The 395332-nt window shown below is 65.1% G+C and carries 395 protein-coding genes, 1 other RNA gene and 2 riboswitches (1 of these 398 running past the window's edge); of the genes, 207 read left to right on the top strand and 189 right to left on the bottom strand.

Features of this window, described 5'->3' with window-relative positions; all coding sequences use genetic code 11:
- Nucleotides 1–390 precede the first annotated feature (390 nt).
- The 3 genes from GGR17_RS13780 (at nucleotide 391) to GGR17_RS13770 (ending at nucleotide 2046) form a co-directional block, all read left to right on the top strand.
- The gene (locus GGR17_RS13780) at nucleotides 391–1011 is read left to right on the top strand and encodes a hypothetical protein (RefSeq protein WP_054540080.1); all 621 of its coding nucleotides are present in this window, start codon (nucleotides 391–393) and stop codon (nucleotides 1009–1011) included.
- A 154-nt stretch (nucleotides 1012–1165) separates the two neighbouring features.
- Nucleotides 1166–1378, top strand: coding sequence for a hypothetical protein (locus GGR17_RS13775; protein ID WP_157445621.1), 213 nt, complete (start codon nucleotides 1166–1168; stop codon nucleotides 1376–1378).
- 2 nt (nucleotides 1379–1380) lie between these two features.
- On the top strand, nucleotides 1381–2046 hold the full coding sequence (locus GGR17_RS13770; RefSeq protein WP_054540078.1) for a transporter: 666 nt from the start codon (nucleotides 1381–1383) through the stop codon (nucleotides 2044–2046).
- A 498-nt stretch (nucleotides 2047–2544) separates the two neighbouring features.
- On the opposite strand, the gene GGR17_RS13765 is transcribed toward GGR17_RS13770, so the two are convergent.
- Nucleotides 2545–3459 (bottom strand): helix-turn-helix domain-containing protein, encoded by a 915-nt coding sequence (locus tag GGR17_RS13765; protein WP_054540077.1) that lies wholly within the window; start codon nucleotides 3457–3459, stop codon nucleotides 2545–2547.
- A gap of 82 nt (nucleotides 3460–3541) precedes the next feature.
- Here GGR17_RS13765 and pobA point away from each other — a divergent pair, with 82 nt between their 5' ends.
- From pobA to GGR17_RS13750, 3 genes are all read left to right on the top strand, one after another.
- Nucleotides 3542–4717, top strand: coding sequence for a 4-hydroxybenzoate 3-monooxygenase (pobA, locus tag GGR17_RS13760; RefSeq protein WP_054540076.1), 1176 nt, complete (start codon nucleotides 3542–3544; stop codon nucleotides 4715–4717).
- Between the two features lie 125 nt (nucleotides 4718–4842).
- Complete coding sequence (locus tag GGR17_RS13755) at nucleotides 4843–5445, top strand: TetR/AcrR family transcriptional regulator (protein WP_054540075.1); 603 nt, start codon at nucleotides 4843–4845, stop codon at nucleotides 5443–5445.
- A gap of 225 nt (nucleotides 5446–5670) precedes the next feature.
- On the top strand, nucleotides 5671–6744 hold the full coding sequence (locus GGR17_RS13750) for a hypothetical protein (RefSeq protein WP_054540074.1): 1074 nt from the start codon (nucleotides 5671–5673) through the stop codon (nucleotides 6742–6744).
- Nucleotides 6745–6874: 130 nt separating this feature from the next.
- On the opposite strand, the gene GGR17_RS13745 is transcribed toward GGR17_RS13750, so the two are convergent.
- Both GGR17_RS13745 and GGR17_RS13740 read right to left on the bottom strand, forming a co-directional pair.
- The gene (locus GGR17_RS13745; protein ID WP_054540073.1) at nucleotides 6875–7732 is read right to left on the bottom strand and encodes an alpha/beta fold hydrolase; all 858 of its coding nucleotides are present in this window, start codon (nucleotides 7730–7732) and stop codon (nucleotides 6875–6877) included.
- Nucleotides 7729–8133: a hypothetical protein gene (locus tag GGR17_RS13740; RefSeq protein WP_054540072.1), complete on the bottom strand. Its 405-nt coding sequence runs from the start codon at nucleotides 8131–8133 to the stop codon at nucleotides 7729–7731. The genes GGR17_RS13745 and GGR17_RS13740 overlap by 4 nt, the downstream gene beginning before the upstream one ends.
- 249 nt (nucleotides 8134–8382) lie before the next feature.
- On the opposite strand from GGR17_RS13740, the gene GGR17_RS13735 reads away from it, so the two are divergent.
- Both GGR17_RS13735 and GGR17_RS13730 read left to right on the top strand, forming a co-directional pair.
- Nucleotides 8383–9258, top strand: a complete 876-nt coding sequence (locus tag GGR17_RS13735) for a dioxygenase family protein (RefSeq protein ID WP_054540071.1) — start codon at nucleotides 8383–8385, stop codon at nucleotides 9256–9258.
- Between the two features lie 155 nt (nucleotides 9259–9413).
- Nucleotides 9414–10304, top strand: coding sequence for a LysR family transcriptional regulator (locus tag GGR17_RS13730; protein WP_054540070.1), 891 nt, complete (start codon nucleotides 9414–9416; stop codon nucleotides 10302–10304).
- A 9-nt stretch (nucleotides 10305–10313) separates the two neighbouring features.
- Here GGR17_RS13730 and GGR17_RS13725 read toward each other — a convergent pair whose 3' ends face one another.
- From GGR17_RS13725 to GGR17_RS13675, 11 genes are all read right to left on the bottom strand, one after another.
- On the bottom strand, nucleotides 10314–11024 hold the full coding sequence (locus tag GGR17_RS13725) for an ABC transporter ATP-binding protein (RefSeq protein WP_054540069.1): 711 nt from the start codon (nucleotides 11022–11024) through the stop codon (nucleotides 10314–10316).
- On the bottom strand, nucleotides 11017–11760 hold the full coding sequence (locus tag GGR17_RS13720; RefSeq protein WP_054540068.1) for an ABC transporter ATP-binding protein: 744 nt from the start codon (nucleotides 11758–11760) through the stop codon (nucleotides 11017–11019). Before GGR17_RS13720 ends, GGR17_RS13725 begins: the two co-directional genes overlap by 8 nt.
- Nucleotides 11753–12754 (bottom strand): branched-chain amino acid ABC transporter permease, encoded by a 1002-nt coding sequence (locus tag GGR17_RS13715; protein ID WP_054540067.1) that lies wholly within the window; start codon nucleotides 12752–12754, stop codon nucleotides 11753–11755. Before GGR17_RS13715 ends, GGR17_RS13720 begins: the two co-directional genes overlap by 8 nt.
- A gap of 3 nt (nucleotides 12755–12757) precedes the next feature.
- Nucleotides 12758–13627, bottom strand: coding sequence for a branched-chain amino acid ABC transporter permease (locus tag GGR17_RS13710; RefSeq protein ID WP_054540066.1), 870 nt, complete (start codon nucleotides 13625–13627; stop codon nucleotides 12758–12760).
- Nucleotides 13628–13682: 55 nt separating this feature from the next.
- Nucleotides 13683–14849, bottom strand: coding sequence for an ABC transporter substrate-binding protein (locus GGR17_RS13705; protein WP_054540065.1), 1167 nt, complete (start codon nucleotides 14847–14849; stop codon nucleotides 13683–13685).
- A 53-nt stretch (nucleotides 14850–14902) separates the two neighbouring features.
- Nucleotides 14903–15679: a benzoate diol dehydrogenase BenD gene (benD, locus tag GGR17_RS13700; RefSeq protein ID WP_054540064.1), complete on the bottom strand. Its 777-nt coding sequence runs from the start codon at nucleotides 15677–15679 to the stop codon at nucleotides 14903–14905.
- Nucleotides 15679–16698, bottom strand: coding sequence for a benzoate 1,2-dioxygenase electron transfer component BenC (gene benC, locus GGR17_RS13695; RefSeq protein ID WP_054540063.1), 1020 nt, complete (start codon nucleotides 16696–16698; stop codon nucleotides 15679–15681). The genes benD and benC overlap by 1 nt, the downstream gene beginning before the upstream one ends.
- 54 nt (nucleotides 16699–16752) lie before the next feature.
- The gene (gene benB / locus GGR17_RS13690; RefSeq protein ID WP_054540062.1) at nucleotides 16753–17271 is read right to left on the bottom strand and encodes a benzoate 1,2-dioxygenase small subunit; all 519 of its coding nucleotides are present in this window, start codon (nucleotides 17269–17271) and stop codon (nucleotides 16753–16755) included.
- An 11-nt stretch (nucleotides 17272–17282) separates the two neighbouring features.
- The gene (gene benA / locus GGR17_RS13685; protein ID WP_183314785.1) at nucleotides 17283–18665 is read right to left on the bottom strand and encodes a benzoate 1,2-dioxygenase large subunit; all 1383 of its coding nucleotides are present in this window, start codon (nucleotides 18663–18665) and stop codon (nucleotides 17283–17285) included.
- 79 nt (nucleotides 18666–18744) lie between these two features.
- Nucleotides 18745–19893: a muconate cycloisomerase family protein gene (locus tag GGR17_RS13680; protein WP_082386695.1), complete on the bottom strand. Its 1149-nt coding sequence runs from the start codon at nucleotides 19891–19893 to the stop codon at nucleotides 18745–18747.
- A gap of 225 nt (nucleotides 19894–20118) precedes the next feature.
- Nucleotides 20119–21006, bottom strand: a complete 888-nt coding sequence (locus GGR17_RS13675) for a helix-turn-helix domain-containing protein (protein WP_054540061.1) — start codon at nucleotides 21004–21006, stop codon at nucleotides 20119–20121.
- A gap of 309 nt (nucleotides 21007–21315) precedes the next feature.
- On the opposite strand from GGR17_RS13675, the gene GGR17_RS13670 reads away from it, so the two are divergent.
- Nucleotides 21316–22815 carry an aldehyde dehydrogenase family protein gene (locus GGR17_RS13670; protein ID WP_054540060.1) on the top strand — a complete coding sequence of 500 codons (1500 nt, stop codon included), beginning with the start codon at nucleotides 21316–21318 and terminating at the stop codon, nucleotides 22813–22815.
- Nucleotides 22816–22927: 112 nt separating this feature from the next.
- On the opposite strand, the gene GGR17_RS13665 is transcribed toward GGR17_RS13670, so the two are convergent.
- The 8 genes from GGR17_RS13665 to GGR17_RS13630 are packed head-to-tail and all read right to left on the bottom strand — an operon-like array spanning nucleotide 22928 to nucleotide 31137.
- Nucleotides 22928–23974, bottom strand: coding sequence for a cupin domain-containing protein (locus GGR17_RS13665; RefSeq protein ID WP_054540059.1), 1047 nt, complete (start codon nucleotides 23972–23974; stop codon nucleotides 22928–22930).
- 30 nt (nucleotides 23975–24004) lie between these two features.
- Complete coding sequence (locus tag GGR17_RS13660) at nucleotides 24005–24994, bottom strand: PDR/VanB family oxidoreductase (protein WP_054540058.1); 990 nt, start codon at nucleotides 24992–24994, stop codon at nucleotides 24005–24007.
- Between the two features lie 42 nt (nucleotides 24995–25036).
- Nucleotides 25037–26086 carry an aromatic ring-hydroxylating dioxygenase subunit alpha gene (locus tag GGR17_RS13655; RefSeq protein ID WP_054540057.1) on the bottom strand — a complete coding sequence of 350 codons (1050 nt, stop codon included), beginning with the start codon at nucleotides 26084–26086 and terminating at the stop codon, nucleotides 25037–25039.
- A 45-nt stretch (nucleotides 26087–26131) separates the two neighbouring features.
- Complete coding sequence (locus GGR17_RS13650; protein WP_054540056.1) at nucleotides 26132–27421, bottom strand: TRAP transporter large permease; 1290 nt, start codon at nucleotides 27419–27421, stop codon at nucleotides 26132–26134.
- Complete coding sequence (locus GGR17_RS13645) at nucleotides 27418–27933, bottom strand: TRAP transporter small permease (protein ID WP_082386694.1); 516 nt, start codon at nucleotides 27931–27933, stop codon at nucleotides 27418–27420. The genes GGR17_RS13650 and GGR17_RS13645 overlap by 4 nt, the downstream gene beginning before the upstream one ends.
- Entirely contained in the window at nucleotides 27930–28949 is a 1020-nt protein-coding gene (locus tag GGR17_RS13640; protein WP_054540054.1) for a TRAP transporter substrate-binding protein, read from the bottom strand. The genes GGR17_RS13645 and GGR17_RS13640 overlap by 4 nt, the downstream gene beginning before the upstream one ends.
- Nucleotides 28950–29000: 51 nt before the next feature.
- Entirely contained in the window at nucleotides 29001–30242 is a 1242-nt protein-coding gene (locus tag GGR17_RS13635; RefSeq protein WP_054540053.1) for a 3-hydroxybenzoate 6-monooxygenase, read from the bottom strand.
- Between the two features lie 28 nt (nucleotides 30243–30270).
- Entirely contained in the window at nucleotides 30271–31137 is an 867-nt protein-coding gene (locus tag GGR17_RS13630; protein ID WP_054540052.1) for a fumarylacetoacetate hydrolase family protein, read from the bottom strand.
- Nucleotides 31138–31301: 164 nt separating this feature from the next.
- Between GGR17_RS13630 and GGR17_RS13625 the strand changes: the two genes are divergently transcribed.
- From GGR17_RS13625 to GGR17_RS13610, 4 genes are all read left to right on the top strand, one after another.
- The gene (locus tag GGR17_RS13625) at nucleotides 31302–31808 is read left to right on the top strand and encodes a MarR family winged helix-turn-helix transcriptional regulator (protein WP_054540051.1); all 507 of its coding nucleotides are present in this window, start codon (nucleotides 31302–31304) and stop codon (nucleotides 31806–31808) included.
- A gap of 193 nt (nucleotides 31809–32001) precedes the next feature.
- Nucleotides 32002–32943 (top strand): oxygenase MpaB family protein, encoded by a 942-nt coding sequence (locus tag GGR17_RS13620; protein WP_054540050.1) that lies wholly within the window; start codon nucleotides 32002–32004, stop codon nucleotides 32941–32943.
- 227 nt (nucleotides 32944–33170) lie between these two features.
- Nucleotides 33171–34169, top strand: coding sequence for a SphA family protein (locus GGR17_RS13615; protein ID WP_054540049.1), 999 nt, complete (start codon nucleotides 33171–33173; stop codon nucleotides 34167–34169).
- A 316-nt stretch (nucleotides 34170–34485) separates the two neighbouring features.
- The gene (locus GGR17_RS13610) at nucleotides 34486–36099 is read left to right on the top strand and encodes an FUSC family protein (RefSeq protein ID WP_054540048.1); all 1614 of its coding nucleotides are present in this window, start codon (nucleotides 34486–34488) and stop codon (nucleotides 36097–36099) included.
- 137 nt (nucleotides 36100–36236) lie between these two features.
- Here the strand turns inward: GGR17_RS13610 and GGR17_RS13605 are convergent, their stop codons facing one another.
- The gene (locus tag GGR17_RS13605) at nucleotides 36237–36863 is read right to left on the bottom strand and encodes a pyridoxamine 5'-phosphate oxidase family protein (protein ID WP_054540047.1); all 627 of its coding nucleotides are present in this window, start codon (nucleotides 36861–36863) and stop codon (nucleotides 36237–36239) included.
- A 10-nt stretch (nucleotides 36864–36873) separates the two neighbouring features.
- The gene (locus tag GGR17_RS13600; RefSeq protein WP_054540046.1) at nucleotides 36874–37344 is read right to left on the bottom strand and encodes a nuclear transport factor 2 family protein; all 471 of its coding nucleotides are present in this window, start codon (nucleotides 37342–37344) and stop codon (nucleotides 36874–36876) included.
- 235 nt (nucleotides 37345–37579) lie between these two features.
- Between GGR17_RS13600 and GGR17_RS13595 the strand changes: the two genes are divergently transcribed.
- The gene (locus GGR17_RS13595) at nucleotides 37580–38131 is read left to right on the top strand and encodes a TetR/AcrR family transcriptional regulator (protein ID WP_054540045.1); all 552 of its coding nucleotides are present in this window, start codon (nucleotides 37580–37582) and stop codon (nucleotides 38129–38131) included.
- A gap of 105 nt (nucleotides 38132–38236) precedes the next feature.
- Here GGR17_RS13595 and cobF read toward each other — a convergent pair whose 3' ends face one another.
- The 7 genes from cobF to GGR17_RS13560 form a co-directional block, all read right to left on the bottom strand.
- Entirely contained in the window at nucleotides 38237–38989 is a 753-nt protein-coding gene (cobF, locus tag GGR17_RS13590) for a precorrin-6A synthase (deacetylating) (RefSeq protein WP_054540044.1), read from the bottom strand.
- A gap of 61 nt (nucleotides 38990–39050) precedes the next feature.
- Nucleotides 39051–39728 carry an energy-coupling factor ABC transporter permease gene (locus tag GGR17_RS13585; protein ID WP_054540043.1) on the bottom strand — a complete coding sequence of 226 codons (678 nt, stop codon included), beginning with the start codon at nucleotides 39726–39728 and terminating at the stop codon, nucleotides 39051–39053.
- A gap of 75 nt (nucleotides 39729–39803) precedes the next feature.
- Nucleotides 39804–40020, bottom strand: a riboswitch (cobalamin riboswitch).
- 16 nt (nucleotides 40021–40036) lie between these two features.
- Complete coding sequence (gene cobA, locus GGR17_RS13580) at nucleotides 40037–40759, bottom strand: uroporphyrinogen-III C-methyltransferase (protein WP_054540042.1); 723 nt, start codon at nucleotides 40757–40759, stop codon at nucleotides 40037–40039.
- Complete coding sequence (locus GGR17_RS13575; RefSeq protein ID WP_173585970.1) at nucleotides 40756–42069, bottom strand: cobyrinate a,c-diamide synthase; 1314 nt, start codon at nucleotides 42067–42069, stop codon at nucleotides 40756–40758. Before GGR17_RS13575 ends, cobA begins: the two co-directional genes overlap by 4 nt.
- Nucleotides 42066–42851, bottom strand: a complete 786-nt coding sequence (gene cobM, locus GGR17_RS13570; RefSeq protein ID WP_054540041.1) for a precorrin-4 C(11)-methyltransferase — start codon at nucleotides 42849–42851, stop codon at nucleotides 42066–42068. Before cobM ends, GGR17_RS13575 begins: the two co-directional genes overlap by 4 nt.
- Complete coding sequence (locus GGR17_RS13565; protein WP_054540040.1) at nucleotides 42848–43210, bottom strand: cobalamin biosynthesis protein; 363 nt, start codon at nucleotides 43208–43210, stop codon at nucleotides 42848–42850. Before GGR17_RS13565 ends, cobM begins: the two co-directional genes overlap by 4 nt.
- Nucleotides 43207–44394 carry a bifunctional cobalt-precorrin-7 (C(5))-methyltransferase/cobalt-precorrin-6B (C(15))-methyltransferase gene (locus tag GGR17_RS13560; RefSeq protein WP_054540039.1) on the bottom strand — a complete coding sequence of 396 codons (1188 nt, stop codon included), beginning with the start codon at nucleotides 44392–44394 and terminating at the stop codon, nucleotides 43207–43209. The genes GGR17_RS13565 and GGR17_RS13560 overlap by 4 nt, the downstream gene beginning before the upstream one ends.
- Between GGR17_RS13560 and GGR17_RS13555 the strand changes: the two genes are divergently transcribed.
- Entirely contained in the window at nucleotides 44393–45142 is a 750-nt protein-coding gene (locus GGR17_RS13555) for a cobalt-precorrin-6A reductase (RefSeq protein WP_054540038.1), read from the top strand. The genes GGR17_RS13560 and GGR17_RS13555 overlap by 2 nt on opposite strands.
- On the opposite strand, the gene cobJ is transcribed toward GGR17_RS13555, so the two are convergent.
- Genes cobJ through GGR17_RS13520 form a run of 7 tightly spaced genes read right to left on the bottom strand, consistent with a single transcriptional unit; the run spans nucleotide 45121 to nucleotide 53061 of the window.
- Nucleotides 45121–45855, bottom strand: coding sequence for a precorrin-3B C(17)-methyltransferase (gene cobJ, locus GGR17_RS13550; protein WP_054540037.1), 735 nt, complete (start codon nucleotides 45853–45855; stop codon nucleotides 45121–45123). The genes GGR17_RS13555 and cobJ overlap by 22 nt on opposite strands.
- Nucleotides 45852–46568 carry a precorrin-2 C(20)-methyltransferase gene (gene cobI / locus GGR17_RS13545; RefSeq protein WP_369817416.1) on the bottom strand — a complete coding sequence of 239 codons (717 nt, stop codon included), beginning with the start codon at nucleotides 46566–46568 and terminating at the stop codon, nucleotides 45852–45854. The genes cobJ and cobI overlap by 4 nt, the downstream gene beginning before the upstream one ends.
- Nucleotides 46569–46570: 2 nt before the next feature.
- Entirely contained in the window at nucleotides 46571–47200 is a 630-nt protein-coding gene (locus GGR17_RS13540; RefSeq protein ID WP_054540035.1) for a precorrin-8X methylmutase, read from the bottom strand.
- Entirely contained in the window at nucleotides 47201–48403 is a 1203-nt protein-coding gene (locus tag GGR17_RS13535) for a hypothetical protein (protein WP_054540034.1), read from the bottom strand.
- Nucleotides 48400–51645: a cobaltochelatase subunit CobN gene (cobN, locus tag GGR17_RS13530; RefSeq protein WP_054540033.1), complete on the bottom strand. Its 3246-nt coding sequence runs from the start codon at nucleotides 51643–51645 to the stop codon at nucleotides 48400–48402. The genes GGR17_RS13535 and cobN overlap by 4 nt, the downstream gene beginning before the upstream one ends.
- A 6-nt stretch (nucleotides 51646–51651) precedes the next feature.
- The gene (gene cobW, locus GGR17_RS13525; RefSeq protein WP_054540032.1) at nucleotides 51652–52686 is read right to left on the bottom strand and encodes a cobalamin biosynthesis protein CobW; all 1035 of its coding nucleotides are present in this window, start codon (nucleotides 52684–52686) and stop codon (nucleotides 51652–51654) included.
- 6 nt (nucleotides 52687–52692) lie between these two features.
- Complete coding sequence (locus GGR17_RS13520; protein WP_054540031.1) at nucleotides 52693–53061, bottom strand: DUF1636 family protein; 369 nt, start codon at nucleotides 53059–53061, stop codon at nucleotides 52693–52695.
- Nucleotides 53062–53165: 104 nt separating this feature from the next.
- Nucleotides 53166–53392: riboswitch (cobalamin riboswitch) on the bottom strand.
- Between the two features lie 37 nt (nucleotides 53393–53429).
- On the opposite strand from GGR17_RS13520, the gene cobO reads away from it, so the two are divergent.
- The gene (gene cobO, locus GGR17_RS13515; protein ID WP_054540030.1) at nucleotides 53430–54050 is read left to right on the top strand and encodes a cob(I)yrinic acid a,c-diamide adenosyltransferase; all 621 of its coding nucleotides are present in this window, start codon (nucleotides 53430–53432) and stop codon (nucleotides 54048–54050) included.
- A gap of 278 nt (nucleotides 54051–54328) precedes the next feature.
- Entirely contained in the window at nucleotides 54329–55774 is a 1446-nt protein-coding gene (locus tag GGR17_RS13510; RefSeq protein ID WP_054540029.1) for a cobyric acid synthase, read from the top strand.
- Here the strand turns inward: GGR17_RS13510 and cobD are convergent.
- The 4 genes from cobD to GGR17_RS13490 are packed head-to-tail and all read right to left on the bottom strand — an operon-like array spanning nucleotide 55771 to nucleotide 59077.
- Entirely contained in the window at nucleotides 55771–56736 is a 966-nt protein-coding gene (gene cobD / locus GGR17_RS13505; RefSeq protein WP_054540028.1) for a threonine-phosphate decarboxylase CobD, read from the bottom strand. The two genes, GGR17_RS13510 and cobD, sit on opposite strands and share 4 nt — an antisense overlap.
- A gap of 12 nt (nucleotides 56737–56748) precedes the next feature.
- Nucleotides 56749–57690: an adenosylcobinamide-phosphate synthase CbiB gene (gene cbiB, locus GGR17_RS13500; RefSeq protein WP_054540027.1), complete on the bottom strand. Its 942-nt coding sequence runs from the start codon at nucleotides 57688–57690 to the stop codon at nucleotides 56749–56751.
- Nucleotides 57687–58514: a hypothetical protein gene (locus GGR17_RS13495; RefSeq protein ID WP_054540026.1), complete on the bottom strand. Its 828-nt coding sequence runs from the start codon at nucleotides 58512–58514 to the stop codon at nucleotides 57687–57689. The genes cbiB and GGR17_RS13495 overlap by 4 nt, the downstream gene beginning before the upstream one ends.
- The gene (locus tag GGR17_RS13490) at nucleotides 58493–59077 is read right to left on the bottom strand and encodes a histidine phosphatase family protein (RefSeq protein WP_054540025.1); all 585 of its coding nucleotides are present in this window, start codon (nucleotides 59075–59077) and stop codon (nucleotides 58493–58495) included. The genes GGR17_RS13495 and GGR17_RS13490 overlap by 22 nt, the downstream gene beginning before the upstream one ends.
- A gap of 51 nt (nucleotides 59078–59128) precedes the next feature.
- On the opposite strand from GGR17_RS13490, the gene cobU reads away from it, so the two are divergent.
- Genes cobU through GGR17_RS13475 form a run of 3 tightly spaced genes read left to right on the top strand, consistent with a single transcriptional unit; the run spans nucleotide 59129 to nucleotide 61414 of the window.
- Nucleotides 59129–59656, top strand: a complete 528-nt coding sequence (gene cobU / locus GGR17_RS13485; RefSeq protein ID WP_054540024.1) for a bifunctional adenosylcobinamide kinase/adenosylcobinamide-phosphate guanylyltransferase — start codon at nucleotides 59129–59131, stop codon at nucleotides 59654–59656.
- Entirely contained in the window at nucleotides 59637–60662 is a 1026-nt protein-coding gene (cobT, locus tag GGR17_RS13480) for a nicotinate-nucleotide--dimethylbenzimidazole phosphoribosyltransferase (protein WP_054540023.1), read from the top strand. The genes cobU and cobT overlap by 20 nt, the downstream gene beginning before the upstream one ends.
- On the top strand, nucleotides 60659–61414 hold the full coding sequence (locus tag GGR17_RS13475; RefSeq protein ID WP_054540022.1) for an adenosylcobinamide-GDP ribazoletransferase: 756 nt from the start codon (nucleotides 60659–60661) through the stop codon (nucleotides 61412–61414). The genes cobT and GGR17_RS13475 overlap by 4 nt, the downstream gene beginning before the upstream one ends.
- Nucleotides 61415–61426: 12 nt before the next feature.
- On the opposite strand, the gene GGR17_RS13470 is transcribed toward GGR17_RS13475, so the two are convergent.
- Nucleotides 61427–61837: an EF-hand domain-containing protein gene (locus tag GGR17_RS13470; protein WP_054540021.1), complete on the bottom strand. Its 411-nt coding sequence runs from the start codon at nucleotides 61835–61837 to the stop codon at nucleotides 61427–61429.
- 60 nt (nucleotides 61838–61897) lie between these two features.
- The gene (locus GGR17_RS13465; protein WP_054540020.1) at nucleotides 61898–62413 is read right to left on the bottom strand and encodes a hypothetical protein; all 516 of its coding nucleotides are present in this window, start codon (nucleotides 62411–62413) and stop codon (nucleotides 61898–61900) included.
- Between the two features lie 177 nt (nucleotides 62414–62590).
- On the opposite strand from GGR17_RS13465, the gene GGR17_RS13460 reads away from it, so the two are divergent.
- The 17 genes from GGR17_RS13460 to dmpG (GGR17_RS13380) all read left to right on the top strand — a co-directional run bounded on the left by GGR17_RS13460 (nucleotide 62591) and on the right by dmpG (GGR17_RS13380) (nucleotide 78007).
- Nucleotides 62591–63310, top strand: a complete 720-nt coding sequence (locus GGR17_RS13460) for a response regulator (protein WP_054540019.1) — start codon at nucleotides 62591–62593, stop codon at nucleotides 63308–63310.
- Nucleotides 63300–64577, top strand: coding sequence for an ATP-binding protein (locus GGR17_RS13455; RefSeq protein ID WP_054540018.1), 1278 nt, complete (start codon nucleotides 63300–63302; stop codon nucleotides 64575–64577). Before GGR17_RS13460 ends, GGR17_RS13455 begins: the two co-directional genes overlap by 11 nt.
- 336 nt (nucleotides 64578–64913) lie before the next feature.
- Nucleotides 64914–66440: a class I adenylate-forming enzyme family protein gene (locus GGR17_RS13450; RefSeq protein WP_054540017.1), complete on the top strand. Its 1527-nt coding sequence runs from the start codon at nucleotides 64914–64916 to the stop codon at nucleotides 66438–66440.
- Nucleotides 66400–67512: a TRAP transporter substrate-binding protein gene (locus GGR17_RS13445; RefSeq protein WP_217621202.1), complete on the top strand. Its 1113-nt coding sequence runs from the start codon at nucleotides 66400–66402 to the stop codon at nucleotides 67510–67512. Before GGR17_RS13450 ends, GGR17_RS13445 begins: the two co-directional genes overlap by 41 nt.
- Nucleotides 67512–68009: a TRAP transporter small permease gene (locus GGR17_RS13440; protein WP_054540015.1), complete on the top strand. Its 498-nt coding sequence runs from the start codon at nucleotides 67512–67514 to the stop codon at nucleotides 68007–68009. Before GGR17_RS13445 ends, GGR17_RS13440 begins: the two co-directional genes overlap by 1 nt.
- Nucleotides 68006–69295 carry a TRAP transporter large permease gene (locus GGR17_RS13435; RefSeq protein ID WP_054540014.1) on the top strand — a complete coding sequence of 430 codons (1290 nt, stop codon included), beginning with the start codon at nucleotides 68006–68008 and terminating at the stop codon, nucleotides 69293–69295. Before GGR17_RS13440 ends, GGR17_RS13435 begins: the two co-directional genes overlap by 4 nt.
- A gap of 9 nt (nucleotides 69296–69304) precedes the next feature.
- Nucleotides 69305–70132: an alpha/beta fold hydrolase gene (locus tag GGR17_RS13430; RefSeq protein WP_054540013.1), complete on the top strand. Its 828-nt coding sequence runs from the start codon at nucleotides 69305–69307 to the stop codon at nucleotides 70130–70132.
- Nucleotides 70129–70386 (top strand): hypothetical protein, encoded by a 258-nt coding sequence (locus GGR17_RS13425; RefSeq protein WP_054540012.1) that lies wholly within the window; start codon nucleotides 70129–70131, stop codon nucleotides 70384–70386. The genes GGR17_RS13430 and GGR17_RS13425 overlap by 4 nt, the downstream gene beginning before the upstream one ends.
- A 1-nt stretch (nucleotide 70387) precedes the next feature.
- A complete protein-coding gene (locus GGR17_RS13420; RefSeq protein ID WP_054540011.1) occupies nucleotides 70388–71221 on the top strand; it encodes a DODA-type extradiol aromatic ring-opening family dioxygenase in 834 nt (277 codons plus the stop codon).
- Nucleotides 71218–71547: a Rieske (2Fe-2S) protein gene (locus GGR17_RS13415; protein ID WP_054540010.1), complete on the top strand. Its 330-nt coding sequence runs from the start codon at nucleotides 71218–71220 to the stop codon at nucleotides 71545–71547. The genes GGR17_RS13420 and GGR17_RS13415 overlap by 4 nt, the downstream gene beginning before the upstream one ends.
- Nucleotides 71540–72943, top strand: coding sequence for an aromatic ring-hydroxylating oxygenase subunit alpha (locus GGR17_RS13410; RefSeq protein WP_037209038.1), 1404 nt, complete (start codon nucleotides 71540–71542; stop codon nucleotides 72941–72943). Before GGR17_RS13415 ends, GGR17_RS13410 begins: the two co-directional genes overlap by 8 nt.
- 5 nt (nucleotides 72944–72948) lie before the next feature.
- Nucleotides 72949–73506 (top strand): 3-phenylpropionate/cinnamic acid dioxygenase subunit beta, encoded by a 558-nt coding sequence (locus GGR17_RS13405; RefSeq protein ID WP_054540009.1) that lies wholly within the window; start codon nucleotides 72949–72951, stop codon nucleotides 73504–73506.
- Nucleotides 73506–74306, top strand: coding sequence for a 3-(cis-5,6-dihydroxycyclohexa-1,3-dien-1-yl)propanoate dehydrogenase (gene hcaB / locus GGR17_RS13400; protein ID WP_054540008.1), 801 nt, complete (start codon nucleotides 73506–73508; stop codon nucleotides 74304–74306). The genes GGR17_RS13405 and hcaB overlap by 1 nt, the downstream gene beginning before the upstream one ends.
- Nucleotides 74303–75271 carry an NAD(P)H-dependent flavin oxidoreductase gene (locus tag GGR17_RS13395; RefSeq protein ID WP_054540007.1) on the top strand — a complete coding sequence of 323 codons (969 nt, stop codon included), beginning with the start codon at nucleotides 74303–74305 and terminating at the stop codon, nucleotides 75269–75271. The genes hcaB and GGR17_RS13395 overlap by 4 nt, the downstream gene beginning before the upstream one ends.
- Nucleotides 75268–76038, top strand: coding sequence for a 2-keto-4-pentenoate hydratase (locus GGR17_RS13390; protein ID WP_054540006.1), 771 nt, complete (start codon nucleotides 75268–75270; stop codon nucleotides 76036–76038). The genes GGR17_RS13395 and GGR17_RS13390 overlap by 4 nt, the downstream gene beginning before the upstream one ends.
- A 3-nt stretch (nucleotides 76039–76041) precedes the next feature.
- Nucleotides 76042–76986 carry an acetaldehyde dehydrogenase (acetylating) gene (locus GGR17_RS13385; protein ID WP_054540005.1) on the top strand — a complete coding sequence of 315 codons (945 nt, stop codon included), beginning with the start codon at nucleotides 76042–76044 and terminating at the stop codon, nucleotides 76984–76986.
- A 1-nt stretch (nucleotide 76987) separates the two neighbouring features.
- Nucleotides 76988–78007, top strand: a complete 1020-nt coding sequence (gene dmpG / locus GGR17_RS13380) for a 4-hydroxy-2-oxovalerate aldolase (RefSeq protein WP_054540004.1) — start codon at nucleotides 76988–76990, stop codon at nucleotides 78005–78007.
- An 11-nt stretch (nucleotides 78008–78018) separates the two neighbouring features.
- On the opposite strand, the gene GGR17_RS13375 is transcribed toward dmpG (GGR17_RS13380), so the two are convergent.
- A complete protein-coding gene (locus GGR17_RS13375) occupies nucleotides 78019–78633 on the bottom strand; it encodes a TetR/AcrR family transcriptional regulator (RefSeq protein ID WP_217621201.1) in 615 nt (204 codons plus the stop codon).
- A gap of 66 nt (nucleotides 78634–78699) precedes the next feature.
- Between GGR17_RS13375 and GGR17_RS13370 the strand changes: the two genes are divergently transcribed.
- Nucleotides 78700–79905: an NAD(P)/FAD-dependent oxidoreductase gene (locus GGR17_RS13370; RefSeq protein WP_054540003.1), complete on the top strand. Its 1206-nt coding sequence runs from the start codon at nucleotides 78700–78702 to the stop codon at nucleotides 79903–79905.
- A 131-nt stretch (nucleotides 79906–80036) separates the two neighbouring features.
- On the opposite strand, the gene GGR17_RS13365 is transcribed toward GGR17_RS13370, so the two are convergent.
- The gene (locus tag GGR17_RS13365) at nucleotides 80037–81011 is read right to left on the bottom strand and encodes a helix-turn-helix domain-containing protein (RefSeq protein WP_082386690.1); all 975 of its coding nucleotides are present in this window, start codon (nucleotides 81009–81011) and stop codon (nucleotides 80037–80039) included.
- 322 nt (nucleotides 81012–81333) lie between these two features.
- On the opposite strand from GGR17_RS13365, the gene GGR17_RS13360 reads away from it, so the two are divergent.
- The 7 genes from GGR17_RS13360 to GGR17_RS13330 all read left to right on the top strand — a co-directional run bounded on the left by GGR17_RS13360 (nucleotide 81334) and on the right by GGR17_RS13330 (nucleotide 89088).
- Nucleotides 81334–82158 (top strand): alpha/beta fold hydrolase, encoded by an 825-nt coding sequence (locus tag GGR17_RS13360; protein ID WP_054540001.1) that lies wholly within the window; start codon nucleotides 81334–81336, stop codon nucleotides 82156–82158.
- A complete protein-coding gene (locus GGR17_RS13355; RefSeq protein ID WP_054540000.1) occupies nucleotides 82155–83687 on the top strand; it encodes a bifunctional 3-(3-hydroxy-phenyl)propionate/3-hydroxycinnamic acid hydroxylase in 1533 nt (510 codons plus the stop codon). The genes GGR17_RS13360 and GGR17_RS13355 overlap by 4 nt, the downstream gene beginning before the upstream one ends.
- A gap of 131 nt (nucleotides 83688–83818) precedes the next feature.
- On the top strand, nucleotides 83819–84826 hold the full coding sequence (locus GGR17_RS13350) for a VOC family protein (protein WP_054539999.1): 1008 nt from the start codon (nucleotides 83819–83821) through the stop codon (nucleotides 84824–84826).
- Nucleotides 84827–84897: 71 nt separating this feature from the next.
- Nucleotides 84898–85692: a 2-keto-4-pentenoate hydratase gene (mhpD, locus tag GGR17_RS13345; RefSeq protein ID WP_054539998.1), complete on the top strand. Its 795-nt coding sequence runs from the start codon at nucleotides 84898–84900 to the stop codon at nucleotides 85690–85692.
- 68 nt (nucleotides 85693–85760) lie between these two features.
- Entirely contained in the window at nucleotides 85761–86705 is a 945-nt protein-coding gene (locus tag GGR17_RS13340) for an acetaldehyde dehydrogenase (acetylating) (protein WP_054539997.1), read from the top strand.
- Nucleotides 86702–87745 (top strand): 4-hydroxy-2-oxovalerate aldolase, encoded by a 1044-nt coding sequence (gene dmpG / locus GGR17_RS13335; protein ID WP_054539996.1) that lies wholly within the window; start codon nucleotides 86702–86704, stop codon nucleotides 87743–87745. The genes GGR17_RS13340 and dmpG (GGR17_RS13335) overlap by 4 nt, the downstream gene beginning before the upstream one ends.
- A gap of 416 nt (nucleotides 87746–88161) precedes the next feature.
- Entirely contained in the window at nucleotides 88162–89088 is a 927-nt protein-coding gene (locus tag GGR17_RS13330) for a SphA family protein (protein WP_054539995.1), read from the top strand.
- A 96-nt stretch (nucleotides 89089–89184) separates the two neighbouring features.
- Here GGR17_RS13330 and GGR17_RS13325 read toward each other — a convergent pair whose 3' ends face one another.
- The 8 genes from GGR17_RS13325 to GGR17_RS13290 all read right to left on the bottom strand — a co-directional run bounded on the left by GGR17_RS13325 (nucleotide 89185) and on the right by GGR17_RS13290 (nucleotide 96375).
- A complete protein-coding gene (locus GGR17_RS13325) occupies nucleotides 89185–89658 on the bottom strand; it encodes an Lrp/AsnC family transcriptional regulator (RefSeq protein ID WP_054539994.1) in 474 nt (157 codons plus the stop codon).
- Nucleotides 89659–89684: 26 nt separating this feature from the next.
- Nucleotides 89685–90404, bottom strand: a complete 720-nt coding sequence (locus tag GGR17_RS13320; protein ID WP_052071449.1) for a sulfate/molybdate ABC transporter ATP-binding protein — start codon at nucleotides 90402–90404, stop codon at nucleotides 89685–89687.
- Between the two features lie 11 nt (nucleotides 90405–90415).
- Complete coding sequence (gene cysW / locus GGR17_RS13315) at nucleotides 90416–91279, bottom strand: sulfate ABC transporter permease subunit CysW (protein WP_054539993.1); 864 nt, start codon at nucleotides 91277–91279, stop codon at nucleotides 90416–90418.
- 10 nt (nucleotides 91280–91289) lie between these two features.
- Nucleotides 91290–92132 (bottom strand): sulfate ABC transporter permease subunit CysT, encoded by an 843-nt coding sequence (gene cysT, locus GGR17_RS13310; RefSeq protein ID WP_054539992.1) that lies wholly within the window; start codon nucleotides 92130–92132, stop codon nucleotides 91290–91292.
- Nucleotides 92132–93088: a sulfate ABC transporter substrate-binding protein gene (locus GGR17_RS13305; protein WP_054540490.1), complete on the bottom strand. Its 957-nt coding sequence runs from the start codon at nucleotides 93086–93088 to the stop codon at nucleotides 92132–92134. Before GGR17_RS13305 ends, cysT begins: the two co-directional genes overlap by 1 nt.
- 402 nt (nucleotides 93089–93490) lie before the next feature.
- The gene (locus GGR17_RS13300; RefSeq protein WP_054539991.1) at nucleotides 93491–93955 is read right to left on the bottom strand and encodes an RrF2 family transcriptional regulator; all 465 of its coding nucleotides are present in this window, start codon (nucleotides 93953–93955) and stop codon (nucleotides 93491–93493) included.
- A 157-nt stretch (nucleotides 93956–94112) separates the two neighbouring features.
- On the bottom strand, nucleotides 94113–95693 hold the full coding sequence (locus GGR17_RS13295; protein WP_207642719.1) for a GMC family oxidoreductase: 1581 nt from the start codon (nucleotides 95691–95693) through the stop codon (nucleotides 94113–94115).
- The gene (locus tag GGR17_RS13290) at nucleotides 95665–96375 is read right to left on the bottom strand and encodes a FadR/GntR family transcriptional regulator (RefSeq protein WP_054539989.1); all 711 of its coding nucleotides are present in this window, start codon (nucleotides 96373–96375) and stop codon (nucleotides 95665–95667) included. The genes GGR17_RS13295 and GGR17_RS13290 overlap by 29 nt, the downstream gene beginning before the upstream one ends.
- Nucleotides 96376–96631: 256 nt before the next feature.
- Here GGR17_RS13290 and ppaT point away from each other — a divergent pair, with 256 nt between their 5' ends.
- Nucleotides 96632–97816 carry a pyridoxamine--pyruvate transaminase gene (ppaT, locus tag GGR17_RS13285; protein WP_054539988.1) on the top strand — a complete coding sequence of 395 codons (1185 nt, stop codon included), beginning with the start codon at nucleotides 96632–96634 and terminating at the stop codon, nucleotides 97814–97816.
- Nucleotides 97817–97880: 64 nt separating this feature from the next.
- Here ppaT and GGR17_RS13280 read toward each other — a convergent pair whose 3' ends face one another.
- The 8 genes from GGR17_RS13280 to GGR17_RS13245 form a co-directional block, all read right to left on the bottom strand.
- The gene (locus tag GGR17_RS13280; RefSeq protein ID WP_054539987.1) at nucleotides 97881–98915 is read right to left on the bottom strand and encodes a M29 family metallopeptidase; all 1035 of its coding nucleotides are present in this window, start codon (nucleotides 98913–98915) and stop codon (nucleotides 97881–97883) included.
- Between the two features lie 24 nt (nucleotides 98916–98939).
- On the bottom strand, nucleotides 98940–99458 hold the full coding sequence (locus tag GGR17_RS13275; protein WP_207642718.1) for a flavin reductase family protein: 519 nt from the start codon (nucleotides 99456–99458) through the stop codon (nucleotides 98940–98942).
- Entirely contained in the window at nucleotides 99455–100561 is a 1107-nt protein-coding gene (locus tag GGR17_RS13270) for an AbrB family transcriptional regulator (RefSeq protein ID WP_054539986.1), read from the bottom strand. Before GGR17_RS13270 ends, GGR17_RS13275 begins: the two co-directional genes overlap by 4 nt.
- Complete coding sequence (locus tag GGR17_RS13265) at nucleotides 100558–101853, bottom strand: amidase (RefSeq protein ID WP_054539985.1); 1296 nt, start codon at nucleotides 101851–101853, stop codon at nucleotides 100558–100560. Before GGR17_RS13265 ends, GGR17_RS13270 begins: the two co-directional genes overlap by 4 nt.
- Nucleotides 101850–103310: an amidase gene (locus GGR17_RS13260; protein WP_207642717.1), complete on the bottom strand. Its 1461-nt coding sequence runs from the start codon at nucleotides 103308–103310 to the stop codon at nucleotides 101850–101852. Before GGR17_RS13260 ends, GGR17_RS13265 begins: the two co-directional genes overlap by 4 nt.
- Entirely contained in the window at nucleotides 103294–103695 is a 402-nt protein-coding gene (locus GGR17_RS13255) for a nuclear transport factor 2 family protein (RefSeq protein ID WP_054539984.1), read from the bottom strand. Before GGR17_RS13255 ends, GGR17_RS13260 begins: the two co-directional genes overlap by 17 nt.
- A gap of 65 nt (nucleotides 103696–103760) precedes the next feature.
- The gene (locus tag GGR17_RS13250) at nucleotides 103761–105254 is read right to left on the bottom strand and encodes a 4-hydroxyphenylacetate 3-hydroxylase N-terminal domain-containing protein (protein WP_207642716.1); all 1494 of its coding nucleotides are present in this window, start codon (nucleotides 105252–105254) and stop codon (nucleotides 103761–103763) included.
- A 525-nt stretch (nucleotides 105255–105779) separates the two neighbouring features.
- Nucleotides 105780–106247, bottom strand: a complete 468-nt coding sequence (locus GGR17_RS13245; RefSeq protein WP_054539983.1) for a hypothetical protein — start codon at nucleotides 106245–106247, stop codon at nucleotides 105780–105782.
- Nucleotides 106248–106349: 102 nt separating this feature from the next.
- Between GGR17_RS13245 and GGR17_RS13240 the strand changes: the two genes are divergently transcribed.
- The 5 genes from GGR17_RS13240 (at nucleotide 106350) to GGR17_RS13220 (ending at nucleotide 111873) form a co-directional block, all read left to right on the top strand.
- Entirely contained in the window at nucleotides 106350–107384 is a 1035-nt protein-coding gene (locus GGR17_RS13240; RefSeq protein WP_082386687.1) for a putative B6 ABC transporter substrate-binding protein, read from the top strand.
- A 58-nt stretch (nucleotides 107385–107442) separates the two neighbouring features.
- On the top strand, nucleotides 107443–109026 hold the full coding sequence (locus GGR17_RS13235; RefSeq protein ID WP_054539982.1) for a putative B6 ABC transporter ATP-binding protein: 1584 nt from the start codon (nucleotides 107443–107445) through the stop codon (nucleotides 109024–109026).
- Entirely contained in the window at nucleotides 109023–110108 is a 1086-nt protein-coding gene (locus GGR17_RS13230) for a putative B6 ABC transporter permease subunit 2 (RefSeq protein ID WP_054539981.1), read from the top strand. The genes GGR17_RS13235 and GGR17_RS13230 overlap by 4 nt, the downstream gene beginning before the upstream one ends.
- Nucleotide 110109: 1 nt before the next feature.
- Nucleotides 110110–111042 (top strand): putative B6 ABC transporter permease subunit 1, encoded by a 933-nt coding sequence (locus GGR17_RS13225; RefSeq protein WP_037206260.1) that lies wholly within the window; start codon nucleotides 110110–110112, stop codon nucleotides 111040–111042.
- A gap of 162 nt (nucleotides 111043–111204) precedes the next feature.
- Nucleotides 111205–111873, top strand: coding sequence for a GntR family transcriptional regulator (locus GGR17_RS13220; protein WP_054539980.1), 669 nt, complete (start codon nucleotides 111205–111207; stop codon nucleotides 111871–111873).
- On the opposite strand, the gene GGR17_RS13215 is transcribed toward GGR17_RS13220, so the two are convergent.
- The 5 genes from GGR17_RS13215 to GGR17_RS13195 are packed head-to-tail and all read right to left on the bottom strand — an operon-like array spanning nucleotide 111870 to nucleotide 117242.
- Entirely contained in the window at nucleotides 111870–112697 is an 828-nt protein-coding gene (locus GGR17_RS13215) for a sulfite exporter TauE/SafE family protein (RefSeq protein ID WP_054539979.1), read from the bottom strand. The genes GGR17_RS13220 and GGR17_RS13215 overlap by 4 nt on opposite strands.
- 4 nt (nucleotides 112698–112701) lie before the next feature.
- Nucleotides 112702–114288, bottom strand: a complete 1587-nt coding sequence (locus GGR17_RS13210; RefSeq protein ID WP_054539978.1) for a gamma-glutamyltransferase family protein — start codon at nucleotides 114286–114288, stop codon at nucleotides 112702–112704.
- A 3-nt stretch (nucleotides 114289–114291) separates the two neighbouring features.
- On the bottom strand, nucleotides 114292–115617 hold the full coding sequence (locus tag GGR17_RS13205; RefSeq protein ID WP_054539977.1) for a TRAP transporter large permease: 1326 nt from the start codon (nucleotides 115615–115617) through the stop codon (nucleotides 114292–114294).
- A 12-nt stretch (nucleotides 115618–115629) separates the two neighbouring features.
- On the bottom strand, nucleotides 115630–116157 hold the full coding sequence (locus GGR17_RS13200) for a TRAP transporter small permease subunit (protein WP_054539976.1): 528 nt from the start codon (nucleotides 116155–116157) through the stop codon (nucleotides 115630–115632).
- A 5-nt stretch (nucleotides 116158–116162) separates the two neighbouring features.
- On the bottom strand, nucleotides 116163–117242 hold the full coding sequence (locus GGR17_RS13195) for a TRAP transporter substrate-binding protein (RefSeq protein WP_054539975.1): 1080 nt from the start codon (nucleotides 117240–117242) through the stop codon (nucleotides 116163–116165).
- Between the two features lie 568 nt (nucleotides 117243–117810).
- Between GGR17_RS13195 and GGR17_RS13190 the strand changes: the two genes are divergently transcribed.
- The 12 genes from GGR17_RS13190 (at nucleotide 117811) to GGR17_RS13135 (ending at nucleotide 132407) form a co-directional block, all read left to right on the top strand.
- Nucleotides 117811–118704, top strand: a complete 894-nt coding sequence (locus tag GGR17_RS13190) for an ABC transporter permease (RefSeq protein ID WP_328705649.1) — start codon at nucleotides 117811–117813, stop codon at nucleotides 118702–118704.
- Nucleotides 118704–119624: an ABC transporter permease gene (locus GGR17_RS13185; protein WP_054539974.1), complete on the top strand. Its 921-nt coding sequence runs from the start codon at nucleotides 118704–118706 to the stop codon at nucleotides 119622–119624. The genes GGR17_RS13190 and GGR17_RS13185 overlap by 1 nt, the downstream gene beginning before the upstream one ends.
- Before the next feature lie 22 nt (nucleotides 119625–119646).
- Complete coding sequence (locus GGR17_RS13180; protein ID WP_054539973.1) at nucleotides 119647–121275, top strand: ABC transporter substrate-binding protein; 1629 nt, start codon at nucleotides 119647–119649, stop codon at nucleotides 121273–121275.
- Nucleotides 121265–122209 carry an acetamidase/formamidase family protein gene (locus GGR17_RS13175; protein WP_054539972.1) on the top strand — a complete coding sequence of 315 codons (945 nt, stop codon included), beginning with the start codon at nucleotides 121265–121267 and terminating at the stop codon, nucleotides 122207–122209. Before GGR17_RS13180 ends, GGR17_RS13175 begins: the two co-directional genes overlap by 11 nt.
- Nucleotides 122206–124020 (top strand): ABC transporter ATP-binding protein, encoded by a 1815-nt coding sequence (locus GGR17_RS13170; protein WP_054539971.1) that lies wholly within the window; start codon nucleotides 122206–122208, stop codon nucleotides 124018–124020. Before GGR17_RS13175 ends, GGR17_RS13170 begins: the two co-directional genes overlap by 4 nt.
- 246 nt (nucleotides 124021–124266) lie before the next feature.
- The gene (locus GGR17_RS13165; RefSeq protein WP_054539970.1) at nucleotides 124267–124980 is read left to right on the top strand and encodes a FadR/GntR family transcriptional regulator; all 714 of its coding nucleotides are present in this window, start codon (nucleotides 124267–124269) and stop codon (nucleotides 124978–124980) included.
- Entirely contained in the window at nucleotides 124973–125986 is a 1014-nt protein-coding gene (locus tag GGR17_RS13160; protein ID WP_054539969.1) for an ABC transporter ATP-binding protein, read from the top strand. Before GGR17_RS13165 ends, GGR17_RS13160 begins: the two co-directional genes overlap by 8 nt.
- On the top strand, nucleotides 125986–127107 hold the full coding sequence (locus tag GGR17_RS13155) for an ABC transporter ATP-binding protein (RefSeq protein ID WP_054539968.1): 1122 nt from the start codon (nucleotides 125986–125988) through the stop codon (nucleotides 127105–127107). The genes GGR17_RS13160 and GGR17_RS13155 overlap by 1 nt, the downstream gene beginning before the upstream one ends.
- 5 nt (nucleotides 127108–127112) lie before the next feature.
- Nucleotides 127113–128624: an ABC transporter substrate-binding protein gene (locus tag GGR17_RS13150; RefSeq protein ID WP_054539967.1), complete on the top strand. Its 1512-nt coding sequence runs from the start codon at nucleotides 127113–127115 to the stop codon at nucleotides 128622–128624.
- Nucleotides 128625–128693: 69 nt separating this feature from the next.
- Complete coding sequence (locus tag GGR17_RS13145) at nucleotides 128694–129638, top strand: ABC transporter permease (protein WP_054539966.1); 945 nt, start codon at nucleotides 128694–128696, stop codon at nucleotides 129636–129638.
- Nucleotides 129635–130516, top strand: coding sequence for an ABC transporter permease (locus tag GGR17_RS13140; protein ID WP_054539965.1), 882 nt, complete (start codon nucleotides 129635–129637; stop codon nucleotides 130514–130516). The genes GGR17_RS13145 and GGR17_RS13140 overlap by 4 nt, the downstream gene beginning before the upstream one ends.
- Before the next feature lie 100 nt (nucleotides 130517–130616).
- Nucleotides 130617–132407: a gamma-glutamyltransferase family protein gene (locus tag GGR17_RS13135; RefSeq protein WP_054539964.1), complete on the top strand. Its 1791-nt coding sequence runs from the start codon at nucleotides 130617–130619 to the stop codon at nucleotides 132405–132407.
- Nucleotides 132408–132461: 54 nt separating this feature from the next.
- Here the strand turns inward: GGR17_RS13135 and GGR17_RS13130 are convergent, their stop codons facing one another.
- The 5 genes from GGR17_RS13130 to GGR17_RS13110 form a co-directional block, all read right to left on the bottom strand.
- Nucleotides 132462–133499: a zinc-dependent alcohol dehydrogenase family protein gene (locus GGR17_RS13130; RefSeq protein WP_054539963.1), complete on the bottom strand. Its 1038-nt coding sequence runs from the start codon at nucleotides 133497–133499 to the stop codon at nucleotides 132462–132464.
- A gap of 182 nt (nucleotides 133500–133681) precedes the next feature.
- The gene (locus tag GGR17_RS13125) at nucleotides 133682–134182 is read right to left on the bottom strand and encodes an acetone carboxylase subunit gamma (RefSeq protein WP_054539962.1); all 501 of its coding nucleotides are present in this window, start codon (nucleotides 134180–134182) and stop codon (nucleotides 133682–133684) included.
- Nucleotides 134183–134259: 77 nt separating this feature from the next.
- A complete protein-coding gene (locus GGR17_RS13120; protein ID WP_054539961.1) occupies nucleotides 134260–136575 on the bottom strand; it encodes a hydantoinase B/oxoprolinase family protein in 2316 nt (771 codons plus the stop codon).
- A 22-nt stretch (nucleotides 136576–136597) separates the two neighbouring features.
- Nucleotides 136598–138751, bottom strand: coding sequence for a hydantoinase/oxoprolinase family protein (locus tag GGR17_RS13115; RefSeq protein ID WP_054539960.1), 2154 nt, complete (start codon nucleotides 138749–138751; stop codon nucleotides 136598–136600).
- Nucleotides 138752–138928: 177 nt separating this feature from the next.
- A complete protein-coding gene (locus tag GGR17_RS13110) occupies nucleotides 138929–140758 on the bottom strand; it encodes a sigma-54-dependent Fis family transcriptional regulator (RefSeq protein WP_082386686.1) in 1830 nt (609 codons plus the stop codon).
- 309 nt (nucleotides 140759–141067) lie between these two features.
- Here GGR17_RS13110 and GGR17_RS13105 point away from each other — a divergent pair, with 309 nt between their 5' ends.
- From GGR17_RS13105 to GGR17_RS13095, 3 genes are all read left to right on the top strand, one after another.
- On the top strand, nucleotides 141068–142426 hold the full coding sequence (locus GGR17_RS13105; RefSeq protein ID WP_054539959.1) for an LLM class flavin-dependent oxidoreductase: 1359 nt from the start codon (nucleotides 141068–141070) through the stop codon (nucleotides 142424–142426).
- A 26-nt stretch (nucleotides 142427–142452) separates the two neighbouring features.
- Nucleotides 142453–143823 carry an FAD-binding oxidoreductase gene (locus GGR17_RS13100; RefSeq protein WP_054539958.1) on the top strand — a complete coding sequence of 457 codons (1371 nt, stop codon included), beginning with the start codon at nucleotides 142453–142455 and terminating at the stop codon, nucleotides 143821–143823.
- A 118-nt stretch (nucleotides 143824–143941) separates the two neighbouring features.
- On the top strand, nucleotides 143942–144706 hold the full coding sequence (locus GGR17_RS13095; RefSeq protein ID WP_082386685.1) for a UTRA domain-containing protein: 765 nt from the start codon (nucleotides 143942–143944) through the stop codon (nucleotides 144704–144706).
- Here the strand turns inward: GGR17_RS13095 and GGR17_RS13090 are convergent.
- The 5 genes from GGR17_RS13090 to hutI are packed head-to-tail and all read right to left on the bottom strand — an operon-like array spanning nucleotide 144684 to nucleotide 150454.
- Nucleotides 144684–145241: a HutD/Ves family protein gene (locus tag GGR17_RS13090; protein WP_054539956.1), complete on the bottom strand. Its 558-nt coding sequence runs from the start codon at nucleotides 145239–145241 to the stop codon at nucleotides 144684–144686. The two genes, GGR17_RS13095 and GGR17_RS13090, sit on opposite strands and share 23 nt — an antisense overlap.
- Nucleotides 145238–146935, bottom strand: a complete 1698-nt coding sequence (gene hutU / locus GGR17_RS13085; RefSeq protein ID WP_054539955.1) for a urocanate hydratase — start codon at nucleotides 146933–146935, stop codon at nucleotides 145238–145240. The genes GGR17_RS13090 and hutU overlap by 4 nt, the downstream gene beginning before the upstream one ends.
- A 12-nt stretch (nucleotides 146936–146947) precedes the next feature.
- Nucleotides 146948–147739, bottom strand: coding sequence for an N-formylglutamate deformylase (gene hutG / locus GGR17_RS13080; protein WP_054539954.1), 792 nt, complete (start codon nucleotides 147737–147739; stop codon nucleotides 146948–146950).
- The gene (gene hutH, locus GGR17_RS13075; RefSeq protein ID WP_054539953.1) at nucleotides 147739–149268 is read right to left on the bottom strand and encodes a histidine ammonia-lyase; all 1530 of its coding nucleotides are present in this window, start codon (nucleotides 149266–149268) and stop codon (nucleotides 147739–147741) included. Before hutH ends, hutG begins: the two co-directional genes overlap by 1 nt.
- On the bottom strand, nucleotides 149261–150454 hold the full coding sequence (hutI, locus tag GGR17_RS13070; protein WP_235974489.1) for an imidazolonepropionase: 1194 nt from the start codon (nucleotides 150452–150454) through the stop codon (nucleotides 149261–149263). The genes hutH and hutI overlap by 8 nt, the downstream gene beginning before the upstream one ends.
- 130 nt (nucleotides 150455–150584) lie before the next feature.
- Between hutI and GGR17_RS13065 the strand changes: the two genes are divergently transcribed.
- On the top strand, nucleotides 150585–151922 hold the full coding sequence (locus GGR17_RS13065; RefSeq protein WP_328705648.1) for a formimidoylglutamate deiminase: 1338 nt from the start codon (nucleotides 150585–150587) through the stop codon (nucleotides 151920–151922).
- Between the two features lie 2 nt (nucleotides 151923–151924).
- Here the strand turns inward: GGR17_RS13065 and hisC are convergent, their stop codons facing one another.
- The 20 genes from hisC to GGR17_RS12965 form a co-directional block, all read right to left on the bottom strand.
- Nucleotides 151925–153028 carry a histidinol-phosphate transaminase gene (hisC, locus tag GGR17_RS13060; RefSeq protein WP_054539951.1) on the bottom strand — a complete coding sequence of 368 codons (1104 nt, stop codon included), beginning with the start codon at nucleotides 153026–153028 and terminating at the stop codon, nucleotides 151925–151927.
- 92 nt (nucleotides 153029–153120) lie between these two features.
- On the bottom strand, nucleotides 153121–154080 hold the full coding sequence (gene speB, locus GGR17_RS13055; RefSeq protein WP_054539950.1) for an agmatinase: 960 nt from the start codon (nucleotides 154078–154080) through the stop codon (nucleotides 153121–153123).
- Between the two features lie 97 nt (nucleotides 154081–154177).
- Nucleotides 154178–155110, bottom strand: coding sequence for a LysR family transcriptional regulator (locus GGR17_RS13050; protein WP_054539949.1), 933 nt, complete (start codon nucleotides 155108–155110; stop codon nucleotides 154178–154180).
- A 6-nt stretch (nucleotides 155111–155116) separates the two neighbouring features.
- Nucleotides 155117–155848: a UTRA domain-containing protein gene (locus GGR17_RS13045; RefSeq protein WP_054539948.1), complete on the bottom strand. Its 732-nt coding sequence runs from the start codon at nucleotides 155846–155848 to the stop codon at nucleotides 155117–155119.
- 3 nt (nucleotides 155849–155851) lie between these two features.
- The gene (locus GGR17_RS13040; RefSeq protein WP_037206338.1) at nucleotides 155852–156640 is read right to left on the bottom strand and encodes an amino acid ABC transporter ATP-binding protein; all 789 of its coding nucleotides are present in this window, start codon (nucleotides 156638–156640) and stop codon (nucleotides 155852–155854) included.
- A gap of 1 nt (nucleotide 156641) precedes the next feature.
- Nucleotides 156642–157301, bottom strand: coding sequence for an amino acid ABC transporter permease (locus GGR17_RS13035; protein ID WP_054539947.1), 660 nt, complete (start codon nucleotides 157299–157301; stop codon nucleotides 156642–156644).
- 34 nt (nucleotides 157302–157335) lie between these two features.
- Entirely contained in the window at nucleotides 157336–157980 is a 645-nt protein-coding gene (locus GGR17_RS13030) for an amino acid ABC transporter permease (RefSeq protein WP_054539946.1), read from the bottom strand.
- 101 nt (nucleotides 157981–158081) lie between these two features.
- Nucleotides 158082–158906 (bottom strand): transporter substrate-binding domain-containing protein, encoded by an 825-nt coding sequence (locus tag GGR17_RS13025; protein ID WP_054539945.1) that lies wholly within the window; start codon nucleotides 158904–158906, stop codon nucleotides 158082–158084.
- 420 nt (nucleotides 158907–159326) lie between these two features.
- Nucleotides 159327–160973, bottom strand: coding sequence for an FAD-dependent monooxygenase (locus GGR17_RS13020; protein ID WP_054539944.1), 1647 nt, complete (start codon nucleotides 160971–160973; stop codon nucleotides 159327–159329).
- A gap of 111 nt (nucleotides 160974–161084) precedes the next feature.
- Nucleotides 161085–161780 carry a GntR family transcriptional regulator gene (locus tag GGR17_RS13015; RefSeq protein WP_054539943.1) on the bottom strand — a complete coding sequence of 232 codons (696 nt, stop codon included), beginning with the start codon at nucleotides 161778–161780 and terminating at the stop codon, nucleotides 161085–161087.
- Between the two features lie 74 nt (nucleotides 161781–161854).
- Entirely contained in the window at nucleotides 161855–162697 is an 843-nt protein-coding gene (locus GGR17_RS13010) for a fumarylacetoacetate hydrolase family protein (RefSeq protein WP_054539942.1), read from the bottom strand.
- Nucleotides 162698–162739: 42 nt separating this feature from the next.
- The gene (locus tag GGR17_RS13005; RefSeq protein WP_054539941.1) at nucleotides 162740–163468 is read right to left on the bottom strand and encodes an SDR family NAD(P)-dependent oxidoreductase; all 729 of its coding nucleotides are present in this window, start codon (nucleotides 163466–163468) and stop codon (nucleotides 162740–162742) included.
- Complete coding sequence (locus GGR17_RS13000; protein WP_054539940.1) at nucleotides 163465–164451, bottom strand: VOC family protein; 987 nt, start codon at nucleotides 164449–164451, stop codon at nucleotides 163465–163467. The genes GGR17_RS13005 and GGR17_RS13000 overlap by 4 nt, the downstream gene beginning before the upstream one ends.
- A 1-nt stretch (nucleotide 164452) precedes the next feature.
- A complete protein-coding gene (locus GGR17_RS12995) occupies nucleotides 164453–165145 on the bottom strand; it encodes an NIPSNAP family protein (RefSeq protein WP_054539939.1) in 693 nt (230 codons plus the stop codon).
- Nucleotides 165146–165211: 66 nt separating this feature from the next.
- Nucleotides 165212–166354, bottom strand: a complete 1143-nt coding sequence (locus GGR17_RS12990) for an ABC transporter substrate-binding protein (RefSeq protein WP_162231835.1) — start codon at nucleotides 166352–166354, stop codon at nucleotides 165212–165214.
- Between the two features lie 110 nt (nucleotides 166355–166464).
- Nucleotides 166465–167199 (bottom strand): ABC transporter ATP-binding protein, encoded by a 735-nt coding sequence (locus tag GGR17_RS12985; RefSeq protein ID WP_157445618.1) that lies wholly within the window; start codon nucleotides 167197–167199, stop codon nucleotides 166465–166467.
- The gene (locus tag GGR17_RS12980; RefSeq protein ID WP_054539936.1) at nucleotides 167199–169016 is read right to left on the bottom strand and encodes a branched-chain amino acid ABC transporter ATP-binding protein/permease; all 1818 of its coding nucleotides are present in this window, start codon (nucleotides 169014–169016) and stop codon (nucleotides 167199–167201) included. The genes GGR17_RS12985 and GGR17_RS12980 overlap by 1 nt, the downstream gene beginning before the upstream one ends.
- Nucleotides 169013–170065 carry a branched-chain amino acid ABC transporter permease gene (locus tag GGR17_RS12975; protein WP_054539935.1) on the bottom strand — a complete coding sequence of 351 codons (1053 nt, stop codon included), beginning with the start codon at nucleotides 170063–170065 and terminating at the stop codon, nucleotides 169013–169015. Before GGR17_RS12975 ends, GGR17_RS12980 begins: the two co-directional genes overlap by 4 nt.
- 105 nt (nucleotides 170066–170170) lie before the next feature.
- Nucleotides 170171–170461 (bottom strand): YciI family protein, encoded by a 291-nt coding sequence (locus tag GGR17_RS12970; protein WP_054539934.1) that lies wholly within the window; start codon nucleotides 170459–170461, stop codon nucleotides 170171–170173.
- Between the two features lie 13 nt (nucleotides 170462–170474).
- The gene (locus GGR17_RS12965; protein WP_162231834.1) at nucleotides 170475–172172 is read right to left on the bottom strand and encodes an FAD-dependent oxidoreductase; all 1698 of its coding nucleotides are present in this window, start codon (nucleotides 172170–172172) and stop codon (nucleotides 170475–170477) included.
- Nucleotides 172173–172277: 105 nt separating this feature from the next.
- Between GGR17_RS12965 and GGR17_RS12960 the strand changes: the two genes are divergently transcribed.
- The 15 genes from GGR17_RS12960 (at nucleotide 172278) to GGR17_RS12890 (ending at nucleotide 185165) form a co-directional block, all read left to right on the top strand.
- The gene (locus GGR17_RS12960; protein WP_162231833.1) at nucleotides 172278–173045 is read left to right on the top strand and encodes an SDR family NAD(P)-dependent oxidoreductase; all 768 of its coding nucleotides are present in this window, start codon (nucleotides 172278–172280) and stop codon (nucleotides 173043–173045) included.
- Entirely contained in the window at nucleotides 173035–173772 is a 738-nt protein-coding gene (locus GGR17_RS12955) for an SDR family NAD(P)-dependent oxidoreductase (protein WP_054539931.1), read from the top strand. Before GGR17_RS12960 ends, GGR17_RS12955 begins: the two co-directional genes overlap by 11 nt.
- Before the next feature lie 23 nt (nucleotides 173773–173795).
- Nucleotides 173796–174425 (top strand): EthD domain-containing protein, encoded by a 630-nt coding sequence (locus GGR17_RS12950; RefSeq protein ID WP_054539930.1) that lies wholly within the window; start codon nucleotides 173796–173798, stop codon nucleotides 174423–174425.
- 190 nt (nucleotides 174426–174615) lie between these two features.
- Nucleotides 174616–175041, top strand: a complete 426-nt coding sequence (locus tag GGR17_RS12945; RefSeq protein WP_054539929.1) for a CBS domain-containing protein — start codon at nucleotides 174616–174618, stop codon at nucleotides 175039–175041.
- A gap of 107 nt (nucleotides 175042–175148) precedes the next feature.
- Nucleotides 175149–175931, top strand: coding sequence for a trehalose-phosphatase (otsB, locus tag GGR17_RS12940; protein WP_054539928.1), 783 nt, complete (start codon nucleotides 175149–175151; stop codon nucleotides 175929–175931).
- Nucleotides 175932–176051: 120 nt separating this feature from the next.
- The gene (locus tag GGR17_RS12935) at nucleotides 176052–177497 is read left to right on the top strand and encodes an alpha,alpha-trehalose-phosphate synthase (UDP-forming) (protein WP_082386681.1); all 1446 of its coding nucleotides are present in this window, start codon (nucleotides 176052–176054) and stop codon (nucleotides 177495–177497) included.
- A 107-nt stretch (nucleotides 177498–177604) separates the two neighbouring features.
- The gene (locus tag GGR17_RS12930) at nucleotides 177605–177952 is read left to right on the top strand and encodes a hypothetical protein (protein ID WP_157445616.1); all 348 of its coding nucleotides are present in this window, start codon (nucleotides 177605–177607) and stop codon (nucleotides 177950–177952) included.
- Nucleotides 177939–178202, top strand: coding sequence for a hypothetical protein (locus GGR17_RS12925; RefSeq protein WP_054539926.1), 264 nt, complete (start codon nucleotides 177939–177941; stop codon nucleotides 178200–178202). Before GGR17_RS12930 ends, GGR17_RS12925 begins: the two co-directional genes overlap by 14 nt.
- 38 nt (nucleotides 178203–178240) lie before the next feature.
- Nucleotides 178241–178810: a hypothetical protein gene (locus GGR17_RS12920; RefSeq protein WP_157445615.1), complete on the top strand. Its 570-nt coding sequence runs from the start codon at nucleotides 178241–178243 to the stop codon at nucleotides 178808–178810.
- Nucleotides 178811–178927: 117 nt separating this feature from the next.
- On the top strand, nucleotides 178928–179995 hold the full coding sequence (locus tag GGR17_RS12915) for a cytochrome c oxidase subunit II (RefSeq protein ID WP_082386680.1): 1068 nt from the start codon (nucleotides 178928–178930) through the stop codon (nucleotides 179993–179995).
- Entirely contained in the window at nucleotides 179992–182565 is a 2574-nt protein-coding gene (gene ctaD / locus GGR17_RS12910) for a cytochrome c oxidase subunit I (RefSeq protein ID WP_054539923.1), read from the top strand. The genes GGR17_RS12915 and ctaD overlap by 4 nt, the downstream gene beginning before the upstream one ends.
- Nucleotides 182562–182972: a hypothetical protein gene (locus GGR17_RS12905; protein WP_054539922.1), complete on the top strand. Its 411-nt coding sequence runs from the start codon at nucleotides 182562–182564 to the stop codon at nucleotides 182970–182972. The genes ctaD and GGR17_RS12905 overlap by 4 nt, the downstream gene beginning before the upstream one ends.
- Nucleotides 182969–183538, top strand: a complete 570-nt coding sequence (locus GGR17_RS12900) for a cytochrome c oxidase assembly protein (RefSeq protein ID WP_054539921.1) — start codon at nucleotides 182969–182971, stop codon at nucleotides 183536–183538. Before GGR17_RS12905 ends, GGR17_RS12900 begins: the two co-directional genes overlap by 4 nt.
- Nucleotides 183535–184563, top strand: coding sequence for a c-type cytochrome (locus GGR17_RS12895; RefSeq protein ID WP_054539920.1), 1029 nt, complete (start codon nucleotides 183535–183537; stop codon nucleotides 184561–184563). Before GGR17_RS12900 ends, GGR17_RS12895 begins: the two co-directional genes overlap by 4 nt.
- Nucleotides 184560–185165 carry an exopolysaccharide biosynthesis protein gene (locus GGR17_RS12890; RefSeq protein WP_054539919.1) on the top strand — a complete coding sequence of 202 codons (606 nt, stop codon included), beginning with the start codon at nucleotides 184560–184562 and terminating at the stop codon, nucleotides 185163–185165. Before GGR17_RS12895 ends, GGR17_RS12890 begins: the two co-directional genes overlap by 4 nt.
- 29 nt (nucleotides 185166–185194) lie before the next feature.
- On the opposite strand, the gene GGR17_RS12885 is transcribed toward GGR17_RS12890, so the two are convergent.
- The 4 genes from GGR17_RS12885 to GGR17_RS12870 all read right to left on the bottom strand — a co-directional run bounded on the left by GGR17_RS12885 (nucleotide 185195) and on the right by GGR17_RS12870 (nucleotide 188726).
- Nucleotides 185195–185995, bottom strand: a complete 801-nt coding sequence (locus GGR17_RS12885) for an aldo/keto reductase (RefSeq protein ID WP_054539918.1) — start codon at nucleotides 185993–185995, stop codon at nucleotides 185195–185197.
- A gap of 116 nt (nucleotides 185996–186111) precedes the next feature.
- Nucleotides 186112–186303, bottom strand: a complete 192-nt coding sequence (locus GGR17_RS12880) for a hypothetical protein (RefSeq protein ID WP_054539917.1) — start codon at nucleotides 186301–186303, stop codon at nucleotides 186112–186114.
- A 573-nt stretch (nucleotides 186304–186876) separates the two neighbouring features.
- Nucleotides 186877–188145, bottom strand: coding sequence for a cytochrome P450 (locus GGR17_RS12875; protein WP_054539915.1), 1269 nt, complete (start codon nucleotides 188143–188145; stop codon nucleotides 186877–186879).
- Nucleotides 188146–188225: 80 nt separating this feature from the next.
- Entirely contained in the window at nucleotides 188226–188726 is a 501-nt protein-coding gene (locus GGR17_RS12870; RefSeq protein WP_054539914.1) for a YciE/YciF ferroxidase family protein, read from the bottom strand.
- Nucleotides 188727–188896: 170 nt separating this feature from the next.
- Here GGR17_RS12870 and GGR17_RS12865 point away from each other — a divergent pair, with 170 nt between their 5' ends.
- The 3 genes from GGR17_RS12865 (at nucleotide 188897) to GGR17_RS12855 (ending at nucleotide 190027) form a co-directional block, all read left to right on the top strand.
- Nucleotides 188897–189058 (top strand): hypothetical protein, encoded by a 162-nt coding sequence (locus GGR17_RS12865; RefSeq protein ID WP_157445614.1) that lies wholly within the window; start codon nucleotides 188897–188899, stop codon nucleotides 189056–189058.
- A gap of 61 nt (nucleotides 189059–189119) precedes the next feature.
- The gene (locus GGR17_RS12860; protein ID WP_157445613.1) at nucleotides 189120–189320 is read left to right on the top strand and encodes a hypothetical protein; all 201 of its coding nucleotides are present in this window, start codon (nucleotides 189120–189122) and stop codon (nucleotides 189318–189320) included.
- 134 nt (nucleotides 189321–189454) lie between these two features.
- Nucleotides 189455–190027: a response regulator gene (locus GGR17_RS12855; protein WP_054539913.1), complete on the top strand. Its 573-nt coding sequence runs from the start codon at nucleotides 189455–189457 to the stop codon at nucleotides 190025–190027.
- Nucleotides 190028–190089: 62 nt separating this feature from the next.
- Here the strand turns inward: GGR17_RS12855 and GGR17_RS12850 are convergent, their stop codons facing one another.
- Together GGR17_RS12850 and GGR17_RS12845 are read right to left on the bottom strand one after the other, a co-directional pair.
- Nucleotides 190090–190863 (bottom strand): SDR family NAD(P)-dependent oxidoreductase, encoded by a 774-nt coding sequence (locus tag GGR17_RS12850; RefSeq protein ID WP_054539912.1) that lies wholly within the window; start codon nucleotides 190861–190863, stop codon nucleotides 190090–190092.
- On the bottom strand, nucleotides 190860–191363 hold the full coding sequence (locus GGR17_RS12845; RefSeq protein WP_054540482.1) for a superoxide dismutase family protein: 504 nt from the start codon (nucleotides 191361–191363) through the stop codon (nucleotides 190860–190862). Before GGR17_RS12845 ends, GGR17_RS12850 begins: the two co-directional genes overlap by 4 nt.
- 197 nt (nucleotides 191364–191560) lie before the next feature.
- On the opposite strand from GGR17_RS12845, the gene GGR17_RS12840 reads away from it, so the two are divergent.
- The 8 genes from GGR17_RS12840 (at nucleotide 191561) to GGR17_RS12805 (ending at nucleotide 198578) form a co-directional block, all read left to right on the top strand.
- Nucleotides 191561–191905: a hypothetical protein gene (locus tag GGR17_RS12840; protein WP_054539911.1), complete on the top strand. Its 345-nt coding sequence runs from the start codon at nucleotides 191561–191563 to the stop codon at nucleotides 191903–191905.
- Nucleotides 191906–191933: 28 nt separating this feature from the next.
- Entirely contained in the window at nucleotides 191934–192782 is an 849-nt protein-coding gene (locus GGR17_RS12835; RefSeq protein WP_255353447.1) for an SDR family oxidoreductase, read from the top strand.
- 464 nt (nucleotides 192783–193246) lie between these two features.
- A complete protein-coding gene (locus GGR17_RS12830) occupies nucleotides 193247–193759 on the top strand; it encodes a sigma-70 family RNA polymerase sigma factor (protein WP_054539909.1) in 513 nt (170 codons plus the stop codon).
- Nucleotides 193760–193846: 87 nt separating this feature from the next.
- The gene (locus GGR17_RS12825; protein WP_054539908.1) at nucleotides 193847–194125 is read left to right on the top strand and encodes a bifunctional DNA primase/polymerase; all 279 of its coding nucleotides are present in this window, start codon (nucleotides 193847–193849) and stop codon (nucleotides 194123–194125) included.
- A 283-nt stretch (nucleotides 194126–194408) separates the two neighbouring features.
- On the top strand, nucleotides 194409–195101 hold the full coding sequence (locus GGR17_RS12820) for a gluconate 2-dehydrogenase subunit 3 family protein (protein ID WP_054539907.1): 693 nt from the start codon (nucleotides 194409–194411) through the stop codon (nucleotides 195099–195101).
- Between the two features lie 3 nt (nucleotides 195102–195104).
- A complete protein-coding gene (locus tag GGR17_RS12815) occupies nucleotides 195105–196874 on the top strand; it encodes a GMC family oxidoreductase (RefSeq protein ID WP_054539906.1) in 1770 nt (589 codons plus the stop codon).
- Nucleotides 196875–196883: 9 nt separating this feature from the next.
- The gene (locus GGR17_RS12810) at nucleotides 196884–198194 is read left to right on the top strand and encodes a cytochrome c (protein ID WP_054539905.1); all 1311 of its coding nucleotides are present in this window, start codon (nucleotides 196884–196886) and stop codon (nucleotides 198192–198194) included.
- Nucleotides 198195–198236: 42 nt separating this feature from the next.
- A complete protein-coding gene (locus GGR17_RS12805; protein ID WP_157445612.1) occupies nucleotides 198237–198578 on the top strand; it encodes a hypothetical protein in 342 nt (113 codons plus the stop codon).
- Here the strand turns inward: GGR17_RS12805 and GGR17_RS12800 are convergent.
- On the bottom strand, nucleotides 198533–199702 hold the full coding sequence (locus GGR17_RS12800) for a zinc-dependent alcohol dehydrogenase (RefSeq protein ID WP_054539904.1): 1170 nt from the start codon (nucleotides 199700–199702) through the stop codon (nucleotides 198533–198535). The two genes, GGR17_RS12805 and GGR17_RS12800, sit on opposite strands and share 46 nt — an antisense overlap.
- A 12-nt stretch (nucleotides 199703–199714) precedes the next feature.
- On the bottom strand, nucleotides 199715–200356 hold the full coding sequence (locus GGR17_RS12795) for an SRPBCC family protein (protein ID WP_054539903.1): 642 nt from the start codon (nucleotides 200354–200356) through the stop codon (nucleotides 199715–199717).
- A gap of 100 nt (nucleotides 200357–200456) precedes the next feature.
- Here GGR17_RS12795 and GGR17_RS12790 point away from each other — a divergent pair, with 100 nt between their 5' ends.
- Nucleotides 200457–200624, top strand: coding sequence for a hypothetical protein (locus GGR17_RS12790; RefSeq protein WP_157445611.1), 168 nt, complete (start codon nucleotides 200457–200459; stop codon nucleotides 200622–200624).
- A gap of 120 nt (nucleotides 200625–200744) precedes the next feature.
- Here GGR17_RS12790 and GGR17_RS12785 read toward each other — a convergent pair whose 3' ends face one another.
- Genes GGR17_RS12785 through GGR17_RS12765 form a run of 5 tightly spaced genes read right to left on the bottom strand, consistent with a single transcriptional unit; the run spans nucleotide 200745 to nucleotide 204239 of the window.
- Entirely contained in the window at nucleotides 200745–201506 is a 762-nt protein-coding gene (locus tag GGR17_RS12785) for a 2-oxo acid dehydrogenase subunit E2 (RefSeq protein ID WP_054539902.1), read from the bottom strand.
- A gap of 52 nt (nucleotides 201507–201558) precedes the next feature.
- Entirely contained in the window at nucleotides 201559–201864 is a 306-nt protein-coding gene (locus GGR17_RS12780) for a DUF6506 family protein (RefSeq protein WP_054539901.1), read from the bottom strand.
- 33 nt (nucleotides 201865–201897) lie between these two features.
- The gene (locus GGR17_RS12775; RefSeq protein WP_082386679.1) at nucleotides 201898–202209 is read right to left on the bottom strand and encodes a biotin/lipoyl-containing protein; all 312 of its coding nucleotides are present in this window, start codon (nucleotides 202207–202209) and stop codon (nucleotides 201898–201900) included.
- A complete protein-coding gene (locus GGR17_RS12770; RefSeq protein WP_054539899.1) occupies nucleotides 202209–203249 on the bottom strand; it encodes an alpha-ketoacid dehydrogenase subunit beta in 1041 nt (346 codons plus the stop codon). The genes GGR17_RS12775 and GGR17_RS12770 overlap by 1 nt, the downstream gene beginning before the upstream one ends.
- A 21-nt stretch (nucleotides 203250–203270) precedes the next feature.
- A complete protein-coding gene (locus GGR17_RS12765) occupies nucleotides 203271–204239 on the bottom strand; it encodes a thiamine pyrophosphate-dependent dehydrogenase E1 component subunit alpha (protein WP_037208893.1) in 969 nt (322 codons plus the stop codon).
- 240 nt (nucleotides 204240–204479) lie between these two features.
- Here GGR17_RS12765 and GGR17_RS12760 point away from each other — a divergent pair, with 240 nt between their 5' ends.
- A complete protein-coding gene (locus GGR17_RS12760) occupies nucleotides 204480–204911 on the top strand; it encodes a hypothetical protein (RefSeq protein WP_157445610.1) in 432 nt (143 codons plus the stop codon).
- On the opposite strand, the gene GGR17_RS12755 is transcribed toward GGR17_RS12760, so the two are convergent.
- Nucleotides 204875–207163, bottom strand: coding sequence for an FAD-dependent oxidoreductase (locus GGR17_RS12755; protein ID WP_054539897.1), 2289 nt, complete (start codon nucleotides 207161–207163; stop codon nucleotides 204875–204877). The genes GGR17_RS12760 and GGR17_RS12755 overlap by 37 nt on opposite strands.
- Before the next feature lie 259 nt (nucleotides 207164–207422).
- Between GGR17_RS12755 and lepA the strand changes: the two genes are divergently transcribed.
- Entirely contained in the window at nucleotides 207423–209222 is a 1800-nt protein-coding gene (gene lepA / locus GGR17_RS12750) for a translation elongation factor 4 (RefSeq protein WP_054539896.1), read from the top strand.
- Between the two features lie 77 nt (nucleotides 209223–209299).
- Here the strand turns inward: lepA and GGR17_RS12745 are convergent, their stop codons facing one another.
- Nucleotides 209300–209890 carry a carboxymuconolactone decarboxylase family protein gene (locus tag GGR17_RS12745; RefSeq protein ID WP_054539895.1) on the bottom strand — a complete coding sequence of 197 codons (591 nt, stop codon included), beginning with the start codon at nucleotides 209888–209890 and terminating at the stop codon, nucleotides 209300–209302.
- 63 nt (nucleotides 209891–209953) lie between these two features.
- Entirely contained in the window at nucleotides 209954–211273 is a 1320-nt protein-coding gene (locus GGR17_RS12740; protein ID WP_054539894.1) for an aspartate aminotransferase family protein, read from the bottom strand.
- Between the two features lie 129 nt (nucleotides 211274–211402).
- On the opposite strand from GGR17_RS12740, the gene GGR17_RS12735 reads away from it, so the two are divergent.
- The 4 genes from GGR17_RS12735 to GGR17_RS12720 all read left to right on the top strand — a co-directional run bounded on the left by GGR17_RS12735 (nucleotide 211403) and on the right by GGR17_RS12720 (nucleotide 216486).
- Nucleotides 211403–212272, top strand: coding sequence for a MurR/RpiR family transcriptional regulator (locus tag GGR17_RS12735; RefSeq protein ID WP_037208888.1), 870 nt, complete (start codon nucleotides 211403–211405; stop codon nucleotides 212270–212272).
- Nucleotides 212273–212315: 43 nt separating this feature from the next.
- A complete protein-coding gene (locus GGR17_RS12730) occupies nucleotides 212316–213284 on the top strand; it encodes a TAXI family TRAP transporter solute-binding subunit (protein WP_082386678.1) in 969 nt (322 codons plus the stop codon).
- Nucleotides 213285–213442: 158 nt separating this feature from the next.
- Entirely contained in the window at nucleotides 213443–216058 is a 2616-nt protein-coding gene (locus tag GGR17_RS12725; protein WP_054539893.1) for a TRAP transporter permease, read from the top strand.
- Nucleotides 216055–216486 (top strand): universal stress protein, encoded by a 432-nt coding sequence (locus tag GGR17_RS12720; protein WP_054539892.1) that lies wholly within the window; start codon nucleotides 216055–216057, stop codon nucleotides 216484–216486. Before GGR17_RS12725 ends, GGR17_RS12720 begins: the two co-directional genes overlap by 4 nt.
- Here GGR17_RS12720 and GGR17_RS12715 read toward each other — a convergent pair whose 3' ends face one another.
- From GGR17_RS12715 to GGR17_RS12695, 5 genes are read right to left on the bottom strand one after another with little or no spacing between them, the layout of a single operon-like run.
- A complete protein-coding gene (locus GGR17_RS12715; protein ID WP_054539891.1) occupies nucleotides 216487–217050 on the bottom strand; it encodes a PqiC family protein in 564 nt (187 codons plus the stop codon).
- Nucleotide 217051: 1 nt separating this feature from the next.
- The gene (locus tag GGR17_RS12710) at nucleotides 217052–219142 is read right to left on the bottom strand and encodes an MlaD family protein (protein WP_054539890.1); all 2091 of its coding nucleotides are present in this window, start codon (nucleotides 219140–219142) and stop codon (nucleotides 217052–217054) included.
- The gene (locus tag GGR17_RS12705) at nucleotides 219139–219768 is read right to left on the bottom strand and encodes a paraquat-inducible protein A (RefSeq protein WP_054539889.1); all 630 of its coding nucleotides are present in this window, start codon (nucleotides 219766–219768) and stop codon (nucleotides 219139–219141) included. The genes GGR17_RS12710 and GGR17_RS12705 overlap by 4 nt, the downstream gene beginning before the upstream one ends.
- Complete coding sequence (locus tag GGR17_RS12700) at nucleotides 219738–220370, bottom strand: paraquat-inducible protein A (RefSeq protein WP_054539888.1); 633 nt, start codon at nucleotides 220368–220370, stop codon at nucleotides 219738–219740. The genes GGR17_RS12705 and GGR17_RS12700 overlap by 31 nt, the downstream gene beginning before the upstream one ends.
- 57 nt (nucleotides 220371–220427) lie before the next feature.
- Entirely contained in the window at nucleotides 220428–221171 is a 744-nt protein-coding gene (locus tag GGR17_RS12695; protein ID WP_054539887.1) for a response regulator, read from the bottom strand.
- 84 nt (nucleotides 221172–221255) lie between these two features.
- Between GGR17_RS12695 and GGR17_RS12690 the strand changes: the two genes are divergently transcribed.
- From GGR17_RS12690 to GGR17_RS12600, 19 genes are all read left to right on the top strand, one after another.
- Complete coding sequence (locus GGR17_RS12690; RefSeq protein WP_183314783.1) at nucleotides 221256–223475, top strand: hybrid sensor histidine kinase/response regulator; 2220 nt, start codon at nucleotides 221256–221258, stop codon at nucleotides 223473–223475.
- Between the two features lie 185 nt (nucleotides 223476–223660).
- Nucleotides 223661–224086, top strand: coding sequence for a c-type cytochrome (locus GGR17_RS12685; protein ID WP_082386676.1), 426 nt, complete (start codon nucleotides 223661–223663; stop codon nucleotides 224084–224086).
- Between the two features lie 141 nt (nucleotides 224087–224227).
- On the top strand, nucleotides 224228–225301 hold the full coding sequence (locus GGR17_RS12680; RefSeq protein WP_054539885.1) for a cytochrome-c peroxidase: 1074 nt from the start codon (nucleotides 224228–224230) through the stop codon (nucleotides 225299–225301).
- Between the two features lie 13 nt (nucleotides 225302–225314).
- Nucleotides 225315–226439, top strand: coding sequence for a cytochrome-c peroxidase (locus GGR17_RS12675; RefSeq protein ID WP_037208872.1), 1125 nt, complete (start codon nucleotides 225315–225317; stop codon nucleotides 226437–226439).
- A gap of 14 nt (nucleotides 226440–226453) precedes the next feature.
- Nucleotides 226454–227041, top strand: coding sequence for an arsenate reductase (azurin) small subunit (locus GGR17_RS12670; RefSeq protein WP_054539884.1), 588 nt, complete (start codon nucleotides 226454–226456; stop codon nucleotides 227039–227041).
- Nucleotides 227042–227053: 12 nt separating this feature from the next.
- On the top strand, nucleotides 227054–229729 hold the full coding sequence (locus GGR17_RS12665; RefSeq protein WP_054539883.1) for an arsenate reductase (azurin) large subunit: 2676 nt from the start codon (nucleotides 227054–227056) through the stop codon (nucleotides 229727–229729).
- Nucleotides 229730–229798: 69 nt separating this feature from the next.
- On the top strand, nucleotides 229799–231955 hold the full coding sequence (locus tag GGR17_RS12660) for a HEAT repeat domain-containing protein (RefSeq protein ID WP_054539882.1): 2157 nt from the start codon (nucleotides 229799–229801) through the stop codon (nucleotides 231953–231955).
- A 50-nt stretch (nucleotides 231956–232005) separates the two neighbouring features.
- Entirely contained in the window at nucleotides 232006–232527 is a 522-nt protein-coding gene (locus tag GGR17_RS12655; protein ID WP_054539881.1) for a DUF2478 domain-containing protein, read from the top strand.
- Nucleotides 232528–232607: 80 nt separating this feature from the next.
- A complete protein-coding gene (locus tag GGR17_RS12650; RefSeq protein WP_054539880.1) occupies nucleotides 232608–233057 on the top strand; it encodes an acyloxyacyl hydrolase in 450 nt (149 codons plus the stop codon).
- A gap of 144 nt (nucleotides 233058–233201) precedes the next feature.
- Nucleotides 233202–234005 (top strand): S49 family peptidase, encoded by an 804-nt coding sequence (locus GGR17_RS12645; protein ID WP_054540479.1) that lies wholly within the window; start codon nucleotides 233202–233204, stop codon nucleotides 234003–234005.
- A 1-nt stretch (nucleotide 234006) separates the two neighbouring features.
- Nucleotides 234007–234183 carry a hypothetical protein gene (locus GGR17_RS12640; RefSeq protein WP_037210961.1) on the top strand — a complete coding sequence of 59 codons (177 nt, stop codon included), beginning with the start codon at nucleotides 234007–234009 and terminating at the stop codon, nucleotides 234181–234183.
- A gap of 9 nt (nucleotides 234184–234192) precedes the next feature.
- The gene (locus tag GGR17_RS12635) at nucleotides 234193–235191 is read left to right on the top strand and encodes a calcium/sodium antiporter (protein WP_054539879.1); all 999 of its coding nucleotides are present in this window, start codon (nucleotides 234193–234195) and stop codon (nucleotides 235189–235191) included.
- A gap of 10 nt (nucleotides 235192–235201) precedes the next feature.
- Complete coding sequence (locus GGR17_RS12630; RefSeq protein WP_054539878.1) at nucleotides 235202–235987, top strand: SDR family oxidoreductase; 786 nt, start codon at nucleotides 235202–235204, stop codon at nucleotides 235985–235987.
- Between the two features lie 306 nt (nucleotides 235988–236293).
- Nucleotides 236294–238183 (top strand): excinuclease ABC subunit UvrC, encoded by a 1890-nt coding sequence (uvrC, locus tag GGR17_RS12625; protein ID WP_054539877.1) that lies wholly within the window; start codon nucleotides 236294–236296, stop codon nucleotides 238181–238183.
- An 18-nt stretch (nucleotides 238184–238201) separates the two neighbouring features.
- Entirely contained in the window at nucleotides 238202–238876 is a 675-nt protein-coding gene (pgsA, locus tag GGR17_RS12620; RefSeq protein ID WP_054539876.1) for a CDP-diacylglycerol--glycerol-3-phosphate 3-phosphatidyltransferase, read from the top strand.
- The gene (gene moaD / locus GGR17_RS12615; protein WP_081940290.1) at nucleotides 238873–239121 is read left to right on the top strand and encodes a molybdopterin converting factor subunit 1; all 249 of its coding nucleotides are present in this window, start codon (nucleotides 238873–238875) and stop codon (nucleotides 239119–239121) included. The genes pgsA and moaD overlap by 4 nt, the downstream gene beginning before the upstream one ends.
- Nucleotide 239122: 1 nt before the next feature.
- The gene (locus GGR17_RS12610) at nucleotides 239123–239575 is read left to right on the top strand and encodes a molybdenum cofactor biosynthesis protein MoaE (RefSeq protein WP_037210950.1); all 453 of its coding nucleotides are present in this window, start codon (nucleotides 239123–239125) and stop codon (nucleotides 239573–239575) included.
- Between the two features lie 13 nt (nucleotides 239576–239588).
- Nucleotides 239589–240449, top strand: a complete 861-nt coding sequence (locus tag GGR17_RS12605; protein ID WP_054539875.1) for a phosphatase PAP2 family protein — start codon at nucleotides 239589–239591, stop codon at nucleotides 240447–240449.
- Entirely contained in the window at nucleotides 240446–240802 is a 357-nt protein-coding gene (locus GGR17_RS12600) for a diacylglycerol kinase (RefSeq protein WP_037210945.1), read from the top strand. The genes GGR17_RS12605 and GGR17_RS12600 overlap by 4 nt, the downstream gene beginning before the upstream one ends.
- A 12-nt stretch (nucleotides 240803–240814) precedes the next feature.
- Here the strand turns inward: GGR17_RS12600 and GGR17_RS12595 are convergent, their stop codons facing one another.
- The 3 genes from GGR17_RS12595 to ubiA form a co-directional block, all read right to left on the bottom strand.
- Nucleotides 240815–241141 (bottom strand): prefoldin domain-containing protein, encoded by a 327-nt coding sequence (locus GGR17_RS12595; RefSeq protein WP_037210943.1) that lies wholly within the window; start codon nucleotides 241139–241141, stop codon nucleotides 240815–240817.
- Complete coding sequence (locus GGR17_RS12590; protein ID WP_054539874.1) at nucleotides 241128–243089, bottom strand: OmpA family protein; 1962 nt, start codon at nucleotides 243087–243089, stop codon at nucleotides 241128–241130. Before GGR17_RS12590 ends, GGR17_RS12595 begins: the two co-directional genes overlap by 14 nt.
- A gap of 71 nt (nucleotides 243090–243160) precedes the next feature.
- On the bottom strand, nucleotides 243161–244123 hold the full coding sequence (gene ubiA / locus GGR17_RS12585) for a 4-hydroxybenzoate octaprenyltransferase (RefSeq protein ID WP_054540478.1): 963 nt from the start codon (nucleotides 244121–244123) through the stop codon (nucleotides 243161–243163).
- A 13-nt stretch (nucleotides 244124–244136) separates the two neighbouring features.
- Here ubiA and GGR17_RS12580 point away from each other — a divergent pair, with 13 nt between their 5' ends.
- The 4 genes from GGR17_RS12580 to GGR17_RS12565 are packed head-to-tail and all read left to right on the top strand — an operon-like array spanning nucleotide 244137 to nucleotide 247692.
- On the top strand, nucleotides 244137–244889 hold the full coding sequence (locus tag GGR17_RS12580) for a 16S rRNA (uracil(1498)-N(3))-methyltransferase (protein ID WP_054539873.1): 753 nt from the start codon (nucleotides 244137–244139) through the stop codon (nucleotides 244887–244889).
- Nucleotides 244886–245752 carry a GNAT family N-acetyltransferase gene (locus tag GGR17_RS12575; protein ID WP_054539872.1) on the top strand — a complete coding sequence of 289 codons (867 nt, stop codon included), beginning with the start codon at nucleotides 244886–244888 and terminating at the stop codon, nucleotides 245750–245752. The genes GGR17_RS12580 and GGR17_RS12575 overlap by 4 nt, the downstream gene beginning before the upstream one ends.
- Entirely contained in the window at nucleotides 245740–246264 is a 525-nt protein-coding gene (locus tag GGR17_RS12570) for a hypothetical protein (RefSeq protein ID WP_054539871.1), read from the top strand. Before GGR17_RS12575 ends, GGR17_RS12570 begins: the two co-directional genes overlap by 13 nt.
- 57 nt (nucleotides 246265–246321) lie before the next feature.
- Complete coding sequence (locus GGR17_RS12565; protein ID WP_054539870.1) at nucleotides 246322–247692, top strand: glutamate--cysteine ligase; 1371 nt, start codon at nucleotides 246322–246324, stop codon at nucleotides 247690–247692.
- A 141-nt stretch (nucleotides 247693–247833) separates the two neighbouring features.
- On the opposite strand, the gene plsY is transcribed toward GGR17_RS12565, so the two are convergent.
- Genes plsY through GGR17_RS12550 form a run of 3 tightly spaced genes read right to left on the bottom strand, consistent with a single transcriptional unit; the run spans nucleotide 247834 to nucleotide 250685 of the window.
- Nucleotides 247834–248439: a glycerol-3-phosphate 1-O-acyltransferase PlsY gene (gene plsY, locus GGR17_RS12560; RefSeq protein ID WP_054539869.1), complete on the bottom strand. Its 606-nt coding sequence runs from the start codon at nucleotides 248437–248439 to the stop codon at nucleotides 247834–247836.
- Between the two features lie 3 nt (nucleotides 248440–248442).
- Nucleotides 248443–249735 (bottom strand): dihydroorotase, encoded by a 1293-nt coding sequence (pyrC, locus tag GGR17_RS12555; protein ID WP_054539868.1) that lies wholly within the window; start codon nucleotides 249733–249735, stop codon nucleotides 248443–248445.
- Entirely contained in the window at nucleotides 249732–250685 is a 954-nt protein-coding gene (locus GGR17_RS12550; protein ID WP_054539867.1) for an aspartate carbamoyltransferase catalytic subunit, read from the bottom strand. Before GGR17_RS12550 ends, pyrC begins: the two co-directional genes overlap by 4 nt.
- Nucleotides 250686–250886: 201 nt before the next feature.
- On the opposite strand from GGR17_RS12550, the gene GGR17_RS12545 reads away from it, so the two are divergent.
- From GGR17_RS12545 to GGR17_RS12525, 5 genes are all read left to right on the top strand, one after another.
- The gene (locus tag GGR17_RS12545; protein ID WP_054539866.1) at nucleotides 250887–251660 is read left to right on the top strand and encodes a uracil-DNA glycosylase; all 774 of its coding nucleotides are present in this window, start codon (nucleotides 250887–250889) and stop codon (nucleotides 251658–251660) included.
- Nucleotides 251660–252202 (top strand): molybdenum cofactor biosynthesis protein B, encoded by a 543-nt coding sequence (gene moaB, locus GGR17_RS12540; RefSeq protein WP_037211221.1) that lies wholly within the window; start codon nucleotides 251660–251662, stop codon nucleotides 252200–252202. The genes GGR17_RS12545 and moaB overlap by 1 nt, the downstream gene beginning before the upstream one ends.
- Nucleotides 252199–252651, top strand: coding sequence for an NUDIX domain-containing protein (locus GGR17_RS12535; protein ID WP_054539865.1), 453 nt, complete (start codon nucleotides 252199–252201; stop codon nucleotides 252649–252651). The genes moaB and GGR17_RS12535 overlap by 4 nt, the downstream gene beginning before the upstream one ends.
- A gap of 166 nt (nucleotides 252652–252817) precedes the next feature.
- Nucleotides 252818–254281: an efflux RND transporter periplasmic adaptor subunit gene (locus tag GGR17_RS12530; RefSeq protein WP_054539864.1), complete on the top strand. Its 1464-nt coding sequence runs from the start codon at nucleotides 252818–252820 to the stop codon at nucleotides 254279–254281.
- Nucleotides 254282–254284: 3 nt separating this feature from the next.
- Nucleotides 254285–257686: an efflux RND transporter permease subunit gene (locus tag GGR17_RS12525; protein WP_054539863.1), complete on the top strand. Its 3402-nt coding sequence runs from the start codon at nucleotides 254285–254287 to the stop codon at nucleotides 257684–257686.
- Here GGR17_RS12525 and GGR17_RS12520 read toward each other — a convergent pair.
- On the bottom strand, nucleotides 257683–258498 hold the full coding sequence (locus GGR17_RS12520; RefSeq protein WP_157445609.1) for a protein-disulfide reductase DsbD domain-containing protein: 816 nt from the start codon (nucleotides 258496–258498) through the stop codon (nucleotides 257683–257685). The genes GGR17_RS12525 and GGR17_RS12520 overlap by 4 nt on opposite strands.
- A gap of 152 nt (nucleotides 258499–258650) precedes the next feature.
- Between GGR17_RS12520 and GGR17_RS12515 the strand changes: the two genes are divergently transcribed.
- Nucleotides 258651–259205 carry a YqgE/AlgH family protein gene (locus GGR17_RS12515; RefSeq protein WP_054540477.1) on the top strand — a complete coding sequence of 185 codons (555 nt, stop codon included), beginning with the start codon at nucleotides 258651–258653 and terminating at the stop codon, nucleotides 259203–259205.
- 12 nt (nucleotides 259206–259217) lie between these two features.
- Here the strand turns inward: GGR17_RS12515 and GGR17_RS12510 are convergent, their stop codons facing one another.
- On the bottom strand, nucleotides 259218–260189 hold the full coding sequence (locus GGR17_RS12510; RefSeq protein WP_054539861.1) for an L-threonylcarbamoyladenylate synthase: 972 nt from the start codon (nucleotides 260187–260189) through the stop codon (nucleotides 259218–259220).
- Nucleotides 260190–260303: 114 nt separating this feature from the next.
- On the opposite strand from GGR17_RS12510, the gene GGR17_RS12505 reads away from it, so the two are divergent.
- The 5 genes from GGR17_RS12505 to GGR17_RS12485 all read left to right on the top strand — a co-directional run bounded on the left by GGR17_RS12505 (nucleotide 260304) and on the right by GGR17_RS12485 (nucleotide 264388).
- On the top strand, nucleotides 260304–262019 hold the full coding sequence (locus GGR17_RS12505; protein ID WP_054539860.1) for an acyl-CoA dehydrogenase: 1716 nt from the start codon (nucleotides 260304–260306) through the stop codon (nucleotides 262017–262019).
- Nucleotides 262016–263062, top strand: a complete 1047-nt coding sequence (locus tag GGR17_RS12500) for an MBL fold metallo-hydrolase (RefSeq protein WP_054539859.1) — start codon at nucleotides 262016–262018, stop codon at nucleotides 263060–263062. Before GGR17_RS12505 ends, GGR17_RS12500 begins: the two co-directional genes overlap by 4 nt.
- Nucleotides 263055–263495: a DUF6173 family protein gene (locus GGR17_RS12495; protein ID WP_054539858.1), complete on the top strand. Its 441-nt coding sequence runs from the start codon at nucleotides 263055–263057 to the stop codon at nucleotides 263493–263495. The genes GGR17_RS12500 and GGR17_RS12495 overlap by 8 nt, the downstream gene beginning before the upstream one ends.
- Nucleotides 263496–263582: 87 nt before the next feature.
- A complete protein-coding gene (locus GGR17_RS12490; RefSeq protein ID WP_054539857.1) occupies nucleotides 263583–263717 on the top strand; it encodes an aa3-type cytochrome c oxidase subunit IV in 135 nt (44 codons plus the stop codon).
- Between the two features lie 50 nt (nucleotides 263718–263767).
- Nucleotides 263768–264388 carry a hypothetical protein gene (locus GGR17_RS12485; RefSeq protein ID WP_054539856.1) on the top strand — a complete coding sequence of 207 codons (621 nt, stop codon included), beginning with the start codon at nucleotides 263768–263770 and terminating at the stop codon, nucleotides 264386–264388.
- On the opposite strand, the gene GGR17_RS12480 is transcribed toward GGR17_RS12485, so the two are convergent.
- Both GGR17_RS12480 and GGR17_RS12475 read right to left on the bottom strand, forming a co-directional pair.
- Nucleotides 264373–264696: an AzlD domain-containing protein gene (locus tag GGR17_RS12480; RefSeq protein WP_369817415.1), complete on the bottom strand. Its 324-nt coding sequence runs from the start codon at nucleotides 264694–264696 to the stop codon at nucleotides 264373–264375. The genes GGR17_RS12485 and GGR17_RS12480 overlap by 16 nt on opposite strands.
- A 2-nt stretch (nucleotides 264697–264698) precedes the next feature.
- Complete coding sequence (locus tag GGR17_RS12475) at nucleotides 264699–265409, bottom strand: AzlC family ABC transporter permease (protein WP_054539854.1); 711 nt, start codon at nucleotides 265407–265409, stop codon at nucleotides 264699–264701.
- Nucleotides 265410–265501: 92 nt separating this feature from the next.
- Here GGR17_RS12475 and mobA point away from each other — a divergent pair, with 92 nt between their 5' ends.
- On the top strand, nucleotides 265502–266104 hold the full coding sequence (mobA, locus tag GGR17_RS12470; protein WP_054539853.1) for a molybdenum cofactor guanylyltransferase MobA: 603 nt from the start codon (nucleotides 265502–265504) through the stop codon (nucleotides 266102–266104).
- Here the strand turns inward: mobA and GGR17_RS12465 are convergent.
- Entirely contained in the window at nucleotides 266101–267117 is a 1017-nt protein-coding gene (locus GGR17_RS12465; RefSeq protein ID WP_173585969.1) for a hypothetical protein, read from the bottom strand. The two genes, mobA and GGR17_RS12465, sit on opposite strands and share 4 nt — an antisense overlap.
- 25 nt (nucleotides 267118–267142) lie before the next feature.
- Nucleotides 267143–267613, bottom strand: a complete 471-nt coding sequence (gene greA / locus GGR17_RS12460) for a transcription elongation factor GreA (protein ID WP_037207895.1) — start codon at nucleotides 267611–267613, stop codon at nucleotides 267143–267145.
- Nucleotides 267614–267853: 240 nt separating this feature from the next.
- On the opposite strand from greA, the gene GGR17_RS12455 reads away from it, so the two are divergent.
- The 3 genes from GGR17_RS12455 (at nucleotide 267854) to GGR17_RS12445 (ending at nucleotide 272128) form a co-directional block, all read left to right on the top strand.
- Nucleotides 267854–269506: an electron transfer flavoprotein-ubiquinone oxidoreductase gene (locus GGR17_RS12455; RefSeq protein ID WP_054539852.1), complete on the top strand. Its 1653-nt coding sequence runs from the start codon at nucleotides 267854–267856 to the stop codon at nucleotides 269504–269506.
- Between the two features lie 101 nt (nucleotides 269507–269607).
- Nucleotides 269608–271311, top strand: a complete 1704-nt coding sequence (locus tag GGR17_RS12450; protein ID WP_255353467.1) for a tetratricopeptide repeat protein — start codon at nucleotides 269608–269610, stop codon at nucleotides 271309–271311.
- Nucleotides 271301–272128 (top strand): 4-(cytidine 5'-diphospho)-2-C-methyl-D-erythritol kinase, encoded by an 828-nt coding sequence (locus tag GGR17_RS12445; protein ID WP_054539851.1) that lies wholly within the window; start codon nucleotides 271301–271303, stop codon nucleotides 272126–272128. Before GGR17_RS12450 ends, GGR17_RS12445 begins: the two co-directional genes overlap by 11 nt.
- On the opposite strand, the gene GGR17_RS12440 is transcribed toward GGR17_RS12445, so the two are convergent.
- Nucleotides 272121–273056 carry a polyprenyl synthetase family protein gene (locus tag GGR17_RS12440; protein ID WP_054540474.1) on the bottom strand — a complete coding sequence of 312 codons (936 nt, stop codon included), beginning with the start codon at nucleotides 273054–273056 and terminating at the stop codon, nucleotides 272121–272123. The two genes, GGR17_RS12445 and GGR17_RS12440, sit on opposite strands and share 8 nt — an antisense overlap.
- 113 nt (nucleotides 273057–273169) lie before the next feature.
- Between GGR17_RS12440 and GGR17_RS12435 the strand changes: the two genes are divergently transcribed.
- The 3 genes from GGR17_RS12435 to GGR17_RS12425 all read left to right on the top strand — a co-directional run bounded on the left by GGR17_RS12435 (nucleotide 273170) and on the right by GGR17_RS12425 (nucleotide 274461).
- On the top strand, nucleotides 273170–273397 hold the full coding sequence (locus GGR17_RS12435; RefSeq protein WP_369817414.1) for a putative signal transducing protein: 228 nt from the start codon (nucleotides 273170–273172) through the stop codon (nucleotides 273395–273397).
- Nucleotides 273398–274165 (top strand): tRNA1(Val) (adenine(37)-N6)-methyltransferase, encoded by a 768-nt coding sequence (locus GGR17_RS12430; protein WP_054539850.1) that lies wholly within the window; start codon nucleotides 273398–273400, stop codon nucleotides 274163–274165. It begins immediately after the preceding gene.
- A 128-nt stretch (nucleotides 274166–274293) separates the two neighbouring features.
- Nucleotides 274294–274461, top strand: a complete 168-nt coding sequence (locus GGR17_RS12425) for a YdcH family protein (RefSeq protein WP_081940162.1) — start codon at nucleotides 274294–274296, stop codon at nucleotides 274459–274461.
- Nucleotides 274462–274534: 73 nt separating this feature from the next.
- Here GGR17_RS12425 and phbB read toward each other — a convergent pair whose 3' ends face one another.
- The 3 genes from phbB to GGR17_RS12410 form a co-directional block, all read right to left on the bottom strand.
- Entirely contained in the window at nucleotides 274535–275257 is a 723-nt protein-coding gene (gene phbB / locus GGR17_RS12420) for an acetoacetyl-CoA reductase (protein ID WP_054539849.1), read from the bottom strand.
- Nucleotides 275258–275364: 107 nt separating this feature from the next.
- Nucleotides 275365–276540, bottom strand: a complete 1176-nt coding sequence (locus tag GGR17_RS12415) for an acetyl-CoA C-acetyltransferase (RefSeq protein ID WP_054539848.1) — start codon at nucleotides 276538–276540, stop codon at nucleotides 275365–275367.
- Between the two features lie 151 nt (nucleotides 276541–276691).
- The gene (locus tag GGR17_RS12410; RefSeq protein WP_054539847.1) at nucleotides 276692–277534 is read right to left on the bottom strand and encodes an EAL domain-containing protein; all 843 of its coding nucleotides are present in this window, start codon (nucleotides 277532–277534) and stop codon (nucleotides 276692–276694) included.
- A 130-nt stretch (nucleotides 277535–277664) separates the two neighbouring features.
- Here GGR17_RS12410 and GGR17_RS12405 point away from each other — a divergent pair, with 130 nt between their 5' ends.
- The gene (locus GGR17_RS12405) at nucleotides 277665–278246 is read left to right on the top strand and encodes a DNA-3-methyladenine glycosylase I (RefSeq protein WP_054539846.1); all 582 of its coding nucleotides are present in this window, start codon (nucleotides 277665–277667) and stop codon (nucleotides 278244–278246) included.
- On the opposite strand, the gene GGR17_RS12400 is transcribed toward GGR17_RS12405, so the two are convergent.
- The gene (locus GGR17_RS12400) at nucleotides 278243–278800 is read right to left on the bottom strand and encodes a TlpA disulfide reductase family protein (RefSeq protein ID WP_054539845.1); all 558 of its coding nucleotides are present in this window, start codon (nucleotides 278798–278800) and stop codon (nucleotides 278243–278245) included. The genes GGR17_RS12405 and GGR17_RS12400 overlap by 4 nt on opposite strands.
- 21 nt (nucleotides 278801–278821) lie before the next feature.
- On the opposite strand from GGR17_RS12400, the gene argH reads away from it, so the two are divergent.
- Genes argH through GGR17_RS12375 form a run of 5 tightly spaced genes read left to right on the top strand, consistent with a single transcriptional unit; the run spans nucleotide 278822 to nucleotide 284377 of the window.
- Nucleotides 278822–280213 (top strand): argininosuccinate lyase, encoded by a 1392-nt coding sequence (argH, locus tag GGR17_RS12395; protein WP_054539844.1) that lies wholly within the window; start codon nucleotides 278822–278824, stop codon nucleotides 280211–280213.
- Complete coding sequence (locus tag GGR17_RS12390) at nucleotides 280210–280380, top strand: hypothetical protein (RefSeq protein WP_173585968.1); 171 nt, start codon at nucleotides 280210–280212, stop codon at nucleotides 280378–280380. Before argH ends, GGR17_RS12390 begins: the two co-directional genes overlap by 4 nt.
- Before the next feature lie 8 nt (nucleotides 280381–280388).
- Nucleotides 280389–280562 carry an argininosuccinate lyase gene (locus GGR17_RS12385; RefSeq protein ID WP_157445607.1) on the top strand — a complete coding sequence of 58 codons (174 nt, stop codon included), beginning with the start codon at nucleotides 280389–280391 and terminating at the stop codon, nucleotides 280560–280562.
- A complete protein-coding gene (gene lysA, locus GGR17_RS12380; RefSeq protein ID WP_054539843.1) occupies nucleotides 280562–281827 on the top strand; it encodes a diaminopimelate decarboxylase in 1266 nt (421 codons plus the stop codon). Before GGR17_RS12385 ends, lysA begins: the two co-directional genes overlap by 1 nt.
- A gap of 36 nt (nucleotides 281828–281863) precedes the next feature.
- Nucleotides 281864–284377, top strand: coding sequence for a TIGR02302 family protein (locus GGR17_RS12375; protein ID WP_054539842.1), 2514 nt, complete (start codon nucleotides 281864–281866; stop codon nucleotides 284375–284377).
- Between the two features lie 15 nt (nucleotides 284378–284392).
- Here the strand turns inward: GGR17_RS12375 and GGR17_RS12370 are convergent, their stop codons facing one another.
- The gene (locus GGR17_RS12370; RefSeq protein WP_054539841.1) at nucleotides 284393–285310 is read right to left on the bottom strand and encodes a zinc-ribbon domain-containing protein; all 918 of its coding nucleotides are present in this window, start codon (nucleotides 285308–285310) and stop codon (nucleotides 284393–284395) included.
- A 158-nt stretch (nucleotides 285311–285468) separates the two neighbouring features.
- Between GGR17_RS12370 and GGR17_RS12365 the strand changes: the two genes are divergently transcribed.
- Genes GGR17_RS12365 through GGR17_RS12350 form a run of 4 tightly spaced genes read left to right on the top strand, consistent with a single transcriptional unit; the run spans nucleotide 285469 to nucleotide 288389 of the window.
- Nucleotides 285469–286146: a cell division ATP-binding protein FtsE gene (locus GGR17_RS12365; RefSeq protein WP_054539840.1), complete on the top strand. Its 678-nt coding sequence runs from the start codon at nucleotides 285469–285471 to the stop codon at nucleotides 286144–286146.
- Complete coding sequence (locus GGR17_RS12360) at nucleotides 286143–287048, top strand: cell division protein FtsX (protein WP_157445606.1); 906 nt, start codon at nucleotides 286143–286145, stop codon at nucleotides 287046–287048. Before GGR17_RS12365 ends, GGR17_RS12360 begins: the two co-directional genes overlap by 4 nt.
- The gene (locus tag GGR17_RS12355; RefSeq protein WP_054539839.1) at nucleotides 287048–287782 is read left to right on the top strand and encodes a lysophospholipid acyltransferase family protein; all 735 of its coding nucleotides are present in this window, start codon (nucleotides 287048–287050) and stop codon (nucleotides 287780–287782) included. Before GGR17_RS12360 ends, GGR17_RS12355 begins: the two co-directional genes overlap by 1 nt.
- 1 nt (nucleotide 287783) lies before the next feature.
- Nucleotides 287784–288389, top strand: coding sequence for a pyridoxamine 5'-phosphate oxidase family protein (locus GGR17_RS12350; RefSeq protein WP_054539838.1), 606 nt, complete (start codon nucleotides 287784–287786; stop codon nucleotides 288387–288389).
- Nucleotides 288390–288455: 66 nt separating this feature from the next.
- Here GGR17_RS12350 and GGR17_RS12345 read toward each other — a convergent pair whose 3' ends face one another.
- The 3 genes from GGR17_RS12345 to GGR17_RS12335 all read right to left on the bottom strand — a co-directional run bounded on the left by GGR17_RS12345 (nucleotide 288456) and on the right by GGR17_RS12335 (nucleotide 291289).
- Nucleotides 288456–289415 (bottom strand): acetyl-CoA carboxylase carboxyltransferase subunit alpha, encoded by a 960-nt coding sequence (locus GGR17_RS12345; protein WP_054539837.1) that lies wholly within the window; start codon nucleotides 289413–289415, stop codon nucleotides 288456–288458.
- A gap of 356 nt (nucleotides 289416–289771) precedes the next feature.
- Nucleotides 289772–290188, bottom strand: a complete 417-nt coding sequence (locus GGR17_RS12340) for a Spy/CpxP family protein refolding chaperone (RefSeq protein WP_054539836.1) — start codon at nucleotides 290186–290188, stop codon at nucleotides 289772–289774.
- A gap of 141 nt (nucleotides 290189–290329) precedes the next feature.
- Nucleotides 290330–291289, bottom strand: a complete 960-nt coding sequence (locus tag GGR17_RS12335) for an L-malyl-CoA/beta-methylmalyl-CoA lyase (protein ID WP_054539835.1) — start codon at nucleotides 291287–291289, stop codon at nucleotides 290330–290332.
- Nucleotides 291290–291549: 260 nt separating this feature from the next.
- On the opposite strand from GGR17_RS12335, the gene dgcN reads away from it, so the two are divergent.
- From dgcN to GGR17_RS12320, 3 genes are all read left to right on the top strand, one after another.
- Nucleotides 291550–292551 carry an N-acetyltransferase DgcN gene (gene dgcN / locus GGR17_RS12330; protein ID WP_054539834.1) on the top strand — a complete coding sequence of 334 codons (1002 nt, stop codon included), beginning with the start codon at nucleotides 291550–291552 and terminating at the stop codon, nucleotides 292549–292551.
- 81 nt (nucleotides 292552–292632) lie between these two features.
- Nucleotides 292633–293598 (top strand): N-acetyl-D-Glu racemase DgcA, encoded by a 966-nt coding sequence (gene dgcA / locus GGR17_RS12325; RefSeq protein ID WP_054540472.1) that lies wholly within the window; start codon nucleotides 292633–292635, stop codon nucleotides 293596–293598.
- Nucleotides 293599–293608: 10 nt separating this feature from the next.
- Nucleotides 293609–294469, top strand: coding sequence for a D-amino-acid transaminase (locus GGR17_RS12320; RefSeq protein ID WP_054539833.1), 861 nt, complete (start codon nucleotides 293609–293611; stop codon nucleotides 294467–294469).
- A gap of 20 nt (nucleotides 294470–294489) precedes the next feature.
- Here the strand turns inward: GGR17_RS12320 and GGR17_RS12315 are convergent, their stop codons facing one another.
- From GGR17_RS12315 to GGR17_RS12300, 4 genes are all read right to left on the bottom strand, one after another.
- A complete protein-coding gene (locus tag GGR17_RS12315) occupies nucleotides 294490–295341 on the bottom strand; it encodes a calcium-binding protein (RefSeq protein WP_054539832.1) in 852 nt (283 codons plus the stop codon).
- Nucleotides 295342–295481: 140 nt separating this feature from the next.
- Nucleotides 295482–295796 (bottom strand): DUF1244 domain-containing protein, encoded by a 315-nt coding sequence (locus GGR17_RS12310; RefSeq protein WP_054539831.1) that lies wholly within the window; start codon nucleotides 295794–295796, stop codon nucleotides 295482–295484.
- A gap of 16 nt (nucleotides 295797–295812) precedes the next feature.
- Complete coding sequence (locus tag GGR17_RS12305; protein WP_037207849.1) at nucleotides 295813–296157, bottom strand: 5-carboxymethyl-2-hydroxymuconate Delta-isomerase; 345 nt, start codon at nucleotides 296155–296157, stop codon at nucleotides 295813–295815.
- 9 nt (nucleotides 296158–296166) lie between these two features.
- Nucleotides 296167–296907: an N-formylglutamate amidohydrolase gene (locus GGR17_RS12300; RefSeq protein ID WP_054539830.1), complete on the bottom strand. Its 741-nt coding sequence runs from the start codon at nucleotides 296905–296907 to the stop codon at nucleotides 296167–296169.
- A gap of 144 nt (nucleotides 296908–297051) precedes the next feature.
- Here GGR17_RS12300 and pyk point away from each other — a divergent pair, with 144 nt between their 5' ends.
- The 6 genes from pyk to GGR17_RS12270 all read left to right on the top strand — a co-directional run bounded on the left by pyk (nucleotide 297052) and on the right by GGR17_RS12270 (nucleotide 303815).
- Nucleotides 297052–298497, top strand: coding sequence for a pyruvate kinase (pyk, locus tag GGR17_RS12295; protein WP_054539829.1), 1446 nt, complete (start codon nucleotides 297052–297054; stop codon nucleotides 298495–298497).
- A gap of 237 nt (nucleotides 298498–298734) precedes the next feature.
- Entirely contained in the window at nucleotides 298735–298935 is a 201-nt protein-coding gene (gene rpmI, locus GGR17_RS12290) for a 50S ribosomal protein L35 (RefSeq protein WP_037207844.1), read from the top strand.
- Between the two features lie 12 nt (nucleotides 298936–298947).
- Entirely contained in the window at nucleotides 298948–299310 is a 363-nt protein-coding gene (gene rplT / locus GGR17_RS12285) for a 50S ribosomal protein L20 (protein ID WP_037207842.1), read from the top strand.
- A gap of 176 nt (nucleotides 299311–299486) precedes the next feature.
- Complete coding sequence (gene pheS / locus GGR17_RS12280) at nucleotides 299487–300560, top strand: phenylalanine--tRNA ligase subunit alpha (RefSeq protein WP_054539828.1); 1074 nt, start codon at nucleotides 299487–299489, stop codon at nucleotides 300558–300560.
- A 114-nt stretch (nucleotides 300561–300674) separates the two neighbouring features.
- Nucleotides 300675–303074 (top strand): phenylalanine--tRNA ligase subunit beta, encoded by a 2400-nt coding sequence (gene pheT, locus GGR17_RS12275; RefSeq protein WP_054539827.1) that lies wholly within the window; start codon nucleotides 300675–300677, stop codon nucleotides 303072–303074.
- A gap of 78 nt (nucleotides 303075–303152) precedes the next feature.
- Complete coding sequence (locus tag GGR17_RS12270; RefSeq protein WP_054539826.1) at nucleotides 303153–303815, top strand: phosphoribosyltransferase; 663 nt, start codon at nucleotides 303153–303155, stop codon at nucleotides 303813–303815.
- 6 nt (nucleotides 303816–303821) lie between these two features.
- On the opposite strand, the gene GGR17_RS12265 is transcribed toward GGR17_RS12270, so the two are convergent.
- On the bottom strand, nucleotides 303822–304523 hold the full coding sequence (locus GGR17_RS12265) for a glutathione S-transferase family protein (RefSeq protein ID WP_054539825.1): 702 nt from the start codon (nucleotides 304521–304523) through the stop codon (nucleotides 303822–303824).
- Nucleotides 304524–304673: 150 nt separating this feature from the next.
- Here GGR17_RS12265 and mscL point away from each other — a divergent pair, with 150 nt between their 5' ends.
- Nucleotides 304674–305102: a large conductance mechanosensitive channel protein MscL gene (mscL, locus tag GGR17_RS12260; protein ID WP_054539824.1), complete on the top strand. Its 429-nt coding sequence runs from the start codon at nucleotides 304674–304676 to the stop codon at nucleotides 305100–305102.
- Nucleotides 305103–305157: 55 nt separating this feature from the next.
- Here the strand turns inward: mscL and ald are convergent, their stop codons facing one another.
- Nucleotides 305158–306276 carry an alanine dehydrogenase gene (ald, locus tag GGR17_RS12255; protein ID WP_054539823.1) on the bottom strand — a complete coding sequence of 373 codons (1119 nt, stop codon included), beginning with the start codon at nucleotides 306274–306276 and terminating at the stop codon, nucleotides 305158–305160.
- A gap of 135 nt (nucleotides 306277–306411) precedes the next feature.
- Here ald and GGR17_RS12250 point away from each other — a divergent pair, with 135 nt between their 5' ends.
- Nucleotides 306412–306870, top strand: coding sequence for an Lrp/AsnC family transcriptional regulator (locus GGR17_RS12250; RefSeq protein ID WP_037207824.1), 459 nt, complete (start codon nucleotides 306412–306414; stop codon nucleotides 306868–306870).
- A 4-nt stretch (nucleotides 306871–306874) separates the two neighbouring features.
- Here GGR17_RS12250 and GGR17_RS12245 read toward each other — a convergent pair whose 3' ends face one another.
- Nucleotides 306875–308323, bottom strand: a complete 1449-nt coding sequence (locus GGR17_RS12245; protein WP_054540471.1) for a TrkH family potassium uptake protein — start codon at nucleotides 308321–308323, stop codon at nucleotides 306875–306877.
- 184 nt (nucleotides 308324–308507) lie between these two features.
- On the opposite strand from GGR17_RS12245, the gene ppk2 reads away from it, so the two are divergent.
- Entirely contained in the window at nucleotides 308508–309425 is a 918-nt protein-coding gene (ppk2, locus tag GGR17_RS12240; protein WP_054539822.1) for a polyphosphate kinase 2, read from the top strand.
- Nucleotides 309426–309593: 168 nt separating this feature from the next.
- On the opposite strand, the gene rpsU is transcribed toward ppk2, so the two are convergent.
- Nucleotides 309594–309800, bottom strand: coding sequence for a 30S ribosomal protein S21 (gene rpsU / locus GGR17_RS12235; protein WP_037207819.1), 207 nt, complete (start codon nucleotides 309798–309800; stop codon nucleotides 309594–309596).
- 112 nt (nucleotides 309801–309912) lie between these two features.
- On the opposite strand from rpsU, the gene GGR17_RS12230 reads away from it, so the two are divergent.
- Nucleotides 309913–310623: a COQ9 family protein gene (locus tag GGR17_RS12230; RefSeq protein ID WP_054539820.1), complete on the top strand. Its 711-nt coding sequence runs from the start codon at nucleotides 309913–309915 to the stop codon at nucleotides 310621–310623.
- Between the two features lie 2 nt (nucleotides 310624–310625).
- Entirely contained in the window at nucleotides 310626–311615 is a 990-nt protein-coding gene (locus tag GGR17_RS12225) for an NAD(P)H-quinone oxidoreductase (protein WP_054539819.1), read from the top strand.
- 8 nt (nucleotides 311616–311623) lie between these two features.
- On the opposite strand, the gene GGR17_RS12220 is transcribed toward GGR17_RS12225, so the two are convergent.
- Nucleotides 311624–312202, bottom strand: a complete 579-nt coding sequence (locus tag GGR17_RS12220; protein WP_054539818.1) for a TetR/AcrR family transcriptional regulator — start codon at nucleotides 312200–312202, stop codon at nucleotides 311624–311626.
- Between the two features lie 186 nt (nucleotides 312203–312388).
- Here GGR17_RS12220 and GGR17_RS12215 point away from each other — a divergent pair, with 186 nt between their 5' ends.
- Entirely contained in the window at nucleotides 312389–313000 is a 612-nt protein-coding gene (locus GGR17_RS12215; RefSeq protein WP_054539817.1) for a cytochrome b, read from the top strand.
- Here the strand turns inward: GGR17_RS12215 and GGR17_RS12210 are convergent.
- On the bottom strand, nucleotides 312997–313626 hold the full coding sequence (locus GGR17_RS12210; protein ID WP_054539816.1) for a ribonuclease T2 family protein: 630 nt from the start codon (nucleotides 313624–313626) through the stop codon (nucleotides 312997–312999). The two genes, GGR17_RS12215 and GGR17_RS12210, sit on opposite strands and share 4 nt — an antisense overlap.
- A gap of 125 nt (nucleotides 313627–313751) precedes the next feature.
- Here GGR17_RS12210 and GGR17_RS12205 point away from each other — a divergent pair, with 125 nt between their 5' ends.
- Nucleotides 313752–314495, top strand: a complete 744-nt coding sequence (locus GGR17_RS12205; protein WP_054539815.1) for a DUF1013 domain-containing protein — start codon at nucleotides 313752–313754, stop codon at nucleotides 314493–314495.
- 72 nt (nucleotides 314496–314567) lie between these two features.
- On the opposite strand, the gene recR is transcribed toward GGR17_RS12205, so the two are convergent.
- The 5 genes from recR to GGR17_RS12180 form a co-directional block, all read right to left on the bottom strand.
- Entirely contained in the window at nucleotides 314568–315170 is a 603-nt protein-coding gene (gene recR / locus GGR17_RS12200) for a recombination mediator RecR (RefSeq protein WP_054539814.1), read from the bottom strand.
- Nucleotides 315171–315176: 6 nt separating this feature from the next.
- On the bottom strand, nucleotides 315177–315521 hold the full coding sequence (locus tag GGR17_RS12195) for a YbaB/EbfC family nucleoid-associated protein (protein WP_037207800.1): 345 nt from the start codon (nucleotides 315519–315521) through the stop codon (nucleotides 315177–315179).
- 10 nt (nucleotides 315522–315531) lie between these two features.
- Nucleotides 315532–317274, bottom strand: a complete 1743-nt coding sequence (locus GGR17_RS12190) for a DNA polymerase III subunit gamma/tau (RefSeq protein WP_054539813.1) — start codon at nucleotides 317272–317274, stop codon at nucleotides 315532–315534.
- A gap of 75 nt (nucleotides 317275–317349) precedes the next feature.
- Complete coding sequence (locus GGR17_RS12185; RefSeq protein ID WP_054539812.1) at nucleotides 317350–319386, bottom strand: DEAD/DEAH box helicase; 2037 nt, start codon at nucleotides 319384–319386, stop codon at nucleotides 317350–317352.
- A 174-nt stretch (nucleotides 319387–319560) separates the two neighbouring features.
- Nucleotides 319561–320475: an MBL fold metallo-hydrolase gene (locus tag GGR17_RS12180; protein ID WP_054539811.1), complete on the bottom strand. Its 915-nt coding sequence runs from the start codon at nucleotides 320473–320475 to the stop codon at nucleotides 319561–319563.
- Nucleotides 320476–320574: 99 nt separating this feature from the next.
- Here GGR17_RS12180 and GGR17_RS12175 point away from each other — a divergent pair, with 99 nt between their 5' ends.
- Nucleotides 320575–320904, top strand: coding sequence for a hypothetical protein (locus tag GGR17_RS12175; protein ID WP_054539810.1), 330 nt, complete (start codon nucleotides 320575–320577; stop codon nucleotides 320902–320904).
- Here GGR17_RS12175 and ffs read toward each other — a convergent pair.
- An RNA gene (ffs, locus tag GGR17_RS12170) (signal recognition particle sRNA small type) lies at nucleotides 320900–320996 on the bottom strand. The genes GGR17_RS12175 and ffs overlap by 5 nt on opposite strands.
- A gap of 114 nt (nucleotides 320997–321110) precedes the next feature.
- Here ffs and GGR17_RS12165 point away from each other — a divergent pair.
- Nucleotides 321111–322124 carry a hypothetical protein gene (locus GGR17_RS12165; RefSeq protein ID WP_054539809.1) on the top strand — a complete coding sequence of 338 codons (1014 nt, stop codon included), beginning with the start codon at nucleotides 321111–321113 and terminating at the stop codon, nucleotides 322122–322124.
- Here GGR17_RS12165 and GGR17_RS12160 read toward each other — a convergent pair.
- The 5 genes from GGR17_RS12160 to GGR17_RS12140 all read right to left on the bottom strand — a co-directional run bounded on the left by GGR17_RS12160 (nucleotide 322064) and on the right by GGR17_RS12140 (nucleotide 327540).
- Nucleotides 322064–322831 carry an ABC transporter permease gene (locus GGR17_RS12160; protein WP_037209753.1) on the bottom strand — a complete coding sequence of 256 codons (768 nt, stop codon included), beginning with the start codon at nucleotides 322829–322831 and terminating at the stop codon, nucleotides 322064–322066. The two genes, GGR17_RS12165 and GGR17_RS12160, sit on opposite strands and share 61 nt — an antisense overlap.
- Nucleotides 322831–323628 (bottom strand): ABC transporter ATP-binding protein, encoded by a 798-nt coding sequence (locus GGR17_RS12155; RefSeq protein ID WP_054539808.1) that lies wholly within the window; start codon nucleotides 323626–323628, stop codon nucleotides 322831–322833. The genes GGR17_RS12160 and GGR17_RS12155 overlap by 1 nt, the downstream gene beginning before the upstream one ends.
- A 56-nt stretch (nucleotides 323629–323684) precedes the next feature.
- Complete coding sequence (locus tag GGR17_RS12150; RefSeq protein WP_054539807.1) at nucleotides 323685–324689, bottom strand: ABC transporter substrate-binding protein; 1005 nt, start codon at nucleotides 324687–324689, stop codon at nucleotides 323685–323687.
- A 145-nt stretch (nucleotides 324690–324834) separates the two neighbouring features.
- Nucleotides 324835–325476 carry an HAD family hydrolase gene (locus GGR17_RS12145; protein WP_054539806.1) on the bottom strand — a complete coding sequence of 214 codons (642 nt, stop codon included), beginning with the start codon at nucleotides 325474–325476 and terminating at the stop codon, nucleotides 324835–324837.
- Between the two features lie 81 nt (nucleotides 325477–325557).
- On the bottom strand, nucleotides 325558–327540 hold the full coding sequence (locus tag GGR17_RS12140) for a bifunctional 2',3'-cyclic-nucleotide 2'-phosphodiesterase/3'-nucleotidase (RefSeq protein ID WP_054539805.1): 1983 nt from the start codon (nucleotides 327538–327540) through the stop codon (nucleotides 325558–325560).
- A gap of 173 nt (nucleotides 327541–327713) precedes the next feature.
- Between GGR17_RS12140 and nudC the strand changes: the two genes are divergently transcribed.
- Complete coding sequence (gene nudC / locus GGR17_RS12135; RefSeq protein ID WP_054539804.1) at nucleotides 327714–328670, top strand: NAD(+) diphosphatase; 957 nt, start codon at nucleotides 327714–327716, stop codon at nucleotides 328668–328670.
- 36 nt (nucleotides 328671–328706) lie between these two features.
- Entirely contained in the window at nucleotides 328707–329183 is a 477-nt protein-coding gene (locus tag GGR17_RS12130; RefSeq protein ID WP_054539803.1) for an SRPBCC family protein, read from the top strand.
- Nucleotides 329184–329189: 6 nt separating this feature from the next.
- On the opposite strand, the gene GGR17_RS12125 is transcribed toward GGR17_RS12130, so the two are convergent.
- Nucleotides 329190–330023: a prephenate dehydratase gene (locus tag GGR17_RS12125; RefSeq protein WP_054539802.1), complete on the bottom strand. Its 834-nt coding sequence runs from the start codon at nucleotides 330021–330023 to the stop codon at nucleotides 329190–329192.
- Nucleotides 330024–330139: 116 nt separating this feature from the next.
- On the opposite strand from GGR17_RS12125, the gene GGR17_RS12120 reads away from it, so the two are divergent.
- From GGR17_RS12120 to GGR17_RS12095, 6 genes are all read left to right on the top strand, one after another.
- Entirely contained in the window at nucleotides 330140–330652 is a 513-nt protein-coding gene (locus tag GGR17_RS12120; RefSeq protein WP_054539801.1) for a c-type cytochrome, read from the top strand.
- 103 nt (nucleotides 330653–330755) lie between these two features.
- On the top strand, nucleotides 330756–331286 hold the full coding sequence (locus GGR17_RS12115) for a flavin reductase family protein (RefSeq protein WP_054539800.1): 531 nt from the start codon (nucleotides 330756–330758) through the stop codon (nucleotides 331284–331286).
- 280 nt (nucleotides 331287–331566) lie between these two features.
- Nucleotides 331567–333381: an extracellular solute-binding protein gene (locus GGR17_RS12110; protein ID WP_235974493.1), complete on the top strand. Its 1815-nt coding sequence runs from the start codon at nucleotides 331567–331569 to the stop codon at nucleotides 333379–333381.
- Between the two features lie 21 nt (nucleotides 333382–333402).
- The gene (locus GGR17_RS12105; protein WP_054539798.1) at nucleotides 333403–334557 is read left to right on the top strand and encodes a microcin C ABC transporter permease YejB; all 1155 of its coding nucleotides are present in this window, start codon (nucleotides 333403–333405) and stop codon (nucleotides 334555–334557) included.
- Nucleotides 334554–335669, top strand: coding sequence for an ABC transporter permease (locus tag GGR17_RS12100; protein ID WP_173585967.1), 1116 nt, complete (start codon nucleotides 334554–334556; stop codon nucleotides 335667–335669). The genes GGR17_RS12105 and GGR17_RS12100 overlap by 4 nt, the downstream gene beginning before the upstream one ends.
- Complete coding sequence (locus GGR17_RS12095) at nucleotides 335666–337276, top strand: ABC transporter ATP-binding protein (RefSeq protein ID WP_054539796.1); 1611 nt, start codon at nucleotides 335666–335668, stop codon at nucleotides 337274–337276. Before GGR17_RS12100 ends, GGR17_RS12095 begins: the two co-directional genes overlap by 4 nt.
- 18 nt (nucleotides 337277–337294) lie before the next feature.
- On the opposite strand, the gene hemN is transcribed toward GGR17_RS12095, so the two are convergent.
- Nucleotides 337295–338650 (bottom strand): oxygen-independent coproporphyrinogen III oxidase, encoded by a 1356-nt coding sequence (gene hemN, locus GGR17_RS12090; protein ID WP_054539795.1) that lies wholly within the window; start codon nucleotides 338648–338650, stop codon nucleotides 337295–337297.
- A 62-nt stretch (nucleotides 338651–338712) separates the two neighbouring features.
- Here hemN and fnrL point away from each other — a divergent pair, with 62 nt between their 5' ends.
- Nucleotides 338713–339459, top strand: coding sequence for a transcriptional regulator FnrL (fnrL, locus tag GGR17_RS12085; RefSeq protein WP_037209727.1), 747 nt, complete (start codon nucleotides 338713–338715; stop codon nucleotides 339457–339459).
- A 31-nt stretch (nucleotides 339460–339490) separates the two neighbouring features.
- Here the strand turns inward: fnrL and GGR17_RS12080 are convergent, their stop codons facing one another.
- Nucleotides 339491–340330, bottom strand: coding sequence for a universal stress protein (locus GGR17_RS12080; RefSeq protein ID WP_037209726.1), 840 nt, complete (start codon nucleotides 340328–340330; stop codon nucleotides 339491–339493).
- Nucleotides 340331–340534: 204 nt separating this feature from the next.
- Between GGR17_RS12080 and ccoN the strand changes: the two genes are divergently transcribed.
- The 8 genes from ccoN (at nucleotide 340535) to ccoS (ending at nucleotide 348614) form a co-directional block, all read left to right on the top strand.
- Nucleotides 340535–342133, top strand: coding sequence for a cytochrome-c oxidase, cbb3-type subunit I (gene ccoN / locus GGR17_RS12075; protein ID WP_054539794.1), 1599 nt, complete (start codon nucleotides 340535–340537; stop codon nucleotides 342131–342133).
- 11 nt (nucleotides 342134–342144) lie between these two features.
- Complete coding sequence (gene ccoO / locus GGR17_RS12070) at nucleotides 342145–342870, top strand: cytochrome-c oxidase, cbb3-type subunit II (protein ID WP_054539793.1); 726 nt, start codon at nucleotides 342145–342147, stop codon at nucleotides 342868–342870.
- 9 nt (nucleotides 342871–342879) lie between these two features.
- On the top strand, nucleotides 342880–343089 hold the full coding sequence (locus tag GGR17_RS12065) for a CcoQ/FixQ family Cbb3-type cytochrome c oxidase assembly chaperone (RefSeq protein ID WP_037209723.1): 210 nt from the start codon (nucleotides 342880–342882) through the stop codon (nucleotides 343087–343089).
- Complete coding sequence (ccoP, locus tag GGR17_RS12060; RefSeq protein WP_054539792.1) at nucleotides 343086–343958, top strand: cytochrome-c oxidase, cbb3-type subunit III; 873 nt, start codon at nucleotides 343086–343088, stop codon at nucleotides 343956–343958. Before GGR17_RS12065 ends, ccoP begins: the two co-directional genes overlap by 4 nt.
- A 413-nt stretch (nucleotides 343959–344371) precedes the next feature.
- Complete coding sequence (gene ccoG, locus GGR17_RS12055; RefSeq protein WP_054539791.1) at nucleotides 344372–345802, top strand: cytochrome c oxidase accessory protein CcoG; 1431 nt, start codon at nucleotides 344372–344374, stop codon at nucleotides 345800–345802.
- Nucleotides 345799–346257: a FixH family protein gene (locus tag GGR17_RS12050; protein ID WP_054539790.1), complete on the top strand. Its 459-nt coding sequence runs from the start codon at nucleotides 345799–345801 to the stop codon at nucleotides 346255–346257. Before ccoG ends, GGR17_RS12050 begins: the two co-directional genes overlap by 4 nt.
- A 4-nt stretch (nucleotides 346258–346261) precedes the next feature.
- Nucleotides 346262–348454 carry a heavy metal translocating P-type ATPase gene (locus tag GGR17_RS12045; protein WP_054539789.1) on the top strand — a complete coding sequence of 731 codons (2193 nt, stop codon included), beginning with the start codon at nucleotides 346262–346264 and terminating at the stop codon, nucleotides 348452–348454.
- A 1-nt stretch (nucleotide 348455) separates the two neighbouring features.
- Nucleotides 348456–348614 carry a cbb3-type cytochrome oxidase assembly protein CcoS gene (gene ccoS, locus GGR17_RS12040; protein ID WP_037209769.1) on the top strand — a complete coding sequence of 53 codons (159 nt, stop codon included), beginning with the start codon at nucleotides 348456–348458 and terminating at the stop codon, nucleotides 348612–348614.
- Nucleotides 348615–348720: 106 nt separating this feature from the next.
- Here the strand turns inward: ccoS and GGR17_RS12035 are convergent, their stop codons facing one another.
- Together GGR17_RS12035 and GGR17_RS12030 are read right to left on the bottom strand one after the other, a co-directional pair.
- Nucleotides 348721–350082, bottom strand: coding sequence for a D-alanyl-D-alanine carboxypeptidase family protein (locus GGR17_RS12035; protein WP_082386761.1), 1362 nt, complete (start codon nucleotides 350080–350082; stop codon nucleotides 348721–348723).
- A 250-nt stretch (nucleotides 350083–350332) separates the two neighbouring features.
- Complete coding sequence (locus tag GGR17_RS12030; RefSeq protein ID WP_054539787.1) at nucleotides 350333–351034, bottom strand: HAD family hydrolase; 702 nt, start codon at nucleotides 351032–351034, stop codon at nucleotides 350333–350335.
- 154 nt (nucleotides 351035–351188) lie between these two features.
- Here GGR17_RS12030 and clpS point away from each other — a divergent pair, with 154 nt between their 5' ends.
- The 3 genes from clpS to GGR17_RS12015 are packed head-to-tail and all read left to right on the top strand — an operon-like array spanning nucleotide 351189 to nucleotide 353376.
- The gene (gene clpS, locus GGR17_RS12025) at nucleotides 351189–351509 is read left to right on the top strand and encodes an ATP-dependent Clp protease adapter ClpS (protein ID WP_052071493.1); all 321 of its coding nucleotides are present in this window, start codon (nucleotides 351189–351191) and stop codon (nucleotides 351507–351509) included.
- An 18-nt stretch (nucleotides 351510–351527) separates the two neighbouring features.
- Nucleotides 351528–352526 (top strand): class I SAM-dependent methyltransferase, encoded by a 999-nt coding sequence (locus tag GGR17_RS12020; protein WP_054539786.1) that lies wholly within the window; start codon nucleotides 351528–351530, stop codon nucleotides 352524–352526.
- 40 nt (nucleotides 352527–352566) lie between these two features.
- Nucleotides 352567–353376, top strand: coding sequence for an SDR family NAD(P)-dependent oxidoreductase (locus GGR17_RS12015; RefSeq protein ID WP_054539785.1), 810 nt, complete (start codon nucleotides 352567–352569; stop codon nucleotides 353374–353376).
- Here the strand turns inward: GGR17_RS12015 and GGR17_RS12010 are convergent.
- On the bottom strand, nucleotides 353373–353762 hold the full coding sequence (locus GGR17_RS12010; RefSeq protein ID WP_054539784.1) for a hypothetical protein: 390 nt from the start codon (nucleotides 353760–353762) through the stop codon (nucleotides 353373–353375). The genes GGR17_RS12015 and GGR17_RS12010 overlap by 4 nt on opposite strands.
- Before the next feature lie 142 nt (nucleotides 353763–353904).
- Here GGR17_RS12010 and hemF point away from each other — a divergent pair, with 142 nt between their 5' ends.
- From hemF to GGR17_RS11995, 3 genes are all read left to right on the top strand, one after another.
- Nucleotides 353905–354795, top strand: a complete 891-nt coding sequence (hemF, locus tag GGR17_RS12005; RefSeq protein WP_054539783.1) for an oxygen-dependent coproporphyrinogen oxidase — start codon at nucleotides 353905–353907, stop codon at nucleotides 354793–354795.
- Nucleotides 354796–354839: 44 nt separating this feature from the next.
- Nucleotides 354840–355397 (top strand): pseudouridine synthase, encoded by a 558-nt coding sequence (locus tag GGR17_RS12000; RefSeq protein WP_054539782.1) that lies wholly within the window; start codon nucleotides 354840–354842, stop codon nucleotides 355395–355397.
- 236 nt (nucleotides 355398–355633) lie between these two features.
- Nucleotides 355634–356662, top strand: coding sequence for a hypothetical protein (locus tag GGR17_RS11995; RefSeq protein WP_157445605.1), 1029 nt, complete (start codon nucleotides 355634–355636; stop codon nucleotides 356660–356662).
- Nucleotides 356663–356817: 155 nt separating this feature from the next.
- Here the strand turns inward: GGR17_RS11995 and GGR17_RS11990 are convergent, their stop codons facing one another.
- Together GGR17_RS11990 and hemE are read right to left on the bottom strand one after the other, a co-directional pair.
- On the bottom strand, nucleotides 356818–357066 hold the full coding sequence (locus tag GGR17_RS11990) for a type II toxin-antitoxin system Phd/YefM family antitoxin (protein ID WP_054539780.1): 249 nt from the start codon (nucleotides 357064–357066) through the stop codon (nucleotides 356818–356820).
- A 150-nt stretch (nucleotides 357067–357216) separates the two neighbouring features.
- Nucleotides 357217–358248: a uroporphyrinogen decarboxylase gene (hemE, locus tag GGR17_RS11985; protein ID WP_054539779.1), complete on the bottom strand. Its 1032-nt coding sequence runs from the start codon at nucleotides 358246–358248 to the stop codon at nucleotides 357217–357219.
- Nucleotides 358249–358350: 102 nt separating this feature from the next.
- Between hemE and hemC the strand changes: the two genes are divergently transcribed.
- Nucleotides 358351–359292: a hydroxymethylbilane synthase gene (gene hemC / locus GGR17_RS11980; RefSeq protein ID WP_054539778.1), complete on the top strand. Its 942-nt coding sequence runs from the start codon at nucleotides 358351–358353 to the stop codon at nucleotides 359290–359292.
- 4 nt (nucleotides 359293–359296) lie between these two features.
- Here the strand turns inward: hemC and GGR17_RS11975 are convergent, their stop codons facing one another.
- From GGR17_RS11975 to GGR17_RS11915, 13 genes are all read right to left on the bottom strand, one after another.
- Nucleotides 359297–360310 carry a YeiH family protein gene (locus GGR17_RS11975; protein ID WP_054539777.1) on the bottom strand — a complete coding sequence of 338 codons (1014 nt, stop codon included), beginning with the start codon at nucleotides 360308–360310 and terminating at the stop codon, nucleotides 359297–359299.
- Entirely contained in the window at nucleotides 360307–361023 is a 717-nt protein-coding gene (locus GGR17_RS11970; protein WP_054539776.1) for a Crp/Fnr family transcriptional regulator, read from the bottom strand. Before GGR17_RS11970 ends, GGR17_RS11975 begins: the two co-directional genes overlap by 4 nt.
- Nucleotides 361020–361610 (bottom strand): c-type cytochrome, encoded by a 591-nt coding sequence (locus tag GGR17_RS11965; protein ID WP_054539775.1) that lies wholly within the window; start codon nucleotides 361608–361610, stop codon nucleotides 361020–361022. Before GGR17_RS11965 ends, GGR17_RS11970 begins: the two co-directional genes overlap by 4 nt.
- Entirely contained in the window at nucleotides 361597–362019 is a 423-nt protein-coding gene (locus GGR17_RS11960; RefSeq protein WP_054539774.1) for a copper chaperone PCu(A)C, read from the bottom strand. The genes GGR17_RS11965 and GGR17_RS11960 overlap by 14 nt, the downstream gene beginning before the upstream one ends.
- On the bottom strand, nucleotides 362016–362609 hold the full coding sequence (locus tag GGR17_RS11955) for an SCO family protein (protein WP_054539773.1): 594 nt from the start codon (nucleotides 362607–362609) through the stop codon (nucleotides 362016–362018). Before GGR17_RS11955 ends, GGR17_RS11960 begins: the two co-directional genes overlap by 4 nt.
- The gene (locus GGR17_RS11950) at nucleotides 362606–363442 is read right to left on the bottom strand and encodes an ABC transporter ATP-binding protein (protein WP_054539772.1); all 837 of its coding nucleotides are present in this window, start codon (nucleotides 363440–363442) and stop codon (nucleotides 362606–362608) included. The genes GGR17_RS11955 and GGR17_RS11950 overlap by 4 nt, the downstream gene beginning before the upstream one ends.
- Nucleotides 363435–364100: a hypothetical protein gene (locus GGR17_RS11945; RefSeq protein WP_054539771.1), complete on the bottom strand. Its 666-nt coding sequence runs from the start codon at nucleotides 364098–364100 to the stop codon at nucleotides 363435–363437. The genes GGR17_RS11950 and GGR17_RS11945 overlap by 8 nt, the downstream gene beginning before the upstream one ends.
- Complete coding sequence (locus GGR17_RS11940) at nucleotides 364097–364993, bottom strand: ABC transporter permease (protein ID WP_054539770.1); 897 nt, start codon at nucleotides 364991–364993, stop codon at nucleotides 364097–364099. The genes GGR17_RS11945 and GGR17_RS11940 overlap by 4 nt, the downstream gene beginning before the upstream one ends.
- Nucleotides 364994–365065: 72 nt before the next feature.
- Nucleotides 365066–366442, bottom strand: coding sequence for an ABC transporter substrate-binding protein (locus GGR17_RS11935; protein WP_054539769.1), 1377 nt, complete (start codon nucleotides 366440–366442; stop codon nucleotides 365066–365068).
- Nucleotides 366443–366745: 303 nt separating this feature from the next.
- Nucleotides 366746–367708, bottom strand: coding sequence for a HEAT repeat domain-containing protein (locus GGR17_RS11930; RefSeq protein ID WP_054539768.1), 963 nt, complete (start codon nucleotides 367706–367708; stop codon nucleotides 366746–366748).
- Between the two features lie 8 nt (nucleotides 367709–367716).
- Nucleotides 367717–367956, bottom strand: coding sequence for a 4Fe-4S dicluster domain-containing protein (locus GGR17_RS11925; RefSeq protein ID WP_037209808.1), 240 nt, complete (start codon nucleotides 367954–367956; stop codon nucleotides 367717–367719).
- A gap of 12 nt (nucleotides 367957–367968) precedes the next feature.
- Complete coding sequence (locus GGR17_RS11920) at nucleotides 367969–369711, bottom strand: fumarate reductase/succinate dehydrogenase flavoprotein subunit (protein WP_037209810.1); 1743 nt, start codon at nucleotides 369709–369711, stop codon at nucleotides 367969–367971.
- Nucleotides 369712–369774: 63 nt separating this feature from the next.
- Nucleotides 369775–370065: a gamma-butyrobetaine hydroxylase-like domain-containing protein gene (locus GGR17_RS11915; RefSeq protein WP_082386670.1), complete on the bottom strand. Its 291-nt coding sequence runs from the start codon at nucleotides 370063–370065 to the stop codon at nucleotides 369775–369777.
- A 125-nt stretch (nucleotides 370066–370190) separates the two neighbouring features.
- Between GGR17_RS11915 and fdxA the strand changes: the two genes are divergently transcribed.
- Complete coding sequence (gene fdxA, locus GGR17_RS11910; RefSeq protein ID WP_054539767.1) at nucleotides 370191–370532, top strand: ferredoxin FdxA; 342 nt, start codon at nucleotides 370191–370193, stop codon at nucleotides 370530–370532.
- Nucleotides 370533–370545: 13 nt separating this feature from the next.
- The gene (locus GGR17_RS11905; RefSeq protein WP_054539766.1) at nucleotides 370546–371343 is read left to right on the top strand and encodes a ferredoxin--NADP reductase; all 798 of its coding nucleotides are present in this window, start codon (nucleotides 370546–370548) and stop codon (nucleotides 371341–371343) included.
- Between the two features lie 101 nt (nucleotides 371344–371444).
- Here GGR17_RS11905 and GGR17_RS11900 read toward each other — a convergent pair whose 3' ends face one another.
- Together GGR17_RS11900 and GGR17_RS11895 are read right to left on the bottom strand one after the other, a co-directional pair.
- Nucleotides 371445–372854: an FAD-binding oxidoreductase gene (locus tag GGR17_RS11900; protein ID WP_054539765.1), complete on the bottom strand. Its 1410-nt coding sequence runs from the start codon at nucleotides 372852–372854 to the stop codon at nucleotides 371445–371447.
- 64 nt (nucleotides 372855–372918) lie between these two features.
- Entirely contained in the window at nucleotides 372919–373611 is a 693-nt protein-coding gene (locus GGR17_RS11895; protein WP_082386669.1) for an arylesterase, read from the bottom strand.
- Between GGR17_RS11895 and GGR17_RS11890 the strand changes: the two genes are divergently transcribed.
- Both GGR17_RS11890 and GGR17_RS11885 read left to right on the top strand, forming a co-directional pair.
- Nucleotides 373610–374299 (top strand): ABC transporter ATP-binding protein, encoded by a 690-nt coding sequence (locus tag GGR17_RS11890; RefSeq protein ID WP_054539764.1) that lies wholly within the window; start codon nucleotides 373610–373612, stop codon nucleotides 374297–374299. The two genes, GGR17_RS11895 and GGR17_RS11890, sit on opposite strands and share 2 nt — an antisense overlap.
- Nucleotides 374296–376818, top strand: a complete 2523-nt coding sequence (locus tag GGR17_RS11885; protein ID WP_054539763.1) for an ABC transporter permease — start codon at nucleotides 374296–374298, stop codon at nucleotides 376816–376818. Before GGR17_RS11890 ends, GGR17_RS11885 begins: the two co-directional genes overlap by 4 nt.
- 20 nt (nucleotides 376819–376838) lie before the next feature.
- Here the strand turns inward: GGR17_RS11885 and GGR17_RS11880 are convergent, their stop codons facing one another.
- Nucleotides 376839–377858: an AbrB family transcriptional regulator gene (locus GGR17_RS11880; RefSeq protein WP_054539762.1), complete on the bottom strand. Its 1020-nt coding sequence runs from the start codon at nucleotides 377856–377858 to the stop codon at nucleotides 376839–376841.
- 199 nt (nucleotides 377859–378057) lie between these two features.
- Here GGR17_RS11880 and GGR17_RS11875 point away from each other — a divergent pair, with 199 nt between their 5' ends.
- The 3 genes from GGR17_RS11875 (at nucleotide 378058) to GGR17_RS11865 (ending at nucleotide 382218) form a co-directional block, all read left to right on the top strand.
- Nucleotides 378058–378240: a zinc-finger domain-containing protein gene (locus GGR17_RS11875; protein ID WP_037209363.1), complete on the top strand. Its 183-nt coding sequence runs from the start codon at nucleotides 378058–378060 to the stop codon at nucleotides 378238–378240.
- A 90-nt stretch (nucleotides 378241–378330) separates the two neighbouring features.
- Nucleotides 378331–381138 carry a DNA polymerase I gene (gene polA / locus GGR17_RS11870; RefSeq protein ID WP_054539761.1) on the top strand — a complete coding sequence of 936 codons (2808 nt, stop codon included), beginning with the start codon at nucleotides 378331–378333 and terminating at the stop codon, nucleotides 381136–381138.
- A 174-nt stretch (nucleotides 381139–381312) separates the two neighbouring features.
- Nucleotides 381313–382218 carry a cation diffusion facilitator family transporter gene (locus GGR17_RS11865; protein ID WP_054540468.1) on the top strand — a complete coding sequence of 302 codons (906 nt, stop codon included), beginning with the start codon at nucleotides 381313–381315 and terminating at the stop codon, nucleotides 382216–382218.
- A gap of 5 nt (nucleotides 382219–382223) precedes the next feature.
- On the opposite strand, the gene GGR17_RS11860 is transcribed toward GGR17_RS11865, so the two are convergent.
- Genes GGR17_RS11860 through GGR17_RS11850 form a run of 3 tightly spaced genes read right to left on the bottom strand, consistent with a single transcriptional unit; the run spans nucleotide 382224 to nucleotide 383851 of the window.
- The gene (locus GGR17_RS11860; RefSeq protein WP_037209367.1) at nucleotides 382224–382451 is read right to left on the bottom strand and encodes a DUF2798 domain-containing protein; all 228 of its coding nucleotides are present in this window, start codon (nucleotides 382449–382451) and stop codon (nucleotides 382224–382226) included.
- Between the two features lie 59 nt (nucleotides 382452–382510).
- Nucleotides 382511–383272, bottom strand: a complete 762-nt coding sequence (locus GGR17_RS11855) for a hydroxypyruvate isomerase family protein (RefSeq protein WP_054539760.1) — start codon at nucleotides 383270–383272, stop codon at nucleotides 382511–382513.
- A 3-nt stretch (nucleotides 383273–383275) separates the two neighbouring features.
- Complete coding sequence (locus GGR17_RS11850) at nucleotides 383276–383851, bottom strand: DUF1285 domain-containing protein (protein ID WP_369817412.1); 576 nt, start codon at nucleotides 383849–383851, stop codon at nucleotides 383276–383278.
- Nucleotides 383852–383935: 84 nt separating this feature from the next.
- Between GGR17_RS11850 and GGR17_RS11845 the strand changes: the two genes are divergently transcribed.
- The 4 genes from GGR17_RS11845 to GGR17_RS11830 are packed head-to-tail and all read left to right on the top strand — an operon-like array spanning nucleotide 383936 to nucleotide 390634.
- Nucleotides 383936–384943, top strand: a complete 1008-nt coding sequence (locus tag GGR17_RS11845; protein ID WP_037209371.1) for an AAA family ATPase — start codon at nucleotides 383936–383938, stop codon at nucleotides 384941–384943.
- Entirely contained in the window at nucleotides 384940–385815 is an 876-nt protein-coding gene (locus GGR17_RS11840) for a DUF58 domain-containing protein (protein ID WP_054539758.1), read from the top strand. Before GGR17_RS11845 ends, GGR17_RS11840 begins: the two co-directional genes overlap by 4 nt.
- Complete coding sequence (locus tag GGR17_RS11835) at nucleotides 385815–388577, top strand: DUF4159 domain-containing protein (RefSeq protein ID WP_054539757.1); 2763 nt, start codon at nucleotides 385815–385817, stop codon at nucleotides 388575–388577. The genes GGR17_RS11840 and GGR17_RS11835 overlap by 1 nt, the downstream gene beginning before the upstream one ends.
- The gene (locus tag GGR17_RS11830; protein ID WP_054539756.1) at nucleotides 388574–390634 is read left to right on the top strand and encodes a glutamine amidotransferase; all 2061 of its coding nucleotides are present in this window, start codon (nucleotides 388574–388576) and stop codon (nucleotides 390632–390634) included. Before GGR17_RS11835 ends, GGR17_RS11830 begins: the two co-directional genes overlap by 4 nt.
- Nucleotides 390635–390645: 11 nt before the next feature.
- Here GGR17_RS11830 and GGR17_RS11825 read toward each other — a convergent pair whose 3' ends face one another.
- Nucleotides 390646–390999 carry a hypothetical protein gene (locus GGR17_RS11825; RefSeq protein ID WP_054539755.1) on the bottom strand — a complete coding sequence of 118 codons (354 nt, stop codon included), beginning with the start codon at nucleotides 390997–390999 and terminating at the stop codon, nucleotides 390646–390648.
- A gap of 50 nt (nucleotides 391000–391049) precedes the next feature.
- The gene (locus GGR17_RS11820; protein WP_037209381.1) at nucleotides 391050–391751 is read right to left on the bottom strand and encodes a DUF599 domain-containing protein; all 702 of its coding nucleotides are present in this window, start codon (nucleotides 391749–391751) and stop codon (nucleotides 391050–391052) included.
- Between the two features lie 85 nt (nucleotides 391752–391836).
- Here GGR17_RS11820 and GGR17_RS11815 point away from each other — a divergent pair, with 85 nt between their 5' ends.
- The 3 genes from GGR17_RS11815 to glcF all read left to right on the top strand — a co-directional run.
- Nucleotides 391837–393270, top strand: coding sequence for an FAD-linked oxidase C-terminal domain-containing protein (locus GGR17_RS11815; protein ID WP_054539754.1), 1434 nt, complete (start codon nucleotides 391837–391839; stop codon nucleotides 393268–393270).
- 66 nt (nucleotides 393271–393336) lie between these two features.
- Nucleotides 393337–394452 (top strand): FAD-binding protein, encoded by a 1116-nt coding sequence (locus GGR17_RS11810; protein ID WP_054540467.1) that lies wholly within the window; start codon nucleotides 393337–393339, stop codon nucleotides 394450–394452.
- A 4-nt stretch (nucleotides 394453–394456) separates the two neighbouring features.
- On the top strand, nucleotides 394457–395332 hold the 5' portion of the coding sequence (gene glcF, locus GGR17_RS11805; RefSeq protein WP_054539753.1) for a glycolate oxidase subunit GlcF. Its footprint extends 420 nt past the window's final position; only the first 876 of its 1296 coding nucleotides appear in the window; its start codon is at nucleotides 394457–394459; its stop codon lies off the right edge, out of view.

The raw sequence follows: 395332 nt of genomic DNA, 5'->3' as shown, positions 1-395332 counted from the left end.
TAGATGTCGCCGCGCGAGCCGTATCGCCCGCCAGACGCTTCTTGCCGGCCTCGAGGAATTCCTTGGACCAGCTGTAATACAGGCTCTGGGCAATAGACCCGGTCCTGGAGGTTTGCTGCTGCTTGTTGCGGAACTCGAAGTGCAGCATCGGCGTCTTTCGCTTGTCCGTCGGCGGTCCGTATTTTCTGATCGATCTGCGTGATGGCGGCCGTTATGCGTTTTGCTTCGGTTTCGGCACCCTCTGCTTCTTGATCCAGATTTGCCGCCTTCCTCTGTTTCTCTGCGATCTCGGCCTTGATGGCGGCGACGTCGCATCGCTCCAGAGAAATCCCGCACCCCTGTGCCAGTACTTGATCTATTGGAATTCGGCAGATCGAGCATATCCGCAATGTGGTTGAAGAGGCCGACGACGCCCTGATCTGCACCAACAGTGCCGGTGACGTCGCGCGCTATCGCCCCGGCGGCGAGGCGGAAATGATCGCGACTGGCCTCGACACGCTCATGGGGCTTGTCACGGACTCCGATGGATCCTGGCTGGTTTGTGAAAGCGGCACGGGCCGCGTGCTGCGGATCGATGGCAAAGGCGAACTGGAGGTTGTGGCCGATGGTCTCGACAAGCCCGCCGGGATCACGATCGGTGCCGACGGAACTCTGTTCGTTTCCGAGATTGGCAGCGGGCGCCTTGTGGCGATTGTCGATGGTAAGCCGCAGGTGCTGCATACCGGCATGATCGAGCCCCATGGCGTTGCCGTGGTGGGAGATCCTGTCATGGTTCTTGACCGGACCGCCGGAAAGCTCATCGGCGTTACCGCAGGCACGGCGACGGTTCTGGCCTCTGGATTGCCAACCGGTGGCGGGGTGGGGCGCAGGATCAACACCCCTCCGGGGATCGCTGGATTGATGCCCGGCCCGCTGAGCGCGTTTGCCGATCTGGCCGTTCTGGCGGATGGTCGCCTCTGCATCGGGTGCGACGGAAACGGCAGCGTTCTGACCCTTTCCCAACATAGCTGACATCACTTCAGGCCGGGGTCCGGCCGCAGAAAGGCCGGATGAAGCCCCGCACGCCCTTGGGCGAAGGCAATCGGCATAACCACGCATTTCCGTCAGAGCGCCGCCATCAAGCGGCCTCCGTGACGCACATCAACCAGAAAGGTACGACACGATGATGATCAAGAAAATCTGTAAGGCCATTTTCGGCACCGTTACGGCGGCCCTCGCTCTTTCGCCGATGGCGGCATCTGCTGCGGATACGCAGCCCGGCGATTTCATCGCGGCCCCGCCGGGGACCAACGGCATTCTGCTCTACGGGATCTATGGGGACAACGACGGGGCGACCATCGGGGGGGCGATCTGCCTGCCAGTCTGGAAAGCTATGTGATCATGCCGCGCTATGTCTATTTCTTCGAGGTCGGCGGAATGACGGCGGATATCAACGTGCTTTTGCCGATGGGTAAGCTTAGCAACGGCAGCCTGGGCGGCGCCGATCTGGGAAGCGCTGACGGCTTCGGGGATCTGACCGTCGCGGCGACCTTGTGGCTTGTCAATGATCCGGCAAGCAATCGTTATATGGGGGTGGCGGGCTATCTGAACTTCCCGACCGGAAGCTATGATCCGGACGATGCGCTCAACCTCGGATCGAACCGGGTTTCGGGAACGCTTCAGCTTGGCGGCGTCTACGGATTGTCTGAAAAGTGGTATCTGGATCTCGTGGGCGACGTGACGCTTTATGGCGACAATCGCAATGCCAACGGTGCCGGGGGTATCCTGTCGCAGGACCCGACATATACCGTTCAGAGCTGGATAAACTATCAGTCCACCGACAAACTGCGCCTTTCGCTGGGATATGGCGGCTATTGGGGCGGCGATCAGTCCCTTGATGACGTTGCCAATGGTATCACGTCCGAGAAACAGCAAGTGCGCGCCGCCGCGACGATCTCCCTTACACCCACGCTTCAGCTGCTGGGGCAGATCAACCACGACTTTGATGTCAAGGGCGGGTTCAAGCAGGATGTATCGGCACTGTTTCGGATCATGAAGGTGTTTTGAGCGCGAATGGCTGAGTGCCAGCTCAGCCATGGGTGCCCCCGCGCTTCGGCTCCTGCGGAACCATTGTGGCGCGTGCGACGTACTGTGCGCCAACACTGGATCAGCGGAAGTTGGAATTTTCCGGCTCTGATCGCGATGACGGGCGGGTGGCACCATCGTGATGCGTGTCCGACCTCGTTATCGTGTCCGCGCCAATTCCCGAGCTTTCTGTTGAAGGCCTTGATAAAACCGTGCTCCGGCATGACGCGGACGAGGCCATGTTTCCTGGGTCGGCACAGGCTGCCATCTTGTGCTGATCCGGGCCACGGGGGCGCCGGGAACACGGATCCGGAAATGTCGTGCCGCTCGTTTGCGCCCTCTACCTTGACCGGGAGGGGGGAGAGCCTGAAATACATCCATGGCGTGGCGATAGCGGTCGTGGCGCCATAACGAGCGGCTGGGGGAAGCTTCGACCAGTTGCTGCGGCTGGCGGTAGTGTTTCGATCTGAGAACAAGACACTACCCGGAAATGTTGGCGCTTTCGGGGATCTCATCAACGGGGGGCTCGCCATCCAGTTTCCTGCGATACTGCGTGGGGGACAGTCCGATACGGCGCTGAAAGGCGCGGGAAAAATAGGCGGGGTCTTCGAACCCGAGCGCATAGCCGATCTCGGCCACGGTGATGCGGGTATAGGCCAGTTGACGGCAGGCATCCTGAAACAGGATCGTTTCCACGAATTTCGAGGCGGACAGTCCCGTCCCTTGCCGGCAGATCCGGTTCAGATGCGTCGGGGTCATCGACAGGGCCTGCGCATAGTCGGCCACCCGCCAGCGCTGGCGATAGTTCTGGCGGACAAGGGTCTCGAACGCCTTGACGCGCTGGTCCTGTCCCCGTGTGGGCACCTGTTGCCCTTCGGTCATCTCGCGGGCCATCTGACAGGCGATCAGCAGGGCCAGGGCCCGCAGAATTGGCGCGCGACCGGGCTGTGTCGCGCGGTGTTCTGTCTGGATCTGCGCGAAGGGCGCCGCGATCCGTTCGGTGGCCGGGCAATGCCCCCAGCTGTCCAGCGGGCTGGCAAAGGTGGCGTCGGCGGCAAGCGCGTCGGAGAGTTCAGCGACCGGGATTGTCAGCACATAGCCTTCCGTCCCCTTGGCAAAGCGAAACCCGTGCACGGTCAGGCGCGGGATGCTGATCATCACCGGCGGCGCCAGATCATAGGTCATGCCATCGACGGTGATCTGAACCGCGCCCTGCTGGATGAAGAAGAACTGATGCAGGTGCGGATGCCGGTGCGGTGCGATGTGCCAGTCGTGCAGAACCGCGCGGTCCGTGATGCGTTCGCAGTGCAGGATATCGGGAAAGGCGTGCCGTTCGCCATAAAGCGCATAGGCGGGAATGGTGCTGCGCGTGGTCGGGCCGGGATTGTCTGGCATGTTCCAAAAGTACCATAGTTTGATGCTTCGGTCCATTCAGTAAGCCCTGGCGTGTTCTATTAATACCGAAAAGGGGGGGGCTATGCGTACACAAGTTGCAATCATCGGCGGCGGGCCATCGGGGCTTTTGCTGTCCCAGCTGTTGAACAAGGCGGGGATCGGCACGGTTGTTCTGGAACGCCGCACGCGGGAATATGTGCTGTCGCGCATTCGCGCGGGCGTGCTGGAATGGGGCACGGTCGAACTGCTGCGCACGGCGGGCGCCGGCGACCGGATGGACCGCGAAGGGATCGTGCATGACGGCTGCTATCTGTCCACGGCCAAAGGCATGTTCCACGTGGATTTCAAAAAGCGCGTCGGGAAACAGGTGATGATCTATGGCCAGACCGAAGTCACCCGCGACCTGTATGATGCGCAAGAGGCCCTTGGCGCCACCGTTATTCACGAGGCCGAGGATGTCGCGCTGCACGATGTGGACGGCGATGCACCCTATGTGACCTATACCAGGGATGGGCAGGAGTACCGGATCGACTGCGACTATATCGCCGGGTGCGACGGGTTCCACGGGGTCAGCCGCCCGACCATCCCCGAAAGCATTCGCACGGAATACGAACGGGTCTATCCCTTCGGCTGGCTTGGTATTCTGGCCGAGACCCCGCCCTGCGCGGACGAGTTGATCTATGCCAACCATCCACGCGGGTTCGCGCTTGCCTCGATGCGGAACCCGAACCTGACGCGCTATTACATTCAGGTGCCGCTGACCGACAAGGTCGAGGACTGGTCCGACGATGCCTTCTGGGCCGAACTGAAAGCCCGCCTTCCCAAAGAGGTTGCCGAAGGCATGGTCACCGGCCCGTCGATCGAAAAATCCATCGCGCCGCTGCGCAGTTTCGTCAGCGAGCCGATGCGCTGGGGCCGGCTGTTCCTGTGCGGGGATTCGGCGCATATCGTACCGCCGACGGGCGCCAAGGGGCTGAACCTGGCCGCGTCCGACGTGCACTATCTGTTCGAGGGGCTCAAGGCATTCTACCAGGCGGGGGATGCGTCGGGGCTGGACCGCTATTCCGAAGTTGCTCTGGCGCGGGTCTGGAAGGCCACGCGGTTCAGCTGGTGGATGACGACGTCCATGCACCGCTTCCCCGATCAGTCCGAGTTTGATCAGCATATTCAGGAAAGCGAGCTTGAGTATCTGGCAGGCTCGGCCGTTGCACAGGCGGCCATGGCCGAAAACTATGTGGGCTTGCCGTTCGACGAGTGATGTTCGGTCCAGGGCGGGGCGGACAGGCGGCGCGGAAAGGCGCGGCAGATATGTTTACGGCTCTGATATCATCGCGTATGCAGTGGCCTTTGTACGCAAAGATGAACCTTCAGAGAGACTGTTGAATGAGGGTCCGGACGGAAGCCAAGAGACGATCCATCATTGAAACAGCGCGCCCGCTGTTTCTGGAAGGCGGCTATGCGGGCGTCACGATGGCCGCAGTGGCCAGCGCCCTGGGCGGATCAAAGGGCACGCTCTACGGGTATTTCCCAAGCAAGGAAGAGCTTTTCGGGGCCGTCGTGGCCGAGGCCAGCCCCGGTCTTTTCGCGTTGCTCGAAACGGTTGAAGCCGAGGCGGATGATCTGGTCTCGGGCCTGGAAGCGCTGGGCTGCGCCTATTTGCGGCTTGTCCTTTCGCAGCCGGTGATCGAAACCAGCCGGATGGTCGTGGCCGAGGTCGGGCGGCAACCGGAAATCGGCGAGATCTTCTTTTCGAACGGCCCGGCTCGCACCCTGCGTCGGGTGCAGGAAATTCTCTCGGACTTGGGGAAACGTCACGATCTTGTGGCGCTCAGTGACCCAGAGGCCGGCGCGCATTTCACCGGAATTTGCGATGGCGGGCTCTATAGTCGCATAATTTGGGGGGCCGAGCCTGTGCCCACGGATCAAGAGATTGCGCAGCGGGTACGCCGTGCTGTCCGCCGGTTTCTTGCGGGATACGCCCCTTAAACTTCCTTCCATTGGGACAATCTGATGGCCCTGTGGCGGGTGTCCGGCCGGACACCCGAAGCGATGTCGCGCGTTACGTTCGATCACGATTTCGGTACCGAGGTGTACGGAAATGTTGACATGAGTCTGGCCCTGGAATAACCGTACTACATGGTACGCTTAAGTGTCCTGGCGATAGGCATGACACATGCGCATCGACAAGGCGCAACGCCAGAGGAATCAAGCATGACTGCACCGAAGAAATGGATCAAACAGGAAATCGAGTCGCTGGACCCAGAGGTCGATTATGTGCGGATCTGGCAGTTGGCGAGCTGCTATGACTCGAGCGAGTTCATGTCGAACATGATGTATGCGCTGACCTTCCCCAACTTCGTTGTGACCGATTGGGGCTCGGCTGCGGTGTGGCGTGAAGACGGTGGCAAGGTTGTCGAACGCGCCACCTCTCGCGTGGAGCAAACACAAAGCACCAATGCGTTGTGGTGGTGGTATGGGCCGCATGACGAGCGCACCAAGAAATCGGTCGATGGGATCAACCGGCTGCACGCCCATTGGGCCAAGCAATATCCCGGAGCCTTCGCGTATAACGACGATTACATCTATGTCTGCGCCTTCTCGGCCGTGCTGATGCATCGGTTCCGTCTGCGTGTCGGTGCGCCCGGCGTTTCGGAGAATGAAAAGATCGGCTCCCACAAGTTCTGGGGTGAGATGTCCAAGCTGTTCGTGGCCGAGAACAATACGCCATTGCACGGATATCCCGAGGACTTCGAAGGGTGCCTTCGGTTCTGCGAAGAGTTCGAAGCGATGGAAAAACCAAAGCCAGAGCGGGGCAATCTGATCGCCTCGGCGATCTACGAACAGTTTGTGTTCCGGTACTTCCCCGAAGAATTGCACTGGCTCGGGCATCAACTCATCCGCAGCCTCGCGCTGCCGAGCACGTTGAAAACCATGCAGATCGACCCGCCACATCCGATGGCGCAGGAAATTCTGCCGAAGTTGATGGGCTACATTCTCTGGTACAAGGAAACCTACGAAGACGACCCGTCGCGGAGCTATATCGAGAACCGCGAAGCCATGAGCCAGGAAGAGCGCCGCGCCTTCATGGGGTCTATCCGCGAGCTCGACAAACAGTTCCCGTCGCATTTCGTCGCAAACTATAAAGACGATCCGAAGTTTGAAGGATGCCCGTTCCATGAGGCGCTTCCCCGTTATGAAGGGGAAAACGAATTCAAGGCATCGGAAACTGTGCAGGAGATTGAACGCGTCGTTTCTGGTGAGGTCGGTGTCGCCAAGGCGGACTGACCTTCTCTGCTGCTGATCTCATTTTCTGAAGGTGAGGTTGATCCGAGCAGGCAAAGAATAGGCCAACGGGCAGCGCACCTCCCTGCGCTGCCCAAGGTCTGCTTCGGGCGGGGGCCCACGCCCGGAGCCTTTATGACATCCCGCCGCGCGGCATCGCGTCCAGCGCGGCGGCAAAGAAGGGACGGAAGCCCTCGGGATGTTCGCTCATCGGGAAGTGACCCAACTCATCCATCACCGCGATCGTCGCGCCGGGGATGGCGTCGGCTGTGCGCTGCGCATCTTCGGGGGTGCAGGTCAGATCATAGGCCCCGACCAGAACATGCACCGGCGTCTGCGCCGTGTCGATCTGGCCCAGACGGGCGATCAGGCTGTCATCGCGGGTGTAAAAGCTCAGATCGCCCCGGAACACGCCGGGGCCCGATTGCATGAACATCCACAGGGTATTCCAACGCTCGGCCTCGGGGGCATGGGGCGAAATATTCGCCGACACCAGCGCCGCACCCATTTCGCCGCCATGAGCGTCGGGGCGGTGGAACCAGTCGATATCATACCATGCGGGTTGAAAATCCGAGGCCTCAATGGCGATGAAACCAGAGAACTTTTCGGGATGCAGGGCTGCGATTTGCAACGCAATGCGCCCGCCCATCGAACAGCCCGCCAGCACGGGTTTTTCAAGCCCGAGCGCGTCAACCATGGCCAGAACGGTTTCGATGTAAGCCTCGGTTGTCAGCAGGTATTCTTCGGTCTGAAACCCTTCGGGGGGCAGGGATTTCCCGTGCCAGGGCATGTCAAAGGCGATCATCCGATTGTTGGCGGTGATCCGGGCGTCATTCATCAGGTGGCGCCACTGACGGGTATCGGCCCCGGCGGTGTGCAGGCACAAAACCGGGCGGCCCTGTCCCGCCTCTTCGAAATAGATGCGGCGCGGGGCATCGGCGATCTGCACCGTCACATAGCGGCCGGTGATGGGTTCGATCAGCGTGCTCATGCTGATACTCCTTCGCGGGCCGGATCGGTGCGGGCCAGATCGGTGCGGGCAAGCGCCATGAATTCCTTGAAGAAACGCAGGTTCTTGACCAGGGACAGAATGTCACCGTCCACCCGGCCGCGGCCGATTTTCACAAAGCCGAAAATGTCATGAAAGCCGGGCTTGGGGATCGGTTTCCAGAACTCTTCCAGCGCGGCGCGGTCGGTGCGCAGGGCAAAGCGCCAGGGCGTCTTGCGGCTGGGACCCGGTTCGACCCGCTCCAGCCGACCCTTTTCGAAATGCAGATAAAATTCATCCCCATCGACCTCAAGCAGGACCGTTTCGGAAAAAAGTCGGCCCAAACGATTCAAATGTTCGGATCGGTTCAGTTGATCCTGCATCCGGTGCAGTGTCGTCAGCATAAGGTTCTCCCTCGTTTGTGGAGAAGAAATGAGACGCGCCAATGCGATATGCAATGATCCGAAGGGTATGCCCCAATACCCTGACCGCCCGCAGCGGACACACCTTTGGGTATGCTCTACAGGGTATTGCCCCATACCGCTGTGACCATTGGCTTGGAGCGGGGTTCGAACGCATAATCCATGCCAGACGCCTGATTTTGCGTGAATCAGGACGTGACCATAGCGTTTCATCTTAGAGGAGGAAGTCGAATGCGCAATGTGACCATCGACAATGTGTCAGACGTCGTTATCGCATCTTTGGGCCAGCATGGGGAAATCTCCGAGCGCCAGCGGGAGATCATGACCAGCCTGATCAAACATCTGCACGGGTTTTGCAAAGACGTGAAACTGCAGCACTCGGAATTTCTGCAGGCCTGTGATTACCTGACCCGCGCCGGTCAGATCACCGATGACAAGCGTCAGGAATTCATCCTGCTGGGTGACATTCTGGGGGTCGAGGTTCTGGTCGACATGCTGACCAACCCGGTCGATGCGGGCGAAAGCGAATCCACGGTGCTTGGCCCGTTCTATCGTGAAAACCCGCCCGTTCTGCCCAAGGGCGCCTCGACCGTGCAAAAGCACTTTGACGACGAAGAGACCGTGTATTTCGAAGGCACCGTGACCGACACCAATGGCAAGCCGCTGGCCGGCGTGATCATGGACGTCTGGGAAGATGCCCCCAACGGAATGTACGAGAACCACGATCCCGAGCAGCCCGATTACAACCTGCGCGGCCGTTTTGAGACGGATGAAAACGGGCACTATGCGTTCCGTGCCATCCGGCCCGTTCCCTATCCGATCCCGGATAATGAAACCGCGGGCGAACTGCTGCGCTATATGGGGCACCATCCGAACCGGCCCGGCCACATGCATTTCATTTTGTCGAAAGACGGGTTCGGAACGCTCGTGTCGCAAATCTACGACGCGGACAGTACCTATCTTGACGAGGATTCGGTTTTCGCCGTGAAAGAAAGCCTGGTTGGTCAGTTCAGGAAGGCAGGCGACAATCTGGACACCGATCTGCATGTGCAGTTCGACTTCGTCCTCAAGGAAGAGGCAGCCGCACAATCGGTTGCGGCCGAATAAGCCTTTCGAACATGCAGACAGAAGGGCGCGCAGGGTCTGTGCGTCCTTTTTCGTAAACCAAAGGGGAATGGAAGCCCCGGCGCGCCAAGGAAATGTTTGACTTCCGTGCCGTCGCAGGGGCTTGTTCCCTGCGTATCATCAGGGGCCCGCAGTCAATGAATATCAAACAGTTGGAGTATTTCATTGCGGTGGCCGAAGAGCTTCACTTTGGCCGTGCGGCGGAACGTCTGGGCATCGCGCAACCGCCGCTTAGCCGGCAGATCAAACAGACCGAGGACGAACTGGGCGCATTGTTGTTCGTGCGCGGGCGCAATGCGATCACCCTGACCCAGGCGGGCGAGCGGCTTTACGAACGCGGCCGGTTCATCCTGCGCGAATTGCAGGATGTGAAACGCGAAATCCGGCGCATCGGACAGGGGGCAGAGGGGCGTTTGCGCGTCGGATTTGTCGGCTCTTCGACCTTTGGCATTCTGCCCAATATTCTCAAATCCTTTCGCGCCAATTATCCCGATGTGTCGCTCAGCCTTCTGCCGATGAACAATGCGCAGTTGCAAAAGACCCTGATCCGCCGGGAAATCGACGTGGGTTTTGCCCGCCCCGCGCTGAAAGATCCCGAAATCCTGTCGAAAAAACTGGGCGAGGAAGACCTGATCCTTGCCGCGCCGGACACGTTGGAGGCATCCGGGAAATCCACCATTGATCTCAAGATGATCGCGGACCAGAATTTCATTCTGTATCCCGAATATCCCCGGCCCAGCTATGCCGATTTTGTGCTGGATCGCTGTAAGGAACAGGCACTGGAAATTCCAAAACGGGTTTTTACGATGGATCTGCAAACCGCGCTTAGCTTGGTCACGGTGGGTGAAGGCGTCTGTATCGTGCCCGCATCCGTCGGCAACGCAACACGCAACGGATTGCGCTATTTTGACATCAGCCCGCCTTTGGGGCGAACAGAAGTGTCTTTAAATTACCGCGTCGATGAACAGGGCATTCACGTCCACAATTTCGTGTCAATCGCGCAGCGGGTGGCCCGCCGCACGATCTGATGCACGGCCCTAGACCCCAAGCCAGCGGTGCTGGGCCTCTTCATCCGCCCGGATGCCCGCCGCGTCGCCCTGCCAGACCACGCGCCCCTTGCTGACCACGACCACGTCATCGGCAAGGCTGGTCGCGAAGCCGAAATTCTGTTCGACCAGAACCATCGACAGGCCCTCGGCTTTCAGCTCGGCCAGCTTGTCGTGGATCAACTTGACGATGATCGGCGCCAGACCTTCGGTGGGTTCGTCCAGGATCAGCAGACGCGGGTTCATCAGCAGCGCCCGCCCGATGGCCAGCATCTGTTGCTCGCCGCCCGAAAGCTGGGTGCCACCGTTCGACATGCGCTCGGCCAGACGGGGGAACAGATCGACCACCCGGTCAATCGTCCAGGCCGCGCCGCTGCCGTTCGCGTCGGCGAAGCGTTTGGAGGCCAGCTCGAGATTTTCGCGCACGCTGAGCGAGGGAAAGATATCGCGCGTTTCGGGCACATAGGCGATGCCCAGCTTGGCGATCTCATAGGGGGGCAGATCGTTCAGGGGCGTCCCGTCAAAGCTTACATCGCCCCCGTTCAACGGCAGCAGCCCCATGATGGTTTTCAGCGTGGTGCTTTTGCCCGCGCCATTGCGGCCCAGCACCGCCAGCACCCGCCCCGGTTCGGCCTGAAAGGACAGGCCATAAAGCACCTGCGTTTCGCCATAGCCGGAGTCAACAGATTGCACTTCAAGCATCTTCCCAGCTCCCCAGATAGATTTCCTTCAACATCGCACTGTTGCGCGCGGCTTCGGGAAGGCCGTCAAACACCACCTCGCCATAGTTCAGCACCGTGATCGTGTCGGCGACATCAAAGGCCAGATCCATGTCATGCTCGATGATCAGCAGCGTCAGATCGCGCGGCAGATCGTTGAGCATCTTGTGAAACCCATGCGCCATCTCGGGGCCGACCCCCGAGGTGGGTTCGTCCATCAGGATCACCTTGGGCCGGGTGGCCAATGCCACGCCCACCTCAAGCTGGCGGCGTATGCCGTAAGACACTTCGCTGACAAGCGCATCCAGAACCGGCGCAAGATCCACCTGCGCGGCCACCTCGGCCACGGTTTCGCGCACCTCGGACCGGGACAGGCTGTCGCGCAGCAAAGAGGTGGCGTGGCCCTGGGCCACCGATGCGGCCAGCCCCAGGTTTTCGGCAATCGTCAGCCCGTCGAACAGCGTGTTCTTCTGATAGCTGCGCGACAGCCCGCGCCGCGCCCGTTTGGCCACGCTGAGCCCGGTCACATCCTCGCCGTCCAGATGGATCGATCCGCTGTCCGAGCTCAGTTCACCGACAAGCTGGTTGAACAGCGTGGTCTTGCCCGCGCCGTTGGGGCCAAGGATCACTCGCCGTTCACCTTTTTCAAGCTTGAGCGACACATCGCGGGTCACATGGATGGCGCCAAAGCGTTTATCGAGGTTTCTGGTCTCAAGCATCGCTGTCGCCCTCCAGTGCCAGATTGCCGGTCTTTGCGGCATGGGTGCGGCCCTGCCAGCGGGCGACGCGGGCTTCGAGCCAGCCGAAGATCCCGTTGGCGCGGCTCATCACCACGGCGATCAGGATCACGCCGACGACCAGATGCCAGTGGGTGGTGTGGGCGCTAACCTCGTGCTTGAGCAGGACAAAGAACGCCGCGCCCACGACGGGGCCCACAAGGGTGCCCAGCCCACCAAGGATCACCACGACCAGCGCTTCGCCCGAGACGGTCCAGGCCAGAAGGCCGGGCGAGACATACATGATATGTTGTGCCGCCAGCGTCCCGGCCAGCCCCGCCAGCACGCCCGAAAGGCCAAAGATCGCCGCCTTGACACGCCAGACGTTCAGCCCCAGCGCGCGCATCCGCTGTTCGCTGTGCAGGATGCCGGTGACGCTGCGCCCCAGCCCCGAGCGCAGGATCGCCACCGCCGCCAGATAGGCCGCCAGCAGCAGCGCCAGCGCGAAGAACGCAAACCCGCGCGAGTCGTTCAGGTCGATGCCCAGCCCCGACAGGTCCAGCCGGGGCGCGCCCGACAGCCCGTCATCGCCGCCGAAAAACGACGATTCAAAGATATAGGAATAGGCCATCTGCCCAAAGGCCAGCGTCGCCATGATGAAATAGATGCCATGGGTCCGCGCGCAGATCGCGCCCACGATCCAGCCGACAACCCCGCCAAGCGCCATGGCCCCGATCATCGCGGGCAGGGGCGCAACCCCCGCCTTGGTTGCCAGAAGGGTAAAGCCATAGGCCCCGATCCCCATCAGCGCCCCGTGAAACAGCGAGACCATGCCGCCGAACCCGGCCACCATGTCCAGCGCGATCACCAGAATGGCAAGGATCGCAATCTCGGTCAGGATCTCAAGGCCGAAATATTCGGCGTTCAGGCCGTAAAGGATGGCCGCCGCGCCCAGCAGCACAAGCGTCGCGATCCGCAAAGGTGTGTGTCTGAACATTGCTTATCCTTTCGCCGGGAACAGCCCGGCCGGTTTGATCACCAGCACGGCGGCCAGCAGCGCGTAGATGAGAACCGAGGCCAGCTGTGGCGCGAGGACCGCGCCGAAGGTCTGCACGAACCCATAGATCAGCGACCCGGCGATGGCGCCCTGCAGGCTGCCCAGCCCGCCGATCACGATCACGATCAGGGTGGGGATCAGGATTTGCAGGCCCATATCCGGGGTCACCGACAAAAGCGGCGCGGCAATCGCCCCGGCCAGCCCCGCAAGCCCGCAGCCCACGCAAAAGACGATGAAGAACAGCTTTTCGACGTTGATCCCCAGACAGGCCGCCATTTCGTCATTGTCCACACCGGCGCGGATCATTGCCCCGATCTGGGTGCGCGACAGAACCAGTGTCAGCGCGACAAAGGCCAGCCCCCCAAGCGCGATGATGAACAGCCGGTAGATCGGGTATTCTATGCCCAGAAACGCGGCGCGCCCCGACAGGATCTGCGGCACGTCAATCCCAAGGGCGAAATCGCCCCAGATGATCCGCGTCAGATCGAGCATGGCAAAGATCAGCCCGAAGGTCACCAGAACCTGCGACATCGGGCCCGCCTTGCGCATCCGCTTGATCAGGCCGCCATACAGCACGACCCCGACCAGAGCGACCGCCAGCGGCGCCGCGATCAGGGCCGGCCAGTAGCCGACCGCCGCCGCAACGCTTGCCGCCACATAGGCCCCGAGTGCATAGAGCGCGCCATGGGCGAGGTTGACGAAATGCATCAGGCCGAAAATCACGGTCAGCCCCACCGACAACAGAAACAACAGCATGGAAAGCTGCAGGGCATTGAGCCCCTGCAAAATCCAAAACCCCGGATCGCTGGTCATTTTCTCATTCCCCCCAAAAGCCCGGCTGCCCAGGGTCGGGCAGCCGGATGTGTCCCTACTTCAGCACGCAGCCGTTGACCGGGTCCTGCTGCGCGGGAAGCGTTGCCAGAACCTTCTGGGTCAGCCCGGTTTCGCCGGCCACGGTCTCGTAGACATAGATCAGCTGGATCAGGTTGTTGGTCGCGGGGTCGATGCTGAGCGGACCACGCGGGCCGGTAAAGCTGACCTTGCCGAGGGCGGCGGCGATCGTCTCGCGGTCGGATGCGCCGGTTTTGGTGGCCTCGATCAGCGCGCGCGCGGAATCATAGCCGTGAACCGCGTATTCCGACGGGATGCGCCCGGTCTTTTCGGTGAAGGCGGCCACGAAATCCTTGTTCTCCACCGAGTCAATGGTGGGCACATAGTGCAGCGCCGTAATCACGCCTTCGGCCGCCGGACCCTGGGCATTCACATAAAGCGACGAGGTCAGGAACCCGGACCCGTAAAGCGGCAGATCGGTTTTCAGCCCAAAGCTGTCATACTGTTTGACGAAGGAAATCGCTTCGCCGCCCGCATAGAACACAAAGACGGCCTCGGCGCCGCTGGCCTGTGCCTTGGTCAGGTAGGGGCCGAAATCCTGTGTCTTGCGGAAGGGTGTGTATTCCTGTCCGACGATCTCGCCGCCCGCGGCGGTAAAGGCCTCTGCGAACGCGTCGATCATCTGGTGGCCTGCGGCATAGTCGGGGGCCAGCGTATAGACCTTGGTGATGCCCTGATCGAACATCCACTGGCCCATGGGGCGGTTCACCTGACCATTCGAAAAGGACAGGCGCACGACATAGGGGCTACAGCTTTCGCCGGTGGCCTCGTCATTGCCCGCATTGGCCACGATCAGCGGCACCTTCGAGCCGTGCACCATGTCGCGCACCGCGCCCAGAACGCCCGAAGACACGATGCCCGCCATGACATCGACCTTGTCCTGCAGCACCAGCTTGCGGGTCTTGGCAAGGCCCACCGGCGGGCTGACCTCGGTGTCCTCGCGGATCAGGTCAAAGGTTGCGCCGGTCTCGGCGCCATAGGTTTCAAGCGCGAGCGCAAACCCGTCGTCGATGTCCTGGCCAAGGCTGGCATAGACGCCCGAATAGGGCAGCAAAAGCCCGACCTTGATGTCTTCGGCCAGTGCGGGCGTGAACGCCAGACAGGTGGCAAGCCCGGCCAGGGCCGTCTTGAGTGTCGTTTTCATGTTGATTTCTCCTCCCTGTGAATTGCCCGGGCCTCTCCCTGGCCCGGTTGTCGTTATCCCAGATCGCCTCCTCCGACCGGCAGTGTCAGGCCGGTGATGTAGGAGGCGTCGTCGGATGCCAGAAACAGGATCGCGCCTGCCTGCTCATCCAGTGTGCCGTAGCGTTTCATCAGGCTGGACTGGACCGTCTGGTCGATGATCTGCTGATACCAAGCCTGTTCCTGCGCATCCTGTTCGCCCGGATGGCGCGGGATCGCCCGCGCGGGGGCTTCGGTCCCGCCCGGTGCGCTGGCCACGACGCGCACGCCGCGCTCGGCCACTTCCCACGCAAGCGAGGCGGTGATCGCGTTTACCCCGCCCTTGGCCGCGGCATAGGGCACACGGTTCAGGCTGCGGGTGGCGATCGAGGACACGTTGACGATCACGCCGCTTTCGCGTTCCAGCATCGTCGGCAGGGCCGCACGGCAGCACCAGAGCGTCGGAAACAGCGAGCGCTGGACCTCGGCCTGAATTTCCTCGGGCGCGTAATGTTCAAAGGGTTTGGTCCAGATCGTGCCGCCCACGTTGTTGATCAGGATGTCGATCCGGCCATAGGCCTCGACCGCTTCGGTCATTGCCTTTTGCGCGCCGTCCCATTGTTCCAGATCGGCGGCGATAAAGATCGCTTCGCCCCCTTTGGCGCGGATCCCGGCGGCGACCTCATCGGCCAAATCCGAACGGTCGATCAGCGCCAGCTTGCCGCCTTCGTCCGCGACGCGTTCGGCCACGCGGCGGCCGATGCCCTGGGCCGCGCCGGTGACGACGACGATCTTGTCGGTGAACCGGGCCATCAGGCGGCGTCCGCTTCGGCTTCGGAGGGGTTGAACTTTTCGAAATGGAAATGCGCCGGGGTCACGCCCAGATCGGCCATATGGCCGCGCACCGCATCCACCATCGGGGGCGGGCCGCACAGGTACACATCGACATCGCCGCCGTTGAAATCCTCCGCCGTCAGGTGATCGGTGACAAAGCCCTTCTTGGCGTGGTCGCTGTCGGCATCCGCCACAACGGTTTCCACGGTCAGGTTCGGCATTTTTGCCGCCAGCGCGGTGATCCGGTCCAGTTCGACCAGATCGGCGTCGCGTGTCACCGCATAGAACAGTCGGATCGGGTGTTCGGTCGGCTTGTCGGCCAGAAGTTCCAGCATCGACAGGAACGGCGCAAGCCCGGTGCCGCCCGCAAGAAACAGCAGGGGGCGTTCGGCGGGGCGCAGATAGAAGGTGCCCATCGGCCCGGTCAGCTCCAGCGTGTCACCGGCTTTGGCGCGCTCGGCCAGATAGGTGCTCATCATCCCGCCCGGCAGGTTGCGGATCAGAAAGCTGCCCGTGGCGGCATCGGGATGCGAGGAAAATGAATAGGAGCGATGCTGGCCGGTGCCCGGAACCTCGATGTTCACATATTGCCCCGGCAGGAACGCAACCTGTTTGGCGGGGGTGACCTCAAGCCGGAAAGACGTGTCCGACAGGGTTTCGACCGCCGTGACCGTGGCCGGCACTTTTTCCGCGCCGGTCTTGCAGGCCAGCGACGAGGCCGGCACCCGGATCACGCAATCGGATTCCGGGGTCATCTGGCAGGTCAGAACATAGCCTTCTGCTTCTTCTTCCTCGGTCATCGCGTCTTCGTGGTAGAATTCCAGCTCGTAGGAACCTTCCTCGCAGAAGCATTTGCAGGTGCCGCAGACCCCGTCGCGGCAATCCATCGGCACGTTGATCCGCTGACGAAAGGCGGCGTCCGTGACCAGTTCGTCTTCGTCGCAATCGATGATGCGGGTGACCCCGTCTTCGAAGTTCAGTGCAATTTTATAGCTCATATCTCTTCCCTCGGCGCGCCAGTCGGATGGCGCGCCGTCCCCGTAGATTTTGGATCAGATGTGGTAGACGTCGATCACGTGGTGGATCAGGTCGTTTTTCAACAAGACCTTTTTATCCATGATCAGCGGCTGTCCCGATGCGGTATCGATCGTGTAGAACGAGGTGCCGAAATACGTATCGGTGGTGTTGTAGCGATAGTTCAGCGTGAACCAGTTGAAGCGGATCTTCACTTCGGTCCCGTCGCGCGACACCACTTCGACATTGCTGATGTTGTGCGATGTGCGCGGCTCGGGCAGGCTGGTCGCCGAGGAGCGGTCCGTCTTGATGCGGAACACCCGGTCCTCGATCCCCGATTTGTCCTGATAATAGATCAGCGACATTTCGTTGGCCGGGTCTTCGGTCGGCGTGTCGAAATCATCCCAGGCGGGCATCCAGAACGGCGCGTCTTCGTGATAGAAGGCCAGCCATGTATCCCAGTCGCGATCGTCAAGCGCGCGCGCCTCGGCATAAAGAAAGGCGCGGATCTCGTCGATATCCAAAGCGGCGGCGGCCGAAACGGCAGTGTTTGTCATCGGCATCTGTCTTACTCCCCCGCCAGGCGCATCGGCGCCACGTTTTCACGCTCTTCCGCGATCGCGTCGTTCATGCGTTCGACCCAGTGATTGTGCTGAATGACGAACAGGCCCTCATCTTCGGTGCGCGCGCCCGAGGAAACCGGCGCGAGCCCGATGGATTTGGCCTCTTCGTCCGGCCCGTCGATCCATTGGGTCGCCCCGCGGCTCAGGTCGTTCCATTCGGCGGCGCGACCTTCATAGCCCAGTTGGCAGGCGCGGAATTCTTCCAGATCGTCCGGCGTGGCCATGCCCGAGGCGTTGAAGAAATCCTCGTATTGGCGAATGCGCTTGGTGCGCGCGTCCTGGTCTTCGCCTTTGGGTGCGATGCAATAGATCGTCACTTCGGTCTTGTCGACCGAGATCGGGCGGAACACGCGCAGCTGCGAGCTGAACTGATCCATCAGGAACAGGTTCGGGTACAGACACAGGTTGCGCAGATAGCCGATCATCCAATCCGCCTTGGCCTCGCCAAACCGTTCGACCAATTCGTCGCGGCGCGGGTAAAGCGGGCGGTTGGTCGGGTCGGCCCAGGTCGTCCACAGCATGATATGGCCGTTTTCAAAGGCGTAATACCCGCCCTTCTGCTTGGCCCATTTCGAGGCATCCACCGCCTTGATGTTGTCTTCTTTTTCCTCGCCGCGACGCGATGTGGTGGCCACATAGTTCCAGTGCACCGCCGACACGTGATAGCCATCGGCGCCGTTTTCGGCCTGAAGCTTCCAGTTGCCATTATAGGTATAGCTGGACGAGCCGCGCAGAACCTCAAGCCCGTCGTCGGACTGGTCGCAGACCATGTCGATCATCTTCGTGGCTTCGCCCAGATAATCGGTAAGGCTTTGCACATCCTCGCTGAGGCTGCCGAAAAGGAAGCCGCGATAGCTTTCGAACCGCGCCACACGTTTCAGATCGTGGCTGCCGTCCTTGTTGAACTGCTCGGGATAGCCCGCGCCCTTGGGGTCCTTGACCTTCAAAAGCTTGCCGGTGTTGCCAAAGGTCCAGCCGTGGAACGGGCAGGTGAAGGTGGATTTGTTCTGTCGCTTGAACCGGCAGAGCATCGCGCCCCGGTGGCTACAGGCGTTGATGAACGCGTGCAGTTCGCCGGTCTTGTCGCGGGTGATCACGATCGGCTGACGGCCCATATAGGTGGTGAAGTAATCGTTCGGGTTGGGGATCTGGCTTTCATGCGCCAGATAGATCCAGTTCCCTTCGAAAATATGCTTCATCTCAAGCTCGAACAGCTCTTCATCGCTGAACATGTCGCGCTTGGCACGGAACACGCCGTTTTCCGGGTCTTTTTCGACCATACCGTCCAGACGACGGCTCAGTTCATCAAGTCCTGGCTGGGTAAACATGGTTTTCCTCCTCGCAAGCCATAAGCCATAGTGTGCCGCAGGGCGGCGCTGTTTTCCTCAAAACATCGGTGTTTTGTTCTTAGCTCCCCGCGGCCAGGGCCACCGATCGTGCCCGATCCCGGCTGTAAAAAGCGACCTTGTCCTCATCAAGATCGACTCCGAGTCCGGGTCCGGCGGGCACTGTGACCGAGAAGTCCCCGTATTGAAGCGGCTCGGCCAGAATTTCGTCGCGCAGCAACAGCGGACCGAAAAGTTCGGTGCCCCAACGCATCTTCGGGATCGTCGAAAAAAGCTGAAGCGCCGCGGCCGTCCCGACGCCGGCCTCAAGCATGGTGCCGCCATAGGTGTCGATGCCTGCCGTATGGGCGATGGTGATCACGTCGCGCGCCGGCGCAAGCCCGCCGGATTGTGCGATCTTGATGGCAAAGACATCCGCCGAACGCTGCGCCGCGACCTGGGCCGCATCCTCGGGGCCCTGAAGCGATTCATCGGCCATCACCGCAATCTCGTAGGAAGAGGTCAGCTCTTTGAGCGCGGCGGTATACCCGCGCGGGATCGGCTGTTCGACCAGATCGACGCCGATCTCCTGAAGCCCGGCAAGACCCCAGCGCGCGTCGGTGATGCCCCAGGCCTGATTGACATCCACCCGGATGCTGGCCCTGTCACCCACCGCCTTCTTGATGCCCGCCACATGGGCCACATCGTCACGCACCGCGCGCTTGCCGATCTTCAGCTTGAAGACATTGTGCCGCCGGATTTCCAGCATCTCCAACGCTTCCTCGGCGTCGGTCTGCGAATTGCCGCTGGCAAGGGTCCAGGCGACGGGCAGGCTGCTGTGCACCGCGCCGCCGAACAGCTGCGCCACGGACACGTTCAGGCGCCTTGCCAGGCCATCCCAAAGCGCGGTTTCAATGGCGCAGCGCGCGATTGTGTTGCCCTGCACCGTCTTCGCCATCAGCAACGAGGCCGCCGCGATCCTGTCCGCATCCTGCCCCACAAGGGCGGGGGCCAGATAGGCGTCGATGGCCAGCTTGATGCTTTCGGGGCTTTCCGGGCAATAGGTCATGCCGCCGATGGTCGTGCCTTCGCCCAGCCCAACGGAGCCGTCCGAAAAGAATACCTTCACCAGAACGATGGACTGGCACATCATTGTCGTCATCGAAAGAACATGCCCGCGGATGGTGGGAATGTCGGCGATCGTTGCTTGAATGCGGTCGATGGTAGTCAAGGCGCCGGTCCAATTCTGAGGTCTATCACACAGCGAAAGTGTCAAAGAGCCCAGGTTTAGTCCAATACCGGATGGGTCTCAGGCAATACCTTCAGGCCGGGGGCCATCTGCACCTTCAGGCCGGGGGCCATCTGTCCGGTCTCGCATGAAAGCCCGATCACGAGGCCCGCAAGAGGACGCTTTTCGCCGGGGGGGCGCGGGGCGGCCGATTGCCGGCAGACGGGATCAATGAAGCTTGCGACCGCTTCGGTTGCGGCGCTGCACCACGCTTGGGGTTTCGCCGATGGTCTCGTGGAAGACGCGGGAAAAATGGCCGACATCGGTAAATCCCAGCGCATGCGCCACATCCTTGATCGACCGGTCCGCCAGCAGTTCGCGCGCGCGTGACATGCGGTGCGCGGTGGCGAATTTGGCCGGGGTCTTGCCGTAGCGGGCCTTGAAGTGCCGGAACAGGCTGGCCTCGCTCATGCGGGCAACGCGGGCCAGTTCTTCGGATGTAAAGCGTGCCTCGGGGTGTTGCACGATGGCCTCGACCACGGCATTCAGGCCGGTGTCGGCCATGTTTCTGCGACGCTTTTTCAGAAGATCCGCTTCTTGGGCCTGCAACAGACGCAACACCAGTTCGCAATGCGCGGATTCAATCAGAACCTCGCGCAGCGCCCCGGTTTCGGTTTCATAAAGGTGCATTATGCGGTCCATTTGCGCCTGAACTTCCCTGGCCTGGCGCAGATGCGCGAAATTCGACCAGTCAAGTTCCATCCGCTCTTCATGACCCTTGGCGCGAAGCGAGGCGTTGATCCGCGTGACGATCCGGTCAAGCTCGACCCTGTCAAACTCGATGACCATGCATTCCGCAGGCCGGTCCGGCGCCGCCTCCGGAAAGACGATGCTCATCGCCATCGAGGCGTTGACGAACAGCGTCTCGCCCGGCAGAAAATCGAACGGCTCGGACTCGTTGACGCGCATGATCTTGCGTCCTGCCCGCATGCAACAGATCAGGGGATTGTCGAATCGAAGGTCCACATGCGCGGTGTCCGTGGTCAGATAGACAGAGGCTTCGCTCTGGGCTGAATGCTGTACACTTCGGTATTCAACAAGCTTTTCTGCGGCCATGACGGCGCTCCTTGGCGGTCCGGGGTGATGCGCAACCTCAACCAGGACAGGGGGTATGAGGCGGTGCATCAACCGCCAACAATATAACGCGCGTACGCGAAAAACAAAGGGCGGCGCCCCGGGGCCTGGCAGTAACCCCCCGTCACGAACCACTGGAAGCAGCCCCGACGATACGGCTACAAACCACCCGAGCGCGACCTGCCCGCGATGGAATTTGAAAATATCATACAAGAAATTGAGAGTCTTGTGACTACCCTCTTCCCTGCGGGATACTTATTCTCTCTTGATGCTAAAAATGGGGGGAACTTTATGTTTGATTGGCTAGAAACCAGCAAAGACAACGCTGCACCCAGCGAGGCGCGCAAGCTGTTCATCAATGGCGAATGGACGCCTGCGGCCGGCGATACCACCTTTGACGATCACAACCCGACCACCGGGGATCTGTTCGCGCAATGCGCGGATGCGTCCCAGGCTGATGTCGACGCAGCGATTGCGGCCGCGAAAGCCGCCCAGCCCGCATGGGCGGCCCTGCCGCCCGCGGCGCGCGCCTCGTTCTTTTACAAGGCCGCCGAATTGTTCACTGAGCGTCAGGAACAGTTCGTACAGGTCCTGATCGCCGAGACCGGCTCCGGCTTTGGCAAGGCCATGTTCGAATGTTCGCTGGTGCCGCTGGCCCTGCGCGAAGCGGCAGGTCTGACCACGCGTGAAATCGGGGAAATCCTGCCGTCGCAAGTGCCCGGCAAGGTCAACCGCGCCGTGCGCGCGCCTGCGGGCGTTGTGGGCGTGATCTCGCCCTGGAACTTCCCGCTGTACCTGTCGCTGCGCGGGTTCGTCTATGCCCTGGCATTGGGCAATACGGCGATCCTGAAACCCTCCGAGGATTCGCCGGTCTCCGGCGGTCTGATGATGGCCGAGCTGTTCGCGGACGCGGGCTTCCCGGCGGGGGTTTTCAACGTCGTGACCACCGGGCGCGACGGCGCGGCCATGGTCGGCGACAGCTTTGTCAATGACAAGCGCGTCAATGTGCTGAGCTTTACCGGCTCGACCCACGTGGGCAAGATCCTCAACACCGCCTGTGCGCAGGCGTTCAAACCGATCATGCTGGAACTGGGTGGCAAGAACCCGATCCTCGTGCTGGAAGACGCGGATCTCGACCGGGCTGTGGATCTCGCGTTTTTCGGCGCCTTCATGCACCAGGGTCAGATCTGCATGTCCGCCGACAAGATCATCGTCGCGGACAAGATCTATGACGCCTTCCTTGAGAAGTTCGTCGCCAAGACTAAAAACTTCGTGCCGACCAATCCGCAGGAACAAACCTGCGTCATCGGTCCGATCATCAACGACCGCCAGTTGCAGCGCATCACGGCCCTGATCGCCGAAGCCCAGGAACAAGGCGCCAAGGTGCAAAGCGGCGGCGCGGCTCAGGCCCCGTTCTTCGAGGCGACGATCCTGACGGATGTCACCCCCGAAATGCGCGTCTGGAACGAGGAAATCTTTGGCCCGGCCACCATCGTGGTGCGTGCGGAATCGGTGCAGGACGCCATCGACATGGCCAATGACACGCCTTACGGGCTGTCGGCCTCGGTCGTGACCTCTGACATCGCCATGGGCGAAATGATCGCGGAACGGATCAACGCGGGCATGGTGCATGTGAACGATTCCACCGTGCATGACGAACCCCACTGCCCGTTCAGCGGGTTCGGCGCGTCGGGTGGCGGCGGCAAATGGGGGCCGAAAGGCGCCATTCAGGCCTTCACCAAGCAGCGCTGGATCTCGACCCAGCGCGTACCGCATCAATTGCCGTTCTAAAGCCACCGCTCCACGGCATGAAAAGACCCGGACGATCACTGGATCGTCCGGGTCTTTTTGTTTCAGGCCGGGCGTGAAAGGGCGGCCAGAACCGCCCCCTTGCCCGATCGGATCAGCCCGCGTTGCCGCGCTCTTCCTTCCACAGGCCCAGCTTTTCCTGCGCGCTGCGATCGGAGAAGAAGAACATGACCGCATCGTCGCTGGCACGCATCGTGCGCCAGGTCCAGCCCGGCAGCGCGATCACGTCATTCGGCCCGAGATCGAAGGTCTCGCCATTGATCTCGATGCTGACATGCCCTTCGGACACCACCATCGCCTGATTGTCGGTGGCTCGGTAGGGCGCGGTCGAGAAGCCTTCGGGAAGGTAGGCCAGCCAGGCCGCGATCATCGGCATCACCCAACCGCCGTCCAGCGGGTTGGCATAGCGCAGCGCATAGCCGAAATAAGGGTCGGGACGCACCGACTCCTTGAGCGCGAACAGCGCATTGCGCGCGCGATCATAGGGGTAGGCAAACACCGGCGAGTTGGCGCCGAACGGTGAAATCGGGTCCATCGGCAACATGCCCGAACCGAATTCCGCCGTCGAATGGCCATTCTTCTTGGTGATTTCCTGCTGCGCGTCGGGCAGTTCTTCGGAGAACCCGCACTCAAAGAAGTTCACCAGCGGCACGTCCAGCGCATCGACCCAGATGACGGGGCCTTCGCCGTCATGGCCGTGGTCGTGGAAGGTGCCGCCCGGCGTGATCACCACGTCACCACGATGCATTTCGCTGCGCTCGCCATCCACGGTGGTATAGCCGCCGTTGCTTTCCAGCACGAAACGCAACGCACCGGCGGCGTGTTTATGCGCCGGGGCGGTTTCGCCGGGCAGGATCAGCTGCATCCCCGCATAAAGCGTCGAGTTGATCCGGGATGTGCCCTCGAAGGCGGGGTTTTCGAACACCAACACGCGGCGCTCGGCTTCTTCGGCGGTCAGAAGATCGCCCGCCTCCAGCAACAGAGGCCGCACCTCGGTGTAGGGCCAGACATAGGGCCGAGTCTTGTTGCGCGGCTCTGGCGGCACCAGCCCTTTCAGGCGCTCCCACAAAGGGGCCAGCGAACCGGGGGTCAGCTTGTCATAAAACGCCTGACGGTCTTTTGGAAATTCTGCCGTTGTCATTGGTTTGCTCCTTTTTTGTGTCTTGTGATGTTAATCGGATCGGCCATGGGGAATACCGTCGATCCGGATGGACATGTGCCCGCCGGGAAGCCGCGACACGCAGCTGCAAAGACAGTCGGCCGCCGCGCGTTCCCGGTCGCTGAGAAACACATCGCGGTGGTCGATCTCGGCATCCGCCGCGTGCACCACGACCTTGCACAGCCCGCATTCGCCTTTGCGGCAATCGCTGAGCACTTGGTGTCCGCTCTCCAGCAGCGCATCGAGCAGGGTCTGACCCTCCCCCACTTCGACGGTGCGGTCGCTTTCCTCGACATGCACGGTGAACGGCCGCGTGGGCCGGGTGCCCGAGTTGCCAAAGGTCTCATAGCGCAGGTTCTGCGGCGGCAACCCGTGTTCGGCCCAGGCGGATTTGATCGCCTCGGTCAGGCCCATCGGGCCACACATGTAGAGGATGGTCGCCCTGTCCAAAGCCGCGACCAGTGCCTTGGTATCGAGCGTCGCCCCCGCGCTGGCGTAATGCAGTGTCAGGTCATCGCCCAACAGGTCCTGCATCAGATCGACAAAGGCGGCCTCCTCCGGCGCGCGGGCACAATAGTGCATCGTGACCGACTTGCCGGTTTTGCGCAGTGTTCGGGCCACCCCGGTCATCGGCGTGATGCCGATCCCGCCCGCCACCACGACATATGTCTGTGCGCCGTAGCTCACGGGCATGGAGTTGTCGTTGCCCGTAAGCTGGATTTGATCCCCCACCGAAAGGCGCCACATGGCGGCGGAACCACCCTTGCTGGCGGGTTCCAGTTTCACCGCGACCGTCAACATGTCAGGCCCCTGCCCGTCATCGACCACGGAATAGGACCGGTGGATCAACTGCCCGTCATGGGGCAGGGCAAAGGTCACATGCGCGCCCGCCTCGACCGAAATCGGGTCTCCGGCGATCGCAAAGCGCAGCAAGCGGATGCCCTTTGCGATCTCACGCGTTTCGACCACGGTGGCGGTGGTGTTCAGCTGTGTCGCTTGCATGTTTCACTCCTTTCCGCGCTTGGGGCCCTTCCCCCTATGGGCTTAGCCGACACGGCGCAGACCCGCCGTTTCCGCGTCGATCATCTCGCTCACCTTGCGCCGCGCCCACATGCCGCCCGCATCGATGTTGAGGTCATAGAACTCCTTGTCGGGATTGCGGGCGATGGCCTCCTGTTGCAGTTCGAGAATGTCTTCGTCCTGTTTGAAAATCCCGGCCACGGCATTGCGCCACGCCGTGGTCAGGCTCATATCGCCCAGCTTGAAATTGCGGTTGGCGGACCAGAAGTAATGCGACGTGGTCTCCGTCGCGGGGGTGATTGAGTTGACGATATAGCCATTCACCCCCTGCGACCGATTGCCTCCGGGCGCACCGGTGCCGGCCACGGCCACCCCGACATCCAGCGCCACACTGCTGGGCGCCAGAAAATTGATGATCTGCCAGCGGTCCACCGGCCCCGGCACCCCAAGCTGCGCGCCCCAGAAAGGCGGCGGGTCCTGGTTCAGGATCCAGCGCGTCACCCGGGCCGACCGTTCACCATGGGTCACGCTGAACGGCGCCTCGGCCACCGCATCATTGCCGATGGAACCGTCATGCACGAAGGTCTCGTGCGTCAGGTCCATCAGGTTGTCGATGCCCAGCAGGTAATTCGCCTTCAGCTCGATCAAAGTGCCGTCGCCGGTCCACTCCGGATCGTCGTTCCAGTGCAGATCGGGCACCAGATCCACATCGGCCAGCGCCGGATCGCCCATCCAGATCCAAAGATAGCGGTGGCGCTCGACCAGCGGGTATGTCCGCACCGCCGCAGACGGGTTGATGGTCTCCTGCGAGGGCATATGCACACAGCGCCCGCCGGGTTCATAGACCAACCCGTGATAGGGGCACACCACGTTATCGCCCGCAAGCCGCCCTTTGGACAGGGGGGCAAGCCGGTGCCAGCAGGCATCATCCATCACCACGGCGGTGCCATCGGCCTTGCGATAGAACACCAATGGTTTTTCACAGATCGTACGCGCGAGCATTGCGCCCTTTTTCACCTCATAGTTCCATGCCGCGACATACCAGGCGTTCAGCGGAAAACTTCTTTGGGTCATTTTCTCTCCTCCCTAGGGTTGGGCGCCCGCTCTCCTCTTCGGGCGCTAGTGCATCAGATTTGGCAGCCATAGTGCGATGATCGGAAAGGCGATCAAAAGCGCGGCGCGGATCACATCCGCCGCGATAAACGGCAAGACGCCGCGAAAGATCGTCGCGGTGGGAATGTCCGGCAACACGCTGCGCAGAACAAAGATGTTCATGCCCACCGGCGGCGTGATCATCGAGATTTCGATCACGACGATGACCACGATCCCGAACCACACCAGATCGAAGCCAAGCGAGGCGACGATCGGGTAAAAGATCGGCACGGTCAGAAGCATCATCGAGATCGATTCAAGGAAACATCCCAGAACCACGTAGATCAGAACGATCATGCTGATCACCATCATCGGCGACAGGTTCATATCCATCACCCAGGCGCCCAGATCCTGTGGCAGGCGCGCCACGTTCATGAAGTTGGCAAACAGGATCGCGCCGATCAGAATGGTCAGAAGTGCGACCGAGGTGCGTGCGGAATCGTAGAGCGTATCCAGCAGCTTACGGACATTCATCCGCCCACGGGCGAGGGCGATCACCAGGGCTCCGGCAGAGCCGATCCCTGCGGCTTCTGTCGGGGTGAACAGCCCAAGATACAGCCCGCCCATCACCAGGGTGAACAGCAACAGGATACCGATGATGCCCTGAAGCGAGGCCAGTTTGTCCGCAAAGCTGGCACGTTGTGCCGCCGGGCCGATGGAGGGGTTAAAACGTACCCAGACCGAGATCGCCGCCATGTAGAGCACGATTCCCAACAGGCCGGGCAACACCCCGGCGGCAAACAACGCGCCGATGTCGCTTTCGGTCATGATCCCGTAGAGCACGAGCGCGATGCTGGGTGGAATGAGGATGCCAAGTGTGCCCCCTGCCGCCACCGATCCCGCCGCCACGGCATCGGAATACTGGTAGGATCGCATCGGCGGCACGGCGACACGCGCCATGGTGGCCGCCGTTGCAAGGCTTGACCCACAGACCGCGCTGAACCCGCCGCAGGAGGCAATCGTGGCGATGGCAAGCCCGCGGCGCATCCCGCCGAACCAAGTCTGCGAGGCGGCGTAGAGATCATCGGAGATGCCGGAGCGCGCAATGAGATTGCCCATCAGGATGAACATCGGGATGACGGCGAAATCATAGCTCATCACCGTGTCTGAGGCGACGGTGCCGATGCTTTTCAACGCGGGTGAAAGGCCGACGATCCACCCGAACCCCGTCGCGCCGACAAGACCAAGCGCAAAGCCGATCGGCACCCGGATCAACAGCAGGGCAAAGAGACAGATAAACCCAATGAGAACGATCATGTGTTGCCCCCCGTTGAGCGGGGATGGCGCGTGGGAAAGACGCGCGAAAGCCCCTGAACCAGACAGATCATGGCCGTGAGTGCCGCCAAAACCGCCATGACGCGTACCATCGGCGCAATCGGCCAGCGGGTGAACATCATCACCGTGTTGAACATCTCCAGCGTCTGCGCCTGTGCCCAAAGCTGTTTGGCGACCAGGGCAATCAGCCCGGCCGAGAGCAGATCGACAGCCGCCGTGACACCGATCCCGAGTTTCGATCCCGGCGAGATTGGCACGAGATCCACGCAGATATGTTCGCGGCGCAACGTGACCAGTGGCAATCCGACGTAGAACATCGCGCCCACGCAGACCTTGGTGAATTCGAAGGCAAAGGCAATCGGGTGGCCGAACTGGAGTCCGACGACATCGACAAAGGTGATGACCACCAGCATGGCCATCAAAACACTTGCGGTGATGCGCCCGGCCCCTTCAAGGGACCGGACGGCTTTCGGAAAGATCTGTGTCATGGTCATGGCTTGTCCGACACCGATGCCGCGCGGTAGGCTTCCAGGGCTTGGGCCCCGTCAATTCCGGCGGCCTTGGCTTTGGCCAGCCAGGCGTCCTCAAACGGATCAAGCGCGCCATGGATAAAGTCGAGCAAGGCCCCGTCCGGCACGGAGATGGCAATCCCGTCGGCGATGGATTTGGGGACCGAGGCATCGTGTTCGGCTTGCCAGACCTCGCCCATCTTGCGCGCCAATGCTTCGCCTGAGATGGCCGAGATGGCGGCCTGATCTTCGGGCGAAATCTTGTTCCAGGTCGCCAGGTTCATCACCAGGAACATGCTGGCGTTATAAAGCCCCCCGGGAATGGCCATTTCGTATTTCACGAATTCTGACACCCGAAAATTGTAAATCGCATCGTTGGACAGCGAGACCCCGTCCACGATGCCCTTTTCAAGAGCTTCGCGCATTTCGGTCACTGGAATGCCGATCGGAGTGGCCCCGAGATTTTCCAAGGCGCTCGCCACGGAGCTATTGGTCGATCTGATTTTCAAGCCGACAAAATCTTTGGGGTCTTTGATGGGCCGGACACTGTTGAACATCTGGCCCGGCGGCTGGGTGTGCACCGCCAGGGTATGAACGCCGGGGTGCATATTGGCGGGTTCAAGAATGTCTTTGAAAACCCGCCAATAGGCGACCGAATTGCTGGCGGCATCGGTGGAATGAAACGGCAGTTCGACCATTTCGCTCAGCGGGAAGGTCCCGGGGGTGAACCCATGCACCCCCCAGGTCATATCCGCGATTCCATCCATTGCCATCTGATAGTTGCGTGGGGGCGGTCCAAGCGGACCAGCAGAAACCTCGACCACCACGCGGCCTTCGGTCACTTTTTCGATCTCCTCGAAATACGGGTACAGCACCCGTTCGTTGATGAAATAGGTGGGCGGCAACCACTCGCTGTAGCGAATGGTCACCTCCTGGGCAAAGCTGGCCCCTGCGCTCATGGCAGCCAGCGCGAAACCAAGCAAAAATCCGCGTCGTTTCATTGCCGTTCTCCTCCCTGATAGCGACGTTATGATATGTGCCTATGCGTCGTTTTATTGCGCGGCGGTCGCGATATTCTCCCCTATCGCTTCCACCGACCCGTCATCACGCCACGTAGGCGAGATGTCATAGATCCAGCTCATTCCCAGATAGTGTTTTTCAATCGGCCAAGAGCTGATTTCAGCGTTGCGCATGTCGCGCGTTGCGCCACTGGCGTGATAGACCTCGCCATAGAGGCGCGCGGTCATCTGAACCCGTGTCGTGCGCAGATAGCGCGCGTCGCGATACCGCAGGAAAGCGGCTTCGTAATTGCCATTCTCATTGACCAGCATGTCGGCCAGACAGACGGCGTCCTCAATGGCCATATTGGCCCCCTGCGCCAGGTATTGCAGCATCGGATGCGCCGCATCGCCCAGAAGCGCCATCGGTCCCTTGACCCACTCGCGGATCGGATCGCGGTCGTTGAGCACCCACATGCGCCAGTTTTCGATCTTGTCCAGCAGGGTGCGCACTTCGGGGCATTTGTCGGCAAAGCGCAGTTTCAGCTCTTCGGGATCGCCGAAATCGTTCCAGCCTTCGGAAAAACGGTCCGAATGGAACACCGCGACAAGGTTATACAATTCCCCGCCGCGCAGCGGATATTGCACCAGGTGCGCCTTTTCCCCGGCCCATAGGCACATGGAATTGGTGCGCAGCTCTTCGGGCACGTCCTCGGTCGGCAGAACCGCGCGATAGGCGATATGGCCCGACACGCGCGGCGGCCCGTCGTTGGCGATCAACTCGCGGGTTTTCGACCAGATGCCATCGGCCCCGATCAGCGCGTCGGCGTCGATCACCAGCCCGGCTTCGGTCGTGACACGCACGCCGGTTTCGGTTTCCGTGATCCCGGTCATTTTCGAATTGACCCGAAGATCGACATTCGCCGATGCGAGGCATTTGTTCAGAAAGGTCTTGTGCAGATCGGCACGGTGGATCACCGCATAAGGGAAGCCGAACCGTTTGCGAAAATCCTCTGCGGCCGGGATCTGGGCGATGAATTCGCCGGTGATGCTGTCGCGCATCCGCAGATCGTCGGGAAAGGCCGAGATGGCGTTGACGTCATCGACAATCCCCAGTCGCTGAAACATTTTATAGCTGTTCGGCCCAAGCTGGATGCCCGCTCCGATTTCGGCAAATTCCGGCGCCTGTTCCAGCACACAGACCGATTTGCCGATCTGCGCCAGGGCATAGGCCGCCGCAAGACCGCCGATCCCCCCGCCAATAATGACAATTTCTGTTGAAATCTGTTCACTCATTTTCTTGCTCCTCCGGGCCGGCTCTCGCTTAGGCGACCCCTGTCACTTCGACGGTCAATTCGCCAATTTGATCGATTTGCGCGTGCATGGTGTCGCCCGCGTGCACCTGGCCCACGCCTTCGGGTGTGCCGGTGAAAATCACATCGCCCGGGTGCAGCGTGTAAAAGCTCGAGGCGTATTCGATCAGCTCGGGTACGCTGAGCACCAGATCGCTGGTGTGGGCTTTCTGCCGGGTCTCGCCGTTGACCGTCAGTTCAAAGCCAAGCGTCGCGGGATCGGGGATCTCGTCGGCCGTGACCAGCCAGGGGCCGAGCACCGAATAGGTATCCAGCGATTTGCGAAAGCTGCGATCCTCGGGGCCGCGCACGGTCATGTCCAGACCGATCGTATAGGCCGCGACATAGTCCAGCGCGTCGGCGGCACTGATGTTCTTGCCGGTCTTGCCGATCACCACGGCCAGCTCGATCTCGTGATCGTTGCGGCGATCCGGGCGGGAAATCTCAACCGCCTTGCCGGGCCCGATCAGCGAGCTGTTGGCCTTGAGGAACAGACCGATATCTTTGATCTGGCGCATATGCGCCTCGTTCGCATGGTTCAGCTCGGCCTGATCGCGCACCTCTTGCAGATGCTTGGCATAGTTCACCGGGGCGGCCACAAGCTTGCCGGGGTTGGCAACTGGCAAGTCCAGCTTGATCTGATCCAGCGGGATCACATCAGCGCCCTCGACGAACTTTGCCAGCTTGGGCAACAGGTCGGGCAGCGCGGCGATCATCACATCGTGACGCGGAAAGGGGTATCCCGATGCAGGCAGCGCTGCGAACACCTCGGTTACATCCACGACGCCATCAGCCGTGACCACGCCAAAACGGTTTTCGCCAAAACGGCAAATCTTCATAGTTTCCTCCCGGAGAGTTTCTTGCTGCGCGTATTCGACAGCATACTGTCAATTCGACGCTTGTAAAGCGACAGAATGCTGTCGGTCTGATGTTTCAATGCGCTGTTTCTTGGCAAAGGGGCGCGCGCTGGTGTAGACAATTGCGAAAATCAGATAGGGCCAAGATGGAATTCTGGGACGACGCAGTGGTTAAGAACACCCCGCCGACAATCGAGGACATTTACCGGTCCCCGGGACACTTGATTCGCCGCTGTCAGCAGATTTCCGCATCGGTTTTCGCTGACGAGCTCGGTGAATTCGGCCTGACACCAGTTCAATATGCCTCGCTTCTGGCAATTCGGGACCGGCCGGATATCGACCAGCGGAGTCTCGGCCGGATGATCGCGATCGACCGCTCGACGATCGGGACGGTGATGAAGGGGCTGGAAGATCGGGAACTGATCACCCGGACAACCCCGCCCAATAACCTGCGCATCAAGGTCATGCGGGTGACCGAGCGCGGAGAAACGTTGTTGATCAAGTCGGTTAACGCGATTGCGAATGTCCAGAAACGCCTGCTTGCCCCGCTGTGCCCCGAGGATCAGAAGACGCTTCTCAGGCTGCTCTCGCAGGTTGTCGATGTGAACAATTCCCAAAGCCGCGCGCCGCTAGAAATCAAGAAAGAGCCATAGGAACAAGCGGCTTCGGCGTCGCACCCTTCCGATCCAGGTCACTAAAAAATATTGACAGCACTCTGACGTTAGCGGTAGTGCAAGTGACAGTATGCTGTCGTTTCCCGGCCTCTCAAGTGCCGAACCCAAAGCGCATTGCGTCGCGCCGAGGGTGCAAGAGAAAGGAGCGCAGCTGTCTAAGGGAGGACGACCAATGGCCAGAACCAAACCACGCAAGTGGATTGCCAAAGAAATTGCCGCGCTTGATCCGGCCAAGGATTATGCCGAAATCTGGAAGCTTGCGGTGATCTACCGGTCCAATGACACGTTCATGGATCTGATGTATTCGATCACCTTCCCCAACTTCGTCGTGCCCAACCACGGCGCGATCGCCGTGCTGCGCGATGGCAAGGGCAAGGTGTTCAAAAGCGCCGAGCGCAGGATGGACGACACCGGGCGTCACATCCTGATCTGGTCGGAATATGGCCCCGATCACCCCTACACCAGGAAATCCGTCGATGCGCTGAACAAGCTGCATACGTTCTATTCGAAAAAATACCCTGGCTCGTTCCGGCACAACCAGGATTACCTTTACACGATGTGCTACGAGGCCACCCTGTTCCATCGTCTGATGCAGCGCGTCGGCCTGAAAGGCATGACCGAGAAAGAACAGATCGCGGCGTGGGAATTCTGGCGGCGCATGGCGACGCTGTTCATCAACGCCGAGACCGGCGGCCCGATCACCGGCTTTCCCGACAGCTTTGACGGGTGCATGGACTTTGTGGAGTCCTATGAGGCCGAGCGTCGTCCGCCAAACAAATATGCCGATCAGATCGACGAAACGATGATCCAGGCATTCGGCAAGCGCTATTTCCCCAAGCCGCTGCAACCTGCCGCGCGGACCCTGGTGATGTCGCTGCTGCCCGAAGGCACCGTTCGGGGGCTGGGGCTGAAACCCGCATCGCCGGTGGCAAAAGCGATCTGCCGGTTCGGCTTCCGCTGTTTCCTGTGGGTCGGCGACAAGATTATTCCCGACCCCGATGTTTCGCATCCCGAACTGATGCGCAAACGGCTGCGCCTGCCCGAAGAAGCCTATACCGACGAGGTTTCCGACGGTGTGCCCTATGCCCACGCGCCCGGCGAAGCCACGGCCTAGAGCACAAGGGTCTGCCGGGGAGGGGCAGAGCCTGACACCCGCGCCTTGACAGCGAAGCGTCTTCAGAACCGCCGCCACGGGACATCCAATCCCGGTGCCCTGCGGGCGCATTGCGCTCTCATGTCAGCGTAACCACGGCACGTTTTCCCATCTGTGGGGAACGTCTTCAGACCACCATGAATACGACAAAAAGGCGCCCGTGACACGGCGCGCCATAGGGAGGGACCATGACCAATATCTATAGGAACATCGCACTTTCGGTGCTTGCTGCGTCGGCGGGCTGTGCGCTTGCTGGATCGGCGCAGGCCGCCGAAGTCTTTCAGCCGACCACTCCGGGCGGAAACCACGATATCCGTGCCGCCGAATTGCCCCCCGAGCCGGGCCTGTACTTTCTGGGCGCCTTTGCGCGCACCAGTAACGACAAGATTACAGATGACAGGGGCAATGCCATTTTCCCTGACACGGATCAGACCGTATCGGTCGGCGGTCTTGGCGCGCTTTATGTGTTCCCCGACGAAATCGCGGGCGGGCGGCTGGGTGCGAGCCTCGTCTTCGGCTATGGCACGAACGATCTGGTGGTGACCAATCTTCCGGTGGGGCCAGGCGGTACGCCGATCAGGGGCGACAACACCGGGCTCTTCGATCTGACGGGCGAACTGGTCTGGTCCAAAGCCCATTACAACCCCCCAAACCCGGAGGCCGGCCCGGTTCCGATCCCGTCGGGGTTCGCCTATAGTTTCGGCCTTGGGTTCACCGCCCCGATCGGCGCTTTCGACGGCGACAAGACCGGCAACCCCGGTTTCAACAACTGGGTTCTGTCGCCTAGCATCGCTGCGACCTGGCGCTCCGATCCGATCTGGCTCCATGGCACCGAACTTTCGGTGCGTGCCTCGTATAATCACAATTTCAAGCGGGAGGATTCGACTGGCGGCTTCGAGTACAGCGACGGCGACTATGTAATTGCCGATGTCGCGCTGACCGAGCGCTACAACATGTTCCAGTTCGGCGTGGCCGGCACCATGATCAAACAGATCGAGGACGACGAAGGTTCGCTGGCGGTCCCCGATGGGACGCGTGGACGCGTCAGTTCGCTGAAGGCGGGGCCGATCGTCGCCATTTATCTGCCCGACACCTCGATCGTGAAAATGAAGTATCTCGTGGATATCGACACCGAAAACACCTTTGAGGGTAATCGTTTTCAGGTGGCCTATATCAAAAAGTTCTAAAGGGCCGGTCCGGTCCTGAAAGCACAGTTGAGGTGGCCTTTGGGCCTGCCCCAACCCAGCGCGCGGCGGTCAGTGATCGCGGCGCGCATTTTTTGGCGCAGGCGCCGCCTCCGACGGGCTATCACGCTGGTCAAGAAGTAAAATTGTGGTGTAGTTGTTGCCCGGCGGACGACCGAACGCGCCGTGACGAACGCATGCCCTTGTTGTGGGGCTTGGGCCCTTTACAAGGCAATCCGCCGCCCGCGGCGACATCGGCAGCGGGCCTTGCCCGACGGATCTGGTTGCCGGGCAAACTGGAACTATTCTGAGGTCTTCGGTGAAGCAGTTTCAACTTCCTTTTGCAGCGCATACCACGATCGCCGCGCTGCTTGCCCTGACCCTTTCCGCCCTGCTTGGGCTTGCGCATCCGTTCTGGGCCGCGATGACCGTCTGGCTGGTGGCACAGGCCAATCGCGGCTTGCTGTTCGAACGCGCGGTAGCCCGGTTGCTGGGAACCTTCACCGGTGCCTGTGCGGCTTATGTGATCTTTACCAGTACCAATGGATCGCTTGTGCTGATGCTTGCGGCGCTGTCGTTCTGGGTGGCCACCTGTTCCGGCGTGGCCAGCCTGTTTCGCCATTTTCTGTCCTATGGCATCCTTCTGGTGGGCTATACGACGGCGATCCTTGTGCTGCTTGGCGTCACGGATCCGGCTTTGCAAAACGATCTGGCGGCAAGCCGCATTGCCTGTACGGTGATTGGCATCCTGTGTTCGGCGCTGGTGTCGGGGCTGTTCACCGCCAATGCCAACCCGGGGTCTGTCCGCGACCACCAGGACGATATCACGCAGCAGGTGCTGCGCGCCGCTGCCGCGCCAGCGCTGGCAGCCGACTGGCCGCTGGGTCTGCTGCGCCAGATCGGCGCGATCGAAGCCGAAAGCGATGCTCTGGCGGCGGGGTCTCTCAAAGGGCACAAGCAGGCGCGGCTTGGGCGCACGCTGCTGGCGGCGCTGACCAATTTCATGGCCGATATCAGCCAGAACGATGCCGCGCGCCCCGGTCCCGAGCTCCTGACCGCATTTGCGGACGCGATCGAAGGCGGCGCCGGCGCGCAAGAGGCCGCGCGCCTGCGCAGGCTCGATCTTCCCGCCTCGTTTCGGGCCGTCCTCGCGGCCTATGCCGCCGTGACGGATAGCGAGGCGGACGGCGCATCGTCCCATGGCGCCTATAACGACCAGACGCTGCCCGACTGGCAGGCGTTTCACCAGAACGCGACCCGAACGGGATGCGCCCTGACCCTCGCCAGCGCGGTCTGGCTGATCAGCGGCTGGTCGCAAGGCCCCTATATGGTGATGACCGCGGCCATCTTCACCACGCTGTTTTCCAACTTTCCGAACCCGCAGCTTGCCGTGCGCGATACCATGCGCGGCTCGATCGCGGGTGCCGGGGCGGGGCTGTTGTACAGTGGCGCCGTGATGCCCCATATCGACGGGCTGGCGATGACCATTCTGGCGATTGCCCCGTTGCTGCTTCTGGGCGCCTGGGCCATGAGCCGCCCCGGCACGGCGAAAGCGGCGATTGATCTGAACATGACCTTCCTGCTGACCGTGCAGCCGGGCGATGCGATGGCCACGTCCGGCTGGCTGCATGCGCTGAACCAGTCGGCGGCGATCCTTCTGGGCGTGACGGTGGCCACGTTTGCGTTCCATTTCCTGTGGCCGCGCAATCCGGCCCGCAACGCCCAACGGCTGAAAGAGGTCATTCGCCGCGATCTGGATGTCATGACGACCGAGACCACGGCAAACACCGCGCTGCGGCGCCGCGGCCGCATCACCCTGTCGCTGCTGCGGCTCGCAGCCATCCCCGATGTCGACCAACGGGATGTGAAAGAGGGATTTGCCATGCTGGTCCGCGCCTATGCCTACGCCTCGAGCAAACTGAGCGCGCGCTAGACTTGCCGTTGAACGCCTACATCGAGGCCTTCGACGGCAAGTACCCTCCTGCATGCCTGAACGCCCCTTGGTTCGTGCACCTTGAAGATACGGCCGAAAAGCTGGGGGCCTGAACTACCAGCTTTTCGCGCCGAGGGTCAGGGCCGGGGGGTGCCGGCGGTTCGGGCCTGCATCGCCGAAAGCTCGGCGCGATATTGCGCGTTCTGGTGTTCGAGCTGCTCGATCCTCCGGATCGCGTCGCCGGCTGTGAAGCGGCGGGGGATGTGCCGGGGGCAGTTCCAGTCGAATGCCTCGACGCGAATGACGATCAGCCGTTCCGCCTTGGCCGGAAACAGATCGGGCGGCATGGCCCGGCCCGCCAGCGTATCCCTTTCAATCACGTGCACATGCCCCCAGATCTTGAGCCGCCGCGCATGGGCGTAATCCATCAGGAACAGCGATATCCGGTTGTTGGCAGCCAGATTTCCGAGGCTGATATACTGGCGGTTTCCACGCAGGTCGGCATAGGCGATCGTCCGGTCGTTCAGCACCCTGAGAAAGCCGGCGGGGCCGCCGCGAAACTGGACATAGGGCCAGCCGGTTTCAGATGCCGTCGCCTGGTAGAACCCGTCGCGTTCTTCGATGAATGCGCTTTCGGCAGGGCCGAGCGTATCGCCGCCGGTTCGCTCCGGCGACAGGAGGTTGGCATAGTTTCCGGACCCCAGGCGCTGCTGCTGGTCACGGACGGACGGGGTAAAAGCGATCTGGGCAAATGCGAGGGCCATCTGAGGTCTCCTACAGGTTGAAATGGTCAAGGCCGGGATGATCGGCGGGGCGGGTGCCGAGCGGCCAGAGGAACAGGCGCTGCTCGGGGCGGATCGGCACGTCGTTGATCGAGGCGATGCGGCAGCACATCCGGCCGTTTACCGCAAATTGCCAGTTCTCATTCCCGAGCGAGCGAAACCATTGGCCGCTGTCGTCACGCCATTCATAGGCAAAGCGCACGGCGATGCGGTTTTCGGCGAAGGTCCAAAGATCCTTGATCAGGCGGTAATCCAGCTCGCGTGCCCATTTGCGGGTCAGGAAAGCATGGATCTGGTCATGGCCGCGGATGAATTCCGCCCGATTGCGCCAGCGGCTGTCATCGGAATAGGCCGGGGTCACGATATCGGGGTCGCGGCTGTTCCAGGCATCTTCGGCGGCGCGGACCTTGCGCAGCGCGCTATCATGCGAAAAGGGCGGAAGCGGGGCGCGGCGGTCAGTCATCGGTTTTCCTTCGGGCGGGTCCCGGTTGACGGGCAGGTTATGGTGTACAGGTCGGTAAATGTTCTGTCGCAAAGGTGTACAGATCGGTAAGTCATATCAAGGGAAAATTTGCCTTCTCACTAGTCTCGATCTTTCCGAGGGCAAAAACAGTATGGAAAAACAATCTTAATCAGTGGGTTGCTTGCCCCTCGCGGTGCCGATAAATATGTACCGATCAGTTAATGAGGGATGCGAGATGAGCCAGAGCAAGCGTGCGGAACTGATTCGAAAGGCGCTGATGCTGTTTTATCGAAACGGCTTCCACGCGACGGGGATGGACCTTGTCGCGAGGGAAACGGGTGTTTCGAAAACCTCGATCTACAAGCACTTTCGCACCAAGGAAGAGCTTATCCTCGCGGTGCTGCGCCTGCGGGACGAGAACTTCCGCAACTGGCTCTACAGACGGATGGAAGAACTGGCGGATACGCCCAAAGGCCAGCTTCTGGCCATGTTCGATGCGTTGGGCGAATGGTTCCGCGAAGATAATTTCAAAGGCTGCATGTTCATCAAGGCGAGCGCGGAATTCCAGGAACATGACCATGCGATCAATGCGCAGGCATATGCGCACAAACAACTGCTTGTCGATCATTTCGAAGCGCTGGCACGGCAGGCGGGGCTGTCCGACCCGCATGTTTCGGCGCGTCAGTTGCTGATCCTGAAAGAGGGCGCAATCGTGATTGCCGCAATGTCTCACACGGACACCAGCGCGAAAGAGGCCAAGCGCATCGCGGAGGATCTGCTTGCCTGATCACGATGGCGGCGGCTCATCTTTCGTGGGAGTCGCGGCGATGTCTGGCGAGGGCTGTGAGCGGCCCGGTCTGATCCGGTGTTAGCGCCCGGCCGGCCGTGCGGTTCAGCGCTTGCGCATCAGGTAGATATCCATGATCCAGCCGTGGCTGGCGCGGGCTTCGGCGCGGCGGGCGAGGATGGTATCGCGGACGTCGGCCAAAGGGCCGGAAATGCGGATTTCGGTTTCCATTCCGGCATAGGCCGACCACCAAATGTCGATGCCGTGGGGAAGGAGGGCTTCGAACGCCCCGCCGCTGTCGAGCATCACGATGATGGTGTCGGCCCCTTCGGGCCAGCCGCTCTCACGCAGTTTTCGCCCTGTGGTGACGATGAATGGCGCGCCGACCGTGTTGAGCGGAATGGCGTGGCCGGCGGTGAGGGCCTGCATCGCGGTGATGCCGGGGATCACGCGGACCTCCATCGGCATCCGGCCCTTCAGGCGTTCGGCGATCCTCAGCGTGCTGTCATAGAGCGAAGGATCACCCCAGACCAGAAATGCCACCGTGCCGCCGCCGGGCAGCGCGGCGGTGATTTCTCTGAGCCAGACGTCGGCGATGGTATCATGCCAGTCTTCGACCCGCCGACGATAATCCGGTGTCGCCGGATCACGCACGGGCAGATCGAACTCGCGCAGCTCCGACCCCGGCGTTTGCAGCACTTGCGCACAGATCTTGCGGCGCAGGCTGGCAAGGTCGTCTTTGCCCGGCCCTTTGCGCGGGATCAGGATGACATCGGCGGCGTTCAGCGCCTTGATGGCCTGCAGGGTCAGGTGCTGCGGATTGCCGGCACCGATGCCGACGAGGGTGAGCGTGATCATGTGGGCTCCGGCAAGGTGTGCGGCCCCGTTGCCGGGACCGCGCACGTTGGTTCGGGCGGTTTCAGCCCGCGTTGTAGACGCGCGAACTCAGAAGCGGGGTATTCGACAGGCCGCGCAGCGCCTTGGCCCCCGCCAGTACCGCCAGATCCGCCAGCGGTTCGATGATCACGACCAGCATGTATGCGCCACCGAACGTCAGGACCGAGGCGATGTTTTCGGCGCCGAAGCCCTGGCCGTAAAGTGCCCAGAAGGCCACCCAGGCCACCACGCCGCCCTGATAGGCCGTCGAAAGTGCCAGCGCCTGGCCGTATTTCAGGTCAACATAGGCGGTGCCGGGCGCGATGATCCGCTTGGCCAATGCGCTGACCGCATAAAGCGGCACCAGCAGGGTGGTCACGTTGATGAAATACTGCGGCAGATCGAACGGGGCAAAGAACACGCCCTGCGCCAGCAGGCCAAGGGCCAGCCCGATCGCGGCCGGGCCCGCGCCGAACAGCAGGAACAGGGTGGAGCCAAGGATAAAGTGCACCTCGGACACGCCCACCGGGTAATGCGGCATCAGTTCAAAGAAGGTGAAGACCAGCAGCGTGCTGATCGCGCCGCGCAGCATCAGCGCGGGCACGCCCGACTGACGAATGGTGTCGATGGACAGTTTCAGGCCATAGGCGGCCGCACCGGCGGCAGTGGCATAGCTCAGCGCCATTTTGGCGCCGGCGACGAGTCCGGGTTCGATATGCATCGGTTTTTCTCCCTGCCGTCTCACCCGACGGCGTTGCAAAGGGGTTGGTCCGGCAAAAGCCGGGTCAGGGTTTCGGGGCGCATGCCCCTGACGGCAGGTCTCCTGACTTGCGGGTCCGTGCCGTTCCGGGCCTTCCCAACCCTTGCGGGGTCAGTGGCATTGTCCGGGCGGGCTCGCCGCTTACAGTTGCGGGGGCAGTCACGGGTTTGGCGCCTGATGGCTACACCGCACCGTGTTCCCTTTTCATCCCGGGCGCTTTGCGCCTTTGGGAACCGTCATGTAAATCTTGTCGGTTTGTCCGGCTGTGGTCAATCCTCCTCGGTCAAGGGGCCATAGAGAATAAGGGCAGGGGCGTCCGTGCACCTGTCGGGCAACAGCGCCGCAAGCTCCGCCACCGTGTGGCGGCCGAGCGCCTGCTGCGGTGTCGAGACGCCTTCGGCCAGCAAGGCGGGGGTGTCGGGCGGCAGCCCCCCGGCGATCAGCCGCCCGGCCAGTTCGGCAAAGGTGCGCCGCCCCATATAGACGGCGGTGGTGGCGGTGGCGTCGGCCAGCGCCGCGATGTTGATCTCGCCGGGCAGGGCGCCGGTCACGTCATGGCCGGTGATGAACTGAAGCCGCCGCGCTGTCAGGCGCCGGGTCAGGGGGATGCCCGTGGCGGCGGCGGCCGCGCTGGCGGCGGTAACGCCGGGGATGATCTCATACGCGATCCCGGCGGCGCGCAGGGCGCAGATCTCTTCCTCAAGCCGGCCAAAGATGGCCGCGTCGCCGGATTTCAGCCGCACCACCTGCGCGCCGGTGGCGGCATACTCGACCATCAGGCGGCTGACGTGGTCCTGTTTTGGCGAGGGTCGGCCCGCGCGCTTGCCGACACCCACCAGATCGGCATCCGCGCGGGCGTGATCCAGGATCGGCCCCGACGACAGATCATCGTAAAGCACCGCATCGGCGGCCTTCAAGCGCGCGACCGCTTTGAGCGTCAGAAGCTCCGGGTCGCCCGGACCGGAGGATACGAAGCTGACGAACCCGCTCATGTTGCCTCCGCGATCATGTGAAAGAAAGTGCCGGTGGCCTGGCCTCTGCGGGAACCGGTCTCCGCCACCTCAGCCCCGTTGGCGTCGAACACCTTGGCCAGCGGTGCATCGGGTTGGTCGACGATGGTGGAATAATGAAACTCGTGCCCGCGCAGCCGGGCGCCGGTGGCGTGGCCGGAGACGGGCGCGAGAAGCTCGGCAAGCCGGTAACCCAGGTGCATCTTGCGTTTCTGGTACGAGGTCACCAGCCCCAGCAGCCCGGCCATTGCATGGCGCTGTCCATCCTTGTCAGTCAGGCCGGCGCCCATCGCCATGTAGCCCCCGCATTCGCCATGCACGGGCCGGGTTTCGGCAAAGGCACGCAGCCCCGCGCGGAACCTTCGGGCGGCGGCAAGGGTGCCGGCGTGCAATTCGGGATAGCCGCCGGGAAGCCAGCAGATATCGGCCTGCGGGTCCGGCGCCTGATCGGCCAAGGGCGAGAAGGGCAGGATCTCGGCCCCCGCAGTGCGCCAGCTGTCCAGGACATGCGGATAGACGAAGGAAAAGGCGGCGTCGCGTGCCAGCGCGATCCGCTGCCCCGGCGGGCGGGTGCGCCGGGGCGATGCTATCATGGGCCGGGTCACGCGGGCGGCGGCGCGCAGGCGCGGCAGGTCGATATGATCGGCGACAAACCGGGCGGCCTCGGACAGGATATGATCAAGCGCGTGATGCTCCTGGGCCTGCACGAGCCCGAGATGGCGTTCGGGCATCTCGATGCTGGCCCGGCGTGGCAGGGCACCAAGCACCACGATCCCCGCGTCGCGCATCCCGGCGCGCACCAGCGCCTCGTGCCTCGGGCTGGCCACCCGGTTCAGCACCACGCCCGCCAGCGGCACATCGGCGCGCAGATCGGCAAAGCCGCGCGCCACGGCCGCCGCCGATTGCGCCTGGCCCGAAACGTCGAGCACGAGCACCACAGGCCAGCCGGTCAGCGCGGCGATGTCGGCGCTGGCGCCGCTGCCGCTTTCGCCCGGGCAGGCGACCCCGTCGAACAGGCCCATGGAGCCTTCGGCCAGAACCAGTTCGGCGCCCTCGGCCGCCTGCAGCAGATGCGCCAGCAGCGCCTCGCCCATCGCCCAGCTGTCGAGGTTGACAGAGGCCCGCCCGGCAGCCGCCCGGTGAAAGCCCGGGTCGATATAATCGGGGCCGCTCTTGAAAGGCTGCACCGCCACGCCCTGATCGGCAAAGGCGCGCAGCAGGCCCAGCATCAGCGTCGTCTTGCCCGTGCCCGAGGCGGGGGCCGAAATCAGCAGGCCGGGGGGCAGGCTCATTCGCGGCCCTCCGGGAATCTGGGGCTGGTGCCCACGGGGCGGAACCGGCGGTCGTAATCACCCGCGTAAAGACAGCTTTCGCTGAACTCCCGCGAGTCCAGCGCCGGGCCGACAAGGATCAGCGCGGTGCGCCCGCGTTCGCCCCCCGTGGCCGCCTCGACCGTGCCAAGCGTGGCGCGCACGATCCGCTGGTCGGGCCATGTGGCGCGCCAGACCACCGCCACCGGGCAGTCGGCGCCATAGGCCGGGGTCAGGCGCGCCACGACATCCTCCAGCACATGCACCGACAGGTGAATGGCCAGCGTCGCGCCGGTGGCGGCGAAATTTTCCAGCGCCTCCCCCGCTGGCATGGCGCTGGCGCGGCCCGAGGTCCGGGTCAGCACCAGAGATTGCGCCACGCCGGGCAGGGTCAGCTCGGATTCCAGCGCGGCGGCGGCGGCAGCGAAGGCGGGCACGCCGGGGGTGATGTCAAAGGGGATGCCTTCGGCGCGCAACCGGCGCAACTGTTCGCCCATGGCGGACCAGACCGACAGATCGCCCGAGTGCAGCCGCGCCACATCCCGCCCGGCGGCATGTGCGGATTTGATCTCGGCGATGATCTCGTCGAGTGACAGCGGCGCGGTGTTCACGATCCGCGCGCCGGGCGGGCAATGCGCAAGCAGTGCCTCGGGCACCAGCGAACCGGCGTAGAGACAGATCGGGCAGGCGGCAATCAGGTCGCGCCCGCGCAGGGTGATCAGGTCTGCGGCACCGGGGCCGGCGCCGATGAAATGCACGGTCATCTGTCTGTTCCTTCTGCGATTGCGGCGGTGGCCGTGCCGTCCGCGGAATGCACACGCGGGCCGATCAGGCGCGCCCCCGGTCCGGCGGCAGCCAGCGCGGCCGCCTCGGCCAGGCTGCCGGTGCCCCAAAGAGCCTCGACGCGCGGCGATCGGCTGAGCGTTGTCTGGCGGGCGAGTTGAGCGGGGAGTACCGACAGAACGGGCAGGCAAAGAGCCTCGGCCAGGGCCATCAGGGCGGGGGCGGTTGCCTTGTCGGCGGCGGTGGCCAGCGCATCGGCCCGCCCGCCCGCGCGTTCCACGGCCTCGCGCAACGCGGCCACCGGGGCACCTGCCCGAAATCCGATACCGGCCACTCTCATCTGACCACGCTCCACTGAACGATCGGGCGCGCGCGGTCCCAGCCGCGCATCCGGCCAAGCGGTGCCGCCTCGGCCAGATCAAAGCGCAGCAACTGGCCGCCCTTGTCCGCGTGCCATCCGGCCAGAAGAGCCTCGGTTTCCAGTGTCACGGAATTGGCGACGATCCGGGTTCCGGCGCGGAGATCGGCCCAAAGCCTGTCGAAAAGGGCGCCATCAGCGCCGCCGCCGATGAACACCGCATCGGGCGCGGGCAGTTCGGCCAGCGCATCGGGCGCGCGGCCTTCCACCACCTCGATCCGATGCGCCACCCCAAAACACTCGGCATTGGCGCGGATGTTGGCGCATCGCCCGGCGCGCGGCTCAAGCGCGATGGCGCGCGCACGCGGCGCGGCCAGCGCCCATTCCACAGCGATGGAGCCCGAGCCGCTGCCGATATCCCACAGCAGCTCGCCGGGGCGCGGTGCCAGGGCCGACAGGGTCAGCGCGCGCACCGGGCGTTTGGTGATCTGCCCGTCCGAGGCGAACAGCGCATCCGGCAATCCGCTGGCCCGGGACAGGCCGGACCCGCCGGCACAAGAGATGGCGACCGCCACCGGGGCCACGACCCCGACCAGATCAAAGCCATCCGCCTGCACCCTGCGGATCCGTTCGCGACCCCCGCCGAGGGCCTCCAGGACATGCAATTCCGAGGCGCCAAAGCCTTTGTCCGTCAACCATGCTGCCAGCGCCCCCGCCGCAGTGCCGCCCCGCAGCAGGCAGATCGCCTGTACGCCGGGGGCCAGCACCGGCACCAGCCGTTCGAACGGCGCGGCATGAAGGCCGAGGCACACGACCTCTTCCAGCCGCCAGCCCAACCGGGCAGCGGCCAGCGAGAAGGCCGAAGGCGCAGCAAAGCACTGCCATTCCCCGGGCGCCAGATGCGCCGCCAGTGATCCGCCCGCGCCGTGCCAGAACGGATCGCCCGAAGCCAGCACCGCCACCTTCCGCCCGCGACACGCCAGCACCGGTTCCACGCAAAAAGGCGATGGCCAGGGGCGGCCCGCCTTTCGCACCTGCGCCAGTTCCAGATGCCGCGACCCGCCAAAGACGATTTCCGACGCCTGCAGCGCGGCGCGGCTTGCGGCGGGCAGGCCGTTCAGGCCATCTTCGCCGATACCGATGATGCTTAACCAGGGGTCAGACATGCCGCGCATCCTTGTTCTCGGGGGCACTACCGAAGCCAGCGCGCTGGCCCGCGCGCTGGCCAAGGCCGGTGCGGACGCGGTGTTTTCCTATGCCGGCCGTACCTCCGCGCCGGTTGCCCAGCCTCTGCCCACGCGCGTGGGCGGGTTTGGCGGGATCGGGGGGCTGGTGGAATTTCTGCGCGAACAGGGGATCACCCGCGTCGTCGATGCCACCCACCCCTTCGCCGCGCAGATGAGCACCCATGCGGTGGTGGCCTGCGGGCAGGCCGGCGTGCCGCTCTGCGCGCTGGAGCGGGCGCCCTGGAAGGCAGGGCCGGGCGACCGCTGGACGCATGTGCCGGATTTCATCGCTGCGGCGCAGGCATTGCCGGCCAGCCCCGGGCGTATCTTTCTGGCGATCGGGCGGCAGCATCTGCAGGCATTCGCGGCACGCCCCGAGCATCTCTACCTGCTGCGGCTGGTCGATCCTCCGGAGGGGCTGTTGCCGCTGCCCCGCGCCGAGGTGGCGGTTTCGCGCGGCCCATTCACACTCGACGGGGACCGGGCCCTGATGGTGCGCCACGGCATAGATCTGGTCGTGGCCAAGAATGCGGGCGGCAGTGGCGCGCGCGCCAAGCTGGACGCCGCGCGCATGCTCGGCCTGCCGGTGCTGCTGATCGACCGCCCCGCCGTGCCGGACCGGCCCGTCGCCCACGAGGTGGCGGGCGTTCTGCGCTGGCTCGGTCATCACGCCGACCTCGGGGTATAGATAAAACGGCCCAGCCGCCGGGTTTGCGCGTTGCCGACGATCACCACGGTGCGCATGTCGGCCATCTCTGCTGTGGCCTCGGCCAGCGTGGTGGTCAGCAGCCGCTCGTCGGGTTTGCAAACGTCGCGGGCAAAGGCAATCAGGCGCGCACCGCCGCATTCCGCGCGCAGGATATCCAGCGCCTGGCCGAACTGTTGCGGGCGTGACCTTGAGCGCGGATTGTAGAACGCCATCGCGAAATCGCCCCGCGCGGCCATGCGCAGGCGATGCTCGATCACCGACCAGGGCTTGAGATTGTCGCTGAGGTTGATGGCGCAGAAATCATGGCCCAGCGGCGCGCCAAGCCGGGCGGCGGCGGCCAGCATGGCGGTGATGCCGGGCAGGACGCGGATATCCAGATCAAGCCACGCGGGCGGCCCGTTTTCGACAGCCTCGAACAGCGCCGAGGCCATGGCGAAGACCCCGGGATCACCCGACGAGACGATCACCACCCGGCGGCCGCCGGCGGCCATCCGCAGGGCATGGGCGGCGCGATCCAGCTCGGCCCGGTTGTCCGATCCGTGCAGGATCAGCCCGTCACGCGGGGGGATGCGGGCGACATAGGGGAAATAGCCCACGATATCGGTGGCACGTTCCAGCGCGGCCTGCACCTGCGGCGTGATCAGCGCATCGTCGCCCGGCCCCAGCCCGGCCACCGTGATCCAGCCGCTCATGGCCGCCTCCCGTTGCCATGGACCACGGCGATGGTGAAATAGGGAACCGGGGCCTCGACCCCGCAAAGCGGCTGCACCTTCTGTCCGGGCATGGTGCCACGCTCCACCAGCCAGGCGTCTTGCAGCCGCCCGGCACGCGCGAGCGCGCGTTTCAGTTTGGGCAGGTTGCGGCCGATCTTCATCACCACCAGCGCGTCGGTGTCTGCTGCGCGGCGGGCCAGATCGTCTTCGGGCAGTGTGGCCATCAGCACGGTCAGCACGTCGTCGCCCCAGGTGATCGGCTGCCCGGTGGCCGTCCAGCAGCCCGACATGCCGGTGATGGCGGGAACGATCTCGATCCGGGTGCGGCCCTGCAGGCGGCTGTGCAGATGCATGAAGGAGCCGTAGAAGAACGGATCCCCCTCGCACAGAACCACCACGTCGCGGTCGCTGGCCATGGTGGCCAGCCGTGTGGCCCAGTCGTCATAAAAGCCGGCCAGCAGACGGTTGTATTCGGGATCGGCGACCGGGATCTCGGTCGTCACCGGATATTCCATGGAATGCTCGACGGCGCTGGCGTCGAGCATCCCCTCGACAATCTGACGGGCCTGACCGGGGCGGCCGGCTTTCCGAAAATAAGCCACGTCGCGCGCCGTGCGGATCAGCCGGTCGGCGCGGACGCTCATCAACTCGGGATCGCCGGGGCCAAGCCCGACGCAGATCACCTTGCCCATGGTCATTCCTTTCGACTGGCCAAAGCGTTGACGGCGGCCACGGTGATGCCCGAGCCGCCCAGCCGGCCCCTGACGATCAGCGCGGGCAGAGGCGGGGCCAGCATCAGCGCATCCTTGGATTCCGCCGCGCCGACGAAACCCACCGGGCAGCCGATGATCGCCGCGGGGCGCGGGCAGGCGGGATTCTCCAGCATGTTCAGCAGGTGAAACAGCGCGGTGGGCGCGTTGCCGATGGCCACCAGCGCGCCGTCCAGATGCGGGCGCCACAGTTCCAGCGCGGCGGCCGAGCGGGTGTTGCCCATCTCGCGCGCCATTTCGGGAACGCGCGCGTCTTGCAGGGTGCAGATCACCTCGTTGCGGGCGGGCAGGCGCGCGCGGGTGATCCCTTCGGAGACCATCCGCGCATCACACAGGATCGGGGCGCCCTCGGCCAGTGCCTCGCGGGCTGTCCGGGCCATGCCGGGCGAAAACCGCACGTCGCGCTCCAGCCCCACCAGTCCGGCGGCATGGATCATGCGCACCACCACCGGTTCTTCATCGGTATCGAATCGCGCCAGATCGGCCTCGGCCCGGATGGTGGCAAAGCTCTGCGCGTAGATCCTGGCGCCGTCGGTTTCATAGCTGTGGGGCATTCAGGTGCTTTCGGTCATGAGGTCAGGAGACATGAACAGCTGCGCGGTCGTCACTCCGTGCCGGGCGGGGGCATCGCCGGCACGGCCATGGCGGATCAGGCTGAAGCGGTACGGCGCGGTGGCGGTCAGGGTGATGTCGGCGGGGCCGGGATGGGCACAGCCCTTCGCACAGCCCGAGACATGCAGCACCTTGCCCGCCGGCAAAGTCCTGGCCAGGGCGGTGGCCACGTTGCGGGTGGCAGACAAAGCCTGCGGGCAGCCGGGCGCGCCGGTGCAGGCAAAGACTCGCCTCATCGGATCTTGGCTGGCGGTGATCAGATCCCCGGCGGCCCTGATCTCGGCCGCACCGACGGGCAGGCACAGGTGAACCATGCGAAAGGGCGTGACGAACAGTCCCCTTTGCGCCCGGTCCACCAGCCAGCCCAGCCGGTGGGCGGGCAACTGGCCAAAGGCCGCCCCCACGCACAGGCCGCCGCCATAATAGCCCGGATGCACCGGCTGCGCCGGCGGGTTGGGCGCGGTGTCGCCGGCCAGCCCGTCCGGCAGCCGCGCGCCGCCGGCCAGGTGGCGGTGCATTCGCCCGCGCCCGTCGGCACCGATCCCGCCCGAGGCGGCGAACCAGCGGGCGATGTCCAGCGCGAGCGCGACGGCCGCGCCCTCATCCGCGACCCTGCGGCCCAGCTCGGCCCCGTCTGCGCGCACGATCAGATCGTCCCAGGCGGATTCGATGCGAATGTCGCCGCTGACGCCGGCGAGGTAGCGGATACGCACATCCGCATCCACGACGAAACCGAACTTGCCGGGCAGGCGGGGCATTCCGGCGGTGGCCAGCCCGCGCGCCAGCCCCTGTGCCATCGCTTCGTGATCGCGGAACCACGCGTCACGGGTGACGTTGCGGAAGGGGTTCAGCACGATGTTGCGCCGGGCCTCGGCCTCGGGGGTGTCATCCAGCAGGTCCACTGCGCGCAAGTCGGCCTGCAGGGCAGGCAGGGCGGCCTCGCTCACACCCCGGATCTGCAGGTTGGCGCGGCTTGTCATCTCGATCACGCCGTTGCCGTGGGCCAGCGCGGCATCCCCAAGGCCATGCGCCTGCGCGCGGCTCAGCCGGCCCATCCGGGGGCGCACCCGCACCACCAGCCCATCGCCCGCGGCCATCGGGCGCAGCGCGCCGGGGCACCATCCGCGGATCAGGGGATCGCTCATCCCCGGCCCTCCATCGTGGCGCTGATCGAGTTGCGCGTGGTTTGCCAAAGGCCCGCCGCGCGCAGGGCCGCGAAACGGTCGCGCAGGGCCCGCAGCGCCTCGGGGTTGGCCTTGTCCATAAAGGCGACCAGATCGTCGCGGCCCAATGTGGCCTCGAAATAGAGATCGAACAGATGCGGGCCCACGACGCCCGCCAGATGCGCGAAGCTGGCCATGTGATCCAGCGTTGCCGCGATCTCGGCCGCGCCGCGAAAGCCATGCGCGATCATGGCGGTGGCCCAGTCCGGGTTTGCGGCGCGGGCGCGCACGGTGCGGGCGATCTCTTCGGCCAGGCTGCGGGCGCGCGGAGCGTCGGGGCGCGTGGCGTCGAGATGATAGAGCGCAGGGGGCCGGGCACCCAGCCGTGCCATCGCGGCGGCGAACCCGGCTTCATGCGCGGCGTAGTCGGAGGCCATCAGCAGATCGGTTTCCGGCAGATCCTGCAGATGCACGAAGCTGTCTGCGGCCTGCAGCCGGCTTTCCAGCGCGTCGCGGGCAAGCGTGATCCGGCCCTGCGCGTCGATCGCGTGAGACGAGGCCGCCAGCCAGGCCTCGCCGGCCAGCTGCCGGGCCGCTTCGGTGCCATCGCCGAGATGGGTATCCATGTTCAGCCCGTACTGGCCCGGCCTTGGGCCGAAAACCCGCGCCGTCTGGTGGAGGTAGGGATTGTCAGAGTCGGCCTCGTCGCGCCGGGACAGCGCCGCCGATGCGGCCTCGAACATCTGGGCAAGGCCCGGAAAGACATCGCGGAACAGGCCCGAGACCCGCAATGTCACATCAATGCGGGGCCGGTTCAGCAGCGCCAGCGGCACCACCTCGAACCCCGAAACCCGGGCCGAGCCTTCGTCCCACGTCGGGGCCAGCCCGGCCAGATGCAGGGCCATGGCGAACTCTTCGCCCGCCGTGCGCATGGTTGCCGATCCCCACAGGTCGATCACCAGCCCGCGCGGCCAGTCGCCATGATCCTGCAGATGCCGGCGCAGCAGTTCCTCGGCCAGCTTCACGCCCTGGGCATGGGCGGCGCGCGAGGGCACGGCGCGCGGATCGGTGGTATAAAGGTTGCGGCCCGTGGGCAGAACATCCGCCCGGCCCCTGAAGGGCGAGCCGGAGGGGCCCGGGGGTACGAACCGCCCCGCCAGAGCGCTCAGTAGCCCGGCCCGTTCCGCGGCACCGCAATCGCCCGTGCCGAATATGTGCAGCCCCTCCGAAAACTGGCTTTCCTTGATGTCGCAGACGAAGCGGTCGATCCGGGCAATCGCCTCGGCCGCCGACGCGCCGGCGGGCAGGCCCAGATCGGACTCGACGCCGCGCCCCCGCGCCTCGGCGCGAATATCGGCGATCAGCCGGTCGCGGCGCGCGGGATCAAGGCCATCAGCGGCGGAATATTCATCCAGCAGATGCTCCAGCCGGCCAAGCCCTTCGGGCAGCACGGTCTGCGCCAGGGGCGGCGGCAGGTGGCCCAGCGTCACCGCGCCAATCCGGCGCTTGGCCTGAGCGGCCTCGCCCGGATCGTTGACGATGAAGGGGTAGATCACCGGCAGGGCCCCGGTCAGCGCCTCGGGCCAGCAATCGTCTGCCAGGGCCACCGCCTTGCCTGGCAGCCATTCCAGTGTGCCATGGGCGCCGATATGTACCAACGCGTCGACCTGCCCGCGCAGCCACAGGTAAAAGGCGACGTAGCCATGGCGCGGGGTGCGGCTGAGATCGTGGTAGTCGCCGTCACGGGCCGTGACCTCGCCGCGCTCGGGCTGCAGCGCGACAAGCACCTTGCCGGCGCGCAGGGCGGAAAATTGAAACGCGCCGTCGCGGGCAATCGGGTCGTCTTCGGGGGTGCCCCAGGCGCGCTGCAGATCATCGCGCAAGGCGGCGGGCAGGGCGGCCAGCGCGGCGTGGTAATCTTCCAGCGGCCAGCTCAGGGTTTCGCCTGTCAGCCGTGTGCCCGGATCATGGATGGGGGCGGCGGCGTATCCTTCATCCTTCAGCGCGCCCAGGATCGCCTCGCAGGAGGCGAGCGCGTCCAGCCCCACCGCGTGGGCCATCTGATATCGCTTGCCCGGATAGGTCGACAGGATCAGCGCCAGCCGTTTGTCGCCGGGCGCAAGCGCCGACAGCCTGTGCCAGCCCGCGACCCTGTCGGCGATGGCATTCACGCGCGCGGGATCGGCGCAATGGGCGAAGCGGGAATATTGCAGGTCCGGGTCACGGGGCGAGGGTGACTTGAAACTGGTGACACCTGCGAAAATGCGCCCGTCCACCTCTGGCAGCACCACGTGCATGGCCAGATCGGCGGGCGAGAGGCCGCGCTCCGTCTTGGCCCAGTCCTCGCGCCGGGCGGTCGAGAGCGCGACCTGAAACACCGGACAGCCTGCCGCCTCGAGCGGCGAGGGCGCGCCGTCGGCGCCCTGCGCGGAAAAGGCCGTGGCGTTGATGAGGGCGGCAGGTGCCAACCGGGTGATCTGCGCGCGCAGCCAGCCGACCACGGCGGGCGCCTTCAGGCTGGGGGCGAAAACACCAACGGCATCAAAGCCGCGCGCCTCGACTGCCGTGATCAGCGCATCCACCGGGCCGGTGTCGGCCGAAGTCAGGTAAGAGCGGTAGAAGGTGATCAGCGCCAGCGGTTTGTCACCCGGCGCGGGCGCCGGGATCACCCCCGCGCCGGGGCGATAGAAGCCCGCGTCGGGCACCGTCTTGGCCCCCGCGACCGGCCCGGCATACAGCCCGGCCGCCAGCGCCAACTGCGCCAGCGCCGCCTGCGCGGCGACCGCGCCGCCTTCATCGCACAGCAACTGCAGCCGCCGCAGGGTGCTTGCCGGCAGGGTCGACAGCGTATCCAGCCGCGCGTCGGGCCGACCGTCGCCGGGCAGCACGGCCAGCGCGATGCCCTGCCGCCGGGCCAGATCCTGCACCGCCGCCAACCCATAGGGCCAATAGCTCTCGCCACCGATCAGGCGCAGCAGAATCCCCTTGGCCCCCTTCAGCGTCTGCCCGGCATAGACATCCACCGACAAGGGATGTTTCAGCGCCGCCAGATTGGCCAGACGTAGCGTCGGCAGCGTGCCGCCCGCCCGATGCCAGCCTGCCGCGAAAGCCCCCAGATCGCTGTCGGAAAACGACAGCACCACCAGTTCCGCAGGCGTCTGCCCCAGATCCTGGGGGGTGTCGGCCGCGTCCAACCCGTGGCTTTCGCGAAAGATGACATGCATCTTGCGTTACACCCCAAGGGCCGTGCGGATCGCGGCGGCGTCGATGTGATCATGTTCGGCGATCACCACCAGTTGCGAGCGGCGCTCCGCCGTGCCCCACGGCCGGTCGTATTGCGCGCGCACCCGCTCGCCCACCGCCTGCACCAGCAGGCGCATCGGCTTGCCCGCCACAGCGACATAGCCCTTCACCCGCAGGATATGCTGCGTGCGCGCCATGCTGGCGATGGCCTGTTGCAACGCCTGTGCATCGGCGACCTCGCCCAGTTCGATCACCAGGCTATCGAAATCATCATGCTCGTGATCGCCGTGATCATCGTGATGGCTGGGCCGGGCGGCCAGATCGTTCTCGGCACCGGCGTTGAGCCCCAGCAGCACGCGCGGGTCGATCACGCCGTCGGTGACGGGCAGAACCGGCAGGGCCCTCGGCGCCTCGGCCTCGATCGCCGCGCGGGCCTTGGCCAGGCCCTCGGCCCCGGCCAGATCGGCCTTGGTCAGCAGCACGATATCGGCGCAGGCAAGCTGATCCTCGAACACCTCGGACAGGGGCGTTTCATGATCAAGGCTTTCGTCCGCCGCGCGCTGAGCCTGCACGGCATCCAGGTCGGCGGCGAACTGACCCTTGGCGACGGCCTCGGCATCGGCCAGGGCGATCACCCCGTCCACGGTGATGCGTGAGCGGATCGCGGGCCAGTCGAAGGCCTTGAGCAACGGCTTGGGCAGCGCCAGCCCGGATGTTTCGATCAGGATGTGATCGGGCGCCGCGGGCAGCGCCATCAACGCCTCGATCGTCGGGATGAAATCATCGGCCACGGTACAGCAGATGCAGCCATTGGCCAGTTCGACGATATTTTCGGCCGGGCAGTTCTCGTCCGAGCAGGATTTCAGGATATCGCCATCCACCCCGGCGGTGCCGAACTCGTTGACCAGAACCGCCAGCCGTTTGCCCTGCGAATTGGCCATCAGGTGGCGGATCAGCGTGGTTTTTCCGGACCCCAGAAAGCCGGTGATGACGGTGACGGGGATTTTCGAAAGATCGGGCACGGGGGCTTACTCCTGCGGGGGGATGCGGGCGACGGATTGCTTTCGAAACACCTCGGGGCGCGCGCGCCAGGGCACGAGGCCGTCACTGGTGGCGGCATAGGCGGTGACGCCGGTCAGGATTGCATCGACATGCGCGTCGGGGTCGAGATCGCCGTAGACATAGCTCCAGCGCCGCGCCCCGCCGCTGAGCGCGATCGAACAGCCCCGCGAACAGGCCGACAGGCATTCGACCGGGCGCAACGTCACCCCCTCGGGCAGCGCGTGGGCCTCTAGCGCCGCGAGCATCCGGGCGCCGGGGCGCGGCTCTTCCTCGCAGGGGGCGCCGCCGGCGGTGCGGCGGCAGGTGGTGCAGACGGAAAGTGTCACGTTGGCCATGCAGCCTGTCCTCGTGGTTCGGCTGCAGGGGGGGAGATGGGGCAACAGAAACGCCGAACGGCAGGCGTCTTCCGAAGCCGGCCGCGACACACCCCGTTCGCCCGTTGCATTACGTCGTGTTGGCAGGTCTCCCGGCTTGCGGATGTCGGGGCCTGAGGCCCCGGCGGTCTGCCCACCTTCCCGGCCCATGCAGGGCCAGTGGTCGGGCGACCTCTCCGGTCACGGTCGCGGGGGCGGCTGCGCTTCGGCTCTTGACCGGGGATGGTCCCGGCGCCTATCGCATTCCCTCTTCGCCTGTCCTGAGACAGGAACCAACGAAGACTCCTCTGCGGCAAAACCACTTGCCTTGTCAACGAAGGAAACGCGCCATGACTGATACCCCGCTCAGCGACGAAGCCCGCCATGCGGTTAAAATGGCTAAGAAAAAAGCCGCCCGCGACCGAATGATGGAAAAGAAGGAAGGCGAAAAGGGGCTGATCATCGTCCACACCGGAGCCGGCAAGGGAAAGTCCTCCTCCGGCTTCGGGATGATTCTGCGCTGCATCGCGCATGAGATGCCCTGCGCCGTTGTGCAATTCATCAAAGGCGCATGGGATACCGGTGAGCGGCGGTTGATCGAAGGCCGGTTTTCCGGTCTGTGCCAGTTCCACGCCATGGGCGAGGGGTTCACCTGGGAAACCCAGGACAAGGCGCGTGACATTGCGATGGCGCGCAAAGGCTGGGAAAAGGCCATGGATCTGATCCGCGACCCCGAGATCAGGATGGTTCTGCTGGACGAGATCAACATCGCCCTGCGCTACGACTATCTGGACATCGCCGAGGTCGTAGCGTTTCTGGAAACCGAAAAACCGCCGATGACTCACGTGGTTCTGACCGGGCGCAACGCCAGGGAAGAGCTGATCGGGATCGCCGATCTGGTGACTGAGATGACTATGGTCAAACACCCGTTCCGATCCGGCATCAAGGGGCAGCCGGGCGTCGAATTCTGATCGGGGCGGGGGCTCTGCCCCCTCGCGGCCGCTGGCCGCTCTCCCCCGAGGTGGTTGGACCAAGATGAGGGAAAGAGTTTGTTAAGGATGCGCATGCATGCTGGACATGCGGTACAGGGAGAGGTCCCGATGACCGCCCAAGGTGAAGGAAGCACCGCGTCTCGCCTGCTCAGGCGGCTCGGGACGCGGTGCGGCACGCTTGCCCATTTCATCTTGGCGCAAAATACCTCCGCCGGAGGCTCCTGCGGGTTGCGTCCGGAACAAGGCGGGGGGGCGGAATGACCGCGTTGATGATCCAGGGAGCAGGGTCGAACGTCGGCAAATCCTTGCTGGTGGCCGGGTTGTGCCGGGCGGCGCGGCGGCGCGGGCTGCGGGTGGCGCCGTTCAAGCCGCAGAACATGTCGAACAATGCCGCCGTGACCGTCGATGGCGGTGAGATCGGGCGGGCGCAGGCCTTGCAGGCGCTGGCGTGCGGGCTGGAGCCGGTGAGCGACATGAACCCGGTTCTGCTGAAGCCTGAAACCGATGTGGGGGCGCAGGTGGTCGTGCAGGGAAAACGCCTGACCACGACGCAGGCGCGTGAGTACCGGACATTGAAGCCGCAGCTGCTGGCGCGGGTGCTGGAGAGCTTTCACCGGTTGCGCGCGTCGCATGATCTGGTGATCGTCGAAGGCGCGGGCAGTCCGGCCGAGGTCAACCTGCGGGCCGGTGACATCGCCAACATGGGGTTTGCCTGTGCGGCGCATGTGCCCGTGGTTCTGGTGGGCGACATTGATCGCGGCGGGGTGATCGCGCAGATCGTCGGCACCCGGGCGGTGCTGCCGCCGGGCGACAACGCGATGATCGCGGGGTTTCTGATCAACAAGTTCCGCGGTGACGTGTCGCTGTTCGACGATGGCTATACGCTGATCGCCGACCGCACCGGCTGGCCCGGTTTCGGGGTGCTGCCGTATTTCCCTGACGCGGTCAGGCTGCCCGCCGAAGACGCGCTGGACCTGCCGCGCCGGGCGCGCGGGCAGGGGGTGCGGGTCGTCTGTCTGGCGCTGTCGCGCATTGCCAATTTCGACGACCTCGATCCGCTGGGGCAGGAGCCGGGCGTCGACCTGACGTTGCTTGGCCCTGGCGAGGTGATCCCGGGCGATGCCGATCTGGTGATCCTGCCCGGCACCAAATCCACGCGCGGCGATCTGGCCTTCCTGCGGGCGCAGGGCTGGGACGTGGATCTTGCCGCCCATGTGCGCCGCGGCGGCCATGTGCTGGGCATCTGCGGCGGCTATCAGATGCTGGGGCGGGTGATCCGTGATCCGCTGGGGATCGAGGGCGCGCCGGGCGAGACGCCCGGGCTGGCGCTGCTGGATGTGGCCACCGAAATGACTGCGGACAAGCGCCTGACCCGGGTGGCCGCCACATGCGCCGCCACCGGTGCCGACATGCAGGGCTATGAGATCCATATCGGCCGCACCGAGGGGGCGGACCGGGCGCGTCCCTTCGCCCATGTCGATGGCGCGCCGGAGGGCGCGGTTTCGGCCGACGGGCGAATTATGGGCAGCTACCTGCACGGCATCTTCGCCGGTGACGGTTTTCGCCGGGCCTTCCTGCAGGGGTTCGGTGTTGCAGGCGGTGGCCTGTCCTATGGCGCGGTGGTCGAGCAGACGCTGGACGCGCTGGCCGACCACATGGAAACCCATCTCGATGTGCCCGGCCTTCTGGCGTTGGCGCGCTAGGTGAGCGCAGTTTCCAGCCGCGCCCATTCGGCGGCGTTGCCCGGAAGGCCAAGGCGGATCAGCTCTGGCGACCACGGGAAAATCCGGCTCCAGATGCGGGCGCGGGCGAGGCGTGCCTGCGCGGCCTGCGCGTCGGGTGTGGCATAGAGGCGGAACAGTTCGGTGCCACCGACATTGCGCCACCCCGCGCGCAACGTGAGGGCGTCGATCCGCGGCAGCTCTGCCCGGAGCCGCGCGGCGGTGGCGCGGGCCCAATCGCGATCCGCCAGGGCGGCCTGCCCGATCTCGATCGCCGCGCCCGAAACAGGCCAGGGCCCGGCCATGGCGGAAAGGGCCGCGATGTCATCCGCGTGGCCGAGCGCGAAGCCCAGCCGCACCCCTGCCAGCCCGTAGAACTTGCCGAAAGAGCGCAGCACCAGCAGACCCTGTTCACGCCCCGCCGACGGGGCCAGCGACAGAGCGGGGCGGGGGTCGGCGAAGCTTTCATCGACCACCAGAAGGCCGACCTGCCGGGCCAGCCGCAGAAGCCGCGCGGGCGCGGTTTCCCGCCCGTCGGGGTTGTTGGGGTTGACCACCACCGCCAGTTCGGCCCCGGCAAGGGCTTGGGGGTCGCCGACCTCGTCGACCGTCCATCCCGCCGCGCGCAGGCTGGCGGCGTGCTCGTTATAGGTGGGGCCCAGCACCCGGGCGTGGCCGGGCGGGCGCAGGCGCGGGACCATCTGGATGGCGGCCTGCGCGCCGGCGAGCGGCAGGATCGCGGCTGCTGTGCCATAGGCTTGTGCCGCCGCCCGGATCAGCGCCTCCTGCGCGGCGCGGGTGGGCAGGCTGCGCCATGCGGCGGCGCTGATTTCGGGCAGCGGATAGGGCGCGCGATTGATCCCGGTGGACAGATCGATCCACTCTTCGGGCTTTCCGCCGAAGCGGGCAATCGCCCCGTCGATGTTGCCGCCATGGTCACGCATGCGCCGCCCCCTTCAGAGAAGCGCCAATAGCCCGAGGCAGCAAGCCAGTGCAACCATCGTCCGAAGATAAAGGCCGAGCCCGCGGCCCAGGTCATCCGGGCGGGGATCGGGCGCCGCGCCGTTGATCCAGGGCTCTTGCGAGATCCGGTCGCCATAGGCGCGTGGGCCCGACAGGCGCAGTTGCAGGGCACCGGCCAGCGCCGCCTCGGGCCAGCCGGCATTGGGCGAGCGGTGGTGGCCTGCGTCGCGCGCCATGCAGTGCAGCGCGGCCAGCGGCTGGGCGCAGAGCAGCGCGAACATCAGCCCGGTCAGCCGCGCCGGGATCAGGTTGGCGATGTCGTCGATCCGCGCGGCGGCCTTGCCAAACTGCTCATGGTGGGTCGTGCGGTGGCCGATCATCGAGTCGAGCGTGTTGATCGCCTTGTAGGCGGCGATCCCAGGCAACCCCAGAAAGGCACCCCAGAAGAGCGGCGCCACGATGCCATCGCTGGTGTTCTCGGCCAGGCTTTCCAGCGCGGCGCGGGCGACGCCGGCCGCGTCCAGGCACTGCGGGTCGCGGCCCACGATCATGGAGACGGCGCGGCGCGCGCCGGACAGATCCCCGACCCGCAAGGGGCGCGACACCGCCGAGACATGGGCATACATCGAACGTGCCGCCACCAGGGGCCAGGCCAGCACGCCGGCCAGGACGGTTCCCGCCCATCCCCCGGGCAGCACCCGGCACAGCGCCAGCGCCGCGCCCGTGGCGAGCGCGATGACGATCAGCGTCGTGGCGAGGCCAGCGCGGAACCGGGCCGGGCCCGTCGCCGTTTCGCGGTTCAGCCGTCGATCCAACGCGGCAATGAGGTGGCCCAGCCATGTGACCGGGTGACCGATGCGCCGGTACAGCCCGTCTGGCCAGCCGATCGCCGCGTCCAGCCCCAGCGCGATCAGCATCGACAGCGCGCCGCTCATGCCGGGCCTCCGGCCGTGAAGCGCACGATCTGCCGTAGCCCCGCCGCGCGCAGCTGTGCCGCGCCTGTGGCGGGAACGCTTCCCGGTGCGAAGATCAGCCCCCGGGCCGAGCCGGTGTGCGCGATGACAATCCCCAGCGCGCCCAGATCGCGGGCCAAAGCCTCTGTCGGGTCATCCGCCGGACCGCGCCGTGCCAGTGTCCGCCGTGCCGCGCGGCTGGAAAGCCGGGCCAGAGCCGTCAGGTCGCCCGCTCCGGCGGCCGCCTGCCAGCGTGGCACCAGATCCGAGATATCGGCGAAGTTACTGTCGGCCGGCCATGTGCGCCGGGGCGGGCCGTGGAATCCGCCCAGCACCTCGCACCGAGGCAAGATGGGCATGTGGCCCGCGATCTCGGCCTCGCGCGACGCCCAGAGAATGCGCTCTGGCGCCGGGAACATCAGCGGGTCACTGGCGCCCTCGGCGGTGACGCAGGCGCGGGCGAGTTCAAGGGGCGGGCAATCCGGCGCGGCCAGCCGGGCCAACGCCACCAGCGCCGCGGTGGAGGCGCCCGCGCCCCCGCCCGCGGGCATCTCGGGCCGCAGGGCGAAACGGCCCCGAGGCCGGCCCCCGACGAGGGCCAGAAACCGCCGCGCCTGTGCGCGCCAAACCAGGCGCTCCGGGCTGTGAACCCTCAGGTCGCCGCCGGGGCTGTACCAGCCGCGCAGGCGCAGGGCCGGGCAGGGCAGCGTGATTACGACGACCGGCCCCGCCGGGCCGAGGCGGCCCTGCAGCAACTCGCCGAAATGCCCGCAAACGGCGGTTGTCAGCGCGCCGGTGCTGCGCATGCGTTGACCTCCCGGATGATGAAGTTGCCATCGGTCAGGCAGGCGATGCGGGTGACCGACAAGGGCGCAATCTCGAAGGCCAGGGCACCGGAAACCGCGCCGAGGGCCAGCGCCAGCGCCGCGCGAATCGTGCCGGCGTGGGCAACGACAGTGGCAGGGCCCGCCCGGGCCAGCTCCTCCAGGGCCGGAGCCGCCCGGGCGCACAGATCGGCAAAGCTTTCGCCGCCCGGCGGGCGATGGTCGCACAGCTCTTGCCGGGGCAGCGGGCCCAGATCGGGCAGATCGGAATAACAGAGCCCTTCCCATGCGCCGAAGTCCTGTTCGCGCAATGCGGGGCAGGGGGTTGCGGCGGCGCCTGGCCACAGGGCGAAGAGCGTCTGCACGCAGCGCAGCGCCGGGCTGTGGATCAGCCGCCCCGGCACGGGGATCTGCGCGCGGAGCGCGTCAAACATCGCCCAGTCGCTGCAATCGGCGGCCAGATCCCGGCGCCCGTAGACCCGGCCATCGGGCACCACCGGCGCGTGCCGGATCAACGTCAGTTCCGCCGCCCGCGTGGTCTGCATCGCCCGATTGCCCCTTCCGTCCGCTGCCCATATCTGCTTTTTCTGCGCCCCATGAGCAAGACGATACTGATCACCGGGGGCGCGCGTTCGGGCAAGAGCGCATTGGCCGAGCGCCATGCGCTGACGCTTGCTTCGCAGGCCGTCTACATCGCCACCGCCGAGGTGCGGGACGACGAAATGGCAGAGCGGGTGGCCCTGCATCAGGCCCGGCGCGGAGACGAGTGGCGCACCGTTCACGCCCCTCTCAACCTTCTGGAAACGCTTCGGAAAACGGATGGATGCGGGGTGCGGCTGGTGGATTGTCTGACGCTGTGGCTCAGCAATCTGATGCTGGGCGGGCACGACTGGCAGGATGCCGTACAGGCGCTGGCCGCAGCCCTGCCCGAACAGCGCGATCCGGTGGTGATCGTCACCAATGAGGTGGGGGCGGGGATCGTGCCCGAAAACGCCCTGGCGCGCGCGTATCGTGATGCCTCGGGGCTGATGAACCAGATCATCGCGGCCGCGGCCGACGAGGTCTATCTGGCCGTCTGCGGCCTTCCGCTGAAAGTGAAACCGAATGAGCAACATGCCTTTTGAGCTGTCGGCGCTGGCCGATCTGATTTCCCTTCCCGCCCGTCTGCCACAGGGCGATCCGCAGGCCGCCGAAGCCGCGCGCGCGCGCCAGAATGCGTTGACGAAACCGCCCGGCTCGCTGGGCCGGCTCGAGGCGCTGGCCACCTTCATGGCCGCCTGGCACGGCACCGACCGGCCTGTGATCAACAAGGCGCAGGCCCTGGTCTTTGCCGGCAACCACGGCATCTGTGCGCAGGGCGTAAACCCTTATCCGCAAGATGTCACCGCCCAGATGGTGGCCAATTTCGAGGCCGGAGGTGCCGCGATAAACCAGCTGTGCCGCGCGAACGGGGCCGATCTTTCTGTGGTGGCGCTCGACCTCGACCGGCCGACCGGCGATTTCACCGAAGGCCCGGCGATGTCCGAGGCCGAGACGCTGGCGGCGATGAACCGGGGCGCCGCGGCGGTTGACCCCGGGGCCGATGTGCTGATCCTGGGCGAAATGGGGATCGGCAACTCGACGATCGCGGCGGCGCTGGCGGCGGCGATCTTCGGGGGCGACGTCGCGCGCTGGGTCGGGCCCGGCACCGGCGCGGATGCCGAAGGGCTCAAGCGCAAGGTCGACGTGATCGAACGCGGGCTGGCCCGGCACGACGGGCTGAAAGGCAACGCACCGGCGCTGTTGGCCGCACTTGGCGGGCGCGAGCAGGCCGCGATCTGCGGCGCGGTTCTCGCGGCCCGCGCGGCTTGCATCCCGGTGATCCTTGACGGTTTCATCTGCACCGCCGCAGTTGCGCCGCTGCATGGCGCCAGCCCGGCGCTGCTCGACCATTGCCTGGCTGGCCATGTCAGTGCCGAACCGGGCCATCGCCTGCTGCTCGAGGCAATGGGAAAGGAGCCTGTTTTGTCGTTCGACATGCGGCTTGGCGAGGGATCGGGCGCCGCGCTGGCGCTTGGCATCCTGCGCGCGGCGCTGGAGTGCCACAACGGAATGGCGACCTTCGGCGAGGCCGGGGTGTCCGAGGCATGAGCCTGCGCCCGCGCCTTGCCGAGTTTCAGGTCGCGGTGATGTTGCTGACGCGGTTGCCGGCGGGCCGGATCAGTGGCGCCGCGCCCGGCATGGCCGCCTCAAGCTGGGCCTGGCCGCTGGCGGGGGCGCTGGTTGGCGGCATCGCGGCGATGATCTTCGCGGGCGCCAGCGCGCTGGGCCTGCCGGCGCAGGTCTCGGCGCTGCTGGCGCTGACGGCGGGGATTCTGGCCACAGGCGGGATGCATGAGGACGGGCTTGCCGATATGGCCGATGGTTGTGGCGGCGGCCGTGACCGGGCGCAGAAGCTGGAGATCATGCGCGACAGCCGGATCGGCAGCTATGGCGTGCTGGCCCTGCTGGTCAGCGTCGGGCTGCGTGCCGCTGCCATGGCTGCGCTGGGCGCGCCCGCCGTTGTGGTGCCGGCGCTGATCGCGCTGGCGATGGCCAGCCGTGCGGCGCTGCCGCTGTGGCTGGCGCTGTTGCCGCCGGCGCGCGCCGACGGGCTGGGCCATGGCGCGGCCCGTCCGAAGGCGGGGACCGTTGCCCTGGCCCTGATCCTGGGGCAGGCCGGCTGGCTGCTGTCGCCCGCCGGCTGCTGGCTTCCTGTGGCTGTGGCCGTCGTTTTCGGCGGCGCGATCGCGTCCCTCATCGCTTTGCGCCAACTGGGGGGGCAGACCGGCGATGCACTGGGTGCCGCCCAGCAAGGCGCCGAGATTTTCGGCTGGCTGACCCTGACCATCCTGGCGCGCTGAACGGCGCCGCCGCTATCCGCGCGCGTTGCGGGCGGCCGCTTCAACCTCGTTGCGGGTGAGCACGCCGTTCCCGTCGGTATCGGCCTGATCGAAAGCCGGCGTGGGCCCGTTGACGAACTCGGCCTCGGAGACGACGCCATCTGCGTTGGTGTCAAAGACAGCGACCCCGGCGAAGCGGCCGTTGGCGCGGGCCGTGCCGAAACGGGGGAAATCTTTCTGCGACAGGACACCGTCGCCGTTACGGTCCAGCCGGGACCATTGCGCGGCGCGGAATGACAGGAATTCCGCATGTGAGATGGCGTTGTTGCCATCGGCATCGACTTCATCAAACACGGTGGCGAGGCGGGTCATTGCCCGGTCCTGTGCCAGCGCGGTGCCGGCGGTCAGGCAAAGCAGGGCGGCTGCGATCGGGAGGTATTTCATTGAGAGCATCCTTCATGTTGAAACCGGCACGGCCGGTTCGGGCCGTGCCAGGGGGGCGCGCTATTTGGCGCAGGCAACCGCCTCGCCCGAATCCGTATAGCAGGTGCCGGTATGCGTAACCGTGCCCGTCACGGGATCGACCGTGGTCGAGCCCTGATAGCTGGTCCCGGTGGTGGCGCTGGTGGCCGTGGTCGAGCGGGCGCCGCTGGCGGTGCCATCTGCGTCGACGGCAAGCGAACCGCTGCTCTGGACATTGCCCTTCTGTCCGCTGGCGGCGAAACCACCACTATGGGTCAGCGATCCGTCCGCGCCGCGCGTGGTGGTCGAGGCGCGCCCGGCAACGCTGCCCTGCGGCGTGCGCAGGACGGTGCCGCTGGCGCCGGTGACGGAGCCGTCGGAATTCTGCTGAACGCCACGGCCGCTTACGATGGCGCCGCCGTTCGGCCCCCTCGCGGCGACGGCGCCGCCATTCGCGCCACGTGTGCGCAGCACGCCCTGCTCGGCCAGAGCGGCGTCGGCGGCGAGCGCACAGATGCCAAGCGCCAGCAGCCCCGGAATTAACTGTTTGCGTTTCATGACTGTCTTTCCTTTCCTCTGGGGCACAGCCCCGGTTGAGACAGGTCGATGATGCCGGGCGCATGTTGCAGGCCGATGTCGCAAAACCGCGAAGGTGCTACAAAGGATTGCAACCCGTCCGGGCTGTCACGGTTTGTCACATATTTCCCGCTGACTTGCCCGGGGTGGAGTGCCAACATGCCTTCCATGGACCCCAAACCCGCCCGCATCATCGTGGTTGACGACGACCTTGAACTTCGCGCGCTCCTGCAGCGGTTTCTGGGCGAACACGGTTTTGGCGTGCGCGCCGTCGATGGCGGGCGGGCGCTGGACATTGCCCTGATGCGCGAACCTGCCGATGTGATCGTGCTGGACCTGATGATGCCGGGCGAGGATGGCCTGACCATCTGCCGCCGCCTGCGCGCGGCGGGGGACACGACGCCGATCATCATCCTGACGGCCAGGGGCGATCCGGTGGATCGCATCCTGGGGCTGGAAATGGGGGCCGACGATTATCTGGGCAAGCCTTTTACCCCGCGCGAACTGGTCGCCCGGATCGCGGCCGTGCTGCGGCGGGTCGCGCCAGAGCGGGCCGGCCAACGCGACGAAACGGCGAACATCGGCCCTTTCGAGATCAACTTCTCCGCCATGACCATCCGGCGGGGCGGCGAGCCGATCGGCCTGTCTTCCCGTGAGTTCGCACTCTTCGCCGCGCTTGCCCGCAGCGCCGGGCGCCCGCTGAGCCGCGCGCAGCTGATCGAACGCGCAATTGGGCGCGATGCCGAGGTCACGGACCGGGCGATCGACGTGCAGATTGCCCGCCTGCGCCACGCGCTTGGCGAGGATACATCCGCCCCCCGCCACATAAAGACGATCTGGGGCATCGGATACGCATTGGTCGCGGGCGATGCTGAATAGCCTGTTTCGCCAGAACATCGCCCTTCTGATCGGTGTCGTACTGGTTGGCCAGGTGCTGACCACGGTCCTGATCGCCTCGGTGATCGTCAGGCCGCAGACGGTTCGTCTGGCGCATGCGGCGGCACAGGTCATCGACGCCTTCGCGGTGGCCGCTGACGGAATGACACCGCAGAGCCGCGATGCCTTCCTTCAGGTTCTGAACAGGGAAGGCGGGGCGCAGATCATCGCCGCCACGACACCGCCCGAAGATGGCCTGCGCTCGCCGAAGTTTCTCGAACGGCGCTTCATGCGGGCCCTGGCCGACGAGCTGGCGTCGCAATCCGAACTTCAATGGCAGACCGACAATAACGGCCATTTGTGGATCAGGGTCGTGACCGGCGGCACGCCGCTGTGGCTGACCATAACCACGCCCGAGCGCGTCGGGCCGCTTCACGCGCTTCTGCTCGCCGTGGCGGTGGCCTGTGCCGTCGCGCTGATGGGCGGGGTGGTGATCCAGCGCAGGCTGGCGCGCCCTTTGCAGGAACTGGCGGCGCGGGTCAGGGATTTCGACCCCGCATCGGAACCTGCCCGGCTCAGCGAAACCGGCCCCGATGAGATCAGGGCCGTTGCCCGCGCGTTCAACGACATGGCCGCGCGGCTTTCGGCGATAGAAACCGACCGTGCAATGATGCTGGCCGGGGTCAGCCATGATCTGCGGACGCCGCTCGCCCGACTGAGACTGGCGCTGGAGATGATCGCCACCAGGGATCGGGATCTGATCGAAAGCGCCGATCGGCAGGCGGTGCAGATCGACACGATGCTCACCCAGTTCGCCGATTTCGCGCGCGGGTTCGAATCCGAGGAACGGTCTTTGGTGCCGGTTTCCGGCCTGCTCGCCGAGGCGGTCGAACTGGCTGGACTGGGGGGGGATATCTTCGTCACGTGCCAGCCCGATCTCGTGTTTCACCTGCGCAAGGGGGCGGTTGTGCGTGCCCTTGCCAACCTGCTGACAAACGCCGCCCGGCACGGCCGCCCGCCGATTGCATTGAACGCGGAGGTAACGGGCGAAGTGCTGCACCTGACCGTGACCGACGCCGGCGACGGCATTCCGGCGGCGACGGCGCAACGGATGCTGATCCCCTTCGTGCGGGGCGATCACGCGCGTGGCGGCGGCGGAACGGGGCTTGGCTTGTCCATCGCCGAGCGGGTGGCGCGCGCGCATGGCGGGATGGTGGCGTTCACATCCGGGGGGAAAGGTTTTTCCGTCACGCTGAACCTGCCGGGATAGGGCTTGGAGTGTCCCCCGGGTTGGGGTGCTCGCAACGTCTAGCCGCGATATGGCCGCTCAAACCTGCCATTTACAGCCCATCCACCGACTCAAGCTCCCGCGATGGCAGTTATTTTCAGAGCCTCGGCGAGAAACGGCAACCGGTCCTGCCCAATTCAACCGCCACGTCGGTTTGCGCCACTGCCTATGCCACCACCGCCGGCTCTGCGGCAGCGACCAAGACGCGATCAGCCTCCAGATCATCCAGCGCCAATCTTTGCCTCCGCACAATACTTAAAAGTATTGACTGGAGAAATGGATTGTGTCTTTTTGGGTTTGCGAACGGGAGGAGCACAAATGAAATCGTTGGACTGTCTCGACTGGCGCGGGACCGAGCCCGCGGGCAGCCTTATCGAAATCTTTGAGAATCGTGTTAATCAGCACCCGAATCGGCTGTTCATTGCGGATATGAGTATTCGTTTGACATGGGGTGAGGTCGCGCAGGCGCTGCGGGGGTTTGCTTCCACATACGGCGAACAGCTACGCGACAAAGATGTGGCCATGTTCATGGGTAACGGTGCGCCTTTCTTTATAACATACCTTTCAGTATTGTTTTGCGGTGGCCGAGTGGCTCTGCTCAATGCTGCGATGCCGCGCAAGTCCGGCGCATTGCTCATGGAAAGCCTCACGCCTGAAATGGTCTTTGCGGACCATCCTCTTGAGTTCAAGCCCGACGCGATCGTGGTCGATAACGCGATGATTGCTGGCTGGGTCGCCTCCGACGCTGAGGCGCAAAGCGCCTGTGGCACAGGGCATACCCCTGCCACCTATCTTTTCTCTGGCGGCACCACCGGCATACCAAAACGAATCCTTTACTCTCACCGCAAGCTTGTCTCAGCCGGTGCACGGATGCAGTGGGGCTGGCCGACACGCGAGGCTGACGTGTTCCTACCCATCGCGCCCTACAGCCATATCTACGGATTTCTCGCGGGGATCTGCCTTCCGCTGCAATCGGGTGGCAGTTCGATCGTGCCAGAGCGGTTCCACCCGGCCGGCGTGCTCGACCTGATCGAGCGCGAAAGGGTTTCCGTGCTCGGCGGCGGCCCTCCTGCCGTCTATCAGGCGCTGATGTCCGATCCCGATCTTGACCAGCGCGATCTCAGCTCGCTGCGGGTGTGTCCCGGCGGCGGCGCGGCGTTCCCGGTCGAAGTGCACCGTCGCTGGGAGAAGCTGACAGGCCTGACCATCTACGAAGGCTACGGCATGACCGAAGTCGCCCCGATCACGGCAAACACGGACTCGCGCGGAAGCCGCCTGGGTGCGGCAGGCAAGCCGGTGCCAGATACCGAGGTCGATATCGTGGATCTGCAAACCGGGAGCCGTTCTCTGCCGCGCGGCGAGGCCGGCGAGATCCGTGTGCGTGGCCCGCATGTCATGCCGGGGTATTGCGACAACCCCGAAGAGACTGCGCTCGTGTTGCGCGACGGGTGGGTCCATACCGGCGACATCGGCGTGATTGACGAGGAAGGCTTCCTGACGATTACGGACCGAAAGAAAGACGTGATCATTCACAAGGGTTTCAACGTGTTCCCCCGCGAAGTGGAGGAAGCGGTGATGTCGCACCCCGACGTGGCCGGCGTTTGTGTTGTCGGCGTGCCAGACGCGCGCTCGGGCGAGGTTGTGGTTGCCTATGTGGTGTTGCGCGCGGGCGCTCAGGTTGACGCCGAGATGCTGTGCGAAAGCTGCAGGCAATTCCTCGTCCCCTACAAACTGCCAGGCCGGATCGAATTTCTCGGGGCGTTGCCGCTGACGCCCGCGGGCAAGGTTGACCGGATGGCGCTTCGTGCGCGGGCGCGCGGGGCGCGGGAATCCGAAAACGCTTAACTGTGTAGGGGAGGAGACACAGATGACCCAGGGAAATTTCGCGCGGCGTTCGGCGCTTAAAGGCGCGCTGTTTGCGGCCGCGGTGGCGATGAACAGTTTGCCCGCGCGGGCCGCTGACACGCTCGTCCTGAACTATAACCAGTGGTTTCCGAGCGGGCACTGGAGCCAGGCGGACGGACTGTACAAGTGGTTCGACCAGATCGAGGAGGTGACGGAGGGCCGCGTGAAGGTGCAGGCCTCTGCCAAGCCGCTCGCCCCGCCGAACCGCAACTATCAGGCCGTGGTCGATGGCGTCGCGGATATCGCCTGGGGTCCGCATGGCTACACCCCGGGCGTATTCCCGCTGACCGAGATGGTCGAACTGCCGTTCATCACCAAGGACGCCGGCGCATCGTCGAAAGCCTATTGGCAGCTCTGGAAAGAGTATTTCGAGCCGACCGGGATGCAGTCCGATGTCGTGACGCTCGCCATGCATGTGACGGCCGGCGGCAATATCTCGATGCGCAAGGAGCCGGTCACCTCTATGGCCGGTCTAAAGGGCAAGAAGATGCGCGTGCCGACCCCGGTAGTGGGCCGCGTGCTTCAGCAGCAAGGCGTGGTGCCGGTATCTGGCTCGCTCACCGAACTGCGCGAAATGCTGTCGCGCGGTATCATAGACGGGACGGTGATCTCCGACGAACTGGTGACCGGTTTCAAGGTGGATGAGGATATCCACGCGGTGACCCAGGTTCCCGGCGGCATTTTCTCGAACTCTGCCTTCATTATCATGAACAAGGCCAAGTGGGAGAAGATCAGCGCCGAAGATCAAGCCGCGATCATGGGCATCTCGGGCGAGGTTCTCAGCGAGAAGATGGGTGCGCTCTGGCATCAGAACGACATTGCCGCGCGCGAAATTTTCAAACAACGCCTTGGTGAAAACTACCTTGTCGCCGATGTCTCTTTCATGGCCGAGATCGACGCCGCCTTTGCCGGTGAACTTGGCAAGTGGAAAGAAATGGCAGCCGAGATGGGTATCGATGCCGATGCCGCCCTGGCTTTTTACAACGGCGAGATCGAAAGGCCGAGCAACTGATGCGCTCGCGGTCTTATATCGCATCCATTCAGCGCCGTTTCCGCCTTTTGGCGGAAACGGCGCTGGTCGGCCTCGTGGTTGTCACTGCGGTCGATGTGATCGGCCGGGTGGTGTTCAGCAGCCCGCTCGGCTTTGCCTATGAACTGGTCGGGCTGCTTCTTGGTGTCTCCGTCTATGCCGGCCTGATCGGTATGAACTGGACGCGCGATCATATCCGCATCGACCTGATCGAGCCGCAACTGAGCCGCATGCCGCGCTTTGACCGCATTCGCGCGGGCGTGGTCTGGCTGCTCGAGGTGGTGTTTTTCACCATCCTCGCGATCTTTCTGGCCCGACAGTCAATGATCATGCAGCGCTGGCACGAAACCTTTCTGTTTCTGCCGCTCGAAAAATGGGTGCCGTTGTCGATCTATGCGGTGTTCGCCGGATTGGCCGCAGTGAGCACGGTTCTGGCTGTCGTCCCCACCCTCAAAGCCAGCAAAGGGGATCTGAAATGATCGCCATACTGGCCTTTCTCGCGCTCATGGTGCTGCTGTTTCTGCGCACCCCGATCGCGGTGGCCACGGGGCTTGTGGGCCTCGTGGGGCTTGCCGCCTTTCAGGGCTGGACGGCCGCTTTTTCGCAGGTGGGTATCATCGCTTCGGAAACGGTGCTGACATATGAGTTCGCGGTGATTCCGCTTTTCATCGTGATGGGCGCTTTCATTGCCCATTCCGGCATCGCCGATGAGCTGTTCCGCGCTTGCTATGCTGTCGTCGGCCATTTGCGCGGGGGGCTGGCGCTCTCGACCATCGTTGCCTGCGGCGGCTTTGGTGCCGTATCGGGCTCATCGCTTGCCACTGCGGCCACCATGTCGCGCATCGCCTATCCGCAGATGAAGGGCTACGGCTACAATACCTCCCTTGCCACGGGGGCGATTGCGGCGGGGGGCACACTTGGCATCCTGATCCCGCCCTCAATCGCACTCGTGTTCTACGGCATCATGACAGAGACGGATATCAGCGCGCTTTTCATGGCGGGGATCGTACCGGGCGTTCTCGGGATCGTCCTTTACGCAGCGGCGGTGTTCTGGACAGTGCTGCGCGATCCCGAGGCTGGCCCTGCCGGTGACAAACCCACGTCGAAGGAACGCCTGCAGGCGCTGGTCGGGGCGTGGCCCGTAGTGTTGCTGTTCGGCGTGGTGATGGGCGGCATCTATGGCGGGTTCTTTTCGCCAACCGAAAGCGCAGGCATTGGCGCTTTTGGCGCGTTGGCCCTTGCCGCGCTGCGTGGCCGGATCAGCGTGCAGATGCTCAAGAGCTCGCTCGCCGATGGTATCTCCACCACCGTTTCGCTGATGATGATCCTGATCGGCAGCTTCTTGTTCGCCAATCTTGTGAACGTCGCAAGGGTGCCGCAGGCACTTGTCGCGATGATCGAGACACTGGCCGTGCCGCCGCTTCTGGTGATCTTTCTGATCATCGCGATCTACGTGGTGCTTGGCTGTGTACTCGAAAGCATCTCGATGATGCTGCTCACCGTGCCGGTGTTCTATCCGCTGATCATCTCGTTGGGCTTCGACCCGATCTGGTTCGGCATCCTTGTCGTGGTTGTCGTGGAGATCAGCCTCATCACCCCGCCCATCGGGCTCAATGTCTTCATTCTCAATGCGGTGTTGCGCGACGTTCAACTGACGGAAATTTTCCGCGGTGTGGTGCCCTTCATCGTCGCGGATGTGGCGCGGGTTCTGCTTGTTGTCTTCATTCCCGCTCTCTCGCTCACATTGCCCTATCTGCTGAAATAGGAGGTACTCATGCTGGACACGGACGTCCAAACTCTCACAATCACCGCGGCCGACCACCGTACCAACCTGCATCGCGCGGGAGAGGGCAAGCCTGTCGCGCTGCTCCATGGCTCCGGGGCGGGCGTGTCTGCCTGGGCCAACTGGCGCAAGGTGATCGGGCCACTGTCGGAGAGCTTCAGCATCGTCGCTCCCGATATCGCGGGCTTTGGCGCGACCGAACTGAAGCCCGACACGAAATACAACATCATGCTCTGGGTCGAGCATTTCGTGGCTATCCTTGACGAACTGGGCATCGAAAAGGTCTCGGTGGTGGGCAATTCCTTCGGCGGTGCCCTGGGGCTGATGACCGCGATCAACCATCCCGACCGGATCGACCGGCTGGTGCTTCTGGGCACGCCTTGCGGACATTTCCCGATCACCGACGGGTTGCGGGCGCAAGGTGAGTTTGACGGCACGATGCCATCCATGCGCCGCGCGATCAGCTATTTCCCCCATGACGAGAGCATCATCACCGAAGAGCTCATCGCCGCACGGTTCAACGCGGCCACGCGCGACGGCGCGCTTGAGGCCTTCCGCAAACTGATGCCCCCCCCCGAGGGAGAAAATCCGATCGTGCGCGGCATTCCGGAAAAGCTTCTGCGCAAGGTCGGGCACAGGACCCTGATCCTGCACGGCCGCGAGGATCGCGTTGTGCCCTACGCCCGCGCGCTCGACATGCACCAATGGGTCGAAAACTCCGATCTGCATTCCTTCGGCAAGTGCGGCCATTGGGTGCAGATCGAACGCGAGGCCGAGTTTCTGAAACTTGTCAAAGACTTTCTGGGAGGTGACGCATGAGCCGGAACACGCTCGAAAAAGTGCTTTACGACCTGTCCACCTCGGGGACGCACAAGAAGAAGTTCTCCGAAGATCCGAACAAGTTCCTGTCGCGCTATCAGCTCGATGACAAGGAGCGCGCGCTCATCCGCGAATACAAGGTCCGCGAACTGGCGGATCTGGGGGTGAATACAATGCTGACTTGGGGCTTCTGGCTTCAGGCCGGGAAATCGAACCGCGATTATCTGAAGATCATGAAACGCGAGGAGGCGTAAAATGGCACGAATCGTCGGGGGCTTTGTCGCCCCGCACAACCCGGTCATGTATTTCAACCCCGAGGGCGCGAGCAAGCAGCAGTCCGATGCCTGCTATGCCGCCTACGGAATAATGGCCGATCGCATCAAGGAGCTTGAGGTTGACGCAGCCATCGTGATTGGCTGTGACCACTACATACTCTTTGGTACTGAATGCCTGCCGCCCTATGTGATCTCCACCGGCGAAATCGAAGGGCCGGTCGATCAGTTGCCGGGGCTCAAGCGCAAGCCGCTGGCTTCGCATGGCGCGCTTGGAGAGCATATCGCCAAAGTGGGCCGGGAGACCGGCTTCGACTGGACCGTGGGCCGCGCCCTCAACGTCGATCATTCCGTCGCCGTACCGCATCACTTGATGCTGGAGCCGACGGGCAAAGATATCCCGATCGTCGCGGTGATGCTGGCGTGCGGTGTGGATCCCTATCTGCCGATGAAGCGCGCGTGGGATCTGGGCGAGCATATCGCCGAGGCCGTGGCAAGCTTCCCGGGCGACGAGCGCGTCGTGGTGATCGGCTCGGGCGGGATCTCGCACCATGTCGGCGACGAGCGCATGGGCGAGGTGAACCCCGCGTTCGACCGCAAGGTGCTTGATATCGTTGCCCGTGGCGACAAGGCGGCGATGCTTGCGCTGACGGACGAGGAAATCCTGCGCGACGGCGGCAACGGCGCGATGGAAATCCGCACCTATGCCTGCGCCATGGCCGCAACCCGCGCCGCAGGCGGCCGGGTGATCGGCTACGAGCCTGTCGCGGGCTGGGTCACAGGCATGGGCTTTGCGGAGCTGGAGGTGGCCGCATGATGATCGAGCTTTGCGACAGCGCGGATATCGGTGAGGGCGAGATCATCCGTGTGGATGTGCCGGGTTGTCCGGCCATCGCCATCGCGCGTCACGAAGGCGCGCTCTACGTCTTCCCCGACCGCTGCCCTCATGCGGATGAAAGCCTCTCCGAAGGCTGGCTGGAGGATGGCCGCGTGGTTTGCGGCGTGCATTTCGCCGAATTCGAACTGGGCTCTGGCGCGGTGCACAACCCGCCCGTCGGTTGCCCCAATCTTTCTTTCTTCAAATGCGAAGACCGCGACGGAAAGGTTTTCGCCACCCTCACAGGAGGACCCGAACATGTGTGATGGAGGATGCAAGGGCGGGGCCCGCGGCCGCCCGAACATGGCGCCGGTCTATCCCAAGGCCGCAAGCTATCCCGAATACGCCCAGCTCGTGAACCGCGAGAACGCGCAGGTGGATCGCCGCCTCTTCGTGGACGAGGCGATCTATCAGGCCGAGCTGCAGCAGATCTTTGCCCGTTCCTGGCTGTTTCTGGCCCATGAAAGCCAGATCCCAAGTCCCGGCGATTTCATCCGCACCTCGATGGGCGAAGATGACGTGATCGTCGTGCGCCAGCGCGACGGTTCGGTAAAGGCGTTCCTGAATTCCTGCCCGCATCGCGGCAACCGTGTCTGCATGGTGGATGCCGGCACGAAGGCGCGCGGTTTTATCTGCAATTACCATGGCTGGTCCTTCGGGATCGATGGTGGGCTGCGCGGAACCGATGGCAAGGTCTACGAAAAGGACCAGGCGTTCGAGAAAGCCCAGATCGGCCTTACCCCGGTGGCGCAGATCGACAGCTACAAGGGCCTGATCTTCGGCACGTTCGATCCCGCCGCGCCGTCGCTTCTCGATTTTTTCGGCCCCTTTACCTTCTACCTCGACATCATGCTCGACAATGACGAGGGCGGAACCGAGTTTATCGGCGGCGCGATCAAGTCCGAGATCGACTGCAACTGGAAATTCCCGGCAGAGAATTTCGTGGGCGATATCCTGCACGCCTTCTGGACGCATCAATCCGGCGCGCAGGCGATCCTTGGTGCTGGCGTCGATCTTGGCAAGCGGTACGATGAGCTGGCGTTCCAGGCCTCCGTTTACGGGCACGGAATAGAGACCAATCTCGACAAGGTCGGCAACACCCGCACCTTGGGTTATCCGGAACTGGTCGACTATGTGTATGACCTTTCGGAAAAGGCCAGCGCCCGTCTGGGCGATCTGCGCGCCCGCGCGATCGGGGCGATTTCCTCATGCACGGTATTTCCGAACTTCTCCTTCCTGCCGGGCCAGAACACCTTCCGCGTTTGGCATCCGCGCGGTCCCGGCAAGATCGAGCTGGTCGTCTGGACGCTGGTGAACAAGAACGCGCCCGAGCACATCAAGGAAGCTTACCGCAAGGGCGTGATGATGACCTTTTCGCCGGGCGGCGTCTTCGAGATGGATGACGGCGAGAACTGGGAATATTCGACCCGCGTCAACCAGGGTTTCGTGACCCGCCAGCAGCCTTTGCACTATGCGCTGGGCCTGGAAAGTACCGATCTGGAACGCGAATTGCCCGGCCATATTCACAAGGGGTCGATGAACGATGCCAACCAGCGTTTGTTCTATACCCGTTGGGCGGAATTCATGGAACATGACAACTGGACCGATCTGCAGAACGGCGACACCGCGCCGCCGCAGAAGTCCGTGAAAGCGGCGGAGTAACCCCTATGCTCGACTTTCTCGATATCTCCAAACCTTTCGACCGTCTCGACAATCCGGTGACCCTCGAAATCGAGCGCGCGATCATCCGCTGGGTCCACGCCGAGGCGCGCCTTCTCGATGCCGAGCGGTATCAGGAATGGCTCGATGGGTTCATCGACCCCGAGATCCATTACTGGATGCCGGATATGGAAACCCGCCGCCGCGACGATCCGCGCGGCACGTTCAAATACGGCGAGTCGGCCTATTTCGACGACAACTGGAGAGAGTTGGAAATCCGGGTAAAACGCTACAACGAGCCCTCGGCCTGGGCCGACAATCCGGCGACCCGGCACGTGCATCTCATCTCGAACATCGAGGTGAACGCGACCGACGACCCCGCGCTTTTCGCGGTGTGTTCGGCTTTCACCAATGTGCGCAACCGCAACGAGGCCGATCAGGACATCATCCATGGCCGCCGTGAAGACGTTCTGCGCGCTGTGGATGGTGGATACCGGCTGCTGCGACGGCGCGTTCTCATCGTGCAGAACGTGCTTCTGTCGAAAAACCTCAACACGTTCTTCTGATGGGGCGGCTTGAGGGATATGCCGCGCTGGTCACCGGTGGCGGCAAGGGCATCGGGCGCGCGGTCGTGGACCGTTTCGTCGCCGAGGGCGCGCGGGTTGGTGTGCTGGTGCGTTCGGCGGCGGATATGGATGATCTCAGCGCCGCGCATGGCGACAAGGTCGCGCCCGTTCAGGGCGATGTGCGGTCCTGGCAGGACAATGTACACACGGTCGAGACGGTCGTGGCGCGTTTCGGAAAGCTCGACGTGCTGGTGCCAAACGCCGGCGTCTACGATTTTTCGGACCCGTTCGAGAGCATCGAGGGCGCCGACCTGGAGGCCCGCTATCGCGAGCTCTTCGACGTCAACGTTCTGGGCTATCTGCAGGCGGCGCGTGCCGGGCTCGTTCCGCTGCGCGAAAGCCGCGGGTCCATCATCTTCACACTGTCCTCGTCATCATTCTTTTCGGGCGGTGGTGGTACATTATACGTCAGCTCAAAACACGCGCTCACGGGCACCCTCAAACAGCTCGCCTATGAGCTGGCGCCGGACATTCGCGTTAATGCGGTCGCGCCCGGAGGTACACGTACGGGGCTGGGCGGCCTGCCGAGCGATGCCAGGGAGCTCAATGCCATCGACGGATTTGAGGAGATGGTGGCGCGGACCACGCCGCTTGGGTTCCTTTCGGAACCCGAAGATCATGCTGGCCTCTACGTCACCCTCGCCTCGCGCGAAGAGAGCCGTTTTGTGACCGCCGAGATCATCCGCTCGGATGGCGGGCTCGAGGTGCGGGGTCGCAGGCGCAGGAAGGAAGCTGAATGACTGCCAAAGAGAAAATCGCCGCTTTGAAGGCGCGCCTGCGCCTGCCTGTTGTGGCGGCGCCCATGTTTCTGGTTTCGGGGCCGGAGATGGTCATTGGCGCGGCCAAGGCTGGAGTGATGGGCGCGTTTCCCGGGCCCAACGGGCGCACGATCGACGATTTGCGGCAATGGTTCGGGGCGATTCACGCCGAACTCGGACCGAAGAACCTGCCTTTCGCGTTCAACATGATCACCCATTCGAGCTATGGCCGGTTCGATCAAGAACTGGCGCTGGTTGCCGAGTTCCGACCCGAGATCGTCATCACCGCTCTGGGTGGGCCACATCGCATCACGCAGGTGGTACACGGCTATGGGGGGCTGGTCTTTGCCGATGTCAACAGCCCGACCTATGCGAGAAAAGCTATCGACAAGGGGGCAGACGGGCTGGTGCTGGTCTGCTCCGGCGCGGGCGGGCACACCGGGCAATACGCGCTCGCGCCTTTCCTCGATGAGGTACGGCAGTTCTTCGACGGCCCCATCGCGGTGGGCGGCGGCATCTCCACCGGCGCGGGTGTGCTGGCGGTTGAAACGCTGAGCGCCGATCTGGCCTATGTCGGCACACGGTTTCTTGGTGCGCGCGAAAGCCTCATCTCCGAAGGCTATCGCCAGATGATCATCGACAGCGGGATCGAGGATCTGATCGCCTCCAAGGCTATCACCGGCGCTCTGGGCAACTGGATGCGTGCATCGGTGAAGGCTGCCGGGCTCGACCTTGATGATATGAAGGCGGAGGCCAAGATCGACTTTTCCGGCGACATGCATTCGGGCGCCAAGGCGTGGAAAACCGTCTGGAGCGCCGGGCAAGGTGTCGGGCAGATCCACGGGATCGAACCGATCGCCGAAATAGTCGCTCGAATGGCGGCGCAGTATGACGCCGCCGGCGCAGGCATGGCCGCGCGCTTTGCCAGGAAAGGGGAGCCCGCATGACGCTGGACGAAATCGCATCGGCCCTGCGCGACGCCGAAAAAACCGGGGTTCCGATTGCCCCGGTCCGCGCGCATCTCGCGGGGGCCGAAGAGGCATATGCGGTGCAGGAGATCAACACCGTGGCAAGGCTTGGCGCGGGCGGGCGTCTCGTGGGCCGCAAGATCGGCCTGACAAACCCGGCGGTGCAAGCGCAGCTCGGTGTGGATCAGCCCGACTACGGCATGCTCTTTGCCGACATGGATCTTCCCCATGGCGCGGAGTTGCCCTGGTGTGAAGGTGCGCAATGGAAAGCGGAGGCCGAGTTGGCCTTTGTCATGGGCCGCGATCTCTCAGAACCCGATTGCACCACGGCCGAGGCGATGTGCGCCGTCGAATATGTCGTTCCCGCGCTTGAGATCGTCGGCAGCCGGATTGCCGACTGGGACATCCGTTTCGTGGACACTGTTGCGGACAATGCCTCGTCCGCCTTCTTCACCCTCGGCCCTTCGGCCCGGCGTCTCACCGAGATCGACCTGCTCGATTGCCGGATGGAGATCCGCGCCGGCGACGAGGTGGTTTCCCGGGGCTCGGGCCGCGCCTGCCTTGGCTCCCCGCTCAACGCGCTTGTTTGGCTGGCGCGTGTGATGGCCAGGGCCGGGCGCCCGCTTGGCGAAGGCGATGTTGTGCTCTCGGGCGCGCTCGGCCCGATGGTCGCCGCCGCGCCGGGGGCCGTGTTTACCGCATCAACCGAAGGGTTCGGCGAAACCGCCATCCGTTTTGGAGACTGAACTATGAACAAAATCAAATGTGCGATCATCGGGTCGGGGAATATCGGCACTGATCTGATGATCAAGATCATGCGCACCTCGGATGTGCTGGAAATGGGCGCCATGGTCGGGATCGATCCAGAGTCCGACGGTTTGGCCCGCGCCGGGCGTCGGGGCGTTGCGACCACCCATGAGGGGCTCGACGGGCTGCGTGCGCTGCCCGGATATGCCGACATCCGCATCGTGTTTGACGCCACTTCCGCAGGCGCGCACAAGCGCCATTCCGAGGTGTTGCTTGCCGACGGCAAGCAGGTAATCGATCTCACGCCCGCGGCCATCGGCCCCTTCACCGTTCCATCGGTCAACATAGACGCGCATCTGGAAGAGATGAACGTCAACATGGTGACTTGCGGCGGGCAGGCGACGATTCCGATGGTGGCTGCCGTCAACCGCGTGGCAAAGGTGCATTACGGAGAGATCGTCGCCTCCATCGCCTCGAAATCCGCGGGCCCCGGCACACGGGCCAACATCGACGAGTTTACCGAGACCACGGCCCATGCGATCGAAAAGGTCGGCGGAGCCAGCTGCGGCAAGGCTATCATCATCCTCAACCCGGCAGAGCCGCCGCTCATCATGCGCGACACGGTCTATTGCCTTTGCGACAGGGCGGATGAAGACGCGATCCGCGCCTCGATTCTCGAGATGGAGAAAGAGGTGCAGAGCTACGTGCCGGGCTATCGCCTCAAGCAGGAGGTGCAGATCGAGCATGTGGGCAACAATGCGCCGCTGCACATCCCGGAAATGGGCGGCAGTTTCACCGGTCTGAAGGTCACGGTCTTGCTCGAGGTCGAAGGCGCGGCTCATTATCTGCCGGCCTATGCGGGCAATCTCGATATCATGACGAGCGCGGCTCTTCGAACCGCCGAACGGCTCGCGATCAAACGCAACTGGGTCGGGGAGGCCGCTTGAAATGGCAAAGGTATACATTCAGGACGTGACGCTGCGCGACGGGATGCACGCCGTTCGTCATCAGTATGATCTGGGCCATGTACGGGCCGTCGCGCAGGCGCTGGATGAGGCCGGTGTCGATGCGATCGAAGTGGCCCATGGCGACGGGATCGCCGGCTCCACTTTCAACTACGGTTTCGGAAAATGCACCGACGAGGCGTGGATTTCGGAGGCGGCGAAAGTTGTGAAGAACGCGAAGCTGACCACCCTTCTGCTTCCCGGCATTGGCACCATCGAGAACCTCAGGCGGGTGCGCGATCTGGGGGTCGTTTCGGTGCGCGTGGCCACCCATTGCACCGAGGCCGACGTTGCCGCGCAGCATATCGCGGCGGCCAAGGAGATGGGCCTGGATGTTTCGGGCTTTCTGATGATGTCGCACATGAGCACGCCTCAACATCTGGCGCAGCAAGCCAAGCTCATGGAAAGCTACGGCGCCGATTGCGTCTATTGCACCGACAGTGGCGGGCGTCTGACGATGAAAGAGGTGGCCGCCCGCATCGACGCCTACAAAACCGTGCTTTCCCCGGAAACGCAGATCGGCGCACATATGCACGAGAACCTGTCGCTGTCGGTTGCCAATTCCGTGGTTGCGGTCGAACATGGCGCCTACCGCGTGGATGCCTCACTCGCCGGGATGGGCGCCGGCGCCGGCAATACGCCGATCGAGGCATTCGTGACGGTGGCGGATCTTTACGGCTGGGATCATGGCTGCGATCTGTTCAAGCTGCAGGATGCCGCCGAAGAGCTCGTGCGCCCGCTTCAGGATCGCCCCGTGCGCGTGGACCGTGAAACCATCACGCTGGGCTATGCCGGGGTCTATTCCTCTTTCCTGCGTCACGCCGAACGCGCGGCAGAAACCTATGGGCTCGACACGCGCGAAATTCTTGTCGAGTTGGGCAGGCGCGGTATGGTCGGCGGTCAGGAAGACATGATCGTCGATGTCGCCCTTGATCTGGTGCAACTCAAGAAGAGCGCCGCCTGATGGAAGCTATCTTAGCCCTGCGCAACGCCTGTGGTCATCGCGAGTGCCTTTTCAAGGAATTCCTCCTGCGACATCGGATCAATCGAGCTGTGCAGGATCGAATCCCCCATGATCAGGCAATAGGCCAGATACGCGCGTTTGCGCGCTTCCTCAGGGGGGTGGCCCATATCGCGAAACAGCTTGGTGATGTAGTCAAAGCGGATTTCGTCAACCTCCGCCACCGCCTTGCGCGGCATCTCCACACGCCGCGCCCAATCTCTGATCGAGGTCTCGATCTGGGCAAAGCCGGGCGAATTCTTGCGCCGGGGCAGCGAAAACAGGCTGCGCAGCCGGGCGCGCGGATTGTCGCCGGAAATCGAGATCGAGCGGATCACATTCAGCGTCATCTTCTTGCGCCAATGGCTGAGCATCGCGCCGAGCAGGTCGCTGCGGGTTTTGAAATGCCAGTAGAAGCTCCCCTTGGTCACGCCGAGCTTGGCGCAGAGCGTATCGATCTTGATACCCCGCACGTTCTCGTTAATCAGAATCTGGAGTGCGGCCTGCACCCAATCCTGTTCGTTCAGAGGGCTTTCCTTGTGCCGGCTCGTCGGGCGGCGCTTGGTTTTGGCTTTCGTGGTTTCCGCCACTGAGATCTCCCTGCTACATCACAATACCTTACGGCACTGGCCTATCGATATGAAGAGGGCTCGGACATGAAAAAAATAGCGATTATCGGCGCGGGCCAGGCAGGCGCGGGCGCCGCGCTCAAGCTGAGAGAGCTGGGGTTTGAGGGCGAAATCACCTTGCTTGGCGATGAGGCATATCCGCCTTACGAGCGGCCGGAACTATCCAAGGGATATGCGCTTGGAAGGGTGGCTTTCGACAACCTGGTCGTGCTCACTCCCGCAGCCGCTGAAGAAAAAGCGATCGACCTGCGACTGGACTGTCGCGTGCGCAGGATCGACCGTGCCGCGCGGGTGATCGAAACCGATGCCGGCGATCTGAGCTATGACATGCTGATCCTCGCGACCGGCGGCGCGGCCAAACGTCTGCCCCTGCCGGAGCCGCTGCGCCGCAAAACCCATTCGATCCGCACACGCGACGATGTGGACGCGTTGCGCAATGCGCTGCCGGAGGCGCGTTCGGTCGTGGTGATCGGCGGCGGCTGGCTTGGCACCGAGGCGGCCATCAGCGCACGCGCGCTTTGCCCGCAGGTCGATCTGATCGAGGTCGCACCGCGCCTTTGTGCCCGCGTTGCGCCAAGCTGGCTGTCGGACCGTCTCTCGGAAACGCAGATGCGCGCGGGCGTCACGCTGCATCTTGGTACGGTGCCTGTGTTCGCCGAGGACGGCACGATCTCGGTCGGCGGCGCGCGGCTGGCTCCGGATCTGATGATCGAGGCGATCGGGATGCGTGCCATGGACGAGCTTGCGGTGTCGGCGGGGCTTGCCTGCGACGACGGTGTCCTGGTCAGCCCGCAAGGGCAGACAGAGGATCCGGCGGTGTTTGCCATCGGTGACTGCGCGCGCCTGGCAAATGGCGAACAGGCCCGGCGCGAGAGCTGGCAGTATGCCAATCAATCGGCCGAAGACGTCGCGCGGCTTTTGACCGGACAGATCGCGCGAATGCAGGAGCCCGACTGGTTCTGGAGCACACAGGCCGATTTCAAGGTGCAGATGCTGGGGAGTTGTCCGGACGAAGCTGTTCAATTGGAACGTGTCGGGCCGCGCGGAGGCGTGAGCCGCCTGTTTCTAAAAGGCGCTCGGTTGGTTGGCTGCGTGGCAATAAACAATCCTCGCGAGATCGCCGAAGCACGGCGGGTGATTGCTTCGCGCCAGGCAATAGATTCCGAACGCGCCCGTGACGGGATGGTGCCATTGTCCCGCTGTATTGTTGATGCTCGCGAGGCTGTGCGTTAACGGAAAAAGGACGCGGGCGTACTTGGGGGCGGTCGACGGGAGCGGCCTGTGGCGTGGCCATAACGCCCTCAGGATCTACCAATGACCATCAAGGGAGTGAGCCGAAGCGAGCGTTGTATGTCACGTGGCGGTCACAGCCCAAGTTCGGAGAACAACGTTTCCCTTTTAAAGGCATCGAGGCCGCGCCACGCATTCGGGGTTTGGTGGAACTGCTTTTTGAACGCTCGGACAAATGCTGCTGACGACCCGAAGCCGATCGCTTCCGCGATCTCTCCAAGCGGTGCGCGGGAACTCAACAGCATCTCGGCGGCAAGCCCCAAACGTATCCGATTGATCATTCGCAGCGGGGGCTCGTTAAACGCTTTGCGAAACCGATCCACGAAGGCTGTGCGGCTGATGCCTGCCACCTCGGCGAGCGCGAGCACCGTCCAGTTTGCGCTTGGCGTCGCAAAGAAAGCGCTGAGCGCCCGCAGCAGATACTCGTCGTGAAGGGCTGCGCCGGCGATCGAGCGAAGCGGGATCGTTTGCGAACGGGCAAATGCGACAAGTTCGAGCATTATAACCTCTGCCAAACGCCGCGTGATCCCGAGGTCCGGGTTTTTCTTTCTTTGGTTCCGATCAACCAAATCAACACAGCTACGGATCATATCAGCGTGCGGCTTCGCCGTGGGAGGGATAATGATCGCCCCATGCTTCAGGCGCTGAAGGACCGCAGTGCGCCGGTCGACGCTGCTCAGCACGATTTCCACCGGAGATTCACTGCCTGTCGCAACGCCTGACTCGGGGCGAAACATGACATCCTGCGTGGCGTGGCTTCGATCCATCAACTGATGCGCTCTCCCTTCGACCGCGACGGCCGTTCCCGCAGACACGTATTGCAGATCGTCTTTCTCCGGGCCGGTACGGATGAATGCGGCGCCGCGCTTGACGTAATAGAAATAGGCGCGTCCCGTATCCGTGAAATTCAACAGGAACGGGCCTTCCCCCTTCCAGCTCTCCCAATTCAGGTTCGCAAATCTCACGTCGGGGCTACGCAGAAATCTTGCATAATCCCCGACCTCGGGATCACTTTTGCCGGCGTTTGGATCAATGACAGGTTGTTCCATACGCCGTATTTTAACAACTGGGAGTGCGGCGGACAAGCCGTAGGAGAGCTTAGGGAGGAAGTGATGACTGCTTTGTCATCTGGCTGCGCCGCGTCTGCGGGCAGGACAATTTTCATATCGACCATGCCGCCTGAAAGGCGTTCGTTGCCAGCCGATGGCTGAGCGCGTCTAGAGCCGAGCAATCTTGGCGCTGCGCTGTAGATTCAGCGGGGCGCCGGATTTTCAGAACAGTCAAGCCGACCCCGGTCTTGCCGGGGTTGAAGGTGTGCTTTTGTCCCGCAGTCCGGGCAGTGCAACCATTTTCACGTAAGGGAGAGAGACCATGCAAGAAGGTCAGTACGCCGATATCGGCGGCGTCAAACTGCATTACCATGATGTCGGCGAAGGGCCGGCGCTCGTGTTGCTTCATGGCTCCGGGCCGGGCGCGTCCGGATGGTCGAATTTCAATCGCAATATCGAAACGCTTTCGGGGAAATTCCGGGTGATCTGCCCCGACCTTCCAGGCTTTGGCGGATCCGATATGAAGCCGGTCGATGCTCCCATCCCGGGGTGGTGGGCCGATGTGATGTTGGGGCTGCTCGATCATCTGGGGATCGCGAAGGCGCATTTCCTTGGCAATTCGATGGGCGGGATGATCACGCTCAAGATCGCGCTCGAACACCCGGAGCGGATCGACCGAATGGTGCTGATGGCACCGGGTGGCGGCACGGCGGTGACCAGCATCTTCCCTTCCGAGGGCATCAAGACGCTCATAGGCTTCTACGATGGGCCGGGCCCTTCGATTGAACGGCTGCGCGGTTTCATTGACCAGTTCGTCTATGACCCTTCGGCGATCACCGAAGAACTGGTGCAGGAGCGGTTCGAGGCCGCGATGAACCCCAGGATCGTGGCTCAGCCGCCCATGCGCCCGGGCCCGGCAGGGATGCCCGAAGAGTTGTGGCGCGACGCGCGCCTCACCCGGCTGCCGCATGAGGCCCTCATCCTGTGGGGGCGCGAAGACAGGGTTCTTCCCGTCGATACCGGCTTCACCCTGATGAAGCAGATTCCAAATGCGCGTTTCCTTGTCATGCCGCGGTGCGGCCACTGGATCCAGTGGGAGAAAGCCGACGAGTTCAATGCCATCGTTTCGGAGTTTTTGAGCGAATGAACAAGAAAGAAAAGTTCGACGCTGACGTCGGCATCGTCGGCTACGGGCCCAGCGGCGTATCTGCCGCGAATTTCCTCGGAGCCTTGGGCGTCAGCACGCTCGCCATCGAACGATATGAGGACATCTATTCTCGCGCCCGCGCAATCACCGTCAACGATTGGACCATGCGCATCTTTCAGTCGGTCGGGCTCGACGAGGCGCTCGAGAAAGGGATGGATATCACCCACTCCCTGCGCTGGATCGATTACGACGGCAACGAACTGATGCGCATGGGGTTTCCGCCCTCGGACATGGGCCATGCAAGCGCATATTCAATCTACCAGCCCGAAATGGAGAAAACCCTGCGAGAGGGCGCAGAGCGCTTCGCCGATCACGTCTCCGTACAATTCGGGCAGGAGGTCACGGGCATAACCCAGGACGCCGAGGGGGTGACGCTGGAGCTCACCGATTGCAAGACCGGCGCCCGGGAAACCAAGCGGGTGCGCTATGTGCTGGCTTGCGATGGCGGGTCGAGCACCATGCGCGAACAGCTTGGCATCCAGTTGGTCGGGGATACGCTGCAAACGCGCTGGATCGTCATCGACGCGCAGGTCAAGCGCTGGTGGCCGGATCGCCATGTGCTCACCTTCTGGTCGGACAAGAAGCGCCCGGTTGTGGATGTGGCGCTTTCGATGGGCAATCACCGCTGGGAAATTCCGCTTGGGCCGAATGACAAGGATTCGGATTTCGCGACCCATGATCAGATCTGGAGATTGCTCGAAACGCTGGGCGTGTCGAAAGACAACGTCGAGATACACCAGCATGCCTTCTACAACCACCACATCCGTCACGCCGAGCGCTGGCGCGATGGGCGTGTGTTCCTGCTGGGCGATGCCGCGCACATGATGCCGCCCTGGGCGGGTGCGGGGATGCAATCGGGCGTGCGCGATGCGCAGAATATCAGCTGGAAACTGGCCGGGGTGCTTGGCGGCACGTTGCCCGAGAGTGTTCTCGATACCTATGAGGCCGAACGGGCCCCCGATGTGGAACGCTACACTCAGATCGCAATTCAGCTTGGGCGCATCATCAAGCAGGAACTGACCGAGGAAGAGCTTGCGGCGATGCAACCGCCGCCCGATGCCGAACCCGAACTGCCGCCGCTTCTTCAGCCGCCTGCACTGGCCGGAGGCTGGTTGAGCACCGGGACAAATCCGGCGGTTGGCGCACTGCTTCCACAACCGCGCGCAGCGGGCAGCGATGGCAAGCTCGGGCTGCTCGATGACGTGTTGGGATCGGGCTTCCTGGTTCTAGGGACCGATCTGGATCCTGCCTCGGTGCTCTCGCCAGAGGAAAAGCGCGGCTGGGAGGCGCTGGGCGCACGGTTCATCGCGCTGCGTTCGGCCGATCAGCACAGCCAGAGCGAGACGGACGTGATCGATATCGACGGCACGCTGATCGCCTGGCTGCACGCGCGCGGGGCCGACGTGGTGGCGCTGCGGCCCGACCGTTTCATCGCGGCAGCGAGCGGGAACCTCGCCGTGCCGGGCTGAACCCGGCCGGCGCCGGACACGGCATCCCGTCGAAACCATCACCTGCCCCCGCAGGGGGCGGAAACAGGAAAGCTTTCCTGCGCCGCAATGCGCTTGGGAATCTGAACTTCACTTTCAGGAGGAAACACCAAATGTCCAAATTTTCCGACCGCTACGATCCCGGTCCGCAGATCGCGCAATGCGGGGCGATCAACCTCGGCACGACCGATCTTGAAAAGTCGCTGTTCTTCTTCCGCGATACGCTGGGCATGGAAGAGGTCGAGCGTCGCGGCAACGAGGTCTATCTGCGCTGCTATCAGGAACTCGGCCATCATTCGCTCGTGCTGACACAGCAGGACGAGGCGATGGTCAACTCCTACAGCTTCCGGGTGAAGCGCCCTCAGGATGTGGAGCTTTTCCATGAGGAGCTGAAACGGCAGGAGATCGAGGTGCTCGAGCTGGCCGCAGGCTCCGTTGCTGGCCGGGGCACGGCAATCCGCTTCCTTCTGCCGGGCGGCGATCACCCGTTCGAATTGTATCACGACATCGACAAACCGATGGCGCCCGAGGCGTTGCGCTCGCGCCTGCTTTCAAACAGTTCCAAACGCCGTGGTCTGGCCACGCGTCGGATCGATCACTTCAACATCCAGACCTCGCCCGAGACGATCAATCAGGCCGAGCAATGGGTGCGTGACACGCTGGGCTTCAAGCGCCGTGAATTCGCGCATATCCCCGAACATCCCGATACGATCCTGGCGTCCTGGATGTCGGTGACGCCGCAGGTCCACGACCTTGCCATTGTCGCGAACCCCGAAGGGAAGAAGGCGCAATGTCATCATGTCGCCTTCAACATGCAGGACTTCTCGGACGTGTTGAGCGCGGCCGACACGCTGAAAGATCTCGACGTGACCTTCGACGTGGGGCCGGGCAAGCACGGCATCGGTCAGGCGATGTATCTCTACGTGTTCGATCCGGGCTCGGGCCACCGCGTGGAGCTGTATGCCGGCGGCTATCTGATCTTCGACCCCGATTGGGAAGCGATCGAATGGAAGCGTGAAACCTTCCCCGACGGGCTGACCTATTACGGTGACACGATCGACCCGTTCCCGCCCAGCATCTCTGCGGTCACCACCAATTCGGCGGGCCTGATTCTCAAGTGAGCCGGAACGGCCGGGACGCCCCGGCCGTCCCCCTCTGCTCACCCGACAGGTTCTCATTGAAGGAAAACAGGATGTCATCCGAAGAGCTGATTGCCGCGCTCGCAGCCGAATTGAGACAAGCAGAAGAGACCCGCCGGCCGATCGCTCCGATCCGATCGCGCATGCCCGATGACGAGGGCGCAACCGCCTATGCCGTGCAGCGTGCGAATGTGGCGCATTGGCAGGCGCGGGGGCGCCGTGTTGTCGGTCGCAAGATCGGGCTGACAGCGAAGCCTGTGCAGGCGCAGCTTGGCGTCGATCAGCCGGACTTCGGCACGCTCTTCGCCGATATGATTTATGGCGATGACGAGGAGATCCCCGCCGGCCGTCTGCTGCAGCCCAAGGCCGAGGCTGAAGTGGCGCTGGTGCTCAAGCGCGATCTGCCCGCCGCGGATGTGACGTTGACCGAACTCATTCAGGCCGTCGATTTCGCGCTGCCAGCGATCGAGGTGGTGGGCTCGCGCATCGCCGGTTGGGACATCCGTTTCAACGACACGGTGGCTGACAACGCCTCTTCCGGCCTCGTCGTGCTCGGCGCTGTGCCGGTGCCCCTGGCCGGGCTCGACCTGAAGCTTCTGCCGATGGTCATGACGCGCGACGGCGCGATCGTCTCGACCGGATCGGGCGCGGCCTGTCTGGGCCATCCGCTCAATGCCGCGCTTTGGCTTGCACGCAAGATGGCGGGTTTCAAAACCCCGCTGAAGGCGGGGGATCTGATCCTGACGGGCGCGCTCGGGCCTATGGCGCCAGTGATGCCCGGCGCGCGGTTCGAAGCGAAAATCGAGGGGCTGGGCATCGTGCGCGCCACCTTCGGGCCCGAAGCCTAGGGCCGCAAAAAGGGAGTCCGGCGGCGCCACGCCGCCGACCCGGGAAACCAGCGAAAGGACCAAACAAGATGGAAAAGGTCAAATGCGCGATCATCGGTTCGGGCAATATCGGCTCGGACCTGATGATCAAGGTGATGCGCAACGCGAAGAACATCGAGATGGGTGCCATGGTCGGGATCGACCCCGCCTCGGACGGGCTGGCGCGGGCCAGGCGGATGGGTGTCGCCACCACCGCCGAAGGTATCGAAGGGCTCCTGAAACTGCCCGAGTACAATGATATCCAAGTGGTTTTCGACGCGACGTCGGCCAAGGCGCATCTGCATAACAACGAACTTCTGCAGCGCGACGGCAAGAAGGTGATTGACCTGACCCCCGCCGCCATCGGCCCGTTCACAATTCCCGCGATCAACGGGGATGCCAATATCGACGAGCCGAACGTGAACATGGTGACCTGCGGCGGGCAGGCGACGATTCCGATGGTCCATGCCGTCGCAAGGGTTTCGAAACGCACGATCTATGGCGAGATCGTAGCCTCGATCTCGTCGAAATCCGCCGGCCCCGGCACCCGTGCCAATATCGACGAATTCACCGAGACCACCTCCAGGGCGATCGAGCTTCTGGGCGGGGCCGAGCGCGGCAAGGCGATCATCATCCTCAACCCGGCCGAGCCGCCGCTGATCATGCGCGATACAGTGTTCGTGCTCTCGCAGGGAGGTGAACCCGCAGCTATCGAGCGCTCGATAGCCGAGATGGTGAAAACGGTGCAGGCCTATGTTCCGGGCTACCGGCTCAAGCAAAAGGTGCAGTTCGAGGTGATCGGCGACAATGCGCCGGTGCGCATTCCCGGCATCGGCCCGATGAGCGGGCTCAAGACAACGATCTTCCTCGAGGTCGAGGGCGCCGCACACTACCTGCCGGCCTATGCCGGCAATCTCGACATCATGACCTCCGCCGCGTTGGTCAGCGCCGATCACTGGGCGGCGAAACTTCTGGAAAAGGAGGCTACGCAATGACCCGCCCGAACCCCAACAAGCTTTATGTGCAGGATGTGACGCTGCGCGACGGCATGCACGCCGTGCGTCATCAATACAGCCTCGAGGATGTGCGCAGGATTGCCGCGGCGCTTGACGCCGCCAAGGTCGATGCCATCGAAATCACCCATGGCGACGGGCTCGCCGGATCGACGTTCAACTACGGTTTCGGCGCATGCGACGATGCCGAATGGATCGCGGCCGTGGCCGAGGTCTGCACTCAAGCGGTGGTCACCGTTCTGCTTCTGCCGGGTATCGGTACGTTGCATGAACTGAACGAGGCCCATCAGGCGGGCGCGCGGTCGGTACGCGTGGCCACCCACTGCACCGAGGCCGATGTCTCTCGCCAGCACATCGAGTCGGCGCGCGCCCTTGGCATGGATACCGTGGGGTTCCTGATGATGGCGCACATGGCCGATCCCGCGAAGCTTCTGGAACAGGCCAGGTTGATGGAGAGCTTCGGCGCCGAATGCGTCTATGTTACCGACTCGGCAGGTGCGCTGCTGCCCAGGCAATACGCCGAGCGGGTGAAGATACTCCGCGATGGGCTCAGGCCCGAGACCGAGATCGGCGTGCATACCCACCACAACCTTTCGCTCGGCGTTGCCAATGCGGTGGCGGGGATCGAGGAGGGTGCGGTGCGCGTCGACGCGTCGCTGACCGGGATGGGGGCGGGCGCAGGCAATGCGCCGCTTGAAGTGCTGATCGCCGTGCTTGACCGGATGGGGATTGAAACCGGCTGTGACCTCTATCGGCTGATGGATGCGGCCGATGACCTCGTGCGCCCTCTGCAAGACCGCCCCGTCCGTGTCGATCGCGAGAGCCTCTCGCTCGGATATGCAGGCGTCTATTCGAGCTTCCTGCGCCATGCCGAAAGCGCTTCGAAGCTTTACGGCGTGGACACCCGGGAAATCCTGATCGAGCTGGGCAAGCGGCGCATGATCGGCGGTCAGGAGGATATGATCGTCGATGTCGCGCTTGACCTGGTCGATACCAAGGCGCGCGAGAGTGCTGGCCACTAGGCACCCGCCCACGAAATCAGCGCCTTGTGGCAACCCTGCAGAGGAGATCCGCGCCGATGCACAATGACTGATCCCGGGCGAAAAAGACGGGCTGTTTTCTGGGGAGGAACAATGGCCAACCGCAATTGCAAGCGCGCCAGCCGGGCGCGCATCTCCGGCCCCCTGGTCGGTGTGCCCGGCAGGTCGGCCCTGGGCATCGGGTGGAAATCCCGCCCGGGGTTCAAGGGCGCGACTTGGGCAATTCGGGAAACTGATCGCCGGGTCAAACCTGGCGTCTGATGAATACGAACAAGGTGGCGCAAAGGTCACGGGCTGGCCCGCCGGAAACGGCGACACGACCGTGTTTCGACACGTTGGCCCAACCGCGAAGAATGACCGACCCGCCATCGAGATGTTTTACAGAGGAGGAGAAAACTATGAAATCAAATCAACGATGGTCTCTGCCTTTCGTCGTGGGCTTGTCGCTCGCGGTGCAAAGCGCTGACGCCCGCGAGCCAGGCGTTCCGACGTCGGTCCCGCCTGGCAACACGATAGGGGCTGCCGTCGGCGCAAGCTTCCCCCCGGGGTTTTATTTCAGCAGCCGCTCCGGCTATTGGGACGCGGAGCTGAAAGATGGCTCCGGAGACTTCGGCGGTCAGACCAACACATTGACGGATACCGCCGCGCAATTCCTGTGGGCGCCCGGCACGACCCTGTGGGGCGGTGACTATAAGGCGTTCGTGACGATCCCCCTGCTGAACAACGAACAGGATCGCACATCCCCCTTTCCTCCGCCCTTGCAGGGTTCGTCCAGCAAGCTTTCTCTGGGCAATATCGAAATCTCACCGGTCAGCCTTTCGTGGCAACTTGAACCGGGAGTCTTTGTCAGTGCGGGGATCAACGTGTATGCGCCGACAGGCGATTTTGATCCAAACGCTCCCATCAGCAGCGGTGGTGATTTTTGGGCGTTCGCGCCCTCGCTGGGCTTTAGCTATCTGCGAAACGGCTGGAATACATCCATCTTCACGAGCTACTTCACCAACACTGAAAGTAGCTCCACGGACTACAAGTCCGGCGATGAAGTCCTCGTGAATGTATCTGCGCTGAAGGATTTCGGAGGTTGGAGCTTGGGGCCCGTCGGCTACTATCGAAAACAGATCACGGATGATGAAAACAACGGATCCTACTACGGCGGAACGACCCTGGAAAAAGCAGAGCAGGCGGCCTTGGGCATCGGGTTCTCCACCCGCTTGAGCAAGGTTGAGACCAATATAAATCTGACACGTGATTTCCACGTCAGAAACACGGTTGGGGGGGCCAAGCTTTGGGTTAACTTTTCGATGCCGATTGGCGGAAAGCCGTAGCAAACAGGGCGGGCCGGCCACTTCCATCGCCGGCCCGCCAGAAGTCGGGACGAGGTTCATTCGCCAATAGCGGCGTTCATTGCGATCTTCACGTTCTCAAGGCAGGTCCGCCCTCTCTGCCGCGATCGGAAGCATCGCGGCCACATGCATCGTCTCCATGACGAACTTCGATACGATACTCTTGCATGGCAGGGTTTCGGACAGATCGCGATAGAGCCTGTTGAAACAGCCCATGTCGGGCGCGATGATCCGCAGAAGATAGTCGGTTTCGCCGGCCATTCTGAACACCTCCATGATCTCGGGCATCTTTTGAACCGTCGCCAGAAAGCGATCGCGCCAGTCGGCAGTGTGGTCGAGTGCGGTGATCTCGATGAACGCGCACAGGCTGAGGCCGACGCGCGCGGGATCGACGATCGCCGTTCGCCTGAGGATGACGCCCGCGTCTTCAAGTTTGCGGATGCGCTTCCAGCATGGGGTCGCCGACAACCCGACCCGGTGCGCCAGCTCTGCCACGGGCGTCGTTGCGTCGCGCTGCAGTTCTGCCAGTATTTTTCGGTCGATCCGGTCCATGGTGTTCCCTTACGCTCTGCGCCGGGTCAGACGCTGATGAACGCGCGCACGAAATCCGTTGCTGGCCTTGCACTGATGTCGGTCGGCTTGCCGATCTGCTCGATCCGGCCCATCGACATGACGACGACCAGATCGGCCAGTTCCATCGCCTCTTCCTGATCATGCGTCACGAAAACCGTGGTCAGGCCGGTCTGGTCGTGAATGTCGCGAAGCCCCTGACGCAGTTCCTTGCGCACCCGTGCATCCAGAGCGCCGAAGGGTTCGTCCAGCAGCAGCATCCGCGGTTCGATGGCGAGCGCGCGCGCCAGTGCCACACGCTGCCGCTGGCCGCCGGATAGCTGGGCGGGATAGCGTTTGGCGATGTCGGGCAACTGTATCAGTTCCAGCAGCTTGTGGACGCGGCGCTCGATCTCGGCATTCGTCGGGCGGGATTTGCGGGCGCGGGCGCGCAGGCCGTAGGCGATGTTCTCGAACACGGTCATATGCCGGAAAAGCGCGTAGTGCTGGAACACGAAACCGGCGCGCCGTTCCTGCACCGAAAGCCCCGTGGCATCAAAGCCATCGAATAGAACCCGGCCCGAGGTTGGAAACTCCAGGCCGCCGAGGATGCGCAGCAGCGTGGTCTTGCCAGACCCCGACGGGCCGAGAAGCGCAACCAGCGCGCCTGACGGGATCGTCAGGCTGACGGGGTGCAGGGCGGTCGTGGCGCCGAACGTCTTGGCGATATCGTCGATTTCAATATGCATCTCGGCCTCCTTCAATGGCGGGATGAGGCGGCGAGCTGGTCGGCGAAGCGCCATTCCAGTGCCGATTTCAGGGTGAGGGTGACAAGGGCAAGCAGAGCCAGCAGGGTGGCCATCGTGAAAGCCGCCACAGAAAGGTATTCGTTGTAGAGCATCTCGATCATCAGGGGCATCGTGCTGGTCTGCCCGCGGATCTTGCCGGACACGACGGCGACGGCGCCGAACTCTCCCATCGCGCGGGCATTGCACAGCAGTACGCCATACAAGAGCGCCCAGCGGATGTTCGGGACGGTCACGGTGAAAAAGATGCGCCAGCCCGAGGCGCCCAAGGTCAGGGCCGCTTCCTCCTCGGCGCGGCCCTGTTCCGTCATCACCGGGATCAGTTCGCGCGCCACGAACGGAAAGGTGATGAACATCGTGGCCACAACGACACCGGGCACGGCAAAGATCACCGGATGACCGGCGGCGACGAGCCAGCCCCCGATGGCCGAATTGGCGCCGAACAACAGCACGAAGCACAATCCCGCCACGACCGGCGAGACGGAAAACGGCAGGTCGATCAGCGTGATCATGAACGCCTTGCCGCGCCAGTCGAACTTGGTGATCGCCCATGCCGCCGCGATGCCGAACGCGGCATTGAGCGGCACGGATATGGCGGCGACGGTCAGGGTCAGCCTGATGGCCGATTGCGCGTCGGGGTCGGTCAGGCTTTGCAGCGCGAAGGCCAGCCCGCGTTTGCCTGCTTCGGCAAAGACCGCGATCAGGGGGGCGAACAGCAGCACCGTCAACAGGGCGATGACCAGCCCGATCAGGATGCGCCGCATCCAGTCGGGTTCGGTTGTCGCCGGGCGGAAGGTTGCAAGGGTGGGATGTGTCATCGGGTTTTCCTCATGCGGCACCCATGCGGCGGCGGCTCCAGACCTGTATGAGGTTGATCGCCAGCAGCATGAGAAATGAAATGGCCAGCATCGCCAATGCGATGGCGACAGCGCCGTTGTAGTCGAACTCTTCCAGCCGGATCACGATCAGCAGGGGCGCGATTTCCGTCTGCAGCGGCAGGTTGCCCGCGATGAAGATGACCGATCCGTATTCCCCGACCGACCGGGCCAGGGCGAGCGCGAGGCCGGTGAGCAGGGCGGGCGTCAGCATCGGCAGGATCACCTTGCGCAACGTGCGCATTCGGCTTGCCCCCAGCGTGGCCGAGGCTTCTTCGATCTCGCGGTCGATCTCCTCGATGACCGGCTGGACGGTGCGCACCACGAAAGGCAGGCCCACGAAGATCAGCGCGATCCAGATGCCAAGCTCGGTATAGGCGACGCGCAGCCCGAAGGTATTCATGAGGATTGCCCCGAAGGCGCCGTTGGGCGCGTAGATGGCCGTCAGTGCGATGCCTGCCACGGCCGTGGGCAGGGCAAAGGGCAGGTCGATGGCGGCGTCGATGATGCGCTTGCCCCAGAAGTGATAGCGCACCAGCACCCACGCCAGAATCAGACCAAACACGAGGTTGAACAGGGCCGCGATCAACGAGGCGCGAAACGATAGCGCGAGCGCGGCCCTAACCCGTTCGGTGTTGACGATATGCCAGATCTCTCCAAGCCCGATATGAGCCCCGCGCAGCAACAGCGTGCCGATGGGCATCAGCACGATCAGCGACAGCATGAGCACCATCACCCCGAACGACAGCCCCCACCCGGGCATGGGTGAGGGCGATCTGAATGCAAGCGCGCGCATCACTTCGCCCCGTAGATCTGGTCGAAGAAGCCGCCATCGCCGAAGTGTTCCGGCTGGACCTTGGCCCATCCCCCGAAATGGCCGATGTCGACCAGTTCAAGCTTGGGGAAGCGGGCCAGATCGTCAGGGTTGGCCGCCGAAGTGTCCCAGGCGCGATAGAAATTCTCGAACGCGATGGCCTGACCTTCGGGGCTGTAGAGATATTCCAGATAGGCGGTGGCCAGCGCGCGCTGTTCGTCGGTCCTGATGTTGCCCTCGACCAGTGCCACCGGCGGTTCGGCCCGCACCGAGATCGAAGGCACCACGATGTCGAACTGATCCTCGCCCCGTTCAGCAAGGGCCAGATAGGCTTCGTTTTCCCAGGCGAGCAGCACATCGCCGATGCCGCGCTGTGTGAATGTGGTGGTCGAACCGCGCGCCCCGCTGTCCAGCACCGGCACGTGTTCGTAAAGCGCCTTCACGAAGGCCTGCGGGTCCTGACCGCTCTGTTCAGCCCACGCCCAGGCGGCCAGATAGTTCCACCGCGCGCCGCCGGAGGTTTTGGGGTTTGGCGTGATGACCTCGATGTCATCAGCGATCAGGTCGCCCCAGTCCTTGATGCCCTTCGGGTTTCCCTCGCGCACCAGAAACACGATGGTGGAGGTGTAGGGCGATGAGTTGTGCGGCAGCATGGTCTGCCAGTTCTGCGGGATCTTGCCGCTGCGCTCGGCGATGGCGTTGATGTCAGAGGCCAGCGCCAGAGTGACGACCTGCGCGCCGAGCCCGTCGATCACCGCGCGTGCCTGGCTTCCCGAACCGCCGTGGCTGGTCTTGATCTCGGGCGCATCGTTCCCGAGCGCCACCCAATGTGCCGTGAAGGCCTCGTTGAATTCGCGGTAAAGTTCTCGGGTCGGATCGTAGCTGACATTGAGCAGTGTCTGCGCCTGCGCGTTCGTCGGCAGCCCGACGACCATCATCAGCAGCACGCCGGCCGCCCTGAGCCTGTTCCGCACTGGGCGTGCAGGCGGCGGGGCCAGCGTATTTCGCGTGGCGATGGGGGCACCCGCGATTTCGCGTCCGCCCGCCTCGATGACAATTTTTCCATCGCGCCGCGTCCGAAGGTATGGGCCCTGCGCCGTGACGGAGCCTGCAACCCGAACGGTCTGATATCTTTGCATGTGTCTCTCCTCGCACTGATCGCAGCAGGCGTGCCCTGCCGATACGATAATAACGACAGAGTTAATCGTGTTAATCAACGAAATAATCACGTTAAACTTTATCGTGTTTATAGATTATTATTCTCCGGGCATTCCGGACGGCATCAAGAGCCCGACGCCGGCGCCGTCAGATATGTTCGAAAATTTCAGATTTTTAGGGCGTCAGGGCGCGGAAGGTGCGGCAAGCAGCAACTCGTCGGCGACAGCGGGATTCCCGACCATATCTTCCAGAGTCAGCGATTCGATCAGCAGCAGGTACGACCAGAACACCTCGGCGAAAACCTTGCGGATGCGACAGGCCGCTTCGTCTGTGCAATCGTCGCATCGCTGATAGGCCCGCCGGGACAAACAGGGCAACGGCGCGATCGGGCCGTCGATCATCCGAAGCAAATCGCTGAGGGGGATTTCGCGCGGTTCCTTGATCAGGACGTAGCCACCGTTTCGCCCTCGTGTGCTGGCGATATACCCCGCATTGCGGATTTCCAGAAGGATATGTTCCAAAAAGCGTTTGGGCGCTCCTGAACGGCGGGCAATCTCCTCAATCCGCAATGGCGCCCCGTCGCCTGCCTTTTCATCGGCAAGAGCCATGAGTGCCTTGAGCGCATACTTCATCTTTTGCGTAATCATTGTCGAATTCTAGGCAGGGCGGGCGGCAAATTCAATAAATTACGACTGGTGTTGTCGTGTTTTATCCGTTGCGGCACGCGTGCGGCGGGGACCGGGTTCATTTGCGCCACGCAGCAACCGGGCCCGAAGTGCCACGGCAGTGCGCAACACCCGCTGGTCAACGCGCGGCGCGGGATGACCTGATGTAACGATCCGCGAATTTCTCCGCGATCGCCATGACCGCCGCGTGGATCGGCCCCGCCGTGATCGAGGGGATCACCGAAGCGTCAACGATCCACAGATTGTCGAGCCCCCGCATCGCCAGATCGGCATCCACCACCGCCGCGTCATCCTTGCCCATCCGGCAGGTCGCAACCGGGTGATGATGGGTGATCGCCGCGCGTGCGATGAACGCATCGAGCGCGGCGTCCTCCTGCACCTTGGGGCCGGGAAGCACTTCTGCGGCGATCCAGTCGGCCAGCGCCGGGCTGTGCCCGATCTCGCGCGCGCGCCGCAGCGCGACGCGGAACAGCCGCCGGTCATGTTCGGTTTGCAGATAAGCGGGATCGATCATCGGTGGGGCGCCGATTTCGGGTCCGGTGATGTGAAGCTGCCCGCGACTCGTCGGGTTGGTCACGCCGAACAGCAGCGTGAAGCCTTCGCCCGGCGGCGGCGCGGCGAACCCTTCGGCAGCGGTTGGCGCAACGACACAGCCGACCACGATCTCGGGCCTTCCGGTGATGCGCGCGGGGTCGGCCGCCTGATAGCTGAGCGATTCCGAGATCTGCAACCGGGAGGGGGCCACGGGTTTGCGGGCGCGATAGAGATTGCCCGCGCCCAGCAGGTGATCCTGCAGGTTGCGGCCGATTTCGGGGCGTTTAAACCGGCAGGGAACGCCCGCGGCGCGCAGCAGCTCCGGGTCGCCCAGGCCCGAGCGCATCAGCAAAAGCGGGCTGCCTATCGTGCCGAGCGACAGGATGACCCGCCCGGCCTCCAGCAACAGCGATGCGCCCGCGCGCGTGACTTCGGCGCCGGCAACGCGGCGGCCTTCGATACGCAGGCGGTGCACCTGCGCCCCGTCCAACACGGTCAGGTTCGGCCGGGCCAGCACCTCGGGGGTCAGCCATGCGTCGGCCACGCTCACCCGCTTGCCATCACGGATCATCAGCGCATTGGGCGCCGTGCCGATCAGCTCGCGCCCGCAATGGTCGCGCAAGCGCGGCATCCCAAGCGCGCCCCAGCCGCGCATGAAATCGCGCACCAGCGGATGGGTCTGCTCATCCGGCAGCAGGATCGGCATCGGCCCGCTGCCGCCATGCAGATCATCCGCGCCGCTCGACCAGGCCTCGGTCGCCCTGAAATGCGGTAACAGCGCGTCATAGCTCCAGCCGGCCGAGCCTGACGCGGCGACCCAGTCGTCGTAATCCGCCGGGTGGCCGCGAACGTGGAACATCGCGTGCAGGTTGCTCGATCCGCCAAGCGCCTTGCCCCGCGCCCAGTGATGGATGCGCCCCGCAGTGCCGGGCTGCGGCGTGGTGGTGAAATCCCAGTCATAGGCCCGGCCCTGAAGAAACGGCCACATCTCGGGGCGCGCGATATCGGGGTCTGTCGCTTTGGTGCCCGCCTCGACCAAGGTCACATGGCAGGCCGGATCGGCGCTGAGCCGCGCGGCCAGAATGCAGCCGGCGGAACCGGCGCCCAGAACGAGGATATCGGTCAGCCTGCCACCGTCACGCCGCATCGTTCGGGCGTTGGCCAAGCCTTCCGGTCAGCTTGCGCTGGGTGCGGTCAAGGTGGTCATACATGGCGGCTTCGGCGCGGTCGGGATCGCGCGCGGCAATCGCCTCGGCGATATTACGGTGCTCGGTGTCGCGGATCCGCACCCGCTCTTCGGTGGTGCGGCTGTCGGTATCGCTGTCGGTAAACCGCAGCCGCGCGTCGTTCTGCACCCGGTGCAACAGGATATGCAGCTCCGACGCGAGGCTGTTGCGCGAGCCGGCGGCGACGGCGCGGTGAAACTCCTGATCGGCCTGGCTCGGGCTTTGGCCCGCGGGGGATTGCGCTGTCTGCAGGATCCGCGCGATTTCGTCGGGAGAGGCCCGCAACGCGGCAAGGCGCGCCAGCGCGGGCTCGATCATCATCCGCATCTCCATCACCTCGATCGGGTTGGTGGACTGCACGAGACGGGCGCTGGAGCTCGCCTTTTCCGACGCTGCGCGCCGCCCGCTTTTCGCCGGATCCAGCTCGCCCGAGGCGCGCAAGACCTTCAGCGCCTTGCGCAGCGTATGACGCGAGACATCAAGCCGCTCGGACAGGGTGCGCTCGGGCGGCAGCTGGGCGTTTTGGGCCAACTGCTCGCGCAGATGCGCCAGCAAGCCGTCATGCATGTCATCCGGCCCACGATCCGCCCGGGGGCCGGAAGTCTCGTCTTCGTCGGTCATACGTCACTCGCCTCCTGCCGGGGTCTGGGCGAAAATTGCCCGACCCGGTCTCCTCCCGCGCCTGTACCTGAAGCCGCTGCACAACAGTCAGGGCGCGTTGCCTGTTGCCGATCCTGCGAGATACACAAGGCTGATGCAACCAAAAAATGGAAAATGGTAAGAGATTGGTTGCGGTTGCGGTTGGCCTATGGTTGACTTTGCCGAAACGCCGGCGGTGCGGTTGCGCCCGGTCATTCCCACGCACAGGACAGGGCAGATGAAAGACACTCGCGCAACCGCCGGCACCCCTACTCTTTTCACCCTGACGACCGGCCCGGTGAACTGCTACCCCGAGGTGCTCTCGGCGATCGGCCAGCCGGTGCTCTACGACTACGACCCGGCCTTCCTCGCGCAGTATGAAACGGTCGTTCTGAAGTTGCAAACGGCCCTGGGCGTCTCCACCATTCCCGTGATCTTGCAGGGCGAACCGGTGCTGGGGCTGGAGGCCGCCGCCCATTCGCTGATTGCCCCCGGCGACACGGTGCTGAACCTCGTCTCGGGGGTTTACGGAGCGGGATATGGTGAATGGCTGCGGCCGCGCGCGCAGGCCTTCCACGAAATCCGGGTGCCATACGACGATGTCATAGACCCGGCGGCCGTCGCGGCCTTTCTGGGCGCGCATCCGGAAACCGCCGTGGTTGCCGTTTGCCACCATGACACGCCGTCGGGCACGATCAACCCGATCGCGGAAATTGGTCGGGTGGTGCGTGATCACGGCGCGCTTTTCGTGGTCGACTCAGTGTCCGCGTGGGCGGGAATGGCGATCGACATCGAGGCGGCGGGTGCCGATCTGCTGGTGACGGGCCCGAACAAATGCCTTGGCTGCCCACCCGCGCTGTCGATACTGGCGGTGTCTGACAGGGCCTGGGCGAAGATGGAGGCCAACCTCGCCGTACCGCGCGGATCGATCCTGTCGATCCTTGACTGGAAAGAGGCCTGGCGGGCCGAGAACCCGTTTCCTTTCACACCTTCGGTGGCCGAGATCAACGCGCTGAATGCCGCGCTGGATCTGTATCTGGCAGAGGGCCCGGCGGCGGTTTGGGCGCGCCATGCACGCACAGCAGAGGCCACGCGCGCCGGGGTGAAGGCGATGGGCCTGGCGCTTTGGGCGGCGCGCGAAGAGATCGCATCGCCGACCTGCACGGCGGTGAAACTGCCCGAGGGCGTGGATGAGACCGCGCTGCGCGACCGGATGAAGCGTGATTACGGTGTGGTCATTTCCTCGGGCCGTGCCGAGACCTTCAATCGCCTGGTGCGCATCGGGCACATGGGGCCGACGGCGCATCCGATCTACGCGGTGATCGCGCTGACCGCGCTTGGCGGGGCGCTGGCGGGGCTGACAGGGCGAAACATCGACATCGGCGCGGGCATCGCGGCGGCCGAAGCGGTGATGCGGGGCTGAGGCCCCGGTATCCCAGAGCCGCATCGAGAAGGCGGCCTTTCGCCTGAACGGGCGGCAGCACGGATCAGGGCTGCACGATCTTGCCCTCTCTGGTCATCGCCACACCATCAAGCGAGAGCGAACAGCCCCGCAGCGGGATGTCGAGGTGGCAGGGCGTGTCGCGCGCGCCGCCGGCCTCGGTGTTGGGGCCGGTCGAAAACAGGAAATTTCCCTCAAAGCATCGGCTGTCCATGCTCAGCGCCGCTTCGCGGTCATACAGGCCCAGCGTTGTCCAGCTTGCGCGGTTTTCCAGGCCCCAGCCGACATGCGCCATGTAATAGGCGTCGGGGTCGTCGAAGGTTTCCATGAAGCTGCGGATATACTCGGCGCTGACCCCGCCCTCGATTTTCGTCACGATGCCCTTTTCGACGGTCAGAAACACCTTCTCGGTCGCGTAGCGTTTGAACGGCAACAGTATGTCGCCCTCATCGATCACGATCAGGCCTTCGGCGCTGCCCTCGTCGGGCCAGCGCGCGATCATGCAGCTTGGCCAATGGTCCCAGCGCCCCGGCACGTCGGCCAGCCCGTATTGCTGAAGCACCGGGTATTGGCCGAGCTTGCAGCGAAAATCCGTTCCGGCCCTCGAGGTCACGACCATCTCGCGCGCGGGCTCCATGAACCTGTTGGCGGCAATGACCTTGGCCTTCGCTTCGGGCGTCGGGATCATCCGCAGCATGGTTTCGGGCGGCTCGACCGCCAGCAGCATCCGTGTGCCGCCTTTCAGGATCTGCTCCTGCTCGGGCGAGAACAGCAACTGCATCGTGTCGATCACCAGATCGGCGGCCTTCAGCCCGGCCAGCGCCGCCGTGTTGAAGGCCAGTGGCGTTTTCCCGACATAGCCCGATTTGTCCCGGCTCAATGCCTTCTCGCCGTTGATCGCGGGCAAATTGATCATTGTCAGTATGCCGCCCAGAAGCGTGACCCCGATGCGCGCGCAGTTCACGATTTGCGGGTTGCTGTCGTCCGAGGTCAGGATCGCCACCTGTTCGCCAGGCCGCAGGTTGCATTGCTCAAGGACTTTCTTCCATGCGATGACGAGGTCGGCGTCGCTGATCGGCATTGGTTCGCTCCTGTCTGAGGTCGGTTACTGGCGGGCCCCAAGGTGATGAAAGCCGCGGTTGAAATGCAAAAGCGGCGCGCGGTCGGGATTGACCGAAATCTCTTCGACGCGCCCGATGAAGATACTGTGGCTGCCGATGCCGGTGGTCTGCACCAGGGTGCAGGCGATACTGGCCTGCGCATCCGCATAGGCCGGCGCGCCGGTGCGGGTTTCGATCCATTCGAACCCGTCAAACTGCGCCGCGCCGGCCTTGCCTGTCATCCCGGCGAAACTGGCCGCCAGATCGGTGGCCGCCTCGCACAGGATATTGACGCAGAAATGCCCGGCCTCTGCGATGGCCTCATGCGTCTGGCCATGGCGATTGATGCAGGCCAGCACAGTCGGCGGCTCCATCGTGACCGAGGTGAAGGCGGTGGCGGTAATGCCGCGCCGCGCCGTGCCCCGGCCGGCGGTGATCACGGTCACCCCCGAAGCATAGTGGCGCATCGCCGTCTTCAGGCCCTCGGCGGCGTCGGAGCGCGGAAAAAGCATCGGCATTGTCATGATCCGCTCCGGGTGTCGGCAGGCGCGGCCCGACGCCAGATGGGCAGGCGCAACAGGCGATCCACGATGAAAGGGCCGAACAGCACCACCGCGAACATCCGCACCGTCTGAAAGGCCAGCACGGCGGCAACATTCGCCTTGGTCGAAATGGCGACGAGGGCGACGGTTTCGATGCTTCCGGGCGCCGTGGCAAGGAAGGCCGTCTTCAGGTCAAGGCCCGAAACCGCCATCAGAAACAGGCCGAAGCAGCCGCTGACGCCGATCAGCACCGCAGTCGAAAGCAGCACCGCCGGGATCAGCCGCAGCACATGGCCCAGCACGCTGGGGGTGAACTTCAGCCCGACCTCGAGCCCGATCACCCCGAAGGTGATGATGATGATCGGTTGGGGCAGGGCCAGATGCATCCAGCCGCTGGCCTCGATCACCGCGCTCACGATCATCGGAACAAGCATCCCCGCCGCGGGCAGGGCCCGCAGCCGCGTGGCGAAAAGCGCGCTGGCGGCGATGGCGATGGCAATGGCGGCGGACAGGGGCGTGGCGGGGCGCGCCAGCGCGGCGGTATCGGCGGCGGTGGGCAGGAAGTTCGCCAGCACCGCAACCGAAACGATCACCGAGGCGAGGCGGACATATTGCATCAGCGCCACGATGCGGGCGTCCGCGCCGCGCTCTGTCGCGATGACGACCATCGCGCCGGACATGCCGGGCAGGCTGCCATAAACCGCGACATCCTCGGCGATGCCGGTCAGCCGGTTCATCGCCCAGCCGATCGCGAAGGCGGCGCAAAGGGTCAGTGCGGTCATCAACAGCAGCAGCGGCCAGTCCTGGATCAGATCGACAAGGATCGCGGGCGACATCGAAGAGGCGATGAACACCCCCGCCGCACCCTGCGCCAGCAGATACGCGGGGCGCGGCACCCGCAGCGGGCTGCCGCTGGCACCAAACACGATGCCTGCGGCCAGCGCCCCCAGCAAGGGCGCCGCCGGAAAGCGGATCAGGCCGAGAAGCGCCGCCAGCAACGCGGCACAGGCCAGAAGCACGGCCCATTGTCGCGCGCCGCGATAGCCATCCGTGCGCATAAGGTGCAAGCGGATCGGTGCGGTCACGGCGCGGCCCCCGGTGCATCCAGCCGCGCCTCGATCCAAGCGGCGGCGGCCAGCGTGCGGGCATCTTCGCCCACCCGCCCGATCACCTGCACCCCGACCGGCAAGCCGCCTGACAGGATCGCGGGCAGGCTCAGCGCGGGCATGTGCAAAACGGTCCAGGGCGTATTGAAAACCGGCGCGCCGGTCGCGCCCAGCCCCTCGGGCGCGGGGCCCGGCGCGGCGGGGGCAAGCAGCACATCGACATCGGCCATCGCATCGGCCAGCGCGGCCCGGATCCGGGGCAAAGCGGCGCGGGCGGCGTCATAGGCGGGGGCGTCGATCTGGGCCTTTTCGGCCAGAAACGCGCGCGTGACCGGGGTCAGCCGATCCCACAGAACCGTACGCTCGTGCGCCAGCGCCCGGGTAACCTCCCAGCCCATGATCGCGGCGTGAATATCATGCGTCGCGATGAAATCGGCGGGCGGGTCGATATCGACAACGCGGCCGCCCGCCGCCTTGATCCGCGCCACCGCATGCTCGAGCGCGGAGAGCGTGCCGGGCTCTGCGGCCTCGAACGGCGGCGTGCGGAACAGGCCGACTCGGGGGGGCGTGCCCGGCACCCCGTTCAACGCAAGCCCCGGCCGTCCGGCCAGAACCGACGCAATCAGCGCCGCGTCGCGCACCGAACGGGTGATGAGGCCCAGCGTATCCAGCGAATGCGCCAGCACCTTGATCTCAGCGGGCTCCAGCAGGCCGAAGCTCGGCTTGTACCCCACCACCCCGCAATAAGACGCCGGGCGGATGATCGAGCCTGCGGTCTGCGTGCCAAACCCCATCAGCGCCATGCCCGAAGCGACCGCCGCGCAAGACCCGCTGGAGGACCCGCCGGGGGTATGCGCGGTGTTCCAGGGGTTGCGCGTTTTGCCAGGGCTGGCCATGGCGAATTCGGTCGAGACGGTCTTGCCAAGGATCAGCGCACCCGCCTGTTTGCATTGCGTCACGCAGGGCGCGTCCCAGGCCGGGCGGGTGCCCGCATAGGCCGCCGTGCCATAGCCCGTGGGCATGTCGCAAGTGTCGATCACATCCTTCACCCCCACCGGCAACGCGGCCAGCGGCCCGGCGGCGCCGGCGGAATCCAGCGCGGCGGCGCGGCTCAGCACCAGCCCGGGGTCGAGGAATTCAAAGGCGCCGATCCCGGCCTCGCGCGCGGCGATGTGGTCAAGATAAGCCTCGGCCACCGCCCGGTGCGACAGGCGGGCGCCGCCAACCGCCGCGATCAGATCGGTCGCATCGAGGGCGAGAATATCGGTCATGCGCGATGCTCCGGAAGGGTGGGGCGCAGATGCGCCCAGGGGGCGGCGCGCTCGATCTGGCCGGCCAGCGCGAACAGCAGGTTGTCGCCGCCCAGAGCCGCGCCGAATTGTACGCCGACCGGCAAGCCTTGGGCGGACAGGCCGAAGGGCAGGCTCATCGCCGGAAAGCCCGAGGCGTTGAACGCGCAGGTGAAAGGGCTGTGCGCCCAGAACCGATCATAAAAGGCATTGAGACCCGGCGTGGTGCTGGCCATCTCGCCGATCTTCGGAGGCAGCTCGGCGCTGGCGGGCGACATCAAAATGTCGAACCGTGCGAAAAAGCGGCCGAGGTCGCGCGCGGTCTGGTGCAGGCGGTTGACGGCGGCAAGGTAGTCCATGCCGCTGAGCCCTATCCCCTCGCGTACCCATTCCTCGTTCACCGGCTCCAGCGCCGCCGCCGGATCGTCAAGCCCCAGCGCCCGGCCGCGCGCCAGTACCGCCGCGGCCACGTTCACGCCCGGAATCACGCGCCAGGCGGTTTTCAGCGCCTGCGCGTCATAGCCCGCATCGGCCACCTCTTCGACCTCATGGCCAAGGTTCTCCATCAGCCGTGCAGCCTCCAGGCACCGCGCGCGGACCTGCGGATCGACGGGCGTGCCAAGCGGAGAGTCCAGCGTAAGCCCGATGCGCAGCGAACCCGGATCGCGCGCGACCGAGGCAAGAAAGCTGCACTCTTGCTCCGGCTGGGCGTAGGGATCGCCTTGATCGGCCCCGGCGGTTGCATCCAGCAGCGCCGCACTGTCGCGCACCGAACGTGTCAGCGCGTGCGGGGTGGACATGCCCGCGATCGCTTCGACCGCGACAGGCCCGAGCGGGTTGCGCATGCGGCTGGGTTTGAAGCCGAACAGCCCGGTGTGCGCGGCGGGCAGGCGCGTTGATCCGGCGCCGTCAGAGCTGTTGGCGAAGGGCACCAGCCCCGCGGCCACCGCCGCCGCCGATCCGCCCGAAGACCCGCCCGGCCCGTGCTCGAGGCTCCATGGGTTGCGCGTGGCGCCGAATTCGCGCGGCTCGGTCGCGAAGCTGAGCGCGAATTCGGGCGTGTTCGATTTGCCCAGCAAGACAAGGCCCGCCCTGCGATAGCGCGCGGCAAGTGTGCCGTCGGCATGATCGACAACCCCGGCAAACAGGCGCGATCCCGTCGACAGTTCCATCCCCCGTACCGCAAACCCGGTGTTCTTGAGCAGGAAGGGCACACCGGTGAACGGCCCGTCGGGCAGACCGGCCTGCAGATCCGCCTCGGCGAGGTCGTAATGCGGATGCACGATGGCGTTCAGCATCGGCTCCAGCGCCGCGATCCGGGCGAGCGCGGTTTCGAAAACCTCGTGTGCGCTGACCTCGCCGGCGCGGATCAGCCCGGCGAGGGCGGTGGCATCCAATGTGTGATATTCGGCCAGCATCATCTCACCTGATCTGGGCAAGGAACGCGTCCTTGTCCCAATAATCGCGCGTGCATCCGATCGCACCATCACGCAGTTGCACGAGATGCAGCCCGTCCAGCGCCACCGCGCGCGGGGCGGGGGCGGGGTCTGCCTCGTTCGGGCGCGGGGTGAAGCTGCCTGTCATCCGGTAGCTGACCGCCAGCCAGTCGGCCGAACGGATCACCGCGCCGGGTTGCCAATGCACATCCGGCAGCATCCGGAAAAACCCCTCCAGCCCCTCGGCCAGCGCGGCATGGCCGGCGCGGGTCTTGGCCATGGCGATTTCCTCGTGGCGGCCGTCAGGAGTATAGAGCGCGGCGGCGGCCTGGGCATCATGCGCATTGTAAGCGGCATAGAACGCTGCCAGAACAGGCGTGTCGGGCATTGCGGGTATCGTCTCGCATCAAGGGGCGGGCGTACCGCTCGGGCGGCGCGCCCGGAGTGATCTGGCTACCAGTCCATTCCGGCGATGGTCTTCACCTGATCGACGAACGCTTCGCGGTTGACCTCTTCGAACAGGCGCGCCCGCAGGCGCGGCGCGGGCGAGGCGTTGACGTTCTCGAACAGTGCGACACGCCCGGCCAAGGCGCCCGAGGTCATATCCCATATGAAGTTCATCAGCAGTTCCTTCTGCATCGCCGTCACGCCGTGACCGGGCAGAAGTTCATTCAGGTAATGGCCGATTTCCGGGTTCTCGAAGGCGTCTTTGCCGAAACGCATCACCAGACCCTGACCGCAGATTTCCTGCAAGATATGGATGATACGCGGATAGTTCTCGATCGAATAGAGCCGCCCGGCCGTCAGCATCGAGACATCCGGCGTCATCACGCCCGAGGCCGTCATGCTGGCCTTGTGCTCGGCGGCATAGATGAAGGCGCGCAGCGTTTGCGCATATTCGATCAGCTCGCCCAGCATCAGTTGCACCGCCGGGATCTTGCCGGTGCCCAGCACGTCCAGCACCAGCTGCCCCGCGCCGACGAACAGTTCCGCCTTTACCGCAAGCCGGGTCAGTACGTGCCAATGCGCGAACACGCAGACCGGCCCGTACCACGACATCCCCGTCGGGTCTCCGAGGTTGAAGATCTTGTCCTTCGGCACGAAAACATCGTCAAAGACGATGAACTGGTCGGCCTCCTCGCCCAGCGACGAAACAGGATGATCGAACTTGCTCGCGCCGGGCTGAGAGACCATCTCGCGCGAGATCATCTTGATCCCGTCGGTATTGATCGGCACGGCCCCCCAGACGCAGGCCTCAGGTGGCGTGGTGGTCAGCCCGCCGAGGTTGGTGAAGAAGATGTCATTCGCCTGCGCGGCGATCGAGCCCACCGTCTTGGCGCCCGACACATAGACGCCGTCCTTGGTCGCCTTTTTCACCCGCAGAAAGGCCATTTCGGCGGCCTTGGGGTTGGAGCGGTCGGTCTGCGGCCCGGCAAGACTTTCCGAGGCGGTCAGGTTGTTGGCGCGGCCAAACGCCATATAGGCTTCGATATTCTCGCCGAAATCGGGGCTGCAGCCCTCGATCATGGATTTCTTTTCTTTGAAAACATCCACATGCGCCATCAGCCCCGCAACGATCGCGGGCGCCAGATCCGGCGGGCGTCCGAAGGTGCCTGCGGTTTTCAGGCTGGTGTATTCGATCATCTTGCGCCGGTCCGTCAACTCCTCGGATGAGCGGGGCACCTGCCAGGCGCGGCTCGCCAGTTCGCCGGTCGTGGGTTCGACATAGGTCGTGGCCTCGGCGAATTCGGGTTTGAACTGATCGTCGAACATCGAGGCGATCAACTCCACCCCCGCCGCCAGCGCGGGCTCGTCGGTGACCTTGTCAAGCTTCCGCCCGCCCAGCCAAAGCTGACGGCCATCATCAAGCGTTGCCTTGAATTCGGCGCCTGTCTTCAGCCGATGGGCCGGGTTCGGCGCATCCGTCGTCTTTTGCTGCATGGTCATGGCGTCATTTGAACCTTCCCTGTCGGTGGGCCGAGGCCCGCTCCGGAACTGCGCGGCGTGGTAAAGGCGGTCCGGTCATGTCATGAGAGCAAACTATGGCCGCCAACCAAATCTTTGCAACCAAAAATAATGGTTGCGTGTGGAAAAGCCATTTTGGCGGAGCGATTCACCGCCTGACGCCTTCGATTTTTGGCATAGAGATTCATATATCGCACTGAAAATAGCAGAATTTTAAAGAATTGGCGCGATATCAGCCCAAAATGAAGGCTTCTTTTGCTTTGCCGGGCTGCTTGATCAATCTCAACCATTAAATCGGTTGAGAGTTGTTGGCGGAAAGGTCGCGGCGGATATGGTCGAGATCAGGGTGGCTGGTTGCAAAGGGCCGACCCCGATTTCTCATGCAGCACCCGGACAGGGGATGCGGTCGCGCCGGCGCGCCGCATCCGCTCCGGGCATGACCGGAGCACAGGCGATGACAAAACCCCTTTCGGGGCATCACGGCAGGGCAGGCGGGCGGCAGGCCCTTCAGGGCGCGCTGCAGGTGATCGGGGCCGCGTCTTTGGCACCGCTGACGCAGGAAAAGCGCAGCGGCGCTTCGGCGGTTCCGGCGGCGCGCGCCAGCGGCATCTCGAAGCGGGTGTCCCAGCTCCGCCCCTCGACGCCGCACCAGATCCGCTCGACCGGCATCTGGTCGCCGATCCGGTTCAGCAAAACCACCGCGCCGCTGGACGGATCGGACCAGAGCGTGGCCGAAAGCGTCACGCCATATGCCGCCGTGCCAAGTGCGAAGGAATACCAGTGCGCAAGCTTCACCTCGCAGCTCAGGGTCAGGTCTCCGGCATTGGTGACCTCGAGGGGGACGGCCACAAGCCCCTCGGTGCCGCGCTTCGGTGATGGCGCGGTCGCCTCGGCATGTGCGGGGGGCAGCGCGGGCGCGCCCAGCAGCGCCAGCGCGGCGAGGGTCAGGACGAAACGTTGGGGAAGGTCGGTCACGGCAGCCTCATCGGAAAGAAGGGGGCCCGTCCGGATATGGGCGGGTCTGCAAGCCCGGTAACGGAAAACCAACCGGGCGGAATGTCAACACGGGAGCAAGACATGACGAAAACTGCAAACAAGCGACTTGCCCGGCTGATCTCCGTCGTGGCGATCTGTGCCGGGCTGGGATTGCCGGTTGCCGCCGAGGAGATCACCTCGATCGCGATCCTGACACCGGAGACCGGCACGGATTTCGGCTGGAACCAGCAGGGCATAGAAGGCGCGAAGGCCGCGGGCGAGGCCGAGGGGGTCGAAGTGATCGTCGCCGAAAACCTCGGCTACGGCGACGTGCGCCCGACGTTGCGCGAACTGGCCGAGGAAAAGCCCGGCCTGATCATCGCCCATGCCGGCGGCTACAACACCGCCGCGCCCGAGATCGGGACGGAAGCCGGTGTGAAAGTGGCCATTGTCGACAGCCCCGACGCGCTCAAGGCGGGCATGGTGGCCGACTACACCGCCTCGGGGCACGAAGGTGCCTATCTCGCGGGTGTGCTGGCGGCGAAGATGACGCGCTCGGGGACCGTGGGTATCGTCACATCGGGCGAGCCGCCGTCGTGGAACGCGCAATCGGCCGCCTTTGCCGAGGGTGTGAAAGCCACCAGGCCCGACGCCGTGATCCGCTACGCGGTGATCGGGCCGGCGGCTTATTCCGACGCGGCAGGCGGCAAGCGAGTGACGGAATCGCTGATCGCGGCAGGGGCCGACATCATCTTCGGTCAGGGCAACGGCTCGTCCTTCGGGATGTTGCAGGCGATCGAAACCACGCCCGCCGGTGATGGCGGCAAGGTGACATTCATCGACGTGATCGGTGACAAGACCCCGATCGACAAAGGCTATCTGCTCAGCTCGGTGCTGTGGAACCTGACCCCTGTCTATCAGGCGATGATCGAGGATATCAAAGCCGACGCCTACGGCAGCCGCAACTATGACATCAACCTCAAGGACGACTCGGTCGCGCTTCTGAAAACCGACCAGATCCCGGATGATATCTGGGATGAGGTGATGGCGGTGCGCGAGCAGATCGTGTCGGGGGAGGTGAAGGTCACTCCGAAATTCGATGCCGATTCCGTGCATGCGCTGGTCAGCGGAAACTGATCCTGACCCATCGGGCGGGTCCCCGCCTTCGGGCCCGCCCATCCTTTCGGAGAGAAACATGCCAGACGGACAAGCGATTCCTTCTGCCGCGCGGCCGATCTCGGGTGGCGCGCCCATCGTCAGGCTCGAAGGCGTGACCAAGCGCTATCCGGGCGTCATCGCGAACGACCGTATCGACATGGAGTTTCATGCCGGCGAGGTGCACGTTCTGCTGGGCGAGAATGGCGCCGGCAAATCGACGCTTGTGTCGATGCTGTCGGGGCTGCAGCAGCCCGACGAAGGGCGCATTCTGATCGACGGCGACGCACGGCCGATCGCGTCGCCCGCCGGGGCGCTGGACATCGGCATCAGCACGGTGTTCCAGCATTCGATGCTGGTGCCCAGCCTGACGCTGGTGGAAAACGCCGTGCTGGGCCGTGCCTGGTGGCGGCGGCCGGATCGCGAGGGCACCGCGGCCCGGATGGCGGCGATGGCGGCGCGGATCGGGGTGAGCCTTGATCCGATGGCGCTGACGGGCGATCTGTCGTTGGGCGAACGCCAGCAGGCAGAGATCGTGCGCGCGCTGATGCGCGGGGCGCGTTTTCTGATCCTCGACGAAGCAACCGCGATGCTGACGCCGCATGACGCGGCGCGGCTGGGCCAACTCATGCGCCGGCTGGCCTCCGAGGGCGTGGCGGTGGTCTTCATCACCCACAAGCTGAACGAAGCGGTCGAATATGGCGATCGTATCTCGGTGCTGCGGCTGGGCAGGAAAGTGGGCGGCATCGCCCCCGAAACGCTGCGGCAAATGGATCCGCAAGCCGCCACCGGCGAAGTGGTGCGACTGATGTTCGGCACCCATGACATGGCGTCTGGGGCGGCCGCGCGGGTCGATCCGGCCACGGTGGACCGCGCGGGCGACCCGGTGCTCGAGGTGCTCGCGCTCTATGCCGGGGCCGCGGCGGTGCCCCTGCACAACATCGAATTCAAGGTCTGGCCGGGCGAGGTTTTCGGCATCGCGGGCATCGATGGCAATGGCCAGAAACAACTGGCCGAGGCGTTGGCGGGCCAGGAGCCGATTTCCGACGGGCGGATCCGGCTGGATGGCGCCTTTGTCGATCGTCTCTCGATCGGCGCGCGCCGTGGCAAGGGGCTGCGCTATATTACCGACGACCGGCTGGGCGAGGGCACGGTGGGCAGCTTTTCGGTCGCCATCAACCTGCTGCTGAAAGAAATCGGCGCGGCGCCATATTGGGTTCAGGGCTTTGAAAAACCTGCGGAGATCACCGAGAATGCCCGCGAAAAGATCCGCGCGTTCGACATCCGCACGCCCTCTGCCGAAACGCCGGTGGGCAAGCTTTCGGGCGGCAATATCCAGAAAGTGCTGCTGGCGCGCGAACTGACCGGCACGGCGCGCGCGGTGATTTTCAACAAACCCACCTACGGGCTGGATCTGGCGAATATCGCCGCAACCCGGCAGCGTATTCGCGATACCGCCGAGGCCGGGGCCGCGGTGGTGCTGATCTCGACCGAGCTTGATGAGCTTCTCGACCTGAGCCACCGCATCGCGGTGATGGATCGGGGGCACCTGGCGGGGATCGTTGCAAATGATGACGCGGCACGCCGGAAAATCGGCGAGTTGATGAGCGGGGTCGGCGAATGAGCGTGGAGGCGATGGATGAAATCGAAAAGCCCCGCGCCCTTGCCGCGCGGCGGCGCGAAATTCTGGATCTGCTGGTGGCAAGCCTTGGCCCGGTGCTGGCGGCTTTCGTGATATCGGGGGTGATCCTGCTGCTGATGCAGGTGAACCCTGTCTCTTACTACGGCTATGTTTTCGGTCGCGGCTTGTTCTCGCCCACGGGCGTTCAGGCCACGCTCACGCGCATGGGGCCACTTCTGCTGATCGCGGCCAGCCTGATCGTCGCCTTCCGGGCCGGGATCTGGAATCTGGGCGGTGATGCGCAATTTCTGATCGGCGCGGTGTTCAGCGCCGCGGCGACGCCCCTGATGGCGCCGCATCTTCCCGCAGGGTTGGCGCTGGTCATCGGCATGGCTGTTTCCGCGGGTTTTGGCGCGATCTGGGGGCTGATCCCGGCGTTTCTGCGCGCCTATCAGGGGGTGAACGAGATCATCACCACGCTGATGATGAACTTCCTCGGCATCTCGCTGGCCAGCGTTCTGGTCAAGCTGCTGTTCCTTGATCCGGCCACCACCGTGCCGCAAACCCGCACTCTGCCGGTCGAGGATCGCCTGCCCAGCCTGTTCGGCACCACGATATCAAGCGGCGTGCTGATCGGCCTTGCCGCCGTCCTGCTGGTGCATTTCGTGATGACGCGCACCGCCTTCGGGCTGCGGCTGCGGGTGGTGGGGGCCAATCCGGGGGCCGCGATCCATGCCGGGCTGGCGGTGCCCGGGCTGACCATCGCCGTCTTCGCGATCTCGGCGGGCTTTGCGGGGCTGTCGGGCGGGGTCGCCATTCTGGGCCAATATGGCAACGTCCGGGCCGACTGGAACCCGGCCTATGCGATGTCGGTGGTGCCGCTGGTGTTTCTGGCGCGGTTCAACGGGTTTGCCTCGATCGGTTTCGTCGCGCTGTTCTCGATCCTGTCGATCGGGTCGGAAAGCGCGGCGCGGCGGATGGGTGTGCCGAACTACTTCACGCTCGTCACGGTGGCCATTCTGCTGATCCTGCTTGGGCTGAGCGAATACCGGGGCGCGCGGCGCCGCCAGAGGGCAGGAGCCTGAGATGACCCTTTTCACAGACACGTTCCTGATCGCGCTGCTCGCCGGCGTCGTGGCGGCGGGTGTGCCGTTGCTGCTGGCGGGGCTGGGCGAGCAGCTTTCGGAAAAGGCCGGTGTGCTGAACGTCGGCATCGAGGGGATGATGCTGGGCGGCGCCTATGCCGGCTTTCTGGTCGCCTGGGCGACCGAGAGCATTGGCCTCGGCTTTCTGGCCGGGGCTTTTGGCGGCCTGCTTGTGGCGGCGCTGATGGTGCTGTTTTGCGTGCGCCTCGGCCTCAATCAGGTTGTGATCGGCATCGCCCTGACGCTGGGGGCCGAAGGGACAACCGCGCTGTTGCATCATGTACAGTTCAGCCGCCTGTATCCGCGCCTGCCCGAGGTGCCGACATGGCGCATCCCCGGCCTTGCCGATATCCCGATCGTGGGCCCCGCGCTGTTCGACCGTGAGCCGGTGGTCTATTTGGCCCTGGCGTTGGTGCCGCTGTTCGCCTGGCTCTATCGGCGCACGCATCTGGGCCTTGCGATCCAGGCCGCTGGCGACAAGCCCGCCGCCCTTGATTCCGCGGGCGAGAACGTGCTGGCGATCCGCGCGCTGGCGGTGCTGGGCTGTGGCGCGCTGGTCGGGCTGGGCGGCGCCTTCATGTCGATCGCCGGGGCCGGGGTCTTTGTGCCGTTCATGACGCATGGCAACGGTTTCATCGGCATCGTTCTGGCGATGCTCGCGCGCGGCCGGCCGCTTTGGGTGCTGCTGGGGGCGGCGCTGTTCGGCGCCTGTCTTTCGGGCTCTACCGCGTTGCAGGTGGCGGGCGTGGATATACCGACCGACGTGGTGCAGATGCTGCCCTTCGCGGCGGTAATGCTGGTGCTGCTGATCGCGGGGCGCAATGCGAAACTGCCGAGCGCGCTTGGCGCGGCCTATGTACGTGGCGAGCGCTGAATCCCGGGTCGCAACGGCCAGAACCAGGCGCCGGGGCGGCTTGCTCCGCGCCAATTTCCGTCTGAACGCGGCGGCCTGGTGCCACCATCCCGTTTTGGCGTTTCAAACCGCCTCTTGCCGTTTTATGCTTCCCTTCGCAGGCACAACAAAGAATGAACGGGCATGGCCTCTTCCAGACCCAAGCCGAAACCGGCGCACCGCGAATTGCACAGCACGATGATTGCATCGCAGCTCGAGAACGAGATCGTTTCCGGGCGTCTGAAGGCGGGCTCCAAGCTTGACGAACAATCGCTGACGCAGCGTTTCGGCGTGTCGCGCACCCCGATCCGCGAGGCGCTGCATGTGCTGGTGGCGCGGTCTCTGGCCGAGCGGGTGCCCTATCGCGGGGTGCTGGTTGTCGACATCACTCGCGACCGGATCGAACAGATGTTCGAGGCGATGGGCGAGATCGAGGCGCTGTGCGGCCGGTTCGCCGCCGAGCGCATGACCATCGGCGAGCGGGGAGAGCTGGAAGAGCTGCACCGGCGCATGAACACGATGGCCGCCGATGGTGACAGCGAAGCCTACGAGGCGGCGAATACGGAATTTCACGGCCGGATTTTCGCCAGCACCCATAACGAGGATCTGATCGAGCTGGCCAATAACCTGCGTCTCAAGCTGGCGCCGTTCCGCCGGTCGCAATTGCGACAGGCAGAGCGCATGGCGCGCTCGTCGGAAGAGCACGAGGCGGTTGTGTCCGCCCTGCTGGACCGGGATCCCAAGCGCGCGGAAAAAGCCCTGCGGCGGCATCTGGTCAGCGCCGCGCGCGAGGTTCTGGCGCGGATGCCCTAGCCCAGCGAGGACATCAGCATGCGGATCGCGGTGATGCCCAGAAACACCGCGAACGCGCGTTTGATCCAGATTGTATCCACCCTGTGCGCCAGGGCGGCGCCGACGGGGGCGAAGCCCACAGTGAAGGGCAGGATGATGGCGGCGGCCAGCAGGTTGACATATCCCAGCGAAAACGGCGGCCGGCCCGGCACGCCCAGCCCCGAAATCACGAACCCGACGACCGCGGGCACCGCGATCATGAACCCAAATGCCGACGCCGTGCCGACCGCGCGGCGGATATCGACCGAGAACCCGGTCAGAAGCGGTACCGAAAGCGTTCCGCCGCCGATCCCCATCAGCGCCGAAATCAGCCCCGCGACATAGGAAATGGCGCCATTGATCAGCCGGCTTTCGGGCAGGGCCTTGCCGATCACCAGTGTTTTCGGCGTCGCCATGTTGATCGACACCAGCAGGGCGATGCCACCGAAGACCAGCTTCAGCCCGCCCGCCTCGATGTATTTCGCGGCCAGCCCGCCACTCAGCGCGCCCAGAATGATCCCCGGCGCCCAGAGTTTCAAAAGCGACACGTCGACCGCGCCGCGCCTGTGGTGCGCGCGCGCCGATGAGATCGAGGTGAAGATGATCGTGGCCAGCGATGTTGCCACCGCCATGTGCATCGCGATCTCAGGCGGGAAATCGGTAAGCGACAGCAGCCAGAACAGCACCGGCACCAGAACGATTCCGCCACCCACACCCAGCAGGCCGGCCATGATCCCCGCCAGAACGGAGGCGGCCATGAGCCCGGCGAGGATCAGGATGATTTGCATGGTCGGAAGGTCTGTCATGGGATCAGTAACTCACTGCGGCGCCATCGGCGCGGGGATCGGAGGCGGCCTCGATCAGGCCGTCGGGGTGATGCACGACCGCGCCGGCATGGCCGGCAAGATCGGAGAATTCGGGCAGCATTTCCACCTGATGCCCGGCGGCGCGCAGTTGCGCGACCAGCGCGGGCGCGAACCGGCTTTCCAGCTTCAGCGAGGTGGAGTCGTCGCCCCAGGTCTTGCCCAGCAGCCAGCGCGGCGCGGTCACGGCCTGTTGCAGGTCCATGCCGAACTGGGCGTAGCGGGTGAAGACGGCCGATTGCGTCTGCGGCTGGCCTTCGCCGCCCATCGTGCCATAGGCCATCACCCGCCCGTCGGGCAGCTGCGCCAGCGCCGGGTTCAGCGTGTGGAAAGGCCGTTTGCCGGGGGCAAGCTGGTTCGGCCCCGGCGCCAGCGAAAAACCCGCGCCGCGGTTCTGGAAGAACACGCCGGTGTCGGGGCAGGTCAGGCCGGACCCGAACTCCCAGAACACGCTCTGGATAAAGCTGACGACGGTGCCGTCACGGTCGGCGGCGCCCATCCAGATCGTGTCGCCAGCCTTGGGCTCGTGTGGCCAGGGCAGGGCGGCCCGAGGGTCGATCCGCGCGGCCATCTCGTCCAGCCGGCTGTCTTTCAACCAGGCGGTGGCGGGTTCTTCCATGCTCAGCGGATCGCCAAGCCCCGCGTTGCGCAGCATGAACGCCTGCTTGGTGGCCTCGACCAGCCCGTGGATATGGTCGAACCCTTCGCCATGCGCGACGCCCAGCCGGTCGAACAGCCCCAGGATCATCAGCGAGGCCACGCCCTGCGTCGGCGGGATCATGTTGAACAGCGTGCCCTGCGAGGTTTTCAGGTTCAGGGGGGTGACGATATCCGCGCCGTAGCGCGCGAAGTCACCGGCGCGAAGAGGGCTTCCATGCTCACACAGCCAGGCGTCATGAGTGGTGGCAATGTCGCCTGCATAGAAGCTCTGGAGACCCTCTTCGGCCAGCTGCCCCAGCGTCGCGGAAAGCCCCGGCTGACGCAGCCGGGCACCGGGGCGGGGGGGCTTGCCCCCCGGCAGGAATGTTTCGGCAAAGCCGGGCACATCCCGAAGCCCGTCCAGTTTGTCAGCGGTGCAGGTCGCCTGATTGCCGGTCACGGCGATGCCGTCGCCGGCATAGGCGATGGCCGCCGACAGCAGATCGCGCAGCGGAAGGCGGCGCTTTGTCGGCACGAGCGAAAGCGCGCGTTCCCAGCCGCCGATGGTGCCGGGCACGGTCAGCGCCGCCTGCCCGCCGCGTGTGGGGATGGCCTGTGTATGGCCGCGCTTGGCATACCACTGCGGTGTCGCCAGCGCGGCGGCCTGTCCGCAGGCAGAAATGCCGACGGGGGCCTGACCGGGGCGGTGGATGATCCAGAAGCCATCACCGCCGATCCCGTTCATATGCGGATAGGTCACCGCGATCGTGGCGGCGGCGGCGACCATCGCCTCGATCGCGCTGCCGCCGGCCTCCAGTATGTCGCGGCCCGCGAAGGCGGCGGCGCGGTGAGGGGCCGAGATGGCGCCGTTAAATCCAAGTGCGGAATGAAGCATGTGTCACCAGCCGATCGCGCCGGGCAGCCAGGTGGCCAGGCCGGGGAAGGAAAAGACCAGCGCCAACCCGACCAGTTGCAGCCCGATAAAGGGAATGACGCCGCGATAGATGTCGCCCGTCCTGACGCTGGGCGGCGCGACCCCCTTGAGGAAGAACAGCGCCCAGCCAAAGGGGGGCGTCAGGAACGATGTTTGCAGGTTCACCGCCACAAGGATCGCGATCCAGGCCATATCCACGCCCGATTGCATGAAGATCGGCAGGAACAGCGGCAGCGCGATATAGGAGATCTCGATCCACTCCAGGAAGAAGCCCAGTACGAACAGCAGCAGCATCAGAAAGAAGATCTGCCCGTTCAGCCCGCCGGGCACCACGGCAAAGGCATCCTGCACCAGACGCTCGCCGCCCAGGCCGCGGAAGGCCAGGCCGAAGGGCTGGGCGAAGATCAGGATCAGGAACACCATGGCGCTGGTGATAAACGCGCCCCGCACCGCGTCGCGCAGCACCGGATAGCTCAGCCGCCCCGCCAGCAGCGCCAGAACGATGCTGCCTAACGCACCCATCGAGGCGGCTTCGGTCGGGGCGGCGACGCCGCCGATGATCGAGCCGAGCACCAGCACGATCAGCGCGATCGGGGGCAGCACCACCTTGACCAGTTTCACCGCCAGATCGCGCCCGGTATAAAGCGCGCGTTCCTCGGCCGGGATGGCGGGCACGGCATCGGGGCGGATGACGCCCAGCAGCAGCACATAGGCCACGAACAGCCCCGCCAGCAGCAGGCCGGGAAACAGCGCCGCGGCAAACAGCGTGCCCACGGATTCGCCCATGATGTCGGCCAGCAGGATCAGCACCAGGCTGGGCGGGATGATCTGGCCCAGTGTGCCCGACGCGCAGATCACGCCGCAGGCCACGCCCGCGTCATAGCCACGGTTGATGATCGGCCCCAGCGCGATCAGCCCCACGGTGACCACCGTCGCCCCGACAACGCCCGAAGCCGCGCCCATCAGCACGCCCACAAGGATGATGGCCAGCGCCATGCCGCCCCGCAGGCCGCCCATGGCAAGGCCGATCACCTCCAGCAAATCTTCTGCGATCCTGGATTTTTCCAGCATGATGCCCATGAAGATGAACAGGGGCAGGGCGAGCAGCGTGTAATTCGTAATCACACCGAAGATGCGGGCGGGCAGCAGCGAGAACAGCATCGGCCCGAAGCCGACGTAGCCGAAGACAAGCCCCGTTACGCCCAGGCAGACGGCTACGGGGATGCCGGCAAGCAGAAAGATGAAGAAGGCCCCGATCATGCACAGGGCAAGGATTTCCGTGAAAGGCATCAAGTGTTCGCTTTAACTGGAGGACGTTCCGGGGCGGGGGCGGAGCAGCGCCAGAAGGCTTTCGCCCGTCATGGCCACGGCCTGAATGGCGAGCACGGCAAAGGCCACCGGCATCGCGGCCTTCAGCACATAGCGATGGCCCAGCCCGCCGGGATCGGGGGAGCCTTCGTTGATGGAATAGCTGCTTTGAACATAGGCGATGCAAAGCCAGGTGATGATCAGCGCCACGGCGCACATCAGCAGGGCGGAGATCAGGTTGATCAGCGCCTGCAACCGGGCGGGCATCCTGGCATAAAGGATATCAACCCGCACCTCGGCCCCCTGGTTCAGGCCGTAGGACATGCCGAACAGCGCGCCGACCGCCATCAGGTGCCATTCGGCTTCTTGCAGGGCGACGGTGCCGTATGAGAACAGATAGCGTGACAGCACGTTGAACGCGACCAGCAGCACAAGGGCCAGACCGCTCCACGCCGCGATCCGGCCGATGTGGCGAACGATGCCCGAGGCACCGTTCGCGATTTTTTCGATCACAGGGATCATTCGGATCAGCCCGGCAGGTTGTGATAGGGTTTTTCGGAAATCGCAGCCCAGCTTTGGTGCTCGGCCTTGAAGGCCATGAAGGCATCGTGAACCTTCTTGGTCGCGGGATCGGCGGCGGCGCCTTCGGCAAGCACCTTGTCGGTTACGGTTTTCAGCTCGGCCACAACCTCGTCGGGCAGGACATTGGCGATGACGCCGCTGTTTTCCACCAGATCCTTCAGCGCGGCGGCGTTGTTGGCCTCGCACCAGGTGTGGCTTTCAAGGTTGCACGCCATGGCGGCGGTCTGAACGATGGCCTGCAGATCGGCGGGCAGGCTGTCCCATTTGGCCTGGTTGATCAGCAGCTCGGTCACGTTCGAAGGCTCGTGCCAGCCGGTGGTGTAGTAGTATTTGGCGGCATTCTGCAGGCCCAGCCGGCGGTCCTGATAGGGGCCGACGAATTCCGCCGCGTCGATCACACCACGCTCCAGCGCGGGGAAGATCTCGCCGCCCGGCAGCAGTTTCACGTCGACGCCAAGCGCGGCGTAAACCTTGCCGGCCAGGCCGGGGATGCGCATCTTCAGGTCCTTGAAATCGGCCACGCTTTCGATCGGCTTGCGGAACCAGCCGGTCATCTGCACGCCGGTGTTGCCCATCGGCAGCGCCTTGAGGCCCAGCGGGGCATAAAGTTCGTCCCACAGCTCCATGCCGCCGGCGTGATAGAGCCACGCGTTCATGCCCTGAAAGTTCAGCCCGAAGGGCACGGTGGTGAAATACTGCGCAGCGGGCAGTTTGCCGGCCCAGAAATAGGCGTTGGCGGCGTTCATCTCGACCGCGCCCGAGCGCACGGCGTCAAAGCCCTCCAGCGCCGGGATCAGCTCGCCCGCGGCGAAATGCTGAATGTTGATGCGGCCGTCCGACATGGCGGTGACCTTCTTGCAGAAGTCGGTCGGGCTGCCCGGGCCTTCGACATAGAAGGGAGAGCCGGGGCCATAGGCGTTGGTCATCTTCCAGTTGAAGGTGGTTTGCGCCTTGGCGATCGACGGGGCGGCCAGCGGCGCCGCCGCTGCTGTTGCCCCCACGGCGAGAAATTTACGTCTGTCCATCGGTTTTCCTTTTCTGACGGTAAGAGTTCGACTTCTCTCACCGACGAACAGAAACAGCTCAAACAAGCCAATCCTTCATGGGATGTGGCAGGGCTTAGTAATCAAATTGTATACAAATAAGCAATAAGAAGATATAAAGAATACAAAATAGGCGAAATGAATGCGCATTTCTCCGCTATCAGCGGCGTAGCCAGCGGGAGATTCTGTGCGCGGGATCTGTGGGGCTGAACCTTTTTATCTTTCGTTCACTTCTGCTTGCCGAAGTGTTCGTAGAATTGTGCGTATTCGCCTGCAATTCATGACTATCGAGCGATCTGCGCAGTTTTCCCGGAAAATGAGAGAATCAGATGCACGACCCAATATCATTTTGGTTCGCCTTGTTTTTGATCGATGCCGGGGGAAATGCGCCAAATATGACGCCGCCGCAGGCTTGCCGGGGCTAGGCGTGACGGATCATCGGCAAAGGTCTTGACGCGGTTCGGCGGCAAACAGGAGGGTCTGGCGGTATTCACGGTCAAACCGGCCTGCGCTCCCGGCACATGTCGCCCCCGAAAGACGGAAAAACAGCGTGGTTTCGAAAGCAAGCAAAGCCAAAGCCCCGAACCCGCGCATCACGGCGGGGCTGAAGGATCTGTTCCGCCGCCCGCGTGCCCTGCTTGCCGCGGGCGTTCTTCTGATGATGGTTTTCGCAGCCGTCGCGGCGCCGCTTATCATGCCATATGATCCCAACGCGCAGATGTTCGAGGGGCTGAGCCTGGAGGGCGCGCCCCTGCCGCCCTCGGCGCAATTCTGGCTGGGCACCGACCTTCTGGGCCGCGATCTGTTTTCCCGCCTCGTTCTGGGCACCCGGACCTCGCTGATCATCGGCGTCGTTGCCAACGGAATCGCGGTTTTCGTGGGCGCCGCCGTCGGGATCACGGCGGGATATTTCGGCGGCTGGATCGGCGGTATCCTGATGCGCTTCACCGATCTGATGATGGCGTTTCCCGCATTGCTTCTGGCGATCGTGCTGGCCGCGATCTTCAAGCCTTCGCTGCTGATCGTGGCGCTGGTGATCGCGATGGTGAACTGGGTTCAGATGGCGCGGGTCATCTATACAGAAACCCGCGCGCTGGCGCAGCGCGAGTTCATAGAGGTGCAGCGCGCCATGGGGTCGGGCCCGCTGCGCATCATCGGGCGGCATATCCTGCCGCATCTGGTCTATTCCATCATCGTCTTCGGCACGCTGGGCATTTCCACGACCGTGCTGCTTGAGGCGACGCTCAGCTATCTGGGTGTCGGCGTTCAGCCCCCGACGCCGTCCTGGGGCAACATCATCTTCGAGAACCAGACCTATTTCGCCACGGCGCCGTGGCTGGTGTTCCTGCCGGGCCTGGCGATCCTGTTGCTGGCGCTGTCGTTCAACCTGCTGGGGGATGCGTTGCGCGACACGCTCGATCCCCGGCTGAAAGGGCGGCACTGATGTGGGGATACCTCTTTCGCCGGCTGATGCAGTCGCTGCTGATCCTGCTGGGGATCAGCCTCGTGACCTTCGTGCTGCTTTACCTCGTTCCGGCGGACCCCGCGCGCCAGATCGCGGGGCGCAGCGCCACCGCCGAAACGGTGGCCAATATCCGCGCGCAGCTTGGCCTCGATCAGCCGTTCTATGTGCAATACGGCCGCTATCTGGGCAACCTGCTGCAGGGCGACCTGGGGCGCTCCTACCTGCAGCGGACCGAGGTTTCGACCCTGATCTGGGCCCGGATGCCGGCGACGCTGCTGCTGATGCTGGGGGCCATCGTGGCCGAGCTGGTGATGGGGCTGACCATCGGCGCGGTCGCCGCGTTGAAGCGCAATACACCGATCGACCAGTCGCTGATGGTGTTTTCCTTCGTCACCATTTCGGCCCCGCAATTCGTGGTCGGCATCCTGCTGCTTTACGTGTTTGCGGTGCGGCTGGGCTGGTTTCCGATCGGCGGTTACGGCACCTTCGCGCATCTGGTTCTGCCGGCCCTGACCATCGGGTTGCTTGGCACGGGCTGGTACAGCCGCATGATGCGGTCGTCGATGATCGACGTGCTGGCGCATGATTACGTGCGCACCGCCCGCGCCAAGGGGCTGGGCAAGCTGCGCATCGTGACGCGGCATGTGGTTCCCAATGCCATTCTTCCCATCATAGCGATGATCGGTATCGACATCGGGATGTTCATGTCCGGCATTGTCGTCGTCGAAAGCGTGTTCGGCTGGCCGGGGATCGGCCAGCTGGCCTGGCAGGCGATTCAGCGCGTGGACATCCCGATCATCATGGGAGTGACGCTGATTTCGGCCTGCTTCATCGTACTCGGAAACCTGCTGGCGGATATTATCGCGCCGCTGGTCGATCCCCGGATCAAGCTCAAATAACCAACAACAGGAGAGAACGTTCATGAGATACAAGATGCTGACCAGCCTCGTTGCGCTGAGTACCGCGCTCGGGGCCGCCGCGCAGGCGCAGGATTTCATCGATGCCAAGCAGGGCGGGTCGATGATCGTCACCTACAAGGATGACGTCTCCACCCTCGACCCGGCGATCGGTTATGACTGGCAGAACTGGTCGATGATCAAAAGCCTGTTCGACGGGCTGATGGATTACGAGCCCGGCACCACCATCCTGAAAAAGGATCTGGCCGAGGACTACACGATCTCGGACGATGGCAAGACCTTCACCTTCACCCTGCGCCAGGGCGTCACCTTCCACAACGGGCGCGAGATGACGGCCGAGGACGTGAAATATTCGCTCGACCGCGTGACCAACCCCGCGACCCAGAGCCCCGGCGCCGGCTTTTTCGGATCGATCGAAGGCTATGACGACATGGCCTCCGGCGCGGCCGACAGCCTGTCGGGCGTTACCGTGATCGACCCCTACACGGTCGAGATCAAGCTTTCGCGCCCCGACGCCACCTTCCTGCATGTGATGGCGATCAACTTCTCTTCGATCGTGCCCAAGGAAGAGGCCGAGAAATACGGCCCCGATTTCGGCAAGAACCCGGTTGGCACCGGCGCCTTCAAGCTGGCCGAATGGACGCTGGGCCAAAAGCTCGTCTTCGCGCGGAACTCCGATTACTGGAATGCGGGCGTGCCGAAGCTGGACCAGATCACGTTCGAAGTGGGGCAAGAGCCTATCGTGGCACTCCTGCGGCTGCAGCAGGGCGAGGTCGATATCCCCGGCGATGGCATCCCGCCCGCGAAATTCCTCGAGGTGACGCAAGACCCGACATACAAGGATTTCGTGATCGAGGGGGGGCAACTTCACACCGGTTATATCACCATGAACGTCAAGATGCCGCCGTTTGATAACGTCAAGGTGCGGCAGGCCGTCAACATGGCGATCAACAAGGACCGTGCGGTGCGCATCATCAACGGGCGCGCCGTGCCCGCCAATCAGCCACTGCCGCCCTCGATGCCGGGCTATGCCGACGATTATGAAGGCTATGCCTTTGATCCCGAGGCCGCGAAGGCGCTGCTGGCCGAGGCGGGTTTCCCCGACGGGTTCGAGACCGAGCTGTTCGTCTACAACACCGATCCCAACCCGCGCATCGCGCAAAGCTTTCAGCAGGATCTGGCCGGCATCGGCATCAAGGCCGAAATCCGCAGCCTGGCCCAGGCCAACGTGATTGCCGCCGGCGGCGAGCCGGATCAGGCCCCGATGATCTGGTCGGGCGGCATGGCATGGATTGCCGACTTCCCCGATCCGTCCAACTTCTACGGCCCCATCCTGGGCTGTGACGGTGCGGTGCAGGGCGGCTGGAACTGGTCGTGGTACTGCAACCCCGATCTGGATGCCAAGGCTGTCGAGGCCGACGCGATGACCGACCCGGCCATGGCAACGGAGCGCGAGGCGAAGTGGCGCGAGATCTATCTGGCGATCATGGAAGATGCGCCCTGGGTGCCGGTGTTCAATGAACAGCGCTTCACCATGCGCTCGGCCAGGCTGGGCGGCCCGGACGAGATCTTCGTCGATCCGGTCCACGTTCCCGTCAACTACGACTATGTGTATTCGACCGATGTGCAATAACTGCGATTACACCATTCACGGTCGTCATCATCACTTCGGGTGGGATCGTTCGATCCCGCCCGTCGCGACCGTCGCCCCGGGATCGAACCTGCATTTCGAATGTCTGGACAGCTCGGGCGGGCAACTGACCAAGGACAGCACCGTGGCCGATATCGGCGCGCTGTCCTTTGACAAGATCAACCCGGTGACCGGCCCGATCCATGTGGACGGGGCAGAGCCGGGCGACATCCTGAAAGTGCAGATCGACGGGTTCGAACCGTCGGGCTTTGGCTGGACGGCGAACATCCCCGGCTTCGGCCTTCTGGCCGATCAGTTCGAAGACCCGGCGCTGAACATCTGGTCTTACGATGCGGATACGATGGCGCCGGCGCTCTACTGCGATATCGCGAAGGTGCCGCTGAAGCCCTTCGCGGGCACCATCGGGGTGGCACCGGCGGAACCCGGGCTGCATTCGGTCGTCCCGCCGCGCCGGGTGGGCGGCAATCTCGATATCCGCGATCTGGCCGCGGGCACCACGCTCTACCTGCCGGTCGAGGTGGCGGGGGCGTTGTTCTCCGTCGGCGACACCCACGCCGCGCAAGGCGACGGCGAGGTCTGTGGTACGGCGATTGAATCGCCGATGAACGTGACCCTCACGCTTGATCTGATCAAGCAGACGCCGCTGAAATTCCCGCGCTTCACCACGCCGGGGCCGGTGACGCGTCATCTGGATGCCAAGGGATACGAGGTGACGACGGGCATCGGAACCGACCTGATGACCGGCGCGCGCGACGCGCTGTCGGCCATGGTCGATCTGCTGTGCCGGGACTACGGGTTGAGCGCGGTCAACGCCTATATGCTGTGCTCGGTCTGTGGCGATCTGCGGATATCCGAGATCGTGGACATGCCCAACTGGGTCGTCTCGTTCTATCTGCCGCGTATCGTTTTCGAATGACGGGGCAGGGGGCCATCTCCGGGCGCGGCGCAGATCCGCGCCCGGTTCTCAGCGTTGCCGGGCTGACCATTCAGGTGGCCACGCCCACCGGCGCGCAAAGCGTGGTCGAGGATCTGAGCTTTGACCTGATGCGTGGCGAAACCCTGTGTCTGGCGGGCGAAAGCGGTTCGGGCAAGTCGATGACCGCGCTGGCGATCATGGGGCTGTTGCCGCAGCCGATGGCGCGGGTCGCGGGCGGCTCGATCCGGCTGGCGGATGGCACCGAACTCGCCGGCCTTTCCGAAGCCGCGTTCCGCAAGGTCCGCGCCAAACGGATTTCGATGATCTTTCAGGAGCCGATGACTTCGCTCAACCCGGTGATGACCATCGGGCGGCAACTGACCGAGGTGCTGCTGGAGCATGGCGAATGCACCGCGTCCGAGGCGCCGGGCCGCGCGCTGGCGCTGTTGCGCGATGTGCGCATCACCGATGCGGAGCGACGGCTGAAGCAGTATCCGCATGAGCTGTCGGGCGGGATGCGGCAGCGGGTGATGATCGCCATGGCGCTGGCCTGCAACCCAGAGATCCTCATCGCCGACGAGCCGACCACGGCGCTGGATGTGACCGTTCAGGCCGAGGTGCTGGATCTGATCCGCGCCTTGCAGCGCGAGCATGGCACAACCGTCCTGATGATCACCCATGACATGGGCGTTGTCGCGGAAATGGCGGACCGCGTCATCGTGATGCGTGACGGCCGGCAGGTGGAATCCGCCGAGGTCGGCCCGCTTTTCGCGGCGCCCGACACAGATTACGCGCGCCGTTTGCTGGCGGCTGTTCCGCGCCTTGGCCAGGCGCCGCCCCGCCCGGTGCCCGACCGGACGCAGGCGGTTGTCGTCGCCGACGATCTGTCGGTGCGCTTCGACCTGCGCGGCGGGATTGTGAACCGCGTTCAGGCGCGGGTGCATGCCGTCGAAGGTGTCAGCTTTCGGATCGCGCCGGGAGAGACCCTTGCACTGGTGGGGGAATCCGGCTGCGGCAAGTCCACGATCGGCAAGGCCCTGCTCGGGCTGGTAGACTGGACCGGCAGTATCCGTGTCGCGGGCCAGCAGATGCGGGGGCTGTCGCCCGCCGGACTCAAGCCCGTGCGCCGCAACATCCAGATGGTGTTCCAGGATCCCGGCGCCTCGCTCGATGCGCGGATGACAGTGGGGCAGCAGGTGGCAGAGCCGCTGGTGGTGCACGGTCTGGCGTCCGGCTCTGAACTGACCGACCGCGTGGCCGCGTTGTTCGGACGCGTCGGCCTGACGCCCGATCACATGGCCCGCTTCCCGCATGAATTCTCTGGCGGGCAGCGGCAGCGTATCTGCATCGCCCGCGCCCTGGCGCTGCGCCCGAAGGTAATCGTCGCCGACGAGGCCGTGTCGGCGCTGGATGTGTCGGTGCAGGCGCAGGTTCTGGATCTGATGCGCGAGCTGCAGCAGGACGAGGGGCTGGCCTATCTCTTCATCAGCCATGACATGGCGGTGGTCGAGCAGGTGGCCGACCGTGTGTCGGTGATGAACCTCGGCCAGATCATAGAGACCGGCAGCCGCGAACAGGTTCTGGGCAATCCGCAACACGCCTTCACCCGCCGCCTGCTGGCGGCTGTTCCGGTGCCGGATCCGACCTATCACCGCCCCCCGGTTCCGCCCCGCGGGGCTGCCCCGGTTTCGCCGGTGTGGCCGATCGGGCAGGAACCGCGGCGGGTTCATCTGGCCGATATCGGCGGCGGGCATCGGGTTGCCGAAGACGATCCGCAGCTTGAGCTGGCGCACCGGGGTTACGCAAGTTGATCTGTTGCCGCGGCGTGGGTTCAAATGAGAGTCGAACCATTGATGATATTGTTCAAATTCGCTCTGTTTGCATGCCGAAGGCGTGGTGTGCCGTCTATTGTGTCAGATCTCGGGTTACGCTTAAAAATTGCGCTTTGATAGGCTGATACCTTGGAGTTTGACGCGGTTGTTCTTGACTCCGCAGGAATGATAGCCGGACAGTTCGGATGAACCAATATATAATTGATACATCAAGGTGCGTGAGGCATGACGCCGAAAGACAAGGTAAACGACAACTCTTCTCTCGTTCTGCGCCGGCTTCGCCTGATGATTGCAGGCGGTGATGTCGGCCCCGGGGGGCGGCTTCCGACAGAGCGGGAGCTGTCCGAAAAGCTGGGCGTGGGCCGGCGCACGATACGGCGCGCGCTTGAGGTGCTGGAGGCCGAGGGCCTGTTGTGGCGCCGCCAGGGCAAGGGCACCTTCATCGGCCAGCCGCCCGATCCGACCGGCGTCCTCGCGGCCGAAATCGCCGGCGAGGCGCGCGTTTCCGAAGTGACGGAAGCCCGGCTTTACATCGAACCCGCGCTGGCCGGGCTCTGCGCGGCGCGGGCAAAGCCCGATGATGTTCGCCGGATGCGCCAACTGGCCAACCGGATCATCGAAACGACCGATCCCGACAGCGTCGAGCTGTGGGATGGCGCCCTGCACCGGCTGATCGCGCGCACCGCGGGCAACCGGGTTCTGTTGACCGCCTTTTCGCTGCTGGATGAAATCCGCGCGTCGGAGGCCTGGCGCACGCTGCGCGAACAGGCGCGCTCCGGCAATTCGGTGGATCTGTACCACAGCCAGCACATGCGGCTGATCGACCGTATCGAGGCCGGCGATGTCATTGGCGCGGAAGAGGAGATGCGCGCGCATCTCAACACCCTGTCCGACTGTATCGGCCGGGTGCTGGACCGGAAGGCGGCCGAAAATGCCTGAGGACGCCCCGCTCCTGCAGATCACCGATCTTTCGATCCGTTTCGGGGCGGCGGCGACCAATCTCGTGGATGGCGTGTCGCTGTCGCTCGACAGGGGTGAGACACTGTGCATCGTGGGCGAGTCGGGCTGCGGCAAGTCGCTGACGGCGTTGGCGCTGATGGGGCTGTTGCCGACCCCGCCGGCGCGGCTCATGTCCGGCACCGCGATGTTCGAGGGGCGCGATCTTCTGAGCCTGTCACTGCAGGAGCTGCAAAACGTTCGGGGCGACCGGATGGCGATGATCTTTCAGGAGCCGATGACCTCGCTCAATCCGGCGCTGAAAGTGGGCGAGCAGATCGCCGAAGCCGTGCGCCGCCACAAGGGCGTCAGCCGGGATGCCGCGCGGAACCGCGCGCTGGACATGCTGCAAAAGGTGCGGATCCCGGCGCCCGAAAAGCGGTTGGATGAGTACCCGCATCAGATGTCAGGCGGGATGCGGCAGCGCGCGATGATTGCCATGGCGATGGCGAACGACCCGGCGCTTCTGATTGCCGATGAGCCGACCACCGCGCTGGATGTCACCGTGCAGGCCCAGGTGCTGGATCTGATGCGCCAGTTGCAGGATGAAAGCGCCAGCGCGATGATCATGATCACCCACGATCTGGGCGTGGTGGCCGAAATGGCCGACAAGGTGGCGGTCATGTATGCCGGCCGCATTGTCGAGGCCGGCCCGGTCGCGGCAGTGTTCGAAAACCCGCAGCACCCCTATACGATCGGGTTGATGAGCTCGATGCCCTCGCTCGGCGACCGGTCGGGCAAGCTGGTGACGATCCCCGGCATCGTGCCGCCCGCCGATGCCATGCCCGAAGGCTGTCGTTTTGTCTCGCGCTGCCCGTTCGCGCAGCCGGGCTGCGCGCTTGCCCCGCCGATGCGGGAATTCGACCGGGGGCATGCCGTGGCCTGCTGGCGCGCGCCGCTTGAAACCGGCGTGGATGCGCCATCCCCCGAAATCGCGGGGGCCGCGTGATGGGAAAGCCGGACCTGATCATAGAGACCCGCGCGCTCAGGCGGCGTTTCGTGACTCACAAGCCGCTGGTCGGGGCGCAGACAGAGGTGCGCGCGGTCGACGGGATCGACCTGCGTATACGGCGCGGCGAAACCTTTGCGATCGTGGGCGAGTCCGGCTGCGGAAAATCCACGCTGGCGCGGCTTCTGGTGCGGCTGATCGACCCGAGCGAGGGATCGGTGATTTATGATGGCACCGACATTTCCAGGATCAGCGCGGACAAGATGCGCGGCCTGCGCCGGGATCTTCAGTTCATCTTTCAGGATCCGTTCTCGTCGCTCAATCCGCGCATGACGGTGGGGGCCCTCGTCGAAGAGCCGATGCGCGCGCACCGGATCGGCACCCGCCGGGAACGCCGCGCCAGGGTCGCCGCGCTGTTGGAACGGGTGGGGCTGATGCCCGAACACGCCAACCGCTATCCGCATGAATTTTCCGGCGGGCAGCGCCAGCGCATCGGCATCGCCCGCGCGCTGGCATCGGGGCCCAAGGTTCTGATCGGGGATGAGCCTGTGTCGGCGCTGGATGTGTCGATCCAGGCGCAGGTGGTCAACATCCTCGAGGATCTGAAACAGGAGTTCGGCCTGACGCTGATCGTTATCGCCCATGATCTGGCGGTGATCCGGCACATGGCCGATCGGGTGGCGGTCATGTATCTGGGCGAAATCGTCGAGGAAGCGCCGGTGGCAGAGCTGTTCACCGCCCCGCGGCATCCTTATACCGAGGCACTTATTTCGTCGATCCCGGTGCCGCGCGTCGGCGCGCGGGCCGGGGTGGCGACCATCGACGGGGAGCCGCCGAACCCGATCGCACCGCCGCCGGGATGCCGTTTCCATCCGCGCTGTCCCTATGCCCAGGCGGTCTGCCGCGCCGAGCGGCCGAAGCTGACGCGCGGGCCGGATGCGCGCAGCGTCGCCTGTCACAGGCACGCCGAACTTTCCCTGACCGGGCTGGCGCCCGACATCGCCGCCCGCTCGCCCGAAGCAGAGCAGCGCTTTTCCCTTTATCGTGCGGCGCGCGCAACCAGAGAGGGCGCCAAGCCTTCCGGATCTTTCCCCCAACCACTCACACCCGACAAGGAGTAAGCCCCATGGCACTGTCCAAGAAACTCGCTCTCGCCCTGGCCTTCGGGCTGGCGGCAGGCGGCGCATCCGCCGCCGACCTGCGCATCGGCCTTCAGGAAGACCCCGATATCCTCGACCCCGATCAATCGCGCACCTTCGTGGGCCGCATCGTCTATGCCTCGCTTTGCGACAAGCTGGTGGATATCACCCCCGGCCTTGAAATCGTGCCGCAGCTGGCCACCGGCTGGAGCTGGTCCGACGACGGTATGGCGCTGACCATGACCCTGCGTGACGGCGTGACCTTTCACGACGGAACGCCGTTCAACGCCGCCGCCGTGGCCGCCAATATCGAGCGCAGCCAGACCATGCCGGAAAGCCGCCGCAAGTCCGAGGTGAAATCCATCGCCTCGACAGAGGTGGTGGACGACTACACCATCAAGTTCAACCTGACCGCGCCCGATGCCACCCTGCTTGCGCAGTTCGCCGACCGCTCGGGCATGATGATGTCGCCGACGGCGGCGGCCGAGACGGGCGCGGATTTCGGCCTGACGCCGGTCTGCTCGGGCCCGTTTTCCTTCAAGGAGCGTATCCAGCAGGACCGGATCGTGCTGGAGAAATTCGCGGGTTACTGGAACGCCGACGAGATCAGCTTCGACAGCGTGACCTTCCTGCCGATCCCCGATACCACCGTGCGTCTGGCGAACCTGCGCTCGGGCGACCTGGATATGCTGGAGCGTCTGGCCGCGACCGATCTGGGCTCGGCCAAGGGCGACGACGGGCTGATCATCGAACAGGCGGTTTCGCTGGGCTATCAGGGTATCACCATGAACCTGGCCAATGGTGAGCGTGCCAAGAACCCGCTGGGCGAAGATGCCCGGGTTCGCAAGGCGCTGTCACTGTCCATCGACCGCAATGTGCTCAATCAGGTGGTGTTCGAAGGCGCCTTCGCGCCGGGAAATCAGCCCTTCCCGCCAACCTCGCCCTGGTATGACACCCGTTTTCCGGTGCCCGAACGCGATGTCGATGCGGCCAAGGCCCTGTTGGCCGAGGCCGGATACGAGAGCGGCCTCGAGATCGAGATTCAGGTGACCAACAACCCGGTTCAGATGCAGATGATGCAGGTCGTTCAGGCCATGGCCTCAGAGGCCGGCATCGACATAAAGCTGGTGGCCAAGGAATTCGCCACGCTGCTGAAGGATCAGTCCGCCGGCGATTTCACCGCCAGCCAGATCGGCTGGTCGGGCCGGGTCGATCCCGATGGCAACATCCATCAGTTCATGACCTGCAATGGTGGCATCAACGATTCCAAGGTCTGCATCCCCGAGGTCGACGCCCTGCTCGACAAGGCGCGCGTCTCGACGGATATGGCCGAGCGCAAGGCCTCCTACGATGCCGCGCGCGAGATCCTGATCGAAGAGCTGCCGATCCTTTATCTCTATCACGTCACGTGGATCTGGGCGCTGGACGACAAGATCGCGGGTTTCGTGCCCTATCCCGACGGCATGATCCGGCTTGAAGGCGTGTCCTTCACCGAATGATCCGACATCCGGCCCGGCGGCGCGCGTCGCCGGGCCGACCCCACCCATGCCCCCGATGGAGCCCCCGACATGCTCGGCTTTCTTGCGCGCAGAATTCTGATCGCCATTCCCACGGTGATCCTGATCTCGGTCTTCGTGTTCACGCTGCAAAAGCTCTTGCCGGGCGATCCGGTGCTGGCCATGGCGGGCGAAGAGCGCGATCCCGAGGTGCTGGCCTTCCTGCGCGAGAAATACCGCCTCAACGATCCGCTCTACATGCAGTATTTCCACTGGATCGGCGGCGTGCTGCAAGGTGATCTGGGCATTTCGCTGCGCACCCGGCAGCCGGTGCTGACGCTGATCGGCGAAAAGCTTCCGGTGACGATCCAGCTTGCGGTTATGGCGCTGATCATCGCGGTATTCATCGGGGTGCCCACCGGCATCCTCTCGGCCTATCGCAAGGGCACCTGGATTGACTGGCTTGCCAATATCGTTGCGCTGTCGGGGCTGTCGATCCCGAACTTCTGGCTCGGGATCATGCTGATCCTGCTGGTGTCGGTGAACCTTGGCTGGTTGCCGGCCTCCGGCTATGCGCCGCTGAGCGAAGATCCCCTGCGTTCGATCCAGACCATGATCATGCCGGCCTTCGTGCTGGGCACCGGGCTGGCTGCCACGCTGATGCGGCACACCCGTTCGGCCATGCTGGGGGTGCTGAAATCCGACTATGTGCGCACCGCCCGCGCCAAGGGGCTGAACGAGCGGGTGGTGATCCTGAAACACGCCCTGCGCAATGCACTGGTGCCGATCGTCACGGTGGCCACGCTGCTGTTTGGCGAGTTGCTGGCCGGCGCGGTCCTGACCGAGCAGATCTTCACCATTCCCGGTTTCGGCAAACTGGTGGTCGATGCTGTCTTCAACCGCGACTACGCCGTGGTGCAGGGCATCGTGCTGTGCACCGCCGTCGCCTTTATCGCCATGAACATTCTGGCCGATGCGGCCTACCGCATCCTCAACCCCCGCATGAGGGATACATGAGCGCGCTTTCCGATACCGCCGGCATCGCCCCGGGCCCGCAAAAACGGATGAAAAGCCGGGTCTGGGCCAAGTTCCGCCGCAACCCTTCGGCGCTGCTCGGGGCTGTGCTGGTCGCGTTTTTCGTCTGTGTCGCGCTTCTGGCGCCGGTGCTGCCGGTGCCCGGCCCGTTGGAAACCGACTGGCTGGCCGTGCGCAAACCGCCGTCGGCCGCGCATCCGTTCGGCACCGACGAGATCGGCCGCGATGTGCTGTCGCGCATGATCTGGGGCGCGCAGGCCTCGCTCATGGCGGGGGTGGTTTCGGTGTTCATCGCGCTCTTGCTGGGGATTCCGCTGGGCGTTGCCGCAGGCTATCGCCGGGGCTGGACAGACGCGGCCATCTCGCGCGTGACAGAGGCATTGCTGGCCGCGCCCTTCCTGATCCTCGCGATCGCGCTGGCGGCCTTTCTGGGCCCGTCGCTGACCAATGCGATGATCGCCATCGGCCTTTCGGCGATGCCCGCCTTCATCCGGCTGGCCCGTGGCCAGACCCTCAGCGTCATGACAGAGGATTATGTCGAAAGCGCCCGCGCCATCGGCCTGACCGATCTCGCGATCATCCGGCGCTATATCCTGCCCAACATCTTCCCGCCCCTGTTGGTGCAGGCCACCCTGACGGTCGCCACCGCGATCATCGCCGAGGCGTCGCTGTCGTTCCTCGGGCTGGGCCAGCAGCCGCCGGCGCCCTCTTGGGGGTCGATGCTGAACATCGCCAAGAATTTTCTGGAACAGGCGCCGTGGATGGCGATGTGGCCCGGCATCGCGATCTTTCTGGTGGTGCTGGGTTTCAACCTTCTCGGCGACGGGCTGCGCGATGCGCTGGACCCGCGGGAAACATGACACGCCGCGCTCGGGGGCCACGCGGGCCCCGAGCAGAGAATGAACAGCCGCGCGGAACGGCGCCGCCCGCAGGGATCGGGCAACAGTGGAAAGGTAACCCATGAACTTCACGACACGGCCCGAGATCGCCGGCACATTCGGTGTTGCCACCTCGACGCACTGGATTGCTTCGGCGGTGGGCATGGCCCTGCTTGAAAAGGGCGGCAACGCCTTCGACGCGGCGGTAGCCATGGGGTTGGTTCTGAATGTGGTTGAGCCGCATCTGAACGGGCCGCTGGGCGATCTGCCGCTGATCTTCTGCCCGGCGGGGGCTGATGCGCCCACCGTGATCTGCGCCCAGGGCGTGGCCCCCGCCGGCGCCACGATCGCGCATTACAAGGCGCAGGGGCTTGATCTGATTCCGGGTTCGGGGATGCTGGCCACGGTTGTGCCGGGCGCGTTCGATGGCTGGATGCTTTTGCTGCGCGATCACGGCTCGATGACGCTGCGCGAGGTGCTGGAACCCGCGATCCATTATGCCGAAGCCGGCCACCCGTTGCTGCCGCGTGTGGCGGCCACGATTGCCGGACTGGCCGATTTCTTCCGCGATGAATGGCCAACCTCTGCCGAGACCTGGCTGCCGGGCGGCAAGGTGCCCGAGGCGGGCCGCCTGTTCAAGAACCCCGATCTTGCCGCCACCTGGCGCCGCCTGCTGGACGAGGCCGAGGCCGCCGAGGGCCGCGAGGCGCAGATCGAGGCGGCGCGCGGTGCCTTCTACAAGGGCTTCGTGGCCGAGGCGATCGACGCATGGGTCAGACAGGCCGAGGTGATGGACGCCGCCGGGGGCCGCCGCAAGGGGGTGCTGACCGGCGACGACATGGCCAACTGGCAGGCCAGCTACGAGCCGCCGCTGTCGGTGGATTATGGCGACTGGACAGTGTTCAAGACCGGGCCGTGGGGGCAGGGGCCGACGTTGCTGCAATCGCTGCGCATCCTCGAGGGCAGCGGGATTGCGGACATGGACCCGGCCGGCCCCGATTTCGTACATCTGATCATCGAGACGATGAAACTGTCTTTCGCCGACCGCGAAGCCTATTACGGTGACCCGAATTTCAGCGACATCCCAATGGATACGTTGCTTTCGCGCGATTATGCCGCCACCCGCCGCGCCCAGATCGGGGCCACCGCCTCGCTGGAACAGCGCCCCGGCGTGATCGAAGGTTACGGCGCACAGGCCGCCGCCGCGATCCGGCGCGGCGCAATGACCCCCGAGGCGGGGCCGGGGGCCGGGGCGGGCGAACCGACCATGGCGCATCTGTCCGAAAAGCGCGGCGATACCGTGCATATCGACGTGATCGACCAATGGGGCAACATGGTTTCGGCCACGCCGTCGGGCGGATGGCTGCAATCCTCGCCCGTGGTGCCGGGGCTGGGGATGCCGCTCAACAGTCGCGCGCAAATGTTCTGGCTGGAAGAGGGGCTGGCGACCTCGCTGGCGCCGGGGCGGCGCCCGCGCACCACGCTTTCGCCGTCGATGGCCAATCTGCACGGCCGGCCGGCGCTGGCCTTCGGCACGCCGGGCGGCGATCAGCAGGACCAGTGGCAGTTGATCTTCTTCCTGCGGCTGGTGCACCAGACCCGCAACCTGCAAGAGGCCATCGACGCGCCGCTGTTTCACACCGCGCATTTTCAGGCCTCGTTCTACCCCCGCGCCACGCGCCCCGGCCATCTGATGATCGAGCCCGGTTTCGGCGCGGCCACGATCGAAGAGTTGCGCGCGCGCGGTCATGATGTGGAGGTTGCGGAGCCCTGGAGCGTCGGTCGTCTGACCGCGGCGCAACGCGATGCCAGCGGGTTGCTGCGCGCCGCCGCCACGCCGCGCCTGATGCAGGCCTACGCGGTTGGCCGGTAAAGCGGCCCTGCGGCAGGAACAGGTTCCTGCCGCAGGGCACGGGATTTGCAGCCGTCAGGCGTTGAGGATCACCTTCATCGCCTTCTCGCGCGCGGCATTGCCGAAAACCTCGTAGGCGTCGAGGATCTCTTCGAGCTTGAAGCGGTGGGTCACCAGCCTGCCCGGATTGACCTTGCCGGAATTCAGCGTCTTGAGCAGCATCGGCGTGGTATTGGTGTTCACCAGCCCCATCGAGATATTGATGTTCTTGATCCAAAGCTCCTCGATATGCAGCTCGACGGGTTTACCATGCACGCCGACATTGGCGATGGCGCCGCCGGCCGAAACGATCTTCTGGCAGATGTCGAAGGTCGCGGGCACGCCCACGGCCTCGATGGCCACATCGACGCCGAGATCATCGGTCATCTTCATGATCTCTTCGACCACATCGACCTCTCCGACCTGAAGCGTATCGGTGGCTCCGAATTGTTTCGCGAGTTCGAGCCGCGCCGGATCCATGTCGATCATCACGATCTTGCCCGGAGAGTAGAATTGCGCGGTCAAAAGCACGGACATGCCCACGGGCCCGGCGCCGATGATGGCGATGGTGTCGCCGGGTTTGACCTTGCCGTATTGCACCCCGATCTCCAGCCCGGTCGGCATGATGTCCGACAGCATCACCAGCGCCTCTTCATCCGCGCCGTCCGGGATCGGGTAGAGCGAATTGTCGCCATGCGGGATGCGCACATATTCGGCCTGCGTGCCGTCGATCAGGTGGCCCAGAATCCAGCCGCCGTCCGAGCAATGCGCATAGAGCTGGCGCTTGCAATTCGGACAGGCGCCACAGGAGGTCACGCAGGAGATCAGCACCGGATCGCCCGGTTTGAAATTGCGCACCGCGGGGCCGACCTCTTCGACCACGCCGACGCCTTCGTGGCCCAGCGTGCGGCCCGGGGTGACGGCGGGAACGTCGCCCTTCAGGATATGCAGATCGGTGCCGCAGATCGTCGTCTTGGTGATGCGCACGATCACATCGGTGGGCTTGTCAATTCCGGGTTTTTCTTTTTCGACCCAGTCTTTCTGACCCGGCCCGTTATACACGAGAGCTTTCATCACATGCCTCCTCTTTCAAAGTCTCGATCGCAACGTAGCATCCCGCCAAACTACGGAAAGGTTGCTCACGTGGTTGCAACTGTCCGATTTTCAGACAGTTTTCACCAGACAGCGCCCGAAAGCGGGGGCTGCCGCAGCGCCGCCCCCGCAAATCATTTTCGGAAACCGGAATCCGAAGGCGATCAGGCCCGTTCCGGCACCTTCATCCCCAGCCAGTCGCGGTAGAAGGTTTCGATATCCGGCTCGAAGTCATGGATCACCGGATACCAGGGCGTCGGCGCCTCGACATCCAGCAGATCGCCGGAGAGCGGGCAGAAATACTCGCGGATCACCTGCCAGTCGGTCGAGGGGGCCATCAGGCGGGGGTAAAGCTCTTCCATCTGTTCGGGCGTGTCGCGCACCCGCACCCGGGCATGCAGTTTCCAGTTCTGATCCCATTCGCAGAAATCGTGGCCGGCCTGCGAACGGATCATCCATTTCATGTCTGACTGGCGCTGCACGATATAGAGCTTGGGCCCCAGCGGCAGGATGATCGGATCGTCCCATTCCACCTGTTCCTGCAACACTTCGAGATAGATCTGGAACCGCTCCTGATCCTTCGGGGTCGAGAGCATGGTATGGAGCGTGTCGCGGTCGATCTTGCCGTCGACGAGGTCTTTGATCTTGGATCTGGTATAGGCCATGATGTCCTCCCTGTGGATTGACCTTGAAGATGAGAGGTCGCGCCCGGTGTCTTTTAAGGGCGCGGCCTGTGCTGGGCTTATTCCTCGACGAACTGGACGGTTTTCACGTCCGGGAGTTCGGAAATATCCATCGAGTATTCGCGCCCGTAGGATGGGATCGGCAGGTCGGCTTCCATCAGCTTCCAGTCGTCCGGCAGGGTCCAGAAGTCGCGGAACTCTTTCTCGAAACGGGGCCCGAGCTTGAAGGAGGCGGCGAACATCTGCTGCACATGGACACCGGCATCCTTGGCGAGGATCTTCTCGCGCTCTGCGGCCATCCACTCCTGCGTCGGCACCGATTGCGCCAGACGGTCCTTGCGGATCTCCGCGCGCCTGGCCCCGGTCGCGGCCATGTCCACGCCCTTCATGCCATCGCCCGCGTCCGACAGGACAACGCCGTAGACGCTCGCGGCGAAACGTTCGAGCAGATAGCCGCCGTTCACGTCATCGGCCACCGACTGCGGTTCGCGGTCCAGCGGATCGCCGAAGCCGGGACCGCCGCGCATGTAGTTCAGGTAGAGGTCGTAATCCTTGAACATCGCTTCGGTGGTGATCGCCTGCTTGTCGCGCTTGATCCGCGCCCCTTCGAGCATGCTTTCATAAACCGGATTTTCCGGGTCGGTATCACCGCCAAAGGGGATCGGGTCGCCATTGGCGATCTTTTCCTTCAGCCCGGTGTCATGGGCCTCGAAACGATAGCCCGAGGCCGCGGGATACCCACCCATCAGACCCCAGTCCGAGCTGATATGGCCGTTGCCCATGAAGAACATCGTCCAGTCCTTGGCGTTCCACACCATGCGCAGGCTTTCGAACCCGCAGCCGCCGCGATACTTGCCCGCGCCGCCCGAGCTGGCCTTGATCTGCCGGCCCAGATAGACCAGCGGCTCGGCCAGTTCCCAGATTTCCATGTCGCCCATGTCGCCCTCGGGGTTCCAGACCGCCGCCGCATGGCTGATCCCGTCGCTATGAGCGCTGGCGCCCACCCCGTTGGCCGCGCATTCGAACGAATTCACCGCATGGATTTCGTCATACTGGTTGAACCCGCCGCCCTGCAGCCAGTTCGAGGTGTTGGCATTGCCCGCGTTCACCTCTTCGAGGTAGCCGCGCCCGAAATAGCTGCGCGACAGCCCGCGCCAGAGCGCCGTCCACGAGGACACGAGGAAGTGCCAGGAATAGCTGAACGCCACCCGCCGGTCGTCTGGATTCATCCACGTTCCCTTGGGCAGGCGAAACTCTGTCCCGTAAGCCGCGCCATCGTTGATCATCTCTGTGGGAATGAGGCTTTGCGTCATCATCACCCAGATGCCGGAGGTAAAGCTTACCTGATGCGCGTTGTACGTGTGCCAGCCCCAGCGGGACGAGCCTTCGAAATCGAGCCGCCACGTGCCATCGCCCCGGATCGTGATTTCCGAGGGCGTGTGCATGATCGTGTCGAGCTTGGCGAAGTCAGAGGGCACGCGCACATCATCATGCGCATAGGGTACGTCGACAAATCCGACCTGGCGGTATTTGCCCGGAATGGTCATCGCCTTGATCCGGTTCTGCAGGCCGACCCGGCCGTGCTCCACCGCCTCGTAGGCGAATTTCCAATAGGCGTCGATGCCCTCGTCTGCGATCACCTCCTGCACCAGATCGCGGATCATGTGGCAGCCGGCGACGCGGGTACGCTCGTCCAGCATCCAGTAGCGGGTGGTGCGTACCATCCGCTGGCTCTCATGCAGCCAGTCACGGTTGAGTATGTCGTTTTCGCCGATCTTGCGGCAGGTGATCGAGTAACCGTCGCCAAAGCGCTGCACCTGCCCGGTGGACATGGACCCCGGCCCGACCGAGCCGGTATCGATCACGTGGGTGACCCCGCCGACCCACCCGATCAGCATGTCCTCGTGGAAGATCGGAACGATGGTGTGGATGTCGCAGGGGTGCACATTCCCGATCAGCGAGTCGTTGTTGCAGAAGATGTCCTTGTCGCGGATGCCGGGATTTTGCTCCCATCCGTTCTCGATCATGTATTTGATCGCCGCGCCCATGGTGCCCACGTGGATGATGATCCCCGTAGACGTCAGGATCGAGTCGCCGGCCGCGTTGTAGAGGGTGAAGCAAAGCTCGCCCTCCTGCTCGACGATGGGGGAGGCCGCGATTTTCTTTGCGGTCTCGCGGGCGTCCACCACACCCGCGCGCAGCCGTGAGAACAGCTTGTTGTACATGATGGGGTCGCTGTCGCGCAGCTCCATCTTCTTAAGCCCGGCGTAGTGGCCGGTGGCCTTGGTCGCCTCCATCAGCCGGTCGCGGTGTTGTTTCAGGGTCTCGCCTCCGCGGACGATGCCGCGGGTCTGGACTTCGGATTGAATGTTCATTGTGTTTCTCCTCCCTGAGAAATCAGACTTCCTTGAGATGGAACAGCCGGTGTTGGTCGAGCCAGGTCTCGAAGCCGCCGGGCACGACAAAGGTGGTGGCGTCGGATTCGATGATCGCGGGGCCGACAACGTGGTTGCCGGGCAACAGGCCCTCCATCTGGAAGATCTGCGCATCCACCCATTCGCGGTGGCGGTAGAACTTGCGCGTGCCCAGCCTGGCCGCGTCCGGGGGCGTTTCCGGGCCGAGCTCTTCCTTCGGAATCCTGGGTTTCTGGATCGGCACGGTGCCGCGCATGATCGCGCCGGTCACCGAATAGCCCAGCTCGGGCGACCGCGCCGAGGCGGAATAGACCCTGCCATAGGTGGCGTTGAACGCCTCGACCAGACTGTCCCAGTCGCCGGCGGTGTGGGCCTGCATGATCGGGCTTTCGATTTCCAGATCGTTGAGCTGGCCGCGGTACTGCATGCGAAAACCCGGCTGCAGTTCCACCTTGTCGGCGGAATAGCCGTTGATTTCGAACTCTTCCAGAACGCGCTCTTTCAGCTCCTGCCAGGCCGCCTGAAGCGTTTGTTCCTGGTTGGCCTTGAGATCGTCGCTCGCGTCCACCGAGATGTTGATGTCCAGTGACTTGTCGTAGCGGTATTCGAAATCCGCCGCAGCACAGCCGAAGGCAGAGAACCCCGCAGCCCATGCCGGTACGATGATGTCCTCGAAGCCAAGCCCCTCGGTGTAGCCGTAGGTGTGTACCGGCCCCGCCCCGCCGTAGGAGAAGCAGACGAAGTTGGCCGGGGTCGAGCCCTTGCCCGAGATCATCGAGCGCAGGTAGTCGCGCAGGTCGCTGTCGAGCAGCTCGATGACGCCGGCGGCGGCGTCTTCGACCGTAAGCCCGAGCGGATCGGCGATCTGTTCCTTCATCGCGTTCCAGGCGCGTTCGCGGTTCAGCTTGACCTGACCACCCAGGAAGTTGTCGGGGTTGAGATAGCCCAGGATCACGTGACAGTCGGAAATCGTGACGGTCTCGATGCCGCTTTCCTCCCAGCAGACCCCGACGCGATATCCCGCCGAATCCGGCCCCAGCTTGATCGCCTTGGTATAGGGATCGAGGCGGATGAAGCTGCCCGCGCCCGCGCCAACCGAATCCATCGCCACAAGCGGCAGGGACAGCACCAGGCGCGCCATATCCGGGTCATTGCGGATGGTAAGCTCATTCTCGGTGATCAGCGCCACGTCGAAGGACGTTCCGCCGATGTCGGAACAGGCGATGTTCTTGTACCCGAGCACCTCGCCCAGATACTTGGCCCCGATCACCCCACCGATCGGCCCCGACACGATGGTTCGGGCCAGTTCCTTGGCCTTCCACGAGATCGTGCCGCCATGGGTCGCCATCACCCGGAAATCGAATTTCGAGCCGTTTTCCTTGAAGGCGCTCGTGATCTGCTGAAGCGTCTGCCGCGAGGGTTCGGCGGCGAACGCCTCGAGGATGGTGGTATTGGTGCGGTGGCTTTCCTTGCGCACCGGGTAATAGTCGGTGGAGGCGAAGACAGGAATTTTCTTGCCCGATTTCTCGATCTCCTCCAGCACGATGTCGCGCACCCGGCGCTCGTGTTCGGGATTGCGATAGCTGTGCAGAAGCGAAATCACGATGCCCTCGACATCCTGCGCGATCAGCTCTTTCGCCGCCGTGTGCGCGGTCGTTTCGCGCAGCGGGATCACCACGTTTCCCGACATGTCGATGCGCTCCATCACGCCGCGCGTCAGCTGACGCGGCACCAGCGGATCGTCGTAATAGTGGGTGTTGAGGTGAATACGGTCCTCATAGGCAAAGCCCAGATAGGCCTGAATGGCGCGGCCCATGCGGTGGAAATCCTCCATCCCCGCATTGACGATCAGCCCGCAGCGCAGGCCCTTGCGCTGCACCACGCGGTTGAGCATGGCCGTGCCGGAATAAACGCCCGTCTGGATCCCCGAGAGCGCTTCCTCCAGCGTCAGCCCCCAGTGTTCCAGCCCCTCACGCGATGAGGCGATCAGCCCGAGCGCTTCGTTGTCCGGCGTGGATTGAGATTTGCCGACCACGAATTCGCCGTCGCTGTCGACAAAGAACGTGTCGGTCATCGTGCCGCCCGCGTCGATGCCAAGCACCTGCACGCTGCGTTTGTTGGATTTGTCCAATGGCATGGTTTTCCTCCCATTGCGCCACCTTTGCCGTGGCATGGGAAAAGCATGCCGCCGGATGCGGGAGTCGTGTTGTTCGAATATCGGACAATCTGTCGGACATGCTGCGGACGCTAAGCCGCAGACGCCGAGGGCCCCCCGGATCCGGCGGGAGCGGCGCGGCGCCCAGAGCGCCCGGCGTCAGTTCCGGCGGCCGCGTGGCAGGCCGTATTGATCGAGTTTGAGGTAGAGCGTGGAGCGCGAAATTCCCAGTTGCCGCGCGGCCTGGGTGATGTTGCCGCCCGCATCGGCGAGCGCATCCAGGATCGCCGACCGTTCGCGCTGGCGCAGCGTGTCGTCGCGTTTTTCGCCGGCTGGCGCGGTGATCTCGGGCGGCAGGTCCGGCACGTCGATCAGACGGTTCAGCGAAATCGCCGACAGCGTCTCCACAAGATTGCGCAGCTCGCGGATGTTGCCGGGCCATGGATGGGCCTGCAAGCGCATGATCGCCTTGGGGGTAAAACGCAGGGCCTTGTCCTGGCGTGCCCGCGCGCAGCTTTCCGAGAGCTGGCGCAAAAGCCCCGGAATGTCGGCGCGCCGCTCGCTCAGCGCGGGCAGGGCGAGCTTGGCCGCCGAAAGGCGAAAATGCAGATCGCCGCGCAGCTCGCCCGATCGCAGGCACTCTGACAGTGTCGCCGCGGACAGGGACATCACCTGCACCGCAGGCCGTTCGCGGGCCAGCGCGGCCAGAGCCTGTGCCAACAGCGCCTGCACCCCGGCGGGCGTTTGTCCCGGTTCATCGAGACAGAGTGTCCCCCCGGTTTCGGCGAGTTGCATGAAACCTGTGCCTGCGGCCTGATCGGCGCGCAGCATGTCCGGGTCGAGCAGGCTGCAATCGACGATCATGAACGGCCGCCCCGCCTGTGCCCCCGCCGCGTGCAGCGCCTGCGCCAGCGTTTCCTTGCCGGTGCCCGGCGCCCCCTCGATCAGCAAGGGCATTCCGCGTTCCACGAACCTGCCCGCCTTGTCGCAGATCTCGGCCATCTGGGGCCCGGTCGCGGCGATGTCGGACAGGGTGACGGCGCGGCCCGAAGACAGGGGCGTACCCCGCCGGTGTGTTGCACGTTTCAGCGTCACGACGACGCCCTGCGCCTCGCCCGGCGGGCCGACAATATCCACCCCCGCCTCGGGCAGGAGCACGCGCATCTGTTCGGCCATGGCGCGGGCGTCTCCCTCGCCGGGCGCGATCAGCCGGGTCACGTCGCCGACCCCGCCGGTCGCCTCCTCCGCTGCCCTGTCGAAGGCCGTGCTCGACCAGACCGGCTGGCCATGGCCATCAAGCAACAAGACTTCATCACCGCCCCAATGGCTGCGGCCAGACAGGAAGGACGCCATCAGACGCTGGTGTTCGCGCAGCCCGTTGCTGCGCATCACCTCTTCGATCTGAAGCGCGAGCGTCACCGAAAGTGCAGAGACCGGCCCCGACAGTTCGCCCGAGGCGCCGGAAATATCCACCGCCCCCAGCACCTCGCCGCTGGCCGGGCAACGCACGGGCGCGGCGGCGCAGGACCAGCGCTGGATCGCTTCGCAGAAATGCTCGACCCCGGAAATGGTGATGGGCTTGCCCATGTGCAGCGCCGTGCCGATGGCGTTGGTTCCGATCGCCCGCTCGTCCCAGCGCCCGCCGGGCTGCAGGTGATTTTCCTGTCCGCGCGCAAGCATGCGGGAATCCCCCGTCGCCTCCATCACGACGCCTCTGTCGTCGCACAAAAGCAGCATCGCGCCGGAGTCGCTGAGCATGTAGCCCGCCCGCTCCAGCACGGATTGCGCCGCCTGACGCAGCCGGGCGTTCCGCCGGCGGATGGTGCGCAATTCCTCCTGCGCCACGCTGGGCGCGAAATTGCGCGCGCCAAGCTGCTTGTCTTCCTGTGATCTGACCCAGGATCTGAGCACGACTTCACGGATGCTGGGGGGCACGCTCCCCAGCGCACGGAATCGCTCCCAGTCCTCCTTCTGGATGCTCTCCGGCATGTATAGCGCCTTGTATCGAGACCAGCGAATTGTAAGGTACCGGGTGCCCCTCATGTCAAGGGCAACTCCGAACACCCTTTGTGCTGCTGCTGGAGGGGGGCATCGGGATGCCCGTCTTCGACATGCGGAACTTTCGCAGCGACCTTCCGCGCTGCATTGCGGCCCGGGGGCGGCGCACGGCCCGTATCCGGGCGCGCTTGCGATCCGCTGTGGGATTAAGGTGAGCTAAACCAGAAGCCAGCTCAGCCCGGCTTGTGGTGACGATCCTGTTGCGCATACTGGCCGAAACGGCAGGATGGGAACGCGCAGATGGCCCGGACGGACAAACTCAAGCTCGGCACTTTCGTCTACACCTTCGGGTTCCACCCGGCGGCCTGGCTGCATCCGGGATCGGATGTGAACGGGGCCAATGATATTGCCCATCTGGCCAAGGTGGCCACGGTCTCGGAGGCGGCGAAGTTCGACTTCATGTTTTTCGCCGACAGCCCGGCGGCGGCCGTGGGCCACCCCGAGGCACTGGCCCGCCAGCCCACCAAGATGAACCGGTTCGAGCCGATCACCGCCATCACCGCGCTGAGCATGGTGACCGAAAACCTGGGCTTCGTCGCCACCGCCTCGACCAGCTACTACGAACCTTACAACATCGCCCGGCTCTATGCCTCCGCCGACCATATCTCGGGCGGGCGGATCTGCTGGAACGTGGTCACGTCGGACCATGACGAGACCGGCTATAACTACAACCGCCAAGGGCTCGATCCCCATGCCGACCGGTATGACCGGGGCGAGGAGTTTCTCGACGTGGTGTTCGGCCTGTGGGACAGCTTTGAAGATGACGCCCTGCTGCTGGACCGGGAAAACGGTCTCTATCATGATCACACCAAGCTGCATCAGCTTGATCACGCCGGCCCCCATTTTCAGGTGCGCGGGCCGCTGAACATCGCCCGTACCCCGCAGGGGCGCCCGGTAATCGCCCAGGCCGGCGGGTCGGAGCGGGGGCGCGAACTGGCGGCCCGGACGGCGGAGATTGTCTTTTCGCTGGCTTCGAACATCGACAAGAACAGGGCCTTCTACAAGGACGTCAAATCGCGCATGGCGAAATACGGGCGCGACCCCGGCGACCTGAAAATCATGCCGGGAATCGTGATCAACGTGGGCGAGACCCGCGCAGAGGGCGAGGCGCGGGCGCGCGAGATGGTCGACCTGATGCATCCCGAGGTGGGCCTGCTGATGCTGCAGGAATTCCTTGAAACCGATCTGCACGGCTCGGATCTGGACGCGCCGTTCCCGATGGAGCGGATGCCGGAAAAGGCCAAGGGTTCGGTCGCCATGTTCGAAGAGGTGAGGGAATTCGTCACCCAGGGCCACACGCTGCGCGAGCTGATCACCCATTACGCGCGGAAGCATACCGGCAACGGGCTGACCGGGTCTTGCATGGAGGTCGCGGATTTCATGCAGGAATGGTTCGAGGCCGAGGCCGCCGACGGCTTTATCCTGATGTGCCCGACGCTGCCTGCGAGCCTCGAGGATTTCACCCGGCTGGTGGTGCCCGAACTGCAGCGCCGGGGGCTGTTCCGCGAGGCGTATGAAGGCGCGACCCTGCGGGAAAACCTCGGGCTGAGCTGGCCGGAAAACCGCTATACGCTGGCGCGCGGGACCGCGGCGGGATAGGGCGCCATGCCCGCAAGCGTCTGGAGATGCCAATGACCCATCCCGCCCTGTCAGACCTTACCGCAAGATTCGGCGCGCGTATCGAGACCGGGCAGGCGATGCGCGACCAGCACGGCGCCGGGGATGGCTGGCACCCCGCCGCGCCGCCTGATGCGGTGCTGTTTGCCGAGACCACCGCGGATGTCTCGGCGGCGCTGGCGATCTGCAACGCGCACGGGTTTCCGGTGGTGGCCTTCGGCCACGGCTCGTCGATCGAGGGGCAGACACAGGCGGTGAAGGGCGGGCTGTGCATCGACCTGACCCGCCTGACCCGGATTCTGCGGGTCAGCGCTGCGGATATGGATGCGACCGTTGAGGCGGGGGTAACGCGCCAGGCCCTGAACGGGCATCTGCGCGACACGGGGCTGTTTCTGCCCATCGACGTGGGCGCGCACGCCACCATCGGCGGGCTGGCCTCGACCCGCGCCTCGGGCACCATGACGGTGCGCCACGGAACCATGCGCGACCGTGTGCTGGGTCTGACGGTGGTCCTGCCCGACGGTGAGGTGATCCAGACAGGGGGGCGGGCGCGCAAATCCGCCTCGGGCTATGATCTGACCGCGCTTTTTGTCGGGTCCGAAGGAACGCTGGGCATCATCACCGAGCTGACCTTGCGCCTGACCGGCATCCCCGAGGCCGTGCGGGCCGGGATGTACAGCTTCACCGATATCGCCGGGGCGACCGAAACCGTGCTCGAGGCGCTGCAAGGCGGGCTCTGCCTGAACCGGATCGAGCTGTTGGACGGGCTGCAGATGCGGGCAATCAACGCCTATAACGGCACCGAGCACCCCGAGACGGCGACCTTGATGATCGAAATGGCCGGGTCCGGGGCGCAGGTGGCCGCCGATCTGGAAATGTTCGGCGCGCTGGCCGCGGATCACGGCGCGGCGGCACGGCCCTGCCGGACGCCGGAGGAATACTCCGCGCTCTGGGCATTGCGGCATTCGGCGCTTTATGCGGCGCGGGCGCTGCGCCCGGGCTGCAAGAGCCTTTCCACGGATGTCTGCGTGCCTGTCTCGGAACTGCCGGGGATCATCGCCCGGATAGAGGCCGAGATCGCGGCGGCGGGTGTCGTCGCCCCGCTACACGGCCATGTGGGGGACGGGAATTTCCATCTGGTGATGCTGTTCAATCCGGAGAAACCGGACGAGCAGGAAGCGGTGCGCCGGCTGAACGCCCGGCTGGTGGAGATGGCGCTGGACCATGGCGGAACGGCGACGGGCGAGCATGGCGTCGGGCTGGGCAAGAAAGCCTTCATGGAGGCGGAGCATGGCGCCGCCCTCGGCCTGATGCGGCGGCTGAAACAGGCCGTCGACCCCAAGGGCATCCTGAACCCCGGCAAGATTTTCGATCTTTAGGGGGTGCCGCCCGCGCCGACATGTCTGTACATATTCGGATGGATGAGGGATCTTGCGGCCCATCACGCCCCGGATCGGCAGCCGCTCGTCCACTCAGACTTAAGGTATATGCGCCAGCATGGCTTCGACACGCTCGACAGAAACGCTCCACTCCAGAATTCTCGAGGATATCCGGAAAAAGATCGTCGATGGCGTGTGGCGACCCGGGCATCAGATGGCCAGAGAAACCGATCTGGCCGAAAGCTACGGCGTCTCGCGCATGACCATGAACAAGGTTCTGACGCAGCTTGCGGTGGAAGGGTACGTCATCCGCCGCAAGCGCAGCGGAACCTTCGTGGCACGGGCGCGGGCGCAATCGGCGGTGCTTGAGATCAACAATATCGGCGATGAGGTGGCAGCGCTCGGGCGCAGCTATCGCTGGGCGCTGGGGCGCTGTGAACGGCGCCATCTGGATCAGGCGGATTTGCGGCGGTTCGGCATCCGGCGGGAGGTGATCGAAGACGAGGTTCTGTATCTTCAGGGCGTCCATTTCGCCGATGATGCCCCCTTCTGCCTCGAGACCCGGGCCATCAACCTGAGCGTTGTGCCGCAGGCTTGCGATATCAATTTCGCCGCCGAGGTGCCGGGAAGCTGGCTTTTGAAAACCATGCCGTGGAGCACCGCGCGCCATCAGGTCCGGGCGATCAACGCCCAGGGCGAAGAGGCGAAATTGCTGGAACTGCCGGTCGGCGCGGCCTGTCTCGAAATCCTGCGGGAAACGAAGATCGACGCCGATTGGGTGACCTGTGCCCGGTTTCTCTATCCGGGCGAGGCGCATCAACTGGTCGCGGAGTTCGAAGCCCGGGCAGGGGGCGAGGGGCTCAACCCGCGCCCGGAGTCCTGAGGATATCGACGATCAGGCCATTGTCGCCGGTCACACCTTCCGGCACGTCCAGATCCGGCGCGAGCGTGGCCAGGTCGTGGCGCACCATGCCCAGGGGCGGGATATCCGCGCAGGCCAGAAGATAGCGCGCGACGGAGGCGTCTGGCTGACAAGGCGCGCCGGACGCCCGCCAGACAGCGCAGGCATGGGGCGCGCGGACCATGACGTTCAGTACAAGAAGGGCCCCGCCCGGCACGACCGCGTGGCAGGGCGCCGCGCCGGAAAAGACCGCCGGGCCGCTGCCCGCCCCGGTGGTGATCCGCGAGCCGTCGGCGAATTCGAGCGTCATCGGGCCACCTTCCAGCACTGTCAGCGATCGAGAGACGCCGGGAAAGGTCGAAAACGGCACTGATTGCGCGATCCTGGCGGTGCTGATCCGCCAGTGAAAATCCTCGAACCCGGCGCCGTGTGGCATGCTCAGGATTTCGGCGGTTTGCCCGCCGCCGTTTTTCCACGGGGCGAAGCGGCGCTCTGCCGTCCTGTGCAGGGGGATCATGTGCCCAGAATGCGGGGCAGTTTCAGCCCGTGTTCACGGGCGCAGGCGATCGCCTCGGGATAGCCCGCATCCGCGTGGCGCCAGACGCCCGAGGCCGGATCGTTCCACAGCACCCGCTCCAGCCGTTTCGCGGCCCCGCGCGTGCCGTCGGCGCAGATCACCACGCCCGCATGCTGGGAAAAGCCCATGCCGACGCCGCCGCCATGGTGCAGGCTGACCCAGGTCGCGCCGCTGGCCGTGTTGACCAGCGCGTTCAGAAGCGGCCAGTCCGACACCGCGTCGGAGCCATCGCGCATCGCCTCGGTTTCACGGTTGGGCGAGGCGACGGAGCCCGCGTCGAGGTGATCCCGCCCGATCACCACCGGGGCTTTCAGTTCGCCCGAGGCCACCATCTCGTTGAATTTCAGCCCCGCCCGGTGTCGGTCGCCAAGGCCGATCCAGCAGATCCGCGACGGCAGGCCCTGAAAGGCGATCCGTTCGCGCGCCATGTCGAGCCAGCGGTGCAGATGGGTGTTTTCGGGAAAGAGCTCTTTCATCGCCTGATCGGTCTTGTAGATGTCTTCCGGGTCGCCCGACAGCGCCGCCCAGCGGAACGGGCCGATGCCCTTGCAGAACAGCGGGCGGATATAGGCGGGCACGAAGCCGGGGAAGGCGAAGGCATCCTCCAGCCCCTCGTCCCTGGCGACTTGGCGGATATTGTTGCCGTAATCCAGCGTCGGCACGCCCGCCGACCAGAACCCGACCATGGCGGCCACGTGCTCTTTCATCGACGCGCGTGCCGCGGCCTCGACCTCCTTGGGCGCCGTTTCCTGCCGCGCGCGCCAGTCGGCGACGCTCCAGCCCCTGGGCAGATAGCCGTGCAGCGGGTCATGGGCCGATGTCTGGTCTGTCACGATGTCGGGGCGGCCATTGGGCAGGGGTTCGCCCGCCTGCATGCGGCGCAGGATCTCGGGGAAGATGTCGGCGGCATTGCCGATGAGCGCGACCGATTTCGCCTCGCCCGCCTCCGTCCAGCGGCCGATCATCGCCAGCGCCGCGTCCAGCGAATGGGCTTTCTCGTCGCAGTAACGGGTGCGGATGCGGAAATCGGCGCGGGTCTCGTCGCATTCGACCGTCAGACAGCAGGCCCCGGCCATCACCGCCGCCAGCGGCTGCGCCCCGCCCATGCCGCCCAGGCCGCCGGTGAGGATCCATTTGCCGGTCAGGTCGCCGCCATAGTGCTGACGCCCCGCCTCGGCGAAGGTCTCGTAGGTACCCTGCACGATGCCCTGGGTGCCGATGTAGATCCAGGACCCGGCGGTCATCTGGCCGTACATCATCAGGCCCTTCTTATCGAGTTCGTTGAAATGATCCCAGTTGGCCCAGTGGGGCACGAGGTTCGAATTGGCGATCAGCACCCGCGGTGCGTCCGCATGGGTGCGGATCACGGCGATTGGCTTGCCCGACTGGACGATCAGCGTTTCATCGGCTTCCAGCTCGCGCAGGGCGCCCACGATCGCGTCGAAATCCTCCCACGTGCGGGCGGCGCGCCCGATACCGCCGTAAACCACCAGCTCATGCGGGTTTTCGGCCACATCCGGGTGCAGGTTGTTCATCAGCATCCGCATCGGCGCCTCGGTCTGCCAGCTTTTGCAGGTCAGTTCGGTTCCGGTGGGGGGGAATACATCGCGGATATTATGGCGGGGGTCGGTCATGGCGGGGTCCTTCTAGCGCGGGATCTGTGGCGCAAGGTCGATCAGGTCTTGCAGGATGGGTTTGAGAGTGGCGCGCAACTGCTCTGCCTTGGCCGGGTCGAGCGCGAAATCCGGCTCTTCCAGCGCAAGATGGGTGGATTGGGCAAGCTCCATCTGGATCGCGTGAATGCCGGTTTCGGGCCGGCCGTAGTGGCGCGTCGTCCAGCCGCCCTTGAACCGGCCGTTGGTCACGGTCGTGCGGCCCGAGGCGTCGCAGTGGCGGCGCAGAGCGGCGGTGACAAGGGGATCGCAGGTGGCGCCGCCGTTGTCGCCGATATTGAAATCCGGCAGCGTACCCTCGAAAAGCCAGGGGATCACCGAGCGGATAGAGTGACAATCATACAGGATCGCCACGCCGTGAAGGGCACGCACGCGCGCCAGTTCTGCCTGCAGCGCGGCATGGTAGGGGGCGTGCCATCTGGCCAGCCGCGCGGCAATGGCGGCGGCGTCGGGCGGGCTGTTCCAGATGGGGGCGTTGTCGAAGGTGGTTATGGGCACCAGCCCGGTGGTGGTCTGGCCGGGATAGAGGCTGGCCCCGCCGGGATCGCGGTTGGCGTCGATCACATAGCGGTGGAAATTGGCCGCCACCGCCGTCACCCCGGGCACCAGATCGCGGTAGAGCGCATCCACATGCCAATCCGTGTCGCGCAGGGTCAGCCCTTCGGCGTTCATCTCGGCACGGATGGCGTCCGGCACCCAGGTTCCGGTGTGGGGGAAGCCCAGCACCAGGGGGCTGTCGCCGCGCGTTACGGTCACGGGATGCATCAGAAGACCCCCGGCAGGTCGAGGCCCGCGCTATCGGCCAGCGCGCCGCTTTGCACGAGTTGCGCGGCGGCTTCCAGATCCGGGGCCATGAAACGGTCATCGCCCAGTTCCGCGACCCCGCCCCGCAGCGTCGCGATGGCCGCGCTCAGCGCGGGCGAGGTGCTGAGAGGGCCGCGCAGCGCGATCCCCTGCGCGCCCGTGATCGCCTCGATGCCGATGATATGAAAAAGGTTTCCGGTCATCTGCAACAGCCGCCGCGCCCCGTGGCAGGCCATGGAAACGTGATCTTCCTGATTGGCCGAGGTCGGGGTGCTGTCGACGCTGGCGGGATGGGCGAGCTGTTTGTTCTCGCTCATGAGCGCGGCCGAAGTTACCTCGGCGATCATGAGCCCGGAATTCAGCCCCGGCTTGGGCGACAGGAAGCCGGGCAGGCCATAGCTCAGCGCCGGGTCCACCAGCATGGCGATCCGCCGCTGGGCGATGGCGCCGATCTCGGCCACGGCAAGCGCGATCTGGTCGGCGGCGAAGGCCACCGGTTCGGCATGGAAATTCCCGCCCGACACGACGGCGCCGTCGGACAGGACCAGCGGGTTGTCCGTGGCGGCATTGGCTTCGATTTGCAGGGTCCGGGCGCATTGCCTGAGCAGATCCAGGCAGGCGCCGGTCACCTGGGGGTGACAGCGCAGGCAGTAGGGATCCTGCACGCGTTCGTCATCGTCGCGGTGGGCTTCGCGGATGTCGGAGCCGTTCAGCAGCGCGCGCAGGGCCGCGGCCACCTCGATCTGGCCGGCATGGCCGCGCAGGCTATGTATTTCCGCACGGAAGGGCGCGGTCGATCCCATGGCCGCGTCGGTGGAAAGCGCCCCGGTCACGATGGCGGCCTGCACGGCGCGGGTGGCCCGGAAAAGCCCGGCCAGTGCCAGCGCGGTAGAGACCTGGGTGCCGTTGATCAGCGCCAGCCCCTCTTTCGCCGACAGCTCGATCGGGGCCAGCCCGGCACGGGCCAGCGCCTCGGCGCCCGGCAGACGATCACCGTTCAGCTGAGCCTCGCCGGCGCCGATCATCACCGCCGCCATATGCGCAAGAGGCGCCAGATCGCCCGAGGCCCCGACCGATCCCTTTTCGGGGATCACCGGCAGCACACCCCTGGCCAGCATTCCTTCCAGCAGGGCCACAAGCTCGGGCCGCACGCCCGATGCGCCCCGGCCCAGCGACATCAGCTTCAGCACCATGATCAGGCGCACGATCTCGGGGGGCAGCGGTTCGCCCACGCCGCAGCAATGGCTGAGGATCAGGTTCCGCTGCAGCGTGGCAACGTCTTTGGCGGCGATCCGGATCGAGGCGAGCTTGCCGAAGCCGGTATTCACGCCATAGACGGGTGCATCGCCGGCGGCCACTTCGGCGATACGGGCGGCGGCGCGTTCGATCCCAGGACGGGCATCCCCCGACAGGGTTACCTCGCATTGCTCCCAATAGATGCGGGCAAGGGTGTCGAGCGTCACCGTGCCGGGTGTGAGCGTTTCAGTCATGTGTGACGGTCCCTTGGAAAACACGCGAATGCATGGGGTTCAGCCCGAGCCGGCCCACCAGTTGCGCCGCCGTCTCGGCGTTCCAGACGGTGAAATCGGCGGACATGCCCGGCGCCATGCGCCCGGTTTCCCCGGCAAGGCCAAGCGCGCGGGCGGCGTGGCGCGTGACGCCGTCCAGACATTCGGCCACGGTCATGCCGAAAAGAACGGCCCCCATGTTCATCGTTAGAAGAAGCGAGCTGACGGGCGAGGTGCCGGGGTTGCAATCGGTGGCCAGCGCGATCGGCACACCGGCCTTTCGCAGCGCGTCCAGCGGCGGCTTGCGGGTTTCGCGCAGCATGTAGAACGCGCCGGGCAGAAGAACGGCGACAGTGCCGGAAGCGCGGATCGCCGCCACATCTTCGGCGGTGGCATATTCGAAATGTTCGACCGACAGTGCATTGAAGCGGGCCGCCAGCAGGGTTCCGCCAGAGCGGGTGAGCTGTTCGGTATGCAGCTTGACCGGCAGGCCCAGAGCGGCGGCACGGGCGAAGAGCGGCTCTATTTCGGCGGCGGAAAACGCGATGCCTTCGCAGAACGCATCGACCGCGTCCACCAGCCCCTCGGCATGGGCCCGCTCGAGCCCGGCGATGGCCACGTCCTGAATATATCCGGTTTTTCCGCCCGGATAATCTGGCGGCATCGCATGAGCGGCGAGCCAGGTCGTGCGGATCCGCACCGGGCGCAGTTCGGCGAGCTTTCTGGCGGCGCGGAGCATGTTCAGCTCGGTTTCGATTTCCAGCCCGTAGCCGGATTTGATCTCGACGGTGGACACGCCCTCGCCGAGAAGCGCGTCGAGCCGGGGCAGCGAGGCGGCGATCAGCCCGTCCACATCAAGCGCACGAGTCGCTCGCATGGAAGACACGATCCCGCCACCCGCGCGGGCGATGTCCTGATAGCTGGCACCTTCGAGCCGCATCTCGAATTCCTGCGTCCGGTCGCCGCCGTGCACCAGATGCGTGTGGCAATCTATGAACGCGGGGGTCACAAGCCGGCCTTCACAATCGATTGTCCCGGCGCCGTCCCGCGGCAGAGCCGGGGCGATGGCGGCGATGCGCCCGTCTTCGACAAGGATATCTTGCAGCGGCCCGGTGCTGCCGGCCGCCTCGCCCAGCCGGGCGTTGATCCAGAGCAGTTTCTGCGGCAACTCGCTCTCCCCATCCGTCTTGGATATTGCGTCTCCGACAAATAAGTATATACATAAAAACAGGCCCTTTGGAAGTGGAATTTTCACCCCGGCAAGGTCCACCATGTCGATGTGAGCGAAGGAGCGCATGATGATCTTTGCCAAGCAGGCCCTGCTGCCCGGCGGATGGCAGGCGAATATTCGCCTGACGTTGGACGGCGGGCATGTTCTGAGTGTTGAGACAGGCGCAGCGCCATTCCACGGCGATGTGACGGTCGATTGTCTTGTGCCGGGCATGCCCAATGCCCACAGCCACGCGTTCCAGCGCGGGTTTTCAGGTATGACAGAGCGGCGCGGCGCCGGGCGCGACAGTTTCTGGACCTGGCGCGAGATGATGTACCGCTTCGCCCTGTCGGTGCAGCCGGAGGATGTGCAGGCGTTGGCCGAGATGGCGTATGTGGAGATGCTGGAGGCGGGGTATACCCGGGTGGGCGAGTTTCACTATCTGCATCACGATACCGACGGTTCCTTCTATGACAATCCCGCGGAACTCTCGGCGCGCATCTTCGCGGCGGCCCATGAGACCGGGATCGCCCTGACCCATTTGCCGGTTTTCTACGCGCACGGCGGCTTCGGCCCGGTTCAGGCCGATGACGGCCAGCGGCGGTTTCTGCACGGGCTGGACACGTTCGGCGAACTGGTCGAGGCCTGTGACGCGATGGTGACCCGGCCGCAGGATCGCGTGGGCTATGCGCCGCATTCCCTGCGCGCGGCCAGCCAAGAAGAGTTGGCCCGCCTTGCGCAAGCGTTCCACGGGCGAAAGACCCATATCCATATCGCGGAGCAGATGAAGGAGGTCGAGGATTGCCTGGCCTTTCATGGTCAGCGCCCCGTGGCCTGGGCGATGGACAATCTGCCGGTGGATGCGAACTGGTGCCTGATCCACGCGACCCATCTGACTGATGAGGAAAGGCGCGCGATTGCGTCTTCCGGCGCGGTGGCAGGGCTGTGCCCGGTGACCGAGGCCAATCTCGGCGACGGGATGTTTCCCGCGATTTCATATCTGGCCGAGGGCGGCCGGATCGCGATCGGAACGGATTCAAATATCCGGATCGATGTGGCCGAAGAGTTGCGCACGCTCGAATACGGCCAGCGGCTTTTCCATCGCGCACGAAACATGCTGGCCGGAGAGGGCGGTTCCACCGGGCGGCGGTTGTTCGAGGCCAGCCTGACCGGGGGCGCGCAGGCCCTCGACGCGCCGCCGCCCGTGATCGCGCCCGGGATGCCTGCGGATCTCGTGGCGCTTTGCGATCCGCTGACGCTCGTCGCCGAAGGGGATCAGATGCTCGACCGCTGGATCTTTGGCCGGGACATGGCCGTTTCCGATGTCTGGGCGGGGGGGCGCCATGTGGTCACGGACGGGCGACATGTGTGCCGTGATCGCATTCAGATGCGCTTCGCCGAGGCGCTCGGGCGGGTTCTGGCCTGAACCTATAGGCTTTGGGCCAGCGCCTCCAGAAACTGATCGTTCTCGCGCGGCAACCCCACGGACACGCGAATGAAGGTCTCATAGCCGGCCTGTTTCCACGGTTTCACGATCACGCCATGGTCGATCAGCCGGTCGGCGACCTCGACCGAAGCCTTGCCAGTGTCGACAAACAGGAAATTGCCCTTCGATGGCAGAACCTCCAGCCCGCGCCCGATCAGCGCGCCGGTCATCCGGGCACGCTCTTCAAGGGTACGTACGACAGCGGCGCGCATGGCTTCGGGGTGGCGGATGACGGCAAGCGCTGCGGCCTGGGCAACGGCGTTGACGTTGAAAGGCGTGCGGACAAGGTTCATGCCCCGGATCAGATCGTCGCAATTCGACAGACCATAGCCGATCCGCAGCCCGGCAAGCCCCCAGGCCTTGGAGAAGGTCCGCAATATGAGCAGTGGCTTGTCATGATCCTTCAGCAATTCGGTTCCCGGCTGATAGTCAGCGCCCAGAGCGTATTCCACATAGGCTTCATCCAGGCACAGCACACTTTCAGGATGCTGTGCCCGGAGCAGCGCGGCAAGCTCATCGGGGTGCAGCCACAGGCCCGCAGGGTTCATCGGGTTGGCCAGAACTGTCAGGCGAACCGGGCGCGCCACGGCGGCAAGCAAGGCCGCGACGTCGATCTCGCGGCCCTCGGTCAGCCCGACCCGGACGACAGCGGCCCCCATCATCCGCGCGTAATCCTCGTGCAGCGGGAATGAGGGGTAGAGCGTCACGGCCTGATCCCCCGCGCGCAGGGTGGCCCGCGCCAGCACGTTCAGCAGATCCTCCGACCCGCCGCCGAAAATCACTCGCTCTGCTGGAATACCCGCCTGCCGCGCCAGCAGACCGGCCAGCGCGCGGGCCTCCGGGTCGGGATAGAGATGCGCGTTTCTGATTGCCGCGCCCATTGCCGCAAGAGCTTCTGCGGGCAAACCGAAAGGGTTCTCGTTCGAGGCCAGCTTCGCGATCGGCTGCCCGCCGCAGCGGCGCGCAACATCCTCCAGCGCCAGACCGGCATTATAGGGCCCGATACCCGCAAGCTCGGGGCGCAGCGCGAATTTCGGTGCGGGCATGGGGATCTCCGTTGGCTCGTTCTGGCGTCGAGGGCATCACTTATGTATAGACAAGTCAAGATCGAGGTGGGGGAGGCGTCGCCCGCCGGCACTCAGGCCCCGGATCTGACTGCCTCGGCCATCACGCACAGCAGCTCGAACATCACCGATACGCCCGCCAGCGCGGTCAGCCCGCCCAGATCGAAGGGGGGCGAAACCTCGACCATGTCGGCGCCGATGATGTTCACGCCCGAGAGCGCCCGGACCACTTCGAGGGCCTGACAGGTGTTCGGGCCGCCCACTTCGGGGGTGCCTGTCCCCGGCGCAAAGGCCGGATCGATGAAGTCGATGTCATAGCTCACATAGCTCGGGCCGGTGCCCAGAATCTCGCGCGCCTCGGCCATCACATCGGGCACGCCCCGCGCGAAGAATTCGCCGATCTCGATGATGCGGATGCCCACTGCCTTGGCGAAATCGCGGTCTTCGGTGTCGTACATGGTGCCGCGAATGCCGATCTGGACCATCTTCTTCGGGTCCAGAAGCTCCTCCTCCACCGCCCGGCGGAAAGGGGTGCCATGGGTATACCTCTGCCCGTCGAAATAGCTGTCGAACAGATCCGTATGGCTGTCGAACTGGATGAAGCCGAGCGGCTCTCCGGCCACGGCCCGCAGGATGGGCAAGGAGCTGAGGTGATCGCCCCCGGCGGTCAGGGGGCGGATCCCGGCCTTGACCACCTGCCCGTAGAATTCGGTGATCCTGGCCATGCTGTTTTCAAGGCTGGCCGGGTTGGGCGGCACGTCGCCCAGATCGGCGCAATTGACCATCTCGAAGGGCCGCAACCGCGTACTGCCGTTCTGCGCACGCATCATGGTGGAGGCGTCGCGCAGCGCTCTGGGCCCGTGGCGGGTGCCCGGGCGGTTGGTGGTGCCGCCATCCCACGGCACGCCGATCAGTCCGATCTGAACAGCGTTCAGGCGCGGATCGTCGAGCGGCACAAGGGGCAGGCGCATGAAGGTCGGAATTCCGGCATAGCGGGGCAGGTCGAAGCCGGAGACGGGCGTGAAATCGGACATTGGTGTGTTCCTTTTTTCGGAGTGTGCTCGGGGCTGCCGGGCAGCCGTTTGTGTTTCGTCATATTGGGCGTTCAGGCTGGGCTGTTGGCATCACGGTTCATCCCGGGCTTTTGCGCAAAGCCGCGGCCTGCTGACGGCCCCGCGCCAGGAGCCAGTCGCGAAGCGCCGCGCCGCCGGGCTTTTCCAACGCCGCGCGAGACCAGCAGAGGCTGTAGGGCACGCTCAGCGGCAGGCAACGCTCAAAGGGCACGACAAGCTGGCCGCTTTCCAGTTCGCGGGCCATCATGGCGACCTGGCCCAGCACCACCCCCTGACCGGCCACGGCGGCGTCGATGGCGGTGGCGGTCAGGGCAAAGCAGAGCACGGCGGGTGATGCCGGGGTGCCCCCCACGCCGTGGTGCGCCGCCCACCGCTCCCAGCTTGGCGGATCGAAGCGGTCATAGCGGGCGCTCCACCGAATCTGCAAGCGGGGCAGGCGCAGCAGATCTGAGGGGTCTTGCAACGGCATCCCCTGCACCAGATGCGGCGCACAGGCAGGCACCACCTGATCGGTGAAAAGCTCCGCGCCTGCGTGGCCGGCGGCAGGCGGCCCCAGGAGCATTGCAAAATCCACGCCGTCCCGGTCGAAATCCGGCGTGTCTTCGCTGCTGATCAGCCGAAGGGGCCAATCGGTATTTTCATCGCCCCAGGCATACAGGCTGCGGCCCAGCCATTTCGCGGTAAGGGTGGGCAACCCGCTGACGGTCAGCGTCTCGCTGTCCCGCGCCCGGGTCAAGGCATCATCGGCGCCGGAAAGCCGGGCGAAGCCCGCCGCCAGTTCGGTGTGATAGAGCCTGCCCCAGCGGGTCAGCACCAGCCCGCGCCCGCGCCGCTCCAGCAGGGTGACGCCCAGATGGGTTTCGAGCCGCCGCACCTGCTGGCTGACAGCACCGGGCGATACGCCCAGCTCTGCCGCCGCCGCCTGCATCGAGCCGCGCCGCCCGACCGCCTCGAAGCATTCCATCGCGCGCAGGTAAGCGGGCCCCGCCATCGCGCCCTAGCCGTGGGCCGGGGTGAACCGGGCCTGCATCTTGTGCTGCGCGCCGGGATAGGAAAAGCTTGCCATGGTCACCGCCTCGCCGTTCTTCCATGTCCGCCGTGTCATGGTCAGGCAGGCGGCGCCGGGGCTGATCTTCAGCAGATCCGCCAGGGCCGCATCGGCATTCACCGCAGCGATCTCGTTGACGGCCTCGCTCCACGGCACATGCTCCAGAAGCCAGACGCCGGGCGCGGTATCGGTAAAGGTCTCTGCTTTGGCCTCGGGCACCGCATCCAGAAATATCATCCGGGCTTCGAGGCAGAACGGCATGTTGTCACTGAAATGCAGGCAGGTGACATGCAGGGCCGGCGCTTCCTCCGAAAGCGCCTCTCCGGGCCAGATCCTGCCCGCGCTGCCGTATCGCCGGCTCAGGATCTGATGCCGGTACCAGCCGCCGCGCGACAGGACCTCTTCCTTCACGTCATGGATTTCCAGCACCGCATTGAGCGACTTTTGCGGCAGCACCACCGAGCCGACGCGCCGCCGCCTGAGGATCAGCCCCGCCGCGGCGAGCTGGGTCATGACCTTGTTCACCGTCATCCGGGAGCAGCCATAGATCTCGCTCAGATCCAGCTCCGACGGGATCTTGTAGCCGGGCGGCCAATCGCCGGAGAGGATTCGCCTTTCCAGATCATGCCGGATCGTCTCGTGCAGGGATTTGGGTGCGGATCTCGGGCCGTCGTCTTCCATGGGTTATTTCAGCATCGATGCGCCGCGGTCCAGGTAGGTATCCAGAAACTGTTCCAGCCGCGGATGCCGCGGGGCGGCAAACACCTTTTCAGGCGTATCATGGAACAGCAACTTGCCCTGATCGAGAAAGCAGACAGTGTTGCCCACAGACGCGGCAAAGCCGATCTCATGGGTCACAGCCACCATTGTCATGCCCTCATCGGCCAAGGCGCGCATCACGTTCAGCACCTCGCCGGTGAGTTCGGGATCCAGCGCCGAGGTCGGCTCGTCAAACAGCATGATCGTCGGGTCCAGGGCCAGCGCCCGCGCGATCGCCACCCGTTGTTGCTGACCACCCGAAAGCTGGGAAGGATAGTGCCCCGCGCGATCTTCCAGCCCGACCTTCGTGAGCTGGGCCATGGCGCGCTCTTCGGCCTCTTTCCGAGGCATCTTTCGCACCCGGCGCAAGGCGGCCGAGACATTGCCGAGGGCCGTCATATGCGGCCACAGGTTGAACTGCTGGAACACCATGCCGACCTTGGAGCGGGTGGCGCGCAGCTCGGACGGGCTTTGCGCGCGGCGTTTTCCGTCTTTTTCGATGAACCCCAGCGGCTCCCCTTCGATCAGGATGCTGCCGCTGGTGGTCTCTTCCAGAAAGGCCATGCAGCGCAGGAGCGTGGACTTGCCCGAACCGGACGGGCCGATCAGGCAGGTGACCTCTCCGCGCGGGATTTCCAGATTGATGTCCCGCAAGACCAGCGTCTCGCCATAGCGTTTGGAGACGTTCTGCACGGAAATGGCGGGTGTGGTCATATCAGCTACTCAGTTTGGACAGGCGGCGTTCGGCGATCCGGCCAAGGAAATTGGACAGCTCGACCAGCCCCCAATAGACAAGGGCCAGCACCACGATGGCTTCGACAAAGGCATATTGCTGAGAGCCGATCGCCTGCACCGTCATGGTCATTTCGGGAACGGTGATCAGCGATAGCAGCGCGGTTTCCTTCAACAGGATCACCGCCATGTTGTTGGCGGGCGGCAACACCAGAAGCGCCATTTCCGGCAATTGAACGTAAAGGATGGTCTGCAACCGGGTGAACCCCACGCAATCGGCGGCCTCGGCATGGCCGGTGGGCACGGAATTGTAGCCGGCGCGGAAGATCTCGGCGTAATAGGCTGCGCCGTAGATGCTGAGCCCCAACAGCCCGGCCGGTATCGGATCAAGCCGGATGCCGATGTAGGGCCCCCCGAAATAGAGCAGGAAGATCTGCACCAGAAACGGCGTGCCCCGCAGGATCTCGACCGGGACAGAAAGCAGCTTGTCCATCAGTCGCCCGCCATAGCGGCGCAGGGTGGCGACGAGAAACCCGATGGCGGCGGCCAGTATCGTGCCCACGATCCAGATCAGGATCGTGACGCCCAGCCCGGCGATGATTTGCGGGCCCTTGGCGAGAATGACGGCGAAATCGAAATTCATGGGCGGCCTCGAAACCGAAGGGGGGCGGGCCCGTTCATTTGGCGGGCAATCCCGGAAGCGCGACTTCGGCCCGGCGCCCGATCGCGGCGACCACGAGGTTGATCGCCAGATAGATCAGCCCGGCGGACGCAAAGATCGGCAGCGGCATATAGGTGGAGGCGGCAAGGTTCTGGGCCATCTTGGTCAGCTCGATCAGGCCGACCACCGAAACCAGCGACGAGGCCTTCAGGATCAGGATCGCCTCATTGACCAGCGCCGGAAAGGTCATGCGCAAGGCGATGGGCGTGCGGATATGAAGGAAGGTCTGGGTCGGGGAAAACCCCGCCATTTCGGCGCTTTCGATCAGGCCGGGGGGCACACCTTCGAAACCGCCGCGCAGGTTCTCCGCCTGATAGGCGGCGGTGCACAGTGACAGGCCGATCAGCGCCGTTGCCAGGCTTGACAGGCTCAGCCCCAGCGCGGGAAGCAGATTGAAGATCAGCAGAAGCTGCACCAGAAGCGGCACGCCGCGGAAGAACGAGATGAACACCCGCGCGAAGTTGATCAGCACCAGATTGCCCGACATCCGCATGGCCGACAGCAGGATGGCGAAACCCAGCCCCAAAAGGATCGAGATGCTGCTGACGAAGATCGTCATCACAGATGCCTTGAGAAGCAATTCAAAGAGTTGCCAGGTCATGGTCTCGTTTCGGCTGAAAGGGGGGGGCGGAAAGGGCGGCGCGACCGGGACAGGGAGGGGACACGCTCCCACCCCCGGCCGCACCTTATCTGAACGTCAGGTCAGATATTCGGCTCGGTCACGTAGTCGGGCATGTCGAAGACGGTGCCGAACCATTTTTCCTGCAATGTCCCCATGCGGCCGTCGGCCTTCATGGCCAGCAGGATTTCGTCGATCTTGTCCATCAGCGTGGCGTATTCCGGCTCGATCCGGCCGGGGTAGCCGAAATAGGTGGGCGTGCCGAATGCGGGCTTGACCACTTTGAAGACTTCCGGGCGCTGGCTGGCCACGAAGGCGATGTTGGGCAGGGAATTCGCAACGGCTTCGATCCGGCCGGCGGCAAGGTCCGCGTAGGATTCGTTGAAGGAGACGTATTCCTTGATGTCCGACGGAGGGGTCGGCAGGGTTTCGGCAAAGGCCTGAAGCTGGGCGAGCTGAGCGGTGCCGGTGCCCGACCCGACCGGCTTGCCGCCGATGTCCTCGGGCTTTTCGATCTCGCATTTGGCGCAGGCCAGAATGGCAACCGTGGCCTCGGCGATGGGCGAGGAGAAGCGATAGCGTTCCATCCGCGCCTGGGTGATGGTGGCGGGGCCGGCGACCACGTCAAAACGACCGGCCTCGAGACCGGGCAGCACGCCGGTCCAGTCCAGAGTGATCCATTCCAGTTCGACGCCCATATCCTTGGCGATCTCTTCGAAAACCTCGACGTTGAGGCCGGTATGGGTGCCTGCGTCAATGAAATCGAACGGGGCAAAGGCGGTCTCTGTGCCGACCTTCAGCACGCCGGCGGCCATGACCCGGTCCAGCGCGTCTTCGGCCTGGGCGATCATGGTGGAACCAAGGGTCAGAGCGGCACCGGCAAGGGCCGCAAGAAAGTGTTTGCGCATGAGCATGCTCCCTGTGCGCCCCGAGCGGGGCAAAAGCTGTTTGTGGTCTGTCATCGGGCCGCTCTTCGGCGGGCCTGGCTATATGTGTATACAAATGAGCCGAGTCTCAAAGCCCCGACGCTTGCGGGATGGGATTCGCGGGTGACTGATCGGAAGTTCACCATATTCCAGGGTGTATGCACAAAATTTACGTGATTTAGGGCTGGCGTGCGGATTTGGGAAAGCGGCGCTGCAGTGGTGGCGGCAATCATAGCACAGGCTGCGCGACTCACGCGGCGCCTTCACGAGCTTGGGACCAGGATCGGCGAGGAATGATAGAAACACCCTGAGCGTGATTGGCGACGTCAGACGGGCACGCCGCGCCGCCGTTGTCGTCACGTCGCCTTCAGATGTCCGGGGGTGCCCGCGAATTCGATCAGTTTAAGGCGAAGCTAGCCCCGGTCTGGCTGCCGTGGCCGGATTGCCGTGCCCCAACGCGCGCAGGAGCACTGCCTCCGGGGTGGCCGCTTCGCCCGTCGCGCGCCAGGCGACGTGCAGATCGGGCCGCACCAGAACCAACGGGCTTTCATAACACTCCGGAACATCGGCGCCGTCGGCGGTGACAATTTTCAACGGCACGCCGAGCCGTTTCGCGACGCTCGTAAAGTCTCCAGGATCGGCGCCCCCGAAAACCAGAAGCGTGAACCACGGTCCGAGCATATCGTAGATTGCCGTGCCATCAGGCAGAAAGAGGCTTGGCAGTCGCGCGCCCGGCCGCGTGGTAGGCACATAGCGCGCAGGGTCCCAGTCTGGGGCGGGGCTTTTCTCGGGCCAGATCGCGGGAGAACCAGCATAGGTAAAGCCATGCTCGATTCCCCAGGCCTCGTTTTCAAGATTTCCGATTTCGGCGATCCTGGCTGTAGCGCGGCTACGTTGGGCGGCTCCGGCCTCGGTGTCTTCGAAGATATCTGGCGTATAGAGCGCGGAAATATCCTGGCGCACTTGATTGTTCTGGCCCGCCGCGTCGCAATTGCGCAGCCCGACGGGCCGTCGCTCCAGGCTGTAGCTGTTCAGAAGGGCAGGGGATGCAATCCCGTCGATCACCGCGGCCAGTTTCCATCCCAGATTGGAAGCGTCGCCGATCCCGGTATTCATGCCGTATCCGCCCGTCGGAATGTACTGATGCGCCGCATCCCCGGCCAGGAAAACGCGACCACCGCCATAGCTGTCGGCCACCAGAAGATGCGGCGACCATTCGTTCGCCACGAGGATTTCGCAGTCGATGTCACGTCCGACGAATTTGCGGACAAGGGCCTTGGGATCGCTCTTTCCCGGTCCTTCCGCGCCGAAGCGGGAATGCAGTGTCCAGATGTCGCGGTCATTCTGCGCGATCAATGTTCCGTAGGGTGACTGATAGTGCCAAGCGATGCCCCAGCGCTGCAGCAGCTCACGTTCGGGCGAACGGAAATGTGTCATGAACCGCTCCATGATATTCGCCTGACCCTGCAAGCCGATACCAAGGTGGCGACGCACCCTGCTGCCGCCACCATCGCAGCCGACCAGATAGCGGCAGGTGTAGCGGTGCGCGTCGCCGGTCGTGGTATCGGCTACGGTTACTTCGACGTGATCTTCCCGTTCGGAAAAAGCTTCGTAGGCAGTGGAAAATCGCAGATCGACCAACGGCTCGCGTTCCAATGCCGTTCTCAAGACCGGTTCGATTTCTGTTTGAGACACGCGCATGGGCGGTTCGCGCATTTGGCTGCCGTTGTTGCATTCGCGGATACGCACCCGCATTTCTGCCGCGCTCGGATAGGCGAAACGGTAAAGTTCGTGCCCAGTGAACCCCGTGATCCACGAGACATCGAACGGATGCGATTCCGGGACGGCGACCGCGCGCAGCTCTTCCGCGATGCCGAGGTGGCGGAAAATCTCCATGCTGCGAGCATTGGTGATGTCCATCTTGGGGTGGCGGGTCGTTGTTTCGTTACGCTCGACGATCAGCGTACGAATGCCGCGCTTGCCCAGATCGAGGGCCAGGGTCATTCCAACAGGTCCTGCGCCCGAGATTACCACATCGAAATCAAACATCTTTCGAAACCCTCGATGACGTGAAGTAAAATAATACGCCCCAGTCGCATTCTAGAATGTCAGAAAAACGCCAAAAAAGTCCGAAGAGTGTTCTCATGTCACGGCTGCTCCTTAAGCTTTGATTTTGCCGGCCGCATCCGGTGCCCGTTCGGGGCCGTTGATGCGTTCTTCAATGTGCAGGATGTGCTGTTTCATCACCGCGCGCGCCTGATCGGGGTCGCCTTTGCGAATGGCGTCAAGAATTGCTTCGTGTTCCTCATGGGCCGACTCCAGCCTGTCCGAGAAAATCGGTCGCGCGGAAGCGGCGACAAAAAAATCGCTCCGGTCGCCGAGGTTTTCCACCACCTCCGCAATGGGCGCGGACCGCGCCGCCTGGCGCATTTCGAAATGCAGCTTCCGGTTCAGCACGCGGTAATTCTGATTGAGCTGAGTTACGGACAGATCGGCGCCGCGCAATTCTCCGATCTGAAAGGAAATCGCGCTGAGTTTGGCGATATCCGCCGCGTCGGAACGTTTTGCTGCAAGCTCTGCGATCAGCGCTTCGCCTTCGGCAAAAAGAAGAAAGAAATCGGTAATCTCGTTAGGCTCGTACTCGCGGATGCGGCAGCCGATTTGCGGCAGGATCACCAGGAACCCTTCGATGGACAAACGTTTCAAGGCATCCATGACGGGTTGACGGCTGACGGATAGCTCCTCGGTGATCCTCTCGACGGGAATGCTCTCGCCGTGATCGAATTTTCCATCAAGAAGCAGTTCCTTGATGTGGGAATACACATGCTCCGCCAGTCCGCCACGGCGGATTGCCATTTGTCGTGTCCGTGTATTCGATTGGTTTTTCATGTTCGAGTGCCGTGGTTCCGTCGGTAAAATCTGCTCCCTTGTTAAGACGCGGCGGAGCGGGTGTCATCATCCGCGATGAAGTTGACTAGGGTGCCGATCCCCGAAATTTCAACCTCAACCTGATCTCCCGGCGCCATCCAGACCTTCGGGTCTCGGAAGGCCCCGACGCCGCCGGTCGTCCCGGTAACGATCACGTCGCCGGGGGCCAATGGTGTGAACGTGGAGCAATAGGAGATCAGCTCGCGCACTCCGAACACCAGGTCGGAGATGGGCGCCTCTTGCATGACATCACCATTCAGCCGGGTCGTCAGGTGCAGCGTGGACGGGTCCGGCACCTCGTCGGCTGTGACCAGCCAGGGGCCGAACCCGCCGGTACGAAAGAAGTTCTTGCCGGGAGCGAACTGGCTGGAGTGGCGCTGCCAGTCACGGACGGATCCGTCATTGTAGCAGCTGTAGCCCGCCACTGCATCCAGCGCGTCTTCCGGTGTGACGCGGCGGATCGGCTTGCCGATGACGACGGCCAACTCTCCCTCGAAGTCGAATTGCTCGGATTCCTGCGGGCGGAGCAGCGGCTGCAGATGCCCCTGCTGGGATTCGGCGACGCGCATGAAGATCACCGGTTTCGTCGGAAAATCCCGCCCGGTTTCCGAGATATGGGTGGTGTAGTTGATGCCGATGCAGAAGATTTTTCCGGGATTGGGTATGACGGGCAGAAAGGTGAGGCTGTCGAGCGCATGGCGAGGCGCTTGCGCCAGGGCAGCGGAGATATCCATCGTCAGGCCCGATTTCAGATCCGGCGCGAGATGGCCAAGATCGGCCACCTTGTCGCCCTCGACGGCGCCCCAGCTGTCCTGCCCGTTCCGAGAGAATGAAATCAGTTTCATATATGGTTCCTTGTCATTTTCGTGTTTCCGGCCTTGTCTGCATCAGAACCCGTATGGTCCGCCCAAGGACCGCCCGCCATCTACAGCCAGCAATTGACCGGTGATGAAGCTGGCGCCCGGCGAGGCCAGGAAGACGATGGATGCGGCGATGTCTTCCGGCTCGCCCAACCGTCCAAGCGGTTGATGTTTCAACATTCCGGCAAAGTCCGTGTCCGGGCGCGAGGCCAGCATTTCGGTCTTGATCGCGCCGGGCGATACCGCGTTGACCCGGATCCGGCGGTCCGCCAGTTCCAGCGCCATCGCGCGGGTAAGTCCGACAATAGCGGATTTGGATGCAATGTAGTGGGCATAATTCATCGCACCTTGAATGGACCGCGACGAGATGTTCACGATGGCAGCCCCCTCTGGCATCTGCGGGGCAAGGCGGCGGGTCAGCTCGAACACCGACACGACATTGACCTCGTAGGTTCGGCGAAAATCATCGGCGACGATATCGAAAAACGGTTTAATCCCGAAGATCCCGGCATTGTTTACAAGAACATCCGCCCGCCCCGCCGTCTCGGCCAGCCGATCAAGATCCGCGGGTATGGTCACATCAACCCGGATGGCCGCCGCGCTGCCGCCGCTTGCCTTGATCTCTTTCGCGACGCTTTCACCGGCGGTCGCGTCACGCTCTGCAATGATGACGTGATCTCCCTGCGCCGCAAAGGCCAGCGCCGTCGCTCGCCCGATTCCCGCGCCGCCTCCGGTAATGATTACATTACGTGTCATTGTCCGCCCGCCCTGTCCAGGGTCTGCCACAGCCAAGGACAATCAATCATGGGCGGGGCCTGTTTGCCGTGCGCGGCCGCACTGAGCCGCATCTCCTCAAGCCGTTTGCGCTGCGGTTCCTCCATATAGGTGCGGTCGTGCCCCCAGAAGCTGGGGCCATCGAAGGTCTCATGCGGTTCCCATGTATTCGGATCGATCAGGCGCCCGCCCCATCCGTTCTCCACGAAAAAGCCGGACGGGGAGTGGGCGTAGAAGGAGGTCATGTAATCATTGGTGTGCCGCCCGAGCGTATAGGCGATGCGGCCCTCTTCCAGCAGGGCCAGGTCATATCCCTGCCCGACATCGTCCAGAGCGCCGAATTCCACCATGAAATGATGCAACCCCGAGGCCGCAGCGCCCACCATTGCAAAACTGTGATGCCGTTCATTCAGGTGGAAGAAATAAAGTGGATAGGGGGTGCGTCCGAAATCAGAGACCGCAAAGCCCAGCACGTCCCGGTAGAACGGCACCAGTAAATCGACCGAGGGCGATTTCAGCACCACATGCCCCATCCCCAGGGGGCCGGTCTTGAACCCGGAAATGGGCCGGCCCGGCACGAAAGGGTCGGACGTGGTTTCCGGCCCGAAGAACAGTTCCACATGGTTGCCAGCCGGATCGTCGAAGGCCAGCAGGTCGGTGACGAAACGGCGTGCGCACAGATCCCTGAACGCGCGTGCCACGCGGGTGCCGGCGTTCTCAAGCCGGGCGGCGATGCGATCCAGGGCCTCCGGCGAGGCGGCTTCGAACCCCAGAAAGGCGAGCGTGTCGCCCGGTTCGTCCAGCACAAGCAACCGCTGTTTCCGGTCATCCATGCGAAAGGACGCTTGGCCCGCGCCCCGGTCGACCGACTGCATTCCCAGCAAGCCGGAGGCAAATTGGCCCCAGTCTTCCAGCAGGCCCGACCGGACGCCTATATAGCCCAGTGCGATGATGTCCCCCCGCATGTCAGGCCCCTGTCCAGTCTATATCCAGCGGATGCATCAGGTATGTTTGGGACTGATCAAGGATCGGGCGCCCCAAGCTTCGGGTCTGGTCCTGCCGCCGCGCCGTCAACGCCGGATCGGCATCGACGCGTGACAGCGCCGCCGCATGAGTCTGTGCATCCGGCCAGTGCATCAGGGACACCATCAGCGGCAGGCGCGGCCCGGTCATGGCCAGAAAGACCGCGTTCAATGTGCCGCCGCATCGCGCACGCGCGGCGAGATCATGATGTATGAAATCTTCCTGCATATCGGCGGTGCGCCCGTTGGCGCTCGGCTGGAGGGTCAGTTCGTAGATCCCGCCCGCGCTCAGGTCCATCGGCGCCGCGATCTGCGGCTCGGTGAGGGCGCGCATGAAGCGGATATCGAAATGTTCGACAAGTTCCGAACCGGCATTCGTCCGGTCGCGGGCCTCCTGCCAATCCGGATCCTGCACGAACCCGGCAAAGGCCGCGTCCCGCTCCTCCAGCGACACCCAGCGCATCAGGTAGACGAACGTGGGGATCTGCGGGCCGGAAAACGCGGTCCAGCTGCCGACGATGCGGACGCCGTGCCGGGGAAACAGGACGGATAGATCATTGCGGAACCTGTCGGCCATGTCCTGCGTCCGGCCGACGGCGATCGTGTAAATGCGTAGCTCGTATATATCAGTGCTCATGTCTTGCCCGCCTCCCTTCGGTCGGTGAATGTCCGGGGGCCGTCACGGCCCCCGGCTCTTTCGGTCCTATTCGGAAAGAACCCATTTCCCGTCACGCACTTCCACGAGGAACGCAGCATCGTCGCCGACACCCCAGGGCCAGGACGGGTCCTTGAAGGTGTAGATCGAATGCGTTCCCGGAACACGATCCAGCGCACGCATGGATGTGACGATGGCCTCGCGGAACTCCTGCGTGCCCGGTTCAGCCTTCTGCAGCGCGAGTTTCAAGGCATCGGTCAGCAACAGGCCCGCGTCATACCCGAAGCCGGAAATCGCATCGGCAGAGTTTTCGCCATATTTGGCGTTGTAGGCCCGGATGAAATCCAGCGTAACAGACTTTCGCGGCTCGTCATCCGGAAGGCTTTCGGGAATGGCGATGGCGCCGATATTGCCGTGCAGGCCTTCCAGAGCATCCCCGCCCAGCGTCAGAAAGTCCGCGTTGAAGACACCGTTGGAGTTGTATATCGGGCCTTCGTAGCCGCGATCGACGATTGCCACATTGCCCAGCACACCCGCAGACCCCGAAACGCCCAGGAAAATGGCGTCCGGATTGGCGGAAATCAGGCGCAATACCTGCCCGGTCACCGAACTGTCGGCGCGCGCGTAACGCTCCTCGGCCACGACCTCATACCCGCCTTCGGCGGCGTGTTCTTTCAGCGCGGCCAGTGTCACATCGCCCCAGGCATCGGAAAAGCCCAGGAAGCCGACCGTCTTGACGCCGCGCTTCTTCATGTCGGTAACCGTCGGAATGATCCATTTCACCGGCGGGGGCGGGACGTTGAAAAGGTAATAATCGCGATCATCCCCCAAGCTGACCGGAGCACCTGGAAACAACGGCACTTTCTTTTCCGTCGCGACCTGTGCCATGGCGATCGCGCTTGGCGTCGCGGTCGGCCCGAGGATCACATCGACGTTCTCTCCATCGATCAGTTTTTGTGTGTTGCGCACGGCGACGGCCGGGTCGGTGGCGTCGTCCAGGACGATGACCGTGACCTTCTCGCCGTCGATCTCGTCCGGCAGCGCCAGTTCGATCGCATTGCGCTGTGGAATGCCCTGCGACGCCGCCGGGCCGGACAGCGAATGCACGACCCCGACCTTGATTTCCGCCAGCACCGGACCAGCCAGCATCACCGCGGCCAATGTGGCTGTAGCCAAAGTGAATTGTCTCACGTTTTTTCCTCCTCCCATAATCGGATTGCCAGAATCCCGACTCCGGCTCCGATTAGATATACTAACATTTTAGGCTCTGTAGATAAATGATTTTGTTTGATTTCCTTTCGTTAGGCTGTTGCTGATGTCGGTTTTTTACCGCCCAGATATGCGTTGATCAGCATCGGATCGGCCAATAGCTCTGCCGATGGCCCCGACCCTGCGATTTCGCCGGTTTCAAGTACGTAGCCATAGTCTGCCGTCTGAAGTGCTGCCCGGGCATTCTGTTCGACCAGCAGGACGCTGACGTCCAATTCACGCAGTCGCGCAATGATCCGGAAAATCTCGCGCACGACAATGGGTGCCAGGCCAAGGCTGGGTTCGTCCAGCATCAAAAGCCGCGGCGCGGACATCAGCGCACGGCCCAGAGCCAGCATCTGTCGTTCTCCGCCCGACAGCGTTCCGGCCGCCTGTCCCATCCGCTCGCGCAAGCGGGGAAACAGATCGTAGACCTGATCGAGGTCACGCCTGATATTCGCGGCGCCGTCACGGCGGGCATAGGCTCCGAGGTCGAGGTTGTCCTGCACACTCATCTGCGTGAACAATTCCCGGGACTCGGGCACCAGAACCATGCCGCTGCGCACACGCGCCTGCACGTCGAGTCGATCAACCGAACGTCCCTGAAACGCCACCGACCCGCTGTAGGGCAGGAGGGCGGCAATGGATTTCAGCAAGGTGGTTTTACCTGCGCCGTTCGGGCCGATGACCGTGATGATCCGGCCGGCCTCCATGGTGAAGCTGACGTTGCGGATCGCACTGATCGCGCCGTAGTTCACGCTGACGTCGTTGATTTCAAGCAATGACATCAGTCAAGTCCTCCGAGATAGGCTTCCTGAACCTTGCTGTTCTGCCGGATCTCGTCGGGCAGCCCCTCGGCCAGATGCTGCCCGAAGTCCAGCACCACGATCCGGTCAACAAGGCCCATGACAAAATCCATGTCGTGTTCCACCAGCAGGATCGTCATTCCCGCCTCGCGCAACCGAGACAGCAACGCCGCCAGTTCCGCCTTTTCACCCGTCCGCAGGCCTGCCGCCGGTTCGTCGAGAAGAAGGATCTCGGGGTCGGCGGCCAGGGCCCGGGCGATTTCAAGCTGGCGCTGCTGGCCCAGCGACAGCGTGCCCGCCTCGACCAGCGCCTGATCGGCAAGCCCGACCGCCTTGAGCGCCAGCAATGCGGTCTTGCGATAGGCCGCTTCCTCGGCACGGTCGAGGCGGAGGATGCCAGCCCAGAACCCGGACGTCAGGCGCCAGTGCGCACCTTGCATCACGTTGTCGAGCAAAGTCATTTGCGGCCGGATCCGGACATGTTGAAAGGTCCGCGCCATGCCCCTGGCGATCATGTTGCGCGCCGGCGTGTGTGTGACGACGGTGCCGTTGAATTGAACTGTTCCGCTGGTCGGCGATTGCAGGCCGCTGATCATGTCAAAGGTGGTGCTTTTGCCCGCCCCGTTCGGCCCGATCAGCGCATGAATGGTTCCGCGGTGTACGTCAAAGCTCAGATCCTTAACCGCCACCAGGCCGCCGAAGCGCTTTTCCAGACCATCAACAGACAGGATCACCGCGTCGTCATTGTGCTCTTTGGCCCGCCCGAAGCGGAGGACTTCGTCATGCTTTATATCGGGCAAAGCCGGAGCGGGGCGGGGTGGCAGCCAGCGCGACAGAAGCGGCGAGAGCCCTTTGGGAGAATATTGCACGAGGACGATGAAAATGGCCCCGAAGACCACGATCTCCAGAGACCCCGCGTCCAGCGCCAGCATCGGCAGCACATCCTGAATCAGATTTCGCCCCACCATGACGGCGCCGGCTCCCACCAGGGCGCCCAGTACGCTGCCGACCCCGCCGAGGACCGACATCAGCAAAATGTTCAATCCATTAGTGAGGTCAAAGGAAGACGGAGAGATAAAATTCTGCGTATGCGCGAAGAGCCAGCCCCCCACACAGGCCAGTTCCCCTGCCAGCACGAACAGCATCATCCGCGTGCGAAAGGCACTGATCCCCAGTGCTTCTGCCAGAAGAGAGCCGCCCCTTAGTGCGGCAATCGCCCGGCCCTGGCGAGAACGCAGCAGGTTGGACGCCGCGAAAAGAAACAGGATCAGAGTAACCCATATCATGTAGAACGCCCGTTCCGGCCGGTCCATCGCCACACCTGCTATGGAAATCGGAGGCAGGCCGCCAATGCCGCTGTGCGCGCCAAGCCCGTCCAGTGTCCCGAAGAGCATGTGGATGGCGACGGCCCACGCAAGCGTCGTGATCGGCAGGTAGTGGCCTCCGAGGTGTAGCGTTACATATCCGATCGCCATCGTTACAACGAACACAAGCGCAAGCGCTGCCGCCAGGCCCAGCCAGGGACTTAAGCCCAATCTGAGCGTCACATAGGCTGACGTATAGGCGCCGAGCCCCATGAAGGCGGCTTGTGCAAAGGAGGTGACGCCGCCGGAACCCGTCAGCAGAACCAGGCCCAGAGTCGCCATCGCGAATATTCCCACCATGTTCAGCAGCAGGATATTGAACGAAGTCAGAAAGAGCGGCAGGGCCAGCAAAACAGCGATGGCCACTCCGGTCACTGCCATATAGCTTGAGGCGCGTGCGTCCATTTTTATGGGCTCCTGATCGGCGATTGTCATGCGGTTTCCTCCTCTTCTTCTTCCGGCTCATGCCGTGCGCCGAGCCACCGAAACAGGACCACGGGGATGATCGACAAAAAGACGATGACTTCCTTGTATTCGCTGGAAAAGAACGAGGCGTAGGATTCAACGAGGCCCACAACAAGAGAGCCGACTGCTGCGACGGGGTAGCTGATGAAACCACCCACGACGGCCCCGACAAAGCCCTTGAGGCCGATCATCAGGCCGGAATCGTAGTAGACGGTAATGTTGCTACTGACCAGAATGCCAACGATGGCAGCGATGATCCCCGCAAGAGCAAAGGCAACACTGCCTGACGCACGCGTCGAAATCCCGACCAGCCGGGCTCCGTCCCGGTTATAGGCCGTCGCGCGCAGCGCCTTGCCTGTCATCGTCTTGCTGAAAAATACTGCCAACGCGGTCGCAAGAATGATCGCGGTGACAACCACCACCACGAGCTGCGCCTGCATCTGAAAGCCGAGCAGATCCCAGGTGCCGCGAAACAGCGGCGCTGTCCGAATGCCCTCGGGTCCGAAGAACAGCAGCGCCAGCCCGGCGATGGCATAGTGCAGCACCACCGCCACGATCAGCAGCGTCAGGGTTGATGCCGTTTCGATCGGCTGAAAGATGATGCGATAGAGCAGTGGCGCGATCGGCACCACAAGCGCAATTGTCAAAACAAGACTGATCCACGCTGGCAAGATCATCCCGCCAACCATCAAAGCCGCCGTGGCGGGCAGGATCGGTAATACCAGCCAGATGACCAATATGCCCGGAATCCGCCGCGCCGTGCCCTGTTTCAGCGCAGAAACCACTTCAAGCACAGTCGCAAGAACGGCCAGGACCATCAATAGATAGACCGTCCCCGGCAGCGCTCCTTTTTGCAGCGCGTGGAGTGTCAGGGCCGAAAAGGCGATCAGATCACCATAAGAGGCAAAAATAATGCGGGTTGTCGTGAACACGAGCACGAAACCGAGCGCCAGCATCGTGTAGACTGCGCCCGTCAAGACGCCATCCTGAAATAGAATGGCCGCAATCTGGAAATCCATAGATCCTCCCTGCGCGCACTCTGTGGCGCGCTTCCCTGATGGATAAGTTATACTAAAATTCTAGCATGTAAACACACAATTGGGCGCGGCAAGATTTGCCGTGCCTCAGCGTTCGGCGCGGTCCAGGAAGGCTTGCTTCCAACGGGAAATCGTAACGTCGCCAAACAATCCGGCGTCACTAAAAGGGTCAGCGCGCAGAAACTCCTCGGCCTCTTCGCGCGTGTCCACGTCTATGACAATCAGGCCGCCATTGAATTCCCCATTGTCGTCCTGCAAGCCGCCCGAAGCTATCAGGATATTTCGGTGCGAGCGCAGGAAGGCATAATGTGCAACCCTGTTCGCTGCGCGAATCTCCTCCGCTCCGGGTTTGTCCCGCGTCATGATCATGTAGGCCATTGGATGTTCTCCCTTATACTGCGGTCAGACGACCGGCCAGGTCCCGCCCGATGAGGTATCCGAAAGTCAACGCCGGGCCGAGCGTGATACCGGCAGCCGGATAGGTTCCGGCCATGACGGAATTCATGTCGTTGCCACAGGCATAAAGCCCCAGGATAACAGCTCCGTCCTGATCGAGTACATGTGCGGTGCCGTCAGTCACCAGTCCACGCGTCGGCCCAATATCACCGGGATGGACTGTGATGCTGAAGAACGGTGCTTTTGTGATCGGGCCGAGACACGGGTTCGGCCTGTGTCCGGCGTCCCCCTGGGCACGGTCATAGGCGTTGCTGCCCTTGCCGAAATCCGGGTCTTCGCCTGCTGCGGCAAATCGGTTATGTTTTTCGACCTCATCCACTAGCGCGGCGGGGGAAACCCCGATCTGGGCGGCAAGATCCGTGATAGTGTCAGCCTTTTTCAGATAGCCGGACGCGATATATTTTGCCCGGGCTTGCAGGCCCGGGCGGACCAGTCCCATTCCGTAGCGGCGCAGGAATGCGGCGTCGCACACAAGATGAGCGGGCAGCGCCACAGCATCTGGCGCGTTCAGCATGCCCTGCACGAACGCGTGATAGGATGAGGCCTCATTCGTGAATCGGCGCCCGTTCCGGCCCACGGCGATCAGGCCCGGTTTGGGGCGGTCCAGAAAAAGGTGGGGGAAGCGGATTTTCTGACCCTGGGGTGTTACATGTTGAGAGACCGGGGCGTAGTTCGCTCCGTCCTCGACATTATCGTCCAGCACCGCCCCCAGTTTGAGGGCCAGGCGGATCATCTCTCCCGTATTTTCCTTGGGGGCCATGGTAAGATGCATATCGGGCGTTTTCAGATCCGGCGCCATCATCTGCGCGTTGGCAGCCGCGCCGCCGGTTGCAAGAACAATGCCAGTTCTGGCGCGGACGGTTGCCTCCTGATGATTGCGGCGCACCTTCAAGGTATTGGCACGGCCATCGTGGCGCTGAATCTCTAGCGTCTCGGTCGCGTTCCAGAACTCGACCCCGGCATCCAGCGCTGACTTCATCAATTGCGCGACAAGCGCATTGCCCATCAACACGCGCGTCCCGCGCCCATAACGCAGCCTGTCCCGCAAGAAGCCGGCCATCAGCCCAACAGATTTGGCGAAATCCTGCGGTGTGCGGAACGTGCCAAGCAGGTGATCGATCTCGGCCCGGCCGACCATAAGCCCGTTGAACACCATGAATTCGCGCAGGGGGAAGCGCACTTTGCGGAACCATTTCCCAAGCCGTCTGCCGTCATAGACTTGTGGGTCCATCGCTCGCCCGCCCAGAACCGCGCCCTCCAGATCCGGGTAGTAGTCCGGCGCCAGGGCGCGCGGCACCAGGCGCAATTCGGAATGGCGGTGCATGAAGTTTACCATTTCCGGCCCATGTGCGAGGAAGCTGTCCACCAGATCTTCCCGGTACCGATTTCCGAGTACGTTGCGCAGATAGGCGCGTGCCGCATCCGGTGAATCGTCGATCCCGACATCCTTCATTCCGGCATTGCACGGAATCCAGACGACACCGCCCGAAATCGCCGTACTGCCGCCGAAGACCGGGGCCTTTTCGATCACCAACACCTTGCATCCGCCCTGGGCTGCGGAAAACGCTGCAGCCAGGCCGGCTGCTCCGGAGCCCAGCACACAGACGTCGAATTCATGTAGTTCCTGTCTCAAGTCATTCCCCCCGCTCATCGGTGTGTACTGGCGCGTCCGATGAGAATTCGACTTAACAAGCGTAAAATTCTAGAATATGTCAAGTGGGGAGAGGGGGAAATCATCATGCGGACAACACTTGTAACTGGCGCAGCACGAGGGATCGGGCGTGCCATCGCCGAACGGCTCCTGGAGGATGGCCACAATATTCTGGCCAGCGATATGCTGTCGGACGCGCTCGACAGCCTGCGCGACACATATCCGGATCGGGTAGAGGTGATCCGTCAGGACATTACCGAAGCGGATGCTCCCGACGCTGCCGTGACACTTGCGATGGAAAGGTTCGGAAGGCTTGACGGGCTGGTGAACAACGCAGGAGTGGGGCATTCCAGGCCGGTTCACGAAGTCGATGACGAGATGCTTGACCGGTTCCTGGCGGTCAACGTACGCGCCCAATTCCGATTTGCCCGCAGCGCCCTGAATGCATTCGGCGCAGGCGGAAACATCATCAACATTGCATCCATCTTCGGTTTGCGCAGTAGCGTCGGCTCCGGGCCCTATGCCATGTCAAAAGCCGCCATCGTGGGCCTGACGCGGCAACTGGCAACCGACTACGGGCCGCGAGGTATCCGCGCCAATGCCGTGGCGCCGGGCTTGATCGAGACGCCGATGACAGCCGATCGTATTCAGAATGACCGGGAGTTTCGGCGGATCATGGTCGATACGACCCCGTTCCCACGCGTGGGAACGCCAAACGACATCGCGAATGCGGTCGCCTTTCTCGCCTCTGATCAGGCCGCCTTTGTTTCGGGCCATGTGCTGGTCGTCGATGGCGGCTGGCTGGCCGGAAACAACCCACGGGACACTGGAGCGGAGAATATTCATGTCAGTTGAGCTTGATATGACAGGGCGCAAGGTCGTTGTCGCCGGAGGCGCCTCGGGGATCGGTCGCGCGACGGTGACATTGCTGCGGGCCGCCGGGGCACGCACCTGTATCCTGGACCTGGCGCCGGAAGACGCGGGCGGCGCACAGGACGAACGTATCGCGATGGATATCGCCGATGAATCTTCCGTCCAGTCGGCGCTGGGCCGCGCAGCGCAGGTGATGGGCGGGCTGGACGGTCTTGTGAATACGGCCGGTATATTTGATCCTTCAACCATTTCCGACACCGACCTTTCCTTGTGGAACCGGATGATCGCGGTGAACCTGACCGGGACCTATCTGCTGGCGCGGCACGCCATTCCGCTGCTCAGGAAACAGCAATCGGGCAGCATAGTCTTGCTGGCGTCGGGCGTTGCGCTTGTTCCGCCGGGACCGGGCTCCGCAGCCTACGTGGCGTCCAAGGGGGGTGTCCTTTCGCTCGGCCGAAGCCTCGCACGCGAGGCGGCACCGAAGATCCGCGTCAACTGCGTCTGCCCCGGCATGGTAGACACCCCGATGACCCGCACTGTCTTGCATGACAACAACAAGGTCCGGCCGGAGATCGTGGCGAACTACGCCCTGCAGCGCGCCGCAACGGCTGAAGAGATTGCGCAGGCGATCCTCTGGCTGACATCCTCTGCATCTTCCTACGTCACCGGCATCGCCATGCCGGTCGACGGAGGTCGGACCTTTCATTGACGACGGTTCAAAGGAAGCGCACCGTGCTGCTCAGGCAGCATCAGGCGATGGACAGGGCGGCGTTCAGCCATCATTGGCTGACCGTGCACGCCGCATTGGCCACGCGGCTGCCGGGTCTGGTGCGCTATGTGCAGAACCATGTGATCCGGGATGTATTTTGCCTGACCGGCAGGTGGTGCCGGCACGCCGGAATTGCCGAAATCACCTATGCCAACGATACCGCACTGGCGCTCGCGCAGTCCAGCCACCTCGGGGCTGTCCTTCTGCCCGCCGACGAACAGCGGTTTCTCTCGGAATGGACCGGCGCGATCACGACCCCGTCCGCGGCGCTGGACTCTGCGATGCCGGACAAGACCGTCCTCCTGCTCAGCGCTGGTAACGACCGACTGATCGACTCTTCCGGGGTGCGGAGTTTGCGCAGGTTTCTGCCGTCGGGCGCGAGGATCGAGATCGAGCCCGTCGAGGCTCACCTGACGCGCATGACGCTTCCGGCCGATCCGATCCGGCCTCGAATGATCGTCTATTTTCAGGGACTGGACCCGGACATCTGGCGGGACGGATCAGATCTTTCCGCTGCGGTCGCGCATCTGGTTGGTCCGCAAGGGGATGCAGTGGCCTATCTGGTTGACGAAAGGGTCCTGCTGGGCGGGTGAATGCGCCCCTGCGGACGGGTCAGGCGGAGCATTCTCACGGGGCGGGTGCGGCCTGCGGAGCAGACATGATCAGCTGTCGCGGTGATGTGCCGGGACCTCGGCCATACGCATGGGCGCGGGAACATCACCGCCACCGGCCTGTTTAAAGGCAACCGGGTCCAGAATGGTCCCGAACCGAGGAGGACGAACCATGAAAGTATCGGAAATCATGTCTCGGCACCCGATCACGGTCGCACCCGACCAGACGCTCGGCGAGGCTGCGGAACTCATGCAACGAATCGACGCCGGATTTCTGCCAGTGGGCCAGGACGACCGGCTTGTTGGAATGCTGACCGACCGGGACATCGCCATTCGCGGCATCGGCGCGGGCAAGGGCCCCGACGCCAGGGTCAGCGACGCGATGACCAAGGATGTTCGCTATTGCTTCGAGAATGACGAGATCGAGGCGGTGGCGCGGAACATGGGTGACCAGCAGGTGCGCCGCGTGCCAGTGGTCGACGAAGGCAAACGGCTCGTGGGCGTGCTCTCCGTCGGCGACATCGCGGTGCGCCGGGATGCCCTGACCGCAGGCACCACGCTTGAGGATATCGCCCAGCCGGCCGGTTCGCATGACTGATGGCGAGCCGGGAACGGGGCGCGGCTCGCTGCCGCGCCCCGCTCTGCCTGTCGGGAAGGCTTGCCTTGCCGTCCTGACACGGGGGCGAAACGCCCGAGGTTTCGATCATGTCCGACATCCCTGATCCCGCCGGCAACGTCGCTCGGCGCCTGCCGCCTTTTCCCGACTGGAAGGACCACGCGCTGTTTGTGGATTTCGACGGAACGCTGGTGCCCATCGTCGAGCGGCCGCAGGATGTGCGCCTTTCCGACTCGACGCGGCAGCTGCTCCTGCGTGTGATCCGCGCATCGGATGGTGCCGTCGCCGTGCTGTCGGGCCGCGCGCTCGAAAGCCTTGCGGGACATCTGCAAGGGCTTCCGCTGGCGCTGTCGGGGTCTCACGGTCTGGAACGTCTTCTGCCGGACGGTCGGTCGGTGATGGCGGAAGACGGCGCGCCCGCCGAAGCGCTGGAGAGGGCCTTCGCCGGGCTCAAGCCGTTCGCGCGGAGCGAGGGTCTGCTTCTGGAACACAAACCGGGCGCCGTGGCGCTGCATTACCGCAACAGGCCGGATCGCGCAGAGATCTGCCAGGCCGCCGTCGCCCGGGTGGCCGAGGCGCAAGAGCTGCGCGTCCTGCATGGCAACATGGTCAGCGAGGCGGCGCTCGCCGGTGTGGACAAGGGCCACGCGTTGCGCGGGTTCCTTGCCGAGGCGCCCTTTGCGAACCGCATCCCGATCATGGTCGGCGACGACACGACCGACGAGGACGGCTTTCGCGCGGCCCAGGAACTGGGCGGGTTCGGGGTGCGGATCGGGCAGGCCGGCACCGTGGCACGCTTCCAGGTGCCCCGGATGGAGGACGCGCTGTCCTGGCTTTCGGCAAGCCTGGAGGCAGAGCCTGAGCGGCGGTGACCGCCCAATCATTTCCCGGGCGCGACGACTGACTGTGCCGGCGCTGGAACATCTCGCCTCCGCGCCGGTTAGACAGTTCAGGGACCGTGGAACTCCATGGTCACTGCGAAAGGGGAGCAAATGCCGCCGAGACTCATCGCCGTTTCCAACCGGATTCCGACAGGGAGCCCTTCCTCCGGCGGGCTCGTCGTCGCGCTCCGCGATGCCCTTTCCGCATCGGGGGGGCTGTGGATCGGCGCCCATCCCGATCCGGGAACCGGATTGGAAGAGATGGAAGAGGTCTCCGGCGGGGGCTGCAGGTGCCTGGCCTTTCGCCTCAGTGAAGAAGAGATTTCGGATTATTACCTGGGCTACGCCAATTCGGTGCTCTGGCCGCTTTGTCATCGGCGGGTTGATCTGGTCGAGATGCCATCCACCTACGAGGAACGCTATCGCGCGGTAAACGCCCGGGTTGCGAAGTTGATCGCGCAGGTGGCGCGGCCCGACGATCTGATCTGGGTCCATGATTATCACTTTTTCCCGCTGGCCAGCGAATTGCGGGCGCTGGGTCTGGCCAACAGGATCGGGTTCTTTCTGCACATTCCCTTTCCATCGCTGGGCGATCTGTCCGTGCTGTCGCAGCCAGAGGATTTCGCCGACTGGCTGGCGGACTACAATCTGCTGGGCTTGCAGACGCGCGGCGATGTCGCGCGGTGCCTGGAAATGTACCGCGCCGATCCTCGTGCCGAATTCATGCCCGACGGCACGGTGAAGATGCAGGGTCGCATCACCTCGGTCCGGTCCTTCCCGATCGGCATCGACGTCGACCATTTTCGTGAACTGGCCGGGGTCGGGGGCCGCAACCCCTTTGGTCGCGAGGCCCCAGACGGCTTCGTCATCGGCGTTGACCGCCTCGACTATTCCAAGGGCATCCCCAACCGCTTCCGCGCCTTCGGCCGCTATCTCAAAACCCGGCCCGAGGGCACCCGACCTTGCCTGGTGCAGATCGCGCCGCCGACGCGGGAAAGAGTGCAGGCCTATCAGGACATCACCAGCGAACTGGAAGAGATCGCCGGGCGCCTAAACGGCGCATTCGCCGAGCTGGACTGGACCCCGATCCGCTATATTCACCGCAGCATCGACCGTTCCGTACTGGCGCGGCTGCACCGGATGGCGCGGGCCTGTGCGGTCACGTCACTGGCCGATGGCATGAACCTCGTGGCCAAGGAATTCGTCGCCGCCCAGGATCCGGAGGATCCGGGCGTGCTGATCCTTTCGCGTTTCGCCGGCGCGGCGGAAGACATGACCGAGGCGCTTCTGGTCAACCCCTACGACATAGAGGAGATGGCCGCGGCGATCCATCAGGCCCTCGAGATGCCGTTGGACGAGCGCCGGGCCCGCCACGCCGCCTGCATGGAGGTCGTAAGGCGCACCGACGCCACGCGCTGGGCCGCACAGTTCCTGGCTGCCCTGCGCACCTGTATGCCCACGCTGAGCCCGCAGGTCGCGCGCCTCTCGTCGTCGCATCGCCGCCATCGGGCGGTGCCGGACGAGAAGCCGGACAGGGTGGACGAGCCGTTGAAATGAGCTGCCCCGCCCGCCGGCCGGAAAGCGGGCTCCTCCGCCTGGAACACTTCCCGGCCTGGCGTGTTTGTAGGGCAGACAGACTCGGAGTTCGCATGACCTTTTCCCAGATGCCTCCAACAGCACTGCATCCGCCCCGGCTTTTCCGGCAGGCCGGGGCACCGCCCCAGCACCCGCCGGCCGGAATCCCGCCGGTCCCGGGGCCGGATATCATGCCGCCGCCCGAGGCGCCCGATCGGCCGGACCTGCCCGAGTACGAGCCGCCGGGGCCCGACGAACTGCCCGAGCAGGAGCCGGACCTGCCACCCGAACTGCCACCCGAGCAGGAGCCGGACCTCCCGCCGGACCCGCCGCCCGAGCAGGAGCCTGACATTCCGCCGGAATTGCCGCCCGAGCGGTTGCCATTCAGCAGCCGGCGGCTTTCGCCCGGCGGGGGAGAGACCCATGCGCGAGGCTGAGGACAGGCTGACTGAACTGGAAGGCCGGCTCATCTCGCATCGCCGCCTTTTGGCGCACCTGCTGACCGGCATGGATCCCGCCGTGCGGGCCGGTCATCTGCGCTGGATCTCCGAACGCGAGATCGTGCATGACGGGCAGGAAGATCCCGGCGCGGTGCCCACCGGTACCGAAGCGTTACCCCTGAGCATCGCCGATGAATTCCGGGAAATCGCCGCCCTCGTCCGCCTGCGGTCTTCTGACAACGGATGATGCTCGCGGCTGCCACCGATACTTCAGGGAGCATGATGATGGGCCGACTGGAATTTCGGGTGTTCGGCGACGATCTGGGCAATTCGCGCGCCACGCTGCGGCAGGGCTATCGCGTCCGGGGTCATGAGATGCGCGACGATCTTTACCTCCTGGGCGGCGACCCGGCTCTGGTCTTCAAGCTGCGCGGTGCGTCGGCGCTCGATCTGAAAAGACATGTGGCGCGGGACGCTGCGTTCGACAGGTGGGAAGCGGTCGGATGCGTCACTCTGCCCGCCACTGGCGCCGATCTCGCCGCCACCTTCACCGGCCTGCCGCCTTTCGATCCGGCGCGGGGTCATGACGCGGAGGCGGTCGTCGCGGCCTTCGTCCACGCGGGCCATCGCGCCATTCCGGTGCGAAAGGAACGGACGCAGTACGAGGCGGATGGCTGTCTTGCGGAAATCACCAGGGTGTCAGCCGGCCCTGGCGTGACCTCCTGGACAGTCGCCATCGAAGGCGAGGACAAGGCGGCGCTCGAGGATCTCAGGCAGCGCCTCGGCCTGACGGCATTTCAGAACGTCAGCTATCCGCAATGGCTCGGGGCATTGACGCAGCGCGAGCGTCACTGAGGCCTCGGGCGGCATATCCACATCACGGTCTCGCCGTTCCTGCACGGTCGCCGAAACCGCGGCGGATTTCAGCATCATCAACGGGAACACTTCGCCGTCTGGCGGGTTGAGAACCGCATGACCCGCACAAAGCCGCTCGGAACAATCGCGTCGGACGCCTCCGGCCCTGCACTGGCCGGACATCTCCTCGCTCCCGCCGCCGGGGCGAGGCGCCGTGGGTTTACCCTTGTGGCCGTGGCCCTGTTCACCGCAGGATGCGAAGGGCGTCAGTCCGCGCTGGCGCCGGCCGGCGCGGATGCAGAGGCGCTGCATCTTCTGTTTACCTCCATGCTGGCCGGAGCCGCTGTGCTGTGGCTCGGGATGAACGGTCTTTTCTACTGGTTCAGCCGGCGCAGCCCCGCCGCCTTTCCGGAACATCACGCGCGGCGTCTGATCCTGTTCGGCGGCGTCTTCGCGCCCACGCTGATCGTGGGCGGTGTGCTGGTCTGGGGTCTCTCGCTGCTGCCCGACCAGCGCGCGCCGGGAGAGGGGCTGCGCATCTCCGTCACCGGCGAACAATGGTGGTGGCGGGTTGAATACCTGCCCGAGGGGGACGCCGGGCCGGTGATTTCGGCCAATGAGATCCGGCTGCCCGCCGGAGAGCGGACCGAGTTCCTGCTGACCGCCGACCGCTTTATCCATTCCTTCTGGATTCCCGCGCTCGGCGGCAAGATGGACATGTTTCCCGGCCGCGAGACGCGGATGAGCCTCAAGCCCGAAACCCCCGGCACCTATCGCGGCCAATGCGCCGAGTTCTGCGGGGCGAGCCATGCCTGGATGGCCTTCGAGGCCGTGGTGATGCCGCCAGAGGATTTTGCCGCCTGGCTCGAGGCCGAGGCACAGGATGCCCGCGCGCCGCAAAGCGAGTCCGCACGCAGGGGCCTCGAGATTTTTCGCCGCGAGGGCTGCGGAGCGTGCCACAGCATCCGCGGCACCGAGGCCGTCGGCCAGGTGGGCCCGGACCTGACCCATGTCGGCGCGCGTCACTCCATCGGCGCGGGGCGGCTTGGTGCCTCGCTCGACGACATCGCGCTCTGGGTCGCCCATACCGGAGAGCTGAAGCCCGAGGTCCAGATGCCAGCCTTCCCGCATCTCGAACCCGCCGAGTTGCAGGACCTCGCCCGTTATCTGAAGGAGCTGGAATGATCCTCCGCCGCACGACCCCGCCCCGCCGTCCGGAGCCGCAAGGCACCTATCCGCCGACCGAGGCGATGCTGGACGAGCCGGTTCCCGAAGACCTGCGCAAGGCGCAGGCGGGGCGCCTGCGCGCGGCCTGGAAGGCGCCCGAGGGCTGGCGCTACTGGTCGGCGGTCAACAACACCGAGATCGGCAAGTGGTATTCGCTGACCGCGTTCTTTTTCATGCTTTGCGCCGGTGTGCTCGCGCTGATCATCCGCCTGCAACTGGCGGTGCCGGAAAGCGGCCTGGTTTCCTCGGACCGGTTCAGCCAGCTTTTCAGCATGCATGGCTCGGCCATGATGTTCCTCTTTGCCGTACCGATGTTCGAGGCGATCTCGATCCTGATGCTGCCGGGCTTCCTGGGCTCGCGCGACATGCCGTTTCCGCGCCTTTCCGCCTTCGGCTACTGGTGCTTCCTGATCGGAGGCGTCTTCGTGCTGGGCTCGGTCCTTTTCGACGCCGCCCCCCGCGCGGGCTGGTTCATGTATCCGCCGCTTGCCACCGAGGACGAAGGCCCGGGCAGCGACATCTGGCTTCTGGGTCTCAGCTTCATCGAGATCGCCTCGATCGCGGCGGCGGTGGAGCTGATCGTCGGGGTGCTGAAATGCCGCGCGCCGGGAATGCGGGTCAACCTCATGCCACTCTATGCCTGGTATGTGCTGGTGGTGGGCGGCATGATCCTCTTTGCCTTCCCGCCGCTCATCGCGGGTGACTTCCTGTTCGAGCTCGAGCGCAGCTTCGACTGGCCGTTCTTCGATCCCGAACGCGGCGGCGACCCGATGCTCTGGCAGCATCTGTTCTGGATCTTCGGCCACCCGGAGGTTTACATCATCTTCCTGCCCTCCATCGCCATCGCCGCGATGATCGTGCCGACCGTCGCGCAGCGGCCCATCGTCGGCTATTCCTGGATCGTGCTGTCGGCCGTCGGCACCGGCTTTCTCAGCTTCGGGCTATGGGTGCATCACATGTACACCACCGGTCTGCCCGGCCTTTCGCTGGGCTTCTTCTCGGCCGCCTCCGAGGCGGTGGTGATCCCCACCGGCGTCCAGCTCTTCGCCTTTCTGGCGACGCTCGTGGCCGGGCGCATCCGCATGATCCTGCCAATGCTCTGGATCGCGGGGGCGCTGGCGATCTTCACCATGGGCGGGCTGACGGGGATCATGCTCGCCCTCGCGCCTTTCGACTTTCAGGTCCACGACACGTATTTCGTTGTCGCCCATCTGCATTACACGCTTTTCGGCGGAATGGTCTTTCCGGTGATCGCGGGGGTCTATTACTTCTATCCGTTCATCGCCAAGAAGATGCTTTCCGAGCGATTGGGCCGCTGGGCCTTCTGGCTGATCTTCACGGGCTTCAACGTCACCTTCCTGCCGATGCATTACACCGGGCTTATCGGGATGCCGCGGCGGGTCTTCACCTACCGCGAGGGACTGGGGTGGGAGATCCCGAACCTGATCTCCTCGGTGGGGGCCTTCGTTATCGCCGCAGGTTTCGTGGTCTTCGTGTGGGATCTGATCCGCCCGAAGGGTGATCAGCCCCGGATCTCGCGCAACCCGTGGAAGGCCGGTACGCTGGAATGGGCGCATGACGTACCCGAGGAGTCCTGGGGCATCCGCTCCATCCCCCATGTAACGACCCGTTATCCGCTCTGGGATGACCCGAAACTGCTGGACCGCGTGGATGCGGGCCGCTTCTATCTGCCGGACGCGCAGGAGGGGCACCGCGAAACGCTGGTGACCTCGGTGATCGACGCCGAGCCGATCCTGATACAGCGGGTCAACACACCCACATGGATCACCCATCTCGCAGCGATCTTCACCGGCGGCGCCTTCATCTTTCCGACGTTCCATCTCTACACGCCCGGCATCGTCTCCGGCCTGCTCGCGGTCGCGTCGATCATCTGGTGGCTCTGGACATCGACCGCCCGGCCACCAGAGGCCGACAGCAAGGACGCGGGCCTTGGCCTGCGCCTGCCGACCTATGTATCGGGGCCGGATTCGACAGGCTGGTGGGCGGTCTGGATCACCATGCTGGGTGATGCGACGGCCTTTGCCTCGATCGTCTTCGGGTATTTCTTCTACTGGACGGCGCAACCCGATTTCCCGCCACCGGGCGCGCGTCACGCGGGGGCGGGCGCCGTCGCGCTGGCCTGTGCCGGGTTCGTCGCGGGCTGGGTGTTCACCGTCGCGGCGCGCCGGCTGAACCGCGCTGGCCGGATCGGCGCGGCGCGCGGGGCGCTGGCGCTCGCGCCGCTGTCCACGGCGGGCGGCATCGCGGCACTGATCGTCGCGGTTCTGCCGCTGGAACCCGCCACCCATGTCTATCCGGCACTGATCTGGGCGCTCGCGGTGTGGATCGCGGTCCATGCCGCTGTCGGGATCGTGATGCAGCTCTACTGTCTCGCGGGCAGTTTCCTGGGCAAGCTCACGCCCCGCTATGACGCCGATATCTGGAACGTGTCGCTATTCTGGCATTTCTTCGTGCTCTCCGCGCTTGTCGCCTGTGCGCTGGTGGGCCCGGTCGCGAGGCTGCTATGACGGAACAGGAATATCAGCCCCACGCCGAAGAGGAGCGCCGGGAGTTCGCCGCGGAATCCGAGAGCCTCTGGCGGCTCACCCTCGCGCCCGTGACCTGGGCGCTGCATCTGGTGCTGTGCTATGCCACGGTCTCGCTGGCCTGCGCCCGTCAGCTTTTCCCGGTCGATACCGCGCGGATCTGGCTGATCGGCGCCACGGTGCTGGCGCTCGCCCTGATCGGCTGGCAGGGCTGGCGGGCGCTGCAGCAATGGAACGTGCGCAATACTGGCGCGCTGTCGCATCCCGAAGGCAAGGCGGAAGACCGGCACCAGTTTCTCGGCCACGCAACCTTCCTTATCGCGCTGATCTCCGCCATCGGCACGGTCTTCACCTCGCTGCCGCTCCTGCTGCTGGAGGGTTGTCGATGAAGCCTGCGGCGCTTCTCTCCGGCCTCGGCCTGCTTGCGCTCCTTTGGGCGGCGCCGCTCGAAAGCTGGCTGCCCGCTTTCCCCGTGCACATGCTGCGGCACATGGGGCTGGTGGCGGTGGCGGCGCCGCTGCTGGTGCTGGGCCTGCCGGGGATCGCGCGGCATATCGCCCTTCAGCCGCTGCCCGCCGCGGCGCTGGAATTCGTCGTGGTCTGGGCCTGGCATCTGCCTGCCGCACACGGGCTGGGGCGCGCCGGCCCCACGGGTTTCGCTCTGGAACAGGCGAGCTTCCTTGCGGTCGGCGCGCTGGTCTGGGCCGGCTGCCTGCACGCGGGATCCGCGCTCGCGGGGGCGGGCGGGCTGCTTCTGACCTCGATGCATATGACGCTGCTTGGCGCGCTGCTTATCCTCGCCCCGCGCGATCTCTATGCCGGGATCTGCGGAACGGCGCCCGATCTGACGGGGCAGCAGGCAGGCGGCATGCTGATGCTCGCGATCGGCACACCCGTCTATCTGCTGGGCGGGCTCTTGCTGACCGGTCGGGCGCTGGCGGAGGAACCGGCATGAGACGCACCCTTTTCATCCTGGCGGCGCTGGCCGTGGCGGGCTTGGCTGCGGCGGGCTCGGTCGTGTCGCTCGGGCTCTACAATGTCTCCGCCCGCGCGGGGCATTTGCCGGGCGTGAGCTGGGTGCTGCACACCACCTTCCGCAACGCTGTCCGCTTGCGCGCCCCGGCAGAAGACGAGGTACCCGACCTGTCAGACCCGGCGCTGATTGCGCTGGGGGCAGGGCACTACGCCACCGCCTGCGCGCCCTGCCACGCGGGCCCCGATGGCAGCCGCACGGCGACCATGCGCGCCATGCTGCCTGTTCCGCCGCCGATCCGCGAGGCGGTGGCCGGCTGGCAGCCATCCCATCTGCACTGGATCGTCGAGAACGGCGTCAAGATGACCGGCATGCCCGGCTGGCCCGCAGGCGGCCGCGCGGATGAGGTCTGGGCGGTCGTCGCCTATCTGGACGCGGTGAAGCGGCAGGACGCCCCGCCGCTTCCGGAGGTGTCGGAGCAACAGCAGTCCGCACCGCCCGGCGCCGCCTATTGCGCAACCTGCCATGGCAGCATATCGGCCCACGTGCCACGGCTCGACATTCAGCAGCCGGGCTATCTGGCCGACACCTTGGATGACTACCTGACGGGTGCGCGCGCCAGTGGGATCATGCAGCAGGCCGTGAGCATGGTCCCGCCCGAGGCGCTTCCGGGTCTCGCCGCGCATTTCGCCGCCGGGCCAGCCGCCACCGCAGCCGCCGCAGTCGGCCCCACCGCCGGGGCGGCACTCGCCACCCGCGGTACGCGCGAGGTGCCCGCCTGCACCGCCTGCCACGGACCAGGCGCGCCCGTCGCGCAGCCGGAGGCCCCGGCGCTGGCCGGTCAGGATCGTGCCTTTCTGGCGGCCCAGCTGCGCCTCTGGCGCGACGGGGTGCGGCGCGGCTCTGACAAGATGAGCGCCGCCGCGCGGTCCCTTTCGGACGAAGAAATCGCGCTTCTGGCCGATTGGTACGCTGCGCTTCCACCTGATGGAGAGATAGAAGAATGACCCAAACGACCGGATCAGACGGTAACAAGGCGCCACCCGCCACCGTGCGGGAGGTGGTGGACCGTCTGCGCGACGCGGCGCAGGGCGACGAGACCTCTTTGGATGATGTGGTCAAAGGCCTTGGCCGGGCCTCCTTCGTTCCGGTTCTGATGGCGCCGGCCCTGGCGGTGGTCACCCCGCTTTCCGGCATTCCGCTGTTTTCGAGCATTTGCGGGATCATGATCATGCTGGTGGCCGGCCAGTTGCTGCTCGGGCGCAGCCACCTGTGGCTTCCGCGCTGGCTGACCCGACAGACAGTGCCGTCGGAGCGTCTGCGCGATGCGGCCGGGTGGTTGCGAGGCCCGGCCGACTGGATCGATCGGCACACCGGCAAGCGGCTGACGGCTCTGGTGTCGCCCCCGGCGCACCGGCTGATCTATCTGGCCTGCGCGCTTTGCGGCGCGGTCATGCCCCTGCTCGAGGTGGTGCCCTTTACCTCGTCTATCCTCGGGGTGGCGGTGACGCTGTTGTCGCTGACGCTTCTGGTGCGCGACGGCCTGCTCGCCGTGCTGGGCCTTGCTGTCATCGCGGGTGCCGTCGCGGTGGGCGTGACGATCGTGTGACGCAGCTTTCCGGGCCCCGTCGGCGGTGTTTACTGATAGGCCAGTGACCCCAGCGCCGACCACGCCTCGTTCATATCATCGAGGCGCCGCATCTCGTCCTCGGACAGCTCGAAATCGAAGACGGCGAAATTCTCTTGGATATGGCGCGCCGCGTTCGCCTTGGGCAACGGCACGGTTCCGCGCTGCAGGTTCCAGCGGATCATGACCTGCGCCGGGGTCCGGCCGTGGCGCCCGGCGATCTGCCCGAGTTGGGCGTCACCGAGCCGTTCGGCCCGGGTCAGCGGGCTGTAGGCCATGAGCACGATATCGCGGTCCTGATGATGCGCCTGCAGGTGATCGCTATGACCGAAGGGGCTCCATTCCACCTGGTTCACAACCGGCGCCTCGCCGAGCGCGACGGTCAGCTCGTCGACGAGGCCGGCAGTATAATTGCTCACGCCGATATCCCGCACAAGGCCGCTTTCCCGCGCAAGGATCAGCCCTTCCCACAATGCTTCGCCGGCCCCGCCCGGAGGCGGGCGGTGAATCAGCGTCAGATCCGCATGGTCGAGCCCGAGTTCGTCAAGATCCCGCCGCACCGCATCAAGAGGCACATCGTCCTCCTCGATCTTGGTGACGATGAAGATATCGTCGCGGGGCGCGCCGCTGCGCCGCAAACCTTCGCCAATGCCAGACTGGCTGCCATAATCGACAGCGGTGTCGATCATGCGGTAGCCGATCCGCAGCGCCTCTTCGACCGCACCTGCGGTGTCGTTCGTCAATTTCCAGGTTCCCAGGCCGAGGCACGGCAGCCGCCGGCCCGTCCTGAGCGCGATCGTGGAATGGGACATCGTGCTGTATCTCCTGATTGCGCGGCCGGCCTTGAGCGCCGGACCCCGCATTGCTGAACCGCCCAAAGCGCCCGGCGTTCCCGGTGCCCGGCGACGAAGGGCGCTTGTTCGCCGATCTATTTCGCGTCGGTCGGGTCCGGCGCCGGGCGCCGCAGGCCGGGCTGTTTCATCGACGACTTGCTGGGCGCGTTGACGTCGACCCGGTGATGACCGGCCGGGTCGATCTGCTGTTGCCGCTGATCAATGGTGCCGTCTTCGCGCTCCCGCTGCTCTCGGCTGTTCCGCGCTGTGGGCTCTTGCTCTGTCATGGCGTCCTCCTTTTCTTGGACTGAACGGCAAACAGCCTCTGCCCGAAAATGTTCCCGCCGGCAGGGCGCGGGAACATCGCACACGCCTTCCTGTTAAGAAGCCGAACGCGATTTGCGGCGCGGCTTCCGCACCGCCCTCCGGTAAAGGACCCAGCCATGATCCGAGACATCTGCCTTCAACTCGCCATTGGGATGCTGCTGGCCTCTGTGTTGTTGATCTTCGGTCTTTGCTACACGGGAGCCGGCGCGGGTGGCCTTTTGCGGGAAGCGCTGCGCCGGCCCGAGCAGATTCCGGCGATCTGGCTGGGCGCCGTCACGCCGTTCGCGATCGGCTTTCTGGCAACCGGGCTCTGTCTTTCGAACCGAGGCCCAAGCGGAGGTGCGCAGGCCGGGTGGCCTCGTCGAAGGCCGCGCCCCGGATCGCGAAAAGCGAGTTGCCGACGGGCAGAATGGCCCCGCGTTCCAATGAGCGAAAGAGGCACCAAGCGCGCGATTGCGGAACTCGGTCAGGGATAAATCAAATCGTCCCGCAATCGGGCCGGCGCATTCGCACCTGCTGCATCTCCGATGTTATCATTGATCAGCCGCGCGTCCGCGGGCAACGCTGATCTTCATGCCGTCCCGCGGCCATGTGGGAAAGTGATCCAGCGGGATGCGCAGATCCTGATCCGGCACGTCATAGGTCATCGCCGCCAAAAGCCCGATGGCCTCCGTCAGCAACGCGGTGCTCAGGTGTTCGCCGGGGCAACGGTGACCCGTTGCGAGGTCGCCGCCGCCCTGCGGCACCATCGCGTGATCCGGGCGGCCGGGGGCCAGATGCCTGGCGGGATCAAAGGTTTCCGGCTCTGCCCAGACAGCCCCGTCCCTGCAGGTGCCGTAGAGATCGAGGACAACCCAGTCGCCCGCGCGGAACGACCTTCCCCGCCAGTCGAAGGGCGCGCGCACCTTGCCTCCGATCACCGGGAAGAACGGGTAAAGGCGCCGGACCTCTTCTCCAACGGCGCGCGCGCCCTCTGCTTGGTTCGACGCCAGGAATGGCTTCACAGTCGCGGAGTGCACGTGCAGCGCGTGCGCGGCAAAGACGATATAGCGCCCGACGGCAACGATCGGACGCAGCAGGTTCAACAATTCCACCGCCGCGACCGCGTCGGAAAGATGCGAACCGTCGGCATCCTCGTGATGGGCCACCCGCCCGAGCGCCCCGTCACGGATAGGCCCGGTCCGGGCGTGCCGGATCTGCCGTCGCGCCCAGGTTTCCGAGCGATGGCGCAGGCGCAGCGCCCGCAGATAAGCCGGCCCGATGGAGCCGGCGGCCTCGATCATCGTCGAAAGCTCCTCGGCCCGCTCCGGAACGTCTTCTTGCTCCGGCGGAATGCCGCACCAGCGCAGGGCGGTGCGTGTCATGACCTCGGGCAGCGCATCGCGCAGGGCGATGGTGCGGCCTTGCCAATCGCGCATCGCCGCCGCCCACTCCTCGGCCAGAACCCAGCGCGCCAGATCCAGCCGCTCAGGCGTCATCAACTCCAGAAACATCGCCTTGCGGATGTGATGCGCCCTGCCGTCCAGCCCCTGTACGCTGCCACGATCCTGAAGCAGCGACACGACCGACCGGGGCATGGCGCCATTCCGGGTCATCCGACCGGGATGATAAAAGACATCGGCCGCTTCGGCGCCGCGCAGACATGTCACGGGGCGCAGCATCAGCCGCGTGGTGAATGTATCGCTGGCAAGCTGCGCACAGCGGTTTCCGATAAACGCATAGCCCTCGCGCAGAAAGCCCAGCGTGCTGTCGAACCCCGGCAAGGCCGGAATGCGCTGTTCATGGTGCATCGGGTCTTGCATTGTCTGTCTTCTCGCATGATGGGCAGGCGGGATGTGCCGCCTGCCCTGAAAGGTTACGCCGTGACAGTGGGACCGGCGGCTCAGGCCGCTTTGTTCAGCCGGCTTTCCGCGATTTGCGTCAGTTTGGAGTCGGCTGCCTTCTCCTCTTTCAGTGTCTGCGTCAGCAGGCTGACGCAGGAGTTCAGGTTCATCTCCTGCGACCAGGCGATAAGTGTGCCGTAGCGGGCAATCTCGTAGTGTTCGACGGCCTGCGCCGCCGCAGCGAGCGCCGCATCCAGCACGTCTTTGTCAGCGACATCTCCGGCCACTTCGTTGGCTTCCTTGATGATCCCGTCGATGGCGGGGCAGGTCTCGGTCTTCGGGTCTTTGCCCAGCTCGCCGAACACTTTTTCAAGCCGTTCAACATGGCCGCGGGTTTCTTCCAGGTGGTGTTCGAACCCCTCGCGCAGGCCCTGGTTGCTTGCCTTTTCGATCATCTTGGGCAGTGCCTTGAGGATCTGCTTTTCCGCATAGTAGATGTCCTGCAACGTGTGCAGATACAGATCTTCCAGTGTTTCGATATCCTTGGAGAACAGTGCCATGGTAATCGCTCCTTCCATTGGCGTTGGCTTTTATGGCACTGAAACAGAGCACATCGAACCTTGTTCCAGAGAAAGTTGCGACAGAAGAAGGAGTGTCATAAGGCAAGGCAAATCCACTCGCGGTTGTCGTCCGTATCGAAAGGGAAGACCGTCATGCGAAAGCGAAATCCATGATCGACAAGAACTGCCCGCAAGAGGCCGATGACAGGATCGAGCATGAGTTGCACCAACAGCTCAAGGCGATCCGCGACGAAACCGTACCGCAGCGCCTTCTCGAACTGGCGCTTGAGCTTCAGGCGAAGCTGAAGGACCGCGACGCCGGGGCCAAGTGACCCTGTCGCCGTCCAATGCCCCGCCGCTCGGAGGGGAATCTACCGCCGCGGGCCGTTCCGCGTGGTAGACCTCTGGCGTGCGATACGCGACGAGGCGGCTCTGAAGGGAGCAGACGACGAAGAACTTGGAAAAGCGCGTTGTCGGCACCAAAAGCTGGCCAGTCAACTGGAAGCGATCCGCCGGGAAGATACGCCCGACAAACCGCTTGCCCTCGCCCGCCATCTTCAGGAACGTTTGGCCTGCCAGTCGGAAAACAACTGACACGGCAGCGGTCAGCGGAGTTCTGCCACTTGCCGGGGGCGTCCGCCCGCAATCCTGTATCTTGCTTCGAAATTATCTTCTCAAGGGAGATAATCACTCTACCATCGCGAGAGAAACGATAGAAACGAGTGTTCATGATGGTGATGACACCATTGCACAACCGTCGCGTATTGATTGCTGAAGATGATTTCCATCTCGCCTGGGATCTTGCACGCTGCTTTGAGGAAGCGGGGGCGGAAATTCTCGGGCCCACGCCCACGCTCGGGCGCGCCGAACGCCTTGCGCCATTCGCGGAAGCTGCCGTGCTGGACATCAATCTGAGGGGCGAACTGGTGTTCCGGCTGGCAGACGGGCTGAAATGCCATGGCGTGCCCTTCGTCTTCTACTCGGCCAGTGACGAAATCGAATTGCCATTGCGCTTCAGGTCGGTCGACCGGCTGCACGAACCGAACGAGGCGGTCGCTATGGTCCAACAGCACCTTCTTGCGGCTACCGGCGACGATGTCGTTGATCTGCTGCCAAAGCTCCGGCTGATGGCGCGCTTGATATACAACGACGCGGATATCGCCGATCGCCTGGTCGAACGTTGCCTGCGACTCGCGATCACGCGCCAGTCCGAAAAAGTCCCCACGGAACCGACTGAGGACTGGCTCAGCGCCCTGTTGTTGGAGGTTGCCGGCACGTCAGGCCGGACCCTTTTGAACTGACACCCGGCGCTCGCAGGCTGGCGCGGCTGTATGGGCGCCGGGCGGGCGTTTCGAACCGAAGTTCAGACCAGCACGGGCTGTCCGTTTCCGGCGGTGATTCCACCATCCACCGGCAGGGCGACGCCGGTAATGAAGCTTGCCTCGTCGCTGGCGAGAAAGGCGATGGCGGCCGCCACCTCATCGGCGGCGCCGATGCGTCCCAGCGGGATGCTGGCGCGCAGCTTTTCCATCAGATCGCCGCGGCGCTCGACCTCGCGGCTCATCTCGGTATGGGTGATCGTCGGGCAGACGGCGTTCACACGCACACCGCGCCGACCGAAGTCGATGGCCTGCGCGTTCGTCAGCCGGACCGCGGCGCCCTTGGCGGCGTTGTAGGCCTGCATCGCACGGTCTCCGCCCAGCCCCGCCACCGAGGTGACGTTGACAACGGCACCGCCGTGTCGCTCCAGGTGCGGGCGCGCCGCGTCGGTGAGGAAGTGGATGCCATGCACATCCGCCTCGAAATGCGCGCGCCACACCGCTTCCGGCATCTCTTCGGACGCCTCGGTCACGGGGTAGCCGGCGCAATTGACCAGTACATCGAGCCGTTTCTGCCACCGAAGGGTTTGGTCGACGATTTCATCGGCGGATTCCGAACACGCGACGTCGCAGCGCAACTGCTTCATTTGCCGGGCGGGAAGATCGCGCAGGCTCGGCTGCGACGGCTCCTTGTCGACCAGCATGACATGCGCGCCTTCGCGTACCAGCCGCCGGGCCGTCGCGGCCCCTATCCCAGAGGCCGCGCCCGTCACGATGGCGGCGCGGCCCTTGAATCTTTCCGGCCAGACCTGTGTCATTCGCGGATCTCGAATTCACCGCAGGCGATCCGGCCGCCGGCGTCACCGGAGGGCTGGGATTCATAGTCGTCCACGCCCTCGTGAATTACGAATGCCGCGCCGTCGCTGTCCATCAGGTCGCGCTCCACCTCGAGGAATGGCAGAAATATCTCCTCTTCGCCGGTGCTGTCGCTGGTCACCGTCAGGTTCGGCATGTCACCCGGATGAGGGCCGCCATCAATCTCGACACCATGCGAGCGATCACCGGCGATATGCCCACCGGCGGATTCGAAACCTTCCTCCGAACAGTCGCCTGTCTCGTGCAGATGGATGGCGTGGATGCCTTGCGGCAGCCCCATGAGCGTGAGCGTCGCGACAGCCACGCCCGAGGAGGTGTCGCGAACATGCACGGCGCCCAGATCGTTGCCGTCACGGTCCCGGACTTGCGCGGTCACTTCGGCGGCACCGGCCGCCGTTGCAAGGAACCCGGAGGCGAGAACCGTAGTCAGAATGAATTTCATCACAATCTCCTTTTCGGCTGGCTCCCCGGCGGGCCGGACTTGGCCGCCGGGGTAGCACTGCACAAACAGCCGGTCCGCCTCGATGTTCCCGAAGCGGGGCCGATCCGGTTTCGCGCGCAAAAAAACGCGCAAAAGGGGCCATGCCCGGAACATTGCGGCCCCGGCCATGTTGACGGCCTGAAAGAAGGAGCCCCGACATGGCGGAACATGAAAAACGAAAGACCGACCGGCAAAGAGCGTCCGGAGCTGCTGCGGCGGATCGCCTGCGTGATCGCATCGACCGGGGCGGCACCGGCGACAAGGTTGCGTTCACCGACCCCGCCGCCGCGCCGCTGGGTACCGACGACGAAGCCGCCGGTACCGCGCCGACCATGGCGCAGGTGGACATGGCCGAAGCGCATGAAGCGTCGAGGGGGGCGCCACGCTCTGGAAAACCGACGATCCCCGAACGCCAGAACAGGGCATCCGGTCGCACAACCATCATCGCGATGGTTGTGGCCGTAGGCCTGGCCGGCGTCGCGCTGGCGCTCTGGTTCGGGTGACGCACCCCCTGCAAAGGAAGGAAAGAACGTGACACAATATTCGACTGACCGCGTACAGGATCAACAACCGGGCCTCGAGGCCGAAATGTCGCCCCGGCCCGAATACGCGCCGCGTTACCCCGGCTCCGGGCGTCTCGAGGGGAAGGTCGCGCTGATTACCGGCGGGGATTCCGGGATCGGCCGCGCCACGGCCGTTCTGTTTGCGCGCGAGGGCGCCAAGGTGGCCTTCGTCTTCAAGACGGAAGTCGCGGATGCCGCAGAAACGGTCGGAGCCATCTCGGAGGAGGGCGGCGGAGCGCTCTCGATCCAGGGGGATGTCGGCGACCGGTCTTTCTGCCATGACGCGGTGCGCCAGACGATCGACCGGTTCGGCAGGCTGGACATACTCGTCAACAACGCGGCGGAGCAGCATGCCCAGGAGGCCTTCGAAGATGTCTCCGAAACCCAGATCGAACAGACCTTCCGCACCAATATCTTCGGGCAGATGTTCATGGTGCAGGCCGCGCTGCCGCATTTGCCGCGAGGGGCCTGCATTATCGGCCTCACCTCGGTCACGGCATATCGGGGGCAGGATCTGCTGATCGACTATTCCGCGACCAAGGGCGCCATCCTGTCGTTCATCCGCGCGCTCGCCCACAAGCTGGCGGATCGGGGCATCCGGGTAAACGGTGTGGCGCCGGGCCCGATCTGGACCCCGCTGATCCCCGCGTCCTTCCCGCCCGAGAAGGTGGAAAGTTTCGGCAAGAACAGCACGCTCGGCCGGCCCGGGCAGCCCAACGAGGTTGCCCCGTCGCTGCTGTTCCTGGCTTGTGACGACAGTTCCTACATGACCGGGCATGTCCTGCACCCGGACGGGGGCGAGGCCGTGGCGGACTGAAACAGGGCCGGTGTATCGCTCTGGAAAATATCGAGGGCGGTCTTGTTCAGACCGTCCGCACCGAAAATGTGAAACAGGCCACCGTCGGCAGATGCCACGACCAGGACAGGGCGAACCGCCGCATCCATCCCGACCGCAGCCAAGGCGATGCCCCCCGCAACTGTCAGCGTTCTGGCGCGCGCCAAGCGCCCGACGATTGCGCGGTCAGCCTCCGCGTCCTGACCGTCTGTGTGACCCCGTCGCCGGCGCCCCGCGCCGGCGAGTGAGGCCCGGGGTGCTTGCCGGCATTCATTTCCGCGATCTCGATCTGCCGAAGAATAATGCCGGGGCGTAGCGCCTTCGCGGGCCTCTCCGCTCTGCCGTCCGCGGGTGTGCCCGGTCGGCGATGTGCCGCCCATGCCGAAAAGGAACGGAACCATCGGTGCGATGTCACGTTCCGGACTCGATAGGTAGGGAGATGGCCAATGTCTAGAATCACCAGTGAGGACACGGTTTCTGGCGCAGTCGTCGACTATATCCCCGCGCTTCGATCTTACGCATGGTCGCTGACCCGCCGCTGGGAAGACGTTGACGATCTGGTCCAGGACACATTGACCAAGGCAATCGCGAATACGCACCGCTTCCGCGAGGGCACCAACCTGCGCGCCTGGTTGATGACCATCATGCGCAATACTTTTCTGAATCAGATCGCGAAATCGTCTCGCGAAAGAACCGGCGCAGCGGAATGTGTGTCGAGCATACCCACGGTTCCGGGAACGCAGGAATGGTACATCCGCGGGAATGAGATGATGGCCGCCATAACGCTGCTGCCCGCGCACTACCGCGAAATGCTGATTCTGGTCGTGATGCTCGGCGAAAGCTATCAGTCCGCCGCCGAGATTTGCGGTGTCGCCGTGGGCACCGTCAAAAGCCGGGTCAACCGGGCACGCGCGCTGGTGCTGGAGCAAATGGGGGAAACCACGCTCGAAGACGGCTGAACCCTGTGATCGGGTCATCTTGGAACAATGCCGCGCGCTGCCGGTTCCGGGGATGACCGCCTTGGAAACCTGCACAAGGAGATTACGATGAGCGAAGCAACAGCCACCACCGATCATCAGGCGATCCGCGACTGGGCCGAAGCACGCGGCGGCCATCCGGCCCGCGTTCGCGGCACCGGCGGCAGCGGCGTGCTGCGCATCGATTTCGATCCGCCGGAAGACGACCTCGAAGCCATCCCGTGGGATGAGTTTTTCGAAGTCTTCGACGATCGCCGCCTTGCGTTCCTGCATCAGGACAAGACCGAAGATGGCGCCACCAGCCGGTTCAACAAACTCGTAAACCGGGACACGGCCGATACCGGCTAGGCGCTGCCGTGAAACGGCCCTTGCACGCGCCCGCGAAGGGCGCGCGTGAATTCAGAAAACAGATTGATCGGAAACATTCGCCCGACACGCTTGTTGTACCCGTACAAGCCCGAATTCCCGGGCTTCACATCCAACGGGAGATCTGCCCCATCCGACCCTGCGCGCGGCCATATGCCCAGCCCGATTTTCGCCCCGGCGAACGCGGCCCTCCGCCGAGAGCATCTTCCGACGGTGCGCCTGTCGCACCCACGTCCCAGGAAAATCTCAACAGGAGCGTTCCCCAATGACACCTAAATTCCTTCAATCATCCCGCCGCGGCTTTCTTGGCGGCACGGCCGCCGCTGCGGCATTGACGACGCTGGCTGTTCCGGCGCGCGCGCAGGTGGAGGTGGTTCCGCTCGACCGCTACCAGCCCGACTACCTGACCGCCGGCGAATGGGCCTTCGTCATGGCGGCCTGCGCCCGGATCATCCCGTCTGACGGCGACGGGCCCGGCGCGATCGAGGCGCGGGTGCCGGTGTTCATCGATCGCCAGTTGGCAGGCGATTTCGGCGCCGCCGCCGATCTCTATATGGAGGGGCCGTTCAACCCCGGCTCCGACGCCTATCTGGGCACCCAGACCCCCCTGACGCCGGCCCGGATCTACCGCGACGGTATCGCGGCGGTCGATCAATGGTGCACCGACAACCTTGGCAGCCCCCTCGCCGAGCTGGAGCCCGAGGATCAGGACACGGTCCTGCGCGCGCTTTCCTCGGGTGACCTGAACCTGGGCGACGAGCTGCGCGAATTCTGGGCGCTGCTGGTCCAGAACACCAAGGAAGGCTATTTCGCCGATCCCAGATATGGCGGCAACCACGGGATGCAGTCCTGGATCTATATCGGGTTTCCAGGGGCGCGGGCCAATTACCTGGAGTGGATCGGCCGGAACGAGGCCTATCCCCTCGGCCCCGTCGACATCGCCGGCGAGAGGGCCTGAGACATGGCACGCACAGATCCGAAAAGAGACGTCGTCATCGTGGGACTGGGCTGGACCGGGTCGATCCTCGGGATCGAACTGGCGCAGGAAGGGCTGGACATTCTTGCCCTGGAACGGGGGGAGGACCGCAGCACCGTCCCGGATTTCAGGTATCCGCAGGTGATCGACGAACTGAAATACGGCATCCGCTTCGGTTTCATGCAAAAGCCGCGCAACTCCACCATCACCCTGCGCCGGACGCTGGACGAAGAGGCGCAGCCGATGCGGCGTCTCGGATCGTTCCTGCCGGGTGACGGTGTCGGCGGCGCGGGGATCCACTGGAACGGCCAGACCTGGCGCCCGATGGAGAACGAATACCGGCTCCGGTCCTATGTCGAAGAGACCTTCGGCGCCGAGATCATCCCCGAGGACATGACCATCCAGGATTGGGGCGTCACCGCCGAAGAACTCGAACCCTTTTATGACCGCTTCGAATACATGGCCGGAATTTCCGGGCAGGCGGGCAATATCAAGGGAGAGATACTGGAAGGCGGCAACCCGTTCGAAGCGCCGCGCAGCCGGGATTACCCCCTGCCGCCGCTGCCCCAGACCACCGATGCGCTGATGTTCGAACAGGCCGCGAAGGCCATGGGCTATCACCCGTTTCCGCGCCCCGCCGCCAATGCCTCGGCCGCCTATACCAACGAATACGGGATGCAACTCGGACCCTGCAATTTCTGCGGTTTCTGCGAACGCTACGGCTGTATCAACTATTCCAAAGCCTCGCCCCAGACCTGCATTCTCGATGCTCTGAAACGCTACCCCAACTTCGCCTATCGGGTGAACTCCGAGGTGTTGCGCGTCGATCTGGCGAACGACAGGAAAACCGCCACCGGAGTCACCTATTGGGACGAGGAGGCGCAGGAGGAAGTGACCCAGCCCGCGGACCTGGTGATCCTCGCCGCCTATTCGCTGCACAACGTCCACCTGATGCTGCTGTCGGGGATCGGCGAACCCTACAATCCGCAGACCGGCGAAGGTGTGACGGGCAAGAACTATGCCTACCAGATGAATGGTGGCACGACGCTGTTCTTCAAGGATGTCGAATTCAACCCGTTTGCCGCCGCCGGATCGTCGGGCATCTCGATCGACGATTTCGCGATCAACCAGATCGACTTTGCGGCCGAAGGGTTCATCGGTGGCAGCTATATCACCGCCGGGCAGTCAAACGGCCAGCCGATCCGGGGCATCGCACTTCCGTCCGGGGTGCCGTCCTGGGGTGCGGAGTGGAAGAAGGGCATCGGCGACTGGTACGGGCATTCCATGTCCATCGGGTCGCACGGGTCGAACCTTGCCTATCGCGACTGCTTTCTGGATCTCGATCCCACCTACAAGGATCGGCACGGTCGCCCCTTGATGCGGATGACCTTCAACTGGAAACCGAACGACATCCGCATGACGCAGTTCATGCGCAGCAAGATCGAACCCATCGCGCAGTCGATGAACCCCGATAGCTGGAAATCGAGCTACAAGGGTGACGGCGCGCGTTACGATATCCGCCCCTATCAGACGACCCACAACGTCGGCGGGGCGATCATGGGAACCGATCCGAACGCATCGGCGCTCAACCGCTATCTGCAGGCGTGGGGGCAGCACAACGTCTTCGTCATGGGGGCGGGCGCCTTCCCCCAGAACATCCAGTACAACCCCACCGGCGCGGTCGGCGCACTGGCCTATTGGGCCGCAGAGGCGATCCGCAAGGATTACCTGCCGAACCCCAGGCCGCTGGTATGAGGTGACGACATGCGGAATTTCATACATATCCTGTTCGCCGCGCTGCTGATCACGGGCCTGGGCTTCCTGGCCTTCATCACCGTCCCGGTCCAGCGCACCGAACCGCAGACAGCCCTGGCCGACGACTGGCGGCCGGAGGAGGGGCAGGGCGAGTATGCCATGCGCCTCGCCGATTGCGCCGCCTGCCACACCGCCCCGGATGGAGAGCTGTTCGCCGGCAATCGCCCGATCGAAAGTCCCCTCGGGACCATCTATTCGTCCAACATCACACCGGACGAGGCCACCGGTATCGGCGGCTGGAGCCTCGATGATTTTCGCGCCGCGCTCTATGATGGGGTGCGGCCTGATGGCACCCATCTCTATCCCGCCATGCCCTATGAAAACTATCGCAAGCTGACCGAAGAGGACATACGCGCGCTTTATCACTACTTCATGGAAGAGCTGGAGCCGGTCGAGAACCGTACACTGCAGTCGGACCTGTCGTTCCCCTTTGATCAGAGGTGGGGCTTGCGGGCGTGGAAATGGGTGGCGCTGGGTGATCCCGGGTTCGTCGCCGACACCGATGATCCGGTCCTTGCGCGCGGCGAATACCTGGTCGAAGGGCCGGGCCATTGTGGCGCGTGTCATACGCCTCGCAATAACCTGATGGCCGAGGCTGCGCTGGAAACCCCTGACGAGGCGTTCCTGTCGGGCGGTGAAATCGACGGCTGGACAGCCCCGCCCCTGCGGGGGCCCGACAGTGCGATCCGCGGCTGGAGCGCGCAGGACATGGCGGCCATCCTCGCCACCGGCCGAAACGCGCATGCCGCGATCAATGGCGAAATGCAGCTCGTCGTGCGCGATTCCACCCAGTTCATGAACGATGAGGATCTGCAGGCGCTCGCCGCCTATCTCGTCAACCTGAACGATGGCAGCACAGCCCCCGACAGGGCCGAGGAGACGGAAACCGAAGCCCTGCTTGTTTCGGCAGATCCCGACATGCCGCTCGGGCCACGTCTCTACCTCGACAATTGCAACGCCTGCCATTTCGCCGACGGGCGCGGCGCGGACGAGGTGTTCCCCGAACTCGACGGCAGTTCGCTGGTCACGGCGCAAAGCCCGACCGGGCTGATATCGATGATCCTGACCGGCTCGGAATTGCCCTCGACGGCCGAACGGCCCTCTTCCCTGCGCATGCCGGGTTTCGGTGACCGGCTGTCGGACGAGGAGGTGGCCGAGCTGGCGAGTTTCGTCCGCAGCGCCTGGAACAATGGGGCGCAGCCGGTTACGCCTGCCCAGGTGGCCGAACTGCGAGGAGACGCGGAAGCAAAGCGGGACTGAGAATCCGCGCGGCCCGCGGGCCCCGCGCAATTGGGGTCCGCGGTGACCGCTCTGCCGGTGCAAAATGGTCAACAAAGGCAATGCGAACCGGCTGCCGCGCGAAAGGCCGGGCAATCGCAGGCTGATCGTGCGCTATCCGTTGTCCGGTTCGACCTGCCCGCCGTAACCCCGCAGGGAAACGGCGGTTTGCTCCAGTTCGGCCTCGTTTGCGCAAAGCACCACATCATGTCCGCCTTAAACGCAGATGCCGGCCAGTTCGTGGCCGGCACCGGTGGGCGCGCCCGTTATCACGGCAAGGCGTTTCGCCCAGTCATCTCATCTCTTCTGTTCGGGGATGGTCATGGCGTCATGACCACCTTGGTCCATTCGTTCTGGTTGCCGTGAAAGTTGCGATAGCCCTCCGGCGCCTCTTCCAGCGACAGGCGGTGCGAGATCAGGAACGTGGTATCAACCTCGCCTTCTCCGATCCGTCGCAGCAGATCTTTCGAATACTTCTGGACATGGGTCTGCCCGGTGCGCCACTGCAGCCCCTTCTCCATGAAGGCGCCAAGCGGAAACTTGTCGAGAAAGCCGCCGTAGACGCCGGGCATCGAAATGCGCCCGCCCTTTCGGCAGGCCAGGATCGCCTGGCGCAGGGCATGGCCACGGTCCGCGCCGATACCGACCGTCTGCTTCGCCCTGTCCAGCACGTTGTCGGGTGTGAGGCCATGGCTTTCCATACCCACGGCATCAATCACTGCATCGGGGCCAAATCCGCCCGTCATTTCCATCAACGCCTCCAGAACATGCGTCTGGCGGTAGTCGATCACCTTGGCGCCGAATTTTCGCGCCAGTTCCAGCCGATGCGGGTAATGGTCAATGGCGATGACCTGATGCGCGCCCATGATCAGCGCGCTCTGAACCGCGAAAAGGCCTACCGGACCGCAACCCCAGACGGCAACGGTGTCGCCCTCTTCGATGTCGCAATTCTCGGCCGCCATCCACCCGGTGGGCAGGATGTCGGACAGAAACAGAACCTGTTCGTCCTCCAGCCCGTCTGGGATGACGATCGGCCCCACGTCGGAATAGGGCACACGGACATACTGGGCCTGTCCGCCGGGATAGCCGCCGGTGAGATGAGAATACCCGAAAAGCCCCGAAAGCGCGTGGCCGTAGAGCGGCTCGGTCAGATCTTGCGTCTCCACCGGGTTGGAATTGTCGCAGGCCGAATATTGCTGCTTCATGCAGTGAAAGCACTTGCCGCAGGAAATGGTGAAAGGCACCACGACCCGCTGGCCCTTCTTCAGCGTACTGGCGGGCCCGGTCTCGACGACCCGGCCCATGAATTCATGGCCAAGGATGTCGCCGGGCATCATGCCGGGGATCACCCCGTCATAAAGATGCAGGTCCGATCCGCAGATCGCGGTGGCGGTCACTTCGATCACCGCGTCGCGGGGATTGATGATTTCGGGGTCGGGTACCGTCTCGACCCGGACGTCATGTGTTCCGTGATAAGTCAGTGCGCGCATTGTATCCTCCCTTCAGGCCAGCTTGCGGTTGTTGGCGGTCGCAACCTCGCCCGTTTCCATCAGCATCTTGAAACGTTTGAGTTCGTGGCGGCCCTGCACCGCAGGTTCGCGCCGGAACAGCCTGGCGATCGCCCGGCCCGCTGCGCCGCCGGGGGGAACATAGGCGATGATCGCCTCCACCTCCGTACCGCGCCCGCCCGGAGCGTCGCGGAACATCACCTTGCCCTCGGTATCGATGTCCGACCCATCGATCGAGCGCCAGGCGATCTGCTCGTTCTTGCGATCGCTGATGATCCGGGTGCGCAACGTGTAGCTGCTGCCGGCCGGCCCCCTTATGGTCCACACAAGCGTGTCGCCGCTGGCCTCGACCGCCTCCACGTTTTCCATGAACCGGGGCAGGTTCTTGAATTCGCGCCAGAACGCATAAAGTTCGTGGCGCGGGCTGTTTATGGTCACGGTCTTCCCCACCACGGCATAGTCGCCGTACCGGGGCAGGCGGCCGGTGCGGCCGGGGGCGTCATCCGCCCGGCGGTCTTGCCGGTTCCTGCCGGATGACAGCCAGAGCGAGGCGGCACCGGCGGCCAGCAAGCCGACGCAGACCGATACAGCGACGGCGCGAACGGCCGAGTGCGGAGGTGTGTTTTTTGGCGGCATCTGAAATCTCCTTTGCGGACTACGGGAACCGGCGCAGGGAGGGATTGTTCCCAGATTTTCACGCGTGCAGAGGCGGGTCGGAAGACGGGCAAACCGTTCCGTGAGCATCGTTTCCGAAGAGCGAGAAAGCTTGGCGGCGTCTCATACATGCGTCGGGCTGAACCCGATTTTCGGCCCGGCCGAAGAAAATCCCATGCGCCGGGAACTCATCGATGGGGTCGTTCAGGACCTTCTGACGCTGGTGCACTGGGGCTTCGGACCATCATGAACGGCTCGGCCCTCGGCCCAGACACTCACCTGTCTGGATTACAGTCTCGTGGGCGCGCCGACCCGATCTTGAGGGAATGCGATGGCGGGCGTCGGCGGCTGGCGCCGGGCCTTTGCCTGTTCAGCTCAAGGTCCACCCGCTGGCGTCGGCAAGACGGTCGCGGACAAAGCCAATGAACCGGGCGGCTTTGGCCCCGTCGATCACCCGGTGATCATAGGACAGCGACAGCGGCACCATTGTCCGCAGCGCGATCTCCCCTTCGTGTTCGACGGGTTTGCGCTGCGCCCGTGAGACGCCCATGATGGCAACCTCGGGGGCGTTGATGATCGGCGTGAACGCCGTTCCGCCGATCTTCCCCAGGCTGGTGACGGTGAAGGTTCCGCCCTCGGTATCGGCATACCCAAGCTTGCCGCTGCGCGCCTTTTCGGCCAGGGCAGCGACCGCCGCGGCCAATTCCGAAACGCTCAGGCTGTCGGCGTCTTTCAGCACCGGAACGATCAGCCCGGCGGGCGTGTCCACGGCGATGCCGATGTTGTAGTATTCCTTCAGGAATAGCGTCTTTCCCGTGTCGCCCAGCGACGCGTTGAAATCGGGAAATTCCTTCAGCCCCGCCAGACAGGCCATGACGATGAACGACAGCGCCGAAAGTTTCGGGCCGTCGGGGTTGGAGGCGTTAAAGTCATGCCGCGCCGCTTCCAGGGCGGTGATGTCGGCCTCATCGTGATGGGTGACATGGGGCACGTTCTGCCAACTCGCGGCCATCCGGCGGCCGACGATCTGCCGGATGTTGTCGAGCGGGCGCTCCTCGACCTTGCCGAACAGCGAATAGTCATAGGTCGGAACGGTCAGACGGGACGTCGAACCCTGATCGGATGAAGTCATTTTTCAGCTCGCTTTCTTTGCGCAAGGCGATTGGCAGAACGTTGTTTCCGGCCTACCCGAACAGGGTGTCGCCGCTCACGTTTCCGATGCCCGGGTGGATATCGAAGCGGACCACGCCGATGGCCGCCTTTCCGCCGACGGCCTGGCGGATCCTCTCGGTCCCCGAAATGCCGAAGCCGCCGCACAGTTCGATCGCGCCGATGCCATCGGCGACCAGTTCGGCGGCAACGGCCTCGGCCTGGGCGTAGTTCTCGACGCCGACAACCGTAAGATTGACGGTCGGGGTGGACACGACCTGCCGGTGGGTATCCGCATCGGCCCCGCCGGCAAGGAAGATGAATGCTGCTTTCAGGCTCATGATGTCACATAGAGGGTGGCCGCGTTCGGGCGGTCACGCCTCCTCCTCTGCTTTGAAATTTGCGACGAAGGCGTCGATATCGGCCTCGGGCGTTTCAGCCTGCGCGATCACGCCGATGAGCGCGCCAACCGCAAGCGTATCGCCATCATGGGCGACCCGCCGACGGAATACGCCGTCGGCCGGGGATTCGCAGATGTTGGTGATCTTTTCGGTTTCGATCCCGACAAGCTCATCGCCCTCCATCACCTCGTCTCCGGCCTCGACATGCCAGTCGACGACCTTGCCCTCGGTCATCGTCATGCCGAGTTTCGGCATGACGACAGCGGTTATCCTGGCCGGACTCATCAGTCGGCACCTTCAAGCACGCGCGCGCTTGCGCCAGAGCCCATCACCGAACGGACGCTTTCCTGAATGTCGGCGACACTCGGGACGTAAGCATCCTCAAGCACGGGCGAGAACGGCACCGGCGAATGCGGCGGCGTGACCCGCTTGATCGGCGCCTTCAGCGCGTCAAAGGCGTCCTCGGCGATGATGGCCGAGATGTCCGAAGCCAGGCCGCAGCGGGGCGAGGCTTCGTCGACCACGACCAGACGCCCGGTCTTGCGCACCGATGCGATGATCGTTTCGCTATCGAGCGGCGAGGTCGTCCGCGGGTCGATCACGGTGCATTCGATGCCTTCCTTGGCCAGCGCATCGGCCGCCTGATTGGCAAAACCGACCATCCGCCCGATCGCCACCACGGTGACATCCTTGCCCTCGCGTGTGAGGTTGGCCACCCCGAACGGGATCGTATAGGGCTCGTCCGGCACCTCACCGGTTTCGTCGAACATCGCCTTGTGTTCGAAAAAGATCACCGGATCGTCATCCCGGATCGCCTGGGTCATCAGGCCCTTTGCCTCATAGGCGGAAGAGGGGATCACGACCTTGAGCCCCGGGAAATGGGTGAAGACCGGATAGACGCACTGACTGTGCTGGCTGGCCGCGCGCGTGCCCGCCCCATAAAGGGTGCGGATGACGCAGGGCGTCTTGGCCTTGCCGCCGAACATATAGCGGAACTTGGCCAGCTGGTTGATGATCTGGTCGCCGCAGACGCCGAAGAAATCGACGAACATCAGCTGGGCGATCGGGCGCAGCCCGGTCATGGCGGCCCCGGCGGCGGCCCCGATAAAGGCGCTTTCGCTGATCGGGGTGTCAAGCACACGCTCGCGCCCGAATTCCGGCATCAGCCCCTTGGTCACGCCCATGACACCGCCCCAGGCATCCTGTTCGCCGCCGGCGCCCATGCCGCCCGCGACATCCTCGCCCATGATGATGACGGTCGGGTCACGGCGCATTTCGTCGCGCATGGCCTCGTTCAGGGCTTCACGAATTGATTTAACAGACATTTCGAGTCTCCTCTTCAGAGGTCAATAGGAAAGATAGACGTCGGTCGTGAGCGTCGACAGCGCCGGGGGCGGCGCCGCTTTCGCTTCGCGGACGGCTGCGTCGATCAGCGTATCGACCTCGGCGTCGATGGCATCCAGATCTTCGGCTTTCAGCATTCCACCGCCCGTGGTGCGGGCCCGGAAGAACTTGAGCGCATCAAGATAGCGCCGCTCGTCCTGCACCTCGCCCGGCTTCTTGTAGGTTGCCGCGTCGCCTTCGAAGTGGCCGTAATAGCGCGTGAACTCGATATGGATGAAGCGCGGGCCCTCGCCGTTGCGGATCGCGGCGACAGCCTCTTCGGCGGCGCGGTAGACGGCGAAGTAGTCATGCCCGTCAACCCGTGCGCCCTTGATGCCGAAGCCTTCGGCGCGGCGCACCGGATCATGGCCTCCGATCGACCACGAACTTGCCGTCGACTCGGCATAGCCGTTGTCTTCGAGCACGAACAGAACCGGCAGATCATAGACCCGCGCGAAGTTCATCGATTCCAGCGTGGTTCCCTGGTTGAACGCGCCATCCCCGAAAAACGCGACCGACAGGCCGCCGGTCTTCAGCGTCTTGGCCGTCAGCGCCGCACCACACACCAGCGGCGCACCGCCGCCCACGATACCGTTCGCGCCAAGCATCCCGACATCGAGATCGGCGATATGCATCGAGCCGCCCTTGCCACCGCAAAGCCCGCCCTCGCGGCCATAGATCTCTTTCATCATGCCCATCACGTCGCAGCCCTTGGCGATCGAATGGCCATGCCCGCGATGGGTGCTTGCAACAGTGTCATATTCGCCCAGCTGCTGGCACACGGCCGCCGCCGAGGCTTCTTCACCCGCGTAAAGATGGACGAAGCCCGGAATTTGCCCGGTCATGAACTCTTTGTGCACCCGCTCTTCGAACTCCCGGATAACGCGCATGGTGCGATATCCGTCGAGTAGCCGCTGTTTGTCGATCTTCATGGGAAATACCTCCTCGGTATCGGGGATGAACGTAGAACTGTCCCGCGTCTGACGTGCCTTGGCGGACGCGCGGAAAGCAGGTCATGAACCCGCCCTGCGCCGCGCCGGCATCTGGCGATTTGCTGGCAAACAAACCTGTCCCGGTGGGTCGTTTTTTGTACCGTCACCGAGAGGCTGTTCATGTGTTTGCTCCACCCTTCGCCTTGGAAGACAGGCTGTCACGGGATGCAGAGCCGGGCGTTGATCCAAATCAATCTTGGCGCGGGGGCCGGATCGGCGGCCGAAAACGGCCGCTCATGTTTCGCCCTGACGGATTTCGTGCGCGCGCTGACAGAGCCGCTTTTTCCTGTCGGCACGTGGCGCCGGGTAAAGAGGCGCAAATCGTGCCATCGGTCGTTCTCGTGCGGATTGAGCTTTAAGAACAATGCCATGGCTTGCCAGTGGCATCACGATCTCGTCCGGGCGATCTTCGGGCTGATCGCTGCGCTTGGCGGGCGGTTCTTCAGAAAGCCCAGGCAATTCCGGAACGGTGCGACACGATATGCGCAGGCGGCGCGACATTATCTCGCGGCCGCCCGCGTCGCCTCCTCAGCACTCTGGACGCGGTTTTGCGAGTCCGCGTGTTTGCCCCGCGCTCAGTTCTCCGTGAGCTCTTTGCTGGCGACCATGTAGCCCTCCTCCTGCTCGGCGCGGATCGCGATATCGGAGAAATCATAGTCGCGCGAAGGATGCTCGCCCGAGCGTGCCTCGCGCACGAAACGGGTGATGCTTGTCGGCGCGCCGCGCCCCATGAGCTGGATATAGGATGGCAGATGCCTGATCCGCGATGCTTCGGCCGGTTCGAGATGGGAAAGTACAAAATCGGTCAGCCGGCGATAGGCGGCAGAGGTCTCGCGGTGGCGCAGATCGCTCCGCACCCGTTCGGAATAGATGATCTCGTCGCGCCGGGCCATGACCTCCATTATGTTGGAGGGAAGCTCGCGCTCATTGGAAAAGAGATCGACGATGAACACGCGTTTGCCATCCGGCCCGCAGCGTTCGTTCACCAGATCAAGCGGCGAGTTGCTGATGATGCCGCCGTCCCAATAGGCCTTGCCGTCGATGACGGTCCAGGGAAACCCCGGCGGCAGGCTGCCGCTGGCCAGGATGTGATCGGGGGTCAGATCATCGACATAGCTGTCGAATATCTCCAGCTCTGCGGTTGCCACGTTGATCGCGCTGACCAGCAGCCGCACCGGGCTGGACTTGAGGCGCGGGAAATCGACATATTTCATCAGAAGGGCGCGCATCGGCGCCGTGTCGTAAAAGCTTTTCCAGTTCACCGGCAGGTCCAGCATGTTCTGGAACGAGGGCATCCAGCGCGGCCGGAAGAAATTCGGCACCCCGAGCGCGAGGATCCTCATCGCGACGGCGGTCTGGCTGGCCCAGGCGGCGGGCAACGGCGGCGCGGCGACGGCCAGTTCCTCCCAGAAGGCTTCCAGCGCTTCGGTGGCGCCATGCGGATGGCTGGCGATGATCGCGCCGTTGAACGCCCCGATCGAGACACCGGCGACGATGTCGGGAAAGATCTGCTGTTCCTCGAGCGCTTTCACCACGCCGCATTCGAATGCGCCGAGCGCGCCGCCGCCTTGCAGAATCAGCGCCGTCTGAAGCGGAAGGTGCTCCAGATCGAAATCGGAATCGGGCAACCTGTCCTTCACCCCCTGCAGGTTGATCCGGTAGCGGATCATATCCTCCGCGATTCGCGTCTCGTCTGCCGGGCGTCCGATCGAAAACAGCGCCCGCGGCACGTCATCCTTGAGGTAGAACAGCGCAAACGAGCGTTCTGCGGGATCGGGATCGCCCCGGCCGATCCATTCATCCGCCCCTTCGGTAACCCCGAGCACGTTGAACCCGACATCGCCGATCTCGCAGAAAAAATAGGAAACCTCGTCATAACGCAGGCGGCGCCCCATCATGTTGCGCGCCGCGAGCCGCCCCTGTTTGACGGCATTGTCCCAATGTTCGATGTGGCGGCGCTGGGCGAAGACGGGATCGTAGAACGCCGTGACATCGCCCGCGGCGAAGATATCCGGCACGTTGGTTCGGAGCTGATCGTCGGCGACGATATAGCCATTCTCGAGCGCGATCCCGCTTCCGGCCAGGAATTCGGTGGTCGGCGTCACGCCGATGCTGACCACCACCAACTCGCAGGGCATGCGTATTCCGGTCACGGTCTCCAGCTCGCGCACGGCATCCCTGCCATGCAGCGCGGCGGTGGTGGTGTCAAAGAGCAGCTTCAGGCCGCGGCTTTCCACATGCTGCTGAAATCGCTTTGAAAGGCCGGGCGCTTCGAGCCGGTACAGCAGCTCCGGGCCGCGCTCGATGATCGTGACCTCGAGGCCCAGTTCGCGCAGGGCCATCGCGATCTCCAGGCCCAGAAAGCTGCCGCCGAGCACGACGGCATGCTTCGCACCCGCCGCCGTCTGCCGGATCGCTTCGGCATCGGCGACCGTGCGCAAGGTATGCACCCCCCGCAGTTCCGCCCCGCGCGCCTTCAGCGGCCGCGGGGTGCTGCCCGTCGCGATCAGCAGCCGGCGATATCCGATCTCCTCGCCCGCTTTTGTCGTCACGATCCGCCTTTCGGGATCGACCGCGCGCACGGTCGTGCCAAGGCGCAGCTCGATCGCATGTTCGCGATAGAACTGTTCGGGGTGGACCAGGATCTGGGGCGCCACCGCTTCGCGCATCGTGGGCGCCTTGGACAGGGACGGGCGGTGGTAGGGTGGCAGGTTTTCGGCGCAAAGCATCATCACCGATCCGGTGGCGCCCTCGGCCCGCAGCGTTTCGGCGGCGGATGCCGCGGCCAGCCCGCCGCCAATGATGAGATACTCCGCCCGCAGCGGTTCGGTGCCCTCCGGCGCCGGGTTTTCAATGCCTGCCATGTGTGCTGATCCTTGCGCGGCTCATCAGTGCCAATTGTGTTCCGTTTCAATCGCGCCTGCTCCGATGACGCGCCCGAGGATGACGGCGGCCCGAGCCGCGACCGGGATTGCAGGCAAAGGCTACCGCGTCTTCGCGCCCAGGTAAAAGCAAATGATTGCCGCAGCGTGTCCGGTGTGGTTCAGCAATGCCCCCGGTACTTCTTGTGCTCAGGCCTCACCCCCGCTTGACCGCCTTCGAAATCCACATCATATCGGCGCAATGACCGACCTGAAAAACATCCGCAACTTTTCCATCGTGGCGCATATCGACCACGGTAAATCCACGCTGGCCGACCGGCTGATCCAGCTTACCGGCACCGTGGCCGCGCGGGACATGAAGGCGCAGCTTCTCGACAACATGGATATCGAGCGGGAACGCGGCATCACCATCAAGGCCAACACCGTGCGGATAGAATATCCCGCGAAGGACGGCCAGACCTATATCCTGAACCTGATCGATACGCCGGGCCATGTGGATTTCGCATATGAGGTCAGCCGTTCGATGCAGGCGGTCGAAGGTTCGTTGCTGGTGGTCGATGCCTCTCAGGGGGTCGAGGCGCAGACGCTGGCCAACGTCTATCAGGCGATCGACGCGGATCACGAAATCGTGCCCGTTCTCAACAAGGTCGATCTGCCCGCCGCCGATTGCGACCGCGTGGCCGAACAGATCGAGGATGTGATCGGCATCGACGCCTCTGATGCCGTGCGGATCAGCGCCAAGACGGGTCTCGGCATCCCCGAAGTGCTGGAGGCGATCGTGACCCGCCTGCCGGCCCCCAAGGGCGACCGTGACGCGCCGCTGAAGGCGATGCTGGTCGACAGCTATTACGACGCCTATCTGGGGGTGGTGGTGATCATCCGCGTGATCGACGGGGTGATCAGGAAGGGCGACAAGATCAAGATGATGCGCACGGGCGGCACCTATCCGGTGGATCGCCTCGGCGTGTTCCGGCCCAAGATGGAGAATATTCCCGAACTGGGCCCGGGCGAGATCGGCTTTCTGACCGCTTCGATCAAACAGGTGCGCGACACCCGCGTGGGCGATACCATCACGCATGAGAAAAAGCCCTGCGCCGCCGCTCTGCCGGGCTTTAAACCGGCGCAGCCGGTGGTGTTCTGCGGCCTGTTCCCGGTTGATGCCGCCGAGTTCGAAGATCTGCGCGATGCGATCGAGAAGCTGGCGCTGAACGATGCCTCCTTCAGCTACGAGATGGAAACCTCGGCCGCGCTCGGCTTTGGCTTTCGCTGCGGTTTCCTCGGCCTGCTGCATCTCGAGGTGATCCGCGACCGGCTGGAACGCGAATATGACATCGATCTGATCACCACGGCGCCCAGCGTGATCTATCACGTCTACCTGCGCGACGGCACGATGATCGAGCTGCACAACCCCGCCGACATGCCCGACATGACGCTGGTCGATCATATCGAGGAGCCGCGCATCAAGGCGACCATCCTGGTGCCCGACGAATACCTGGGCGATGTGCTGAAGCTGTGTCAGGATCGGCGCGGCATCCAGATGGATCTGACTTATGCCGGTACCCGTGCGATGGTTGTCTATGACCTGCCGCTCAACGAGGTGGTGTTCGATTTCTACGACCGGCTGAAATCGGTGACCAAGGGCTATGCCAGTTTCGACTATCAGATGATCGGCTACCGCGAGGATTTCCTCGTGAAGATGCAGGTTCTGGTGAATGACGAGCCTGTGGACGCGCTGTCGACCATGGTGCACCGCGACCGGGCAGAGCTGCGCGGCCGGGCCATGGTCGAGAAGCTGAAAGAGCTGATCCCGCGCCACATGTTCAAGATCCCGATCCAGGCGGCCATCGGCGGCCGGGTCATCGCGCGCGAAACCCTGTCGGCGATGCGCAAGGACGTGACCGCGAAATGCTATGGCGGCGATGCGACGCGGAAAAAGAAGCTGCTGGAAAAGCAGAAGGCGGGCAAGAAGAAGATGCGCCAGTTCGGCAAGGTGGAAATCCCGCAGCAGGCGTTCATCAACGCGCTGAAGATGGACGATTGAGCGCCTTTGCCCTCACAACACGCCACCTGCGCGATCCCGACCCCGCCCGCTTCGGGGCCCGCTGAACCGGAGTTGCGCTAGCTGCGCGCCCCCTTGCGATCGGCCGGGTCCGGCTCTCCGGCAAGGGGTCGCGCGTCGAGTTCGGCGGCGATATCCTCGTCAAGCGGGGTGTCGCAGCTGTTCAGGATGTACCCCAGGGTCGAATAGAACCCCACTGTCGCGATCACGTCGAACAGTCCCGCCGTGCCGACCATATCCACAAGCGCCGCCTGAATGGCCGGCGACAGGCGCTTTTGGTCGAACAGCTCGTCAACCGCGCGGGCGATCGTGGCATCCTGCGGCGCCATGCCCTCGGCCCGGCCGCGGATCGAGCCGATGCGCGCATCGTCCATCCCGCAGGCACGGGCGCGCACCACATGCTGCCCCCATTCGTAGGACGAGCCCAGCCGAACGCCCGTGCGCAGGATCGCGACCTCGCTGAGCTGCGCGCCAAGGGCGTTGTCCAGCACCACATGCTGGCGCAGCGGTGCCCATGCCTTCAGCAGGGCGGGGTTGTACGCCATGGTGCGATAGACATTCAGCCGCCCGGCAAAGCCATCCTGCATGCCATCGGCAAGGGCGGGCCAGTCGGCGTCGGACAGGGGCGGGAACACGGGCATGTCGGGCATGGTTTTATGTCGTTTCGCTTGGCATGGCGCCGGTGCCGAAACGCCCGGCGCCGGCGCGCTGTGTCACAGAACCTGGCGCATCGCCGTTTCCAGCTTGGTAACGATCTCTTCGACATGGCTGTCGTCCAGGATAAAGGGCGGCGCCAGCAATATGTGGTCGCCGTTTTTCCCGTCGATCGTGCCGCCCATCGGATAGCAGATCAGCCCTGCCTCGAAGGTCGCCTTCTTCAGCGCCTTGGCGATGCCGCGTTCCGGGGCGAAGGGGCGTTTGCTTTCCCGATCCTCGACCAGTTCGATGCCGCGAAACAGGCCGCGCCCCCGGATGTCGCCGACATGGGGGTGCTGGCCGAACGCATCGGCAAGCGCGGCCTGGAGCGTCTCGCCCATGGCCTGCGCGCGCCCGACCAGGCCGCCGCTGGTCAGCTTGGTTACCACGGCAAGGGCGGCGGCGGCGGCCACCGGATGGCCGATGTAGGTGTGGCCATGCTGAAAAAAGCCGGAGCCATCCTCGATCGCCTTGTAGATCGCGCCGCTGCACAGCATGGCGCCGATCGGCTGATACCCCGCGCCCAGCCCCTTGGCGATGGCGGTGATATCCGGCGCGATGCCGTCCTGCGCGCAGGCGAACAGCGTTCCGGTGCGGCCCATGCCGCACATCACCTCGTCGAGGATCAGCAGAACACCGTATTGGTCGCAGATCTCGCGGATACGTTTGAAATAGCCCGGCGCAGGGGGCACGGCGCCGGCGGTGGCGCCGACCACGGGCTCGGCGACAAAGGCCATGACCGTTTCCGGCCCGAGGCGCAGGATTTCGGCCTCCAGCTCATTCGCCGCGCGCAGGCCGTAGGCTTCGGCGCTTTCGCCGGCTTGCTGGTGGCGATAGGCATAGCAGGGGGCGATATGGCTGGTGTCGATCATCAGCGGCGCAAACGGCTCGCGGCGCCACATGTTGCCGCCGGTGGCCAGCGCGCCAAGCGTGTTGCCGTGATAGCTTTGCCGGCGGGCGATGATGCTGCGCCGCGCCGGCTGGCCGATTTCCAGATAATATTGCCGCGCCAGTTTCAGCGCCGCCTCCATCGCCTCCGATCCGCCCGACACCAGATAGACACGCTCCAGCCCCGCAGGCGCATGCTCGATCAGAAGATCGGCCAGCGCCTCGGCCGGTGCCGAGGTGAAAAAGCCGGTATGGGCAAAGGCCACCTGATCCAGCTGCGCCTTGATCGCGGCGGTCACATCGGCATCGCCATGGCCCAGGCAAGACACGGCCGCGCCGCCCGATCCGTCCAGATACTGCTTGCCCGTCTGGTCATACAGATACACGCCCTCACCGCGCGCCACCGTGGGCGGGGCCGATTTCGTGTGGCGGGGAAAGATATGTGACATGGGGGCTTCCTTTCGTGCGAATCCCCGGCGGCCATGCTGCCGTCCATCATTTTTGGAACATATGTTTCATTTATTGACAACAAATAAAACACGTGAAACGCTCCGTTTCATCGAATCCTTGGGGGGCTCATGCCCGACGCTGTGTCGATTGAGGAAAAGATCGCGGCCGAATATGGCGGCCTGAGCGCGAAGCTCAGGGTCGCGGCGGATTTCGTTGCCGCAAACCCGGTAGAGGTCGCCACCCGGTCGCTGCGCGCGATCTCGGCCAGTTCGGGGCTTGCGCCATCGACGTTTTCGCGGCTGTCGCGGGCGCTGGGATTCGACAGCTATGAAGACATGCGCGAGCTGTCGCGCAATGCCATCGGCCGCCAGGTCATCAGCTTTTCGGAAAAGGCCCGCCGGTTGCAGGCGGAAAAGGCCAATGGCGAGTCGGCCCCTTTCCTCGAGCGTCAGGGCGCGGCCTGCATCGCCAATATCGAAGCGGCGACCCGCCTGATCGAGCCTGCCCGGCTCGAGGCCGCGGTCGACCGGCTGCATGTGGCGCGCAACGTGGTTCTGTTCGGCGCGCTCGGGTCCACCGGGCTGGCGGAATACATGGCCTATATGGGCAATTACTTTGCGGCGAACTGGTCGATGGCGGGGCGCATGGGCGCGTCGCTGTCTTCGGCCATGGCCGATCTGGGGGAGCAGGACGCGCTGATCGTCGTCACCAAACCCCCGTTTGCCCGCCGCGCCATCCTTGCCGCGGAAATGGCATCGCAAAAGGGCGCCTATGTTCTGGTCATCACCGACACCCACACATGCCCCGCCCTGCAATATGCGTCGGCACAGTTCATCCTGCCGTCAGACAGCCCGCAGTTCTTTTCGTCCTATGCCGCGACGCTGGTGCTGATGGAAGCCATCATAGGCATGCTGGTGGCCCGCGCCGGGCCCGAGGCGAAGGCCAGGATCGAAGAGATCGAGGCCCGCAGCCACATGCTGGAAGAATTCTGGGCATAACCGCCCTGAGTATCAAACCCAAAACCAACCACGGGAGTTCACGATGTTTGCCAAACTGAAATTCACAGCCGCCGCCATGGCGGTGGGCCTGATGGCCGCGCCGGCGGCGCAGGCCGAAGAGTTCATCACCATCGGCACCGGCGGTGTGACCGGGGTGTACTACCCCACCGGCGGCGCGATCTGCCGTCTGGTCAACAAGGGCCGCAAAGAACATGGCATCCGCTGCTCGGTCGAATCCACCGGCGGCTCGGTCTATAACATCAACACCATTCGCGAGGGCGAGCTGGAATTCGGCGTGGCCCAGTCCGACTGGCAGTACCACGCCTATCACGGCACCTCGAAATTCGAAGAGGCCGGCCCGTTCGAAGGCCTGCGCGCCGTCTTCTCGGTGCACCCCGAGCCCTTCACCGTGGTGGCCCGCGCCGACAGCGGTATCAAGACCTTCGACGACCTGAAGGGCAAGCGGGTGAACCTGGGCAACCCCGGCTCGGGCGCGCGCGGCACTTTCGAGGTGGTGATGGCCGAAAAGGGCTGGACCACCGATGACTTCGCGCTGGCCGCCGAGCTCAAACCGGCAGAGCAGGCCGCGGCGCTGTGTGACAATCAGGTGGATGCGATCGTCTTCACCGTCGGCCATCCCTCGGGCACCATCCAGGAGGCGACCACCGCATGCGATTCCGTCATCGTGGCGGTCGAAGGCACCGAGATCGACAAGCTGATTTCCGAAAACGCGTTCTACCGTTCGGCCACCATCCCCGGCGGGATGTATCGCGGCTCGGATGAGGATGTGAAAACCTTCGGCGTGGGCGCCACTTTCGTGACCTCTGATGCGGTGTCGGAAGAGGCCGTGTACACGGTGGTGAAATCGGTGTTCGAAAACTTCGAGGATTTCAAGAAGCTGCACCCGGCCTTCGCCATTCTGAAGCCCGAGGAAATGGCCACGGCCGGCCTTTCCGCCCCGCTGCACCCCGGTGCCGCGAAATATTACAAAGAACAGGGCTGGATTGAATAACCAACTGTGACAGTATGACGACAGGGCCGGGGGCGCATGCCGCCCCCGGCCTCTCTGAACCGACGGGCGGATGAACCGCCCGCGCCCGGAGACAGGCCCGCAACAGGCCGGTGTGTAATGATTGCCGCAGAAACGCGGCCCAACGGGGAATCTGGGACATGACGGACAAGTCGCCGAGCAATGGCCGCGCACTTTCGGAAGAGGAACTTCAGGAGCTGGTCGCCGCCTCCGACTCCGGCGCGCGCAACCCGGCCGGGCCGGTCGGGATCTTCCTGGCGGTTGTCGCGGTTGTCTGGTCGCTGTTTCAGGTGCTGCTGGCCTCGCCGGTTTCGAATGTGATCCTGCCCGGCGACGTGATCAACAACTCGCGCCAGATCCATCTCGCCTTTGCCATCTTTCTGGCCTTCTGCGCCTATCCCGCCCTGCGCACCAGCCCGCGCAGCTATATCCCCGTTCAGGATTGGATCTTCGCCGTCACCGGCGCCTTCATCGCGCTTTACGGCTATTTCTTTTATCAGAAGGTCGTCAATTCCGGCGGGCTGGCCGACGATACCGACAAATGGGTGGCGCTGGTCGGGCTGATCCTGTTGTTCGAGGCCGCGCGCCGCGCGCTGGGTCCGGCCATGGCGATCATCGCCACGATCTTCCTGCTCTACGTGTTCTTCGGCTCGTCGGAGATCGTGCCGGAGGTGATCCGCTGGAAGGGCGCCTCGCTGAAAAAGGCGATGAGCCACATGTGGATCACGTCAGAGGGCGTTTTCGGCATCGCGCTGGGCGTCTCCACCAAATTCGTGTTCCTGTTCGTGCTGTTCGGCGCCCTGCTCGACAAGGCCGGGGCGGGCAACTACTTCATCAAGATGGCCTTCGGCGCGCTGGGCCACCTGCGCGGCGGCCCGGCCAAGGCGGCGGTTGTGGGCTCCGCCGCGACGGGCCTGATCTCGGGCTCGTCCATCGCCAATGTCGTCACCACCGGCACCTTCACCATTCCGCTGATGAAGCGGGTCGGGTTCAGCAGCGAACAGGCCGGCTCGGTCGAGGTGGCAAGCTCGGTCAACGGCCAGATCATGCCCCCCGTGATGGGCGCCGCGGCCTTCCTGATGGTGGAATATGTCGGTATTTCCTATGTCGAGGTCATCACCCACGCCTTTCTGCCCGCCGTGATTTCCTACATCGCGCTGGTCTATATCGTGCATCTGGAGGCGGTGAAGCGGAACATGCCCACGCTGGGCAACCGCACCACTTCGCTGGCCAGGACGATCGGCGGCATGTTCGTCTTCTTCGCCGGTTTCGCGGCGATGTGCTACGGCGTGCAATATCCGGTGCGCTGGGTTGCCTCGGTGGTGCCCGAGGGGGCGGGCTGGGTGCTGGCGGCGCTGGTCTTCGTGGCCTATGTGGCGCTGTTGTGGCTGGCCGCGCAGGTGCCCGATCTGGAACCCGACGACCCCAATGCCGAGCAGGTGGAACTGCCCGAGGTGGGCAAGATCTACAAGGCGGGGCTGTATTTCCTGCTGCCGATCGTGGTGCTGGTCTATTTCCTGATGATCGAACAGAAATCGCCGGGCCTGTCGGCCTTCTGGGCGACCGCGCTGTTGTTCGCGATCCTGCTGACCCAGCGCCCGATCAAGGCGATGTTTCGCGGGCAAAGCGAAACCGTCAACGCCTTTCGTGCCGGCGTGGGTGATCTGATCCAGGGGCTGATCGACGGCGCGCGCAACATGATCGGCATCGGCCTGGCCACCGCCACCGCAGGGGTGATCGTCGGCACCGTCACCCTGACAGGGGTGGGGCAGGTGATGGCCGATCTGGTAGAGTTCCTGTCGGGGGGCAATCTGATCCTGATGCTGGTGATGGTCGGGTTGCTGAGCCTCGTTCTGGGCATGGGGTTGCCGACCACGGCGAACTATATCGTGGTCAGCTCGCTGATGGCCGGGGTCGTGGTCGAGCTGGGCGCGCAATCGGGGCTGATCGTGCCGTTGATCGCGGTGCATCTGTTCGTGTTCTACTTTGGCATCATGGCGGATGTGACGCCGCCGGTGGGGCTGGCCAGTTTCGCCGCCGCCGCCGTTTCGGGCGGTGATGCGATCCGCACCGGCTTCATCGCCTTTTTCTACTCGCTGCGCACGGTGGCGCTGCCTTTCGTGTTCATCTTCAACACCGATCTTCTGCTGATCGACGTGGGCTGGGCACAGGGCATTCTGGTGTTGGTCACCGCGACGATCGCCATTCTGGTCTTCACCGCCGGAACGATGGGCTATTTCGTCACCAAAAGCCGCATCTATGAAAGCATCGCGCTGGTGCTGATCGCCTTTGCGCTGTTCCGGCCCGACTACGTGATGAACAAGTTTCAGCCCGCCTATGAAACGATCGCGCCCGCCGCGCTCGAACAGGCGATGGGCGCGGCGGATGAGGGGCAGGAGCTGCGCATCGTCGTGTCGGGCCCGGATTTCGATACGGGCGAGATCAAGGAAACCACCCTTGTGCTGCCCGCCGGCCCGGAGGAGGGCGGCGCGGCGCGCCTGCAGGCGCTGGGGCTGACCGCGATCCCCGAGGGCGACGGGATGCTGCTGGAAGAGCCGTTCCCCGGCACGCCCTTCTTTGAAACTCTTGGCTCGTTTGACTTTTACGGCGATACGCCGGTCAGCGTGGCCTCGGTTCAGGCGGCGGCGGATCAGGCGCCGAAAGAGCTGATCTTCATTCCGGTGCTGCTGTTGCTGGCGGGGCTGGCGTTCATTCAGCGGGCGCGGGCCCGCACTCAGCAAGGAGTTCCCGCATGAGCACCTCGATCCTTTGCGCAATCGACGTGAGCCAGCCCGAGGTTGACCGCAACGTGCTGCTGACCGCCGACAAGCTGGCCCGGCTGGATGACGCGCGGCTTGATGTCATCACCGTCGTTCCCGATTTCGGGATGAGCGTGGTGGGATCCTATTTCGACAACAGCTTTCATGACAAGGCGGTCGCCAAATCGCGGGAGATGCTGAACGATTTCGTGTCGTCCACGATCGGCGCCGAAGCCAACGCCAAGGTGCGCCACATCGTGGCGACCGGCAAGGCCTACGAGGAAATCCTGCATGCGGCGCGCGAGGCGGGGTCGGATCTGATCGTGATCGGCTCGCACAAGCCCGAGCTGCGCGATTACCTGCTCGGGCCCAACGCGGCGCGGGTGGTGCGCCACTCCAAATGCTCTGTCTATGTGGTGCGCTAGCTAGCGGGCCGCCAGCGCGCGAGCGATGGTTTCCGACAATTGCCGCAGCGCGTTCGCCTGTGCCGCGGCGATCGCGCCGGGGGTTGCGCCCTCCAGCGGCACCGGAATGTCGAACCGGCCGGCGGTGTTGTCAAACGGCCGCCCTTCGCCGCTGACGTAATACATCCCGCTCAGCCGCAACACACCGTCGGCCCCGGCCAGCAGCCGTTCGGCCCGGATATCGACGCTGACATCGGGCAATGCGTCAAGCGGCCAGGGTTCGGCGGCCACGGTGGCCGAGGTGATCTCGGCCAGGTGGCGGGCGATCACCAGCGTCGCCGCACGCTCGGGCGTGTCGGCCCAGAGCCCGCCGGGGGTTTCGATGGCGCCGGTGGCGCTCTGCAGCGCGATCTCGTCGGCCGCGGCATAGGCCGGCAGGGAAACGGTGCGCACCACCACGGAGCGGACCGCCGGCCTGACGCGCAGGTCCGAGGTGACCGGCTCCATCTGATAGCCCGGACCGGTCGCGGAACAGGCGGGAAGCAGCAGAACGAGGGCGACGGCCAGGGCGCGCAGTGGGCTCATGTCATTTTCCAAACAGGATCGAGTTGGGGTCACGCTCCAGCGTCCGGGCCAGCGTGCGTATGGCGTTGGCCGCGGATTGGATGTCGCGGAAGGTGGCAAGTGTTTCGGCGTTGAAACGGGATCGCTCGCCGTAGCTGCCAAGCAGGGCTTCGGCCTCGGCCACGACCCGGCTCAGACGTTCCGACAGGGCGGGCAGGCTGGCGGCGGCGTTTTCGACGGCATCCGCCGCCGCCTCGGCCGATGCCAGCGCGGAGTTGACGTTACCGATGGCGCCGCCTTCACGCAGTTCGGCCAGAAAGCCGCGCACCTGGTTCAGCGCGCCGGTCAGGGCCGGAGGAAGCTGCCGCGCATCCTCGGTGCCGATCAGCGCATCGATCGAGGCCAGCGCCCTGGTGGCGGCGTCGACCAGCTCTTCCACGGCCAGGCTGTTGGCCTTGTCGCCCAGCGCCTTGACCTGTTCGGTGATCTCCGGAAGGTCGGCCGCGGCCGTGTCGATATTGGCGGCAGCCGAGGCTGCGCTGTCGATCGCGTCGTTCAGCTTTGCCACCGTGCGGGCCTGTTCCAGCTCGTCGGTGATCTTGCGCAGATCGCCGATCGCGGCCCGCACCTCGCCCGGCACCGCCTGGGTGTCGGCCGATCCGATCAGCGCGCGCGCCTCGTCCAGAAGCGCGTTCATGGTGCGGGGCGTTTCCTGCAATGCCTGATCGTTGGCCAGCCGCTCCAGACTGTCCATCAGCGATATGGCCGAAGACAGAAGCTCTTCGACCGGAAGCGCGTTGATGCGTTCGAATACCCCCTCTGCCGTCGCGTCGAAATCCGAAAGCTCGGCTTCGGTGGCGGGCAGCACGGGATAGGGTTTCGCCTCCATGTCGATGGTGGCGGGGGTGTACTCGGTCAGCTCGACGAGTTCGACGATCAGCGCGCCGGTCAGGATGCTGCTGGTCGCGAGCCGGGCGCGCAGGCCGCGCGCAACGTAATCCTGCAACAGCGTCATCACGCCTTCGGCGCTCAGATCATCGCCAAAGCCCAGGCGGCTCGGCTTGATCGTGAGGTTGACCAGAAGCCGGATGCGGCGCCGCCCGTCAACCTCTTCCACCTGCGCGATCAGGTCTGACACCTCGCCGATCCGAACGCCCCGAAAGCGCACATCGGCGCCGGGGGTCAGCCCGCTGACCGACCCGTCGAACAGCACCGACAGGTGCAGATCGTCCGGCGCGGCGGTCGCGTCGTTGAACAGGCTTTCGCGGGCGGCAGCCTCGTCTTCATAGATGTCGAACACCTGCCCCTGGGTGATCGGATCGCCACCCGAGATCAGCGTGTCGAAGCTGACCCCGCCTTCCACCAGCGAGGCAAGGCTGCTCATGTTCAGCGTCACCCCCGCCGTCCCGAGCGAGACGGAAAATCCCGACGTGTCCCAGAACCGCGTGGCCGAGGTGATGCGCCGGTCATGCGGGCCTTCGATGAAGGCCTGAACCACCACCCCATCGCCCGACGGGCTCAGCCGCGGTTCCTCGATATAGCCCACCTTGACCCCCTTGTGCAGGATCGGCGCCCCGGCGGCCAGCTTGTTGCCGTCGCGGGCGTGCAGTTCGATCTGGGTGCCGGGCTGGCCCGGGCGCACCAGCGGCGGCTCGTCCTGCCCCGTAAAGCTGCGCCGCGCGGTACCTCTCTGTGAATTCCACGATCCTTCGATGAACACGCCCGACAGAACCGTATCGAGCCCCGAGATGCCGCGCACGGAAACCTGCGGGCGCACCACCCAGAACCGCGCGTCTTCGTCGAGAAACGGGATGACATCCCTGTCGATCCGGGCGGTGATGATGACGCGCGACAGGTCGCCGGAAAAGCCGACCTTCTCGACCGTGCCGACCGTCACGTCGCGAAACTTGATCGCGGTGCTGCCGGCCACCACGCCGGTGGCATTGGCGAAAGAGATTTCAACCAGCCGGCCGCGATGCGAATAGTTCTGCCAGGCCACGCCCAGCGAAATGGCCAGCGCCAGAACCGGCACCAGCCAGACCACCGACAGCCGCTGCCAGAATGCGGGCCGTGCCGGCCGGATCTCGGGTTCAGGGGGGGTAACGTCGTTCATTCCGCGGGTCTGTCACTGTCCCAGATTGTTCGTGAATCGAAACTTTGGGCCGAAAGCATCGTGAAGGCCACCGATAGTGCAAAGCTGACGGCGGCGATGCCGGGGTTGATCGTAGCCACCGTATCCAGTTGCACGAGCGATGACAGGATCGCAACCACAAACACGTCGATCATCGACCAGCGGCCGATGAAGTCTGTCACTTCGTACAGCCTGTGGCGCAAATGGCTGTGCTGGCGGATGGGCCACTGCACGCTGAGCGCCAGATAGCTGATGGCGATGAACTTGCCGATCGGGATCATCACGCTGGCCACGAACACGATCAGCGCAACCCCGTAAGACCCGTGATGCGCCAAGTCTATCACGCCGCCGATGATCGTGCTTTCGCGTTTGCTGACCAGGGTCGAGGTCAGCAGCATGGGATAGATATTGGCGGGAATGTAGAGGATCATGCCGGCAAACAGCCAGGCCCAGACCCGTTGCAGGCTTTTGATCTCGCGGCTGGAAATCGGCCCGCCGCAGCGCTGACAGATCTGCGCCCCGCCCGGATGGACGCGGCCGCAGCGGCGGCAGGCCACCAGCCCCGCCGCGCGGGCGGTCAGGGGGCCCGGTTTTCCAGCGATTTCCATATCGAATACCTGCACATGAAATTGTCCTGAAGTACTGTGACGAGAACGAGGCCGACAAACGCCCAGAACGCCGGCCCGAGCGAGACCGTGGCCAGCCCCGACACCTTGATCAGCGCGACCGCGACGCCGACGATGAAGACCTCGGCCATCGACCAGGGTTTCAGCGCCTCGGCCAGCCGGAACGCGGCGCGGGCATGGACAAGCGGCGCGCGCCCGAGCGCCATCGGCGCCAGCGTATAAAGGATCGCCGCCAGCCGGGCGAGCGGGATCAGCACGATCAGCCCCGCCACCGCCACCGACAGCGGCAGCATCAGCCCCGAGGAAAAGGCGCGCACCGCATCGAACACCGAGGCAAAGTTGTGCAGCCCGGCGGCATCGAGCGCGAGAAACGGGAAGAACACCGCCGCAACCATCAGGACGACGGCGGCAAGCGACAAGGCGGTGATCCGCGCGAAGGCCCCCGGCCGAGGGGTGATCAGAACCGCGCCGCAGCGATTGCAGCGGGCACGCGCATTGTCGGGCACATCGACAACCCGGTAGAGGGCGTCGCATCCCGGGCAGGCAATCAGCGGCGAAAGCGGGTCGGGATCATCGGGCTCCATTCTGTGCCTCCTTCTGTGGCCGGGGCAACGGGCCGCCGGGGCGGGCGCGGCGGCGGTTCACTGCGACGTGCCGTCGCCCTGCGCGGCCTCGACCTCGGCGGCAAGCAGGTACCCGCTGCCATGCACGGTCCGGATCATTGAATCCGCCGCATCGCCATTGTCAATCTTGCGCCGCAGCCGGACGATATGCGCGTCGATCGCCCGGTCGGTGATCGAGACCGCATTGCCATAGACGGTTTCGAGGATACGCTCGCGGGTCTGAACCTCTCCGGCGCCCTGGGCCAGCGCGCGCAGCAGCGCGAATTCCGTGCTTGTCAGATAGACATCTTCGGCCCCGCCGTCACGCGTCAGCCGGCGCTCGACCAGATCGAGCGTCAGATCGCCGAACCGAAGAAAGCGGACCGGCGGCAGGGCGCCGGCGAGTTCGGCATCGGCGGGCTTGCTGCGGCGCAGGACCGAACGGATGCGCGCCAGCAACTCGCGCGGCTCATAGGGTTTGGTGAGATAATCGTCGGCGCCCAGTTCCAGCCCGATGATCCGGTCATAAACCTCGTCGCGGGCGCTGAGCATGATCATCGGCACCCGGTTGTCGCGCCGCACCTCGCGGGCCATTTCGAACCCGTCCACATCCGGCAGGATCAGATCGAGGATGATCAGGCTGAACTCGTGCCGGGCCATCGCCATGCGCATCTGTTCACCGCTTCCGGCCGAGGTGGCGCGAAAACCCTGTTTCGCAAGGAAACGTTCCAGAAATGACGTCAGCTGCCGGTCGTCATCCACGATCAGGATATGATCCTGCATCGGTCTTTTTCCTTTTATTTACAGACTTTATCTTGCACAGTCAGGCTGCATTCGCAACAAAAGACCGCTGTCGGGAGCCATCTTGTGGACGGGTCGAACACCGGCAAATCCCTTGCACGATCCTACGCAATCGGTGTCGCCGCGCTTTTCCTGCTGCTCGTCACGGTGTCGCTGGGCCCCTATCTGGGCATCCAGACCCGCGCCCAGTTCCGCGAGATCGAGGCAAGCTGGCTGAACTATTCCGGCGATGCCGGGAAGAAGGGCGTCTGGATCAGCTCGATCCGCGGCTATCTGGGATACGGCGGCGTCATCCACGATTTCAAGAATTACATTCTGCGGCAGGACCCGTTCTGTCTGGATCAGACCAGGGTGCAGCTCGAGCAGTTCCAGGCGGTGATCGAGGATTACCTGGCCGCACCCATCGGCCCCGAGGAACGCGCCGCGCTGGAGGTGATCGGCGCCACGGTGCGCGAATACGAGGTCAAGCTGCCCATCGCCGTGCAGGCCGCGCAGGAAGGCTGGGACGTGGCGCGCACCGACCGGCTGGTGCGGGTCGATGATACCGCGGCGATAGAGGCACTGGGCCAGCTTGAACGCCTGTGGCAGGCCAACCGACAGAAAAGCACCGAGCGGATCATTCAGGCGGTCGGAGAAGGCGAGCGGCTGATCTGGGTCGGTTTCCTGTCGGTCGTCTCGCTGGTGGTGGCGGCGCTGACGCTGGGGGTGCTGTTCGCGGTGCTGTTGCTTGATATGCGCCGGGCGATGCACCGTCTGGCCGATGAACTGCGGGTGCGTCGCCGGCTGGAAACCTCCGAGGTGCGGCTGGCCACCGCTGTCGAGCAGAGCCCGGCGACGATCTTCATCACCGATATGGATGCAAGGATACTCTATGCCAATCGCCGTTTCGAGGATATCACCGGCTGGACGCGCGCCGAGGTCGAGGGCAAGACGCCGCGCTTTCTGCAATCGGGCGACACCCCGCCCGAGGTCTATCGCGAGATCCGGGAAAGCCTCGCGCGCGGGGAAACATGGCAGGGGGTGTTCCGCAACCGGCGCAAGGACAGTGGCAGCTACTGGGCGGAAACGACCATCCTGCCGCTGATCGGACCCGACGGAACGGTGCAGAACTTCATCGGCATTGCCGAGGATATCACCGAAAGGCGCCATGCGCGCGATCAGGTGGTGCGCGCGCAGAAGCTCGAGGCCGTGGGCCTTCTGGCGGGCGGCGTGGCGCATGATTTCAACAACATCCTGACCACCATCGTCGGTGCCGCGCATCTGGCCGCGCTGGACGCGCCCGCAGGCAGCGCGATCGCCGGCGAGATCGAGCAGATCGACATCGCCGCGCGGCGGGCGCAAAGCCTGGTGAAAGAGCTTCTGACCTTTGCCCGGCGTCAGCCCGGCCGGCCGCAGCCGACCAACCTGACCACGCTGATGCTCGAGGTCACGCGCCTGATGCGCGCCTCGATTCCGCCCACCATCGCGCTCGATTGCTGCGACGGCGTCGAGCCCTTCATCGTGATGGCCGACCCCACGCATCTGCACCAGATCCTGATGAACCTGTGCCGCAACGCGGCCGAGGCCATCGGCGGCGCAAGCGGAACGATCCGCGTGTCGGCCCATGCCGTTACCGAGGATCTGCCCGAGGGGCTCGCGCCACGGCCCGACGGCTGGGTCCGGCTGGAAGTGACAGACGATGGGCCCGGAATGTCCGCCGATACGCGGCGCCAGCTCTTTGATCCGTTTTTCACCACAAAGCCGCTGGGCAAGGGCTCCGGCCTTGGGCTGGCCGTGGTCTCGGCGCTGGTCGAGGAGATGGGGGGCGGGATCGCGCTTGACAGCGCGCTTGGCACCGGAACCACCTTCGCGATCTTCCTGCCCGGCGCGCGCGAGGCCGAACTGGAAAGCGAGGCCCCGCCCGACGAGATCCCGCGCGGCCGCGAACGGGTGATGCTGATCGACGATGAAAGCGAAGTCGCCGGAACCTTTCGCCGGATGCTGCTGCGGCTTGGCTATCAGGTCGAGGCGTTCACCTCTTCGGTGGTCGCGCTGGAGCGGTTCAGCCGCCGCCCCCGGCAATATGATCTGGTGATCACCGATGTCGTCATGCCCGGCCTGAGCGGCGAGGAACTGGCCGAAGCCATGCGCCGGCTGCGCCCCGATGTTCCGATCATCTTCTGCACCGGCTACGCGCCCTCGGGGATCACCCTGTCCGGTCCCGCGCCCGACGTTCTGGACAAGCCTGTCGATCCCGCGCTGCTGGCCCGGCGCGTGCGGGCAATGCTCGATACGCGTGGCGCATGACGGGGGCGTTTTCGGCGCCATCACATTTCGTCACAAAAAGTTCCAAACCGCCACGCCGCGCGCAACATCTGCAAATACCGAATCCGCTAGCCTGACCGCAGATCATCATGCGCGGCGGTCGTCCGGGTGAGCCCCGGCTGAAACCCCACCGCGCGCGGGCCTTTTAACGGGCGGAGGGGTGCGACATGCGCAAGACGAATTCAGGCAATCACACACGGAATCGGAGCGGGGCGATCGCGGCCCTGTGCGCCGGCATCGCGCTGGCGGCACCGGCACAGGCACGCGACGTGGCGGCGGGTGAGAAGATCTTCAAGAAATGCGCTGCCTGCCATCAGGTGGGCGAGGGCGCGAAATCCCGGGTCGGCCCGGCTTTGAACGGTGTCGTGGGCCGCGCGGCGGGAAGCTATGAGGGTTTCCGCTATTCCGACGCGATGAGCGGCAGCGGCCTGATCTGGACCGAAGAGGCGCTGGCGGACTATCTGGCCGCTCCGCGAAAATTCCTGCCGGGCAACAAGATGAGTTTCGCGGGGCTGCGCAAGCCCGAGGATGCGGCGAATGTGATCGCCTATCTCGCCTCCTTCCAGGCCGACGGAACCCGGATCAGCGAATGAACGCGCGCCGGCCCCGCGTTGTGGCCGGCCGCCGCGCCGAAAGGACGACACCATGACACAGGACAAGCCGCAAACAGACCGCGACGGGCGGATGTGGCACAGGCCGGTTGCCGGTTCGGGCAGCCGGAAAGGAGGCTGGCAATGATGCTGAGAACCGCTTTTATCTGCGTGCTGCTTTCGGGCACCGCCGCAATCGCCCAAGACAGCGCCCCCATCGCGCCGATGGATGTCAACGCGGCGCGAGCCGAGTTGGGCAAGCGTCTGTTCTATGATTACCGTCTGTCAGGCGACACCGCGCTTGCCTGCGCAAGCTGCCACCAGCCCGACAAGGCCTTTACCGATGGCCAGCCGCTGTCGGACGCCTATAGCGGCGCCGCGCATTTCCGGAACACGCCGACGCTGGCCAATGTGGGCTATCGCGACGCCTGGCTGCATGACGGGCGCCTTGGCACCAACCTCAACGACGTCGCGCGCGAGATGATCACAGAGACCTATCTGATGAACATGGACATGCGCATCATGCAGGAGCGGCTCAAGCAGGACCCGGTCTATGTCGAGATGTTCAGGGCCGCGGGCATGAGCGAGCCGTCGAACGGTGGCGCGCGCAACGCGCTGATGGATTTCATGAAAACCATCGTGTCGCGCGGGGCGCCTGTCGATACCGGTGCTCTTTCGGCCGCCGCGCAGCGCGGGCAGGGCATCTTCGAGGGCAAGGGGCAATGCGCAAGCTGCCATTCCGGCCTGCGCTTCACCGACGACCGGCCCCACAACACCGGCGTTGCCGACAACCCCGAAATCTGGGCCGACCCGGAACGGCATTCGGCCTTCGTGACCTATGCCAAGTTCATGGGCATCGAGAATTACATGAACCTGCGCGAGGATCCGGGCGCCTATATCCGCACCCACAACCCCGACAAGGCCCGCAGCTTTCTGACGCCGAGCCTGCGCGAACTGACCTGGACAGCGCCCTACATGCACAACGGCACGCTGGAGACGCTGGAAGAGGTGGTGGATTTCTACAACGCCGGCGGTGGCGACGACCCGCTGAAGGATCCGCGCCTGAAGCCGCTTGGCCTGGTGCCCAGCGAGAAGGCCGATCTGGTCGCCTATCTCGAAAGCCTTTCGGGCGAGAGCTTCGACACCGACGCCTATGTCTGGCGCGAGGACGATTACGATTACTCGCTGATCGAAGACTGGCGCAACGTGAACAACTGAGGAGGCCGGCACAATGACACGCAAATTCCTTTTGGCCCTGGGTCTGGCGGCTGTGGCCGCCGCGCCGGTGGCCGCGCAATCGGATCGCCCGGCCGCGCTGGCCCCGCTTGGCCCGCCGCCGATCCCCGCGGATAACCCGATGACGCCCGCGAAGATCGAACTGGGCAAGAAGCTCTATTTCGACCCGATCCTGTCGGGCAACTACGGCATGCCCTGTTCGTCCTGCCACCGCCCCGAGGCGGGCTGGGCCGTGCAATCGCCGATCAGCTTCGGCTATCCGGGCACGACCCACTGGCGCAACAGCCAGACGGTGATCAACTCTGCCTATTACGGCAAGACCTTCTGGGCCGGCGCCTCGGGCTCGCTCGAGCATCAGGCCCGTTCGGCCGCGCGCGGCGGGGTTGCCGGCAATGGCGAGGATGACATGATGGAGGCCCGGCTGGCCTTCGTGCCCGAATACCGCGCAGCCTTCCGCGAGGTGTTCGGCGACGACTGGCCCAGCATCCGCCACGCCTATATGGCCATCGCCGCCTATGAGCGGACGCTGGTGCAGACCGACACGCCGTTCGACAACTACATGCGCGGCGATGACGATGCGCTGACCGATCAGCAGAAGAACGGGCTGGAGCTGTTCACCGGCAAGGCGCAGTGCGTAAGCTGCCACAACGGGCCGCTGCTGTCGGACGAGAAATACTACAACACCGGCGTGCCGCCCTATGACGGTTGGGAAGACGACCCGATCGCCCAGATCACCTTCCGGTTCGAGCTTTACGGAAAAGGTTCGACCGAAGAGATGTATCGCCACACCAAGGACGACCCCGGCCTCTATTTCCGCACCAAGGAAAAATCCGACAAGGGCAAGTTCCGCACCCCCAGCCTGCGCTACACGCAATACACCTATCCCTACATGCACAACGGCATGCTCGAGACGCTGCGCGATGTGGTGGTGTTCTACAACGAAGGCGGCGGCGAGAATGAATTCGCCGCGAACAAGAGCCCGCTGATCCAGCCGCTCGGCCTGTCCGACGCCGAGATCGACGATCTTGTCGCCTTCCTCGAAAGCCTCAGCGGCGAAGAGATCCTGACCGACGATCCGGAGCTTCCCGAAATGGAACCGCTGCCCGTGGCGCAGAACTGAAAAGGAGACCGGAGATGACCAAAGTCGATCCGAATATCGCCGCCGCCATCAACGGCGCCCAGGGCGAGGCCGCGCAGGCCGGCACCCGCAAATGCCTGATGAACCGCCGCCAGTTCCTGCTGACCAGCGGCATCGCCACCACCGTGGTGATGGTGGGGGTGCCGGGCATGCCGCAGGCACAGACGCCCGCCGTGATATCCACCTACGAGCGCAAGTTCATCGCCAGACTGTCGGAACTTGCGCAGGATGAACCGTTCGATTTCACCTATCCCGACGAGGGGCTCTACGCGGAATCCATCCTCGTGAAACTGGGCAAGGCCGCCGGGGGTGGTATCGGCCCCGAAAAGGATGTGGTGGCCTTCAACTACACCTGCACCCATCAGGGCGGGCCGCTGCAGGGCACCTACCAGGCCGCCGACAAGGCGCTGGGCCCATGCCCGCTTCACCTGACGACGTTCGATCTGACCCGCCATGGCATCTTCATCTCCGGGCAGGCCTATCAGTCGCTGCCGCAGGTGCTGCTGGAGCTTGATGGCGACGATATCTACGCCGTCGGCATGTTCGGGCTGATCTACGGCCGTTTTGACAATCTGCAGGGCTGAGGAGGAACCGACATGTCCACACCGTATTACGTTCCGGAAGAAACCGTTCCGCTGCCGCCGCCCGACGCCGATGTGATCTCCACCGCCTGCGACTATTGCATCGTGGCCTGTGGCTACAAGGTTTACCGCTGGCCGGTGCGGGGCGGCCACCAGGGTGGCCCGCTGGCCGATCAGAACGCCTTTGGCGAGGATTTCCCGGTCAACCCGCTGGGCCCGTGGATCGCGCCGAACCAGCACAATATCGTGCTGCACAACGGCGAGCCGCACCATGTGGTGATCATCCCCGACAAGGATACCGAGTTCGTCAACTACACCGGTAACTCGTCGATCCGGGGCGGGGCCATCGCGCAGAAGGTCTATAACCCGCAGACGCCCACCCGCGACCGGCTGAAATCACCGATGGTGCGCATGTTCGGCGTGCTGATGCCTGTGACCTGGGATTTCGCGCTGGATATCGCGGCCGAGGTCGGCAACCACGTGCTCGAAAAGCACGGCACCAACGCCTATAACGTCAAGACATTCTCCTATGGCTACATGGAGAATACCTACGCCATCACGAAATACGCGCTGCGCCACGTGCGCACGGCGAATTTCACCTTCCACGACACCCCGTCAGACGTAACCTCGACCCCCGGCTTCCGCGATGCGGGTTTCGACAATTTCGGCCCTTCCTATGATGACTGGGCCGAGGCGGATACGCTGCTGATCTGCGGCACCGATCCCTACGAAACCAAGACGATCCTGTTCACCGATTTCATCATGCCCGCGATCCAGGGCGGGCAGAAGGCGATCTTCATGGTGCCGCGGCGCACCACGGGCGTGGCCTTTGCCGAGAAGAATGGCGGGCTGCTGCTCGACATTCAGCCGGGCACCGACCTGCCGGTGGTTCTGGCCATCGCGCGGGTGATCGTCGAAAACGGCTGGCAGGATGACGCGTGGATCAGGAACTGGGTCAACAGCAAGTGGGAGTCGTCTTCCGGCTTTGGCCAGGGCACCCGCAACACGCCGTGGCAGTGGCGCACGACCTGGGGCATGTTTCAGACAGACGGTTTCGAAGACTGGAAGGAATGGCTGCTGGCGCAGGATTACGCGGTGCCCGAAAAGGCCGCCGAGATCGCCCAGATCGACGTGCAGAAGATCTATACCGCCGCCGAGTGGATGGCCAAGCCCAAGGCCGACGGCACCCGGCCCAAGACCTCGGTCATGATCGAAAAGGGGTTCTACTGGTCCAACAACACCGGCAACACCAACGCGATTTCCGCGCTCGGCATCATCGTCGGTGCGGGCGGGCGGCCGGGCCAGGTGATCGGCCGTGCCGGTGGCCACCAGCGGGGGGGCCTGCGCGGTGGCGGCTATCCGCGCAACAAGTCGCCGGAAAAGCTGCCCGGCCGCCGGCGCCGCGCGATGGATACCGACCGCTATCTGATGGGGGGCCACACGCGGCTGGCGCATGTGATCGGCACCACATGGGTGCAGGCGATGTGCGGGTCGCAATCGCTTCAGGCCAAGTTCGACGAACTGACCACGCGCAACCCGCATCAGGTGATGAGCTTTGACAAGAAAGACATCATCGATACGCTGAAGCGGCGCGCCGACAGCGGCGGCATGGTGGTGTGGAACCAGGATATCTATCTGGTCGATCCGATCGGGGCGCGCTACGCCGATATCGTCTTTCCGGCCTCTGGCTGGGGCGAAGAGACCTTTACCCGCGCCAATGGCGAACGCCGGCTGCGGCTCTATCCCAAATTCTACGACGCGCCGGGCGAGGCGAAGCCGGATTGGTGGATCATCGCCCAGCTTGCGCGCAAGATGGGCTTCGAAGGCTTCGACTGGCAGACCTCCAACGACGTGCTGGAAGAGGGCGCGCGCCATTCGCGCGGCTCGCGCAAGGATTTCAACATGGTTCTGGTGGCCGCGCGACGCGAGGGCAAGACCCTGCATGAAAAGCTGGGCGAGTTCGGCACCAACGGCATTCAGGGCCCGGTTCTGATGCTGGAGGATGGCAGCCTGCAGGGCACCAAGCGCCTGCATGACACCACGCGCACGCTGCCCGAAACCGGGCCGAGCGGGGCGAATGTGTTCAACAAGAAGCTGACGCATTTCAATACCCAGACCGGCAAGTGCAACCTGCAGAAGGCGCCATGGGGGCTGTTTTCCAGCTACTGGGAATGGCTCAAGCCGCGCGAGGGTGAAATCTGGATCACCTCGGGCCGCATCAACGAGCGCTGGCAGTCGGGCTATGACGATCGCCGCCGTCCCTATATCGTGCAGCGCTGGCCCGAGAACTGGATCGAGCTGCACCCCGGCTTTGCCGAGGCCCACGGCATCGAAAGCGGTGACTATGTGCAGGTCTACTCCGACCGGATCCCGGTGCAGACCGATACGATCGTGGGTGTCGAGGGCGATGATTTCGATTTCGCCAAGCTGCTCAAGAACGGCCATATCGAACTGACCCGCGCCTCGATCACGGCGGTGGCCATCGTTACCCCGGCGGTGAAGGAGAACATGGGCTACATGGATTTCCTGCACACCGCGCAGCCGGCGAACGCGCTGTCGGGCCGGGTCGTCGACTGGATCAGCGGCAACTACAACTACAAGATGGGCGTGGGGCAGGTGCGGCGCATGGGCGAGAGCCCGTATAAAAAGCAGTTCCGCTCCATGTCTTTCGCCCGCCGCGATATCGCCTGAACGGCATGGCCCAACGGCCCCGGTGGTGCAATGCCGCCGGGGCTTCCTTCATCAGGAAAGGAACACTTCATGTTGCAACGCCTCACGCCCCGGCCCGCCGCGCCTGACCTGACGCCCGCGCTTTTGCATCATCTGGGCACCGGGAACGACGTGCTGCGCACCGCCGCGGTGCGGGCGCTGGCGGCGCAATCGTCCGGCGACGAACGCGCCCGTGCCGCGCTGCTGGATGCGCTGGTCGACGAAGACCCCGATGTGCGCTCCGACGCGATGGAGGCGCTGTTCCGTTTCGCCGCGCCCGAGGATGCGCCGGCGATCCGGCGCTCGCTCCAGGGCGATCCGGTGCGCGAGGTCAAGGTCGCCGCCGTGCACCTGCTGGCCGAGCTGGGGGATGGCGGCTCGGTCGATCTGCTGCGCGCGCTTGTGACCAGCCGCTGTGACGACCGTGTCGCGTGGGAAGATGAGGATGACGTCTGGGACGATTGGCTCGACGTGCAGATCGCCGCGATAGAGGCGCTGGCCCGGCTTGGCATCGCGGATGCGGTGCAAGACATGCTCGCCGCCCGCGATGACGAGTTCGGCCAGACCCTCGACGCCCCCGTTTTCGGCGCGCTGGCCCGGCTTGGCAGCGAAGGCGCCGCCTGGCTTCTGGCCGTGGCCCAGACGGAGGAGGGGCTGGGGCGCAAGCGGGCGCTTTCCGCGCTGGCCGCGACCGGCGCCGAGGCGCTGGCGCCGCATCTGGATCACATTCTGGGCGATGACATGGCCGCGCTGCGCGCGCTGGGGTTGCCCTTGCTGGATGCGGGCGATGACAGGGCGGCGGCCCTGGCGCTGAAAGATCCCGATGCCGGCCTGCGCCGCGCCGCCGTTCTGCGGTTCGCGGCCGGCCGGCCCGAACTGGCGATCGCGGCCTTGTCCGACGCTGACGAAAAGGTTCAGGCGGCCGCGCTGGACCGGCTGCAATTGCCGCTGGAGCATGAGCTTCACGCCGCGCTCGTGGACAACCTGCTGGCATGGCTGCGCAGCGCCGGCGCCACGCTGGCCGCGGCGGCGGCCCTGTCGGTTGCCCGGCTGGCGCCGAACCGGGCCGATCTGGCGCTGGTCGAACTGGCGGATGACGCCACCCGCCCGCTGGAGGCACGGATCGCGGCGGTAGAGGGGCTGGCGCGCCTGGAAGATCCGCATGCCACCGGACGGCTGATCGCGCTTCTGGCGAACCCGTCGCAGCAGATCCGCATGGTCGCACTGACCGCGCTTCGCAGCCGCGCGGGCCAAGGGGAGGTCGGCGCCGAAGCGGCGCTGGCCAAGGCGATGACCGGACGCTTGCTGCCCGCCACCGCCGCGACCGTTGCCCATGCGCCGGAACCGGCCACCGATCTGGGCGCCTCGCGGATGGATGAGGGCCCGGCGCCATCGGTCCGGATTTCGCCCGACGGCGACATCATCGAGGCCGGGGCGCAGGGCGCGGATGCGGCCATGGCCTCGACGCTGGCGGCGATCCAGTATCAGCCGGGCGCGCCCGAAGCCGCCGAGGAAACGCCGGAGGAAACCGCCCCCAAGCGCCGCAAGCGCCGTGCCGTCGAAGGCCCCGAGACAGTGGCGGATGATCTGGCGCGGCTCGCCATGGGGATCGCGGCGGACCTTCCGTCAGACCGGATCGGGGCGGCGCTGATGGTTCAGGCCACGGCCGAAGACGACATGCTGCGCGCTGCGGCGTGGGAGGCGATGCGCAAACGCTACACGGATGCCGTGCCTTGCGGTGACGTGGCCCTGGCGGCGCGCGTGGCCCTGCGCGATCCGCTGCCGGTGGTGCGGGCGGCGGCGGCGCAACTGGTGCTGTCGGATCCCGACCCGAAACCGGAGTTGCGCGCCCTGTGCCTGCGCGATGAGGATGCGCTTGTCCGCGCCATCGCCCTGCGTATCGATAGCGGCGAAGATGCGGATGCGTTGCTGCCCTTTCTCAACGATCCGGCCCGGATCGTGCGCGACGCGGCGCTTGACCGCCTGTCGCAGGGCGATGCCGGCGGCCGGGCGGAGACCATTGTCGATGCGCTGATGGCCTCGGATCATATCGACACGCTGGCCCGGGCCATCGGCCTGTCGGCCGATCTGCACGCCTGCGCGGCCGGGCGCCTGCTGGAGGGCGGGCTGGGCGGCAAGCAGGCTTTCGTGCTGCTCGAGGCCTTTGCCGCCGTCCGCGATCCCGCCGCATCACGCCCGGCGGGTTGAACTCCGGCCATTTTGCCATAACTGAGGCTCCAGACAGAAAGCCCGAGATCATGAACATAGCCTATATCACCTCCACCCAGAGAGGAGAGGCCGACCGTGCCCTGGCGCAGTTCGCCGCCCGGCTCGCCGCCCGTGGCACGCGGGTTGCGGGTGTGGTGCAGATCAACACCGAGAGGCAGGGCGACGGGCCCTGCGACATGGATGTCAGGGTGCTGCCGGACGGGCCGGTCATCCGCATTTCGCAATATCTCGGGCGTGGCGCGAAAGGCTGCCGGCTGAACGCTGCCGCGCTGGAACAGGCGGTCGCCGAGGTGGCCGCGGGTTTGAGCGACGAGACCGGCATCCTGATCCTGAACAAGTTCGGCAAGCATGAGGCAGAGGGCAGGGGGTTTCGCGAACTCATCGGCGAAGCCCTGATGCGCGACATCCCGGTGATCACCGGTGTCAACGCGCTGAACCTCGAGGCGTTTCTGGAGTTCACCGGCGGGCTGGCCGCGCCATTGCCGCTGTGCCAGGACGCGTTGACCGGCTGGTTCGATGCGCTGAGCCGGCCGGTGCGCCGGGTGGCCTGAACAGGCGGCCCAGGGCGCGGGCTTTTCGCGATTGCACGTTTGCCGGCATGGATACATCTTCGCCTTTCGCACCGAAACGCATGGAAGCCGAAACATGGCAGAGCGAGCTGATTTTCGGCCTCGCCCGAGAGGATTTCCAGAATCGGCGCGGATACCGTGCCCTGGCGCTTGACCTGGAACTGCACAGCGCGCCGCTCTGGCGGGTCGGCGGTTTCGACATCGCCCGCGCCGGCGCGATAACCGCCGATGACGAGGGCGATATCTGGACCGGTATCGGCCCTGCGGTGATCAGACGGTTTGCAAGCCGGTATTTCTTCGAGGCGAGCCTCGTGACCGGATATTACGACCAGTCGCCCGGAGGGATAGAACTGGGGCCCGGGCTGGAGTTCAGGACCCTCGGGGGGATCGGTATGCGCCTGCCGAACGGGGCGGACCTGTCGATCGCGACGGATCACAAGTCCAACCGCGACACCGGCAGTTTCAATCCCGGCGTCGAAAAGCTGAGCCTGCGTTACCGGTTCGGGTTTTGATCTTCGTCCTTGCCGCATCTGCCCGTTGTGCGGACGGCTTTCGCAGACACGCCGCATGAAATGGGCAGCGGCAGCGGCGCAACATTGCGGCGCGATTGGCGAAGCCGCCTTGTTCCCGCTGCGCGGGGCCTCTACATCCACCTTATGAAACGCTGGCTGCCCTTCGTGAAATCCGACCCCGTGGTCGCTGTCCTGCGTCTGGCCGGCCAGATCGCGGCGGGCGCGCGTGCCCCCGGCGGGCTGAACGATTTCGGCCTGGCGCCGATGGTCGAACGGGCCTTCCGGCGCGGCCGGCCCGACGCCGTGGCGCTGGTCATCAACTCCCCCGGCGGCTCGCCCGCGCAAAGCTCCCTGATCGCCGCGCGCCTGCGCCGACTGGCCGAAGAGAAAGAGCTGCCCGTCTATGCCTTCGTCGAAGATGTGGCGGCCTCTGGCGGCTATTACCTAGCGGCGGCGGCGGATGAGATCTGGGTGGACGAACATTCCATCGTCGGGTCGATCGGCGTGATTTCCTCGGGCTTCGGGTTTCATGATTTCATCGCCCGGCACGGGGTCGAACGGCGGGTCTATACCGCCGGACGGTCCAAGAGCATGCTGGACCCGTTCCAGCCCGAAAAGCCCGACGATATCGCGCGGCTGAAACAGCTTCAGCAGCAGATACACGACGGGTTCATCGCCCATGTGCAGGCACGGCGTGGGGTCCGGCTGGCCACCGGGACGGATCTGTTCAACGGCGACATCTGGGTGGGCCGCGGCGCGGTCGATCTGGGGCTGGCCGACGGGGTTGGCCATCTGGTGCCGAAGATGAAAGAGCTTTATGGCGAAAAGGTGCGGTTCCTGCCCTATGGCATGCGGCGGCCGCTTCTGCAGCGGCTCGGCGCGAAGATGCTGGGCGGACTGGCCGACGAGATAGAGGAACGCGCCCATTGGGCCCGGTTCGGTCTGTAACGTGATCATCAAGATTGTCAGCCTGTTTCTGATCGGGATGCTGGTGCTTGCCATGTTCGGGCGGCTGCGGATGCCGGGCGCCGGGGCGCGCGGGATGACAATGAAGAAACCGGCCAAGTGCCCCCGCTGCGGGCGCTACAGGCTTGGCAAGGGGCCGTGCCCCTGCAGCAAGGGGTAAACGCCTGGAATGACTGCCGATCTGCTTTATGCCGCCCTGGGGCTCGTGATCCTTCTGCTTGCCGGCGATTCCCTTGTGAAAGGGGCGGTGAACCTCAGCCTGCGCCTTGGCATTCCGGCGCTGATCGTCAGCCTGACCATTGTCGCCTTCGGCACCTCGGCGCCCGAGCTTCTGATCGCGGTCAAGGCCGTGCTGGACAATGCGCCGGGCATCGCCTTCGGCAATGTGGTGGGTTCCAACACGGCCAACGTGCTGCTGGTGCTGGGCGTGCCGGCGCTGATTTCCGGATTGAAGACCGATGAATGCGACACGCGGCGCAACTATGTGTTCATGCTGGCCGCGACGGCCCTGTTCATCGCGCTGTGCTTTGCCGGGCCGCTGACCTGGGTGCATGGCCTGATCCTGCTCGCGGGGCTTTCCTTCGTGCTCTACGACGCGTTCGTCAGCGCCCGGAGCCACCGGCGCGATGCGATCCGGGGCGCGGCAGACGCCGCGGCCGAGCAGGGTGAAGAAGACGAAGCCGAAGAGGAAGAGGAGGAGATCGAGGGCGCCGACCCCACGCTCGCGGGCTGGAAGATCGGCATGTTTCTGGTGCTTGGCCTGATCGGATTGCCGCTGGGCGCCGATCTTCTGGTCGACAGCGCGGTGAACATCGCCCGCGTGATCGGCGTCAGCGAGACAGTGATCGGCCTGACGCTCGTGGCTATCGGCACGTCGCTGCCGGAACTCGCGACAACCGTCATGGCCGCGCTGCGGCGTCAGGCGGATGTGGCGCTTGGCAATGTGATCGGGTCGAACGTGTTCAACCTTCTGGCCATCATCGGCATCGCCACCTTCGTGGGCGACATGCCTTTGCCGCCCGAAATGCTGCGCTTCGACATCTGGGTGATGCTGGCATCCTCGCTTCTGCTCATGCCCTTCGTGTTCCTGGGCTGGAACATGACCAGGATCTGGGGCGTGGTCTTGACCGGGCTCTATTTCGTCTATGTTCTGATCCTGCTGTTCTAGGGAGGCAATCATGAGCAAGGGGCGGGCGCTGGTCACGGGCGCGGCAAAACGGCTGGGCCGGGCGATGGCGCTGAGCCTGGCGCGCGGCGGTCATGACGTGGCGGTGCATTACGCGACCTCGCGGGACGATGCCGAAGATCTGGTGGCGCAGATCACCGCGATGGGGCGCCGGGCGGTCGCGCTTCAGGCCGATCTGCTGGAGGGCGCCGCCTGTGACGCGCTTGTCGGGCGCGCGGTGGCGGGGCTTGGCGGGCCGCTGACGGTGCTGGTGAACAACGCGTCGATCTTTGAATATGACAATATCGAAAGCGCGACCCGCGACAGCTGGGACAGGCATTTCGATTCAAACCTGCGCGCGCCTTTCGTGCTGACCCAGCATTTCGCCGCGCAGGTGCCCGCGCCCGACCACGATGACCGGGGCGAACCGGTGGCCAAGGGGCTGGTGGTGAACATGATCGATCAGCGGGTGCGAAAGCTGACGCCGGAGTTCATGACCTACACGCTGGCCAAGATGGGCCTCTGGGCCTTTACGCGGACGGCGGCGCAGGCGCTGGCCCCCGCGGTGCGGGTCAACGGCATCGGCCCGGGCCCCACGCTGCGCGGCGCGCGCCAGAGCGAGGCGCATTTCACGGCGCAGCGCCGGGCCACTGTCCTGTCGCGCGGCGCGGACGAAGCGGATGTGACGGGGGCGCTGGAGTATCTGCTGAAGGCCCGCTCTGTCACCGGGCAGCTGATATGCGTCGACGGGGGTCAGCACCTGGGCTGGCAGACGCCGGATGTGCTGGGAAAAGAGTGACCCGGGGGCAGGTAATTGCCCCCACGCCGCAAGTTTTCCACCCTTAACATTACCTTCACAAAATGTTTAAGAATTTTATAGTGTTTTCAATAATTTGGCACAGTTCAAAAATTTATTCCCGGAAAACAATGCCTTGCAATATCGCCCAAAAAGCGGGCAAACCGACGAAGTTACACGAAAACAAGGGAAAATCCGGCTGCTCGAATAGTTACCCGCAGAGTTATCCACAGAAGTCGTGGACAGGTTTTTTCTTGCCCCCGCCCGGGTAACATTGCAGCTACGCCATGGAATCACGATCTGAAGCCTATGCCGGAAGATAGCACGAACCGCACCGCCCACACAGCGCCCGACCGCCCGTCGGGCCATGCCTGTGTGCAATCCTATCTGCCCACGCTGGACAACTCGCCCGGCGTCTACCGGATGCTGGATGCACAGGGGCGGGTGCTGTACGTGGGCAAGGCGCGCAGCCTGAAAAAGCGCGTGTCCTCCTACGCCAAGCCCACCGGGCACACGCCGCGCATCGCCCGGATGATCCGCGAAACCGCGTCGATGATGTTCCTGACCACGCGCACGGAGACCGAGGCGCTGCTGCTGGAGCAGAACCTGATCAAGCAGCTCAAGCCGCGCTACAACGTGCTGCTGCGCGATGACAAAAGCTTTCCGAACATCCTCGTGGCCAAGAACCACGCCTTTCCCCAGATCAAGAAGCATCGCGGCGCCAAGACCGAAAAGGGCGGCTACTACGGCCCCTTCGCCAGCGCCGGCGCGGTGAACCGGACGCTGAATCAGTTGCAGAAGGTGTTTTTGCTGCGCAGTTGCACCGATGCCACCTTCGAAAGCCGCACCCGGCCCTGCCTTCTCTATCAGATCAGGCGTTGCAGCGCGCCCTGCGTCGGAAAGATCTCGCAGGCCGATTACCTTGCCACCGTCGCCGATGCCGAACGCTTTCTTCAGGGCAAGAGCACCGGCGTGCAGGAACAGCTTGCCCGGCAGATGGAAGAGGCGTCCGAGGCGCTGGAGTTCGAGCGCGCCGCCGCGCTGCGCGACCGTATCCGCGCGCTGACCCAGGTGCAGCAGGCCCAGGGCATCAACCCGCGCGGCGTGGCCGAGGCCGATGTCGTCGCCCTGCATATGGAGGGCGGGCAGGCATGTGTGCAGGTCTTTTTCATCCGCGCGCATCAGAACTGGGGCAACCGCGATTACTATCCGCGCACCGGCGCCGGCGCGGATGAGGCCGAGGTGCTGCAGGCCTTTCTGGGCCAGTTCTATGACAACAAGGAGCCGCCGCGCCTGATCCTGCTGTCGCACGGGATCGAGGATGAAGACCTGATGGCACAGGCGCTTTCGGAAAAGGCCGGGCGCAAGGTCGAGCTGTCGGTTCCGCTGCGCGGCGAAAAGGCCGAGCTGGTGGCGGGGGCCGCGCGCAACGCCCGTGAAAGCCTGGCCCGCCGGATGGCCGAAACCGCGACCCAGGCCAAGCTGCTGGCTGGCCTGGCCGAGGCCTTCGCGCTGGACGGCCCGCCGCAGCGGATCGAGGTCTATGACAACTCGCATATCCAGGGCACCAACGCCGTCGGCGCGATGATCGTGGCCGGGGCCGACGGTTTTCTGAAAAGCCAGTACCGTAAGTTCAACATCAAGGGCGAAGAGCTGACCCCGGGCGATGATTTCGGGATGATGAAAGAGGTGCTGACGCGCCGGTTCAAGCGCCTGCTCAAGGAAGACCCGGATCGCGAAAGCGGCGCCTGGCCCGACCTTTTGCTGATCGACGGCGGCGCCGGGCAGATCAGCGCGGTGGCCGGTATCATGGCTGAACTGGGGGTCGAGGATATTCCGGTGGTCGGCGTGGCCAAGGGCATCGACCGTGACGCCGGCAAGGAAGAGTTTCACCGCCCCGGCGCCCGCCCCTTCGCCCTGCGTCACAACGACCCGGTGCTGTATTTCATACAGCGCCTGCGGGACGAGGCGCACCGCTTTGCCATCGGCGCGCACCGCCAGAAACGCGCCAAGGCCATCGGCGCCACGCCGCTGGACGAGATTCCCGGCGTCGGCGCCACGCGCAAACGGGCGCTGCTGGCCCATTTCGGCTCGGCCAAGGCGGTCAGCCGCGCCGGGCTGGCCGATCTCAAGGCGGTGGAGGGGATTTCGGATGCGATGGCCGAAACCATCTATGGCTTCTTCCATGCGACGGGCTGAGCGGGTAAAGCTGGCCCCATGACCTGGAACATCCCCAATATCCTGACCGTGCTGCGCCTGCTGGCCGCGCCCTGCGTGGCCATCGTGTTTCTGCTGCTGCCGCGCCCGGTGGCCGACTGGGCCGCGCTGATCCTGTTCGTGGGGGCGGCGGTGACGGATTGGTTCGATGGCTATATCGCCCGCAAATGGAACCAGCAAAGCCGCTTTGGCGCGATGCTGGATCCGATCGCCGACAAGGCGATGGTGACCATCGCGCTGCTGACCGTCACCAGCCTGTTCGGGATGAGCTTTGCCATCATGCTTCCCGCCGCGCTGATCCTGTTCCGCGAGGTGTTCGTTTCGGGCCTGCGCGAATATCTGGGCCCCGCCGCCGGGTTGCTGCAGGTCACGAGGCTGGCCAAGTGGAAAACCACAGTTCAGATGGTGGCGATTGCGGTGCTGCTGGCGCAGGGGCTGTTCGAGCATTACTTCGGCATGGGCAGCTTCGGCATGGACGCGGCGACGGTGGCCGAGATTCTGGCCGGGCGCGTGGAAGACGTCGGCGGGCTGGTCTGGACATATCGCGGCGCGGTGGGCACGCTTTACCTGGGCGTCGCGCTGCTGTGGCTGGCCGCGATCCTGACGCTGACCACCGGCTGGGACTATTTCATAAAGGCGCTGCCCTATCTGCGCGACGACGAGGCACAGCCATGATCGAAATTCTGTATTTCGCCTGGGTGCGCGAACGCATCGGCCTGCCGAAAGAGCGGCTGGAGACCTCGGCCGCCACCGTGGCCGATCTGGTCGAGGAACTGAAGGCCCGCGAAGAGCGCTATGCCGCCGCCTTTGCCGATCTGACGGCGCTGCGCGTCGCCGTCGATCAGGAACTGACCGAATTCGACGCGCCGCTGGACGGGGTGCGCGAGGTTGCGTTCTTTCCGCCGATGACGGGCGGCTGACATGGCGGTGCGCGTTCAGCACGAGCCGTTCGATTTCGGCGCCGAGGCGAATGCCTTTGCCGCCGGGCGCAGCGATGCCGGCGCGGTTGTCACCTTCACCGGCATCGTGCGCGATCTGGCGCGCGGCGATCTGGACCGGATGGAGATCGAGCATTACCCCGGCATGACCGAACGCGCGCTGGGCGGGATCGAGGCCGAGGCCCGCGCCCGCTGGGATCTGCGCGATTGCCTGATCATCCACCGCTTCGGCACGATGGTGCCCGGCGACATGATCATGATGGTCGCCACCGCGTCGCCGCACCGCGCGGATGCGTTTCAGGCGGCGGAATTCCTGATGGATTACCTCAAATCCCGCGCGCCCTTCTGGAAGAAGGAATACACCCGCGACGGCGCTCTCTGGGTCGACAGCAAAGACGCCGACGAGGCCGCGCTGGGGCGCTGGGCAAAGGGGTGAGCGGGGGCAGGCGATGCTGCTGCTGAGCGTCGCCCTTGCGGCCGCGCTGATCGTGGCGCTTTTCGTGATCGGCCTGCGGCTCGTGCCCCGGTTTGTCGCCCGCGCCGGCCGGCTGTCGGCAAGGCTTGACGCCGCGCATGGGGCGGCGGGCACGGGCGCCCAGCCCGCGCTTTGCCGCCTTGTCCGGGCCCGTACCGCGCCGACGCGGTTCCGGGGCCTGCCGCTGACCTTGCTGACCGCCGCGGCGCTCTACCTCGCGGCGCTGATGCTCGGCCTGACCGAGGATGTGCTGGAGGCCGACAAGGTCGTGACCCTCGACCGGATCATCAGCGCGCTGTTCGATCCGTGGCGGGCCGCGCCGGTGATCACCGTGTTCCGCTGGATCACGGCGTTCGGGGCCAGCCCGGCGATCGTGGCCAGCATGATCATCGCCACCGGCTTCCTGTTCGCCGAAGGGCGTCGGGCGCCGATCCTGCCGCTGTGGATCACCCTGGCCGGTGCCGAGATCACCATGTCTCTGGGCAAGCTGATCGTGGCCCGCCCGCGCCCTGGCGCGATGCTGGACAGCGCCACGTTCTGGTCGTTTCCAAGCGGCCATGCCACGGTGGCGATGGCGGTTTACGGCTATCTGGCCTATGCGATCGCACGTGATCTGCCGAACCCGCACGCCCGCTTTGCGATTGCCTATTGCACCGCCGTGATGATCGGGCTGATCGGGCTGAGCCGGGTCATACTGAACGTACACTATGCCTCGGATATCGTCGGCGGGTTCCTTGTGGGGGGATTCTGGCTGCTGATCGGGGTGATCGCGGCAGAGTTGCTGCGCCCGCACAAGCGGCCGGGCCAAGCGGCAGAGGAGCGGGAGCGGAGATGAAGAACCAGTCTTTTCATTGCAGGGCCGGGTTCGCCCTGCTGGGCCTGCGCACCGCCTGGCGGCGCGAACGCAGCTTCCGCGCCCAGACCGTCTGCGCGGCGCTGGCCATCATCGCCCTGATCGTGACCGGGGCGCAGACGGTCTGGTGGGCGCTGTTTCTGGTGACCATCTCGGTGGTTCTTGCGCTGGAACTGGTGAATTCGGCGCTGGAGGCGCTGATCGATCACCTGCACCCCGATACCCACCCCGAAGTCGGCGTGGTCAAGGATATCGCGGCGGCCGCGGTTCTGGTTGCCAGTCTGGGTGCGCTGGCGGTCGGCGCGCTGTTCGTTTTCGCCCTGATCGCGGGCTGACGGCGCGGGGCCTCAGCCGGCGTTCTGGCGCTCCACCCAGGCGCGCAGCTCTTCTGCCTCGTGCCGGGCCTCGCGCAGCCCGTCCATCGCGGCGCGCAGCTCAGCCTCGGTCTGGCTGAGCTGGCTGGTCAGTTCCGCCTCGCGCTGCTGCAGATAGGCGATGGCCTGATCGCGGGTTTCCTCGGCCTCGTGCAGCTCATGCGCCATCTTGTCCAGCTCGCCCATCTCCGACTGGGTAACGCGGCTGACGCGGTGAACCAGCCATGCGGCGAACCAGCCCAGAAGGAAGGCCACGAACAGGATGACCGCCGTCACCAGTATGAATTCAGTCCTGTTCATCGGCAGTCTCCGTTTCTGGTGCACCCGCCTCTTCGGGCGTGTCCGCGTCCGTTTCCGGCGCTTGTGAACCATCCGGCGCCTCCGCGCCATCGGTTTGCGCGGCCTCTTCCGGTGCGGCGTCGGTTTTCGGCGTTATCAGCCTGAATTCGATCCGCCGGTTGGCCTCGCGCCCGTCTTCGGTGTCATTCTCGGCGATCGGCACGGATTCGCCATAGCCCCGGGCCGTCAGGTCCGTGGTCAGGATGCGCCGGGCGATCAGCGCGGTCAGCACCGCTTCGGCGCGCTGCTGGCTGAGCTGTTCGTTCATCACCTCGCGCCCCTGGCTGTCGGTGTGGCCGCCGATCTCCATCCTCACGCCGGGGCAGTCGCGCAGCGCCGAGGCGATGCGGTCCACCACCTTCAGCGCGTCGCCCTCCAGCGTGACCGATCCGGGCGCGAAGGTGATCTTCTGCTCGGCGAGGATGGCGTTGATGCCATCCACGCATTCCTGCGGCGTGGGCATCGAGGCGACCGGATCGAGCCGTTCCTCATACGCCACCTCGATGCTGAAATTCTGCGCCTCGCCCAGCTTCTCGCCGAACAGCCGGGCGATGCGCGCCCTGGCCTCGGGGTCGCCGGTGGCGCCGCGCAGGGCGACGAATTCGGGCTGCACGATCACCACCCCGTTGCTCAGCTCGGCCAACCCCTCCAGCCCGGTCAGAACCCGGCGCGGCCAGCCGTCGGGCAGCGTCTCGTCCAGGTTCATCGCGGAATAGACATTGCCCAGCCCGAAGCGTGACCGGGCATAGCTTTCGGCGGCGGTGCGCATCACCTCGTCGGTGACGCGGCCGCGCAGCTGGGTTTGCCCCTCCGGGCTGAGCGTGGCCACGAACTCCGGCGGCCCCTTGGGGTCGCCCGACCCGTCCAGCTTGACCGGCTCGGGCAGCACCGCGTGCAACGAGAAGACCTCGGGCAGGTCTGCCTCCAACTCTGCGGTTACCGTGTCGAACAGGCTGCGCGGGGCGTCGTCCAGCGCCACGAGGGTTACGTCGGCATCCGAAAAGGTCAGCGCGCCGCCGCCCAGACGCGCCAGCGCCGCGATGCCGGTTTCCACTGCCGCCGCCCAATTCGGCGACGGCACGCCCAGACCCAGGGTGCAGCCGCCGGCGTCGTCCGGCAGACCGGCGGCCCGGGCCGCGGCCAGAATGCGCTCGCGCCCCTCGGCCGTGTGGGCCGAGCAGGCGTCGAACCGCGCGCCATCGGGGCCGATCACGAAGCGCAGGGTGAAGGGGGCGATCACCGGGCGCGGCGACGAAATGTCAATGTGCGCGGCGATGCCGTCGGGGGCCTCGCGCGCCAGCGCCGCCTCCAGCTTGCGCTTCTGGGCGGGGCTGTCCGAGATGGCGGTGACGGCGACCTGATCCGCGGAAATCGAGATCTTGGAGCGGGGCAGCAGCCGCATCGCCTCCAGCCCGAACTCCAGCGCGGCATCCCAGCCTTCGGGCCGCTCAAACTCGGCCACGTCGAGCATATCGGTGATCCGGGCGCCGTCAGCGGCCTTCTTCACCGATTTGATGATCGTCTCGCGCTGATCGCCGCCGGGGATCAGCCCGATCATCGACAACCCGTCATTGTTGCGCAAAAGCTCCAGCGAAAAGCGCGGTGGCGCGACCGGGCTGGCGGGGGTGACATTCATCTGGTCTATCACCCGCGCGGCATCGACCACGGTACCGGTGATCGTGAGCGCGCGAAAGCGGATCGCCTCGGTCGGCGCGGTGCCGTAGAGCCGCACCTGAAGACCGTCAGTCTCGACCCCGGCCCATGTGATTCCCTCGGCGGCCAGCGCATGGCGGATCTCGGTGGCGGAGCGGCGTTCGATCAGGTTGGCGGCATAGACGGCGCTCAGCCCGGCCAGAAGGGCGGCAAGCAGAATCGCCGACAGGGCAATCATGTTGGAGGCTTTGCGCATGGATCCGTGGTTACTCCGCGTCTTGTTTTTCTTGTGGGACGTCTTCTAGTTGCCCGGGCGTCACTGTGCAATCACAGCACGATGGCGGCGGCAAGAAACAGCGCAGGGATCAGCCCCGTGTTGCGGTTGATACGGAACAGCATCAGGCAGGTGTCGCTGTCCTCGGTGTCCAGCACCGCCAGTTGCCAGGCCATGTGCCAGCCGAAGGCCGCCACCCCGGCAAGGCCCAGTACAAGGTTCAGCATCCCGGTGCCGATCAGCGCCATGACCACGGCCGCCGCCATCAGCATCACGCTGACCATCAGGAACAGCCGCAGCCAGCCATGGGTATCGTCGCCGAACAGGCGGGCGGTGGATTTCACGCCGATCATCGCGTCATCCTCCTTGTCCTGATGGGCATAGATCGTGTCGTAGAAGATCGTCCAGGCGATGCCGGACAGGTAGAGAAACACCGCCGGCAGGGCCAGCGCGCCGGTATGCGCCGTCCAGGCCAGCAGTGCGCCCCAGTTGAAGGCCAGCCCCAGAAACACCTGCGGCCACCATGTGAAACGCTTGGCGAAAGGGTAGATCGCGACCAGCACCAGCGACGCGACGCCAAGCGCGATGGCGGCCCGGTTGAACGTCAGCAGAATGGCGAAGGCCAACAGCGCCTGCGCGCCCATCCAGATCGCGGCCTGCCTTGCCGTCACCTGCCCCGACGGGATCGGGCGCGACCGGGTGCGCGCCACCTGCGCATCGAACTCGCGGTCGGTGATGTCGTTCCATGTGCAGCCCGCCCCGCGCATCAGCCAGGCGCCGAGCGCGCTGCCCGCGATGATCCACAGATCGAACCAGCGCCAGCCGGTGCTGGCCGCGGCCAGCAGCACGCCCCACCAGCAGGGCAGCAGCAACAGCCACGTGCCGATCGGCCGGTCGGCCCGAGACAGGCGCAGATAGGGGCGGGCCTTTTCGGGGGCCAGATGATCAACCCAGTTGCCCCGCACCGCATCCGCGACCTGGCCCGCGGCCTCTGGCATTTCCCTCGTTCCGGTCATATCGTCCGCCCCCATGAACACGCGCGCACCCGCCAAGATACGGCTGTATGTAGAGCACCCGCTCGGGGCGGGGCAATCCATTCCTCTGACCCGCGATCAGGCGCATTACCTTTTCGGCGTGATGCGGCTGGGCGAAGGCGCCGCTGTGCTGGTGTTCGACGGGCGCAACGGCGAATGGCTGGCCGAGGTCTCCGAGGCCGGCAAGCGCGGCGGAACGCTTGTGTGCCGCGAGCAGACGCGCCCGCAGCAAAACCCGCCCGACCTGTGGCTTTTGTTCGCGCCGATCAAGAAGGCGCGCACCGACTTCATCGTCGAAAAGGCCGCCGAGATGGGGGCGGCGCGGATCTGTCCGGTACAGACCGATTTCACCAATGCCGAACGTATCCGGCGCGACAGGCTCCAGGCCCATGCGGTGGAGGCGGCGGAACAATGCGGCGGCACCTTCGTCCCCGAGGTGGCCGAACTGGCGCGGCTGGACCGGGTGCTGGCCGACTGGCCCGCAGACCGCCGCCTGATGTTCTGCGACGAGGCGCTGTCGGGCCGCGCATCACGCCTCGGGGCATTCTTCGCCGACCAAGGCGCGCGGGCGGCCCCCTGGGCCATCCTGATCGGCCCCGAAGGCGGCTTTTCCGAAGCCGAGCGCGCCCGTCTGGCGGCAATGCCCCAGGCCGTCGCTGTCAGCCTGGGCCCCCGCATCCTGCGCGCCGATACGGCGGCGGTGGCGGCGCTGACCCTGTGGCAAAGCACCTTGGGGGATTGGGGATGACCCTGCGCCGGGCGACACCGGGCGATGCCGCCGCGATCGACCGGTTTCTGCTGGGCCGGGCCGAATCGTCGATGTTTCCGCTGACCAACCTGCGCGAACACGGGATCGACGGCCCCGCGCCCCGGTCGATGCGGTTCTGGCTGAACGAGGGGCCCGCCGGCCCGCGCCGGGTGCTCGGCCTGACGCGCGAAGGCATGGCGATGCCGCAGATGCCGGGCGCGGCGGTCGCCGATTGGCGGGCCGTCGCGGCGGCGCTGGCCGGGCGCCGTCTGATCGGTGTGCTGGGCGAGGCCGGGCAGGTACGCGCCTGCCTCGCCGCGACAGGGCTGACCGGGGCGCCCACACTTCTCGATCACGATGAGCCGGCCTTCACCCTCGATCTCGGCGATCTGCATATTCCCGCCCGCCCCGACGCGCGGCTCGATCCCGCGGGGCAGGCCGACCGGGCGCTGCTGGTCGGCTGGCGCCGTGCCTATCATACCGAGGTTCTGGGCACCCCCGCGGCAGACGCAGAGGCCCGCGCGGAGCAGGACATCGCCAGCTTTCTGGGGCGCGGCACGCACCGCATCCTGCGCATCGGCGCACAGCCCGTGGCAATGACTGGCTTCAACGCCACCCTGCCCGATACGGTGCAGATCGGCGCCGTCTTCACCCCGCCAGAGCTGCGCGGGCGCGGCTATGCGCGCCTGGCGGTGGCCTTGCATCTGCAGGAGGCGCGCCGCGCCGGTGTCACCCGCGCCGTGTTGTTCGCGGCCAGTGACGCGGCGGCCAAAGCCTATCGCGCCATCGGCTTCGCCCGCTGGGGCAGCTTCGCGCTCGTCCTGTTCGACGGCGCGCAGCAGGTGGCCCCGTGCCCGGCCTGATCCGCCCCGAACTGCGTGCCGCGCTGGCCCGCTGGCGCGAGGTGCTGATCGGGCTCGGGGTCGTGCTGGCGGGGCTCTGGCTCTTCGGCCTCGGCGGGCTGTTCTTTCAGGCCGCCGGGGCGCTTTCTTGCGCGCTGGGCCTGGCGCTCGGCCTTGTGGCGCTGCGGCGCCTGCGCTTTCGCCGCGACGGGTCTGCCCCCGGCGCTGTCGAGGTGACAGAGGGGCAGATCACCTATCTGGCGGCGCGGGGCGGCGGGTTTGCCGCGCGCAGCGAGATCACGGCGGTCGCGCTCGGCTTCGCGCCCGGTGGACAGGCACAGTGGCGGATCAGCCAGACCGGCGCGCCGCCGCTCGCCATCCCCGTGGCGGCGCTGGGGGCAGAGGCGCTGTTCGACGCGTTCGTTGCCCTGCCGGGGGCGCAGCCCTCGCGGTTTCTGGCCGCGCTGGACCGCAACCCGGCGGATGGTCCCGTGATTGTGTGGCAGCGGAACGCAGCCCCGGCCTTGACTTGACCGGCGCAACGCCGCACCTCTTGGCCCCACGCGGATGAACAGATCGGAGCGCCTTACATGTCAATTCCCCAGTCCGGCGGCGGACCGATCGAAAGCTTCGACCAGCTTGCCGAATACCTTGACGATGGCTGCAAGCCGAAGACGGATTGGCGCATCGGCACCGAGCATGAGAAGTTCGGATATTGCAAGGATACGCTGAACCCGATTCCCTATGCCGGGCCGCGATCGGTGCTGGCGGTGCTCGAGGGGCTGCGCGACCGGCACGGCTGGAAGCCGATCCACGAGGGCGACTATCTGATCGGGCTGGAAAAGGACGGCGCCAACGTCAGCCTCGAACCGGGCGGCCAGCTCGAACTGTCGGGCGCCCCGCTCGAGAGCATCCATGAAACCTGCGACGAGGTGAATACCCACCTGCGCGAGGTGAAGGGGATCGCCGACGAGGTCGGCGTGGGTTTCATCGGGCTGGGCGCGGCGCCGATCTGGACCCATGAGCAGATGCCGGTCATGCCCAAGGGCCGCTACAAGCTGATGACCGAATATATGGACAAGGTCGGGACCATGGGCAAAACCATGATGTACCGGACCTGCACGGTTCAGGTGAACCTGGATTTCGGGTCAGAGGCCGACATGGTGCAGAAGTTCCGCGTGGCGCTGGCGCTGCAGCCGGTGGCGACCGCGCTCTTCGCCAATTCGCCGTTCCTCGAGGGCAAGCCCAACGGCCACAAAAGCTGGCGCAGCCGGGTCTGGCGCGATCTGGACGCCGACCGCACCGGGATGCTGCCCTTCGTCTTCGAAGACGGGTTCGGGTTCGAGCGCTATGTGGACTACGCCCTGGATGTCCCGATGTATTTCGTCTATCGCGACGGCAAATACATCAACGCGCTGGGCCAGTCGTTCCGGGATTTCATGAAGGGCAGGCTGCCCGCGCTGCCGGGCGAAACGCCGACGCTTTCGGATTGGGCCGATCACCTGACCACGATCTTCCCCGAGGCGCGGATCAAGAAATTCATGGAAATGCGCGGTGCCGATGGCGGGCCCTGGCGGCGGCTCTGCGCGCTGCCCGCCTTCTGGGTCGGGCTGATGTACGATCAGGGCGCGCTGGATGCGGCCTGGGATCTGGTAAAGGGCTGGGACGCGGAAACGCGCGAGGCGCTGCGGGTCGCGGCGTCGAAGGATGCGCTGCAGGCGCAGGTGGGCGACATCAACATGCTCGAGCTGTCGCGCCAGGTTCTGGCAATTTCACGCGAAGGGCTGAAGGCGCGGGCCAGGCCCGGCGCCGGCGGCATGATCCCCGACGAGCGTCATTTCCTGCACGCGCTGGAGGACAGTGTGGAGGATGGCCGCGTACCCGCCGACGAGCTTCTGGAGCATTACCACGGCGACTGGGCCGGCGATCTGAGCCGGATCTACGCCGAATACAGCTACTGAGCGGCGCGCCTTCGGCGCAAGAGACATGCACTTCGTGCGATGCCTCCGGCGGGAGTATTTTTGCCAAGAAGAAAGCTCCGGCCTTCTTTTCCGCCGGAAATATCCCCGCCGGAGGCAGCGCGCCGCAGGCGCGAACCGGACTCAGCCCTTGCCGATCTTCGGTTCGGTGCCCGCCTTCAGGCGTTCGATATTCGGCCAGTGGCGGGCATAGATCAGTACGGTCAGCACGATGCCCAGCATCACCATCTGCCCGTGACCGAGGAAGATCATGTAAAGCGGTGACAGCGCGGCGGCCATCAGCGCCGAGAGCGAGGAATAGCGCGTTGCCAGCGCCACGATCAGCCAGGTGGCGCAGGCGGCCAGCCCGACGGGCCAGGCCAGCGCCAGCAGGGTGCCCAGAAACGTGGCCACGCCCTTGCCGCCCCGAAAGCCGAGGTAGACCGGGAAGATGTGGCCGGTGAAGGCGGCCAGCCCGGCGAGCTGTGCGGCATCCTCGCCCACCGCGGCGCGGGCGATCAGCACGGCAAAGGCGCCCTTGCCCGCGTCCAGCACCAGCGTCAGGAAGGCCGCCGGCTTGTTGCCGGTGCGCAGCACGTTGGTGGCGCCGATATTGCCCGAGCCGATCCGGCGCAGATCGCCCAGCCCGAAGATCCGGGCGATGACGATGCCGAAGGGCACCGCCCCGGCGAGATAGGCGAGCAGCGCCACGAGGGCCAGTATCGGGGGTGGGGTGACGAGATCGGGCATGGGTCAGAGCTCTCCGAAGACCTGAGTGCCGGCGACGAAGGTGGCCAGCACCCGGCCCTGCATCCGCGCGCCGTCAAACGGCGTGTTCTTGGATTTGGAGCGCAGTTTGAACCGGTCGAGCACGAAGGGTGCGTCGGGGTCGAACAGCACCAGGTCGGCGGGGGCGCCCACGGCCAGCCGCCCGGTGTCGAGCCCCAGCCGCCGGGCCGGGTTCAGCGACAGGGCGCGCCAGAGCGCGGGCAGGGCGATCGCGCCGGAATGGACGAGGCGCAGCGCGGCGGGCAGCAGGGTTTCCAGCGCCACGGCGCCCGACGCGGCCTCTTCATAGGGCAGGCGCTTGGATTCCTCGTCCTGCGGGGTGTGCATCGACGAGATCACGTCGATCAGGCCGCTGGCCACGGCCTGCACCATCGCCACCCGGTCGTCTTCGCTGCGCAGGGGGGGCTTGACCTTGAAGAAGGTGCGGTAGTCGCCCACGTCGAGCTCGTTCAGCGCCAGATGGTGGATCGAGACGCCGGCGGTGACGTTCAGCCCGTTTTTCTTGGCCCGTTCCAGCGCGGGCAGGGCGCGGGCGGTGCTGATCTGGTCGGCGTGGTATTTCACCCCGGTCATTTCGACCAGCGCCATGTCCCGGTCCAGTGCCATGCGTTCGGCCATGGGCGAAACGGCGGGCAGGCCGCGCAGCGAGGCGAATTTGCCCGAGGTGACGGCGGCGCCCTTCGACAGGCCGGGCTCTTGCGGGTGGGCGATGACCAGCGCGTCCAGCGATCGCGCGTAGGTCATGGCGCGGCTGAGCACCTTGGTGTTTTCGGTCACCCTGTCGCCATCGGTGAAGGCCACGGCGCCGGCATCGAGCAGGAAGCCGATCTCGACCATCTCGCGGCCTTCGCGGGCCTTGGTGAGGGTGGCCATGGGCTTGATGCGCACGGGGGAGGCTTCGCGGGCGCGGCGGGTGACGAACTCCAGCACTTCGGGCGTGTCGATGGCGGGCAGGGTGTCGGGGCGGGTGACCATGGTGGTGACGCCCCCGGCGGCGGCGGCCAGGCCGGCGGATTTGAACGATTCCTTGTGCCGCTCGCCGGGTTCGCAAACCTTGACGCCGATATCGACAATGCCGGGGGCAAGGCATTTGCCGCGGCAGTCGATCACGGTGGCGGAGGCCTTTTGTTTCGCGCCTTCCGGGGGGCCGGGGGATATTTCGGCAATCTTTCCGCCCGAGATCCGAACGGTGCCGGGCGTCTCGGTTCCGGCCTCGGGGTCGATCAGCCGGGCGTTGGTGAGCAGGATGTCGGTCATGCCCAGACCCCCTCGGCCTTTTGCGCCCGCAGGTTGCGGGCCAGCAGATCCATCGCGGCCATGCGCACCGCCACGCCCATTTCCACCTGTTCCTGAATCACCGAACGGTTGATGTCGTCGGCGATCTCTCCGTCGATCTCGACGCCGCGGTTCATCGGGCCGGGGTGCATGACGATGGCGTCTTCCTTGGCATAGGCGAGTTTTTCGGCGTCGAGCCCGAAACGGTGGTAATATTCGCGTTCCGAGGGGATGAAGCCGCCATCCATCCGCTCGCGCTGCAGCCGCAGCATCATGACCACGTCCACGTCCTGAAGCCCCTGTTTCATGTCGTCGTATACTTCGACCCCGAATTCGGCGATGCCGGCGGGCATCAGGGTGGGCGGGCCGATCAGCCGGATGCGGTTTTCAAGCTTGCCCAGCAGCAGGATGTTGCTGCGCGCCACGCGGGAATGGGCGATGTCGCCGCAGATGGCGATGTTGAGCCGGTGCAGCCGGCCCTTGGCGCGGCGGATGGTCAGCGCATCGAGCAGCGCCTGGGTGGGGTGTTCGTGCCGCCCGTCGCCGGCGTTCAGCACGGCGCAGTTGACCTTTTGCGCCAGCAGATCCACCGCGCCCGAATGCGGGTGGCGCACCACCAGAAGATCGGGGTGCATGGCGTTCAGCGTCAGCGCCGTGTCGATCAGGGTTTCGCCCTTCTTGATGCTGGAGGCCTGCATCGACATGTTCATCACATCCGCGCCCAGCCGTTTTCCGGCCAGTTCGAAGCTGGCCTGGGTGCGGGTGGAGTTTTCGAAGAACATGTTGATCTGGGTGAGGCCAGACAGCACATCGGAATGTTTCAGCGCGCCGCGGTTGAGATCGACATACTGTTCGGACAGGTCGAGGATGGTGCGAATCTCGTCCGGGGCGAGGGGTTCGATGCCCAGCAGGTGTTTCGCGCGGAATGTCATGGGGCCTCCGTCCTGATCGGTTTGCTTATAGGAAGCGGCGGGTGCGGCGGCAAGGGATTGCCGGTGCTCGGGCATGCGGCGCGTGCCGCGCCATTGCTTTGGGGCCGCCTGCGGCGGCCCGTCTGCCTCCGGCGGGGATATTTGGCCGAAGAAGAACGGGGTATTCTTTACCTTTGGCTGTGGCGGTCCTAGCGTGCGGCCATGGATTCTGCACTGGATTATCATACCGCGAAGGCGCTGCTGGCCTGGCAGGTCGAGCTTGGCGCGACCGAGGCGATCGGCGAGGTGGCGGTGAACCGCTACGAGGCGGCGGCGGAGCCGGTGCCCGCAGCGGTGCCGCCGGTGGTGGCGCCTGTGGCCGCGGCGGAGGTGGATCCGGTGGCGGTGGCGAAAGCGGCGGCGGCTGCGGCGGGCGATCTGGAGGGGTTGCGCGCGGCGCTGGAGGCGTTCGAGTTTTGCGAGTTGAAGAAGGGCGCGCGCAATCTGGTGTTTGCCGATGGCCGCCCCGGCGCGGGGGTGATGGTGATCGGCGAGGCGCCGGGGCGCGAGGAGGATCAGCAGGGCAGGCCCTTTGTCGGCCGGGCCGGGCAATTGCTGGACCGGATGTTCGCCGCGATCGGTATGGGGCGCGATGCGCCGGATCCGGGGGCGGCACTTTATATCACCAATATTCTGCCCTGGCGGCCGCCGCAGAACCGTGATCCGAAGCCCGAGGAGGTGGCGATGATGCTGCCTTTCGTCGAGCGGCATGTGGAACTGGCGGATCCCGATCTGCTGGTGCTGATGGGCAATCATTCCTGTCAGGCGCTATTGGGCCGCAAGGGGATCACCCGGTTGCGCGGCCACTGGATGCAGGCGCTGGGCCGCCCGGCCCTGCCGATGTTCCACCCGGCCTATCTGCTGCGCAACCCCCATGCCAAGCGTGAGGCCTGGCACGACCTGCTGATGCTGCAGGCGAAACTGAGAGGCGCGTGATGTCATCCATCGACGAGAACAAGGCGTTCGTGCCGGTCCGCATCGCGGTGCTGACCGTATCCGACAGCCGCAGCCTGGCGGAGGACCGGTCGGGCCAGGTGCTGGTGGAGCGGATCGAGGCGGCGGGGCATGTGGTGGCCGCGCGCACGATCCTGCGCGATGAGCGGGCGGAGATCGCGGCGCAGCTGCGCGATTGGTGCGCGGCGCCGGAGATCGATGTGGTGATTTCGACCGGCGGCACCGGGCTGACCGGGCGCGATGTGACGGTCGAGGCGCATCGGGATGTCTATGAGAAAGAGATCGATGCGTTCGGAACGGTGTTCACGATCGTGTCGATGCAGAAGATCGGCACCTCGGCGGTACAGTCGCGGGCCACGGGTGGGGTGGCGCAGGGCACCTATCTGTTCGCGCTGCCCGGCAGCCCCGGTGCCTGCAAGGATGCCTGGGATGAGATCCTTTCGCTGCAGCTCGACTACCGTCATCGGCCCTGCAATTTCGTGGAAATCCTTCCCAGACTGGAAGAACACAGGCGGCGGAAATGAATGATCTGACAGAATTCGAAACGCTGGGCGCCGTTCCGGCCGTGCCCAGCTATGTGGCGGCGATCGTGATTGCCGAGGATGCGGCGGGCCGGGTGCTGATGCAGCTGCGCGACGACATTTCCGGTATCGCCGCGCCGGGGAAGTGGTGCCTGTTCGGCGGGGCCATCGAAGCGGGCGAGAGCCTGGTGCAATCGGCGCAGCGCGAGTTTGCCGAAGAGACCGGCGTGGATCTGGCGCCGGAGGAGTTGCGCCCCTTCGTGCGCATCGAATCCTCGGCCACCGAGGGCGGTGTGCTTTATGTTTACCGGTCCTTGCGGGTGCTGCGGCCCGAAGAGGTGGTGCTGGGCGAAGGGGCCGGGTTCGCCTTTCTGACCCTGGCGCAGGTGCGGGCGTTCGACACCGTGCCCGCGATCCGGGCCGTGCTGGAGCGGTTCGGGGCCGGACGCTGAACTTTGCGGCAGAACCGCGGCCGGTGCGCGCGGAAAAATCACCTTGGGTGCGACGGAATGCGGGGTGCTGTGCGTAACACAGATGTGGTTTGCGCCGGGCATGGCGCGCGCTATCATCACGGCGGCGTGAGTTTCCCGTGCGCCGAACCCGGTAAGGACCCGATTGATGCGTTTTCTGCGCCGAAGCCTTGTGGGGCTTTTTCTTCTGGCGGCGACCCTGGGCCTGCTGACCTTCGCGGGCCAGTCTGTCTATTCCGCGCTGGTCACCCGCTGGGCGGAGCAGGAGCCCGCGCGCCCCGCCCGCGAACGAGTGTTCGCGGTGAATGTGGTGCCCGTGCGCGCGCAGGATGTTGCCCCGGTGCTGACCGCATTCGGCCAGGTACGCAGCCGCCGGACGCTGGATCTGCGGGCCAAGGCGGCGGGCACGGTGGTGGTGCTTTCGGACGGGTTCGAAGAGGGCGGGCGCGTTGACGCCGGGCAGCTTTTGTTCCGGGTCGATCCCGCCGATGCGCAGTCGGCCGTCGAAGTGGCGCGCGCCGATCTGAGCGAGGCCGAGGCGGAACTGCGCGACGCCGAGCGTGCGCTGGTTCTGGCGCGGGACGATCTGGCCGCGGCGCAGGAGCAGGCCGCGCTGCGGACCCGCGCGCTGGAACGCCAGCAGAGCCTGCAGGAACGCGGCTTTGCCACCGATGCGCTGGTCGAAGAGGCGGAGCTGGCAGCGGCCTCGGCGCAGCAATCGGTGGTGTCGCGGCGCCAGTTGCTGGCCAGCGCCGAAAGCCGGCTGGATCAGGCCGGAACACAGCTTTCGCGCGAGCGGATCAATCTGGCCGAGGCCGAGCGGCGGCTGGCCGATACCGAGCTTTACGCCGAATATTCCGGTACGCTGAGCGAGGTGTCGATCGTCGAGGGCGGGCTGGTGGCGCATAATGAGCAGGTGGCCCGGCTGATCGATCCCGACGATCTGGAAGTGTCGTTCCGGATCTCGACGCCGCAATACCTGAATCTGCTGGATGAGAGTGGCGCGCTGGTGCCGGCGCCGGTGGCTGTCACTCTGGATGCCTATGGTGCCGATCTGGTGGCGCCCGGGGTCATCACCCGCGAAAGCGCGGCCGTGGCCGAGGGCCAGACCGGGCGGCTGCTGTTCGCGCGGCTGGAGCAGGCCAAGGGGTTTCGCCCCGGCGATTTCGTGACCGTGCGGGTTGAAGAGCCGGTGCTTGGCGATGTGGCGGTGTTGCCGTCGACGGCGCTGGACGCGGCGAATACGGTACTGGTTCTGGCCGGTGACGAACGGCTGGAGCAGGTCGGGGTGACGTTGCTGCGCCGTCAGGGCAACGATGTGATCGTGCGGGCGCCGGGCCTTTACGGGCAGGAGGTGGTGGCCGAACGCTCTCCGCTGCTGGGCGCGGGCATCAAGGTGCGCCCGGTCCGCCCCGAGGCCAGCGCCGACGGCGCTCTGGCGGTGCCGGAGATGGTGGAACTGTCGCCCGAGCGCAGGGCGCAGTTGATCGCCTTTATCGAAGCCAGCCAGTTCATGCCGCCGGAGGCCAAGGAACGGGTGCTGGCGCAGTTGACGCAGGACAGGGTGCCCGCGGTCACGGTCGAGCGGATCGAGAGCCGCATGGGGGGCTAGGCGATGGCGGGGCGCATGGCCGGGGCGGCCGGAGGGATCCTTTCCTATTTCACCCGGCACGGGACGGCGGCGAACCTGTTGCTGGTGATCCTGATCGCGCTGGGCCTGGCGGCGGTGCCGCGGATGCGGGCGCAGTTCTTTCCCGATGTGATCGTCGATGACGTGACGGTGAATGTGACGTGGGACGGCGCCGGTGCCGATGACGTGGATGCCGGCATCACCCAGGTGCTGGAGCCGGTGCTGCTGGCGGTGGAAGGGGTGGAAGACGCCACCTCGCGCTCGACCGAGGGGCGGGCGAATATCGATCTGTCGTTCGAGCCGGGCTGGGACATGGCGCGCGCCGCGTCCGACGTGCAAGCGGCGGTGGACGCCGTGACAGAGCTGCCCGAAGAGGCGGATGAGCCCACCGTGCGCCGCGGTGCCTGGCGCGACCGGGTGACGGATGTGGTGATCACCGGGCCGGTGGGGGTGGATCAGCTTGGCCGGTTCGCCGATGAATTCGTCACCCGGCTGTTCGCGGCGGGGGTGACGCGCACCACGATCCGCGGGCTGGCGGCGCCGAATACGATTGTCGAGGTGCCCTCGGCCGCGCTGGTCCGGCATGACGTGACCATGGCCCAGATCGCCGATGCGATCGAGGCGGCGGCCGAAACCTCGCCCGCCGGGGACGTGTCGGGCGGCAGCGCACGGGTGCGTACCGGCGTGGCCAAGCGCAGCGTCGACGAGATCGAGGCGGTGGTGCTGCGCGCCAATGACGACGGATCGAACCTGACGGTGGGCGATGTGGCGCGGGTGATCGTCGAGGGGATCGACCGCGAGCGCGCCTATTACGTGGGTGCGCATCCGGCGGTGTCGGTGCGGGTGGACCGTTCGGACCGGGGCGATGCGATCGACATTCAGAACGTGGTGCAGGACGTCGCCGATGAAATGGTGGCGAGCCTGCCCGCCGAGGTGCGGATCGACCTGATCCGCACCCGCGCCGAGGCGATCACCGGGCGCCTGAACATCCTGCTGGACAATGGGCTGATGGGGCTGTTGCTGGTGGTGGCGCTGCTGTTCCTGTTCCTGAACGCGCGCACGGCCTTCTGGGTGGCGGCGGGGATTCCGGTTTCGATGTTGGCCACGATTGCGCTGATGTACGCGTCGGGGCTGACGATCAACATGATCTCACTGTTCGCGCTGATCATCACCACCGGGATCGTGGTGGATGACGCGATCGTGGTGGGGGAACATGCCGATTTCCGGTCGCGGCGGCTGGGCGAAGGCCCGGTCGAGGCGGCAGAGAATGCGGCCCGGCGGATGGCCCCGCCGGTGATTTCGGCCACGATCACCACGGTCATCGCCTTTTTCGGGCTGACCGCGATCAGCGGCCGGTTCGGCGATCTGATTTCCGACATACCGTTCACCGTGATCGCGGTGTTGATGGCCTCGTTGGTGGAATGCTTTCTGATCCTGCCCAACCACATGTCTCATGCGTTGGCCCATTCGGCGAAGGAACATTGGTATGATCTGCCCTCGCGGGTGGTGAACCGGGGGTTCGGCTGGGTGCAGGCGGCGCTGTTCCGGCCGCTGATGGCCGGGGTGATCCGGGCGCGCTATCCGGTGATGGCGCTGGTGCTGGTGGTGCTGGCCACGCAGGTGGCGCTGCTCATCCGGGGCGATGTGCAGTGGCGGTTCTTCAACTCGCCCGAACAAGGCTCGATTTCCGGCAATTTCGCGATGGCGCCCGGCGCCCGGCGCGAAGACACGATGGCGATGATGCGCGAGATGCAGCGCGCCACTGCCGCCGTGGCCGCGCGCTACGAGGCAGAGCATGGGCGCAATCCGCTGGTTTACGTGCTGGCGGAGGTCGGCGGCAACACCGGCCGTGGCCTGTCGGGCGTCGGCACCAAGGACGAGGAGCTGCTGGGCTCGATCGCGATCGAGCTGATCGACGCCGATCTGCGGCCCTATTCGTCATTCCGCTTTCTGGCCGATCTGCAGGAAGAGGTGCGCAGCCATCCGCTGGTCGAGGTGCTCAGTTTCCGGGGCTGGCGCTCGGGGCCGGGGGGCGACGCGCTGGATGTGGAATTCTACGGCGCCGATTCCGAAACGCTGAAGGCGGCGGCCGAGGCGCTGAAGGCCAGGGTTTCGCAGTTCCCCGAAGTATCGGCGCTCGAGGACAGCCTGGCCTATGACAAGGAAGAGCTGATCCTGGAACTGACGGCGCAGGGCACCGCGGTGGGTTTCACCATAGACGGGCTCGGCCGGGTGCTGCGCAACCGCCTGAACGGGATCGAGGCCGCGACCTACCCCGACGGGCCGCGTTCGGCCGCCATTCGGGTGGAACTGCCCACCGGCGAGCTTACCGCGGATTTCCTCGACCGCACGCTGCTGCGCTCGGCCAGCGGGCAATACCTGCCGCTGGCCGATATCGTGACGGTCGAGCGGCGCACCGGCTTCTCCACCATCCGGCGTGAGAACGGGCTGCGCGTGGTGTCGGTCACCGGCGATATATCGGAGGATGATCCGGCCCGGGCCGAGGCGGTGATGGAGGCGCTGGAGCGTACGATCCTGCCCGCCATCGAAAGCGAATACGGCGTCGCCTGGCAGCTTTCGGGCCTGGCCGAGCAGGAAAACGAGTTTCTGGCCGACGCGATGACCGGGCTGATGCTGTGCCTTCTGGGCATCTACCTGACGCTGGCCTGGATCTTCTCGAGCTGGACCCGGCCGGTGGTGGTGATGGCGATCATTCCCTTCGGACTTGTCGGCACGATCTATGGCCACGCGCTGTGGGAGATTCCGCTGTCGATGTTCACGGTCGTCGGGCTGATCGGCATGACCGGGATCATCATCAACGATTCCATCGTGCTGGTCGGCACGGTGGATGAATATTCGCAGACCCGCGGGCTGGTGCCCGCGATCATCGACGCGACGGCCGACCGGCTGCGGCCGGTGTTCCTGACCACCGCGACCACGGTTCTGGGCCTCGCGCCGCTGCTCTATGAAAGCTCGCAACAGGCGCAGTTCCTGAAACCCACGGTGGTGACGCTGGTCTACGGGCTTGGCTTCGGCATGGTTCTGGTGTTGCTGATGGTGCCGGCGCTGCTGGCGATGCAGCAGGATGTGTCGCGCCACATTGCCGCCGCGCGGCGGGCGCTGGGGCAGCCTTCGCGCGCGCGGGCGATGGGCGCGGTGATCGCCGTGGCGGCGCTGGGCCTTGGCGGGCTGTTCGGGCTGACGCTGGGCCATGCGGTGGTGACGGGCGCCCTGCCGGGGATTGTCACCGGCGCGTTTCCCGGGCTGGCGGGGGTGCCGGCGATGCCGGCGGCGCTGGGCCTGTTTCTGGCCGGGGCGGCGGTGCTTTTGCTGATCGTCTATACGGTTACGGCGCTGGTCTATGCCCGGCGCAGCGCGGGGGCCTAGCCGCCTACGCAGCCCTGAATGTCGATCGCCCGGCTGTCCGACAACAGCGTGATGCGCACGCCGGACCGGTCCAGCGCGAAGGGGGCGGCATTGGCCGGCACAAGATCGGTTACCGCCGTCAACTCATTGCCCCGGCGCGACACTTCGGCCTCGGCCACCCAGATCGACGGATCGGCCAGTTCGACCACGGCAATCTCCTTGCCCCCAAGCGGCGGCACGGTGATGCGCGTGGTCAGGCGCAGCCCGTCGGGCAGCGGTGTGGCGCTGCAGATCACATCGCCGACCCCGGCCTGATAGCCGGGCACGGGGCGCTGCGCCAGCGCGGCCCGGATCGGCGCGGGCTCCGGCGCGGCGGGAAGATCGGCGTGCAGCGCAAGTTCCATCGGCATGCAGATGTCGAGGCACACGCCCAGCTCGACAACCCCGTTCAGGGTGATCGGCGCGCCGGGCCTCTGCGGCGTCAGTTCGATCGGCAGCACCACCTCGTGCTTGTAGGCGATGGTGCGCATGCCGTTCTGATAGATCACCTCGGGCCGGGGCCAGAACAGATCGGCCGAGCGAAGGTTCTCGGAGCCGGACCATTCGAACCGCGGCGGAATGCCGGCATCGCCGGGCGCGCGCCAGTAGGTTTTCCATTCGGGTGCCAGTTTCAGCCGCAGCCCGACCATCTGGGTGCCGCGGGCGGTTTCCCAGCCGGGCAGGATTTCCGCCGTGATGACAGACGCGTAGGGGCTTTCGGCCCGCGCCGGGGACAGCGGGGAAAACGCCAGGCCGGCAGCAAGCGCCAGGCAGGTGAGAACGGATTTGACCATGGCGCAGAACATAGGCATCGGCGGCCGCGAACGAAATCACAATTGGGCGATGGCGGCGCGAGTGTGGCTTTTCGTACCACCCGGCGCGCGTGGCCCTTGCGCCAAACCGGTGCAACGACCACCTTTGGCGCATGGATATTTCAGGCAGCGAACTGGACCTCAGCGGCAAGCTTCTGATCGCGATGCCCGGCATGGGCGATCCGCGGTTCGAGAAAAGCGTGGTCTACATATGCGCCCATTCCGCCGAGGGCGCGATGGGGCTGATCATCAACAAGCCGTCGCAGGAACTGCGCCTGTCCGACATGCTGGAACAGTTGCAGATCCCGCGCGGCACCGGCCGTGACATCCGGGTGCATTTCGGCGGCCCGGTGGAACACGGGCGCGGCTTTGTGCTGCATTCGTCCGACTATCGTTCGAACAGCGCGACGACGCTGAAGGTGGATGCGCAGTTCGGCCTGACCGCGACGCTGGACATTCTGGATGACATGGCGCGCGGCACCGGGCCCGACAACACGCTTCTGGCGCTGGGATATTCCGGCTGGGGGCCGGGGCAGCTCGAGGCGGAGATCGGCGCCAACGGCTGGCTGACCTGCGATGCCAGCCCCGAGATCGTGTTCGCCGGCGATGATGACAGCAAATGGGGCCGGGCGCTGAACGTGCTGGGCGTCGATCCGCTGTCGCTTTCGGCGGCCTGCGGCCACGCCTGAGCGCGGGGGGGTTCAGGGCCGGGGGGCAGCGGCGCGGCGCAGCCTGTCGTTGATGGCCCGGCCCAGCCCGTGTTCAGGGATCGGCGCCACGGCAATCACCTGGCCCGTCTGCGCCAGTGCGTCCATCGCGCGCAGGTGGTGAAACAGGTTGGCCGCGGCCTCGACCAGATCACCGCCGGGCGACAGGTTCATCGCCGCCCCCTCGCAGCCCGGCCCGAACCCCAGCCAAAGCTCGCCGGCACGCGGCGCGCGCGCTTCCAGCCTGATCCCGGCCTCCGGCGCGTAATGCGAGCCAAGCTGCCCCGGCGCGGAAATCGCCGCATCCTCGCCGCGGCGGGCCAGAGGGTGACCAAGGCAATCCTCGATCACCTCGACGGGCAGGCCACCCGGGCGCAGCAGGGTCGCGGCCCCGTCCGCGCCGATGCCGACGATGGTGGATTCCAGCCCCACGTCGCAGGCGCCGCCATCCAGCACCGCCTCGATCCGTCCGGCAAGCCCTTCGGCCACATGTTCGGCGCGGGTCGGGCTGACCTTGCCCGACGGGTTGGCCGAGGGCGCCGCCACCGGGCCGCCGAACCGCACCAGCAGCGCGCGCGCCACCGCATGCGCCGGCAGGCGCAGCGCCACCGTATCATTGCCCGCCGTCACCAGCGGCGAAAGCCCCGCATCGGGCCGCAGCGGCAGCACAAGCGTCAGCGGACCGGGCCAGAAGGCGCCCGCCAGCCGTTCGGCCGCGTCTGGAAACAGCGCGATGCGGCGCGCGGCGGCGATATCGGGCAGATGCACGATCAACGGGTTGAACCGGGGGCGGCCCTTGGCCTCGAATATCCGGGCGACGGCGGTATCGTCGCGCGCATCCGCGCCCAGCCCATAGACCGTTTCGGTGGGAAAGGCGACAAGCCCTCCCCGCGCAAGGAGTTCTGCCGCGCGGGCCAGCCCCTGCGGGTCTGCCTTCAGGGTTTCAGTGGGGATGGCGCGGTTCATGTGACGCTGCGTCTGCCTTGATGGGGAAACCTGGTGCAATAGGTTTTGTCAGGAATTCCGTTGACATACAGCCGCGCCGCCGCGATCTCAAGGCACGGGTTGAGGAGGGATGCCATGCCATATCGCGCGCCGGTCGGCGAATTTCAGTACATCTTCGATCATGTGGTGGATCTGGGCAAGGTGGCGCAGACCCCCATGTTCGCCGAGGTCACCCGCGACGTGACCGACGCCATCCTGTCCGAGGCGGGCCGGCTGAGCGAAGAGGTCATAGCCCCGGTGCAGCGCAACGGCGATCTTGATCCGGCGGTTCTTGAAAACGGCGTGCTGCGCAGCTCGCGCGGGTTTGCCGGGGCCTATGCGCAGATCGCGCTGGGCGGCTGGGTCGGCATGGCGGCGGACCCGGAGCATGGCGGCATGGGCCTGCCGATGACCGTGGCCACTGCGGTGAACGACATGATGAGCGCGGCATGCCTTTCGCTGCAGCTCAACCCGCTGCTGACCCAGGGCCAGATCGAGGCGCTGGAACATCACGCCTGCCCCGAGATGAAGGCGCTCTATCTGCCCAAGCTGATATCGGGCGAATGGAACGGCACGATGAACCTGACCGAACCGCAGGCCGGGTCCGACGTGGGCGCGGTGGCGGCAAAGGCCGTGCCGAACGGCGATGGCACCTACGCGGTGACCGGCCAGAAGATCTTCATCTCCTGGGGCGATTGCGATTTCACGTCGAACACCTGTCATCTGGTGCTCGCGCGGCTGCCCGACGCGGCGCCGGGCACGCGCGGGATCAGCCTGTTCATGGTGCCCAAACTCATCCCCGACGCGCAGGGCAGCCCCGGCGTGGCCAACAGCCTGAAGGTGGTCAGTCTGGAGCACAAGCTGGGCCTGCATGGCTCGCCCACCGCGGTGATGCAGTTCGACGGCGCCACCGGCTGGCTGGTGGGGGAGCCGCACAAGGGCATGGCCGCGATGTTCACCATGATGAACAACGCCCGGCTGGGCGTGGGCGTACAGGGCATCGGCGCGGCCGAGGGCGCGTATCAGCACGCGCTGGCCTATGCGCTGGAGCGGCGGCAGGGCAAAACGCCGGTGGTGGAGGGTACGGGCTGTATCGTCGATCATGCCGATGTCCGCCGGATGCTGACCACGATGAAGGCCGAGATCTTCGCCGCCCGCACGCTCGCGCTGTCTTGCGCGCTGGCCATCGATCTGGCCCGGGCCACCGATGATGCCGACTGCCTGGCGCGCGCCGCGTTTCTGACCCCGATCGCCAAGGCCTATGGCACCGATACCGGTATCGATGTTGCGTCCATGGGCATGCAGGTGCATGGTGGCATGGGGTTCATCGAAGAGTCCGGCGCCGCCCAGTATCTGCGTGATGTGCGGGTGACGGCAATCTACGAAGGAACGAACGGTATTCAGGCCATGGATCTGGTGGGGCGCAAGATGATGGATGGCGGCGAAGCGGCCTTCCGCCTGATGGACGAGGTCGAGGCCAGCGCCGAGGCGGCGCGCGGCATCCTGCCCGATCTTGCCATCGCGGTCTGGGCCGCCGCCGAGACCTTGCGCGAGGCTACCGAATGGCTGGCCGCCCAGCAGATGAACGACCGCTTCGCCGGTGCGGTGCCGTTTCTGCGCGGCTTTGCCCGTGTTCTTGGGGCGCATTTCCACCTGAAGGCGGCGCTGGCCGAAGGCGGCAGCGGGCCGCGCACCGCGCTGGCCACGTTCTTCATCCGGCGGCTTTTGCCAGAGCATGTGGCGCTGCTCGCCCACGCGCGCGAAGGGGCGGCGGGGCTCTATGCGCTCAGCCCCGAAGACTTGGTGGCATGATGGACGGGAACTCCCTGATTCACTACCCTTGGGCGGAGCCTCCGGCCGGGAGCGAGGCGATAGAGGTGGCACCCGGTGTGCTCTGGATGCGGCTGCCGCTGCCGATGAGGCTGGACCATGTGAACATCTTCGCGCTGGATGACGGCGATGGCTGGACCATCGTCGATACCGGGTTCGAGATGGCCCAGCACCGGGAAATCTGGGGCGCGTTGCTGGCCGGGCCACTGCGCGGCAAGCCGGTGAACCGGGTCATCGTCACCCATCACCACCCCGATCATATCGGCCTTGCCGGCTGGTTCCAGGCCGCGCATGGCGCCGAGCTGTGGACGACCCGTACCGCCTGGCTGATGACGCGGATGCTGATTCTCGACGAACAGGACGCGCCGGACGAAGAAACGCTGGCCTTCTGGCGCGCCGCCGGGATGGACCGCGAGATTTATGAAAAGCGTCTGGCCGAGCGCCCGTTCAACTACGTCGATCTGGTGTCGCCGCTGCCGCGGGGCTATCGGCGGGTCAAGCAGGGCGATGTCATCCGCATCGGCGGGCGCGACTGGGACGTGCGCATGGGCGATGGCCACGCCCCCGAACACGCCACGTTCTGGAGCAGGGACGACAACCTCGTGCTGGGCGGCGATCAGCTCTTGCCGTCGATCTCGCCCAATCTCGGGGTCTATGCCTCCGAGCCCGACGCAGACCCCGTGGGCGACTGGCTGGAAAGCTGCGAGCGGCTGCTGGCCCATGCGCGCGACGATCAACTGGTGCTGCCGGGCCACAAGCTGCCCTTCACCGGCCTGCCGGCGCGGCTGTCGCAACTGATCGACAATCATCACGGCGCGCTGGACCGCCTTGTCGCACATCTGCAAACGCCCCATACCGTGGGCGGATCGTTCGCGCCGCTCTACAAACGCAAGATCGGGCCCGATGAATACGGGCTGGCCCTGGTCGAGGCGATCGCCCATTTCAACCACCTGTATCAGGCGGGCCGGATCAGCCGCCGCATGGGCGACGATGGCGCATGGCTGTGGCAGGCCACCGATGACTGAGCGGTTGCACGATGCCCGTCCGCGGGCGCGGGTGGTGCACGCGGATCCCGATGCGCCCGCCTCGCCCGAGCAAAAACCGCTGCCCGAAGCGGTCTGCCGCAAGCCGGTGGAGCAGAAGAGCGCGGCCGAATGGGCCTATGAGCGGCTGATCCTCTATATCCAGAACTTCGAGGAACAGCTCGCCGCCGAGGATGAGATCGCCATCGGCCTGACCGGCGGCAACACCGGCATCCTGCGGATCGAGGGGGTGGGCTATTTCGACCCCGATATCGTTACCTTCTACGGTACCGACCAGACGGGCGCGCGCACCCAGCTCGTGCAGCACGTCAGCCAGCTCAACGTGATGCTGCGCGCCATGCCGAAAGAGCCGGCAGCCCCCGCCGCCCGGCGCATCGGATTCCGCCTGGCCGAGGATCTGGAGCACGACACCTGACAACCGCCCGGTCGCGGCGAACAGGGCCGTGACAGCCGCCGCGAAATCGGCTATCCGGGCTTCGCACGATCAGGGAAGGGATACCCCATGGCAGAATACAAGCACGGTTCGATGGACATCACGGATCACGAAAAGACCTATGACGGGTTCATCCGCTTTGCGACCATCGTCGCCGGTCTGGCCATTCTGGTGATTGTCTTTATCGGTCTTGTGAACGGGTAACGCCCCGGCGGGCGCCTGCCCGCCGACATGCCCGTTGAAAGCCAAGCGACATGCGCATCCCGCTGCTTCTTGCCCTTGTGCCGCTTGCCCTGTCGGCCTGCACGGCCGACCCCGTCTGGGCGCCCGACGCGGCGGTCGAGGCCGCCGTCTATCGTGACGACAGCCCGCCGTCGATCACGCTGTTCACCATGATCAACAACCGCTCGAACGAGGGCGGGCACAGCGGGCTGATGATCAACGGCGATCAGCGGGTGATGTTCGACCCGGCCGGAAGCTGGTGGCACCGCACCGCGCCGGAACGCAATGATGTGCTTTACGGCATGACGCCGCTGATGCTGAAATTCTACATCGACTACCACGCCCGGGAAACCTATCGCGTGGTCAGTCAGACCGTAGAGGTCTCGCCCGAGGTGGCCACGCGGGCGCTGCAACTAGCCGAAGCACGTGGCGCGGTGCCCAAGGCGATGTGCGGCAGCGCCACCAGCGGCATCCTCAAGCAGCTTCCCGGATTTGAGTCCGTCTCGCAATCGCTGTTTCCCGCCCGGATCATGGACTCCTTCGGCCAGTTGCCCGGGGTCGAGACGGCTGTCTATTACGACGACGATGCCGACGACAACACCGCCGTGCTGATGACCCAGCAGCACGGGGCGCCGGCTCAGCCCAGCAGATAAAGCGCCAGATAGAGCGTGGCCGCGCCGCCGATGATGGCCAGCAGGACATTGCGGGTGAGGATCCCCACCCCCAGCGCCGCGGCCGCCGCCAGCATCCGGGCCAGATCGGGCTGGCCCCCGGTCGCGGCGGGCCAGACCACCAGCGGCGCGATCAGCGCGGGCAGCACGGCCACCGGCGTATAGCGCAGATGGCGCAGCACCCATTCGGGCAGCTTTCTGTCGCCGATCAGCCCAAGGAACGAAAAGCGGATCAGGAAGGTGCCGATGCCCAGCCCGACGATGATGGTCCAGATTTGGGCGCTGCTCATGTTCATGCCTGACGCCCCCGCATCCACAGCTCGACCTGTGCGCCGGCCATCATCGCAGCCAGCGCCGCGACGATCAGCCCACCGTTATAGGGCACGAAGGCCAGCGCCAGCGAGACAGCCACCGACACTGCCGCCGCCGCCACATGGGCCAGCGTGCGCAGCGCCGGTGCGATCAGCGCCAGAAAGGTGATCGGCACCGCGAAATCCAGCGCGTATTCGGGCGGGATCTGTTGCCCGGCCAGCGCACCGATCAGGGTCATGGTATACCAGAACGGGCAGATCAGGGTGATGGTGCCGAAGAAATAGGCCGTCTTCTGCGCCAATGGCATGCCGGGGTGGGTTTCGAACCGGGCGACGCCGACGGCATAGGACTGATCGACCAGGAAATAGGCCATCAGCGCCCGCTGCCACAACGGCGCGGCGCCCAGATGCGGGGTCAGCGATGCCGAATACATCGCCATGCGCAGGTTCACCGCCAGCGCCGTGGCCAGAATGATCACCGTGGGCGCGTTTTCCGTCATCAGTTGCAGCGCCGCGAATTGCGACGCCCCGGCGATGACCAGCACCGAAAAGCCCATGACCTCGGCGATGTTCAGCCCGGCCTCGGTGCCGACCACGCCGAACAGCAGTCCGAAGGGCGACACCACGAAGATGAAGGGCAGGCCGTGGCGGGCGCCCAGCCAGAATGCCGATTTGGTGGTGGAGGATGCCATGCGCTGCCCCTAGACTGTGCCTTGCCCCTTCGCCCTTAGGCCGTCAGGGGTGCGGATGCAACCGCCCTGAAAACCAGGCAACGGGAGAGGCCATGGAAATTTGCGGTGTGATCCTCGCGGGGGGGCAGGGCACGCGCGCCGGGGGGCGCGACAAGGCGCTGATGCGGCTGGGCGGGTGCAGCCTGCTGGCGCGCGCGGTCGAACGGCTGTCGCCGCAGGTGGCCGCGCTGGCGCTGAATGCCAATGGCGATCCGGCGCGGTTTTCCGCTGCGGGCCTGCCGGTGATACCCGACACCGTGCCGGGCCAGCCGGGGCCGCTGGCCGGCATTCTCGCCGGAATGGACTGGGCGGCGGGCCGGGGGGCCGATGCCATCGTCACTGTGGCGGTGGATACGCCGTTCTTCCCTTGCGATCTTGTGCCCCGGCTTCACCTGGCCACCGAAACCGCCCATGCGCCGATCGCCCTGGCAACAAGCCATGGCCGGCCCCACCCGACCTTTGGCCTGTGGCCGGTCGCCCTGCGCGAGGAACTGCGCGCGGCCCTTGCGCAGGGCACGCGCCGCGTGCGGCTCTGGGCCGAGGCGCATGGCGCCGCCATGGCGGAATTTCCCGCAGGCCGTATCGACCCGTTCTTCAACATCAACACCCCGGAGGATCTGGCACAGGCCGAGGCGCTTTTGCAGGCGGTGAATTAGTCGAAGGTGCCCGACACCCGCCCAAGCAGCATGAAGGCCCGCGCGGTGCGGGTGTCGGACAGATCATTGATTTCCTGATCCGACGCGGTCTTTTCAAAGGCGCTGAACGTGTGGTCGAACTGGCGCAGAAAGTGATGCGCGGCGTCGCGGAAGATCGGGTCCTGCCGCATCCGCCCCGAGGTCAGCGCCAGGCACGAACGGTCGCGCACCCCGCCAAGCGCGGCGATGGCCGCGCCACGCTCGCCCTGGGCGAAGCGGCGCCACAATTCGGGGCGCGAACGGTCGGGGTTCAGGTCATCCATATAGATGCCATCCTGGCTGAGCAGGGTCAGCACATCCTGTGCCGAGCGCACGAGCTTGGCGGCGGTGCGATCCTGCAAGGCGCGGCGCAGCGCGCGAAAGCCTTCCTGATCATCCGCCGTTTCGGGGAAATTCAGCGCGCGGATGAAATCCTCGACCGATAGGGGGGGCTGCATCTCTTCGGCGGGCGTGCCAAGCGCGAGCGAGGGCTGCGCGTCATCCACGGGCGCGCCCTGCGGCGCGGCGGGCGGCGGGCCGGCCTGGCGGCTGCGGACGCTGGCGAAGGTTGCCATCGCCGATTCCGCCTGTTTTTGCGCCGCGACAAGCTGATCCAGCTTTTTCTCGACCGTGGGGCGCACGCTCATGTTCGCCATCTGCTGCTGCTGGATATAGGTGTGGCGCATCGCGTCGATGGCCGATTGCAGGCGCGTCGATTCCTCGCGCATGATGCGCGCGCTTTTCGCCGCTGACGCGCCGACCCAGAACAGGGCGACAGGCATCGTCACCGCGATCAGAATCAGAACGAACACGATCGGATCAAACCGCGGGTTCGCATCCGGCGATCCGGCAAACAGAAAGAACAGCCCCGATCCGGCAAGCCACAGCAGGCTGAGAGACGCGGCGATGATATCGGCTGCGGACCAGCCCTCCGGCACCCGTTTCTTTCCGTAAATGCCGAGCTTGATCGGCGCGTCCTGATTCTTGTCTGCCATTTGGGATCGGTCTCAGCCCTGCGCTTCAGACATATTGAATGCTCAGAACCTCATAGCTTTTTTCGCCGCCCGGCGTTCTGACTTCAACACTGTCACCTTCCTCTTTGCCTATCAAGGCGCGCGCGAGGGGGGACTTGATGTTCAGCAGCCCTTTTTCGATGTCGGCCTCGGCCTCTCCGACGATCTGATAGGTCTTTTCCTCATCGGTGTCTTCGTCCACCAGCTTTACCGTGGCGCCGAATTTTATCGCGCCGGACAGTTTGGTGGGGTCGATGACCTCGGCCAGCGACAGCAACGCCTCAAGCTCTTTCACCCGGCCCTCGATGAAGCTCTGCTTTTCGCGGGCGGCGTGGTATTCGGCGTTTTCAGACAGGTCGCCATGTTCGCGCGCCTCGGCGATGGCCCTGATCACGGCGGGGCGTTCCACCGATTTCAGGGTCTTCAACTCGGCCTCGAGCGCGGTATGGCCCGCGCGGGTCATCGGTATCTTTTCCATAGCTCACATCGGACTTTTGAAAGCGGCGCGTCCGGACCCGGCGCGCCGCTGTTGGATGAATTTACTCAACTGACCTTAGTGCAGGCCGGATTGCAAGGGGCCGCATGGCACGCGGGCGGGGCATCGCCGCAGCGCAAAGATTCATGGGGCGCGCCGATTGACGCTTCGCGCTGCAGTGAGATAACGCTTTGCAGGAGATTTCAAGGGAAGAGGAAGCGCAGGGAGCGCGAGGGGAGAAGTATGTCCGAAGTTGAACGTGAATCGATGGAATATGACGTTGTGATCGTCGGCGCGGGGCCTGCTGGGCTTTCGGCGGCGATCCGCCTCAAGCAGCTCGATGCCGATCTGAATGTCGTCGTTCTGGAAAAGGGCTCCGAGGTGGGCGCGCATATTCTGTCGGGCGCGGTGCTGGATCCCTGCGGGCTGGATGCGCTGATCCCCGACTGGAAGGAAAAGGGCGCGCCCCTGAACGTGCCGGTGACGAAGGACAATTTCTATGTCCTGGGCGCGGGCGGGCAGATGCGGGTGCCGAACTGGCCGATGCCGCCGCTGATGAACAACCACGGCAACTACATCGTGTCGATGGGCAATGTCTGCCGCTGGATGGCTGAACAGGCCGAGGCGCTGGGCGTCGAGGTTTTCCCCGGCATGGCCTGTTCCGAGCTGGTCTACGGTGACGACGGCGAGGTCAAAGGCGTGGTCGCCGGCGAATTCGGCAAGAACCCCGACGGGACGCCGGGCCCTGCGTACGAACCGGGCATGGTTCTGTACGGAAAATACGTTTTCCTGTCCGAGGGTGTGCGCGGCAGCCTGTCCAAGGAAGTGATGGCGAAATATGACCTGTCCAAGGGCCACTGCCCGCAGAAATTCGGCCTGGGCATGAAGGAAATCTGGGAGATCGACCCCGAAAAGCACCGCGAGGGTACCGTGACCCACACGATGGGCTGGCCGCTGGGCAGCAACGCGGGCGGCGGGTCTTTCATTTATCACCTTGAGAACAATCAGGTTTATGTCGGGTTCGTGGTGCATCTGAACTATGAGAACCCCTATCTTAACCCCTATATGGAGTTCCAGCGGTTCAAGCATCACCCGATGGTGGCCGAGCTGCTGAAGGGCGGCAAGCGCGTGGCCTACGGCGCGCGCGCGATTTCCGAGGGCGGCTGGCAGTCGGTGCCCAAGGTGGTGTTCCCCGGCGGGGCGCTGCTGGGCTGTTCGGCCGGTCTGGTCAACGTGCCGCGGATCAAGGGCAACCACAACGCGATGCTGTCGGGCAAGGCGGCGGCCGAGGCCGCGCATGAGGCGCTGAAGGCCGGCCGCGCGGGCGACGAGCTGACCGCCTATGAGGCCGAGCTGCGCAGCGGCCCGATCGGGAAGGATCTGAAAAAGGTCCGCAATGTCAAACCGTTGTGGTCGAAGTTCGGGCTGAGCACATCGCTGGCCCTGGGCGGGCTCGACATGTGGACGAACAACCTCTTCGGCCTGTCGCTTCTGGGCACGCTGAAACATGGCAAATCCGATGCGGCGGCCACCGGCGAGGCGGCGAAGTTCAAGCCGATCGACTATCCCAAGCCCGACGGGGTGCTGTCATTCGACCGCCTGACCAACGTCAGCTTCGCGATGACCAATCACGAAGAGCAGCAGCCCTGCCACCTGCAGCTGAAAGACCCGTCGGTGCCGATCTCGGTGAACCTGCCGAAATACGCCGAACCGGCGCAGCGCTATTGCCCGGCCGGCGTCTATGAGGTGGTCGAGGAGGCGGGCAAGGATCCGCGCTTCGTGATCAACTTCCAGAACTGCGTGCATTGCAAGACCTGCGACATCAAGGACCCCAGCCAGAACATCAACTGGGTCACCCCGCAGGGCGGCGACGGGCCGAACTACCCGAATATGTAACGCTTGCGTCATGCGGGTGGCGAAAGTGCCGCCCGCGCATTGCCTTGGCTGCAGCGCTTGGATAGGTTTCGGAGCAGTCAAAGCGGAGTTGCCTCTTGCGCGTGTTTTCCATCCGGTCTTTCGGCCTTGCGGCCTGTGTCGCGCTCAGCCTCGTTGTCGCCGCGCCCGTCTCGGCGCAGAACGGTCTGGCCGGCGCCTATCTGGCCGCACGGCACGCGAGCTATTTCAGCGATTACAAGGCGGCGGCGCAGTATTACACCCAGGCGCTGGCGCGGGACCCGTCGAACCCGAACCTGATGGAAAGCGCGCTTCTGGCCTTTACCGGGCTGGGGCAGGTGGAGCGCGCGGTGCCGATCGCCCGGCGCATGGTGCAGGGTGGGCTGAACAGCCAGGCCGCGCATCTGGTGCTGATGGCCGATCAGTTGAAGCGGGGCGCGTTTGATGCCGTTCTTGAGGATGCCGAGGCCGGGCGCAGCATCGGCCCGCTGGTCGACAACCTGATCAGCGCCTGGAGCCATTTCGGCGAAGGGCGCATGTCCGAGGCGCTGGCCGCCTTCGACGCCGCCGCCGGGCAAGCCGGGCTGGCGGTGTTCGGCCTGTATCACAAGGCGCTGGCGCTGGCGGCCGTTGGCGATTTCGAAGGCGCGGCAGAGCTGTTTTCCGGCGATGATGGCCGCGCGCTTCTGGTGACGCGCCGCAGCGTGCTGGCCGATGTCGAGATCCTGAGCCAGCTGGAGCGCAACCCCGAGGCGGTGACCCTGATCGACGATATCTTCGGGCTGGAGCTGGACCCCGGTCTTTCCGATCTGCGCGATCGTCTGATCGCGGGCGAAACCCTGCCCTTCACCACGATCCGCAATGCCCAGGATGGTGCGGCCGAGGTGTTCTTTACCGTTGCGGGGGCGCTGAACGGCGAGGCCAACGACACGTTCACCCTGTTGTATTCCCGGATCGCGGAATATCTGCGCCCCGATCACGTGGATGCCATGCTGCTGACCGCCTCCCTGCTGGAGGCACAGGAGCAGTTCGATCTGGCGACAGCCGCCTATCTGCAGGTGCCCAATGACGATCCGGCCTTCTATGCCGCCGAACTGGGCCGGGCCGAGACGCTCGAGGAATCGGGCCGCACCGAGGCCGCGATCGAGGTTCTGACCCAGCTTTCCAAGAGTCATTCGGGGGTCGTGCTGGTGCATGTCTCGCTTGGCGACATGCTCAGCCGGCTCAAGCGTTATGGCGAGGCGGTCGTGGCCTATGATCAGGCGGCGGCGCTGTTTGGCGAGCCGGAACCGTCGCAATGGGTGGTCTATTACGCGCGCGGCATCGCGCTGGAGCGCGAAAAGCGCTGGCCCGAGGCCGAGGCGGATTTCCGCAAGGCGCTGGAGCTGCAACCGGATCAGCCGCGCGTGCTGAATTATCTGGGCTATTCCTATGTCGAGATGGGCACCAATCTGGACGAGGCGCTGAGCATGATCGAGCGCGCGGTCGAAGGGCGGCCCGATGACGGCTATATCACCGACAGTCTGGGCTGGGTGCTGTACCGGCTTGGCCGCTACCAGGAGGCCGTGGCGCCTATGGAACGCGCCGCCGAACTGTTGCCGATTGATCCGATCGTGAACGACCATCTGGGGGATGTACTCTGGGCCGTGGGCCGCCGGCTCGAAGCCGAGTTCCAGTGGAAGCGCGCGCTGTCTTTCGACCCCGAAGAGACCGACGCGCAGCGCATTCGCCACAAGCTGGACGTGGGGCTGGACAAGGTGCGCGAAGAAGAGGGGCTTGCCCCCATTTCGGTCGCCAATGGCGATTGACGCCTTCGCGCCTGCCAAGATCAACCTGACGCTTCATGTCACCGGTGAGCGGGCCGATGGCTATCATCTTCTGGACAGTCTGGTGGCCTTTGCCGATGTGGGCGACCGGATATCGCTGCGCCCGTCGGCGGCGCTGTCGCTGCAGGTCACCGGGCCAGAGGCTGCGGGCGTGCCGGTGGATGACAGCAATCTTGCGCTCAAGGCGGCGCGGTTCTTCGGGGCCGGGGGCGGAGCGATCGCGCTGGAAAAGAACCTGCCGGCGGCGGCGGGGATCGGGGGCGGGTCATCCGATGCCGCCGCCGTGCTGCGGGCGTTTTCCGACATGACAGGGCGGGAGATTCCTGCCGGTGCTTCGGCTCTGGGTGCGGATGTGCCTGTGTGCCTGCGGGCCGGGGCGGTGCGCATGGCCGGGATCGGTGATCTGCTGTCGCCGGTTCCGCCGTTGCCGCCGCTCTGGTGTGTTCTGGTGAACCCGCGCCTCGTGGTGGCCACGCCGGATGTGTTCAGGGCGCTGGCGCAGAAAGCCAACCCACCGATGCCCGAAGCCATCCCCGCATTCGCCACCGCGCCGGCGCTTGGCGCGTGGCTGAAGGGCCAGCGCAATGATCTGGAGCACACGGCCATCCGGCTGCAGCCCCGCATCGCCGTGGTGCTGAATACGCTCGCCACCCTGCCCGGCGCCATGCTGCACCGCATGTCGGGTTCGGGCGCCACGTGTTTCGCGCTGTTCGCCGATGACGCCGCCGCGCGCGCCGCCGCCACGCGGCTGTCACACGAATTTCCGGGGTGGTGGGTGCGCGCCGCCGCGCTTAGCTGACGCGGGCCACGACGAAATCGGCGATATCGCCCAGCAGATCGCGGATCGGATCTGCGGGCAGGCGGGTCAGCGCGGTCTTTGCCGTCTCGGACCAGCGCAGCGCCTCGGCCCTCGTATCCCGCAGCGCGTTATGCTTGTTCAGCAACGCCAGCGCCTGGTTCAGGTCGCCCTCGCGCTGATCGCCCTTTTCGATGGTGCGGGCCCAGAACGCGCGCTCTTCGGCATTTGCCTTGGCCACGGCCTTGATCACCGGCAGGGTCAGCTTGCGCTCGCGGAAATCGTCGCCCACATTCTTGCCGGTGGCGTCCGACCCCCAGTAATCCAGCAGGTCATCGACCATCTGAAAGCTGATCCCCAGCGCATCGCCATAGTCACGCAGCGCGTCGATTTGTTCTTCTGGCGCGCGGGCGACCACGCCGCCAACCTCGGTTGCCGCCGAAAACAGCGCGGCGGTCTTGCCCCGCACGATCTTGAGGTAGACAGGCTCGTCCGTTGCCAGATCCTGCGCGGCGGTCAGCTGCAGCACCTCGCCCTCGGCGATGGTGGCAGAGGCGGCGGACAGGATGTCGAGCACCCGCAAAGACCCGGTTTCCACCATCAGCGTAAAGGCCCGGGCCAAGAGGTAATCCCCGACGAGAATAGAGGATTTGTTATCCCACAGCAGGTTGGCGGTGGGGCGGCCGCGCCGCTGATTGCTTTCGTCGACGACATCGTCATGCAGCAGCGTCGCGGTATGAATGAATTCGACGGCCGCGGCCAGTTTGATGTGCTGGTCACCGTCATGGCCGCAGAGCCGCGCCGCGGCGAGGGTCAGCAGCGGGCGGATACGCTTGCCGCCCGCTTCGATCAGATGGGCCGTGACCTGGGGGATACGGGGCGCATGTTCAGAGGCCATGCGCGTCTTGATCACCGCGTTGACCGCATCCATCTCGGGCGCCAGAAGGGTGCTCAACTCTTCGTGCGGTGCGCTGGCGTCGGCGCGCTGCCCGATCACGCTCTCGTCACTTCTCTCGACAATCGCCACGGGGTGTCCTTAAGTCCATGTTCATGAAAGAGCTGTTACGCACCAATGACCCAACCCTCGTCGCATTTGCAACAACGCTCCTACGGGGCGAGGGAATAAACTGCTTTCATATGGATGTCTACATGAGCGTCCTTGAAGGTTCGGTCGGCATATTGCCACAGCGGATGATGGTCCGCGATGCGGATCTGTTTCGGGCGCGGGCCATTCTGCGCGACAATGACATCCCGCTGCCGGAGGAGCGTTGAATGCCCTTCGCCGTTGAGGATCTGACCTGCGACAGTTTTCTGGGCGGGCGGTTATCGGTTCTGCAGCCGCGCGGGGGCTATCGCGCGGGGGTGGATCCGGTGCTACTGGCTGCCGCGTCACCGGTGCGGGCGGGGCAAAGCGTGCTGGAGCTGGGATGTGGCGCGGGGGTGGCGGCCTTGTGTCTGGGCGCGCGGGTCGCGGGGCTACGCCTGACGGGGTTGGAGCTTCAGCCGCGCTATGCGGCACTGGCACGGGAAAACGCCGCGCGCAACAGGATCGCGTTGAGCGTGGTGGAGGGTGATCTGGCTGCCCCGCCACAGGAGGTGCGGCAGCAAAGTTTCGATCACGTCATTGCCAACCCGCCCTATTTTCTGCGCGCCAGAGGCAGCGCCGCCGCTGATTCCGGGCGCGAGCGGGCCTTGGGCGAGGAAACGCCGCTGGCGCAGTGGGTCGATGCCGGATTGCGCCGGCTGGTGCCCAAGGGGCGGCTGACCATGATCCAGCGGGCAGAGCGCGTGCCAGAATTGCTGGCCGCGCTTCAGGATCGCGCCGGCGACGTGGAGCTGCTGCCACTGGCGCCGCGGGCGGGCCGGCCGGCGCGGCTGGTGCTGTTGCGCGCCATCAAGGGCGGCGGGGGGCCGTTCCGCCTGTTGCCGCCCATGACGATGCACCAGGGCGCGGCGCATGACGGTGACCGCGAAAGCTATACCCCTGCGATCGGCGGAGTTCTGCGGAATGCTGCGGCGATCGAATGGCCGATTGCCTGATGTTTCGGCCAGATCCGCATTTGCGAAATATTCTGTCGGATTACTTTGCGCCCGCAGCGTGACACGACTCGATTTCTGTGCTGGACTGTAACGGCAATATGTCAGAAACCAGTGAGAGGAGGTCTCCCATGACCATGAGTTCGCACTTGCAGGAACTCCGCCGGAAACACCAGAACCTCTCGGAACGCGTTGAACATGATCAGCGTCACCCGGGTGTCGATGACCTTCAGATTGCCGAACTCAAGAAACAGAAGCTTCGATTGAAAGAACAGATCGAACGGCTTTCTCAGGGCTGAGAATCTCACCTGTCAGACACGAAAACGGGCCGCTTCTGATCAAGCGGCCCGTATTTGTTTGATGCCGCGGGCGTCAGGCGAAATACTGGCCGCCATTGGCCGAGATGGTCGAGCCGGTGATGAACGCCGCCTCGTCCGCGGCCAGAAAGACCACACAGCGGGCGATTTCGGCAGGCTCGCCAAGGCGGCCGACCGGGATTTGCGCGATGATCGATTCGCGCACCTTCTCGGGAACGGCCATAACCATGTCGGTGCCGACATAGCCCGGGCAGATCGCGTTCACCGTGATTCCGGCGCGCGCGCCTTCCTGGGCCAGTGCCTTGGTGATGCCCAGATCACCGGCCTTGGCGGCGGAATAGTTCGACTGGCCGGCCTGGCCCTTTTGCCCGTTGATCGAGCTGATGTTGATCACGCGCCCGAACTTGCGCTCGCGCATGCCGGGCCAGATCGGGTGGGTCATGTTGAAAACACCCGACAGGTTGGTGTCGATGACTTCGCGCCATTGCTGCGGGGTCATGCGGTGGAACATCGCGTCGCGGGTGATGCCGGCGTTGTTGACCAGCACGTCAATCGGGCCAAGCGCGTCCTGAACCTGGGCGATACCGGCGACGCAGGCGTCGTAATCGGCGACCGACCATTTATAGGCCGGAATTCCCGTTTCCTCGGTGAATTTCGCGGCGGCTTCCTCATTGCCTGCGAAATTCACGGCAACGCTATAACCTGCCTCTTTCAGCGCAACGCTGACTGCCGCGCCAATGCCGCGGGTGCCTCCGGTAACGAGTGCAACTCTGGCCATGATTCCTCCTCGGGATTCCAAAGTATTCGGTAATCTTAATATGAAACTGATCTCGAGGGCGCAAGATTATTGCGCCCTCAGGCGGTGATATTTTCGGGTTATGTCGGTTACGGGCGTTCCAGACACATGGCTACGCCCATGCCGCCACCGATGCAGAGCGTGGCGAGGCCCTTCTTGGCATCGCGGCGCTGCATCTCGAACAGCAGCGTGTTCAGGATGCGGCAGCCCGAGGCGCCGATCGGGTGGCCGATGGCGATGGCGCCGCCGTTCACGTTTACGATCTCGGGGTTCCAGCCCATGTCCTTGTTCACGGCGCAGGCCTGGGCGGCGAAGGCTTCGTTGGCTTCGATCAGGTCCAGATCGTCGGCCTTCCAGCCGGCTTTTTCCAGCGCCTTGCGCGAAGCGAAGATAGGCCCGACGCCCATGATCGACGGGTCAAGCCCGGCGGTGGCATAAGAGGCGATGCGCGCCAGCGGCGTCAGCCCGCGCTTTTCGGCGTCATCCGCGCTCATCAGCAGCACGGCGGCGGCGCCGTCGTTGATGCCCGAGGCGTTGGCGGCTGTGACCGAGCCATCCTTGGTGAAGGCGGGGCGCAGTTTCTGCATGCTTTCGAGGGTGGCGCCATGGCGGATGTATTCATCCTCGGACACCACGGTTTCGCCCTTGCGGGTTTTCACGGTGAAGGGAACGATTTCATCCTTGAACTTGCCGGCCTTCTGCGCGGCCTCCGCCTTGTTCTGCGAACCGACGGCGAATTCATCCTGCATGTCGCGGCTGATCTGCCACTGCCCGGCCACGTTTTCGGCGGTCTGGCCCATGTGATAGCCGTTGAACGCGTCCCAGAGGCCATCCTTGATCATCGAGTCGATGAACTTCATGTCGCCCATCTTGTGGCCGGCGCGCAGGTTGGCCACATGCGGCGACATTGTCATGTTTTCCTGGCCACCGGCGGCGACGATCGCGGCATCGCCAAGCTGGATGTGCTGGGCGGCGAGGGCGACGCTGCGCAGGCCCGAACCGCAAACCTGGTTGATGCTCCATGCCGCCGATTCGATCGGCAGCCCGGCGTTGATATGCGCCTGACGGGCCGGGTTCTGACCCTGGCCGGCGGTGAGCACCTGGCCCAGGATCGTTTCCGACACTTCGGATTTCTCGATGCCGGCACGGGCAACGATGGCCTCGAGCACGGCCGTGCCGAGATCCTGTGCCGGCGTGTTTGCGAAGGCGCCATTGAAACTGCCGACAGGCGTACGCGCGGCCGAAACGATCACTACATTGGTCATGGGTTGTCCTCTCCCCTCAGGTTAGGTGGGGGCGGGATGCACCGATGACAGGGTGCCATGCCCCGCGTGCCCCACCGGGTCGGTCAAAGAGGTAAGCCTTCGGTGGGCACGGCGCAACATTCATATTGCGCTGCGGCGAATTATGCCGCAGTCAGGCGGTTTTCTTTTGCTTTGCGCCGTTGCGCCAGGGCGGGTTCAGGCTTGGCGCCCCGAAAAAATACCCTTGCATACAGTCGATGCCCGAGTCCTGCAGGAAGGCGGCATCCTGCGCGTTCTCGACGCTTTCGGCGATGGTGAACATGTCGAAATGCTGCGCGATGGAAATCAGGGCGTTGGCCAGGATCTGATTGTCCGGGTTGGTGCCGATGCCCCGGATGAACTGCCCGTCGATCTTGAGGATGTCGAAGTAGAAATCCCGCAGATAGCGGAACGCGGTATAGCCGGCCCCGAAATCATCCAGCGCGAAGGAGATGCCGCGATACTGCAGGTCTTTCATGAAGACGGTCACGAGATCGGGCATCAGCATGGCCGAGCTTTCGGTGATCTCCAGGATCAGCCGTTCGGCCACGGTATCGTCCTGCGACAGCCCGTGGTTAAGGGTCTGCGTCCAGCGCGGGTATCCGATCGACCGGGCCGACATGTTGATCGACAGTCGCAGCGCGGGCGTGTCGGCCAGCGCGGCAAGGCCCATTTCCAACGCGAGACAATCGATCATGCGGCCCATTTCGGTGGTTTCCACGGTGCCGATGAACTCGCGCGCCGGGATGATCCGTCCGGTTTCGTCCAGCACCCGAATCAGCCCCTCGTAGAAGGCCGGCTGCGGCGATCCGCTGGCGCGCATCACCGGCTGATAGGCCAGCGCCACGTCATGTTCGCGCAGCGCGCGGCGAACCATGGCCAGCGTGTCACGATCGCGCGCCGAGATGGCCGCCATCAGCGGGCTGTCATCCTCGCCCGCCGTTGCCCGTTCGGTAATGTGATCGCCTGAATGCATCTGATCCTCCGTGCCGGATGACCATCACATTGCCGCCAAACTTTCTAACAACGGCTTAATATTCGCATTTTGTTCTAATTGTGCTAAATCTCGCCGCGACCGATCAAACCATTGAGAGGATGGGCGTTTCATGGCGGAGAGATGCGGCTGGTGCGGGCAGGAGCCACTTTACGTGGCGTATCACGACACCGAATGGGGCGTGCCGGAGCATGACAGCCGGGCGCTCTGGGAAAAACTGATTCTGGATGGGTTTCAGGCCGGGCTGAGCTGGATCACCATCCTGAAAAAGCGAGAGAATTTCAGGGCCGCCTTTGCCGGGTTCGAGCCCGACGTGATCGCGGATTGGGGTGCCGAGGAGGTGGAGCGCCTGTTGGCCGATCCGGGTATCGTGCGCCATCGCGGCAAGATCGAGGCCACCATCGCCAACGCCCGCGCCTGGCGCGAGATCGAGGCGCGCGAGGGGTTCGACCGGTTTGTCTGGGCCTATGTCGATGGCGCGCCGCTGCAGAACCGGTTCGCCACGATGGCGCAGGTGCCGGCGCAAACGCCGCTGTCGCAGCAGATATCGAAGGATCTGAAGAAGGCCGGGTTCAAGTTCTGCGGGCCGACCATCGTCTATGCCTTCATGCAGGCGGTGGGGATGGTCAACGATCACATCGTGACCTGCCCGGCGCATGACAGGGTGGCCGCGCTGGCCGCGCGCGGCGCCTAAGAGCCCGCGATCAGCGCCGCGATAATGGCCTTGGCGCTGTCGCTGTCCCATTCGGCATCGCCCTGAAGCCGCGCGATCTCTTCGCCTTCGGGAGAGACGATCACGGTGATGGGCAGGCCCAGCACCGCCATGTCGCGGGCCAGTTTCTGGGTCGGGTCGCGCAGGGCGGCGAGATGGGTCACGCCGGTCTCTTCAAAGAACCTGCGGATACCCTGAACCGAATTGCGCCCGACGGCGATGGTGACCACCTGAAACGCGTCGCCGCCCAGCTCCGCCTGCAGCGCGTCGAGCCCCGGCATTTCCTTGCGGCAGGGCGCGCACCAGGTGGCCCAGAAGTTCAGCAGCACGTATTGGCCGCGATATTCGGTCAGGGAATGCGGGCTGTCGGCGAGATCGAGCAGCGGCAGGTCGGGGATGGTGGCGGGGGCGGAGTGGAAGTTGAGCTTCTTCATCGTGCCGTCGCGCAGCGCCTCGAGCGTGGCGGTATCGGCGGCGGCGGCATTTGCACCAAGCGCAAGGGCCGTGTAGAGGACGACGAAACGCAACCAGTTCATATTTCCCTCCGAGGGTATCGCATGACCAAAGACAGCTCGAATGCCATGTGGGGCGGCCGCTTCGCCGCCGGACCGGACGCGATCATGGAGGCGATCAACGCCTCGATCGGGTTCGACAAGCGGCTGGCCGCACAAGACATTCAGGGCTCCCGCGCCCATGCCGCCATGTTGGCGGCAACGGGCATCATTACCGATAGCGATGCAAACGCGATCCGGGAAGGGCTGCTCACGGTCTTGTCAGAGATCGAGGCCGGGGAATTCGCGTTTGCGACCGCGCTGGAAGACATCCACATGAATGTGGAGGCCCGGCTGAAGGAGCTCATCGGCGATCCGGCGGGGCGGCTGCACACCGGGCGCAGCCGGAATGATCAGGTGGCGACCGATTTCAAGCTCTGGGTGCGCGATCAGGCGGATGCCGCCATCCAGGGGCTGGAGGCGCTGATCCGCGCGTTGCTCGCCCAGGCGGAGGCGGGCGCTGACTGGGTGATGCCGGGCTTCACCCATCTGCAGACCGCGCAGCCGGTGACATGGGGCCATCACATGATGGCCTATGTCGAGATGTTCGGCCGCGACATGTCGCGCTTTCGCGATGCCCGCGCGCGGATGAATGAATCGCCCCTGGGCGCGGCGGCGCTGGCCGGCACCTCCTTTCCCATCGACCGGCACATGACGGCACAGGCGCTGGGGTTCGACCGGCCTGCCGCCAACAGCCTCGATGCGGTCTCGGATCGCGATTTCGCGCTGGAATTCCTTTCGGCCGCGTCGATCTGTGCCATGCACCTGTCGCGCTTTTCCGAAGAGCTGGTGATCTGGTCCTCGGCCCAGTTCCGGTTCGTGACCCTGTCGGACCGGTTTTCCACCGGCTCGTCGATCATGCCGCAAAAGAAGAACCCGGACGCGGCCGAGCTGATCCGCGCCAAGATCGGGCGGATCATGGGGGCGATGGTGGCGCTCTTCACTATCATGAAGGGCCTGCCGCTGGCCTATTCCAAGGACATGCAGGAAGACAAGGAACAGGTCTTCGACGCGGCCGACACGCTGATGCTGGCGCTGGCCGCGATGGAAGGAATGGTGCGCGACATGGCCGCCAACGTGCCCGCGCTGGAGGCCGCCGCCGCCAGCGGCTTTTCCACCGCCACGGATCTTGCCGACTGGCTGGTGCGCGCGCTGAACATGCCTTTCCGCGAGGCGCATCACGTGACCGGTGCGCTGGTCGCTCTGGCCGAGGCGCGCGGCTGCGATCTGCCGGAACTGACGCTGGAAGACATGCAGGGCGTGCATGGACAGATCACCGCCGACGTGTTCGAGGTGCTGGGGGTGCGCAATTCCGTTGCCAGCCGGGTCAGCTATGGTGGCACGGCGCCCGATCAGGTGCGCGCGCAGATCGCCCGCTGGAAAGAGGTGTTGGGATGAGGTTTTTCGCATTGCTCGCCGCGCTGGCCCTGGCCGCCTGCGGCGCCGACGGCCCGCCGGTGAAACCGTCGGTGAACACGGGCATCCGCATCGGCACGGATGGCATCCGGTCCAGCACGTCGGTCGGCGTGGACAGCGGCAATGTCGCTGTGCGTGTGGGGCTGTGAGGGCCACGGTGCGCACCCTTCTGTGTGCGCTGACGCTGGGCGCCTGTGGCGATCATGTGCCGTCCGCGGATGAGAGGCCCGCGCCGGGGATCACGATTTCGGGCACGGCCGAGGTGGGTGTCACCGGTCGCGCCTGCGGCGGGCCGCTTAACCTTTTCCTTTGTTCGAAGGCGATCGACTGATGGATCATTTCCTTTACCGCAATGGCATCCTGCATGCCGAAGACGTGCCCGTGACGCAGATCGCCGAAGTGGTCGGAACGCCGTTCTATTGCTATTCAACGGCCACGCTGACCCGGCATTTTCGCCTGTTTGACGAGGCGCTGGAGGGGATGGATCATCTGGTCTGCTACGCAATGAAGGCCAACTCAAATCAGGCGGTCCTGCGGCTGATGGCGGGGCTGGGCGCGGGGGTCGATGTGGTGTCGGGCGGTGAATATGCCCGCGCGATCGCCGCCGGCTTTCCGGGCGAGCGCATCGTGTTTTCCGGCGTCGGCAAGACCCGCGAAGAGATGCGCGCCGCGCTGACCGGCGGCATCCGCCAGTTCAACCTGGAATCCGAGCCCGAGATGCTGGCGCTGAACGCGGTGGCGCTTTCGCTGGGCAAGGTCGCGCCGGTGACCATCCGTGTGAACCCGGATGTGGATGCCAGGACGCATGAGAAGATCTCCACCGGCAAATCGGAAAACAAGTTCGGCATCCCTATCGCCCGGGCGCGCGAGGTGTTCGCCGAGGCCGCCGCCCTGCCGGGGCTGGAGGTGGTGGGCATCGACGTGCATATCGGCAGCCAGCTGACCGATCTGGACCCCTTCGCGCTGGCCTACCGGCGGGTGGCGGAGCTGACCCGTGTGCTGCGCGACGACGGCCATGATATCCGTCGGCTTGATCTGGGCGGCGGGCTGGGCATTCCCTATGAACGGTCCAACAGCGCGCCGCCGCTGCCGGTGGAATACGGCGCGATGGTGCGGCAGGTTCTGGGCGATCTGGATTGCGAGATCGAGATCGAGCCGGGCCGCCTGATCGCCGGCAACGCCGGGATTCTCGTTTCCGAGGTGATCTACCTGAAATCGGGCGAGGGGCGCGATTTCCTGATTCTCGACGCTGCGATGAATGATCTCATCCGCCCGGCGATGTATGGCGCCTATCATGACATCATGCCGGTGATCGAGCCTGCCGCCGGGGCCGAACAGGCAGCCTATGATATCGTGGGCCCGGTCTGCGAATCCGGTGATACTTTTGCCAAACAACGGCTTATGCCCCAGGTTGCCCCCGGCGATCTGGTCGCCTTCCGCTCTGCGGGGGCTTACGGGGCGGTCATGGCGTCGGAATACAACAGCCGCCCGCTGATCCCCGAGGTTCTGGTGCAGGGGGATCAATTCGCTGTCATTCGTGCGCGTCCGACCTTTGACGAGATGATAAACCGCGATACCATCCCGGAATGGCTCTGACCCGCAGTTCCGCGGCGCCGGGCCCCGGATCGGAGCATGACCCAGACACCCCGCACCGCTGATGCCGCGCTGAAATCCCTGGCCCGCCCGATGCGCCTGACGCGCATGGGCATGGTGGCCGAGCGTGCGACGCGCGCGTTCTGGCCACTGTCGACGGTGCTTTTGCTGATCCTGGCGGCGCTGGCCTTCGGGGTGCAGGATCATCTGCCGGCCGAGGCGCTTTGGGCCGGGCTTGGCCTTGGCGCGGCGGCGGCGCTCTGGGCGCTGGTTGCCGGTGTGCGGCGGTTCCGCTGGCCGTCCTCCGCCGAGGCGCTGGCCCGGCTCGACCAGACCCTGCCCGGCCGGCCAATCACCGCGCTGGGCGATCATCAGGCGATTGGCGGCGGCGATGCCGGATCCGAGGCCGTGTGGCGCGCGCATCTGGCGCGGATGGCCGAGCGGGTGAAGCAGGCGCGCGCGGTGCGGCCCGATCTGCGTGTCTCGGGCCTTGACCGGTTCGGGCTGCGCTATGTGGCGGCGACGCTGTTCATAACGTCGGTGATCTTCGGCTCGCTCTGGCGGGTGGCGGATGTGGCGGTGCGGCCCGGTGGGCCCGAGGCCGCGCTGGCCTCCGGCCCGGCATGGGAAGGCTGGGTGGAGCCCCCGGCCTATACCGCGAAACCAACGCTTTATCTGAACGACATTCCCGCCGGCGAACTTGCCGTGCCCGAGGGCAGCCGCGTGACCCTGCGGTTTTACGGCGAGGTCGGCGCGCTGGCGCTGCGCGAAACCGTGTCGGGGCAGGATGCGGCCAGCGATGGCATGGGGCCAAGCTTTGACATAACGCGGGCCGGCCGGATCGCCATAGAGGGGCCGGGCGGGCGCGGCTGGGATATACTTCTGTCGCCCGACACACCGCCGATCGTCGCCTTCAGCGGCGAGATGCAGCGCAAGGCCGATGGCGAGATGAACCAGCCCTTCACCGCCTCGGATGACTACGGCGTGGTCTCGGGGCTGGCGACGATCACGCTGAACCTGGAAGCGGTGGACCGCCGGCATGGCTTGACGGCCGCGCCCGAACCGCGCGACGCTCTGGTGCTGGACCTGCCGATGCCGATCAGCGGCGATCGCCAGTCCTTTGACGAGATGATCGTCGAAAACCTGTCGCAGCATCCTTGGGTGGGCCTGCCGGTCAGCATCGTTCTGAGTGTCGAGGACGCGCAGGGCCAGCCCGGCCGGTCCGAGGCTCTGGCGACCACGCTGCCCGGCCGCCGCTTTTTCGACCCGCTGGCCAAGGCGATCATCGAACAGCGGCGCGATCTGCTGTGGACGCGCGCGAACGGTGCCCGCGCCGCGTCGATCCTGCGCGCGGTCAGCTTTCAGCCCGAAGAGGTGTTCCGCGACAGTTCGGCCTATCTGCGGCTGCGGGTGGCGATCCGGCGGCTGGAGGCGGGGGTGGCCGATGGTCTGACCCCCGAGGCGCGCGACGAGGTGGCGCAGGCGCTGTGGGACATCGCGGTGCTGGTCGAGGAAGGCGATCTGTCGGACGCGCTGGAACGGTTGCGCCGGGCGCAGGACCGGCTTTCGGAGGCGATGCGCAACGGCGCCAGCGACGAGGAAATCGCCGATCTGATGCAGGAAATGCGCGAGGCGATGCAGGACTACATGCGCCAGCTTGCCGAACAATCGCAGCAGGATGGCCAGCAGCAGGCAGAAAACCAGGACACACGCGAGATTACCGGCGATCAGTTGCAGCAGATGCTCGACCGTTTGCAGGAACTGATGGAGCAGGGCCGCATGGCCGAGGCGCAGCAGCTTCTAGAACAGTTGCGCCAGATGATGGAGAACATGCAGGTCACCCAGGGGCCCGGTGGCCAGCAAAGCCCCGGGCAGCAGGCGATGGATGGTCTGGCCCAGACCCTGCGTGACCAGCAGGGGTTGTCGGACGAGGCGTTCCGCGATCTGCAGGAGCAGTTCAATCAGAACGGCCAGCAGGGTGAGCAGGGCGAAGGCGAGGGGCAGCAGGGCCAGGGAGAAGGTCAGGCGCAGGATGGCCAGGGTGGTCAGCAGCCGGGCCAAAGCCTTGCCGAGCGGCAGCAGACGCTGCGCGACGAGCTGAACCGGCTACAGCAGAACCTTCCCGGCGTCGGCGGTGCCGAAGGGCAGGCCGCGCGCGATGCGCTGGACCGCGCCGGGCGTGCGATGGACCGCGCCGAAGACGCGCTGCGCGGTGATGATCTGGCCGGCGCGCTCGACGATCAGGCCGAGGCCATCGATGCGCTGCGCGACGGAATGCGCAACCTGGGCGAGGCGCTGGCCCAGCAGCAGCAAAACCAGCAGGGCGACCAGGGCGAGGCGATGGGCCGGGCCAACGCCGATCAGCAGCGTGACCCGCTGGGGCGTGATCGCGGCGCGCAGGGGCAGATCGGATCGCAGGAGGATATGCTGCAGGGCGCCGATATCTATGGCCGCGCGCGCGAGCTTCTGGATGAAATCCGCCGCCGCTCGGCCGATCAGCAGCGTCCCGAGGCGGAGCTGGACTATCTCAAGCGGCTGCTGGACCGGTTCTGAAGGCCGCTGCCGCGGTCAGCCTGTCAGCCCGTTCAGCGCCGCCGTGAGTTTCTGCACCGTGCCGCTTGTCCAGGAATTTATGGCGGTGCGCAGCTCGTCCGCCGTCGTGACATAGGCTGCCATCATTGGTTCGGCCGGCGGGAATACAGCCGAGATTGTCGGGGCGAACACATAGAGCGCGACGACCAGCGCGGCGACCAGCATCACAAACCCGAAGCCAAAGCCGAATCCGCCGCGCCGGCGCGGCAGCTCGGTATTCTCCAGCACGGGACCGTCGGGAACCCGCCCCTGATCCAGATTGTCCGATGTGGCGCGCAGGGTGGAATTGATTTCCTCGATATCGGGCAGAAGGTCGCGCCGCGGGCCCGCGCTGGTCGTGTGGGGCTGAGGATCGGGCGGGACGCCGCGCAGCCGCGCCATCCGCTCCTGCAGGCCGCTGCGAAAGCCGCCCGCCCCGGCGGCGGCGCCGGCCTCCAGGCCCAGGTCGGGCTGGCTTTCCAGTGTCTCGCGCTGCGCCTCGGCCCGCCGTGCCCGGGTTTCGCGCTCGGCCTCTTCGCGCAGAACGTCCAGAACGGACTCGTCCAGCACTGTCGAGGCGGGCGCATCGCCTGCATGCTGAGGGGGGCTGTCTTCTTCCTCTTCCGGTTCGTCCTCGTCGTCTTGATCGTGATCCGGAAACTGAAAGAACTCCTCCTCCTCCATGGTCTCGATGATCGCGGTGTCGGCTTCCGCCGGCTCTTGCGGAAACACGTCCTGTTCCGGCGGCTGAACCTCTTCGGTATAGGCCGGCTCCGGATCTTCGTCGGGGGTGAAGGCGCCGGGTTGAAACCAGGTGTGGCCGCAGCTCGAGCATTGCACATCGCGACCGTTTTCCGGGATGACAGCGTCGTCAACCTCGTACTGGGCATCGCAATTCGGGCAGATCAGTCGCATCTCGTCCTCTGAGCGCGTGGAAGACGCACCACACCATTTAATCAATTTCCTGCATGTTGTACCACTCGGTTCAGAAATTCAAAGCATTTGCGTCTTCGCCCGATTGAAACCTCATGCTGTGTCGGGCAAAACACTGTCATCAGGGATCGGAGAGGCGTGTGATCGAGCTGGACAAGGTGGCCCATAGCTACGGTGGCGGCGAGCTTCTGTCAGGGATATCGCTGACGCTGATGCCGGGCTCGTTCCATTTTCTGACGGGGCCCTCGGGTGCCGGGAAATCGACCTTTCTGAAACTGTGCTATGGTGAACTGATGCCAAGTGCGGGGCATGTGCAACTGTTCGGGCGCGACGTCGGCGCGATGAGCCGCGATGACGTGGCCCATGCCCGGCGCCGCATCGGCGTGGTTCATCAGGATTGCCAGTTTCTGGATCACCTGCCGCTGGCGGAAAACGTGTTGCTGCCGCTGACCGTCGCCGGGCAGGATACCGGGGCCGAGGCGGACAACCTGATAGAGCTTTTATCCTGGGTCGGGCTGGCGCGTCAGGCCGCGTCGCGCCCGCCCGAGCTTTCGGGCGGCGAGAGGCAGCGCGCCGCGCTGGCCCGCGCCGTGATCATGTCGCCCGAGGTCATCCTGGCCGACGAGCCGACCGGGAACGTGGACTGGGACATGTCGCTGCGGTTGCTGCAATTGCTGGTGGAGCTGAACCGCATGGGCAAGACAATTCTGATCGCCACCCATGATCTGAACCTGATCCGGGCCGCCAAGGCGCAGGTCTCCGCGCGGGTGCTGCGGATCAAGGACCGGCGGATCCAGCTTGCGGGGGCCGATCTGTGAGCCCCGCGCTGATCCGCCTCAGATCGTTCCTGCTGGGCGACGGGCAGGCCGACCGGGTGGTGCCACCCACCGGGTTCACCGTGCGGCTGACGCTGTTCACCTCTGCTGCGATGGGGTTTCTGGCGGTGTTCGCGCTGGCGCTGTCGCTGGCCACCGGGCGGCTGGCCGACCGCTGGTCGGAGGCGCTGGCGCGTACCGCGACGGTGCGCATTTCCGCCCCCGAAGGCCAGATGCAGGCCCAGACCGACGCGGTGATCGAAGTGTTGCGCACCACACCCGGCGTTGTCGGCGCACGGGTGCTGAGCGTGCAGGAGCAGCGCGATCTGCTGGCGCCCTGGTTCGGCCCCGACCTTCCGATCGACAGCCTGCCGCTGCCGCAGCTGGTGGAGTTGCGCGAGACCGGCAAGGGCTATGACGCCGAGGGGCTGCGCCTGCGCCTGTCGGCCGAAGCGCCGGGCGCGGTGCTGGACGATCACGCCCGCTGGCGCCGGCCGCTGGTGCGGGCGGCCGACAGGCTGCGGCTTCTGGGGCTTGTCTCGATCGTTCTGATCGGGATGACAACGGCGGCGATGATCACGCTGTCGGCCAATGCGGCGCTGGCGGCGAATGCGAAGGTGATTCAGGTGCTGCGGCTTGTCGGGGCGCGGGATGTCTATATCGCGCGGGCCTTCGTGCGGCGCTTTACCGGCCGGGCGCTGCAGGGCGCGGCGGCGGGCACGGCGCTCGCCATGCTGGCGGTCGCGCTGCTGCCGGGGGCCGATACCGCGGGCGGGTTCCTGACCGGGCTGGGGTTTCAGGGGGCGGGCTGGCTGTTGCCGCTGCTGATCCCGCCCCTGGCGGGGATCGTCGCCTTCTGGGCGACCCGCGCTGCGGCCTTCCGCACATTGGGCGAGGTGACATGATGGCCCACGCCTGGCGCTGGTTCCGGTCGCTGATATTCGTCGGGCAGATGTATCTGATGATGCTGGTCTTCGGGATTGTCTTCACGCCTTTCGCGCTGGCCTCGCGTCCCTGGGCGTTCCGGGCTGTTCATACCTATTGCAACTGGGTGCGCTGGACCGCGCGCTGGATGATCGGGCTGCGCTCCGAAGTCCGGGGCGAGGTGCCGCGGGACGAGGTGCTGATCGCGGCCAAGCATCAGTCTTTCTTCGACATCATCATGATCGTTTCGGTGGTGCCGCGCCCGAAGTTCATCATGAAGCAGTCGCTGCGCTGGGCGCCGATCCTGGGATGGTACGCGCAGCGCATCGGCTGTGTCGCGGTCGACCGTGGCCAGCGCGGGCTGGCGATTCAGAAGATGGTGGATGATGTTCACAAGGGGCGCGAGGTGCCGGGGCAGCTGATCATCTATCCGCAGGGCACACGGGTGGCGCCGGGGGTGGACAAGCCTTTCAAGATCGGTGCCGGTGTTCTCTACGCCCAGCTCGGGCAGGATTGCGTGCCGGCGGCCACCAATGTCGGGGTGTTCTGGCCGCGCACGGGGATCTACCGCAAGCCGGGGCTGGCGGTGGTGGAGTTTCTGCCGCGCATCCCGGCGGGCAGGCCGACCGCCGAATTCATGGCATCGCTGAGGGAAACGGTCGAGGAGGCGTCGGATGCGCTGATGGCCGAGGCGGGGTTCCGCAAGGAGGGCTGAAATGGAATATGTCACGTCGCTCGAGGCGTTGCAGGCGCTTTACGGCGCGCCGGGGCAGCCGGCCCTGCGCAAGGTCGCGCGGCGGATGACGCCGCAGTATCGCCGCTGGATCATGGCCTCGCGGTTTTGTGTGCTGAGCACCGTGGGGCCGGAGGGCACCGACGGCTCGCCCCGCGGCGACGACCGCCCGGTCGTGGCCGAACTGGACCCGCAGACGCTGGCCCTGCCCGACTGGCGCGGCAACAACCGGATCGACAGCCTGCGCAACATCGTGGCGGACGGGCGCGTGTCGCTGATGTTCATGGTGCCGGGATTGAACACGGTGGTGCGGGTGAATGGAACCGCGAAGCTGACGCTGGACGAGGGGCTGCGCGCGCGGTTCGGGCGGGATGGCAAGGTGCCGCGCAGCGTGATCGTGATCCGCATCGCCGAGATCTACACCCAATGCGCCCGCGCGGTGATGCGGGCGGGGCTGTGGACGGCGGGTGATCAGAGCGCGGGCCTGCCCACGCCCGGCGACATCCTGACCGAGATGACCGAAGGCGAGATCGACGGCGCGGCCTATGACGCGGAATGGCCGGGGCGGGCAGCGACCTCGATGTGGTAGGGGCCGGAGCAGAGAGTTTCATGCCTCCGGCGGGGATATTTTCGGAAAGATGAAGCGGGCGAGCGCTCAGGCCGCCAGCCCCTTGGTGCCCATGCCGAGGAATTTTTTGCGGCGGTCGGTGATCAGCGCCTTGCGGTCCTTGCCGTCAAGCTCTTTCAGCATGTCCGAGATCGCGCGCCCGACCGAAGTGATCGCGGCGTCGCGGTCACGCTGGGCGCCGCCCAGCGGTTCCGGGATGATCCTGTCGATCACGCCGAGCTTTTTGAGATCCTGTGCCGTCAGGCGCAGCGCTTCGGCCGCTTCGCGCATCTTTTCGGCGTCTTTCCACAGGATGCTTGCGCAGCCCTCGGGGGAAATCACCGAATAGACCGAATGTTCCAGCATCGCCAGACGGTTGGCCGTGGCGAAGGCCACCGCCCCGCCCGAGCCGCCCTCGCCGATGACGACCGAGACCAGCGGCACGCCGATTTCGAGGCATTTCTGGGTGCTGCGCGCGATCGCCTCGGACTGGCCGCGTTCCTCGGCGCCCTTGCCGGGATAGGCGCCGGGGGTGTCGACCAGCGTGACCACGGGCAGGTTGAACCGGTCTGCCATATCCATCAGGCGGATCGCCTTGCGATAGCCTTCGGGGCGGGCCATGCCGAAGTTGCGTTCGATCCGGGTTTTGGTGTCGAACCCCTTTTCCTGGCCGATGACCATCACCGGGCGATCATCCAGCCGGGCCAGCCCGCCCATCACCGCGTGATCGTCGGCGAAGTTCCGATCACCGGCCAGGGGTGTGTATTCGGTGAACAGCGCCTCGATGTAATCCTTGCAGTGGGGGCGGTCGGCGTGGCGGGCGACCTGACATTTGCGCCAGGGCGACAGGTTCTGGTAGAGGTCGCGCAGCAGGTCGGCGGCCTTTCTGTCGAGCCCGGCGGCCTCTTGCTCGACGTCCATCTCCTTGTTCGCGGCGGCCAGCGCGCGCAACTCTTCGGCCTTGCCTTCGATTTCGGCCAGAGGTTTTTCGAATTCGAGGTAATTCATGCCGGTCTCCGCTATGCTCGCGCGTTATATGACCTTGGAACAGGCGATTTGCAACACGGGCTGAATGGCCCGGCAACGGATTTGGAACTGCGGTTCGTGCCGGATATCGAGGATCATGACGAGCGTTTGACGGGCGCGCGGACGCCCCCGGTTCCGGTCCTTGTGCGCGGATCGGAGGGGGCCTGTCGCAGCCAGGCCGGCGCAAGGTGGCCACGGGAACACCAGCCTTGAGATATATCTGAATGGTCCGGTGAAAAGGCCCCTGTCGTTTCGCTGACCAGGCCGGTGGCGGCCGATCGAACAAGGTACCGGTTGGCGCCCCGGCCGGGGTGCAGGAATGGCCGGGGCGCCTGCCGTTACTGCGCCTTCGCGAGGTTCAGCAACGTTTCGAACTGGTCCGCGGTCAGCACGCTGCGCCAGTGATCGGTGCAGTTCGACCGCATCATCACCAGCCTGGTTTCATTGGCGCCGACCTCTTCGGCCAGAGCCTGACGCTCTTCGACCGGGGCGCCGGAGATGATCGCCGCGCGCAGTTTCGCGCGGGCTTCTGTCGCCTGTGCTTCCAGTGCCTTGCGCTGGGCGGGCATGGTTCCCAGCCAGGCCTTCACATCGGCGCGCTGGGCGTCGTTCAGCCCGAGAGCATCGGCATTCTTCGCCACCAGCGGGGTGAAGGCGACAATGGGCAGCGACAGCTCGCTGCGCCGGTTCTGCTGGGCGCCGACGGCGGTGGCGCAGGCCAGAACAACGGCGGCGGACAGAAGAAGCTTTTTCATGAGGGCTCCGGTTTGGGCTGAAAGAGATCAAGGCAAACATTCCAGTGTGGGAATGTTTGCGCCTTGATCGAAATCAAGACAGCCCGGATCAACGCAAAGCGGGGCCAAACGGCCCCGCCCCGCAGCCCCACAGATGTTTGCTCAGGCCCCGCCGATCATTTCGGACTGGCGCACGATCACCTCGGCCTGCTTGATGCTGGCGATGTCCACCAGGCGGCCCTTGTAGACGGTGGCGCCTTCGCCATTGGCCTTGGCCTGTTCCATCGCGGCCAGAATCTCGCGCGCTTCAAGCACCTGTGCCTCGGAGGGGGTGAACACCGCGTTGGCAAGGGCGATCTGCTTGGGGTGGATCGCCCATTTGCCGACCATGCCCAGCGTGGCCGAGCGGCGGGCCTGGGCACGAAAACCCTCATCGTCGCTGAAATCGCCGAACGGGCCGTCGACCGGCAGCACGCCATGGGTGCGGCAGGCGGCGACGATGGCGGCCTGCGCCCAGTGCCACGGGTCCGACCAATGCCTGGCGCCCTCGTGCAGCATGTAGTAGTTTTCCTGCGTGCCGCCGATGCCGGTGGTCTGCATCCCCATCGAGGCGGCGAAATCGGCGGCGCCGAGGCTCATGGCCTGAAGCCGGGGCGAGGCGGCGGCAATCTCCTCGACATGGGCGATGCCGGCGGCGCTTTCGATGATCACCTCGAAGCTGATCGGTTTGGCGCGGCCCCTGGCGGCCTCAATCGCGGTGACCAGCGCATCCACCGCGTAAACATCCGCCGCGCAGCCCACCTTGGGGATCATGATCTGATCCAGCCGGTCGCCTGCCTGCTCCAGCAGATCGACGACATCGCGGTACCAGAAGGGCGTATCCAGGCCGTTGATACGGACCGACAGGTATTTGTTGCCCCAATCCACATCGCCGATCGCCTCGATGATGTTCTTGCGGGCCTGCGGCTTGTCGTCGGGCGCCACGCTGTCTTCCAGATCGAGGTTGATCACATCGGCCGCGCTGCCGGCCATCTTTTCGAAAATCGCGGGGCGCGAGCCGGGGCCGAACAGCTGGCAGCGGTTGGGGCGGGCCGGGGGGCTGGGCTGAATGCGAAAGCTCATGGGCGTGCCTTTCGGTAACGATGTTTCGTATATGGTTTGGTATTTGGTAGAATATTGCACGGACCTCTTCAACCTGTCTTTTGCTGGCGCAGAACGGGCGCTGCGATGCGGCGGATGAAAGGGGCGTTTTGCACGATTCTTCGACAACACTGCCTGCGATCCGAAGTTTCTTCCACCCGGCCCGTGCATGCGCAGCAAGATAGAGAGGACATTCCCGCGCGCGCTGTTAGCCTTGCCAGAACTTTTGCGGAGATACACCAATGATCGAAACACCTTATCTTTTGTTCCTGGGCGACGCGCCCGATCCGCTGGCCGCGAAGGTTGCGCAGGGCATCCGTGACTGGCGGCCCGATCACGCGGTGGGGCAGTACCGGATGGAAGGCTGCAAGGCCGATCTGGGGCTGGCCGACATGTCGCTGGCCGAGGCCAAGGCGGCGGGGGCCCGGACGCTGGTGATCGGTGTGGCCAACCGCGGCGGGATCATCTCTCCGGCGTGGAAAAAGGTGCTGGTGGCGGCGCTGGAAGAAGGTTTCGACCTTGCCAGCGGGCTGCACAACCTGCTGCGCGACGAGCCGGATCTGGCGGCGGTCGCAACCGCCTGCGGGCGGCAGTTGCATGACGTTCGGGTGCCGTCGGTGAAATATCCGATCGCCAGCGGGGTGCCGCGCAGCGGCAAGCGGTGCCTGGCCGTGGGCACCGATTGTTCGGTGGGCAAGATGTATACCGCGCTGGCGATGGACAGCGAGATGAAGGTGCGCGGCCTGAAATCCAGCTTTCGCGCGACCGGGCAGACCGGCATTCTGATCACCGGAGACGGTGTGCCGCTGGACGCGGTCGTGGCGGATTTCATGGCAGGCTCGGTCGAATGGCTGACGCCGGACAATGACGCGGATCACTGGGACATGATCGAGGGGCAGGGCAGCCTGTTTCACGTCTCCTATTCCGGGGTCACCATGGCGCTGGTGCATGGCGGCCAGCCCGATGCGCTGATCCTGTGCGACGAGCCGACGCGGCCGCATATGCGCGGCTTGCCGGGGTACAAGCTGCCATCGCTGGAGGATCTGCGCGATGTGGCGCTGACCCTGGCGCGGGTGGCGAACCCGGCCTGCCAGGTCATCGGCATTTCGGTCAACACCCAGCACATGACCGAGGAACAGGCGCTGGCGCATCTGGCCGAGGTCGAGGCGCGGATGGGCCTTCCGGCTGTGGATCCGTTCCGTCAGGGCGCGGGCCGGCTGGTCGATGCGCTGAGCGCGGTCTAGGCCGGGCATTCTTCGGGCCCTTGCGGGCTTTATCGCGGTGGGGCAGACAGGGCGGCAAGGCCCATGCGCCAAGGGGGCAAGATGAAACTGACCGTTACAGCCGACACGTTCCGCCTTGCGGAGGTTTTCACCATCTCGCGCGGGTCACGGACCCAGGCGCAGGTGCTGACCGTGCGCATCGGCGACGGCGCGCATCAGGGCTGGGGCGAATGCGTGCCCTATGCCCGCTACGGCGAAACGCTGGCAAGCGTGTCGGCCGAAATCGAAGCGCTGCCGCTGCCGCTTGATCGTGCCGGCCTGCAGCGCGCCCTTCCCGCAGGCGCGGCGCGCAACGCGGTGGATTGCGCCCTGTGGGATCTGGAGGCCAAGCGCGCCGGAAAACGGGTGTGGGAACTGGCCGGCCTGCCCGCACCGGGGCCGATGATCACCGCCTATACCCTGTCGCTCGACACGCCCGAGAACATGCGCGCGGCGGCGGCGAAACATGCCCACCGGCCGTTGTTGAAGATCAAGCTGGGCACGCCGGATGACATGCCCAGGCTGGAGTCCGTGCGCGCCGGCGCGCCCGCCGCCCGTATCATCGTCGATGCCAACGAGGGCTGGACGGCCGAGGTCTATGCAGAGCTTGCGCCGCATCTGGTGCGGCTGGGGGTGGAACTGGTGGAGCAGCCCCTGCCGGCGGGCAACGACGACATGCTGGCCGAGATCGCCCGGCCGCTGCCCGTCTGTGCCGACGAGGCCTGCCATGATCGCGCCTCTCTGCCCGCGCTGAAGGGCAAGTATGACCTGGTGAACATCAAGCTCGACAAGACCGGCGGGCTGACCGAGGCGCTGGCGCTGCGCGATGCGGCCCGCGCCGAAGGCTATGGCGTGATGGTGGGCTGCATGGTCGGTTCGTCGCTGGCCATGGCGCCGGCGGTTCTGCTGGCGCAGGGCGCCGATGTGACAGACCTTGACGGGCCGCTGCTTCTGGCCGAAGACCGGCCCGAGCCGCTGACATATGACGAGGCCGGGGTGCATCCGTCCGCACCCGCCCTCTGGGGATAGGAGACAGACCATGAGCCGCACAGTTTACGTGAACGGAGAGTACCTGCCCGAAGCCGAGGCCAAGGTCTCGGTCTTTGACCGCGGGTTCCTGTTCGCCGACGGGGTGTATGAGGTGACCTCTGTTCTGGGGGGCAAGCTGCTGGATTTCGAGGGCCACGCCAAACGGCTGGAGCGATCGCTGGCAGAGCTGGACATGCCATCGCCGATCTCGATGGAGGATCTGCTGGAGGTCCACCGCGAACTGGTGCGGCGCAACGATCTGGACGAGGGAATGATCTATCTTCAGATCACCCGTGGCGCGGCCGGTGACCGGGATTTCGTTTTCCCCGACCCCGAGGTGACCCCGCCCACCATCGTGCTGTTCACCCAGTCCAAGACGCTGGCCGATGTGCCGGCCGCGAAAACCGGCATCAAGGTGATTTCCATCGACGACATCCGCTGGGGTCGGCGCGACATCAAGACGGTGCAGCTGCTCTACCCCTCGATGGGCAAGATGATGGCCAAGGCCGCCGGCGCCGATGACGCCTGGATGGTCGAGGATGGCGAGGTGACGGAAGGCACGTCGAACAACGCCTATATCGTGAAGGACGGCAAGATCATCACCCGCCACCTTGGCAGTGAAATCCTGCACGGGATCACCCGCGCCGCGGTGCTGCGCTTTGCCCGCGAAGCGCAGATGGTGGTGGAAGAGCGCGCCTTCACCATCGAAGAGGCCAAGGAGGCCGATGAGGCCTTCGTGACTTCGGCCTCGTCCTTCGTCATGCCGGTGGTGTCGGTCGACGGTGTTTCGCTGGGCGACGGCATGCCGGGGCCGGTCGCGGCCCGCCTGCGCGAGATCTATCTGGACGAAAGCCGCAAGGCGGCGGTCTGACCGGGCGGGCCGGTCCGCGGTCAGAAGCTGCGGACCAGCACCATCGCGGGATCGAATGTGGTGACGCCTTCCAGCAGCGCCACCTGTTTGCCCGCGACCGACAGCATCAGTGCGTTCTTGTCCTCCAGCACCTCATGGGTCAGGTCGCTGTCATCCAGCGGGCCGAAGGTGTCTAAGTCGAAATCGAGGAAGATGATTTCGCTCTCCGGGTCGAAATCGCTGACCGTCACGATCTCCGCGCCCGGGTCCGACGTCCATGCGACAAAGGCGTCATCGCCCGCGCCGCCGCTCATCACATCACCATCGTCGCCGAGCAGAATGTCGCGGCCATAGCCGCCGAACAGGGCGTCGGGCGTCTCGGTGCCGGGCGCGTCGGTGGCGTCGAGGTAATCCCGGCCGGTATCGCCGTGGAGCGTGTTCGAGCCCATATTGTCGACGATCAGATCGTCACCGGCGCCGCCTCGGATCAGGTCGTCGCCCTCGTCGAGCGGCGGGTCCGTGTCGGTCACGTTGAAAGAGGCGTCGTCGCCATCCGCCAGGAACACCTCGTCATCGCCGGGGCCGCCCGTCAGCAGGTCGTCGCCCGGGCCGCCGAACAGAACATCGTCGCCCGCGCCGCCGGTTCCTTCGTCGTCGCCCTCTTCGAACACGACCCGGTCGTTCCCGCCCATGGCATCGACGAAGTCATCGCCCGCGCCCGCGTCGATCGAATTCGGCGCGTCATCGCCCAGGATGGTTTCATCGGCATCGGTGTAGATGTCGTATTCTTCGGGCGGCGCGTTCGGATCGTCGGAATCGTCGTTGTCTTCGCTAAGCTGATCAATCGCGAAAATGGTGCCGATCAGGGCGGGCAGGAAAAGCAGTGCGAGCATGGGAATCTCCAGTCATTAAGCCCGAGTTAACAGGGCTTTAGGCCGGGGTGCCAGAAGAATTCGGGGCCGTTGTTTCCGGCCGCCGGGCAATCGCGCGGCGGGGGCGGGATTGTTGCCAGACGGCCCGGAAATCGCGGGATTCATTCCTTGTCGGTGACATTCTCGCGAAAGGCGACCTCGAAATCGGCCTGCTGCTCGGGGCTGGCCTCGGCCTGGAACCGCGCCTTCCATTCGGCATAGGGCATGCCGTAGAACGTCTCGCGCGCCGCGTCCTGCGACATCTCGATGCCGCGTTCCTGCGCGGCTTCCATGTACCAGCGGCTCAGGCAGTTGCGGCAGAACCCGGCCAGGTTCATCAGGTCGATGTTCTGCACGTCGGCGCGGTCTTCCATCAGGTGGCGGCGCAGGCGCCGGAAGGCGGCGGCCTCCAGTTCTATGCGGGTCTGATCGTCCATGGGGCCTCCGACTGGTTTACAGGGTACGCTTGGCATAGGTCGCCGGGTTGGTGTCCTTGATGTCCACCGACAGGCTGCCCACGTCGGCGAGGCTGTCATCAAGCGTGGCAAGAATGGCCTGGGTGACGCGGGTTCGCGTCGCCTCGTCGCGCCCGGCCAGAAGATGCACCGTGACATGGGCAAAGCTTTGCGGCTCGGTGCCGATCAGGGAAAAGGGGCAGGGCAGGGCGCGCACCTTGATCGCGGAGGGATCGGGGAACACCCCGGTCGCCTCGGCGGTTTCGAACACGCGGGCGCACAGCGCGGCCATGTCATGGGTGTCGCTGAGCGCGGCGGAATATTCGATGATGATATGGGGCATGGGGTCTCCTTACACGCCGGATCTTTCCAGAACCTCTTGCAGGATCGGGACCAGACGTTCGGCCCAGGCATATTGCTGGGATTGGTCCACGATCAGATCGTTGCGCAGCTCTATCAATGTGCTGGGGCGGCCCGGAATCTCGGCGTGGCGATCGATGGAATCGCCGGGCAGGTGGCCGCCATAGGGCTCGTTCTCGCCCACGCACAGATCGGGCTCCTGCCGCAGCCGCCAGATCAGCGGGCGTGCCAGCCGCTGGTCGGCCGCATGCAGGATGCCGATGTGCCAGGGCCGGGGCGGGCGCCCCTTCAGCCGTTCGGTATAGCTGTGGATGGCCAGGATCACCGTATCCTCGCGCCGCGCCGCCAGCCGCGCCAGCGCATCGTGATAGGGGCGGTAACAGCGCGCCAGCCGCCGCTCCAGCTCTTCGGCGTCGGCGCGGGCGTTGCCGGGGATGATGGTGCCATCATAAAGGCGCATCAGAAGGGTCGGGTCATCCTCGCCCCGGTTGGGGTCGATCACCAGCCGTGAGAAATTGGAGAGGATGGCCGGAGAGTCCAGCAGTTCGGCCAGCCGCGTCGTGACCCCGGCGGCGCCCGGATCGAAGGCGATGTGGCGCGCCATGTCTTCGGGATGCACGCCCAGCGTGCCGCCGCCGACAAAGGGGGGCACGGTGTTGGCGGCATGGTCGCAGGTCACCAGCCAGCGGCCGGGGCGATCTTCGCCAATTATCTGAAACGGTTCGTAGGTCATGGCCCTGTCATCTTTTCAGGTCACACCCCTCTACGCCAGCCGCGCGGAAAGCGCCAGTTGTCAGTGGCTTCGCGGCGGCCTAACAATGGGGAAGAGTTCGCCCAGATCCCGCCCCCTCCAGATGAAAGAAGAGACGCGCCCCGCATGAGACGCCACCGCAATGTCAAAATCGTAGCCACACTTGGCCCGTCCTCCAATGATTACAATATGATACGGGCCCTGTTCGAAGCCGGCGCCGATGTGTTCCGCCTGAACATGAGCCATGGCTCGCACGATGAGATCCGCGAACGGCACACGATCATCCGGCAGATCGAAAAGGATCTGGACCGCCCGATCGCCATTCTGGCGGATTTGCAGGGCCCGAAACTGCGGTGCGGCGTTTTTTCCGGAGACAGCGAAGAACTTGTCGTGGGAGAGCCGTTCCGGTTTGATCTGGATCCCGCGGAGGGGAACGCCAGGCGGGTCTGCCTGCCGCACAAGGAGATCTTCCAGGCGCTCAGACCCGGCGCGACCCTGCTGGTGAATGACGGGAAGATCCGGCTCAAGGTGGAAGAATGCGGCGCCGATTTCGCCGAGTGCACGGTCATGGTCGGCGGCACGATTTCCAACCGCAAGGGCGTGAACGTGCCCGATGTGGTGCTGCCGCTGGCCGCCCTTTCCCCGAAGGACAGAAAGGATCTCGAATTCGTCTGCGAACTGGGCGTCGACTGGATCGCGCTGTCCTTCGTGCAGCGGCCCGAGGATGTGCTGGAGGCGCGCACGCTGGTCAGGGGCCGTGCCGCGATCCTGTCGAAGATCGAAAAGCCGGCGGCGGTAACGGACTTCGCCGAAATCCTCGAGGTCTCGGACGGAATCATGGTGGCGCGCGGCGATCTGGGGGTGGAACTGCCGGTGCAGAACGTGCCGCCGATCCAGAAACGTCTGGTGCGGGCCTGCCGGGCCGCGGCCAAGCCGGTGATCGTGGCCACCCAGATGCTCGAGAGCATGATCGAAAGCCCGGTGCCGACACGGGCCGAAGTATCGGATGTGGCAACAGCCATCTATGAAGGCGCGGATGCGGTGATGCTCTCTGCGGAATCCGCCGCCGGTGCCTATCCGATCGAGGCGGTGACCACGATGAACAACGTCGCCGAAGAGGTCGAGCATGACCCGACCTACCGCGAGGTGATCGAGGCCAGCCGCGGCGCATCGCGGCCCGGCGTGGCCGGCGGCATCGTGGCCGCCGCGCGCGAGATCGCCGAGACCGCCGATATCAAGGTGATCTGCTGCTTCACCCATTCCGGCACCACCGCCGCCCTGACCGCGCGGGAACGGCCGCGGGTGCCGATCCTGGCGCTCACGCCGTTCGCCGCCACCGCGCGCCGGCTGTGCCTGACCTGGGGCATCCAGTGTTTCTTCACCGGCGAGGTCGATCGCTTCAAGATGGCCGTGGTCAGCGCCGCCCGCGCGGCCCGCGAAGGCGGCTATGCGACCGAGCAAGACCAGATCGTCGTGACTGCGGGCGTGCCCTTCAACGAACCGGGCACGACCAACATCCTGCGCGTCGCCCCCTGCGAGGAACGTTTGATTTTCCGCACCGACCCCGAGTAACCCGCCCTCAGGGGAAAGGGGGCATGAGGCGGTGCGCTGGCTCTTGTCATCGGCCGCACGGTCGGCATTCCGGCCCGGCGCCGCTGTCGGGCGCCTTCGCCCGGGTGCCGGGGGCTATGAACTAATCGCTTGCCAGCCCGGGCGGCGGGCTTTATACGGCGCTCTCCATCCGGCGCGACCGGCCAAAGTGGCATGCCGAGTCGCGCTTACACCGCTCATGAATTCGAGGAGACGGAAATGCCCAAGATGAAGACGAAATCGAGCTGCAAGAAGCGGTTCAAGGTCACGGCCAAGGGCCGCGTTGTCGCCGCACAGGCCGGCAAGCGCCACGGCATGATCAAACGCACGAACAAGTTCCTGCGCAACGCGCGCGGCACCACCACGCTGTCGGCCCCTGACGAGAAGATCGTCAAGTCGATGATGCCGTACGCACGCTAAGGAGGTTCTGATATGTCCCGAGTCAAAGGTGGCGTTACCACTCACGCCCGTCACAAGAAGGTCATCAAGGCCGCCAAGGGTTACTACGGCCGCCGCAGCACGGCGTTCAAGACCGCAACCCAGGCCGTCGACAAGGCCAACCAATACGCCACGCGCGACCGCAAGAACCGCAAGCGCAACTTCCGCGCCCTGTGGATTCAGCGGATCAACGCCGCCGTCCGCAACCATGACGAGGCGCTGACCTATTCGCGCTTCATCAACGGCCTGTCGCTGGCCGGGGTCGAGGTTGACCGCAAGGTTCTGGCCGATCTGGCCGTGAACGAACCCGATGCGTTCGGTGCCATCGTCGACAAGGCGAAGGCCGCGCTCGCGTAAACCTCTTTCAGAGGGTCAGTTTGAAAGCCGCGAGCCCGGAGACGGGTCTCGCGGCTTTTTCGTTTCAGCGGCGCATCTCGCGCGGGGCGGCGAAGACGCCCGTCAGGGCGGATGAGCGGCTTGCATTCAGGGGGGCCTGTGATAGCAGGAACCCGGACAAAATCAGGGGGGTCCGCATGGACGATCTGAGGCAGAAATATCTGGACGCCATCGCAGGCGCGGCCGACGAGGCCAGCCTGGAGGATCTGCGGGTGCAGGCCGTCGGCAAGAAGGGCGAGATCAGCCTGAAGATGCGCGAGCTGGGCCGCATGACGCCGGAAGAGCGCCAGGTCGCCGGCCCCGCGCTGAACGCCCTGAAAGACGAGATCAACAGCGCGCTGGCCGCCCGCAAAGCCGCGCTGGGCGACGCCGCGCTCGAGGAGCGGCTGCGCTCGGAATGGCTGGATGTCACCCTGCCCGGCCGCCCGCGCCGCGCCGGCACCATCCACCCCGTCAGCCAGGTGATGGAAGAGGTCACCGCCATCTTCGCCGACATGGGCTTTGCCGTTGCCGAAGGCCCGCAGATCGAAAGCGACTGGTATAATTTCGACGCGCTGAACATCCCGCCCGAACACCCCGCGCGGCAAGAGCATGACACGTTCTTCATGCACCGGGCCGAGGGCGACGACCGGCCCCCGCATGTGCTGCGCACCCATACCAGCCCGGTGCAGATCCGGGCGCTGCAAAAGCAGGGCGCGCCGATCCGGGTGATCGCGCCGGGCCGTGTCTATCGCATGGACATGGATCAGACCCACACGCCGATGTTCCATCAGGTCGAGGGGCTGGCGATCGGCCGCGACATTTCCATGGCCAACCTGAAATGGGTGCTGGAAGAGTTCTGCCGCGCCTATTTCGAGGTCGACGAGGTGGAGCTGCGCTTCCGCGCCTCGCATTTCCCGTTCACCGAACCCTCGGCCGAGGTCGACATCCGCTGTTCCTGGGAAGGCGGCAGCCTGAAGCTGGGCGAGGGCGACGACTGGATGGAGATCCTGGGCTCCGGCATGGTGCACCCCAAGGTGCTGGCCGCGGCGGGGGTAGACCCCGATCAATGGCAGGGCTTCGCCTTTGGCCTGGGCATCGACCGGATCGCGATGCTGAAATACGGCATCCCCGATCTGCGGGCGTTCTTCGATTCAGACCTGCGCTGGCTGCGGCACTACGGGTTCAGCGCGCTGGATGTGCCGACGCTGCACGGGGGGCTGTCGCGGTGACACCAGAGCTTTGCGGAACAGAGGATCGCAAGCGATCCGGGGGTGACGTTTCTGACCGGGCTTCGCTCACGTCTGAACATGTCCAAAAGACGCTGCCGATAAAGGACTGAACCAATGAAATTCACCCTCTCCTGGCTGAAACAGCACCTCGACACGCAAGCGTCACTGGATGACATCCTCTATGCCCTGACCGACCTCGGGCTGGAGGTCGAGGGCGTCGAAAACCCGGCCGAAAAGCTGCGCGCCTTCACCCTCGCCAAGGTCAAGAGCGCCGAGCAGCACCCCGATGCCGACAGGCTGCGCGTCTGCGTCGTGGAAACCGACGAGGGCGACAAGCAGATCGTCTGCGGTGCGCCCAACGCGCGGGCGGGCATCACCGTGGTGCTGGCCAAACCCGGCGACTATGTCCCCGGCATCGATGTGACGCTTTCGATCGGCAAGATCCGGGGCGTCGAAAGCCACGGCATGATGGCCTCCGAGCGCGAGCTGGAACTGTCCGACGAACATGACGGCATCATCGAGCTGCCCTCGGGCGAGGTGGGGCAAAGCTTTGCCGACTGGCTGGCCGAGAACGATCCCGCCAAGGTCGATCCGGTGATCGAGATCGCCATCACCCCCAACCGCCCCGATGCGCTGGGCGTGCATGGCATCGCGCGCGATCTGGCGGCGCGGGGGCTGGGCACGCTGATCCCGCCGGTGGCCACGCCGGTGCCGGGCACGTTCAAATGCCCGATCCACGTGACCATTGACCGTGAAACCCAGCACAAGGCCTGCCCGGTGTTCTACGGCCGGGTGATCCGGGGCGTGAAGAACGGGCCGAGCCCGCAATGGCTGCAGACCTTGCTGAAGGCGGTCGGGCTGCGCCCGATCTCGGCGCTGGTCGATGTGACCAACTTCTTCACCTATGACATGAACCGCCCGCTGCATGTGTTCGACGCCGACAAGGTGAAGGGCGCGCTGCGGGTGCATGCGGCCGAAGGCGGAGAGAGCTTCGCGGCGCTGGATGACAAGACCTACACGCTGGCGCCGGGGATGACCGTGATTTCCGACAGCCGCGGCGTGGAAAGCCTTGGCGGTGTGATGGGCGGGGCCGCGACCGGCTGCACCGAAGACACAGTGAACGTGTTCCTCGAGGCCGCCTATTTCGATCCGATCCGTACCGCGATGACGGGCCGCGCGCTCAAGATCAACTCCGACGCGCGCTACCGCTTCGAACGCGGGATCGACCCGGAATGGACGCCCGCAGGCATGGAGCAGGCCACGCGGATGATCATGGATCTGTGCGGCGGCGAGGCGTCGGAGGTTGTGGTGGCCGGGCACATGCCCGATGTCAGCCGCGCCTATCGTCTGGATACCGACCGGGTGCAATCGCTGGTGGGGATGGAGATCGACGCGGATGAACAGCGTTCAACGCTGACCGCGCTGGGGTTCCGCCTCGAGGGTGACATGGCGCATGTGCCGTCCTGGCGGCCCGATGTGCTGGGCGAGGCCGATCTGGTCGAAGAGGTGGCGCGCGTCGCCTCGCTGACCCGGTTGCAGGGGCGGCCGCTGCCGCGCACCCATGTGGGCGTGCCCAAGGGCATCCTGACGCCGATGCAAAAGCGCGAACAGATCGCGCGGCGCAGCATCGCGGCGCTGGGGTATAATGAATGCGTCACCTACTCGTTCATCGATCAGGGCGCCGCCGCGCTGTTCGGGGGCGGCGATGACGCCACCATGCTGCAAAACCCGATCTCGTCGGAGATGAGCCATATGCGCCCGGCGCTGCTGCCCGGTCTGCTGCAGGCCGCCGCCCGCAATCAGGCGCGCGGCTTCATGGATCTGGCCCTGTTCGAGGTCGGCCCCGCCTTTCACGGCGCCGAGCCGGAAGAGCAGCACCTGCTGGCCTCCGGCCTGCTGGTCGGCCATTCCGGGCCCAGGGATGTGCACGGCGCCCGCCGCCCGGTGGATGTCTTCGATGCCAAGGCGGATCTCGAGGCGGTGCTGTCGGCCATCGGCGCGCCGGCCAAGGCGCAGATCCTGCGCGGCGCGCCGGATTTCTGGCATCCCGGCCGGTCGGGGCAGATCTGCCTTGGCCCCAAGAAGGTGCTGGCCGCGTTCGGCGAATTGCACCCAAGGGTGCTGGCCGCGCTGGATGTAAAGGGCCCCGCCGTGGGGTTCACCCTGTTCCTTGAACAGCCGCCCTTCCCCAAGAACAAGGCCGCCGCCCGCCCGGCGCTCGCCGTCAGCGATCTGCAGGCGGTGGAGCGCGATTTTGCCTTCGTGGTCGATGCGGGGGTAGAGGCGCTGACGCTGGTCAACGCCGCCGCCGGGGCTGACAAGGCGCTGATCGAAGAGGTGCGGGTGTTCGACGAATTCATCGGCGGCGCGCTGGGCGAGGGCAAGAAATCGCTCGCCATCACGGTACGGCTGCAACCCACCGACGCGACGCTGAAGGAAAAGGATATCGAGGCCGTGGCCGCCAGGATCGTCGAGAAGGTCGGCAAGGCCACCGGCGGCGTACTGCGCGGATAAGCCCCGCCGCGGCGGCTATGCAAGAGCGCGGCACGGGGGCATACTATACTCCGTGCTGCTGCCGCTGCGGGGGATGCGATGTTTCAGGATCGGGCCGAGGCCGGAGAGATGCTGGCCGACGCGTTGGAGAAGGCCGCGCCGGCGGCGCCGGTGGTTCTGGCGCTGCCGCGTGGCGGGTTGCCGGTGGCGGTGCCGGTGGCCAGGCGGCTGTCTGCGCCGCTCGACCTTCTTCTGGTGCGCAAGATCGGGATGCCAGGCCAGCCGGAGCTTGCCGCCGGCGCCGTGGTCGACGGGCCGGCGCATGAGGTGGTGTTCAATGACGGCCTTCTGCGCTCGATGGGCCTGACAGAGACGGACTTCGCCGACAGTATCGCCGCGAAGCTGGAAGAGATCGAAAACCGCCGGAAGATGTATCTTGGCGGCCGCACGCCGGTCACGGTCGAGGGGCGGACGGCGATCGTGGTGGATGACGGCATCGCCACCGGCGCCACCGTCAGGGCGGCGCTGAAGGCGTTGCGCAAACGCGGCCCGGCGGCGATCTGGCTGGCGGTGCCGGTGGCGCCCGGCGATTCCCTGGCCGAAATGGCGGCGCTTGTCGACAAGGTGATCTGCCTGGAGGTGCCGCGCCCGTTTTACGCGGTCGGCGCGCATTACCGGGTGTTCGATCAGGTCAGCGACGCCGCGGTGGTCGAGGCGCTGCGCTCGGTCTGGGATAGCGCGGCGCCGTCGGCGAACGGCTGAGGTGCGTCAGCCTCGCGGCGGCTGCAGCAGGCCGCGCTGCACCGCCGGGCGGGCCATGAAACGGTCCAGATAAGCGGGCACGTTCGCCAGCGTGTCCCAGCCGACCAGCGGCCCGGCCTCGTAAAACCCCGTTACCGTGCGCAGCCAGGGGCAGATGGCGATATCGGCGATTGAGTAATCGCCGCAAACCCAATCCCGCCCGTCAAGCTGCCTGTCCAGCACCTTGAGCAGGCGGATGCTTTCCTGCACGTAGCGTTCGCGCGGGATGGGGTCGGCCACATCCTTGCCGCCCATCTTCACGAAGAACCCCATCTGCCCGAACATCGGCCCGATGCCCCCCATCTGGAACATCAGCCATTGCAGAACATCGTACCGCCCGGCGGGATCGGCGGGCAAGAGCTGCCCGGTCTTTTCGGCCAGATAGATCAGGATCGCGCCGCTCTCGAACAGCGGCAGCGGCGCACCGCCGGGGCCTTGGGGGTCGATGATCGCGGGGATCTTGTTGTTGGGGCTGATCGCAAGGAATTCTGGGCTGAACTGCGCGTTCTCGGCGAAAGAAACGGTGTGGGCGTCATAGGGCAGCCCGGTTTCCTCCAGCATGATCGAGACTTTCAGGCCGTTCGGCGTCGGAAAGCCATAGTACTGGATGGCGGCGGGATCGCGCGGGGGCCAGCGTTTCGTGATCGGGAAATCTGCAAGCCGGGTCATGGAGGCTCCTTGCGGGTTTCGGGGACATCGGGGCGAGTATTCCCCTAAAAACTCCCGGGCGCCATGCAATATCGTGCTATGATGCAAAGGGGATCGCGCAAAGGCTTCTTGCGGCCCGCATTCTAAACAAACGCGAAACGCGGGGACAAAATGCTTAAGGAATTCAAGGATTTCATCGCCAAGGGCAATGTCATGGACATGGCCGTGGGTATCATCATCGGTGCGGCCTTTACGGCCATCGTCAGCTCGTTGGTTGCTGACCTGATCAACCCGATCATCGGCCTGATCATCGGCGGGATCGATTTCTCGAACATGTTCATCGTGCTCAAGGGCGAGGGCGACTATCCTTCGCTGGCGGCGGCGCGCGATGCCGGTGCGGCCGTGTTCGCCTATGGCGCGTTCATCAACGCCGTCATCAACTTCCTGATCATCGCCTTCGTGGTGTTCATGCTTGTGCGCTATGTCAACAAGATCAAGGACGCGGCCATTTCCAAGGGCGAGGTCGTGCCGGAAGCACCGTCGGGCCCCACTCAGGAAGAGCTTCTGATGGATATCCGCGATCTGCTGAAAAAGGCCTGATCGCCGGCACAGATCTGAAAAGGCCCGCCGTTTCGGCGGGCCTTTTGCGTTTCGCTCAGCCCTTCAGGGCCAGCGCCGGGGCCAGCACGTCGATCCCCAGCGCCTGGCCGGCCGCAAGGCAGGTCAGCCGCCCGGCGTGGGTGTTCAGCCCGGCCAGCAGATGCGGATCGTCGGCGCAGGCCTGCCGCCAGCCCTTGTCGGCCAGCGCCAGCAGGAAGGGCATGGTGGCATTGCCAAGCGCGATCGTCGCGGTCCGGGCCACCGCGCCGGGCATGTTGGCCACGCAGTAATGCATCACACCGTCCACCGCATAGATCGGGTCTTCGTGGGTGGTGGGGCGCGAGGTTTCGAAACATCCGCCCTGATCGATGGCGACATCGACGATGGCCGCCCCCGGCTTCATCGTCGAAAGCTGCGCGCGGCTGACCAGCCGGGGCGCCGCCGCGCCGGGGATCAGCACCGCGCCCACCACCAGATCGGCCTCGGCCAACAGTTCCGCCATCGCCCCGGCCGAGGAATAGCGGGTGCCGAACAGCCCGCCGAAGACGTCATCAAGATAGCGCAGCCGGGGCAGCGACCGGTCAAGCACGGTCACATCGGCGCCCATGCCCGCCGCCACCCGCGCCGCGTGGGTGCCGACCACCCCGCCGCCGATCACCAAAACCCTGGCCGGGCCGACGCCGGGCACACCCCCCAGCAGCACGCCGCGCCCGCCATTGGCCTTTTGCAGCGTCCAGGCGCCAACCTGCGGCGCCAGGCGGCCGGCAACCTCTGACATCGGCGCCAGAAGCGGCAGCCCGCCCTGCGCGTCCGTCACCGTTTCATAGGCGATCGCGGTCACGCCGCTTTCCAGCAGGTCACGGGTCTGGTCGGGGTCGGGGGCAAGGTGCAGATAGGTGAACAGCACCTGCCCCTCGCGCAGGCGCTTGCGTTCTTCGGGCTGCGGCTCCTTCACCTTCACGATCAGCCCGGCGCGGGCGAACAGCTCTTGCGCGGTGGCCACAATCTCGGCCCCGGCGGCGGTATAATCGGCATCGGTGAAGCCCGCGCCATTGCCGGCCGCGGTTTCCATCAGCACCCGGTGGCCATGGGCCACGGCCTCGCGCGCGGCGTTCGGGGTCATGCCCACACGAAATTCCTGCGGCTTGATCTCTTTCGGGCATCCGATAATCATTCAGGCATCTCTCCTTGTTTTCCGCATTCTGCACGCAACGGCGCAAAATTGCCGCGAAATATTTCGCATAAACCTGTCGGTCGGTGAAGAAATCATGCAGGCTTGGGCGAAATCACAGAAGGATCGTGCGCGCGAATGGAACTGGACGATACGGACCGGCGAATCCTGACGGCCCTGCAGAAAGCGGGACGCATGTCCAACGCCGAACTGTCAGAGCGGGTCAACCTGTCGCCCTCGGCCTGTCACCGGCGGGTGAACCGGCTGGAGGGCGAAGGCTATATCCGCGACTACGTGGCGCTTCTGGACGCGCGCAAGATGGGGCGGCCGACCACGGTCTTTGTCGAGATCACCCTGTCGGGCCAGGCGGACGAGCTTCTGGATGCGTTCGAAAAGGCGGTGGCGCGGATCCCGGACGTTCTGGAATGCCACCTGATGGCGGGCAGTTTCGACTATCTGCTGAAGGTCGTGGCGCGCGACAGCGAGGATTTCGCCAGCATCCACCGCCGCTATCTGACCCGATTGCCGGGGGTGGCGCAGATGCATTCGAGTTTTGCCCTGAAAACGGTGTTCAAGACCACGGCGCTGCCGCTCTAGCCCGCTACCAGCGCCAGAAGCGGGGCATCAAAAGCACGAAGATGGTCAGCAGGCCAAGCCGGCCCATCAGCATCGCCAGCACCATGATCCACTTTCCGGCATCGGGAAAGTCGGTCATGGTGCCGGTGCGCGCCACCAGCGGGCCGAAACCGAAGCCGATATTTCCGATCGAGGTCCAGACCGCGAATGTGGCCGATTCCGCGTCGACGCCGATCATGTCCATCGCGATGATCAGAACGCCCAGCGTCAGGATATAGCCGCCCACATAGAGCACGAGCGCGTCCAGCACGTCGCGGTCCACCGGCCGCCCGTCATACTTCACGGCCTGCATGCGCGAGGGGGCGTGCAGCCGCACGATCTGGGCCCGAAGCTCCAGAAAGGTCAGCTGCCAGCGAAACACGCTGATGCTGGCGGAGCTTGAAGAGGTGCATCCGCCGATCATCCCCACCAGAAAGGCCACGACAACGGGAAACGGCCCCCAACCGGCCACATCGGCCGAACCAAAGCCGGTGCCGGAGAAAATCGAGACGATATTGAACAGGCTCTGGCGCAGAACCGGTTCGGTGGCCTCCTCGCCTGTCACAAGGCGATAGGCCGCGACCATGCCCACCGCCACGGCCAGCCAGCGCAGATAGGCGTGCACCTGCGGGTCGGAGAGCAGTGGCCGCGGGTTGCCGGCGGCGAGCTGGACAAAGCGGATATAGGGCAGGCTGGCCAGGATCATGAACAGCGCGCCCACATATTCCGCCGGGCCGCTGTACTTGCCAAAAGAGGCGTCAGAGGTCGAAAACCCGCCGGTCGAGATCGTGGCGAACGCGTTGACCACCGCGTCCAGCGGGGTCATGCCCGCGGCGAGATAAGAGAGGGCGGCAAGGAGGGTCAGCCCGACATAAAGCACCAACAGCATGCGCGCGATGTCAGGCGCGCGGGGCAGCACCTTGCCCAAAGTGTCGAACCCTTCGGCACGGAAGAACTGCATGCCGCCCACACGCATCACCGGCAGAAAGATCATGGCGACAAAGGCGATGCCCAGCCCGCCCAGCCAGTTCAGGAGACCGCGCCACAAAAGCACGCCCATCGGCAGCGAATCGAGCCCGGTAAAGACCGAGGAACCTGTGGTGGTGATGCCCGATACCGCCTCGAAATAGGCATCCGTGAAATTGGCATGGGGGGCGCCTTCCACGAAGGGCAGGGCGCCGAACACCGGCGCGATCACCCAGATCGCCGCCGTCAGCAGAAAGCCCTGCCGCAGCGACAGGCTGCGCGTCAGCCTGCTCTGGCACGACAGCGCCAGAACGGCGCCTGTCAGCATCGTCTGGATCGCCGTTTCCAGAAACGCGTGCCAGTTGGTGTCATGCCGGGCCAGATCCAGCGCCATGGGCGCCAGCATCAGCCCGCCAAGCGCAACGAGCAGAAGACCGAGAACATATCCGACCGGGCGCAGATCAAGCATGATAGGCAGATGCATGGGCGCGCCGTCAGGCCGAGTCAAGCAGCGGCGGCGCGCCCTGGGCCGGGCGGGGCTGCCCCCGCGCCCGTTTTTCTGACACAAAACGTTCAAACAGCGCTGTTAGCGACGAGTCGTGCCGGACGCATCGCTCGCATGTCGCGGCAGATCACACAGGAGAACGCGCAGAATGGACAGGCCGGAAGAGGACATCACCAGGGACTGGCTGGAAGCCGAGCTTGAAGACACGCTGGACGAGGATTTCGAGATCGAATTCAGCGAGCCGATGCTGTCGATGGAGATCCGCAAGATCTACAACAAGCAACATCCCAACATGCTCGACCGCAAGGTCTATTTCCGCAACCTTCTGCGGCTTCAGGCAGAGCTGATCAAGCTGCAGGACTGGGTGCAGCACACCAACGCCAAGGTTCTGGTGATCATGGAGGGGCGCGATTCGGCCGGCAAGGGCGGCGTGATCAAGCGCATCACCCAGCGGCTGAACCCGCGCGTGGCCCGTGTGGTGGCCCTGCCGGCGCCGTCGCGGCGCGAACAGAGCCAGTGGTATTTCCAGCGCTACGTGCCGCACCTGCCGGCGGGCGGCGAGATCGTGCTGTTCGACCGCTCATGGTACAACCGCGCCGGGGTGGAACGGGTGATGGGCTTTGCCTCCGAGGATCAGGTGGAGACCTTTTTCCAGGACGTTCCCGAATTTGAGCGGATGCTGGTACGCTCGGGCGTGATCGTCCTGAAATACTGGTTCTCGATCACCGACGAGGAACAGCAGCTTCGCTTTCTGATGCGCATCCACGATCCGATGAAACAGTGGAAACTCTCGCCGATGGATCTGGAAAGCCGGGTGCGGTGGGAAAAATACACCAAGGCCAAGGAAGACATGTTCGCCCGCACCAACATCCCCGAGGCGCCGTGGTATATCGTCGAAGGCAACGACAAAAAGCGCGAGCGGCTGAACTGCATCGAGCATCTTCTGTCGAAAATCCCCTATGAAGAGGTCCCGAGCGAAAAGGTGACCCTGCCGGAACGGGTGTTCAACCCCGACTATGAGCGCAAGGTGCTGCCCGATGAGCTTTACGTGCCGAAAGTGTATTGAGCCGGTCATCACCAGCGCTCACGGGCGTCTTCGCGCGAAAATCGACCGCGACGGAGGGATGAACGCCGGGTGGATCGGATGCGATCCGCTGGAAAAGACAAACCCCCGGGCCTTCGCTCGGGGGTCATCAAGGGGCGTTGCCGCCCGGGTTCGCTGTCGAAAAGGGCCTCAGAGACCGCCTTCGCGCTGCGCCTTCTTGCGTGCGAGCTTACGGGCGCGTCGAATCGCCTCGGCCTTCTCGCGCGCTTTCTTCTCGGACGGTTTCTCGAAATGTTGCTTGAGCTTCATTTCGCGAAACACACCCTCGCGCTGCAGTTTCTTCTTCAGGGCACGAAGCGCCTGATCGACATTGTTGTCGCGAACACTGACCTGCATGTGGTTTTCACCACCTTTCTAGTCTGGAGTTTCATCAATTCGCAGGAGGGGGCCGTATAGCAAAGCAGCCCCGGCTTGTCTACACTGGTTTCAACCCGAAAGGAGGCCGACCATGCCCACCGACCCGCCGAAAACCGACGATCCCGGGATCGCACTTCTGGATGCGGCCCTGCCCCATGTCGCCTTCGATGGCTGGAGCGAGGCCACCTTCCGCGCCGCAGTGGCCGAATCCGGCGTGGAACCCGCGCTGGCGCGGGCGCTTTGCCCGCGCGGCGCCGTCGATCTGGCGATCGCCTATCACAGGCGCGGCGACGCTGCGATGGCGGCCCGGCTGGCGGCGGCGGATCTGTCGGCCATGCGTCTGCGCGACCGAATCGCCACCGCCGTGCGCTTCCGGCTGGAGGCGGTCGAGGATCGCGAGGTGGTGCGCCGGGGCACCGCGCTCTTCGCGCTTCCGCAACATGCGGGCGAAGGGGCGAGGGCCGTCTGGGACACCGCCGATCTGATCTGGCGCACCCTGGGCGACACTTCCGATGACGTGAACTGGTACACCAAGCGCATGACCCTGTCGGGGGTTTATGGCTCCACCGTTCTCTACTGGCTGGGCGATGACAGCCCCGGCTACAGCCGCACATGGGAGTTTCTGGATCGCCGCATCGACGGGGTGATGCGGTTCGAGAAGGTCAAGGCACGGATGCGGGACAGCGTGCTGCTCAAGCCGTTTCTCGCAGCCCCGGCCTGGATGCTGGGCCGGGTGAAGGCCCCGTCGAAACCGCCGCGCACGGACATGCCCGGCACCTATGGCGGCGAAACACAGGAGTGACGATGACCTTTCCCAAAACCATGCGCGCCGTGGAGATTTCACAGCCCGGCGGGCCCGAGGTGCTGCGCCTGACCGAACGCCCGGTGCCGGTTCCGGCCGCCGGCGAGATCGTCATCCGGCTCTCCTATGCCGGGGTGAACCGCCCCGATGCGCTGCAGCGGGCCGGGGCCTATGCGCCGCCGCCCTCCGCATCCGATCTGCCGGGGCTGGAGGGCGCCGGAGAGGTGGTGGCGATCGGCGCGGGCGTCTCGGGCCTGTCGGTGGGCGAGAGGGTCTGCGCGCTTTTGCCCGGCGGTGGCTATGCCGAATATGTGGCCACGCCCGCCGCCCATGCCCTGCCGGTGCCCGCCAAGATGGATCTCAAGGCGGCGGCCTGCCTGCCGGAAACCTTCTTTACCGTCTGGTCCAACGTGTTCATGCGCGGCGGCCTGAAAGCGGGGGAGCGGTTCCTGGTGCATGGCGGTTCGTCCGGCATCGGCACCACGGCGATCCAGCTTGCGAACGTGTTCGGCGCGCGGGTGTTCACCACCGCGGGATCGGCCGCGAAATGCGCCGCCTGCACCGCGCTCGGGGCCGAGCGGGCGATCAACTACCACAAGGAGGATTTCGTCGAGGTGCTGCGCGCCGAGGGCGGGGCGGATCTGATTCTCGACATGGTCGGGGGCAGCTATATTCCCCGCAACATCAAGGCGCTGGCCGATGACGGGCGGATGATGCACATCGCCTTTCTGTCCGGCCCCAGGGCCGAGGTGAACTTCGCCCAGATCATGGCCCGGCGGCTGACGGTCACGGGGTCCACCCTGCGGCCGCAATCGGATCTCGCCAAGGCCCGGATCGCGGAAGAGCTGCGGGCGCATGTCTGGCCGCTGCTGGCGGCGGGGCGGGTCGCCCCGGTGATGGATTCCGAGTTTCCCTTGGCCGAGGCCGCCGCCGCCCATACGCGGATGGAAGGCAGCAGCCATATCGGCAAGATCGTTCTGAAGGTGGGGTAGCGGCTTTGTTACGGTGTCGTGCCTGACGGGGGAAAGGCGGTGCGGATAGCTTCTTGTGCCCGAACCGATATGTCGGTCGAAGAGGGCGGCTCGCTGCCGAACAGTGTGCGCAGATGCCAGTCACCAAGCAGCACGCTGATCAAGACACCGGTCAACGCCTCCGTCCGCTCGGTCGGAAGGGATGCCGATTGCGCCGTGAGGCGCGCCGTGCTGTGGAAAATATAGGTGAAACCTTTTGTCATCACCTTTGCGTGAAACGATGCGGGCAAATCGGGTAACCGGCCGGCTTGAGAAATCATCAGTCTGGTCAGCATGATTTGCCGTGGAGACAAGATATACTGCGCCAGGGCGCAGAGCCGCAGGTGCAGTTCTGTTTCCGGGTCATCATGGCTGGTTTCCGCCTCTGTCCGGGCGTCCGGGAAGATGTCCAACTCAGTTATTAACTCTGTGAAAATATTATTTTTATCTGGGAATGCCTGATAGAGCGTCTTTTTTGACATTCCTGCAATCTGGGCGATCTGCTCCATCGTGGCGGCGTCATATCCTCGTTCTGTGAACGCGGCCTCCGCGGCACGCAGCAGAATCACGCGGCGCGACTGTTGATCCAGAACCTCCGGTCGCCCGGGGCTGCGCTTTTTGGGGGTTGATCTCGTGGTCCGCACAGTCTGCACCCAATGTCCCGTTGACATTTTGAAAACGGTATCGTTTCCTAAACTTGAAGTATCCGGTCTCTATTCTTCGCGCAAGCTGCCGCATAGTACAGGACATACTGAATGTGCACACAGGCCACCCCTTCAACAGCCGAGCAGCGCTATAGCGGGCTTGCTATTCTGTTTCACTGGCTGACGGCATTCTTGTTCATTGTGGCCTATGTGGCGGTCTACTACCGCATTTGGTTCACCGAACTTGGAACCCCCGAAAATCTGTTCGGGATCCGCACGCATACATTCGCGGGTTTCTCTATTTTGCTGATTGCCATCCTGCGACTGATTTGGCGCCGCGTCTCGCCACCGCCGCCGCATGTGCCCGGCGCCAAGATTGAGGTCTTCGCCGCAAAAGCCGTACATGTCGCATTGTACATATTCATGATCCTGATGCCGATCACCGGCTATATCGGCTTGCGTGCTCCGGCGTTTCCCTTGGATCAGTTCGGTTTGCCCCAGTTCTCCGAGACCGCGCTCTACACCATCATGGTAACTGAAACGCTGGGTCTGACATGGGAAGAATTTGAGAAGCCTGTCGATGCTCTTCATCATTTTCTTGGCAAGGCGGTCGTCTGGGTTTTTGTGGTCATTCACGCGGCAGCGGCGCTGTTCCATCACCTTGTGCGGCGCGATGCGGTGCTATCGCGGATGTTGCCCTTGCTGCGCCGGCCAGAGCGTTAGGGTATTTTCTCCAGCAACGCGTCTGTCATCCGGCAATCGTTTACCACGTCGCTGCCGCAGGTGCGGATCTTCAGATCGCGGGTCAGGCAGACCCGCGCTTCCTGTATCCGCCCGGCTTTGCAAGTGATCGTCACCATATCGGCCTGCCAGCCCGGATTGGCCTGCAGGAATGCCTCTTCGACCACCGAGGCGGGCAGCTTTACGGGCTTTGTCAGCTTGCGGAACACCTCGGGCCGGGTGACGGCCTCGTAGGCGCTGCGGGCGGTGGCGAAATAATCGCTCGCAGAAAGGCCGGAACAGCGGCCATGCTTTTTCCACTGATACCAGGCAAGCCCAGGCGTTCCCATGATGTCGGCCATCGCGGCGGTCTGCGCGCGCGACGGGTCGCGCTGCGCGGTGCGGCAGTAAGAGGGCCAGCCCGCTTCATATTGCGGCCAGAGCCCGTGCAGCACCCAGCCGAAATCCCGCTCTGGATCACATTGCGGTGAACTGCGCGCATCCCCCTCCAGCGCGCACCACGTGGGCGACCATGAAAGCGACAGCACGTAATAGTCGAACGCGCCGGCGCGTTCGCCATCGGCATGGGCCAGCCGCACCGAAAGCAGCAGGATGACAAACCAGCGCATTTTCTCTTTTCTCCGCGGGCAGGGGTGACTATATACGGGCCAAACCTCCCCGAAAACGAGGATAAGGTCCAGCCGGACCAGCCGTTTTCCCGGCGCGGGAGAGATTTGTGTAAAGGAGTAGGCCCATGGACAAACCGATCATGGCGAAGGCCACTGCCGTGTGGCTGGTGGATAACACAACGCTGACCTTCCGGCAGATCGCCGAATTCTGCGGTCTGCATGAGCTCGAGGTGCAGGGCATCGCCGATGGCGATGTCGCGGCCGGGGTGAAGGGCTTTGACCCGATCGCCAACAATCAGCTCGTGCAGGAAGAGATCGACAAGGCCGAGGCGGACCCGGCCCATAACCTGCGGCTGAAGTTCAACCCCTCGGCCGTGGGCGAGGAAAAGCGCCGCGGGCCGCGTTATACGCCGCTGTCCAAGCGGCAGGACCGCCCGGCCTCGATCCTGTGGCTGGTGAAATTCCACCCCGAACTGAGCGATGGCCAGATCTCCAAGCTGGTGGGCACGACCAAGCCGACGATCCAGGCGATCCGCGAGCGCACCCATTGGAACATCGCCAACATCCAGCCGATCGACCCGGTGGCGCTGGGCCTGTGCAAACAGTCCGAACTGGATGCGATTGTGCAAAAGGCCGCCGCCAAGAAGGCCGCCGAAGGCGCAGTGATGAGCGATGACGAGCGGCGCAAGCTGGTCTCGACCGAACAGTCGCTGGGCATGGAGCCCGAGCCGAAGCTGCCCACCGCGATTTCCGGGCTCGAGACATTCTCGCTCTCCAACGACGCCGAGGACGAGAAGGAAGAGCCGGTGCCGGACGCCGACAGCTTCTTCAACCTGCCCGACAATGACGAGGATGAAGACGAGGATTGATATCCTCGTTTTCGCCCGCCGTTAACACAAAGGCCCGGCCGTCTGGCGGGGCCTTTTTCACATCCGGTCGGGTCAGAACCGCTTGCGCGCCTTCAGCGCGGCGGTGATGGTGCCATCGTCGAGATAGTCCAGCTCTCCGCCGATCGGAACACCCTGCGCCAGAGAGGTGACGGAAACCCCCGTGCCCTCGAGCTGTTCGGCGATGTAATGGGCGGTGGTCTGGCCATCCACCGTGGCGTTCAGCGCAAGGATCACCTCGGTCACGCCCTCGGCGCGCACCCTGTCGAGCAGTTTGGGGATGCGCAATTCCTCGGGGCCGATGGCATCCAGCGCGGAAAGGGTGCCGCCCAGCACGTGATAGCGCCCGCGGAATGACGCGCCGCGTTCCATCGCCCACAGGTCGGCCACATCCTCGACCACGCAAATCTCGCCGGTGGCGCGTTTTTCGCTGCTGCAGATGTCGCAGATGTCACTGGTGCCGATGTTGCCGCAGGCCAGACACTCGCGCGCGGTGGCGGCGACCTGCTGCATGGCTTCGGCCAGCGGCATCATCAACAGCGCGCGCTTCTTGATCAGATGCAGCACCGCGCGCCGCGCCGACCGGGGCCCGAGCCCCGGCAGACGGGCCATCATCCCGATCAGCTCTTCGATGTCGCGGGTGGCGTTATCTGTCATGCGCGGTCAGAACGGAAGCTTCATGTCCGCCGGCAGGCCGAGCGCTTCGGTGATCTTGCCCATCTCTTCCTTGGCGCGGTCGCTGGCCTTGGACTGGGCGTCTTTCACGGCGGCCAGGATCAGGTCTTCGACCACCTCCTTGTCATCGCCCGAAAAGATCGATGGGTCGATGTCCAGGCTCAGCAGCTCGCCCTTGGCGGTGGCCACGGCCTTGACCAGCCCGGCCCCGCTTTCGCCGATCACATGGATGCTGTGCAGGTCTTCCTGCATCGTCGCCATCTTGGTCTGCATTTCCTGGGCGGCTTTCATCATCTTGGTCATATCGCCAAGCCCGCCGAGTCCTTTGAACATTGTTCTCTCCTCACTCTTCCTCGAAAGGGTCCCATTCATCCTCGACCTCGGGCAGCGCCTCTGCGGCGGCGGCCTCGGCGAGGGCGTCAGGGGTTTTGATATCGGTGATCTTCGCGTCGGGAAAGGCCAGCAGAACGGCCTGCACCAGCGGGTGTTCCTTCGCCTGCGCCTCCAGCGCCAGCCTGTCGGCGTTGCGCTCTTCGTCGATGGTGGCGCCGCCGCCGGTACCGGTGACCGACACCGCCCAGCGGGCGCCGGTCCAGGCCTGAAGGCGGCTGCCCAGCCGCGCGGCCAGATCGCGCGGGGCGTCGGCGGTGGGTTCGAACTCGATCCGGCCGGGGGCATAGCTGACAAGGCGCAGGGTGGTTTCCACCTCGACCAGCAGCACCATGTCGCGGTTGGCGCGGATCAGCGCCACCACCTGATCGAACCGGGCGAACCGGGCCAGCGCGTTTTCGGGTGCCTGCGCCAGCGCGGCGACCGGGCCACCGCCCGAAGAGGCCGGGACCCGCCCCCCGGAAAGGGCCGTGGCGCCGCCCTGCTGCGGGGCGGGCGCGGGTGCGGCGGGGCCGGGGCCGGGCGGCGGCGGGCCGTCCTGCAACCGGCGCAACAGATCCTCGGGCGCGGGCAGGGTCGAGACATGGGTCAGCCGGATCACCGCCATCTCGGCGGCCATCATCGCGTTGGGGGCCTGCGCCACCTCTTCCAGCGCTTTCAGCAGCATCTGCCACATCCGCGTCATCGCCCGCATCGGCAGCTTCTCGGCCATGGCCAGCCCGCGCGCGCGCTCGTCGGGGCCGATGGTCGGGTCTTCGGCCGCATCGGGGGTGATCTTGATCACGCTCACCCAATGGGTGATCTCGGCCAGATCGCGCAGCACCGCCATCGGATCGGCGCCATCGGCATATTGCGCCGACAGCTCGTTCAGCGCGCCGGCCGCGTCGCCGGCCATGATCATGTCGAACAGGTCCAGCACCCGGCCCCGGTCGGCCAGGCCCAGCATGGCGCGGACCTGCTCGGCGGTGGTTTCACCGGCGCCGTGGGAGATCGCCTGATCCAGCAGGCTCATCGCATCGCGGACCGACCCTTCGGCGGCCCGCGTGATCAGCGCCAGCGCGTCTTCGGCGATCTGGGCGTTCTCCTTCGCGGCGATGCCCTGCAGATGGGCGATCATCACCTCGGGCTCGATCCGGCGCAGATCGAACCGCTGACAGCGTGACAGGACAGTGACCGGCACCTTGCGGATTTCGGTGGTGGCGAAGATGAATTTGACGTGGGCGGGGGGCTCTTCCAGCGTCTTGAGCAGCGCGTTGAACGCGCTGGTCGAGAGCATGTGAACCTCGTCGATGATGTAGATCTTGTAGCGTGCCGAGGCCGCCCGGTAGTGCACGGAATCGATGATCTCGCGGATGTCGCCCACGCCGGTGCGGCTGGCCGCGTCCATCTCCATCACATCCACATGGCGGCCCTCGGCGATGGCCACGCAATGTTCGCATACCCCGCAGGGATCGGTCGTGGGGCCGCCGGTGCCATCCGACCCGATGCAGTTCATCCCCTTGGAGATGATCCGCGCCGTGGTGGTTTTGCCGGTACCGCGAATGCCGGTCATGATGAAGGCCTGCGCGATACGATCGGCGGCAAAGGCGTTGCGCAGGGTGCGCACCATCGCCTCCTGCCCGATCAGATCGGCGAAGGTGGCAGGGCGGTATTTGCGGGCGAGCACCTGGTAGCCGGTGTCAGGCGTATCGGACATGGGCCCTCTCGGATTCGATGCAAGGCGCAGAGTAGGCGCTGGCCGTTCCCGCGTCCAGCGCCGCGACGCGCCCGGTCAGCGCGGCTTCGGCTTGCCGCGCTTGGGGGTGGCGTTGCCGCCCTTGGCCACGCGCGGTTTGCCCGGGGCGGCAGCGGCGCGCCTGCCGCTTTTCGCCGGTTTGCCATCGGGGCTGAAGCGCTTCGAAAGATCGGTCGGATCTCCCTTGAAGCGCTTCGCGGGCGGTTTTGCCGGCGCGGATTTCGCGGGCGGCTTCGGGGTGGCCGGTTTCGCCTCGGGTTTGCGCTGGGGCTTGTCCTTGCCGCGCGGCTTCGGCGCGGGGCCGGGGGCCTCGGGGCGGTGGCGCGGCTTTGGCGGCGGCGCCACGATCCCCTCGGGCGGGGTCTGGTCGGGTTCCCAGCGCGGCGCGTCCGGGGCGGCCTCGGGCTTGCTGTGGCGCGGCTTCGGCGCGCGTTCGGGCCGGTCCGTTCCGCGGGGCGGTTTGCGGTCGCGCGGGGCGGGGCGGGGGGCGCGGGCCAGATCGGGCGCGGTATCGAGCCGCTTCAGCGCGGCGCCATCCTCCAGCTTGCCCCCGGGGCCGATGACGGCCAGAAAGGCGGCGGCGCTGCTTTCCCGGATCTCGACGAAGGTTTCATCGGGCTGAATGCGGATCGCGCCGATATCTTCCTTGGTGATGTTCCCGGCCCGGCACAGCATCGGCAACAGCCAGCGCGCCTCGGCCTTCTGGTTGCGCCCGACAGAGACGGAGAACCACGTGCTGGGCCCGAAGGGTTCGCGCACGCGGGTTTCGCGCGGGGCGTCCGGGGCGGCCAGTTCTTCGGGGGCCGACTGGCGGCTTTGAGAGAGGCGGACATAGGCCGCGGCGATCTGTTCGGGGCTGTGCAGGGCCACAAGCGTGTCGACAAGGGCGCGCGCGCTGTCGGCGATCGGCTCGGCCCAGATCGGATCGGCCAGCAGGCGCTCTTCGTCGCGTGCCAGCACCGCTTCGGCAGAGGGCGCATCGCCCCATTCGGCGGCAACCTTCGCCATCTTCAGCAACCGCTCCGCCTTGGCGCGGGCGCGGCCCGGCACGATCAGCGCGCTGACGCCCTTGCGCCCGGCGCGGCCGGTGCGGCCCGAACGGTGCAGCAGCGTTTCGAAATTCGACGGCAGCTCGGCATGGATCACCAGTTCGAGGTTCGGCAGGTCGATGCCACGGGCGGCCACATCGGTGGCCACGCAGACCCGCGCCCGCCCGTCGCGCATCGCCTGCAGCGCGTGCGAACGTTCGTTCTGCGACAGCTCGCCCGAAAGGGCCACCACCGAAAAGCCCCGGTTGGAAAACCGCGTGGTCAGCCGGTTGACCATGGCGCGGGTGTTGCAAAAGACGATGGCGTTCTGCGCCTCGTAGAACCGCAGAACATTGATGATGGCATTCTCGGCATCGCGCGGCGAAACGTTCAGCGCGCGATATTCGATATCGGCATGCTGGGTCTTCTCGGCGGTCGTGCTGACGCGCACCGCGTCCTTCTGATAGTTCTGCGCCAGCGTGGCGATGGCGCGCGGCACGGTTGCCGAAAACAACAGCGTGCGCCGGGTTTCCGGCGCCTCGCCCAGGATAAACTCCAGGTCCTCGCGAAAGCCCAGATCCAGCATCTCGTCCGCCTCGTCCAGCACCACGGCGCGCAGGCCCGACATGTCCAGCGATCCGCGCGTGATATGGTCGCGCAGGCGGCCGGGGGTTGCCACGACGACATGCGCCCCCCGTTCCAGCGCGCGGCGTTCGTCGCGCATGTCCATCCCGCCCACGCAGGAGGTGACGACCGCGCCGGTCTGTTCGTAGAGCCAGGCCAGTTCGCGCTTGACCTGCAGCGCCAGCTCACGGGTCGGCGCGATGATCAGCGCCAGCGGCATGCCCGCCGGGCCGAACTGCTCGGCCCCGCCCAGCAGGGTGGGCGCGATGGCCAGGCCGAAGCCCACCGTCTTGCCCGATCCGGTCTGGGCCGAGACCAGCAGATCGGCGGCCTCCAGCGCGGGGTCGGTCACGGCCTGTTGCACCGGGGTCAGGCTGTTGTAACCGCGTTTCTCGAGGGCATCGGCAAGGGTTTGGATCACGGCGGAACTATCTCTTTCGGGGGCGTCGTCCGGGGGCAATGGGCGCCGCCGCTGTTTTCGGCGGGGCACAAATGCCCGTACGTGCGCCGGGGAAACGGACGGGGAAGGGAGGCACATAAGGCCATTGGGCGAAAATGTATAGGAGGTTCTCGCGCCCAGGCCGGTGATGCGCGGCTATTCCCATTCCATCTGGCTGAACACCTCCTGCGCGTTGCGCCGCGACAGCATGTCGAAATCCAGCAGATAGGAAAACGCCTGTTGATCCACCGCCACCGCGCCGATGATGTCGCCGCCGCCCTCGATATGCCGCGCGATCTGGCTGCGCAGGTTGACCAGATAGTCATATGTGTCACGCGTTGCCGTGGGCAGGTCGGTGGCGGGGCCGTGGCCGGGCACGATATGGGCGGGCTGATAGGCGGCCATCGCCGCGAAACTCTCGACCCACGCGGCCGAGGACGAGAATTCCATCACCCCCAGGATGCGCCCGACATAAACGATATCGCCGGTGAACATGACAGAGGCACGGGGCAGCCAGGCGAAACTGTCGCCGGGCGTATGGGCGGCGCCGGGATGAATGATCCGCAGCGTGGTGCCGCCAAGGGCCAGAGTATAGTCGTCGGCAAAGGTGATGTCGGCATAGGCGGGTTCCGTGCCCGCCGTGGCGTCGCCCACCAGTTGCGACAAAGCACCGAGCTGCATCGAGGCGCGGGCGGTCTGATCGGCCACCGCGTCTTGCGAGGCGATGACGCGCGCCCCTTGTGCCTTCCAATAGGCGTTGCCCAGCCAGCGGTGATCCTGCCCGCCGGTGTTGATGACAAAGCGCACCGGCTGATCGGTCACGGTTTTCACCGCCGCGTGCAGCGCCATGGCCCCGGCGCGGGTGCCGCCCGCATCGATCAGCACGGCGCCGTCCTCGGTGACGATCAGCCCGAAACTGGCGTTGTTGCCCAGGTTTTCGGGATCGCGCTGGCCGAAGGGGCCGATGATGGCATAGGCGTTTTCCGCCACATGGCTGACGGCAAGCGGGGCCTCGGCCCGGGCAAGCGTGGCGGCGGCCGACAGGGCCAGAATGGCCAGGATGATACGCATGGTCTCCTCCCAGATGACCCGGCCAGCTTAGGGCGCGAAGCGGCGGCTGCACAGCTCGGCGATGTCGCACCGGGCAGGGCGCTGTGCTAGGGTGGCGGCATGAGTGTGAAACACGGCACCCGCCCCGCCTGGGGCTTCTGGCTGGCGCTGGCCCTCTGGGCGGGCGTTTTCAGCTATTCGCTGTGGGTCTATCAAACCACGCCGCCGCTGGGCGACGGGTTCACCCGCGGGCTGAACCGCGTGTCGGGGTTCCTCGGCTGGCAGGTGCTCGCGGCACTGCTGGCCTTTGCCGTCTTCAGGGCGGGGCGCGGCCTGCCGGCGGGAACGGCCCTGGCCCGGATCCGCCTGTTTCCGATGGCGCTGGCCCTGCTCATGGTGGCGGGGCTGGTCACGCTCACGCTCTGGTCGCAACTTCGGGGGATGGGGTGAGAGGCTGGACAACGACCCAAGCGGGGCTCGTTACGGCTGCTTCCTTCCGGACCTGACCGGGTTGGCGAGGCGCCTGCCCGCGCCAACCTCTCGGGGCGATACTTAGGCGCCGTGGCCCGGGTTTGCAAGGCCCCGCCGGCGGCTGACACGGGGGGCGCCATGCGCTAGGCTCCGGCCCGAACCTTCCTTGCCGCACGAGGACCCCCATGAAATCTTTCGAAGAGGCGATGCTCGCCGCCGTTCCGCCCCCGCCGCCGATGCTTGTCGCGTTGCATGAACAGCTGGCCGGCGGTACCGCGCCGGTGCGGGTGTTTCGCGAAAAGCGGAACTCGGTTTTCGACAACCTGTTCTACGACGTCGCCGGGCTGACCGGGGCCGAGCTTGCCTGGCTGCTGAAGGAAGCCAGCCCCGAGGGCGCGATTCTGAGCGTCTGGCCCGAGGGCGAGATGGGCGATCTGGGGGTGCGCAGGCTGAAGGATCATGACGCGCTCTGCGCCGAGCGGGGGTGCGTGCTGAACCGGTTCGCCATCGCCGGCGTCGGCAGTACCGATATCGGCGCCGCCGCCTTCGCGCGCTCCATCGCCAACCATTACGGCGAGCCGGTGGGGGCGATCGTCGCGGGCAACGGGGTTGCCGATCTGCTGGCCGAGGCGGTGGGCGGCTGGTGTTTCCTGAGCCTCGCCAACCGGGTGATGCACACCTATCACAGCCTGATTCCCACCGTGATGGAACAGCATCTTGCCGCACGGCTGTCGCCCAGCCCCCGGCTGCGCGAGGCGATCGACGCGGTCAAGGGGCGCGACGATTCCCAGACGCTGCTCGAGATCCTGCTGGACCCGGATCGCGAGATCCGCTCGATCACCGGCCACAGCAAGGGTTGCCTGGCCATCGCGGCGGCGCTGAACGCGCTGGTGATCAGCGGGGATGAAGCCCCCATCGAAAGGGTTCGGAATGCCCGCATCACCATGGTCGGCACGGTGGTTCCGGTGCCGTCGGCGTTTCGCAACGTGGATCAGTATCTTGGCGCGCTCGACATGTTCGGGTGGCTCAATTCATCCCTCGGCGCGCATTTCGCGCTGATCCCGGGGGCCGGGCATCACCTGAACCCGGCGCTGCCGCTGCATATGGACCTGCCCGCCCTGCTCGCCCGCGAGACGGATCAGCCGGGTGCGCGTTCGGCCCAGCCGGCAAAGATCTTCTCCAGCACGACGACGATGTAGTAGAGCACGATCCCCAGGAAGGCGAGCGCCAGCAGAACCGCGAACATCAGCGGATAGTCGGCGCTGATCTTGCCCGAATCGAACAGCGCGCCCAGCCCCCGGCCATGGGGCGAGACGATCTCCATCAGGTTGGTGCCGATGAAGGCCAGCGTCACCGCCACTTTCAGCGCGCCGAAAAACTCCGGCAGGGTCTTGGGCAGGGCGATCTTGCGGAACACGGTGAATTGCGACGCGCCGAGCGAGCGCAGGATGTCGCGGTATTCCGGCTCCAGCGTCGACAGGCCGATAGAGACCGACACCGCGATCGGAAAGAACGAGATCATGAAGGCGATCAGGATCGTGTTCAGGTTATGCTGGCCCACGAACATCAGCGCCAGTATGGGCACCACGGTGGCCTTGGGGATGGCGTTGAACCCCACCAGCAGCGGATAAAGCGCATCGCGCATCAGCCGCGAAAACCCCATGATCATGCCCAGAAACGTGCCAACCACAACCGCCAGCAACAGCCCGACCACGGTGCGCCACAGCGTCTGCCAGCCGTATTCGAAGAACAAGCCGCGGAATTTCCAGAAGGCCGGCACGATATCCGAAGGCGAGGCCATCTTGTAATTGGGCCAGCCGTTGACCCAGACGATCCATTCCCAGAACGCCAGAAACAGCGCGACGGCGATCAGCGGCACGGCGATCCGGCCCAGGTTGCGGCGCATCACGCGGCCCCCTGGCTGGCCGGGGCGCGGCCCTGCGCGATCTGGATCTGGCGGCGCAGCGTGGCCAGATAGTCTACCGCCTTCGGTGTGTAGAGAACCTCCAGCTCGCGGGGGCCGGGCAGATCGACATCCAGCACATATTGCGTGGTGGCCGGCCGCCCCGACAGCACCACAACCTCGTCGGCCAGAAACACGCTCTCGCGCAGGTCATGGGTGATCAGCAGCGAGGTAAAGGGCTCTTCGGCCCGCAGCGCGTGCATGGTCTGCCACAGATCTTCGCGGGTAAAGGCATCCAGCGCGCCGAAGGGCTCGTCCAGGATCAGCACGTCGGGCCGGTGCACGATGGCCCGGCACAACGAGGCGCGCTGGCGCATCCCGCCCGAAAGCTCCGACGGGCGCTTGTCCTCGAAGCCGGACAGGCCGACGAGCGCCAGCAGCTCCTCGGCACGGGCGATCCGCCTTGCCTTCGGCATCGTGGGGGCGACGATTTCCAGCGGCAGGATGACGTTTTGCAGGATCGTGCGCCATTCCAGCAGCACCGGGTTCTGAAACGCCATGCCCACCGTCCTGCGTGGCGATTTCACCCGCTCGCCGTCCAGCCAGACCTCGCCCCGGTCGGGGTGCATCAGCCCCGCGATCAGCCGGGTGAGGGTGGATTTGCCACAGCCCGACGGGCCGACGACGGCGGTGAACGCGCCCTCGGGCACGGCGATGTTGAGATCGCGCAGCACCGGCAGCGGACCGGATGCCGTCTTGTAGGCGTGGGTGACGCCCTTGATGTCGATAAGCTTGGTCATGGGGTCACGCGGGTTGCGGCGCGGGCAGCCAAAGCCGCCCGCGGCACGGGATTGCCTCAGTTCAGCGGGAAGTTGCCTTCCGGCAGATAGGCATCGGTGAAGTAGAGCGATGCGTCCGGCGCGGTCTTGAACTCATAGGTTTCGGCGATCTGCTCCAGCGCCTTTTCCATGCGCGCCGGATCGATATTGCCCATGCCGTTTGCCAGCGTGTAATCGGTGACGACATTGGTCTCGATCACCAGCTGCAAGCGGCGGGTTTCCAGCGCCAGATCGGCGGCCGGGTTGCGCTTGAGCACCATTTCGGCGCCGGCCTTAGGGTCGGCGATCGCATCTGTCCAGCCCTTGGCGATGGCGGCCAGGAAGCCCTTGACCAGATCGGGATTGGCGGCGGCGAAATCGGTGTTGACGATGACCGCGTTGCCATAAAGCGCAAGGCCGTAATCGGCCATCAGGATGGTGCTCACGTCTTCTTCCGGCACGCCCAGACGCCCGAGATTGAGAACGGAGGAGAAGGCATAGCCGGTCACGGCGTCCACCTTGCCCTCGGCCAGCATCGGCTCGCGGGTCGGAAAGCCCACGGGCTCGACCGTGATCTTGCTCATGTCCAGCCCGTTGGCGCCGGCAAAAACCGGGAACTGCGCCCATGCGCCATCGGGGGGCGGGGCGCCCAGGATCTTGCCTTCCAGATCCTCAGGCGTTTCGATGCCCAGCGATTTGCGGCCGATCACGGCGAAGGGCGGCTTGTCGTAGGTCATCATCACCGCGATCACCGGCGCGCCGGGGTTCTGATCCAGAAACTTGACCAGCGAGTTGATGTCGGCGAACCCGACCGGATAGGCGCCGGTGGCCACTTTCGGGATCGCATCGAGCGAACCCTGCCCGGCGGCGATTTCCACCTCGATCCCGGCCTCGGCGAAATAGCCATTGTCGGCGGCGGCGAAATAGGGGGCGGCGGGGCCTTCGAATTTCCAGTCCAGCGCAAAGGGCACTTTGGTGTCCGCCAGGGCGGCGGTCGCGCCAAGGGCCAGCGCGGCGAGCGTTGCCATTGATTTTTGCAGCATATGAATCGTCCTTGCGTGAAGTCCGGTGCAAAGCTGCCCCCTGCCGCGCGCCAGCGCGAGGGGGCGGGCCGTTGCAGCCGCAATTTGGCGCATGTTTGATTATTTGTTGGTCAAATGACCATCAACCGCAAATAAATTACGCAGGCTATGGGATCAGGCCGCAGGCGCGCGCGCCCTCAAGAAGGGATTCGGCGGTGTGATGGGCCCGGTTTTCGGACGAGGGCAGCAGGTCGGGCACCTGCACCACGGTCATGCCGGCGGCCAGCGCTGCGCGCACGCCGGTGTCGCTGTCCTCGAAGGCAAGGCAGCGTTCGGGCCGGGCCCCGATCGCCCCGGCGGCGGACAGATAGACATCGGGCGCCGGTTTCGGCTTCGGCACACTGTCGACGCCGGCGACATGGCCGAACCAGCCGCGCAGCCCGGCCTCATGCAGCTTGCCCTCGGCGGCGGCGGTGCGGCTGTTGGTGGCAACGGCGCGCGGAATTCGCGCATCGTCCAGATGCAGCAGCAGGGTTTCGACCCCCGGCTTCACCGGAATCCCACCGCTCAGACGCTTGCGGTAGGCGGTGTTCCACGCCGCGTCGAACGGGCCGAACGCCCAGTCCTCGCCCAGATGCGCGGTCAGGCGGCGGTGCCCCTCCTGCGCATCAATGCCCACGAGCGAGAGCATGAAGCCGCGATCGACGTCATGGCCAAGCCCGATCAGTGCCTCCAGCCCGCTTTCCAGCGCCAGGCGCTCGGTATCGAGCAGCAACCCATCCATGTCAAAAATCACCGCATCGAACATTCGCACCCCCGCAACGCGCCTCTCCCCAACGCAATGCGGCGGCCCCGGTCAGGGCCGCCGCAGCGATCATCTCTTACCGGATCACAGCGTGATGCGGAAGCGGGCAAAGCCGTCGGGGCCTTCGCCCGCCGGTTCGATCTTCACGCCGGGCACCTTGTCGGCATAGGCCGCGGCCTTGGGGCCGGTGTCGAACAGCACCGTGGTGCCCGGCAGCGGCGCGAAAGACCAGTTGGCATCGGCCGAAGGGTTGATCGTGCCCTGCTCGACGATATAGCGCACGATCACGTCGCGGTTGGTATCGGGCGCCTCGAACACGGTGGTGGAGCCATCGGCGCCCGGGAAATGCCCGCCGCCGCCCGCGCGGTAGTTGTTGGTGGCGACGATGAATTCCGCCTCCGGGTCCACCGGCGCGCCCTCATAGGTCAGGTTCACGATGCGGCGCGCGCCGGCGTTGATCTCCGTGCCCTCCCGGCTGTCGTATTTCGAGGGCTGGCTGAGGTCGATCTGATATTGCACCCCGTCGATCACGTCGAAATTATAGCTCGGGAAATCGGGGTTCAGCAGCACCTGATCCGCCACGCCCGGCGTGATCTGGTTGAACATCCCGGCCGATCGCTCCAGCCACTCCCTGACCTGCGCCCCCGTGATGCGCACGGCCCGCGCGGTGTTGGGGTAAAGATAAAGGTCGGCCACGTTCTTGATCGCCACATCGCCCGCCGGCACGTCGGTGTAATAGTCCGGCCCGCCCCGGCCCCCGGCCTTGAACGGCGCCGCGGCCGAAAGGATCGGCAGCCCCTCATGCGGGGTGCCTTTCATCATCTGTTCAATATACCATTTCTGCGCGATCGAAACGATCTGAACCGAAGGATCATCGGCGACCAGCGCGAAATAGGAATGCAGCGGGGCCGAGGTCTTGCCCACCGCGCGGCGCACATAGGCCAGCGTTTCGGCATGTTCCTGCGCGACCGCATCAAGCACATATTGCTCGCTTTCGACCAGCGCGCTGATCGAACGATCTTCGTTGCGTCTGGAAATCGGGCGCACCTCGGAGCTGTGGGCGACCACTTTCCATTCGTTGCCGGCGCGCTCCAGCATCAGGTCGATCACGCCCAGATGCGACCCCCAGAAGCCGCCCATCACCGCGGGCTTGCCGTGGATCGCGCCCTTGGCCACATCGACACCGGCATAGCCTTCATAGGTCGGCGAGGGGAACACGAGGTGGCTGTGCCCGGTCATCAGCGCGTCGATCCCGTTTACTGTCGCCAGCGGCACCGAGGCGTTCTCCATCCCGTCGGTATGGGTGGCCGAGCCGATGCCGGAATGCGACAGCGCGATGATGATATCGGCGCCTTCCTCCTTCATCTGCGGCACATAGGCCCGCGCGGTTTCCACGATGTCGCGCGTCGTCACGCTGCCCTCCAGATGGCGGCGATCCCAGTTCATGATCTGCGGCGGCACAAAGCCGATGAGCCCGACGTTGATCACATGGGTCTCGCCCGCGCCATCGGTCACCTCGCGCTTCAGGATGACATAGGGCTTCACCAGCGTGACATCCCGGGTGGGATCGCTGCCCGCCTCCTTGACCACATTGGCCGACAGCACCGGAAAGGCCGCGCCCGCCAGTGATTTCGTCAGGAAATCGAGACCGTAGTTGAATTCGTGGTTGCCCAGGGTCGATGCGTCGATGCCGACCGCGTTCATCGCCTTGATCACCGGGTGCAGGTCGCCTTCCTTCATGCCGCGCTCGTAGGCGATGTAATCGCCCATCGGGTTGCCCTGCAGGAAATCGCCATTGTCGAGCAGCATGGAATTTGTGGCCTCGGCCCGGATATCGCGGATATGCGCGGCGGTGCGGGCCAGGCCGACCGTATCGACCTCGCGGTCCGAGTAATAGTCATAGGGGAAGACATGCACATGCAGATCGGTCGTCTCCATCACGCGCAGATGCGCCTGATTGACAGCGGCGCGCGCCGAAAAGGGATGAAGCGCGATCAACGACGCCCCCGCGACAGAGCCGGTCAGAAACCCCCGGCGGTTGAGTTTCAACGTCCGATGGTGGGCCATGAGTGCCTCCGATGCTAGAGATGCGCTATCGGTAGGATACCACCGTGACGGCTTGGTGACACTAGCCGCTTGGCCCGGCCTTGGCGAGGCTCAAGTCGCCTTTAAGGCGAGTTTTCTTTCGTTGCTCCCGCCGCTCGGCCGTGGCAGTCAGCGCCCAGGCGCGGAGGGATGCGATGCGACATGCGGAAGAGGTGACATTCGGCGGCTCCGCCCTCGACAGGGCGGCGCATCTGCGCGGCGATTCCGCCCGGCTGGCGCGGCTGTGGGCCGACCCCGGCGCCCGGGTGCTGCCGCTGTGGCGGGGCAAGCCGCTGTTTCACGGCGACACGCTGGGCTGGCTGGAGGCCGGGCACGGGCTGGTCGCGGGCCGGCGCGACGGTGCCGTGTTCCTGGGGCTGGAGGGCGAGGCGGCGCGATTCGCGGTGGATCTGTCCGACTGGGAGCCAGCCCGGATGCCGGACACGCCGGGCGGGTTTTCGGACCTCAGCGAACAACGGCACCCCGATCTGCCCGATACCCATGTCTTTGCAGAGCTGCGGCGGCTCATGACGCTGCTTGGTGCGCGCGATGCCGAACTCGCGGCCACGGCCCGGGCCATTCTGGGCTGGCACCAGAGCCACGCCTTCTGTTCGCGCTGCGGCGCCAAGTCGCAGCTTTCGATGGCGGGCTGGCAAAGCACCTGCCCGGCCTGCGGCGGGCACCACTTCCCGCGCACCGATCCGGTAGCGATCATGCTGATCACCGATGGCAATTCGGTTCTGGTCGGGCGCTCGCCCGGCTGGCCCGAGGGGATGTATTCGCTGTTGGCGGGTTTCGTCGAACCGGGCGAGACGCTGGAGGCCGCGGTGCGGCGCGAAGTGTTTGAAGAGGCGGGCATAAGGGTGGGCGCGGTCGGATATCTCGCCTCGCAGCCCTGGCCGTTCCCGTCGTCGCTGATGTTCGGCTGCCGCGGCGTGGCGCTGAACCGCGAGATCGCCATCGACCCCGCCGAGATCGAGGATGCGTTCTGGATCACCCGCGAAGAGATGGTTTCGGTGTTTGCCGGCGGGCACGATCGGATGCGCCCGCCGCGAAAGGGTGCGATCGCGGGGTTTTTGCTGTGGAACTGGCTTGCGGATCGGCTGGATTAACGCGAAAACGAAAGCTGACCCCAGACGACTGGATCCATGAAGTTTTCAACGCGTGAAGATATCGCGGCGCCCGTGGCGGAGGTGTTCGCGGCAGTGTCCGACTTTGAGTCGTTCGAACGTGCCGCGCTGCGGCGCGGCGCCGAGGTGAGCCGTACCGACAGGCTGGGCGCGCCCGGGCCGGGCATGGCGTGGGATTGCGCCTTCACGTTTCGCGGCAAGGGGCGGCGCCTGTCGGCCGAGCTGCAACAGTATGACGCGCCCGAGTCGATGATCGTTCTGTGGAGCTCTTCGGGGCTGGTCGGCACGCTTGCGCTGGATCTTGTCCAGCTCTCGCCGCGCCAGACCCGCATGATGCTTCAGCTCGAACTGAAGCCGCGCACCATTCCGGCGCGGCTGTTCGTGCAATCGCTGCGGCTTGCAAAGGCCAGCCTGACCAAGCGCTTCAAACGCGGCGTACGCCGTTTCGCGCGCGACCTTGACGGGCGTCTGTCGGACGCGCGGCACCGCGTCTGATCGCGGTTACCGGCGGCGCGGATCGGCCGGGTAAACCCCCAGAAGCCCCACATGCGAGGTGAAGTAATCCAGCTCTTCCAGCGCAAGCTGGACGTTGCGATCGTCGGGGTGGCCCTCGATCTCGGCATAGAACTGGGTCGCGGTGAAATGGCCGTTGATCATATAGCTTTCCAGCTTGGTCATGTTCACGCCGTTGGTGGCGAAGCCGCCCATCGCCTTGTAAAGTGCGGCGGGGATGTTGCGCACCCGGAACACGAAGCTCGTCATCATCCCGGCCGACCCGCGCCGCTTCAGGTCGGGCTCGCGCGCCATGACCAGAAAGCGGGTGGTGTTGCGGTCGTGATCCTCGATATGGCGGGCCACCACGTCCAGCCCGTAGATCTCGCCCGCCAGCTCCGAGGCCAGCGCCGCGTTTTCCGGCTCTCCCAGCGCGGCGATCATCCTGGCCGATCCGGCGGTATCGGCGCCGGTGCGCCCCTCGATGCCGTTTTCGCGCAGGAACGCCCGGCACTGGCCCAGCAGAACCGTGTGGCTGGTGGCGGTGCGTACCTGCTCCAGCCGGGTGCCGGGCACGGCCAGCAGGTTGATATGAACCCGCACGAAGGCTTCGTCGATGATGTGCAGGCCAGAGTCGGGCAGCAGGTGATGAATGTCGGCGACCCGGCCATAGGTCGAGTTTTCAACCGGCAGCATGGCCAGATCCGCATCGCCCTTGCGCACCGCCTCGATCGCATCCTCGAAGGTCTTGCAGGGCAGGGCCTGCATGTCGGGGCGGGCTTCGCGGCAGGCCTGATGCGAATAGGCGCCGGGCTCTCCCTGGAACGCGATGCGTTGTGTCATGGTGTCTTTTCCGTTTCCTGTGTGCCTCTCCGGGGCTGGAGGCGGTAACTACACCTTGCATCCGGGCGATGGAAGCGCATAGATATCCGCGAATTCGGGACTAACGGGATCGCGACATGTTCGACACTATGACCTTGACCAAAATCATCGGCGGGTTCTGCGGCGCCTTGCTGATTTTCCTTCTGGGGGGCTGGGCGGCCGAGGCGCTGTACAGCACCGGTGGCGGTCACGGCGATCACGCCGAGCAGGCCTATGTGATCGACACCGGCGAGGGAGAGCCGGAGACCGAGGCGGTCGAGGTTGCCTTTGCCGACGTTCTGGCCGGCGCCGATCCGGGCAAGGGCGAGAAAGTGTTCGCCAAATGCAAGGCCTGCCACAAGCTGGAAGATGGCGCCAACGCCACCGGCCCGACGCTGTTCGGCGTGGTCGGGCGTGAGGTCGGCGTTATCGACGGGTTCCGCTATTCGGGCGCGCTGAAGGCGGTGGCCGATGTCTGGACGCCAGAGCACCTGAACGACTTCCTGACCAACCCCAAGGCCTTCGCCCCGGGCACGGCCATGTCCTTCGCCGGCCTCAAGAAGGTCGAGGATCGCGCCAACCTGATCGCCTTTCTTGAAACGAATGGCTGATCCGCGCGTTCCGGGCTGAAGTTTGGGGTCGCTCCTGCGGGGGCGGCCCTTTTTCGTTGGCACGGGCGGCTCCGGCCGCGCGGGCGCAGCAAGGAGCACCGGAATGCACGATCTGCCGCTTGAAAACGTCTATCAGCTTCTGGAGCCGGGGCCGGTTGTCCTGCTGACAACGGCGCATGAGGGGCGCCGCAACGTCATGACCATGTCATGGCACATGATGGTGGAGTTCACACCGCCGCTTGTGGCCTGTGTCGTCAGCAGCGCCGATCACAGTTTCACCGCGCTGCGGGCCACGGGGGAATGCGTCATCGCCATTCCCGCGGTGGAGATGGCGCAGCAGGTGGTCGGGATCGGCAATTGTTCGGGGCGCGATATCGACAAGTTCGCGGCCTTCCCCGTCACGCCGCGCGATGGCAGGGCCGTCGCGGCCCCGCTGATCGAAGAATGCTTTGCCAATCTCGAATGCAGGGTGGTCGATACCCAGCTGGTGCAGAAGTTCAATCTGTTCGTCCTCGAGGTCGTGCAGGCATGGACCGACCCGCAACAGGCCGCGCCGAAAACGATTCACCATCACGGCTACGGAAATTTCATCGTGGACGGCGCCGCGCTTTCGATTGAATCGAAGATGCCGTAGCGCATGGGCTTCGTCGCGGGCCCCGCGAAGAAAGCCGCAACGCGCGGAGAGTGCCCGCCGCCGCCACACTATTGTGTCGTGCGCACGCCTGCTCACGGAATCTCAACTTGAACATCGGGGCACGAGGCCCTTAGCTTCGTGTAACGGATCTTTCATGGTTCCGGCCAACAGGAGGCGATTGATGACAAAGACCCGCACGGCCTGCGCGACAGCCCTTGTCCGGGGCGCCCATCCCCCGGCCCCTTTCCGCGCCGCCCTGGCCGCCACGGTCCTTGCCCTGATGCTGCTGATGACGGCGCTCGCCGCCCGCGCGCAGGATGGGGTCATCACATCCCACGGCATCTCGACCTTCGGCGATCTGAAATATCCCGCCGATTTCCCGCATCTCGATTACGTCAACCCCGAGGCGCCCAAGGGCGGCGAGATTTCGATCTGGGGCTTCGGCGCCTTCGATTCGATGAACCCCTTTTCCACCAAGGGCCGGGCCGAGGGGCTGTCGTCGCTCCCCTATGAATCTCTGCTGGCCGGCACCGCCGATGAAACCAGCGCCTCCTACGGCTTGCTGGCCGAAAGCCTCGAATACCCCGAAGACCGGCGCTGGGTGATCTTCAACCTGCGCCCCGAGGCGCGGTTTTCCGATGGCTCGCCCCTGACGGCCGAGGATGTGGTGTTTTCCTACGAGCTGTTCCGGGCCAAGGGCCTGCCCAGCTATCGCGCGGTCCTCGCCCGTCAGGTCGAAAGCGCCGAGGTGCTGGGCCCGCACCGGGTAAAATTCACCTTCAAGGAGGATGTGCCGACCCGCGACCTGCCGCAGATGGTGGGGGGGCTCTCGATCTTCTCCAAGGCCGATTATGAGGCCAACGGCCGCGACCTGGAGGAAAACTCGCTGGAGCCCTTCCTCGGCTCCGGCCCCTATGTGCTCGACGAGCTGGACGTGGGCAAGCGCGCGGTCTACCGGCGCAATCCCGATTACTGGGGCGCCGATCTGCCGATCAACATCGGGCGCAACAATTTCGACCGTATCCGCCGCGAATATTACGCCGATTACAACGCCGCCTTCGAAGGGTTCAAGGCCGGCAACTACACGTTCCGCGATGAAGCCTCGTCAAAGATCTGGGCCACCGGCTATAATTTCCCCGGCGTGGAAAAGGGCTGGGTGAAAAAGGCCGAGCTTCCCGACGGGGCCATCGCCACCGGCCAGGCCTTCCTGATCAACCTGCGCCGCCCGCAGTTTCAGGATCCGCGTGTACGCCAGGCGATCGAGATGATGTTCAATTTCGAATGGTCCAACGAAACCCTGTTCTACGGCATCTACAGCCGCGTCGATTCCCTGTGGGAAAATAGCTATCTCGCCGCCGAGGGGCTGCCCTCGCCCGAAGAGCTGGCGATCCTCGAGCCGCTGGCCGAGCTTCTGCCCGAGGGGGTGCTGGATGGCCCGCCGGTCTCGCCCACCGTGTCTTCGGCCTCGCGCCAGCTCGACCGGGGCAACCTGCGCGCGGCCTCGGCCCTGCTCGACGAAGCGGGCTGGCCGGTCGGGGATGACGGCATCCGCCGCAACGCCGCCGGAGAGACGCTGCGGGTGGAGTTCCTGAACGACAGCCAGACCTTCGACCGGGTGATCAACCCCTATGTCGAGAACCTGCGCCGCCTCGGCGTCGACGCGCGGATGGAGCGGGTCGACAGTGCCCAGGCCACCAACCGCGAACGCAGCTATGATTTCGACATCATCACCGATCACCTGGCGATGGGTTATGTGCCGGGCAACGGGCTGAAACAGTATTTCGGCTCGGAAACCGCCGATACCTCGGTGTTCAACAAGATGGGCCTGAAAAGCGCGGCGGTGGACAGCCTGATCGACACCGTGATCGGGGCGGAAAGCAGCGAAGAGCTGATCGTGGCCGTCAAGGCGCTCGACCGGGTGCTGCGGGCCGAGCGGTTCCGCATCCCGCAGTGGTACAAGGATGCCTACACGGTGGCCTATTACGACATGTACGAACATCCCGATCCGCTGCCGCCCTATGCGCTGGGCCATCTGGATTTCTGGTGGTACAGTGCCGAAAAGGCAGAAAAACTGAAGGCCGCAGGGGCCTTCTGATAAAAAGAGCAGTAAAAGCCAATGGGCGCCTATATCCTTCGGCGGTTGTTGCTGATCATCCCGACGCTGATCGGCATCATGATCATCAACTTCACGCTTACCCAGTTTGTCCCCGGCGGGCCGATCGAACAGATCATCGCCCAGGTGCAGGGCGAGGGGGATGTGTTTCAGGGCATCGCCGGGGGCGGCGATGTCGGCGAGACGATGGGGCAGGCGGCGGCAGACCGCTATGTCGGCGCGCGCGGCTTGCCGCAGGATTTCCTGGATGATCTCGAGGTACAGATGGGCTTTGCCCGCATCGTCTGCGCCGAGGGCTATGAGGGCGCGCCGGATATCGCCGCGCCCGAATGCGAAAAGCAGGACATTCCGATCGTGGAACGCTTCCTGATCCTGATGGGCAATTACATCACCTTCGATTTCGGAGAGAGCTATTTCCGCTCGGTTTCGGTGATCGACCTGGTGATCGAGAAAATGCCCGTCTCGCTGACGCTGGGCCTGTGGTCGACGCTGATCGCCTATCTGGTCTCGCTGCCGCTGGGCATCCGCAAGGCCGTCAAGGACGGCACCCCGTTCGACACCTGGACAAGCGGCGCCATCATCCTGGGCTATGCCATCCCCGGCTTTCTCTTCGCCATCCTGCTGCTGGTGCTGTTCGCGGGCGGCTCGTATTTCCGCTGGTTCCCGCTGCGCGGCCTCACCTCCGACGGGTGGGAGGATTTCAGCCTGCTCCACAAGATCGGCGATTACTTCTGGCACATCACCCTGCCGGTCGTCGCCTCGACGATCTCGAGCTTCGCCACGCTGACGCTGCTGACCAAGAACTCCTTTCTGGACGAGATCAAGAAGCAATATGTGATCACCGCCCGCGCCAAGGGGCTGAGCGAGCGGGCCGTGCTCTATGGCCACGTCTTCCGCAACGCGATGCTGATCGTCATCGCCGGGTTTCCGGGCCTGTTCATCAGCGTCTTCTTCGGCGCCTCGATCATCATCGAAACCATCTTCTCGCTCGACGGGCTGGGCCGGCTGGGGTTCGAGGCCGCGGTGGCCCGCGATTACCCGGTGATCTTCGCCACGCTTTACGTGTTTGGCCTGATCGGGCTGCTGGTCGGGATCCTGTCGGATCTGATGTATGTGCTGGTCGATCCGCGCATCGATTTCGAAAGCAGGGAGACATGAGCATGTTCGCCCTCTCGCCGCTCAATCGCCGCCGCTGGCGCAACTTCACGCGCAACCGCCGCGCCTATTGGTCGCTGATCATCTTTTCGGTGCTGTTCGGCCTGTCGCTCTTCGCCGAGGTGCTGGCCAACGACAAGCCGATCCTCGTGCGCTATCGCGGCGAAACCTTCGTGCCGATCTACAATTTCTATCCCGAAACCGCCTTTGGCGGCGATCTGCGCACCGAGGCGGTCTACCGCGATATCGAAATCCAGTGCCTGATCGTCACCGGCGGCCTGCTCGAGTGCTGGGACGACCCCGAGGCGCTGATCGAGGATGCGCAGGACGGCGCCATCGCTGGCGCGCCGATCGAAAAAGGGTTCCTGCTGTGGCCGCCGATCCCCTACAGCTATGCCACGATCAACGATATCGGCGGCACCGCGCCCTCGGCCCCCGATCGGGATCACCTGCTGGGCACCGACGATACCGCGCGCGATGTGCTGGCGCGGGTGATCTACGGGTTCCGCCTGTCGATCATCTTCACCCTGATCGTGACCACGGTCGCCTCGGCCATCGGTATCGTCGCGGGGGCGGTGCAGGGGTTTTTCGGCGGCTGGACCGACCTGATCTTTCAGCGGATCATCGAGATCTGGACATCGACCCCCCAGCTTTACATCATCATCATCCTGTTCGCGATCCTCGGGCGCAGCTTCTGGCTGCTGGTGTTCCTGACGGCGCTGTTCGGCTGGCCCGCGCTGGTGGGCGTGGTGCGGGCCGAATTCCTGCGGGCGCGCAATTTCGAATATGTCCGCGCCGCGCGCGCGCTGGGGGTGTCGAACCGGGTGATCATGTTCCGGCACATGCTGCCCAATGCCATGGTCGCCACGCTGACCATGCTGCCCTTCCTGATCACCGGCGGCATCGGCACGCTGGCCTCGCTCGATTTCCTCGGCTTCGGCCTGCCGTCCTCGGCCCCGTCGCTGGGCGAACTGACGCTGCAGGCCAAGCAGAACCTGCAGGCGCCCTGGCTGGCCTTCACCGCCTTTGTCACCTTCGCGCTGATGCTGTCGCTGCTGGTGTTCATCTTCGAAGGGGTGCGCGACGCGTTCGACCCCAGAAAGACCTTTCAATGAGCGGTGTGTTGCAGGTCCGCGACCTGAACGTCAGCTTCCGGCAGGACGGGCGCGATCATGTCGCCGTCAGGGGCGTGTCCTTTGATGTGAACCGGGGCGAAACCGTCGCGCTGGTCGGTGAAAGCGGGTCGGGCAAATCCGTCACCGCGCTTTCCACCGTGTCGCTGCTGCCCGAAAGCGCCAGCGTCAGCGGCTCTGTCACCTATGACGGCGATCAGATGGTGGGGGCCGATGCGGCCCGGCTGCGCGCGGTGCGCGGCAATGACATCAGCTTCATCTTTCAGGAGCCGATGACGTCGCTCAACCCGCTGCACACGCTGGAAAAGCAACTGGCCGAAAGCATCGTGCTGCATCAGGGCCTGCGCGGCCCGGCGGTGCGGGCGCGGATACTCGAACTGCTGGAAAAGGTCGGCATCCGTGATCCCGAAAGCCGGCTGGGCGCCTATCCGCACCAGCTTTCGGGCGGGCAGCGGCAGCGCGTGATGATCGCCATGGCGCTGGCCAACGGTCCGGGCCTGCTGATCGCGGACGAACCGACCACCGCGCTGGACGTGACCATCCAGGCCCAGATCCTCGAGCTTCTGGCCGGGCTGAAGCGCGAAGAGGGGATGAGCATGCTGTTCATCACCCATGACCTTGGCATCGTGCGCAAGATTGCCGACAGGGTCTGCGTGATGAAGGATGGCGAGATCGTCGAATCCGGGCCGACCTCCCGTATTTTCGACGATCCGCAGCACCCCTATACAAAGATGCTGCTGGCGGCAGAGGCGGCGGGCCTGCCCGGTCCGGTGCCCGAAGGCGCCCCCGAGGTGCTGCGCACCGATGCGCTGCGCATCTGGTTTCCGATCCAGCGCGGGCTGATGCGGCACGTCGCGGGCCATGTGAAGGCGGTGAACGAGGCGTCGATCTCGGTGCGGGCCGGCGAAACGCTGGGCGTGGTCGGCGAAAGCGGCTCCGGCAAGACCACGCTGGCGCTGGCGATCATGCGGCTTATCTCTTCCGAAGGGGGGATTCATTTCGACGGGCAGGATATCCAGGGCTGGAAAACCCGGCAGCTTCGCCCGCTGCGCCGCGACATGCAGATCGTGTTTCAGGATCCGTTCGGCTCTCTCTCGCCGCGGATGACGGTGGAACAGATCGTGGCCGAGGGGCTGGGCGTGCACGGGGTCGAGAAGGGCCAGGACAAGCGCCGGATGGTGGCCGACATCCTGACAGAGGTCGGTATGGACCCGGCGATGATGCACCGCTACCCGCATGAGTTTTCCGGCGGCCAGCGACAGCGCATCGCCATCGCCCGCGCGATGATCCTGCGGCCCAGGCTTCTGGTGCTCGACGAGCCGACCTCGGCGCTCGACATGACGGTGCAGGTGCAGATCGTAGAGCTGTTGCGGCGGCTGCAGCAGAAGTACCGGCTCGCCTATCTGTTCATCAGCCACGATCTGAAGGTGGTGCGCGCGCTGTCGCACAAGGTGATCGTGATGAAACAGGGCGATATCGTCGAGTCGGGCGACAGCCACACGATCTTCAACAATCCGCAATCGGCCTATACGCGCACATTGATGCAGGCGGCCTTCGATCTGAAGCCGGGGCAGGCGCTGGAGGCGTAACCGCGCGCCCGCTGCGGCTCAGATGGCCGAGCTGTGGCCCGCGTTCGACAGGTCATAGGCATCGAAGCCGCGCGCGATCATCCGGGTCAACGGCCGGGCATGGGGCGGAATGGCGAAGCCGCCGGATCTCAGGTCGATCATGTCGGGAAATCCGCTGGCAACCGTGCGGAACAGCTCTTTCAGCTTTTCCTCGGCGATGCCGAACCGCGCCCTGATCTCGGCCGCGTCGATGCGGAAGTCGCACATCAGCGCCTCGATCAGCCGCGCGCGCAGCCTGTCATCCTCGCTGAACACATGGCCGCGCCCGGTGGCGAAACGGCCCTCGCGGATGCGCCCGGTATATTCCGAGGTCGCGGGCAGGTTCTGGGCATAGCCCTCGGGAAAGCGCGAGATCGAAGAGGCGCCAAGCCCGATCAGCACCTCCGACGTGTCATCGGTATAGCCCTGAAAATTCCGCCGCAGCCGCCCCGTGCGCTGGGCGATCTCCAGCCCGTCGCCGGCGCGGGCGAAATGGTCGATCCCGATTTCGTGGTAATTGTCCCACAAGAACAGCCGCCGGGCGGTTTCGAACAGGCCCAGCCGCTCTTCCGGGGTCGGCAGCGCCTCCGACGGGATCATCTGCTGGCGCTTGGCCATCCACGGCACATGGGCATAGCCGTAGAGCGCCACCCGGTCGGGCGCGAGCGTAAGCAGCTTCTGCACGCTGTCGGCGATCCGCTCCTTGGTCTGGTGGGGCAGGCCGAACAGGATATCCGCGTTCAGGCTGGCGATGCCGCGGTCGCGGATCATCTGCGCCGCGTCGCGCGTCACCTCATAGCTTTGAATGCGCCCGATGACCGATTGAATCTCGGGGTCGAAATCCTGCACCCCGATCGAGGCGCGGTTCATCCCCGCCGCCGCCAGCGCGTCGAGCCGGCCGGCGTCGATCTCGTTCGGGTCGATCTCGACCGAGAATTCGGCGTTTTCGGCAAGCGGCAGCACGGCGAAGATCGCATCCGCCAGTTCGCGCATCATGTCGGCCGACAAAAGCGTGGGCGTGCCGCCACCCCAATGCAGCCGCGCCAGGCGCAGCCCCTCGGGCAGGCGGCGGCCAAGCTGCGCGATCTCTTCCTTCAGCGTATCCAGATAGGCCCGCACCGGCCCGACGCTGCGCGTTCCCTGTGTCCGGCAGGCGCAAAACCAGCACAAACGGCTGCAGAACGGAACGTGGATATAAAGGGAAACCTGCGACGCGGGCGGGATCTGGTCGATCCACCCCCCAAAGGCAGCCTCGTCCACCGACGCGGAAAAATTTGGTGCCGTAGGGTAACTGGTATACCTTGGGACACGCGCGTCAAATAGACCGAGCCGCATAAGTTGCGATTCTATAGTCATTGACTTACGTGTATGGGTGGAAAACGGTCACAACTTTGATCGAAATCAAGTGAGACACCGCGATGGCACTACAAGAAAATGTCCGCACACATATAGATTGTGGCGACTGCCCGATTCGCCACCGTGCCGTGTGCGCGCGCTGCGAATCGGATGAGCTGAAGCTTCTGGAAGAGATGAAGTACTACCGGACCTACGAGGCCGGTCAGACCGTCATCTGGTCGGGTGACAAGATGGATTTCGTCGCGTCGGTCGTCGAGGGGATCGCCACGCTGACCCAGACCATGGAAGACGGCCGCACCCAGATGGTGGGCCTGCTGCTGCCCTCCGATTTCGTCGGCCGCCCCGGCCGCGACCAGGCCGCCTATGACGTCACCGCGACCACCCGCCTGACCATGTGCTGTTTCCGCAAGAAGCCTTTCGAAGACATGATGATGAACACGCCGCATATCGGCCAGCGCCTGCTCGAGATGACGCTGGACGAGCTGGACGCGGCCCGCGAATGGATGCTGCTTCTGGGCCGCAAGACCGCGCGGGAAAAGATCGCCAGCCTGCTGGCCATCATCGCCCGCCGCGATGCCACGCTGAAACTCTCCAACTCCCGCGGCCAGGTCGTGTTCGACCTGCCGCTGACGCGTGAGGCGATGGCCGATTACCTGGGCCTCACGCTGGAAACCGTCAGCCGCCAGATCTCCGCGCTCAAGCGCGATGGCGTGATCGAACTCGAAGGCAAGCGCCACGTCACCGTTCCCGACATGGAGCGCCTGCTGGACGAAACCGGCGATGATACGGACGGCGGCGTTTTCGCCTGAAAAGCCGCCGGCCGCTGTGTCAGCGGCCCGGTCAGTGGGCCATCAGCACCGGAACCTCGGCGTTTTCCAGCATGCTGCGGGTCGCGCCGCCAAGGATCGCCTCGCGGAAACGCGAATGGCCGTAGGCGCCCATCACCACCATGTCGGCCTCGATATCCTGCACATGGCGGTTCAGCACGTCTGAAATGCGCGGCATGGTCTTGGCCAGCACCGCGATCTCGGCCCGCACCCCGTGGCGGCCCAGCATCTGCGACAGCAGCCCGCCGGGGTCCGACCGGTCCGGCCCGTGCTGCGGCGGGTCGATGACGGTGATGTTCACCACATCCGCCGCCTGCAGCATCGGCAGCGCCGCGCGCACGGCGGCAAGCGCTTCCGTGCTTTCGTTCCAGGCAACGACGACGCGCTGGCCCATCGCATCCGCGTCGGTCTTGGGCGGGATGATCAGAACCGGCGCGCGGCCGTCGAACAGCGCCGCCTCCACCGTTGCCTCGTCCTCGATGCCCTTTCCCTCGCCATAGGGTTTGGGAACCACCACGAGATCGGAAAACCGCGCCCGATGCGCCACCAGGTTCGACAGGCCGGCAATCTGCGCCACCGCCGCCTCGGATGACCAGCGCACGGTTTCCGGCGCCATCCGCGCCCGCACCGCCTTTTCGATCGCGGCGGAATCCTCCTGCGCCTTCTTCAGGGTTTCCTGCAGCAGCATCGCATTCGCGCCGGCGTAGTAATAGCCGGTCTGCGTCCGGTCGATGCCCAGACACAGGATATCCAGATGAGCATCTTCACGCGTGGCAAGCTGGATCGCCTGATCAAGCACGGCGGTTTCAAGTTTTGGGTCGGTCACAACCGTCAGAATCGTCTTGTAAGCCACCGGAACACTCCTTTGGGACTGGTTGACATCCTAGACATAACCTATCCCTGCGACGAATTGGCAGCCTTGACCGAGATCAACCGGCAACCCATGGCGCATTGACATGGATCAAGGTTGCCGCCGGCCCGGAGCGGCATACCACAAAATGTGGAAAATTGCCCCGTGCCGGGACGAATCGGAACGGGAAGGACGAAGGGACGCAGGATGTGGGATTATCTTAAACTGGCCATATTTGGCATTATCGCGCTGCTTGCCGCGATCGCTGCCAACTATGCCCGCGATGCCGCCTATCTGGTGAACGCGCTGACGGTGATGCTGGTCGCCGGCGGCATGTTCCTGTGGACGGTACGCACCACCGGAGAGCCGAAACCGGCGCCGGATACCGGCTACATGGACGGCGTCGTGCGGGCCGGTGTCATCGCCACCGCCTTCTGGGGCGTCGTCGGCTTTGCCGTGGGCACGTTCATCGCATTCCAGCTTGCCTTTCCGGCGCTGAACTTCGACTGGGCACAGGGCTATTCGAACTTCGGGCGGCTGCGCCCGCTGCACACCTCGGCGGTGATCTTCGCCTTTGGCGGCAACGCCCTGATCTGCACGTCCTTCTACGTGGTTCAGCGTACCTCGGCGGCGCGGCTGTGGGGCGGCAACGCCGGCTGGTTCGTCTTCTGGGGCTACAACCTGTTCATCGTGCTGGCCGCCACCGGCTATCTGCTGGGCGCCACCCAATCCAAGGAATACGCCGAGCCCGAATGGTACGTCGACTGGTGGCTGACCATCGTCTGGGTCACCTATCTGGCCGTGTTCATGGGCACGATCTTCAAGCGCAAGGAAAAGCACATCTACGTGGCGAACTGGTTCTACCTGAGCTTCATCGTCACCATCGCCATGCTGCATGTGGTCAACAACCTCAGCGTTCCGGTGTCGATCTTCGGCTCCAAGTCGGTGCAGGTCTTCGCCGGTGTGCAGGACGCGATGACCCAGTGGTGGTACGGCCATAACGCCGTGGGCTTCTTCCTGACCGCGGGCTTTCTGGGGATGATGTATTACTTCGTGCCGAAACAGGCCGAACGCCCCGTCTATTCCTACAAACTGTCGATCATCCACTTCTGGGCGCTGATCTTCCTGTATATCTGGGCCGGTCCGCACCACCTGCACTACACCGCGCTGCCCGACTGGGCCTCGACGCTGGGCATGGTGTTCTCGATCATGCTGTGGATGCCGTCCTGGGGGGGGATGATCAACGGCCTGATGACGCTTTCGGGCGCATGGGACAAGCTGCGCACCGATCCGATCATCCGCATGATGGTGGTCTCCGTCGGCTTCTACGGCATGTCCACCTTCGAGGGCCCGATGATGTCGATCAAGGCGGTCAACAGCCTGTCGCACTACACCGACTGGACGATCGGCCACGTGCATTCCGGCGCGCTTGGCTGGAACGGCATGATCACCTTCGGCGCGCTCTACTTCCTGGTGCCCAAACTGTGGAACCGCGAGCGGCTCTACAGCCTCTCCATGGTCTCCTGGCACTTCTGGCTGGCGACGATCGGCATCGTGCTCTACGCCTCGTCGATGTGGGTGTCGGGCATCATGGAAGGCCTGATGTGGCGCGAAGTCGACGCGCAGGGCTTCCTGGTGAACTCCTTCGCCGACACCGTGGCCGCCAAATTCCCGATGTACGTGGTGCGTGGGCTGGGCGGGGTGCTCTACCTTGCCGGCGGCATCATCATGTGCGTCAACCTGTGGAAAACCGTCACCTCGGTTTCGGCGAAAGCCGAAGCGCCCGGTGTGGTTCCGGCTGAATAAGGACGACAGCAATGGCTATCCTCGACAAACATAAAATCATCGAGAAGAACGCGTCGCTGCTTCTGGTGTTCAGCTTTCTGGTCGTGACCATCGGCGGGATCGTGGAAATCGCACCGCTCTTCTACCTCGAAAACACCATCGAAGAGGTCGAAGGCGTGCGCCCCTATTCGCCGCTGGAACTGGCCGGGCGTGATGTCTACGTCCGCGAGGGCTGCTATGTCTGCCACAGCCAGATGATCCGCCCGATGCGCGACGAGGTGGAGCGTTACGGCCACTACAGCCTCGCCGCGGAATCGATGTATGACCATCCGTTCCAGTGGGGCTCCAAACGCACCGGGCCCGATCTGGCCCGCGTGGGCGGCCGCTATTCCGACGAATGGCACGTGGATCACCTGCGCAACCCGCAGTCGGTCGTGCCGGAATCGGTGATGCCGAAATACGCCTTCCTCGAGCGCAAGATGATCGACGGCAAGTATATCGCCGACTCGATGAAGACGCATCGCGTGGTGGGCGTGCCCTATACCGACGAGATGCTGGAAAACGCGGTGGCCGATTTCACCGTCCAGATCGACCCCTGGGGCGATACCGACGGTCTGCTCGAGCGTTATCCGGGTGCGCAGGTGCGCAACTTCGACGGCGCGCCGGGCATCTCGGAAATGGATGCGCTGATCGCCTATCTGCAAATGCTCGGCACGCTGGTTGATTTCTCGACCTTCGAGCCTGTGGCGAACCGGTAGGGGGCGAAGATGGATACCTATTCCCTGCTTCGCATGTTCGCCGACAGCTGGGCGCTGCTTGCCCTGGCGCTGTTCTTCGTCGGCATGATCATCTGGGTCTTCCGCCCCGGCAGCACCGCCGAACATCTGGACAGCGCGAACATCCCGTTCCGCCACGAGAAGAAACCCGCCTGCGACGACGAAAAGAACGGCGCGCATATCAAGGAGGCGCGGACATGAGTACCGACAAGACCAACAACAAACCCGGAGAGGTCGAAACCACCGGCCATTCCTGGGACGGGATCGAAGAGTTCAACAACCCGCTGCCGCGCTGGTGGCTCTGGACCTTCTATGCCTGCATCGTCTACGCGCTGCTCTATTCGATCGCCTATCCGGCCTGGCCCCTGGTCAAAAAGGCCACGCCCGGCATCCTGGGCTATTCGACCCGCGCCAACGTGGCCAAGGAAATCGAGCGGTTCGACGCGATGAACGCCCCGATCGAGGCCAGGCTGGTCAGCGCCGAGCTGACCGAGATCCCCGGCGACCCGGAGCTGATGAACTATTCGGTCAACGCCGGCGCCGCCGTGTTCCAGACCTGGTGCGCCCAGTGCCACGGCTCGGGTGCGGCCGGGGTACAGGCGTCGGGCTATCCCAACCTGCTGGATGACGACTGGCTGTGGGGCGGCACGATCGAAGATATCCACCTGACCATCACACATGGTATCCGGAACGAGCAGGACCCCGATGCCCGCTATTCCGAGATGCCCGTGTTCGGCGAGATCCTTGAGGAGGGAGAGATCGCCCAGGTCGTGCAATATGTCCGGAAACTCTCGGGCCAGGATCACGACGCGGCGCTCGCCGCGCCTGGCGAGACGGTGTTCCTGGACAATTGCGCGGCCTGCCATATGGAAGACGGCACCGGTGACAGGTTCCAGGGCGCGCCCAACCTGACCGACGCGATCTGGCTCTACGGCGGCAGCGAGGACGCGATCACCTTTACCGTCACCAACGCCCGGTTCGGGGTCATGCCGACATGGCAGGCCCGGCTGAGCGAGGCCGACATCCGCGCCGTGGCCACCTATGTCCACCAGCTTGGCGGCGGCGAGTAAAACGGCTTCCGGGGGGCGCAAGCCCCCCGGTTGAAAGCACCGGTCCCCATCCTGTTCGCGCGTTTCCAGGGGGCCGGTGCGATTATTCCGGCAAATCGCAGGGCGGGCAGGCAAGGCGCGCGGCGGGAAACCGCGGCTTGACGCAAATCAAGGTCGGCTTCCCCGGCGGCACATAACATGGGAATACAACAGGGGGACCCAAGCTCCCGGTTGAAAACACCGGCCCCCGTCCTGTTCGCGCGTTTCCAGGGGGCCGGTGTTTATTTTCTACCGGACAAGGCCGGTTCTGTCCACCCGCGGGCCATGCTGGCGCGGCATCCTGACTTTGCGATACACCTTTGACTTAGGTCAATGTGACGCCCCCGTATCGCTGCGACAAGGGCCGAACCGCGAACAGGAGCCGGAGCACGTCCGTGAGCACGACAGAACCTACCGAAGAACCCCTCTATTCCGCGCGCGAACCGATTTTTCCGCGCCGTGTCAGCGGCCCGTTCCGTACCCTCAAATGGTGGCTGATGGCCCTGACCTTGGGCATCTACTACCTGACCCCGTGGGTCCGCTGGGATCGCGGCCCCAACCTGCCCGATCAGGCGGTGCTGGTGGATCTGGCCGACCGGCGCTTCTTCATGTTCTGGATCGAGATCTGGCCGCATGAATTCTACTTCGTCGCCGGGCTGCTGATCATGGCGGGGCTGGGGTTGTTCCTGTTCACCTCGGCGCTGGGGCGGGTGTGGTGCGGCTATGGCTGCCCGCAAACGGTCTGGACCGATCTGTTCATCCTTGTCGAGCGCTGGGTCGAAGGCGACCGCAACAAGCGCGTCAAGCTGTGGAATGCACCCTGGGACGCGCGCAAGGCGCGGCTGCGGATCACCAAATGGGCGCTGTGGCTGATGATCGCCGTGGCCACCGGCGGCGCCTGGGTGTTCTATTTCACCGACGCGCCGACGCTGCTGCGCAACCTCGTCACCCTCGATGCCAGCCCCGTGGCCTATGGCACCATCGCGGTGCTGACCCTGACAACCTTCACCTTCGGCGGTTTCATGCGCGAACAGGTGTGCATCTACATGTGTCCCTGGCCGCGCATCCAGGCCGCGATGATGGACGAAGACACCCTGACCGTCGCCTATCGCGACTGGCGCGGAGAGCCGCGCGGCAAACACCGCAAGGCCGCCGATGCCGATCAGCTCGGCGATTGCATCGATTGCAACGCCTGCGTCAACGTCTGCCCCATGGGCATCGACATCCGCGACGGGCAACAGCTTGCCTGCATCACCTGCGCGCTGTGCATCGACGCCTGCGACGACGTGATGGACAAGATCGGCAAGCCGCGCGGGCTGGTCGACTACATGGCCCTGACCGACGAGCCGCGCGAGCGCGCGGGGAAGCCGCCGAAATCGGTCTGGAAACATGTCTTCCGTCCCCGCACCATCCTTTACACCGCGCTGTGGTCCTCGGTGGGCGTGGCGCTTCTGGTGGCGCTGTTCATCCGCTCCGAGGTGGATCTGACCGTGTCGCCGGTGCGTAACCCGACCTTCGTCACCCTGTCCGACGGGTCGATCCGCAACACCTATGACGTGCGCCTGCGCAACAAGCAGGGCGAGGATCGGGCATTTTTGGTCACTGCGACATCGGATGCCGAATTCATCGTTGATCTGGAAGGCTCGGGCGATCAAACTGTGATCGTGCCCGCCGACGCGACCAAACTGCAGCGCGTCTACGTCACCGCCCCCGCAGGCAGCGCCGCCGCGCAATCGGCCCGCACCGATCTGCAGATCTGGGTCGAGGATGTGGAAGCGCAGGAGCGCGCCTCTGCCGGCACCGTGTTCAACGGGAGAGAGCAATGACCGACAAGCCGCTGACCGGGCGCACCGTTCTGATCATCACGGTATCGGCCTTTTCGGTGATCATCGGCGTCAACCTCGTGATGGCCTTTCTGGCCGTCGACACCTTTCCCGGGCTGGAGGTCAAGAACTCCTACGTCGCCAGTCAGGAGTTCGACACCCGCCGCGACGCGCAGGAGGGGCTGGGCTGGGTCGTCGACAGCGGCTATGCCGAGGGCGAGCTGGTGCTGAACTTCCGCCAGGCCAATGGCGGCACCGTGGTGCCCAGGGATTTCACCGTTCTGATCGGCCGCACCACCGAAGCGCGCGATGACATCCGGCCGGAATTCACCGGCTATGCCGGCCGCTACACCGCGCCGGTGACGCTGGGGCGCGGCAAATGGATGATGCTGCTCGAGGCGACCGCCGAAGACGGCACGCCCTTCCGCCAGCGGCTGGATCTTTTCGTGAAGGGCTGACCGCATGACCGCCGCCTTCCCCCCCCGCCCGGCTGCCTGCCCGGCCTGCGCCGTCGCCCCGGCCGCCGAGGCATTGGCAAAGGCCGACGACCCCACCGAGGCGCGGCTGCTGCTGTCACTGCCGACGATCCATTGCGCGGGCTGCATCTCTGCCGTGGAACGCGGGCTGGCCGCCGAACCGGGCGTCCGTTCGGCCCGGGTGAACCTGACGCTGAAACGCGTCAGCGTCGAGGCCGAGCCCGACGTCACCGCCGCCGGCCTGATCGCCGTGCTCGACCGTCTGGGCTATGAGGCGCATGAGCTTGATCCCGGCATGCTGTCGGCCACCGCCACCGACAAGGCCGGGCGCGACATCCTGATGCGGCTGGCCGTGGCGGGCTTTGCGATGATGAACGTGATGCTGCTGTCGGTCGCCGTCTGGTCGGGCGCCGCTGACGCCACGCGCGACCTGTTCCACTGGGTCTCCGCCGCCATCGCCCTGCCCACCATCGCGTTCTCGGCCCAGCCCTTCTTTCGCAACGCCTGGGGCGCGCTCGCGGCGAAACGGCTGAACATGGATGTGCCGATCTCGCTGGCGATCCTGCTGGCCGCCGGCATGTCGCTCTACGAGGTGACGCAATCGGGCGCCCATGCCTATTTCGACGCGGCCCTGTCGCTGACCTTCTTCCTGCTGGCGGGCCGCTATCTCGATCACCGCACCCGCGCCGTGGCCCGTTCCGCAGCCGAGGAGCTGGCGGCGCTCGAAGTGCCGCGCGCCCTGAAGATCACCGATACGGGCGAGCAGACCGTTTCCATCGCCGAACTGGCGGTGGGCGATATCGTCCGGGTGAAACCCGGCGCGCGCGTGCCCGTGGATGGCGTGATCACCGACGGGCAGTCGGAAATCGACCGTTCGCTTCTGACCGGCGAAAGCCTGCCCGCCTTCGCCGGGGCGGGCACCGTGGTCTGCGCCGGCGAGGTCAACCTGACCGGCCCGCTCTCGGTGCGGGTGACGGCGGCGGGCGAGGACAGCTCGCTGCACCGCATGGCCGATCTGGTGGCGATGGCCGAAAGCGCGCGCAACCGCTATACCTCGCTGGCCGACAGGGCCGCGCGGATCTATGCGCCGGGGGTGCATCTGCTGTCGCTCTTCGCCTTCATCGGCTGGCTGGTGCAATCGGGCGGCGATGTGCGGCTGGCGCTGAACATCGCGGTGGCGGTGCTGATCATCACCTGCCCCTGCGCGCTCGGTCTGGCCGTGCCGGCGGTCACGACGGCGGCCTCCGGGCGGCTCTTCAAGCGCGGCATGCTGATCAAGGACGGCACCGCGCTGGAACGTCTGGCAGAGGTCGATACCGTGGTCTTCGACAAGACCGGCACCCTGACCCTCGGCGCACCCGAGGCCACCAATCTGGGCGATCACCCCCGGCGCGAGCTGGAGGTGGCGCTGGCGCTGGCCGCAGGATCGGCGCATCCGCTGGCCGCCGCGCTGGCCGATGCGGCACGCCGGGCGGGCATTCAGCCCGCACGGGTGACCGATGTGCACGAGGTGCCGGGCTACGGCGTCGAAGGGACATGGGCGGGCGAGACGGTGCGCTTTGGCCGGGCGGGATGGCTGGGCGCCGAACCGGGCCGCAACACGGCGGCCTGGCTGCGCATCGGCGCGGCGGCCCCGATCGAATTCACCTTCGCCGACAGCCTGCGCCCCGGCGCCGAAGAGGCGGTGCGCGCCCTGCGCGCGCAGGGCAAGGCGGTGCATCTGATCTCGGGCGATGCCGAGGGGCCGGTGGCGGATATGGCCGCGCGGCTGGGGATCGAAAACTGGGTGGCCGGGGCGCTGCCCGCCGACAAGGCCGCGCGGGTGCGCGCGCTGGGCGATGCGGGCCACCGGGTGCTGATGGTGGGCGACGGGCTGAACGACACGGCGGCGCTGACGGCGGCGTATGTCTCGGTGTCGCCGGCGACGGCGCTGGATGCGGCACGGGTCGCGTCGGACATCGTGCTGCTGGGCGCGGATCTGGCGCCGCTGGCCGAGGCGGCGGTAACGGCGAAAAAGGCGACGCGGCGGATCAAGGAGAATTTCACCATCGCCGCGCTTTACAACATGATCGCGGTGCCGATCGCGCTTCTGGGCTTTGCCACGCCGCTGGCGGCGGCGCTTGCGATGTCGGCCTCTTCGATCAGCGTGTCGCTGAACGCGCTGCGGCTGCGGTCCTGACATGCAGATTCTGGTTTACCTGATCCCGATCTCGCTGTTTCTGGGCGGGCTGGGGCTGGCGGCGTTCTTCTGGGCGCTGCGCAGCCGGCAGTTCGACGACCCCGAGGGCGACAGCCGGCGCATCCTGAGCGATGACTGGGACGATCAGCCCAGACCCTGAGCACGCCGCCGGATCGAGGCCCGTTCCGGGCCACGGCTTCATGCGCCCTGCGGGCGCGAGTCTGCCTCCGGCGGGGATATTTCGGGAAAGATGAAGGGGCCGGCCGTCAGGACGGGCCGAACGTATCGCAATCGGAGCCGTAGGCCTGAAGGCGGCGGCAGGCAAGTGCGGCCTGTTCCTTGGTCATGCCCACGAAATTGGCATCGAACCCGCGGCTGGAGCGGTTGACCTTGCGCAGGGCTTCGTCCAGCGCGCCGAGCTCCTTGAGCGCGGTTTCCAGCAGCACGCGCTCTGCCTCGTACTGGGTGCCGTAGCGGCCGACGTTGATGCCCCAGTGGCGCCCGCTCGAGCTGGACATGCGGGTCACGACCTCTGGCGCCTCCGGCGGGGCGGTCATCGCGACGGCCGGGGTGGCGGTGGCGACGGCGGGGCGGGGTTTGGGCGGGATCGCCGGGATGGAGACGGCGGCCAGTTCAAGAGTGGCGCTTTCGGGGGCAGGGGGCGCAGCGGCGGCAGCGGGGGTGCTGTTGGCCAGCTCCACCGCATCGCGGATATCGTCGCGCAGGGCGATGAGCAGTTCCTGCGGCATCTCGGCGGCGCCGGTTCCGGGCCGGGTTCTGGGCCGGGTCGAGCTGCTGAGCGTCGTGGCCACGCGGATGGTTGCGCCGGATTTGCCGCTGCCGAGATAGGGCGGGCGCGCCGGTTTGCGCACCGCCACCCGGGTGGGGGCGCGGCTGAAGCCCAGATCGAGCAGTTCGGCCACCTGCGCGTTGCGCGTGGCCGAGGAGCGGCCGCCGAACACGGTGGCGATGATGCGCTCGCCGCCCCGTTCGGCCGAGGCCACCAGATTGAACCCGGCGGCGCGGGTGTAGCCGGTCTTGATGCCGTCGGCGCCCTTGTAGCTGGACAGGAAGCGGCGGTTGGAGCTGGCCACCTGCTTGATCCCCGCATCGGTGGTGATGCGCGAGAACAGGTTGTAGTAATCGGGATAGTCGTAGAACAGGTGCCGCCCCAGCGTCGTCATGTCGCGCGCGGTCGACAGATGGCCGTCCTCGGTCAGGCCGTTGGCGTTCTTGAAGGTTGTCCTGCTCATCCCCAGGGCCTTGGCGGTGCGGTTCATGCGGCGGGCGAAGGCGGCTTCGCTGCCCTCGATCGCCTCGCCGATGGCGGTGGCCGCGTCATTGGCCGATTTCACCGCCGCCGCCCGGATCAGATAGCGCAGCTTGATCGTCTGCCCGGCGCGCAGGCCCAGCTTGGAGGGCGGTTCGGCCGCGGCATTTTGCGAGATGCGCACAGCGGTATCGAGCGAGATCTCGCCATTCTCGATCGCCTCGAACGCGATGTAGAGCGTCATCATCTTGGTCAGCGAGGCGGGGTGCAGCGGGGTATCGGCGTTGCGCGAATGCAGCACCTCGCCCGAACGCGCGTCGATCACCATCGCCGCATAGGGCGCGGCCATGCCCGGCATCGTGCCGGCCACCATCACGAACCCGAGAAAAATGAAAATAAGCCCTTGGCGGGCGCACTGTCCCAATATCTGCACGGCTAACGCCTTTTACTGCCTCGCGCCGCCGGATTTTTCCGGTCGGCTTTTTCTTGATTGAGTGCAGCGTACCACAAGGCAAGGCCCCGGAAAACACCAAATATTCAAGGTGTTTGCGAGCGAAGCTTACGTGTGGCCAACATCTTGGGGCGGGCCGCCGGGCAGCCACCAGATGTCAGGCCAGCTCCTCGATCAGCCGGGGCAGATTTTTCAGATCGGGCAGTTCGCGGAACCGGGGCCGGGCCAGCGGCGGTTCGGCATGTTCCAGCGCCCAGGTTATGCCGTGCGGCACGAACACGCCCCAGGCCCCGGCCTCCAGCGCCGGAATCACGTCCGAGCGCAGCGAGTTGCCGACCATCATCGCCCGGTCCGCGCCGTCGCCGTGACGCGCGAAGATATCGGCATAGATCGCGGCGGTCTTGTTCGAGACGATCTCGACCCCGTCGAACAGCTCGCCCAGCCCCGATTGCGCCAGCTTGCGCTCCTGGTCCAGCAGGTCGCCCTTGGTGATCAGCAGGATGCGGAACCGGGGCGCCAGATCCTCGATCGCCGCGCGGGCGTGGGGCAGCAGCTCGATCGGGTGGTTCAGCATGTCCTGCCCGGCCGCCAGCAGCTTGCCGATCACGGCGGCGGGCACGCGCTCTTCGGTCACCTCGATGGCGGTTTCGATCATCGACAGCACGAACCCCTTCACGCCGAACCCGTAATGCCCGAGGTTGCGCTTTTCCGCCGCCAGCAGCCGCGCCTGAAGATGGTCCGGCTCGGCGAAATCGGCCAGAAGCTCGGCGAATCGCTCCTGGGTCATGCGGAAGAACTGTTCGTTCTGCCAGAGCGTGTCATCCGCATCGAAGCCGATTGTGGTCAGGTTCCGGGGCATTTTTGCCGGTCTCCTTCGGTCCAGGGGCCAGTTCGGGGCCCGCATCGCCCCCGCCCCCTTTTCAGATGGGCCTTGTGCCATATATATGTGGTCGCAAGACGAAACCATCCGAAACATGCGGAGCGAGAGTGTGGTCAGACGCCATCCTCATATGATGTCCGACAAGAAGGGCCAGACGGATGATGACGCGGGCGTCATCACCAAGACCCGTCCGAAAACGGAACGGCCGCCGCTCTACAAGGTGCTGATCCTGAATGACGACTACACGCCGATGGAATTCGTCGTGCATGTGCTGGAGCGGTTCTTCGGCCTCAGCCACACCCAGGCGTTCGAGCTGATGCTGACGGTCCACAAAAAGGGGCTGGCGGTGGTCGGGGTCTTCTCCTTCGAAGTGGCCGAGACGAAAGTGGCGCAGGTGATGGATTTCGCCCGCCGCCATCAGCATCCGCTGCAATGCACGATGGAAAAGGAATAGGGCGCCGCGCGCCCGCTCATGCGTGACAGCCGACTTACCCTTGCGCTTGCTGGCCTGCCGCTGCCCGGTGAAGGTGCGATTGCCGTGTTCCGGCCGCGCGCCGATGCCGATCTGTCGGCGCTTCCCAAGGATCGCGTGCATATCATTCAGGGCTTCCGGCCCGATCATGATGCCTGGGCCGCGCGCGGCTATCGCTGTTCGGCCACGGCCGAAGGCCCCTATGCCGCCGCGCTGGTCTGCGTGCCCCGCGCCAAGGCCGAGGCCCGCGCGCTGGTGGCCGAGGCGGTGGCCCTGACAGGCGGCGGCCCGGTTCTGGTAGACGGGCAAAAGACCGACGGTGTCGACAGCCTGTTCCGCGATTGCCGCAAACGCGCTGAAGTGGGCGCGCCGCTGTCGATGGCGCATGGCAAGCTGTTCCGGCTCATCGCGGATGCCGACGCCTTTGCCGACTGGGCCCCCGATGGGCCGACCCGCCTTGCCGAAGGTTTCTGTACCGCGCCGGGCGTGTTTTCCGCCGATGGCGTCGATCGCGGCTCCGCCATGCTGGCGGCGGCGCTGCCCGCGCGGCTGAAGGGGCGGGTGGCCGATCTGGGCGCCGGCTGGGGCTATCTGTCGGCGCAGGCGCTCACCCGGCCCGACATCACCGAGATTCATCTGATCGAGGCCGAGCATGCCGCGCTGGCCTGCGCAAAGGCCAATATCACCGATCCGCGTGCCCGGTTCCACTGGGCCGACGCCACGCAGTTCCAGCCCGAAACGCTGTTCGATGTGGTCATCTCCAACCCGCCGTTCCACACCAGCCGCACCGCCGAGCCGGCGCTTGGCGTGGCGTTCCTCGCCGCCGCCGCGCGGATGCTCACGCCCGCCGGTCAGCTTTGGGTGGTGGCCAACCGGCATCTGCCCTATGAACGCAGTCTTGAAACGCTGTTCCGCGATGTCGAAGAAGTGGCCGGTGACACGGCATTCAAGGTGCTGCATGCGGCACGGCGCTCGGGCCCGCCTCGCCGGGCGCGGTGAAACCCGCTAGTCTTACCCCAAGGAATCAGGAGCTTAGGCCATGTCATTCTCCATCGCCGGCAAAACCGCCATCGTGACCGGCGCCGCACATGGCGTCGGCCTGGCCATCGCCCGCCATTTCGCTGATCAGGGCGCCAACGTGATGTTCGCCGATATGGATGAGGCGCGCCTGATCGAAGAGATCGGCGCCGATGCCGCCAAAGAGGAAAACATCCGCTTCTTCGCCGGGGATCTGCGCGAAAGGCTGACCATCGCCAACCTTCTGTCGGCCACGCTGGATGCGTTCGAACGCGTCGATATCCTTGTCAACGCCAGCCGCCAGATGATCCCCTCCGATCCGCTGAACCCGGATGACGACGCGGTCGAGGTGCTGCTGCAGCAAAACCTGCTCACAAGCCTGCGGCTCAGCCAGTGCATCGCGCGGCGGATGATCAAACAGGCCGAAGAGGCCGGCAACGAAGACAGTTGTGTCGGGGCTATCGTCAACCTGTCGTCCATCGCCGCGCGCCGCACCCACCCGGAACTGATGGGCTATTCGGTCAGCTGCGCCGCGCTGGATCAGATGACCCGCTCGCTGGCGGTGGCGCTGGCTCCCGAACGCATCCGGGTAAACGCGGTCGCCTTCGGCTCGGTGCTCAGCTCCAGCCTGAAAAGCACGCTGAAGGAAAATTCCGATTATCGCACCGATATCCGGGAACACACGCCCATGGCCCGGATCGCCAAACCTGGCGAGGTGGCCGAGGCGGTGCAGTTCCTGGCCTCCGACGGCGCGTCCTTCATGACCGGGCAGATCATCACCGTCGATGGCGGCCGCACCCTGCTGGACCCGGTCAACGCCCCGGCGCATTAGGTTTCGGGATAGTTCACCGCGCAGGCCGCCAGATCCAGGGCCGAGCGTTTCTTCAGCTCCGTGTATTTCCGCTTCAGCGTCGCCAGCTTCGCGCGTTCCTCATCCAGATCGATCGCCACCGGCCTGTCCACCGTATAGGTCTCGGTGTCATTGCAGAAGGCATAGCCGAAATGGCCATCGCCGCCACGCCCGCCCCAGCAGTAGGTCAGCCTGGGCCGTTCGCGCACTTCCTGCTGAATGGCATAGCCGCGGGCGATATTCTGCTCCGTCTCGACGATCAGCGCGCCCACCACCCTCAGATCCTCGGTCGCGGCCCTGTCACAGCGTTCGCGGGGGGTGGCGCAGGCCGCCAGTGGCAGCAACAGCAAAAGGGCAAGGCGACGCATCGGCGGGCTCCTGTTCGGGTTCCGTCCTATATAGGCGCTCTCGTGCCGCATACAAAACGCTTTGGCACGCGGCGCGACAGGCTGGCAGGCCGGGGTCAAAACTGCTAGGCACCGGCGCGACACCGAAAGCGAGGAGGCCCCGATGAACCAGCCATTCGACGACCGCAAGGCCCGCGCCGCCGCCTGGTTCCGCGACCTGCGCGATCAGATCGTCGCCGCCTTCGAAGCGCTCGAAGACACGCAAACCACCGGCCCCTTCGCCACGCTTCCCCCCGGCCGGTTCGAGGTGACGCAAACCACGCGCAGCGCCGAGGACGGCTCCGATGCCGGCGGCGGGCTGATGAGCGTGATGCGCGGCGGCCGCGTGTTCGAGAAGGTCGGCGTGAACATCTCCACCGTCTACGGCCAGCTCGGCGCCCGCGCGCAAAAGGCGATGGCCGCGCGCGGCATCCCCGGCATGGAAAGCGATCCGCGCTTCTGGGCCTCCGGCATCTCCCTCGTCGCGCATATGCAGAACCCGCATTGCCCCGCCGTGCACATGAACACCCGCATGTTCTGGACCCCGCACGCCTGGTGGTTCGGCGGCGGCTCCGACCTCAACCCCTGCATCGAATACCCCGAGGATACCGCCCATTTTCACGCGGTCCAGAAACAGCACTGCGATCGCCACGACCCGGCCTATTACCCGCGCTTCAAGGCCTGGGCCGACGAATATTTCTACATCCCCCACCGCCAGCGCGCGCGCGGCGTCGGCGGCATCTTCCTCGACGATCACAACACCGGCGACTGGGAGGCCGATTTCGCCTTCATCCAGGACGTCGGCCGCGCCTTCCTGCCCGCCTTCCTGCCGGTCACCGAAAAACGCCGCGACACCCCCTGGACCGAAGACGACAGGAACACCCAGCTCATCCACCGTGGCCTCTATGCCGAATACAACCTGGTCTATGACCGGGGCACCAAATTCGGCCTCGAAACCGGCCATGACGCCAACGCCGTGCTCATGAGCCTGCCGCCGCTGGCCAAATGGGTATGAAAGCGCGCCCCGTGCCCGCGCCGGGCGGTTGAGCGGCCGCGCCCATGCCCCGCCTGATCCTGTTCAACAAACCCTTCGGCGTGCTGTCGCAATTCACCGATGCCAGCACTTCCACCAGCCCCGCGCGCACCCTGTCGGAATTCATCGACCTCCCCGGCGTCTATCCCGCCGGCCGGCTCGACAAGGACAGCGAGGGGCTGCTGCTGCTCACCGATGACGGCGCGCTGCAGAACCGCATCGCCAGCCCGAAGCACAAGCTGCCGAAAACCTACCTGGTGCAGCTCGAGGGCACGATCACCCGGGACGCGCTGGCCCGGCTGCGCGCCGGGGTCACGCTGAAAGACGGCCCCACCCGCCCCGCACGGGCCCGCCGCATTGAGGCCCCGGCCTGGCTCTGGCCCCGCACGCCCCCGGTGCGGTTCCGCAAGACGGTGCCCGACACATGGGCCGAGATCACCATCACCGAAGGCCGCAACCGCCAGATCCGCCGCATGACAGCCGCCGTCGGCCACCCGACCCTGCGGCTGATCCGCTGGCAGGTGGGAGAGTGGACGCTGAAGGGGATCGAAACCGGCACCTGGCGCGAGGTGACGCCGGGGTGAGTTTGGGGGGCGGAGCTGCTGCTCAAGACTGAACTGACGCAGCACCGCAGCGTCTGGGAAGCGGGCATTTGGTGTAAAAGTGGGGGAAGCACACTGTTGGGGTATATCGTGCCGCGATTTTTACTTTAAGCTGTTGATAGAAAGCCAGTAAATAAACTGTTGAAGCGCAATTCTCGGGAGTAAGCATTGTGGGGGAGTTCTGTAGTTTCTTAGTATTCAGGCCGTGTCAGACCGAGTTGGTGAAATCCCTTTGTTCGCAAGCAGGTTGGAAGGTCAGCTTCATCCCTGATCCATCGAGACGATTCCGTTTCATTAATCGTGATGCATGGATCACATGCGCGCAGGCAAGCGAAACTGAAGAAGCTGGAGTGCTCAAAGACGGCGAAAAGTACGGCGAATTGTTAATCATAAAAGCTGAGGAAGCCGTGGCCAATAACATCATCCACCTTATTCGTGCGTCAAGTATCATAACAAAGGCGTTTGCTGACCAGAGCGTCAGCTATCTTGCCGGATTTAAGCTACCTTACGAAGATATTGAGCGGCAATTGATCCTTACGGGCATTTTGCGGAAAGACATTTTTTTTGAGAAGTTTACATTTTGTTCTGAGCTGCCTTTGGCCGTCGCTATCGCTGCGAAAGCTTGGCCAAACAAGCGTAGTATTTACGCGATCCACAAGCTTGCGAAAAGTTACGAGACCGAGTGTATTACCCCTCGGTCAACGCACCCGCATTATGGCCAAATATTTGAAAAGCACTCCAATGAGTTTAAAGATCACGTACGCACATCGATAGCGATTAACCTGGCGTTCTCGTCGATTGAAGAACTGGATCTTCAGATAAAGTCGAGCGCGGAGAAGAAGCGGTGGTTGAATAGCAAAACTTTTGAGTGGAATCCAGAAGTCTTGGCAGACATTAGATCTCGCTTGCAGCGAGCCGGAATCTCGCCAGACATAACAATTTGTTGGATTGTCAGGGGTGATAAAACGGAACTTGAAATTGAACCGAACCGTGGAGAAACGGCATCCAAAAGCGGGGGTCAGCAGGTTCGAGATCTGACATTTTCGCTCCCTGACGCTATTCATGCGTGCAGCTATTTGCGAAACTTTATCACTGCGCATGCATTTGGAGCGAAGTCACGGCGCTTAGGCCCATATGAGGTCTACAATACTCAACAAGTTGCTAGGCTACTTATCCTTTCTACACTTGGATTCGGGAACGTGCGGACCCGCGATCTAGAAGCACGCATCGACGGGTCATCCACATAAGTTAAACAAATGTCCGCTAAAGGCATTCGCGTCGGTTTGCAGCTTCCGCTTCTAGCGTTCGGCGCCCCGTAATGCCGACCGCGGCAAATGTCCGCTCCTGGCGCAAATACCCAAACGATAAAACCCGCCCAGTCTCCCATCCCAGCCATTTCCCCTCACTCCCCCTCCGCGATCCCCGCTTTCAGCGCCTCCCATCGCATCAGTTTCTCGGCGGTCTGGTAGCGTTTGTAATCCAGCGATTTCGCCTCCACCTCGTCCAGCAGTTCCAGGTCGCGCACCGTTACCAGCCCGGCCACCGCCTTGCCGTGTTTCATCAGGATCAGCCGTTTGCCCGTCCAGGCGACGCGGGCGACATGGCGGCCCATCGCATTGCGGAACTGGCTCAGCGTGGCGGTGTGGGGCATCGGGCACCTCGGGATTCGGTCGAACACGAGGGGCAGGTTAGGGCAGGGCGGTTAACGCCGCCCTAACGGGCCGAGCGGCGGGGTTTCGTACCAGACCGGGGCCGCGTTTCGGACGATTTCGGGGGGCGAAACGTCTGGATTGGCCGAAACTCAGCCCCGGATCGCGTCGATCATCACCTGCACATTGTCGGGGTTCGCGTCGGGGGTGATGCCATGGCCGAGGTTGAAGATATGCGGGCCGTTGGAGAAGGCCTTCACGATGCGCCGGGTCTCGTCGATCAGCGCTTGGCCGCCGGTAACCATATGATTTGGCGCAAGGTTTCCCTGCACGCAGCCATCGACCTGCACATGTTCGGCGGCCCATTCGGCAGAGACGGAATTGTCCAGCGCCACGCAATCGGCGCCGGTGGCCCTAGCGAAGCCGATATAGTTCTCCCCCGCCTCGCGCGGGAAGGCGATGACCGGAGTCTCGGGGTGCCGGGCCTTCAGCGCGGCGATAATTTCCCTTGCGGGTTCAAGGGCATAGCGGGTGAACGCGTCGCCCTTCAGCGACCCGGCCCAGCTGTCGAACAGCTTGACGACCTCGGCCCCGGCCACGATCTGCGCCGACAGATATTCGACCGTCGCCGCCGTGATCCGCGCCATCAGCGCATCGAATGTCGCGGGGTCTTCGGCCATCAGCCTGTGCGCCGGCCCCTGATCGGGCGTGCCGCGCCCGGCGATCATGTAGGTGGCCACCGTCCAGGGCGCCCCGGCGAAACCGATCAGCGCGGTCTCTGCGGGCAGTGCGCCGGTCAGGATGCGCAGCGTCTCATAGATCGGAGAGAGGGTTTCATGGATCTCCTCGACCGGCTTCAACGCATTGAAATCGCTGGGCGAAGTGATGGTCGAAAGGCGCGGCCCCTCGCCGGTGACAAACCACAGATCGGCCCCCAGCGCCTGCGGCACCAGCAGAATATCGGCAAACAGAATGGCCGCGTCGAACCCGTAACGGCGGATCGGCTGCAGCGTCACCTCGGCGGCGAGTTCGGGGTTGTAGCACAGCGACAGGAAATCCCCCGCCTGCGCCCGCGTCGCGCGATACTCCGGCAGATAGCGCCCGGCCTGCCGCATCATCCATACCGGCGGCACCGCCTGCGTCTCTCCAGCCAGCGCGCGCATCAGTTTTTTGGTTTCGGCCATGCTCATCCCCGTCTATTGCTGCGGGAGGTGGTCGCCCGGCTGTGCCAGCATGTCAAGGGCAGGCGCATTGTCAGGACCACGCGACGCGATTAGAGACAGGCCATGACACCGATGCTTCCCACCCCCGCCTCGCCCCTTAAGATCGGCACCCGCGGCTCGCCGCTTGCCCTTGCCCAGGCGCATGAAACGCGCGCCCGGCTGGCCGCCGCCTTCGACCTGCCGCATCAGGCCTTCGAGATCGTGGTGATCAAGACCACGGGCGACCGCGTCCTTGACCGCCCGCTCAAAGAGCTGGGCGGCAAGGGGCTGTTCACCAAGGAGATCGAAGAGGCGATGCTGGACGGCGACATCGACATCGCCGTGCATTCGATGAAGGACATGCCCGTGGATCAACCCGCCGGGCTGGTGCTGGAGTGTTATCTACCGCGCGAGGATGTGCGCGATGCCTTCGTCTCGGCCTCGGTCGCGCGGCTTTCCGATCTGGCCGAGGGCGCGGTGGTCGGCACCTCTAGCCTGCGGCGACGGGCGCAATTGCTGAACTTCCGCCCCGATCTGCAGGTGGTGGAGTTTCGCGGCAATGTTCAGACCCGGCTGAAAAAGCTGGGGGATGGCGTGGCGCTGGCCACCTTCCTCGCGATGGCGGGGCTCAACCGGCTGGGCATGGCCGAGGTCGCGGCGTCGGCCATCGAACCCGAAGAGATGCTGCCGGCCGTGGCGCAGGGCGCCATCGGGATCGAGCGGCGCGGCGATGATACCCGTGCCGCCGGGTTGCTCGAGGCGATCCACGACATCCCCACCGGACAGCGCCTGGCCGCGGAGCGCGCGTTTCTCGCGGCGCTCGATGGGTCGTGCGAAACGCCCATCGGCGGGCTGGCGGAGCTGGACGGCGGCACGCTGCGCCTGCGCGGAGAGATCCTGCGCCCCGACGGCTCCGAACGTCTGGCCGACGCGGCGACAGCGCCGATCGAGGATGGCGCCGAGATGGGGCGCGCGCTGGCCGAAGGGCTTCGGGCGCGGGGCGGCGCAGGGTTTTTCACGGCCTAAGCGGCTATCGCACGGCAAGCCACAAAAAACCCAGCGCGCCTGTCAGCAGAACCACTGTCAGCACCGCGATGGCCGCCATGATGCCCGCGCCGGTGTCGAACATCTTTTTCAGCGATGTCTTCATGCCAAGCGCGGCGATCGCCGCGACCAGAAGGAAACGCGAAATATCGGTGAGGCCCAGGATCAGCCCCGCCGGCAGGGGCGCGAGATTGCGCAGCAACATCAGGATCGCGAAAACCGCAACAAACCACGGCAGCCGGATTTTCGCCCCGGCCTCTGCGCGGAACCACAGCGATATCGCCAGCAGGACCACCGGCAAGAGCGCGACGCGCAGAAGCTTGGTAAAGCTTGCGATATCGCCGACCGTATCGCTGATCATATAGCCTGCCCCGACCACCTGCGCGACATCATGGATCGTGCCGCCGATCAGATAGCCGACATCGGCCTCTGACAGGCCGAGCGTTCCGAAGATCAACGGATAGGTGACCATCGCCAGTGTCGAAAACGCGGTGACACCGACCACGGTGAAAAGAAGCTCTTCCTTCCGGAACGAGCCCTTGGGGATGACCGATGCGATCGCCAGCGCCGCAGACGCGCCGCAGATCGCCACCGCGCCACCTGAGATCAAGCCGAACCCGAGCGATCGCCCCATCACCCGTGACAGCACAACGCCGGCGCCGATGGTCAGCGCCATCAGCCCGGCGATCCCGGCGATATGAAGCCACCCGAGCTGGGCGATGTCCGCAAACGCCAGCCGGCACCCGAGCAGCGCGACCCCGGTGCGCAACAGCGTTGTCGAGGTGAACTCGATCCCGGCGGCGGAATTGGGCTCTTGGGACAGGTGGTTGAAAGCGATGCCGATCAGCAGGGCATAGAGCATCGCCGGGCCGCCGTAATGCTCTGCCAGGAACAGCGCGGCCATCGCCAGCAGGCATGACAGCAGCACCCCGCGCCACAACTCTGCGATCCGGCGCTGCGCGCGTGCGGCGGCCGGAATGAGATACGCGCCTCGGGTCATTCCGACTCTGACAGACGTTCAATGTGATAGATGGCAATCTCCTTGCGCGAGATCTTGAGCACGCCTTCGCGCTGCAGCCGGTCGAGCGACTGGGTCACCCATTGCCGCGTCGCGCCGACGATCGAGGCGAGTTGTTCGTAGGTGATCGCGCGATCGATCAGGATCGCGCCGTTTTCGTGGCGCCCATGAGTGTCGGCGAGGATCACGAGAAACTGCTCCAGCCGTTCGGCAACCGAACGGGTGCCAAGCATCTGGATCAGCGCGGAATAGCACTTTCCCTTGGCGATCAGCCCCTGAATGACGCTGACGGCGACGTCGGGGATCTCGCGCACGAGGGTACGGATCGACATGCCCGAGAGGAAAAGAAGCTCGCTGTCGTCAAGCGCGTCGGCCGACCAGATATGGCGGCCCCGGCCAAAAACCTCTGGCCCGCCCACGAAATGGCCCGGCGTCCAATAGGCGAGGGTGATCTCGCGCCCCGAGGGCCCGGTATAGAAGGTGCGGATGCGCCCGCTTTCGACAACCCAGACCCCGGTATGGGGATCGCCCTGAAAGAACAGCCCGTCGCCCTTGGCCACGACGCTGCGGGTGCCGGATTTGCGAACCTTGGCAAGATCCTCCCGGTTCAGGCCCGACAGGAACCCCGCCCCCTCGTTCAATTCGAGCAGATATTCGGAAAGGTAGATCGCGCCGGGCCCTTCGCTTTCGATCATGGCGTGCTGCTCCGTTCCCGCGATGCCAGATAGGCGGCGATGGCGGCAATCTGTGTGTCGCTTAAGGGCCGGAGCGTTTCGCGCATCCGCTCCTTGGGCCTGTCGGGCCGCGCGCCATCACGGAATTCACGCATCTGCTTGGCCAGATAGGCCGCGTGCTGGGCGGACAGATAGGGCATCTCGGGTTTGCCTGCGGCGGTTTCGTCATGGCAGTCGAGACAGCCCGAGGTGACGTACAGGATTTCGCCGCTGCGATCTTCGGGCGGCGCGGCGGGCGGGGGCGGATCCTGGGCGGCGAACCATGCGGCGACCTGCGGGATGTGCTCGGGGGCGATCTCTGTCACGACGGCGACCATCTGCCCGCCGTCATTGCTGCGGGCGCCTGACAGGAAGGCGTTGATCTGTCGTTCGATATAGGCCGGGCGCTGCGCGGCCAGCTTGGGGAATTTGTCGCGGTAGGCGTCGCCATAAAGGCCGTGGCACAGTGCGCAGCGCTCATGCGGGGGCAGGCCTTCGTCCATGAGCATATCGGCCCGGGCCTGCGGCGCGACGAGGCAAAGCCCGAGCAGAAGGTCAAGAAGGCGCATTGTGAGGGCGCACCACTGCCCGCACCGCCACCTCTTCGCCATCGGCGAACACAAGCGTCAGCGCGATGGTTTCAGAGGCCGGCGCCCGGGGCATCATCAGCATGATGTGAAACCCGCCCGGCGCCAGCGCGATGCTCGCCCCCGGTGCGATCTCGATCTGGTGCACGGGCACCATGGTGGCGATCCCTTCGTTGTCGCGGCTTTCATGCAGATGCGCCATGCCATAGCCCTCTGCCCGCACCCCGATCAGCGCGCGCGGCGTGGCCCCGGTGTTGGTGACCGTCATGTAGGCGGCATGGGCTCTGGCGCCCGGAGGGGCCGCGGGCGACCAAGGATCGCCGATCGTGATCCCGTCGGCGAAGGCGACAGTCGGCAGCAGCAGGGCGAGCAGGGTCAGCAGACGGATCATCGGGTGTTCTCCCTTCGGTAGGTGATCTGCAATCGCGCCAGAAATTCGGCCGTGAGCCCGGCGTCGAATGGCGGTTGCAGCTTGGCGCGCAGCATCCCGTCGGGGCCGATCACAGAAACCGCCGAACTGTGCTGAACCTCGTAATAGCCGGTCGCGTCGGGCGGCAACAGGCGATAGAAACTGTCGGTCGCCTCGACCAGCGTGTCAATCTGATCGCGCGCGCCGGTGACGCCCTGGAAATCGGGATGGAAGAACTCGGCATAATCGGTGACCGTGTCATGATCGCGCACCGGATCGACCGAGACGAAGACAACCTGCGGCACGTTGTCCGGGCGCACCCGCAACGCCGTTTCGGCGATGGCATGTTCGAGATTGCCCAGCGTGAACGGACAGACATCGGGGCAGGAGTTGAAGCCGAACATGATGATCGTCCAGCGTTCGGCCAGATCGGCCTGGGTGAAAGTCTCGCCGCGCTGATCGCTCAGCACGAAGGCCGGCAGCGCGACGGGCCTGTCCAGCGCGACCCCCTGCACCTGCGCCATCGCCGGCATGCACAAGAGGCTGGTGGCCAGGGCAAGGATCCATCTCATTTGTTCTGCTCCTCGAACGCGCGGCGGCTTTCCGTGCGGATTGACGACAGGCAATGCTGCTTTGCCGCGACATAGGCCGGATCGACAGCGATATCGGGGCGGCGCGGGCGCGGCAGGTCGATCGCCAGATCCTCGATGATCCGCCCCGGCGCGGCGCTCATGATCAGCACCCGGTCGGCGAGGAAGACGGCCTCGTCGACGTCATGGGTGACAAACAGCACCGTGGTGCCGAACTTGCGCCAGATCTCCAGCAGGCTTTCCTGCATCATCAGCCGGGTCTGCGCATCGAGCGCGCCGAAGGGTTCATCCATCAGAAGAACCGAAGGGTAGTTCGCAAGCGCCCGCGCGATGCCGACCCGCTGCTGCATCCCGCCCGAAAGCTCGGCCGGGTAGCGGTTGCCGAATTTCGCCAGCCCCACCATGTTGAGAAACGTATTGGCGATCGAGCTTGCCTCGACCTTGCCGTGCCCGGCCATCTTCGGCCCGAAGGCCACGTTTTCGTAAACCGTCTTCCACGGCAGAAGCGAATATTGCTGAAACACCATGCCCCGGTCTGGCCCCGGCTTTTCGATCACCGCCCCATCGACGCGCACCTGGCCCGTGGTCGGGCGTGTGTAGCCGGCGACCGCGTTCATCAGCGTCGACTTTCCGCAGCCCGACGGGCCGAGGATGCAAACGAACTGGCCCGGTTCGATCGTGATCGTCGTGGGTTCGACAGCCCGGTGCGCCGCCGCGCCGCGGCCGAACGTGATCGAGACATCGTCGATCTCGATCCTGCCCTTGCCACGAGAGCCGGCTTCTTCGGGGCGGCGGTATTTCAGAACGTCAAGCATGGGCAGGCTCCGCTAGGATCGTGGCCCGGCGGGAGCTCCGCCAGGCAAGACAGAGGGCGAGGGCGAGCAAAAGGCCGAAGCCCCCAAAGTTCAGCCACGGCCCGAGGGTTTCGAGCGCCAGCGAGGATGACACGCCCAGCCCCATCATCGCCAGCCCCACGACCCAGCTTGGCGTCGCGCAGCACACGACCCAACTCATCGTGGCATTGGTCATGGCGATCAGACCGGCGCCCAGCCCGGTGACGGCGCGCGCGCTGCCCCGCACCGGCAGGGAACAGCGTTCCACCCGCATCAGCGCCGCGCAAAGACCCACCAGAATGCCGAGCACGAACATCACCACAAGCCGTGACGGGATGACATTCAGGCTCCACTCGGAAATGCCGGTGCCGTAATCGTAGTTCATCCGCCCGATCTCGACCAACCATTCCTCGGCGATGATGCCCGGCATGTCCGAGAGGGCCGGCGTCGAGCGGATGATCCGGGCCACGTTGCCGGGCCAGTTGTAGAAGGTCTGGTAATTGGGCAGCGCCTGAAACCGCAGGATCAGGGCCGCCAGCATCGCCACCTGAGACAGCACCATGAAGGCAAAGCCCCAGAGCATCAGCCGGCGCCATTGCGCGCGCGCCACGCCAATAAGGATATGAAGCGCCCCGGTCATCTCGTCCGCTTCTGCCATTTGAGAAGTGGCCGGGTCAGCAGCCTGACAGCGGCGGTGGAGCCGGTGCCGAGAAAGCCGATCACCAGCATGCCCACCACGATATCGGGATAGTTGATCAGGCTGTAGGCGTTCCAGGTGAAATAGCCGATACCGTACTGCCCCGAGATGATCTCGCCCGCGAGCAGGGAAAACCACGACACGCCCATCCCGATCGCCAGCCCCGCCGAGATCGAGGGCAGCGCGGCGGGAAGCACGACATGCCGGAAGATCGCCAGCCGCGACGCGCCGAGCGACTGGGCCGCCCGGACCAGAACCTCGGGCGTCTGCTCGACCCCGTGGAGTGTGTTGAGAACGATCGGAAACAACGCGCCGAGGAATGTGATGTAGATGATCGAGGCTTCCTCGGTGGGCCACATCAGGATCGCGAGCGGGATCCAGGCCACGGCGGGGATGGGCCGCACCACTTCGATATAGGGCATGACAACGGCCCGCGCGATCCGGGACCGGCCCATGATCAGCCCGATCGAAATGCCGAACGCGGCGGCGATGGAATAGGAAATCAGGATACGCCGCATCGACACGGCGATATGGACAAAGAAAATCTCGGTTCCCAGGTGGTTCAGGAAAGAGGCAAACACCTTTCCCGGCGAGGGTACATTTTCGAAATTGATGTAGAAATCCAGGTTCACCGCAGAGGCCCAGTGCCACAGCAGCACCCCGAGCGAGAGCGAAAGAACCGCGATCCCGGCAGAGCGTGCCACCTCGCCGCCCGGCCGGAGCCTTGGGCGGGCGGCCGCAACCGAAGGCGTCCGGGGCGCGGGGGTGCTTGCGTCGGGCGCCGTCTCGGGGCCGGTCGCGGCGGCGAGGGGGCGTTCTGTGGCGGCGCTTGGCATGGTCGGGCCTTTCAACTGGCAATGTGGCGGGCCCCGAAGGCCCCGCCGGTGCGTTCCGTGAGTGGAAACGGTTCAGCCTTCGGTCACGAAGTCGGAAATGGCATCGTCGAAGGTGATGAGCGCGCCGTCGTGGGCCGTGGCAAAGGTTTCGGCCTCACCCTTGCGCAGGAAGGTCGCGTAGTCCTCGCCGGCCTTGACCCAGAAAGCGGTCTTGCCAAAGAGCTTGAGCCCGGTTTCCACGTCATAGACATAGGTGGCGTTGAGCTTGGCGCCGGTGCCGGTCATCTCTGCCATCGCGGTCAGGAAGGCGGGCATGTCGGGATAGGACGAGATGCCGTCGCGCGCGTGCCAGATCTCCAGCGGCATGCCGGCATTGGCCTCGGCCGGATCGACCATCATTGCCTTGTCCGCCGCATAGTCGAGCCCCAGATCGGCATAGGCAGCCTTGACGTAATCCTCGGTGATCCATGCGTCGAAGTCGAGCGGCGGGATGGCCTTTTCCTTGACCAGAACGCCGTGGTTGAACTTCAGCGCGTCAACCCATTCCGTCTTGATCGTCGGATCAAGCGTCAGATGCCCGCCTTTGGAGAAATAGAGATAGAGCACCTCTTTCTCTACTCCGGTCCAGCCTTCCATCAGCGATACCGCCTTCATCGGATCCTCGCGAATCCACTCGCCCGCAGCCCAGACCGCCTTGATGAAGGCCTCGACCACCTCGGGATACATCTCGGCGAAATCCTGGCGCACGACCACGCCGTGCAGGTAAGGCACGTTGGTTTCCGAGCCGTCATAGATCTTGCGGCCGGTACCGCGGAATTCCATGATCTCCGACCACGGGCAGAAATCGGAATGCGCGTCGATCTTGCCGGCGGCGATATTGGCCGCACCCACGGCGGGCGACTGGTTCTTGAGCGCGTATTCCGCGCTGGGGATCGAATTGTCCTGCATCGCCTTGAGCAGCATCCCCCAGGCGGCGGAGCCCACCGGCGTCGAGACCGATTTGCCCTTGAGCTGATCGATCGAATAGATGTCGCTGCCCACCGGCACGACGATCGCGTTGCCCGACCCCTTGAGGTTGTAGCCCGTACCCGCGACATAGAGCGTGCGCAGCGACTCCGTTTCCTGGAACTTGGCGCCGTTCACGATCAGCGGGTAATCCCCCATCACGCCGAAATTGAGCTTGTTGGCGAGCATCTGGTTGGTGATCGGCCCGCCCGAGGAATAATCGGCCCAGCTGACATCATATTCGGCATCGGCATATTTGCCATCGGTCGGCAGGTACTTCTCCAGCAGGCCGAGCTCTTTGACCACGATGCCGGCGGTATAGGTATCGGTGCACATCGACTGGTGCCCGATGGCAATTGTGATCTTCTCGGCCATTGCCATCCCGCCGAGGGACGTCAGCCCCATGGCCAGAACGGCGCCGCGAAAGCAGCTTTGATGTTTCATCCTTACTCTCCTGTTGGTGCGCATCTGATGTGCTGTAGCTGAGTATCGGCGATGGAAACTCCGGCCTCCAAGCGCGGCGAAAGCCCGTTTTGGCGGGTTTCCGAAAATGTTTGAAATTTGTGCGCCATTCCCGGCTGGCGCGGCAAAAACTGCCGCTTACGCAACGTGAATCTGGTGATTCGAGGCGGCTCTACGATTCTATTTTATTGTTTAAAAACAAGTATATACGCGGAAATTTTCGGGCACGATTTGCCCGCCGATGCGTTCATCGGCAGGCAGGCGAAACCGCGATGGGTTCGGGTGCTAGGCGGCGCCTCTGGCAATCCGCTCCAGCGCCCAGCGGACGTTCTTGCGTACGTCCGGGTCGCTATCGTTTTCATGGTCTGCGAGGAAGACCACGCTCTCGGCCACGGCCAGTTCGCCGAGCACCGCCGCGCATTCCTTGCGCAGGTTCGGGATGGGCATGTTCATCATCGGCCCGATCCGCATCGCCGCCCCGCGCATGCCGAGTTTCCCCAGCGAACGGACAGCCTTGAGACGGACCTGCCAGAAATCATCCTCCAGCGCGCCCATGAGCGGCCCGGCGCAGCCGGGTGATCCGGATTTCGCCAGCGTCTCGGCCGCGCTTTCGCGGACCTGCCAGTCATCATCCCTCAGTGCGGCGATCAGCGCCTTTTCGGCGTAGTCCGAGCCGGAAAACCCGAACGCGGCAACGGCCGCGCGCCGCACGGCCGGATCGGTATCCGCCGCCGCCCTGATCAGCGCGGGCAGGGCAGCTTCGTCCTGCAGCCAGCCGATCACGCCAACGGCCGCGCAGCGCACCGCCGGCGACCCGCTTTCAAGCGCCTCGATGGCGGGGCCGAGCGCATCGGTGCGGCGCAATTCCTTGAGTCCGTTCAGACAGGCCACCTGAACGAACTCCGCCGGTGCGGTCAGCAGGGGAATAAGCGGCGTGCCGGCTTCGGGGTCTTTCAGCTCTGTCAGGCTCGTGGCCGCGGCCAGGCGCACCTTTTGATCATCATCCAAAAGCGCTCCGACAAGGGCCTCGGCCGTTTCCGGGCCATCGAAATCGGTCAGCCCCTGGGCGGCGAGCAGTCGCACGCCCGCATCCGGATCCCTGATCGCGCGGGCAAGATGGGGCAGCGCCGCGGGATCGGCGCTGTCGGTCAGCTCGATCACCGCCATGATCCGTGCGCCGGGTTCCGGATCGTCCAGCCCCTCGGCCAGATCCGCGATATCGTCAAAACCTTCGAAAACGCCGTTCATTCCCGGTCTCACTTCAGCAGATAGGGCAGATTGACGGTGACCGCGCCGGTGGGGCAATCGGCCTCGCAGGGCATGCAGTACCAGCACTCGTCATATTTCATGTAGGCGGTCTTGCCCGCGTCGGTCTCGGCGATGCGCAGCACGTCGAGAGGGCAGACATCGACACAGACCGTGCAGCCCTTGTCGGCGATGCAAAGCGCCTGGTCCACGGTCACGGGCACGGTTGTGGCGGTCTGGGCGAGGGGCATGGCGTGATCTCCTTATTCGGCCGCGACGCCGGCGCCGACGCGCTGGCGGCTATAGGCATCTTTCTCGTCCTCGCCGATCTCCACGACATAGGGCTGCACGGCCTGCTTGCGGCTGCTCGGCAGACCGTCGGCGCCCTTCGTCATGATCGTGTGGCAGAACCAGTTTTCGTCGTCTTTTTCGTATTCGACCCGGTTGTGATACAGCCCCCAGCGGCTCTCGGTGCGATAGAGCGAGGCGGCGGCGGCCATGTCGGCACAGTCCAGAATGGTCGATGCCTCCAGCGCGCGCATCAACTCATGCGCATCGCGCACATACATCGCGCTTTCCATATCGGCGCGCACCTCGGCAAAACGGCTCTGGGCAAGTTCCATCTTGGCGGTCACCTTCGGCGGCTGGAGATAGTCGTTTACCAGCCGGCGGGTCTTGTATTCGATCTGGTTGGGCGGAATACCGTCGTCGCGCTTGGTGGGCGCCAGAACACGGGTTCGCTCGGCCTCTACCATGCCCTGGTCGAAACCGGCGAAATCGACATCGGCGATGTAATCGACAGCGTCCTCGCCGGCGAAGGCCCCGTGCGTGAAGGCGCCGAGCATGTAGTTATGCGGCACGTTGGCCATGTCGCCCGCCGCGTAGAGCCCGGGAACCGTGGTGCGGGCGTTTTCATCCACATAGACCCCCGATGCCGAATGCCCCGAGCAAAAGCCGATCTCGGAAATATGCATCTCGATCATCTGCTTGCGGTAATCGGTACCGCGCCCGGCATGGAAATGCCCGCGGGTCGGGCGCTCGACGATATGCAGCACCCGTTCGATCTCGGAAATCGTCTCGCCCGCCAGATGGTTGAGCTTCAGGAACACCGGCCCCTTGCCCGATTGCAGCTCGTCAAAGAACTCCTGCATCATCTGGCCGGACCAGTAATCGCATTCGATGAACCGCTCGCCCGCGGCATTGGCGGTATAGCCCCCCATCGGCCCTGCGACATAGGCACAGGCCGGGCCGTTGTAATCCTTGATCAGCGGGTTGATCTGATAGCACTCGAGATTGGCCAGCCCCGCCCCTGCGTGATAGGCCATCGTGTATCCCTCGCCAGAGTTCGACGCGTTCTCATAGGTGCCATAGAGGTAACCGGATGTCGGCAGCCCGAGCCGCCCGGCGGCGCCAAGGCACATGATCACCGCTTTCGCGCGCACCACCAGAAACTCCGCCGTGCGCGTGTTCACGCAGATCGCCCCCGCAACCCGCCCGTCGCCTGTCAGCAGCCGTGTCGCCATGTAGCGGTTGGTGATGTTGATGCGGGCCTTGCGCAACTGCCGGTAAAGCGCCTTCTTCACCGTGTCGCCATTGGGCATCGGCAGCACGTAGGTGCCGATGTGATGCACTTTCTTGACGTCGTATTCGCCGTTCTGATCCTTCTGAAAGCGGATCCCGAATTCGTCCAGCTCCTGGATGATGCCGTAGCATTCCTGGGCATAGCGATAGACGGCGGCCTGATCGCAGATGCCGTCATTGGCGATGGTGATTTCCTTGGTATATTGCTCGGGCGTCGCGTGGCCGGGGATCACGCTGTTGTTCAGCCCGTCCATCCCCATGGATATCGCGCCCGAGCGTTTCACATTGGCCTTGTCGAGCAGGACGACATTGGCGGACGGGTTCTTTCGCTTGGCCTTGAGTGCGGCCATCGGCCCGGCCGTGCCGCCGCCGATCACAAGAATGTCGCAATCGATCTGGGTTATCCCGTCAAGAATCTCGTCCATCCCCGTCTCCTGAATCAAGCTGTGCGTCAAAGGTGCGCCGCGATGCGGCATGGCTTATGTCAATTACTTGTCATCGGGCCGTGACAATTCCCGCAGATAGGCAAACGGATAGATCGCGCGGTCATGACCATCGGAAAACCCGATGTTCAGCCCCGCCGCGCCGACCTGCTGCAACCGGGTGATCGTCAGATCGGGGGCGATCCTGATCTCGTTGAAGTCAATCACCTCGCGGCGGCTGGCGGCATCGCGTGCCGCCCGGCGCAGGGTGGCGGCGCTCAGCCGCGTCCGCCGCCCGTCGCTCCAGCGCAGGATCAGCGCCGCACCGTCGTCAACCGCCGCCACGTCCTCAAGCATCCTGTCCGCCTCCTTGTCCGGTTTTGTCCAGGATGGCGCGGCGCGACCGGGGCCAATAGCAATTTATTGACGGACGCGGCCTGCCGCGCGGTGCTCTACCGGGGCAACAACGAAAGGCTGCACAGATGACCTATGCCGTGACCGATAACTGTATCGGCTGCAAATATACCGATTGCGTGTCGGTCTGCCCTGTCGATTGCTTCTACGAGGGCGTCAACATGCTGGTGATCAATCCCGAGGAATGCATCGATTGCGGCGTCTGCGAACCGGAATGCCCCGCCGACGCGATCCGCGCCGATACCGATGAGGAAGGCGCGAAATGGGTCGCGTTCAACGCCCGCTACGCCAGCCTCTGGCCCGTTATCGCCGCGGCCAAGGAACCGCTCCCGGGGGCCGAGGCGAACGATGGCCTGCCGGGCAAGCGCGACACGATCTTTTCTCCCGACCCGGACCCCCAGACCGCCTGACAGGATTTCCCAGATGAACATGCAACGCCCCCAAACCCCGGCCCTGCCCGATGCCCAGACCGTCACCGCGGTCACCCACTGGACGGATACGCTCTTCTCCTTCCGCGTCACCCGACCGCGCAGCCTGCGCTTTCGCTCCGGCGAATTCGTGATGATCGGGCTTCCGAAGGAAGATGGAAAACCGCTTCTGCGCGCCTATTCCATCGCATCGCCCAGCTGGGACGAAGAACTGGAGTTCTATTCGATCAAGGTACCGGACGGCCCGCTGACCTCGCGCCTGCAACAGATCGGCGCGGGCGATCAGATCATCCTGCGGCCCAAGCCGGTCGGCACGTTGGTGCTCGATGCGCTGCTGCCCGGCAAGACACTCTGGATGATCTGCACCGGAACCGGCGTGGCCCCCTTCGCCTCGCTCCTGCGCGATCCCGATACCTATGCGCGCTACGAAAATGTGGTGCTGGCCCATACCTGCCGCAACACGGCCGAACTCGCCTATGGCCGCGCCGTCGTCACGGCGCTCCCCGACGATCCGCTGATCGGAGAGCAGGTCACCGGAAAGCTGCATTACTACCCGACCACAACCCGCGCGCCATCCGCCCGAGAAGGCCGGATCAGCGATCATATTCGCGATGGCCGCGTCTTCGGCGCCCTCGATCTGCCCGCATGGTCGCCCGCCGCCGACCGGGTCATGATCTGCGGGTCGATGGGGCTCAACACCGATATCATGAGCCTGTGCAAGGCCGCCGGCCTGGGCGAGGGTGCCAACAGCAAGCCCGCCGAATTCGTCGTCGAAAAGGCATTCGTCGAATAATCGGATATCAGCCCGCAAACCCGAAAAAACACCTTCCGTTTCTTCTCGGCCCAAATACTCATCCCCCGCCGGTCACAGGCGGCGGGGCCGGATGGTGCGCCTCACTCCGGAAGCAGCTTGCCGGGGTTCATGATGCCTTGCGGATCGAGCGCCGCCTTGATCTGCGCCATCACCGCCAGCGCCACGGGATCCTTGCGCCGCGCCATCGTGGATTTCTTCGACAGGCCGATCCCGTGTTCGGCCGAAAAACTGCCGCCAAGCTCCGCCACCACATCCTCGACCGTTTCGCGGATCGCGTCTTTCAGCGCCGCGTCATCGCGCGAAGGCCAGACCGCGTAATGCAGATTGCCGTCGCCCAGATGGCCCACGGTGATGGTTTCGGCGCCGGGGTCGATCCGGGGCAGCAGCACCTGCATCCGCTCCAGAAACGGCACCACCCCGTCCAGCGGCAGGGCGATGTCGCTGTCCACGATCGGGCCGCGCGAAAAGGTGATCTCCGCCGCCGCTTCCCGCCGCTCCCAGATTTCGGCGCGCTGCGCCTCTGACCGGGCGACGACGGCGTCCAGCACCGCGCCATCCGCCATCATCGCGGCCAGCGTTTCTTCCAGATGGGTAACGACAGGCAGGCTGCCGTCGGGCAGCGGCGTGGCATCGCGCGGGGCGGTGGCGCCGACCTCGACGAGGATGTTCACCGCATGCGGCGTGGCGAAGGGCGGGCGCAGGTCGGGGCGGCAGGCGGCCAGCCGCGCCATATAGTCGGCTGGCATGTATTCGAACGCCTCGACCGCGCCGCCGGTCTCGTCCTGCAGGCGGTTGAGCAGCATCAGCGCGTCGGGCAGGGCGGGCACCGCCACCATGGCGGTGGCATGGGCGCGCGGCTTGGGCATCAGCTTCAGCACCGCGGCGGTGATCAGGCCCAGCGTGCCCTCGGCGCCGATGAACAGGTCCTTCAGGTCATAGCCCGTATTGTCCTTGTGCAGCGCCCCCATCAGATCCATCACCCGGCCGTCGGGCAGAACGACCTCCAGCCCCAGGCACAGCGCGCGGGTGTTGCCATAGCGCAGCACGTTCGATCCGCCCGCGTTGGTGGAAAGCACGCCGCCGATCATCGCCGAGCCGCGCGCGCCGAAGAACAGCGGGAAGATCAGCCCCTGCGCCTCGGCCGCGTCATGCAGGGCAGACAGAATCACCCCGGCCTCGACAACCGCCACCCGCGCGCCGGGGCGGATGTCGCGGATGCGGTTCATCCGCTCGACCGAAATCATCAGCGCGCCCTCTGCAAATGTGCCACCCGCCAGCCCGGTGTTGCCCGCCACAGGCACCACCGGCAGGCGCGCGTCATGCGCCAGCCGCAGGATGGCGGCGGCCTCGTCCCGCGTGCCGGGGCGCAGAACGGCCAGCGGGGCGGAGCCGTAGGCGCCTGTCCAGTCGCGGCCATAGCCTGCGGCCATGTCGCCGGTCAGCACATGCGCCGGGCCGACGATCTGTTTCAGCTTTTCAAGAATTTCCACGGCATCCTCCGGGCGTTGCCGCGCAGCATCGAGGAATTGCGCGGGTTTGACCAGCGCGGCGCGCCTACCTGGCGCGGGCGATCAGCTCCAGCACGCCGGGGCCGATGGCCGCGACAATCAGATCGACGCCGCGCGCGTTGGGATGGATGCCGTCAGGCTGCATGTAAAGCCGCATGGCGCCCTGCAGATCGGCCCTGGCGGCGATGGCGGACAGGAAGTCTTCGTGCAGCAGCGTGCCGTAAGCGGCGGCAAGGTCGGGATAGATCGCGTCAAAGGCGGCCTTGTAGCTTGGCCCATAGTTCCCCGGCGCCGAAATCCCGACCAGCAGGACGGGCACGTCCCTGTCGCGCGCGGCGTCGAGGATACCGGCAAGGTTGGCGCGGCTGACGGCGGGATCGATCCCGCGCAGCATGTCATTGCCGCCAAGGGCCACGATCATCGCATCCACCTCGTCGCTCAGCGTCCAGCCGACGCGCGACAGCCCGCCGGCGGTGGTGTCGCCCGACACGCCGGCATTCAGCACGGTCACATCGGCGCCATTGTCGCGCAGCCAGGCCTGAAGCCGGGGCACGAAACCCTGTTCCTGCGGCAAGCCATAGCCCTGGGTCAGGCTGTCGCCCAGCGCGGCGATGGTGACGTTTCCGGCGATTGCGGGGCCGGCCAGCAACAGCAGGGCCACAAGCGCCGCCGCGTGCTTGTCCAGCCGGCGCTTTGCCCCATATCGGCTGAAAGGAAAACCAGACAGAAAGCCCGCCATGGCCGCGCCGATCCTCGCTTTGAAAGATGTGACCCTGACCCTGAAAGGCAATGCCGGTGCGGTGGAGATTCTGCACGGCGTCTCGCTGGACGTGCAGCGGGGCGAAACGCTGGGGCTGGTCGGGCCGTCGGGATCGGGCAAATCGTCACTCCTGATGCTCATGGGCGGGCTCGAGCGTGCCACCTCGGGCACGGTCATGGCAATGGGCCAGGACCTGACCGCGATGAACGAGGATCAGCTTGCCCGCTTCCGCAGGCAGCATATGGGGGTGGTGTTCCAGTCTTTCCACCTGATCCCGACCATGACCGCGCTGGAAAATGTCGCCACGCCGCTGGAACTGGCGGGCGCGCCCGACGCGTTCGAGCGGGCCGAGGAAGAGCTGCGCGCGGTCGGGCTGGCCACACGGATGGATCATTACCCCGGCCAGATGTCGGGCGGCGAACAGCAGCGCGTGGCGCTGGCCCGCGCCGCGGCGCCGCGGCCGGACACTCTGCTGGCCGATGAGCCCACGGGCAATCTGGACGGCGCCAATGGCGCGGCGATCATGGATCTGCTGTTCGGCCTGCGCGACCGGCACGGCGCGACCCTGGTTCTGGTGACACATGCGCCCGAACTTGCGGCGCGCTGCGACAGGATCGTCGGGTTGCTCGACGGGCGTGTGGATCGCGCCCGCAAGGCGGCGGAATGAGCGTCGCCGTCGCCGCCCGGATCGCGCGGCGCGAACTGCGCGGCGGGCTCAGCGGGTTCCGCGTGTTTCTGGCCTGCCTGGCGCTTGGCGTTGCCGCGATCGCGGCGGTGGGTTCGGTGCGCGAAAGCATCCAGGACGGGCTGCGCAGGAACGGCGCGGTGCTGCTGGGCGGCGATGCGCAGATGTCTTTCACCTATCGCTCTGCCGACGCGGCGGAACGGGCCTGGATGGCCGGGATCGCCACGCGGGTGTCGGAGACGGTGGATTTCCGCTCGATGGCCGTGGTCGAGCGCGATGGCGTGGCCGAACGCGCGCTGACAGAGGTAAAGGCCGTCGACGGGCTTTATCCGCTCTATGGCGCGGTGGAGCTGGAACCGGCGCTGCCGCTGGACGCCGCGCTGACCGGCGACGGCGCGGTGATGGCGCGGGTGCTGGCCGACCGGCTGGGCCTGTCGGTGGGCGACGGATTCCGCCTGGGAGAAAAGGCGTTCACGCTGCGCGCGATCCTGATCCGCGCGCCGGATGATGCGGCGGGCGGCTTCGGCCTCGGCCCGCCGACGATCCTGCGTCGCGCGGCGCTGGAAGGCGCGGGCCTGTTGGCGCCGGGCACGCTGTTTGACACCGATTACCGCCTCGCGCTGCCCGCCGGCGCCGATCTGGCGGCGCTGGAGGCAGAGGCCACGCGCCGCTTTCGTGACAGCGGGATGCGCTGGCGCGACAGCCGCAACGCCGCACCGGGGATGACGATGTTCGTCGAGCGCGTGGGCGCGTTTCTGGTGCTGGTCGGGCTGGCGGGGCTGGCGGTGGGCGGGGTTGGGGTATCGGCCGCCGTGCGCGCCTATCTGGATGGCAAGACCGCGGTGATCGCCACGCTGAAAACGCTGGGGGCCGAGGGGCGCACCATCTTCATGGCCTATCTGATGCAGATCGGGGTGCTGGCGGCGTTGGGCATCGGGCTCGGCCTTGTGCTGGGCGGGGCGGTGCCGCTGTTGCTGGCGCCGTTGATCGAGGCGCAGCTGCCGGTGCCCGCCGACATCCGCTTTCATCCCGGCCCGCTGGCCGAGGCGGCGCTTTACGGCGCGCTGACGGCACTGCTGTTCACCCTCTGGCCGCTGGCGCGAACGGCCGAGGTGCGGGCGGCGGCCCTGTTTCGCGATGCCTCGGGCCCGGTGCGGGCGATGCCGGGGCCGCGCGTCCTGGCGGCGCTGGTGGCCCTTGCGGCGCTGCTGGTCGGCGCGGCGGCGGTGCTGTCGGGCGTGCCGGATCTGGCGCTTTGGGCTGCGGCGGGCATCCTGGGGGCGCTGTTGCTGCTGGTGGCGGCCGCGCGGGCGGTGCGCTGGCTGGCGCGGCGCGGCGCGCGGGCAAAGGCGTTGCGCGGCCACAGCGCGCTGCGGCTGGCGCTTGGCGCGGTCGGCGGGCCGGGGGGCGAGGCAACGTCTGTCGTGCTGTCGCTGGGCCTTGGCCTGTCGGTGCTGGCGGCGGTGGGGCAGATCAACGCCAATATGCAGGCCGCGATTGCCGAGGAGCTGCCGGGCGTGGCGCCCTCGTATTTCATCGTCGATATCCAGCCCGACCAGTTGCCCGGCTATCTGGCGCGGGTCGAGCGTGACCCCGGCGTTCACAAGGTACAGACCGCGCCGATGCTGCGCGGGGTGATCACCCGCATCAACGGCCGCCCCGCGCGCGAGGTGGCCGGCGATCACTGGGTGCTGAACGGTGACCGGGGCGTGACCTCTTCGGACAGCGCGCCCGAGGGCACCGTCATCACCCAGGGCGCATGGTGGCCCGAGGGCTATGACGGCCCCCCGGTGATGAGCTTCGCCGACGAAGAGGCGCGCGAGATGGGGCTGAAGCTGGGCGATGCGGTGACGGTGAACATCCTCGGCCGCGACATCACCGCAACGATCACCAGTTTCCGGGTGGTGGATTTTTCCACCGCCGGCATCGGCTTCGTGCTGTCGATGAACCCCGGCGCGCTGCAGGGGGCGCCGCATACCGCAATCTCGACGATCTATGCCGACGCGGCCGCCGAGGCGCCGCTGTTGCGTGATCTCGCGGCGGCCTATCCCAACATCACCGCAATCCGGGTGCGCGACGCGATCGACCGGGTGTCCGAGGTGCTGCGCGGACTGGCCGCCGCCGTCACTTATGGCGCGATGGCCACGCTTGTGACCGGCCTCTTCGTGCTGATCGGCGCCGCCGCGGCGGGCGAGCGTGCGCGGGTGTTCGAGGCGGCGGTGTTGAAAACGGTGGGGGCGGTGCGTGGCCAGGTGCTGGCCTATTTCGCCCTGCGCTCGGCCATCCTCGGGGCGGCGGCGGGGCTGGTGGCTGTCTTCGCGGGCGGTCTGGCCGGCTGGGCGGTGATGACCTTCGTGATGGAGGCGGATTACACGTTCGAGCCGGTATCGGCGCTGCTGATCGTGTCGGGCGGGGTGCTGGCGACACTGCTGGCCGGGCTGGGCTTTGCCCTGCGTCCCCTGGCGGCGCGCCCCGCGCGGGTGCTGCGCGCGCGCGAATGAAATGACATGACCGGGCCGCGCTAGGCCCGCGCGCCGAAGCGTGACACCACCACCGGCAACGCGAAGGTCAGGAAGATCAGCCGGAACACGTGATGCGCCGCCACATAGGCCGGGTTCGCATCCATCAGCACCGACATGGCCATCATCGTTTCCAGCCCGCCGGGGGCAAAGGCGATCAGAACCGTCACCACCGGCAGATGGATCAGCCGCGCCACGATAACCGATGCGGCAAGCGAGGTGAGCGCGGCAAATCCGGTGAGCAACGAAGTCGCGCCGAAGGATTGCGCCACCATGCGGAAGGTGATGCCGGTGAAACGGGTGCCGATCAGCGCGCCCATGATCACGAAAGCCGGAAGCGACAGCCAGCGCGGCACCGCCCCTTCGGTGATCCCGGCCCCGTGTGCCACCGAAGACACCGCCATCCCGCCCAGCAGCAGCGCGGCGGGCACCCGCAGGCGCGTGAAGGCCAGCCCCGCGAGACCCGACAGCGCGGCCAGCACCGCAAGCGCCGGCAGCGACATCGCCGTGCCGGTCTGGCGCATCGCGGGCAGCGGGTGGTCGGCCAGCAACGGCGCGACGAAGGGCACCAGCAGCGTGAGCAGCAGCACCCGCATGGTCTGGATCATCGTCACCCTCGGCAGGTCGGTCTTCATGTCGCCCGACAGGCTGATGACAAAGCTCAGATGGCCGGGCGTGGCGGCCAGCAGCGATGACATCCTGTCCATCCCGAACACCGCGCGCAACAGCCACGCGCCGCCGACAAGGATGACCGTGACCGACAGGCAAAGCATCAAAAGGCTGCCCGGCCACTGTGCGGCGGTGGCGACGGCGGCAGGGGTGACAGACGTGCCCATGTTGATTCCGATCACCAGAAAGATCGCATCGCGCAGCCGGTCGGGGATCACCGCGCGCAGCCCCAGAAGCGCGGCGAGGGTGACGCAGAATGCGGGTCCGGTCAGGAACGGCGCGGGCACGTGCAGAAGATAGGCCAGGCCCGCGCTGAGGGCGGCGATCGCAAGGGTGCGCAGGGTGATCCACATGCGCGAACGCGCCTCCTGGTGGTTGACGTGGCCAAGCAACAGCGCGCCTGCGCCGATGTCAACGTTAGCGCGCCTGCGCCGATGTCAACGTTTTGCCGGTGCCGCGCGACGGTTTCGGCGGTTGCTCCCGCGCGCGGTTCCGCTATCATGCCCGGCGACCAGAGGCGATACCGCCGCCCGGCAATACGGAGCCCCGCGCATGACGATCGAAGCCCCCGAAACCGAAGTTGTAAGCACCTGGCGCGTCGCCTGCGACGGGGGCGAGGGGGCGCTTGGCCATCCGCGCGTCTGGCTGATGATTCCGCAAGACGAAGGCTTCGTCGAATGCGGCTATTGCGACAAGAAATTCATCCACGAAAGTTTCGCCGACAAGGTGAAGTGAGGCGGGCATCTCATCGCTCCCTTCCGGGCGCTCTTCGACCCGGGCGTTGAGCAGAGCGAAGAGCCGCCCCCTGTGAAGGGAGCACCCCCAATGGCATTCGGCAAAGGCTGCCATCTGCATCTGATCGACGGTTCGGCCTTCATCTTCCGCGCCTTCCACGCGCTGCCGCCGCTGACGCGCAAATCCGACGGGCTGCCGATTGGCGCCGTGGCCGGGTTTTGCAACATGATCTTCAAATATGTCGAAGACAACAAGGGCCCCGACGCGCCCACCCATGTGGCGGTGATCTTCGACAAGGGCAGCCACACCTTCCGCAACGATCTTTATGATCTCTACAAGGCCAACCGCGAAGACATGCCCGAGGATCTGCGCCCGCAGATCCCGCTGACGCGCGAGGCCACGCGCGCCTTCAACATCGCCTGTATCGAAAAGGAGGGCTACGAGGCCGACGACATCATCGCCACCCTGACCGTGCAGGCACGCGACGCCGGCGGGCGGGTGACGATCATCAGCTCCGACAAGGATCTGATGCAGCTTGTCGGCGGCGGGGTCGAGATGCTGGACGCGATGAAGAACAAGCGCATCGGCGTCGAGGAGGTGGCAGAGAAGTTCGGCGTCGGCCCCGACCGCGTGGTGGATGTGCAGGCGCTGGCCGGCGACAGTGTCGACAACATCCCCGGCGCCCCCGGCATCGGGATCAAGACCGCCGCGCTTCTGATCAACGAATATGGCGATCTGGACAGCCTGCTGGCCCGGGCCGAAGAGGTCAAACAGCCCAAGCGGCGCCAGACCCTGATCGAAAAGGCCGATCAGATCCGCCTGTCGCGGCAGCTTGTGCAGCTCGACGCGCAGACGCCGCTTGATTTCACGCTGGACGCGCTCGAGGTGCAGGAGCCCGACCCCGACGCGTTGCTGGGGTTTCTGGGGCAGATGGAGTTTCGCACGCTCAGCAAAAGGGTGGCCGAGAACCTCGGGGTCGCGCCGCCCGCGATCCCCGACACCAACCCGGCGGGCGCCAACCCCAGCGCTGAACCCGACGCGCCGGAAAACCTGCCCTTCGTGCCCGAAGGCTATGAATGCGTCCGCGATGCGGCGGCGCTGGGCCTGTGGATCGAGCGCGCCAATGCACGCGGCTGGGTCGCGGTCGATACCGAAACCACCAGCCTGGATGAAATGCGCGCCGATCTGGTGGGGATCTCGTTGTCGGTCGAGCCTGGGCAGGCGTGTTATATTCCGCTGGGCCACAGGGATGGCTCGGACGATCTGTTCGGCTCGGACAATCTGGCCGAAGGGCAGATGCCGCTGAATGCCGCGCTGGATCTGCTGAAGCCGCTGCTGGAAGACCCGGCGGTGATGAAGATCGGCCAGAACATGAAATACGATGCGAAGATCTTCGCGCGCTACGGGATTCAGGTGGCCCCGATCGACGACACGATGCTGATGTCCTATGCGCTCAATTCGGGCCTGCACGGGCATGGCATGGATGCGCTGTCGGAGCGCTATCTGGATCACGTGCCGATCCCGATCAAATCGCTGCTGGGCAGCGGCAAGTCGGCGATCACCTTCGACCGGGTGCCGATCGGCGACGCGGTGAAATACGCGGCCGAGGATGCAGACATCACCCTGCGCCTGTCGCAACTGTTCAAGCCGCAGCTGCATCAGCGGCGGGTGACCACGGTGTACGAGACGCTGGAACGGCCGCTGGTGCCGGTGCTGGCCGAGATGGAAATGGCCGGCATCAAGGTGGACCGCGACACGCTGAGCCGGATGTCGAACGCCTTTGCCCAGAAGATGGCGGGGCTGGAGGCCGAGATCCACGACCTGGCCGGCCAGAGCTTCAACGTGGGGTCGCCCAAGCAGTTGGGCGAGATCCTGTTCGACAAGATGGGGCTGGAGGGCGGCAAGAAGGGCAAGACCGGCGCCTATGCCACCGGCGCCGATGTGCTGGAGGACCTGGCGGCCGAGGGGCACGACCTGCCCGCGCGGGTGCTGGACTGGCGCCAGCTGTCGAAGCTGAAATCGACCTATACCGATGCCTTGCAGGACCATATCAATCCCGAGACGGGCCGGGTGCATACCTCCTACATCCAGTCTGGGGCGAACACCGGGCGGCTGGCCTCGACCGATCCGAACCTGCAGAACATCCCCGTACGCTCCGAAGAGGGCCGCCGCATCCGCGAGGCCTTCGTGGCCGAGACGGGCAAGGTGATCGTGTCGCTCGACTACAGCCAGATCGAGCTGCGCATTCTGGCCCATGTCGCGGGGATCGACGAGCTGAAACAGGCGTTTCGCGAGGGGCAGGACATTCACGCCCTGACCGCGTCCGAGATGTTCGACGTGCCGCTCGACGAAATGACGCCGGACATCCGGCGGCAGGCCAAGGCGATCAACTTCGGGGTGATCTATGGCATTTCGGGCTTCGGCCTGGCGCGCAATCTGCGCATACCGCGCGGCGAGGCGCAGGGCTTCATCGACCGTTATTTCGAGCGGTTTCCCGGTATCCGGGAATATATGGATGACACGGTGAAATTCGCCAAGGAACACGGGTTTGTCGAGACCCTGTTCGGGCGCAAGATCCACACGCCCGAGATCAATGCCAAGGGCCCCGGCGCCGGCTTTGCCAGGCGCGCGGCGATCAACGCGCCGATCCAGGGCACGGCGGCGGATGTGATCCGCCGGGCGATGATCCGGATGCCGCGGGCGACCTGCGGGCTGCCCGCGAAGATGCTGCTGCAGGTGCATGACGAATTGCTGTTCGAGGTGGAGGCGGGCGCGGTGGACGATACCATCGCGGTTGTGCGCAAGGTGATGGAGGGGGCGGCGATGCCCGCCGTAAAGCTGGACGTGCCGCTGACGGTGGATGCGGGGCAGGGGGCGAACTGGGCCGAGGCGCATTGAGGGCGGTTCCGGACCGGTTTGTGCCGCGCGCCCTGTCGGGCGCGCGGGTGCCTCCGGCGGGGATATTTGCGGAAAGATGAAGGCGGGGGTGCGGCGTTCTTTGCACCCCTGCGCGCTTGTAATCGGGCCGAGGCTGTCGGATAGCTGGTGCCAGCTTTGGAGTTGATGCGGCCCTTGCCCCACGATCACCATCATCATCACCATATCGATCCGGGTGCGGGCGACAGGCGCGTGGCCTGGGCGGTGGTGGTGAACATGGCGCTGACGCTGGTGCAGATTGTCGGCGGGGTGCTTTCGGGCTCTCTGGCGCTGATCGCCGATGCGATCCATAATTTTTCCGATGCGGTTTCGCTGATCATCGCGCTGGTGGCGCGGCGGATCGCGCGGCGGCCGCGGGACGCGCGCATGACCTTCGGCTATGGCCGGGCCGAGGTGGTGGCGGCGCTGGTGAACTATACCACGCTGTTTGTCATTGCGTTCTATCTGATCGCCGAGGCGGTGATGCGGCTGCTCGATCCGCCGGGGGTGGAGGGCTGGACCGTGGTCATCGTGGCCGGTGTTGCGCTTTTGGTGGACGCTGTGACCGCCGCGCTGACCTATGCGATGTCGAAAGACAGTGTGAACATCCGCGCCGCGTTCCTGCACAATCTCGCGGATGCGCTCAGTTCGGTCGCCGTGATCTTTGCGGGCACGCTGATCCTGATCTATGACTGGCGGCTGATCGATCCGCTGGTGACGCTGGGGATTGCCGGGTACATCCTGTGGCATGCCGGGCGCGAGGTGATGCCGGTGGTTCGGATCCTGATGCTGGGCAGCCCCGCCTCGCCGGATATCGCGGCGGTTCGGGCCGGCGTTGCCGCGCAGGAGGGGGTCGAGGATATCCATCACACCCATCTGTGGCAGATCGATGAGCACAGGACCGCCTTCGAGACGCATCTTGTGGTGCGCGACGGCGCGGATTTCGCCGAGCTGACCGAGCGGATCAAGACGATGCTGGCCGAACGGTTCGGGATTTTTCACGCGACGCTGGAGCTGGAGACGGCCGCCTCTGGCTGTGCCGATCAGCGGCGGCCTGACTGAGGCTGTCAGTCCTGTCTGATCAGGCGGTGAACAAGGCGCCGGGCGATCGGGGCCACAACCAGCACCGCCGGGAAGGCCACCAGCCAGGACGTCAGCCAGGCGCCGATCCAGAGGCCGGGAAAGCTCTCGACAAGGCCCGTCGTGCGGGCGGTGGCGATACCCGACACCAGAAAGGACATCAGCCCCGACAGAACCAGGCCGAAGACGACGAATTCAAACCGTTTGGGGATCATGGGAGCCTCGTGTTGCCGCGCGCAGTATGGCGCGGCGCGGCGGGTCTGCAACCCTCGAGTCAGCTCGGCGCGCGGTAAAACCATGCCAGCCCGGCCGTGGTGGTGCCCGCCGGATGATATTCCGCGCCGACAAAGCCGTCATAGCCGCTCTGGGCAAGCTGGCCGAAGAAGGCGGTGTAGTCGATCGTGCCGCCGGCTGGTTCGTGCCGGCCCGGGGCACCGGCGATCTGCACATGCCGGGTGATCGGACCGAAACGCGCCCACAGGGCCGTCAGATCGCCGTGGATGCGGTGGGCGTGATAGGCGTCGAACTGCAGGGCCAGGTTGGGGGCGCCGACCTCGGTGATGATCCGGGCGGCGGCGGCGAAATCGTTCAGGAAATAGCCCGGCATGTCGGCGCGGTTGATCGGTTCGATGGTCAGGCTCTGGTCGGGGGCGTGGCGGGCGGCCCAGGCCAGATTGTCGATCAGGCAATCGCGGGCGGCGCTGCCGGCGCTCAGGCCGGACATGATGTGGATATGGGCCGGGCGCAGCTCTTCGGCATAGCTGAGCGCCAGATCGAACTCATCGCGGAAGCGGCCGGTCTCTCCGGGGATCGCCGCCACCCCGCGCCCGCCCTCGGCCCAGTCATGCACCGGCGTGTTGAACAGCGCCAGGTCGAGCGTTTCGGCATCCAGCCAGGTACGGATGTCATCGATGGAATGGGCATAGGGAAACAGCATCTCCACGGCGCCGAATCCGGCGGTGCGGGCGGCGGCGAACCTGTCGGGGAAGGCATGCTCGGTGAACAGAAAGCTTAGATTCGCGGCAAAGCGGAACATTTTTCAGCGCAGTTCCGCCGATGGGATGATCGGAAAAAACACCCCGCCGGACCACAGGCCGAACCAGCTTTGCCCCTCATGCGGCGCATGGCTGCCGATATCGACCAGCCGGTAAAAGCTCTTGCGGTCGATCAGCGCCTCGAGGTTGGCGCGGATGGTGACGTAGGGCGAGGGTTCGCCGGTTTCGGAATCGCGCGCCACCCGGATCGGGTGGTCGGGGCCGGCGGTGGCGGCATCGCCGACATGGGTGAAGAAGGTGATATTCTGCTCTTTATCAGCGCCTTCCGTTTCGAAATCCTGGGCGACGAAGGGGGCATCCTCGACCGTGATGCCAACTTTTTCCACCGGGGTGACGAGGAAATAGTCTTCGCCGTCCTTGCGCAGAATCGATGAAAACAGCTTCACTAGGCCCGGACGGCCGATCGGCGTGCCAAGATAGAACCACGTGCCGTCCCGCGCGATACGCATGTCGAGATCACCGCAGAACGGCGGATTCCATAGATGCACCGGCGGCGGCCCCTTCTTGCCCGCCTGTTTTGCGGCGTCTGCCAGATTTTCCACTGTCGGTTTCACGATCATTTGTCCGCTACTGCTTTTTGCCATTTGTGCCCGGCGCCATACTTGCCTTTAATGGGATCATATATGACCGCAAGGAGAGATGTCATGAGCGATGACGCGCAACTGGTGGCGGAGATCGAAACGCTGGGCATCAAGCTGGCAGAGGCGAAGGCGAGCATCTCCAGGCGGTTCATCGGACAGCCCAGGGTTGTGGAGCTGACGCTCAGCGCGCTTTTGTGCGGCGGGCACGGGTTGCTGATCGGCCTGCCGGGGCTGGGCAAGACGCGGCTGGTCAACACGCTGTCCACGGTGATGGGGTTGCAGGGCGCGCGCATCCAGTTCACGCCGGATCTGATGCCGGCCGATATTCTGGGCTCGGAAGTTCTGGAAACCGCCGGTGACGGCAGCCGCGCGTTCCGCTTTGTCCGGGGGCCGATCTTCTGTCAGCTTCTGATGGCCGACGAGATCAACCGCGCCAGCCCACGGACGCAATCGGCGCTGCTGCAGGCGATGCAGGAAAAATCGGTGACCATCGCCGGACAAGAACACGCGCTGGATCAGCCGTTTCACGTTCTGGCGACGCAGAACCCGATCGAGCAGGAGGGCACCTATCCGCTGCCCGAGGCGCAGCTCGACCGGTTTCTTGTGCAGATCGACGTGCCCTATCCCGACCGTAAGACCGAGCATGAGATCCTGATCGCCACCACCGGCGTGTCAGAGGATGACGCCCATGCCGTGTTCACCGCCGCCGAGCTGATCGCCGCGCAGAACACCGTGCGCCGGATGCCGGTGGGCGAGGCTGTGGTGGCGCTGATCCTCGATCTGGTGCGCGCCTGCCGCCCCGGCGATGCCGACGCGCCGCAGGTGGTGCGCGACAATGTGGCCTGGGGCCCCGGCCCGCGCGCGGCGCAATCGCTGATGCTGACGGTGCGGGCACAGGCCCTGCTGGAAGGGCGGCTGGTGCCATCCGCCGAGGATGTGCTGAAAATGGCCGGGCCGGTGCTGAAGCACCGCATGGCGCTGAGCTTTGCGGCGCGGGCGCGGGGCGAAAATCTGGATGACATCATTCAAGGCGTCTGCGACAGCGTGACCAGGATCGAGGCCGCCGCGTGAGCACTCCCGCCGCCCTTCGTTCCCGTGCCGAGGATCTGGCCGCGCCGCTGCCCCCGCTGCTGGCCGAGGCCGAGCATCTGGCCGCCACGGTGCTGCTGGGCGAACACGGGCGCCGGCGGGCGGGCATGGGCGACGAATTCTGGCAATACCGCCCGGCCACGCCCGGCGACGAGGCGCGCAGCATCGACTGGCGCCGCTCGGGCCGGTCGGATCAGCATTTCGTGCGGGAAAAGGAATGGCAGGCGGCGCAATCGGTGCTGATCTGGGTCGACGACGCCCAGTCGATGCGGTTTGCCGGGGATGCCGGTCGTGTGAGCAAGGCCGGCCGCGCGCGGGTTCTGGCGCTGGCACTGTCGGTGCTGCTGATCCGCGGGGGCGAGCGTGTGGGACTTTCGGGTTTCGATCTGCCGCCGCGCCGCGGCGAGTTGCAGCTGCTGCGCCTGGCCGAGGCGTTCAGCCACGAGGGCGCGGCGCCCGATTACGGTGTGCCCGAAGCGCGGGGGATGCTGCCGCATTCGCGCGCGCTGTTCCTGTCGGATTTCATGGGCGACATGGCGCCGGTCGAGGCGGCGCTGGCCAAGGCGGCCGACCGGGGTGTGAAAGGCGCGCTCCTGCAGGTTCTGGACCCGCAGGAAGAGGCCTTTCCGTTCGACGGGCGCACGATTTTCGAAAGCATGTCGGGCAGCCTGCGCCATGAGACGCTGAAGGCGGGCGATCTGCGCGGCCGCTATCTGGAACGGCTGGCGCAGCGCAAGGCACGGCTGGCCGATCTGACCCGCATCGCCGGCTGGCACTACGATTGTCACCACACGGGGGAAAGCGCGCAGGGGGCGCTTTTGTGGCTGTTCCGGGCGCTGGAACGGGTGCGCTGATGTTCATGCTGGGTCCCCTCGGTTTCACCGCGCCCTGGCTGTTGCTGGGGCTGCTCGCGCTGCCGGTGCTGTGGCTGGTGCTGCGCGCGGTGCCGCCCGCGCCGATCCGCAGGCGGTTTCCCGGCGTGGCGCTGCTGCTGGGCCTGACCGATGACGAAAGCCAGACCGACAAGACGCCATGGTGGCTTTTGCTGCTGCGGATGCTGGCGATTGCCGCCGTCATCGTCGGCTTCGCCGGCCCGATCCTGAACCCACAGCAAGAGCGTGCGGGCACCGGCCCGCTGCTGGTGCTGATCGACGGCACCTGGGCCGACGCGCGCGACTGGCCGCGCCGCATCGATCGGGTCGAGGCGCTGTTGGCCGAGGCGGCGCGGAACGCGCGCCCGGTTGCCCTTGTCCAGACCACCGATCTGCCGGAAGGCGGCGTACCGTTTCAGGCCGCCGACGCGTGGCAGGCGCGGCTGCCCGGCCTGACCCCCGCCGCGTGGGAGCCGGATGCCGAGGATCTGGCCGCATGGGCCGCCGCGCTGTCGGGGCGGTTCGATACGTTCTGGCTGTCGGACGGGGCGGCGCGGGATACGCGCCTGCCGCTGCTGGAGGCGCTGGAACGCCACGGCACGGTCACCGTGTTCGAAAGCCCGCGCCCGATCTACGCGCTGCGCCCGGCCCGGTTCGAAGACGGGCAAATCGCCCTGACCGCCCTGCGCGCCCGCGCGGACGAGGTGGCCGAGGTGACCGTCACCGCCACCGGGTTGGACCCCAACGGGGTAGAGCGTGACCTGGCCCGCGCGACGGCGGAGTTCGAGCTGGGAGAGGACGCGGCCGAGGTGGCGCTGGTTCTGCCGCCCGAATTGCGCAACCGGATCACCCGCTTCGCGGTGTCGGGCGTGCGGTCGGCGGCGGCGGTGACGCTGACCGACGACAGCCTGAAACGGCGCGAGGTCGCGCTGATCGCCGGGCGCGAAGACCGCGAGGGGCTGGAGCTGTTGTCGCCGCTGCATTTCCTGCATCAGGCGCTGGAACCCAGTGCCGATCTGATCGGGGGTGATCTGGTGGATATCCTGCTGGCCAACCCCGATGTGATCGTGCTGGCCGATGTGGCGAAGGTCACCGAAACGGAAGAGGCCGCGCTGCTGGAGTGGCTGGATCAGGGCGGGCTGCTGGTGCGGTTCGCCGGGCCGCGTCTTGCCGCCAGCGATGTCAGCCGCGATGCCGAGGATGCGCTGATGCCGGTGCGCCTGCGTGCCGGGGGCCGCACCGTGGGCGGCGCGATGAGCTGGGGCGCGCCCAAGGCGCTGCGCCCGTTCCCCGACAACTCGCCGTTTTTCGGACTGCCGGTGCCGGCGGATGTTACGGTTTCGGCGCAGGTGATGGCGCAGCCGGGGCCGGAACTGGCCGAACGCTCGATCGCGGCGCTGGCCGACGGCACGCCGCTGGTCACGCGCAAACGGGTGGGGCAGGGGCAGATCGTGCTGTTCCACGTCACCGCGAATGCCGAATGGTCGAGCTTGCCGCTGTCGGGCCTTTTCGTGCAGATGCTGGAGCGGCTGGCGATCTCGACCCGCCCGGCGCAGCCCTCGGCCGAGGATCTGGCCGGCACCGTCTGGGTGCCCGAGGATCTGCTGAACGCCTTCGGCGAGATCGGCGGCGCGGGCAACATGCCCGGCGTTCCGGGCGAGGCGTTGGCCTCGGGCCTGCCGTCGCACCGCCTGCCGCCCGGCCTTTACGCGGGCGAAGACCGGCGCATCGCGCTCAACATCTTTTCCGCCGACAAGAGATTGGCCGCCGCAAGCTGGCCCGCCCGGATCGTGATCGAGGGGCTGAGCGTGGCGCGCGAAACCTTCCTGAAAGGGGCTTTCCTGGCGGCGGCGCTGGTGCTCCTGGCGCTTGATATCATCGCCTCGCTGTTCCTGTCGGGCCGGTTGCGCGGGCCGCGCGCGGGGGTTGCGGCGGTGCTGATGCTGGTGCTGGTGCTGCCCACGGATGCCCCGGCGCAGACGGCGGATGATACATTGGCGCTGGCGGCGACGTCAGAGGTGGTGCTGGCCCATGTGCTGTCGGGGGACGCGCGGGTGGACAGGATCGCCGCGGCCGGGCTGCGGGGCCTGTCGGAAAAGCTGGCGCAACGCACATCGGTGGAGCCCGCCGCGCCGATCGCCGTCAGCCTGGAAACCGATGAATTGTCATTCTTCCCGTTCCTCTACTGGCCGATCACCGCAAATCAGCCGCGCCCCTCGGCCGCGGCCTATGCGAGGCTCAACCGCTATCTGCGTACCGGCGGAATGATCCTGATGGATACGCGCGACGCGGATGTGGCGCAGTTCGGCGGCGGATCGCCCGAGGCGCGCAAGCTGCAGGAGCTGGCCCGGCCGCTGGACATTCCGCCGCTGGAGCCGATCCCGGAGGATCACGTGCTGACCCGTACCTTCTACCTGCTGCAGGATTTCCCGGGCCGGTTCGCCGCGCGCGATGTGTGGGTCGAGGCTGCGCCCCCGGACGCCGAACTGGCCGAGGGCATGCCGTTTCGCAACCTCAACGACGGGGTGACGCCGGTGGTGATCGGCGGCAACGACTGGGCCGCCGCCTGGGCGGTGGATGACCGGGGGCTGCAGATGTTCCCGGTGGGGCGTGGCTATGCGGGCGAGCGGCAGCGCGAGATCGCCTATCGCTTCGGTATCAATCTGGTGATGCATGTGCTGACCGGAAACTACAAATCCGATCAGGTGCACGTGCCCGCCCTGCTTGACAGGTTGGGACAATGAACGGCGCGGTGATCTTCGACCCGCTGTTGCCCTGGGCGGTGCTGTCGGGCGCGGCGCTGCTGGCGGCGGCGTTTCTGGTCCTTGCGGTCTGGCGCGGCCTGTCGGGCTGGTGGTTGCGCGGGCTGTCGGCGCTGGCGCTGCTGCTGGCCATCGCCAACCCGTCGCTTCAGCGCGAAGAACGCGCCCCGCTCAGCGATATCGTGCTGCTGATCGTCGATGAAAGCGCCAGCCAGCAACTGTCCGACCGGCCGGCCCAGACCGAAGACGCGATCGACCGGGTGCGCGCCGAGATCGCGGCGATGGACAATACCGAGCTGCGGGTGGTCACGCTGGAGGATGCGCAGGACGACGGCGGCACCCTTTTGATGACTGCGCTGTCAGAGGCGATGGCAGAAGTTCCGCGCGCGCGGCTGGCCGGCGCGATCCTTCTGACCGACGGGCAGCTCCACGATATCGACCACGCCCCGGACATGCCCGCGCCGCTGCAGACCCTGCTGACCGGGCGGCAGAGCGACTGGGACCGCCGCCTGATCGTGAAGAACGCGCCTGCCTTCGCCATCATCGACGAAGAGGTGCAGCTGACCCTGCGGATCGACGATCAGGGCGCGGTGCCCGACGCGGCCGGCGCGTCTGCGGAACTGTCGATCGCGGTGGATGGCGGCGCGCCCGAGGTTTACACCGTGCCCGTGGGCCGCGATCTGGATCTGCCGGTGACGCTGAGCCATGGCGGCATGAACGTGATCCAGTTTCAGCTGGCCGAGGCGGAGGGCGAACTGACCGATCGCAACAATGCCGCCGTGATCCAGATCAACGGGGTGCGCGACCGGCTGCGGGTGTTGCTGGTATCGGGCGAGCCGCATCCGGGCGAACGCACCTGGCGCAATCTGCTGAAATCCGACAGTTCGGTCGATCTGGTGCATTTCACCATTCTGCGCCCACCCGAGAAGCAGGATGGCGTGCCGGTGACGGAACTGTCTCTGATCGCCTTTCCGACGCGCGAGTTGTTTCTGGAGAAGGTCGATGAATTCGACCTGATCATCTTCGACCGCTACAAGCGGCGGGGGATCCTGCCCAGCATCTATCTGGATAACGTGCGCGATTATGTCGAAAAAGGCGGGGCGGTGCTGATCGCCGCCGGGCCGGATTTCGCCAGCGCCGACAGCCTCTATCGCTCGCCCCTGTCCGAGATCCTGCCGGCCGCGCCCACCGCCCGGGTGATCGAAGAGGGGTACCGCCCCGAAATCACCGATCTCGGCGCGCGGCATCCCGTGACCGAGGGGCTGAAGGATGCCTGGACAGGCAATGGCGGGGAATGGGGCCGCTGGTTCCGCCTGATCGAGCTGGAGGCCAATCGCGGCCAGACCGTTCTTGGCGGGGTCGGCGGCCGGCCGCTTTTGGTGCTGGATCGGGTCGGCGAGGGGCGCGTGGCGCTGATGGCGTCGGATCACGCCTGGCTGTGGAACCGCGGGTTCGAGGGTGGGGGGCCGCAACTGGAACTGCTGCGCCGCCTGGCCCACTGGATGATGAAGGAGCCCGAGCTGGAGGAAGAGGCGCTGAGCGCCGTGGCCGAGGGGCAGACCCTCACCATCACCCGCCGTTCGTTGCAGGACGCGCCCCGCTCGGTCGAGATTACGGGGCCGGACGGTGCCGTGACGGTGCTGCCGCTGGAGGAAACCCAGCCGGGGAAGTACACCGGCGTGTTCGAGGGGCCCGAGATCGGCCTTTACCGTCTGCGCGACGAGGCGCTGGAAACCGTCGTGGGGCTCGGCCCCGCCGCGCCGCGTGAGTTCGAGGAAACCATCGCCACCGGCGACAAGCTTGAGGCGGCGGTCCGGGCGACGCGGGGCGGCATCCTGCCGCTTGAGCGTGGCGCGCCCGATATCCGGCAGGTGCGCGAAGGCCGGGTGGCCGCCGGCCGCGGCTGGATCGGGATCACCCCGCGCGATGCCTATCTGACGGCGGATGTAACCATCGTGCCGCTGGCGCCCGCCTGGGCTTTTCTGTTGCTGGCGGCACTGCTGAGCGTCGGTGCCTGGCTGCGCGAGGGGCGGCGCTAGCGGCCGCGCGGCTATTCCGGCAAAGGCAGTGTGAACGTTGTTCCCGCCCAGCCATCGACGCTGCAGCGGGCGCGCAGCGTGACCGTGGTGATGCCGTCCGGGATGACGATGCCGGACAGCGAGCGGGTAAAGGGCTGTTCGGTTTCATGCGGATGGGTCAACGGGCGCAGGCCAAGGCGGGTGCCGTCGGGGGCCAGCACCTCCCACCCGTCGGCATAATGATCCCAGCCGGTATCGGGGTGGCGCATGGTCACGTCGAAGCGCCAGCCCTGCGCGGTGCTGCGGGCCTGTGCATCCTCGATCACCGGGCCATCGGCCCGGGCAGAGGTGGTGGCGATCAGCAGCAGGGGGGCAAGGATTCGCATGTCGGTCTCCCTTCATGCCCAGCCTGTCAGATCCGGCGGCTCCGGTGGGGTCACATTGGCGTGCGATCCAGAAGTGCGAGGCGGGAATCCGATGCGAACTCGCGCCGCCACAGCACCAGCAGGGTGACCGCCGCCGCCACCATCAGCGGCACCGCCCCCAGCAGCCAGGCCAGCCCGCCAAGCGCGAAGTAAATCGATCTCATGCCGCGGTTGAAGCTGCGCGCGGCATAGATGTTGACCCCGGCCGCCTGCCGGGCCCGGCGCCGGGCATCGGGGTGTTCGGGATCATTGGGAACGGCGGCCATGACCACGGCGCAATAGCCGAACAGGCGATGCGACCAGACGAATTTCAGAAAGGCGTTGGCGACCAGCAGCAGCACGGCCAGGATTTTCACCTCCCACACCACGGCGGGGGCGGTTTCCAGCGTCAGATCCTCGGCCAGCCCCAGCAGGCGTTCGGTATTGCCGATGAGGGCGAGCCCGCCCCCGATGGAGATCATCGAGGCCGAGGCGAAAAAGGTGGTGCCCTGGCGCAGCGAGGCCAGGATGCTGGAATCGAACAGGCGGGGCTGGCGGGTTACCATTTCCTGCATCCAGTCGCGCCGGTACTGGGTCATAAGTACCGAAACGGAGGGGCGGCTGGCCGGGGGCCGCTCGATCGCGAAGCCGATGCCGACCCAGGCCGCGACCCAGAACAGCAGGGCGATCGCATCCAGCGCGCCGAACAGGGATATGTGGCTCAGAAGGTCCATGGAGCTGAGCCTATACACCGGAATTCGCCTTGCCACCCCGAAAAATTGGTTATAAAAAATTACCAATAAGGCGAGGAGGCCTGACATGCAGATGCCAGATCCGAACCCGGCGGTTTTGTCGAAAAAGGCACGGCTGGTGGCACGGTTCCTCTCGGTGTTGCCCGCCGACGCGGTCATCCATGACGAAACGGAAACGCGGGCGTATGAATGCGACGCCCTGACCGCCTATCGCTGCCCGCCGCTCTGCGCGGTGCTGCCCTCCTCGACCGCCGAGGTGTCTGCCATCCTGCGGATCTGCCACGAAGAAGGTGTGCCGGTGGTGCCGCGCGGATCGGGCACATCGCTGGCGGGCGGGGCGCTGCCGACCGCCGACAGCGTGATTCTGGGCGTGGCGCGCATGAACGATGTTCTGGAAACCGATTACCGGAACCGGTTCATCCGGGTGCAGACGGGGCGTACCAATCTTTCGGTTACCGGCGCGGTCGAGGAAGAGGATTTCTTCTACGCGCCCGACCCGTCGTCGCAGCTTGCCTGTGCCATCGCGGGGAATATCGCGATGAATTCAGGCGGCGCACATTGCCTGAAATACGGCGTGACGACCAACAACCTGCTGGGGGTGACCCTCGTGCTGATGGATGGCACCGTGGTGGAGATCGGCGGCGCGCATCTGGATGCGGGCGGGCTGGATCTGCTGGGTGTGATCTGCGGCTCTGAAGGGCAGCTGGGCGTGGTGACCGAGGCGACCCTGCGCATCCTGCGCAAGCCCGAGGGCGCGCGACCGGTGCTGATCGGCTATGACAGCAGCGAGGTGGCCGGGCAATGCGTGTCGGACATCATCAAGGCCGGCGTACTGCCGGTGGCGATCGAGTTCATGGACAGGCCCTGCATCCGCGCGACGGAGGCCTTCGCCCATGCCGGATATCCCGATTGCGAGGCGCTGCTGATTGTCGAGGTAGAGGGCGCTGCGGATGAGATCACCGAACAGCTTGACCTGATCACCGCGATCGCGCGCCGGCACAATCCGGTGGAGCTGCGCGAAAGCGGATCGGCCGAGGAAAGCGCGCGAATCTGGCTGGGGCGCAAATCGGCCTTTGGCGCGATGGGGCAGATCAACGACTACATCTGCCTTGACGGGACGATCCCGGTTTCAGCGCTGCCGCATGTGCTGAAGCGGATCGCAGAGATGTCGGCCGAATACGGGTTGGGCGTGGGCAATGTGTTCCACGCGGGCGACGGCAACATGCATCCGCTGATCCTGTTCGATGCCAACAAGCCCGGCGATCTTGAAAAATGCGAGGCCTTTGGTGCCGAGATCCTGAAGCTGTGTGTCGAGGTCGGCGGTTGCCTGACCGGTGAGCACGGGGTGGGGATCGAAAAGCGCGATCTGATGGGAACGCAGTTCACGGCGGCAGACATGGAGGCGCAGTTGCGGGTGAAGGATGTGTTCGATCCGCAGTGGTTGCTGAACCCGGCGAAGGTGTTCCCGCTGGCGCTGACCGCGGGGCGGAGGGCGGCGTAAGGGGGCTGTCTGCCCCCTCTTGCCTGCGGCAATTCACCCCCGAGGATATTGGGACGGAAAAGAATGATGCATCCTGAGACAGAGGCCGATCTGGCCGAGGCCATTGCGGGCGCGGGCGGGCCCCTGCGCATTGTCGGCGGCGGCACGCGGGGGATTGGCCGGCCGGTGGCGGGGGAGGTGCTTTCGCTGGCCGGGCTGGCGGGGATCACGCTGTATGAGCCGGGCGCGCTGACCCTTGTGGCACGGGCCGGCACGCCTTTGGCGGAGGTCGAGGCGGCGCTGGCGGCGGAGGGGCAGCGCCTGCCGTTCGAGCCGATGGATCACCGGGCGCTGCTGGGTACGGCGGGGGCGCCGACGATCGGCGGCGTGGTGGCGGTGAATGCGTCGGGGCCGCGCCGGATACAGGCCGGGGCCTGCCGCGACAGCCTGATCGGGGTGCGGTTCGTTGACGGGCGCGGCGATGTGATCAAGAACGGCGGGCGGGTGATGAAGAATGTCACCGGCTATGATCTGGTCAAGCTGATGGCCGGGAGTTTCGGCACGATCGGGGTGTTGAGCGAGGTTGCGTTCAAGGTTCTGCCGCGGCCCGAGATGGCGGCCACGCTGAGGATGGAGGGGTTGGACGACGAGGCGGCGGTGCGCGTGCTGTGCGCCGCCCTGGGCTCTCCCTTCGAGGTTTCGGGGGCGGCCCATGTGCCGGGCGGGCCGGGGGTGATGATCCGTGTCGAGGGGTTCGCGGCGTCGGTATCCTATCGTGTGGCGCAGTTGCGGGCGTTGTTGTTGCCCTATGGGGATGTGGTTGTGGAAACAGAGCCGGAGGCCGTGAATGCTGGATGGAAGCGGGTGCGCGATGTCGAGGCGTTTGCGGGGCGCCCCGGCGATGTCTGTCGGATTTCGGTGAAACCCACCGACGGGCCGCGCGCGGCGGCGGCCATCGGTGCCCGCGAGGTGATGTATGACTGGGGCGGCGGTTTGATCTGGGCGCTGGTGCCCGAGGGGCGTGACATTCGCCCCGCGCTGGCGGGGATCGGGGGCCATGCCACGCTGATCCGCGCCGGGGCAGAGACCCGTGCCGCGCGGCCGGTGTTCCCGCCCGAACCGGCGCCGCTGGCCGCGATCAGCGCCGGGCTGCGCGCGCAGTTCGATCCGCGCGGCATTCTGAACCCCGGATTGATGGGCTGAGCCGATGCAGACGACATTCACCCCCGAGCAGTTGAAAGACCCGGCGATCGCACGGTCGAACAAGATTTTGCGCGCCTGCGTGCATTGCGGGTTCTGCACCGCCACCTGCCCCACCTATCAGCTGCTGGGCGACGAGCTGGACAGCCCGCGCGGCCGGATCTATCTGATCAAGGACATGCTGGAAAGCGGACGGCCGGCGGATGAAAAGACCGTGCGGCATGTCGACCGGTGCCTGAGTTGCCTGGCCTGCATGACGACCTGCCCGTCGGGGGTGCATTACATGCATCTGGTCGATCACGCGCGCGCGCATATCGAGAAGACCTATCGCCGGCCGTTTTCCGATCGGGCGCTGCGCTGGCTGCTGGCGCGGATCCTGCCCTATCCGTCGCGGTTCCGGCTGGCGCTTCTGGGCGCGAGGATCGGGCGGCCATTCGCCTTTCTGATGCCCGATGCGCGGTTGAAGGCGATGTTGGCGATGGCGCCCAGGCGCATCCCGCCGGTCAGCCGCAATGACGCCCCGCAGGTGTTTGCGGCCATCGGCGCGCGCCGGATGCGCGTGGCGCTGATGACCGGATGCGCGCAGCGGGCGCTGAACACGGATATCAACGATGCCACCATTCGGCTGCTGCGGCGGCTGGGCTGCGAGGTGGTGATCGCGCGCGGCATCGGCTGTTGCGGCGCGCTGACCCATCATATGGGCAAGTCTGACGAGGCGCGCGCCACGGCGGCGAGAAACATTCGCGCCTGGGCTGCCGAGATGGCGGGCGAAGGGCTGGATGCGGTCGTGATCAACACCAGCGGCTGCGGCACCACCGTCAAGGATTACGGGCATCTGTTCGAAGCCGACCCGCTTCAGGCAGAGGCGCAGGCCGTGGCGGAG

Origin of the sequence: Actibacterium naphthalenivorans, assembly GCF_014196965.1 — a bacterium.
In the GTDB taxonomy this organism is placed as follows: Bacteria; Pseudomonadota; Alphaproteobacteria; order Rhodobacterales; family Rhodobacteraceae; genus Actibacterium_A; species Actibacterium_A naphthalenivorans.
This window is presented reverse-complemented; position numbering and strand designations above follow the sequence as displayed.

Bases quoted from the DNA above. Each gene is read 5' to 3' on its own strand.
- GGR17_RS13235 (WP_054539982.1), top strand. From the start codon at position 107,443: ATGCCAGACGGACAAGCGATTCCTTCTGCCGCGCGGCCGATCTCGGGT.
- GGR17_RS13230 (WP_054539981.1), top strand. From the start codon at position 109,023: ATGAGCGTGGAGGCGATGGATGAAATCGAAAAGCCCCGCGCCCTTGCC.
- benA (WP_183314785.1), bottom strand. From the start codon at position 18,665: ATGTTTACCCAGCCAGGACTTGATGAACTGAGCCGTCGTCTGGACGGT.
- GGR17_RS13470 (WP_054540021.1), bottom strand. From the start codon at position 61,837: ATGAAATACCTCCCGATCGCAGCCGCCCTGCTTTGCCTGACCGCCGGC.
- GGR17_RS12065 (WP_037209723.1), top strand. From the start codon at position 342,880: ATGGATACCTATTCCCTGCTTCGCATGTTCGCCGACAGCTGGGCGCTG.
- GGR17_RS11920 (WP_037209810.1), bottom strand. From the start codon at position 369,711: ATGGACGAGATTCTTGACGGGATAACCCAGATCGATTGCGACATTCTT.
- GGR17_RS13025 (WP_054539945.1), bottom strand. From the start codon at position 158,906: ATGCGCAAACACTTTCTTGCGGCCCTTGCCGGTGCCGCTCTGACCCTT.
- GGR17_RS12930 (WP_157445616.1), top strand. From the start codon at position 177,605: ATGCCTCCAACAGCACTGCATCCGCCCCGGCTTTTCCGGCAGGCCGGG.
- GGR17_RS12680 (WP_054539885.1), top strand. From the start codon at position 224,228: ATGATGCTGAGAACCGCTTTTATCTGCGTGCTGCTTTCGGGCACCGCC.
- GGR17_RS13215 (WP_054539979.1), bottom strand. From the start codon at position 112,697: ATGACAGACCTTCCGACCATGCAAATCATCCTGATCCTCGCCGGGCTC.
- GGR17_RS12230 (WP_054539820.1), top strand. From the start codon at position 309,913: ATGCCCACCGACCCGCCGAAAACCGACGATCCCGGGATCGCACTTCTG.
- GGR17_RS13605 (WP_054540047.1), bottom strand. From the start codon at position 36,863: ATGGCCCTCGCATTTGCCCAGATCGCTTTTACCCCGTCCGTCCGTGAC.
- GGR17_RS12745 (WP_054539895.1), bottom strand. From the start codon at position 209,890: ATGCCCGACATGCCCGTGTTCCCGCCCCTGTCCGACGCCGACTGGCCC.
- GGR17_RS13390 (WP_054540006.1), top strand. From the start codon at position 75,268: ATGACGCTGGACGAAATCGCATCGGCCCTGCGCGACGCCGAAAAAACC.
- ccoN (WP_054539794.1), top strand. From the start codon at position 340,535: ATGTGGGATTATCTTAAACTGGCCATATTTGGCATTATCGCGCTGCTT.
- GGR17_RS12120 (WP_054539801.1), top strand. From the start codon at position 330,140: ATGTTCGACACTATGACCTTGACCAAAATCATCGGCGGGTTCTGCGGC.
- GGR17_RS13240 (WP_082386687.1), top strand. From the start codon at position 106,350: ATGACGAAAACTGCAAACAAGCGACTTGCCCGGCTGATCTCCGTCGTG.
- cysW (WP_054539993.1), bottom strand. From the start codon at position 91,279: ATGACACATCCCACCCTTGCAACCTTCCGCCCGGCGACAACCGAACCC.
- GGR17_RS13125 (WP_054539962.1), bottom strand. From the start codon at position 134,182: ATGGCCTATACCAGATCCAAGATCAAAGACCTCGTCGACGGCAAGATC.
- GGR17_RS12180 (WP_054539811.1), bottom strand. From the start codon at position 320,475: ATGCGTATCATCCTGGCCATTCTGGCCCTGTCGGCCGCCGCCACGCTT.
- GGR17_RS12500 (WP_054539859.1), top strand. From the start codon at position 262,016: ATGATGGACGGGAACTCCCTGATTCACTACCCTTGGGCGGAGCCTCCG.
- GGR17_RS13420 (WP_054540011.1), top strand. From the start codon at position 70,388: ATGGCACGAATCGTCGGGGGCTTTGTCGCCCCGCACAACCCGGTCATG.
- GGR17_RS12130 (WP_054539803.1), top strand. From the start codon at position 328,707: ATGAAGTTTTCAACGCGTGAAGATATCGCGGCGCCCGTGGCGGAGGTG.
- GGR17_RS12815 (WP_054539906.1), top strand. From the start codon at position 195,105: ATGGCACGCACAGATCCGAAAAGAGACGTCGTCATCGTGGGACTGGGC.
- mhpD (WP_054539998.1), top strand. From the start codon at position 84,898: ATGTCATCCGAAGAGCTGATTGCCGCGCTCGCAGCCGAATTGAGACAA.
- moaB (WP_037211221.1), top strand. From the start codon at position 251,660: ATGTCATCCATCGACGAGAACAAGGCGTTCGTGCCGGTCCGCATCGCG.
- GGR17_RS13720 (WP_054540068.1), bottom strand. From the start codon at position 11,760: ATGCTTGAGACCAGAAACCTCGATAAACGCTTTGGCGCCATCCATGTG.
- GGR17_RS12000 (WP_054539782.1), top strand. From the start codon at position 354,840: ATGCCCCGCCTGATCCTGTTCAACAAACCCTTCGGCGTGCTGTCGCAA.
- GGR17_RS13355 (WP_054540000.1), top strand. From the start codon at position 82,155: ATGAACAAGAAAGAAAAGTTCGACGCTGACGTCGGCATCGTCGGCTAC.
- GGR17_RS12430 (WP_054539850.1), top strand. From the start codon at position 273,398: ATGCCCTTCGCCGTTGAGGATCTGACCTGCGACAGTTTTCTGGGCGGG.
- GGR17_RS11855 (WP_054539760.1), bottom strand. From the start codon at position 383,272: ATGTTCCGCTTTGCCGCGAATCTAAGCTTTCTGTTCACCGAGCATGCC.
- GGR17_RS12405 (WP_054539846.1), top strand. From the start codon at position 277,665: ATGGCGGAGAGATGCGGCTGGTGCGGGCAGGAGCCACTTTACGTGGCG.
- GGR17_RS12435 (WP_369817414.1), top strand. From the start codon at position 273,170: ATGTTCATGAAAGAGCTGTTACGCACCAATGACCCAACCCTCGTCGCA.
- cobM (WP_054540041.1), bottom strand. From the start codon at position 42,851: ATGACCGTGCATTTCATCGGCGCCGGCCCCGGTGCCGCAGACCTGATC.
- GGR17_RS11850 (WP_369817412.1), bottom strand. From the start codon at position 383,851: ATGATCGTGAAACCGACAGTGGAAAATCTGGCAGACGCCGCAAAACAG.
- GGR17_RS12725 (WP_054539893.1), top strand. From the start codon at position 213,443: ATGACGGACAAGTCGCCGAGCAATGGCCGCGCACTTTCGGAAGAGGAA.
- GGR17_RS13740 (WP_054540072.1), bottom strand. From the start codon at position 8,133: ATGCTGACGACACTGCACCGGATGCAGGATCAACTGAACCGATCCGAA.
- GGR17_RS13555 (WP_054540038.1), top strand. From the start codon at position 44,393: ATGCCGCGCATCCTTGTTCTCGGGGGCACTACCGAAGCCAGCGCGCTG.
- ccoS (WP_037209769.1), top strand. From the start codon at position 348,456: ATGCAGATTCTGGTTTACCTGATCCCGATCTCGCTGTTTCTGGGCGGG.
- GGR17_RS12955 (WP_054539931.1), top strand. From the start codon at position 173,035: ATGTCAGTTGAGCTTGATATGACAGGGCGCAAGGTCGTTGTCGCCGGA.
- GGR17_RS13170 (WP_054539971.1), top strand. From the start codon at position 122,206: ATGACGGGGCAGGGGGCCATCTCCGGGCGCGGCGCAGATCCGCGCCCG.
- GGR17_RS11905 (WP_054539766.1), top strand. From the start codon at position 370,546: ATGAACATGCAACGCCCCCAAACCCCGGCCCTGCCCGATGCCCAGACC.
- GGR17_RS12190 (WP_054539813.1), bottom strand. From the start codon at position 317,274: ATGTCCGATACGCCTGACACCGGCTACCAGGTGCTCGCCCGCAAATAC.
- GGR17_RS13325 (WP_054539994.1), bottom strand. From the start codon at position 89,658: ATGGACCGGATCGACCGAAAAATACTGGCAGAACTGCAGCGCGACGCA.
- GGR17_RS13365 (WP_082386690.1), bottom strand. From the start codon at position 81,011: ATGGAACAACCTGTCATTGATCCAAACGCCGGCAAAAGTGATCCCGAG.
- GGR17_RS13220 (WP_054539980.1), top strand. From the start codon at position 111,205: ATGGCCTCTTCCAGACCCAAGCCGAAACCGGCGCACCGCGAATTGCAC.
- ppaT (WP_054539988.1), top strand. From the start codon at position 96,632: ATGAAAGACACTCGCGCAACCGCCGGCACCCCTACTCTTTTCACCCTG.
- GGR17_RS12830 (WP_054539909.1), top strand. From the start codon at position 193,247: ATGTCTAGAATCACCAGTGAGGACACGGTTTCTGGCGCAGTCGTCGAC.
- GGR17_RS12715 (WP_054539891.1), bottom strand. From the start codon at position 217,050: ATGAGCCCACTGCGCGCCCTGGCCGTCGCCCTCGTTCTGCTGCTTCCC.
- GGR17_RS13575 (WP_173585970.1), bottom strand. From the start codon at position 42,069: ATGAGCCTGCCCCCCGGCCTGCTGATTTCGGCCCCCGCCTCGGGCACG.
- argH (WP_054539844.1), top strand. From the start codon at position 278,822: ATGACCAAAGACAGCTCGAATGCCATGTGGGGCGGCCGCTTCGCCGCC.
- GGR17_RS13370 (WP_054540003.1), top strand. From the start codon at position 78,700: ATGAAAAAAATAGCGATTATCGGCGCGGGCCAGGCAGGCGCGGGCGCC.
- GGR17_RS12315 (WP_054539832.1), bottom strand. From the start codon at position 295,341: ATGCTCGCACTGCTTTTCCTGCCCGCCCTGATCGGCACCATTTTCGCG.
- GGR17_RS12045 (WP_054539789.1), top strand. From the start codon at position 346,262: ATGACCGCCGCCTTCCCCCCCCGCCCGGCTGCCTGCCCGGCCTGCGCC.
- GGR17_RS12850 (WP_054539912.1), bottom strand. From the start codon at position 190,863: ATGACACAGGTCTGGCCGGAAAGATTCAAGGGCCGCGCCGCCATCGTG.
- GGR17_RS12765 (WP_037208893.1), bottom strand. From the start codon at position 204,239: ATGAAGATCGACAAACAGCGGCTACTCGACGGATATCGCACCATGCGC.
- GGR17_RS12530 (WP_054539864.1), top strand. From the start codon at position 252,818: ATGCGTTTTCTGCGCCGAAGCCTTGTGGGGCTTTTTCTTCTGGCGGCG.
- GGR17_RS13620 (WP_054540050.1), top strand. From the start codon at position 32,002: ATGGCCAGAACCAAACCACGCAAGTGGATTGCCAAAGAAATTGCCGCG.
- cobU (WP_054540024.1), top strand. From the start codon at position 59,129: ATGAGCAAGACGATACTGATCACCGGGGGCGCGCGTTCGGGCAAGAGC.
- GGR17_RS13100 (WP_054539958.1), top strand. From the start codon at position 142,453: ATGCCAATGACCCATCCCGCCCTGTCAGACCTTACCGCAAGATTCGGC.
- GGR17_RS12250 (WP_037207824.1), top strand. From the start codon at position 306,412: ATGGAACTGGACGATACGGACCGGCGAATCCTGACGGCCCTGCAGAAA.
- GGR17_RS13065 (WP_328705648.1), top strand. From the start codon at position 150,585: ATGATCTTTGCCAAGCAGGCCCTGCTGCCCGGCGGATGGCAGGCGAAT.
- GGR17_RS13585 (WP_054540043.1), bottom strand. From the start codon at position 39,728: ATGCATATCGAACCCGGACTCGTCGCCGGCGCCAAAATGGCGCTGAGC.
- GGR17_RS13735 (WP_054540071.1), top strand. From the start codon at position 8,383: ATGCGCAATGTGACCATCGACAATGTGTCAGACGTCGTTATCGCATCT.
- cobJ (WP_054540037.1), bottom strand. From the start codon at position 45,855: ATGAGCGGCTGGATCACGGTGGCCGGGCTGGGGCCGGGCGACGATGCG.
- otsB (WP_054539928.1), top strand. From the start codon at position 175,149: ATGTCCGACATCCCTGATCCCGCCGGCAACGTCGCTCGGCGCCTGCCG.
- GGR17_RS13450 (WP_054540017.1), top strand. From the start codon at position 64,914: ATGAAATCGTTGGACTGTCTCGACTGGCGCGGGACCGAGCCCGCGGGC.
- nudC (WP_054539804.1), top strand. From the start codon at position 327,714: ATGCGACATGCGGAAGAGGTGACATTCGGCGGCTCCGCCCTCGACAGG.
- clpS (WP_052071493.1), top strand. From the start codon at position 351,189: ATGTCCGACAAGAAGGGCCAGACGGATGATGACGCGGGCGTCATCACC.
- GGR17_RS12015 (WP_054539785.1), top strand. From the start codon at position 352,567: ATGTCATTCTCCATCGCCGGCAAAACCGCCATCGTGACCGGCGCCGCA.
- GGR17_RS11925 (WP_037209808.1), bottom strand. From the start codon at position 367,956: ATGCCCCTCGCCCAGACCGCCACAACCGTGCCCGTGACCGTGGACCAG.
- GGR17_RS12740 (WP_054539894.1), bottom strand. From the start codon at position 211,273: ATGTCACATATCTTTCCCCGCCACACGAAATCGGCCCCGCCCACGGTG.
- GGR17_RS12730 (WP_082386678.1), top strand. From the start codon at position 212,316: ATGTTTGCCAAACTGAAATTCACAGCCGCCGCCATGGCGGTGGGCCTG.
- GGR17_RS12925 (WP_054539926.1), top strand. From the start codon at position 177,939: ATGCGCGAGGCTGAGGACAGGCTGACTGAACTGGAAGGCCGGCTCATC.
- GGR17_RS12400 (WP_054539845.1), bottom strand. From the start codon at position 278,800: ATGAACTGGTTGCGTTTCGTCGTCCTCTACACGGCCCTTGCGCTTGGT.
- GGR17_RS12125 (WP_054539802.1), bottom strand. From the start codon at position 330,023: ATGACACAACGCATCGCGTTCCAGGGAGAGCCCGGCGCCTATTCGCAT.
- GGR17_RS12110 (WP_235974493.1), top strand. From the start codon at position 331,567: ATGCTGCTGATGACGGCGCTCGCCGCCCGCGCGCAGGATGGGGTCATC.
- GGR17_RS13050 (WP_054539949.1), bottom strand. From the start codon at position 155,110: ATGGCGGGGCCCGCTTACCTGCGCGCGATGGAATGCTTCGAGGCGGTC.
- GGR17_RS12270 (WP_054539826.1), top strand. From the start codon at position 303,153: ATGTTTCAGGATCGGGCCGAGGCCGGAGAGATGCTGGCCGACGCGTTG.
- GGR17_RS13650 (WP_054540056.1), bottom strand. From the start codon at position 27,421: ATGATCGTTCTCATTGGGTTTATCTGTCTCTTTGCCCTGCTGTTGATC.
- GGR17_RS11890 (WP_054539764.1), top strand. From the start codon at position 373,610: ATGGCCGCGCCGATCCTCGCTTTGAAAGATGTGACCCTGACCCTGAAA.
- moaD (WP_081940290.1), top strand. From the start codon at position 238,873: ATGATCGAAATTCTGTATTTCGCCTGGGTGCGCGAACGCATCGGCCTG.
- GGR17_RS13665 (WP_054540059.1), bottom strand. From the start codon at position 23,974: ATGACAACGGCAGAATTTCCAAAAGACCGTCAGGCGTTTTATGACAAG.
- GGR17_RS13460 (WP_054540019.1), top strand. From the start codon at position 62,591: ATGCCTTCCATGGACCCCAAACCCGCCCGCATCATCGTGGTTGACGAC.
- GGR17_RS12575 (WP_054539872.1), top strand. From the start codon at position 244,886: ATGACCCTGCGCCGGGCGACACCGGGCGATGCCGCCGCGATCGACCGG.
- GGR17_RS12160 (WP_037209753.1), bottom strand. From the start codon at position 322,831: ATGCGCCGCAACCTGGGCCGGATCGCCGTGCCGCTGATCGCCGTCGCG.
- GGR17_RS13340 (WP_054539997.1), top strand. From the start codon at position 85,761: ATGGAAAAGGTCAAATGCGCGATCATCGGTTCGGGCAATATCGGCTCG.
- GGR17_RS12580 (WP_054539873.1), top strand. From the start codon at position 244,137: ATGAACACGCGCGCACCCGCCAAGATACGGCTGTATGTAGAGCACCCG.
- GGR17_RS12175 (WP_054539810.1), top strand. From the start codon at position 320,575: ATGAGTGTGAAACACGGCACCCGCCCCGCCTGGGGCTTCTGGCTGGCG.
- benC (WP_054540063.1), bottom strand. From the start codon at position 16,698: ATGAGCTATAAAATTGCACTGAACTTCGAAGACGGGGTCACCCGCATC.
- GGR17_RS11990 (WP_054539780.1), bottom strand. From the start codon at position 357,066: ATGCCCCACACCGCCACGCTGAGCCAGTTCCGCAATGCGATGGGCCGC.
- GGR17_RS12995 (WP_054539939.1), bottom strand. From the start codon at position 165,145: ATGAGCACTGATATATACGAGCTACGCATTTACACGATCGCCGTCGGC.
- GGR17_RS11885 (WP_054539763.1), top strand. From the start codon at position 374,296: ATGAGCGTCGCCGTCGCCGCCCGGATCGCGCGGCGCGAACTGCGCGGC.
- GGR17_RS12705 (WP_054539889.1), bottom strand. From the start codon at position 219,768: ATGGAAATCGCTGGAAAACCGGGCCCCCTGACCGCCCGCGCGGCGGGG.
- GGR17_RS12970 (WP_054539934.1), bottom strand. From the start codon at position 170,461: ATGGCCTACATGATCATGACGCGGGACAAACCCGGAGCGGAGGAGATT.
- GGR17_RS13015 (WP_054539943.1), bottom strand. From the start codon at position 161,780: ATGGCAATCCGCCGTGGCGGACTGGCGGAGCATGTGTATTCCCACATC.
- GGR17_RS13350 (WP_054539999.1), top strand. From the start codon at position 83,819: ATGTCCAAATTTTCCGACCGCTACGATCCCGGTCCGCAGATCGCGCAA.
- GGR17_RS13200 (WP_054539976.1), bottom strand. From the start codon at position 116,157: ATGATCCCTGTGATCGAAAAAATCGCGAACGGTGCCTCGGGCATCGTT.
- pyk (WP_054539829.1), top strand. From the start codon at position 297,052: ATGAGACGCCACCGCAATGTCAAAATCGTAGCCACACTTGGCCCGTCC.
- GGR17_RS12535 (WP_054539865.1), top strand. From the start codon at position 252,199: ATGAATGATCTGACAGAATTCGAAACGCTGGGCGCCGTTCCGGCCGTG.
- GGR17_RS13250 (WP_207642716.1), bottom strand. From the start codon at position 105,254: ATGACCATGCAGCAAAAGACGACGGATGCGCCGAACCCGGCCCATCGG.
- GGR17_RS11810 (WP_054540467.1), top strand. From the start codon at position 393,337: ATGCATCCTGAGACAGAGGCCGATCTGGCCGAGGCCATTGCGGGCGCG.
- GGR17_RS12300 (WP_054539830.1), bottom strand. From the start codon at position 296,907: ATGACCTACGAACCGTTTCAGATAATTGGCGAAGATCGCCCCGGCCGC.
- GGR17_RS12720 (WP_054539892.1), top strand. From the start codon at position 216,055: ATGAGCACCTCGATCCTTTGCGCAATCGACGTGAGCCAGCCCGAGGTT.
- speB (WP_054539950.1), bottom strand. From the start codon at position 154,080: ATGTCCGATTTCACGCCCGTCTCCGGCTTCGACCTGCCCCGCTATGCC.
- GGR17_RS11965 (WP_054539775.1), bottom strand. From the start codon at position 361,610: ATGCGCCTTCTTGACCTTCTGCTCGGGCTTTGCCTCGTCGCGCCGCAG.
- GGR17_RS13090 (WP_054539956.1), bottom strand. From the start codon at position 145,241: ATGATCCCCCTGCACAGGACGGCAGAGCGCCGCTTCGCCCCGTGGAAA.
- GGR17_RS12165 (WP_054539809.1), top strand. From the start codon at position 321,111: ATGAAATCTTTCGAAGAGGCGATGCTCGCCGCCGTTCCGCCCCCGCCG.
- GGR17_RS13745 (WP_054540073.1), bottom strand. From the start codon at position 7,732: ATGAGCACGCTGATCGAACCCATCACCGGCCGCTATGTGACGGTGCAG.
- GGR17_RS12205 (WP_054539815.1), top strand. From the start codon at position 313,752: ATGGACAAACCGATCATGGCGAAGGCCACTGCCGTGTGGCTGGTGGAT.
- cobO (WP_054540030.1), top strand. From the start codon at position 53,430: ATGACTGATACCCCGCTCAGCGACGAAGCCCGCCATGCGGTTAAAATG.
- GGR17_RS12865 (WP_157445614.1), top strand. From the start codon at position 188,897: ATGATCGACAAGAACTGCCCGCAAGAGGCCGATGACAGGATCGAGCAT.
- fnrL (WP_037209727.1), top strand. From the start codon at position 338,713: ATGGCACTACAAGAAAATGTCCGCACACATATAGATTGTGGCGACTGC.
- lepA (WP_054539896.1), top strand. From the start codon at position 207,423: ATGACCGACCTGAAAAACATCCGCAACTTTTCCATCGTGGCGCATATC.
- GGR17_RS13010 (WP_054539942.1), bottom strand. From the start codon at position 162,697: ATGAAACTGATTTCATTCTCTCGGAACGGGCAGGACAGCTGGGGCGCC.
- GGR17_RS13165 (WP_054539970.1), top strand. From the start codon at position 124,267: ATGACGCCGAAAGACAAGGTAAACGACAACTCTTCTCTCGTTCTGCGC.
- GGR17_RS13405 (WP_054540009.1), top strand. From the start codon at position 72,949: ATGCTCGACTTTCTCGATATCTCCAAACCTTTCGACCGTCTCGACAAT.
- GGR17_RS13770 (WP_054540078.1), top strand. From the start codon at position 1,381: ATGCCGCGCTATGTCTATTTCTTCGAGGTCGGCGGAATGACGGCGGAT.
- GGR17_RS11825 (WP_054539755.1), bottom strand. From the start codon at position 390,999: ATGCGAATCCTTGCCCCCCTGCTGCTGATCGCCACCACCTCTGCCCGG.
- hutU (WP_054539955.1), bottom strand. From the start codon at position 146,935: ATGACCGACCCCCGCCATAATATCCGCGATGTATTCCCCCCCACCGGA.
- GGR17_RS13385 (WP_054540005.1), top strand. From the start codon at position 76,042: ATGAACAAAATCAAATGTGCGATCATCGGGTCGGGGAATATCGGCACT.
- GGR17_RS13730 (WP_054540070.1), top strand. From the start codon at position 9,414: ATGAATATCAAACAGTTGGAGTATTTCATTGCGGTGGCCGAAGAGCTT.
- GGR17_RS12975 (WP_054539935.1), bottom strand. From the start codon at position 170,065: ATGGATTTCCAGATTGCGGCCATTCTATTTCAGGATGGCGTCTTGACG.
- GGR17_RS13265 (WP_054539985.1), bottom strand. From the start codon at position 101,853: ATGACCGATATTCTCGCCCTCGATGCGACCGATCTGATCGCGGCGGTT.
- GGR17_RS12600 (WP_037210945.1), top strand. From the start codon at position 240,446: ATGAAGAACCAGTCTTTTCATTGCAGGGCCGGGTTCGCCCTGCTGGGC.
- cobF (WP_054540044.1), bottom strand. From the start codon at position 38,989: ATGATCACGCTCACCCTCGTCGGCATCGGTGCCGGCAATCCGCAGCAC.
- GGR17_RS12980 (WP_054539936.1), bottom strand. From the start codon at position 169,016: ATGACAATCGCCGATCAGGAGCCCATAAAAATGGACGCACGCGCCTCA.
- GGR17_RS12635 (WP_054539879.1), top strand. From the start codon at position 234,193: ATGACTGCCGATCTGCTTTATGCCGCCCTGGGGCTCGTGATCCTTCTG.
- GGR17_RS12905 (WP_054539922.1), top strand. From the start codon at position 182,562: ATGACGGAACAGGAATATCAGCCCCACGCCGAAGAGGAGCGCCGGGAG.
- GGR17_RS11880 (WP_054539762.1), bottom strand. From the start codon at position 377,858: ATGTGGATCACCCTGCGCACCCTTGCGATCGCCGCCCTCAGCGCGGGC.
- GGR17_RS11945 (WP_054539771.1), bottom strand. From the start codon at position 364,100: ATGACCGGGGCGCTTCATATCCTTATTGGCGTGGCGCGCGCGCAATGG.
- cobD (WP_054540028.1), bottom strand. From the start codon at position 56,736: ATGCGTGACCATGGCGGCAACATCGACGGGGCGATTGCCCGCTTCGGC.
- GGR17_RS12775 (WP_082386679.1), bottom strand. From the start codon at position 202,209: ATGAGTCCGGCCAGGATAACCGCTGTCGTCATGCCGAAACTCGGCATG.
- GGR17_RS12820 (WP_054539907.1), top strand. From the start codon at position 194,409: ATGACACCTAAATTCCTTCAATCATCCCGCCGCGGCTTTCTTGGCGGC.
- GGR17_RS13275 (WP_207642718.1), bottom strand. From the start codon at position 99,458: ATGACAATGCCGATGCTTTTTCCGCGCTCCGACGCCGCCGAGGGCCTG.
- GGR17_RS13160 (WP_054539969.1), top strand. From the start codon at position 124,973: ATGCCTGAGGACGCCCCGCTCCTGCAGATCACCGATCTTTCGATCCGT.
- hutH (WP_054539953.1), bottom strand. From the start codon at position 149,268: ATGACTGAAACGCTCACACCCGGCACGGTGACGCTCGACACCCTTGCC.
- cobA (WP_054540042.1), bottom strand. From the start codon at position 40,759: ATGAGCGGGTTCGTCAGCTTCGTATCCTCCGGTCCGGGCGACCCGGAG.
- GGR17_RS13195 (WP_054539975.1), bottom strand. From the start codon at position 117,242: ATGGACAGACGTAAATTTCTCGCCGTGGGGGCAACAGCAGCGGCGGCG.
- GGR17_RS12665 (WP_054539883.1), top strand. From the start codon at position 227,054: ATGTCCACACCGTATTACGTTCCGGAAGAAACCGTTCCGCTGCCGCCG.
- dgcA (WP_054540472.1), top strand. From the start codon at position 292,633: ATGAAACTGACCGTTACAGCCGACACGTTCCGCCTTGCGGAGGTTTTC.
- GGR17_RS13510 (WP_054540029.1), top strand. From the start codon at position 54,329: ATGACCGCGTTGATGATCCAGGGAGCAGGGTCGAACGTCGGCAAATCC.
- GGR17_RS12305 (WP_037207849.1), bottom strand. From the start codon at position 296,157: ATGCCCCATATCATCATCGAATATTCCGCCGCGCTCAGCGACACCCAT.
- GGR17_RS12985 (WP_157445618.1), bottom strand. From the start codon at position 167,199: ATGTCATTGCTTGAAATCAACGACGTCAGCGTGAACTACGGCGCGATC.
- GGR17_RS13645 (WP_082386694.1), bottom strand. From the start codon at position 27,933: ATGACCATGACACAGATCTTTCCGAAAGCCGTCCGGTCCCTTGAAGGG.
- GGR17_RS12440 (WP_054540474.1), bottom strand. From the start codon at position 273,056: ATGGATGCGGTCAACGCGGTGATCAAGACGCGCATGGCCTCTGAACAT.
- GGR17_RS12390 (WP_173585968.1), top strand. From the start codon at position 280,210: ATGAGGTTTTTCGCATTGCTCGCCGCGCTGGCCCTGGCCGCCTGCGGC.
- GGR17_RS12565 (WP_054539870.1), top strand. From the start codon at position 246,322: ATGTCAATTCCCCAGTCCGGCGGCGGACCGATCGAAAGCTTCGACCAG.
- GGR17_RS13095 (WP_082386685.1), top strand. From the start codon at position 143,942: ATGGCTTCGACACGCTCGACAGAAACGCTCCACTCCAGAATTCTCGAG.
- GGR17_RS12870 (WP_054539914.1), bottom strand. From the start codon at position 188,726: ATGGCACTGTTCTCCAAGGATATCGAAACACTGGAAGATCTGTATCTG.
- GGR17_RS12370 (WP_054539841.1), bottom strand. From the start codon at position 285,310: ATGCGACTGATCTGCCCGAATTGCGATGCCCAGTACGAGGTTGACGAC.
- hemN (WP_054539795.1), bottom strand. From the start codon at position 338,650: ATGACTATAGAATCGCAACTTATGCGGCTCGGTCTATTTGACGCGCGT.
- GGR17_RS12410 (WP_054539847.1), bottom strand. From the start codon at position 277,534: ATGCATTCAGGCGATCACATTACCGAACGGGCAACGGCGGGCGAGGAT.
- GGR17_RS12505 (WP_054539860.1), top strand. From the start codon at position 260,304: ATGCCATATCGCGCGCCGGTCGGCGAATTTCAGTACATCTTCGATCAT.
- GGR17_RS13465 (WP_054540020.1), bottom strand. From the start codon at position 62,413: ATGAAACGCAAACAGTTAATTCCGGGGCTGCTGGCGCTTGGCATCTGT.
- benD (WP_054540064.1), bottom strand. From the start codon at position 15,679: ATGGCCCGGTTCACCGACAAGATCGTCGTCGTCACCGGCGCGGCCCAG.
- GGR17_RS13440 (WP_054540015.1), top strand. From the start codon at position 67,512: ATGCGCTCGCGGTCTTATATCGCATCCATTCAGCGCCGTTTCCGCCTT.
- GGR17_RS12150 (WP_054539807.1), bottom strand. From the start codon at position 324,689: ATGCTGCAAAAATCAATGGCAACGCTCGCCGCGCTGGCCCTTGGCGCG.
- GGR17_RS13175 (WP_054539972.1), top strand. From the start codon at position 121,265: ATGTGCAATAACTGCGATTACACCATTCACGGTCGTCATCATCACTTC.
- GGR17_RS12595 (WP_037210943.1), bottom strand. From the start codon at position 241,141: ATGAACAGGACTGAATTCATACTGGTGACGGCGGTCATCCTGTTCGTG.
- GGR17_RS11950 (WP_054539772.1), bottom strand. From the start codon at position 363,442: ATGCTTGACGTTCTGAAATACCGCCGCCCCGAAGAAGCCGGCTCTCGT.
- GGR17_RS12480 (WP_369817415.1), bottom strand. From the start codon at position 264,696: ATGAGCAGCGCCCAAATCTGGACCATCATCGTCGGGCTGGGCATCGGC.
- GGR17_RS12695 (WP_054539887.1), bottom strand. From the start codon at position 221,171: ATGCAGGATCATATCCTGATCGTGGATGACGACCGGCAGCTGACGTCA.
- GGR17_RS12510 (WP_054539861.1), bottom strand. From the start codon at position 260,189: ATGAACCGCGCCATCCCCACTGAAACCCTGAAGGCAGACCCGCAGGGG.
- GGR17_RS13640 (WP_054540054.1), bottom strand. From the start codon at position 28,949: ATGAAACGACGCGGATTTTTGCTTGGTTTCGCGCTGGCTGCCATGAGC.
- GGR17_RS13150 (WP_054539967.1), top strand. From the start codon at position 127,113: ATGGCACTGTCCAAGAAACTCGCTCTCGCCCTGGCCTTCGGGCTGGCG.
- GGR17_RS13660 (WP_054540058.1), bottom strand. From the start codon at position 24,994: ATGCAAGCGACACAGCTGAACACCACCGCCACCGTGGTCGAAACGCGT.
- GGR17_RS13490 (WP_054540025.1), bottom strand. From the start codon at position 59,077: ATGCAGACCACGCGGGCGGCGGAACTGACGTTGATCCGGCACGCGCCG.
- GGR17_RS13280 (WP_054539987.1), bottom strand. From the start codon at position 98,915: ATGCCGATCAGCGACGCCGACCTCGTCATCGCATGGAAGAAAGTCCTT.
- pyrC (WP_054539868.1), bottom strand. From the start codon at position 249,735: ATGACCGACATCCTGCTCACCAACGCCCGGCTGATCGACCCCGAGGCC.
- GGR17_RS13630 (WP_054540052.1), bottom strand. From the start codon at position 31,137: ATGAAGATTTGCCGTTTTGGCGAAAACCGTTTTGGCGTGGTCACGGCT.
- GGR17_RS13655 (WP_054540057.1), bottom strand. From the start codon at position 26,086: ATGACCCAAAGAAGTTTTCCGCTGAACGCCTGGTATGTCGCGGCATGG.
- GGR17_RS12100 (WP_173585967.1), top strand. From the start codon at position 334,554: ATGAGCATGTTCGCCCTCTCGCCGCTCAATCGCCGCCGCTGGCGCAAC.
- GGR17_RS13750 (WP_054540074.1), top strand. From the start codon at position 5,671: ATGACTGCACCGAAGAAATGGATCAAACAGGAAATCGAGTCGCTGGAC.
- GGR17_RS11815 (WP_054539754.1), top strand. From the start codon at position 391,837: ATGCAGATGCCAGATCCGAACCCGGCGGTTTTGTCGAAAAAGGCACGG.
- GGR17_RS13305 (WP_054540490.1), bottom strand. From the start codon at position 93,088: ATGATGGTCGTCGGGCTGCCGACGAACGCGCAGGCGCAGACACTGCTC.
- GGR17_RS12960 (WP_162231833.1), top strand. From the start codon at position 172,278: ATGCGGACAACACTTGTAACTGGCGCAGCACGAGGGATCGGGCGTGCC.
- GGR17_RS13115 (WP_054539960.1), bottom strand. From the start codon at position 138,751: ATGCCATTGGACAAATCCAACAAACGCAGCGTGCAGGTGCTTGGCATC.
- GGR17_RS13535 (WP_054540034.1), bottom strand. From the start codon at position 48,403: ATGAGCGATCCCCTGATCCGCGGATGGTGCCCCGGCGCGCTGCGCCCG.
- GGR17_RS13755 (WP_054540075.1), top strand. From the start codon at position 4,843: ATGAGGGTCCGGACGGAAGCCAAGAGACGATCCATCATTGAAACAGCG.
- GGR17_RS12010 (WP_054539784.1), bottom strand. From the start codon at position 353,762: ATGCGTCGCCTTGCCCTTTTGCTGTTGCTGCCACTGGCGGCCTGCGCC.
- GGR17_RS13105 (WP_054539959.1), top strand. From the start codon at position 141,068: ATGGCCCGGACGGACAAACTCAAGCTCGGCACTTTCGTCTACACCTTC.
- GGR17_RS13415 (WP_054540010.1), top strand. From the start codon at position 71,218: ATGATGATCGAGCTTTGCGACAGCGCGGATATCGGTGAGGGCGAGATC.
- GGR17_RS13705 (WP_054540065.1), bottom strand. From the start codon at position 14,849: ATGAAAACGACACTCAAGACGGCCCTGGCCGGGCTTGCCACCTGTCTG.
- GGR17_RS12350 (WP_054539838.1), top strand. From the start codon at position 287,784: ATGGAATATGTCACGTCGCTCGAGGCGTTGCAGGCGCTTTACGGCGCG.
- GGR17_RS13625 (WP_054540051.1), top strand. From the start codon at position 31,302: ATGGAATTCTGGGACGACGCAGTGGTTAAGAACACCCCGCCGACAATC.
- GGR17_RS12800 (WP_054539904.1), bottom strand. From the start codon at position 199,702: ATGCGCGCACTGACTTATCACGGAACACATGACGTCCGGGTCGAGACG.
- GGR17_RS12875 (WP_054539915.1), bottom strand. From the start codon at position 188,145: ATGCAAGACCCGATGCACCATGAACAGCGCATTCCGGCCTTGCCGGGG.
- hutG (WP_054539954.1), bottom strand. From the start codon at position 147,739: ATGCATCCCGTGACCGTAACGCGCGGCGACAGCCCCCTGGTGCTGGGC.
- GGR17_RS12485 (WP_054539856.1), top strand. From the start codon at position 263,768: ATGCGCATCCCGCTGCTTCTTGCCCTTGTGCCGCTTGCCCTGTCGGCC.
- GGR17_RS12900 (WP_054539921.1), top strand. From the start codon at position 182,969: ATGAAGCCTGCGGCGCTTCTCTCCGGCCTCGGCCTGCTTGCGCTCCTT.
- GGR17_RS13155 (WP_054539968.1), top strand. From the start codon at position 125,986: ATGGGAAAGCCGGACCTGATCATAGAGACCCGCGCGCTCAGGCGGCGT.
- hemE (WP_054539779.1), bottom strand. From the start codon at position 358,248: ATGGCCGAAACCAAAAAACTGATGCGCGCGCTGGCTGGAGAGACGCAG.
- GGR17_RS13475 (WP_054540022.1), top strand. From the start codon at position 60,659: ATGAGCCTGCGCCCGCGCCTTGCCGAGTTTCAGGTCGCGGTGATGTTG.
- GGR17_RS12645 (WP_054540479.1), top strand. From the start codon at position 233,202: ATGAAACGCTGGCTGCCCTTCGTGAAATCCGACCCCGTGGTCGCTGTC.
- GGR17_RS13595 (WP_054540045.1), top strand. From the start codon at position 37,580: ATGAGCCAGAGCAAGCGTGCGGAACTGATTCGAAAGGCGCTGATGCTG.
- GGR17_RS12475 (WP_054539854.1), bottom strand. From the start codon at position 265,409: ATGGCATCCTCCACCACCAAATCGGCATTCTGGCTGGGCGCCCGCCAC.
- GGR17_RS12610 (WP_037210950.1), top strand. From the start codon at position 239,123: ATGGCGGTGCGCGTTCAGCACGAGCCGTTCGATTTCGGCGCCGAGGCG.
- phbB (WP_054539849.1), bottom strand. From the start codon at position 275,257: ATGGCCAGAGTTGCACTCGTTACCGGAGGCACCCGCGGCATTGGCGCG.
- GGR17_RS12655 (WP_054539881.1), top strand. From the start codon at position 232,006: ATGAACATAGCCTATATCACCTCCACCCAGAGAGGAGAGGCCGACCGT.
- benB (WP_054540062.1), bottom strand. From the start codon at position 17,271: ATGACAAACACTGCCGTTTCGGCCGCCGCCGCTTTGGATATCGACGAG.
- GGR17_RS13360 (WP_054540001.1), top strand. From the start codon at position 81,334: ATGCAAGAAGGTCAGTACGCCGATATCGGCGGCGTCAAACTGCATTAC.
- GGR17_RS13775 (WP_157445621.1), top strand. From the start codon at position 1,166: ATGATCAAGAAAATCTGTAAGGCCATTTTCGGCACCGTTACGGCGGCC.
- GGR17_RS13140 (WP_054539965.1), top strand. From the start codon at position 129,635: ATGAGCGCGCTTTCCGATACCGCCGGCATCGCCCCGGGCCCGCAAAAA.
- GGR17_RS12550 (WP_054539867.1), bottom strand. From the start codon at position 250,685: ATGACATTCCGCGCGAAACACCTGCTGGGCATCGAACCCCTCGCCCCG.
- dgcN (WP_054539834.1), top strand. From the start codon at position 291,550: ATGATCGAAACACCTTATCTTTTGTTCCTGGGCGACGCGCCCGATCCG.
- GGR17_RS13710 (WP_054540066.1), bottom strand. From the start codon at position 13,627: ATGACCAGCGATCCGGGGTTTTGGATTTTGCAGGGGCTCAATGCCCTG.
- GGR17_RS13715 (WP_054540067.1), bottom strand. From the start codon at position 12,754: ATGTTCAGACACACACCTTTGCGGATCGCGACGCTTGTGCTGCTGGGC.
- pobA (WP_054540076.1), top strand. From the start codon at position 3,542: ATGCGTACACAAGTTGCAATCATCGGCGGCGGGCCATCGGGGCTTTTG.
- GGR17_RS12630 (WP_054539878.1), top strand. From the start codon at position 235,202: ATGAGCAAGGGGCGGGCGCTGGTCACGGGCGCGGCAAAACGGCTGGGC.
- cysT (WP_054539992.1), bottom strand. From the start codon at position 92,132: ATGCGCGCGCTTGCATTCAGATCGCCCTCACCCATGCCCGGGTGGGGG.
- GGR17_RS12890 (WP_054539919.1), top strand. From the start codon at position 184,560: ATGACCCAAACGACCGGATCAGACGGTAACAAGGCGCCACCCGCCACC.
- GGR17_RS13600 (WP_054540046.1), bottom strand. From the start codon at position 37,344: ATGACTGACCGCCGCGCCCCGCTTCCGCCCTTTTCGCATGATAGCGCG.
- uvrC (WP_054539877.1), top strand. From the start codon at position 236,294: ATGCCGGAAGATAGCACGAACCGCACCGCCCACACAGCGCCCGACCGC.
- GGR17_RS12945 (WP_054539929.1), top strand. From the start codon at position 174,616: ATGAAAGTATCGGAAATCATGTCTCGGCACCCGATCACGGTCGCACCC.
- GGR17_RS12445 (WP_054539851.1), top strand. From the start codon at position 271,301: ATGGCGATTGACGCCTTCGCGCCTGCCAAGATCAACCTGACGCTTCAT.
- GGR17_RS11960 (WP_054539774.1), bottom strand. From the start codon at position 362,019: ATGATCCGTCTGCTGACCCTGCTCGCCCTGCTGCTGCCGACTGTCGCC.
- GGR17_RS11820 (WP_037209381.1), bottom strand. From the start codon at position 391,751: ATGGACCTTCTGAGCCACATATCCCTGTTCGGCGCGCTGGATGCGATC.
- GGR17_RS12050 (WP_054539790.1), top strand. From the start codon at position 345,799: ATGACCGACAAGCCGCTGACCGGGCGCACCGTTCTGATCATCACGGTA.
- GGR17_RS13185 (WP_054539974.1), top strand. From the start codon at position 118,704: ATGTGGGGATACCTCTTTCGCCGGCTGATGCAGTCGCTGCTGATCCTG.
- GGR17_RS13725 (WP_054540069.1), bottom strand. From the start codon at position 11,024: ATGCTTGAAGTGCAATCTGTTGACTCCGGCTATGGCGAAACGCAGGTG.
- GGR17_RS13540 (WP_054540035.1), bottom strand. From the start codon at position 47,200: ATGCCCCACAGCTATGAAACCGACGGCGCCAGGATCTACGCGCAGAGC.
- dmpG (WP_054540004.1), top strand. From the start codon at position 76,988: ATGGCAAAGGTATACATTCAGGACGTGACGCTGCGCGACGGGATGCAC.
- GGR17_RS12770 (WP_054539899.1), bottom strand. From the start codon at position 203,249: ATGTCTGTTAAATCAATTCGTGAAGCCCTGAACGAGGCCATGCGCGAC.
- GGR17_RS12685 (WP_082386676.1), top strand. From the start codon at position 223,661: ATGCGCAAGACGAATTCAGGCAATCACACACGGAATCGGAGCGGGGCG.
- ubiA (WP_054540478.1), bottom strand. From the start codon at position 244,123: ATGACCGGAACGAGGGAAATGCCAGAGGCCGCGGGCCAGGTCGCGGAT.
- GGR17_RS13495 (WP_054540026.1), bottom strand. From the start codon at position 58,514: ATGCGCAGCACCGGCGCGCTGACAACCGCCGTTTGCGGGCATTTCGGC.
- GGR17_RS13675 (WP_054540061.1), bottom strand. From the start codon at position 21,006: ATGGCCGCAGAAAAGCTTGTTGAATACCGAAGTGTACAGCATTCAGCC.
- GGR17_RS13130 (WP_054539963.1), bottom strand. From the start codon at position 133,499: ATGAAAGCTCTCGTGTATAACGGGCCGGGTCAGAAAGACTGGGTCGAA.
- GGR17_RS12020 (WP_054539786.1), top strand. From the start codon at position 351,528: ATGCGTGACAGCCGACTTACCCTTGCGCTTGCTGGCCTGCCGCTGCCC.
- GGR17_RS12735 (WP_037208888.1), top strand. From the start codon at position 211,403: ATGCCCGACGCTGTGTCGATTGAGGAAAAGATCGCGGCCGAATATGGC.
- GGR17_RS12650 (WP_054539880.1), top strand. From the start codon at position 232,608: ATGGAAGCCGAAACATGGCAGAGCGAGCTGATTTTCGGCCTCGCCCGA.
- GGR17_RS13410 (WP_037209038.1), top strand. From the start codon at position 71,540: ATGTGTGATGGAGGATGCAAGGGCGGGGCCCGCGGCCGCCCGAACATG.
- GGR17_RS12415 (WP_054539848.1), bottom strand. From the start codon at position 276,540: ATGACCAATGTAGTGATCGTTTCGGCCGCGCGTACGCCTGTCGGCAGT.
- GGR17_RS12700 (WP_054539888.1), bottom strand. From the start codon at position 220,370: ATGGAGCCCGATGATCCCGACCCGCTTTCGCCGCTGATTGCCTGCCCG.
- GGR17_RS13765 (WP_054540077.1), bottom strand. From the start codon at position 3,459: ATGCCAGACAATCCCGGCCCGACCACGCGCAGCACCATTCCCGCCTAT.
- GGR17_RS12490 (WP_054539857.1), top strand. From the start codon at position 263,583: ATGGCAGAATACAAGCACGGTTCGATGGACATCACGGATCACGAAAAG.
- GGR17_RS12605 (WP_054539875.1), top strand. From the start codon at position 239,589: ATGCTGCTGCTGAGCGTCGCCCTTGCGGCCGCGCTGATCGTGGCGCTT.
- GGR17_RS12825 (WP_054539908.1), top strand. From the start codon at position 193,847: ATGAGCGAAGCAACAGCCACCACCGATCATCAGGCGATCCGCGACTGG.
- GGR17_RS12145 (WP_054539806.1), bottom strand. From the start codon at position 325,476: ATGTTCGATGCGGTGATTTTTGACATGGATGGGTTGCTGCTCGATACC.
- GGR17_RS13320 (WP_052071449.1), bottom strand. From the start codon at position 90,404: ATGCATATTGAAATCGACGATATCGCCAAGACGTTCGGCGCCACGACC.
- GGR17_RS12590 (WP_054539874.1), bottom strand. From the start codon at position 243,089: ATGCGCAAAGCCTCCAACATGATTGCCCTGTCGGCGATTCTGCTTGCC.
- GGR17_RS13395 (WP_054540007.1), top strand. From the start codon at position 74,303: ATGACTGCCAAAGAGAAAATCGCCGCTTTGAAGGCGCGCCTGCGCCTG.
- cobN (WP_054540033.1), bottom strand. From the start codon at position 51,645: ATGCATGTCATCTTTCGCGAAAGCCACGGGTTGGACGCGGCCGACACC.
- GGR17_RS12810 (WP_054539905.1), top strand. From the start codon at position 196,884: ATGCGGAATTTCATACATATCCTGTTCGCCGCGCTGCTGATCACGGGC.
- GGR17_RS13670 (WP_054540060.1), top strand. From the start codon at position 21,316: ATGTTTGATTGGCTAGAAACCAGCAAAGACAACGCTGCACCCAGCGAG.
- GGR17_RS12755 (WP_054539897.1), bottom strand. From the start codon at position 207,163: ATGGCAGGCATTGAAAACCCGGCGCCGGAGGGCACCGAACCGCTGCGG.
- GGR17_RS11915 (WP_082386670.1), bottom strand. From the start codon at position 370,065: ATGCTTGAGGACGTGGCGGCGGTTGACGACGGTGCGGCGCTGATCCTG.
- ppk2 (WP_054539822.1), top strand. From the start codon at position 308,508: ATGGACAGGCCGGAAGAGGACATCACCAGGGACTGGCTGGAAGCCGAG.
- hemC (WP_054539778.1), top strand. From the start codon at position 358,351: ATGACACCGATGCTTCCCACCCCCGCCTCGCCCCTTAAGATCGGCACC.
- GGR17_RS11835 (WP_054539757.1), top strand. From the start codon at position 385,815: ATGTTCATGCTGGGTCCCCTCGGTTTCACCGCGCCCTGGCTGTTGCTG.
- GGR17_RS11970 (WP_054539776.1), bottom strand. From the start codon at position 361,023: ATGATCGAAAGCGAAGGGCCCGGCGCGATCTACCTTTCCGAATATCTG.
- GGR17_RS12355 (WP_054539839.1), top strand. From the start codon at position 287,048: ATGGCCCACGCCTGGCGCTGGTTCCGGTCGCTGATATTCGTCGGGCAG.
- GGR17_RS13615 (WP_054540049.1), top strand. From the start codon at position 33,171: ATGACCAATATCTATAGGAACATCGCACTTTCGGTGCTTGCTGCGTCG.
- GGR17_RS12935 (WP_082386681.1), top strand. From the start codon at position 176,052: ATGCCGCCGAGACTCATCGCCGTTTCCAACCGGATTCCGACAGGGAGC.
- GGR17_RS12780 (WP_054539901.1), bottom strand. From the start codon at position 201,864: ATGAGCCTGAAAGCAGCATTCATCTTCCTTGCCGGCGGGGCCGATGCG.
- GGR17_RS13455 (WP_054540018.1), top strand. From the start codon at position 63,300: ATGCTGAATAGCCTGTTTCGCCAGAACATCGCCCTTCTGATCGGTGTC.
- cobI (WP_369817416.1), bottom strand. From the start codon at position 46,568: ATGGGCAAGGTGATCTGCGTCGGGCTTGGCCCCGGCGATCCCGAGTTG.
- GGR17_RS11830 (WP_054539756.1), top strand. From the start codon at position 388,574: ATGAACGGCGCGGTGATCTTCGACCCGCTGTTGCCCTGGGCGGTGCTG.
- pheS (WP_054539828.1), top strand. From the start codon at position 299,487: ATGGACGATCTGAGGCAGAAATATCTGGACGCCATCGCAGGCGCGGCC.
- ald (WP_054539823.1), bottom strand. From the start codon at position 306,276: ATGATTATCGGATGCCCGAAAGAGATCAAGCCGCAGGAATTTCGTGTG.
- GGR17_RS13145 (WP_054539966.1), top strand. From the start codon at position 128,694: ATGCTCGGCTTTCTTGCGCGCAGAATTCTGATCGCCATTCCCACGGTG.
- GGR17_RS13255 (WP_054539984.1), bottom strand. From the start codon at position 103,695: ATGCCCGACACGCCTGTTCTGGCAGCGTTCTATGCCGCTTACAATGCG.
- GGR17_RS11845 (WP_037209371.1), top strand. From the start codon at position 383,936: ATGAGCGATGACGCGCAACTGGTGGCGGAGATCGAAACGCTGGGCATC.
- GGR17_RS12340 (WP_054539836.1), bottom strand. From the start codon at position 290,188: ATGAAAAAGCTTCTTCTGTCCGCCGCCGTTGTTCTGGCCTGCGCCACC.
- GGR17_RS12525 (WP_054539863.1), top strand. From the start codon at position 254,285: ATGGCGGGGCGCATGGCCGGGGCGGCCGGAGGGATCCTTTCCTATTTC.
- GGR17_RS12785 (WP_054539902.1), bottom strand. From the start codon at position 201,506: ATGACTTCATCCGATCAGGGTTCGACGTCCCGTCTGACCGTTCCGACC.
- dmpG (WP_054539996.1), top strand. From the start codon at position 86,702: ATGACCCGCCCGAACCCCAACAAGCTTTATGTGCAGGATGTGACGCTG.
- GGR17_RS12105 (WP_054539798.1), top strand. From the start codon at position 333,403: ATGGGCGCCTATATCCTTCGGCGGTTGTTGCTGATCATCCCGACGCTG.
- GGR17_RS12465 (WP_173585969.1), bottom strand. From the start codon at position 267,117: ATGGCAGACAAGAATCAGGACGCGCCGATCAAGCTCGGCATTTACGGA.
- GGR17_RS12245 (WP_054540471.1), bottom strand. From the start codon at position 308,323: ATGCTTGATCTGCGCCCGGTCGGATATGTTCTCGGTCTTCTGCTCGTT.
- GGR17_RS13110 (WP_082386686.1), bottom strand. From the start codon at position 140,758: ATGCCGGAGAGCATCCAGAAGGAGGACTGGGAGCGATTCCGTGCGCTG.
- GGR17_RS12710 (WP_054539890.1), bottom strand. From the start codon at position 219,142: ATGAACGACGTTACCCCCCCTGAACCCGAGATCCGGCCGGCACGGCCC.
- hcaB (WP_054540008.1), top strand. From the start codon at position 73,506: ATGGGGCGGCTTGAGGGATATGCCGCGCTGGTCACCGGTGGCGGCAAG.
- GGR17_RS11975 (WP_054539777.1), bottom strand. From the start codon at position 360,310: ATGACCCGAGGCGCGTATCTCATTCCGGCCGCCGCACGCGCGCAGCGC.
- GGR17_RS12265 (WP_054539825.1), bottom strand. From the start codon at position 304,523: ATGACCCGGCTTGCAGATTTCCCGATCACGAAACGCTGGCCCCCGCGC.
- mscL (WP_054539824.1), top strand. From the start codon at position 304,674: ATGCTTAAGGAATTCAAGGATTTCATCGCCAAGGGCAATGTCATGGAC.
- GGR17_RS12335 (WP_054539835.1), bottom strand. From the start codon at position 291,289: ATGAGCTTTCGCATTCAGCCCAGCCCCCCGGCCCGCCCCAACCGCTGC.
- GGR17_RS13205 (WP_054539977.1), bottom strand. From the start codon at position 115,617: ATGCCTTTCACGGAAATCCTTGCCCTGTGCATGATCGGGGCCTTCTTC.
- GGR17_RS12845 (WP_054540482.1), bottom strand. From the start codon at position 191,363: ATGAAATTCATTCTGACTACGGTTCTCGCCTCCGGGTTCCTTGCAACG.
- GGR17_RS12035 (WP_082386761.1), bottom strand. From the start codon at position 350,082: ATGCCGGGCATGGCCGCGCCCTATGCGGCGATGGTGATCGACGCGCGT.
- GGR17_RS13520 (WP_054540031.1), bottom strand. From the start codon at position 53,061: ATGGCCAACGTGACACTTTCCGTCTGCACCACCTGCCGCCGCACCGCC.
- GGR17_RS11935 (WP_054539769.1), bottom strand. From the start codon at position 366,442: ATGAAACATCAAAGCTGCTTTCGCGGCGCCGTTCTGGCCATGGGGCTG.
- GGR17_RS12030 (WP_054539787.1), bottom strand. From the start codon at position 351,034: ATGCCCCGGAACCTGACCACAATCGGCTTCGATGCGGATGACACGCTC.
- GGR17_RS13290 (WP_054539989.1), bottom strand. From the start codon at position 96,375: ATGACCGACGAAGACGAGACTTCCGGCCCCCGGGCGGATCGTGGGCCG.
- GGR17_RS13635 (WP_054540053.1), bottom strand. From the start codon at position 30,242: ATGAGTGAACAGATTTCAACAGAAATTGTCATTATTGGCGGGGGGATC.
- GGR17_RS13005 (WP_054539941.1), bottom strand. From the start codon at position 163,468: ATGACACGTAATGTAATCATTACCGGAGGCGGCGCGGGAATCGGGCGA.
- GGR17_RS13030 (WP_054539946.1), bottom strand. From the start codon at position 157,980: ATGACCTGGCAACTCTTTGAATTGCTTCTCAAGGCATCTGTGATGACG.
- fdxA (WP_054539767.1), top strand. From the start codon at position 370,191: ATGACCTATGCCGTGACCGATAACTGTATCGGCTGCAAATATACCGAT.
- GGR17_RS12155 (WP_054539808.1), bottom strand. From the start codon at position 323,628: ATGACCAAGCTTATCGACATCAAGGGCGTCACCCACGCCTACAAGACG.
- GGR17_RS12210 (WP_054539816.1), bottom strand. From the start codon at position 313,626: ATGCGCTGGTTTGTCATCCTGCTGCTTTCGGTGCGGCTGGCCCATGCC.
- GGR17_RS12920 (WP_157445615.1), top strand. From the start codon at position 178,241: ATGGGCCGACTGGAATTTCGGGTGTTCGGCGACGATCTGGGCAATTCG.
- GGR17_RS11930 (WP_054539768.1), bottom strand. From the start codon at position 367,708: ATGAACGGCGTTTTCGAAGGTTTTGACGATATCGCGGATCTGGCCGAG.
- GGR17_RS11895 (WP_082386669.1), bottom strand. From the start codon at position 373,611: ATGGCGGGCTTTCTGTCTGGTTTTCCTTTCAGCCGATATGGGGCAAAG.
- rplT (WP_037207842.1), top strand. From the start codon at position 298,948: ATGTCCCGAGTCAAAGGTGGCGTTACCACTCACGCCCGTCACAAGAAG.
- GGR17_RS12375 (WP_054539842.1), top strand. From the start codon at position 281,864: ATGACCCAGACACCCCGCACCGCTGATGCCGCGCTGAAATCCCTGGCC.
- GGR17_RS12670 (WP_054539884.1), top strand. From the start codon at position 226,454: ATGACCAAAGTCGATCCGAATATCGCCGCCGCCATCAACGGCGCCCAG.
- GGR17_RS12095 (WP_054539796.1), top strand. From the start codon at position 335,666: ATGAGCGGTGTGTTGCAGGTCCGCGACCTGAACGTCAGCTTCCGGCAG.
- GGR17_RS12140 (WP_054539805.1), bottom strand. From the start codon at position 327,540: ATGGCCCACCATCGGACGTTGAAACTCAACCGCCGGGGGTTTCTGACC.
- GGR17_RS12675 (WP_037208872.1), top strand. From the start codon at position 225,315: ATGACACGCAAATTCCTTTTGGCCCTGGGTCTGGCGGCTGTGGCCGCC.
- GGR17_RS12795 (WP_054539903.1), bottom strand. From the start codon at position 200,356: ATGCCGCCAAAAAACACACCTCCGCACTCGGCCGTTCGCGCCGTCGCT.
- GGR17_RS13225 (WP_037206260.1), top strand. From the start codon at position 110,110: ATGACCCTTTTCACAGACACGTTCCTGATCGCGCTGCTCGCCGGCGTC.
- GGR17_RS12880 (WP_054539917.1), bottom strand. From the start codon at position 186,303: ATGACAGAGCAAGAGCCCACAGCGCGGAACAGCCGAGAGCAGCGGGAG.
- GGR17_RS12915 (WP_082386680.1), top strand. From the start codon at position 178,928: ATGACCCGCACAAAGCCGCTCGGAACAATCGCGTCGGACGCCTCCGGC.
- GGR17_RS13210 (WP_054539978.1), bottom strand. From the start codon at position 114,288: ATGCTTCATTCCGCACTTGGATTTAACGGCGCCATCTCGGCCCCTCAC.
- GGR17_RS13560 (WP_054540039.1), bottom strand. From the start codon at position 44,394: ATGTCTGACCCCTGGTTAAGCATCATCGGTATCGGCGAAGATGGCCTG.
- GGR17_RS11955 (WP_054539773.1), bottom strand. From the start codon at position 362,609: ATGAGATGGATCCTTGCCCTGGCCACCAGCCTCTTGTGCATGCCGGCG.
- ctaD (WP_054539923.1), top strand. From the start codon at position 179,992: ATGATCCTCCGCCGCACGACCCCGCCCCGCCGTCCGGAGCCGCAAGGC.
- GGR17_RS13565 (WP_054540040.1), bottom strand. From the start codon at position 43,210: ATGAGAGTGGCCGGTATCGGATTTCGGGCAGGTGCCCCGGTGGCCGCG.
- GGR17_RS13045 (WP_054539948.1), bottom strand. From the start codon at position 155,848: ATGGAAGACGACGGCCCGAGATCCGCACCCAAATCCCTGCACGAGACG.
- GGR17_RS13330 (WP_054539995.1), top strand. From the start codon at position 88,162: ATGAAATCAAATCAACGATGGTCTCTGCCTTTCGTCGTGGGCTTGTCG.
- cobT (WP_054540023.1), top strand. From the start codon at position 59,637: ATGAGCAACATGCCTTTTGAGCTGTCGGCGCTGGCCGATCTGATTTCC.
- hemF (WP_054539783.1), top strand. From the start codon at position 353,905: ATGAACCAGCCATTCGACGACCGCAAGGCCCGCGCCGCCGCCTGGTTC.
- pheT (WP_054539827.1), top strand. From the start codon at position 300,675: ATGAAATTCACCCTCTCCTGGCTGAAACAGCACCTCGACACGCAAGCG.
- GGR17_RS13300 (WP_054539991.1), bottom strand. From the start codon at position 93,955: ATGATTACGCAAAAGATGAAGTATGCGCTCAAGGCACTCATGGCTCTT.
- pgsA (WP_054539876.1), top strand. From the start codon at position 238,202: ATGACCTGGAACATCCCCAATATCCTGACCGTGCTGCGCCTGCTGGCC.
- GGR17_RS13035 (WP_054539947.1), bottom strand. From the start codon at position 157,301: ATGAATTTCGATTTCGCCGTCATTCTCGCCAAGGGCCCGCAAATCATC.
- GGR17_RS13120 (WP_054539961.1), bottom strand. From the start codon at position 136,575: ATGAACATTCAATCCGAAGTCCAGACCCGCGGCATCGTCCGCGGAGGC.
- polA (WP_054539761.1), top strand. From the start codon at position 378,331: ATGGCATTCGGCAAAGGCTGCCATCTGCATCTGATCGACGGTTCGGCC.
- GGR17_RS12320 (WP_054539833.1), top strand. From the start codon at position 293,609: ATGAGCCGCACAGTTTACGTGAACGGAGAGTACCTGCCCGAAGCCGAG.
- GGR17_RS12895 (WP_054539920.1), top strand. From the start codon at position 183,535: ATGAGACGCACCCTTTTCATCCTGGCGGCGCTGGCCGTGGCGGGCTTG.
- GGR17_RS12455 (WP_054539852.1), top strand. From the start codon at position 267,854: ATGTCCGAAGTTGAACGTGAATCGATGGAATATGACGTTGTGATCGTC.
- GGR17_RS12855 (WP_054539913.1), top strand. From the start codon at position 189,455: ATGATGGTGATGACACCATTGCACAACCGTCGCGTATTGATTGCTGAA.
- ccoP (WP_054539792.1), top strand. From the start codon at position 343,086: ATGAGTACCGACAAGACCAACAACAAACCCGGAGAGGTCGAAACCACC.
- GGR17_RS13430 (WP_054540013.1), top strand. From the start codon at position 69,305: ATGCTGGACACGGACGTCCAAACTCTCACAATCACCGCGGCCGACCAC.
- rpmI (WP_037207844.1), top strand. From the start codon at position 298,735: ATGCCCAAGATGAAGACGAAATCGAGCTGCAAGAAGCGGTTCAAGGTC.
- GGR17_RS13000 (WP_054539940.1), bottom strand. From the start codon at position 164,451: ATGCGGGGGGACATCATCGCACTGGGCTATATAGGCGTCCGGTCGGGC.
- GGR17_RS13135 (WP_054539964.1), top strand. From the start codon at position 130,617: ATGAACTTCACGACACGGCCCGAGATCGCCGGCACATTCGGTGTTGCC.
- GGR17_RS11860 (WP_037209367.1), bottom strand. From the start codon at position 382,451: ATGATCCCCAAACGGTTTGAATTCGTCGTCTTCGGCCTGGTTCTGTCG.
- recR (WP_054539814.1), bottom strand. From the start codon at position 315,170: ATGACAGATAACGCCACCCGCGACATCGAAGAGCTGATCGGGATGATG.
- GGR17_RS11940 (WP_054539770.1), bottom strand. From the start codon at position 364,993: ATGCCAAGCGCCGCCACAGAACGCCCCCTCGCCGCCGCGACCGGCCCC.
- GGR17_RS12215 (WP_054539817.1), top strand. From the start codon at position 312,389: ATGTGCACACAGGCCACCCCTTCAACAGCCGAGCAGCGCTATAGCGGG.
- GGR17_RS11875 (WP_037209363.1), top strand. From the start codon at position 378,058: ATGACGATCGAAGCCCCCGAAACCGAAGTTGTAAGCACCTGGCGCGTC.
- GGR17_RS13040 (WP_037206338.1), bottom strand. From the start codon at position 156,640: ATGACCACACCCGCCATTTCCGTGCAGAACGTCTCCAAACGCTATGGC.
- GGR17_RS12225 (WP_054539819.1), top strand. From the start codon at position 310,626: ATGACCTTTCCCAAAACCATGCGCGCCGTGGAGATTTCACAGCCCGGC.
- lysA (WP_054539843.1), top strand. From the start codon at position 280,562: ATGGATCATTTCCTTTACCGCAATGGCATCCTGCATGCCGAAGACGTG.
- GGR17_RS13020 (WP_054539944.1), bottom strand. From the start codon at position 160,973: ATGTTTGATTTCGATGTGGTAATCTCGGGCGCAGGACCTGTTGGAATG.
- GGR17_RS12345 (WP_054539837.1), bottom strand. From the start codon at position 289,415: ATGAATTACCTCGAATTCGAAAAACCTCTGGCCGAAATCGAAGGCAAG.
- GGR17_RS13425 (WP_054540012.1), top strand. From the start codon at position 70,129: ATGAGCCGGAACACGCTCGAAAAAGTGCTTTACGACCTGTCCACCTCG.
- GGR17_RS12545 (WP_054539866.1), top strand. From the start codon at position 250,887: ATGGATTCTGCACTGGATTATCATACCGCGAAGGCGCTGCTGGCCTGG.
- rpsU (WP_037207819.1), bottom strand. From the start codon at position 309,800: ATGCAGGTCAGTGTTCGCGACAACAATGTCGATCAGGCGCTTCGTGCC.
- hisC (WP_054539951.1), bottom strand. From the start codon at position 153,028: ATGCCCGCACCGAAATTCGCGCTGCGCCCCGAGCTTGCGGGTATCGGG.
- greA (WP_037207895.1), bottom strand. From the start codon at position 267,613: ATGGAAAAGATACCGATGACCCGCGCGGGCCATACCGCGCTCGAGGCC.
- GGR17_RS12660 (WP_054539882.1), top strand. From the start codon at position 229,799: ATGTTGCAACGCCTCACGCCCCGGCCCGCCGCGCCTGACCTGACGCCC.
- GGR17_RS12495 (WP_054539858.1), top strand. From the start codon at position 263,055: ATGACTGAGCGGTTGCACGATGCCCGTCCGCGGGCGCGGGTGGTGCAC.
- GGR17_RS13180 (WP_054539973.1), top strand. From the start codon at position 119,647: ATGAGATACAAGATGCTGACCAGCCTCGTTGCGCTGAGTACCGCGCTC.
- GGR17_RS12195 (WP_037207800.1), bottom strand. From the start codon at position 315,521: ATGTTCAAAGGACTCGGCGGGCTTGGCGATATGACCAAGATGATGAAA.
- GGR17_RS12520 (WP_157445609.1), bottom strand. From the start codon at position 258,498: ATGGTCAAATCCGTTCTCACCTGCCTGGCGCTTGCTGCCGGCCTGGCG.
- GGR17_RS12425 (WP_081940162.1), top strand. From the start codon at position 274,294: ATGACCATGAGTTCGCACTTGCAGGAACTCCGCCGGAAACACCAGAAC.
- plsY (WP_054539869.1), bottom strand. From the start codon at position 248,439: ATGCCCGATCTCGTCACCCCACCCCCGATACTGGCCCTCGTGGCGCTG.
- GGR17_RS12310 (WP_054539831.1), bottom strand. From the start codon at position 295,796: ATGGACGATCAGACCCGCATAGAACTGGAGGCCGCCGCCTTCCGGCGC.
- ccoO (WP_054539793.1), top strand. From the start codon at position 342,145: ATGGCTATCCTCGACAAACATAAAATCATCGAGAAGAACGCGTCGCTG.
- mobA (WP_054539853.1), top strand. From the start codon at position 265,502: ATGGAAATTTGCGGTGTGATCCTCGCGGGGGGGCAGGGCACGCGCGCC.
- GGR17_RS12115 (WP_054539800.1), top strand. From the start codon at position 330,756: ATGCACGATCTGCCGCTTGAAAACGTCTATCAGCTTCTGGAGCCGGGG.
- GGR17_RS12885 (WP_054539918.1), bottom strand. From the start codon at position 185,995: ATGTCCCATTCCACGATCGCGCTCAGGACGGGCCGGCGGCTGCCGTGC.
- cbiB (WP_054540027.1), bottom strand. From the start codon at position 57,690: ATGAGCGGCGCGCTGTCGATGCTGATCGCGCTGGGGCTGGACGCGGCG.
- GGR17_RS13435 (WP_054540014.1), top strand. From the start codon at position 68,006: ATGATCGCCATACTGGCCTTTCTCGCGCTCATGGTGCTGCTGTTTCTG.
- GGR17_RS12840 (WP_054539911.1), top strand. From the start codon at position 191,561: ATGGCGGAACATGAAAAACGAAAGACCGACCGGCAAAGAGCGTCCGGA.